The 457405-nt window shown below is 59.8% G+C and carries 408 protein-coding genes, 9 tRNA genes, 9 pseudogenes and 2 riboswitches (2 of these 428 running past the window's edge); of the genes and pseudogenes, 201 read left to right on the top strand and 225 right to left on the bottom strand.

The features are described from left to right. The 16 genes from B5M06_RS11560 to napE all read right to left on the bottom strand — a co-directional run. Positions 1-1034, bottom strand: the 5' portion of a protein-coding gene (locus tag B5M06_RS11560) for a multidrug effflux MFS transporter (RefSeq protein WP_054066906.1). 166 nt of this gene lie to the left of the window's left edge; the window shows 1034 of its 1200 coding nt (coding positions 1-1034); its start codon is at positions 1032-1034; its stop codon lies beyond the left edge, outside the window. A 3-nt stretch (positions 1035-1037) separates the two neighbouring features. Continuing rightward, complete coding sequence (locus tag B5M06_RS11555) at positions 1038-2243, bottom strand: MFS transporter (protein ID WP_240183913.1); 1206 nt, start codon at positions 2241-2243, stop codon at positions 1038-1040. Positions 2244-2278: 35 nt separating this feature from the next. Beyond that, positions 2279-2752 (bottom strand): MarR family winged helix-turn-helix transcriptional regulator, encoded by a 474-nt coding sequence (locus tag B5M06_RS11550; RefSeq protein WP_054066905.1) that lies wholly within the window; start codon positions 2750-2752, stop codon positions 2279-2281. Positions 2753-3258: 506 nt separating this feature from the next. Beyond that, positions 3259-4140, bottom strand: a complete 882-nt coding sequence (gene ccmI, locus B5M06_RS11545; protein ID WP_077344881.1) for a c-type cytochrome biogenesis protein CcmI — start codon at positions 4138-4140, stop codon at positions 3259-3261. After that, positions 4133-4597 carry a cytochrome c-type biogenesis protein gene (locus B5M06_RS11540; RefSeq protein WP_054066903.1) on the bottom strand — a complete coding sequence of 155 codons (465 nt, stop codon included), beginning with the start codon at positions 4595-4597 and terminating at the stop codon, positions 4133-4135. Before B5M06_RS11540 ends, ccmI begins: the two co-directional genes overlap by 8 nt. Next, positions 4594-5118 carry a DsbE family thiol:disulfide interchange protein gene (locus tag B5M06_RS11535; protein WP_054066902.1) on the bottom strand — a complete coding sequence of 175 codons (525 nt, stop codon included), beginning with the start codon at positions 5116-5118 and terminating at the stop codon, positions 4594-4596. Before B5M06_RS11535 ends, B5M06_RS11540 begins: the two co-directional genes overlap by 4 nt. Next, positions 5118-7109 (bottom strand): heme lyase CcmF/NrfE family subunit, encoded by a 1992-nt coding sequence (locus tag B5M06_RS11530; RefSeq protein ID WP_054066901.1) that lies wholly within the window; start codon positions 7107-7109, stop codon positions 5118-5120. The genes B5M06_RS11535 and B5M06_RS11530 overlap by 1 nt, the downstream gene beginning before the upstream one ends. After that, positions 7106-7549: a cytochrome c maturation protein CcmE gene (ccmE, locus tag B5M06_RS11525; protein ID WP_054066900.1), complete on the bottom strand. Its 444-nt coding sequence runs from the start codon at positions 7547-7549 to the stop codon at positions 7106-7108. The genes B5M06_RS11530 and ccmE overlap by 4 nt, the downstream gene beginning before the upstream one ends. A 127-nt stretch (positions 7550-7676) precedes the next feature. After that, entirely contained in the window at positions 7677-8435 is a 759-nt protein-coding gene (gene ccmC / locus B5M06_RS11520) for a heme ABC transporter permease CcmC (protein WP_205245373.1), read from the bottom strand. A gap of 10 nt (positions 8436-8445) precedes the next feature. Next, on the bottom strand, positions 8446-9102 hold the full coding sequence (gene ccmB / locus B5M06_RS11515) for a heme exporter protein CcmB (protein ID WP_054066899.1): 657 nt from the start codon (positions 9100-9102) through the stop codon (positions 8446-8448). Continuing rightward, entirely contained in the window at positions 9087-9770 is a 684-nt protein-coding gene (gene ccmA, locus B5M06_RS11510) for a heme ABC exporter ATP-binding protein CcmA (protein WP_077344909.1), read from the bottom strand. Before ccmA ends, ccmB begins: the two co-directional genes overlap by 16 nt. Before the next feature lie 10 nt (positions 9771-9780). Next, a complete protein-coding gene (locus tag B5M06_RS11505) occupies positions 9781-10419 on the bottom strand; it encodes a cytochrome c3 family protein (protein ID WP_054066898.1) in 639 nt (212 codons plus the stop codon). A gap of 13 nt (positions 10420-10432) precedes the next feature. Continuing rightward, the gene (locus B5M06_RS11500; RefSeq protein ID WP_054066897.1) at positions 10433-10921 is read right to left on the bottom strand and encodes a nitrate reductase cytochrome c-type subunit; all 489 of its coding nucleotides are present in this window, start codon (positions 10919-10921) and stop codon (positions 10433-10435) included. A gap of 21 nt (positions 10922-10942) precedes the next feature. After that, positions 10943-13438 (bottom strand): periplasmic nitrate reductase subunit alpha, encoded by a 2496-nt coding sequence (gene napA, locus B5M06_RS11495; RefSeq protein ID WP_054066896.1) that lies wholly within the window; start codon positions 13436-13438, stop codon positions 10943-10945. Continuing rightward, on the bottom strand, positions 13431-13706 hold the full coding sequence (locus B5M06_RS11490; protein WP_240183912.1) for a chaperone NapD: 276 nt from the start codon (positions 13704-13706) through the stop codon (positions 13431-13433). Before B5M06_RS11490 ends, napA begins: the two co-directional genes overlap by 8 nt. Positions 13707-13720: 14 nt before the next feature. Then, a complete protein-coding gene (gene napE / locus B5M06_RS11485; RefSeq protein ID WP_054066895.1) occupies positions 13721-13879 on the bottom strand; it encodes a periplasmic nitrate reductase, NapE protein in 159 nt (52 codons plus the stop codon). A 495-nt stretch (positions 13880-14374) separates the two neighbouring features. On the opposite strand from napE, the gene B5M06_RS11480 reads away from it, so the two are divergent. Continuing rightward, positions 14375-14884 carry an RrF2 family transcriptional regulator gene (locus B5M06_RS11480; RefSeq protein WP_054066894.1) on the top strand — a complete coding sequence of 170 codons (510 nt, stop codon included), beginning with the start codon at positions 14375-14377 and terminating at the stop codon, positions 14882-14884. Between the two features lie 50 nt (positions 14885-14934). Here B5M06_RS11480 and B5M06_RS11475 read toward each other — a convergent pair whose 3' ends face one another. From B5M06_RS11475 to B5M06_RS11465, 3 genes are all read right to left on the bottom strand, one after another. Continuing rightward, positions 14935-16770 (bottom strand): acyl-CoA dehydrogenase, encoded by a 1836-nt coding sequence (locus B5M06_RS11475; RefSeq protein ID WP_054066893.1) that lies wholly within the window; start codon positions 16768-16770, stop codon positions 14935-14937. Between the two features lie 148 nt (positions 16771-16918). Further along, positions 16919-18094 (bottom strand): acetyl-CoA C-acyltransferase, encoded by a 1176-nt coding sequence (locus B5M06_RS11470; RefSeq protein WP_054066892.1) that lies wholly within the window; start codon positions 18092-18094, stop codon positions 16919-16921. A 94-nt stretch (positions 18095-18188) separates the two neighbouring features. Further along, a complete protein-coding gene (locus B5M06_RS11465) occupies positions 18189-20303 on the bottom strand; it encodes a 3-hydroxyacyl-CoA dehydrogenase NAD-binding domain-containing protein (RefSeq protein ID WP_054066891.1) in 2115 nt (704 codons plus the stop codon). A 381-nt stretch (positions 20304-20684) separates the two neighbouring features. Here B5M06_RS11465 and B5M06_RS11460 point away from each other — a divergent pair, with 381 nt between their 5' ends. Beyond that, a complete protein-coding gene (locus B5M06_RS11460) occupies positions 20685-21806 on the top strand; it encodes a high-affinity branched-chain amino acid ABC transporter substrate-binding protein (protein WP_054066890.1) in 1122 nt (373 codons plus the stop codon). A 78-nt stretch (positions 21807-21884) separates the two neighbouring features. Here the strand turns inward: B5M06_RS11460 and B5M06_RS11455 are convergent. From B5M06_RS11455 to B5M06_RS11425, 7 genes and pseudogenes are all read right to left on the bottom strand, one after another. Further along, positions 21885-22442, bottom strand: a pseudogene (locus tag B5M06_RS11455) (c-type cytochrome); the annotation flags it as partial. 7 nt (positions 22443-22449) lie between these two features. Further along, the gene (locus B5M06_RS11450) at positions 22450-23145 is read right to left on the bottom strand and encodes an ABC transporter ATP-binding protein (RefSeq protein ID WP_054066889.1); all 696 of its coding nucleotides are present in this window, start codon (positions 23143-23145) and stop codon (positions 22450-22452) included. 12 nt (positions 23146-23157) lie between these two features. Beyond that, entirely contained in the window at positions 23158-23940 is a 783-nt protein-coding gene (locus B5M06_RS11445) for an ABC transporter ATP-binding protein (protein ID WP_054066888.1), read from the bottom strand. Further along, entirely contained in the window at positions 23937-25304 is a 1368-nt protein-coding gene (locus B5M06_RS11440) for a branched-chain amino acid ABC transporter permease (RefSeq protein WP_054066887.1), read from the bottom strand. The genes B5M06_RS11445 and B5M06_RS11440 overlap by 4 nt, the downstream gene beginning before the upstream one ends. A gap of 4 nt (positions 25305-25308) precedes the next feature. Then, complete coding sequence (locus B5M06_RS11435) at positions 25309-26262, bottom strand: branched-chain amino acid ABC transporter permease (protein ID WP_054066949.1); 954 nt, start codon at positions 26260-26262, stop codon at positions 25309-25311. Between the two features lie 127 nt (positions 26263-26389). Then, the gene (locus B5M06_RS11430) at positions 26390-27625 is read right to left on the bottom strand and encodes a branched-chain amino acid ABC transporter substrate-binding protein (RefSeq protein ID WP_054066886.1); all 1236 of its coding nucleotides are present in this window, start codon (positions 27623-27625) and stop codon (positions 26390-26392) included. A gap of 252 nt (positions 27626-27877) precedes the next feature. Then, positions 27878-29515: a 3-(methylthio)propionyl-CoA ligase gene (locus tag B5M06_RS11425; RefSeq protein WP_054066885.1), complete on the bottom strand. Its 1638-nt coding sequence runs from the start codon at positions 29513-29515 to the stop codon at positions 27878-27880. A 190-nt stretch (positions 29516-29705) separates the two neighbouring features. Here B5M06_RS11425 and B5M06_RS11420 point away from each other — a divergent pair, with 190 nt between their 5' ends. From B5M06_RS11420 to B5M06_RS11400, 5 genes are all read left to right on the top strand, one after another. After that, complete coding sequence (locus tag B5M06_RS11420; protein WP_054066884.1) at positions 29706-31205, top strand: protein adenylyltransferase SelO; 1500 nt, start codon at positions 29706-29708, stop codon at positions 31203-31205. Beyond that, positions 31202-31627 carry a peptide-methionine (R)-S-oxide reductase MsrB gene (gene msrB / locus B5M06_RS11415; RefSeq protein ID WP_054066883.1) on the top strand — a complete coding sequence of 142 codons (426 nt, stop codon included), beginning with the start codon at positions 31202-31204 and terminating at the stop codon, positions 31625-31627. The genes B5M06_RS11420 and msrB overlap by 4 nt, the downstream gene beginning before the upstream one ends. Positions 31628-31758: 131 nt before the next feature. Further along, positions 31759-32319 (top strand): septation protein A, encoded by a 561-nt coding sequence (locus tag B5M06_RS11410; RefSeq protein ID WP_054066948.1) that lies wholly within the window; start codon positions 31759-31761, stop codon positions 32317-32319. Next, positions 32312-32578 carry a BolA family protein gene (locus B5M06_RS11405; protein WP_054066882.1) on the top strand — a complete coding sequence of 89 codons (267 nt, stop codon included), beginning with the start codon at positions 32312-32314 and terminating at the stop codon, positions 32576-32578. The genes B5M06_RS11410 and B5M06_RS11405 overlap by 8 nt, the downstream gene beginning before the upstream one ends. A 72-nt stretch (positions 32579-32650) precedes the next feature. Continuing rightward, positions 32651-33439, top strand: coding sequence for a peptidylprolyl isomerase (locus B5M06_RS11400; RefSeq protein WP_054066881.1), 789 nt, complete (start codon positions 32651-32653; stop codon positions 33437-33439). A gap of 70 nt (positions 33440-33509) precedes the next feature. On the opposite strand, the gene B5M06_RS11395 is transcribed toward B5M06_RS11400, so the two are convergent. From B5M06_RS11395 to B5M06_RS11375, 4 genes are all read right to left on the bottom strand, one after another. Next, positions 33510-34784, bottom strand: a complete 1275-nt coding sequence (locus B5M06_RS11395) for an acyl-CoA dehydrogenase family protein (RefSeq protein ID WP_054066947.1) — start codon at positions 34782-34784, stop codon at positions 33510-33512. Positions 34785-34902: 118 nt separating this feature from the next. Then, a complete protein-coding gene (locus tag B5M06_RS11390; protein ID WP_054066880.1) occupies positions 34903-35994 on the bottom strand; it encodes a phosphotransferase in 1092 nt (363 codons plus the stop codon). Positions 35995-36000: 6 nt separating this feature from the next. Further along, entirely contained in the window at positions 36001-36720 is a 720-nt protein-coding gene (locus B5M06_RS11385; protein WP_054066879.1) for a Crp/Fnr family transcriptional regulator, read from the bottom strand. A 313-nt stretch (positions 36721-37033) separates the two neighbouring features. Continuing rightward, a complete protein-coding gene (locus B5M06_RS11375; protein WP_162777433.1) occupies positions 37034-37318 on the bottom strand; it encodes a hypothetical protein in 285 nt (94 codons plus the stop codon). Positions 37319-37495: 177 nt separating this feature from the next. Here B5M06_RS11375 and B5M06_RS11370 point away from each other — a divergent pair, with 177 nt between their 5' ends. From B5M06_RS11370 to B5M06_RS11360, 3 genes are all read left to right on the top strand, one after another. Next, the gene (locus B5M06_RS11370) at positions 37496-38629 is read left to right on the top strand and encodes an aminotransferase class V-fold PLP-dependent enzyme (RefSeq protein ID WP_054066876.1); all 1134 of its coding nucleotides are present in this window, start codon (positions 37496-37498) and stop codon (positions 38627-38629) included. Between the two features lie 90 nt (positions 38630-38719). Further along, positions 38720-38822, top strand: a riboswitch (TPP riboswitch). A gap of 70 nt (positions 38823-38892) precedes the next feature. Then, positions 38893-40173, top strand: a complete 1281-nt coding sequence (locus B5M06_RS11365; protein ID WP_054066875.1) for a purine-cytosine permease family protein — start codon at positions 38893-38895, stop codon at positions 40171-40173. A gap of 560 nt (positions 40174-40733) precedes the next feature. Beyond that, on the top strand, positions 40734-41144 hold the full coding sequence (locus B5M06_RS11360; protein WP_054066874.1) for an SH3 domain-containing protein: 411 nt from the start codon (positions 40734-40736) through the stop codon (positions 41142-41144). 76 nt (positions 41145-41220) lie between these two features. Here the strand turns inward: B5M06_RS11360 and thiD are convergent, their stop codons facing one another. After that, complete coding sequence (thiD, locus tag B5M06_RS11355) at positions 41221-42087, bottom strand: bifunctional hydroxymethylpyrimidine kinase/phosphomethylpyrimidine kinase (protein WP_054066873.1); 867 nt, start codon at positions 42085-42087, stop codon at positions 41221-41223. A gap of 281 nt (positions 42088-42368) precedes the next feature. On the opposite strand from thiD, the gene B5M06_RS11350 reads away from it, so the two are divergent. From B5M06_RS11350 to B5M06_RS11330, 5 genes are all read left to right on the top strand, one after another. Continuing rightward, positions 42369-43472 (top strand): FAD-dependent oxidoreductase, encoded by a 1104-nt coding sequence (locus tag B5M06_RS11350; protein WP_077344866.1) that lies wholly within the window; start codon positions 42369-42371, stop codon positions 43470-43472. 37 nt (positions 43473-43509) lie between these two features. Then, the gene (thiS, locus tag B5M06_RS11345) at positions 43510-43707 is read left to right on the top strand and encodes a sulfur carrier protein ThiS (RefSeq protein ID WP_054066945.1); all 198 of its coding nucleotides are present in this window, start codon (positions 43510-43512) and stop codon (positions 43705-43707) included. Between the two features lie 73 nt (positions 43708-43780). After that, positions 43781-44590 (top strand): thiazole synthase, encoded by an 810-nt coding sequence (locus B5M06_RS11340; RefSeq protein WP_054066944.1) that lies wholly within the window; start codon positions 43781-43783, stop codon positions 44588-44590. Then, positions 44583-45497, top strand: a complete 915-nt coding sequence (gene thiE, locus B5M06_RS11335) for a thiamine phosphate synthase (protein WP_054066872.1) — start codon at positions 44583-44585, stop codon at positions 45495-45497. Before B5M06_RS11340 ends, thiE begins: the two co-directional genes overlap by 8 nt. Positions 45498-45653: 156 nt before the next feature. Beyond that, positions 45654-46736: a porin gene (locus B5M06_RS11330; RefSeq protein ID WP_054066871.1), complete on the top strand. Its 1083-nt coding sequence runs from the start codon at positions 45654-45656 to the stop codon at positions 46734-46736. A 78-nt stretch (positions 46737-46814) separates the two neighbouring features. On the opposite strand, the gene B5M06_RS11325 is transcribed toward B5M06_RS11330, so the two are convergent. From B5M06_RS11325 to rpsB, 20 genes are all read right to left on the bottom strand, one after another. Next, positions 46815-47249: a hypothetical protein gene (locus B5M06_RS11325; protein WP_054066870.1), complete on the bottom strand. Its 435-nt coding sequence runs from the start codon at positions 47247-47249 to the stop codon at positions 46815-46817. Between the two features lie 18 nt (positions 47250-47267). Continuing rightward, complete coding sequence (gene greA, locus B5M06_RS11320; protein ID WP_054066943.1) at positions 47268-47744, bottom strand: transcription elongation factor GreA; 477 nt, start codon at positions 47742-47744, stop codon at positions 47268-47270. A gap of 212 nt (positions 47745-47956) precedes the next feature. Further along, positions 47957-51208: a carbamoyl-phosphate synthase large subunit gene (gene carB / locus B5M06_RS11315; protein WP_054066869.1), complete on the bottom strand. Its 3252-nt coding sequence runs from the start codon at positions 51206-51208 to the stop codon at positions 47957-47959. Continuing rightward, a complete protein-coding gene (gene carA / locus B5M06_RS11310; protein WP_054066868.1) occupies positions 51201-52373 on the bottom strand; it encodes a glutamine-hydrolyzing carbamoyl-phosphate synthase small subunit in 1173 nt (390 codons plus the stop codon). The genes carB and carA overlap by 8 nt, the downstream gene beginning before the upstream one ends. 189 nt (positions 52374-52562) lie before the next feature. Further along, positions 52563-53333: a TrmH family RNA methyltransferase gene (locus tag B5M06_RS11305; RefSeq protein WP_054066867.1), complete on the bottom strand. Its 771-nt coding sequence runs from the start codon at positions 53331-53333 to the stop codon at positions 52563-52565. Then, positions 53330-53983 (bottom strand): ribonuclease HII, encoded by a 654-nt coding sequence (gene rnhB, locus B5M06_RS11300; protein ID WP_054066866.1) that lies wholly within the window; start codon positions 53981-53983, stop codon positions 53330-53332. Before rnhB ends, B5M06_RS11305 begins: the two co-directional genes overlap by 4 nt. Next, on the bottom strand, positions 53955-55124 hold the full coding sequence (gene lpxB / locus B5M06_RS11295) for a lipid-A-disaccharide synthase (RefSeq protein ID WP_054066865.1): 1170 nt from the start codon (positions 55122-55124) through the stop codon (positions 53955-53957). Before lpxB ends, rnhB begins: the two co-directional genes overlap by 29 nt. A 2-nt stretch (positions 55125-55126) precedes the next feature. Continuing rightward, positions 55127-55921, bottom strand: coding sequence for an acyl-ACP--UDP-N-acetylglucosamine O-acyltransferase (gene lpxA / locus B5M06_RS11290; protein WP_054066864.1), 795 nt, complete (start codon positions 55919-55921; stop codon positions 55127-55129). Further along, positions 55921-56376 carry a 3-hydroxyacyl-ACP dehydratase FabZ gene (fabZ, locus tag B5M06_RS11285; RefSeq protein WP_054066942.1) on the bottom strand — a complete coding sequence of 152 codons (456 nt, stop codon included), beginning with the start codon at positions 56374-56376 and terminating at the stop codon, positions 55921-55923. Before fabZ ends, lpxA begins: the two co-directional genes overlap by 1 nt. Beyond that, on the bottom strand, positions 56373-57374 hold the full coding sequence (lpxD, locus tag B5M06_RS11280; RefSeq protein ID WP_054066941.1) for a UDP-3-O-(3-hydroxymyristoyl)glucosamine N-acyltransferase: 1002 nt from the start codon (positions 57372-57374) through the stop codon (positions 56373-56375). The genes fabZ and lpxD overlap by 4 nt, the downstream gene beginning before the upstream one ends. A gap of 17 nt (positions 57375-57391) precedes the next feature. Further along, complete coding sequence (locus tag B5M06_RS11275) at positions 57392-57901, bottom strand: OmpH/Skp family outer membrane protein (protein ID WP_054066863.1); 510 nt, start codon at positions 57899-57901, stop codon at positions 57392-57394. After that, on the bottom strand, positions 57901-60282 hold the full coding sequence (gene bamA / locus B5M06_RS11270; protein WP_054066940.1) for an outer membrane protein assembly factor BamA: 2382 nt from the start codon (positions 60280-60282) through the stop codon (positions 57901-57903). The genes B5M06_RS11275 and bamA overlap by 1 nt, the downstream gene beginning before the upstream one ends. A gap of 41 nt (positions 60283-60323) precedes the next feature. Then, positions 60324-61685 carry an RIP metalloprotease RseP gene (rseP, locus tag B5M06_RS11265; protein ID WP_054066862.1) on the bottom strand — a complete coding sequence of 454 codons (1362 nt, stop codon included), beginning with the start codon at positions 61683-61685 and terminating at the stop codon, positions 60324-60326. A gap of 29 nt (positions 61686-61714) precedes the next feature. Beyond that, entirely contained in the window at positions 61715-62893 is a 1179-nt protein-coding gene (ispC, locus tag B5M06_RS11260) for a 1-deoxy-D-xylulose-5-phosphate reductoisomerase (protein ID WP_054066861.1), read from the bottom strand. Beyond that, on the bottom strand, positions 62890-63744 hold the full coding sequence (locus B5M06_RS11255; RefSeq protein WP_054066860.1) for a phosphatidate cytidylyltransferase: 855 nt from the start codon (positions 63742-63744) through the stop codon (positions 62890-62892). Before B5M06_RS11255 ends, ispC begins: the two co-directional genes overlap by 4 nt. A gap of 13 nt (positions 63745-63757) precedes the next feature. After that, the gene (gene uppS / locus B5M06_RS11250; protein WP_054066859.1) at positions 63758-64492 is read right to left on the bottom strand and encodes a polyprenyl diphosphate synthase; all 735 of its coding nucleotides are present in this window, start codon (positions 64490-64492) and stop codon (positions 63758-63760) included. A gap of 26 nt (positions 64493-64518) precedes the next feature. After that, positions 64519-65079, bottom strand: a complete 561-nt coding sequence (gene frr / locus B5M06_RS11245; RefSeq protein ID WP_054066858.1) for a ribosome recycling factor — start codon at positions 65077-65079, stop codon at positions 64519-64521. Positions 65080-65150: 71 nt separating this feature from the next. Continuing rightward, a complete protein-coding gene (gene pyrH / locus B5M06_RS11240; RefSeq protein ID WP_054066857.1) occupies positions 65151-65873 on the bottom strand; it encodes a UMP kinase in 723 nt (240 codons plus the stop codon). A 73-nt stretch (positions 65874-65946) separates the two neighbouring features. Further along, positions 65947-66837, bottom strand: coding sequence for a translation elongation factor Ts (tsf, locus tag B5M06_RS11235; RefSeq protein ID WP_054066856.1), 891 nt, complete (start codon positions 66835-66837; stop codon positions 65947-65949). Positions 66838-66939: 102 nt separating this feature from the next. Then, positions 66940-67692, bottom strand: coding sequence for a 30S ribosomal protein S2 (gene rpsB, locus B5M06_RS11230; protein WP_054066939.1), 753 nt, complete (start codon positions 67690-67692; stop codon positions 66940-66942). A 318-nt stretch (positions 67693-68010) separates the two neighbouring features. On the opposite strand from rpsB, the gene B5M06_RS11225 reads away from it, so the two are divergent. Together B5M06_RS11225 and B5M06_RS11220 are read left to right on the top strand one after the other, a co-directional pair. Then, positions 68011-69258 (top strand): NAD(P)/FAD-dependent oxidoreductase, encoded by a 1248-nt coding sequence (locus tag B5M06_RS11225; protein ID WP_054066855.1) that lies wholly within the window; start codon positions 68011-68013, stop codon positions 69256-69258. Positions 69259-69266: 8 nt separating this feature from the next. Beyond that, positions 69267-70778, top strand: a complete 1512-nt coding sequence (locus B5M06_RS11220; protein ID WP_054066854.1) for a bifunctional ADP-dependent NAD(P)H-hydrate dehydratase/NAD(P)H-hydrate epimerase — start codon at positions 69267-69269, stop codon at positions 70776-70778. A 116-nt stretch (positions 70779-70894) separates the two neighbouring features. Here the strand turns inward: B5M06_RS11220 and rnr are convergent, their stop codons facing one another. Continuing rightward, the gene (gene rnr / locus B5M06_RS11215; protein ID WP_077393535.1) at positions 70895-73246 is read right to left on the bottom strand and encodes a ribonuclease R; all 2352 of its coding nucleotides are present in this window, start codon (positions 73244-73246) and stop codon (positions 70895-70897) included. A gap of 33 nt (positions 73247-73279) precedes the next feature. Here rnr and B5M06_RS11210 point away from each other — a divergent pair. From B5M06_RS11210 to B5M06_RS11190, 5 genes are all read left to right on the top strand, one after another. Next, positions 73280-73364: transfer RNA gene (locus B5M06_RS11210), tRNA-Leu, on the top strand. A gap of 142 nt (positions 73365-73506) precedes the next feature. Next, positions 73507-73591: transfer RNA gene (locus B5M06_RS11205), tRNA-Leu, on the top strand. Positions 73592-73679: 88 nt separating this feature from the next. Further along, positions 73680-73764: transfer RNA gene (locus B5M06_RS11200), tRNA-Leu, on the top strand. Positions 73765-73850: 86 nt separating this feature from the next. Next, a tRNA-Leu gene (locus B5M06_RS11195) sits at positions 73851-73935 on the top strand. Positions 73936-74014: 79 nt separating this feature from the next. Continuing rightward, a tRNA-Leu gene (locus B5M06_RS11190) sits at positions 74015-74099 on the top strand. 133 nt (positions 74100-74232) lie between these two features. Here B5M06_RS11190 and B5M06_RS11185 read toward each other — a convergent pair. Both B5M06_RS11185 and B5M06_RS11180 read right to left on the bottom strand, forming a co-directional pair. Further along, on the bottom strand, positions 74233-76758 hold the full coding sequence (locus B5M06_RS11185; protein ID WP_054066852.1) for a DUF349 domain-containing protein: 2526 nt from the start codon (positions 76756-76758) through the stop codon (positions 74233-74235). Positions 76759-76976: 218 nt separating this feature from the next. Continuing rightward, entirely contained in the window at positions 76977-79163 is a 2187-nt protein-coding gene (locus B5M06_RS11180; protein WP_240183910.1) for a sensor domain-containing protein, read from the bottom strand. 87 nt (positions 79164-79250) lie between these two features. Between B5M06_RS11180 and aroC the strand changes: the two genes are divergently transcribed. Next, positions 79251-80348 carry a chorismate synthase gene (gene aroC, locus B5M06_RS11175; RefSeq protein ID WP_054066850.1) on the top strand — a complete coding sequence of 366 codons (1098 nt, stop codon included), beginning with the start codon at positions 79251-79253 and terminating at the stop codon, positions 80346-80348. Positions 80349-80500: 152 nt separating this feature from the next. On the opposite strand, the gene nrdR is transcribed toward aroC, so the two are convergent. From nrdR to B5M06_RS11155, 4 genes are all read right to left on the bottom strand, one after another. Beyond that, positions 80501-80950 (bottom strand): transcriptional regulator NrdR, encoded by a 450-nt coding sequence (nrdR, locus tag B5M06_RS11170; RefSeq protein ID WP_054066849.1) that lies wholly within the window; start codon positions 80948-80950, stop codon positions 80501-80503. A gap of 11 nt (positions 80951-80961) precedes the next feature. Next, complete coding sequence (glyA, locus tag B5M06_RS11165) at positions 80962-82206, bottom strand: serine hydroxymethyltransferase (protein ID WP_054066848.1); 1245 nt, start codon at positions 82204-82206, stop codon at positions 80962-80964. 37 nt (positions 82207-82243) lie between these two features. Further along, positions 82244-82395: riboswitch (ZMP/ZTP riboswitch) on the bottom strand. Positions 82396-82503: 108 nt separating this feature from the next. Continuing rightward, positions 82504-83397, bottom strand: coding sequence for a lytic transglycosylase domain-containing protein (locus tag B5M06_RS11160; RefSeq protein ID WP_054066847.1), 894 nt, complete (start codon positions 83395-83397; stop codon positions 82504-82506). A gap of 498 nt (positions 83398-83895) precedes the next feature. Beyond that, entirely contained in the window at positions 83896-84348 is a 453-nt protein-coding gene (locus B5M06_RS11155; protein ID WP_054066846.1) for a CBS domain-containing protein, read from the bottom strand. Positions 84349-84653: 305 nt separating this feature from the next. On the opposite strand from B5M06_RS11155, the gene B5M06_RS11150 reads away from it, so the two are divergent. Together B5M06_RS11150 and B5M06_RS11145 are read left to right on the top strand one after the other, a co-directional pair. Continuing rightward, positions 84654-85952, top strand: coding sequence for an O-acetylhomoserine aminocarboxypropyltransferase (locus tag B5M06_RS11150; protein WP_054066845.1), 1299 nt, complete (start codon positions 84654-84656; stop codon positions 85950-85952). A gap of 51 nt (positions 85953-86003) precedes the next feature. Then, the gene (locus B5M06_RS11145) at positions 86004-86825 is read left to right on the top strand and encodes an alpha/beta fold hydrolase (protein ID WP_054066844.1); all 822 of its coding nucleotides are present in this window, start codon (positions 86004-86006) and stop codon (positions 86823-86825) included. Between the two features lie 134 nt (positions 86826-86959). Here the strand turns inward: B5M06_RS11145 and B5M06_RS11140 are convergent, their stop codons facing one another. Both B5M06_RS11140 and B5M06_RS11135 read right to left on the bottom strand, forming a co-directional pair. Further along, complete coding sequence (locus B5M06_RS11140; protein ID WP_054066843.1) at positions 86960-88798, bottom strand: AMP-dependent synthetase/ligase; 1839 nt, start codon at positions 88796-88798, stop codon at positions 86960-86962. Positions 88799-89100: 302 nt separating this feature from the next. After that, entirely contained in the window at positions 89101-90390 is a 1290-nt protein-coding gene (locus tag B5M06_RS11135; RefSeq protein ID WP_054066842.1) for a YihY family inner membrane protein, read from the bottom strand. A 21-nt stretch (positions 90391-90411) separates the two neighbouring features. Between B5M06_RS11135 and B5M06_RS11130 the strand changes: the two genes are divergently transcribed. Both B5M06_RS11130 and B5M06_RS11125 read left to right on the top strand, forming a co-directional pair. Next, the gene (locus B5M06_RS11130; protein WP_054066841.1) at positions 90412-90825 is read left to right on the top strand and encodes a DUF2069 domain-containing protein; all 414 of its coding nucleotides are present in this window, start codon (positions 90412-90414) and stop codon (positions 90823-90825) included. 14 nt (positions 90826-90839) lie between these two features. Further along, entirely contained in the window at positions 90840-92264 is a 1425-nt protein-coding gene (locus tag B5M06_RS11125) for an FAD-binding oxidoreductase (protein WP_054066840.1), read from the top strand. Positions 92265-92359: 95 nt separating this feature from the next. On the opposite strand, the gene B5M06_RS11120 is transcribed toward B5M06_RS11125, so the two are convergent. Next, complete coding sequence (locus tag B5M06_RS11120; RefSeq protein WP_054066839.1) at positions 92360-92932, bottom strand: hypothetical protein; 573 nt, start codon at positions 92930-92932, stop codon at positions 92360-92362. A 229-nt stretch (positions 92933-93161) separates the two neighbouring features. On the opposite strand from B5M06_RS11120, the gene B5M06_RS11115 reads away from it, so the two are divergent. The 6 genes from B5M06_RS11115 (at position 93162) to B5M06_RS11090 (ending at position 99458) form a co-directional block, all read left to right on the top strand. Continuing rightward, positions 93162-94004: a thymidylate synthase gene (locus B5M06_RS11115; protein ID WP_054066838.1), complete on the top strand. Its 843-nt coding sequence runs from the start codon at positions 93162-93164 to the stop codon at positions 94002-94004. Positions 94005-94182: 178 nt separating this feature from the next. Continuing rightward, positions 94183-94683 carry a dihydrofolate reductase gene (locus B5M06_RS11110; RefSeq protein ID WP_054066837.1) on the top strand — a complete coding sequence of 167 codons (501 nt, stop codon included), beginning with the start codon at positions 94183-94185 and terminating at the stop codon, positions 94681-94683. Positions 94684-94803: 120 nt separating this feature from the next. Next, on the top strand, positions 94804-95880 hold the full coding sequence (locus B5M06_RS11105) for a metallophosphoesterase (protein ID WP_054066836.1): 1077 nt from the start codon (positions 94804-94806) through the stop codon (positions 95878-95880). Positions 95881-96035: 155 nt separating this feature from the next. Next, positions 96036-97556 carry a UbiA family prenyltransferase gene (locus tag B5M06_RS11100; protein WP_077393539.1) on the top strand — a complete coding sequence of 507 codons (1521 nt, stop codon included), beginning with the start codon at positions 96036-96038 and terminating at the stop codon, positions 97554-97556. Continuing rightward, entirely contained in the window at positions 97553-97924 is a 372-nt protein-coding gene (locus tag B5M06_RS11095) for an EamA family transporter (protein ID WP_054066834.1), read from the top strand. The genes B5M06_RS11100 and B5M06_RS11095 overlap by 4 nt, the downstream gene beginning before the upstream one ends. A 160-nt stretch (positions 97925-98084) precedes the next feature. Beyond that, on the top strand, positions 98085-99458 hold the full coding sequence (locus tag B5M06_RS11090) for an ArnT family glycosyltransferase (RefSeq protein ID WP_054066833.1): 1374 nt from the start codon (positions 98085-98087) through the stop codon (positions 99456-99458). A 332-nt stretch (positions 99459-99790) separates the two neighbouring features. Here the strand turns inward: B5M06_RS11090 and B5M06_RS11085 are convergent, their stop codons facing one another. Continuing rightward, positions 99791-100537: a potassium channel family protein gene (locus B5M06_RS11085; protein ID WP_240183909.1), complete on the bottom strand. Its 747-nt coding sequence runs from the start codon at positions 100535-100537 to the stop codon at positions 99791-99793. Between the two features lie 60 nt (positions 100538-100597). Here B5M06_RS11085 and B5M06_RS11080 point away from each other — a divergent pair, with 60 nt between their 5' ends. From B5M06_RS11080 to B5M06_RS11065, 4 genes are all read left to right on the top strand, one after another. Then, positions 100598-100825, top strand: a complete 228-nt coding sequence (locus B5M06_RS11080) for a hypothetical protein (protein WP_054066832.1) — start codon at positions 100598-100600, stop codon at positions 100823-100825. 15 nt (positions 100826-100840) lie between these two features. Then, on the top strand, positions 100841-101617 hold the full coding sequence (gene xth / locus B5M06_RS11075; RefSeq protein ID WP_054066831.1) for an exodeoxyribonuclease III: 777 nt from the start codon (positions 100841-100843) through the stop codon (positions 101615-101617). Between the two features lie 66 nt (positions 101618-101683). After that, positions 101684-102931 (top strand): MFS transporter, encoded by a 1248-nt coding sequence (locus B5M06_RS11070; protein WP_054066830.1) that lies wholly within the window; start codon positions 101684-101686, stop codon positions 102929-102931. 133 nt (positions 102932-103064) lie between these two features. Then, positions 103065-103544 carry a hypothetical protein gene (locus B5M06_RS11065; RefSeq protein ID WP_162781731.1) on the top strand — a complete coding sequence of 160 codons (480 nt, stop codon included), beginning with the start codon at positions 103065-103067 and terminating at the stop codon, positions 103542-103544. 123 nt (positions 103545-103667) lie between these two features. On the opposite strand, the gene B5M06_RS11060 is transcribed toward B5M06_RS11065, so the two are convergent. Together B5M06_RS11060 and rarD are read right to left on the bottom strand one after the other, a co-directional pair. Beyond that, on the bottom strand, positions 103668-104666 hold the full coding sequence (locus tag B5M06_RS11060; protein WP_054066828.1) for a diaminopimelate dehydrogenase: 999 nt from the start codon (positions 104664-104666) through the stop codon (positions 103668-103670). A gap of 76 nt (positions 104667-104742) precedes the next feature. After that, positions 104743-105663, bottom strand: coding sequence for an EamA family transporter RarD (gene rarD, locus B5M06_RS11055; protein WP_054066827.1), 921 nt, complete (start codon positions 105661-105663; stop codon positions 104743-104745). 193 nt (positions 105664-105856) lie between these two features. On the opposite strand from rarD, the gene B5M06_RS11050 reads away from it, so the two are divergent. Further along, positions 105857-106672, top strand: coding sequence for a pseudouridine synthase (locus B5M06_RS11050; RefSeq protein ID WP_077344849.1), 816 nt, complete (start codon positions 105857-105859; stop codon positions 106670-106672). 90 nt (positions 106673-106762) lie between these two features. On the opposite strand, the gene B5M06_RS11045 is transcribed toward B5M06_RS11050, so the two are convergent. Then, on the bottom strand, positions 106763-107764 hold the full coding sequence (locus tag B5M06_RS11045; RefSeq protein ID WP_054066937.1) for a DHH family phosphoesterase: 1002 nt from the start codon (positions 107762-107764) through the stop codon (positions 106763-106765). Positions 107765-108071: 307 nt separating this feature from the next. Between B5M06_RS11045 and B5M06_RS11040 the strand changes: the two genes are divergently transcribed. Both B5M06_RS11040 and B5M06_RS11035 read left to right on the top strand, forming a co-directional pair. Then, positions 108072-109262 carry a M20 aminoacylase family protein gene (locus B5M06_RS11040; protein ID WP_054066825.1) on the top strand — a complete coding sequence of 397 codons (1191 nt, stop codon included), beginning with the start codon at positions 108072-108074 and terminating at the stop codon, positions 109260-109262. A 65-nt stretch (positions 109263-109327) separates the two neighbouring features. After that, positions 109328-110317 (top strand): Bug family tripartite tricarboxylate transporter substrate binding protein, encoded by a 990-nt coding sequence (locus B5M06_RS11035; protein WP_054066824.1) that lies wholly within the window; start codon positions 109328-109330, stop codon positions 110315-110317. A 56-nt stretch (positions 110318-110373) separates the two neighbouring features. Here B5M06_RS11035 and ylqF read toward each other — a convergent pair whose 3' ends face one another. Beyond that, complete coding sequence (gene ylqF, locus B5M06_RS11030) at positions 110374-111318, bottom strand: ribosome biogenesis GTPase YlqF (RefSeq protein WP_054066823.1); 945 nt, start codon at positions 111316-111318, stop codon at positions 110374-110376. Between the two features lie 83 nt (positions 111319-111401). Between ylqF and B5M06_RS11025 the strand changes: the two genes are divergently transcribed. Both B5M06_RS11025 and B5M06_RS17030 read left to right on the top strand, forming a co-directional pair. Then, on the top strand, positions 111402-111650 hold the full coding sequence (locus B5M06_RS11025; RefSeq protein WP_054066822.1) for a hypothetical protein: 249 nt from the start codon (positions 111402-111404) through the stop codon (positions 111648-111650). A gap of 116 nt (positions 111651-111766) precedes the next feature. Beyond that, entirely contained in the window at positions 111767-112003 is a 237-nt protein-coding gene (locus tag B5M06_RS17030) for a hypothetical protein (protein WP_058880300.1), read from the top strand. Here B5M06_RS17030 and B5M06_RS11020 read toward each other — a convergent pair. From B5M06_RS11020 to B5M06_RS11010, 3 genes are all read right to left on the bottom strand, one after another. Further along, the gene (locus tag B5M06_RS11020) at positions 111985-113634 is read right to left on the bottom strand and encodes a methyl-accepting chemotaxis protein (protein WP_162777354.1); all 1650 of its coding nucleotides are present in this window, start codon (positions 113632-113634) and stop codon (positions 111985-111987) included. The two genes, B5M06_RS17030 and B5M06_RS11020, sit on opposite strands and share 19 nt — an antisense overlap. Before the next feature lie 88 nt (positions 113635-113722). Further along, entirely contained in the window at positions 113723-115255 is a 1533-nt protein-coding gene (gene gshA / locus B5M06_RS11015) for a glutamate--cysteine ligase (RefSeq protein WP_054065225.1), read from the bottom strand. Positions 115256-115722: 467 nt separating this feature from the next. After that, complete coding sequence (locus B5M06_RS11010) at positions 115723-116649, bottom strand: SDR family NAD(P)-dependent oxidoreductase (protein WP_054066679.1); 927 nt, start codon at positions 116647-116649, stop codon at positions 115723-115725. A gap of 573 nt (positions 116650-117222) precedes the next feature. On the opposite strand from B5M06_RS11010, the gene B5M06_RS11005 reads away from it, so the two are divergent. The 11 genes from B5M06_RS11005 to B5M06_RS10955 all read left to right on the top strand — a co-directional run bounded on the left by B5M06_RS11005 (position 117223) and on the right by B5M06_RS10955 (position 126531). Further along, positions 117223-117519 (top strand): 2Fe-2S iron-sulfur cluster-binding protein, encoded by a 297-nt coding sequence (locus B5M06_RS11005; protein WP_054066678.1) that lies wholly within the window; start codon positions 117223-117225, stop codon positions 117517-117519. A gap of 214 nt (positions 117520-117733) precedes the next feature. Further along, positions 117734-118855, top strand: coding sequence for a bifunctional 3,4-dihydroxy-2-butanone-4-phosphate synthase/GTP cyclohydrolase II (ribBA, locus tag B5M06_RS11000; RefSeq protein WP_054066677.1), 1122 nt, complete (start codon positions 117734-117736; stop codon positions 118853-118855). Positions 118856-118860: 5 nt separating this feature from the next. Beyond that, positions 118861-119331 carry a 6,7-dimethyl-8-ribityllumazine synthase gene (ribH, locus tag B5M06_RS10995; RefSeq protein ID WP_054066676.1) on the top strand — a complete coding sequence of 157 codons (471 nt, stop codon included), beginning with the start codon at positions 118861-118863 and terminating at the stop codon, positions 119329-119331. Further along, a complete protein-coding gene (gene nusB, locus B5M06_RS10990; RefSeq protein ID WP_054066675.1) occupies positions 119328-119864 on the top strand; it encodes a transcription antitermination factor NusB in 537 nt (178 codons plus the stop codon). Before ribH ends, nusB begins: the two co-directional genes overlap by 4 nt. A 98-nt stretch (positions 119865-119962) precedes the next feature. After that, complete coding sequence (locus tag B5M06_RS10985; protein ID WP_054066674.1) at positions 119963-121147, top strand: pyridoxal phosphate-dependent aminotransferase; 1185 nt, start codon at positions 119963-119965, stop codon at positions 121145-121147. Positions 121148-121158: 11 nt separating this feature from the next. Continuing rightward, positions 121159-121572, top strand: coding sequence for a tol-pal system-associated acyl-CoA thioesterase (ybgC, locus tag B5M06_RS10980; RefSeq protein WP_054066673.1), 414 nt, complete (start codon positions 121159-121161; stop codon positions 121570-121572). Further along, positions 121569-122279 (top strand): protein TolQ, encoded by a 711-nt coding sequence (gene tolQ / locus B5M06_RS10975; protein ID WP_054066672.1) that lies wholly within the window; start codon positions 121569-121571, stop codon positions 122277-122279. The genes ybgC and tolQ overlap by 4 nt, the downstream gene beginning before the upstream one ends. Before the next feature lie 16 nt (positions 122280-122295). Then, positions 122296-122721: an ExbD/TolR family protein gene (locus B5M06_RS10970; protein ID WP_054066671.1), complete on the top strand. Its 426-nt coding sequence runs from the start codon at positions 122296-122298 to the stop codon at positions 122719-122721. Positions 122722-122749: 28 nt separating this feature from the next. Next, positions 122750-123913 carry a cell envelope integrity protein TolA gene (tolA, locus tag B5M06_RS10965; protein ID WP_054066670.1) on the top strand — a complete coding sequence of 388 codons (1164 nt, stop codon included), beginning with the start codon at positions 122750-122752 and terminating at the stop codon, positions 123911-123913. 185 nt (positions 123914-124098) lie between these two features. Next, positions 124099-125475, top strand: coding sequence for a prephenate-dependent tRNA uridine(34) hydroxylase TrhP (gene trhP, locus B5M06_RS10960; RefSeq protein WP_420809969.1), 1377 nt, complete (start codon positions 124099-124101; stop codon positions 125473-125475). Between the two features lie 168 nt (positions 125476-125643). Beyond that, positions 125644-126531, top strand: coding sequence for a plasmid replication/partition related protein (locus B5M06_RS10955; RefSeq protein ID WP_054066669.1), 888 nt, complete (start codon positions 125644-125646; stop codon positions 126529-126531). Between the two features lie 113 nt (positions 126532-126644). Here B5M06_RS10955 and B5M06_RS10950 read toward each other — a convergent pair whose 3' ends face one another. The 6 genes from B5M06_RS10950 to B5M06_RS10925 all read right to left on the bottom strand — a co-directional run bounded on the left by B5M06_RS10950 (position 126645) and on the right by B5M06_RS10925 (position 132820). Beyond that, positions 126645-126995, bottom strand: a complete 351-nt coding sequence (locus B5M06_RS10950; protein WP_054066668.1) for a hypothetical protein — start codon at positions 126993-126995, stop codon at positions 126645-126647. Next, positions 126995-127177, bottom strand: a complete 183-nt coding sequence (locus B5M06_RS10945) for a hypothetical protein (protein WP_054066667.1) — start codon at positions 127175-127177, stop codon at positions 126995-126997. The genes B5M06_RS10950 and B5M06_RS10945 overlap by 1 nt, the downstream gene beginning before the upstream one ends. Before the next feature lie 164 nt (positions 127178-127341). Next, positions 127342-129927 carry a bifunctional aconitate hydratase 2/2-methylisocitrate dehydratase gene (gene acnB / locus B5M06_RS10940; protein ID WP_054066666.1) on the bottom strand — a complete coding sequence of 862 codons (2586 nt, stop codon included), beginning with the start codon at positions 129925-129927 and terminating at the stop codon, positions 127342-127344. Between the two features lie 65 nt (positions 129928-129992). Beyond that, positions 129993-130589 carry a hypothetical protein gene (locus B5M06_RS10935; protein WP_054066665.1) on the bottom strand — a complete coding sequence of 199 codons (597 nt, stop codon included), beginning with the start codon at positions 130587-130589 and terminating at the stop codon, positions 129993-129995. A 51-nt stretch (positions 130590-130640) separates the two neighbouring features. After that, positions 130641-131639, bottom strand: a complete 999-nt coding sequence (locus B5M06_RS10930) for an HpcH/HpaI aldolase/citrate lyase family protein (protein WP_054066664.1) — start codon at positions 131637-131639, stop codon at positions 130641-130643. A gap of 194 nt (positions 131640-131833) precedes the next feature. After that, the gene (locus tag B5M06_RS10925) at positions 131834-132820 is read right to left on the bottom strand and encodes a malate dehydrogenase (RefSeq protein WP_054066663.1); all 987 of its coding nucleotides are present in this window, start codon (positions 132818-132820) and stop codon (positions 131834-131836) included. Positions 132821-133044: 224 nt separating this feature from the next. On the opposite strand from B5M06_RS10925, the gene B5M06_RS10920 reads away from it, so the two are divergent. The 9 genes from B5M06_RS10920 (at position 133045) to B5M06_RS10880 (ending at position 140599) form a co-directional block, all read left to right on the top strand. Further along, positions 133045-133839 (top strand): GntR family transcriptional regulator, encoded by a 795-nt coding sequence (locus B5M06_RS10920; protein ID WP_054066662.1) that lies wholly within the window; start codon positions 133045-133047, stop codon positions 133837-133839. Between the two features lie 132 nt (positions 133840-133971). Next, positions 133972-134406, top strand: a complete 435-nt coding sequence (gene sdhC, locus B5M06_RS10915) for a succinate dehydrogenase, cytochrome b556 subunit (protein ID WP_054066661.1) — start codon at positions 133972-133974, stop codon at positions 134404-134406. Positions 134407-134424: 18 nt separating this feature from the next. Then, positions 134425-134790, top strand: coding sequence for a succinate dehydrogenase, hydrophobic membrane anchor protein (sdhD, locus tag B5M06_RS10910; protein WP_054066660.1), 366 nt, complete (start codon positions 134425-134427; stop codon positions 134788-134790). Between the two features lie 36 nt (positions 134791-134826). After that, positions 134827-136632: a succinate dehydrogenase flavoprotein subunit gene (gene sdhA / locus B5M06_RS10905; protein ID WP_054066659.1), complete on the top strand. Its 1806-nt coding sequence runs from the start codon at positions 134827-134829 to the stop codon at positions 136630-136632. 30 nt (positions 136633-136662) lie between these two features. Next, a complete protein-coding gene (locus tag B5M06_RS10900; protein ID WP_054066658.1) occupies positions 136663-137367 on the top strand; it encodes a succinate dehydrogenase iron-sulfur subunit in 705 nt (234 codons plus the stop codon). A 3-nt stretch (positions 137368-137370) separates the two neighbouring features. Then, positions 137371-137646, top strand: a complete 276-nt coding sequence (locus B5M06_RS10895) for an FAD assembly factor SdhE (protein WP_054066657.1) — start codon at positions 137371-137373, stop codon at positions 137644-137646. Between the two features lie 156 nt (positions 137647-137802). Then, positions 137803-139113, top strand: coding sequence for a citrate synthase (locus B5M06_RS10890; RefSeq protein ID WP_054066656.1), 1311 nt, complete (start codon positions 137803-137805; stop codon positions 139111-139113). Between the two features lie 315 nt (positions 139114-139428). After that, a complete protein-coding gene (gene map, locus B5M06_RS10885; protein WP_054066682.1) occupies positions 139429-140235 on the top strand; it encodes a type I methionyl aminopeptidase in 807 nt (268 codons plus the stop codon). A gap of 28 nt (positions 140236-140263) precedes the next feature. Then, positions 140264-140599, top strand: a complete 336-nt coding sequence (locus tag B5M06_RS10880) for an SMR family transporter (RefSeq protein WP_054066655.1) — start codon at positions 140264-140266, stop codon at positions 140597-140599. Positions 140600-140638: 39 nt separating this feature from the next. On the opposite strand, the gene B5M06_RS10875 is transcribed toward B5M06_RS10880, so the two are convergent. From B5M06_RS10875 to B5M06_RS10860, 4 genes are all read right to left on the bottom strand, one after another. Beyond that, entirely contained in the window at positions 140639-141631 is a 993-nt protein-coding gene (locus B5M06_RS10875; protein WP_080025227.1) for a Bug family tripartite tricarboxylate transporter substrate binding protein, read from the bottom strand. 80 nt (positions 141632-141711) lie between these two features. Then, positions 141712-142371, bottom strand: coding sequence for a nitroreductase (locus B5M06_RS10870; protein WP_054066680.1), 660 nt, complete (start codon positions 142369-142371; stop codon positions 141712-141714). Between the two features lie 155 nt (positions 142372-142526). Beyond that, entirely contained in the window at positions 142527-143426 is a 900-nt protein-coding gene (gene cysE, locus B5M06_RS10865; protein ID WP_054066654.1) for a serine O-acetyltransferase, read from the bottom strand. 37 nt (positions 143427-143463) lie between these two features. Then, entirely contained in the window at positions 143464-144264 is an 801-nt protein-coding gene (locus B5M06_RS10860; RefSeq protein WP_054066653.1) for an RNA methyltransferase, read from the bottom strand. Positions 144265-144466: 202 nt separating this feature from the next. Between B5M06_RS10860 and B5M06_RS10855 the strand changes: the two genes are divergently transcribed. The 3 genes from B5M06_RS10855 to B5M06_RS10845 all read left to right on the top strand — a co-directional run bounded on the left by B5M06_RS10855 (position 144467) and on the right by B5M06_RS10845 (position 146780). Next, positions 144467-145357, top strand: coding sequence for an inositol monophosphatase family protein (locus B5M06_RS10855; protein ID WP_054066652.1), 891 nt, complete (start codon positions 144467-144469; stop codon positions 145355-145357). Positions 145358-145518: 161 nt separating this feature from the next. Then, positions 145519-146466: a DnaJ C-terminal domain-containing protein gene (locus B5M06_RS10850; protein WP_054066651.1), complete on the top strand. Its 948-nt coding sequence runs from the start codon at positions 145519-145521 to the stop codon at positions 146464-146466. Further along, a complete protein-coding gene (locus B5M06_RS10845; RefSeq protein WP_054066650.1) occupies positions 146463-146780 on the top strand; it encodes a chaperone modulator CbpM in 318 nt (105 codons plus the stop codon). The genes B5M06_RS10850 and B5M06_RS10845 overlap by 4 nt, the downstream gene beginning before the upstream one ends. 7 nt (positions 146781-146787) lie before the next feature. On the opposite strand, the gene B5M06_RS10840 is transcribed toward B5M06_RS10845, so the two are convergent. Then, positions 146788-147186, bottom strand: a complete 399-nt coding sequence (locus tag B5M06_RS10840) for a BLUF domain-containing protein (protein WP_162777428.1) — start codon at positions 147184-147186, stop codon at positions 146788-146790. Positions 147187-147471: 285 nt separating this feature from the next. Here B5M06_RS10840 and mutS point away from each other — a divergent pair, with 285 nt between their 5' ends. Together mutS and B5M06_RS10830 are read left to right on the top strand one after the other, a co-directional pair. Continuing rightward, the gene (gene mutS, locus B5M06_RS10835) at positions 147472-150066 is read left to right on the top strand and encodes a DNA mismatch repair protein MutS (protein ID WP_054066648.1); all 2595 of its coding nucleotides are present in this window, start codon (positions 147472-147474) and stop codon (positions 150064-150066) included. Between the two features lie 96 nt (positions 150067-150162). Next, positions 150163-150990 carry an alpha/beta fold hydrolase gene (locus tag B5M06_RS10830; protein WP_054066647.1) on the top strand — a complete coding sequence of 276 codons (828 nt, stop codon included), beginning with the start codon at positions 150163-150165 and terminating at the stop codon, positions 150988-150990. A gap of 115 nt (positions 150991-151105) precedes the next feature. Here the strand turns inward: B5M06_RS10830 and B5M06_RS10825 are convergent, their stop codons facing one another. The 3 genes from B5M06_RS10825 to B5M06_RS10815 form a co-directional block, all read right to left on the bottom strand. Beyond that, positions 151106-151771 (bottom strand): response regulator, encoded by a 666-nt coding sequence (locus tag B5M06_RS10825; protein ID WP_054066646.1) that lies wholly within the window; start codon positions 151769-151771, stop codon positions 151106-151108. 35 nt (positions 151772-151806) lie between these two features. Beyond that, positions 151807-154944 (bottom strand): hybrid sensor histidine kinase/response regulator, encoded by a 3138-nt coding sequence (locus tag B5M06_RS10820; RefSeq protein ID WP_162777427.1) that lies wholly within the window; start codon positions 154942-154944, stop codon positions 151807-151809. Between the two features lie 261 nt (positions 154945-155205). Continuing rightward, on the bottom strand, positions 155206-157965 hold the full coding sequence (locus tag B5M06_RS10815; RefSeq protein WP_162777426.1) for a response regulator: 2760 nt from the start codon (positions 157963-157965) through the stop codon (positions 155206-155208). 278 nt (positions 157966-158243) lie between these two features. On the opposite strand from B5M06_RS10815, the gene B5M06_RS10810 reads away from it, so the two are divergent. After that, positions 158244-158612 carry a hypothetical protein gene (locus B5M06_RS10810; protein ID WP_054066644.1) on the top strand — a complete coding sequence of 123 codons (369 nt, stop codon included), beginning with the start codon at positions 158244-158246 and terminating at the stop codon, positions 158610-158612. A 259-nt stretch (positions 158613-158871) separates the two neighbouring features. Here B5M06_RS10810 and B5M06_RS10805 read toward each other — a convergent pair whose 3' ends face one another. Next, complete coding sequence (locus tag B5M06_RS10805) at positions 158872-159093, bottom strand: hypothetical protein (protein WP_054066643.1); 222 nt, start codon at positions 159091-159093, stop codon at positions 158872-158874. Between the two features lie 244 nt (positions 159094-159337). Between B5M06_RS10805 and B5M06_RS10800 the strand changes: the two genes are divergently transcribed. Next, the gene (locus B5M06_RS10800) at positions 159338-159883 is read left to right on the top strand and encodes a fimbrial protein (RefSeq protein WP_151043143.1); all 546 of its coding nucleotides are present in this window, start codon (positions 159338-159340) and stop codon (positions 159881-159883) included. A gap of 313 nt (positions 159884-160196) precedes the next feature. Here B5M06_RS10800 and B5M06_RS10795 read toward each other — a convergent pair. Further along, a tRNA-Gly gene (locus B5M06_RS10795) sits at positions 160197-160270 on the bottom strand. 114 nt (positions 160271-160384) lie between these two features. On the opposite strand from B5M06_RS10795, the gene B5M06_RS10790 reads away from it, so the two are divergent. The 4 genes from B5M06_RS10790 (at position 160385) to nhaA (ending at position 165357) form a co-directional block, all read left to right on the top strand. Continuing rightward, a complete protein-coding gene (locus B5M06_RS10790; RefSeq protein WP_054066684.1) occupies positions 160385-160900 on the top strand; it encodes a low molecular weight protein-tyrosine-phosphatase in 516 nt (171 codons plus the stop codon). Positions 160901-161148: 248 nt separating this feature from the next. Further along, on the top strand, positions 161149-161760 hold the full coding sequence (locus B5M06_RS10785) for a TRAP transporter small permease subunit (protein ID WP_054066685.1): 612 nt from the start codon (positions 161149-161151) through the stop codon (positions 161758-161760). A 21-nt stretch (positions 161761-161781) separates the two neighbouring features. Further along, on the top strand, positions 161782-163527 hold the full coding sequence (locus B5M06_RS10780; protein WP_054066686.1) for a TRAP transporter large permease: 1746 nt from the start codon (positions 161782-161784) through the stop codon (positions 163525-163527). Between the two features lie 441 nt (positions 163528-163968). Next, a complete protein-coding gene (gene nhaA / locus B5M06_RS10775; RefSeq protein ID WP_420809968.1) occupies positions 163969-165357 on the top strand; it encodes a Na+/H+ antiporter NhaA in 1389 nt (462 codons plus the stop codon). Between the two features lie 82 nt (positions 165358-165439). On the opposite strand, the gene B5M06_RS10770 is transcribed toward nhaA, so the two are convergent. The 6 genes from B5M06_RS10770 to B5M06_RS10745 all read right to left on the bottom strand — a co-directional run bounded on the left by B5M06_RS10770 (position 165440) and on the right by B5M06_RS10745 (position 172284). Then, positions 165440-166645, bottom strand: coding sequence for an ABC transporter permease (locus B5M06_RS10770; RefSeq protein ID WP_054066687.1), 1206 nt, complete (start codon positions 166643-166645; stop codon positions 165440-165442). Further along, a complete protein-coding gene (locus B5M06_RS10765; RefSeq protein ID WP_054066688.1) occupies positions 166645-167427 on the bottom strand; it encodes an ABC transporter ATP-binding protein in 783 nt (260 codons plus the stop codon). Before B5M06_RS10765 ends, B5M06_RS10770 begins: the two co-directional genes overlap by 1 nt. Then, complete coding sequence (locus tag B5M06_RS10760; protein ID WP_054066689.1) at positions 167424-168812, bottom strand: efflux RND transporter periplasmic adaptor subunit; 1389 nt, start codon at positions 168810-168812, stop codon at positions 167424-167426. The genes B5M06_RS10765 and B5M06_RS10760 overlap by 4 nt, the downstream gene beginning before the upstream one ends. Positions 168813-168830: 18 nt before the next feature. Further along, entirely contained in the window at positions 168831-170315 is a 1485-nt protein-coding gene (locus tag B5M06_RS10755) for an efflux transporter outer membrane subunit (protein WP_077344834.1), read from the bottom strand. Positions 170316-170485: 170 nt separating this feature from the next. Then, a complete protein-coding gene (tsaD, locus tag B5M06_RS10750; protein ID WP_054066690.1) occupies positions 170486-171535 on the bottom strand; it encodes a tRNA (adenosine(37)-N6)-threonylcarbamoyltransferase complex transferase subunit TsaD in 1050 nt (349 codons plus the stop codon). Positions 171536-171651: 116 nt separating this feature from the next. Continuing rightward, positions 171652-172284, bottom strand: coding sequence for a DUF937 domain-containing protein (locus B5M06_RS10745; protein ID WP_054066703.1), 633 nt, complete (start codon positions 172282-172284; stop codon positions 171652-171654). A 241-nt stretch (positions 172285-172525) separates the two neighbouring features. On the opposite strand from B5M06_RS10745, the gene ybiB reads away from it, so the two are divergent. Next, positions 172526-173458: a DNA-binding protein YbiB gene (ybiB, locus tag B5M06_RS10740; RefSeq protein WP_054066691.1), complete on the top strand. Its 933-nt coding sequence runs from the start codon at positions 172526-172528 to the stop codon at positions 173456-173458. Beyond that, on the top strand, positions 173455-174270 hold the full coding sequence (cobA, locus tag B5M06_RS10735) for a uroporphyrinogen-III C-methyltransferase (protein WP_054066692.1): 816 nt from the start codon (positions 173455-173457) through the stop codon (positions 174268-174270). The genes ybiB and cobA overlap by 4 nt, the downstream gene beginning before the upstream one ends. 16 nt (positions 174271-174286) lie before the next feature. Here the strand turns inward: cobA and B5M06_RS17025 are convergent, their stop codons facing one another. Beyond that, positions 174287-174439 (bottom strand): hypothetical protein, encoded by a 153-nt coding sequence (locus B5M06_RS17025; RefSeq protein WP_162781730.1) that lies wholly within the window; start codon positions 174437-174439, stop codon positions 174287-174289. Between B5M06_RS17025 and B5M06_RS10730 the strand changes: the two are divergent. Then, a pseudogene (locus B5M06_RS10730) lies at positions 174428-175038 on the top strand (transposase); the annotation flags it as partial. The gene B5M06_RS17025 and the pseudogene B5M06_RS10730 sit on opposite strands and share 12 nt — an antisense overlap. Here the strand turns inward: B5M06_RS10730 and B5M06_RS17475 are convergent. From B5M06_RS17475 to B5M06_RS10715, 3 genes and pseudogenes are all read right to left on the bottom strand, one after another. Further along, a pseudogene (locus tag B5M06_RS17475) lies at positions 175033-175272 on the bottom strand (transposase); the annotation flags it as partial. The pseudogenes B5M06_RS10730 and B5M06_RS17475 overlap by 6 nt on opposite strands. A gap of 40 nt (positions 175273-175312) precedes the next feature. Beyond that, a complete protein-coding gene (locus B5M06_RS10720; RefSeq protein WP_054066695.1) occupies positions 175313-176704 on the bottom strand; it encodes a heavy metal sensor histidine kinase in 1392 nt (463 codons plus the stop codon). Then, complete coding sequence (locus tag B5M06_RS10715; protein ID WP_054066696.1) at positions 176701-177384, bottom strand: heavy metal response regulator transcription factor; 684 nt, start codon at positions 177382-177384, stop codon at positions 176701-176703. Before B5M06_RS10715 ends, B5M06_RS10720 begins: the two co-directional genes overlap by 4 nt. Before the next feature lie 145 nt (positions 177385-177529). Between B5M06_RS10715 and B5M06_RS10710 the strand changes: the two genes are divergently transcribed. The 4 genes from B5M06_RS10710 to B5M06_RS10695 are packed head-to-tail and all read left to right on the top strand — an operon-like array spanning position 177530 to position 180941. Beyond that, complete coding sequence (locus tag B5M06_RS10710) at positions 177530-178630, top strand: TolC family protein (protein WP_114070931.1); 1101 nt, start codon at positions 177530-177532, stop codon at positions 178628-178630. 33 nt (positions 178631-178663) lie between these two features. Next, positions 178664-180037 carry a multicopper oxidase family protein gene (locus B5M06_RS10705; RefSeq protein WP_054066698.1) on the top strand — a complete coding sequence of 458 codons (1374 nt, stop codon included), beginning with the start codon at positions 178664-178666 and terminating at the stop codon, positions 180035-180037. 53 nt (positions 180038-180090) lie between these two features. Beyond that, positions 180091-180567 (top strand): cupredoxin domain-containing protein, encoded by a 477-nt coding sequence (locus tag B5M06_RS10700; protein ID WP_045267446.1) that lies wholly within the window; start codon positions 180091-180093, stop codon positions 180565-180567. A gap of 32 nt (positions 180568-180599) precedes the next feature. Beyond that, complete coding sequence (locus B5M06_RS10695) at positions 180600-180941, top strand: copper-binding protein (protein WP_054066699.1); 342 nt, start codon at positions 180600-180602, stop codon at positions 180939-180941. Positions 180942-181132: 191 nt separating this feature from the next. On the opposite strand, the pseudogene B5M06_RS10690 reads toward B5M06_RS10695, so the two are convergent. From B5M06_RS10690 to hmpA, 4 genes and pseudogenes are all read right to left on the bottom strand, one after another. Then, a pseudogene (locus B5M06_RS10690) lies at positions 181133-181669 on the bottom strand (IS256 family transposase); the annotation flags it as partial. A gap of 150 nt (positions 181670-181819) precedes the next feature. Continuing rightward, a pseudogene (locus B5M06_RS10685) lies at positions 181820-183366 on the bottom strand (IS3 family transposase). Beyond that, a complete protein-coding gene (locus tag B5M06_RS17020) occupies positions 183335-183814 on the bottom strand; it encodes a hypothetical protein (protein ID WP_130932671.1) in 480 nt (159 codons plus the stop codon). Before B5M06_RS17020 ends, B5M06_RS10685 begins: the two are co-directional and overlap by 32 nt. A gap of 336 nt (positions 183815-184150) precedes the next feature. Continuing rightward, on the bottom strand, positions 184151-185344 hold the full coding sequence (gene hmpA, locus B5M06_RS10675; protein ID WP_054066447.1) for an NO-inducible flavohemoprotein: 1194 nt from the start codon (positions 185342-185344) through the stop codon (positions 184151-184153). A gap of 170 nt (positions 185345-185514) precedes the next feature. Here hmpA and norR point away from each other — a divergent pair, with 170 nt between their 5' ends. The 6 genes and pseudogenes from norR (at position 185515) to arsH (ending at position 190905) form a co-directional block, all read left to right on the top strand. Further along, on the top strand, positions 185515-187110 hold the full coding sequence (norR, locus tag B5M06_RS10670) for a nitric oxide reductase transcriptional regulator NorR (protein ID WP_054066445.1): 1596 nt from the start codon (positions 185515-185517) through the stop codon (positions 187108-187110). 88 nt (positions 187111-187198) lie between these two features. Beyond that, positions 187199-188125, top strand: a complete 927-nt coding sequence (locus B5M06_RS10665) for an IS5 family transposase (protein ID WP_080025224.1) — start codon at positions 187199-187201, stop codon at positions 188123-188125. A gap of 273 nt (positions 188126-188398) precedes the next feature. Beyond that, positions 188399-188749 carry an ArsR/SmtB family transcription factor gene (locus B5M06_RS10660; protein WP_054065568.1) on the top strand — a complete coding sequence of 117 codons (351 nt, stop codon included), beginning with the start codon at positions 188399-188401 and terminating at the stop codon, positions 188747-188749. A 2-nt stretch (positions 188750-188751) separates the two neighbouring features. After that, entirely contained in the window at positions 188752-189765 is a 1014-nt protein-coding gene (gene arsB, locus B5M06_RS10655; protein ID WP_054065570.1) for an ACR3 family arsenite efflux transporter, read from the top strand. 3 nt (positions 189766-189768) lie between these two features. Beyond that, positions 189769-190104 (top strand): annotated as a pseudogene (gene arsC / locus B5M06_RS17470) (arsenate reductase (glutaredoxin)); the annotation flags it as partial. Positions 190105-190161: 57 nt separating this feature from the next. Further along, on the top strand, positions 190162-190905 hold the full coding sequence (gene arsH / locus B5M06_RS17465; protein WP_054065571.1) for an arsenical resistance protein ArsH: 744 nt from the start codon (positions 190162-190164) through the stop codon (positions 190903-190905). Between the two features lie 171 nt (positions 190906-191076). Here arsH and olsF read toward each other — a convergent pair whose 3' ends face one another. The 3 genes from olsF to B5M06_RS10635 all read right to left on the bottom strand — a co-directional run bounded on the left by olsF (position 191077) and on the right by B5M06_RS10635 (position 195617). After that, complete coding sequence (gene olsF, locus B5M06_RS10645) at positions 191077-192798, bottom strand: bifunctional ornithine lipid synthase OlsF (RefSeq protein ID WP_080025222.1); 1722 nt, start codon at positions 192796-192798, stop codon at positions 191077-191079. A 268-nt stretch (positions 192799-193066) separates the two neighbouring features. Next, a complete protein-coding gene (locus B5M06_RS10640; RefSeq protein WP_240183908.1) occupies positions 193067-195031 on the bottom strand; it encodes a PhoX family protein in 1965 nt (654 codons plus the stop codon). A gap of 91 nt (positions 195032-195122) precedes the next feature. Continuing rightward, positions 195123-195617 carry an acyl-CoA thioesterase gene (locus tag B5M06_RS10635; protein ID WP_054066449.1) on the bottom strand — a complete coding sequence of 165 codons (495 nt, stop codon included), beginning with the start codon at positions 195615-195617 and terminating at the stop codon, positions 195123-195125. A 371-nt stretch (positions 195618-195988) separates the two neighbouring features. On the opposite strand from B5M06_RS10635, the gene rpsU reads away from it, so the two are divergent. Next, entirely contained in the window at positions 195989-196201 is a 213-nt protein-coding gene (gene rpsU / locus B5M06_RS10625) for a 30S ribosomal protein S21 (protein ID WP_003052999.1), read from the top strand. Positions 196202-196324: 123 nt separating this feature from the next. Continuing rightward, the gene (locus B5M06_RS10620) at positions 196325-196771 is read left to right on the top strand and encodes a GatB/YqeY domain-containing protein (protein WP_054066451.1); all 447 of its coding nucleotides are present in this window, start codon (positions 196325-196327) and stop codon (positions 196769-196771) included. Positions 196772-196878: 107 nt separating this feature from the next. On the opposite strand, the gene B5M06_RS10615 is transcribed toward B5M06_RS10620, so the two are convergent. After that, positions 196879-197814, bottom strand: a complete 936-nt coding sequence (locus B5M06_RS10615) for a LysR substrate-binding domain-containing protein (protein ID WP_054066452.1) — start codon at positions 197812-197814, stop codon at positions 196879-196881. Between the two features lie 96 nt (positions 197815-197910). On the opposite strand from B5M06_RS10615, the gene B5M06_RS10610 reads away from it, so the two are divergent. Further along, positions 197911-199002, top strand: a complete 1092-nt coding sequence (locus tag B5M06_RS10610; RefSeq protein ID WP_054066453.1) for a tartrate dehydrogenase — start codon at positions 197911-197913, stop codon at positions 199000-199002. Positions 199003-199077: 75 nt separating this feature from the next. Here B5M06_RS10610 and B5M06_RS10605 read toward each other — a convergent pair whose 3' ends face one another. Then, entirely contained in the window at positions 199078-200325 is a 1248-nt protein-coding gene (locus B5M06_RS10605) for a CaiB/BaiF CoA transferase family protein (protein WP_054066496.1), read from the bottom strand. Positions 200326-200740: 415 nt separating this feature from the next. On the opposite strand from B5M06_RS10605, the gene B5M06_RS10600 reads away from it, so the two are divergent. The 3 genes and pseudogenes from B5M06_RS10600 (at position 200741) to B5M06_RS17455 (ending at position 201839) form a co-directional block, all read left to right on the top strand. Further along, positions 200741-201046 carry a winged helix-turn-helix transcriptional regulator gene (locus tag B5M06_RS10600; protein ID WP_054066454.1) on the top strand — a complete coding sequence of 102 codons (306 nt, stop codon included), beginning with the start codon at positions 200741-200743 and terminating at the stop codon, positions 201044-201046. Between the two features lie 100 nt (positions 201047-201146). Then, positions 201147-201491: pseudogene (locus tag B5M06_RS17460) on the top strand (FKBP-type peptidyl-prolyl cis-trans isomerase); the annotation flags it as partial. Then, positions 201471-201839: an FKBP-type peptidyl-prolyl cis-trans isomerase gene (locus B5M06_RS17455; RefSeq protein WP_240184056.1), complete on the top strand. Its 369-nt coding sequence runs from the start codon at positions 201471-201473 to the stop codon at positions 201837-201839. The pseudogene B5M06_RS17460 and the gene B5M06_RS17455, both read left to right, overlap by 21 nt. Before the next feature lie 71 nt (positions 201840-201910). Here the strand turns inward: B5M06_RS17455 and B5M06_RS10590 are convergent, their stop codons facing one another. From B5M06_RS10590 to ppsA, 4 genes are all read right to left on the bottom strand, one after another. Next, the gene (locus B5M06_RS10590) at positions 201911-202366 is read right to left on the bottom strand and encodes a hypothetical protein (protein ID WP_054066456.1); all 456 of its coding nucleotides are present in this window, start codon (positions 202364-202366) and stop codon (positions 201911-201913) included. 175 nt (positions 202367-202541) lie between these two features. Continuing rightward, positions 202542-204638, bottom strand: a complete 2097-nt coding sequence (locus B5M06_RS10585) for a VC_2705 family sodium/solute symporter (RefSeq protein ID WP_240183907.1) — start codon at positions 204636-204638, stop codon at positions 202542-202544. Positions 204639-204674: 36 nt separating this feature from the next. Continuing rightward, positions 204675-204935: a DUF4212 domain-containing protein gene (locus B5M06_RS10580; protein WP_054066458.1), complete on the bottom strand. Its 261-nt coding sequence runs from the start codon at positions 204933-204935 to the stop codon at positions 204675-204677. Between the two features lie 39 nt (positions 204936-204974). Continuing rightward, complete coding sequence (gene ppsA, locus B5M06_RS10575; RefSeq protein ID WP_054066459.1) at positions 204975-207365, bottom strand: phosphoenolpyruvate synthase; 2391 nt, start codon at positions 207363-207365, stop codon at positions 204975-204977. A 221-nt stretch (positions 207366-207586) separates the two neighbouring features. Here ppsA and ppsR point away from each other — a divergent pair, with 221 nt between their 5' ends. Then, positions 207587-208420, top strand: a complete 834-nt coding sequence (ppsR, locus tag B5M06_RS10570) for a posphoenolpyruvate synthetase regulatory kinase/phosphorylase PpsR (RefSeq protein ID WP_054066460.1) — start codon at positions 207587-207589, stop codon at positions 208418-208420. A 107-nt stretch (positions 208421-208527) separates the two neighbouring features. Here ppsR and B5M06_RS10565 read toward each other — a convergent pair whose 3' ends face one another. The 9 genes from B5M06_RS10565 to B5M06_RS10530 all read right to left on the bottom strand — a co-directional run bounded on the left by B5M06_RS10565 (position 208528) and on the right by B5M06_RS10530 (position 217588). Further along, positions 208528-209331, bottom strand: a complete 804-nt coding sequence (locus tag B5M06_RS10565) for a heme ABC transporter ATP-binding protein (RefSeq protein ID WP_054066461.1) — start codon at positions 209329-209331, stop codon at positions 208528-208530. A 2-nt stretch (positions 209332-209333) separates the two neighbouring features. Further along, entirely contained in the window at positions 209334-210395 is a 1062-nt protein-coding gene (locus B5M06_RS10560; protein ID WP_114070923.1) for a FecCD family ABC transporter permease, read from the bottom strand. After that, entirely contained in the window at positions 210392-211258 is an 867-nt protein-coding gene (locus B5M06_RS10555) for a heme/hemin ABC transporter substrate-binding protein (protein ID WP_054066462.1), read from the bottom strand. Before B5M06_RS10555 ends, B5M06_RS10560 begins: the two co-directional genes overlap by 4 nt. 22 nt (positions 211259-211280) lie before the next feature. Next, a complete protein-coding gene (locus tag B5M06_RS10550; RefSeq protein ID WP_054066463.1) occupies positions 211281-212360 on the bottom strand; it encodes a hemin-degrading factor in 1080 nt (359 codons plus the stop codon). A 29-nt stretch (positions 212361-212389) separates the two neighbouring features. Further along, positions 212390-214570, bottom strand: coding sequence for a TonB-dependent hemoglobin/transferrin/lactoferrin family receptor (locus B5M06_RS10545; RefSeq protein WP_054066464.1), 2181 nt, complete (start codon positions 214568-214570; stop codon positions 212390-212392). A 141-nt stretch (positions 214571-214711) separates the two neighbouring features. Next, positions 214712-215890: a sugar transporter gene (locus tag B5M06_RS10540; RefSeq protein WP_054066465.1), complete on the bottom strand. Its 1179-nt coding sequence runs from the start codon at positions 215888-215890 to the stop codon at positions 214712-214714. A 220-nt stretch (positions 215891-216110) separates the two neighbouring features. Then, positions 216111-216713, bottom strand: a complete 603-nt coding sequence (locus B5M06_RS10535) for an MBL fold metallo-hydrolase (protein WP_338028314.1) — start codon at positions 216711-216713, stop codon at positions 216111-216113. After that, the gene (locus tag B5M06_RS17690; protein WP_338028313.1) at positions 216706-216888 is read right to left on the bottom strand and encodes a twin-arginine translocation signal domain-containing protein; all 183 of its coding nucleotides are present in this window, start codon (positions 216886-216888) and stop codon (positions 216706-216708) included. The genes B5M06_RS10535 and B5M06_RS17690 overlap by 8 nt, the downstream gene beginning before the upstream one ends. Positions 216889-216925: 37 nt before the next feature. Then, positions 216926-217588 carry an NAD(P)-dependent oxidoreductase gene (locus B5M06_RS10530; RefSeq protein WP_054066466.1) on the bottom strand — a complete coding sequence of 221 codons (663 nt, stop codon included), beginning with the start codon at positions 217586-217588 and terminating at the stop codon, positions 216926-216928. Between the two features lie 104 nt (positions 217589-217692). On the opposite strand from B5M06_RS10530, the gene B5M06_RS10525 reads away from it, so the two are divergent. Further along, positions 217693-218598, top strand: coding sequence for a LysR family transcriptional regulator (locus B5M06_RS10525; protein WP_054066467.1), 906 nt, complete (start codon positions 217693-217695; stop codon positions 218596-218598). Between the two features lie 116 nt (positions 218599-218714). Here B5M06_RS10525 and ppk2 read toward each other — a convergent pair whose 3' ends face one another. Next, positions 218715-219866 carry a polyphosphate kinase 2 gene (gene ppk2 / locus B5M06_RS10520; RefSeq protein WP_077344790.1) on the bottom strand — a complete coding sequence of 384 codons (1152 nt, stop codon included), beginning with the start codon at positions 219864-219866 and terminating at the stop codon, positions 218715-218717. A 181-nt stretch (positions 219867-220047) separates the two neighbouring features. Here ppk2 and B5M06_RS10515 point away from each other — a divergent pair, with 181 nt between their 5' ends. Next, positions 220048-220560: a DUF4124 domain-containing protein gene (locus B5M06_RS10515; protein ID WP_054066469.1), complete on the top strand. Its 513-nt coding sequence runs from the start codon at positions 220048-220050 to the stop codon at positions 220558-220560. A 34-nt stretch (positions 220561-220594) separates the two neighbouring features. On the opposite strand, the gene B5M06_RS10510 is transcribed toward B5M06_RS10515, so the two are convergent. Beyond that, entirely contained in the window at positions 220595-221533 is a 939-nt protein-coding gene (locus B5M06_RS10510; protein WP_054066470.1) for an SDR family oxidoreductase, read from the bottom strand. Positions 221534-221657: 124 nt separating this feature from the next. On the opposite strand from B5M06_RS10510, the gene B5M06_RS10505 reads away from it, so the two are divergent. The 8 genes and pseudogenes from B5M06_RS10505 to ydfG all read left to right on the top strand — a co-directional run bounded on the left by B5M06_RS10505 (position 221658) and on the right by ydfG (position 228181). Further along, entirely contained in the window at positions 221658-222695 is a 1038-nt protein-coding gene (locus B5M06_RS10505; RefSeq protein WP_054066498.1) for a CDP-6-deoxy-delta-3,4-glucoseen reductase, read from the top strand. Positions 222696-222951: 256 nt separating this feature from the next. After that, complete coding sequence (locus B5M06_RS10500) at positions 222952-223920, top strand: Bug family tripartite tricarboxylate transporter substrate binding protein (protein WP_054066499.1); 969 nt, start codon at positions 222952-222954, stop codon at positions 223918-223920. Between the two features lie 223 nt (positions 223921-224143). Then, entirely contained in the window at positions 224144-224758 is a 615-nt protein-coding gene (locus tag B5M06_RS10495; protein ID WP_054066471.1) for a plasmid pRiA4b ORF-3 family protein, read from the top strand. 322 nt (positions 224759-225080) lie between these two features. Continuing rightward, complete coding sequence (azu, locus tag B5M06_RS10490) at positions 225081-225536, top strand: azurin (protein WP_054066472.1); 456 nt, start codon at positions 225081-225083, stop codon at positions 225534-225536. A gap of 160 nt (positions 225537-225696) precedes the next feature. Next, a complete protein-coding gene (locus B5M06_RS10485) occupies positions 225697-226050 on the top strand; it encodes a hypothetical protein (protein WP_054066473.1) in 354 nt (117 codons plus the stop codon). Positions 226051-226227: 177 nt separating this feature from the next. Then, positions 226228-226863 carry a PAQR family membrane homeostasis protein TrhA gene (trhA, locus tag B5M06_RS10480; protein WP_054066474.1) on the top strand — a complete coding sequence of 212 codons (636 nt, stop codon included), beginning with the start codon at positions 226228-226230 and terminating at the stop codon, positions 226861-226863. 12 nt (positions 226864-226875) lie between these two features. Further along, positions 226876-227307 (top strand): annotated as a pseudogene (locus B5M06_RS10475) (YiaD family glycine zipper/OmpA-like lipoprotein); the annotation flags it as partial. Positions 227308-227422: 115 nt separating this feature from the next. Then, positions 227423-228181, top strand: a complete 759-nt coding sequence (gene ydfG / locus B5M06_RS10470) for a bifunctional NADP-dependent 3-hydroxy acid dehydrogenase/3-hydroxypropionate dehydrogenase YdfG (protein WP_054066476.1) — start codon at positions 227423-227425, stop codon at positions 228179-228181. Positions 228182-228247: 66 nt separating this feature from the next. On the opposite strand, the gene B5M06_RS10465 is transcribed toward ydfG, so the two are convergent. Together B5M06_RS10465 and pmbA are read right to left on the bottom strand one after the other, a co-directional pair. Further along, the gene (locus tag B5M06_RS10465) at positions 228248-229159 is read right to left on the bottom strand and encodes an EamA family transporter (protein ID WP_054066500.1); all 912 of its coding nucleotides are present in this window, start codon (positions 229157-229159) and stop codon (positions 228248-228250) included. 123 nt (positions 229160-229282) lie between these two features. Next, positions 229283-230692: a metalloprotease PmbA gene (pmbA, locus tag B5M06_RS10460; RefSeq protein WP_054066477.1), complete on the bottom strand. Its 1410-nt coding sequence runs from the start codon at positions 230690-230692 to the stop codon at positions 229283-229285. 69 nt (positions 230693-230761) lie between these two features. Between pmbA and yjgA the strand changes: the two genes are divergently transcribed. The 3 genes from yjgA (at position 230762) to B5M06_RS10445 (ending at position 233319) form a co-directional block, all read left to right on the top strand. Continuing rightward, entirely contained in the window at positions 230762-231445 is a 684-nt protein-coding gene (gene yjgA, locus B5M06_RS10455) for a ribosome biogenesis factor YjgA (protein ID WP_054066478.1), read from the top strand. After that, on the top strand, positions 231442-232035 hold the full coding sequence (gene mog, locus B5M06_RS10450) for a molybdopterin adenylyltransferase (protein ID WP_054066479.1): 594 nt from the start codon (positions 231442-231444) through the stop codon (positions 232033-232035). Before yjgA ends, mog begins: the two co-directional genes overlap by 4 nt. 81 nt (positions 232036-232116) lie before the next feature. Then, a complete protein-coding gene (locus B5M06_RS10445) occupies positions 232117-233319 on the top strand; it encodes a multidrug effflux MFS transporter (RefSeq protein WP_054066480.1) in 1203 nt (400 codons plus the stop codon). A gap of 144 nt (positions 233320-233463) precedes the next feature. Here B5M06_RS10445 and B5M06_RS10440 read toward each other — a convergent pair whose 3' ends face one another. The 5 genes from B5M06_RS10440 to xseB all read right to left on the bottom strand — a co-directional run bounded on the left by B5M06_RS10440 (position 233464) and on the right by xseB (position 239167). Next, entirely contained in the window at positions 233464-234543 is a 1080-nt protein-coding gene (locus tag B5M06_RS10440) for a TRAP transporter substrate-binding protein (protein ID WP_054066481.1), read from the bottom strand. 152 nt (positions 234544-234695) lie between these two features. Continuing rightward, positions 234696-235778 carry a TRAP transporter substrate-binding protein gene (locus tag B5M06_RS10435; protein ID WP_054066482.1) on the bottom strand — a complete coding sequence of 361 codons (1083 nt, stop codon included), beginning with the start codon at positions 235776-235778 and terminating at the stop codon, positions 234696-234698. 193 nt (positions 235779-235971) lie between these two features. Continuing rightward, entirely contained in the window at positions 235972-237867 is a 1896-nt protein-coding gene (gene dxs, locus B5M06_RS10430; protein WP_054066483.1) for a 1-deoxy-D-xylulose-5-phosphate synthase, read from the bottom strand. Between the two features lie 100 nt (positions 237868-237967). Then, a complete protein-coding gene (locus B5M06_RS10425) occupies positions 237968-238891 on the bottom strand; it encodes a polyprenyl synthetase family protein (protein WP_054066484.1) in 924 nt (307 codons plus the stop codon). 27 nt (positions 238892-238918) lie between these two features. Further along, positions 238919-239167: an exodeoxyribonuclease VII small subunit gene (xseB, locus tag B5M06_RS10420; protein WP_054066485.1), complete on the bottom strand. Its 249-nt coding sequence runs from the start codon at positions 239165-239167 to the stop codon at positions 238919-238921. Positions 239168-239488: 321 nt separating this feature from the next. Between xseB and B5M06_RS10415 the strand changes: the two genes are divergently transcribed. The 7 genes from B5M06_RS10415 to rpoD all read left to right on the top strand — a co-directional run bounded on the left by B5M06_RS10415 (position 239489) and on the right by rpoD (position 249037). After that, positions 239489-240628 carry an aromatic ring-hydroxylating oxygenase subunit alpha gene (locus B5M06_RS10415; protein ID WP_054066486.1) on the top strand — a complete coding sequence of 380 codons (1140 nt, stop codon included), beginning with the start codon at positions 239489-239491 and terminating at the stop codon, positions 240626-240628. A 144-nt stretch (positions 240629-240772) separates the two neighbouring features. Then, positions 240773-241675, top strand: coding sequence for a DMT family transporter (locus tag B5M06_RS10410; RefSeq protein WP_054066487.1), 903 nt, complete (start codon positions 240773-240775; stop codon positions 241673-241675). 38 nt (positions 241676-241713) lie between these two features. Continuing rightward, positions 241714-242616 (top strand): sulfurtransferase, encoded by a 903-nt coding sequence (locus tag B5M06_RS10405; RefSeq protein WP_054066488.1) that lies wholly within the window; start codon positions 241714-241716, stop codon positions 242614-242616. 416 nt (positions 242617-243032) lie between these two features. Further along, positions 243033-243359, top strand: a complete 327-nt coding sequence (flhD, locus tag B5M06_RS10400) for a flagellar transcriptional regulator FlhD (RefSeq protein WP_054066489.1) — start codon at positions 243033-243035, stop codon at positions 243357-243359. A 30-nt stretch (positions 243360-243389) separates the two neighbouring features. Then, positions 243390-243935: a flagellar transcriptional regulator FlhC gene (flhC, locus tag B5M06_RS10395; protein ID WP_054066490.1), complete on the top strand. Its 546-nt coding sequence runs from the start codon at positions 243390-243392 to the stop codon at positions 243933-243935. Between the two features lie 113 nt (positions 243936-244048). Continuing rightward, on the top strand, positions 244049-246016 hold the full coding sequence (gene dnaG / locus B5M06_RS10390) for a DNA primase (protein ID WP_054066491.1): 1968 nt from the start codon (positions 244049-244051) through the stop codon (positions 246014-246016). A 540-nt stretch (positions 246017-246556) separates the two neighbouring features. Then, positions 246557-249037, top strand: coding sequence for an RNA polymerase sigma factor RpoD (rpoD, locus tag B5M06_RS10385; RefSeq protein WP_054066492.1), 2481 nt, complete (start codon positions 246557-246559; stop codon positions 249035-249037). 107 nt (positions 249038-249144) lie between these two features. Here rpoD and B5M06_RS10380 read toward each other — a convergent pair whose 3' ends face one another. Further along, positions 249145-249801, bottom strand: a complete 657-nt coding sequence (locus B5M06_RS10380) for a YybH family protein (protein ID WP_162777415.1) — start codon at positions 249799-249801, stop codon at positions 249145-249147. A 52-nt stretch (positions 249802-249853) separates the two neighbouring features. Here B5M06_RS10380 and B5M06_RS17015 point away from each other — a divergent pair, with 52 nt between their 5' ends. Then, a complete protein-coding gene (locus tag B5M06_RS17015; protein WP_134192523.1) occupies positions 249854-250081 on the top strand; it encodes a hypothetical protein in 228 nt (75 codons plus the stop codon). 113 nt (positions 250082-250194) lie between these two features. Here B5M06_RS17015 and mqo read toward each other — a convergent pair whose 3' ends face one another. The 3 genes from mqo to B5M06_RS10365 form a co-directional block, all read right to left on the bottom strand. Continuing rightward, positions 250195-251685, bottom strand: a complete 1491-nt coding sequence (mqo, locus tag B5M06_RS10375) for a malate dehydrogenase (quinone) (RefSeq protein WP_054066494.1) — start codon at positions 251683-251685, stop codon at positions 250195-250197. A 67-nt stretch (positions 251686-251752) separates the two neighbouring features. Further along, a complete protein-coding gene (locus B5M06_RS10370) occupies positions 251753-252130 on the bottom strand; it encodes an AraC family ligand binding domain-containing protein (protein WP_240183905.1) in 378 nt (125 codons plus the stop codon). Positions 252131-252253: 123 nt separating this feature from the next. Further along, positions 252254-252559 carry an antibiotic biosynthesis monooxygenase family protein gene (locus B5M06_RS10365; protein WP_054066547.1) on the bottom strand — a complete coding sequence of 102 codons (306 nt, stop codon included), beginning with the start codon at positions 252557-252559 and terminating at the stop codon, positions 252254-252256. Between the two features lie 335 nt (positions 252560-252894). On the opposite strand from B5M06_RS10365, the gene B5M06_RS10360 reads away from it, so the two are divergent. Then, complete coding sequence (locus B5M06_RS10360) at positions 252895-253884, top strand: nuclear transport factor 2 family protein (RefSeq protein ID WP_054066502.1); 990 nt, start codon at positions 252895-252897, stop codon at positions 253882-253884. On the opposite strand, the gene B5M06_RS10355 is transcribed toward B5M06_RS10360, so the two are convergent. Beyond that, entirely contained in the window at positions 253881-254261 is a 381-nt protein-coding gene (locus tag B5M06_RS10355; RefSeq protein ID WP_054066548.1) for a RidA family protein, read from the bottom strand. The genes B5M06_RS10360 and B5M06_RS10355 overlap by 4 nt on opposite strands. A gap of 268 nt (positions 254262-254529) precedes the next feature. Between B5M06_RS10355 and B5M06_RS10350 the strand changes: the two genes are divergently transcribed. Next, entirely contained in the window at positions 254530-256683 is a 2154-nt protein-coding gene (locus tag B5M06_RS10350) for a TonB-dependent receptor (protein ID WP_054066503.1), read from the top strand. Between the two features lie 1030 nt (positions 256684-257713). Here B5M06_RS10350 and parC read toward each other — a convergent pair. Then, positions 257714-260101 (bottom strand): DNA topoisomerase IV subunit A, encoded by a 2388-nt coding sequence (parC, locus tag B5M06_RS10345; RefSeq protein WP_054066504.1) that lies wholly within the window; start codon positions 260099-260101, stop codon positions 257714-257716. A 118-nt stretch (positions 260102-260219) separates the two neighbouring features. Further along, positions 260220-262199, bottom strand: coding sequence for a DNA topoisomerase IV subunit B (locus tag B5M06_RS10340; protein WP_054066505.1), 1980 nt, complete (start codon positions 262197-262199; stop codon positions 260220-260222). Between the two features lie 321 nt (positions 262200-262520). Between B5M06_RS10340 and B5M06_RS10335 the strand changes: the two genes are divergently transcribed. From B5M06_RS10335 to B5M06_RS10330, 3 genes are read left to right on the top strand one after another with little or no spacing between them, the layout of a single operon-like run. Further along, positions 262521-263717: an MFS transporter gene (locus B5M06_RS10335; protein ID WP_054066549.1), complete on the top strand. Its 1197-nt coding sequence runs from the start codon at positions 262521-262523 to the stop codon at positions 263715-263717. A 30-nt stretch (positions 263718-263747) separates the two neighbouring features. Further along, positions 263748-263909 carry a hypothetical protein gene (locus B5M06_RS17010; RefSeq protein WP_162777416.1) on the top strand — a complete coding sequence of 54 codons (162 nt, stop codon included), beginning with the start codon at positions 263748-263750 and terminating at the stop codon, positions 263907-263909. An 11-nt stretch (positions 263910-263920) separates the two neighbouring features. Further along, positions 263921-264511, top strand: coding sequence for a class I SAM-dependent methyltransferase (locus tag B5M06_RS10330; protein WP_205245367.1), 591 nt, complete (start codon positions 263921-263923; stop codon positions 264509-264511). On the opposite strand, the gene B5M06_RS10325 is transcribed toward B5M06_RS10330, so the two are convergent. Then, positions 264494-265702: a DUF2254 domain-containing protein gene (locus B5M06_RS10325; protein ID WP_240184055.1), complete on the bottom strand. Its 1209-nt coding sequence runs from the start codon at positions 265700-265702 to the stop codon at positions 264494-264496. The genes B5M06_RS10330 and B5M06_RS10325 overlap by 18 nt on opposite strands. A 406-nt stretch (positions 265703-266108) precedes the next feature. On the opposite strand from B5M06_RS10325, the gene dapA reads away from it, so the two are divergent. Together dapA and bamC are read left to right on the top strand one after the other, a co-directional pair. Next, entirely contained in the window at positions 266109-267005 is an 897-nt protein-coding gene (dapA, locus tag B5M06_RS10320; protein ID WP_054066507.1) for a 4-hydroxy-tetrahydrodipicolinate synthase, read from the top strand. A 50-nt stretch (positions 267006-267055) separates the two neighbouring features. Beyond that, the gene (gene bamC / locus B5M06_RS10315) at positions 267056-268168 is read left to right on the top strand and encodes an outer membrane protein assembly factor BamC (RefSeq protein ID WP_054066551.1); all 1113 of its coding nucleotides are present in this window, start codon (positions 267056-267058) and stop codon (positions 268166-268168) included. A 223-nt stretch (positions 268169-268391) separates the two neighbouring features. Here bamC and B5M06_RS10310 read toward each other — a convergent pair whose 3' ends face one another. From B5M06_RS10310 to B5M06_RS10300, 3 genes are all read right to left on the bottom strand, one after another. Then, on the bottom strand, positions 268392-268742 hold the full coding sequence (locus B5M06_RS10310) for a hypothetical protein (protein WP_054066508.1): 351 nt from the start codon (positions 268740-268742) through the stop codon (positions 268392-268394). A gap of 244 nt (positions 268743-268986) precedes the next feature. After that, on the bottom strand, positions 268987-270117 hold the full coding sequence (locus B5M06_RS10305) for a cupin domain-containing protein (RefSeq protein ID WP_054066509.1): 1131 nt from the start codon (positions 270115-270117) through the stop codon (positions 268987-268989). A 135-nt stretch (positions 270118-270252) separates the two neighbouring features. Then, complete coding sequence (locus B5M06_RS10300; RefSeq protein ID WP_054066510.1) at positions 270253-271227, bottom strand: helix-turn-helix domain-containing protein; 975 nt, start codon at positions 271225-271227, stop codon at positions 270253-270255. 440 nt (positions 271228-271667) lie between these two features. On the opposite strand from B5M06_RS10300, the gene B5M06_RS10295 reads away from it, so the two are divergent. The 4 genes from B5M06_RS10295 to B5M06_RS10280 all read left to right on the top strand — a co-directional run bounded on the left by B5M06_RS10295 (position 271668) and on the right by B5M06_RS10280 (position 275606). Next, positions 271668-273119: an aldehyde dehydrogenase gene (locus tag B5M06_RS10295; protein WP_054066511.1), complete on the top strand. Its 1452-nt coding sequence runs from the start codon at positions 271668-271670 to the stop codon at positions 273117-273119. Positions 273120-273196: 77 nt separating this feature from the next. Further along, on the top strand, positions 273197-273520 hold the full coding sequence (locus B5M06_RS10290) for a c-type cytochrome (RefSeq protein WP_054066512.1): 324 nt from the start codon (positions 273197-273199) through the stop codon (positions 273518-273520). 14 nt (positions 273521-273534) lie between these two features. Further along, positions 273535-274032: a hypothetical protein gene (locus B5M06_RS10285; RefSeq protein WP_054066552.1), complete on the top strand. Its 498-nt coding sequence runs from the start codon at positions 273535-273537 to the stop codon at positions 274030-274032. Between the two features lie 23 nt (positions 274033-274055). Next, positions 274056-275606, top strand: a complete 1551-nt coding sequence (locus B5M06_RS10280; RefSeq protein WP_054066513.1) for an FAD-binding oxidoreductase — start codon at positions 274056-274058, stop codon at positions 275604-275606. Between the two features lie 48 nt (positions 275607-275654). On the opposite strand, the gene B5M06_RS17005 is transcribed toward B5M06_RS10280, so the two are convergent. Continuing rightward, complete coding sequence (locus B5M06_RS17005; RefSeq protein ID WP_162777417.1) at positions 275655-275792, bottom strand: hypothetical protein; 138 nt, start codon at positions 275790-275792, stop codon at positions 275655-275657. Here B5M06_RS17005 and B5M06_RS10275 point away from each other — a divergent pair. Next, a complete protein-coding gene (locus B5M06_RS10275) occupies positions 275791-276318 on the top strand; it encodes an FKBP-type peptidyl-prolyl cis-trans isomerase (protein WP_054066514.1) in 528 nt (175 codons plus the stop codon). The two genes, B5M06_RS17005 and B5M06_RS10275, sit on opposite strands and share 2 nt — an antisense overlap. Before the next feature lie 139 nt (positions 276319-276457). On the opposite strand, the gene B5M06_RS10270 is transcribed toward B5M06_RS10275, so the two are convergent. Together B5M06_RS10270 and B5M06_RS10265 are read right to left on the bottom strand one after the other, a co-directional pair. Further along, positions 276458-277822, bottom strand: coding sequence for a ferredoxin reductase family protein (locus tag B5M06_RS10270; protein ID WP_054066515.1), 1365 nt, complete (start codon positions 277820-277822; stop codon positions 276458-276460). A 63-nt stretch (positions 277823-277885) separates the two neighbouring features. Continuing rightward, positions 277886-278251 carry a PepSY domain-containing protein gene (locus B5M06_RS10265; RefSeq protein WP_240183904.1) on the bottom strand — a complete coding sequence of 122 codons (366 nt, stop codon included), beginning with the start codon at positions 278249-278251 and terminating at the stop codon, positions 277886-277888. Positions 278252-278483: 232 nt separating this feature from the next. On the opposite strand from B5M06_RS10265, the gene B5M06_RS10260 reads away from it, so the two are divergent. The 3 genes from B5M06_RS10260 to B5M06_RS10250 all read left to right on the top strand — a co-directional run bounded on the left by B5M06_RS10260 (position 278484) and on the right by B5M06_RS10250 (position 280845). Further along, the gene (locus B5M06_RS10260) at positions 278484-278750 is read left to right on the top strand and encodes a PepSY domain-containing protein (protein WP_114070924.1); all 267 of its coding nucleotides are present in this window, start codon (positions 278484-278486) and stop codon (positions 278748-278750) included. Further along, positions 278750-279427, top strand: a complete 678-nt coding sequence (locus tag B5M06_RS10255) for a response regulator transcription factor (RefSeq protein ID WP_054066517.1) — start codon at positions 278750-278752, stop codon at positions 279425-279427. Before B5M06_RS10260 ends, B5M06_RS10255 begins: the two co-directional genes overlap by 1 nt. 83 nt (positions 279428-279510) lie before the next feature. After that, positions 279511-280845, top strand: coding sequence for an ATP-binding protein (locus B5M06_RS10250; RefSeq protein WP_080025360.1), 1335 nt, complete (start codon positions 279511-279513; stop codon positions 280843-280845). Between the two features lie 125 nt (positions 280846-280970). On the opposite strand, the gene B5M06_RS10245 is transcribed toward B5M06_RS10250, so the two are convergent. Genes B5M06_RS10245 through coaBC form a run of 4 tightly spaced genes read right to left on the bottom strand, consistent with a single transcriptional unit; the run spans position 280971 to position 283609 of the window. Beyond that, positions 280971-281315 (bottom strand): zinc ribbon domain-containing protein YjdM, encoded by a 345-nt coding sequence (locus B5M06_RS10245; protein ID WP_054066519.1) that lies wholly within the window; start codon positions 281313-281315, stop codon positions 280971-280973. Positions 281316-281349: 34 nt separating this feature from the next. Next, positions 281350-281799 carry a dUTP diphosphatase gene (gene dut, locus B5M06_RS10240; RefSeq protein WP_054066554.1) on the bottom strand — a complete coding sequence of 150 codons (450 nt, stop codon included), beginning with the start codon at positions 281797-281799 and terminating at the stop codon, positions 281350-281352. A 38-nt stretch (positions 281800-281837) separates the two neighbouring features. Then, positions 281838-282353 carry a hypothetical protein gene (locus tag B5M06_RS10235; protein ID WP_054066520.1) on the bottom strand — a complete coding sequence of 172 codons (516 nt, stop codon included), beginning with the start codon at positions 282351-282353 and terminating at the stop codon, positions 281838-281840. A 26-nt stretch (positions 282354-282379) separates the two neighbouring features. Continuing rightward, the gene (gene coaBC / locus B5M06_RS10230) at positions 282380-283609 is read right to left on the bottom strand and encodes a bifunctional phosphopantothenoylcysteine decarboxylase/phosphopantothenate--cysteine ligase CoaBC (protein ID WP_054066521.1); all 1230 of its coding nucleotides are present in this window, start codon (positions 283607-283609) and stop codon (positions 282380-282382) included. Positions 283610-283761: 152 nt separating this feature from the next. On the opposite strand from coaBC, the gene B5M06_RS10225 reads away from it, so the two are divergent. The 5 genes from B5M06_RS10225 to B5M06_RS10205 all read left to right on the top strand — a co-directional run bounded on the left by B5M06_RS10225 (position 283762) and on the right by B5M06_RS10205 (position 288709). Beyond that, the gene (locus B5M06_RS10225; RefSeq protein ID WP_054066522.1) at positions 283762-285423 is read left to right on the top strand and encodes a CTP synthase; all 1662 of its coding nucleotides are present in this window, start codon (positions 283762-283764) and stop codon (positions 285421-285423) included. A 154-nt stretch (positions 285424-285577) separates the two neighbouring features. Further along, positions 285578-286435: a 3-deoxy-8-phosphooctulonate synthase gene (kdsA, locus tag B5M06_RS10220; RefSeq protein WP_054066523.1), complete on the top strand. Its 858-nt coding sequence runs from the start codon at positions 285578-285580 to the stop codon at positions 286433-286435. A gap of 176 nt (positions 286436-286611) precedes the next feature. Continuing rightward, a complete protein-coding gene (gene eno / locus B5M06_RS10215; protein WP_054066524.1) occupies positions 286612-287898 on the top strand; it encodes a phosphopyruvate hydratase in 1287 nt (428 codons plus the stop codon). A 65-nt stretch (positions 287899-287963) separates the two neighbouring features. Further along, positions 287964-288242, top strand: coding sequence for a septum formation initiator family protein (locus B5M06_RS10210; protein WP_054066525.1), 279 nt, complete (start codon positions 287964-287966; stop codon positions 288240-288242). A 41-nt stretch (positions 288243-288283) separates the two neighbouring features. Next, the gene (locus B5M06_RS10205) at positions 288284-288709 is read left to right on the top strand and encodes a hypothetical protein (RefSeq protein WP_054066526.1); all 426 of its coding nucleotides are present in this window, start codon (positions 288284-288286) and stop codon (positions 288707-288709) included. 134 nt (positions 288710-288843) lie between these two features. Here B5M06_RS10205 and hslO read toward each other — a convergent pair whose 3' ends face one another. Both hslO and B5M06_RS10195 read right to left on the bottom strand, forming a co-directional pair. Continuing rightward, a complete protein-coding gene (gene hslO, locus B5M06_RS10200; RefSeq protein ID WP_054066527.1) occupies positions 288844-289836 on the bottom strand; it encodes an Hsp33 family molecular chaperone HslO in 993 nt (330 codons plus the stop codon). A gap of 41 nt (positions 289837-289877) precedes the next feature. After that, positions 289878-290402, bottom strand: a complete 525-nt coding sequence (locus B5M06_RS10195) for a gamma carbonic anhydrase family protein (protein ID WP_054066528.1) — start codon at positions 290400-290402, stop codon at positions 289878-289880. Positions 290403-290447: 45 nt separating this feature from the next. Here B5M06_RS10195 and B5M06_RS10190 point away from each other — a divergent pair, with 45 nt between their 5' ends. From B5M06_RS10190 to B5M06_RS10180, 3 genes are all read left to right on the top strand, one after another. After that, positions 290448-291248 carry a ferritin-like domain-containing protein gene (locus B5M06_RS10190; protein ID WP_054066529.1) on the top strand — a complete coding sequence of 267 codons (801 nt, stop codon included), beginning with the start codon at positions 290448-290450 and terminating at the stop codon, positions 291246-291248. 26 nt (positions 291249-291274) lie between these two features. Next, positions 291275-292537, top strand: a complete 1263-nt coding sequence (locus B5M06_RS10185; protein ID WP_054066530.1) for an EAL and HDOD domain-containing protein — start codon at positions 291275-291277, stop codon at positions 292535-292537. A gap of 94 nt (positions 292538-292631) precedes the next feature. Next, positions 292632-293915, top strand: coding sequence for an EAL and HDOD domain-containing protein (locus B5M06_RS10180; RefSeq protein ID WP_054066531.1), 1284 nt, complete (start codon positions 292632-292634; stop codon positions 293913-293915). Positions 293916-293993: 78 nt separating this feature from the next. On the opposite strand, the gene B5M06_RS10175 is transcribed toward B5M06_RS10180, so the two are convergent. From B5M06_RS10175 to B5M06_RS10165, 3 genes are all read right to left on the bottom strand, one after another. Next, on the bottom strand, positions 293994-294977 hold the full coding sequence (locus B5M06_RS10175) for a Bug family tripartite tricarboxylate transporter substrate binding protein (protein ID WP_054066532.1): 984 nt from the start codon (positions 294975-294977) through the stop codon (positions 293994-293996). A gap of 83 nt (positions 294978-295060) precedes the next feature. Next, complete coding sequence (gene xerD / locus B5M06_RS10170; RefSeq protein ID WP_054066533.1) at positions 295061-295975, bottom strand: site-specific tyrosine recombinase XerD; 915 nt, start codon at positions 295973-295975, stop codon at positions 295061-295063. A gap of 76 nt (positions 295976-296051) precedes the next feature. After that, the gene (locus B5M06_RS10165) at positions 296052-297017 is read right to left on the bottom strand and encodes a tripartite tricarboxylate transporter substrate binding protein BugE (RefSeq protein WP_054066534.1); all 966 of its coding nucleotides are present in this window, start codon (positions 297015-297017) and stop codon (positions 296052-296054) included. 182 nt (positions 297018-297199) lie between these two features. Between B5M06_RS10165 and B5M06_RS10160 the strand changes: the two genes are divergently transcribed. After that, positions 297200-298105: an AEC family transporter gene (locus tag B5M06_RS10160; protein WP_054066535.1), complete on the top strand. Its 906-nt coding sequence runs from the start codon at positions 297200-297202 to the stop codon at positions 298103-298105. Between the two features lie 105 nt (positions 298106-298210). On the opposite strand, the gene ppc is transcribed toward B5M06_RS10160, so the two are convergent. Further along, positions 298211-301069, bottom strand: coding sequence for a phosphoenolpyruvate carboxylase (gene ppc / locus B5M06_RS10155; protein WP_080025220.1), 2859 nt, complete (start codon positions 301067-301069; stop codon positions 298211-298213). An 87-nt stretch (positions 301070-301156) separates the two neighbouring features. Here ppc and hemC point away from each other — a divergent pair, with 87 nt between their 5' ends. The 6 genes from hemC (at position 301157) to galU (ending at position 309312) form a co-directional block, all read left to right on the top strand. Further along, positions 301157-302089 carry a hydroxymethylbilane synthase gene (hemC, locus tag B5M06_RS10150; protein ID WP_054066556.1) on the top strand — a complete coding sequence of 311 codons (933 nt, stop codon included), beginning with the start codon at positions 301157-301159 and terminating at the stop codon, positions 302087-302089. 11 nt (positions 302090-302100) lie between these two features. Continuing rightward, the gene (locus tag B5M06_RS10145; protein WP_054066536.1) at positions 302101-302886 is read left to right on the top strand and encodes a uroporphyrinogen-III synthase; all 786 of its coding nucleotides are present in this window, start codon (positions 302101-302103) and stop codon (positions 302884-302886) included. Continuing rightward, positions 302883-303977, top strand: coding sequence for a uroporphyrinogen-III C-methyltransferase (locus B5M06_RS10140; protein ID WP_054066537.1), 1095 nt, complete (start codon positions 302883-302885; stop codon positions 303975-303977). The genes B5M06_RS10145 and B5M06_RS10140 overlap by 4 nt, the downstream gene beginning before the upstream one ends. Positions 303978-303994: 17 nt before the next feature. Beyond that, entirely contained in the window at positions 303995-305278 is a 1284-nt protein-coding gene (locus tag B5M06_RS10135) for a heme biosynthesis HemY N-terminal domain-containing protein (protein ID WP_054066557.1), read from the top strand. A gap of 186 nt (positions 305279-305464) precedes the next feature. Then, entirely contained in the window at positions 305465-308347 is a 2883-nt protein-coding gene (locus B5M06_RS10130) for a valine--tRNA ligase (RefSeq protein ID WP_054066538.1), read from the top strand. A gap of 77 nt (positions 308348-308424) precedes the next feature. After that, entirely contained in the window at positions 308425-309312 is an 888-nt protein-coding gene (gene galU, locus B5M06_RS10125; RefSeq protein ID WP_054066539.1) for a UTP--glucose-1-phosphate uridylyltransferase GalU, read from the top strand. Between the two features lie 74 nt (positions 309313-309386). Here the strand turns inward: galU and B5M06_RS10120 are convergent, their stop codons facing one another. The 3 genes from B5M06_RS10120 to cysM form a co-directional block, all read right to left on the bottom strand. After that, positions 309387-309614, bottom strand: a complete 228-nt coding sequence (locus B5M06_RS10120; RefSeq protein WP_054066540.1) for a sulfurtransferase TusA family protein — start codon at positions 309612-309614, stop codon at positions 309387-309389. Between the two features lie 90 nt (positions 309615-309704). Beyond that, positions 309705-310316, bottom strand: a complete 612-nt coding sequence (locus tag B5M06_RS10115; RefSeq protein ID WP_054066541.1) for an NUDIX hydrolase — start codon at positions 310314-310316, stop codon at positions 309705-309707. A 76-nt stretch (positions 310317-310392) separates the two neighbouring features. Continuing rightward, a complete protein-coding gene (gene cysM / locus B5M06_RS10110) occupies positions 310393-311301 on the bottom strand; it encodes a cysteine synthase CysM (RefSeq protein ID WP_054066542.1) in 909 nt (302 codons plus the stop codon). A gap of 39 nt (positions 311302-311340) precedes the next feature. On the opposite strand from cysM, the gene B5M06_RS10105 reads away from it, so the two are divergent. Together B5M06_RS10105 and B5M06_RS10100 are read left to right on the top strand one after the other, a co-directional pair. Continuing rightward, positions 311341-311425: transfer RNA gene (locus tag B5M06_RS10105), tRNA-Leu, on the top strand. A gap of 42 nt (positions 311426-311467) precedes the next feature. Continuing rightward, positions 311468-311544 (top strand) — tRNA-Met (locus B5M06_RS10100). Positions 311545-311784: 240 nt separating this feature from the next. Here B5M06_RS10100 and bioF read toward each other — a convergent pair. The 6 genes from bioF to B5M06_RS10070 all read right to left on the bottom strand — a co-directional run bounded on the left by bioF (position 311785) and on the right by B5M06_RS10070 (position 319019). Then, the gene (bioF, locus tag B5M06_RS10095; RefSeq protein WP_054066543.1) at positions 311785-312981 is read right to left on the bottom strand and encodes an 8-amino-7-oxononanoate synthase; all 1197 of its coding nucleotides are present in this window, start codon (positions 312979-312981) and stop codon (positions 311785-311787) included. Beyond that, on the bottom strand, positions 312981-313664 hold the full coding sequence (gene bioD / locus B5M06_RS10090; RefSeq protein WP_054066544.1) for a dethiobiotin synthase: 684 nt from the start codon (positions 313662-313664) through the stop codon (positions 312981-312983). The genes bioF and bioD overlap by 1 nt, the downstream gene beginning before the upstream one ends. Before the next feature lie 21 nt (positions 313665-313685). Beyond that, positions 313686-315023 carry an adenosylmethionine--8-amino-7-oxononanoate transaminase gene (bioA, locus tag B5M06_RS10085; RefSeq protein ID WP_054066545.1) on the bottom strand — a complete coding sequence of 446 codons (1338 nt, stop codon included), beginning with the start codon at positions 315021-315023 and terminating at the stop codon, positions 313686-313688. A gap of 133 nt (positions 315024-315156) precedes the next feature. Next, on the bottom strand, positions 315157-316209 hold the full coding sequence (bioB, locus tag B5M06_RS10080) for a biotin synthase BioB (protein ID WP_077344763.1): 1053 nt from the start codon (positions 316207-316209) through the stop codon (positions 315157-315159). 630 nt (positions 316210-316839) lie between these two features. Continuing rightward, positions 316840-317836, bottom strand: a protein-coding gene (locus tag B5M06_RS10075; protein WP_114145215.1) for an IS5 family transposase whose coding sequence is annotated in 2 segments (ribosomal slippage) — positions 316840-317184 and positions 317186-317836 — 996 coding nt in all. Because the reading frame shifts where the segments join, the coding sequence is not laid out codon by codon here. 268 nt (positions 317837-318104) lie between these two features. After that, positions 318105-319019 (bottom strand): Dyp-type peroxidase, encoded by a 915-nt coding sequence (locus tag B5M06_RS10070; protein ID WP_054066243.1) that lies wholly within the window; start codon positions 319017-319019, stop codon positions 318105-318107. Between the two features lie 447 nt (positions 319020-319466). On the opposite strand from B5M06_RS10070, the gene B5M06_RS10065 reads away from it, so the two are divergent. The 5 genes from B5M06_RS10065 to B5M06_RS10045 all read left to right on the top strand — a co-directional run bounded on the left by B5M06_RS10065 (position 319467) and on the right by B5M06_RS10045 (position 324663). Continuing rightward, positions 319467-320471 carry a Bug family tripartite tricarboxylate transporter substrate binding protein gene (locus tag B5M06_RS10065; RefSeq protein WP_054066242.1) on the top strand — a complete coding sequence of 335 codons (1005 nt, stop codon included), beginning with the start codon at positions 319467-319469 and terminating at the stop codon, positions 320469-320471. A gap of 113 nt (positions 320472-320584) precedes the next feature. Next, positions 320585-322057, top strand: a complete 1473-nt coding sequence (locus B5M06_RS10060; protein ID WP_054066241.1) for an NAD(P)-binding domain-containing protein — start codon at positions 320585-320587, stop codon at positions 322055-322057. Between the two features lie 24 nt (positions 322058-322081). After that, the gene (locus B5M06_RS10055; protein WP_077344952.1) at positions 322082-323230 is read left to right on the top strand and encodes a CMD domain-containing protein; all 1149 of its coding nucleotides are present in this window, start codon (positions 322082-322084) and stop codon (positions 323228-323230) included. A gap of 348 nt (positions 323231-323578) precedes the next feature. Further along, positions 323579-323944, top strand: a complete 366-nt coding sequence (locus B5M06_RS10050) for a CidA/LrgA family protein (RefSeq protein WP_054066240.1) — start codon at positions 323579-323581, stop codon at positions 323942-323944. After that, positions 323941-324663, top strand: a complete 723-nt coding sequence (locus B5M06_RS10045; RefSeq protein ID WP_054066239.1) for an LrgB family protein — start codon at positions 323941-323943, stop codon at positions 324661-324663. Before B5M06_RS10050 ends, B5M06_RS10045 begins: the two co-directional genes overlap by 4 nt. A 57-nt stretch (positions 324664-324720) precedes the next feature. Here the strand turns inward: B5M06_RS10045 and B5M06_RS10040 are convergent, their stop codons facing one another. Further along, positions 324721-325656: a LysR family transcriptional regulator gene (locus tag B5M06_RS10040; RefSeq protein WP_054066238.1), complete on the bottom strand. Its 936-nt coding sequence runs from the start codon at positions 325654-325656 to the stop codon at positions 324721-324723. Between the two features lie 209 nt (positions 325657-325865). Here B5M06_RS10040 and B5M06_RS10035 point away from each other — a divergent pair, with 209 nt between their 5' ends. From B5M06_RS10035 to B5M06_RS10025, 3 genes are all read left to right on the top strand, one after another. Then, complete coding sequence (locus tag B5M06_RS10035) at positions 325866-327056, top strand: acyl-CoA dehydrogenase (protein WP_054066244.1); 1191 nt, start codon at positions 325866-325868, stop codon at positions 327054-327056. A gap of 155 nt (positions 327057-327211) precedes the next feature. Further along, positions 327212-328471, top strand: a complete 1260-nt coding sequence (locus tag B5M06_RS10030; protein ID WP_054066237.1) for a CaiB/BaiF CoA transferase family protein — start codon at positions 327212-327214, stop codon at positions 328469-328471. A gap of 209 nt (positions 328472-328680) precedes the next feature. After that, positions 328681-329646 carry a tripartite tricarboxylate transporter substrate binding protein BugE gene (locus tag B5M06_RS10025; protein WP_054066236.1) on the top strand — a complete coding sequence of 322 codons (966 nt, stop codon included), beginning with the start codon at positions 328681-328683 and terminating at the stop codon, positions 329644-329646. 141 nt (positions 329647-329787) lie between these two features. On the opposite strand, the gene B5M06_RS10020 is transcribed toward B5M06_RS10025, so the two are convergent. Next, positions 329788-331278, bottom strand: coding sequence for a short-chain fatty acyl-CoA regulator family protein (locus tag B5M06_RS10020; RefSeq protein ID WP_054066235.1), 1491 nt, complete (start codon positions 331276-331278; stop codon positions 329788-329790). 143 nt (positions 331279-331421) lie between these two features. On the opposite strand from B5M06_RS10020, the gene B5M06_RS10015 reads away from it, so the two are divergent. The 5 genes from B5M06_RS10015 to B5M06_RS09990 all read left to right on the top strand — a co-directional run bounded on the left by B5M06_RS10015 (position 331422) and on the right by B5M06_RS09990 (position 338144). Further along, complete coding sequence (locus B5M06_RS10015; protein WP_054066234.1) at positions 331422-331820, top strand: acyl-CoA thioesterase; 399 nt, start codon at positions 331422-331424, stop codon at positions 331818-331820. Then, a complete protein-coding gene (gene prpC, locus B5M06_RS10010) occupies positions 331817-332965 on the top strand; it encodes a bifunctional 2-methylcitrate synthase/citrate synthase (protein WP_054066233.1) in 1149 nt (382 codons plus the stop codon). The genes B5M06_RS10015 and prpC overlap by 4 nt, the downstream gene beginning before the upstream one ends. Positions 332966-333349: 384 nt before the next feature. Then, positions 333350-335977: a Fe/S-dependent 2-methylisocitrate dehydratase AcnD gene (acnD, locus tag B5M06_RS10000; protein WP_054066231.1), complete on the top strand. Its 2628-nt coding sequence runs from the start codon at positions 333350-333352 to the stop codon at positions 335975-335977. Between the two features lie 36 nt (positions 335978-336013). Then, positions 336014-337219 (top strand): 2-methylaconitate cis-trans isomerase PrpF, encoded by a 1206-nt coding sequence (prpF, locus tag B5M06_RS09995; protein WP_054066230.1) that lies wholly within the window; start codon positions 336014-336016, stop codon positions 337217-337219. A gap of 64 nt (positions 337220-337283) precedes the next feature. After that, positions 337284-338144 (top strand): isocitrate lyase/PEP mutase family protein, encoded by an 861-nt coding sequence (locus tag B5M06_RS09990; protein WP_054066229.1) that lies wholly within the window; start codon positions 337284-337286, stop codon positions 338142-338144. Between the two features lie 53 nt (positions 338145-338197). Here B5M06_RS09990 and B5M06_RS17450 read toward each other — a convergent pair. The 3 genes and pseudogenes from B5M06_RS17450 to ahpC all read right to left on the bottom strand — a co-directional run. Then, a pseudogene (locus B5M06_RS17450) lies at positions 338198-338889 on the bottom strand (DDE-type integrase/transposase/recombinase); the annotation flags it as partial. Between the two features lie 266 nt (positions 338890-339155). After that, complete coding sequence (ahpF, locus tag B5M06_RS09975) at positions 339156-340712, bottom strand: alkyl hydroperoxide reductase subunit F (protein ID WP_054066065.1); 1557 nt, start codon at positions 340710-340712, stop codon at positions 339156-339158. Between the two features lie 96 nt (positions 340713-340808). Beyond that, complete coding sequence (ahpC, locus tag B5M06_RS09970) at positions 340809-341372, bottom strand: alkyl hydroperoxide reductase subunit C (protein ID WP_054066066.1); 564 nt, start codon at positions 341370-341372, stop codon at positions 340809-340811. A gap of 296 nt (positions 341373-341668) precedes the next feature. Between ahpC and bfr the strand changes: the two genes are divergently transcribed. Beyond that, a complete protein-coding gene (bfr, locus tag B5M06_RS09965; RefSeq protein ID WP_054066067.1) occupies positions 341669-342145 on the top strand; it encodes a bacterioferritin in 477 nt (158 codons plus the stop codon). Positions 342146-342220: 75 nt separating this feature from the next. Here the strand turns inward: bfr and B5M06_RS09960 are convergent, their stop codons facing one another. Beyond that, positions 342221-344512 carry a DNA internalization-related competence protein ComEC/Rec2 gene (locus tag B5M06_RS09960; RefSeq protein WP_080025217.1) on the bottom strand — a complete coding sequence of 764 codons (2292 nt, stop codon included), beginning with the start codon at positions 344510-344512 and terminating at the stop codon, positions 342221-342223. 127 nt (positions 344513-344639) lie between these two features. Here B5M06_RS09960 and B5M06_RS09955 point away from each other — a divergent pair, with 127 nt between their 5' ends. Next, positions 344640-345098: a RidA family protein gene (locus tag B5M06_RS09955; RefSeq protein ID WP_054066069.1), complete on the top strand. Its 459-nt coding sequence runs from the start codon at positions 344640-344642 to the stop codon at positions 345096-345098. 157 nt (positions 345099-345255) lie between these two features. Here B5M06_RS09955 and folK read toward each other — a convergent pair whose 3' ends face one another. From folK to hda, 4 genes are read right to left on the bottom strand one after another with little or no spacing between them, the layout of a single operon-like run. After that, positions 345256-345744: a 2-amino-4-hydroxy-6-hydroxymethyldihydropteridine diphosphokinase gene (gene folK / locus B5M06_RS09950; RefSeq protein WP_054066070.1), complete on the bottom strand. Its 489-nt coding sequence runs from the start codon at positions 345742-345744 to the stop codon at positions 345256-345258. Position 345745: 1 nt separating this feature from the next. Further along, on the bottom strand, positions 345746-347296 hold the full coding sequence (gene pcnB, locus B5M06_RS09945; RefSeq protein WP_054066071.1) for a polynucleotide adenylyltransferase PcnB: 1551 nt from the start codon (positions 347294-347296) through the stop codon (positions 345746-345748). Next, positions 347293-347994: a histidinol-phosphatase gene (locus B5M06_RS09940; protein WP_054066072.1), complete on the bottom strand. Its 702-nt coding sequence runs from the start codon at positions 347992-347994 to the stop codon at positions 347293-347295. Before B5M06_RS09940 ends, pcnB begins: the two co-directional genes overlap by 4 nt. Before the next feature lie 49 nt (positions 347995-348043). After that, the gene (gene hda / locus B5M06_RS09935) at positions 348044-348742 is read right to left on the bottom strand and encodes a DnaA regulatory inactivator Hda (RefSeq protein WP_054066073.1); all 699 of its coding nucleotides are present in this window, start codon (positions 348740-348742) and stop codon (positions 348044-348046) included. A gap of 45 nt (positions 348743-348787) precedes the next feature. Between hda and B5M06_RS17000 the strand changes: the two genes are divergently transcribed. The 3 genes from B5M06_RS17000 to B5M06_RS09925 are packed head-to-tail and all read left to right on the top strand — an operon-like array spanning position 348788 to position 351236. Continuing rightward, a complete protein-coding gene (locus B5M06_RS17000; protein ID WP_054066074.1) occupies positions 348788-349045 on the top strand; it encodes a hypothetical protein in 258 nt (85 codons plus the stop codon). A gap of 56 nt (positions 349046-349101) precedes the next feature. After that, positions 349102-350151, top strand: a complete 1050-nt coding sequence (gene purM / locus B5M06_RS09930; protein ID WP_054066075.1) for a phosphoribosylformylglycinamidine cyclo-ligase — start codon at positions 349102-349104, stop codon at positions 350149-350151. A 23-nt stretch (positions 350152-350174) separates the two neighbouring features. Further along, a complete protein-coding gene (locus B5M06_RS09925; RefSeq protein WP_054066076.1) occupies positions 350175-351236 on the top strand; it encodes an AI-2E family transporter in 1062 nt (353 codons plus the stop codon). 89 nt (positions 351237-351325) lie between these two features. On the opposite strand, the gene B5M06_RS09920 is transcribed toward B5M06_RS09925, so the two are convergent. Both B5M06_RS09920 and murJ read right to left on the bottom strand, forming a co-directional pair. Beyond that, positions 351326-352177 (bottom strand): SirB1 family protein, encoded by an 852-nt coding sequence (locus B5M06_RS09920; protein ID WP_080025216.1) that lies wholly within the window; start codon positions 352175-352177, stop codon positions 351326-351328. 36 nt (positions 352178-352213) lie between these two features. Beyond that, on the bottom strand, positions 352214-353776 hold the full coding sequence (gene murJ, locus B5M06_RS09915; RefSeq protein WP_054066078.1) for a murein biosynthesis integral membrane protein MurJ: 1563 nt from the start codon (positions 353774-353776) through the stop codon (positions 352214-352216). Positions 353777-354033: 257 nt separating this feature from the next. Between murJ and rpsT the strand changes: the two genes are divergently transcribed. Next, on the top strand, positions 354034-354327 hold the full coding sequence (gene rpsT, locus B5M06_RS09910; RefSeq protein ID WP_054066079.1) for a 30S ribosomal protein S20: 294 nt from the start codon (positions 354034-354036) through the stop codon (positions 354325-354327). A 199-nt stretch (positions 354328-354526) separates the two neighbouring features. Here rpsT and B5M06_RS09905 read toward each other — a convergent pair whose 3' ends face one another. Next, a complete protein-coding gene (locus B5M06_RS09905) occupies positions 354527-354844 on the bottom strand; it encodes a DUF3579 domain-containing protein (protein ID WP_054066093.1) in 318 nt (105 codons plus the stop codon). A 240-nt stretch (positions 354845-355084) separates the two neighbouring features. Between B5M06_RS09905 and B5M06_RS09900 the strand changes: the two genes are divergently transcribed. Together B5M06_RS09900 and argF are read left to right on the top strand one after the other, a co-directional pair. Beyond that, positions 355085-356281, top strand: a complete 1197-nt coding sequence (locus tag B5M06_RS09900) for an aspartate aminotransferase family protein (RefSeq protein WP_054066094.1) — start codon at positions 355085-355087, stop codon at positions 356279-356281. 17 nt (positions 356282-356298) lie between these two features. Further along, positions 356299-357222 carry an ornithine carbamoyltransferase gene (gene argF / locus B5M06_RS09895; protein ID WP_054066080.1) on the top strand — a complete coding sequence of 308 codons (924 nt, stop codon included), beginning with the start codon at positions 356299-356301 and terminating at the stop codon, positions 357220-357222. Between the two features lie 159 nt (positions 357223-357381). Here argF and B5M06_RS16995 read toward each other — a convergent pair whose 3' ends face one another. After that, positions 357382-357537, bottom strand: coding sequence for a hypothetical protein (locus tag B5M06_RS16995; protein ID WP_162777398.1), 156 nt, complete (start codon positions 357535-357537; stop codon positions 357382-357384). Positions 357538-357705: 168 nt separating this feature from the next. Here B5M06_RS16995 and B5M06_RS09890 point away from each other — a divergent pair, with 168 nt between their 5' ends. Continuing rightward, complete coding sequence (locus B5M06_RS09890; protein ID WP_054066081.1) at positions 357706-358077, top strand: YkgJ family cysteine cluster protein; 372 nt, start codon at positions 357706-357708, stop codon at positions 358075-358077. Positions 358078-358101: 24 nt separating this feature from the next. Here B5M06_RS09890 and B5M06_RS09885 read toward each other — a convergent pair whose 3' ends face one another. Genes B5M06_RS09885 through B5M06_RS09875 form a run of 3 tightly spaced genes read right to left on the bottom strand, consistent with a single transcriptional unit; the run spans position 358102 to position 360508 of the window. Further along, complete coding sequence (locus B5M06_RS09885; protein ID WP_054066082.1) at positions 358102-358290, bottom strand: hypothetical protein; 189 nt, start codon at positions 358288-358290, stop codon at positions 358102-358104. Between the two features lie 23 nt (positions 358291-358313). Next, complete coding sequence (feoB, locus tag B5M06_RS09880; protein WP_054066083.1) at positions 358314-360224, bottom strand: ferrous iron transporter B; 1911 nt, start codon at positions 360222-360224, stop codon at positions 358314-358316. Then, positions 360221-360508, bottom strand: coding sequence for a FeoA family protein (locus B5M06_RS09875; protein WP_054066084.1), 288 nt, complete (start codon positions 360506-360508; stop codon positions 360221-360223). The genes feoB and B5M06_RS09875 overlap by 4 nt, the downstream gene beginning before the upstream one ends. A 117-nt stretch (positions 360509-360625) precedes the next feature. On the opposite strand from B5M06_RS09875, the gene B5M06_RS09870 reads away from it, so the two are divergent. The 4 genes from B5M06_RS09870 to kynB all read left to right on the top strand — a co-directional run bounded on the left by B5M06_RS09870 (position 360626) and on the right by kynB (position 364617). Continuing rightward, the gene (locus tag B5M06_RS09870; RefSeq protein ID WP_054066085.1) at positions 360626-360952 is read left to right on the top strand and encodes a YkgJ family cysteine cluster protein; all 327 of its coding nucleotides are present in this window, start codon (positions 360626-360628) and stop codon (positions 360950-360952) included. A gap of 140 nt (positions 360953-361092) precedes the next feature. Then, entirely contained in the window at positions 361093-362451 is a 1359-nt protein-coding gene (locus tag B5M06_RS09865; RefSeq protein WP_054066086.1) for an amino acid permease, read from the top strand. A gap of 98 nt (positions 362452-362549) precedes the next feature. Beyond that, a complete protein-coding gene (locus tag B5M06_RS09860; protein ID WP_054066087.1) occupies positions 362550-363914 on the top strand; it encodes an esterase-like activity of phytase family protein in 1365 nt (454 codons plus the stop codon). A 70-nt stretch (positions 363915-363984) separates the two neighbouring features. Then, positions 363985-364617, top strand: a complete 633-nt coding sequence (kynB, locus tag B5M06_RS09855) for an arylformamidase (protein WP_054066095.1) — start codon at positions 363985-363987, stop codon at positions 364615-364617. An 81-nt stretch (positions 364618-364698) separates the two neighbouring features. Here the strand turns inward: kynB and B5M06_RS09850 are convergent, their stop codons facing one another. Continuing rightward, complete coding sequence (locus B5M06_RS09850; RefSeq protein WP_077345323.1) at positions 364699-365238, bottom strand: methylated-DNA--[protein]-cysteine S-methyltransferase; 540 nt, start codon at positions 365236-365238, stop codon at positions 364699-364701. 155 nt (positions 365239-365393) lie between these two features. On the opposite strand from B5M06_RS09850, the gene B5M06_RS09845 reads away from it, so the two are divergent. Further along, the gene (locus B5M06_RS09845) at positions 365394-366590 is read left to right on the top strand and encodes an MFS transporter (protein WP_080025358.1); all 1197 of its coding nucleotides are present in this window, start codon (positions 365394-365396) and stop codon (positions 366588-366590) included. Between the two features lie 66 nt (positions 366591-366656). Here B5M06_RS09845 and B5M06_RS09840 read toward each other — a convergent pair whose 3' ends face one another. Together B5M06_RS09840 and B5M06_RS09835 are read right to left on the bottom strand one after the other, a co-directional pair. Then, entirely contained in the window at positions 366657-367868 is a 1212-nt protein-coding gene (locus tag B5M06_RS09840) for an FAD-dependent monooxygenase (RefSeq protein ID WP_054066089.1), read from the bottom strand. A 241-nt stretch (positions 367869-368109) separates the two neighbouring features. Then, complete coding sequence (locus tag B5M06_RS09835; protein WP_054066090.1) at positions 368110-368403, bottom strand: H-NS histone family protein; 294 nt, start codon at positions 368401-368403, stop codon at positions 368110-368112. Between the two features lie 218 nt (positions 368404-368621). Here B5M06_RS09835 and B5M06_RS09830 point away from each other — a divergent pair, with 218 nt between their 5' ends. Continuing rightward, positions 368622-369470, top strand: a complete 849-nt coding sequence (locus tag B5M06_RS09830; protein WP_054066091.1) for a symmetrical bis(5'-nucleosyl)-tetraphosphatase — start codon at positions 368622-368624, stop codon at positions 369468-369470. A 76-nt stretch (positions 369471-369546) separates the two neighbouring features. Here the strand turns inward: B5M06_RS09830 and B5M06_RS09825 are convergent, their stop codons facing one another. Beyond that, positions 369547-370950: a DEAD/DEAH box helicase gene (locus tag B5M06_RS09825; RefSeq protein WP_054066092.1), complete on the bottom strand. Its 1404-nt coding sequence runs from the start codon at positions 370948-370950 to the stop codon at positions 369547-369549. 90 nt (positions 370951-371040) lie between these two features. Next, positions 371041-371907 carry a KPN_02809 family neutral zinc metallopeptidase gene (gene ypfJ / locus B5M06_RS09820; protein ID WP_080025215.1) on the bottom strand — a complete coding sequence of 289 codons (867 nt, stop codon included), beginning with the start codon at positions 371905-371907 and terminating at the stop codon, positions 371041-371043. A 138-nt stretch (positions 371908-372045) separates the two neighbouring features. Between ypfJ and B5M06_RS09815 the strand changes: the two genes are divergently transcribed. Together B5M06_RS09815 and B5M06_RS09810 are read left to right on the top strand one after the other, a co-directional pair. Further along, entirely contained in the window at positions 372046-372966 is a 921-nt protein-coding gene (locus B5M06_RS09815) for a delta(1)-pyrroline-2-carboxylate reductase family protein (RefSeq protein WP_054066098.1), read from the top strand. A gap of 412 nt (positions 372967-373378) precedes the next feature. Beyond that, a complete protein-coding gene (locus B5M06_RS09810) occupies positions 373379-373885 on the top strand; it encodes a bacteriohemerythrin (protein WP_054066099.1) in 507 nt (168 codons plus the stop codon). A 56-nt stretch (positions 373886-373941) separates the two neighbouring features. On the opposite strand, the gene dcd is transcribed toward B5M06_RS09810, so the two are convergent. From dcd to B5M06_RS09795, 3 genes are all read right to left on the bottom strand, one after another. Next, on the bottom strand, positions 373942-374508 hold the full coding sequence (gene dcd, locus B5M06_RS09805) for a dCTP deaminase (protein WP_054066100.1): 567 nt from the start codon (positions 374506-374508) through the stop codon (positions 373942-373944). Between the two features lie 62 nt (positions 374509-374570). Then, positions 374571-375863, bottom strand: a complete 1293-nt coding sequence (guaD, locus tag B5M06_RS09800; protein WP_054066114.1) for a guanine deaminase — start codon at positions 375861-375863, stop codon at positions 374571-374573. Between the two features lie 190 nt (positions 375864-376053). Beyond that, positions 376054-377154, bottom strand: coding sequence for a BMP family ABC transporter substrate-binding protein (locus B5M06_RS09795; protein ID WP_054066101.1), 1101 nt, complete (start codon positions 377152-377154; stop codon positions 376054-376056). A 169-nt stretch (positions 377155-377323) separates the two neighbouring features. Here B5M06_RS09795 and B5M06_RS09790 point away from each other — a divergent pair, with 169 nt between their 5' ends. Then, the gene (locus B5M06_RS09790) at positions 377324-381334 is read left to right on the top strand and encodes an NACHT domain-containing protein (RefSeq protein WP_054066102.1); all 4011 of its coding nucleotides are present in this window, start codon (positions 377324-377326) and stop codon (positions 381332-381334) included. Positions 381335-381361: 27 nt separating this feature from the next. Beyond that, positions 381362-381811: an HIT family protein gene (locus B5M06_RS09785; RefSeq protein ID WP_054066103.1), complete on the top strand. Its 450-nt coding sequence runs from the start codon at positions 381362-381364 to the stop codon at positions 381809-381811. A gap of 102 nt (positions 381812-381913) precedes the next feature. Here the strand turns inward: B5M06_RS09785 and B5M06_RS09780 are convergent, their stop codons facing one another. From B5M06_RS09780 to B5M06_RS09745, 8 genes are all read right to left on the bottom strand, one after another. Then, entirely contained in the window at positions 381914-382984 is a 1071-nt protein-coding gene (locus B5M06_RS09780; protein WP_054066104.1) for an adenosine deaminase, read from the bottom strand. Positions 382985-383108: 124 nt separating this feature from the next. Then, positions 383109-384257 carry a BMP family ABC transporter substrate-binding protein gene (locus tag B5M06_RS09775; RefSeq protein ID WP_054066105.1) on the bottom strand — a complete coding sequence of 383 codons (1149 nt, stop codon included), beginning with the start codon at positions 384255-384257 and terminating at the stop codon, positions 383109-383111. 319 nt (positions 384258-384576) lie between these two features. Continuing rightward, positions 384577-385734 (bottom strand): BMP family ABC transporter substrate-binding protein, encoded by a 1158-nt coding sequence (locus B5M06_RS09770; RefSeq protein WP_054066106.1) that lies wholly within the window; start codon positions 385732-385734, stop codon positions 384577-384579. 102 nt (positions 385735-385836) lie between these two features. Continuing rightward, positions 385837-386757 carry an ABC transporter permease gene (locus B5M06_RS09765; protein WP_054066107.1) on the bottom strand — a complete coding sequence of 307 codons (921 nt, stop codon included), beginning with the start codon at positions 386755-386757 and terminating at the stop codon, positions 385837-385839. Beyond that, entirely contained in the window at positions 386757-387839 is a 1083-nt protein-coding gene (locus B5M06_RS09760; RefSeq protein ID WP_054066108.1) for an ABC transporter permease, read from the bottom strand. Before B5M06_RS09760 ends, B5M06_RS09765 begins: the two co-directional genes overlap by 1 nt. Next, positions 387832-389418 (bottom strand): ABC transporter ATP-binding protein, encoded by a 1587-nt coding sequence (locus B5M06_RS09755; RefSeq protein WP_054066109.1) that lies wholly within the window; start codon positions 389416-389418, stop codon positions 387832-387834. The genes B5M06_RS09760 and B5M06_RS09755 overlap by 8 nt, the downstream gene beginning before the upstream one ends. An 84-nt stretch (positions 389419-389502) precedes the next feature. After that, positions 389503-390426, bottom strand: a complete 924-nt coding sequence (locus tag B5M06_RS09750; protein ID WP_054066110.1) for a LysR family transcriptional regulator — start codon at positions 390424-390426, stop codon at positions 389503-389505. Between the two features lie 75 nt (positions 390427-390501). Then, positions 390502-391296 (bottom strand): hypothetical protein, encoded by a 795-nt coding sequence (locus tag B5M06_RS09745; protein ID WP_054066111.1) that lies wholly within the window; start codon positions 391294-391296, stop codon positions 390502-390504. A gap of 244 nt (positions 391297-391540) precedes the next feature. Between B5M06_RS09745 and xdhA the strand changes: the two genes are divergently transcribed. Together xdhA and xdhB are read left to right on the top strand one after the other, a co-directional pair. After that, the gene (xdhA, locus tag B5M06_RS09740) at positions 391541-393046 is read left to right on the top strand and encodes a xanthine dehydrogenase small subunit (protein ID WP_054066112.1); all 1506 of its coding nucleotides are present in this window, start codon (positions 391541-391543) and stop codon (positions 393044-393046) included. Then, on the top strand, positions 393043-395364 hold the full coding sequence (gene xdhB, locus B5M06_RS09735; RefSeq protein WP_080025214.1) for a xanthine dehydrogenase molybdopterin binding subunit: 2322 nt from the start codon (positions 393043-393045) through the stop codon (positions 395362-395364). The genes xdhA and xdhB overlap by 4 nt, the downstream gene beginning before the upstream one ends. Here xdhB and B5M06_RS09730 read toward each other — a convergent pair. From B5M06_RS09730 to xdhC, 4 genes are all read right to left on the bottom strand, one after another. Next, the gene (locus B5M06_RS09730) at positions 395361-397352 is read right to left on the bottom strand and encodes a sensor domain-containing diguanylate cyclase (protein ID WP_080025213.1); all 1992 of its coding nucleotides are present in this window, start codon (positions 397350-397352) and stop codon (positions 395361-395363) included. The two genes, xdhB and B5M06_RS09730, sit on opposite strands and share 4 nt — an antisense overlap. A gap of 137 nt (positions 397353-397489) precedes the next feature. Continuing rightward, entirely contained in the window at positions 397490-398113 is a 624-nt protein-coding gene (locus tag B5M06_RS09725; RefSeq protein ID WP_054066139.1) for a Crp/Fnr family transcriptional regulator, read from the bottom strand. A 196-nt stretch (positions 398114-398309) separates the two neighbouring features. Then, the gene (locus B5M06_RS09720) at positions 398310-399575 is read right to left on the bottom strand and encodes a urate hydroxylase PuuD (protein WP_054066116.1); all 1266 of its coding nucleotides are present in this window, start codon (positions 399573-399575) and stop codon (positions 398310-398312) included. Between the two features lie 218 nt (positions 399576-399793). Beyond that, positions 399794-400624 (bottom strand): xanthine dehydrogenase accessory protein XdhC, encoded by an 831-nt coding sequence (xdhC, locus tag B5M06_RS09715; protein WP_054066117.1) that lies wholly within the window; start codon positions 400622-400624, stop codon positions 399794-399796. A gap of 82 nt (positions 400625-400706) precedes the next feature. On the opposite strand from xdhC, the gene B5M06_RS09710 reads away from it, so the two are divergent. Beyond that, the gene (locus B5M06_RS09710; protein WP_054066118.1) at positions 400707-401207 is read left to right on the top strand and encodes a hypothetical protein; all 501 of its coding nucleotides are present in this window, start codon (positions 400707-400709) and stop codon (positions 401205-401207) included. 123 nt (positions 401208-401330) lie between these two features. Here B5M06_RS09710 and uraH read toward each other — a convergent pair whose 3' ends face one another. Continuing rightward, positions 401331-401681, bottom strand: a complete 351-nt coding sequence (gene uraH, locus B5M06_RS09705) for a hydroxyisourate hydrolase (protein WP_054066119.1) — start codon at positions 401679-401681, stop codon at positions 401331-401333. A 94-nt stretch (positions 401682-401775) separates the two neighbouring features. On the opposite strand from uraH, the gene B5M06_RS09700 reads away from it, so the two are divergent. The 4 genes from B5M06_RS09700 (at position 401776) to B5M06_RS09685 (ending at position 406646) form a co-directional block, all read left to right on the top strand. Then, entirely contained in the window at positions 401776-402453 is a 678-nt protein-coding gene (locus B5M06_RS09700) for a GntR family transcriptional regulator (RefSeq protein WP_054066120.1), read from the top strand. Positions 402454-402470: 17 nt separating this feature from the next. Continuing rightward, on the top strand, positions 402471-403430 hold the full coding sequence (puuE, locus tag B5M06_RS09695) for an allantoinase PuuE (RefSeq protein WP_054066121.1): 960 nt from the start codon (positions 402471-402473) through the stop codon (positions 403428-403430). 65 nt (positions 403431-403495) lie between these two features. Further along, a complete protein-coding gene (gene uraD, locus B5M06_RS09690) occupies positions 403496-405352 on the top strand; it encodes a 2-oxo-4-hydroxy-4-carboxy-5-ureidoimidazoline decarboxylase (protein ID WP_054066122.1) in 1857 nt (618 codons plus the stop codon). A 25-nt stretch (positions 405353-405377) separates the two neighbouring features. Further along, on the top strand, positions 405378-406646 hold the full coding sequence (locus B5M06_RS09685) for a M20 family metallopeptidase (RefSeq protein WP_054066123.1): 1269 nt from the start codon (positions 405378-405380) through the stop codon (positions 406644-406646). Positions 406647-406710: 64 nt separating this feature from the next. On the opposite strand, the gene speG is transcribed toward B5M06_RS09685, so the two are convergent. Next, positions 406711-407238 carry a spermidine N1-acetyltransferase gene (speG, locus tag B5M06_RS09680; RefSeq protein WP_054066124.1) on the bottom strand — a complete coding sequence of 176 codons (528 nt, stop codon included), beginning with the start codon at positions 407236-407238 and terminating at the stop codon, positions 406711-406713. A gap of 339 nt (positions 407239-407577) precedes the next feature. Here speG and B5M06_RS09675 point away from each other — a divergent pair, with 339 nt between their 5' ends. After that, the gene (locus B5M06_RS09675) at positions 407578-409065 is read left to right on the top strand and encodes a nucleobase:cation symporter-2 family protein (protein WP_054066125.1); all 1488 of its coding nucleotides are present in this window, start codon (positions 407578-407580) and stop codon (positions 409063-409065) included. A 205-nt stretch (positions 409066-409270) separates the two neighbouring features. Next, entirely contained in the window at positions 409271-411568 is a 2298-nt protein-coding gene (locus B5M06_RS09670) for an NADP-dependent malic enzyme (protein ID WP_054066126.1), read from the top strand. Positions 411569-411714: 146 nt separating this feature from the next. On the opposite strand, the gene B5M06_RS09665 is transcribed toward B5M06_RS09670, so the two are convergent. Continuing rightward, positions 411715-412368, bottom strand: coding sequence for a flavin reductase family protein (locus B5M06_RS09665; RefSeq protein ID WP_054066127.1), 654 nt, complete (start codon positions 412366-412368; stop codon positions 411715-411717). Positions 412369-412489: 121 nt separating this feature from the next. On the opposite strand from B5M06_RS09665, the gene B5M06_RS09660 reads away from it, so the two are divergent. The 6 genes from B5M06_RS09660 (at position 412490) to B5M06_RS09635 (ending at position 416307) form a co-directional block, all read left to right on the top strand. Continuing rightward, positions 412490-413518 (top strand): ABC transporter substrate-binding protein, encoded by a 1029-nt coding sequence (locus B5M06_RS09660; RefSeq protein ID WP_054066128.1) that lies wholly within the window; start codon positions 412490-412492, stop codon positions 413516-413518. A 113-nt stretch (positions 413519-413631) separates the two neighbouring features. Next, complete coding sequence (locus B5M06_RS09655) at positions 413632-413997, top strand: cupin domain-containing protein (RefSeq protein WP_054066129.1); 366 nt, start codon at positions 413632-413634, stop codon at positions 413995-413997. 294 nt (positions 413998-414291) lie between these two features. Beyond that, a complete protein-coding gene (locus tag B5M06_RS09650) occupies positions 414292-415266 on the top strand; it encodes a Bug family tripartite tricarboxylate transporter substrate binding protein (protein ID WP_054066140.1) in 975 nt (324 codons plus the stop codon). Positions 415267-415373: 107 nt separating this feature from the next. After that, positions 415374-415463 (top strand) — tRNA-Ser (locus tag B5M06_RS09645). 155 nt (positions 415464-415618) lie between these two features. After that, positions 415619-415909, top strand: coding sequence for a nucleotidyltransferase family protein (locus tag B5M06_RS09640; protein ID WP_054066141.1), 291 nt, complete (start codon positions 415619-415621; stop codon positions 415907-415909). After that, on the top strand, positions 415906-416307 hold the full coding sequence (locus tag B5M06_RS09635; protein ID WP_054066130.1) for a HepT-like ribonuclease domain-containing protein: 402 nt from the start codon (positions 415906-415908) through the stop codon (positions 416305-416307). Before B5M06_RS09640 ends, B5M06_RS09635 begins: the two co-directional genes overlap by 4 nt. A gap of 154 nt (positions 416308-416461) precedes the next feature. Here B5M06_RS09635 and B5M06_RS09630 read toward each other — a convergent pair whose 3' ends face one another. The 4 genes from B5M06_RS09630 to B5M06_RS09615 form a co-directional block, all read right to left on the bottom strand. Beyond that, on the bottom strand, positions 416462-417157 hold the full coding sequence (locus B5M06_RS09630) for an SDR family oxidoreductase (RefSeq protein ID WP_054066131.1): 696 nt from the start codon (positions 417155-417157) through the stop codon (positions 416462-416464). After that, entirely contained in the window at positions 417154-418053 is a 900-nt protein-coding gene (phhA, locus tag B5M06_RS09625) for a phenylalanine 4-monooxygenase (protein WP_054066132.1), read from the bottom strand. The genes B5M06_RS09630 and phhA overlap by 4 nt, the downstream gene beginning before the upstream one ends. Positions 418054-418068: 15 nt before the next feature. After that, positions 418069-418377 carry a 4a-hydroxytetrahydrobiopterin dehydratase gene (locus B5M06_RS09620; protein WP_054066133.1) on the bottom strand — a complete coding sequence of 103 codons (309 nt, stop codon included), beginning with the start codon at positions 418375-418377 and terminating at the stop codon, positions 418069-418071. Positions 418378-419239: 862 nt separating this feature from the next. Next, on the bottom strand, positions 419240-419455 hold the full coding sequence (locus tag B5M06_RS09615) for a hypothetical protein (RefSeq protein WP_054066134.1): 216 nt from the start codon (positions 419453-419455) through the stop codon (positions 419240-419242). A 453-nt stretch (positions 419456-419908) separates the two neighbouring features. Here B5M06_RS09615 and B5M06_RS09610 point away from each other — a divergent pair, with 453 nt between their 5' ends. Beyond that, a complete protein-coding gene (locus B5M06_RS09610) occupies positions 419909-422368 on the top strand; it encodes a membrane-bound PQQ-dependent dehydrogenase, glucose/quinate/shikimate family (RefSeq protein WP_054066135.1) in 2460 nt (819 codons plus the stop codon). A gap of 319 nt (positions 422369-422687) precedes the next feature. On the opposite strand, the gene B5M06_RS09605 is transcribed toward B5M06_RS09610, so the two are convergent. From B5M06_RS09605 to tcuA, 4 genes are all read right to left on the bottom strand, one after another. Then, positions 422688-424613: a B12-binding domain-containing radical SAM protein gene (locus B5M06_RS09605; RefSeq protein ID WP_205245357.1), complete on the bottom strand. Its 1926-nt coding sequence runs from the start codon at positions 424611-424613 to the stop codon at positions 422688-422690. A 181-nt stretch (positions 424614-424794) separates the two neighbouring features. After that, positions 424795-425772 (bottom strand): Bug family tripartite tricarboxylate transporter substrate binding protein, encoded by a 978-nt coding sequence (locus tag B5M06_RS09600; RefSeq protein WP_054066137.1) that lies wholly within the window; start codon positions 425770-425772, stop codon positions 424795-424797. Between the two features lie 42 nt (positions 425773-425814). Further along, positions 425815-427026, bottom strand: coding sequence for a tricarballylate utilization 4Fe-4S protein TcuB (gene tcuB, locus B5M06_RS09595; RefSeq protein WP_054066142.1), 1212 nt, complete (start codon positions 427024-427026; stop codon positions 425815-425817). Between the two features lie 9 nt (positions 427027-427035). Then, the gene (tcuA, locus tag B5M06_RS09590; RefSeq protein WP_054066138.1) at positions 427036-428460 is read right to left on the bottom strand and encodes an FAD-dependent tricarballylate dehydrogenase TcuA; all 1425 of its coding nucleotides are present in this window, start codon (positions 428458-428460) and stop codon (positions 427036-427038) included. A 608-nt stretch (positions 428461-429068) separates the two neighbouring features. On the opposite strand from tcuA, the gene B5M06_RS09585 reads away from it, so the two are divergent. After that, complete coding sequence (locus B5M06_RS09585; protein WP_054065682.1) at positions 429069-430160, top strand: IS630 family transposase; 1092 nt, start codon at positions 429069-429071, stop codon at positions 430158-430160. On the opposite strand, the gene B5M06_RS09580 is transcribed toward B5M06_RS09585, so the two are convergent. Further along, entirely contained in the window at positions 430157-431014 is an 858-nt protein-coding gene (locus B5M06_RS09580) for a protein NO VEIN domain-containing protein (RefSeq protein WP_240183903.1), read from the bottom strand. The genes B5M06_RS09585 and B5M06_RS09580 overlap by 4 nt on opposite strands. Before the next feature lie 53 nt (positions 431015-431067). Then, positions 431068-431997 (bottom strand): LysR family transcriptional regulator, encoded by a 930-nt coding sequence (locus B5M06_RS09575; RefSeq protein WP_054065681.1) that lies wholly within the window; start codon positions 431995-431997, stop codon positions 431068-431070. 99 nt (positions 431998-432096) lie between these two features. On the opposite strand from B5M06_RS09575, the gene B5M06_RS09570 reads away from it, so the two are divergent. Beyond that, a complete protein-coding gene (locus tag B5M06_RS09570; protein WP_338028312.1) occupies positions 432097-432600 on the top strand; it encodes an ureidoglycolate lyase in 504 nt (167 codons plus the stop codon). Positions 432601-433313: 713 nt separating this feature from the next. Here the strand turns inward: B5M06_RS09570 and B5M06_RS09565 are convergent. From B5M06_RS09565 to B5M06_RS09540, 6 genes are all read right to left on the bottom strand, one after another. Next, positions 433314-434501, bottom strand: a complete 1188-nt coding sequence (locus tag B5M06_RS09565; RefSeq protein WP_054065680.1) for an amidase — start codon at positions 434499-434501, stop codon at positions 433314-433316. Positions 434502-434636: 135 nt separating this feature from the next. After that, a complete protein-coding gene (locus B5M06_RS09560) occupies positions 434637-435653 on the bottom strand; it encodes an ABC transporter ATP-binding protein (protein WP_054065679.1) in 1017 nt (338 codons plus the stop codon). 15 nt (positions 435654-435668) lie between these two features. Next, positions 435669-436703 (bottom strand): ABC transporter ATP-binding protein, encoded by a 1035-nt coding sequence (locus B5M06_RS09555; RefSeq protein WP_240183902.1) that lies wholly within the window; start codon positions 436701-436703, stop codon positions 435669-435671. 3 nt (positions 436704-436706) lie between these two features. After that, complete coding sequence (locus tag B5M06_RS09550) at positions 436707-437609, bottom strand: ABC transporter permease (protein ID WP_054065677.1); 903 nt, start codon at positions 437607-437609, stop codon at positions 436707-436709. Between the two features lie 26 nt (positions 437610-437635). Then, a complete protein-coding gene (locus tag B5M06_RS09545) occupies positions 437636-438586 on the bottom strand; it encodes an ABC transporter permease (protein WP_054065676.1) in 951 nt (316 codons plus the stop codon). A 135-nt stretch (positions 438587-438721) separates the two neighbouring features. Further along, positions 438722-440401, bottom strand: coding sequence for an ABC transporter substrate-binding protein (locus B5M06_RS09540; RefSeq protein WP_054065675.1), 1680 nt, complete (start codon positions 440399-440401; stop codon positions 438722-438724). Between the two features lie 156 nt (positions 440402-440557). Here B5M06_RS09540 and B5M06_RS09535 point away from each other — a divergent pair, with 156 nt between their 5' ends. Then, entirely contained in the window at positions 440558-441814 is a 1257-nt protein-coding gene (locus tag B5M06_RS09535; protein WP_054065674.1) for a Zn-dependent hydrolase, read from the top strand. A gap of 78 nt (positions 441815-441892) precedes the next feature. Then, entirely contained in the window at positions 441893-442603 is a 711-nt protein-coding gene (locus B5M06_RS09530) for an aspartate/glutamate racemase family protein (RefSeq protein WP_054065673.1), read from the top strand. Here the strand turns inward: B5M06_RS09530 and B5M06_RS09525 are convergent. The 3 genes from B5M06_RS09525 to aptA form a co-directional block, all read right to left on the bottom strand. Beyond that, positions 442598-443383, bottom strand: coding sequence for an IclR family transcriptional regulator (locus B5M06_RS09525; protein WP_054065672.1), 786 nt, complete (start codon positions 443381-443383; stop codon positions 442598-442600). The two genes, B5M06_RS09530 and B5M06_RS09525, sit on opposite strands and share 6 nt — an antisense overlap. 109 nt (positions 443384-443492) lie before the next feature. Continuing rightward, positions 443493-444968: a CoA-acylating methylmalonate-semialdehyde dehydrogenase gene (locus B5M06_RS09520; RefSeq protein ID WP_420809982.1), complete on the bottom strand. Its 1476-nt coding sequence runs from the start codon at positions 444966-444968 to the stop codon at positions 443493-443495. 116 nt (positions 444969-445084) lie between these two features. Beyond that, positions 445085-446443 carry an omega-aminotransferase AptA gene (aptA, locus tag B5M06_RS09515; protein ID WP_054065686.1) on the bottom strand — a complete coding sequence of 453 codons (1359 nt, stop codon included), beginning with the start codon at positions 446441-446443 and terminating at the stop codon, positions 445085-445087. A gap of 110 nt (positions 446444-446553) precedes the next feature. Here aptA and B5M06_RS09510 point away from each other — a divergent pair, with 110 nt between their 5' ends. Further along, on the top strand, positions 446554-447546 hold the full coding sequence (locus B5M06_RS09510) for a LysR family transcriptional regulator (protein WP_080025212.1): 993 nt from the start codon (positions 446554-446556) through the stop codon (positions 447544-447546). Here the strand turns inward: B5M06_RS09510 and B5M06_RS09505 are convergent. The 5 genes from B5M06_RS09505 to B5M06_RS09485 form a co-directional block, all read right to left on the bottom strand. Then, on the bottom strand, positions 447519-447839 hold the full coding sequence (locus tag B5M06_RS09505) for a hypothetical protein (protein WP_054065670.1): 321 nt from the start codon (positions 447837-447839) through the stop codon (positions 447519-447521). The genes B5M06_RS09510 and B5M06_RS09505 overlap by 28 nt on opposite strands. Beyond that, a complete protein-coding gene (locus tag B5M06_RS09500) occupies positions 447830-449533 on the bottom strand; it encodes a VRR-NUC domain-containing protein (RefSeq protein ID WP_054065669.1) in 1704 nt (567 codons plus the stop codon). The genes B5M06_RS09505 and B5M06_RS09500 overlap by 10 nt, the downstream gene beginning before the upstream one ends. Positions 449534-449747: 214 nt before the next feature. Then, positions 449748-449966: a hypothetical protein gene (locus B5M06_RS09495; protein WP_054065668.1), complete on the bottom strand. Its 219-nt coding sequence runs from the start codon at positions 449964-449966 to the stop codon at positions 449748-449750. A gap of 143 nt (positions 449967-450109) precedes the next feature. Next, positions 450110-451408 (bottom strand): amidase, encoded by a 1299-nt coding sequence (locus tag B5M06_RS09490; RefSeq protein ID WP_054065684.1) that lies wholly within the window; start codon positions 451406-451408, stop codon positions 450110-450112. 11 nt (positions 451409-451419) lie between these two features. Beyond that, positions 451420-453639, bottom strand: coding sequence for a hypothetical protein (locus tag B5M06_RS09485; protein ID WP_054065667.1), 2220 nt, complete (start codon positions 453637-453639; stop codon positions 451420-451422). Positions 453640-453909: 270 nt separating this feature from the next. On the opposite strand from B5M06_RS09485, the gene B5M06_RS09480 reads away from it, so the two are divergent. Together B5M06_RS09480 and B5M06_RS09475 are read left to right on the top strand one after the other, a co-directional pair. After that, a complete protein-coding gene (locus B5M06_RS09480) occupies positions 453910-455130 on the top strand; it encodes an SPOR domain-containing protein (protein WP_162777381.1) in 1221 nt (406 codons plus the stop codon). A 117-nt stretch (positions 455131-455247) separates the two neighbouring features. Beyond that, positions 455248-455565 carry an I78 family peptidase inhibitor gene (locus tag B5M06_RS09475; protein WP_114070889.1) on the top strand — a complete coding sequence of 106 codons (318 nt, stop codon included), beginning with the start codon at positions 455248-455250 and terminating at the stop codon, positions 455563-455565. Positions 455566-455681: 116 nt separating this feature from the next. Here B5M06_RS09475 and hemW read toward each other — a convergent pair whose 3' ends face one another. Both hemW and rdgB read right to left on the bottom strand, forming a co-directional pair. Further along, positions 455682-456932, bottom strand: a complete 1251-nt coding sequence (gene hemW, locus B5M06_RS09470) for a radical SAM family heme chaperone HemW (RefSeq protein WP_054065664.1) — start codon at positions 456930-456932, stop codon at positions 455682-455684. Between the two features lie 7 nt (positions 456933-456939). Further along, on the bottom strand, positions 456940-457405 hold the 3' portion of the coding sequence (rdgB, locus tag B5M06_RS09465) for an RdgB/HAM1 family non-canonical purine NTP pyrophosphatase (RefSeq protein WP_054065663.1). The gene runs 137 nt beyond the window's last position; only the last 466 of its 603 coding nucleotides appear in the window; the start codon falls outside the window, past its right edge; its stop codon occupies positions 456940-456942.

Genomic DNA, 457405 nt, shown 5'->3' with positions numbered 1-457405 from the left:
GCCGTACCTGCCAATGCTGGTGTTGTAGCTCCCAGCGCACGTGACAGCGCTGCAGGGCTTGCCATACCAGCCCCAAATGTCATGACCACCATGAGGGCCAGCAGCAGCGGCGCACTCAGCCAGCCCAGCGCCTGGATGCACAGAAACAGCGTGGCCAGCCCAAGGCCCAGGCCTGAGCCAATGTAGAGAAAACGCTCTGCAGGCCAGCGCCCTGCGAGCTTGCGCGTGAGAAAGGTACCTAGGCCTGCCCCCACAATGGTACTGGCGGCAAACCAGCCCACATAGCGAATCGGCAACCCCAGCTGCTCATGCACGATGTACGGCGCAGTCGCCAGATAGGGATAAAGCGCCGTGCTCGAACATGCGCCGCCGAGCATGAAGGCCGCAAAGCGCGGATTGGCCAGCAGGCTGCCGTAGTCCAGTGCAATGCGCGTGATGGCCAGCGGGCGGCGGTTGAGGTTCGTCTCTGGCAGGAGCTTCCAGGCACAGAACAGCATGGCGCTGCCTATGCAGACCAGAAACACATAGATGGCCCGCCAGCCAAAATGATCGGCCAGATAGGCGCCCACAATGGGAGAGAGCCCCGGCCCCACCAGTGTCAGCAGGTTCAGCAGCGCCAGATCTCTGGTTACACGGTCTGGTGGCGCTATGTCACGCACGATGGCGCGCCCCAGCGTAATGCCTGCCGCACCGCCCAGCGCCTGCAGCAGGCGTGCAGCCACCAGCCATTGCAGACTGGGTGCAAACAGGGCGAGCACACTGGCACTGAAATACAGGCTCAAGCCCACCAGCAATGCCGGACGGCGCCCCCAGGTGTCCGAGACAGGGCCGTAGATCAGCTGTCCCAGAGCCAGACCAATCACATACAGCGTGATGGTCTGCTGCATGCCAGAAGGCTCTGCGCCCAGCGCTTCACCCGCAACGGGCAGAGCTGGCACAAAGATGTGCATGGCCATGGTGCCACTGAGCGTGACCAGCACCAGCACCCACAGCGGCGCCTGCACAGAAGCGCCTGCCAACTCCTTGGCCTGCATGGCTTATGCCTCCTGCACGCGCATGCGTGGGTGGCGCAGAAACAGCACCCCGCACACCAGCCCCAGCACAATGACCAGCCCACAGAAAGCACACACTGCCACATTCATGCCAAAGTGGTCTGCAATCCAGCCCATGGCCATCATGGGCAGCATGCAGCCCACATAGCCCACCACCAGATAGGTAGACAGCAAGCCCGAACGATTGTCAGGGCGAGCAATACGGTTGACCATGCTCATGCCTGAGAGCATGCTCATACCGTGACCAACGGCTGTGCAGGCCACGCCCAGCACAAACAGCACGGCCGAACTGGCCCACAGATTGAATATCAGCAGCGCATTGCTCAGCGCCAAACCGACAAAACCACCAAAACCGCACCACTGGGTAGGCATGCGGCCTGCCAGCACTTGTACCGTGGCCGATGCAAACAGGATGACAGCAATCGCCGTGCCGCTGACCACTGGCCCATGCCATGGCACCAGCTTGTCCAGAAACAAGGGGGACATGGCCGCATACAGACCAAACACACCAAAGGCCAGAAATGGCAGTGCGCAGACCAGGACAAACGCCGACGATGCGCTGCGCTCCGGCCAGGTCAGCTTGGGCAGCACATCATGAATGCGCAGCGCGTCCTTGTGCTGTTTTTGTGCGGCAGGGGGCAGATTCAGCCGCAGCAGAACCACCAGCCCCAGCGCACCCAGAATCAATGTCGGGATATAGGTGGTCACCAGTGGCCAGGGCGCCCACTGCCCCATCACACCGCCCACCAGCGGCCCCAGACCAAAGCCAAAGGCCATCAAAAAGCCAATCATCATGGCCACACGCTGCACATGGCCGGGGCGTGAAAGCGCTGTCATGCCCATGGTGGCACTGGTCGTCATCATGCTCGATGCCACACCAACAATAAAGCGCCCCACAATGAGGCTGCTCATGTTCCAGGCCAGCATGCTGATCAGGGTGCCAATCAGCGTCAGCACCAGGCCTGCCTGCATCACTGTCTTGAAGCCCGCACGGTCAGGCAGGCGCCCCAGAAATAGCAGACTGCACAGAGCGCCGCCCATGTAGACGGTATAGATCATGGAAATATCACTGGCCTGCAGCTGCCACGCCTCTTTGTAGAGTGCATACAGCGGGCTGATCAGGGCTGTGCCCATGACGCCCACAATCATGGCGAAGCTCACCCAGGCAAAGGGTGATGGTTTGAATTTCATGTGTTATCCGTTGTTCTAATGAATTTTTTGCAGGCTCAGAGGCTGTCAAAGCGCTGTGCAATCTTGTGCAGCGTGCGCCTTGTGACTTCCAGTTCCTCGGCGCTGAGCCCCTCGAGCAAGCCCCGCTCAATTTCCTGGCTCTTGCGCAGAATCTGCCCGGCAATCTCTGTGCCCTGCGCCGTCAAGGCAATGCGCTTGGTGCGCCGGTCAGCGGGGTCACATGCCCACTGCACCAGCTCGGCCTCACGCAGCTGCGACAGCACCCGTACCAGCGAAGAGCTATCGAGCGACAGCGCCTGTGCCAAGTCTTTTTGCAGCATGGCCTCACCCTGCGTAAACAGCACCAGCAGTGGCATGCGCGATGCATCCGTCAACCCCTGGTCCCTGAAACTCTCATCCACTTTTTTGCGCCACTGGCGGTACACACTGCCAATCAGCTGCCCAAAACGACTGCGCGCCTGAGCAATTTCAGGCGCGCCGGGATGGGAGTTCACAGAATTAGTTTGCATGCCAAGTATTTTCCATGCACTGCAGCTTGCTGACCTGCCAAGCTGCTGACAGCCGACATGCGTGCAGGGTTGCTCACACCCTGTGTTGTACCCACCTCAAGTTATTACAAAATGTTAATTCTTGTATAAGAGTTGAAAAAATTAATAACAACTGGCGGCCACCTACAAACAGCCATGAATCTGCAAAGATTCAGCTCAAAACACAGCCCATACAAAACACATGCCTACATTTTGAAATAGCATGCAAAAAAACTGCGTATCAATATTTTTCAGAAAATACCGAATCTAGAAAATTTCACTATGCAAAATTTCAGGCTGAAAAATCGCTGCTATTTCACATAGAATCACGCCCTGTCAGGAGGGTTACCCTGATCTGATGCTTGTAAACGTTTTTCCGCCTCTCTTCACGGAGAGGCGGGTTTTCTTATTGTGGATTTAATATCCACAAAATATAACTCCTCCGTAAATTCATTTTTTACGGAGGAGTTATCAGAAAATGAAATAAATCACTTTGGGTTGAGCAGTAAATCCAGTTGCATCAAATCATCCTGCACACGCAAAGCCACGTCAGAGCCTGGCTCCAGCAGCGCCAGCAATGCCTGCCAGTGTTCACGTGCCTGTGCATATTCTTCGATCTGTACGGCAGCAGCACCTGCCAGCGCCAGCGCCTTGGGCTGCTGTGGATCGAGCTTCAACGCCTGATCAATGGCTTCCATGGCTGCCGCCAGACTGCCGTTATTGGCAGAACCAATAGCATCAGCCATGTCTGCCCACAACCTGGCCTGCTCCTGGGGAGCTACAGCCTGTACCACACTAGCCTGTAAGGCTTGCTGATAGGCCTGCACCGCATCTTCATAGCGCTCCATGATTTCATAGGAACGTGCCAGCATCACCCAGCCAGGCAGATCATCCGGTTCATGCTGCAAGCGCTGCGCCAGCCCCTGCACCATGGCATCGACATTCACCTGCCCTGCGCCATGTCCCAGCTCATCCACCTGAACCAGGCGTGCAGCAGCCTGCGGATCTCCCACCTGCACATAGAGCACAAAGGCACACACAGGCACGGCTACTGCCAGCACCAGTGCACTTACGCGCGGCAACCAGGGCTTGTGCGCTCCCACACGTGGCTGGGCACGCTGATCCAGCTCTGCAAGCAGGCGACGTTGCAGTTCCTCCTCGGCCTGTGCAAAGTCGGAATCACTCAGATTGCCGGCCTCTCGCTCACGAACCAGCTCCTGCAGCTGAGCGCGGTACAAACTGCGCAGCGCATCCTCACTATTGCGTACAGGCGCAGCAGCCTCATCCTTGAGCAGAGTGGGCAGCAGCACCGCCAGACTCACCAGCAGCAGAGCCAAAGCCCCAAACCACAATACATACAAGCTACCCATGGTGGCCTTTCCTGTCTTTGCTCTCGTCAGATTGCGTCAGCCATGCCTGTGCCCGTGCACATTCTTCCGGCGTCAGCCCTTCACGCGTCACGGCAGAGCGCTTACGCAGCGCGCGTACCAGCATGCCAATGCCCGCCAACACCACAAGAAAAGGCAGGCACCACAGCAGCCAGGTTGAAGGTTTCCAGGGCGGTGTATAGCGCACGAAGGTGCCATAGCGCTGCTCGAAAAATGCCACGATCTCGGCATCGCTGTGCCCTTGCTCCAGCTGATGCGCAATTTCACGGCGCATGTCCTTGGCAATCGGTGCCTGCGACTCAGCTACGGTCTGGTTCTGGCAGACCACGCAGCGCAATTGCGCTGCAAGCGCTGCTTCTCGCGCTTGCAGATCTGTGTCTGCCGCCCAAGCGCTGTGGCACAGCAAGGCAGCACTCAACATCCATGCGCTGACTTTCATTGCACAGCCCTCACTACAGGCATCAGGCTGTCACGCCACACCTCGGGGGTGACAGGCCCCAGATGGCGGTAGCGCACGCGGCCCTGTGCATCAATCACAAAGGTCTCAGGCACAGCCTGGATGCCGAAGTCCATGCCCACCCGGCCTGTCGCATCCACACCAGAAGCCACATAGGGATTACCTGCCACACGCAACAACGCAAGCGCCTTGGTCACATCATCCTTGTAGTTCAAGCCGTAGACAGGAACCTGGTCCTGCTTAGACATCTGAGCCAGCACTGGCATTTCCTGACGGCAAGGAGCACACCAGGAAGCCCAGACATTGAGCAGCCAGACCTGCCCTTGCAGTGCCTGTGGGCTGAATGTGTCACTGCCTGCCTGTGCTTGCAGTTGCGGCAACTCAAATACCGGCACAGGCTGGTCCAGCAGAGCGGACTCCAACGCCCGCGGATCACGCTGCAGCCCCATGCCCAGCATCACCGCAAGTGCCAGAAAAATTCCCAGAGGAATCACAAACCGCATCACGCCACCTTGCTTTCTGTTTTGATGCGCACACGCGACCGGCTGGTGCGAAAACGCTTGTCCAGCAGGCTCAATGCTGCCCCCAGCGCCATCATGAATGTGCCAAGCCAGATCCATTCCATCAACGGCTTGATCTGTATGCGCAGCGTCCAGCTGAGTCCGGCTTCGTCCAGCGGCTCTCCGAGCGCGATAAACACATCCCGGCCCCAGGTGCTGTCGATGGCTGCCTGACTCAGCCCCATGCTCTGTACGCGGTAGGCACGTTTCTCGGGATACATGTCCCACTGCGCATCGCCATGGCTCACACGGAAATGCGCGCGCTGGGCATCGTAATTGGGGCCAGTCACCGGAGACAGACTTTCAAAATGGAAGCGATACCCCCCAGCCTCCATACTCTGGCCTTGACTGATACTGGTTTCACGCTTGACTTCCAGACCATTGGCAGCGCTGACAGCAATCACAAATACGCCTACACCCATGTGTGCCACCAGCGTGCCCCACCAGCCCCAAGGCTGGCGCAGCAACCGCTGCAGACCTTCGCCCTGTCGTACAGCTGGCACCAGACGCTGCCACGCGTGCACCAGTGTGCTCAGCACACACCACGCACCAAGCGCCATGCCCAGCAAGCTTGCAATGGACAGCCGCCAGCCCCAGCTCCCCTGCATCAGCCAGATCAGCAACGTGGCCAGCACTGTCAAAGCTACTGCACCTCGCAGACGCCGCCATAGCTCATGTGCCGAGCCCTGTTTCCAGCGAGCCACCGTACCCACGCCCATCAAGGCGACAGCAGGCAGCACCAGTGGCAGAAACACGGCCTCAAAGTATGGAGGCCCCACAGAGATTTTTTCGTCACGCAGCACATCCAGCGCAAGCGGATACAGCGTACCAATCAGCACAGCCAGCGCTCCGGCTGTGAACAGCACGTTGTTGATGAGCAGCAGTGTTTCGCGCGAAAGCAGTGCAAACTGTCCGCCCCCCTTGCCCAGTTCAGGCGCACGCCAGGCATAGAGCCACAGCGACGTTCCCACCACGGCCACGATAAAGCACAGGATGTACAGGCCGCGCCCGGGATCAACCGCAAATGCATGCACCGATGTCAGCACCCCTGAGCGCACAAGAAAGGTCCCGAGCAGCGACAGCGAAAACGCGCAGATGGCCAGCAAAGCCGACCAGCTGCGAAATGCCCCGCGCTGGTCCGTGACAATCAGAGAGTGCAGCAAGGCCGTGCCAACCAGCCATGGCATGAAGGAAGCGTTCTCCACAGGATCCCAGAACCACCAGCCCCCCCAGCCCAGCACGTAATAGGCCCATGCGCTGCCCAGCAAAATACCCAGCGTCAGAAAGGCCCAGGCCGCAAGCGTCCAGGAGCGTGACCAGCGCGCCCATGCAGCGCCGAGCTCCCCGGAGATCAATGCGGCCAGCGCAAAGGCGAATGGCACGGCAAAGCCCACATAACCCATGTACAGCAGCGGTGGGTGAAACACCATGCCAGGGTCCTGCAGCAAGGGATTCAGGTCACGCCCTTCCAGCGCTGCAGGCACCAGACGCAGAAACGGGTTCGAGAGAAACAACAAGAAAGCCAGCAGTCCCACACTGATCCAGCCCAGCACAGCCAGCACACGTGCCACAAAAGCTTCCGGCAGCGCCTGACTGCGCCATGCCACCGCTACGCTCCAGCAGGCCAGCAGCAACTGCCACAGCAGCATGGAACCTTCATGCCCGCCCCAGAAGGCAGTGAGCTTGTATATGGCAGGCAGATCCTGGTGCGAATTACCCGCCACGTAAAGCACAGAGTAATCGCCCACCCAGAAGCACCAGACCAGCACGCCAGTCGATAGCAGTGACAGCGCACACTGCAGCACGGCAGCTGGCCGAGCCAGTCTCACCCAGGCAGCGATGCCCAGCTGAGCCCCCAGCAATGGAAAGATGGCCTGTACTGCCGCAACCAGCAAGGCAAGCACCAATGCAAAAACACCAAGCTCTGCAATCATGGCTGGGCTTTCATGGACTGGGCAGCATCTTCCAGGGCCTTGGCTGCTTCAGGAGGCATGTAGTTTTCATCGTGCTTGGCCAGCACTTCGGTAGCCGCAAACACACCATCGCCCTGCAATCGCCCGGAAGCCACCACACCTTTGCCTTCCTTGAACAGATCGGGCAGCAAACCCTGGTAACGCACAGGCACGCGCTGCGCCTGATCGGTCACCACAAACTGCACCTGCAAGCCATCGGCAGAGCGCTGCAGTGAGCCCTCTTCCACCAGACCGCCAATGCGAAACGCAGCCCCTTCCGGCACTTCGCCCGCCCGCACCTGACTGGGGCTATAGAAAAACATCACATTGGCATCTAGTGCTCGCAGCACCAGCGTCACAGCCAGCCCCACCAGCGCCACACCAGCCAGCACCCACAGCATGCGTTTCTGGCGGGGTTTCATAGGCTATCTCTCTCTTGGTTCACTGCACGTGCCTTGCGCCATCGCAAGCAGAGCACCGCCACTTCAGCCAGCAGCAGCACAGCACTCAGGCCATAGGCCAGGGTCATATAAAAAGCATGGTTGTGCATCACAGTTGCTCCTGTGCGGCGCGTTCTCGAATCAGGCAACGTGTGCGCACCAGACACACAGCCAGGGTATAGGCCCAGCAGGCCAGCGCCATCAGCAGCATGCCCAGCAGCATGGTATGGGCCATGCTGGGCGCTGCGTCCAGGCGAATGGTCGCGCCCTGATGCAGGGTGCTCCACCACTGCACCGAAAAATAGATGATGGGCACATTGACCACACCGGCCAGCAGCACGATGGCGCCAGCATTGTCTGCCCGTGTCGTGTCTTCAATCGCCGATGACACACCGATGTAGCCCAGGTACAGGAACAGCAGAATCAACTCTGACGTCAGTCGCGCATCCCACACCCACCACGCACCCCATGTTGGCTTGCCCCAGGCTGCGCCGGTCCACAGCGCAATCACCGTAAACATGGCGCCCGTCGGTGCCAGGGCACGCGCCAGCAGCGGCGAAATGCGCGTGCGGTAGATCAGCCCCAATCCTGCATGTATAGCGGCTGCTACATAGATGAACATGGACATCCAGGCCGCAGGCACATGCAGAAAAATGATGCGATAGACCTCACCTTGCTGGTGATCAGTCGGTGCGACAAAAAAACCGACATACAGCCCCGTCGCTGCCAGCACGATGGCAAGCCCGGCCAGCCAGGGCCAGACCTGCCCAGCCCAGTGATCAAATACCGGGATCGATGCCAGCTGGCGCCAGCGAAAGCCTGTCTGCACCACTGCGGGGGCAGGCGTCGAATCAGAATGAACCGGCATGGATCTCATCTCACTCCAAAGCTAGGCGCAGTGCAGCCGCAATAGCCCACGGCAAGGCCAGCACAGCCAGACACAGACAGGCGCCCAGCAAATTCAGGGAAGGGGCAGCAGGCAGCCCGTGGACAGCCTGAGTGACAGCATGGCTGCCAAAAATCAACACCGGCACGCACAGAGGCAGAACCACCAGCGTCAGCAGCAACTGGCCTCGCAGGCCCAGCGTCAGTGCAGCACCCAGCGCCGCCAGCAGACACAGGCTGGGCGTACCCAATGCCAGCGACAGCAGCAGCACCACAATCACATCACCATCCAGCCCGTACTGCCAGCCAAGCAATGGCGTTGCCAGCAGCAGTGGCACCGCACTCACCAGCCATTGAGCACACACTTTCAGACCAACAAGCACTGGCAAAGGTGTAGCAGCCAGCGCCCATTGTTCAAGGGTTCCATCGGAAAAATCCGTCTCAAACAAACGATGCTGCCCCAGCAGAACTGCCAGCAGCGCTGCCACCCAGACCACACCCGGTGCAATCTGTCGCAGCAAGGCACTGTCCGGTCCAAGCGCAAGCGGAAACAGACTGCCCACCATGATGAAGAAAGCCAGACTGCCCAATGCATCTGCAGGTCGCCGCACAGCAAGGCGCATTTCCCTGGCAATCACAGCACCGAGCATGCGCCCTCCTCTCGCTGCAGCGCAGAAGATGGGGGATTCAAATTCAGAATCTGGCAGGGCACATCCGGTGTGGCAATGCCACGGTGACTCACCACCACGGCCATGCCACCAGCCTGCGCATGCGCTGCCAGGATCTGCGCCAGCAGCGCGCTGCCATCAACGTCCAGTGCGTTATCAGGTTCATCCAGCAACCATAGAGGGCGATCACTGAGCAGCACACGCGCCAGTGCCATGCGGCGGCGCTGGCCCTGCGACAGACGTCCCAAAGGGCGCTGCGCCACATGCAGCACCTGCAATTGCTGCAGCACCTGATGAGCACGTTCTGCCTGCCAGGCTATGCCCTGCAGCTGCAGGGCATAGCGCAGATTTTCTGCGCCGCTCAAGGCATCATGCATGGCGCACTGATGGCCCAGATAAGCCAGTTGCTGCTGAAAGAGCGGGTTGCGTGCAGACATGACCTGCCCGCACCACCTCAGCGTGCCAGCACGCCAGTGCATAAGGCCAGCCATGCTACGCAACAGGGTGCTTTTACCCGTGCCATTCCCACCCTGAAGCAGCAAAAGCTGGCCTGAGGCCAGCTCGAAGTTGATATGACGCAGCAGCACACGGCCATTGCGAACACACCCAAAGCCGGCGACATGCAGGCTTTGGGATGCAGGAGACACCATCACCATAGGCTCAGGGCTTGGCCGCAGCAACGGGTGTGGGCACAGTCTGGCCGGGCGTGTCGCTAGGACCTTCTCCGGGAGGAATATGCGGCAGCTTGTGCGCAATGCCCTTGTGGCAGTCGATACAGGTCTTTTCCTTGTTGGCAAGGTAAGTCGAGTGCATGTTCTGCGCACGCTGGCTCTGCCGCGTGAAATCCATGGATTCGTAGTTGTGGCAGTTGCGGCACTCCAGCGAATCATTGGCTTTCAGACGGGCCCACTCATGCTGTGCCAGCTCCAGTCGCTTGGCTGCGAACTTCTCGGGCGTATCAACAGTGCCGAAGATCTTGCCCCAGACTTCCTTGGAGGCTTGCATCTTGCGCGCCATTTTGTCCGTCCAGTTGTGAGGCACGTGACAGTCCGAACAGATGGCTCGCACACCTGATCGATTGGTGTAGTGGATGGTGGACTGCAGTTCAGCGAACACGTTGTCGCGCATTTCATGACAGCCCGTGCAGAACTTCTCGGAGTTGGTCACTTCCATGGCGGTATTGAAGGCACCCCAGAACAGAATGCCTGCAATAAAGCCGCCAATGGTCAGAAACCCCAGGCTGAAATGCACACTGGGCCGTCGTATCACCTGCCAGTAGCGCTTGAGCAGTTGGATCATATTCAGCCCCCAATCAGTCGTTCTTGCCATTCTTGGCAGAGTTTTGCAGTGCTTTCAGCACCAGGCTGTCAACGTCCTGAAAGGTGTTGTTCACAAGAGGGCTGACGTTGTCCTGCGGGACATGGCACTGGACGCAGAAGTAACGACGGGTCGAAATCTGCTCCAGCGTATTGCCGTCGCGGTCATGGTAGTGAGTCACAGACACAGGCACTGCCTGGTAAGTCTCGGCCTTGGTGCGTGAGTGGCAGTCCAGACACTTGTTGAAGTTCTTGTCGACCTGATAGCCGTCAATACGGTGCGGAATCACCGGCGGCTGCTGTGCGTAGTTGCGGGTGCGGCGTACGTCGTCGTTGATGGCATTACCCAGCACCGGAGGCTTGGTCGTTTCCATCACTGGCGTTTCACCACGGGCCTTGTCGTACAGAGGTTCAGCTGCCACTGCGGCAGAGGATGCACAGATGCACAGCATCAGCGCCATTCCCAGTTTGCGTATGAATGTCATAGGGGGTTCCTCTGCTTCTTGTTAGACCTTGGTCAGCTTCACTGCACACTTCTTGAAGTCGGTCTGCAGCGAGATGGGATCGGTCGCATCCAGTGTGACCTTGTTGATCAGCTGGCTGGCATCAAACCATGGCACATAGACCAGACCGCGTGGTGGCTTGTTACGGCCACGGGTTTCGACCCGTGAACGAATGGCTCCACGGCGCGAGGCGATCTCCACTTCGCTGCCCCGGCGCAGGCCAAGCGCCTTGGCATCCTCAGGGTGCATGTAGCACAGTGCATTGGGTACAGCACGGTGCAGTTCAGGCACACGGCGTGTCATGGAACCTGAGTGCCAATGCTCCAGCACACGGCCCGTCGAGAGCCAGAACGGGAATTCCGCATCGGGCGCTTCTGCTGGTGGTTCATAAGGCAGTCCAAAGATGATGGCTTTCCCATCCTTGTGGCCGTAGAACTCAAACTCCTTGCCAGGTTTGACATAGGGATCCGCACCCTCGCGGTAGCGCCATTTGGTTTCCTTGCCATCGACCACGGGCCAGCGCAAGCCTCGCACCTGGTGGTAGGTGTCGAACGGAGCCAGATCGTGACCATGACCGCGACCAAATGCCGCATATTCTTCGAACAGGCCCTTCTGAGGGTAGAAACCAAAGGCCTCGGCTTCGTGATTCTTGTAGCCAGCTTCAATGTCGCTGACAGGGAACTTGTCAACCTGACCATTGCGGAACAGCACTTCATACATGGTCTTGCCGCGCAGGTGTGGTGCCTTGACCAGCAGCTCCTCAGGCCAGACTTCTTCAATCTTGAAGCGTTTGGAGAACTCCATGATCTGCCACAGGTCAGAGCGCGCTTCGCCGGGGGCCTCAACCAGCTGGTGCCAGAAGTGCGTACGACGTTCGGCATTGCCGTAAGCCCCTTCTTTTTCCACCCACATTGCGGTAGGCAGGATCAGGTCAGCAGACACAGCAGTCACTGTGGGATAGGCATCCGAGACCACAATGAAGTTCTCTGGGTTACGGTAGCCTGGATAGCCCTCTTGCGCGAGATTCGCACTGGCCTGGATGTTGTTGGTCACCTGCACCCAGTAGGCATTGAGCTTGCCATCCTTGAGCATGCGGTTTTGCAGAACCGCGTGGTAGCCAGGCTTGGCAGGGATAGTGCCTTCAGGCAGTTTCCAGATTTTTTCTGCAATCTTGCGGTGTTCTGGATTGGCCACCAGCATGTCTGCAGGCAGACGGTGCGAGAAAGTCCCTACTTCACGGGCTGTACCGCATGCCGAAGGCTGGCCGGTCAGCGAGAAGGGGCTGTTGCCGGGTGTAGAAATCTTGCCAGTCAGCAGATGGATGTTGTAGACCAAGTTGTTCGCCCAGACACCACGGGTGTGCTGGTTGAAACCCATGGTCCAGAACGAGACCACCTTACGGTTGGGGTCTGCATACAGCTCTGCCAGCTCCAGCAGGCGGTTGGCAGGTACACCCGTCAGCTCGGCGGTGTAGTCCAGGGTGTAGGTGGAGACGAACTTGGCGTACTCCTCAAACGTCATTTCCTTGGCACCACCGGGGTTGTCTGCATTCTTGGCTGCCTGCTGCAGCGGATGCTCTGGGCGCAGGCCATAACCGATGTCGGTATTGCCCATCTTGAAGTTGACGTGCTTGGACACGAAGTCCTTATTCACGCGCCCTGTGGTGATGATGTGGTTCGCGATGTAGTTCAGGATGGCCAGATCCGTCTGAGGCTTGAAGGTCAGCTCAATATCTGCCAGCTCGTACGAGCGATGTTCAAAGGTCGAGAGCACGGCCACCTTGACGTTGGGCGCGCTCAGACGACGATCCGTCACGCGGGTCCACAGCACAGGGTGCATTTCCGCCATGTTCGAGCCCCACAGCACGAAGGTGTCTGTGGCCTCAATGTCGTCATAGCAGCCCATGGGCTCGTCCATGCCAAAGGTACGCATGAAGCCCATCACAGCCGAAGCCATGCAGTGGCGAGCATTGGGATCAATGTTGTTGGAACGGAAACCTGCCCTGAACAGCTTGGAAGCGGCATAGCCTTCCCACACGGTCCACTGACCTGAGCCAAACATGCCCACGCCCGATGGTCCCCTGACCTTGAGTGCTTTCTTGAACTGCTCGGCCATGACGTCAAACGCGGTATCCCAGGACACATGCTGGAACTCGCCATTCTTGTCGTACTTGCCGTCTTTCATCCGCAGCAAAGGCTTGGTCAGGCGGTCCTCGCCATACATGATCTTGGACAGGAAGTAGCCCTTGACACAGTTCAGACCACGGTTCACTTCCGCCTGAGGGTCACCTTGGGTTGCAACCACCCGGTTTTCCTTCACCGCCACCATCACCCCGCAGCCCGTACCGCAGAAACGGCATGGTGCCTTGGACCACTTCATGGGTGCATTGCCTGCCCCTGCGACCTGCTGCTGTGAAATGGCGTGGATTGGGATGCCGGCTACGGCACCGGCGGCCGCTGCGGCAGATTGGCGAACAAAATCGCGTCGTGTGCTAGTCATGGGTAATGCCCTCGTTGAATGATTGACGGGGTTCTGTGTGTTGGTAAACCAAGGAGACGTTAAGCACTCCTGCGATTTGCCGAATTTCTGAGATCTGGTCCATGATGTGGTTGGCACTTGCGCCTTCCAGGGTTACGACCAGCTTGCCATCTGGATGGCTGCCATGCACCTGCATCTCTGGATACTGGGTGAATGCCTGTTCTACGCTTGCCAGCGCCTCAGGCAGGACATGTACGACCACGCTGGCAATATGCAGTTCATCAGTCATGAAAAATGCCTGCCTTATGCATGGGGAGGGCCTGAAAACATCTGGTAGAACCAGACGATGAAGCCGTACGCCGCGATAAGGATGCCCGCCAGCACCGGAGCCATGACGATGGTGAGAAAGGCAAAGCTGCGTGCCTCTTCCTTGCGCGATGATGTTTTTTTCTTGTCCGCCATAGACCACCTTTCTGCGGGACTGATGGCCGCACGGTCAGACCAAAGCATCTTCTCTTGAGCCCTGCCAACCAGCACAGCACCGTGGGTTCATGCTTGTAATGTAGTGAGTGGTTGCCTTTCTTATATTGATGAATATCAAATCAATATTTAAAAGTCACTTTGATCCTCTCAAAACCCAATACTCTTACCCACCAGAGTATAGCCCATAAATAAATTCAATAACTTACAAATGAAGTAGGAGAAATCTGATTTCTCATGTGCATCGGCAAAAATATCAACCCAATGATTCGTTCATCATTTTTAACAACGAACATGGATTTTTAATCCATGTTTAAAAACGACTGAAAACCCAATATGGCCACTTTGGCCGGACTGTCCTTCCAGATCCTGAGCTTGCATCTGCACCGATGCATTCCCATACTGACTACAACACATGCGGAGATACCGCCCTGCAGCCGTCATGCGATGCGGCACACATGACTTCAGCTACTCACCATGCGCCTCACTGCTCTCACTGACTATGCACTGCGAGTCCTGATCTATGCCGGATCGCACAGGGACCGGCTATGCACGATCAGCGAAATTGCCCATGCCTTCGACATCTCGCAGACACACCTGATGAAGGTCTCTCAGCTACTCTCTCAGCAGGGCTGGATCACTACTGTGCGAGGCAAAAAAGGGGGCCTCAGACTGAGCAAGGAGCCACATCTGATTCATCTTGGCGCGGTGGTGCGCAGCATTGAACCTGGCTTTGCGCTGGTGGAGTGCCTGGGCAGCAACAACAATTGCAAGATCGCTGGCAAGTGCCCCCTCACCGGCATCCTCAACGGTGCTGTTACTGCGTTCTTGCACCACCTCAGCTTCTACACGCTGGCCGACATCATTAGCCCGGTGGAATCCGCACAAAGGTTTGCCCCCATGTTGGCGCCAGCACCAAACATGAGCACAACAGAAAAACCTGAAGAAAAGCCGAACGCCACACCTGTGGACAGCACCCTGGAATAGAGCCTGCAACTGCTGGGCACCATGGCAAACGGTACCCAGGCAGCCAGCACCTAGAACGCCTCCACCGGCATCTGCGCACAGGTCATGTCACGGGTGCTGACCACACGCAGCCAGGCTGTGATCCTGGGCAACTCATAGTGATAAAAATAGCGTGTAGCGCTTATCCTGCCTGCGTTAGAAGTTACAGATATGGAAGCATCCACTTCCAGCACCTTGCACGCGATATCCAGCCAGACCCACGCCAGCACCGTGTGGCCAAAGGCCTGCATGTACGGCACGGCATTGGCCAGTGCCTCTTGCGGCTGTCCGGTAGCCCAGGCTGCGCGCGTCGCGGCCTCCAGCTCCTGCAATGCCTTGGTCAGCTCCGTGGCATAAGGGTGCAGCTCGGTGTGCGCCATGGCCTGTTCGATGGTGGCCTGCATGGTCTGTGCCAGCAGCTGAAAACCTGCGCCCCCTTGCATGACCACCTTGCGGCCCAGCAAATCCGCGGCCTGGATGCCATGCGTACCTTCATGGATCATGTTCAGGCGGTTGTCACGCCAGTACTGCTCCACCGGGAAGTCACGCGTATAGCCGTAGCCACCGTGGATCTGGATGGCCAGAGAGTTCGCCTCCAGGCAGTTTTCGCTGGGCCAGCTCTTGGCAATCGGGGTGAGCACTTCCAGCAGCAGCTTGGCGCGTGTTGCATCGTCTGGTGCGCCTGTGCGGGCCTCATCGACCAGCCTGGAGCAGTACAGGTTCAGCGCCAGCGCCCCTTCGCAATACGCCTTTTGCGCCAGCAGCATGCGTTTGACATCGGTGTGTTCAATGATGGGCACCTGCGGACTGCTGGCGTCTTTTCCGCTTTCCGTCATGGGCCTGCCCTGCGGGCGGTTCCTCGCGTAGTCCAGGCTGGCGTAGTATCCCGCCAGCCCCAGCATGGTGGCCGCCATGCCTATGCCAATGCGTGCCTCATTCATCATGTGGAACATACACCTGAGGCCTTCGTGCGGCTTGCCCACCAGATAGCCGATGGCCCCTGCCTTGCCGCGCACCGGGTATCTGCCCTCGCCAAAGTTCAGCAGCGTATTGGTGGTGCCGCGCCAGCCCAGCTTGTGGTTCAGGCCCGCCAGCGCCACATCGTTGCGCTCGCCCGTGAGCTGACCTTCGGTATCGACCAGCTGCTTGGGCACGATAAACAGCGAAATACCCTTCACACCCGGTATCAGCTTGCCATCCGGCCCGGGAATCTTGGCCAGCACCAGATGCACGATGTTTTCGGTCAGTTCATGGTCGCCCGAGCTGATCCACATCTTGTTGCCCTTGAGACGATAGCGTGGCCCCAGGGGATCATTGGCAAAGTCATCGCCATCAGGCTCGGCCCGAGTGCAGATATCGCTCAGGCTGGAGCCCGCCTGTGGCTCAGACAGTGCCATGGTGCCTGCCCAGCGGCCATTGAATTCGTTGTCAGCAAACACCTGCTGCTGCATGGGCGTGCCATGCACGCGCAGCAAGTTGGCATTGCCCACCGTGAGCAGGTTGGAGCCAATGCTGATGCTGGCGCAGGCAAAAAAGCTGTTGGCTGCGGCCTCCACCACATAGGGCAACTGCATGCCGCCATGCGCATAGGGCTGCGCTGCGCTGAGCATGCCGCTGTCCGCATAGGCTTTGCGCGCTTCATAGGTACAGGCGGGCAGGATGACTTTTTCGCCATCAAAGGCGGGCTCCTGCATGTCTACGGTGCGATTGAAGGGCGCAAACTTTTCACGGGCAATGCGCTCGCAGGTGTCCATCACCGCATCAAAGGTTTCGCGGCTATGGTCTGCGTAAAAGGCGCGGCTGGCGAGCTGCTCGGCTTGCAGCCAGTCGTACATCAGAAAGTCCAGGGTCGAACGCAGGGGAGACATAATATTGCTCAAATTAGCCCCTAACGCTTATGCAGCAAGCGCTAGTAGCTATTGTTTTTAAGAACACAAGTCGGCAAAAAAGCCGCCCCCCTCGAACCAGCAGGAAGGGCGGCTTCAAGGCTCATGACGGCCTGGGCACTGCAGTGGCTTAGAGCACCTCAAACACGCCAGCTGCGCCCATACCACCACCGATGCACATGGTCACGCACACGCGCTTGGCACCACGGCGCTTGCCTTCAATCAGGGCATGGCCCGTGAGGCGCTGCCCCGACAGGCCATAGGGGTGGCCCAGGGCAATCGCGCCGCCGTTGACGTTGAGCTTTTCGTTGGGGATGCCCAGCTTGTCGCGGCAGTAGATCACCTGCACGGCAAAGGCTTCATTCAGCTCCCACAGGTCAATGTCCTCCACGCGCAAGCCCAACTTTTTGAGCACCTTGGGCACGGCAAACACCGGGCCTATGCCCATTTCATCAGGCTCACAGCCTGCCACGGCAAAGCCCAGAAAGCGGCCCAGGGGCTTGAGGCCATGCCTGGCCGCATAGTCCTCATGCACCACCACGCAGGCACCTGCACCGTCCGAGAACTGGCTGGCATTGCCTGCCGTAATCAAGCCCCCAGGCAAGGCGCTGCGCAGACCGGAGATGCCTTCCTTGGTCGTGCCTTCGCGTGTGCCTTCGTCCTTGCTGACCGTGACTTGCTTGGTGGTCAGGCCCATCACCTTGTCGGCCACGCCCATGGTCACGGTGATCGGTGCAATTTCTGCATCAAACAGGCCCGCTGCCTGCGCAGCACACGCCTTTTGCTGGCTGGCAGCGCCGTACTCATCCATGGCATCGCGCGTAATGCCGTAGCGCTTGGCCACCTGCTCTGCGGTCTGCAGCATATTCCAGTAAATCTCGGGCTTCATGGCCACCAGTTCCGGGTCTTCGGCCATATGGCGGTTGGCTTCCTGCTGCACGCAGGAAATGCTCTCCAGGCCACCGGCCACCAGCACCTCGTTTTCACCAGCGATGATGCGCTGCGCCGCCAGGGCAATCGATTGCAGACCCGAGGAACAGAAGCGGTTGATGGTCAGGCCAGAAGTCGTCACCGGCAGCCCGGCGCGGATAGCGATCAGGCGCGCCACGTTGCCACCCGTGGTGCCTTCGGGCATGGCCATGCCCATGATGACATCTTCCACGGCAGCACCTTCAATGCCCGCGCGCTGCACGGCATGAGAGACAGCATGGGCTCCCAGCGTGGGGCCATAGGTCATGTTGAATGCGCCCTTCCAGCTCTTGGTCAGCGGGGTACGCGCGGTGGATACGATCACTGCGGAGGTCATGAATTCAATCCTTCCAGTCTTGCTGGCTGCTGCCGGGGCAATGCGCCGGGCAGCACGCCGTTATGTCGAGAAATGGCGGGTCTTGCGGCGCACATCAGGCAAAGCGCTGGCCTTGCGCAGCCAGGCGCGCCAGCAGCGGTGCGGGCTGCCAGAACTGCGCATCGTCATGCGGGTTCTGCGCAAAACGCTCCATGGCACGCACCACATTGATCAGGCCCAGTTCGCTCGCATAGTGCATGGGGCCACCGCGATAGATGGGAAAGCCATAGCCCGTCAGATACACCATGTCGATGTCGCCGGACTTGCTGGCAATGCCTTCTTCCAGGATGTGCGCGCCCTCGTTGACCAGCGAGAACACCAGGCGCTGCACGATCTCTTCGTCGGAAATCTTGCGCGGTGTGATGCCCAGCGCCTTACGGTGCTGCTCGATCATGTCCAGCACTTCCTGGCTGGGGATGGCATCGCGCTTGCCCGCTTCGTAGTCGTACCAGCCCTTGCCGGTTTTCTGGCCGTAGCGGCCCATCTCGCACAGCAGGTCGGCGGTCTTGCTGTACTTCATATGGGGCTTTTCGACATAGCGGCGCTTGCGGATGGCCCAGCCAATGTCGTTGCCTGCCAGGTCACCCATGCGGAACGGACCCATGGCAAAGCCGAACTTCTCGATGGCCTTGTCCACCTGCTGCGGCGTAGCGCCCTCTTCAATCAGGAAACCGGCCTGGCGGCTGTACTGCTCGATCATGCGATTGCCAATAAAGCCATCGCACACGCCAGAGACCACCGCAGTCTTGCGAATCTTCTTGGCCAGCTGCATCACGGTGGCCAGCACATCCTTGGCTGTGGCCTTGCCGCGAATCACTTCCAGCAGCTTCATCACGTTGGCGGGGCTGAAGAAGTGCATGCCTACCACGTCCTGCGGGCGGCTGGTGAAGGCGGCAATCTTGTCTACATCCAGCGTGGAGGTGTTGGACGCCAGAATCGCACCGGGCTTGGCCACCGCATCAAGCTGCTTGAACACCGTTTCCTTGACACCCAGCTCCTCAAACACGGCTTCGATAATGAGGTCGCAGTCCTTGAGATCGTCATAGCTCAGTGTGGTGCTGAGCAAACCCATGCGCTGCTCGTACTTGTCCTGCTTGAGCTTGCCCTTTTTCACCTGCGCTTCGTAGTTCTTGCGGATGGTGGCCGTGCCACGGTCCAGCGCCTCCTGCTTCATCTCCAGAATGGTCACGGGGATGCCTGCATTGAGGAAGTTCATGCTGATGCCGCCGCCCATGGTGCCTGCACCAATCACGCCCACCTTCCGGATTTCGCGCACCGGGGTATCTGATGGCACGTCGGCAATCTTGGAAGCTGCGCGCTCGGCCATGAACAGGTGGCGCAGCGCACGGGACTCTGGCGTCCACATCAGATTGACGAACAGCTCGCGCTCGTAGTCCAGGCCATCCTGAAATTTGCGTTTGGTGGCTGCTTCCACCGCATCCACGCACTTGAGCGGTGCGGGGTAGTTCTTGGACATGGCCTTGACCATGTTGCGCACAAAGCCAAAGTAGGCATCGCCCTTGGGGTGGGCACATGGGAGGTTGCGCACCAGTGGCAAGGCTTCATGGCTGGCCGCATGGCGCTCGCCCACTTCCTGAGCGTAGGCCAGTGCTTCCGCAGCCAGGCTGTCTGCGCTGGCTGCCATTTTGTTGAACAGCTTCTGGCCGGGCACCATGGCCAGCATCTCGCTTTTGATGGCTTCGCCGCTGACGATCATGTTCAGCGCAGGCTCTACGCCCAGCGCACGTGGCAGGCGCTGCGTACCGCCTGCACCAGGCAACAGGCCCAGCTTGACTTCAGGCAGCGCCACATGCGTGCCCGGTGCTGCCATGCGGTAGTGGCAGCCCAGCGCCAGCTCCAGACCGCCGCCCATGCATACGCTGTGAATCGCCGCAATGACGGGCTTGCCCGAGCGCTCTACCTGCGCAATCACGGTGTGCAGATTGGGCTCCTGCAAGGCTGCTTCCTTGCCAAACTCCTTGATATCCGCGCCCCCCGAGAAGGCCTTGCCGGCCCCGGTGATCACAATGGCCTGCACCGCCGCATCGGCATTGGCACGGGTCAGCCCGTCAAGCACGGCCTGTCGGGTGGATAGCCCCAGGCCATTGACCGGGGGATTGTTGAGCGTAATTACGGCCACATTGCCGTGTACCTTGTATTCAGCCGTCATGGCTTGTCTCCTCGGTGTCGTAGCTGGCAAAAAAAGAACGTTCGTTCGCGGACCATTCTAGGAAGCGCCATGCTCCTAGACCATCAACGCAAGCCCTAGCTTTGTCCTCTAAGGGACAGTCCATGCTTGCGCCATATCAGCCCGTGGAAAGTTGCATGAGGACAGCGCAGAAATCCGATGAACGGTCAGGCCTGCGATGGGCGATGGCACCGTTCTTGCACCTCAGCGCACAACCGCCCTGTGTACCAGCAGGCATGCGGTCTGTGGCTGCAAAAAAACGCTAGTGCAAACCATGAACAGGCGTTTGGCTGCTGGCCCAACAATGTGCGATGCGCTGACTCACATTGGTGCAACACCTCATCAACACGGGAGGCTGACTCTATGCAACGTAAAACTTTCATTCGCCTGAGTACCTCATGGGCAGCAGCGGCCATGCTGGGCATGGCATCGCTGGGCGCCACGGCAGCAGAAACCGTACTCATCGGTGTGCCGATTCCAATGACCGGCCCCAACACCCAGTACGGCGATGAAGTCAAAGCTGGTTTTCTGACGGCCGTTGAGACCTTGAACGCCGCTGGCGGCAACATCCAGTACAAGGCCGAATTTATTGACGATGCCTGTGAGCCCAAGCAGGCCGTGCCTGCCGCCAACCGTGTGGTGACTTCCGGTGCCAAGTTCGCCGTGGCCCACGTGTGCTCGGGCGTGACCGTGCCAGCTTCCAAGATCTATGAGCAGGAAGGTATTGTGGCTATCACACCCGGGGCCACTTCGCCCCTGGTGACAGACACGCTCAACGGCCACCACTTCTTCCGCACCATTGGCCGTGATGACCAGCAAGGCCCGTTTGCCGCCAAGTTCATCGCCGAAAAAATCAAGCCCAAGGCCGTGGCCGTGCTGCATGACAAGCAGACCTATGGCTCCGGCGTGGCCTCGCACGTGAAAAACACGCTGGAGAGCCTGAACGTGCCCGTGGTGATGTATGACGGCATCAATGCCGGTGACAGCGACTACTCCGCCGTAATCACCAAGCTCAAGGCTAACAAGGTGGACTTTGTGTTCTTTGGCGGCTACTACCCTGAAATGGGTTTGCTGCTGCGCCAGGCCAAGGAACAAGGCCTCAAGACCCAGTTCATGGGCCCTGAAGGCACTTTCAACCAGGACCTGATCGACATCGCAGGCCCTGCCGTGGACGGCATGATGTTCACCTTCCCAGCCGACTTCAGTGAGCGCCCTGAAAACCAGGGCGTGGTCGAAGCCTTCAAGAAAGCCAACCGCTCTGCCAACGGCGCTTTCCAGATGCCCGCCTATGCCGCCGTGCAGGTGCTGGACACCGCCATCAAGGCGGTAGGCCCTGACCCCAAGAAGGTGGCCGACTACCTGCATGAAAACGCCTTCGACACCGTAATCGGCAAGGTGGCCTATGACAAGAAGGGCGACCTCAAGGACTTTGAGTTCGTCGTCTTCCAGCTGGACAAGGACGGCAAGCGCACGGCACTGAAGTAAGCATCAGCGCCAGATACAGCAAAGGCACCCTCAAGGTGCCTTTGTTATTTGCGTAAACGCGGTGATGTGCTCAGGACTTTAGAGCCCCTTTCCCAGCAGCTTGCCGTTGACTTCCACACCGTACAGCGAGTGTGGCGTGTTGTGGAAAACCTCACGCGTTTTCGCGACGTCCCCCGTAAAACGGGGGTCCTGCGGGCGCTCAAAGCTGTTGATGTAGGTTGCTACGTCCCATGCCTCCTGATCACTCAAGGCATTGTGCAGGCCATAAGGCATGTTGGACTTGATGAAATTGGCCGCTTTGTCAATTTCATGCATGCCCGCGCCCCAGTTGTACGAGTCGCTGCCCCACAGCGGAGGGGATACCATCACGCCCCCGCTTTTCTGGCCTTGGCCGTCAGCACCGTGGCACAGGGCACACTTGGCTTCATACACCTTCAAGCCTTCCTCAAAACTGGGTTTGCGCTCTGGCAGCCGCACTTTGACAAAGCCTGCACCCGGCAGCTTTTCACCCGTAGGCGCTTTCTGCGCCATCCAGTATGCATAGGCTTCCAGTGACACCAGAATGTCATGCCCATCGTCCGGTGCCTTGCCATTCATGGAGTACATGAAGCAGCCGCGCACACGCTCAGCAAACGTATGCGTGCTACACCTCCAGCCACTCCTTGCGAATGTGCTGGTTGGCCTTGAGGGATTCCGGTGTGCCATCAAACACAATGGCACCGTGCCCCATGACCAGTGCGCGGTCTGAGATGCGCAGCGCAATGGTGAGCTTTTGCTCGATCAGCAGCACAGAGACGCCGCGCTCCTTGATCTTCTGCAGGTACTCGCCCACCAGTTCCACGATCTTGGGCGCCAGCCCTTCAGTGGGTTCGTCGATGATGATGAGGTCTGGGTCACCCATCAGCGTGCGACACAGCGTCAGCATCTGCTGCTCGCCACCGGACATCACTCCGGCCTCGGTGTGCTGGCGCTCTTTCAGGCGCGGAAACATGGCGTACATGTCGTCAAAGCTCCAGCGGCTGCCCTTGCCCCGGCCTTTCTGGCCCAGCAGCAGGTTCTGGTGCACGGTCAGGTTGGGGAAAACGTCTCGACTTTCCGGCACATAGCCAATGCCAAGATGCGCGACTTCAAAGGCTTTCTTGCCGTGCAGGGCCTGGCCTTTCCACTGCAAGTCACCCTCCCAGTTCACCAGGCCCATGATGGCTTTGGCCGTGGTGGAGCGCCCGGAGCCATTGCGCCCCAGCAAGGCCACGATCTCGCCAGGCTGCACCTCAAAGTCCACGCCATGCAGCACATGGCTTTTGCCGTAGAAGGCATGCAGGTTATGAATGCTGAGCATGTATTCCTTCCTTCAATGCAGTGCGGCCTGCTCTTCTGCGACGACGGAGCCCAGATACGCCTCCTGCACGCGCTGGTTGGCGCGCACGTTCTCGGGCGTATCAAAGGCAATCACCTCGCCATAGACAACGACGGCAATCTTGTCGGCCAGCCCGAAGACCACGCCCATGTCATGCTCCACCGTCAGCAGCGTCTTGCCCTCGGTCACTTCACGGATGAGCTGGATAAAGTGCCCGGTTTCGCTGTTGCTCATGCCAGCCGTGGGCTCGTCCAGCAAGATCACATTGGCCCCGCCTGCAATGGTCACGCCAATCTCCAGTGCGCGCTGCTCGGCATAGGTCAGATTGCCCGCCAGCTCATCGGCCTTTTTGTGCAGGCCAATTTGCTGCATCAGCTGCCGTGCGCGGTCGTTCACCTCGGTCATGCGCGAGAGAAAGCGCAAAAAGGTGTAGCAGTAGCCCATGCTCCACAGCACCCCGCAGCGCAGGTTCTCAAACACGCTGAGCTTGGGGAAGATGTTGGTGATCTGAAAGCTGCGCGACAGGCCTGCACGGTTGATCTCATACGGCTGTTTGCCCTCAATGCGCTGCCCATGCAGCAGGATCTCTCCGCTGGTGGGCGCAAAACGGCCGCTGATCAGGTTGAACAGCGTGCTCTTGCCCGCACCGTTGGGGCCGATGATGGCCACGCGCTCCCCGGCCTCTACGGCCAGATTGGCGCCACGAATGATTTCCGTGCGGCCAAAGCTTTTGCGCACATCGCGCAGCTCCAGCGCATAGGTCTTGGTCTGGCTCATGCTGCGGCCTCCCCTCGTTCAATCTCACGTGCAATGGTTTCCTGAATCTGGTGCCACTGGCACAGATAGGCGCGGCGTGTCAGCTCAAACAGCCCCAGCCCGGTAAGGAACACCGCCACTGCCCCCAGCCAGCTCTCGGCACTGCGCACATGCAGCGTCATGCCCAAAAAACGCAGCTCGTCGCCCAGCGCACTGTTGAGCTGCAGGTGGTAGATCATCTCCACCATGGCGGCCACACCCAGTGTCATCACCAGCGCCGTGCCTGCCAGTGGCAGATAGGCCCAGACGATGCGCCCCAGCTTGCCGTACTTGGCCAGGCGCAGGTTCAGCATGATCAGGCTGGCAATACCGCCCGGCGCGTACATGACCATGAACAGGAAGATCAGCCCCAGGTACAGCATCCAGGCCTTGGTCAGCTCAGACAGAAACACCGTGGCAATCACCATCAGCACGCCGCCGATGATGGGGCCAAAGAAAAAGGTCGCTCCGCCCAGGAAGGTAAACAGCAGGTAGGAGCCCGAGCGCAGAATGCTGACGCTGTCCATGGCGGTGACGATTTCAAAGTTGATGGCCGCCAGACCACCGCCCACTCCGGCAAAAAAGCCGGCCACCACAAAGCCCATGTAGCGCACGCGCTGCGGGTTGTAGCCCACAAAGGCCACGCGCTCTGGGTTGTCACGCACGGCATTGAGCATGCGGCCCAGCGGGGTGCCGGTAAAGGCAAACATCAGCGCCGTGCAGACAAAGCAGTAGACCGCGATCAGGTAGTACACCTGTATGCCCGGGCCAAAGTCAAAGCCCAGGAAAGGCTGGCCGTACACCCGGTCCGTGGTGATGCCGCCTTCCCCCCCGAAAAAGCCTGGGAACATCAGCGCCATGGAGGCCACCAGCTCCCCCACGCCCAGCGTGATCATGGCAAACGTGGTGCCGGATTTCTTGGTGGTGACCCAGCCCAGCAGCGCGGCAAAGAACATGCCCGCCAGACCGCCGACAACAGGAATCAGCACCAGCGGAATGGGCAGCGCCCCCTCGGCCGCCCGGTTCATGGCGTGGATGGCGATGAAGGAACCCAGCCCTGTATAGACCGCGTGGCCAAAGCTGAGCATGCCGCCCTGCCCCAGCAGGATGTTGTAGGACAGGCAGATGATGATGGCATAGCCCATCTGACTGAGCATGGTCAGCGCCAGCGAACTGGTGAACACATGCGGCGCGGCAATCAGCATCAGCGCAAACAGGCTCCAGATAACGATGCGCCCCACATTCCAGGGCTTGAAGCGGTAGTACGCCGGTGCCCCGATGGCAGATGGCGGCGTGGCAATGGGCACGACCTCGTTGGGTACGACAGGAGACAAAATGGCAGACATGGTGTTATTCCTCCCGTGTTCCGAGCAGCCCCTTGGGGCGGAAGATCAGCATCAGCACCAGCAGCAGATACGGCAGGATGGGTGCCATCTGTGAAATCGTGAGGCTGAGCACCGGCCAGCCAAAGCTCTCTGGCGTGAGCTGCAGGCCCAGCGTGTTCAGCAGCGAAGCCCAGGAATAGTCCAGCGCCACGGCAAAGGTCTGCACGATGCCGATCAGCAGCGAGGCCAGAAATGCCCCGGCCAGTGAGCCCAGGCCGCCGACGACCACCACCACAAAGATGATGGAGCCCACGGACATGGCCATGGAGGGCTCCGTCACATAGGTATTGCCGCCAATGACTCCCGCCAGCCCGGCCAGTGCGCAGCCGCCACCAAACACCAGCATGAACACACGCGGCACGTTGTGGCCCAGCGCTTCCACCATCTCCGGCTTTTTGAGGGCGGCCTGAATCACCAGACCAATGCGGGTACGCGTAAGCAGCAGCCACACGGCCACCAGCATGAGCAGCGCCACCAGCATGATGAAAGAGCGCGACTTGGGGAACTGCGTGCCGTACAGCGTGAACAGCGGCCCCTGCAGCGAAGGTGGCAGGCCATAGGGCACGGCGCTGCGGCCCCACAGTAGCTGCACCAGCTCCAGAATCAGATAGGACAGACCAAATGTGACCAGCAGCTCTGGTACATGGCCGTATTTGTGCACCTTGCGCAGGCTGTAGCGCTCAAACAGCGCGCCCAGCACCCCGACCAGCAGCGGCGCAATCACCAGCGCAGGCCAGAAGCCAATCACGCCCGAGAGCATGTAGCCGAAATAGGCACCGAGCATGTAAAAGCTCGTATGTGCAAAGTTGAGCACGCCCATCATGCTGAAGATCAGCGTCAGGCCCGAGCTCAGCATGAACAGCAGCAGCCCATAGCTGATGCCGTTGAGCATGGATATCGCAAAAAACTCTGGATTCATCAGTTGCCACCCGCGTTGGGAGCTGCCGCTGGCACTGCAGGCCTGCGGCAGCTCGGCAAAGGGATGCAGCACCCACCCTGCGCCGGGCCTGTGCTGCATGCAAGAACACGCTGCCTGCGGCAGCGACTCAGGAAGGACGCTTCATCTGGCAGGTCGTGGGCGTGCTGGCCACCGAGGCGTCAAAGCTCTTGACGGGCACAAAGGTCATGCCGGTGTTTTCCATGTCCACGGGATTGTCGGCATTGGTCTTTTCCCAGCGGCTGATGAACAGCCCCTGCTGCAGCTGGTGGTCGTCCTTGCGCATTTCGACCTCGCCGTTGAAGCTGTTGAACTTCATGCCCTCCATGACCGCTGCCACCTTGACGGGGTCGGTGCTCTTGGCGCGCTGGAAGGCTTCGGTCAGCATGGCCAGGCCGTGGTAGACCGCGCCGGTGTACATGTCGTCATTGAACTTGGCCTTGAAGCCCTTGTTCACATCGCTGAAAGCACCGGGCAGGTTGGGGTAGGCATAGGCCACCTGATAGACCTTGCCTGCCGCGCCCTGCCCCATGGCCGTGGGCACGCCCGTGGTTGCGCCGTAGTAGGTGTAGAACTTGACATCATTCAGCCCCGCATCATTGGCGGCCTTGATCATCAGCGCCAGGTCAGACCCCCAGTTGCCCGTAATCACCGTATCCGCGCCGGACTGCTTGATCTTGGCGATGTAGGGCGAGAAGTCACGCACCTGGGCCAGCGGTGTCATGTCGTCGCCGACGATTTCGATGTCAGGGCGCTTTTGCTTGAGCATTTCCTTGGCGTACTTGCTCACCTGGTGGCCGTGCGCGTAGTTCTGGTTGAGCAGGTAGACCTTTTTCACATCCGGCATTTCCTGGATGTAGCTCGTCAGCGCCGCCATCTTCATGGAGGTGTCAGCATCCAGCCGGAAGTGCCAGTAGCTGCACTTGCTGTTGGTGAGGTCAGGGTCCACCGCCGCATAGTTCAGATACAGCACCTCCTTGCCCTTGTTGCGGGCGTTGTGCTTTTCCAGCGCGTCCATGATGGCCAGCGCAGGCCCAGAGCCATTGCCCTGCACCACATAGCGCACGCCCTGGTCCATGGCCGAGCGCAGGGCGCTGGTGGTCTCCTGCGGGCTGAGCTTGTTGTCGATGGGAATGATTTCAAACTTCACGCCAGCAGGGTTGTCCTTGCTGAATTCCTCGGCCAGGTACTGCCAGCTTTTCATCTGGTTAGTACCCAGCGCCGCCATCAGGCCAGAGAGCGGGTCCAGCCACGCGATCTTGACGGTCTCACCCTGCTGCGCCAGCGCTGCACCTGCGCTGCTGAACAAAATGGATGCGGCCAGGGTCTTCCACACATACTGCATGCTTGCCTCCTCAATCGAGAGATGGGGTTGGTTGGAACGTACCGAACACCCGACAAGCGTAGTCAGACCCGCGTAAAAAACGCATGGTGCTTTCACTCTTGGGACTAGTCCCCTTGGGAATAACGCTTATAAAAAAAGAGCACCTAGCGCTTGTCCCGCAAGGTTTTCAAAGCTCTATAAGCCTCAAACCCTGCAAAATCAAGCGCCAGGCGCTATGAAATATAAGCTGGCGCAAGCAGCGCCAGGAATGGATCAGACCGTGGGCAGCTGGTAATCCTTGAACTGCTCACGCAGCTTGGTCTTGAGCATCTTGCCCGTAGCGCCCAGCGGAATGGCGTCCACAAACACCACGTCATCCGGAATCTGCCACTTGGCAATTTTGCCTTCGTAGAAAGCCAGAATTGCTTCACGCGAGACTTGCACGCCCGGCTTGAGGGCCACGACCACAATCGGGCGCTCATCCCACTTGGGGTGGGGCATGCCAATGCAGGCGGCCATGGCAACGGCGGGGTGGCCCATGGCGATGTTTTCGATGTCAATGGAGCTGATCCATTCACCGCCTGACTTGATCACATCCTTGGTGCGGTCCGTGATCTGCATGAAGCCGTCTTCGTCAATGGTGGCCACATCCCCCGTGGGGAACCAGCCCTGGCCCTGCTCGTCCATGACCAGCGGGCTGTCGCCCTTGTAGTAGCGCTCCAGAATCCAGGGGCCGCGCACCAGCAGGTCGCCATAGGTCTTGCCGTCCCAGGGCTGCTCTAGGCCTTCGCTGTTCACAATCTTCATGTCCACACCAAAAATGGCACGGCCCTGCTTCTGACTGATGCGCTGCTGCTCCTCCTTGCTGCGCTTGAGGTGCTTGTTCTTCAAGGTGCACAGCGTGCCCAGCGGGCTCATTTCCGTCATGCCCCAGGCGTGCAGCACCTTCACGTCATAGCCCTGCTCGAAGGCATCAATCATGGCCGGTGGGCAGGCTGAGCCGCCAATCACCGTGCGGTTGAGCGTGCTGAACTTGCCGCCTACGCTCTGCACGTGGCCCAGCAGCATCTGCCACACGGTGGGCACACCAGCAGCAAAGGTCACGCCCTCGGCCTCGATCAGCTCGTACAGCGACTTGCCATCGAGCGCCGGCCCGGGGAACACCACCTTGGCACCAGTCAGCGCGGCCGAATACGGAATGCCCCAGGCATTGACGTGGAACATGGGCACGACGGGCAGCACCGCATCGCGTGCAGACAGGCACATCACATCTGGCAAGGCTGCACCATAGGCGTGCAGCACGGTGGAGCGGTGGCTGTACAGCGCCGCCTTGGGGTTGCCGGTCGTGCCGCTGGTGTAGCACATGCTGGAGGCCGTGTTTTCATCGAGCTGTGGCCAGCGGTAGTGCATGCTTTGCGCACCAATCCACTGTTCATAGCTCACCAGCCCGGGAATGCCGCTGTCCGCAGGCAGCTTGTCTGCATCGCACAGCGCCACCCACTGGCGCACCGTAGGGCACTTGGCATGCACGGCCTGCACCAGGGGCAAAAACGTCATGTCAAAGCACAGCACCTGGTCTTCGGCATGGTTGACAATCCAGGCCACCTGCTCGGGGTGCAGACGCGGGTTGATGGTGTGCAGCACCCGGCCCGAGCCGCTGACGCCAAAGTACATCTCCATGTGGCGGTAGCCGTTCCAGGCAATCGATGCCACACGGTCGCCATGCGCCACCTTGAGCCCATCCAGCGCATTGGCCAACTGCTTGGAGCGCTGCGCCAGCTCGGTATAGGTGTAGCGGTGGATATCGCCTTCCACACGGCGCGAGACGATTTCCGCATCCCTGTGGTGGCGCGCCGCGAACTCAATCAGACTCGAAATCAGCAGCTGCTGACTTTGCATCAAACCCTGCATGGTGTTGTCTCCTTTTGGTTTTGTACGGCTGGTTGCAACCTGCCTTGCAGGCATCCTACGTGCAGCTTTTGCACACCAGTTTGCGGATTTACGCGCATTCAGGTGTCGCCCAAGTGCCAGTTAAACGGCATTTGCACCACGGCTGTGCAGGCATTTCCTGCAATCGCAAGGGTTTCACGGCTTGGTGACAATGGCTGACATGCACTCTTCTTCCGGCCCCCTCGCCCTGCCGTGGCAAACCGGCTTTGCCCAGCTGGGCAGCGCTTTTCTGACCTACCTGCAGCCCACACCGCTGCCTGATCCGCAATGGGTGGCACGCAACAAGGCACTGGCCCAGCAGCTGCAACTGCCTGAAGGCCTGCTCGAGACTGACGCTGCCCTGCAGGCTTTCACCGGCAATACCCTGCTGCCCGGCAGCCAGCCCTATGCCAGCGTGTACAGCGGCCACCAGTTTGGCGTCTGGGCCGGGCAACTGGGCGATGGGCGCGCCATCTGCCTGGGCGAGACCGCCAGCGGCTGGGAACTGCAGCTCAAGGGCGCGGGTCGCACCCCCTACTCACGCGGCGGCGATGGCCGTGCCGTGCTGCGCTCCAGCATTCGCGAATACCTGTGCAGCGAGGCCATGCATGCCCTGGGCATTCCCACCACGCGGGCACTGTGCCTGACAGCCTCTGATGCTCCCGTCTACCGCGAGGAAGTAGAGACCGCTGCCGTGGTCACACGCGCTGCCCCCAGCTTTGTGCGCTTTGGCCACTTTGAGCACTTTGCCGCGCGTGACATGCAAACCGAGCTGCACCAGCTGGCCGACTATGTGATTGACCGCTACTACCCTTCCTGCCGCAATGGCTGGCAAAGCATTGACGGACACAGCGGCAATGCCTACGCCGCGCTGCTGCATGCCGTGGGCCAGCGCACGGCGCAGCTCATGGCGCACTGGCAGGCCGTGGGCTTTTGCCATGGCGTGATGAATACGGACAACATGAGCATTCTGGGCCTGACGATTGACTATGGACCCTTTCAGTTTCTGGATGCGTTTGACCCGCAACACATCTGCAACCACAGCGACCACCAGGGCCGCTACGCCTTCAGCAAGCAGCCGCAGGTGGCGTACTGGAACCTGTTCTGCCTGGGCCAGGCATTGCTGCCTCTGATTGGCGATGAAGACATCACCGTGCAGGCGCTGGAAGCCTATCGCCCCGCCTTCAGCCATGCGTTCCGCGCGCTCATGTGCGCCAAGCTGGGCTTGCCGCAGGCCGCGCAGACGCACGAGGAACAGGTCACACCCGTCATCGGCCAACTGCTGGAGCTGCTGGCCAGCAGCCGCGTGGACCACACCATCTTCTGGCGGCGCCTGTCCCTGAGCGCGCAGGATGGCAACTACGAACGCACCCGCGAGCTGTTTATTGGCACTTTCAACTTTGACCAGTGGCTGCTCTCGTATCAAGAGCTGTCAGCGCAGGCGGGACAAGCGCCAGACGCCAATTTGATGCTTAATACCAGCCCAGTGTATGTGCTGCGCAACCACATGGCAGAACAAGCCATTCGTGCGGCACGCGCTGGGGACTTCACGCTGGTGCAATCATTGCAGCAGGTGCTGGCCCAGCCCTTTGTCGAGCAGCCCGCCCACCGTGACTGGGCTGACTTTCCGCCCGAATGGGCTTCTTCTATTGCCATCAGTTGTTCGTCATGACATTTCCTATCCAGAAAACCGATGCCGAATGGCAGCAACATCTGCAGGCCAAGGGCGCAGAGCCCGTGGCCTACCAGGTCACACGCCATGCCGCCACCGAGCGCCCTTTCACCGGCAAATATGAACAGCACTGGGCCGACGGCAGCTACCACTGCATCTGCTGCGGTGCCAAGCTGTTTGATGCCGATACCAAGTTTGATGCAGGCTGCGGCTGGCCCAGCTTTTCACAGGCTGTGCCCGGTGCCATCAAGGAAATCACCGACTACAGCCACCACATGGTGCGCACCGAAACCGTGTGCAGCCAGTGCGGCGCGCACCTGGGCCATGTCTTCCCGGACGGCCCTGCCCCCACCGGACTGCGCTACTGCATGAACTCTGCATCGCTGGATTTTCAGGATCTCGCACCTGACGCACAGCCCTGAGTCTGCTGCGGCCACGCAGCGCGTGGCTTTGTCCAGCGCCATCAAGGTCTTTGCGGCCAGATACCTCGCCAGGCTATGGCATGCTTGGCGTCTTTCGCATGTCTGCGGGCAGCACACTGCCCCAATGTTTCATGAAACTGCTGATTGATTTCTTCCCCATTCTTCTGTTCTTCGTGGCTTTCAAGGTCTGGGGCATCTATGAAGCCACTGCCGTCGCCATCGTGGCCACCATCGTGCAAATTGCCTATCTGCGCTTCAAGCACGGCAAGGTGGAGCCCATGCAGTGGGTCAGCCTGATCGTCATCGTGCTGTTTGGTGGCGCGACGCTGCTGGCCCACGACGAGAACTTCATCAAATGGAAGCCCACGGTGCTGTACTGGCTTATGGGCGGCGCGCTGCTGGTGGGCCAGCTGATCTTCAGAAAGAACTTCATCAAAAGCCTGATGGGCGCACAGATGCAGCTGCCAGACCCGGTCTGGAACACCCTCAACTGGGCCTGGACGGCATTTTTTGCCGTCATGGGCGTGCTGAACATCTGGATTGCCTTCAACTTTGATACCGATACCTGGGTCAACTTCAAGATGTTCGGTGGTCTGGGGCTGATGCTGCTCTTTGTCATAGCGCAAGCCCTGTACCTGAGCCGCTACCTCAAGGATGTGGAACCCAGCAGCAAGGAGCAGGGCCATGAGTGAGCCCATCACCGCTGCTGCGATTGAAGCCGTGCTGCGCGAGCGGCTGGCACCCACCCAGCTGGAAGTCATTGACGAAAGCGCGGCCCATGCAGGCCATGCAGGCGCCAATGGCACAGGATTTGGCACCCACTTTCGTGTGCGCATTGCCTGCGATGCATTTGCTGGCAAGAGTCGCGTAGCGCGTCATCGCCTTGTGTATGATTGCCTTCAAGCTTTCATTGATCAGGGGCTGCACGCGCTGGCAATCGAAGTGCTGTAGACCTACGATGTCAAAGACTTGCCAACGGTCGTTGGCAAGCACCAACCTTCTCACCTTTTCTTGGATTTCCGCATGAAAAAACAGCTTTTGCCCAGCCTTGTGGCCGCCGTCGTGTTGGGCACTGTCGCCCTTTCGGCTTCTGCGCAAAACTTGGCTATTGTGAACGGCAAGCCCGTTCCCATGGAACGCTTCCACGCACTGAAGCAGCAAATCGAGAGCTCCGGCCGCACAGTCCCTGCCGAGATGGATCCTCAGATCAAGGACGAAATCATCGCGCGTGAAATCTTCATGCAGGAAGCAGCCAAGCGCGGTCTGGAAAATTCGCCCGAGTACAAGCTGCAGATGGAGCTGGCTCGCGAAACACTGCTGATCCGCGAACTGTTCTCTGACTTCCTCAAGAAGAACCCTGTCACTGACGGCGAAATCAAGGCCGAATACGACAAGTTCGTCGCCGCCAACTCCAGCAAGGAATACCGTGCACGCCACATCCTGGTGGACTCGGAAGACCGTGCCAAGGCCATCATTGCGGAAATCAAGTCCGGCTCCAAGAAGTTCGAAGACATCGCCAAGAAGGAGTCCAAGGACCCAGGTTCCGCCCAGAATGGTGGCGATCTGGACTGGGCCAGCCCATCCAACTACGTGCCTGAGTTCACCGAAGCCATGCTCAAGCTGAAGAAGGGTGAAGTCAGCGACACTCCCGCCAAGAGCCAGTTCGGCTGGCACGTGATTCGTGTCGATGACATCCGCGACGCAGAACTGCCTGCCCTGGAAGACATCAAGCCCCAGATCGCCTCCCAGCTGGAACAGCAAAAGATGGTGCAGTTCCAGGAAGACCTGCGCGCCAAGGCCAAGGTGGAATAAGCCTCTCCGCTACACCACCCATCAAAGAAGCGACCCTCGGGTCGCTTTCTTTTTTTAGGTTGTGGACTGCTTATGCGCCGCGCGTCACAGGCACCTGTGCATCACGCCCATATTCGCTGTACTTGCCCAGCTCCCACTTGGCAATGGCATTGCGGTGTACTTCATCCGGGCCGTCGGCAAAGCGCAGCGTACGCGCCGTGGTATAGGCATGGGCCAGCGGAAAGTCCTGGCTCATACCACCGCCACCGTGTACCTGCATGGCCCAGTCAATCACATCACAGGCCAGCTTGGGGGCCACCACCTTGATCATGGCAATCTCGGTGCGTGCCACCTTGTTGCCCACGGTGTCCATCATCCAGGCTGCCTTGAGCGTGAGCAGACGTGCCATGTCGATGCGGCAGCGTGCCTCGGCAATGCGCTCCTGCGTCACGGTCTGCTGCGCCACCGTCTTGCCAAAGGCTACGCGGCTGGAGGCACGCTTGCACATCAGCTCCAGCGCACGCTCGGCCTGACCGATCAGACGCATGCAGTGGTGGATACGCCCAGGCCCCAGGCGGCCCTGCGCAATTTCAAAGCCACGGCCTTCGCCCAGCAAAATATGGCTGGCAGGCACGCGCACGTTCTCGAAATACATTTCCATGTGGCCGTGCGGTGCATCGTCATAGCCCAGCACCTGCAGCGGGCGCACCACACGCACGCCGGGTGTGTCAGCCGGCACCAGCACCATGCTTTGCTGCGCATGCTTGGGGGCATCGGGATTGCTCTTGCCCATGACGATGTAGATGGCGCAGCGTGGGTCGCCCGCGCCAGAAATCCACCACTTGTGGCCATTGATCACGTACTCATCACCCTGGCGCTCAATACGGGTGCAGATATTGGTGGCGTCGCTCGATGCCACCTCAGGCTCGGTCATCGCAAAGGCGGAGCGGATCTCGCCATTGAGCAAAGGCTGGAGCCAACGGTCACGGTGCTCCTGCGTACCATAGCGGGCAATGGTTTCCATATTGCCCGTATCAGGTGCCGAGCAGTTAAAGACTTCTGAGGCCCAGCCTACACGGCCCATGATTTCAGCCAGCGGTGCGTATTCCTGATTCGTCAGGCCTGCACCCTGCACCCCGGCAATCTCGGCGGTGTCCTGCGGCAGAAACAGGTTCCACAAGCCCTGCTCCTTGGCCTTGTCCTTCAGGCCTTCAATCAGCTGCAGGGGCGTCCAGCGCTTGCCCGCCTCGGTATTGGCTTGCAACTCCTGCTGAAAGGCTTCCTCATTCGGGTAGATGTACGCATCCATGAAACGCAGCAAGCGTGCCTGCAGCTCCTTGGTCTTGGGGGAGTAGTCAAAATCCATGGTGTGCCTCCTGTAGTAATTAGGGCGAAACATGGGCGAGCGCTGCCCTTCGGCCATCGCCTGCCGTCTGATGCATGAAGGAAAAAAACCTGCAGGCCTGCTGTGTCTGCAGGAACACTCAAGCGCTGTGCTTTTGCGCGTAGGCCCAGGCCAGCTGTGCCATGGGCCGTGCTGTCTCACCAGCAGCCTTGGCCTGTGCACTGGATGCCGTACCAGCCTCTACGCGTTTGGCAATGCCCTGCAAGATGGCCGCAATGCGGAACATGTTGTAGGCCAGGTAAAAGTTCCAGTCTGCCTGCAGCTGCTCGGGCGTTGCCAGCCCGGTACGCTCGCAGTAGCTGCGCATGTAGTCCTGCTCACTGGGAATGCCCAGCGCGGCAATATCCAGCCCGCCAATACCACGCCCCAGGCTGGCGGGAATGTGCCAGGCCATGCAGTGGTAGCTGAAGTCCGCCAGCGGATGGCCCAGTGTGGACAGCTCCCAGTCCAGCACGGCCACCACACGGTCTTCCTCGGGTGCAAACATCAGGTTGTCCATGCGGTAGTCACCATGGACGATGGAGCGCTTGCGCTCATCCCTGGCGCTATCGGGCATGTGGGCAGGCAGCCAGTCCATGAGGAGGTCCATTTCCTCAATGGGCTGGGTGATCGAAGCCTGGTACTGCTTGCTCCAGCGGCCAATCTGGCGCTCAAAGTAATTGCCGCTCTTGCCGTAGTCACTCAGCCCATGCTGCTGGACATCTACGGTATGCAGCGCTGCAATCACGCGGTTCATCTCGTCATAGATGGCTGTGCGCTGCGGGTTCGCCATGCCCGGCAGGCCCTGATCCCACAGCACACGCCCCTGCTTGAACTCCATGATGTAGAAGGCCCGGCCGATGATGGATTCATCCTCGCACAGCGCATACATGTGGGGCACGGGCACATCGGTACCCGCCAGCGCACGCATCACGCGAAATTCGCGCTCAATCGCATGGGCCGAAGGCAGCAGCTTGGCTACCGGGCCGGGCTTGGCGCGCATCACATAGCTGCGCGCCGGTGTGACCAGTTTGTAGGTCGGGTTGGACTGGCCGCCTTTGAACATCTCTGCCTGCACGGGGCCTTCAAAGCCATCCACATGGGACTGCATCCAGGCACTCAGTGCGGCAAGATCAAAAGCGTGGGCTTCCGAGACAGGTCTGGTACCTACAAATTGGTCAAAGTTGCTCATAAGTCCTTAAAAGTCTGTTTCCACAATACGCAGCAGCGCATCGCGGTCACGTACCACCAGACCACCCGGTTCGATCCGGATGGCCCCCTCGCGCTCCATGCCCTTGAGCTCCTGGTTCACGCGCTGGCGTGAAGCCCCGAGCAGCTGGGCCAGCTCTTCCTGTGCCAGTTGCAGGCCGATGCGAATTTCTTCGCCATTGGCCAGGCTGGGAATGCCATAGCTGCGCGCCAGATGCAGCAGCTGCTTGGCCAGCCGCGCACGCAATGGCAAAGTATTCAGGTCCTCCACCAGCCCATAGAGCTGGCGAATGCGCCGCGCTGCCAGCCACAGCATGGCTTCGTAAAACTCCGTGTGCGTTGCCAGAATGCGTTTGAAATCCGCCTTGGCCACACACAGCAGCGTGGTGGCGCCGTGTGCGTACGCATCGTGCGTGCGCCTGTCTCCGTCGAAAATTGAGGTATCCCCAAACCAGATCCCCGGCTCCACATAGGTGAGTGTGATCTGCTTGCCCGTGATGGAGGTGGAGCTGACCCGCACCGCCCCCCTGGCACACGCAAACCACTCCTCCGGCACCTCGCCACGCGCGCAGATCAAAGCACCATCCTTGAACCGTTTGACGTAAGCGCATCGCAATATGTCGTGCCGCAATGAAGGGGAAAAGGATGAAAACCAGCGACCAGCATTGATCGCCTCTCTCTCTTCCATAGTAAGAATCGGGTCGTCCATAGCCTGTCTTGTCTGTGACTAAAAACCGCCCCATTGTCGCGTCAGAGACCGGCCCATTCATCAGTCATCCCGGCTGCAAGCCTCTGCGCTGTCAACCTTGCGACAGACTTCATGCCTGCAGCCGGATGCTTCACGGGTAAACCCTGAGGCATCGGATACCGCCGCCTGCATACCCCATGCAGCCAGCCACAAAAAAGCACATGGTGATTGCTCCACCATGTGCCACTGCATACGCTGCTGCGATGAGGCAGCTTCCAAATACATAGCTTCCAGCGCAGACTACATCTGCCCTGAAAGCCATTTTGATCAAAATTCAGGCTGCAGGCGGCTGCTCCTCGTCGGTCAGCTGTACGGGCAGACGCTGGCCATCACCTGCGACCAGACAGTTCATCTGCCCTTCACGCAACGGCACGCCCAGAAACTCCTCACCCCAGTCTTCGTCCAACTGAAAGTTCATGGATTCATTGATCAGTTTGCGACCTGTTCGCAGCGCCTGCAGATCCTGGGGCATCAGTTCAATGGCTTGGGGATAGGCGCCATCATGGGCCTTCCAGTACTCACGCAGCATCTGCGTCAAAGCGTCATAGAGATTTGGCATGGTGTGAAGTGTAGGCAGCTTGGCAAAGCTGCAGGGCATGAGATGGTGATGATGTCGTCGACCAGTCAGGCAGGGACAAAAGCCTGACGACTGCCTACGTTGAATACGAGGTGCATCAGGCACGCTGCGCCCTAGACTGTCAGCACCGACCAGAAGCTCCCACTCACCCCCCATTTCATGCACTATCTCAACCATGCCGCCTGCGGCCTGATGTCGGACGCTACGCGCAACACCATGCATGCCTATATGTACCAAGAGCAGCAAATGGGCAGCTATCTCGCAGCCAAGCAGGTACACAAAGACATCGCCAGCGTTTATCAAAAAATCGCGCAGGCTATCCATGCACGCCCTGAAGATATCGCTTTGACGCAAGGTAATAGCGACGGCTGGGGTCGCATCATCAGCAGCATGGATTGGCGCCAAGGTGGGCGCATTCTCGTTGCCCGCAATGAATGGGGAGGCAACCTGGGTGTCTTGATGCAGCTGCGCGCGCAGTACGGCGTCCGCATCGAAGAAATGCCATGCAATGCTGATGGCCTTGTGGATATAGATGCCTTGGACCGCTTGCTGCAAACACCCACCAGTCTGGTGGTGCTGACCTGGTTTTCATCCAACAGCCCGCTCATTCAACCTGCACAGACCATTGGCGCACTTTGTGCGCAGTACAGGACGCCCTTGCTGATTGATGCAGCGCAGGCCATGGGACAGTGGCACATTGACGTGCAAGCACTGCAATGTACTGCGCTCACCGCTCCCGGTCGCAAGTGGCTCAGAGGGCCTCGCGGCACAGGTTTTGCCTATGTGCATCCAGACTTTTTACCCTCCCTACATCCACTGGGTGCAGACCACTTCTCCCGCCCATGGCAAACAGACAGTACGTGGGTCCATAGGACGGATGCCAAAAAACTGGAGCTCTCAGAGTCATCCATCGCCTTGCGACTGGGTTTGAGTCAGGCATTCGACGAATGGAATGCTGCTGGCGCAGCCAAGGTGCAAGAGCAAATCCAGGAACGTGCAACATGGCTGCGAGAGCGCTTGCAGACCCTCCCTGCGGTCAAAGTCCATATTCCACAACGCGAGCATCTCTCTGGCATCGTGACTCTGGAATGCGTATCGCACAGCCATGAACATATCCACACCAGCCTGCAACGCCAGGGCATTGAAGCAGCGTTATGTCCGGCAGCTTTTACGCCATGGGATATGCAGGCCCGCCAGCTGCACTCTGTGCTGCGGTTCTCACCCAGCTACGACACGTCCTGGGACAGCATGGCATTTTGTGTAGATGCGCTGCAAAGAGCACTTCAGCCATAGCGTTCCGCGACGCAGGCCCTCCACGCCGTGAAGTCCTGGCCACTGGCTATTTCTCCCATCCACAGGCACAATCCGCCCCGCCACTTTGCTGGCATTCGCTAGGGGTGTCCTGCTGCGCTGCAGCAGGGCTGAGATCACACCCTTTGAACCTGATTGAGGTCATCCTCGCGCAGGGAAGCTGTTCTGGTGATTCGCCCGCCGTGGTTCCCGGTGCGGCGTGGCGCGCCGTCACGGCCCCTGCTTCGTTGACATACGGAGCATTCATGTCTGTTTCTTCTTCCGCTTCAGCGCCGCGCAACCAGGCGCTGTCACCCACCCACCATACAGAGCGTGTCTTTGGTTTTCGTGACCATGCCGCATTGTGGTTCAGTCTGGGCGTAGGCCTGCTGGTCATGCAGGTGGGTGCCTATCTGGTGCCTGCACTGTCCACCCAGCAGGCAGTACTGGCGATTGTGCTGGGCTCCTTGCTGGGCGCAGGCCTGCTCGGCTGGATGGCATTGATTGCCTGCAGGTCGGGGCTTTCCAGTGCGGCGCTGATGACGCATGTCTACGGCACGCAGTTTGCCAAGCTGCCCATCCTGCTGAATCTGGTGCAGCTCATTGGCTGGGGTACGTTTGAACTGGTGGTGATGCGCGATGCCACCATCGCCATTGCCCGCGAGGCTGGGGGCATGCAGGCCAGCTACTGGCCAGTGATGACCACCCTGCTCTGGGGCATGGTGATTGCCCTGCTGATCAGCGGCTCCATGCTCAAGCTGGTGCGCCAGCTGATTGCACGCGTTGCACTGCCGCTGGTGGTGCTGTCACTGCTGTGGCTGAGCTGGAGCTTTGTGCAGCTGGCACTGCAGCAAGGCTGGCACAACATCTGGCAGCGGCAAGGCACAGGCGGCCTGGGCTGGTTGCCAGCCATGGATCTGGTGGTAGCCATGCCCATTTCCTGGCTGCCCCTGGTCGCTGACTATGCACGCCACGGGCGCGATGGCCGCTCTGCCCTGCATGGCACCTGGCTGGGCTTTGCGCTGGCCAACATCTGGTGCTACGGACTGGGCGTGCTGGTGGCATTGACGCTGCCAAGCCAGGATCTGGTCACCGCCTTGCTGCTGGCTCAAGGGGGGCTGATTGCACTGAGCCTGATTCTGATTGACGAGGTCGACAACGCCTATGGCGACACCTACTCCGGCGCCATGGCGGTACACAGCGTGCTGCCGCGCTGGAGTGTGCGCCAGTGGGGCCTGCTGCTGACGCTGGTCTGCGTGCTGCTGGCAATGGTGCTGCCCATGCACAGCATTGAGCCATTTCTGCTGCTGCTCAGCTCGGTGTTTGTACCTCTGTTTGGCGTGATTCTGGGACGCCTGGCCTGGCAGCCGCAAATACAGCTGCAGACCATGCACAGCGTGCGCTGGAGCACCGTCGTGCTGTGGCTGGGTGGCATTGTGCTCTACCACTGCATGCCGCTGATCAGCGAGGATGCAGGCCGCGCCATTCCTACCCTGTTGATCTGCTTTGTGCTGGCACGATGCCTGCCGCGTAGCGCAGTCAGCTGATAAACCACTGAGAAATCACTGAAGACTGCAATGGCGCTGTACGGGACATACATCCCGACAGCGCCATTTCAATAGCCGCAGGCTACCGTTGAGAGATAGGAGCTGGCACAGGGCATGCTCGTCCTGCATATACGGCACTGGAATGCAACAGCCAGACCTTGCTGCTTTGTCATGCTTTCATCCAGCGCAAAATTGCTTGCGCAGTTTAGTTGTGTCCAAAGGTTTCAGCAGTTAATATGCGCCGCGTTGTAAAAATGTCAGCACATGCCTTCTGAGCTTGTAGGAAAACAACTTTCTATCAGACGCTGTGCGGCATGATCACCCCATGTGAGGCACTGTGTATTACGCTCGAAGCACCGCTCACACCACAAGGCAAGTCACAGGCTTGCACTGGTGATACCGCCGGGTTACGCAGGTGCTCAACCACCGGCATGTTTGAGTGAGCCCGGTGCCTCATCCCATTGATTAACAGGAGTTATTGCCGCGTGTTGCACTCATTCACCCTTCACCTCACCCGCTCCCTGCGCCGTGGAGGCTTTGCGACGCTGTTGTTGACTGGCATGCTGACTGCTGCCCCTACGCTCGCCCAAGCACAAGAGTTTCTGAGTATCAAGGGCAACACCGTCAACATTCGCGCCAAACCGACCACCAAGTCTGAAATTGCCTGGGAGCTGATCAAAGGCTATCCCGTGCAAGTGATTGCACGCGAAGGTGACTGGCTCAAGGTCAAGGACTTTGAAGGCATGCTGGGCTGGGTGCACAAACCCTTGACCACCGATGAGCCCCACTTCCTGGTCAAGGCCAATACAGTGAACCTGCGCTCAGGCCCTGGTACCAACCACGCAGTCGTGACCAAGCTGAACAAGTACGACATCGTCAAGACGCTGGAAAAGCAGGGTGACTGGGCCAAGGTCCAAACTGCTGACGACCAAGAAGGCTGGATGTCTACCAGCCTGGGCTGGGGCTGGTAAGAACTACTCTCACCCAAACAGCAAACGGCGCTTCAAGCGCCGTTTTTTATAGCTGCTTGCGCAGTCTGGATAAGCCCTAGCCCCTGAAAATCATCTGAGGCAATGGTGCAAAACCATGGTTCAGCGGCCCGTGCCCCTGCCCTGTATGTACCTGCGCACCCGAGGCAATTGCCCCCACGATATAGGTACGCGCACTCTCTACCGCAGGCTGCAGTTCAAACCCCAGTGCCATGTGCGCCGCAATTGCGGACGAGAGCGTGCAGCCCGTGCCGTGGCCGTTGTGCGTATGAATTCGCTGGCTGCCCAGTTCCTTGCGCAAGCCGTCCTTGCCTGCCAGCAGGTCTACCACCCATTCACCAGGCAGATGGCCGCCCTTGAGCAGCACATGCGGCGCGCCCATATTCAGCAACGCCTGGGCGGCAGCTTCCATGTCTGAGACATCTTCAATCTTGCGGCCAATCAGCCAGCCTGCTTCGTCCAGGTTGGGCGTGATGACGGTCGCCAGCGGAAACAGCTCGCGCACCAGCACTTCTGCGGTTTCATCATGGATGAGCTTGTCACCACTGGTGGCGACCATCACTGGGTCGAGCACCACCTTGGTGATGCCATGGCGGCGAATGGCATCGGCCACGACATGCACAATCTCTGGCGCGTGCAGCATGCCGATCTTGATGGCGTCTGCACCAATATCCTGCATCACGGCATCGATCTGCGCCTGCAGCATCTCGGGGGGAATACCGTGGATGGCGCGCACACCTTGCGTGTTCTGTGCGGTAATGGCGGTAATCGCCGTCATGCCATAGCAGCCCAGTGCGGCAAAAGTCTTGAGGTCAGCCTGGATACCTGCGCCACCGCCGCTGTCCGAGCCAGCGATGGAGAGCACACGCGCATAGCGCGGCAGGGAGGAAGTGGCACTGCCCGAAGGCATCTGTTGCATCGTCATACGAAAAATTATGACTCAAGCCAAGGCTTGTTCCTGCCTCAGCCCCGCAGTGCCCCCTGCTGTGCTGTAATCGAGGCTTGTGGACGAAACAGGGGTGTCCCGCCAGAACTGCCAACGAACGGCAGCCCGGTGCGCGGCTGAGAAAGACCCTGGGGCAGACAATGCAGCCATGCAGGCCCCGCTACCCGATCCAGATCATGCTGGCGTGGGGAGTTTCACCGGAGCGGCAGCACGCCCGTTTTGTCCTTGGCGACACAGATAAACGGACGTAAACACTCACCATGATCGCTCTGACCTCACCTTCACACATTGCCATTCTGGGCGCAGGCCTGATGGGCCGTCTGCTGGCCCTGGAGCTGGCACGTGAAGGGCATCGCGTGGACATGTTCGAAGCCAAGGGACCCGAAGCCGATGGGGCCGCCGCTCGCGTGGCAGCAGCCATGCTGGCGCCACTGGCGGAGTCGGCCATCACCGAACCCGGCGTGGTGCGCATGGGCCAGTATGGCCTCACGCGCTGGCCTGAGCTGATTGCGCAACTCCAGGAGCACGTCTTCTTTCAGCAAAACGGCACGCTCGTTGTCTGGCACCGTCAGGACACAGCAGACGCCAACCGCCTGTGCGGACTGTTTGAGAAAAACCGCCGAATCAACCCCACGCTGCCAGCGCTGGAAAACCTGAACGCCCAGCGCCTGAACGACGTAGAGCCCGCCCTGCAGGGCCGTTTTACTCAGGGCGTCTACCTGCCCGGTGAAGGCCAGCTGGACAACCGCCAGCTGCTGGCTGCCCTTGAAAAAACACTGACACGCCTGGGCGTTAACTTTCACTGGCACACCCCACGCGAAACCACCGACTTTGCGCCTGGTACCGCAGGCCAGCCCGATCTGGTGATTGACGCCCGCGGCCTGGGCGCGCGCACCGAATGGAAATCCCTGCGCGGCATACGCGGCGAGGTCGTGCGCGTGTATGCACCTGAAGTGACCCTGCAGCGCCCCACACGCCTGGTGCACCCCCGCTATCCGCTGTACATCGCACCCAAGGAAAACCATTTGTTTGTGATTGGCGCGACCGAGATCGAATCTGACGACATGAGCCCAGCCAGCCTGCGCTCGGTCATGGAGCTGCTCAGCGCCCTCTACACCGTGCACTCAGGGTTTGCCGAAGCACGCATTCTGGAAATTGCCACCCAGTGCCGCCCTACGCTGCCAGACAATCTGCCTGCCGTGCGCTGGCTGAGCGAGCGCGTGCTGCAGGTCAACGGCCTGTACCGCCATGGCTACATGATTTCTCCGGCTATGCTCGACGTCACGCTGCAGATACTGCGCACCGGCAGCACCGAGCTGGCCGAACGCTTTGACGTGGCCGTGCACCAGCCTGCTGGCGTCTGATTTTTTCTACCCCGTCTTTGCCCTGATCTGGACAGACATGCACATCACCATCAACCAACAAACCGTGGAACTGCCTGACCACGCCACCGTGGCCGATGCCGTTGCCCAATGGCAACCCAAGCCACCGTTTGCCGTTGCCGTGAATACGGAATTCGTACCCAAGTCCGGCTATGCCACTCGCACCCTGCAAGCGGGCGATCGCCTGGAAATCATTGCCCCTGTCACAGGCGGCTGAGCATCTTTCAGAAATTTGAATGAAATTGGCCTCTAGCGCTTATCTGACGGGCGCTGGCAGCTATCAAAACGATATGACTACTGAGACTTCTTCTGCCACCGACAGCCTAGTGCTGTACGGCCAGACCTTCCACAGCCGCCTGCTGCTGGGCACCTCGCGTTACCCATCGCCTGCGGTGCTGGAAGCCGCCGTTACACGCGCCAAGCCCGCCATGGTCACCGCCTCCCTGCGCCGCCAGGGCAGCAATGCCGCCGAAACCGGCGCCAGCTTCTGGGAGCTGCTGCGCAAACTCAACGTGCCCGTGCTGCCCAACACCGCGGGCTGCATGACCATCCAGGAAGCCGTCACCACCGCCCAGATGGCGCGTGAAGTGTTTGACACGCCCTGGATCAAGCTGGAGCTGATTGGCGACGACTACACCTTGCAGCCCGATACGCTGAATCTGGTGGAAGCTGCCTCCATCCTTATCAAAGACGGCTTTCAGGTGCTACCCTACTGCACCGAAGACTTGGTGCTGTGCCAGCGCCTGGTGGACGTCGGCTGCCAGGCCGTCATGCCCTGGGCTGCCCCCATTGGCACAGGCCGTGGCCCTGCCAACCCCTATGCCATGCAGGTGCTGCGCGAGCGCCTGAATGTGCCGCTGATCGTGGACGCCGGTCTGGGCCGCCCCTCGCACGCTTGCACCGTCATGGAGTGGGGCTTTGATGGCGTGCTGCTCAACACCGCCGTGGCCCTGTCGGAAGACCCCGTGCGCATGGCTGGTGCCTTTGCCGATGCCGTGCAGGCTGGCCGTGATGGCTATCTGGCTGGTGCCATGGCTGAGCAATCTGCCGCCCAGCCCAGCACCCCCGTTCTTGGCACACCGTTCTGGCACCATGACTGAGCAACACATCACCGAGATGGCCAGCGCCATCGTGGCCGCGCACCGCGCCACCTTTACGTCTGACACGCTGCCCTCGCAGCCTGTGCCAGCCCCCAGCCGCAGCGAACCGGCGTATCTCGCCGCTTTGCAGGCCTGCAGCGCGCTGGGCTTTATCGCCATTGACGCCGAATGCCTGGCCCAGGCCTGGCAGCGCCAGACAGAACGTACTGGCCAGTTCGATGCCGCCCACTGGCCTGATGACCCGCAGGACTTTGGCCTGGCAGGTGCAGACCCCACGCTGGCTTTCCCAGAATGCCCACGTGCTCTGGGTCTGTACGGCGTACTACCCACTGCTGAATGGGTGGGACGCATGGCCCGCGCAGGTGTGCCCACGGTGCAGCTGCGCTTCAAAAGCGATGACCAGGCAGCCATTCGCCGCGAAGTGCAGGCCGCTGTGGCAGCCGTGCAAGGCACCAACGCACGCCTGTTTATCAACGACCACTGGCAAGCGGCCATTGATGCAGGTGCATACGGCATCCACGTGGGCCAGGAGGACCTCGATGCCCTTGAAGGTGCGCAACTGGACGCCATCCGTGCCAGTGGCCTGCGTCTGGGCGTGAGCACCCACGGCTACGCCGAAATGGTGCGCGCCCATGCGGTGCAGCCCAGCTATATCGCCCTTGGTGCCGTGTTCCCCACCACGCTCAAGAAAATGGCCACCGCACCGCAAGGTGTGGCACGCCTGCAGGCCTATGTGCGGCTGATGCAGCAGTACCCACTGGTGGCCATTGGCGGCATTGCGGCTGAGCAGTTCCCACAGGTATTGAGCACTGGCGTGGGCTCGATTGCTGTGGTGCGTGCACTGGTCAATGCGCCAGATCCAGAAGCCGCAGCACAAGATTTGCTCAGCCGCATGCACAGCAAGTAAAGACCTACTACTTCATCTTGCGTAGTACCCACAACCATCCCTCGATTTGGCACGGCTCATGCTTTATAAGCAAAAGCAACTGCAGACAGTGTTTTCAGCCTGCAGTTCGCTCAAAAAATTTCAAGCTTAGCTATTGACCTTTTGAGGGATTCCCCCATGAAACACACTCTGATCGCCCTGGGTGCCGCGCTGGCATGCCTGGGTACTGCGCACGCCCAAAGCAACGTAGAACTGTCTGGCCTGGTCGACATGTATGTCGGCTCCATGAAGGCTCCCGGTGGTGCACGCACCAGCCAGGTGGGTTCTGGCGGCCTGACCACATCGTGGTGGGGCATCAAGGGCACGGAAGACCTGGGCAATGGTCTGAAGGCTGGCTTTGCACTGGGTGCTTTCTTCCGCGCAGACACCGGCACCCCTGGTCGTTGGGACGTAGGCTCCGGCGCCTACGACGAAACTTTCTTCGCGCGTGACGCCAATGTCTCCCTGTCTGGTGGCTTTGGTACGGTAAAGCTGGGCCGCTCCATGGCCCCCAACTTCCTGCCTACCATCCTGTTCAACCCCTACGGTGACTCCTTCACTGTCTCGCCGCTGGTGCTGCACGCCAATACGGGCTGGGGTGTGGATGATACCCACAACTACAAGACCACAGCTGCGGACACTGGCTGGAGCAACCAGATCACCTACAGCACTCCCAGCTTTGGCGGTCTGAGCGCCAACCTGCACTACCAGTTTGGTGAGCAAAGCGGCGACAACAAGAACAAGAAGAACGTAGGCGCCAATGTGCTGTACTTCCAGGGCCCGCTGGCCCTGACTGCTTTCATCGAGCGCGCTCAGATTCGTAACCCCAACACTTCAGAGCAGCCTACCAAGCAAAACTGGATGCTGGGCGGCAGCTATGACTTCTCCGTAGCCAAGCTGTATGCCACATACGGCCAATCCAAGGTCAAGGACTCGACTGTACCCAAGTACGACGCCAAGACCACATCGCTGGGCGTAGACGTGCCTGTAACCAAGGCCGGCACCTTCAAGGCTGCTGCGGCCTACACCAAGGCAGAAACTGCTAACCCTGCAGATATCAAACGCACCACCTATACCCTGGGCTATGACCACTTCCTGTCCAAGCGCACCGATGTGTACACCGTGGTGATGTACGACAAGATCAAGAACATGCCTTCTCCATTCACAGCAAGCAACGGTTCCGGCACCAGCGTAGCCGTGGGTATCCGCCACCGCTTCTAAGCTACATCTGCTGGCAAGAAAAAACCGCTGCGGCTTGCGCCCAGCGGTTTTTTTCATGGATGGTGTTCAGCAGCCGTATCAGCCAGCCTGGCGGAATCGCCAGAGGCTGCGCAGTGTCAGCACGGCACACAGCCAGTGCAGCGCCAGCAGTACCAGCACCTGTGCCTGACGCAGCAGACTCTCGTGCTGCGCCAGAAACTGTGTCAGCACACCATGGTGCAGCACCAGCGCAGTCAGCAAGCCACCGATCACATAAATAAGTAGAGCGCCTTGCGCCCATTCCTGCTGGTTTTCCGAGTGTTTTTTACGCGAAATGACCAGCAGACCAGCGCAAGCTGCTATAGAAATCCATGACTGCCACAAACTCAGCTGCTGCAGCTGGTCACGCACCGCATGCCAGTTGCTGGCACTGAGCAGCAGCACGGCCACGGCCAGCGTGCTCAGACTGAGCGTCAGCAGCCAGCTGCCAGCGAGCGCCAGCGCAGCTTTGGGGCGTGTGCTGTGTGCGGCCATGCCTGCTGAAGCGTTGCCTTAGATGTACTTGACCGCAACGATTTCGTAGCGGCGCACACCACCGGGGGCCTGCACTTCGGCCACATCGCCCTCTTCCTTACCGATCAGGGCGCGGGCAATAGGGCTGGAGATGTTGATCAGGCCGTGCTTCAGATCGGCCTCGTCTTCACCCACGATCTGGTAGGTCACCTGGTTGCCCGTGTCTTCGTCTTCCAGATCGACAGTCGCGCCAAACACCACGCGGCCCTGCGCATCGAGTGCGGCGGGGTCAATGATCTGTGCGGTCGAGAGCTTGCCTTCGATCTCCATGATGCGACCTTCAATAAAGCCCTGGCGATCCTTGGCGGACTCGTACTCGGCGTTTTCACTCAGGTCGCCCTGGGCACGTGCTTCGGCGATGGCCTGAATCACTTCAGGACGGTCCACAGTCTTCAGGCGCTGCAGCTCGGCCTTGAGCTTTTCTGCGCCACGCTTGGTAATTGGAATGGTTGCCATGTCAGTTTCTCCACATACGGCTGGGCGTACACGCACACGATTGCGCAGTTGCGCCACAAGGGCATGTCCAGAGCGCCACACGACGTGGCTGTATGGATGGGACGCCCCAAAAGCAAACCGCCGCGCAGTGAGCCGCGCGGCGGTGTTCCTAGGTTTAGGAGTCAATTATGCCGTGTTTACAGCCGCCGACCCTCAGTAAAACCCGATGCAGCCTATGAATGCTGCAACATTGCGTGCAATTCCTGCACCGAATGTACTTCCAGATCGCCACGCATGGCCTTCATGCCATCCACGGCAGCTTCTGCGCCGAAGATGGTGGTGAAGGTGGTCACGCGGTTGAGCAAAGCGCTGGTACGGATGGCGCGGGAGTCCGCAATGGCGTTGCGGCGCTCTTCCACCGTGTTGATGACCATGGCGATTTCGCCATTCTTGATCATGTCCACGATGTGAGGGCGACCTTCTGCCACCTTGTTCACAGCCTGCACTTCCAGGCCCGCTTCTGCCAGAGCAGCTGCAGTGCCGCGCGTAGCGCACAGGGTGTAACCCATGGCAGCCAGCTCCTTGCCCACAGCCACGGCACGTGCCTTGTCGTTGTTCTTCACCGACAGGAACACCTTGCCAGACTCAGGCAGATTCACGCCTGCGCCCAGCTGGCTCTTCACAAAGGCTTCGCCGAAGGTCTTGCCCACGCCCATGACTTCACCAGTGGACTTCATCTCAGGGCCGAGGATGGTGTCCACACCGGGGAACTTCACGAAGGGGAACACCGCTTCCTTGACGCTGAAGTAAGGCGGTGTCACTTCCTTGGTGATGCCCTGCTCTGCCAGAGTGTCGCCAGCCATGCAGCGTGCTGCCACCTTGGCCAGCTGCACGCCGGTCGCCTTGGAGACGAAAGGCACGGTACGCGAAGCACGGGGGTTCACTTCCAGCACGTAGATCACGTCCTGGCCGTCTTGCTCCTTGATGGCGAACTGCACGTTCATCAGGCCCACCACGTTCAGGCCTGCGGCCATGGCAGCGGTCTGGCGCTTGATTTCAGCCACAGTGTCAGCCTTCAGGTAGTAAGGAGGCAGCGAGCAGGCCGAGTCACCGGAGTGCACGCCCGCTTGCTCGATGTGCTCCATCACACCGCCGATGTACACGGCACCTGTCTTGTCACGCACACAGTCCACATCGCACTCAATGGCGTTGGACAGGAAGTGGTCCAGCAGCACGGGGGAGTCGTTGGAAACCTTCACGGCTTCGCGCATATAGCGCTCCAGGTCGCGCTGCTCGTGCACGATTTCCATCGCACGGCCGCCCAGCACGTAGGAAGGACGCACCACCAGAGGGTAGCCCAGGCCAGCAGCCTTTTCCAGTGCTTCTTCTTCCGTACGCGCAGTCGCGTTAGGTGGCTGGCGCAGACCCAGGTCGTTGAGCAGCTTCTGGAAGCGCTCACGGTCTTCGGCTGCGTCAATCATGTCAGGGGTCGTGCCGATGATCTTCACGCCTTCGCGCTCCAGACCCAGGGCCAGCTTCAAAGGTGTCTGACCGCCGTATTGCACGATCACGCCGTCAGGCTGCTCCACGTCCACGATTTCCAGCACGTCTTCCAGCGTCAGTGGCTCGAAGTACAGGCGGTCAGACGTGTCGTAGTCGGTCGAAACGGTTTCGGGGTTGCAGTTGACCATGATGGTTTCGTAACCATCTTCGCGCATGGCCATGGCTGCGTGCACGCAGCAGTAGTCAAACTCAATACCTTGGCCGATGCGGTTGGGGCCACCACCCAGCACCATGATCTTCTTCTTGTCCGAAGGTGCGGCTTCGCACTCTTCGTCATAAGTCGAATACATGTAGGCGGTGTTGGAGGCGAACTCCGCTGCGCAGGTGTCCACGCGCTTGAACACGGGGCGCACCTTCAGTGCCTTGCGGGCTTCGCGCACGGCCTTGTCGGTGGTGTGCAGCAGCTTGGCCAGGCGACGGTCAGAGAAGCCCTTTTGCTTCAAGGCGCGCAGCGTAGCAGCGTCCAGCATGGACAGCGCCTTGTCACCATGGGCTTCGTAGTGCTTGTCCAGTTCGAGTTCGATCTTCACGATCTCTTCGATCTGCACCAGGAACCACTTGTCGATCTTGGTGATGTTGTGCACTTCATCCAGCGTCCAGCCGGCAGCGAAGGCATCGCCCACGTACCAGATGCGCTCGGGACCAGGCTCGCCCAGTTCCTTTTCCAGGATTTCGCGGTCCTGGGTCTTCTCGTTCATGCCGTCCACGCCCACTTCCAGACCACGCAGGGCCTTCTGGAAGGATTCCTGGAAGGTACGGCCAATGGCCATCACCTCACCCACAGACTTCATCTGGGTGGTCAGGCGGTTGTCAGCAGCAGGGAACTTCTCGAACGCAAAACGTGGGATCTTGGTGACCACGTAGTCGATGGTGGGCTCGAACGATGCGGGGGTTGCGCCACCGGTGATTTCGTTCTTGAGCTCGTCCAGCGTAAAGCCCACAGCCAGCTTGGCCGCGATCTTGGCAATTGGGAAACCTGTGGCCTTGGAAGCCAGTGCCGAGGAACGCGAGACGCGGGGGTTCATCTCAATGACGATCATGCGACCGTCCTTGGGATTCACCGAGAACTGCACGTTGGAGCCGCCAGTGTCCACACCAATTTCACGCAGCACTGCCAGCGAGGCATTGCGCATGATCTGGTATTCCTTGTCGGTCAGCGTCTGTGCAGGCGCCACGGTGATGGAGTCACCGGTGTGTACACCCATGGGGTCCAGGTTTTCGATCGAGCACACGATGATGCAGTTGTCCGCCTTGTCGCGCACCACTTCCATCTCGTACTCTTTCCAGCCCAGCAGCGACTCTTCAATCAGGAGTTCGTTGGTGGGGGATGCTTCCAGACCGCGCTTGCAGATGGTCTCGAATTCTTCGGCGTTGTAGGCAATGCCACCGCCTGTGCCGCCCAGCGTGAAGCTGGGGCGAATCACGGTGGGGAAACCCACGTGCTTTTGCACTTCCCAGGCTTCTTCCATGGAGTGCGCAATGCCCGAGCGTGCGGAGCCCAGACCAATCTTGGTCATGGCGTCCTTGAACTTCAGGCGGTCTTCTGCCTTGTCGATGGCTTCAGGCTTGGCACCGATCAGCTCCACGTTGTACTTATCCAGCACACCGTGCTTCCACAGATCCAGCGCGCAGTTCAGCGCAGTCTGGCCACCCATGGTGGGCAGGATGGCATCGGGGCGCTCCTTGGCGATGATCTTCTCGACCGTCTGCCAGGTGATGGGCTCGATGTAGGTCACGTCCGCCGTATTGGGGTCGGTCATGATCGTCGCTGGGTTGCTGTTGATCAGAATGACCTTGTAACCCTCTTCGCGCAGCGCCTTGCAGGCCTGCACGCCGGAGTAGTCGAATTCACAGGCCTGGCCAATCACGATGGGGCCAGCGCCAATGATCAGAATGCTTTTGAGGTCGGTGCGCTTAGGCATTTTTGTGGCTCTCCATCAGCGCGGTAAAGCGGTCAAACAAATAGGCGATGTCATGGGGTCCGGGCGAAGCCTCGGGGTGGCCCTGGAAGCAGAAGGCGGGCACATCGGTGCGTTCCAGGCCTTGCAGCGTGCCGTCAAACAGGCTGATGTGCGTGGGGCGAACATTGGCTGGCAGGGTATCCATTTCCACGGCAAAACCGTGGTTCTGGCTGGTGATGCTCACGCGGCCGGTGGCCAATTCCTTCACAGGGTGGTTGGCACCGTGGTGGCTGTTCTGCATCTTGAAGGTCTTGGCACCCGAGGCCAGGGCCATGATCTGGTGGCCCAGACAGATGCCAAACAAAGGCTTTTTGGCGGCCATGATTTCCTGCGCCGCAGCAATGGCGTAGTCGCAAGGCGCTGGGTCGCCAGGGCCGTTGGACAGGAATACACCATCAGGATTCAGCGCCAGCACGTCCTTGGCAGGCGTCTTGGCAGGAACCACGGTCAGCTTGCAGCCGCGCTCAGCCAGCATGCGCAGGATGTTCTTCTTCACGCCAAAGTCATAGGCCACGACGTGGAACTTGGGGCTCTCGAGCTTGCCGTAGCCTTCGCCCAGCTTCCACTCGGTTTCCGTCCAGTCGTAGGCAGCTTCGGTGGTCACCACCTTGGCCAGATCCAGCCCCTTCATGGCTGGCGCAGCCTTGGCAGCCGCCAGTGCTTCGTCAATCTTGGCCTGGGTCACTTGCTCACCCGCTGCCAGACCGACGATGGCACCGTTTTGCGCGCCCTTGTCTCGCAGCAGGCGTGTCAGCTTGCGGGTGTCAATGTTGGCAATGGCAACGGTGTGGTTGCGCACCAAATATTGGGACAAAGTTTCATCGCAGCGGAAGTTGCTGGCCAGCAGTGGCAGATTCTTGATGATCAAACCTGCAGCATGGACTTTGTCGGCTTCCACATCCTCTCGGTTCACACCGTAGTTGCCGATGTGGGGGTATGTCAGCGTAACGATCTGTTGGCAGTAGCTAGGATCGGTGAGGATTTCCTGATAGCCAGTGATAGCAGTGTTGAACACCACTTCACCCACGGTGGTGCCTTGCGCACCAATGGAATTGCCAATAAAGACCGTGCCGTCTGCGAGCGCCAGGATGGCGGATGGGAAGCTTCCCTGAAGAGACAAAAGCACTGGATTCTCCGGTTCTAAATACGGTTACGCCCAGCGCGTGCTCCTGCGACCTAGCGTCGTGGAGCATGTTGCTTTGTCTGCAATGAATGGCGAGGAAAGCGTCGCTAGGCGTATGGAAATAATGCTGAAAAGCCACTCATTATATCCATCGCCTCATGCAGGCTCTTATAAACCCGCATGAGGAGTGCCTCACTTCAGTGCAGAAAGCGCGCTGGCATGTAAACAGATAGCAGCCGCCGCACCAACATTCAGGGACTCTTCTCCGCCAGGCTGGGCAATACGCACATGCTGCGCAGCCAAGGCTTCTACTGCTTCACCCACGCCCTGCCCTTCATGCCCCATGGCCCATGCACAGGGCCATGGCAATGTCGATGCATGAATCAGCCCCCCACGGTGCGAACTGGTGACCAGCAGCGGCACCTTGAGCTGCTGCAGCGCCTCAGGCCCCACCCCTTCTACCAGGTGCAAGGCAAAGTGTGCACCCATGCCTGCACGCAGCACCTTCTGGCTCCACAGCGCCGCCGTACCCTTCATGGCAATGATTTGTTTGAAACCAAAGGCAGAGGCCGACCGCAAGATGGAGCCTACATTGCCCGCATCCTGCACACGGTCCAACACCACGGTAGGAGCCTCCGGCAAGATGGCCGTATCCGCCTGCCAGGGCAGGATGTATCCCATGCGTGCAGGCGACTCCAGACCGCTGATATCTGCAAACAAGGCATCATCCAGAACTATTACTTTGCTAGCTGCTTGCGCCCATTCCACGGGCGCTAGAGGCCAAAAAGACTTAGAAAAAACAGCCACCTTGGGTGTCAGACCACGCGTGAGGGCTGCGCGGCACAGGTGGTCACCTTCCAGCCACACATGGCCCAGCTTGCGATACATGCCGCTTTCGCGCGAGAGGCGGCGCAGCTCTTTGACAAACGCGTTGTCGCGCGAAGAAATTTCTGTGATGTTCATAGCTCTGTCACTGCGCCAGAAAGCGCTGTCGAGGTTTGCAGCACCTGCGTCACAGGCGCAAAGCTGCGGCGGTGCTCGGGCGTAGCCCCCAGTCCGCGCAAAGCCTGCAAATGGGCAGCCGTGCCATAGCCTTTGTGTGCCGCAAAACCGTATTCCGGATATTGCAGATCAAACTCCTGACACCAGCGGTCACGATGCACCTTGGCGAGGATGGATGCAGCAGAGATGGCCTGCACCTTGGCATCACCCTTCACAATAGCCTCGGCCTGCATGTCCAGCCTTGGAATGCGATTGCCATCCACCTGCACCAGACTGGGCTTCAGGCGCAGGCCATTCACAGCTCTTTGCATGGCCAGCATGGTGGCCTGCAGGATGTTCAGGCGATCAATTTCTTCCACCGAAGCCTGTGCAATACAAAAGCACAGGGCCTTGGCACGGATTTCGTCGAACAGTTTTTCGCGACGTGCAGCGGAAAGCTTCTTGGAGTCAGCCAGCCCTTCAATAGGGTTCAAGTCGTCCAGAATCACTGCGGCGGCAACGACAGGGCCTGCCAGTGGGCCACGCCCTGCCTCATCCACCCCGGCAACCAGACCTGGCGCATGCCAAGGCAGTGTGCTTTGCTCAGGGAGAGAGGATTTTTTGGATGGCATGTGCTGATAACTGAGGGGTATCTCGAAACAAACTGTGGTGCAAGGCGGTAAAACGTGCCTGTATGGTCTTCACCTTGGCCCGTGCATGCTCGCTATGGTCCAGCCACTGTGCAATCGCATCAGCCAGCGCACGGGGTGTCGCCTGGTCTTGCAGGAGTTCAGGCACCACAAAGTCTGAACACAAGATATTTGGTAAACCCACCCATGGCTGCAATTGCTTGCGCTGCATGAGCTTGTAGCTCCATGGGTGCATGTTGTAGGCAATCACCATGGGGCGCTTGAACAAAGCGGCCTCCAGCGTAGCTGTGCCGCTGGCAATCAAGGTGCAATCACAGGCTGCCAGCACATCGTGCGACTGACCTTTGACAATCTTCAGCCATGACGCCACTTGCAGCTCGTGCGACAAGGCAGTCAGACGCTCATGCAAAGCAGGCACTGCAGGCAATACCACCTGCAGATCTGGAAACTCCTGCTTGAGCAGCGCTGCGGCCTGCATGAATGGCTTGGCGATGTACTGCACTTCGGCACGGCGGCTACCGGGCAGCAAAGCCAGCACGGGTTTGTCCTGCTCCAGCCCCAGGCGCGTACGCGCCGCAGCACGGTCAGGCTCCATGGGGATGACTTGCGCCAGCGGGTGGCCGACATAAGTCGCAGCAATGTCATGCTGCGCCAGCAAATCAGGCTCAAACGGAAACAGGCAGAGTACATGATCGGCCGCAGCACGAATCTTGTGTATGCGCTCCGGGCGCCAGGCCCAGATGGAGGGGCACACAAAATGCACAGTCTTGATGCCTGCCGCGCGCAGATCCTGCTCCAGCCCCAGATTAAAGTCCGGCGCATCTACGCCAACAAATACATCAGGGCGATCTTGCAGCAGGCGTGCGCGCAGCTGCTTGCGGATGGACAGGATATCCCACAGCCGTATCAACACTTCAAAGCTGTACCCATGCACGGCCAGCCGCTCGCTGGGCCACAGCGCTTCAAAACCACGCTGCTGCATGCAGGGCCCACCAATGCCATAGCTGGAGACGCCGGGCCACTGCTGCTGCATGCCGTCCAAAAGCAAACCGGCGAGCAAGTCACCTGACGTCTCGCCGGCCACCATCGCTATGCGAGGCTGAAATAGGTCTTGTAGCGACATATCTAGCGTGCAATACCTCGGGTGGATGCCTGCAAAAATTCCTGCATCAACGCAATGTCAGCGGTCGCCTCAGGAATTTCTGTCAAGAGATCACCGATTGACTGCTGCGCTGCCTGCAAGGTCAGACCTTGACGGTAAAGCAGCTTGTGCATCTGCTTGACCGCCTGGATACGCTCTGGCGTAAAGCCACGGCGACGCAGACCTTCAATATTGAAGCCGCGCACAGCCAGTGGATTGCCTTCGACCATCATGTATGGGGGCACATCCTGTGCGATACGGCTGGCAAAACCCGACATGGCATGCGCACCGATTTTGACAAACTGATGCACGCCCGTGAGGCCACCCAGAATCACCCAGTCACCCAGGTGAACGTGCCCTGCCAGCGTGGCGTTGTTCGCCAAAATTGTGTGATTGCCCACCACGCAATCGTGCGCGATATGCACATAGGCCATGATCCAGTTGTCATTGCCCACGCGCGTCACACCCGAATCCTGTGCCGTACCCGTATTGAAAGTACAGAACTCACGGATGGTGTTGCGGTCACCAATCACCAGCTGCGTAGGCTCACCCGCATATTTCTTGTCCTGCGGCTGCGCACCCAGTGAAGCAAACTGAAAAATCTGATTGTCTTCACCAATGGTGGTGTAACCCTCAATGACGCAGTGTGGCCCAATACGCGTGCCAGCACCCACCTTGACATGACTGCCAATCACGCTGTATGCGCCCACAGTCACGGAAGGATGCAACTGTGCTCCTTCGTGGATGATGGCAGTGGAATGGATATTGGCGTTGCTCATCAAGCCTGCTTTTCAGGGCCTACATAACGCATGGTACACATCAGCTCTGCTTCACAGGCGACTTCATCACCCACACGAGCTATGCCTTTGAACTTCCAGATACCGGCGCGCACGCGATCAATCGAAGCTTCCAGAATCAGCTGATCACCGGGCTCGACAGGACGCTTGAAGCGTGCCGAGTCAATGCCCACGAAGTAGTAGATATTGTTTTCATCAGGCACCTGCCCCATGGCATCAAATGCCAGCAGGCCTGCAGCTTGCGCCAGCGCTTCCAGCATCAGCACACCGGGCATCACGGGACGGCCAGGAAAGTGGCCCATGAAGTAAGGCTCGTTGAAAGTAACGTTCTTGATGGCGCGAATGCGCTTGTTGCTCTCAAGCTCTACAACACGATCCACCAGCAGGAAAGGATAACGATGAGGAAGTTGCTTGAGAATTGCGTGAATATCCATTATGAATTTCCGTTCTTGCTTTTTTCCGCTTGCATCGCAAGCTCCAGCTTTTTGATGCGCTCTCGCAGCACATGCAATTGCTTGAGCGATGCGGCGTTTTTCTCCCACTGCTCGTTAGTTTGCAGAGGAAAGATGCCAGTGTACAAGCCTGGCTGGTGAATCGAGCGAGTCACCATGGATGTTGGAGAAATACTGGTCCCATCGGCAATGCTCAGATGACCCAGGATGTTGGCTGCACCACCAATCGAGCAGTGCTTGCCAATGCGTGCACTGCCAGCAATACCTGTATTACCCGCGATTACTGTATGCGCGCCTACGTGCACGTTGTGCGCAATCTGCACGAGATTGTCGAGCTTGACGCCATCCTCAATCACAGTGTCATCCAGCGCCCCGCGGTCAATACAGGTATTGGCGCCAATTTCAACGTCGTTACCAATGCGTACACCACCGAGCTGCTCGATCTTGACCCAGCTCCCGGCCTCATTCGCAAAGCCAAAGCCATCAGCGCCGATCACTACGCCTGGATGAACCAGGCAACGCTGGCCCAGCTCACAGCCATCGGCAACCGTCACTCGAGAGGTCAACACCGTATGCGCACCGATTTTCACGCCTGCGCCAATCACACACAGTGGCCCAATATAGGCAGATACATCCACCTGCGCCGTAGCGTCCACAACTGCTGACGGATGAATACCAGTCCGGACGCCACCCTGCTGCTGCGCTTTCCAGAGCTGCGTCAGCTTTGCGAAATACACATAGGGATTGGCCGCCACAATACATGGCCCACGTCGCTCGGCAGCTGCACGCATGCCAGGCGCAACAACGACACAGGCCGCCTTGGAGGCGGCCATTTGTGCTTCGTACCTTGGGTTACTCAGAAAACTGATAGATCCAGCATCTGCGGTCTCGAGGGGAGCAATTCGAGAAATTGGTATTTCTCTGCTGCCCCCCACCAGTTCTCCACCCAGGGCATCGAGTATTTGTCCAAGCTGAACAATCACTTCCATGCCCTCAAGGCTTACTTGGAACCGTCGTTCAAAGCTTTGATCACTTTATCCGTGATGTCGTGCTTGGGATTCACGTAGACAGCTTCCTGCAGGATGATGTCGTACTTTTCCTTTTCAGCAACTTGCTGCACCACCCGGTTGGCCTGCTCAAGCACGCGAGCCAATTCCTCGTTCTTGCGGACACTCAGGTCCTCCTGGAACTCACGGCTCTTGCGCTGGAAGTCACGATCCTGCTCGACCAAGGCACGCTGCTTGGCCAGACGCTGACTCTCCGACATCGTAGGCGCATCACGTTCAAAAGCTTCTGATGCACTCTTGAGTTGATTGCTTGCAGCGATCAGTTCACGCTCACGCTTGGAAAACTCCTGCTCCAGCTTGCTTTGTGCAGCCTTGGCTGACGATGCCTCACGGAAGATACGATCCGTGTTCACAAAGCCCGCCTTAAATTCTTGTGCGTAAGTGGTCAGTGCCAGACCACCCAACAGGGCAGAAACTGCCAATGTGCGATACATTTTTTTCATCAGAAAGCCGTTCCAATTTGAAATTGAAGTTTTTGCAACTCATCACCTGGTTGTTTGCGAATGGGGTTCGCCCAAGCCAGTCGCAGTGGTCCCAGCGGAGAGATCCAGCTCAAGCCAATACCTGCTGATGCTCGCATACCATCGGCGTTTATAACACCAAGACCTCGTGTCTGCTCCTTGTCACCATAAATAGTGCCAACGTCGACAAACGTGAACCAGCGCAGAGTTTTGTCGTTGCCAGCACCAGGAAACGGAGCAATCAGTTCAAAGTTCATGACGGCTTTTTTGTTACCGCCCAGATACGAGTAACTACCGCCACTGTATTTCTCAATAGAGCCATTGGGGCCAATGTACTCTGTAGCACGTGGCCCCAGACTGCCTTGCTCAAAGCCTCGAACCGAGCCCAGACCACCCGCATAGAAATTCTTGAAGATGGGGTAGGCATTACCACCCAGACCCTTACCCCAGCCCAGCTCCGTATTAAAGGCAAATGTCACAGCCTTGGTCACTGGCACATACTGCTGGAACTGGTAAGTGGCTTTCACATACTTCAGATCACCAGCTGGAGACAACTCTGCGTTCACACGCTGATAACGTCCGGAATTAGGCGCCAGAGCACTGTCACGTGAGTCGCGCCCCCAGCCCAGCGTCAGAGGAACCGCAGTGTTGCTTTTACCCGCAAGCGCCTCATACTGTCGAGGCATGTAGACACCGCGATCAATCTTGGTCTGCTCAAAACCAGCACCGAAATACACGGTATCAATTTCGCTGAAAGGCACGCCGAAACGAACTGAAGCCCCCTTGGAGACGATCTTGTACAGCTGGTCCGCCTTGACCACCTGGTCATCCACATACACATCACCAGAATAAGGGCGGGATGTTCTGTAGAAGGCATCAATCGTGCGAGAAATACCATCCTGTGTGAAATAAGGATCGGTGGTACTCAGCACCAGCGTACGGTTGTATTTGCTGGTATTGATATCAAGGCCCAAGTAGTTACCCGAGCCAAACGCATTTTCCTGCTTGATACCAAAGCTCAAAGACACTTTTTCAGCGCTCGAGAAACCCGCACCCAAGGTGACTGCTCCGGTGGGTTTTTCCTTCACACGCACCACCAGGTCCACTTGGTCAGGAGAACCAGGAATTTCCTGGGTATCGACATCCACTTCGGTGAAAAAGCCCAGGCGGTCTACACGATCGCGCGATAGCTTGATCTTGTCACCGTCATACCAAGAGGATTCAAACTGGCGGAATTCACGGCGAATCACCTCGTCACGCGTACGATCATTGCCTTCGATATGGATGCGGCGCACATAGGCACGGCGCGAAGGCTCAGCCTGCAGCACAAACTTGACGAGATTCTTCTCACGATCAATCTCGGGCACAGCCGCTACACGCGCAAAGGCAAAACCAAAATTACTGAAGTGATCAGAAAATGCCTTGGTCGTTTCTGCCACCTGGTCTGCATTGTACGGCTGACCAGGGCGAATCTTCACCAGAGACTTGAATTCTTCTTCACGCCCCAGATAGTTGCCATCCAGCTCCACATCAGAGACGACAAACTTGTCCCCTTCATGGATATTGACCACCAGCGAGATCTTTTGCTTGTCTGGAGAAATCGCAACTTGTGTCGAGTCGATACGGAAGTCCAGATAGCCACGCTGCAGATAATACGAACGCAGCGCCTCCAGGTCAGCATTCAATTTGCTGCGTGAATAACGATTGGACTTGGTGTACCAGCTCATCCAGCCACCAGTGTCCTGGTCGAACTGTTTCTTGAGCGTCGATTCACTGAAGGCGTGATTGCCCACAATGCGGATGTCATTGATTTTGGCTGGCTCACCTTCAGTCACTGAGAACGTCAGGTTCACGCGATTGCGCTCGATGGGCGTGACTGTAGTCACAACATCTGCACCGTACAGGCTGCGGTTGATGTACTGGCGCTTGAGTTCCTGCTCTGCACGATCTGCCAGCGCCTTGTCAAAAGGACGACCCTCTGCCAATCCCACATCACGCATGGCTTTTTGCAAGGCTTCCTTATCGAACTCCTTGGTGCCCACAAACTCTACGTTGGCAATGGTTGGGCGCTCTTCCACCACTACCACCAGCACATTGCCGTTCGCTTCCAGGCGCACATCTTTGAAAAGTCCCAACGCAAACAAGGCGCGAATTGCTGCCGCGCCTTTATCGTCGTTGTACTCTTCACCTACACGAATAGGCATGGAGGCAAATACCGTTCCTGGCTCTACGCGCTGCAGGCCTTCGACACGAATATCCTGGACCTTGAATGGGTCTAAAGCCCATGCAGCTTGTGCAGCACTCAGCAAGGCTGCCACAGCCAAGGCCGTGCGAGCAGCATATCGATTTTTAGATAGTTTCATTTGTGATGCAGGCGCCATCCTTGCGGATCGGCAGAGACTCGTTAGCCCCAAATGCGGCTGATATCGTTAAACAAAGCGATGGACATCATCACCAGCAAAAGGCCTATGCCCCCCCGTTGCAAGCGTTCCATCCAGACGTCACTGACCGCACGGCCAGTCACACCTTCCCAAAGATAATACATCAGGTGCCCACCATCCAAAACAGGAAGCGGCAGCAGATTTAAGACGCCGAGGCTAACGCTGATCAGGGCCAAAAACAAGATGTACTGCACCAAGCCAAGACTGGCTGATTTGCCAGCATAGTCAGCAATCGTCAGCGGACCACTGAGGTTTTGCAAAGATGCCTGTCCAATCAACATCTTGCCCATCATCTGCAAGCTCAGCACGGACACATCCCAGGTCTTGACCACACCTGCGAGCAAACTATCTATCGGCCCTTTTTGCACCAAGACCATGACTGGTGCGCTGCCTATCATGGCGCCGACCCGGCCAATTGTCAGGCCTTTGTCTTCAACCACATCCAGTTCCACAGGAAGCTGCAGCTGGCGATCTTGACGCTCAATCAGCCACATCGCGTTTTGTACAGCTGGATCGGCTGCAGCACTGCGAATCAGACTGCGCAGCTGCGGAGCATCCGTAATCTGTATGTCATTGACCTGAAGTACCCGATCGCCAGGCTGCAACCCAGCTTTCTCGGCTGGCATGCCCGTGAGCACATCCCCCAGCACCGCAGGTGACCAAGGATATTCAATGCCAATCTGGCGCAAAGCAGTCTGATCCAGATCCGAGCCCTGCAAGGAGGAAAGCGGCAAATATGCCTGACCTTGCTCACGCCCGCCTGCCTTTTGCCAGATAAGTTCTACATCACGGCCATTGAGGGCTGCCTGCATCAGCGCCCAGCGCAAAGCCTCAAAAGACTCCACCGCAGCAGCATCTGCGCCAGCAGTCTGCACACTGAGAATCTGCTCTCCGCCCAACAAGCCCGCACGCTCTGCCAGCGTCGCCTGCGCAGGCTTGGCAATAATGGCTTGCGGCTGCTCCTGCCCCATCCAGTTCACCAAGCCATACAGCAGGACGGCGAGCAGCAGATTTGCAGCGGGCCCTGCCGCCACAATTGCGGCACGCTTGCGCAAAGGCTGTCGATTGAACGCCCGTGAGAGCTGGTCTGCGGGCACGTCACCTTCTCGCTCATCCAGCATGCGCACATAGCCCCCAATAGGCAGTGCGGCAATCACGAATTCAGTTTCACCGTTCTTGCCTCTCCAGCGGAACAAGGGCTTGCCCATACCAATGGAAAAGCGCAGCACCTTGACACCACAGGCCACTGCTACGCGATAGTGACCATACTCATGGACAGCAATCAGCAGCCCCAGAGCAACAACAAAGGCAAGAACAGTCAGCATGAATTCCTAGCGGCAGATAAGACGATGACCTAAGCCACCATGTGACGCAGCAGCCCCCAGGCCACGCTGCGCGCTTCAGCATCCAAGCTTAACAAGGCTTCCAGGCTATCCGGGCGCTGAGGCTGCAATGCCTCCATAGTGGCACGGTTGACTGCGTGAATCTGGTCAAAGCGCAACTCACCAGACAGGAAGGCCGCAACGGCCACCTCATTGGCTGCATTGAGCACCGTCGTCGTACCTTCTGGCGCCTTCAGTGCCTGCCAGGACAGATACAGCCCCGGGAAACGCTGTTCGTCTGCTTCCTCAAAGGTCAGCGCCGTCAGCTTTGCAAAATCCAGGCGCTCCACACCGCTTTCGATACGCTCAGGCCATGCCAGACCACAGGCAATCGGCACACGCATATCGGGCGTGCCCAGCTGGGCCAAGATGGACGCATCCTTGAACTGCACCATGGAGTGAACGATCTGCTGCGGATGAATCACCACCTTGATCTGATCAGGCGCCACATCAAACAGCCAGCGCGCCTCAATCACTTCCAGCGCCTTGTTCATCATGGTGGCAGAGTCCACCGAGATCTTGCGCCCCATGGAGAAATTGGGGTGCTTACAGGCCTGCGCAGGTGTGATTTCCGACAGCGTACTGGGATCACGCTGGCGGAAAGGGCCGCCTGACGCCGTCAGCAGCAGGCTGTCGATACGTGTCTTCCAGGTACTGCGGTCTTCTGGCAGGCACTGGAAGATGGCAGAGTGCTCGCTGTCAATGGGCAACAGGGTGCAGCCACTGTCGTGCACGGTCTGCATAAACAAGGCACCACCTACGACCAAGGCTTCCTTGTTCGCCAGCAACAGGCGCTTGCCAGCACGGGCCGCTACGAGCGCCGGCGCCAGACCTGCTGCCCCCACGATGGCCGCCATCACAGCATCAACATCCGGGTGAGATGCTATTTCTTCAAGAGCATTGGATGCAAGCAGGACCTGCGTTGGAAGGCTATTCGCCTTTAACTTTTCCTGCAACTGCAAGGCATGTGACTGACTGGCCATCACCGCGTAGCGCGGCTTGAACTCCGCACACTGTGCCAGCATCAGCTCCACCTGCGTGGCAGCACTCAGCGCAAAAATTTCGTATTGGTCGGAGTGGCGACGAACCACATCCAGCGTGTTGGTACCAATCGAGCCCGTAGAGCCCAGTACCGTCAGGCGTTGTTTCATGAATGCACCAAAGAAGTCAGCATCATGGCCAGCGGCAGGGTGGGCAATAAAGCATCAATACGGTCCAGCACACCACCGTGACCCGGCAAAAGCTGGCTGCTGTCCTTGACCCCCGCACTGCGCTTGATCAAGGACTCCACCAGATCGCCAATCACACTCATGGCTGTCAAGAAAAGCACAGCCATCAGCAACATCCACCAGCCTTGGTCAAACAAGCGTGTGTACAGGCTGCCGACCTGAGCATGCAGACGTGCATCGAGCCACACCCACAGACAGGCCATCAAAAACACACCGGCAAAGCCTCCCCATGCACCTTCCCAGCTCTTGCCGGGACTGATGGAGGGGGCCAGTTTGACCTTGGTAAAGCGCAGGCCAAAGGCACGGCCTGCAAAGTAGGCAAATATGTCTGCTGCCCACACCAGCGCCAGCACCGACAGCAAGAAGTTGATACCTATGGCACGCGCCTGAACGATGGCCAACCCTGCCACCAACAAAGCCAGGACGCCCGCAACCCAGCGTACCGCCACAGGAATCTTTCCCCAACCCGGTACACCCGACTTGATCAAGGCCGCACTACCCAGCACCCACACCCCGCCAGCAGCCAGCCATAGCACCGTGTGCGACTGCGCAACAAAACCGCTATAGCCCAAGCCCAGCCCGGCTACCAGAACCAGCAGCCCTGTACATACGGCACCCGGCATGCGCAAACCATTCAGCCTTCCCCACTCCCAGCCAGCCAGTGAAAGCATCAGCAAGACTATGGCGTTAAATGCCAAAGTATCAGAGCTGAGCATGGCAGGCAGCAAAATGGCCAGCAAAACCAAGGCCGTGATCACGCGCTGCTTGAGCATAGGCGCTCTCCCTTCAAGCGGACACCTGCTCGCCAGATGTCGGGGTTATTTGTTCAGAGGTTTTGCCAAAGCGGCGTTCACGCTGCGCAAAGTCAGCAATCGCTGCATCGAGCTGCTCTGCACCAAAGTCCGGCCACAGCGCCGAACTGAAATAAAACTCAGAGTACGCTGACTGCCACAGCAAAAAGTTGCTGATGCGTGTTTCAGCACCCGTACGAATCACCAGATCCGGATCAGGCACATGAGCCAGCGCCATGGCAGCACTCAGGCTGCTTTCCGTAATAGGTTTGCCTTCTTGGGCCAGCCGTGCTGCAGCCTGCACAATGTCCCAGCGGCCACCGTAGTTGAAACAGATATTGAGCACCAGACAGTCATTACCTGCTGTCAGAGCCTCTGCCTGCGCAAAACCATTGCGCACTTTTTCAGAGAGATTGGCGCGCTCTCCCACAAAACGCAGCTGCACGCCTTCTGCGTGCAGGCTGGGCACTTCCTTGGTCAGTGCACCCGCCAGCAGATTCATCAGTCCACTGACTTCATCCTCAGGACGATTCCAGTTCTCCGACGAAAATGCAAACACCGTCAGCACACGCACGCCGCGCTCAATGCACAGGCGCACGCAGCGACGCAGAGCTTCCAGGCCTTGCTTATGCCCCGCCAGACGGGGCATAAAACGTTTTTTGGCCCAGCGCCCATTGCCATCCATCACGATGGCAATATGCGACGGCACCACAGTCATCTTCGTAGTCATAAGCCTCGCTCTGCGTCCTTGACTGATTACACAGCCAGGATGTCCTTTTCCTTTTCAGACACCAGCACATCGATCTCTGCGATGAACTTGTCTGTCAGCTTCTGGATGTCAGCTTCAGAGCGCTTCTGATCGTCTTCCGAAGCCTCCTTGTCCTTGACCAGGCGCTTGACGGCTTCGTTGGCATCGCGACGCAGATTGCGCACAGCAACCTTGGAGGCTTCGCCTTCATTGCGTGCCAGCTTGGTCATTTCCTTGCGACGCTCCTCGCTCATGGGAGGCATGGGCACACGAATCAGATCACCCATGGAAGCGGGGTTCAAACCCAGATCGCTTTCACGAATGGCCTTTTCGATCTTGGCCGACATGTTCTTTTCCCAGGGCTGAACGCTGATAGTGCGTGCATCCAGCAGCGACAGGTTCGCCACCTGCGACAGCGGTACCATGGAGCCGTAGTACTCCACATGGATCACATCCAGCAGCTGGGGGCTGGCGCGACCGGTACGGATACGCGACAGGTTGTTCTTCAGAGCCTCGATGGACTGCCCCATCTTGGTTTCCGCATTTTTCTTGATTTCAGCAATCGTCATATCTGTTACCTCTGAAAGCAAACGGCCTTCCTGTGTTTGCACAAGGAAGGCCAGAAGTCGCTCTTAACAAATCAAGCGTACACCAGTGTACCTTCGTCCTCGCCCATCACCACACGCAGCAAAGCGCCGGGCTTGACGATGGAAAACACGCGGATGGGCAACTTCTGGTCACGGCACAGCGCAAAAGCCGTGGCATCCATGATGCCCAGATTGCGACCGATGGCCTCATCAAATGCCAGCTTGGTGTAACGCGTTGCCTCAGGATCCTTCATAGGGTCTGCGGTGTACACGCCATCCACCTTGGTCGCCTTGAGCACAACCTCTGCGCCAATTTCAGCGCCACGCAGGGCAGCAGCCGTATCTGTGGTGAAGAAAGGATTACCAGTGCCGGCTGCAAACACCACCACCTTGCCCTCTTCCAGATACTGCAACGCCTTGGGACGCACATAGGGTTCAACCACTTGCTCGATGCCAATGGCAGACATCACGCGCGCTGTCAGACCCTGCTTGTCCATGGCATCGGCCAGAGCCAATGCATTCATCACCGTGGCGAGCATGCCCATGTAGTCGGCGGTTGCCCGGTCCATACCGACCGAGCCACCTGCTACGCCACGGAAGATGTTACCGCCCCCGATCACGATCGCTACCTCAACACCCACCTTGGTCACTTCAGCAATCTCGCTGACCATGCGTTCGATGGTGGCACGATTGATGCCGAACTGATCGTCCCCCATGAGCGCCTCACCAGACAACTTGAGCAAAATGCGCTTGTGGACTGGTTGAACTTGTGTCATAGGGATTCTCCGGCGGCTAATTAAGGTGATATCAGGAAATAAAGGGAACGGTTGGGCTAGCTAAATATAAATATCAAGCGCCCTTAGCAGCGGCCATCTGGGCAGCCACTTCAGCAGCGAAGTCATCGGCCTTCTTCTCGATGCCTTCACCCACCACGTACAGGGTAAAGCCCTTCACAGTGGTGTTAGCAGCCTTCAGCATGGCAGCCACAGTCTGCTTGCCATCTTCAGCCTTCACGAACACCTGGTCAGCCAGAGACACTTCCTTCAGGTACTTCTGCACGGAACCTTCCACCATCTTGGTGACGATTTCAGCAGGCTTGCCGGATTCAGCAGCCTTGGCAGCAGCCACGGAGCGCTCTTTTTCGATCAGGTCAGCAGGAACGTCAGCAGCAGTCAGCGCCACAGGCTTCATGGCGGCAACGTGCATAGCCACGTCCTTGGCAGCTACAGCGCTACCGTCAAACTCAACCACAACGCCGATGCGCGAACCGTGCAGGTAGGAAGCCAGGTTGCCTTCAAAGCGCTTGAAACGACGGAAGGACATGTTTTCGCCGATCTTGCCGATCAGGCCCTTGCGCACGTCTTCCAGGGTAGGGCCAAAGCCGTCTTGCTCGTAAGCCAGAGCGCCCAGGGCTTCGATGTCAGCAGGATTGTGCAGAGCCACCAGCTTGGCAGCAGCGTCAGCCATGGCCACAAAGCTGTCGTTCTTGGACACGAAGTCGGTTTCGCTGTTCACTTCGATCATGGCACCCACGTTGCCTTCGATGAAGCAAGCCACCACGCCTTCAGCAGTCACGCGTGCAGCAGCCTTACCAGCCTTGGTACCCAGCTTCACACGCAGCAGCTCTTCAGCCTTGGCCATATCGCCTTCAGCTTCCACCAGAGCCTTCTTGCACTCCATCATGGGCGCGTCAGTCTTTGCGCGCAGTTCAGACACCATGCTTGCGGTAATTGCAGCCATCTTGTTTCTCCGTATTCAGTTCAAATCGTTACAGGATTTTGCTTAAAAAAAGGGGGCTACGTGAGCCCCGCTTTTTTATCGCGACAGAGCGCGTGCCAGGACTTAGGCAGCGGACTCTTGCACTTCCACAAACTCGTCAGCGCCTTCACCGGCAGCTGCTTGAGCCACGTCGTTCAGACGGGCTTCGCGGCCTTCCAGGATCGCGTCAGCGATGGCGCGAGCGTACAGGGCAACAGCCTTGGCGGAGTCATCGTTACCGGGGATCACGTAGTCGATGCCATCGGGATTGTGGTTGGTATCCACCACACCGATCAGTGGGATGCCCAGCTTCTTGGCTTCGGAAATAGCGATCTTGTGGAAGCCCACGTCGATCACGAAGATAGCATCAGGCAGGGCGTTCATGTCTTGAATGCCGCCGATGTCCTTTTCCAGCTTTTCCAGTTCGCGAGCAAACATCAGCTGTTCCTTCTTGGACATGGCTTCCAGGCCAGCTTCTTGCTGAGCCTTCATGTCCTTCAGACGCTTGATGGAAGTCTTCACGGTCTTGAAGTTGGTCAGCATACCGCCCAACCAACGCTGATCCACGAAAGGCACGCCAGCGCGCTGAGCTTGCTCAGCCACCAGTTCACGGGCTTGACGCTTTGTACCCACCATCAGGATAGTGCCGCCGTTAGCAGACAGCTGCTTGGCAAACTTCTGGGCTTCCTGCAGCATGGGCAGGGACTTTTCCAGATTGATGATGTGAATCTTGTTGCGGTGACCGAAGATGAACGGAGCCATCTTGGGGTTCCAGAAACGAGTCTGGTGACCAAAGTGGACACCAGCTTCCAGCATTTCGCGCATGGTAACGGACATGTTTTTCTCCAAAGGTTGGGTCTTAAATTCGGCTCGATTTCGCCCCTGACATCAGGAAGTGCGACACCTTGTGGAAGCCGATTTGCTATTTGCTTTGCCCAGGTTTCAGGCTTGAAATCCAAGCAACCAACTGCAAAGCCGAAAGATTTTAGCACAAGACAGTCCTGCACGAGCCGCCGCACACTACCAAACCGCCATAGATGCCGACAAACAGACCACAAAGGAAGTTCTTAAGGTTTCTTTGTGCGTTGCGCTATTGACGATAGGTTTTGCAGGTCAAAATCACTCTTTTCAATAGTGATAGCGCTTACACACGCCATGAAGATCGCCATCGTGGGAACTGGCATAACCGGCATCTCCACAGCCTTGGAACTTGCCCGGGATGGACACCAGGTTACCGTTTTTGAACAACGCAATGCCGCGGCCGAGGACGCCAGCTTTGCCCCTGGCGGCTGGCTGACCCCGCTGGCAGCGCACAGCCTGACCGCCCCCGGTCTGGGCATGCCCCTGAGGCAGCTGCAGAAAAACACCAGCCTGCTGCAGGCATCGGGCCGACTGGGCTCCCCCACCTGGCGCTGGATGCGCCAGTGGAAGAAAAACGAAGCACTGATCCATAAGCATGGCAGCAACCCTTTCGGCGCCGCGCTGCATGCCATGGGTCAATTCAGTGACAGCCTGCGCTGGCAGCACTGCGAAGACAGCGAAGCCCTGGCCGAGCGCAAGCGCAGCACCCTGATCCTCCTGCGCACACCGCAGGAAGCCAGCTTCTGGAGCACCCAGATTCCTGCACTGAAAGAGCAAGGTGTGCGCTGCGAGCTGCTGAACGCCGCACAGGCACAGGAGCTGGAACCCGGCCTTGGACAGGACATTGCCTGGCTGCACGCCCTGCACTTTCCCGATGGCGAAAGCATCAACCCACGCCTTTGGGCGCAGCACCTGCGACTGCAAGCCCAGGAACTGGGCGTAGCTTTTCACACGGGCATGGACATCACCCGCATCCACCACAACCCCGTGGGCGTAGAAGTCAACGGCCAACTACACCCTTTCGAGCATGTAGTGATCTGCACCGGCGCACAGCGCAGCATGCTGACTGCATGCGGCATAGCGCTGCCTCTTATGTCCATCTGGGGCTACAGCGTCACGGCTCCCGTGCGCGATCCGCTGCACGCACCACGCAGTGCCATCATGGACTGGGAGCAGCAGGCCACCATCTGCCGCATGGGGCAGCGCGTGCGCATCACAGCCGGACTGGAAATGGGCAGCACGCCTGAGGCTGCACACCACCAACCCACGCTGCAGCGCATGTACCACCTGCTCAATGACTGGTTTCCAGGCGGCGTGCAGCTCGCATCCGCACAGACCCAGATATGGCGTGGCGCACGCGGCTACCTGCCAGACGGATTGCCTGCCGTGGGCGCCAGCCAGCACCCAGGCATCTGGCTCAATGTGGCGCATGGCAGCCACGGCATCAGCCTGGCTGCAGGCTGCGCGCGTGCGCTGGCAGACATGCTGGCCGGGCACGATGCAGCGGTCGACATGCAGGCCTTCTCTCCCTTGCGCTTTTAGGAAAAACCATGCTGCAGCGTATTCACTGGCTTAACACCACCCCCCAGCCGCTGTGGAATGCGCAGCGCAGCAAGCTGATTGAGCAACAGGCGCTCAGCCAGCCCCAGCACCCCAGCCTGATGGAGCGCGCCGGCCTGGCCATCGCCCAGCTGGCCTGCGCGATGGCACCGCACGCACGCCAGGCCTGGGTGCTCTGCGGCCCCGGCAATAACGGCGGCGACGGTCTGGTAGCCGCGCGCCACCTGGTGCAGCGCGGCCTCACCGTCTGGGTACACTGGCTCGGCACACCGGATGCATGCAGTGCCGACAGCAACAGCGCCTGGCAGCAGCTGAAACCCTATCCTGTGCACTGGCTTACCCCCGAAAACATTCCCACCCTGCAAGCCGATGACATCGTCATCGACGCCCTGCTCGGCCTGGGTCAGCAAGCACGCCCGGGCAGCTCCAACTCATCACTGCAGACACTGCTGCAGCACAGCTACGCCAGCCCTGCACACGCACTGGCAGTGGATGTACCCACCGGCCTGGACACCGACAGCGGCGCATGGCTCCCCGGCTTTACACCTCCTGCACACTGGCAACCCAGCAGCCGCCACACCCTGAGCCTGCTCACCCTCAAGCCAGGCCTATTCACCCACCATGGTCGTGACGCCTGCGGACAGATATGGTGGGACGATCTGGCATGCAGCGACACCCTCCAGCAACACCCACCCACCGCCTGGCTCAATGCCACACCCACGCACATACAGCGCCACCACAACAGCCACAAAGGCAGCTTTGGCGATGTACTGGTCATTGGCGGCGCCAGCAGCATGGCGGGAGCAGCCATCCTGGCCGCCACAGCCGCCCTGCACCACGGCGCTGGCCGCACACTGCTGCACCTGCTTGCCCCCAATACCAGCTGCCACCACACCATCGCCCCCGACCTGATGCAGCCGGACGCCAGCAGCACCCGCGCATTGCTGGGCAGCGCTACCGTGGTGTGTGGCTGCGGCGGAGGCAGCGCCATTCATGCATGGCTGCCTGAAGTGCTGCAGCAGACACCCCGACTGGTGCTGGATGCCGATGCACTGAATGCCATCGCGCAGGATGCTTCTCTGGCAACCGCCCTGCAGGCACGCCGCGCGCGGGGGCAAGCCACCATCCTCACACCCCACCCACTGGAAGCCGCACGGCTGCTGCAACAAAGCACAGCAGATATTCAAGCCCATCGTCTGCAAGCTGCACAGACGCTGGCTGAACGCCTGCAATGCACGGTGGTCCTCAAGGGCTCAGGCAGCATCATTGCCAGCCCAGCGCAAACGCCACACATCAACCCCACCGGCAACGCCCGCCTGGCCATTGGCGGCACGGGCGACGTACTGGCCGGCATGGTCGCCGCACGCTGGCAGCAGCAGCCATCAACGCACCTGGCGGCCTGCGAAGCCGTGTGGGAGCACGGCGCTCTGGCCGAAAACTGGCCCAGCACCCAGCCACTCACCGCCTCTGCACTGGCCTGTACGCCATGGCAGGTTATATAAAAAAGTGAGCTGCCAGCGCTTGCTACGCCTGTATTTCAGATACAAAAGCATCTGAAAACAAGCATATTCAAGCGCTAACAGCTCACTTATTAAGAGCTATCAGTCTGAAGCCAGGCTTAACGGCGCTTTTTGCCCGACTTGGCCACCGGCTTACCCTGCGGCTTGACTGATGCTTTGGCGGGATTGCCTTTCTGCCCACGCACAACACCAAAGCCTGCCGCAGCCACTGGATCTACCCAGGCACTGCCACCGCTTTTGGGTGATGCAGCTGCTCCGCGCTTTTTACCTGCCTGAGGGCGGGCGCGTGGCGCTGGCTCTGCATAAGCAGGCACCGCTTCCTGCGCTTCGCGGCGTTCATGCCGCGCGGCGCGCTGGCGGCCGCCACCACTGCGTGCAGACGCGGCAGCCATGGCTTCATCCTGCACGATGCGAAAGTCAATCTTGCGCCCATCCAGATCCACACGGCTGACCTGCACCTGCAAGCGAGAGCCAATCGTGTAGCGCACGCCCGAGCGCTCGCCACGCAGCTCCTGGCGCTGCTCATCAAAGCGGAAGTAGTCCCCACCCAGCTCGGTGATGTGCACCAACCCTTCCACATACATGGCATCCAGCGTCACAAAAATGCCAAAGCTGGTGACCGCCGTGACCGTGCCCGTAAACTCCTCGCCCAGGTAGTCACGCATGTACTTGCACTTGAGCCAGGCTTCCACATCGCGGCTGGCTTCATCGGCACGACGCTCATTGGCACTGCAGTGCAGACCGGCGGCCTCCCACCCCTGCAGCTCGGCCTGCGCCAGCTTGCTGCGCGGCTTGATCTGCGGCTCGGTCACACGGCTGGCCAGACGCTTGGCCAGCTTTTCCTGCGCCTCACCGGGCACAGGCAGCTGGGGCAGCTTGTACTTGACGTCATGCAGAATGGATTTGATGACGCGATGCACCAGCAAGTCCGGATAGCGGCGAATCGGGCTGGTGAAGTGCGTATACGCATCAAAGGCCAGACCAAAGTGGCCGCCGTTGTCGGGTGTATACATGGCCTGCATCATGGTGCGCAGCAGCATGGTGTGGATTTGCTGCGCATCCGGACGCTCCTTGGTCGCATCCGCAATCGCCTGGAATTCCTCAGGGCGCGGTGAATCACTGACGGACATGTTCACACCAATGGCCTTGAGGTAGCCGCGCAGCAAATCAATCTTCTCTGCCGAAGGCTTGTCATGCACGCGGAATAGCGCCATACGGCCGTTTTGCTTAATAAAGTCTGCCGCGCAGACGTTGGCAGCCAGCATGCACTCTTCGATCAGACGGTGCGCATCATTGCGCGTGCGGGGCACGATTTTTTCAATGCGACCGCTTTCATCGCAGACGATCTGCGTCTCCACCGTATCAAAGTCCACAGCTCCGCGCTGCTTGCGCGCCTCCAACAAAGCGCGGAACACGCCGTGCAAGTTCAACAGATCAGGCACGCGCTCCTTGCGCTGCGAAGCTTCCGGGCCACGGGTATTGGACAGAATCGCCGCCACTTCCGTATAGGTAAAGCGCGCATGGCTGTGCATCACACCGGGGTAGAACTGATAGGCATGCACCTCACCCTTGGCGGTGATCAGCATGTCGCAGACCATGCACAGGCGATCCACATCAGGGTTGAGCGAACACAGGCCGTTGGAGAGCTTTTCCGGCAGCATGGGAATCACACGGCGCGGGAAGTACACACTGGTCGCGCGCTCGTAGGCATCCACGTCAATCGCATTGCCGTTTTGCACATAGTGACTCACATCGGCAATCGCCACCAGCAGACGCCAGCCCTTGCTGCGACCGACCTTGGCAGGCTCGCAGTACACAGCATCGTCAAAGTCGCGCGCATCTTCGCCATCAATGGTGCACAGCGGCACATCGCGCAGATCAATGCGACCCTTGCGATCCTTGGCCATCACCTTTTCAGGCAGGGCCTTGGCTGCCGCCAGACAGGCTTCCGAGAACACATGGGGCACGCCGTACTTGCGCACCGCAATTTCAATTTCCATGCCGGGGTCATCCATCTCCCCCAGCACTTCCAGAATGCGGCCTACAGGCTGACCAAACAGGGCTGGAGCCTCGGTCAACTCAACCACCACCACCTGCCCCGTCTTGGCCTGCCCCGTTGCCCCCTGAGGCACCAGTACATCCTGACCATAGCGCTTGTCTTCGGGCGCCACCAGCCAGACGCCGCTTTCCTGCAGCAGGCGGCCAATCAAGGTCTTGGTAGGCCGCTCGATGATCTCCACGATATGCCCTTCCGGGCGGCCGCGCTTGTCCTGGCGAACGATGTGCACGCGCACGCGATCCTTGTGGAGCACGGCACGCATTTCGTTGGCGGGAATGTAGATATCGGCCTCGCCATCGTCACGAATGACGAATCCATGACCGTCTCGATGCCCTTGCACCGTTCCTTCAATTTCCTTGAGCGAATTGCGCGAGTTGGTGCGTGGGTCCATTTTTTTGCTATACAATCTAAATCTTTCCTGAAAGCCCAGGTGGCGGAATTGGTAGACGCACTAGTTTCAGGTACTAGCGGGTAACTCCGTGGAGGTTCGAGTCCTCTCCTGGGCACCAAGTTTAACGACAACTGGCAACAGTATCGGCGAACAAAAAAAGTTTGCAAATTTCATTTTTTGCCATCTTTTTTGTGAGTAAAATTCAAGGATTCAGAGAAGAAATTTGATTTTTTTGAAACTTCTTGTTTCAGGAAATATCAGCCCAGGTGGCGGAATTGGTAGACGCACTAGTTTCAGGTACTAGCGGGTAACTCCGTGGAGGTTCGAGTCCTCTCCTGGGCACCAAAATTTGCGATGCTTGCTTGTTCAGCAGGCATCAACAAAAGCAAATTGTTGAGTGCTACCTCACTTATTTAAAAACAATTTGTCTTTTGCCCAGGTGGCGGAATTGGTAGACGCACTAGTTTCAGGTACTAGCGGGTAACTCCGTGGAGGTTCGAGTCCTCTCCTGGGCACCAAAAATTTGCGATGTCTGTTTTGCAGGCATCAACAAAAGCAGGTTGTTAAGTGCTACCTCACTTACTAAAAAAACAACTTGTCTTTTGCCCAGGTGGCGGAATTGGTAGACGCACTAGTTTCAGGTACTAGCGGGTAACTCCGTGGAGGTTCGAGTCCTCTCCTGGGCACCAAAATTTGCGGCATTTGTCATGCCAACAGATATGGGTTGTGAAGTGCTACCACACTTCTTATAAAAATCAGCTCTTATTTGCCCAGGTGGCGGAATTGGTAGACGCACTAGTTTCAGGTACTAGCGGGTAACTCCGTGGAGGTTCGAGTCCTCTCTTGGGCACCAGACAAGCAAAGGTCACTGCAAGCAATTGCAGTGGCCTTTTTTGTTTTACCCCTCCTTCACAACATCCAGACCATAAAAAAACCACCTGTGCACAAAGCACAGGTGGTTTCAGAGGAGGTGCAGCGGCAGCGCCTTATTTGCGCAGCAGCACCTTCAGCACATTCTGCAGGCGACGCGCAACTGCATCAGCGTATGCCGTTGCCAGAACGGCTGCCACGTCCTGTGTCCAGGTCTGCTCGGGAGCAGGTGCGTTGCGACGCGTGAGCAGCTGCAGTTGCAGCATGCGACGCGCAGACAGATGCTCTGCAGGTGTAGATACATCCGCTGCAATCTCCAGACGCAGCAGCGCCTCGGCAGCATCACCTGTAGCTGGTGTACCCAGCGCCTGCTCCCAGGCCTTGCGAGCCTGCGCGTTCACCTTGGCACCCAGCTCCTGCGCAGCAGGCAGCAGGGCTGCATCACGCTTGCTCCAGGCATCCATCAGCTTGCTCAGGGCTTCGCCGTGCGCCTGCGCCGCCAGCTTGCGCAGCGCATACTGCGCAGCCTCCATGGCGTCGCGCTGTGCACGGAATGCAGCATCACCCAGACGAGGCGCACGCTCGGCACGTGCAGGACGCACATCCTTGCGAGCAGCAGGCTTGGCCGCCACAGCTGGTGCTGCTTCTTTCTTGGCACCAGGGCGATCATCACCACGCACAGCCACCACCGCCTTGGATGCAGCATTGGCCTCCACCACAGGCGCAGCTTCTGGCTCTGCTGCCACAGGCGCTGCCTCTGCAGCAGGATTGCGCACAGCATCTTCCAGCGCTGCCATGGCCGCACGGATTTGCTGCACATCACCGCCGGCATTGGCTGCCTGCAAAGCCTTGGCAGCCTCCAGCACAGCACGGTCGTGTGCAGACAGATTTTCTGCAGCAGGCACACGCACACCGCGCTCTACGCTCTTGCGGCTAAAGGCTTCGTCCAGTGGCTTGCGGAAGGTGTCCCACAGCTTTTGCTCGAACTTGCGATCCAGCGGCACCGCCTGTGCTTCCGCCTGCCAGCGCTGCTGCAGTGCCTTGATGGCATCAATACGCAGTGCGGCTGCCTGCGCCAGCTCCTGGGCTTCGGCAATCATGGCATTGCGGCGCTCGACACTTGCCTTTTGCGCAGCCTTGAGCGGCGCTTCCGCAGCCGTCATAGCCTGCTTGAAAGCAGTCTGCAGCTCTGCAAACACCTTCTCGCCCACATGGCCGCTTTCGCGCCAGCGTTCAGCAAACTGGCGCAAGGCGCGCGCCATGCCCTTCCAGTCCTGGCTGCTCTGTTGCTGCTGGGCCCATGCCTTGATTTCATCAATCAACGCCAGGCGTGCTGCCTTGTGCTGCGTGGATTCTGTACGCACGCGCTCCAGCCATGCTTCCACTTGCTTGTAGGCAGTATTGCAAGCCTCATCAAACTTTTTCCACAGCGCATGGTTAGGAATAGCACCCTGGTCTGCCTGCTTCCACTGCTCACGCAGCTGGCGCAGGGATTCCTGCAGCTTGCGGCCACCCAGTGCCTGTCCTTCAGGGCGTGCGCTCAAAGCTTCTGCCTTGGCAATCAGCTCTTCACGCAGACGGTCTACTTGCTGGGGTTGCCAGCCCTGTGCATCACCAGCAGCAAGCAGCTGTTCATGCACCTGCTGGGCAACCACCTGATCCAGCCAGCGGCCATGTTGCTTCAACACTGCACGCAGGGCTGCAATAGCCTCAGCCTTTTGTTCTGCAGAGGCTTCAGCCAGTGCCTTGAGTGCTGGCAGCACAGCCTGAACTGCTGCCTGCTGCTTCTGTGCCATGTCCTGCTTGGCTGGCTTGGCCGCTGCTGCGGGCTTGCTGGGGACGGCTGCCGCCAGCTGAGAAGGCAGACCACGCGCCACACGGATTTCATCAGCCCACACGGGTACGGGAGGCAGCTCAGCGTTTTCGTCAGCTGCAGCAGCCTGCGTCACAGCCAGAGCCGACTGGAATGCTTCCCAGACCACCAGCAATTGCGCACGCGATGCCTCCAGCAGCGGAGGGAAACGGTCATTGACACTGCTCCAGCTGGCATCATTGGTGAGCACCTCGGCCTGTGCCTGCCAGTGCGCGACATCATTGACCAGACCTTCCTGCGCTGCTTCTGCGGCCTTCCACGACTTGGTGGACAGCACTTCAATGCGCTGAGCCAGCAAGACAGCCGCTTCACGCTGCACCTGCACACGGTGCTGCAGGTCTTCAATCGTCTTGATGCGCTCGGCCAGCTCCTGCTTCAGAGCAGACAGTGGCTCGCGGGACAGCGGAGCGCCAGCCTTGGCTGCATCGCGCTGCCACGCCACGGCTTCCGCGACATTCAGGGTTGCACCGGCGAGCAAAGCACGGGCTTTCTCAGCCCATTCCACAGCGATGACTTCCTGCTCTTTGGCACGGCGAATGTCATCCATGCGTTCGCGCACCAGACGTGCCACGCTTTTGTCGCGCACGCTCAGTTCTTTGAACACCTCTTGCAATTGCTCACTGGATGGCTGGGAAGCCAGCCACTCACGGATGCAGGCAGCGCGCTCGCCGGATGTAGCGGCCGAGAACGCACCACCAGTCAGTGCATCCAGCGGATGAACCTCTGTGTGCTTGGCTGGGGAGGCATTCATTTCAGGTGCGTCGGACATTTTGCTGCAAATAAATTAGAGATCATGAAATAGGAAACAGCCCTTCATCCCGCAAAGCATGAAGGGCTTGGTGTCATGTGCGAGCAGGCTGAAGCAGCACACTCACACGCATACAGGTATTTTCGCTGCTAATTGAACAGATCCAAAGCATCACTGGGTACAAATGTGTCACAGCATGGCAGGGTTGAGCACACTTCATGCCTGCATACACGGTAGATTCAGGCGCTTTGTTTCAGTGCCACGCTGTCCAGCCACACCGGAACAGCCTCAGCAGCCATGGGCTTGGCAAACAAATACCCCTGCAGAACCGGACAACCCTGCTCTGCCAGCCAGCTGGCCTGCTCCTCGGTTTCCACGCCTTCTGCGACCACGGTCATATTGAGACTGGTGGCAATATTGAGCACGGAGCGTGTGAGCGCACTGGCAGCAGAGCTGCTCACCACATCCTGCACAAAGCTTTTGTCGAGCTTGAGCTCGGAAATGGGCAGTCGATGCAAATAGCTCAGGCTGGAGTAGCCCGTGCCAAAGTCATCCATGGACAGACGAAGCCCCATCGCATGCAAGGCCTTGAGGTTTTCCAGCGTCACGGGGCTGTTGTCCAGCATGACGCTTTCCGTGATCTCCAGTACCAAATCACTGCTCTGTAGCCCGTACTTGTGCAGGGTGAACTGCACCTGCTGCGCAAAACCCTGCGCATGAAAGTTGTTGGTAGACAGGTTAACCGCTACATGCGGTATAGGCAGCCCTTGCTTGCGCCACTGCGCCAGCTGCGAGCAGGCTGCATCCAGCAGCCATGCGGTGAGCGCATGAATCAGGCCACTGTCTTCTGCCACGGCAATAAAGCGCGCGGGTGACACCCAGCCCCACTCTGGATAGTGCCAGCGCGACAAGGACTCCAGCCCATACAGCACAGGCGTCTCCGGATGGCGCACCTGGGGCTGAAAGTGCAGCTGCAAGTCACCATTGGCCAGTGCAAGGCGCAGCTCCCGCTCCATGTCTGCGCGCTCCTGGCTGATCTGCCCTAACTCAGGGCGATAGCGCTCCCACAACTGACTCCCCTGGCTTTTGGCGGCATACATGGCCTGGTCTGCATGGCGCAGCAGGGTTTCAATATCAGTGCCGTCTTCGGGATATGCGCACACGCCAATGCAGGCATTGGGCAGGGTCATGACGCCGTTGATGCTGAAAGGCTGTGCAATGGCGTCGAGCAGATGCCTTGCCAGCTCGGGAATCTGCGCTTCTGTGCAACAGGGCATGAAGACCACGAACTCATCGCTGGACAGGCGGCCGATGATGTCCTCCGCCCTGGTGCACTGCGTCAGCCGGTGTGCAACCTCACACAGCAAGGCATCGCCCGCACCATGACCCATGCTGTCATTCCAGTATTTGAAGCGATCCAGATCCAGATAAAAGAGCAGGCCTTGCTGGCCGCGTGTCGTGTGCAATGCCTGCTGCGCACATTCATTGAACATGGTGCGATTCGGCAAACGTGTGAGCGAGTCGTAATAGGCCAGCTGCCGGATACGCTGCTTGCTGGCATCGCGCTCCATGGCGATGGCCGTCAGGTGCAAAAAGGCCTTAACCAGCTGCTGGTGCAATGCATTGGGCACACGTGGCGTATCAAAGTACAGCGCAAACGTGCCAATTACTTGGTTGTCATGGTTCTTGACGGGGCAAGACCAGCAGGCACGCAGCCCTGCTGCCAGAAACGGTGCGGCGTACAAGCGCCAGTTGGGGTCGCTGGACAAGTCCTGACTGACCACTTCGCTGCCCAGATATGCGGCCTTGCCGCAGGAGCCTACATCTGGGCCGATGCGCAGACCGTCGATCAAGCAGGTGACGCCCTCTGGCAAGCTCGGCGCCGCCAGCGAATGCAAGGCACCATCCTGTACAGACAGGATGCTGACATGCACGTCTGGCAAGATTTCCTCCAGCGAGCAGCACATATTGCGCATGAGCAGCGCCAGAGGCTTTTCATGCACGATGTCTTCCAGCACCTCCCTTTGCAGGGCTTCAAAGCGCTTGGTAAATCCAATGTCCGTGAGCACGATGACCTGCGCACATGCCTCATTGGCATGCACCGGCTGCCGGTTCAGGTTGTTCACCATAGCCGCCACCCACAGAACAGTCCCATCACGGTGCTGCAGCAGCAACTCACCGTTAAAAGCTCCATGACACTGCAGCTGCTCCAGGATGTGTGTATCCAGCTCGGGGCCGGATGCCATGAGCTTTTGCAGCGGCCTGTGACCCGGCATATCAGCCAGCGTATAGCCCGTCAGACGCGTGAAACCATCGTTGATGGCAACGGTATTGAAATGATCATCCGTGATGAGCCAAGCACTGTCGCTGCTTTGCAGCGCTTGTAACCAGACCTCAAGGTCTGTGGCTGGCATCCTATGTGTCATCAAACAGTTCCAAGAAATAAAAGTCAAGAATTGACCGTCAGCGTCCCTCCATGGAAGCCGTGATTCTCGCAGGCATAATCATTGTCCATGAGCGGCAATACTTTCGGAACCCTTTTTACGGTCACCAATTTTGGTGAATCGCACGGACCAGCCATTGGCTGTGTTATCGACGGCTGTCCCCCTGGATTGCCGCTGACAGAGGCAGACATCCAGACCGATCTGGATCGCCGCCGCCCCGGCACCAGCCGACACGTGACCCAGCGTCAGGAAGCTGATCAGGTCGAAATCCTGTCCGGCGTGTACGAAGGCGTCACCACAGGCACACCGATTGCACTGCTGATTCGCAACACCGATCAGCGTAGCAAGGACTATGCAAATATCGCGCAAAGCTTTCGCCCCGGTCATGCGGATTACGCTTACTGGCACAAATACGGCGTGCGCGACCCCCGTGGTGGTGGCCGCTCTTCCGCGCGCCTGACTGCACCCACCGTAGCAGCCGGCGCAGTGGCCAAGAAGTGGCTCAAGCAAAAGTTCGGCACGGAGTTCCGCGCCTGCATGACACAGCTTGGCGAACTTCCTATTGCGTTTGAGAGCTGGGAGCATGTGCCCCACAACCCGTTTTTTGCCCCAGCAGCGGATGTAGAAGCGCTGGAAGCCTACATGGACGCACTGCGCAAGTCCGGCGACAGCTGCGGCGCGCGCATTCGCGTGCAGGCCACGGGCATGCCCGTGGGCCTGGGCCAGCCCTTGTATGACAAGCTCGATGCCGACATCGCCTACGCCATGATGGGCCTGAACGCCGTCAAGGGCGTGGAGATTGGTGCGGGCTTTGCCAGCGTGGCCCAGCGCGGCACGGTGCATGGTGACTCCATGAGCCCCGAAGGCTTTCGCACCAACCATGCTGGCGGCATTCTGGGCGGCATCAGCACCGGGCAGGACCTGGAAGTCTCGATTGCCATCAAACCCACCAGCTCCATCCTGAGCCCCCGCGAATCCATTGATGTGCATGGCAACAGCACCGAAGTCATCACCAAGGGCCGTCACGACCCCTGCGTAGGCATTCGCGCTGCGCCGATTGCCGAGGCGCTGCTGGCACTCGTGGTCATGGACCATGCGCTGCGCCACCGCGCACAGTGTGGCGATGTGCACCAGGAGCCCGGCCCCATTCCGGCATCTGCTTCTTAAAAAAGAGCTGCCAGCGCTGATCAACACTTGATTTCAGATATAAAAGCATCTGAAATCTATGAATAACCAGCGCTGGCAGCTATAGTTTTAAAAGCCCTCAGCAATAACAAAGGCCGCATCAGCGGCCTTTGTCTTTTCTGCATGACGTGTCTTTATGTACGCACTTCATCCACGAGGTGCTTGAAGTCATCAATATCCTCAAAGCTGCGGTAGACGCTGGCAAAGCGGATATAGGCCACCTTATCGAGCTTGCGCAGCTCATGCATGACCAGCTCGCCAATGTGGCTGGACGCTACCTCGCGTACACCGGCGTTCAGCAGCTTCTCTTCCACATGGTCAATCGCTGCATCGACTTCGGCCGAAGCGACTGGACGCTTGCGCAGCGCCAGCACAAACGAGGCCTGCAGCTTGTCGTGGCTGAATTCCGTACGGCGGCCATCTTTCTTGACCACGGTCGGAAAGCTCACATCGGGGCGTTCGTAGGTGGTAAAGCGCTTGGCACAGCTCAGACACTGGCGCCTGCGGCGAATGAAGGCCCCCTCTTCACCCATGCGCGTTTCCACGACCTGGGTATCCATATGGTTGCAAAAGGGGCACTTCATAGGGCTGCGGATTACTTGTAGACGGGGAAGCGGGCTGTCAGCTTGGCCACTTCAGCGCGTACGCGTGCCAGTGTGGCTTCGTCGCTGGGGTTTTCCAGCACGTCAGCCACCAGGTTGGCAGTGATGCGCGCTTCTTCTTCCTTGAAGCCACGGGTGGTCATGGCAGGTGTACCCACGCGGATACCGCTAGTCACGAAGGGCTTCTCGGGGTCGTTGGGGATGGCGTTCTTGTTGATGGTGATGTGCGCCTGGCCCAGAGCCGCTTCAGCAGCCTTGCCAGTAATACCCTTGGAACGCAGGTCCACCAGCATCACATGGCTTTCGGTACGGCCAGACACGATACGCAGACCGCGCTCGGTCAGGGTATCAGCCATGACCTTGGCGTTCTTCACGACTTGTTCCTGGTAAGCCTTGAATTCAGGCGACTGTGCTTCCTTGAAAGCCACAGCCTTGCCAGCGATCACGTGCATCAGAGGGCCGCCCTGCAGGCCGGGGAAGATGGCGCTGTTGATGGCCTTTTCGTGCTCAGCCTTCATCAGAATCACGCCGCCACGGGGGCCGCGCAGGCTCTTGTGGGTGGTGGTAGTGACCACGTCAGCATGAGGCACAGGGTTGGGGTAGACGCCAGCAGCGATCAGACCTGCGTAGTGGGCCATGTCCACCCACAGGATGGCGCCGACTTCCTTGGCGATCTTGGCGAAGCGTTCAAAATCAATACGCAGGGCGTAGGCAGAAGCGCCAGCCACGATGATGCGGGGCTTGTGCTCACGCGCCAGCTTTTCCAGCTGTTCGTAGTCGATCTCTTCCTTGTCGTTCAGACCGTAGGCCACGGCATTGAACCACTTGCCGGACATGTTCAGCGCCATGCCGTGGGTCAGGTGACCGCCTTCGGCCAGGCTCATGCCCAGAATGGTGTCGCCGGGCTTGGCAAAGGCCATCAGCACAGCCTGGTTGGCCTGAGAGCCGGAGTTGGGCTGCACGTTGGCAGCTTCGGCACCAAAGATGGCCTTGATGCGGTCAATGGCCAGCTGCTCCACCACGTCCACGTGCTCGCAACCACCGTAGTAGCGCTTGCCTGGGTAGCCTTCGGCGTACTTGTTGGTCAGCTGGGAGCCCTGGGCTTCCATCACGGCGGGCGAGCAGTAGTTCTCGCTCGCGATCAGTTCGATGTGGTCTTGCTGGCGCTGGTTTTCAGCCTGGATGGCAGCAAAGACTTCTGGGTCGACGATCTCGACGGTATTGGTGCGTTGGAACATGAGTTTGGCAGTCCTGTGAACTTGTATTCCCTTGGAAAAGGGCTGCCCAGGCGAACGGCTGAAACGCCCGAACAGACTGGGCGGTACGCTCCCCGGTGGTTGGCAGGGCTGACAGGCCCTGCAGCGATTCCACGTCAGTGCAAGGCAGTGGAAAAACTGCTGCACCTATCGCCAGTTGCGTACCCTGTAAGTGTAGCCCAGCCGCCATACCCTAGAAACAACAATGCACAAGCACTGCAGAAGCTCTGGGCTCTACGCGTGCCTGTGCATTGGGGCGCAGCAGGGGTCTATGGGCAATCAGAGGTTGGAGCTTGCCACCACCTGAGATGCTTCATCCTGGGTACGGTTCACCGCCACGGAAGCGGGGCGTTCGGTCTCTGCGGCCTTTTGTTCAGCAGCAGCTTCGCCCTCTTCCATCTTGATCGGGGTGATCTGGCGCTTGGCCACCAGGCCTGGGCGCACGGTGGTTTCAGGCGTGGAACGACCTGCTACCTGACGCATGCGGCTGTGCTCAGCCAGCACCTTGGCAACATAGCCACCGTCATTGCCATGGTTGGCAGCACCGACGTAGTACTTGAGTGCACCTTCCACCGAGCCGGTGATCTGCATGTACTCACGCAAAATCGACGCCCCCACACGCAGATTGCTGATGGGGTCAAACGCGGCATGGTTGCCGCCAAAGTTGTCGTATTTCTCGGTGTGCACACGCGTCATCACCTGCATTAGTCCCTGCGCACCGACAGAGCTTTGGGCAAACGGGTTAAAGCGCGACTCGATCGCCATCACGGCCAGCAGCAGTGTGGGGTCGATCTTGTACTGCTCACCAATCTGGTAAGCCTCTTCCACCAGCGCACCAATGGGCTCAGGTGCCACGCGGTACTTTTTGCTGATCCAGTACGCAACAGCGGCCTGGTCTTTCGGCAATTCCTTGGGGTTCACAGCCGTTGCGCGCTCAATCGCGCTGGGCTCGGGTGTGACCCCGGCCACAGCAACATGCCGCTCCTGCAGCCAGGTGCGCAGCTGTGCCTCGCCTTGCTGACGCAACTCAGGTTGCGCAAACAATGCGATAGCAGCAAATGCAACAACCAGACCGATGAGGGCAAAGCTGTTGTGGGTAATTTCAAGAAAACCCTCGGCGATGTCTGACGCTATCGTGCGTACAGAAGCCGCCCAGTTTCCTGACTTGGACATGGCGTTTCCTTTCTCGAGGCTGGATATAGGCCGCAGAGGGCGCACTGGCAAACCAGCCTGGGTTCGATAGCTACTGTCATCTCATGCAACACCCCAGCGCCTTGGGGGCATGAGCATCCGTCAACGAACGGACTGAGCAAATGCGAAGACGAACCGTGTTGTGGTTCGAAGTGGGCGGATTCTATGTTTCGCCCAAATTACCAGTCAACACTTTAAAACAAATTTAATATGATTTTTTCTTATTTGAGACGCTTCATCGACCACAGCAGACGTCAGAAATCTAGGTGAAAACCATGATTTACGAGTGCTACGCCCGCTTATAGCGCCATTCAAGCTTTTCTGTTTGATTTTTCCAATAAAGTGATTGATTTAATCAATAAAACAGCAAAAAACAGGAATTTTGTGGCTCAACAGCACCAAAAAGCGTACGCAATCGGCTGTGCACACACGAAAAAATGGCCTGCAAACTCTGTCTGAGGCTTGCAGGCCGGTCGTAGATCAGGAGGCGTTTTTTTCCTGTTCAGGCCAGTCGCGGATATAGGCCTTGAGCAATTTGTTCTCAAAGTTCTGGCTTTCCACCACGGCCTTGGCCACGTCATACAGGCTCACCACACCGATCAACTGGCGCTTGTCCATCACGGGCATGTAGCGCGCATGGTGGTCCAGAATCATGCGGCGCACTTCATCCAGCTCGGTTTCCGCTGTGCAGGTCAGCGGCGCATCGTCCATCACCGAACGCACACGGGTGGTGCCCAGGCTACCGCCGTTTTTGGCAATGGCCTGAATGACCTCGCGGAAAGTCAGCACGCCTACGACATCACCGTGCTCCATGACCACCAGTGAGCCCACGTCTTTTTCAGCCATCACGGCCACGGCATCTGCCAAGGCATCATCTGCCTGCGCCACATACAGGCTATTGCCTTTGAAGTGGAGAATGTCGCTCACTTTCATTGGTAGATCTCCAAAACCAAGTCTTTGTCCATGTGAACAAATATAGCCCACATCGACGGTGCCTCAACAACGCAAAGCCACAAGGCTTGCATCTTGCCCCGCAGCATTCAAAAAAAAATAGCGCTTTGCGCTTATGAAACCTTGTTTTCACAATATTTTTGCGTTCAATTCCATATCCAAGCAGCCTGAGGCGCTCTTTGCTTTGTAGCAGACGGTATCCTGCGTCACCAAGGCGCTGACCGCCCACAGCTTCTGTGCCAGCATTGCATCCACTCATACCTATATAGATCTATGGAGACATTGCAATGCCCGGCTATAGCGACCCTGGCTTTGACACCCTGAGCCTGCATGCAGGCGCGCAGCCCGACCCGGCCACGGGTGCACGCGCGGTGCCAATTCATCTGACCACGTCCTTTGTCTTTGAATCCAGCGACCACGCGGCCAGCCTGTTCAACCTGGAGAGACCGGGCCACGTCTACAGCCGCATCAGCAACCCGACCAATGCCGTGCTGGAGCAGCGCGTAGCAGCGCTCGAAGGCGGCATTGGCGCAATTGCCGTAGCCAGCGGCCAGGCCGCCCTGCACCTGTCCATTGCCACGCTCATGGGTACTGGCAGCCATATCGTGGCGAGCACGGCACTGTATGGCGGCAGCCAGAACCTGCTGCACTACACGCTGCGCCGCTTTGGGATTGAAACCACCTTCGTCAAACCCGGTGACATTGACGGCTGGAAGGCCGCCATCCGCCCTAACACCAAACTGTTTTTTGGCGAAACCGTGGGCAACCCGGCGCTGGACGTGCTGGACATTCCCACCGTCTCGTACATCGCGCACGAAGCGGGTGTGCCGCTGCTGGTGGATTCCACGCTGACATCGCCGTGGCTCATCAAACCCTTTGAGCATGGGGCGGATCTGGTCTACCACTCAGCCACCAAGTTCCTCTGCGGCCACGGCACGGTGATAGGCGGCATCGTGGTGGATGGCGGCAGCTTTGACTGGGAAGCCTCGGGCAAATTCCCCGAACTGACCGAGCCCTACGACGGCTTTCACCACATGGTGTTCAGCGAAGAGAGCACGGTGGGCGCCTTTTTGCTGCGCGCACGCCGTGAGGGGCTGCGCGACTTTGGCGCCTGCATGAGCCCGCACAGTGCCTGGCTGATCCTGCAGGGCATTGAGACCCTGCCGCTGCGCATGGAGCGGCACATGAAGAGCACCGAAAAAGTGGTGCAGTTCCTGGCCACCCACCCCATGGTCGCCCGTGTGGGCCACCCCATGCTGGAATCCCACCCTTCGCACCGCCTGGCGCAAAAACTGCTGCCGCGCGGCGCGGGCTCGGTGTTCAGCTTTGATATTGCAGGCAACCGCAACCAAGGCAAGAAGTTCATCGAGACGCTCAAAGTCTTCAGCCATCTGGCCAACGTGGGCGACTGCCGCAGCCTGGTGATCCACCCGGCCAGCACCACACACTCTCGCATGAGCGATGAAGCGCTGGCACAGGCTGGCATCGGTCAGGGCACGATTCGCCTGTCCATTGGCCTGGAAGATGCGGACGACCTGATCGACGACCTCAAGCGTGCGCTGAAGGCGGCAGAGAAATCCGCCTGAAATTCATAACAAAAACAGCCACTAGCGCTTATCTATATTGCGGAGACAGCTATGTTTTTTAAAGTCAATGACTCACAGCTTTACGCCTACACCGGCGGCAGGCCTTTTGATGCCACCAAGCCCACCGCCATCCTGATTCACGGCGTGCTCTGCGACCACAGCGTCTGGGCGCTGCAAAGCCGCTATCTGGCCCACCACGGCTGGAATGTGCTGGCCATAGATCTGCCCGGCCACTGCCGCAGCAACGGCGCTGCCCCTGACAGCGTGGAAGCCGCAGCACACACCATCGCCCAGCTCATGGATGCCGCTGGCCTGCAGCAGGCGGCCTTGGTTGGCCACAGCTGGGGCAGCCTGATTGCACTGGAAGCTGCGGCACAGCTCGGCCCACGCGTGAGCCATCTGGCCCTGGTCGGCACGGCATACCCCATGAAAGTCTCTGCTGCCCTGCTCGAAAGCGCACAGCACACGCCGGAAAAAGCGATTGCCATGATTCAGACCTTCTCGCGCGCCACGCTCTCGCCGCCCAGCGGTGCGGGCAGCTGGGTCCATGGCGCGGGCATGGCGCTGGGCCGCCGTGTGCTGGCGAGCAACCACAACACCAATCTGCTCTACACGGGCTTCAAGGCCTGCGACAGCTACGCCAACGGCGAGCAAGCCATTGCCGCCGTGCAGTGCCCTGTTCTGTTTGCGCTGGGCCAGCAGGACCAGATGACACCGCCCAAAGCCGCACAAGGACTGATCAATGCCGCCAAGGCGGCAGGTAAGCAGGTGCAAACGGTGATGCTGCCCATGGGCCACAACCAGATGACAGAGGCACCCGACGAAACGCTGTTTGCGCTGCGCGATTTTCTGACACAGCCTGTCAGGGCCTGAGTTACGGGCTGAAGTTTTTCGCAGCCCTGCCGATACAGGCAGCAACTGCATCGCACCAAGTCTAGGTGGATGTCAAAAAGCCCCGGCTGCAGCAGCAACCGGGGCTTTCGTTTTGGAGCATGCAGCGGGCTGATTTAAGCCACGCGGCGCTTGCCGTACAGCCCTTCAATATCTTCCGCGTAACGCTCCATGACCTGCTTGCGCTTGACCTTGAGCGTAGGCGTGAGCAGCTGGTTTTCCACGCTCCAGGGCTCCATGCTCAGCAACAAAGCGCGGGGCTGTGCGTAGCTGGGGAAATCGGCGCTCAAGGCCTGCAGACGCTTGAGCACGGTCTGAACCACTGCAGGCTGGCGCAGGGTTTCCAGGCTCTGCCCATCCCAGCCCTGCTCGGCCGCAAACACGGCCCAGTTCTCGGCATTGAGCACAGCAATCGCGCTGACATAAGGGCGGTGATCGCCCAGCATCATGATCTGGTCGATCAGCGGATCAGCCAGCAGGGCCAGTTCCAGATCGGCGGGCGAGAGCTTTTCACCCGTGGATGTCACGATGATTTCCTTCAGGCGCCCCATCAGGCGGATACGACCACGCACCAGCTCGGCCTGGTCGCCCGTACGCAGCCAGCCGTCTTCGGTAAAAGCAGCGGCCGTGTCTTCAGGGCGCTTCCAGTAGCCCTTCATCACCGTGGGGCCACGCACCTGCAGCTCGCGCTGCTCACCAATGCGTACCTGCACGCAGGGCAGTGGTTCACCCACGGTGGCGGGGTCATTGCTGTCCGGCGTGACCACGGAAATCACAGGCGTGGTTTCCGTCATGCCATAGCCTTGCAGCAAGGTCACACCCAGCGCCAGGAACACCTTGGCTGTGCTGTGTGGAATGGCTGCGCCACCGGTAATCGCCATGCGCACACAGCCACCAAACAGGTTGGCAATCTGCTCCGACAGCGCAGGGTAGGCCGCAGGCGCTGGCGTGCCAATCAGGCTGGCGTCGTGCTTGTGCAAGTCCGTAATGCCCTGGCGTGCACAGAAGTTGGCCCAGCCCCACTCCACGCAGCTAAAGAAGGCTTCGCGCTCATCCTCAGGGCCTGCCAGCACTTTTTCCAGCACCTTGGCATGGGCGCGTTCGTAGATGCGCGGCACACACACGAGGATGGTGGGCTTTTCAGTCTGCATGTCCTGCATCAACAGTGCTGCCGAGCGCGCATACGAGGTGCAGGCGCCGCAGGCAATGCTCAGGTAGTAGCCGCAGGTGCGTTCAAAGGTGTGCGACAGCGGCAGGAATGACAGAAAGCGGTCGTCTTCATTGGGACCCAGACGATCGACAAAATCCGTCACGTCTGCCAGCACGTTGCCGTGCGTGAGCATCACGCCCTTGGGCTTGCCCGTGGTGCCCGAGGTGTAGACGATGGCCGCCACATCTTCTCGTTGCGGCAGGGCGGGGGCAGGTGCATCTGCCAGCGCTTCGCCTTCCTGCAGCCACTGCGCCAGGCTGAGCACGCGGGGTTCGCCCGGCTGGGCAGGTACATCTTCTGGCAAATCAATGACCACCACCGTACGCAGGCTGGCCATGGCGTATTCGGTGCCACGCACGCGCTCCCACTGGCTCAGGCTGGACAGCACCAGCAGGCTGATTTCTGCATTGTCAAAAATGTAGGCAATGCTGGCGGGGTTATCGGTGCTGTGCACGGGCACCGCAATCGCTCCAATCTGCAGGGCCGCCTGGTCCATGCACATGGCATATATGCTGTTGGGCAGCCAGATGCCCACACGGTCTGCATGCACAATGCCGCTGCGCTGCAAGGCACAGCGGTACTGCATCACGGCTGCCCCCACTTCGTCCCAGCTCAGCTGCTTCCAGGGCAGGTCTTTGCCCACAGATTCACGATAGGCTGGCAGTGCGGGGCTGGCAGCAACACGTGCCTGCAACATATGGGCCAGGCTGGCTTGTTGCCATGGTGGAGAGACAGTTACGCTCATACGAGATAAAAATAAATGCACCAGAGCACAGCCTAAGGCCGTGCTCCAAGCGTACGTGTAGGTTGACAGGGAATTGGCCAGCAGGCCGGACCTGCGCAGGTCTGCTGCTTCTCATCCAGAGATCCATGCCAGATGCTGCATGCCATACGCATACTTCTGTTCTGACACACCAAGGTAAAAGGCCTTGGTAGTACTGCAGCATGACATCTATGCTAGCGAACACTTACCAAGGCCTTTTGCTTCCAATAAAGAAGCATTTAGCGCCTATCCATCAAGGGTTTGCGCCATAAAACACCAATATTTTACCTTGGCAAGCCCAGACCTGCAGGCGCTGGCACGCCAGCCTCAGCCGGCAGCACCTGGCGCAGCGTGCACTCTGCCCACCCGCTTTGCTGCCACAAGGTCGCTGTACTTTCCGTCTGCGCAAGCAACATGTGCTCCATCAGCGGTGCAAGCAAGGTCGTATCCGGGTCAGCCAGCAGCACAAAGCAGGGCTCGCCTTCTTCCAGATAAGCCGTGCCACTGGCAGGCATGGCCGCCACCCAGCGCAGGCTCGTCAAAGCGCCAAGTGCTGCTTCCAGCTGCAGCTTGCTCACGCGCAGTCGCTTGGCCAGTACGCGTGCAGACAGACCACGCTGAGGCTGCGTGCGCAGGGGGTCGAGCACTGCAATAGCTTCCAGCGCCAGCGCCAGCTGCCAGCCCGCATGGCGCATATCACGTGCAGAACCCGCCAGCAGACCGGGCAAATAGGCGGCAACGACGGCACCGAGCAGAAAGATGATCCAGCAGGTGTAGATCCAGATCAGCAAGATAGGCAGCGTGGCGAACGTGCCATAAATGGCCGAGTACGTGGGCACTGTGGACAGATACATGCCCAGCGCCGTCTTGGCCAGCCCCATGCCGATCGCCACAAACAGACCACCCGCCCAGGCATAGCGCCACTTCACCGGGGTATTGGGCACGAAGTGGTATAGCGCCGTCATGGCTGCGGACAGCAACAGGAACTCCAGTGAATTAAAGGCTACCTGTGCGCTCTCCGGCAGCACTGCCACCAGCCCACGCGAGGCAGAGAGCACATAGGACGTGGTCGCAATGCTCAGCCCCATGAGCAGCGGACCAAACGTGAGCACGCCCCAGTAGATCAGCAGCCGCTGCCCCAGTGGACGCATGCGGGGCACGCGCCAGATGCGGTTGAGGGTCTTGTCCATGGTCAGAATCAAGCTGACCACGGTGAGCAGCAAAAAGGCCAGCCCCACAATACCCAGCTGACTGGCCTTGCTGGCAAACTGCGTCAGATAGTCAATCACCTGCTCGGCAATCTCTACGGGGATCAGCTTGTCGATCAGCCAGGTCTGCAAGGTTTCCTGCAGACGCCCAAAGCTGGGGAAAGCCGTAAACACGGCCAGCAACACCGTGAAAAATGGCACCAGCGCCAGCAGCGTCGTGAACGTAAGACTGCTGGCTGTCAGGCCCAGCTGGTCTTCACTGAAGCGTTGCTTGAGGATGTGCAAGGTATTGCGCCAGGGAAATGTGCGCAGCATTTGCCCCAGCTGAACCAGCCGCTGGCGTGCACGGTGAAAAATCTCAGACATGGGCCGTATGATGCCACCCCAATGAATTCTGCAAGCAACAATCTCTCCGGCAGCCCCGTCGTTGCTGCCTCTCGCTGGCTGGCCGTAGGCAGCCTGCTGGGCCTGATCATTCTGTGCGTCGCATGGGAGCTGTGGCTGGCACCGCTGCGCCCCGGCGGCTCCTGGCTGGTGCTCAAGGCCCTGCCGCTGTGCATTCCACTGGTGGGCCTGCTCAAGCGCCGCATGTATACCTACCGCTGGGTCAGCCTGCTGATCTGGCTGTACTTCACCGAAGGCGTGGTCCGTGCCTGGAGTGACCGGGCACCGGGCAACTACCTTGCCATGCTGGAAATCTTTTTCTGCCTGCTGCTGTTTGTGGCCTGTGTACTGCATGTGCGTATCCGCCTGCAGACCGCCAAGGCTCAGCCCGCAGCACCAGTCACACCAGAACATTGAGAAAGCAAAGAGACATGAAACAAGCCGCACTTCTGGCACAACTGCGCGACATCGTCGGCGCAGCCCATGTACTGACCGATGGTGACCTCAGCGCCTATGAGCAGGACTGGCGCAAGCGTGTGCATGGCAAGGCGCTTGCCGTGGTGCGCCCAGGCAGCACACAGGAAGTGGCTGCCGTGGTCAAAGCCTGTGCTGCCGCGCATGTGAGCATCGTTCCCCAGGGGGGCAATACCGGGCTTTCTGTAGGCTCTACGCCCGACACCAGCGGCGAGCAGATTGTGCTGAACCTGCAGCGCATGCATGCCGTGCGCCAGCTCGATGCAGACAACCTCACCATCACCGTCGAAGCGGGCATGGTGCTGCAGACCCTGCAGGAAACAGCCGCACAGGCCGGTTTTCTGTTTCCGCTCTCGCTCGCAGCCGAAGGCAGCTGCACCATTGGCGGCAATCTGGGCACCAACGCTGGCGGCACCCAGGTGCTGCGCTACGGCAATACACGCGAGCTGTGCCTGGGCCTCGAAGTAGTTACCCCGCAGGGCGAAATCTGGGATGGCCTTTCCGGCCTGCGCAAGGACAACACGGGCTACGACCTGCGCGACCTGTTTATCGGCAGCGAAGGCTCACTGGGCATCATCACCGCCGCCACCATGAAGCTGTTCCCGCAACCTGCGGCCCAGCTGACTGCCTTTGCCGCCGTGCCAAGCATGGAAGCTGCCGTGCGCCTGCTGGGCCTGGCCCACAGGCATCTGGCTGCCGGGCTGACAGGTTTTGAGGTGATGGGGAAATTTGCGCTGTCTCTCGTCGTCAAGCACATGCCCCAACTGCGTGTGCCCTTTGCCGACATGGCAGATGTGCCCTACTGCGTGCTGCTGGAAAACTCCGACAGCGAATCCGAAACCCATGCCCGAGCGCGCTTTGAGCATCTGCTGGAGCTGGCGCTGGAAGATGGCTGCGTGCTCGACGCTGTGGTGGCCGAGAACATGGCCCAGGCGCATGAGCTGTGGCATATCCGCGAGAGCATTCCGCTGGCACAGGCTGAGGAAGGCTTGAACATCAAGCACGACATTTCCATCCAGGCCTCGCGCATCCCTGCCTTTGTCGCGCACACGGACGCGCTGCTGCAGCGTGCCATTCCTGGCGTGCGCCTCGTGAACTTTGGACACCTGGGCGACGGCAATCTGCACTACAACGTGCAGGTGCCGGAAGGGCAGGACGGCAAAGTCTTTCTGCAAGAGAAAGAAGACATGGTCAACACACTGGTCTATGACGCCGTGGCGCAGTTTGGCGGCTCTTTCTCCGCCGAACATGGCGTAGGCGCGCTCAAGGCTGACAAGCTGGTGCACTACAAGTCACCCGTGGCGCTGCAGATGATGCGCGCCATCAAGCAGGCACTGGACCCGCAGGGCATCATGAACCCAGGCTGCATCCTGCAGCGCTGAAACTGCCTGCCCAAAAAAAACCAAGAAAAACGCCGCAGCTTGCATGCTTGCGGCGTTTTTTGCAGAGTGAGCCCCGTGACCAGGGCTTACGCTTGTTACTGCTTGGATTCCTGGAAGTTGCTGATCATGGTCTGCACATCAGCAGGCCATGGCACCTCCACCTGTGCAGGGTCCTGGAACACCTGGCTCTTGCCCTCCGTGCTCAGCCACACGCGAACGGCATTCTGTGCAGGATCCACCACGATGGCAGCCATTTCTTCCCCGCCCTGGTGTGCGCGGTTGCCCGTGATGAACAGGCGCTCACCATCCTTGGTCAGCGGGCTGGCTACTTCCAGGTTCTGCAGTACCAGCTTGTAGGTATCCTCACCCAGCAGTGCCTTCAGGCGCTCTGCCAAGACACCGGAGACCAGGTAGCTGTTGTCTCCAGGATAAGTGCCCACACTCTTTTCCAGTTCCTGCAAAGTGGAGGCAGTGCTGGCAGGTGTACTGGCCTCAGGGGCTGGAGCATTTTCCACCACCACGCTCTCAGCAGTCACCACCTCTTCCTGCGGTGCAGGTGCTGCGCCCGAGGTGTTGTCCGTACTCGCTCGATCACAGGCCGACAATGCCACAGCAGCCGCCAATACCGCTGCGACCTGCAGTGCAGAAGAAGAAAAACGCAATTTCATAAGGGCCTCCAAAAAAAAGTGTGAAGCAGGCATCCGCTCTGCATGGACTGCAAGACGCCCCATTGCGTCTTACTGCGTCCTCCATTGACATTATTGAGGCCTGACACCGGTGCGCCTGTCCGCCAACACCGCATATCCTGCCTCACGGACCTTTTTTCGGCTCATGGCACAATGAACCACTGGCCGCCCGGCTCATTGGCTTGGGCGGTTTTGCTTTACGAGATTCCGCATGACACTTTCCACCAACCGCCCAGTCCGTTCTCAGTACGAAGACTTTATGCGCCATGTCTACGAACATGGTGTGAGCAAAAGTGACCGTACCGGCACCGGCACACGCAGCGTGTTTGGCCATCAGATGCGCTTTGACCTAAGTGAAGGTTTTCCACTGGTCACGACCAAGAAAGTTCACCTTAAATCCATCATTCTCGAACTGCTGTGGTTCCTGCGCGGTGACAGCAATGTGAAGTGGCTGCAAGAGCGTGGATGCACGATCTGGGACGAATGGGCCCGTGAAGACGGCTCTCTTGGCCCTGTGTATGGCGTCCAATGGCGCAGCTGGCCCAAGCCTGACGGCGGCCACATCGACCAGATCGCCGAAGTGGTTCAACAGCTCAAGAACAATCCTGACAGCCGTCGCATCATTGTCAGTGCCTGGAATGTGGCTGACCTCGATCAGATGGCACTCATGCCCTGTCACGCCTTCTTTCAGTTCTATGTGGCACCTGCGCAAGAACCTGGTGGCAAAGCCAAGCTCTCCTGCCAGTTGTACCAGCGCAGTGCAGATATTTTCCTCGGCGTGCCCTTCAACATTGCGAGCTACGCACTGCTCACGCACATGCTGGCCCAACAGTGTGACCTGGATGTAGGCGATTTCATCTGGACCGGGGGAGATTGCCACATCTATAACAATCACTTTGAGCAAGTGCAGACGCAGTTGTCACGCCAGCCCTTTGCATATCCGACACTGCATATCAAGCGCAAACCAGCGTCCATCTTCGACTATGAGTTTGAGGACTTTGAAGTGCTGGGCTACGAACACCACCCAGCCATCAAGGCACCCGTAGCCGTTTGACGTCTCACTCCGTATTGGTTCTTTTGCTCAGCGAGTTACCTCTCGGAAAAGAGCAAATATCAAAAACAGGAGCTGCCAGCGCTTGATATTCATAGATTTCAGATATAAATCTATCCAAAGTCTATGAATCATCAGCGCTAGCAGCTCTCTTTTTTAAATAGACACTGTCCTGAGCCCTATGGCTATCCATTTGATTTATGCACGCGCAGCCAATGGCGTGATTGGTCTGAACAACAGCATGCCTTGGCACCTGCCGGAAGACCTGGCGCACTTCAAGCAGCTGACCAGCGGCAACCCCGTCATCATGGGGCGCAAAACCTGGGATTCGCTGCCCGAGCGCTTCCGCCCCCTGCCCGGCCGCACCAATATCGTGGTGACACGCAATACCGACTGGAGCGCTGACGGCGTGGTGCGCGCCAGCAGTCTGGAAGAGGCACTGCGCATCGGCGCCCAGCACGGCAACACCGTCTGGGTCATGGGCGGGGCGCAGATCTATGCACAGGCACTGCCTCTGGCCGATGTGGTGGAAATGACCATCATTCACCAGGACTATGCAGGCGATGCCTACGCCCCCGAGCTGGACATCCAGTGGCGGGAAACCGCACGCGAAGACCATGTCAGCGCCAAGGGGCTGCCGTTCAGCTTTGTGCGCTACGAGCGACAGCACGCAGCTGACTGACTAGTGATTTCCCGAGGTCGGCTGCCGGAAGAACAAGGCAGGATTGACGTGCTTGCTGCATTGCAACAATATAGAACGCTCGCTCGCTTTTGCGCAGACCTTTGTTGAAAACGCCCCACCATGAGCCTGATCCAGCCCCTGCCCCCCGGCCCGCTTGACATCGTCGGAGACATCCACGGCGAGCTGCATGCATTGCTGGATCTGCTGCGCCACCTGGGCTATGACGCGGATGGCCGCCACCCACAGTCGCGCACCCTGGTGTTTGTGGGCGACTTTGTAGACCGCGGCCCGGACAGCCCCGGCGTGGTCGATGTGGTGCAGCGCCTGGTGGAAGCAGGGCATGCCCGCGCCATCGCGGGCAACCATGAAATCAACCTGCTGCGCCATGATGCCAAGGACGGCGCAGGCTGGTTTTTTGATGCCCGGCTGGACAGCGATCTGCGCAAATACCGCCAGTTCGCCCGCGCCACCACCACGCTGCAGCGTGCACGCATTGAAACTTTTCTGAACAGCCTGCCCCTGGGGCTGGAGCGCGAGGATCTGCGCGTCATCCACGCTGCATGGCATGCCCCCGACGTCGCCAAGGCCCGCAGCATGCCACTGGGCGGTGCGCGCGCCGCCTACGACCACTGGGAAACGCAGGCCGCGCAAATCGCTGTGCAGCGCCGCATTGCCGAGCGCATGGCCGAGGAAAAAAACCGCTGGCCCCACAGCCTGGAAGATGGCGAGCGCCACCCACCATTCTTGCAGGCACACTGCGACAACGAACTTAACAAGGCCACGGTCAACCCGCTCAAGGTACTGACCTGTGGCCTGGAACGCCAGACCCATGCGCCATTTTTTGCGGGCAACAAATGGCGCTTTGTCGAACGCATGGCCTGGTGGGAGCAATACGCCGAGCCCACGCCCGTCGTCATGGGCCACTACTGGCGCTCCACCCTGCCGCACCAGAGCACGCAGGAGGGCTTGTTCAGCGACATCAGCCCCTATGCCTGGCACGGCCAACTGGGCAATGTGTTCTGCGTGGACTACTCCGTCGGTGCACGCGCGCAGGCGCGTACCTTTGACCAGCCACATGCCCACATGAAGCTGGCAGCCCTGCGCTGGCCCGAACGTACGCTGGTCTTTGATGATGGCAGCCAGCACGCCACAACAGGCTTTCTGCAGCCCGAGAAAAACACAGCACACTCTGCCTGAAAGCAGGTGCAAGCCAGCTTGCACACGGCACTGCATATACACTGCCACCCTGTAAAAAAGTGCATCTTTTGCTGAGGCCGCACTGATCTGCGCTGGCACTCACCACCAGGACCTTCTGTCATTACCTGTCTTGCTGGCAAGCATGCAAAAGGGCGATGCCCACGACCATCAGGTCGCATATTTTTAAGAAACGCCCCATTTCTCCATCCAATACTGTGCAAGATACATTCAACGCCCTGGAGCCGCTGTATGTGGATCTCGATGGCACATTGACCCCCGTAGATACACTGCACGAAGCATTGACGGAAGTACTCCGCAGCCAGCCGCTCGCACTGCCCCAGGCACTGCGCAGCCTGCTCAAGGGCAAATCTGCGTTCAAGGCAACGACTGCCCAGCTCGCTTCCCTGGATGCCAGCACGCTGCCCTATAACCAGCATCTGCTGGAATTACTGCGTGCGGAAAAGCAAAAAGGCAGAAAGCTGATTCTGGCCAGCGCTGCAGATATTCGTATCGTGCGCGCCGTGGCGGAGTATCTGCAGATATTTGATGACATCATCGCGACCAACCAGCACGATGCCACCAACTTAAGTGGCGCCAACAAACAGGCTGCGATTGCAGCGCATGCTGCTGCACTCGGTTTTACGGAATATGCCTATGCAGGCAACAGCCATGACGATCTGGCTGTGTGGGAAAAAGCAAGTCTGGCTATTGCAGTGGATACCCCAGCCAGCGTGCTGAAAAAACTCAGGCAGCAGCACAGCAACATCATTGAAATGGTTGCAGCCAGGCAGCCATTGAAAGTATTTCTGAAGTCCATTCGCATCAATAACTGGAGCAAAAATGCATTGATTTTTCTTCCCCTGCTGGCGGCCCATTGCCTGGAAGTACCTGCCTGGACCCAGGCACTGCTGGCATTTCTGGCCTTTGGCCTGTGCGCATCCGGCACGTACCTGATCAATGACCTGCTGGACATTCCCAACGACCGCAGTCACCCGATCAAATCCAAGCGCCCCCTGGCTTCTGGCCGCATGCCTGTTCTGCAGGGCTGCGCACTGTCCGCTCTCTTGCTGGCAGCAGCGGCCGTGACAGCCCTCTCTCTGTCGCCTGCCTTCTTTCTGACCCTGCTGATCTATACGGCGCTGACACTCTCCTACTCCGTCAAGCTCAAGAAAATCGCTATTCTGGATATTCTTGTGCTGGCCTTTCTCTACACCATCCGCATTATTGCTGGCGGGGTTGCATCGAATATTCAAATTTCCAAATGGCTGCTGGCAATTTCTATTTTTGTCTTTATCAGCCTGGCACTGGCCAAACGCTGTGCAGAAATCACTCGCATCAAAAATGCAGGTCTGGCGAAAATTCAAGGCAGAGGCTACTTCATCGATGACCTTGAAACCGTCAGAAGCATGGGCATTGCCAGCGGCTTCATGAGTGCGCTGGTACTGGCGCTCTACATAGAAAGTCCTACCAGTTTTATTAACTACAATTTTCCCGAACTTCTGTGGATCACTCCACCGATATTTTTGGCATGGATCATGAGAATCTGGATCAAAACCGGAAGAAACGAGCTCACTGGTGAAGATCCCCTGCAGTTTTCCCTGAAAGACAAACCCAGCTGGATCTGCCTTTCCCTGATTTTCATATTCGCAAGCATTGCCATGGTCGGAGAAGCATGAATTTTTTTACCTACGTCATCGCGCTGGTATGCATTGCCATGTCATCACTCGCCCAGATTGCCATGAAATATGGCATGAGCGCAGGCCGTGCAGACAGCAGCGACCTCAAATCCATCTATTTACAGGCATTGCTGAACTCTTATGTCTGGCTAGGCATCGGCTTTTATGGCCTGAGCGCAGTCATCTGGCTGTGGGTACTTTCACGGCTGCCGGTGAGCGTTGCCTACCCCATGGTCAGCCTGGGTTTTATTCTGACCATGCTGATCGGCAAGTTTTTCCTGCATGAAAACGTGAGCTGGCAGGCCGCTCTAGGTGGCGCCTTGATTCTTATTGGCGTCACACTGATTGCAAGCACCCATCGGATTTAATATGAACAGCAATACCTATAAAAATCTATTCATAAAAATATTCTGCATCACACTGCTGGTCAAAATATTCCTTGCCTACTTCACGCCCATGACGGGGGATGAGGCATTTTTTTATCAGTGGGGGGTATTTCCTGCCGCTGGATATTCCGACCACCCCCCCATGGTGGGCTGGCTGATTTTCCTGCTGCGCATGCTGGGTGAGCACCCACTGATTCTGCGTGCATTCACCGTGCTGCTCACCAGCATCATTGGCCTGGGCATTGTCCTGCTGTGCCAGAAAACCCTGGATCAAAAATACCAGGCACATGCCTGGCTGATTGGTGCGCTGTATCTGTGCCTGCCATGGTCCTGGCTGTTCTTCATGGTCACCACAGACACCACGCTGGTGTTGTTCATGTTCTGCTCCGGGCTGGTGTACATGCTGGCAGACCGACAGGCATCTGCCTCCAAGGCGCTGGTACTTTATGCCTTGTGCGGTATCTTGCTGGGCCTGGCCTTCCTGTCCAAGTACTTCTCTGCACTGCTTGGATTTGCATTTGCCATTCACTGCCTGATTTTCCGACGCAAGCGCCTCTGGGCCCCATTTGTGATTCTGGCCTTCGCCCTGCCCGCCATCTGCTTCAACCTGTGGTTCAACGCCACACACGGCTGGAGCAACATCATGTTCAATGTGTTTAACCGCAATCAGGACAAGCAATGGTCCATCGGCACGCTCATTGGATACATCGCCATGGTGGTGTACATCATTACACCCTGGACGATTTTTTATGCTTTCAAGAGCAAAAAAACATTCGCCACCGACAAGAAGCTGGTGTACAGCGCGCTGACGCTGTGGAGCGTGCCTTTTGCGCTGTTCCTGGTGCTGAGCATCAAGCGATCGATTGGCCTGCACTGGGTCATTGGCTTCGTGCCATTTTTCATGATCTGGGCAGCCTACCGCCTGCACACCGAGCATCTGCAAAAATCCATCAAGTGGACGATTTATCTGTCCATCCCCCACTTTTTGATTTTTCTGACAATTTTGTTTGCGCCCATGAGCTTCTGGGGCAAATTCAATCTGCAGCACAAGGCCGTATTCCTGCACAAGGCAGACCAGATTACCCAGAACCTGGAAAGCTCGCTGCCCGCCGATGGCGTCATCATGGCCTACGCATACAGCCCCGCAGCAACCCTTGCCTTCTATCACAAGGCATATGTACCGGTTTTTGGGGAAGGCAAGTTCCACTCCAGACAGGATGACCAGATCATTGACTTCAAGGATTTTGCGGGCAAGACCATTCGCATCTACACGGGCTGGCAGCAAAATCATGATTTCTACAAGGCATATTTCGATGAAATACAGCCTCAAACCATGCAGGTGGATGGTGTCGATTTCTATTTTGTTGATGGCACCAACTTCAATTTCGAAAAGTACCGGGATACCGTGCTGAAATCCGTGGCCCAGAAGTACCACAACGCTCCCAGCTGGCTGCCGAATCTGGGTGATCCATACTGCGAACGCTATGGCTTCGATTTCTGTTCACCACAGAAATAAGCATGCTTGTGGCTGTCACCCTGCATCCAGGGTGAAGCTGCTGCGCAGCAGCCGACCAGCACACATCGCGCCCATCTGATGCCACCCTGAAGCGCCTTGCCTGCAAGGCGCTTTTTTACGCCCTTTATCGTGCTCAACCTGTGCTTTGCGCCATGCACAGCACAAGGCTGCCGCCGACTCATCAGGCACAAAAAAAAGCCACCTCACAGCAGTGAGGTGGCAAGCAGTTACAAGCGTTCTCGGGTAATCCCCACCCGATGGCTGCACTATATCTCAAAATACTTAACTTTCAGTAATTACTGAAATTAAGAAATACAGAGAGCCACAGGGCTTTACTGTGCCTGCCCTTCCTGTTCGATACGGCTCTGGTTCATGCGCTGCACCAGTGAGGTGATGTAGACGGTAAAGATAGGAAACACCGTCATGCCCACAGTAGCCAGCACAGCCGTTGCGACCTTGCCCAGAACGGTCACTGGGACAATGTTCGAGCCCACCGTAGTCACCGTCATGGACGCCCACCACAAGGCATCGTAGTAACTGCTCACCAGCGGGTTGATGCCCCCTTCGAACACAAAAAACACCAGAGTAAAAAAGTACACCACGGAGAAAAAGCTCACCAGGTACGCAATAAAAAGACCTGTGAGCTTGTTGCTCACCACCATCTTGACCAGCACGATCAGGGCCGCGCCACCGCGCATGATGGGGAGGAACTTGAGCAGATACTGCGCCTCGTTGGAAAACGACAGTGCAAAAAAATCGATCAGGCTCAAGTACGGCACAGACAGCAGAATCAGCAGAAAGTGTCTGAAGAAAAAGCGCATCTTCTTGGGTGCCAGCGCCATCAGCAAGAAGATGTCCACCAGAAAGTACACGCACACCCACAACTGCACGCGGGCATAGATCGACCCTTCCAGAAACACCTGACCGGAAAAAGCTTCCAGCGAGATGCTGACAATCAGCACCAGCGCCGCAATCACACCCAGCAGGTTGAGCACGCGTGCCACATGCACGCGCCAGGGGCTGTCACCAGGCGGTGAAGGTGGGGTTTCAGGTACGGCGGCAGCAGTCACATCAGTCATGGATTTCAAAGAATTCGCACAAGCGCTGGCACGGCAAACCAGCGCATCACTCAGCCCCTCATGGGCAAAGCACTGACTGTAGTGCCTTTGCTCGACCAGCGTGCGCTCGCACCATGGGATGTGCACGCCCTTTATGTGTATGAGCTGCGCTCAGGACTTCTCCTGGCACTGACAGACCAGCACTACCGGGCGAATCCCGCCAGCTTTACTGGTGTAGCAAAGCTGGGACAATCGGCGTTTTCGTCCCTGGCTGCTGTGCACTGCCTGCACGGCAGCACCAGCTATTGATCAAGAAGCACGCCCATGAAATTTGCCACCTGGAACATCAACTCCCTGAACGTTCGCCTCCCGCAGTTGCTGGACTGGCTGCAGGTCAATCCGGTGGATGCCATCGGGCTGCAGGAGCTCAAGCTCACAGACGATAAATTTCCCTTTGCCGAACTGGAAGCGGCTGGCTATCAGGCTGTCTGCCATGGTCAGAAGACTTATAACGGCGTCGCCATTCTGAGCCGTCACCCTGTTCGCGATGTGGTGCGCAACATTCCCGGCTTTGACGATGAGCAGGCACGCGTGATTGCCGCCACACTGGACACACCACAGGGCGAAGTGCGCCTGATCAACTGCTACTTTGTCAACGGTCAGTCCCCTGATTCCGAAAAGTTTGCCTACAAGCTGCGCTGGCTGGCGGCGCTGCATGCCTTTGTGCAGGCTGAAATGGCCCAGCATCCCCAGCTGCTGCTGGTGGGTGACTTCAACGTAGCCCCCGAAGACCGTGATTCTTTCGACCCCGAAGGCCTGCGCGGCACCATCCACCACACCCCCGAAGAGCGCGCACACTTCCAGAGCTTGCTGGACCTGGGCCTGACCGATGCCTTCCGCATGTTCGAGCAGCCAGAAAAGAGCTTTTCCTGGTGGGACTACCGCATGCTCGGTTTCCAGAAAAACCGCGGCCTGCGCATTGACCACATTCTGGTGAGTGAGGCACTGAAGGCCAGAACCACAGCCTGTGTGGTGGACCGCGCCCCCCGCAAGAACAAGCAACCCAGTGACCATGCACCCGTGGTCGTGACCATGGGCTGATGCCTGAATTGCACGCCGCTGTTTCAGCGGCTTTTTTGCGCCTGCTTGTGAGAATGTGCTGATTTCGTGACCGCCCGCCCTGCCCTGTTTCGTAACGCTGCCCTGCAGCAGCCTGGTTTTCTGCCTTTTCTGTCCGCACGCCTGCTAGGGTTGTTTGCCCAGCAGATGCAGGCCGTGGTCGTCGCCTGGCAGGTGTATGACATCACACGCGATCCGCTGTCACTGGCCTATGTGGGGCTGGCGCAGTTCCTGCCCATGTTGCTGCTCCTGATACCGGCGGGTGATCTGGCCGACCGCATGAGCCGCAAGCGCATGCTGGCCGCCAGCTGGGCACTGGCTTGCGTCTGCGCTGCACTGCTGCTGTGGCTGAGCACACTGGGGGTGCGTGGTGTGGGCGGCATCTATGCCGTACTGGTGCTGTTTGGCTGCAGCCGCGCCTTTACCGGCCCAGCCATGCAAAGCCTGCTGCCGCAGATCGTGCCCCGTGCGTATCTGGCGCAGGCGCTGGCTACCAACAGCATGATCATGCGCACCGGAGCCATTGCGGCTCCCGTGCTGGGTGGCGTGCTGTACGGCCTGGGCGGTGGAGAACTGACCTATGGCGTGTGCGCCATGGCGCTGGCCCTGGCCGTTGTGCTGCTGTGGCGCGTGCCGGTGCGCTACGCCGCAGCGCGCCAGCCACTGCAGGGCACGATGTGGCTGCGTGCACGCGATGGGATACGCTTTATTCGCAGCCACCCGATTGTGCTGGGCACCATCTCGCTGGACCTGTTTGCCGTGCTGCTTGGCGGTGTGATTGCCCTGCTGCCCGTCTATGCCAAGGAAATGCTGCATGCCGGGCCGGAAGGCCTGGGCATCCTGCGCGCCAGCATGTCCGTGGGTGAGGTGCTCATGGGCCTGTGGCTGAGCAGCCGCCCCATCAATCAACGTGTAGGCAAGGTGATGTTTGCGGCAGTTGCCGTGTTTGGCGTGGCCAATCTGGTTTTCTCACTCTCGCACTGGTTCTGGCTGTCTGCAGCCATGCTGGCGATTGCTGGCGCAGCAGATATGGTGAGTGTGTACATACGCTCATCGCTGGTGCAGTTCTCTACCCCTGACACCATGCGCGGGCGCGTCAACGCCGTCAACATGCTGTTTATCAGCTCCAGCAACGAGCTGGGCGAATTCCGCGCTGGGGCCATGGCTGCAGGCATTGGCGCTGTGCCAGCAGCCATCGTAGGCAGCATCTGCACGCTGGGCGTGGTGGGCACCTGGATGCTGTGGTTCAAGCCTTTGCGCGAGGTAAATAAACTAGAAGATGCATCGAGTCTGTAAGATAAAAGCCATAGATTCATTTTTTTACAAAAAATGATTGTTAAAAACCACAGTCTCCGTACATATTCAGCAGTCTGAATCCGTTCTTCGCTTTCCGAAACATCTGACTGTTATGCGCTGTGTGCTGAGAGGTATGGGTATCCTGGGTTTGTGTGCATGTCTATCTGCCTGCAATGAGTTGCATGAGCGCTTAGGGGGCTACCCCACGCGGGATACAGCGATCAATCTCGAAACAGCCACCCCCAACCAGATTGCAGATGCCCTGAGCCAGATGGCCCGCATCTCTACCGTGGGCGATGACTGGGAGTTCCTCGACCCCGCAGACATGTGCACCGTGCATGTCATCGACAAGTCTGGCAAGCACAGCCGCCCACTCAATCTGCGCAATGCGGAATTTGCGCTGCACCGCGACCAGCAGAGCCAGCGCTACTACGCCACCATGCAGCATGGCGACACCGTGGTCACTGACAACGAGCGACACCCGCTGCGCCTGTTTGAAGGCGCGGCCTACCACGATGTGTTCTTTGCCGAAGGCTATCTGCGTGCGTTGGCAGACCGCTGCGAGCGCAGCCGCCAGCTGCAGGCCCAGAACCAGCACACCAGCAACTCCTGACTACTCAATTCATAGCTTGCAGCGCTTTATTCATCAGCCTTAGAGCCATTTTTTATGCATAAACAAAGCCCGCAGTTCCGGCAAAAACTGCGGGCTTTGTTTTAGGCGGCCAGCCGCTGTGCCTTACAGCGCTTCCTTGCGCAGCTGCTCGGCGCTCTTGGGCGAAAGCCAGCCAGGTGCCACATCAAACACGGTCTTGGCGCCGGTCATGCCGCACTGCTTCATGCGATGCACGGCACGGGCGTAAGCCACCAATACGCTGGAGGTGAACTCAGGGTTGCTGTCCAGCTGCAGGCGGTACTCAATGACCTGCTTGTTCTGCTCGGTCGTATTGCCGCTGCGGATCACAAAACCGCCATGGGGCATGGCGCTGTGCTGTTCCTTGAGTTCTTCGGCGCTGATGAAGTTGACCGTGGTGTCGTACTCATCAAAGTAGTGCGGCATGGTCACGATGGCCTGGCGCACGGTTTCAGCGTCTGCGCCTTCGGCCAGCACCACGTAGCAGTGACGCTCGTGTTTCTGGCGGGTAGTCAGCGCGGGGCGTGTGCCGCTGCGCACGGCTTCCACAGCAGCTTCCACGGGGATGGTGTACTGCACGCCGCCTGCCACGCCGGGAATGCGGCGGATGGCATCCGAGTGACCCTGGCTCAGGCCCTTGCCCCAGAAGGTATAGGTTGCGCCATCGGGCAGCAGGGCCTCGCCCATGATGCGGTTGATGGAGAACATGCCGGGATCCCAGCCAGCGGAAATCAGGGCTGTGGTCTGCCCCGCCTGGGCTGCAGCATCCACGGCCGCAAAGTGCTCGGGAATGCGAGCGTGGGTGTCAAAGCTGTCCACAATGCAGAACTTGGCTGCCAGCGCGGGCGACTGCACGGGCAGATCGTCCTTGGAACCACCGCACAGCACCAGTACGTCGATGCGGTCGGCATGGCTGTCCAGATCTGCCATGGAGAACACGGGCGTGCCTTCAAACAAAGGCTTGAGCTGTGCAGGATCGCGGCGGGTGTAGATGCCAGCGACCACCATGTCGGGGTTCTTGGCCACAGCGTTTTCCACACCCCGGCCCAAATTGCCATAACCAACCACGCCAATGCGGATCGGGTTCGCCTGCTTTGTCGTCATAGACCAACTTCCTTTTTCCAAACTACCAATTCCGGCAGCAGAGCTCGTCTCTGCCGCCACTTGTTCCTGCACAGCTTCAGGTATTGCTGCCAGAAGCCTGCGCACGCATCTGCGCCTGTCTGCGCAGCTGCATGGCGCCTTCCAGCACCAGCATGGCCACACCCGCACCAATCAGCGCATACATGGGCTCCTGCCCGGGCTGCACACGCTCGCCCATCAGCAAGGCGGCCACCACCAGCAGCAGCGGCTCTACATAGGACAACAGCCCGAACAGCCCCAGCGGCAGCAGGCGGCTGGCCGTCATGTACAAAGCCAGCGCCACCGCACTGAGCACGCCCAGCAAAGGCACCAGCGCGTGCAGCGGCGCTGTCTGCGTCACGGCCTGCCAGCCCGTGTAGCCGGCCGAGGCATCCCCCCAGGCAAACCAGGCGCACACAGGCAGCATGAGCAGCACATCCAGCCAGTGGCCTGCAAAGCTGTTGGTGTGGAGCTTGCGCCGCAGCACAAAGTAGGCGGGGTAGCCAATCACCACCACCCAGGTGGACCAGGCCACACCGCCTGCACGCCACAGCTCCCAGGCCATGCCGCAGCCCGCCAGCGCCGAAGCAGCAGCCTGCCAGGGCGTGAGCCGCTCCTGAAACACCAGCCGCCCCGCCAGCACCATGGCCAGCGGGAGCACAAAGTAGCCCAGCGACACCGGCAGCGCATGCCCATGCAGCGGTGCCCACATGAAGAGCCACAGCTGCACACCGGCCAGCAGCGAAGACAGCAGCAGCATCAGCGCAAACGGCCAGTGCTCACGCGCCCGCTGCAGCAGCGCCAAGACAGCCTTGCCCTGACTGCTGTAGCACAGCCATGCCGTCGTGAACGGGATGGTCAAGAGCATGCGCCAGCCAAAGATCTGTTCACCCGTCAGCGGCTGGAGCAAGGGGGCCAGGTAGTAAATGCCACCAAAAATGCACGAGGCCACTACCGAAGCCGCTACGCCCTGAAACATCCCCACTCCCTTATGCTTGTGCGCACGATGACGCTCACTTGCCGGTGAGCATGCGCCAAAACAGCGCACGCGCGCACCAAACCAGTGATTCTCGCTATTTTTCGCCCTTGCGCGTGCACATATTTGGCGAAGGTGCGACTCCACGTCTGCGCCAGCACTACACTTGCGCGCTTTGCGCCCTGCTCCCACCACCATGACTGAAGCTACTGACCGCCCCTGCTACACCCATCCGCTGGACATCCTCTGGCAGGATGAAGACATGGTCGTGGTCTACAAGCCCGCAGGCTGGCTGGTGCACCGCACGGCCATTGCCCGCCATGAAACCCGCTTTGTGCTGCAGACCCTGCGCGACCAGATCGGCCAGCACGTCTGGCCCGTGCACCGGCTCGATCAGGGCACCTGTGGCGTGCTGGTTTTTGCGCTGAACAAGGAAAGCTGCCAGAAGCTGGCAGCCTGCTTCATGGACCACACGGTGCACAAGCACTACCTGGCGCTGGCGCGCGGCTGGCTGCCTGACGAGGTGGATGTGGACTACGCCCTCAAGCCCGACGATGCACCGGAAGACGCCCCCGCACAGCCTGCGCAGACCCTGCTGCGCTGCCTGGCCCACCTGGACTGGCCCGAGGCCTATGACCCGCGCCACCCCAGCACGCGCGTGTCGCTGGTGGAAGCCCTGCCCAGGACGGGCCGCCGCCACCAGATTCGCCGCCACTTGAAGCACACCTCCCACCCCATCATTGGTGACGCCACCCACGGCAAGGGCCCCCTGAACCGCTGGTGGGCCGAGCGCATTGGCCTGCACCGTCTGTGGCTGCACGCGCATGCGCTGAGCATTCCCCATCCGCGCACGGGCGAAGTCATGCATTTCTGCGCGGACTGGCGCAAGCTGACCCATGTACCGGAAGTGCAGCAGTGGCAGCAATTGCTGACCCTGCCCGGCTGGCAGGCCACGGCACGCGGTCTGCCCGCCAGCTGCGGCATCACACTTCCCAGCACACAGGCCTTATAAAAAACATAGCTGCCTGCGCACAAAATAAAAGGGTTTCAGATAGATAAGTATCTGAAACCCTTTATTTATCAGCGCTAGCAGCTATTAAATTCAAGCTTTTTTGGGCTTGATCCATTTGCCTTCTTCGTCAAACTCCAGCAGCGGGGCAGGCACGAATTCGTAGGTCGCTGCACGATCGGCCTTGAGCTCACCCGAGAGCAGATCCAGCAAACGCTCGTTGTCCATCTTGAAGCCGCAGGCCTGGGCATGGCCGCCGCCGCCAAAGCTCTCGGCCAGGGGAATGCAGTTGAATTCCGAGCGCGAACGCAGGCCCACCTTCACGCCCTTGGTGCCTGCGTGCCACATCAGTGCAAAGCTGCCGCTCTGGCGCGAGAGGATGTCGCCCACCTGGCTGTGGAACACGCCGGGGCTGTTGACCATCAGGCCCTGAAAACCATTGAAGGTCAGCACCTGTGCGCCATTGGCGATGTCTTCACACAGACTCTGGAACTTCTCATCCATCGCACCGCCGCGCGCCATGAAGGCGGTTTCCTGCTCAGGCGTGAAGGCGGCAATCTCAGCCCAGCGCTCAAAGGTACGTGGCTCCATGTCCAGTGCCGCCAGGAAAGGAGCGCTTTCTGCAAATTCCCACTTCCAGATGTCGCGGTCTTCGATGTACTTGATCAGGCCGGGCACGGGCTTTTCGGGGTGGAAGAACTCCCAGGCCAGCTTGGCACCAGACTTGTTCATGTCAAAGTGCACCACGCCGCAGTTGCACTGGTAGCCCTCCAGCTTTTCGGCCGCGCTCTTGTGGTGGTCCAGCACCACCAGCTTGCTGACCTTGGCTTCAATGGCAGTCAGCAGTTCGGGGCCAAAGGCAAAGTCCATCACATAGACCGCGCGGCCATCGAGCTCGCCCAGGTCTTCCACGGTCTGGATTTCACCGTGGTCCAGCCCCCGGTATTCGGCCTTGTCACCAAAGTACAGCCACGCAGCCAGCGCCGCGCCAAAGCCGTCCGCACAGCGACGACCGTGGTAGAGGATGTAGGGGCGCGCATCGTTTTCCAGCGATGGCTGCACCAGCAATTGCAAAGGAAGAATGTTTTTTCTCATGTTGTCGCCATTGTCGCTGCGCGATGGTGCTTGCGTACAGCACAAGGCTTTCGCCCAAGGCGCACGCAAGCATTGCATGCAAGTTTGGAATGTTTCGATTTCGCTACCTCATGCCTGCTTTGCATGCAAATGCGGCCAGAAACCATGAGAAATCAAAAACTTGCCATCCACACCGATACAACATGCACAGGGATTTGTACGTTTACTTACATTCCATTCGCACAGACAGTTTCCACAGGCCGCCCCATAATGACTTCATCCTCGTATCAGTGACTGCTGCACGAAGCTGTACCAGCCACCACAACTGATGACTACCGCGAACGACATCACCCCATATCTGGGAAAACTGCTCAGTTTCCGCCATGACATGCATGCGAACCCTGAGCTTCGCTATGAAGAACACCGCACGGCGGACAAGATTGCGGCCTACCTGAATGCGCTGGGCCTGCCCATCCACCGCGGTCTGGGCAAGACAGGCATCGTGGCCACCATCTACGGCAAGGGCCACTCCAAAGACAACCCCGGGTGCAGCATCGGCATCCGCGCCGATATGGACGCCCTGCCCGTACAAGAAACCACGGGCGCTGCGCACGCCAGCTGCGTACCCGGCAAGATGCACGCCTGCGGCCACGATGGCCACACCACCATGCTGCTGGGAGCAGCCACCCTGCTGGCAAAAAACCCCGACTTTGACGGCACCGTCCACCTGATCTTCCAACCTGCGGAAGAAGGTGGTGCGGGTGCCAAGGCCATGATGGAAGACGGCCTGTTCAAGCGCTTCCCCTGCGATGCCGTGTTTGCCCTGCACAACTGGCCATCGCTGCCTCAGGGCCAGATGGCCGTGCGTGTCGGCCCCATCATGGCATCGACCATGCGCTTTGAAATCCGCGTGCGCGGCAAGGGCGGCCACGCTGCCATGCCCCACAAGACGCTGGACCCTATTCCTGTCGCCTGCGCCATCGTCAGCCAGCTGCAGACCCTGGTCTCGCGCGGCGTAGACCCACTGGACAGCGCGGTGCTGACCATTGGCAAGATCGAAGGCGGCACGGTGGAAAACATCATCCCCGACGAAGCGGCCATCTACGGCACGGTGCGCACGCTCAAGAAGTCCACACAGGAATACATGATTGAGGGTCTCAAGCGCATCTCCAGCCACGTGGCTGCTGCCCACATGTGCGAGGCTACCTACATCCACAAGCCCGGCTACCCCAACACCACCAACACCGCCAAGGAAGCCCGCTTCATGGCAGACGTGATGGCCGAGCTGGTCGGCAAGGACAATGCCTTCCCCGACATTGAACCTGCCATGACCGCCGAAGACTTTGGCTTCATGCTGGAAGAGGTGCCCGGTGCCTATGGCTGGATTGGCAATGGCAAGAACGGCCAGCCCGGAGTGGGCCTGCACAATCCTGGCTACGACTTTAACGACGACAATATCGAGCTGGGATCCCGCTTCTGGAACCAGCTGGCACGCCGCTGGTTCGAGCAGGCACGTTGATAGCACCATAAGCACAACGCTTACCAACCGCACCCCAGGTGCGGTTTTTTGTTTCTGGACTCACCATGACCACTGCACGCCCTCTCACACGTCGCACCCTTTTGCTGGCAAGCGCAAGCCTCGCTGCCTCCGGCCTGAGCACGCTCAGCCATGCCAGCGCCCCATGGCCCAGCAAGCCCATCCGCATGATCGTGCCCTACCCTGCTGGCGGTGTGAATGACGTGGTCGCCCGCATGTTTGGCGACCTCATGGCCCAGAGTCTGGGCCAGCCTTTTGTGGTGGAAAACAAGCCGGGGGCTGGCGCCACCATTGGCATGGCGGAACTGGCCAAGGCCAATGATGCCCACACTTTTGCCTTTGGCGCCATCAGCCCGCTGACGCTCAACCCCTACCTGATGCCAGTGGCCTACCACCCGCTGGAGGACATACAACCCGTTGCCAGCGTGATGTATTCCCCCGTGCTGGTGCTGGCCACCACAGCCTTTGCAGGCAAGACATGGGACGATGTACTGGCACAGGCTCGCACCAGCCAGGGCGTGAGCGTAGCTACTTCGGGCTACGGCACGCTGGCCCACATCATGGTGGAGCAGCTGATTCGCGCCGCCGGCGGCAACTTTGTGCACGCGCCCTACAAAGGCGGCAGCCAGCTGATCACCGATGCCGCAGGCGCACAGTTTGACCTGCTGCTGGCCAACCCTTTTGCACCCATCAACGCACTGATCGAGCAAGGCAAGCTGCGCGTGCTGGCCACCACCGGCCCTGCACGCCCTGCCTCCTACCCCCAACTGCCCACACTGGGTGAGCTTGGCTTTGACAAGGCCAATCTGGTGTCCATGTTCGGCTTTTATGCACCCAGCAACACACCGCCCGAGGTGGTGGAGCGTTTCAATCAGGAAGTGCAGCGTCTGCTTGCCACCAGCGACATGCAGCAGCGCCTGCGCAAGCTGGACAACACACCCCACCCCATGAGTGTGGAAGACTTCACGGCAGCCATTCGCCGTGACTACGCCCTCAATGGCGTGCTGATTGAAAAAGCAGGCATCAAGGCCCAGTAAGCCTTGAACCACGCATCAGGGCGGCACTCCTGTGCAGCCCTGATGCGCACAGCCGCTTACCAGCGCTTGACGCCTTTTTTCTTGGCGGCGGCAATGGCTTCTTTCTTGGCGGCGCGCTCGGCATCAGCAATGGCAGCAGCAGCGGCCCATTGTTCAAACTCTTCGGGCGTTTCCAGCGTGATACGGCCCAGCATATGGGTGCGGTAGTCGGTAATCACCACCTCGGCCGCCTTTTGCGTATTCACGCGGCCGCCGCTCATCACACAGCCGCGCTTGCGGCCAATGGCTTCAAGCAGCTCGTAGTCCGGCATGTCACGAATTTGCTCCAGCGTCATGCCCAGCTTGTAGCGTTCGTTCAGGTTCTGGGCATAGTGCTTTTGCAAAATCAACAGCAGCTCCAGCGCCACCAGCTCTTCGTCATAGGCATTGCGGCCAATCGAGCCTGATGCCGCCAGGTTAAAGCCGCTTTGCTCGATCGAGATACGCGGCCACAGCATGCCGGGAGTGTCCCAGAGGTAGAAATCATGGTCCAGCACGATGCGCTGCTCATCCTTGGTCACACCGGCTTCGTCGGCAGCCTTGGCCTGCTTCTTGCCGCTCATGGTGTTGATCAGGGTGGACTTGCCCACATTGGGCACGCCGCAGATCAGCACGCGCATGGGCTTGGCCATGCCGCCACGGTTGGGGGCCAGCTGGCGGCACACTTCCACCAGACGGCGTGCCGGTGCAATTTCTTCTGCATCCATGGCAATGGCGCGGGTGCCTGGCTGGGCGTTGTACCAGTCCAGCCAGAGCTGGGTCTTGACGGGGTCGGCCACGTCCTGCTTGTTCAGCAGCTTCATGCGGGGCTTGTGGCCGGTCAGCTGCTGCAGCAGCGGGTTGAAGCTGGAGCCTGGAATGCGCGCATCCAGCACCTCAATGACCACGTCAATGTCTTTGACGCGCTCCTCGATGAGCCTGCGCGTGGAGTTCATGTGACCGGGGAACCACTGGATTGCCATGGACGTGCTTTCTCTTTTTTGGAATCAATGCTTGGGGGCGCAAGGATAATCGCAAGCTGTTTTCTCGTCACAGCTGCCTCATCATGACCACCCAACACCCCAAGTCATCGCGCTCTCCACTCAACAACGACATGCTGGTGCGTGGCGTCATCCTGGTGCTGATCGGGCTGGTGCTGCTGATTGCACCGCATTTCATGGCCGCATCGCCCACGCGTGAGCTGTTTGTGCACGCACGCATCCCCGCCTGGTTTGCGCTGGTGCTGGGCGCAGCCTTCATGGGGCAGTATGCGCTGCGCCGCCGCAAAGAGCAGCAGCACGACCAGCCATCTTGATAACGCCTTCGCGGCAGTTACCTTCCGGCTGGCTCAGGCCTGCCGCCGCCTGCGGCAGCCGCCCTAGGGCGTGTTCACATAAACATTGGGTTCGCGCAGCCACGACAAGGCTGGCAATGCGCGACGCACGGCGCAGCGCGGGTGCGCACCCGCGCAAGGCGGGCAACAATGCAGTGGCGGCCTTGTCGTGGCTGCCCCTGATTATGGAGATCACAAATGGGGTTGAAGGCTTGGGGGCGGTCTGCGTTGTTGCGGCAGCTTGCAAGGCGCTCGGCATTGCTGCGCCACCGCGCCTAGCATCCCATCCCCAAGCCTTCAACGCGAATCTCAAGCTTTATGTGAACACGCCCTGAGTCGGCAAAGTGTGTGTTGCCTGCAGTTTGAATACTGCCACCTGCTGAGACAGGTGCCCGGCCTGGCTATGCAGGCTGGCTGCAGCCCGGCTGCTGGCCTGCACCAGGTGTGCGTTCTCCTGGGTCATGCCATCCAGGGCCACCATGGTTTCATGCAGCTGCACCATGCACTGACTTTGCTCCTGCGCCTTGTGCGTAATACTGGCCACCAGCCCGCTGACCTGCTGCACGTCCTGCACAATGCGCTGCATGCGCTGACCGGCCTCCTGTGCCAGCCCAGCACCAGACTCCATCTGCTCCAGCGAATTGGCAATCAGCGCCTTGATCTGGCGTGCTGCATTGGCACTGCGCAGCGCCAGTGCCCGCACTTCAGCAGCCACCACAGCAAACCCACGGCCCTGATCACCCGCACGCGCCGCTTCCACGGCAGCATTCAGCGCCAGAATATTGGTCTGAAAAGCGATGCCATCGATCACGCCCGTAATGGCTGCAATCTCTGTACTCTGTGTCCGCAGCCTGCCCATCCTCTCCACCATCTGCTGCACCACCACTCCGCCATCACTGGCGGACTGCGCAGCCGATGCCGAGAGCTTGTGCGCCTGATCAGCATGTGCCACCGAATCTGCCAGCTGCAGACTGATGTGCTCAATGCTCGTCACCGCCTGCTGCAACTGCATATCAGTGTGCTGTGTGCGCTCTGCCAACTCGGCATTGCCCTGCGAGAGATGGCTGGCTGTCTGCGCCACATGGGCCACGCCACTGCGCACCTGCGCCACCACCCCGTGCAGCTGCTGCCCCATGCGGTCAAAGGCCCGCAACAGACTGCCCATTTCATCCTTGCGGCTATCGTGCACCTGTTCCGTCAAATCCCCATGGGCAATCGCCTCGGCCAGATCCACAGCCCGCGCCAGGGGCTGGGTAATGGAGCGCGTAATTTCCACAGAAATACCCACGCCAATCACCAGCAACACCACATAGACCAGCAAAGCCCACAGCTGTGCCCGCTGGCGGGCGTCCGCCGCCGCCGCCGTGGCTGCGTCGCGCTGCGCTTCCAGGTGGGCCAGCCACTGCACCTGTGACTCCAGGTAGCGCTGAGCAGCGGGCTTCAGCGACTCTTTGACCAGGCGCTCCGCCTCCCAGGCCATACCCAGATCACGGGCCCTGAAGCTCGCCTCATAGCTCTGCGCCAGCGCTGCCTCTTCCTGCAGCAGGGCCTCACTCAACGGCTGACCGTGTGCCATCTCCTTCGCCAGCTCACGAGCCTGCCCAAGATACGTACGTGCCTTGTCCGCAAATGCGGCAATCACGTTTTCTTCCGAAGACAGCACGCTGGCCAGCGCAGTCTCCACCCCTTTTTGTGTCAGTGCCTGCCACTGCTGGGCCTGGGCAATGCCTGCATCGTGCTGATCCAGACTCAAGGCCGCGCTGTATTCCACCTTTTGCAGATAGGCGATCAGCCCTGCTGCCACCAGCACACCGCACAGCAGCAAGCCACCAAAAACGAAGGCCATCTTGGCTGCCACCGGCCAGTCACGCAGCAAACCTCTTCGAGGAGCAGTGCCAGGGGAGACAGAACGCTTGACCACATCCGCGGCAGGCGCTGGAGCCAGAGAAAGCTTGGTTGATGACATTGCTGCAAACATCTTTACATACGATGTCTGCGAATCTAGCGTCACAAAATGTCAACACTATGACACTCCAATGACAGTCACCCCGCTGTCAGCCTCCCAGGGCAGCAGGGTCCATATAGCGCTGACGCCAAGCTTCAAACGTGCCTGTATCAGCAGCCTCGATGGCTTTCTGCGCATCCAGTGACGCCTGTGCCATCTGCGCGTAATGCTGCTGCTGTGCCTCACTCCATGGCAGCGCCAGCAGGTGCTCATGTGCCCACAGAGACTGCGCCCTGCCAAAGCGCTCAAAGCTGCTTTGGTGCAGGCTGCGAATCTGCTCCAGCACACGGGCGGAAGGTGTGCTGCCAGGCTGCTGCACACGCTGCTGCGCCTCGGCCAATGCCTGGCTATAGGCATCGGTCTGGTGCAGCTCATCGAGCATGGCTGCCAGTGGCTGACAGTCGTCGAGCACCTGTTTGGCCCAGTCACTCAGCAGCACTTGTTCCGCGCCGCGTTGCAGCTTCAGGCCGGGCTCACGCCCGCGCTCTGCCACCAGATGCTGATTGCGCTTGATGGCTTCAATTTCTTCGGGCGAATCCTCAGGACTGTCGCTGAGCAGGCAGTGCAGCAGGAACACGTCCAGCATGCGCATGGTGGATGCGCTGATGCCCAGGGGCTCGAACGGGTCGATATCCATCAAGCGCACTTCCACATACTCCACGCCACGCTCACGCAGGGCATGCAGGGGGCGCTCGCCGCTGCGTGTAGTGCGCTTGGGACGAATGGTGCCGTAGAACTCGTTTTCAATCTGCAGCAGGCTGGTGCCCAGCTGGTTGTAGTCGCCACCGGGGTTGCGAATACCCAGCTGCTCATACGCAGGGTATGGCTGAGTCAGCGCCTGATGCAGGGAGTGTGCATAGCCTTCCAGTCCGTTGTAGCTGACCTTGATCTGCGCCTGCGCATCGCTCTGGTAGCCCAGGCGCCCCATGCGCAGCGAAGTGGCATAAGGCAGATGCAGCGTCTTTTGTGCCGCATCGAGCGGCTGCAGGCGGTGTTCACGCCCTTCTACAAAGCAGCGGCCCAGTGCTGGCGAAGCACCAAACAGATACAGCAGCACAAAGGCATTGCGACGGAAGTTGCGAATCAGCGCGAAATATTCTTCGCTGCTCACACCCGGCATGGACCAGTTGTAGTGAATGCCGGAGATGGTCTGCATGCGGCGGCCGTAGCGGTGGCCCAGCCCCATGCGGTACACACTCTTGGAACGCCCGGCATGCGATGAGCCATAGCGTGCCAGCGGAATGGTTTCATCCGTGGGCAGATGGCAGGGCATGCTGGAATTCCAGATCATTTCCTCGCTCACCTGCGCCATGCTGCGCAAGGTGTACTGGTGCACCTGCTGCAGCTCCTGCAGGCAGGCTTCCACGCTCTGGTGCACACCGGTGATCAACTCCAGCTGGGATTCGCTGTAGTCCGTGGTGATATGCGGGTGGGTCAGCGCCGCGCCCAAAGCGACAGGGTGCGGCGTAAGCGCCAACGAGCCCGTCGGCAATACGCGCAAACCTTCTTTTTCAATACCGCGGCGTATGCCAGCAAGGCGTTCTGCTGCGGGAAGGGAGAATGGTTTGGGCGATGAATTCATGCTTGTCAGCGGTTACGGTCAGAAAACGGGGAGCTACCTTAGCATGCAGCACCCCAGATGTTACGAAATCATAGGACGAGGCCCTTACACGCGCAGCTTCGCCCTCTCCATAACCACGCACAAGCTGTGCCGCCATCGCTACGGCTTGCAAACTGAGTTTGTAGCCGCTAGGGCGTGTTCACATAAAGCTTGGGAATTCGCGTTGAAGGCTTGGGGATGGGCTGCTAGGCGCGGTGGCGCAGCAATGCCGAGCGCCTTGCCAGCCACCGCAACAACGCAGACCGCCCCAAGCCTTCAACCCTATTGGTGATTTCAATATCAGGGGCAGCCACGACAAGGCCGCCCCTGCAGTGTTGCCCGCCTGGCGCGGGTGCGCACCCGCGCTGCGCCGTGCGTCGCGCATTGACGGCCTTGTCGTGGCTGCGCGAACCCAATGTTTACGTGAACACGCACTAGATAGGCCCATCCTATGCTGACGCAGCACCGCGCGCAGCCATGGCCTTGCCCACTTCCAGCTGCCCCTGCGCCATGCCGCTTTCTGGCACCAGAGCATTACTCTGGTCCAGCACAGCATGCAGTTGCTGCACCAGCTGCTCAGGGGCTGCCTCCCCCATGTCCACATACACCCCTTGCGTGAGCGTGATGTGCGCTGCCTCAAAACTACCTGCCCCTGCACACAAGATGGTGCGTGTTGGCGCCGAAGTGTGCGCCAACACCAGCATAGCTGGAACCACAGCCTTGGGCTTGAGGGCTGCAAGCACGGCTTCGGGCATCAGGCCTTCGGTCATGCGTGTGGCTGCCGTGGGCGCCAGCGCATTCACATGGATGTGGTACTTGGCACCTTCCAGCGCCAGCGTCTGCATCAGTCCCACCAGCGCCATCTTGGCTGCGCCGTAGTTGCTCTGGCCAAAGTTGCCATACAGACCGGAAGACGAGGTCGTCATCACAATGCGACCATAGTTTTGCGCCTGCATGATGGGCCACACCGCCTTGCAGCAGTGCACCGCCCCCATGAGGTGCACATCTACCACCTGCCGAAAGTCTTCCAGTTCCATCTTGGCAAAGCTCTTGTCGCGCAGGATGCCAGCGTTGTTGATCAAGATATCCACACGCCCCCAGGCATCGATCGCCTGCTGCACCATGGCCTGCACGGCGGCAAAGTCGGTCACCGAGGCGCCATTGGCCATCGCCTCCCCGCCAAAGGCACGAATCTCATCCACCACCGCCTGCGCTGCCGATACCGAGCGACCAGAGCCATCTACAGCCCCACCCAGATCATTGACCAGCACCTTGGCACCACGCCTGGCCAAAGCAAGCGCATGCTCTCGTCCTAAACCGCCACCAGCGCCAGTGACGATGGCGACTTGACCCTCAAATGACAGGCTTTGCTGCATGTTTTGTCTCCTTGTTGCATCTGTACCCAGACACTGTAAGCAGCATGCTGCCCCGCAGCATTCACCGATGCGACTGCAGCTTATCCCCTGATAGGCAGCACAAGCATGTGGACAAGCTCTGCATGACCGCCAACAACCACGCTAAGCCCTTGTTTTGAAAGAATGTCCTACAAATGCACATTTTTTAATCACAAGCGAAAGCATACTTGTTCTTTGCCCCCAAAAATCATGAACAATCCTGTGGATAAATCAGAAAAACCCATAAAACAACAATAACAAGTAGTTGTTTTTATTAGAAATAAATCAATATGATTAATTTTTAGTCAGATTCAGCAATTCGTAACATTTGCTCTGCAAGGCATTTGTTGCGAGTCTCAAAAAACACAGTTGCCCCCAATTCTTCTGAACAACCATGTGGATAAGCCTGTCTAAAGTCCCGACAAGCCGCACAAGTGCTTGATCTGCAAGGCACGCAAGTAGGCTGCACATTTTTTAAGCACACACCAGCAACCATCAGACCTGCATCGGATAGAGCGACAATGGCGGCCTGCCTGATTGACGACAAGGAGCACCATGACCCCCGCAGATACCCCACCGCTGTACACCCTCTACATCGCACCCCAAGGTGAACAGTGCGATGCATGGGCCACAGATACGCTGCTGGACGCCATGGAAATGGGAGGTCTGCAGTGGCCCAGCTCCTGCCGCAATGGCACCTGCCGCACCTGTCTGGGGCAGATCAAACAGGGCTCCGTGCATTACAAGATAGAGTGGCCCGGACTCACTCCGGAAGAAAAGGCCGAGGGCTGCGTACTGCCCTGCGTGGCCTATCCGGATGGCGATGTCACCCTGCAAGCCCCCGAGAGCTAGTCCATTCGCCATCCATTCCCTGCAGACATGCTGCAAAGCACTAAAATGCGGGTTTCCATTCAATAAGACCGCGCACCATCCGGCGCCGGCCAGCAAGCGACGGTAACGTCTGCACATATGTTCTTTGGACGCATGCACTTCGCATGCAGGGCTGTCCGCCCGTACCAAGGCCGTGCAGCCGGCTACCGAGACAGGTTATCCAAGGAACAACACCATGAACGCCCCCCTCACTCCCGCGCCCATCTCGCCGGTGGAAGACATCGTTGCGGACATCCGCGCTGGCCGCATGGTCATTTTGGTGGATGAAGAAGATCGTGAAAACGAAGGGGATCTGGTACTGGCGTCCGACCACGTCTCCGCTGAAGCCATCAATTTCATGGCCAAGTATGGCCGCGGTCTGATCTGCCTGACGCTGACCCGCGAACGCTGTGAATATCTGAAGCTGCCTCCCATGGCAGCGCGCAACGGCACCGTCTACAGCACCGCCTTCACCGTATCGATCGAAGCCGCAGAAGGCGTGACTACCGGCATTTCTGCTGCCGACCGCGCCCACACCATCAAGACGGCCGTCGCCAAAGACGCCAAACCCACCGATCTGGTACAGCCCGGCCACGTCTTCCCGCTGCAGGCTGTCGATGGCGGCGTGCTGATCCGCGCAGGCCACACCGAAGCAGGTTGCGATCTGTCCGCACTGGCTGGCTGCACGCCTTCTGCCGTGATCTGCGAGGTCATGAAAGACGACGGCACCATGGCCCGCCTGCCTGATCTGCAGCTGTTTGCTGCCGAGCACGGCCTGAAGATCGGCACCATTGCCGACCTGATCCAGTACCGCAGCCGCACCGAGTCGCTGCTGGAAAAAGTAGGGTCGCGCACCCTGAATACCCACTGGGGCGAATTCACCGCCCACATCTTCCAGGACAAACCCAGCCACTCCGTGCACATGGCACTGGTCAAGGGCAGCTGGGATGCCAACACCGACGTGGCCGTGCGTGTGCACGAACCCCTGTCGGTGCTGGACGCGCTGGAAGTCGGCCGCTCCATGCACTCCTGGGGCCTGGATAACAGCCTGGAATACATCAGCGCCCGCGGTCAGGGCGTCGCGGTACTGCTCAACTGTGGCGAAAGCGCCGAGCAGCTGCTGGCGCAGTTCGAAGGCAAAGCACGTGCGGCACAGGCCCCGGAGCGCGGCCGCATGGACCTGCGCACCTACGGCATTGGCGCGCAGATTCTGCGCGAGTGCGGTGTACACAAGATGCAACTGCTGGGCCGCCCACGCCGCATGCCCAGCATGGCCGGTTACGGCCTGGAAATTACTGGCTACATCACAAAGGAATAAGAGACATGCTGCACGCAGAAAAAGGCACGGCCCAACAACTCAACGGTCAGGGACTGCGCATTGGCATGGTCCAGGCCCGCTGGAACGAAAGCATTACCAATACCCTGGCCAATGCTTGCCACCAGGAATTGCTGACACTGGGCGTGAAGGCTGAAGCTATTGACCATGTCATGGTGTCTGGCGCACTGGAAGTGCCTGTTGCCCTACAGGCCATGGCAGAGCGCGGCGGCTACGATGCACTGGTGGCGATCGGCTGCATCATCCGTGGGGAGACATACCACTTTGAGCTGGTGGCCAACGAATCGGGAGCGGGTGTGACCCGCGTCAGCCTGGACTACAAGCTGCCGATTGCGAACGCCATCATCACCACCGAAAACCTCGAGCAGGCCATTGCACGCCAGACCGAAAAGGGTCTGGATGCAGCACGCGTAGCCGTTGAAATGGCTAGCCTGCTCCAAAAACTGAAACAAGCATGAGCGACGAACACACCACACCGGCTGGCAACAGCCGCCCACCCCGCCAAAAACGTACGGGCCTGACCAGCACCGGCGTGCGCAAAGCCGCTTCCAAATCGGCACGCACCCGCTCGCGTGAATTCGCGCTGCAAGGCCTCTACCAGCATCTGGTCGGCAAGAACAGCCCCGCCTCCATCGACATGTTCACGCGTGATCTGGCGGGCTTTCACAAGTGTGATGCTGCGCACTACGACGCACTGCTGCACGGCTGCATCACCACCGAGAACGATCTGAACGCGCTGATCGCTCCCAAGCTGGACCGCCAGCTGAGCGAACTCTCGCCCATCGAACATGCCTGCATGTGGATTGGCACTTATGAGCTGATGCACTGCATGGACGTGCCATGGCGCGTGGTGCTCAACGAAGTCATTGAACTGGCCAAGGAATTTGGCGGCACTGACGGCCACAAATACGTCAACGGCGTACTCAATGCCCTGGCCCCTGAGCTGCGACCCGACGAGGTCAAAGCCGACAAGGCCGGCAAAAGCGCCTAATAATGGCTCCTTGCAAAAGGCAGCGTGCTCCACGGGCCGCTGCCTTTTTTCTTGCTTTTCAGACCCCTACGTGACAGCGCTTTGCGCTTTGCCTGCCCATGAAGTTTTCTACGCGCGCCGACAAGATTGAACCCTTTTATGTGATGGAAGTGGCCAAGGCGGCCCAGCAGCTGGCCAAGGAAGTGGCCAACGGCCCCGAGCCCATGATCTTTCTGAACATTGGCGAGCCTGACTTCACCGCGCCAGCACAAGTGCAGCAGGCCGCCAGTGTCTGCATTGCGCAAGGCAGCACGCAATACACCAATGCCCTGGGGCTGGAAGCGCTGCGCGAAGCCATCAGCGCTTGGTACCAAAGCCGCTTTGGCGTGGATGTGCCTGCACAGCGCATCGTGATTACGGCTGGCGCATCTGCGGCGCTGCAGCTGGCCTGCCTGGCACTGATCGAGCCGGGAGACGAAATCCTCATGCCCGACCCCAGCTACCCCTGCAACCGTCACTTTGTGAGCGCTGCAGAAGGCACAGCCAAGCTGATTCCTACCGGCGCTGCAGAACGCTACCAGTTGAGTGCAGAGCAAGTCGCCGCGCATTGGGGCGAGCAAACCCGTGGCGTGCTGCTGGCTTCGCCCTCCAACCCCACCGGCACCTCGATTGATCCGGCCGAGCTGCGCCGCATTCATGAAGTAGTCAAGGCCAAGGGCGGCATCACCATCGTCGACGAAATCTATCTGGGCCTGTCCTACGAAGAAGCCTTTGGCCACAGTGCGCTGGCCATCAGCGATGACATCATCTCCATCAACAGCTTCAGCAAGTACTTCAATATGACGGGCTGGCGTCTGGGCTGGATGGTGGTGCCCGAGGCCATGGTGCCCGTGGTCGAGCGCATGGCGCAAAACCTGTTCATCTGCGCCTCAACCATCTCACAGCACGCGGCCCTGGCCTGCTTTACTCCCGAGAGCATTGCCACCTTTGAAGCACGCCGCGCCGAATTCAAGGCCCGCCGCGACTACTTCCTGCCAGCGCTCAAGGAACTGGGCTTTGGCATTGATGTCATGCCCGATGGCGCGTTCTACGCCTGGGCCGACTGCACACCGCTGTGCGAGAAGCTCGGCGTCAAGGACAGCTGGGAGTTTGCCTACGCCCTGATGGAAAAAGCCCACCTGGCCATCACGCCCGGCCGCGACTTTGGTACGGCAGACACGGCGCGCTATGTGCGCTTTTCCACAGCCAACTCCATGGAACAGCTGCAGGAAGCCGTGCGCCGCATGCAGCAGCTCTTCAAATAAGGGGAACTTTGATGGCTTTCACCTTTCCCATTCGCGTGTACTGGGAGGACACTGACGCAGGCGGCATCGTCTTCTACGCCAACTACCTCAAGTTTTTTGAGCGTGCGCGTACCGAATGGCTGCGCAACCTGGGCGTAGAGCAGCAGAAGCTGCGTGACGAAGTGGGCGGCATGTTTGTGGTGACGCATGCAGAGATCAACTACCTCCAGCCTGCGCGGCTGGATGATGTGATGGAAGTCACCGCCGTGCTGGAGTCTGCAGGCCGCGCCTCCATGACGATTGCCCAGCAGGCTTTTTTGAAGCCAGTGTCATCCGATCAGGCACCCCAACTGTTATGTGAAGGCAGCATTCGCATCGGCTGGGTGGACTCCACCACCATGCGCCCTGCCCGTATACCGAAATCCATCCTGGAAACACTCTCATGAACGCAGCCCAAGACATGTCCATCCTCAGCCTCATCATGCAGGCCAGCTGGGTGGTTCAACTGGTGATGTTGATTCTGGTCGCCGCCTCTGTTGCCAGCTGGGCGACCATCTTCCGCAAGGCGCAGATGCTCAAGCGCGTGCGCCAGCTCAACGAAGACTTTGAGCAGGACTTCTGGTCTGGCAGCAGCCTCAACGACCTCTACAGCAGCGCCACCCAGAACGCCAAGACGGGTGGCCCCATGGAGCGCATTTTTGCCAGCGGCATGCGCGAATACAAAAAACTGCGCGAGCGCCATATCAGCAACAGCGCCATGCTGATGGACGGCACACGCCGCGCCATGCGCGCAAGCTTTCAGCGTGAGATGGACGTGATCGAATCCGGCCTGTCCTTCCTGGGCACCGTCGGCTCCATCACCCCCTACATCGGTCTGTTTGGTACCGTGTGGGGCGTGATGCACGCTTTCACCGGCTTTGCCAGCATGGAGCAGATCACCCTGGCCACCGTCGCCCCCGGTATTGCCGAGGCACTGGTCGCCACCGCCATGGGCCTGTTTGCCGCCATCCCTGCCGTAGCCGCCTACAACCGCTACGCCAACACCATTGACCGCATTGCCTCCAGCCAGGAAACCTTCATGGAAGAGTTCACCAATATCCTGCAGCGCAATGTCGGCGCACCCGCTGCCAGCGCCACCGCTTCCGGCTATTGAGCAACAGGAGCAAAGCATGCCTGCAGTGAGTTCCCGAGGCCGCGGCCGCCGCACCGTCAACGAAATCAATATGGTGCCCTTCATCGACGTGATGCTGGTGCTGCTCATCATCTTCATGGTGACAGCGCCCATGCTCACGCCGGGCAATATTGATGTGCCCACGGCAGGCAAGTCGTCCAAACCGGCCGCCAAGAACATCGCCTACGTGCTGCTGAACAAGGACGGCAGCGTCATCTTCAAGACCCAGAACACCGAGCAGGCCATCAGCCTGGACGAACTGCAGGCTGTGGCCAGCTCCTGGAAAGGCAGCGATGCCGAGCACAGCGCCATCCAGATCCTGGCAGACAAGACCCTGCCCTACGAAAACGTGGTGCAGGCCATGGCACAGCTGCAGGCGGCTGATGTACGCGTCGCGCTGGGCGTGAAGTCCTCGCCCCAGTAAGCGCTTGATGTGATTGTCTGACCCATCCATGTCCTCTCGCCTCGAACACGATCCTTTTGCACCTCCTCGCGACAACCGGCGTCTGCGCAGCTGGGTGCTGGCCCTGCTGGCACACGCCGTGCTGGTCGGCGCCCTGGTGTGGAAAGTCTCTCCCCCTGAAGCCGTGGAGCCCGCAGCCATAGAGGCAGAGCTGTGGTCTGACACCTTTGTCCAGGCAGCGCCGCGCGCTGTGCCTGTGCCCGCACCACAGCCAGAGCCCGAGCCAGCCCCAGAGCCCGAACCCGAGCCAGCGCCGGAACCCATACCGCTGCCACCGCCGCCGCCACCTGCGCCGCCCAAGCCTTCGCAGCAGGAGCTGCAGGCCCAGCGCGATGCAGAAATTGCACTGCAGGAGCGCAAGAAAAAGGAAGCCGAGGAAAAACAGCGCGAACTGGAAGCCCAGAAGGCCAAGGAAAAGGCCGAGCGTGAAAAGGCCGAAAAAGCCAAGCTCAAAAAGGAAAAGGCTGAAAAGGCAGAGCAGGAGCGCCGCGAAAAGCTCGAGCGCGAAAAAGCCGAGAAGGCCAAGCAAGAGCGCCTGGAAAAGGAGCGCCTGGAAAAAGAACGCTTAGAGAAAGCCAAACGCGAGCAGGCTGAGAAAGAAAAGGCGGCCAAGGAAAAAGCCGCCAAGGACAAGGCTGCTCGCGAAAAAGCGGAAAAAGAAAAGGCCGAAAAAGCCAAGCAGGAAGCTGCCAGAAAAGCGGCTGAAGAAAAGCGCAAGAAAGAGCAGGCCGCCAAGGATGCCAAGGCAGCCAAGGAACTGGAGCGTATTCGCCAGGAGAACCTGCGTGCCATGGCCGGTCTTGCGGGCTCAGGCGGCAGCGGCTCTGCCGAAAAGAGCAGCGGCCCCAACGGCGGCAAGGGCACAGGTGGTGGCACGGTCGGCCACTCTGCAGGCTATGGCGCACGCGTGGCAGCCAAGGTCAAGCCCAACATCGTCTACCCCGACATCACCAGCGGCAACCCACGCGCAGAAGTGCGCGTACGTGCCGCGCCCGATGGCACCATCACCAGCGTGCAGCTGGTCAAGTCCAGCGGCAACAAGGCCTGGGATGACGCCGTGGTCCGTGCCCTGCACAAGACCGAAACCCTGCCCAAGGACACCAACGGCAAAGTGCCCGCGGAGTTCACCTTTGGTTTCAGGCCGCAGGATTGATCACACTTTGATAGCTGCCAGCGCTTGATCTATAAGGACTTCAGATAGATATCTATCTGAAGTCCTTATGTTTTAAGCGCAAGCAGCTCTTTTATATATAGCTTCAGCACTGTCCCACGATGCCATCGGGTGCTTGTTCCTCACGCCGTGACGAACTGACGCCAATCAAGGAAAATACCTCCCCTATGAAAGCCCCCGAACTGCTGCTTCCCGCCGGCTCGCTCGACAAGATGCGCGCCGCCTATGACTTTGGCGCCGACGCTGTCTATGCCGGCCAGCCCCGCTACTCCCTGCGTGCCCGCAACAACGAGTTCCGCATGGAGCAGATTGCACAGGGCATCCAAGAAGCCCACCAGCGTGGCAAGAAGTTTTTCCTGACGTCCAACGTCATTGCCCACAACGACAAGATCCGCACCTACCTGCGCGACATCGAGCCCATCATCGAGATGAAGCCCGACGCGCTGATCATGGCCGACCCCGGCCTGATCATGATGGTCAAGGAAAAGTGGCCCGAGACCGTGATTCACCTCTCGGTGCAGGCCAACACCACCAACTACGCCACCGTCAAGTTCTGGCAGAAGATGGGCGTGGAGCGCATCATCCTCTCGCGCGAGCTGTCGCTGGACGAGATCGAAAAGATCCGCCAGGAATGCCCAGACATGGAGCTGGAAGTGTTCGTACACGGCGCGCTGTGCATTGCCTACTCGGGCCGCTGCCTGCTGTCGGGCTACTTCAACCGCCGTGACCCCAACCAGGGCACCTGCACCAACGCCTGCCGCTGGGAGTACAAGACGCACGATGCGCAAGTAGACCCCAACACCGGCGAAGCGCTGGGCGTGGCCATGGACAAGGGCTTCAACTTTGAAGAAGCCAAGAACGACCTGGACAACCAGTTCACCAGCACCTGCGGTGACCAGAAGCGCCACCCCAAGGCCGACGCCATCTACCTGCTGGAAGAAAAGGGCCGCCCTGGCGAGATGATGCCCATCATGGAAGATGAGCACGGCACCTACATCATGAACTCCAAGGACCTGCGCGCCGTGGAACACGTAGAGCGCCTGGCCAAGATTGGTGTGGATTCGCTCAAGATCGAAGGCCGCACCAAGAGCCTGTACTACGTGGCCCGTACCGCCCAGGTCTACCGCCGCGCGATTGACGACGCCGTGGCTGGCCGCCCCTTCAACCCCCACCTCATCACCGAGCTGGAAGGTCTGGCCAACCGTGGCTACACCGGCGGTCTGCTGGAACGTCGCCCTGCCAACGACTACCAGAACTACGAAACCGGCACCTCCGTGCTGCAGCGCAGCCACTTTGTGGGCCAGGTGCGTGGTTACGAGAACGGTCTGGCCGAAATCGAAACCATGAACCGCTTTGCCGTGGGTGACATGATTGAAATCATCCACCCCACAGGCAACCGCACCGTCAAGCTGGAGCAGATGTTCAATCTGGAAGGCGAACCTGTGCAAGTTGCCCCCGGCAACCCCGTGCGCGTGCGCATTCCCGTGGAAGGCCCTGTGGAAGGCGCGCTGATCGCACGTCTGCTGCAACCTCAGAACGCTTAAAAACCATAGCTGCCAGCGCTTGATTTATCAGAACTTGAGATTTAAATCCATTTGAAACTCAAGCTATACAAGCGCTAGACGCTTCACTTTTTGAAAGGCACCTCATGGTGCCTTTTGACTTTTGCAGGCACACGGTTACAGTGCGCTGCCTGCATTGATTGGAGTTCCATGAGTACTGAAGAAATCGTTGTTCTGCCTGAGCTCAAGGCCTATATCGACCCACTGACCCCTGACGAGTACGAAGCGCTGGAGCGCAGCATCCTGGACGAAGGCTGCCGCGACGCACTGGTGCTGTGGGGCAATATTTTGGTTGATGGCCACAACCGCTACAGCATCTGCCAAAAGCACGGTCTGCCATTCAAGACCATGCAGAACACGCGCTTTCAGAGCATGGAAGACATCCATCTGTGGATGATCGACCAGCACCTGGGCCGCCGCTCACTGTCTGACTTCCAGCGCGGCGTGCTGGCCCTGCGCAAGCGCGAAATCATTGCCGAGCGCCGCGCACAGGCTGCTGCCGCCGTGCAGGCCGCCAAGGCCGAGGCCGGTGAAGCAGCCGCTGCCGAAGCGCCCTGGGAAGGAGAAACCGACCCCGTCGTCGCCAAGGCCCTGGCCAATGTGCCCAAGGTCCCTGACGAGGCGCTGGACACCCGCGAGGCCCTGGCCCGTGCCGCACGCCTGTCTGCGGGACAGGTGAAGATGATTGAAACCATCCAGCAAAAAGCTGCGCCGGAGGTGGTGGAGGCCGTCAAGGCCGGAGAGCTGTCGCTCAACGCCGCGGCCGTGGTGGCATCACTGCCCGTGGAAGAGCAGCAAGCCGTCGCCGCCGAAGGTGTGGATGGCCTCAAACAGGCCGCCAAGCGCGTGCGCGAAGCCAAGAAAAAAGCCCGCACCGAAAAACAGCCTGAAGCTGCCGAATCCAGCGCCGAAGCCGATGCAGCACCTGTTCCATCCGTAGAAGCCCTGCAGGCCCGTGTGGCCGAGCTGGAAGCCGAAAACGAGCGCCTGCGTCTGCAGGTCAAGACCCTGCAGGAGCTGCTGGCAGAGCAGGCTTAAAAAACCAGAAAGCAAGAAAGCCGCGACTGCAGTCTGTGCAGGTCGCGGCTTTTTTTCTACTGGCATGCTACAGGCATGGGGCGCATGCCTGTGCGGCTTGCTGGTTCACGCCATCAGCGCTTTTTCAGCTCCCCCACCATGGGCATGACCAAGGTGTTGTCGTCCTTGATCTTGAGCACCAGCGCTGTTTCGCCATTCATGCCTTCGATCTTGACCTTGCCATCTTCGACCGTGTAGTCCAGATCAAACATGCCCATGTAGTCGACCGTATCGCCCTTGAAGGTCAGAGAGGCCATGCCTGTGGAATCCTGGTACGTACCATCCAGCGATTTGCCGCATGCGGCCAGAAACAGGGGCAGCAATGCGACTGCGATGATTTTTTCATGATGTAGCTCCTTGTTGAAATGTGGATGGTTGGGTAGCGGGTGCAGCATGCAGCCCTGGTGTGTCTGGTGTTCAGGCATTAATGCTCGGGCCAGAGACTGATTTGCGTCAACTGTTCACCCGGCTTGCGCTGGTAGCGGTTGCCTGTGTACACCGGCAGTTCCAGCCCGACAGGCACCAGCACAATGCCCTCTTCCTCCAAGTGAATGATCTTGGCGTACACCTCAGGGCGCAGATGTACCCCGTTGCGGCTGGTGCGCATAGGCTTCCCAGACTTGGCTGGATCAAGGTGGGATGCCTGGACGCTTACGTTGCACCAGCGCAAACAGCTCTTTTTTTTGAAAGCAGCATGATGTTTCAGACCGCCATCAAAACAAAACCCGCCATCTGGCGGGTTCTGTCATTGCGGTCTATGCCTTGCGGGGCTTAGACCTTGGCCGCCACTTCGGCGTACTCGTCGATCTGGTCGAAGTTCATGTAGCGGTACACGGATGCCTTGTCGGCATCGATCACGCCCATTTCCTTCAGATACTCTTCCTTGGAAGGCAGGTAGCCCAGACGCGAAGCAATCGCCGCCAGCTCGGCAGAGCCCAGGAACACGTTGGTGTTCTTGCCCAGACGGTTGGGGAAGTTGCGGGTCGAGGTGGAGATCACGGTCGCGCCTTCACGCACCTGTGCCTGGTTACCCATGCACAGCGAGCAGCCGGGCATTTCGGTACGCGCACCGGCTGTGCCGAATGCCGCGTAGTGGCCTTCCTTGATCAGCTCGTTCTGGTCCATCTTGGTGGGAGGAGCCACCCACAGCTTCACAGGAATGTCACGCTGGCCGCCCAGCAGCTTGGCTGCAGCGCGGAAGTGACCGATGTTGGTCATGCAGGAGCCGATGAAAGATTCATCGATCTTGGTGCCAGCCACTTCGGACAGGAACTTGGCGTCGTCAGGGTCGTTAGGGCAGCAGACGATAGGCTCGGTGATCTCGTTCATGTCGATCTCGATCACGGCAGCGTATTCGGCGTCCTTGTCGGCTTCCAGCAGTTCGGGCTTGGCCAGCCATGCTTCCACCTTCTCGATGCGGCGCTGCAGGGTCTTGGCATCTTGGTAGCCTTCGGCAATCATGTTCTTCATCAGCACCACGTTGGACTTCAGGTACTCGATGACGGGTTCCTTGTCCAGCTTGATCGTGCAGCCAGCAGCCGAGCGCTCAGCCGATGCGTCAGACAGCTCGAACGCCTGCTCCACCTTCAGGTCGGGCAGACCTTCAATTTCCAGAATACGGCCCGAGAAGATGTTCTTCTTGCCAGCCTTGGCCACGGTCAGCAGACCTGCCTTGATGGCGTACAGAGGAATGGCATGCACCAGGTCACGCAGGGTCACGCCAGGCTGCAGCTTGCCCTTGAAGCGCACCAGCACGGACTCAGGCATGTCCAGAGGCATCACACCGGTTGCCGCAGCAAACGCCACCAGACCGGAGCCTGCGGGGAAGGAGATACCGATGGGGAAGCGGGTGTGCGAGTCGCCACCTGTACCCACGGTGTCAGGCAGCAGCAGACGGTTGAGCCAACTGTGGATCACACCGTCACCAGGACGCAGGGACACGCCACCACGGCTGGAGATGAAGGCAGGCAGTTCGCGGTGGGTCTTCACGTCTACAGGCTTGGGGTAAGCGGCTGTGTGGCAGAAGGACTGCATCACCAGATCGGCCGAGAAGCCCAGGCAGGCCAGGTCCTTCAGCTCGTCACGGGTCATGGGGCCTGTGGTGTCCTGAGAACCCACAGTGGTCATGCGAGGCTCGCAGTAAGTGCCGGGACGCACGCCCTGACCTTCTGGCAGACCGACTGCGCGACCAACCATCTTCTGTGCCAGGGTGAAGCCAGCCTTGGATTCAGCAGGCGCCTTGGGCAGACGGAACACGGTCGAAGCAGGCAGACCCAGGAACTCACGTGCCTTGGCAGTCAGCGAACGGCCGATGATCAGGTTGATACGGCCACCGGCCTGCACTTCGTCCAGCAGTACTTCGCTCTTGAGCTGGAAGTTGGCGATGACTTCGCCGTTCTTCTCGATCTTGCCGTCGTAGGGGTAGATGTCGATGACATCACCCATTTCCATCTTCGACACATCGACCTCGATCGGCAGCGAGCCGGAGTCTTCCTGCGTGTTGAAGAAGATGGGAGCGATCTTGCCGCCCAGCGTCACACCACCGAAGCGCTTGTTGGGCACATAGGGAATGTCCTGGCCCGTGGCCCAGATCACGGAGTTGGTAGCCGACTTGCGCGACGAACCGGTGCCGACCACATCGCCCACGTAGGCAACGGTGTGGCCCTTTTTCTTCAGGTCTTCGATGAACTGGATGGGACCGCGCTTGCCGTCTTCCTCGGGCTTGAACGCCGCGTCAGGACGGGTGTTCTTGAGCATGGCCAGATAGTGCAGCGGGATGTCTGGGCGGCTCCAGGCATCAGGTGCGGGCGACAGGTCGTCGGTGTTGGTCTCACCAGGCACCTTGAACACGGTCACAGTGATCTTCTCTGCCACCTTGGGGCGGGAAGTGAACCACTCGGCATCGGCCCAGCTTTGCACCACTTCCTTGGCCTTGGCATTGCCGGCCTTGGCCTTGGCTGCCACGTCGTTGAAGAAGTCAAACATCAGCAGGGTCTTCTTCAGACCTTCAGCAGCCACGTCAGCCACTTCAGCGTTGTCCAGCAGCTCGATCAGGGGGTGCACGTTGTAGCCACCAACCATGGTGCCGAGCAGCTCGGTAGCCTTGGTCTTGGAGATCAGACCCACCTGAATGTCACCGTGGGCCACGGCCGCCAGGAACGAAGCCTTGACCTTGGCTGCATCGTCTACCCCTGGAGGAACGCGATGGGTCAGCAAGTCCAGCAGGAATGCTTCTTCACCTGCAGGAGGGTTCTTGATCAGCTCGATCAGCTCAGCGGTTTGCTTGGCATCGAGGGGCAGCGGGGGAATGCCCAGTGCAGCACGCTCGGCTACATGGTCACGGTAGGCTTTCAACATGGTTCTCTCTCCATTGGTTTTCTAAGAGTGGGGGCTGCTTTTTCTAATGTCTGAGCTCCTCGGAATTACTTCTTGGGAGCCTCCAGCAGACTTTGCGGCGGGTTTTTCTTGATGGCTTCAGCAACTTGCAGCTGCTCAGGACTCATGCATTCATCGGCCATGCGCTTGCCCTGTTTCTGGTTCATCAGCATGGACTTGTTCGCAATCTGTAGCCACGTGGCACCAGCACGCTGGTCTTCCAGACGCACAACGCCGGTGCTGGTCCCAACTGGCAACATGTGGTAGCTGAAGCCTTGTCCGCTGACAAAGAAGTGACCGGGGTTCTTCTCATCCCGCGTCACGTTCACATGCTTGCCGAGTTCGCAGTTGATACGGCCTGTATAGACACGGTCAGCCAGCTTCATCTCCTCTGCATTGAGCGCTCGCGGTGCCAGCGCCGCAACTGCGACCCCAGCGCCTGCTCCACCCACAGCTGCAGCTGCTGCTGCCTTGCGCGGTGCCGAGGTCTTTCTGACCGTTGTCTTCTTGACTGCAGCAGTCTTCTTCTGGGCTGTCGCAGCCTTGCTAGCACTTGCAGCAGGCTTGGCGGTAGAAGCCTGAGCTGCACCCACCCAAGCCAGAGCAGGAGCGATGAGCAGTACGGAGGCAATCAGTTGTTTCATGCGAACTCCAGCGGATATTCCAATTAACTTGTCAATAACAAACACGGCACTTCAGACCGTGCTCCCATCCAGCCATTGTCGCGCTTCTGCAGGCAGTGCAATGCCAGTGCGCTGCGCACGTTCCAGCAAATGCCAGTAATAACGGTAACTTGCCCGGTCATGCAGCACGCCTTGCCAACTGATGGGCGCCCAGGCCTGCTGCTCAGCCGCCAGCAAAATCTCCGCCGCTTCCTGCACTTCCTGCACCGCAGGCGCAAACGCTGCGAGGATAGGACGAATCTGTGCCGGGTGAATGCTCCACATCCTGGTGTAGCCCAGCTCACGGCTGGCCCGGGTCGCGGCCGCCTGCAAGGCCGTTGCATCCTTGAATTCAGTGACCACACAGTGCGAAGGCACTTTGCCATGGGCATGACAGGCTGCTGCAATTTCCAGCTTGGCTCGCACCACCAGCGGGTGCTGAAACTGCCCCTGCCCCCCCATAGCTGATCCCGGAATGGCACCACCGTGGGCAGAGACAAAATCCATCAGCCCGAAAGACAGGCTTTGCACACTGGGATGCGCGGCAATCTCAAACGCACGGTGCACGGCTGCGGGCGACTCAATCAGCGCATGCAGCGGAATATGTGCACCACCGGCACGCTCCAGAGCGTGCTGCGCACGCACGATGTCATCGACCGACTCCACCTTGGGCAGCATGATGTGGCAAAGCTTGTGGCCTGCTTCGCCCACAATGGTGGCAATGTCTTCGGCAAATGCGGAGTGATCTACGGCATGCACGCGTGCTGCGACGCGACAGCCGTCTTGGACGTCCTTGGCCAGCTGCGCAACCAGCAGAGCATGGGCTTTCTCCTGGCCAACGGCTGCGCCGTCTTCACAGTCCAGCGTCACATCAAACACGCAGGTGCCAAACTCCTGCAGCATCTGCGCCTGCAGCTCCAGGCTCTTGCGCATGCGCACTTCCACGCCGCTGTAATGGTCGCAGACAGGCAGCATATGGGCTGCTGCTTGGGCGCCCAACAGGATCTCGCGGGGATGGCTGGCTGTACGCATGAATGGCAGGAGTGAACAGAGCACTCAGAAAAGGCTGATCCGGATCACTCCATACAGCCATCTGTAAAACATCTTTTGCTCAACCAGCACGCCTGCATGTTGCGCAAAAGACCTCTCCAGGAAAGAGAGCCCCTGCAACGCGTATACCGCACTGCAGGGGATGAATCCATCAAGATTCGTGGGAAGTCACCGCCTTACAGCAGGTGCTTCACGCCGTCGCGCTCGCCTTCGAGTTCGGCCAGGGTCTTGTTGATGCACTCTTGCGAGAAGGCATCGATTTCCAGACCTTCGACGATCTTGTATTCGCCGTTTTCGGTGATCACAGGGAAGCCGAATACGATGCCTTCGGGGATGCCGTATGCGCCAGTGGAGGGCACACCCATCGTCACCCACTCACCATTGGAGCCCAGGGCCCAATCGCGCATGTGGTCGATGGCAGCGTTGGCAGCCGAAGCAGCCGACGACAGACCACGTGCGTTGATGATGGCTGCGCCACGCTTGCCCACGGTAGGCAGGAACACGTTGGCGTTCCATTCCTGATCATTGATGATGTCTTTCACAGACTTGCCATCAACGGTGGCGAAACGGTAGTCGGCGTACATGGACGGCGAGTGGTTGCCCCACACGGTCAGCTTCTTGATGTCGCCCACCTTGAAACCACCCTTGGTAGCCAGCTGGGAAGCAGCGCGGTTGTGGTCCAGACGCAGCATGGCGGTGAAGTTCTTGGCAGGCAGATCAGGTGCCGACTTCATGGCGATGTAGGCATTGGTGTTGGCAGGGTTACCCACCACCAGCACCTTCACGTTGCGCGAGGCCACTGCGTTCAGCGCCTTGCCTTGAGCGGTAAAGATCTGTGCGTTAGCAGCCAGCAGGTCGGCACGTTCCATGCCGGGGCCACGAGGACGAGCACCAACCAGCAGCGCGTAGTCGGTGTCCTTGAAGGCTTGCATGGGGTCGGAGTGAGCTTCGATGCCAGCCAGCAGAGGGAATGCGCAGTCTTCCAGCTCCATGATCACGCCCTTGAGCGCGTTCTGAGCCTTCTCGTCAGGAATTTCGAGCAGCTGCAAAATAACGGGCTGATCCTTGCCCAACATTTCGCCGGATGCGATACGGAACAACAGGGCGTAACCGATTTGACCTGCGGCGCCAGTAACGGCAACACGAACGGGCTTCTTGCTCATGGTGAAAACTCCAGATTTCGGAAATAAATAGTTGTCGGTGCACTGCTGCCCCAGCCTGTGCAACCAGCGGCCTGTGCTCCGTAAACAGGCGTAAAGTGTACTCTTGATTTTGCCTCTCGGTCAATTTGTCTTATGTCTTATATAAGATATGATCTCACCCTGAGCCACACAACATCCACAGGCTCAGAATCGCATCCGGAGGCTTTGCTTTTTCCACACCCCCTATGTCCTTATCGCAACCAACTTCTTCCGACAGTGCTTTTGGCGCTCACGCTAATTCCGCCAGTGCACTCACCCCTGCCTTCAGCCCTCTGTACCAGCAAATCAAAGGCTTGATCCTGCAAAGCCTGCAAGCTGGCGAGTGGCGCCCCGGAGAGTTGATCCCCAGCGAGATGGAACTGGCTGCACGCTTCAAGGTCAGCCAGGGAACCGTGCGCAAAGCCATTGATGAGCTGGCTGCTGATAATCTGGTCATGCGCCGCCAGGGCAAAGGCACATTTGTTGCCACCCACTCTGCGCAGCAGGTGCAGTACCGCTTTCTGAAATTGCACCCCGATGTCGGCGACCTGCAGGGCGAAGGCCGTGCCCAGCGCTCCATACTCGAATGCAAGCGCGTGCGCGCCCCTGCCGAAATTGCACGCCTGCTGGCCTTGCGCAGCGGCGATACCGTGGTACAGATTCGTCGCGTACTGACCTTCAGTGGCACCCCCACCATCCTGGAAGACATCTGGCTGCCCGGCCATGCTTTCAAAGGACTGACGGCTGAGCAGATGGCCACCTATCAGGGGCCAACCTATGCCATGTTTGAAACGGATTTCGGCGTGCGCATGGTGCGTGCCGATGAAAAACTGCGGGCCGTCCTGCCTGACGAATCGCAGGCCCAATTACTTGATGTGACCACTCAGACTCCGTTGCTGAGCGTGGAGCGCATTGCCTATACGTACAACGATATTCCCATGGAGTTACGACGCGGTATCTATAGAACAGACACACATCACTACAGAAACGCCTTGAGCTAGGCCTGCACCAGCTCAAGCCACAGGGAAAGTTTCGTACGCCAAGTAGCCCCAGCAGGGCTGCATGCAATAGAATTTTGGTTCTTTTGCTCCGTGCGATTACAACGCAGTTACATCCAAGAAAGCACCCCCGCTATGACAGAGCTTGAAAAAAAGAAGCGGCCTGAGTTCCGCAACATCAATGTATTAGAAGGTCTTCCACACCGCCTGCCCGTAGGCGGCTATGTGTCGATTCTTCACCGTATCAGCGGCATGCTGATGTTTGCCCTGCTGCCGTTTATGATCTGGATGCTGGACACATCGCTGTCCTCCGAGGTCTCGTTCACGCAGTTCAAGGCCGTATTCAACGAAGGCTGCGGCTTCGTGCCCGGCTGGTTCATCAAGCTCGTCACGCTGGCCATCATCTGGTCCTACCTGCACCACCTGTGCGCTGGTATCCGCCACCTGCTCATGGACACCAACCACGACCTGGTCAGCAAGTCCTATGCACGTTCTTCCGCCATCACCGTATTCATCATCAGCATTGGCCTGACGGTGGTTCTGGGCGCCAAGCTGTTTGGCCTGTACTAAGAAAAAGAGGGATCCATCATGTCTGTGAATTACGGCTCCAAACGCATCGTCGTCGGCGGTCACTACGGCCTGCGCGACTGGCTGGTACAGCGCATTACCGCTGTGCTGATGGTGATCTTCACCATCGTGGTTCTGGCGCAGCTGATCTTCGCCAAGGGCGAAATCGGCTACGAACTGTGGGCTGGCATCTTTGCCGCTCAGTGGATGAAGTTTGTCACCTTTGGCGTGATCGTTGCCCTGGCTTGGCACGTCTGGGTGGGTGTTCGTAACGTCTGGATGGACTATGTGAAGTCCGTGGGCCTTCGCCTGACTTTGCACGTTGCGACCCTGATTTGGCTGGTTGGCTGCGCAGGCTGGGCTTTCCAAGTTCTGTGGCGTCTGTAATTGGCGCAAGACCGCTTCCACGATTGAAAGTTAAGAATGAGCTACACAAAAGCAAACATCACCAAGCGCAAGTTTGACGTTGTCATCGTCGGCGCTGGCGGCTCCGGTCTGCGTGCCGCACTGGAACTTTCCCGCGCTGGTCTGAGCGTGGCTTCGCTGTCCAAGGTGTTCCCCACACGTTCGCACACTGTGGCTGCACAGGGTGGCGTGTCCGCATCGCTGGGCAACATGAACGAAGACAACTGGCACTACCACTTCTACGACACCATCAAGGGTTCGGACTGGCTGGGCGACCAGGATGCCATCGAGTTCATGTGCCGCGAAGCACCCAACGTGGTGATCGAGCTGGAACACTTCGGCATGCCGTTCGACCGCAACCCCGACGGCACCATCTACCAGCGTCCCTTCGGCGGCCACACTGCCAACTACGGTGAAAAGCCTGTGCAGCGCGCCTGCGCTGCTGCTGACCGTACTGGCCACGCCATGCTGCACACCCTGTACCAGCAGAACGTCAAGTCCAAGACCAACTTCTTCGTGGAGTGGATGGCGCTGGACCTGATCCGCAACACCCAGGGTGACGTAGTGGGCGTGACTGCACTGGAGCTGGAAACCGGTGACCTGTACGAACTGCACGCCAAGGCTGTGCTGCTGGCTACCGGCGGTGCAGGCCGTATCTTCCAGGCATCGACCAATGCCTTCATCAACACCGGTGACGGCCTGGGCATGGCAGCGCGTGCTGGCATTCCTCTGCAGGACATGGAGTTCTGGCAGTTCCACCCCACCGGCGTGGCTGGTGCTGGCGTGCTGCTGACCGAAGGCTGCCGCGGCGAAGGCGCAATTTTGCTCAACAGCGAAGGCGAGCGCTTCATGGAGCGCTACGCTCCTACCCTGAAGGACCTGGCACCCCGTGACTTCGTGTCGCGCTCCATGGACCAGGAAATCAAGGAAGGTCGTGGCTGCGGTCCTAACAAGGACTACATCCTGATGAAGCTGGACCACCTGGGTGCCGAAACCATCCGCAAGCGTCTGCCTTCCGTGGAAGAGATCGGCCACAACTTCGCCAACGTGGACATCACCAAGGAGCCCATCCCTGTGGTGCCTACCATCCACTACATGATGGGTGGTATCCCCACCAACATCCATGGTCAAGTGGTGACTTGGAACGGCACACAGAACACCACCGTCAACGGTCTGTACGCCGTGGGCGAGTGCTCCTGCGTGTCCGTGCACGGCGCCAACCGCCTGGGCACCAACTCCCTGCTGGACCTGCTGGTGTTCGGCAAGTCTGCTGGCAAGCACATTGTGGAATTCGTCAAAGGCTTTGGCGACCACCACCAGGTGCCAGCCGATGCATCCGATCGCACGCTGGAGCGCCTCAACGCACTGGACAATTCCAAGGAAGGCATCTACGCCCAGGACGTGGCCAACGAAATCCGTCAGTCCATGCAGCAGCACGCTGGCGTCTTCCGTACCCAGAAGGGCATGGACGAAGGTGTGGTCAAGATCAACGCCATCCGCGAAAAGGTCGGCGCTGTGGGCCTGAAGGACAAGTCCAAGGTCTGGAACACCGCCCGTATGGAAGCCCTGGAAGTGGACAACCTGATCGAAGTTGCTCAGGCCACCATGACCTCCGCTGCCGCTCGCCACGAATGCCGCGGTGCACACACCGTGTACGACTACGAGCATCCTGCTGACCACGCGGAATTCCCGCTGGGCCGCAACGACAAGGAATGGCTGAAGCACACCCTGTGGGACAGCGCATCCAACAGCCTGACCTACAAGCCTGTGAACCTCAAGCCCCTGACCGTGGAATCCGTGCCACCCAAGGTCCGTACGTTCTAATCCAGCAGTAGCCCACGAGAGAACATCAAAATGAAGCGTACTTTTAAGATTTACCGCTACGACCCCGATAAGGACGCCAAGCCTTACATGCAGACTGTGGAGGTCGAACTCGACGGCCACGAGCGCATGCTGCTGGATGCCCTGGTCAAGCTCAAGGCCCAGGATCCCTCGATCTCCTTCCGTCGCTCCTGCCGCGAAGGTGTGTGTGGTTCTGACGCCATGAACATCAATGGCAAGAACGGTCTGGCCTGCCTGACGAACATGAACACCCTCAAGGGCGACATCGTTCTCAAGCCCCTGCCCGGTCTGCCAGTGATCCGCGACCTGATCGTGGACATGACCCAGTTCTTCAAGCAGTACCACTCGATCAAGCCTTACCTGCAAAGCGACATCTACGCAACGCCCAGCAAGGAGCGTCTGCAGTCGCCCGAAGAGCGTGAAGAGCTCAACGGCCTGTACGAGTGCATTCTGTGCGCCAGCTGCTCGACCAGCTGCCCCTCGTTCTGGTGGAACCCCGACAAGTTCGTGGGCCCCGCTGGCCTGCTGCAGGCATACCGCTTCATCGCGGACAGCCGCGACACAGCGACCGGCGAGCGTCTGGACAACCTGCAGGACCCTTACCGCCTGTTCCGTTGCCACACCATCATGAACTGTGTGGACGTGTGCCCCAAGCACCTGAACCCCACCAAGGCCATCGGCAAGATCAAGGAATTGATGGTGCGCCGCGCCGTCTAAGCCATGAACGAGCTGGACACGCCTATCGAAGAACGGGAACGCGACTTGCTACGGTGGCGCAGCCGCCGTGGCCTGGTCGAAAACGACCTGTTCATCGAACAGTTCTTTGCCACCTATGGCAACCAATTGACGCGGAGACACGCAATTGGTCTGTCTGCCTTGATGGACTTGGCAGACAACGATCTGATGGACCTTTTCCTGCGCCGCAAGGATCCGGAAGGAGCATTGGACACCCCCGAAGTTAGAGAAGTGCTGCAAATGGTGCGCAAGCCCATTTGACCCTGCACACCGCCAGAGTGGCTGACACTGCGCGGCAAACCTCAGGTTTGCCATCGAGGCAAGGCTTTGCAGCCCCTACCTCATGCAGGTGTCAGCAACTTTAAATACAAGGCTCACCAGACAGGCTGGTGTGCCAATCAGAGAAGGAAGTTGGAAATGAAACTCGCTGACAACAAAGCAACCCTGTCATTCAGCAACGGAGCTCCTAGCGTTGAGCTGCCTGTGTACCAAGGCACTGTCGGTCCAGACGTGATCGATATCCGCAAGCTGTACGGCCAATCGGGCATGTTTACTTATGACCCCGGCTTCCTCTCCACAGCCTCCTGCCAGTCCGCCATCACCTACATCGACGGCGACAAGGGTGAGCTGCTGTACCGTGGTTATCCCATCGAACAACTGGCCAAGAACTGCAACTTCCTGGAAACCTGCTACCTGCTGCTGTACGGTGAACTGCCTAACGCAACGCAGAAGGCGGAATTCGAAGAGCGCGTGACCAAGCACACCATGGTCAACGAGCAGATGCAGTTCTTCCTGCGTGGCTTCCGCCGCGATGCACACCCCATGGCTGTGCTGACCGGTCTGGTGGGCGGCATGTCTGCTTTCTACCATGACAGCACCGACATCCATAACCCAGAGCACCGCGAAATCGCTGCGATCCGCCTGATCGCCAAGATGCCTACGCTGGTTGCCATGGCATACAAGTACGGTATGGGCCAGCCCTACATGTACCCCAAGAACGATCTGTCGTATGCAGGCAACTTCATGCGCATGATGTTCGGCAATCCTTGCGAAGAGTACCAGGTGAACCCTGTGGTCGAGCGCGCGCTGGACCGCATCTTCATCCTGCACGCTGACCACGAGCAAAACGCTTCGACTTCCACCGTGCGTCTGTGCGGTTCGTCGGGCACCAACCCCTTCGCTGCCATCTCTGCTGGCGTAGCCTGCCTGTGGGGCCCTGCCCACGGTGGCGCCAACGAAGCCTGCCTGAACATGCTGGAGCAAATCCAGGCCAACGGCGGCATCGAGAAGGTGGGCGAGTTCATGGAGCAAGTCAAGGACAAGTCCTCCGGCGTGAAGCTGATGGGCTTTGGCCACCGCGTCTACAAGAACTACGACCCACGCGCCAAGCTGATGCAGGAAACCTGCAACGAAATCCTGTCCGAACTGGGTCTGGAAAACGATCCGCTGTTCGCACTGGCCAAGAAGCTGGAAAAGATTGCACTGGAAGACGACTACTTCGTGCAGCGCAAGCTCTACCCCAACGTGGACTTCTACTCCGGCATCGTGCAGCGCGCCATCGGCATTCCAGTGAACCTGTTCACCGGCATCTTCGCTCTGGCACGTACCGTGGGCTGGATCGCTCAGCTGAACGAACAAATGGCAGACCCCGAGTACAAGATCGGCCGTCCTCGCCAGCTGTTCACCGGCGCTGCTTCCCGCGACGTCAAGCCTATCGACCAGCGTTAATCGCCTGGCGCTGCCCTCCTCGGGCAGCCGCCTGCACCACACAAAGCCCGTATGCTGCAAAGCCTGCGGGCTTTGTTTTTGATAGCTGCTAGCGCTTGATACACAACGAATTCAAAGTGTTTTATATCTGAATTGCTTATAAATTCAGCGCTAACAGCTACTTTTTAAAGAGCAGACTTGCTTTACCACTGCCTGTGGCAAATCCGCATTCGGCGCATCAGTTGCTGCAACTTCGCATACAGCGCCTTGAGCAACACGCTACAGTGTGAGCAGTTTTTCATGTATCCATGCAGCCCCGGTGCTGCTACTTTGCCCATGCCCAAACGCCCTCCCCGCCGTCTTCCTCCCATCCATGATGCAGCAGGCATTGCCAAGTCTCGCGAAGCGGGCATGCTGGCTGCGCGCGTGCTGGAAATGCTCACGCCCCATGTGAAGCCCGGCGTCAGCACCGAGCACCTGGACCAGCTATGCCATGACTTCATCGTCAACGAGCTGCAGTGCATTCCCGCCAACATCGGCTACTACGGCTACCCCAAGACCGTATGCACCTCGGTGAACCATGTGGTCTGCCACGGCATCCCCACCCCCAAGGAAATCCTCAAGGACGGCGACATCGTCAATGTGGACGTCGCCCTGATCAAGGACGGCTGGTTTGGTGATACCTCGCGCATGTACACCGTGGGCCATATCTCTGCCAAGGCCCAGAAGCTCATCGACACCACCTATGAAGCCATGGTGGCTGGCATCCGCGCCGTCAAGCCCGGTGCCACCTTGGGCGATATCGGCTACGCCATCCAGACCGTGGCGCACCGCGACGGTTTCTCCATCGTGCGCGACTACTGCGGCCACGGCATCGGTCAGGTCTACCACGACGAGCCCCAGGTGCTGCACTACGGCCACCCCGGTCAGGGCATGGCCCTGCAGGAAGGCATGATCTTCACCATCGAGCCCATGCTCAACGCAGGCAAGCACGACACCAAGGAGTTGAGCGATGGCTGGACGGTGATCACCAAGGACAAGTCGCTATCCGCGCAGTGGGAGCACATGGTGCTGGTCACCGCCACCGGCTATGAAGTACTGACACCCTGGCCCGAAGGCACAGGCAAGTACGCCAAGCCCTGAGAGCCCCCCACAGCCACGCATTCCACCCATGAGCCAGAGCTATCTCTACCTGGGCATTGCCATTGCCGCTGAAGTGGTGGCAACGTCTTTCCTCAAGAGTGCGGAAGGCTTTACGCGCCTGTGGCCCAGCCTCATTGTTGCAGCAGGCTATGCAATTGCCTTTGTCTGCCTGTCGCTGGCCCTGCGCACCATCCCGACCGGTGTGGCCTATGCCATCTGGTCGGGCGCTGGTGTGGTGCTGGTGTCGGCCATTGCGTGGATCTTCATGGGCCAGAAGCTGGATGCCCCGGCACTGATTGGTATGGCACTGATTCTGGCCGGGGTCCTGGTCATCAACCTGTTTTCCAGGACTGCGGGGCATTAATGCCCCACATCACGCGACACGTCCTCTGCGCAGCGCGCACTATTGCAGACGGATATTTTTTCTGGCGATCAGCTCGCCATTGATGCGCACATCCTGCGCCATGCGCCGCGCCAGAGCCTGTGCGCTCGTGTCATCCATATGCCAGCCCTGTGCCGTCAACTTGGCACGCACACCTTCCGACTGCAGCACCTGCTGCAAGGCCTGCGCCAACTGGTTGCGGTGCGCTTCAGGCATGGAGGCCGGGGCCATCACGGCATTCCACACTTCAATATCGAGCTGGCCAGCGCCAATTTCCGGCATAGCAGGCACACCGGGCGCGAGGGGGCTGCGCTGGCTGACACTGACTGCCAGAGCCGCCAGCTTGCCTGACTCCACCAGCGGCATGACGGTAGACGTGGGCAGCAAAGCCAGCTGGACCTGACCGCCGAGCAAGCCATTGATCACCGCAGGCCCGCCGTTGTAGGGCACATGCTGCAAATCCAGTCCCAGCGCCTGCTGCACCAGCTCCATGCCCAGATGGCCACCCGAGCCTGTGCCCACCGATGCGTAGTTGCCATCTTTGCGCTGCTTGAGGCTTTGCAGATAGGCCGCCGCGTCCTGTGTGACCAGACTTCTGGGAGCGACCAGCACCAGCGGTGCTGAGCCAATCATGGCCAGCGGCGCCAGATCTTTGACCGGGTCATAAGGCAGGTGTGGATACAGAAATTTGGAACTGGTCAACGGGCCATTGCCAATCACGCCGATGGTATGCCCGTCTCTGGCCTTGGCGACAGCATCTGCGCCGATGTTGCCACTGGCACCACCCTTGTTCTCTACCACCACGGGCTGCCCCAGCAGCTGACTCAGCGGCTCGGCCAGCAGGCGAGCCTGCACGTCCGGCGAGGAGCCCGCCGCATAGCCCACCACCAGATGCAGCGGCTTGGTGGGCCAGTGATCCGTCTGTGCATGGGCCAGCGCGGGGGCCAGCAATGCGGCACACAGCACCGCCGTCGCACGCCTCATCGTTGCCATCAGGCGTTGTTGCTGTTTCATGATGTCTTACACCTTCCCTGAAAATACACAACGGCCAGCAGTGCATGCCTGCTGGCCGCTTTCAGCGCATGCTGGACGACTCAGAACCCGACCAGCTGCCCCCACTCTGCAAACTCAGCGCGTGTGGCGCGCATGGTGTTGATGGGCGCATGCTTGTCCTCATAGCCCAGGGCAATGCCATAGGCCACCAGATACTCCTCGGGCACCTGAATGTGCTGCTTGATGACAGCGTCATAGCGGCGCCAGAAGCCCTGTGCGCAGGTCGCTAGACCTTCTTCCGTGGCACGCAGCATGAAGGACTGCAGGTAAATGCCCAGATCCATCCACTGCACAGGCCCCATGCGATGGTCAATCAAGACAAACAAGCCCACGGGCGCGCCAAAGAACTGTGCATTCTTGGCCAGCTGACGCAGACGCCCTGCCTTGTCTTCCCGCGGAATGCCAATGCTCTTGTACAAATCCTCGCCATTGGCAAAACGACGTGTGCGGTAGGGCTCCCACAAGTTCGGTGGGTAGGACAGGTGGGCAGGGTTTTCTTCTGCCGAGGTCTTGGCAACATCTGCCAGCAAGGCTTGCAGCGGCTCGCCCGTGATGGCAGCCACACGCCAGGGCTGCATATTGCCGCCCGATGCAGCCAGCGCTGCGTCTTGCATCAGTTGCTGCACCAGCTCTGCCGAAGGCACCTGGGAAGTAAAAGCGCGCACGGAACGGCGCTCTCGCAAGGCTTGGGAAACGTCCATAGAAATCAGTTCCTGTCTATGCTGGGTCATCAACACTTGAAAAGCTCAAGCGTACAGGAGCTTGCAAGCAGTTCGAAGCAACATTGGTGACGCGCCAAAAACAAAAGAGGCTTCTTGCGAAGCCTCTTTCCATAGCGCGTTCCCAGGACCAGGCCTTACTTGCCCAGAATCTGGTCGATCTTTTCCTTCTCAAAATGCCCGCCACGCTGCTCTTCGCAGGGTACGCAGTCGGCATTGATCTTGGCAGAGAGCTGCTCCAGCGCGGCCCACAGCAGCTGCAGCTGCTTTTCGTGGGTTGCTGCGCCCTCTGCCAGGCCCTTCATGGCCTGGGTGATGGGGTCGTCTTCCGTCACGCCATAAGCAGTAAAGCCCTTGGCCTGATCGGCGCAGGGCTCAGCCTTGGCCGCAGAAGCAGAAGCTGCCGCCGCGGCAGCCGCAGCATTGGCAGCCTGCAGGCTAGGGGCTGCATGCGGCTTGGCAGTGTCGGCCACCTTGTTCTGCTGATCGGCCATGTCGGTCACGTCCGCACTCTCTCCCGTCTTGGAAGGAATGATGCGTGCTGGAATGCCCACGGCCGTTGCCCCTGCGGGCACAGGCTTGATGACCACGGCGTTGGAGCCAATCTTGGCGTTGTCACCTACCTCAAAGCCACCCAGCACCTTGGCACCAGCGGAAACGACGACGTTCTTGCCCAGTGTGGGGTGACGTTTCGTGCCCTTGTACAGCGATGTGCCGCCCAGGGTCACACCGTGGTAGATGGTGCAGCCATCGCCCACCACGGCGGTCTCACCAATCACAACGCCCATGCCGTGGTCGATGAACACGCGCTCACCGATCACCGCGCCGGGGTGGATTTCAATGCCCGTCAGCCAGCGGCCAATGTGCGAGGTAAAGCGCCCCAGCCATTTGAGGTTGTGCGTCCAGAACCAGTGCGCAGGGCGATGCCACCAGATCGCGTGAAGACCTGGGTAACAGGTAATGACCTCCCAGGTGCTACGCGCCGCAGGGTCGCGGTCAAGAATGCACTGGATGTCAGAACGCAGTCGGGAAAGCATCAAAGGGCCGTTACTTGTAACTAAAGGGCTGCACAGTTTAGTGCTTTGGTGGGGTACTTTGCAGCATGGCCTTGGCGACACCGCGCAGTATGTGGATTTCTTCCTGGGTCAGTTGCGCGCGGTTAAACAACTGGTTCAGGCGCGGCATGAGCTTCTTGGGTGCAGCAGGGTCCAGAAAGCCAATGTGCGCCAGCGCCTGCTCCCAGTGGCCCAGCATGCCGGCCACCTGCTGCGCGTCAGCACGCTCAGGACGAGGTGTGTGCTCCACCACGGGAAAGCCGCCCAGCGCCTGGCGCCATTCATAGGCCACCACCTGGATCGCAGCACCCAGGTTCAGCGAACCAAACTGTGGGTTGGACGGAATCGACAGCGCCACATCGCAGCGGTAGACGTCTTCATTGGCCATGCCAAAACGCTCACAGCCAAACATCAGGCCAATGCCGCGCTCGCCGTGGATGCTGTCTGCGGTTTGCACAACATCTGCCAAATCAGCCTCTAGCGCTTGCCCCGCCTGCGCTTTCAGCTCTCCTTTCATGAGCATTTCAAAATGCTGACGGGGCGTGCGTGTGGGCGGCCCGAAGTCGCGCGGTGTCATGGCCGTGGCACACAGGTGCGACAGGCCCTCCACGGCTTCTTCCACGGTGTCCACGATGCGTGCGTTGTCCAGCACATCCAGTGCCCCACTGGCACGCTGGATGGTTTCTTCCTTGCGCAGCACATTGGCCCAGCGTGGGCGCACCAGCACCAAGTCATCAAAGCCCATGGTTTTCATGGCGCGGGCAGCAGCACCCACGTTGCCAGCATGGCTGGTCTCAATCAGGATAAAACGGGTTTTCATTCGAGCATTGGTCTGCCTTGCACAAGCAGGCAGCAGAAATCGGTCAAGCCGGTTAGAATTTGCGCCCTATTGTCGCTGCCTGCATCGCCGGGCGTGCGTTCACCCGTTCATCATCCGCGTTCAGCGGTGTGCCATCCCAGGTTGAGAGAGAAGAGATAGTTGAAATTTGGGGGTGGTGCGCTGGGCGCCTACTGCACAATTTATGTCGTCTTCCTCCCTGCACCCCATGCTTAACGTGGCCATCAAGGCCGCTCGCGCCGCTGGCGCCCTCATCAACCGCGCTGCTCTGGACGTAGAAAACGTTCGTGTGGCCCAGAAGCAGGTCAATGACTTCGTGACCGAAGTCGACCAAGCTGCCGAGCGCGTCATCATCGAAACCCTGCTGGGCGCCTACCCTGAGCACGGCATCATGGGCGAGGAAAGCGGCAACGAGTTCGGCAACCCCAACTCGGACTACGTCTGGATCATCGATCCCCTGGACGGCACCACCAACTTCATCCACGGCTTCCCTGTCTACTGCGTGAGCATCGCTCTGTCCGTCAAGGGCAAGATCGAGCACGCCGTGGTGTACGACCCCACCCGCAACGACCTGTTCACCGCCACCCGTGGCCGTGGTGCTTTCCTGAACGAGCGCCGCATTCGCGTGTCCAAGCGTACCCAGCTCAAGGACTGCCTGGTATCCACCGGCTTCCCCTTCCGCCCCGGCGACAACTTCCGTGCCTACATGCGCATGTTCAGCGAAATCACCCAGCGCACAGCTGGCGTGCGTCGCCCCGGCGCTGCTGCACTGGATCTGGCCTATGTGGCAGCAGGCTTTACCGATGGCTTCTTTGAAACCGGCCTGAACATCTGGGACGTGGCCGCAGGTAGCCTGATCGTGACCGAAGCCGGTGGTCTGGTGGGCAACTTCACAGGTGAAGCCGACTTCCTGGAGCAGCGTGAATGCCTGGCAGGCAACCCACGTGCCTACGGCCAGCTGGTGTCCATCCTGAGCAAGTACAGCAAGTTTGCTGGCGTGGAAGAAAAGCTGGGTGTAGACGCAGGCATTGCCGCAGACACGAAGGAAGAAGACGAAGACAAGCAGAACGACTAAGTCACTGCCTGCTCCTCTGTCTACAGAAACCGCAAACGCGAAAGCCTTGCGGTTTTTTTGCGTCCAATGCTTTTTTTGCAGTCCCCGTCCTATGGACATGCCATCACGAGCGCGCCAACATGTTCCATGCATGCTCACCGCCACCTACGCAGGAGACAGTTGTGGAATACAAGGATTACTACAAGATTTTGGGAGTCTCCAAGGATGCCAGCGCCGAAGACATCAAAAAGGCCTTTCGCAAGCTGGCACGCAAATACCACCCGGACATCAGCAAAGAGCCAGACGCTGCGGCCAGGATGGCAGAGGTCAACGAAGCCAACGCCGTGCTCTCTGACCCCGAAAAGCGCAAAGCCTATGACGAACTCGGCGATGCCAGCCGCTATCAGCAGCACACTGGCAATGGCTCCGGCTTTCAGCCTCCGCCGGGCTGGGAATTTCAGCACAGCAACGCCGACGGGCAAACAGACTACAGCAGCTTTTTTGAAGAACTGTTTGGCCAAGCCCAGCGTGCGCGTCGCCACAGCGGGCCACCACCTGACATACGCGGTCAGGACCAGCACTCCAGCATTGAGCTGGAAGTACCAGACAGCTACCACGGCGGTATGCGCATGCTGCGTCTGCGCAGCGTACAACTCGATGCCCACGGCCACGCCCAGGAAGTGGAACGCGAGCTGCAGGTCACCATTCCGAAAGGCGTCTATGAAGGCCAGATGATTCGGCTCGCAGGGCAAGGCGCTCCCGGCTATGGCAAAGGGGAAGCTGGCGACCTGCTGCTGGAAGTGCGCTTCAAGGATGACAAGCGCTGGCATGCTCAGGGCAAGGACGTCTACCAGCAGCTGCCCCTGGCCCCATGGGAAGCTGCGCTGGGCGGCCCCGTGGAATTTGCCACGCTGGCTGGGCCACTGGAGATCCATATCCCACCCGGCTCACAGGCTGGGCGCAAGCTGAGGGTCAAGGGCAAGGGACTGCCCAGCAAGCAACCCGGTGATCTGTACCTGGTGCTGCAGATCGTCGTCCCCCCTGTCTTCAGCGATGCACAACGCCAAGCCTATGAAGCACTGTCACAAGCTTTTGAGGGCCGCAACCCACGCACAGGAGAAGCTGCATGAGCACACACTTCTACACGCCACCTGATGTACTGGAAGCTCAGGCGCTAAGCCTGGAAGAACTGGCCCGGGCCTGCCGCATGGACAGCCACTGGGTCATAGAACGCGTGAGCACCGGCATTTTGCAGTGTGACGCTGGTTGCGATGCACAGAATCTGAGCGCCCACACCAGCTGGCGCTTCAGCACCCATACCGTCATCCGTGCCCGGCGCATTGCAGATCTGGAACGCATATTCGATGCAGACCCGCAGCTGGCCGCTCTCACGGCAGACCTGATGGAAGAGGTGCGCCAGCTGCGCAAGCAGATCAAGGCTTAAAAGACTCTCAGGCGATATCCAGCATGGGCTGCATCTGCACAAAATGCTGCAATGCAGCCTGTGCAGGAAGCGCTGCCAGTTCATCGACGGGCTCTTGCTCATCCACGAAGGCATAGGCCATGGACCAGCGCGCAAACCGGCGCACTCCCTGCAGCTGCGCATGCAGCATAGGCACGACCTGACAGTGTCTTGGGTCCTCTGTAATGCGGGCGATCAAGCCCTCCATGGCCTGTTCCGGACCTTCAATATATTGCGCAAAGCGCATGCCATCAAAAATCAGCATGCCTGTGATGTCATGCTGCTGATTGAAACTGCGAGCAGTTTTGACGATGTCTGCCACGCAGCTGACCGGGGCATCCGGTGCAATCTGGCTGTGGTAGAGAAAACACAACAGGTTCTGGCTCACAGGTAACTCCTCCAAGGACATTGTTTCGTGGTTATCTGCGCTCTGAAAGCTGCATCGGTGCAACATCTTGCCTGCAAGCGGGCTGTTTACCTAGCGCATGCAATACACCCAGAGCATCCGGGATAATTTGACGCTTGATCCCGACGAGCCATATGCCTGAGCGCTCGTCCACCACAAGGAACCCTCGTTTTGCCTACCTCTGACGTTTCCACGCACAACCCGAACAACAACAGCGTGCAGACTTTTGCCTCGCCTTTTGAAGCCCCATTGGAGTCCCACACTCCCATGATGGCGCAATACATACGCCTGAAAAAAGACTACCCCGACACCCTGGTGCTCTACCGCATGGGTGACTTTTATGAAGTCTTCTGGGAAGACGCCGAAAAAGCCGCACGTCTGCTGGACATCACACTGACCACGCGCGGCCAGTCGGCAGGTTTTCCCGTGGCGATGGCGGGCGTTCCTTTTCACGCACTGGAAAGCTATCTGGGCCGCCTGATCAAGATGGGGGAATCGGTCGCAATCTGCGAGCAGGTCGGTGAAGTCGGTGCCAGCAAGGGGCCTGTGGAGCGCAAGGTGGTACGCGTGGTCACACCTGGCACGCTCACGGACACCGAACTGCTCAGCGACAAGCAGGAAGCCATGCTGCTGGCCCTGCACACGGCAGGACGTCAGCGCTGCGGTCTGGCCTGGATGAGCGTCACGCAAGGCCGCATCCACATGGCGGAATGCGAGCAGGATGAACTGGGCGAATGGCTGGCACGCATTGGCCCCAGCGAAGTGATCTACAGCGCGGGCGTGACCGAGCGCTTTGAGCAAAACCTGTTCGCCCTCAAGCACAGCGGCGCTGTGGCCTGCCCCCTGTCTCCACGCCCTGACTGGCAGTTTGATACGGGACTGGGTGAGCGCAAGCTGCTGGAGCTGCTGGGCGCATCCAGCCTCAAGGCCTGGGAGGCTGAAGACCTGCCGCTGGCCCATGCTGCCAGCGCTGCGCTGCTCAGCTATGCCGAGCACACACAAGGCCGCAACCTCACGCACATCCACAGCATCCGCGTGCAGCGCGATGACCAGCTGATCAACCTGCCACCCACTACGCGCCGCAATCTGGAGCTGGTGAAAACCTTGCGTGGCGAAGACAGCCCCACGCTGTTTTCGCTACTGGACACCTGCATGACCGGCATGGGCAGCCGCCTGCTCAAGAGCTGGCTGCTCGAGCCCAAGCGCGACCGGGCTGAACCCATGGCCCGCCTGGGTGCCATCGATGTACTGCGCGGCAACGATGCGCTGGGCGGCACCATGCCCTGGCAGGCGCTGCGTGCTGAACTGAAGGGTGTGAGCGACGTGGAACGCATCACCGCACGCACGGCGCTGCGCCAGGTGCGCCCGCGCGAGCTGGTTGCACTGGGTAAAACGCTGCAAAAAGCGCAGCTGCTTGCGCAGACACCACAAGCTCCATCAGCCTATTTGAATCAAATTTTTCAGGACCTGCTGCCACCCGAAGGTTGCGCCGATCTGCTGGCTGCCGCCATCATGGAAGAACCTGCTGCTCTGGTGCGCGATGGCGGCGTGATTGCACGCGGCTTTGATGCCGAGCTGGACGAGCTGCGCGGCATTCAGGAAAACTGCGATGAATTCCTGCTTGAACTCGAAGCCAAGGAAAAGCTGTTCACCAACATCCCCAATCTGCGCGTGCAGTTCAACAAGGTGCATGGCTTCTACATCGAGGTCACGAACAGCTATAAGGACATGGTGCCTGCGCACTACCAGCGCCGCCAGACGCTCAAGAACTGCGAGCGCTACATCACACCCGAACTCAAAGCGTTCGAAGACAAGGCCCTGTCTGCACAAGAGCGTGCACTGCAGCGCGAGAAGTTCCTCTACGAGCAGCTGCTGGATCAACTGCAGCCCCATGTGCCGGGCCTCACACGCGTGGCGCAGGCCATTGCAGCGCTGGACGTGCTGTGCACACTGGCTGAGCGTTCACTCACGCTGAACTGGAGCAGGCCCGAGTTCACCAGCGTGCCATGCATTGAGATTGAAGCAGGCCGCCACCCTGTGGTGGAGGCGCGCATGGCGGAGACATCCAGCGGCAGCTTCATCCCCAACCACACGCGCATGAATGTGAATACGCGCATGCAGATCATTACCGGCCCGAACATGGGCGGTAAATCGACCTATATGCGGCAGGTGGCCCTCATCGTGCTGCTGGCCAGCATAGGCAGCTATGTGCCAGCTGCAGGCTGTCGCCTGGGGCCGATTGACGCCATCCACACGCGTATTGGCGCGGCAGACGATCTGGCCAACGCCCAGTCCACCTTCATGATGGAAATGACCGAGGCCGCGCAGATTCTGCACGCTGCCACGCCCCACTCCCTGGTGCTGATGGATGAAATCGGCCGTGGCACCAGCACTTTTGACGGGCTGGCACTGGCTTCGGGCATTGCCATGCAGCTGCATGACCGCACCAAGGCTTTCACCCTGTTTGCCACACACTACTTTGAGCTGACCGAGCTGCCCGCCAAGGCCAAGGCAGCGGTGAATGTGCACGTAGGCGCGGCCGAATCTGGCAGCGACATTGTCTTCCTGCACGAGATTCAACCCGGCCCTGCTTCGCGCAGCTACGGTGTGCAGGTCGCCAAGCTCGCCGGCATGCCTGCAGCAGTGCTCAACCACGCACGCCACACGCTGGAAGCGCTGGAAGCGCGTGACGAAGCCGACAAGGCACAGGTGGACCTGTTTGCAGCGCCCCCCATGCCGGAATCTGCCTTGCAGGCCACGCCCGTGGAAGATGCACTGGCGCAGCTCAACCCCGATGCACTCAGCCCGCGCGAGGCGCTGGAGGCGCTGTATCAGCTCAAAAAGCTGGCACAGCGCAGCTAACAGACCAAGCCTGCGTCACATGGGTGATGGACAAAAGCTGGTGCCTGCTGACAATCAACGCTCTTGCGTCCGTTTGCAGCACCCGTTCTTTGCCCCATGCAGCCCCTGATCTTTGCCCACGCCAACAGCTTTCCCGCAGGCACCTACCGCTATCTGTTTGCGCTGCTGCGTGAGCGCGGCTTTGATGTGCAAGCGCTGGAACGCTTTGGTCATGATGCACGCTACCCCGTCACCAGCAACTGGCCGCATCTGGTGCAGCAGCTCGCTGACTTTACCCAGCCACTGGTGCAGCGCTGGGGCCAGCCTGCGCTGTTTCTGGGGCATTCACTGGGTGGATTTGTCAGCCTGATGCTGGCCGCCCAGCACCCGGCACTGGCCAGTGGCGTGCTGATGCTGGACTCACCACTGATCAACGGCTGGCGCGCCAAGTCACTGGAAATGGCCAAGCGCACCCAGCTGATAGATAGCCTCTCGCCCGGCAAGATCAGCCGCAAGCGCCGCAATATCTGGAACACGCGGGAGGAAGCGCTGGCGCTGTTTCAAAGCAAGAAGTCATTTGCCAGGTGGCACCCACAGATGCTGCAGGACTATGTAACGCATGGCTTGACGCCTACTGATGACGCTCGCCTGACCCTGTTCTTTAGCCGCGAAGAAGAAACCGCCATCTACAACACCCTGCCCCACAACCTGGGCCAGCTGCTGCACCTGCACCCACTGCACTGCCCTGTGGGTTTTATTGGCGGACTGCAGTCCAAAGAAATGAAGCAGGTCGGCATGGACATGACACAGAAGGTCACGCGCGGGCGCATCATGATGCTCGAAGGCAGCCACCTCTTTCCCATGGAGCACCCGGAGGCCACCGCTGCCGCCATTGAAGCGCAGTGGCGCAATTTGCAGATTGCGGCTAGCCTTCGCAAAAACTGAAGCGGCTAGCGCTGACCTATCAAGGGTTTGAAGCACAAATGACTTTCAAACTATTGAATGACAAGCGCTAGCCGCTATACTTTTAGATAGTGCAAGCGTTCCTGCGGAAAACCGGTTAACTGAACATGGCATGCTCTACGCAAAATGCAATCAAATCCTGATCGGTTTGCACGCCCAGTTTTTTCATGGCCGAGCGCTTTTGCGTACTCACGGTTTTCACGCTTCGGTTCAGATTCTGCGCAATTTGTGCCACACCTTCTCCGCGAACAAAAAGTCTTAGCACCTCAAACTCTCTGGGCGAGAGGGTGTTGACCTTTTCTTCTATCGTGTCTTTTCCGGCGCTTTCCTGCTCCTGCTTGGAATAGCTTTGTGGGTAATATTTATTGCCCAATCTCACGTTGTAAATAGCGCCGGTAATTTCCGTGAGTTTTTCGTGCTTCAGCAGGACACCCCACACGCCAGCCGAGTACAGCTCAGCCAGAATCATGGGATTGCTGACCATGGTTAGCACCAGAATTTTGGCTTCTGGAAAATTTCTCACCAGATATTCCACAAAGCGAATGCCATCCCCATACTGGCTGTCCCCTGGCATGGTGTAGTCGGTAATCACAATATCCGGGATAGATTCCCTGAGCGCACGCACCAGCTCACTGGAGTTGGAGACTGCCTGCTCCACTTCGATATTGACATCCCGGCTTAAAAACTCCTGTACCCCAGCCAACGTCAAGGGGTGGTCATCTGCCAAATAAACGCGTAGTTTTTTTAATGAACTGACAGCCATTTTTGAAATTCCATGCTTTAAATTTTTCCCCCCTGTCACACCTCAGAGAGCAGTTGATGCAGTGCTTCCAGCACATCGGCGACATCAGACTGCGCACTGTCAGTCAGGCCATGCGCTTTGAGTGATTCTTCAAGTTTTTGCAGTCGCTGCGCCAGCACCACATGCCCCACATCCACCAAGGCACCACTCATGCGGTGCACGGCATATACGACTTTGTCAGCCTGACCCTGCTTAAGGGCGTCGGATAAGGTGCCGACGTCCTGAAGCATGGTTTCCAGAAACAGCTGCCGGTATTTCGCCGGAACCTGGACCTTCGCCCCAGCAGGCTCCTGCCCCACATCAGCAGTTACACCGTCAGCATGGATCCCTTGGAACTGCTGCAAAAGCTTGGCCAGTGCATCCAGTGTGATGGGCTTGACCACGCAGACATCCATGCCCACGTCGCGGCAGCGCTGCTTTTCATCCTGCATGGCATTGGCCGTAATCCCCACAATGGGGCTGCGCACCCCTTCGGCCCGCAATGTCCGCGCCAGTTCATAGCCGTTCATGCGCGGCATGTTCACATCGGTCAGCACCACGTCATGCGCCTCCATGTCCCACATCGCCAGCGCATCTTCCCCATCATCGGCCAGCGTGACCTGACACCCCAGCTGCTCCAGCTGATCACGCAGCGTCATCTGGTTGATCGGGTTGTCCTCTGCTACCAGCACTTTCAGGCCCAGCTGGCGCTGGGTGAGTAGCTCCTGCTGCACGAGCGCCACATTCAGCAGCAAACGTTCAAGGCCCTGCGCAATGCTCAGCACACTCTGGCCATCAATCTCCGGGTGTGACGAGGGCTCCTGCATGGGGTCCAGACACAGATACAGCCCCGTCCACTGCGCAGGCTGGCTGCTGCGATGCATGAACAGATCTATCCACGCTGCGGCCTCCTGGTGCGCCATCAAGGCATCTTTGCCATCTTCCGCAACCTCAACCTCTGCTCCCCAGAAGCGCAGCCATGCAGCCAGATTCCGGCTCAAGGCATCATGTGGCGTGCGAACCACCACCTGGCAGCCCTTCAGATTTGGCTGCTGCGATGCACGTGCTGCCTGCACCTTCAGCGGCAACTCCAGCGTAAAACAGCTGCCAATCTGATATTCGCTGCGCACATGTATGGATGCATCCATCAGCTTGGCCAGACGCTCACAGATCGACAGTCCCAAGCCTGCCCCCTGCCCGGTATGTGCGCGGCCTTCGACCATGAAGAAGGGCTGGAACAAATGCCCCAGCTGCTCTTTTTCAATGCCGATGCCCGTGTCATACACCTCAAAGCGCATCTGCACCCGGCCAGCCTCAACCTGATGCGCGTGCACTTGAACCGCCACGCGCCCTACATCCGTGAACTTGATGGCATTGCTCACCAGATTGCTCAGTATCTGGCGGATGCGTACTGCATCACCCTCTACCAGTGCAGGAATGTCTAGGTCTACACACGAGAACAGCAGCAAGCCCTTGCGCTGCGCCATGCCTGCATAGGAGCGCAGACAGTTCTGCACCAGCTCCCGCGGGCTGAAAGTGGTCAGCTCCAGGCTCAGCTGCCCCGCTTCAATCTTGCCCATATCCAGAATGTCACTGATCAGCTGCAGCAACAACTGCGATGCTTCCTGGATACGTCCCACATACAGGCGCTGGCGTGCATCCATCTCGGTCGATGTCAGCAACTCCACCGTACCCTGCAAGCCGTACAGCGGTGTACGAATTTCGTGGCTCATGGTCGACAGAAACATGGACTTGGCTTCACTGGCTTCACTGGCCTCATCCGCTGCCTGTTTGGCCCGCGCCAGCTCCTGCTCAATCTGCACGCGGTCTGTCATATCCATAAAGGCACACACCATCACCCGCTGCTCGCGGTAGACCGAAGGGGCATAGGCCAGGGACAGGTGCTTGTCCGCTACCTGCCAAGCACCGTGTGACACGCCAGGGGCACCCATGCTGCAGATGTGCTTCAACTGCTGGCCCATGCCTGCACCTGCAGCGCTGCTTTGCGCGAGGTCCAGCCAGCGCTGGGCAATCGTGTTGATGAAGACCACAGCACCTGTGTCTCTTTGCAGCACGCAAAGCCCGACAGGAGCGGTTTCCACCAGGGTGCGATTGAAGGCATCGCTTTCCATGATCTGGCGCTGTGCTTCCTCCGCCGGCGCAAGTACATGACGTCTATACCAGCGTGTGTACCAGATGCCGCCTATCACCAGCCACAGCATCACCATCGCTCCGCCTGCCAGCAGCCACCAGTTTTTATAAAAGAAACTGCGGTAGCTCACCAGCGCCGAGCCTGTCCAGTCGCCACGTGCGTCCTGCCCTTTCCAGACCAGTCCATCCATACGCAGCGATAGACCCAGACTGTGTTGCACCGGCGGCACCCCCTCTCCCATCAGCACACCCTGGTCTCTGTGTGCCAGCCAGAAGGCATAGCCATCACCGCTGTGACCACGGTGTTTGAAGGCATTCAGGCGTTCCCTGCTGAGCAGGCTGGCCAGAAAAACATCTGCAGGCGACGTGCCTTGGCGCGACCACAGTCCTTCCTGAAATCCTGCAGCCAGCACCCCCACCATTTTTTCCGGCGCACCCGGTATGGCAAACCATTGCACCTTGGGATCGACATGAGCATGCAATGCATCCCTGGCTGCATCGTGGGCCAGTACGGGCACATCACCACTTTGCAAGGCATCTCGAACCACACGGGTGGTACTGCGGTAGACGTCCACGCTGATGGGCTCATAGCCAGCAAATGCGCCAATGGCAGGCACGCCCAGACTGAGATCCTCTGTGCGGGACACAAAGAACACGGCAGCTGCCGGAAAGTAGGAAGAGGCCCAGTAGGTAGCGTAAAAGTTTGCCAGATAGGAGCCGAGTGAAAGCACCGTAGCGTTGGAGCCCTGGCAGGCAGCGGATGGTGCACATGCAAAAGTAAACGGCAGATCAACCGCCGACTCCTGCCCTTCGTAGAGCTGCACATCCCAGCCACTGGGTGCAGGGAGTTTTCTCAGCTCTGCGGCCTGCGCGACAGGTACCCGGCGAACCATTTCGCTCTGGTGCTGCAGCTGGTGCAGAAAGTCCTCCTGCTCTTGCAGGTAGGCGATCAAAGCATTGAAATCCAGCTCCAGACGGGATCTTTCCTGCTCCAGGACTCTCATGCCCCCCATAGCAAAGCCCCCAGCAACAGCAAGGCCACGGGCAACAAGCCCATCAGGGCCAAGGTCTGTCAGCGTGCATTTCGTGTCAATCGTGCAAACGGTGCCTAGTCCATTTTTTATGTAGCTTCCAGCGAATGACATGAATATATCTGACATACAGCTTGAAACTGTGCCCCATATTCAATAGTTTTAATTATTCAGAAAAAACAAAAAATATCAGAAAAAGCACCGCAGCAATACAGGACTTGTCTGTCAAAGCGCTTAGACAAAATCCTGCAAAATCTTAATAACCTCATGCATCGCCATAGGTTTTCCCACCATTTTTGTCGCCCCTGCTGCCTTGCCCTGCACCGCAGTTGCTTCGGCCATGGCTGCGGTCATACAGATAATCGGGCGCCCGTATCCACGACTTCTCAAGGCTGCGGTCATTTCAAGCCCATTTAATATCGGCATATTCCAGTCCGTAAAGATCAAATCAAAGCTCATGATGTTCTGCAGTTGCAGGGCTTCTTTGCCGTTCTGCACAGACTCCACCTCGCAGCCAAGCTGCTGCAGCTGCTCGATCAGAATCATTCGTGTCACAGGGTGGTCTTCCACTACCAGCACGCGCAAATGCATAGGTGTTCGGACATGCCCCGGCTGCTTTGCAGCTGCACTGTCCGCCCTCTGCAACCCAGCCTCCTGCGCCATCTGTATGGCACGCCCCATCTCCAGCAAACTGTATGCACTGACCTGCCAGGTGTTTGCAGCAGATGTCTGCTCCACAGCCTGCGATAAAGGTTGAGCCAGCACTCTGGGGCCACTCCAGTCGGCGATGGACTGCGTAGGTGGCCATGTTTCCAGCAAGACTGCCCCTTCCTGCTCGGGCAGATCCGCACGATACGGCAGGGCCTTGGCCCCCCAGCGCCTCAGCCAGGCACAGGTCAAAGCCACAGCATCTGAAGCCCCCCCACGCACATACACAGGCGCTGCCAGCAGTTGCGGCATACCGTCGGTCTCGCTGCTTGGGTCTACTGGCACACGCAGTTCCAGCTCCATGCAGGTTCCTACGCCCAGCTGGCTCTTGGCGTTCAGCCTGGCCTGCAACACCTGAGCCAGGCGCGCGCAAATAGACAATCCCAGACCTGTGCCGCGAAATGCATTCGCCCCTTCCACCCTGAAGTAAGGCTCAAACACACGCTGCACGTTTTCCGCCGTCATGCCAATTCCGGTATCTATCACCTGAAACCGCAAGCCGACCTGCTCTTGTGCAGTCGCCTCACTGTGCAGGCGCAGCAAAACACTGCCAGACTCGGTGAACTTGATGGCATTGTTGACAAAGTTATCAAGCACCTGCCGCACCAGCTGCACATGCCCCAGCACACGCGCAGGGGTCGAGGCATCCACCATGCAATACAGCTGCAAGCCCTTGCTCTCAGCACGCATGGCGAAACTGGACACCACCTCCTCCACCAGCTGCAGCGGGGAAAACGGAGCCTGCTCCAGAGACTGATGCCCGGCTTCAATGCGCGCCAGATCCAGCGTGTTGTTCACAGTGGCCAGCAATGCATTCGATGAGTGCTGCAATGCGTCCAGATAGCGGCGCTGCTGTGCGGTGATCGATGTCAGAGCAAGCAGCTCCAGCGAGCCCATCACACCGTACAAAGGCGTGCGGATCTCGTGGCTCATGGTGGTGAGAAAGTCTGTCTTGGCCTGGCATGCAAGCTCGGCCTCCTGCTTGGCCGCCATCAAGCTCTGCTCCGCCTGCTTGAGTCTGGTGACATCGTGGAGCGTGCACAGCACTGCGGCCTCCCCCTCGTAGCGCAAAGGGGTCAAAGTCACCTGCAGCACCTGGCCATCCTCACGGTGCCATTCCTGCTCAAAAGAGGAAAGCGATTCATGCGGCAGCGCGCGAAGCAACTGCTCAGGCAGCCAGTCACGCCCCTGCGCATTGGACAGCAGCAAGGCATGGTCACGGCGGCGCACCAGCGCCAGTCCAACAGGCGTGGCATGCAGCAGCGCGTGGTTCAATGCCACACTTTCTGCCAGCTGCTTCATATGTGCGCTGGCAGGCTGCAGCATGCGTCGGTGAATCTGGCGGCTGCCGCTGCAGATACCCACCAGTGCCAGCACAAACAGCCCGAATGCCCAACTCCACCTGGGCAGCACATCCTTGAGCAGCTGGTCACGTGGCATGAAGTAGCGCAGACGCCAGCCGGCATCCCCCACCGACTTGCTCAGCACAAAGCGCTCCAAATACGAGTGCCCAGGCTCGGATGCAAAGCCATCTTCTTCAGTGAGATCCAGATAAGCAGACTGTGGCGCGCCTGCACCGAACACAATGGGCTGGCCATCGGGCGCATACAGCGCAAAGCTGCTGCCATGCAGATGAGAAAAATCCAGCCGGGAAGCAATATCAGAAATGGCAATGCCCAGCCAGCCAGCTTGTGGGTCTGAAGCATCCAGCGGCAAATACATGAACAGCTTTTTCACCGTTGTACCGGGAGGGGTAAGCCATACCACCGGTGCAGCCTCGCCAGGGCGAAGCTGGCCTGTCTGCGCAGACAGCCTGTCGTGAATCCAGCGCTGCGTCTGCTCACTCAATGTGAAAGAGGATGGCCGCTCATCCCTCAGCACCACCTGGGTAGTACCAGTGTCCATCGCGGTGTAGACCAGTTCTACCTGCGCCTGCTCCAGTGCCTCAAAAGCACGAGGCATCAAGACCAGCGACCACTGAAAGCGATCTGCACCATCACGCAAGGGGAAAAGCCGGATTTGCTGTGACGACCCCAGGCGGCTGGGCATCTCACTGGCAGACAACTTCTTCAGATTGGGCACCACCGAAGCCGCGGTGGCACGCAGGAGCTGCTCACGCTGATCAAAAAATATCTGGGTGCTATAGGCTGCGGCATTCATCTGCCGCCGGTACTGGGAACTGTTCTTCTCGATCAGCCAATAGCCATAAAAAACTGTCATCACGCCCAGGCACAACAGCACGGCCGCCGTCATACCGTAGAGCAGTACAACAGGCAGCCATGTCATCTTGCGAACCGTCAAGCGCAGCGATCGCGGAGCTTCCTCCTTGAGCGGAAAAATCATCGGTGGATGCTATGCACCACACCTCCCGCAAAAGTTCGGAAGAATCTTAAAGTGTGTAGGTACCGGCTCATCCAGCTTGGCCTCGAACGCTGAGATGCACATGTGCTTGTAAAAAAAAGAAGCGCCTTGCGCTTATAAAACCTTGGTCTGCATGTGTTTTGCTTTTGAAAGCAAGTTCACGCCAGCGCCAATAGCTATTCTTTTTGCAAAGGAACAAGCAAATGGCTCTCGACTACCTCGATTTTGAATACAGCGAAGACGAAGATGGCAACGGCACCTGGGACGCCATGGCCAGCGTGACCGACAGCCGCTGGCAAGCGCTGCTGGGCGAAGTACAGCAAGTGCTGCACTGGGCCAGCCAGGACTATCTTGGCCGCCGCGGCCCCTTGGATGAAGGTGGTGACTGGGACTACGACCTCAGCGCCCAGGATGATGACAGTGGCCGCCCGCTGCGCATCCGCTGGCAGGACGCACAAGGCGTGATGGATGCAGAGCCTCCACAGCCTGGCGGCTACGGCACCGTGACCCTGACCCTCTCAGGCACCGCAGATTTTGGTGATGCACTGCGCCAGGCCTTTGACCTGGAATGAGTCGAACTGTTAGTACCCCAGAGCTCGCGCCTGTGGTCTGCCATAGCCAGACACCACCGCCAAGATCGACAGTCTTTCCCGCCAAGTCTGTGCGACCCACTGCTGCAGACGCTGCACATGCATAGCCCTGCAGACACACACATTCCGATGATGCAGTGGTGCTTGCCCAGCGCACTCAAAGGGCAAGCGCACACCATATACACAACACCTGCCACACAACACCTGCAGACCTGCATGCAGGGCGGCTGTCAGCAGGCCATCAAAGCAAGCTGCCATTGCGCAGTCCCTCGAAGTAGGTCTGCATTTTTTGCCGATGGCATGCATGGATGGTGCATGTAAAGCCATCGCCCCACCTTGACAGCACCGCCTTGCATCGCTGCACCGCCCCCTGCATTCCATGCTCCACGCCCTTTGACTCAGGGGCCTGCTGCGCCTTGTGATGGGCAAGCTCTTTCTGAATGTTGCGGACCCAGGTAAACACACATCCCGATCAGTGCTCAATCCGCAATATCGGAATCAACAGACAGTGAACTATCTACAGGTCACAAGCCCATTCACAAAAGCAGCACACGATTTTTGCGATTCAGAATCGTCTTAGTCCGAACAAGGTGCCCATTTCATAACATTCGTCTGTGCCCAACAAATTGAGTCAAAAAAAAGCGAATCAGGCTAAGACGAAATTTAGAAGGCGTTTCTAACCTTTAACCATGAATATGGAGCAAAAAATGAACCGTAAAGTAATTCGCACAGGTATGGCCGTCGCTTTGTTGGGTCTGGTTTCCCCCTTCGCTATGGCAAGCACTATTACCTTTGATGGTGAAGTGACCGACCAAACTTGTACTTTCTCAGTAGCCGGTAATACCGACCCTATCGTTTTGCTGCCCAGCGTTGCACAAAGCGATCTGGCAGGTGGCGTTGGCAACACTGCCGGTGAAACCAAGTTCACCATCGAAGTGACAGGCTGCACACCTTCGCAGACCGCAGAAAGCTTTAAGACCGTTTTCTCGGCAGTGGGCCCTGTAACTACCAACGGCAACCTGGATAACACCAGCGCTAACGGCGCAACCGGCGTGTCTCTGCAGCTGTTTGATGACGCAGCCAACCAGGCAATGCCTCTGTCTAACGGCCCTGCCGAAGCCAGCCCATTTACGCTGGAAGCCAACAGCAGCAGCACCTCGGCGACTTACACCGTGCGCTACTACTCTGAATCGACTGCACCTACCGTTGGTCCTGTTTCCGGCGCTGTGATGTACGCAGTGCGTTACGAGTAATCTTGAGCCACTGAGAGTGGCAAGCAAGTAAAACATGCATATTTGATACATGACGTGCCACAGGCATTTTGAAAATCCGGGCACGACATATCAAAGGTGATATGAGAATAAAGCTTTACAAAGCCACTCGATAAAAACTAAAAACCGCTTCCCTCATTTTGAGGAAGCGGTTTTTTTCATATGCTAAGAGCCCTGCATAGCGATGAAAAAAGCCCGTTTGTGAATTGCAAACGGGCTTTTTACCTGAACTCTTTCGCCAGAATCTGACGCTTGGCGGTTGTGGCACATCTATAAAATCGACAGCTTCAAATGCTGGAGCGGGTGAAGGGAATCGAACCCTCGTATCAAGCTTGGGAAGCTGGCGTTCTACCATTGAACTACACCCGCCGCTGGGAGATGCGCTGTGCGCCGACATCTGCGGCAAACAACGGTCATTAATCTATCACAGACCAAGCCGCACATACCCAAGGCACGGCACGAATACTGCAAGAAATTTCGTACATGAACACAAGAACCGCCATTCCTCCCTATGCCATCTTGATGGTCTGCATGGGTAACATCTGCCGCAGCCCGACCGCACATGGCGTCATGCGCGACATGATCCGGCGCAAGGGCTGGGAGGACCGGCTGCAGGTCGACTCCTGTGGCACCCACGCCTACCACGTCGGTGAAGCACCCGACCTGCGCAGCCAAAAGCATGCGCTGCAGCGTGGCTATGACCTGAGTAATCTGCGTGCGCGCCAGCTCACACGTGAGGACTTTGTACGCTTTGATCTGGTGCTGGTCATGGACCACGAAAACATGGCCCGTGCGCAGGCACTGTGCCCACCCACACAGCGCCAGAAGCTGCACCGCCTGACCGAGTTCTGTCAGGAAATGCGCAGTGCTGTCGTGCCTGACCCCTATTACGGCGGAGACCAGGGCTTTGAACATGTGCTGGATCTGATCGAAGATGCCTGCCAGGGCGTGCTGCGCCACATCGAGCGTGAGCATGTGCAGCTCCCGCTGAACCATTGAGACGCTTCAGGGCGGGTTACCCGCCCTTGCTGGCTTCCTCTAATTGCAGGAAAACCTAGCAAAAACCCTTAAAACACCCATAAAAAACAAAAAAATTTCGCCGGTGACAGGCAACTCGTCACAAACACGTCAGCAACGCAGAAGCATGCTCCGTAGAATCGCGCACCTGTGCATTCCTATAAGCCCACAGACAAAGGCCACACGCCTTCTGTGCTGTCCCGGGCACATACCGCGCTTTTGGAGACACCATGCAAGCACTTCTACGACTTTCACGGGGGATCGACCAGCTCAATGCCTGGGTCGGTAAATACGTCATCTGGCTGATTCTTGCGGCCACCATCATCAGCGGCATCAACGCCGTTGTGCGCAAGATGTTCAACGCCAGTTCCAATGCTTTTCTGGAAGTGCAGTGGTACCTGTTTGCCGCCTCGTTCCTGCTGGCTGCAGGCTACACCCTGCTGGAAAAAGAACACGTCAAGGTGGATGTCATCAATGCCAAGCTGTCGCTGCGCACCCGTGTGTGGATTGATGTGCTGGGCTTTGCGTTCTTTCTCACCCCCATGTGCCTGGTCATTCTGTACTACGGCATTCCCTTCTTCTTGCAGGCCTATCAGTCGGGCGAAATGTCCAGCAATGCCGGGGGCCTGATCCGCTGGCCTGTCTATCTGATGATGCCGCTGGGCTTTGGCCTGCTGCTGCTGCAAGGCCTGTCGGAGCTGATCAAACGCATTGCCTTTCTGATGGGGCTGATTGACGACCCCACCGTCAAGGTCGTGAGCAAAACGCCGGAAGAAGAGCTGGCAGAAGCCATCCGCAAGGCCGAAGAAGAAGCGGCGCGCAACGCGGCCAAGAGCGCCTAAGCGCCACAGGGAGACAACACCATGGAATTCATTGCCAACAACATGGCCCCGATCATGTTCGCGGGGCTGATCTGCTTCCTGCTGCTGGGCTTTCCCGTAGCATTCAGCCTGGGCGCCTGCGGCCTGTTCTTTGCGGTCATCGGTATCGAGCTGGGCGTACTGCCTGAGGCGCTGCTGCAGGCGCTGCCGCTGCGCATCTACGGCATCATGCAGAACGAAACCATGCTGGCCATTCCGTTCTTCACGCTCATGGGTCTGATTCTTGAGCGCAGCGGCATGGCCGAGGACCTGCTGGACACCGTGGGCCAGCTGTTTGGCCCCATTCGCGGCGGCGTGGCCATTGCCGTGATTCTGGTGGGTGCCATGCTGGCAGCGACCACCGGCGTGGTGGCCGCGTCCGTGATCTCGATGGGCCTGATCTCGCTGCCCATCATGATGCGCTACGGCTATGACCGCCGCATAGCCTCCGGCGTAATTGCTGCATCTGGCACGCTGGCGCAGATCATTCCACCTTCGCTGGTGCTGATCATTCTGGCTGACCAGCTGGGCCGCAGCGTGGGCGACATGTACAAGGGCGCCTTTGTCCCCGGCTTCATGCTGGTGGGCTTTTACATGCTGTTCATTTTCCTGCTGGCCTTCTTCAAACCACACATGGTGCCTGCCCTGCCTCCAGAGGCACGCAGCCTGAAGGAAAAAGATGGCTCCAGCGGCCTGACTTCGCTGCTGGTGCTCACCGTACTGTGCGTGGCGATGTCGGTGTTTGCGGCACAGAACATGCCCACCATCCACACCTGGTTCACCGGTGAAGTGGTGGAAAAAGTGGCTACCGATGAAACCATTGTGTTTGCCATGTGCTTTGGCGTGGCCTTGGCCTTTGTGGCGGCATCCATCAACCGCCTGACAGGCATGGGCCTGCTGTCGCAAGTGGCGGAAAAAGTCACTTTTGTGCTGATTCCCCCGCTGCTGCTGATCTTCCTGGTGCTGGGCACGATCTTCCTGGGCATTGCCACCCCCACCGAAGGTGGTGCCATGGGTGCCATCGGCGCCATGGTGATGGCGATTGCACGCCGCCGCCTGAGCTTGACGCTGCTCAAGCAGGCGCTGATGTCCACCACCAAGCTGTCGTGCTTTGTGATGTTCATCCTGATCGGCGCGACCATGTTTGGCCTGACCTTCCAGGGTGTGGACGGCCCGCTGTGGGTGGAGCACCTGCTGGCAGATCTGCCTGGCGGCCAGCTGGGCTTCCTGATCCTGGTGAACATCATGGTGTTCATCCTGGCGTTCTTCCTGGACTTCTTTGAGCTGTCCTTCATCGTGGTGCCCCTGCTGGCCCCCGTGGCAGACAAGCTGGGCATTGACCTGATCTGGTTCGGTGTGCTGCTGGCGGTGAACATGCAGACTTCCTTCATGCACCCACCGTTTGGCTTTGCGCTGTTCTTCCTGCGCTCGGTCGCTCCCGACAAGGAATACACCGACAAGGTCACGCAAAAGCGCATTGCGCCGGTAACAACCACACAGATCTACATGGGTGCTATTCCCTTCCTGTGCATCCAGCTTCTCATGGTAGGGCTGATCATTGCCTTCCCGGGCATTGTGTCCAGCGGCCTGGATGAGAAGGTGGAATACGACCTGGATGCCATCCGCGAACAGATGGAATCCAGCATGCCTGCCATGGACTTTGACAACCCCTACTTCCAGCCGGAAGAAGGCTCTGAGCAGGCTGACGATGACCCGCTCAAGGCTTTGCAGGAGTCCATGGGCCAGTAAAAGGCAGGCAGACGCTGCACATGCTCACAGCCCCTGTACGCTGCGGTGTACAGGGGCTTTCTCATTGTTTAATGGACTGCATCAACCATCAAAAATATAGCTATCAGCGCTTATAAATAAAAGAATTCAAAACGATTTATATCTAAAAACCTTATTTATCAAGCGCTGGCAGCTATCTTTTTTTTACCCCGGTGCAGCATGGGTGAATGCTGCCATGCCTGCCACCGCAGTTCTGTACACTTCGCGGCGGGTGCCCACCACATCAGGTGGTGATGGCAGGTCATTCAGGTACAGGTCGGGCCGCCTGTACCGCACAGCACACGTGCGTCTGACCTGCCCCTACTGCGCGCCGCCCTGATGCGGCCTGCGCTGCTTGCCTGCATGCCATGCGCCGGGCAGGTCCGGCTGCTCGTGGTGTTGTCTTCAGCAACAAGGAGCACTATGCCGCCACACGAGAACACCTCTTCTCCCATCCATCCGCAGTTCCCTGCACCCAGCCCCGATATTCCACCGCTGCATCGCGTCACCATGAAGGCATCTTCTGCCTTTGCGCGCATGCTGCACATTGAGGCCATGAGCGGCATCGTGCTGCTGATCGCCGCAGCCATTGCGCTGATCTGGGCCAACTCTCCCTGGGCGGCCAGCTACTTTGCCACTTGGCATGCACCGCTGGCCTTGACTTTGGGACCCTGGACCTGGAGCACAGACCTGCACTTTTTCGTCAACGACGTGCTGATGACCATCTTCTTTCTGGTCGTTGGCATGGAAATTCGCCGTGAGATGTACAACGGCGCGCTGGCCGATGTGCGCCAGGCGCTGCTGCCCATCATTGCCGCGCTGGGCGGCGTGGTTGTGCCTGCGCTGATCTATGTGGCACTGGCCAGAGGTGATGCACAGCTGCTCAATGGCTGGGCCATTCCTACCGCTACGGACATCGCCTTTGCCGTCGGCGTGCTGGCCCTGCTGGGTAAATCCATTCCCGGGCCGCTGCGCATCTTCCTGCTGGCACTGGCCATCATTGATGACATCGTGGCCGTGCTCATCATCGCCTTCTTCTACTCGGGCGGTCTGGACTACAGCGGCTTTGGCATTGCGCTGGTCGGTCTGGTGCTGGTGCTGCTGTTCAACCGCATGGGCGTAGCTGCTGCATGGGCCTATGTGGTGCCCGGCGCCATCCTGTGGCTGGGCCTGCTGCACACCGGTGCACACCCCACGCTGGCGGGGGTGGTGCTGGGTTTGATGACGCCCGTAACCATGCGCCCTGCTCAGCGCCACCACCTGGATGTGGCTGAGCAAGCGCTGACACGCATTCGCAGCCATGCACAGCGCGGGCAGTTTGAGGTGGATGTGCTGCACCATGAGCTGCGCATTGCCACCACGGCCCAGCGTGACCTGCTGCCTCCTGTGTTCCGCCTGCCAGCCATACTGCACCCCTGGGTGGCGTTTGGGGTGATGCCCATCTTCGCCCTGGCCAACGCTGGCGTGCAGTTTGGTGGCATGGATCTGGCAGCCACCGGCCCGCACACTGTGTTCTGGGGTGTGCTGCTGGCACTGGTGCTGGGCAAACCGCTGGGCGTGTTTCTTGCCACCTTCCTCGCCGTCAAATCTGGCGTCAGCCCCCTGCCCGAAGGCATCAACTGGCGCGGCGTGCTGCTGGTCGGTGTGCTGGCGGGTATCGGCTTTACCATGGCCATTTTTGTCGGTGGCCTGGCGTTCAGTGATGCAGCTTTGCTCAGCGCAGCCAAGCTGGGCATTCTGGCCGCCTCCGCCACGGCGGCGATTGTGGGCCTGGTGTATGGCTTTATCGTTCGCCACAAGCTGAACGATTAAGCCCCACGGGCCTGTAAAAAAGCCGGAGTGCTCTTGCGAGCCTCCGGCTTTTTGCCTGTCTGGACATGACCCTTTTATATGACTATTCGTGGCGCAGGGCTTCGATCGGATCCAGGCGCGCAGCACGGCGTGCAGGAAAATAACCAAACACCACACCAATCGCTGCCGAAAACACAAAGGACAGCAGGTTCACCGTAGGGTTGAACACAAACGGCACCTGCATGACCTGTGCCAAGCCCACAGAAGCCACCGCAGCAATCGCAATACCGATCAGCCCCCCCAGTGCGGCCAGCACCACGGCTTCAATCAAAAACTGCAGCAGCACTTCGCGCTCCAGCGCGCCAATGGCCAGGCGCAGGCCAATTTCGCGCGTGCGCTCCGTCACGCTCACCAGCATGATGTTCATGATGCCAATGCCGCCCACCAGCAAACTCACCGCAGCCACAGCGCCGAGCAAGGTGGTCATGACCTTGGTCGTTCCCGCCATGGTGTCGGCCAGCTGCTTGGTATCCAGCACGTTGAAATTGTCTTCATCCGTGGGTGAGAGCTTGCGCAGCTCGCGCAGCAGGTCACGCAGGCTGGACTTCACACGCTCAGGGTCACTGTCCTCCGCCATGGACACCAGCAGGGTGTTGACGCGGTTGTTACCCGTCACACGGCGCTGCAGGGTCTTGAGCGGAATCAGCACCATGTCGTCCTGGTCATTGCCGAAAGCGCCCTGACCTTTGGAGTCCAGCACCCCGATCACATTGCACGAGAAGGCTTTTACGCGCAGCTGCTGCCCCAGCACATCGGGCGAGCTGCCAAACAGCTCCCGGTGCAAAGTGGCACCGATGATGCACACCGAAGCGCCCGCACGCTCTTCCTCAGGTGAGAACTCCCGGCCCTGAGCCAGCTTCCAGTTACCGGTTTTGAGCCATTCATTGCTGCTGCCAATCACGCTGGACGACCAGTTGCGGCCATCCGCGACCAGCGTGGTGCTGGCGCGTGCTTCAGGGGCTACGGCCGCAATGCCGCCGATCTGCTGGGCAATGGCTTCAGCATCTGTATCCTTGAAGGCTGGTGCTGGTGCAGCGCCGGGCCCCAGGCGCTGGCCCCCGCGAATTTGCAGCAAATTGGTGCCAAGGCCCTGAATCTGCTGCTGCACTGCCAGCGTAGCGCCATTGCCCAGCGTGACCATGGTGATCACCGCACTCACGCCGATCACAATGCCCAGAATGGTCAGGAACGAGCGCAGCAGGTTGCGGCGAATGGAGCGCAGCGCCAGCAAGATAGTGTTGAAAAACATCAGACGCCCTCCCCTTGACCCGCGGCTGCACCCGCCTGCGCAGCCTCACGGCGCAGCGCCAGTGGCTCATTGCGCACATCGGAATCCAGCAGACCATCCTTGAAGCGCACAATGCGCCGCGCGTAAGCCGCCATCTCTGGCTCGTGGGTCACCATGAGCACGGTAATGCCCTGCTCATGGTTGAGCTTCCACAGCAGCTCCATGATTTCTTCACTGCGCTGGGTATCCAGATTGCCGGTAGGCTCGTCTGCCAGCAGCACGGTGGGGCTGCTCACAATGGCGCGGGCAATGGCCACGCGCTGCTGCTGACCACCCGAGAGTTCTGCAGGCGTGTGGTGCTCCCAGCCCTTGAGGCCCACGGCTTCCAGCGCCCGGGCTGCCGCTTCCTTGCGCTGCTGGGCAGACTCGCCGCGGTACAGCAGAGGCAGCTCCACGTTTTCCTGCGCCGTGGTGCGGGGCAGCAGGTGAAAGCCCTGGAACACAAAGCCAAAGTAGCGGCGGCGCAGGCGAGCACGCTCGTCACGGTCCAGCCCTTCCACGTGCACGCCCTTGAACAGGTATTCACCGGAGGTGGGTCTATCCAGACAGCCCAGCGTATTCATGGCCGTGGACTTGCCCGAGCCGCTTGGGCCCATGATGGCGACGAAATCGCCCTGCTCAATATCAAGGTCAAAACCCTTGAGCGCCTTGAACGCCAGGCCTCCTTCGCCATAGACCTTGACGATGTTGCGCAGCCGGATCAGCGGCACACCACCGCTGTCTGTGTGCAGCGCCTGCGTCATTTGGCGACTCCGCTACGCTGGTCGGTAATCACCTGTGCACCTTCGGTGAGCTTGTCGCTCTGCACCTCGGTCATGCGGCCATCGCTCAGGCCCGTCTTGACCTGCACAGCCACAGGCGCATTGTTTTCCAGCACCCAGACATAGCGGGTCTGGCCTGCACCCAGTGCTTCGCTGCCACCCATGCCACGGCTGCCACGCATGCGCTGGGGCATGAGCTGGCCCATGATGCCGCCGCTATTGCCAGAAGCACCTGCACCCTGCGGACGGGGGCCGCGTTCACCATTGGGGCCTTCGGCACCGGGGCCATCCTGCTTGGCACCAGGTACAGCGGGAGGCTGCATCCCCACCGGCGTAAAGCGCAGCGCCGCATTAGGCACCAGCACCACATCCTTGCGCTCATTGGTGTGGATGGTGGCCGATGCTGTCATGCCGGGGCGCAGCGACAAATCGTCATTGCTCACATCCAGACGGGCTAGATAAGTCACCACGTTGTCGGTCTTGGTCGAGCCATAGTCCACACGCGTCACCTTGGCGGGATAGGTACGCGAAGGATGGGCGCTGACGGTAAAGCTGGCACGCTGGCCTTCCTGCACCTGACCGATATCCGCTTCGTCCACCGAGACTTCCAGACGCAGCTTTTGCAGATCTTCAGCCACGGTGAACAGGGTCACGGCCTGCAGCGAGGCAGCCACGGCATTGCCGGGGTCTACGCTGCGCGTCAGGATCACGCCATCAATGGGTGACTTGATCGATGCCTTGGAAAGATTGGTTTCATCGGTCTTGAGTGCAGCACGGGCATCTGCCACCGATGCCTGGGCCGCAGCTTCTTCCGCCACGGCACGCTCTACCGCTGCACGGGCGCTATCCAGTTCAGAAGCCGAGGGCACTTTGCCACCCGAGAGGCGGTGCACTTCTTCCTGGCGCGCCAGATTGGCGCGTGCTTCCTTGAGCGAAGCCTGTGTCTGCTGCAGGCGGGCCTGCGCCGATGCCACCGATGCCTTGGAACGGTTGAGCTGGGCCTGCAGCTTGTCGGTATCAAGCTCGACCAGCACCTGCCCCTTCTTGACCTTGTCGTTCACATCGACCAGCACATTGCGCACCGTACCTGACAGTTCAGAGCCAATGTTCACCGTGCGCGTAGGCTGCAGCGTGCCATTGGCCGCCACAGTCAAGGACAGATCGCCACGCTTGGCCTGCTGCGTCACATACTGGGGCTTGGCATTGGCTTCCTTGTGGCTCTGCCAGAACAGATAGCCGCCCACTGCACCTGCAATGGCCACGGCACCGATCCAGACTGTGGGGCTTTGCCACCAGCGGCGGGACAGACCATCGCCCAACAGCTCTTGTACTTCCTTGGCGCTGCTTGTGGTGTTTTTCTTTGTCATGGGGTATTGCTTTCCTTGTTATTCTTGGCTGGCGTCTGCAGCGCTCGTAGCTGCTGCAACGGGCTGACCTTCTGCATTCAGCGGCTGCCAGCCACCACCCAGCGCCTTGTACAGGCGCACATAGTCCGAGCCAATAGCGGCCTGCACCGTGGCAACCGCATCCTGTGAAGACAGCAGGGTGCGCTGTGTGTCCAGCACGGTCTGAAAGTCCACCAGTCCACTGGTGTAGCGCTGCGAGGCCAGCAACTGGGCATTGCGCGCTGCTTCTTCAGCCACCTGCAGCTGTACCAGGCGCTGCTTGTCGCCCTGCAGCTGCACCAGTGCGTCTTCCACCTCCTGCAAGGCCGTCAGCACGGTGGAGCGGTAATTGATACGCGCCTGCTCCAGCGCAGCTTCGCGCTCTGCCACGCGAGCACTGTTCAGACCACCGTCAAACAAGGTCTGCGCCAGGCTGGCAGCAATACTGGTGGAGAGCGTGGCGCCGCTGGAGCCCAGTGCAGACAGCGTCAGTGCACTCAGCCCCAGCGACCCGCGCAGCGACAGGCTGGGGAAGTTCGCACGCTCCTGCGCGGACAGATTGGCCAGTGCCGCAATCACACGCTGCTCCTGCGCACGCACGTCAGGGCGCTGGCGCAAGGTGTCAGCAGGCAATGCCAGCGCCAGCTGGGCCGGTGGAGCTGGCAAGGGCTGCAGTGTGCTCAGGGCCTCGTTCAAGGCAGCAGGTGGCTGGCCCGTCAGAATGGACAGTGCATGGCGCTTCTGGGCCATGGATGCCTGCAGCGAAGGGATTTGCGCCGCGGTCTGCGCCGTCGAGGCACGTGCCTGCTCTACGTCCAGCGATGTAGCCAGACCCGCCTGCATGCGCCATTCGGAAATCTGCTGGTTCTCCTGCTGAATGGCCAGGTTGCGCTCGGCAATCTGCAGGCGGTTTTGCAGGCTGCGCAGTTCGATGTAATTGAGCGCCACCTCGGCGGCCAGCGAGACATGTGCCCCCTCCAGCGTAGCTACCGCAGCAGCCACCCCGGCTTCACCTGCTTTGACGGCATTGGCCTGACGGCCCCACAGGTCTGGCTCCCAGCTCACATCAATACCGGTGCTAAAGCTGTTGCTGGCAGAACTTGGCTCGCGCTTGCCACGGCTGGCACCCAGACTGGCTCCCGCACTGGGCAGCCTGCTGGCTTCACTTTGCTCCAGCTGGGCTCGCGCCTGACGCAATGCAGCCTGCGCGCTCTGGACACTGGGGTTGGCCACCAGGGCCTGATCAATCAGGGATGCCATCTGCGCATCCCCAAACTGCAGCCACCAGCGGCTCAGGTCCTCAGGTGCAGCAGCTGCCTGTGTGGTGCTCCACTGCACGGGCACATCCACCGCTTCACTCTGAGCGGCGAACTGTGAGGTATGGCTGCAGCCTGCCAGCAGCAGGGCACAGGCCAGCGCTGTAGGCACAAGCCACACCCGGGGTGTGGCGGCACGCGGCGCAATCTTGTTGGGTTGGTTTGACATGCTATGCAAGCAGTATGCGTAATGACTTGTTTCTAGCTGCAATTGTGCAGAGCCTGTGTAGCGACACAGCTAAAAACATGTGAAGCTTTGGTAAAGCCACGCCGCAGGACCATCCACCACAGACACAAAAAAGCCCTCATGACGAGGGCTTGAGAGGGATCGTAGTGTGCTTACGCTGCTTCCACAATGGCATCGAGCGGCCAGCGCGGCTTCACGTCAAACGAATACGTCTTGTCCGCCTGCTGCTGCCCGGCCTGCATGCGCATGGCAGCGGCCATGGCGATCATGGCGCCGTTGTCGGTACACAGATGCAGTTCGGGGTAATGCACGCGAATCTTGCGCTTGGCGCATTCGCGGTTGAGCTGCTCGCGCAGCTGCTTGTTGGCTCCCACACCGCCTGCCACCACCACACGGTTCATGCCCGTCTGCTTGAGCGCATTGAGGGTCTTCTTGACCAGCACTTCCACAATCGCCGCCTGTGCACTGGCGGCCAGATCGGCCTTGCGAGCTTCAAGCTCATCACCCAGCTTTTTGGCCTGCGTCAGCACCGCCGTCTTCAGACCGGCAAACGAGAAGTCCAGATCCCCACTGTGCAGCAGCGGACGCGGCAGCTTGAAGGCTTCTGGATCACCACTTTCTGCCAGCTTGGACAGCACAGGGCCACCGGGGTATGGCAGACCCATCACCTTGGCGGACTTGTCAAAGGCTTCACCTGCAGCATCGTCAATGGTTTCGCCCAGAATTTCGTAGCGGCCCACACCATCCACCCGCATGAGCTGCGTATGGCCACCAGACACCAGCAGTGCCACAAAGGGGAACTCCGGCGGGTCTTCACTCAGAAAGGGGGAAAGCAAATGGCCTTCCAGGTGGTGCACGCCCAGTACAGGCTTGTCCAGCGCTGCGCCCAGTGCGCATGCGACGCCTGCGCCTACCAGCAGGGCACCTGCCAGACCCGGGCCACGCGTGAAGGCCACCACATCCACGTCCTGCAGGCTTTTGCCTGCATCTTCCATCACCTGCTTGGTCAGCGGCAGCACGCGGCGGATATGGTCGCGGCTGGCAAGCTCGGGCACCACACCGCCATAAGCGCGGTGCATATCAATTTGGCTGTGCAATGCGTGCGCAAGCAGGCTTGGCACGCCGCCATCATCCGGAATGCGCACCAGGGCCACACCGGTTTCATCGCACGAAGATTCAATACCCAAGATCAGCTGACTCATAACCCGCAAGTGTAGGCCGAGCGTCTGTCTGCAGCAGGCTGACTGGGGCAATGGCCTTGCACGCAAGGCAAGAAAAAAGCACCCGAAGGTGCCTATGGTTGCTGGCGGAAACGCCCTTAGCGACGGCCACTCAGAAAGCTGCTGCCCAGCTTGAACAGATCGCCCATGTCCAGCTTGCCATCGCCGTTCTGGTCCAGCAGGCTGCCCAGCAGACCGCCGCCCAGGCCACCCTGCTGCTGCACCTGTGCGCGCTCCTGCTCCAGCGTACGGCCCAGAGTGCTGGCATCCATCTGCCCGGCCTGCACGCGATTGGCGAGGAAGGCCATCACAATGGGTGCAAGCATGCTCAGCAGCTGCCCTGCCTTGTCGCCCAGACCTGTGGCCTGGCCCAGCCCTGCTTCTGCCTGCTGGCGGCTGTTGCCAAAAATATGGCCCAGGATGGCTGCGCCATTGCCTGCGGCCGACTGCGACGCACCACCACCCAGCACGGCCCCCAGCAAACTGCCCAGATCACCCAGCCCCTGTGGCATGGTTTGTGCTTGGTCACGCTGCAAGGCGCTGAACAGATCGGCTGCACCTTGTGCCTGCGAGGCATTCTTGCCCAGCGCCCCCAGCAGCAAGGGTACAGCGACCCCTACGGCAGACTGAATTTGCTGCGTGTTGACACCCAGTTGCTGAGACATTTCCTGCATGGGTGTGCCCTGCAGCTGCTTGAGCAACTCCTGCGCCAGAGATGGTTGCTGACTCATATGAACTCCTTGGCTCACGCCTGCCGCATGGCAGACACTGACATTGAAAAAACCTGCTGCTCGCAAGCCATCGGCCAAGTATGAGGCCTCCTGATCCATCCGCCAGCGCCGCAGCACATGTTTTGACATTGTGCGAGCACCGGTGAGCATTCGCTGTGCACATATTTCTATATATCCAATGGATATAACAAAGCATTCAAAATACAGCTCTTAATTTTAAGAAGATCGCAAATCGCACACCATGGGCATGCAGCAGTACCTCAAGGAAATCGGTCGTGGCAAAGACGGTGCACGCGCATTGACGCGCACCCAGGCTGCGGAACTCATGGGCTGGCTGCTCGACGGGCAAGCGCACCCGCTGCAAGTCGGTGCGTTTTGCGTGGCCATGCGCATCAAGGGCGAAACCGCACAGGAAATGGCGGGCTTCATGGATGCGCTGCAGGCCCGCATGCCTCAGCTTCCACCATCTGGCACACCCGTGGTCGTACTGCCCAGCTACAACGGCGCGCGCCGCCTGCCTGTGCTCACGCCCTTGCTGGCCCTGCTGCTGGTGCGTGAAGGTCTGCCTGTCTTACTGCACGGCTGCACCACCGAAGAGACACGCATCACAGCAACTGAAGTGCTGGGGCAGCTCGGCCACCCTGCCGCAACTGCACTGCGCATGCCGCAGGCTGGCGAGCTGGTACACCTGCACACCCGCCAGCTGCACGCAGGCCTGACAGATCTGCTCGATGCCCGCGCCACCATTGGCCTGCGCAATCCGGCGCACAGTCTGGTCAAGCACTTCAACCCGCTGGCGGCCAGCGGCACACCGGCGCTGGTCGTGGGCTGCTACACCCACCCCGAATACAGCCTGAGCATGCAGGCCACGCATGCAGAAGCACAAAGTCATGCCCTGCTGCTGCGCGGCATGGAAGGCGAGCCTGTGGCCGATCCCCGCCGCCTGCCTGCCATGCGCGGCATCCTGCACGGCAAAGTGGTTAGCAGCATGGAGCCCCAGACTGGCAGCGTAGCCGCCGTCGATCTGCCGCAAGGTCTGGATGCCGCCGCCAATGCCGCCCTCATCCAGGAGATGCTCAACGGCCAGCGCCCCGTTCCCGCATCGATTGCCACCCAGGTACAGGCTATTGTGAGTCTGCACCGCCAACTCTCTGCACAAGGAGCGCAAGCATGACCGCCAGCGCCACCACTTCCACGGGACTTCCCTCCGGCACCTGCACACTGGTTGGCGCAGGCCCCGGAGATCCTGAACTGCTCACACTCAAGGCCCTGCGCGCCATTCAGTCTGCCACCGTACTGCTGGTGGATGATCTGGTCTCCAGGGAGATCGTGGACTTTGCCTCGCCCACCGCTCGCATCATCTACGTGGGTAAGCGCGGTGGCTGCAAGAGCACACCCCAGGCCTTTATCGAAAAGCTCATGGAGGCTGAAGTACACAAGGGAGAGCATGTGGTGCGCCTCAAAGGGGGCGATCCCTTCATCTTTGGCCGTGGCGGCGAGGAAGTGGAGCACCTGCGCCGCGCAGGCATTGAGCCGCATATCATCAATGGCATCACCGCTGGCCTCGCTGGCCTGAGCAGCCTGGGCGCACCGTTGACCCACCGTGAACACGCCCACGGCGTAGTCTTTATCACCGGCCACGCCAAGCCTGGCGACCAGGGTACGAACTGGCGTACGCTGGCTGCCACGGTCCAGGCCGCCAGGCTCACGCTGGTGATCTACATGGGCGTGAGCTCTGCCGAACACATCACCGCAGAGCTGCAAGCCGGTGGCCTGCCCGCGCACACGCCAGCGGCCATCATCCAGCATGCCAGCCTGCCGCAGCAGCGCCATGCCATCACCACGCTGGAGCAGCTGGCCCACACCCTGCATGCAGAAAACCTGGCCAGCCCCAGCGTGCTGGTGATTGGTGATGTGGTGCAGGGCGTCGCAGCATGGGCACAGAACAGCTCAGCCACTGCAGCCCCTCTGCGCGCGGCCTCCTGATCACTGCGTTTATTTTTCAGTCGATGGCATCCAGCTGCTGCACGGGCAGCTGAATTTCCACCAGCAAGCCACCCTCTGGTGCTGGCGTCAGCACGAACTGCCCCTGCGCACTGTCAATGATGCGCTGCACAATGGTCAAACCCAGCCCCGCGCCGGGCATGCACGGCAATACAAGCGCTTGCGCAAAGTGGTCAAGCGCCAGCGCACTATTCTTGGCATCACACTGCGCTGGGTGCAGCGCCATTTACAAGCCATACCGGCCAGCGCAGCAGCGCACTTGAAAGAGCGCTTGCACACGGTTGTAGCCCGAGCAACACGTGTGCACAAACAGCGACCCAAAGACAAAAACAAGCTGTACGCCATGCATGCCCCAGAGGTGGAGTGCATTGGCAAAGGTAAGGCCCGCAAGCCGTATGAGTTTGGGGTTAAAACTGCGATTGTGGTCACCCATACACACGGCCTCATGGTGGGGGCTCGTACGTTTGCAGGCAACCCCTACGATGGACATATCTTGGCTGCACAGTTGGAGCAGACCAATATCTTGCTGGAAGACGTCTGTGTAAAGCCCAAGACGGCAATTGTGGATTTAGGCTTCAGCGGCAAGAGCGTCGAGTACCACAACCCTGAGATTGAGCTCATTCACCGAGGCAAATTCAAGCAACTGACGCAGGAGCAACGACGCTGGTTGCGCAGAAGGCAAGCGGTCACCTCAAAGCAGATCATGGAATGGATCGCTGCTGGCTCAAAGGGCAAACAGGTGATGCCATGTTCGTCGGGCTTGCTCCATTTGCGCCAATAGGCATAAACACTTTGCCATTTGGGAAAGTCAGGGGGTAAATAGCGCCACTGGCAACCGGTTCTCAGCAGGTACAGCACTGCGCAAAACACCTCATACAAATCAAGCGTGGCAGGCTTGGTCCTGCGGCGTACCTTGCGCAACTCTGGCTCAATTTCTGCAAACTTCTCACGGCTAATGTCGCTGGCGTATTTCTGTCTTTTCACACACCAGATTGTCGGGGCAAACAAGATCGCAAACACGCTCTTAGGGGGATGCGTCAAACAACACAGTAAAACGTGTTTGTCCCGCGTTAGATTGAACGTATATTGATCCACCGTGCGAACTGACGATCGCCTTGGTGATGGCCAGCCCAAGCCCCGCCCCTTCGGAAGCAGGGTGGGCCCTGGATCTGTTGGCGCGGTAGAAACGGTCGAAGAGCCGAGGGATGTCCTCCGCTGCTATCGAAGTCCCTTGATTGCTGACCGTGAGTGTCACAGCACCTTCGTTCGACGCCACCTGCACCGCCACTGCCGACCCTGCATCAGCATGGCGTAGTGCGTTTGACAGCAGGTTGCTGATGGCACGGCGCATCATCAGCTTGTCGCCGTCTATCTCTGCTTGCCCTTCCAGTACCAGTATGACGTGCTTTTCGTCGGCCACTGCTTCATAGAAATCGAACAGCGCTAGCACTTCCTTGTGCAGCTGGATACGTTCCCGATAGCGCAAGTCGATGCCATTTTCCGATTTGGCCAGAAAGAGCATGTCCGAGACCATCTTGGCCAGGCGCTCGAACTCCTCTGCGTTTGAGGCCAGAATATCGCGGTACTCGTCGGCAGTGCGCCGCTGCGCAAGAGCCACCTGCGTTTGCGTCAGCAGGTTACTTAAAGGGGTGCGCAGCTCGTGTGCCAGATCGCTGGAAAAGTCCATCAAGCGCTGGAAGTCTTGCTGGAGCCGCCCGAACATGCCATTGAGACTGGCTGCAAGTTCAGCAAACTCCACCGGAACAGACTCCACAGGCATGCGCTCCTGCAAGTTGTAGGCGGTGACTGAAGTTGCTCTTTCGCGCATTGCCTTCAAGGGTGTCAGTCCGCGGCGGGCAGCCCACCAGCCCAGCACACCGCTGACCAAGGTCGCGACCAGAAAGTAGGCGGCCAGCGTCTTGCGTAGTTCAGCCAGGAAATGAGCGTGGTGCGCAGTGTCCAGGGCCACCAATACCCGCAGGGTTTGCGTATTGGTGGTGGATGCCAATTGCGATGCTGGTGGGAGTGGCAGGCTTTCCACAACGCCGCGCAGCGACTGCCCAGCGTGGGTCCACTCCATCAGCTGCTCTGTCGCCGGAGTATCAGCGAGGATGTTCTGTGTCAGCGCTGGTGGACCATAAATGAGCTCGCTTCCCAGCCAGACCTGTACAAACAAGCCTTTATGGCTGTCCAGCATGTCATCAAGTACACCTTTCAAGGCAGCAGGGGTGTCGGCTTCAGCGACGAGTTTTTCTACAAGGTGCACTTTGTCGTCGAGAAACATCCGATCTAGTTCGACAAAGTGACGGGCTGTGGCCCAGGCTACCAACACACCCAGTCCCAACAGCACCATAGCTGCCACCAGCGTGAAAAGGACCGTCAGCCTTGCGGTCAGAGGCAGGCGCAAAGAGTTCATCGGGTTTCAGGGTTCTCCAGTACGTAACCCATGCCGCGCACGGTCTGGATCAGCTTCACATCAAAGCCGTCGTCTACCTTGGCACGCAGGCGCCGCACCGCCACTTCGATGACGTTGGTGTCGCTGTCGAAATTCATGTCCCACACTTGCGATGCGATCAATAAACGCGGCAGCACTTCGCCTTGGCGGCGCATCAGCAGCTCAAGCAATCCGAATTCCTTGGCGGTGAGATCGATGCGCATGCCTGCGCGAGTCACACGGCGACGCAACAGATCCAGCTCTAAGTCCGCCACCCTCAATGCCGTACTTTCGGAGCTGTTGCGGCCCCGGCGCAGAATGGTCCTCACTCGCGCCAGCAGCTCGGCAAACGAAAAAGGTTTCACCAAGTAGTCGTCTGCCCCCAACTCTAAACCTTTGACCCGATCTTCTACCTGATCGCGTGCAGTCAGGAACAGCACTGGCATCTGCCGGCCTCGGCTGCGCAAGTTCTGGAGCACTTGCCAGCCATCCAACCCCGGCAGCATCACGTCCAAAATCACCAGATCGTGGTTGCCATCCAGCCCATAGTGCAGGCCATCTATGCCGTTGGTCACCAGGTCCACGGCAAACCCTGCTTCGCGCAGCCCTTGGCGCAGGTAGTCACCCGTCTTGGGTTCGTCTTCAACGATGAGTATCTTCACAACAAGTCTTCCTGTGCCTGTAGTGTGCCAGGGGCCAAGCAGCCACGGGCGAACATGACGCATTTGTAATCTTGCCGACAGGCTGTTGTCGGTGCTGCCTATTCAGAATTTATCCGTTTGATACGCATCAATAGGAGCGATTTCGATGAAGCATCGATGGCTGAAAAATAAAGCGATGCCCATGCTGACGCTGGGTCTTGTGGTGGCGCACTGGGGTGCTCAGGCACAGGTTCAGGATGATGTTGTGCAAGACTGGCGCAAAGCGAATGAGACTGTCGGTCAGTTCCCGAGAGGTCACGCAGATGTGCTGCGCTGGGAGAAGTCACAGCCGACAACGCAAGCGGCAACGCCAGATGCTGTCCCAGAATTTGCGCTGCCATCTACTTCTGATGCCATTCGGGCTGCCTGGAAAGTCCATCGCGAACTGGCATCACCTCTGGCTCGACTTGGGCGGGAGAACGTGGAGCGTATTGCTGCCGGTGCCTGGGGTGAAGTCGATACCAGACTTCAGCAAAGGATTGATGGTGCCGATGAGGTGCTGAAAGTGGCAGCGGACACACGAAAGGCCTGGATCAGGGCCGTGGCTGCAAAACAAGCGCTCAAGTCAGTGGAAGATTCCGTAACAGCCGCAGAAGCGGCTGCGGAACTTGGCCGCCGTATGGTGAGTGTGGGCAATTGGAGCCGCTATCAACAAGCCCAGGTGGCTTTGGGCGAGTCATCTGCCCGGATGGAGCTCAAACGAGCGCGATTGACCGCAAGCCATGCCGAACGCGCACTGCTGAAGACGATGGGACTTGACTCGGTACACAGCCGCGTGGCTTTGCCTGACCGCCTGCCGGACACAGCAACGCCGATGAGCGACACAGAACTGCGAACGCGCCTCGCGGCGATACAAGGCAACTTGCCATTGGCACAGAGCAGAAAAACTGGCAACAACGCCATGCAGGCTTACGCAGCCTATGCCGCCAGTCTTGATGTTTACCACGGTTATCGCAATGACGTTCTCAAGCAGCGCGAACTGATTGGAGAGGAAACCCAGCTTCGCTACAACGGCATGCTCGAAAGCGTCTGGGGCGTTTTGGCAGACGTAAAAGCGCGCTCACAGACCGTGGTGGCCGCCATAGACGCGCAGCGTGACGCACTGATCGCTGAAACCGATCTGCAATGGGTGCTGCAAGGTGGTCAGCCTGATGCCTTTGTTGCCCTCGGTGGCGGCGAGCAGGCCACTGCCGCAGCCGGCCATTGAACGCACTTCGCATCAACATCTGGACTATTACGCATGACAACGAACATTCCCTCCCGGCGCCGCTTCTTCACGGGTGCTGCAGCTTCTGTTGCTGGCTTGGCAGTTGCCCGCTCCGCTTTGGCAGCACTGCCCGAACCCGTTATCCAAACCTCAGCAGCCACAGCAGATCCACTGGTGCCTAACACCGGGCGCCCCTACAACCCTGTGGTCACAGTCAATGGCTGGACGCTGCCCTGGCGCATGAACAATGGCGTCAAGGAGTTCCACCTGGTGGCTGAGCCTGTGGTGCGCGAGGTGGCCCCAGGCTTCGTGGTGAACATGTGGGGCTACAACGGTCAGAGCCCTGGACCCACCATTGAAGTGGTGGAAGGCGATCGCGTGCGCATCTTTGTGACCAACAAGTTGCCCGAACACACCACCATCCACTGGCACGGCCAGCGTCTGCCCGCCGGCATGGATGGTGTGGCTGGCCTGAACCAGCCCGCGATTCCGGCTGGCAAGACCTTCGTCTACGAGTTTGAAGCGCGCCGCCCGGGCACTTTCATGTATCACCCGCACGCCGACGAAATGACGCAGATGGCCATGGGCATGCATGGTTTCTGGGTTACCCATCCCAAGACCAAGCACCCGCTGATCAGCGACGTGGACCGCGACTTCTGCTTCCTGCTCAACGCCTTTGACGTGGAGCCCGGCACCCGTACGCCCAAGATCAACACGATGACGGATTTCAACATCTGGTGCTGGAACAGCCGCATTTTCCCGGGCATTGACAGCTTCAACGTGCGATTGGGTGACCGGGTTCGCCTGCGCGTAGGTAACCTGACAATGACCAATCACCCCATTCACCTGCACGGCCACGAATTCGTGATGACAGGTACTGATGGCGGCCCCACCCCCTTGGCGGCACGATGGCCCGAAGTCACTGCCGACATCGCTGTCGGTCAGATGCGCCAACTCGATTTCATCGCAGATGAGGAAGGTGACTGGGCCCTGCACTGCCACAAGAGCCACCACACCATGAACGCCATGGGACACGCCGTGCCGACCATGATTGGTGTAGATCACCGCGGCCTGATCGGCAAGATTCAGAAGGTGGTGCCCGATTACATGCTGATGGGGGAACGCGGCATGGGTGACATGGAAAGCATGGAAATGCCCATCCCCGAAAACACCGCACCCATGATGACCGGCCATGGCCAGTTTGGCCCCATCGGCATGGGCGGCATGCTCAGCGTACTCAAGGTACGCAAGGACCAAAAACCCGGGGACTACAAGGACCCTGGCAACTACAAGTTCCCTCCCGGCACTGTGGCCCATGAATGGACCGGAGCCACCCCAGCCCCAGCCAAGGCAGCTGCGCCCAGCGCACCGGCCAACGCCAAGGCTGTCAAAGGCATGAAGCATTGAAGCCACGCCCACCGTTTTCACGACTCCCCTCAACACTGCCAGAAAGATCACACATGAAATTCAGTAAATCCTCCTCCTTCCTCCTTGCCGCCATGACTTTGGCCGCATCCACTGCGTTCGCCTCGGGCAAACACGCGGGTGGCCATGACAACTCGACACCTGGTGAGCCCGGCATTGCAGCTAATGTCACCCGCACCATCCAGGTGGACGCTGCTGACAACATGCGTTTCACGCCTTCGGATGTGACCGTCAAAAAGGGGGAAACCATCCGGTTTGTCATTAAGAACTCCGGCAAGGTGCCCCATGAGTTCAGTCTTGGCACCGAGCAAGAGTTGAAGGAGCACTACGAAGAGATGAAAAAGTTTCCTGGCATGGAGCATGAGGAAGCAAACAAGATTTCACTCAAGCCCGGCCAGCAGGGTGAGGTGATCTGGCGCTTCACCAAAGCAGGTGTTGTGCACTTTGCTTGCCTGCACGTGGGCCACTACGAGGCAGGCATGAAGGGCCAAGTCAAAGTCTCGGCTCGCTGAACTGTTGAGCCTAATTTGCACAGGATGCAACCATGAAGAGTTTTCGCGTTTTTCTAAGCGCTGCGGCACTAGCAGCCTCCACCCTCGCCAGCACTCAGGCGTTCGCGCAGGTGCCCATGGACCACAGCAAGATGGGCATGGCCGCACCAGCCGACATGACCGAGGGAGAGGTTCGCCGCATCGACACTGGTGCGGGCAAGGTGACTATCAAACACGGCGAGATCAAAAACTTGGATATGCCGCCAATGACGATGGTGTTCACCATGGCCGAGCCCGCCATGCTCAGTAACCTCAAAGTCGGCGACAAAGTCCGGTTCGTGGTCGAACAGCAAAATGGCAAGATGGTGATTACCCAAATCACCCCTGCATCCTGACAATTTTGTAATCCAGCGGTCATGTTCCAGTGGCTCTTGCAAGCAGGCTGGCGTACATCAAGCGTCATGGGGACGCGGTGGTGGCGCCACACTGGCGATGACCGCTGGATTTTGTCTGGAAAGGACTGCACCATGAATGCCTCAAAACCCCTGGCGAGGGTGTCCGAGTTTTTGTGTAAACGGTTCGGGCGTCAGTTCGCGGAGAGTCTGTCTCCAAACTCAATCGTAAACCGATTCAGAGCTGCCTTCCAATCTCGGATGGGCATCGTCCACTTGCGGCTGATGTTGTGCAGAGCCAAGTAAAACAGCTTGGGCAGTGCCTCATCGCTGGGGAATGAGCCGCGGCTTTTGGTGATCTTTCTCAAGCTCATGTTCACCGATTCAATGGCATTGGTGGTGTAGATCACCTTGCGTATCTCAGCCGGATAGTCAAAGAACGGCGTCAGACGAGCCCAGTTCTTGCGCCAAGACTGGATGATGCTGGGGTAAGTATCTGCCCATTTAGCCTCGAACTCCTGCAAGCATTGTTGGGCCTCTTGCACGGTTGCCGACTGGTAAATGCGGCGCAGATCGGCTGCTACTTGAGCTCGCTGCTTCCAGGGCACGTAGTTCAGGCTATGGCGCACCATGTGGACAATGCACAGTTGCACCACGGTCTGTGGAAACACCGCTTCAATGACCTCAGGAAAGCCTTTGAGCCCATCGACGCAGGCGATGAAGATGTCTTGTTATTGCATGGCGATGCATCGCCTCAGAGCCTCCCACCGCCCCCTGCTCAGCAGATGCTGGTGCGCTGAAAACGGTAGGTGCGCTACACATTCAAGCCTCAGCCGTCGATGCTGCCTCCCCGGTACATGTCAAGATAGTTGTCGCGTCATTTATGCCGCTAAACGTATTTTTTGCGTGATGCTTTCGATCCTTTCTGGGTTCAAGGCGACAGGCCCGATGGGCTGCCAATTTCTGGTGTGACGGCTCCATCGGGCAGGTCGGTTTTGCTTGGCTTGTTCATACACCTGATGGCGATGAGTCAAGATAACTTTGTCTTGACCCGTATGGCGCTGATGTGGTGTCACAAACTGAATGCCGCTGTGGCGGTGCTCATGGTTGTACCAGTGCACAAACTCCGCCGCCCACTGCCGTGCGCTGGCTAAATCACAGAACCCTCGAGCTGGATATTCGGGGCGGTACTTGGCGGTTCTGAACAACGATTCCACAAAGGCGTTGTCGTCGCTGACCCGAGGCCTTGAGTATGAGGGTTTGATCCCCAGCCAATGCAGCATGGCCAGCACTGTCGTGACCTTGAATGCGCTGCCGTTGTCTCCGTGCAGTACTGGCCGCTGATGTGCTGGCAGATGCGCAATTGACTCAGCCAGCGCTGTGCGCTGCACCAAGCGTACGGCGTGGTCCGCACCATCGCTGGCATGCACTTCCCAGCCGACGATCTTTCGACTGTACAGGTCCATGATGACGAACAAGTAAAACCACTGCCCAGCCACATGACTGCGCAGATAGGTCATATCCCAACACCACACTTGTTTGGGTGCTGTAGCTATATGTGTGCTCGGTGGTTTGCGCGTTTGCGGCAGCTGTGCTCGGCCTCTGCGCTGGTTTTGTCCGTGGGCACGCAGCACCCGCGCAAAGCTCGATTCGCTGGCGATATAACGCCCTTCATCGGCAAGCATGGGCACGATGCGTGATGGCGGCATATCCGCAAATCTCGGCTCATTGGCCACACGCAAGATTTCCTGGCGCTCCTGTTGCGTCAGTGCGTGTGCAGGCGTTGGTCGCTGGCAATGTTTACGCTGATCTGCCTGTACGGCCAGCCCTGTGCTGCGCCAACGCTGCAGCGTGCGCACATCAATGCCAGCCACTTCACACGCAGGGCGCAACCTCGCTCCTTCACGGTGTGCCTGATCAATGTCCCGGACCAGTCGTTGGCGATGATCCAAGGGAATCATTCTTCCCCGTCCTCTCGCATCATCGCCTCGAGTTTTTTTGACATCACCAGCAGCGCTGCGGTTTCTGCCAAGGCCTTTTCTTTGCGCCGCAACTCTCGCTCAAGCGATTGAAACAGTTTGCGGTCTTGCTTGCGGGTGTTTTGCAGTGCGGCTGCACCATCACCTGACAGCCCTTGCTGAGCCTGGAGCTTCCACTGCTCCAGCTCCTGGGGATACACCCCATGGCTGCGGCACCATTCATTTTTGCTTTGCTCGTCCATCGCAGCGGTGATCAGCAATGCATCAAAGCGAGCAGCAGGCGTCCACTCCTGCGTTTTAGAAGGCTGGGCCAACGCTTCGCTGAGCCACCGCTCCAACGTTGATTCACTCACACCCGTTTGCAACGACACCTGCTGCAAGGAGGCACTCTCGGGAGGCAGTAACTTTGCCACCACGCTATCTTTGAAGGCTTGTCCGTATCGAGCCACTTGTTCCTCTGTTCGTTTCGCCCCTGATCATTCGATTTCTATCGAGGCGACAACTATTCTGACTCAGGGGGTCCCCCATGTAGCGTGCTTTTTTATGGGGCTTCAGCCGCTGCACATCCACCAGCACCAGGCCATCAATACAACTCGCAAAGTCGGGGTCTATGCCAAAGTCCAGAAAGCGTACACCGTCGGACTCTGCGATCTCGGTGTACTGCTTGTAGAGCGTAGGCACACTGCAGCCCATATGGGCCAGCAAATGCTTCAGGCGTACAAAATCTGCAGCGCAGTGGTCTCCCGTCAGCTGGGCATGCACATCCCTGCTTTCTGAGGGCACGTAAGGCCTGCGTGCATGGACCAGACCAAAGCCTGTTGCCAGCGCCAGCAGCTCCTGCAAAAACGTGCGTTTGCTGCTTGCCGGTGTTTGAGTGGGGTTGCGGTTTTCATGCATATTGAAAATCCGTTTATTTAGGAATAAACCGATTTTCAGCGATGAATCAAAATGTTTAAATTGAGCTAAATCAATTTTATAAGTTATTGTTTTTATTGTATTTTTATGAAAATTTTCTGATTATAAAAATCAAACATTAAGAGAACATTAACAATTCAAGAACATTTAAATCAACCATATAAATATCAATAAAAAATATCTGAGTTCCGCGCCATATTCATGCAGACCGCTGGCGCAAAAAACGCCACGCGCGTCAGGCAGCAAACACCTGACACCCGTGGCGTTATGTGGTTCACCCCCAAGCCCTGCTCAGCGCACGGGGGTGCAGCCAGCCGCTCAGGCTGCCAGCGCCTGTGCAGGGCCAAAGAACTCGTAGTGGCACTGCGCAGCGGGCACACCTGCCTGTTGCAGCGCCTGCTGCGCCACACGCATAAAGCCCACAGGGCCCAGGAAGTAGGCCTGCACATCCTTGTCTTCAGGCAGCCAGCTTTGCAGCAGGCGTGCATCGGCCATGCCTGCTACCACTTGCACGTTCTGTATGGGCAACTCTACGGCTTCATGCTCATAGGCCAGACGCAGCTTCAGCTGGGGGTGCTGCTGCGCCAGTGCCAGCAGCTGGGCACGGAAAGGCTGCACTGCAGGGCTGCGCGAGCAATGGATCAGCGTGATGGGGCGCTGGGTCTTGAGCGCCTGCTCCAGCATGGCCATGATGGGGGTAATGCCCACGCCAGCGGCCATGAAGACCAGCGGCTTGTCGCTGCTATCCAGCACAAAAAAGCCTGCGGGTGCAAACACTTCCAGCACATCACCTACCTGCACCTTGTCGTGCAGATGGCTGGAAACCACACCACCTTGCTCACGCTTGACGCTGATGCGCAGACTCTTGCCATTGGCGGCCTGCGACAGCGAATAGTTGCGGCGCACTTCCTTGCCATCGATCTCCAGACGCAGACCAATGAACTGGCCGCTCTGGTGCGCCAGCACCTTGCCGCCATCTTCGGGGCGCAGAATGAAAGAAGTCACCTCCACCGACTCTGCCTGCTTGCCAGCCACCACAAAGCGGCGAGCGCCCTGCCAGCCGCCTTCGGCCTGGGCATTGGCCGCGTAGATGCCCTTTTCCGCACCGATCAGAATGTCTGCCAGCTGGCCATAGGCTGCGGCCCAGGCGGCAATGACTTCATCGGTCGCAATCTCTGCGCCCAGCACTTCACGAATGGCGCGCAGCAGGTAGTTGCCCACGATGGGGTAATGCTCTGGCTGCACCTGCAGCGACACATGCTTGTGAATGATCTGTGCAGGCAGGTTGCCCAGACCCGACAGGTCATCAATGTGCTTGGCATACATCAGCACACTGCGCGCCAGGGCGCGGGGCTGGGCACCGGTCTGCTGGTGCACGCTGTTGAACAAGGGCTGCACGCCTTCGTTTTCTGACAGCATGATGTTGTAGAAGTGGGTGGTCAGCGCCTCGCCACCTGCTTCCAGCAGAGGCACGGTGGATTTGACAATGGCGCGTTGTTGTTCAGTCAGCATAGGAATGTCCTGCAAGGTCATAGAGGGAGCCACCGCCTTGTGGCGGGCCTGGCCAAACAGGCGCAAACTGCGTGCCAGCGCTGATTGGCTTGCTATACAAACACTTAGCCCCAAAAGTGTCTTTTTGACAGCATTCAACTGCAGTCATATGGACTGCATACGATGTCTGAATGACGACCAACACCTCGCTGCTGAACGCCCTGCTGCCACTGGTGGCAGAACTGTCCAGCGACATGCCCGAGCACGAACGCTACCGCCGCCTGCTGTCTGCCCTGCGCACTGTACTGCCTGCCGACGCAGCCGCCTTGCTGCGTTACGAAGCCGATGGCGCTTGGCTGCGCCCTCTGGCCATAGATGGCCTGAGTGCCGACACCCTGGGCCGCCGCTTTCATGTGGCAGACCATCCGCGCTTTGCCGCCTTGCTGCAGGCGGGCAAGGCCATGCGCTTTCCCACTGACACCACACTGCCCGACCCCTATGACGGTCTGGTGGAACACCACAGCCATGCCCCGCTGCCCGTGCATGACTGCATGGGCTGTGTGCTGCAGGTCGATGGCCAGCCCTGGGGCCTGCTCACACTGGATGCCCTGCAGCCCGGGCTGTTTGCTGGAGAAGCTTCACTGGCAGCGCTGCAGGCCTTCAGCGATCTGGCCGCTGCCACCGTGGCCACCGTCAACCGCATTCAATTGCTGGAACAGACGGCCAGCAATGAACGCCAGCGTGCTGAGCACTACCGCCGCCAGGCCCCACAATCGGCCTCCCGGCTCGTAGGCCACAGCAGCGCCATGCGCCAGTTGCAGCGTGACATTGCCACCGTGGCTGCCAGCGACTGGCCCGTACTCATCACCGGCGAAACCGGCGTGGGCAAGGAGCTGGTGGCCCACGCGGTACACGCCCAGTCACAGCGTGCCGACCAGGCATTTGTCAGCATCAACTGCGCCGCCCTGCCCGAGCATCTGGTGGAAAGCGAACTCTTTGGCCATGTGCGCGGCGCGTTCACCGGAGCCATCAGCGACCGCCAGGGCAAGTTTGAACAGGCCCACCGGGGCACGCTGTTTCTGGATGAAGTGGGTGAACTGCCGCTGGCCACCCAGGCCAAGCTGCTGCGCGTGCTGCAAAGCGGCCATATCCAGCGGCTGGGGCTGGACAAGGAGCGGCTGGTCGATGTGCGCATCATTGCCGCGACCAACCGCAACCCGCAGGCTTCGGTGCAAGGCGGCAGCATGCGTGCTGACTTCTTTCACCGCCTGAACGTCTTCCCTCTGCACGTACCTGCCCTGCGCGAGCGCGATGGGGATGTACTGGTGCTGGCAGGCTACTTTCTGGAGCAGACCCGCGCCCAGCTGGGGCTGCCCAGCCTGCGCCTGACGCCGGATGCACAGACCGCCCTGCTGGCCTACCCATGGCCCGGCAATGTGCGCGAGTTGGAACATGGCATTCGCCGCGCCGTGCTGCATGCCATGCAGCACAAGCACCAGCCAGCCTCCACCCTCAGCGTGCGCGCCAGCGATCTGCGCCTGAACGCACAGGCTGCCGAAGCCTTCCCCCCCTCCATTGAGCCAAGCACAGGCCCTGCACCCGTCACCACACACCCCATGGGCCTGCGCGCAGCGGTACAGCAGTACGAACACCAGCTGGTCATGCAGGCCCTGCACACCCACCACTACAGCTGGGCTGCCGCAGCACGCGCCTTGCAAATGGACCGCGCCAATTTGCAGCGACTGGCCAAGCGGCTGGGCATTAACAGGCCTGCGGCTCGGGGCTGATCACAAGCCCCTGCACGCAGGGGCAGTGCTTTGCACTGGCAGGGCGTTGTTGCATAAATCGTTGCTCTTCAAGCGGTAGGCTTGCAGCATGAGTCAGCCCCTCAAGCCCCGCTATCGCACCACCAATTGGAAGCAATACAACGCAGCCCTTAAAACACGAGGCTCGTTGACCGTTTGGCTGGATAAGCGCATGGCGTGGTTTGCCGCTGCAAGCGGCAAACGCGGGCGCAGCCCGAAGTTCTCAGATGCTGCGATTCAATTGTGTTTAACGCTCAAGAACCTGTTTGGCTTGGCGCTCAGGCAAACCACAGGCTTGGTGCAATCGGTGCGGCAACTGAACGGCCTTGCCTGGCCTGTGCCCAACTTCAGCACGCTGTGCCGACGCCAGCTCGATTTGAATGTACAAGTGCCGTACACACGCAGCCAAGCTGGACTGCATTTGCTAGTTGATTCAACGGGAATCAAGTTCTTGGGTGAAGGCGAGTGGAAATGCAAAAAGCATGGCCCTGAGCGTCGTCGGCAATGGCGCAAGTTGCACATTGGCATTGATGCCCAGACGCTACAGGTCAGGGCTATCTGCGTGACATCCAACAACGTCAGTGATGCAGCAGTGATACCGGATTTGCTGCAGCAATTGCCCGAAGATGAGGTGCTGGAGAGCCTAACGGGCGACGACGCTTACGACACGCAACCAGTCCATGAAGAAGTCATCAAGCGAGGAGGTATTCCCATTATTCCTCCTCGCAAGAATGCTCGAATACGCAAAGGCAAAGCCTTTGTGCATCGAAATGCGGCGATCGCTGCATGTCGAAGGCTGGGGCGAAGTATCTGGAAACGTTGGATCGGGTATCACCGGCGCAGCTTGGTGGAAACCAAGATGAACTGCATCAAACGATTGGGTGAGCGGCTGATGTCTCGTACCTTTGAGCGACAAGTGGGCGAGCTGCACATTCGAGCAGCCATCTTGCATCGATTTACAGAACTGGGCCGTCCTCAGACGGCAGCCGTGGCATAGCCACGGCTGGGGTTTGGGGGAGCTTGGCCTGAAATCGATTTATGCAACAACGCCCACCTCATCAGACCGCAAGCGGTACAGTAGTCAGCCATCAAACCAAAATATTTCATAGCTACCAGCGCTTACCCCATAAGCCCTGAAGCCATTTTTTTACACATAAAAGATCCAAGGCTGCAACGCCCACCACCGTTGCAGCCTTTGTATTTTCCAGAGCCATGTACCGCGCAAACGAACTTGGACAGCCATCTTCAATACTTCAACTATGATTGAAATATGCTTCAAGACCAAGTTATCAAATCACTGGCTGCACTGGCCCACCCGGTACGTTTGAGCGTATTTCGTGCCCTTGTAGTGGCGGGGGCTGAAGGGTTGACCCCATCCGCACTCGCGCAACAGTTGCAAGTAGCGCCCACGGCGCTGTCATTTCACCTCAAGGAGTTGATGCATGCAGGCCTGGTCTGCCAGGAGCGCGTGAGCCGCAATTTGTTTTACCGCGCCGCGTATGACGAAATGAATGCGCTCATTGCCTATCTCACAGAGAACTGCTGCTCTGGCGCAGACTGCCATCAAGCAACAGCTGCTTGCTGCTCTGGCGCGGCACAGCCCTGTGGCAAGGAGTGCTGAACATGGGGGTGTTTGAACGCTTTCTCACCGTCTGGGTAGCGCTAGGCATTGCTGCAGGCGTGGCACTGGGGCTTGTCATGCCTGCGGCCTTTGAGGCAATCGCTGCGATGGAGTACGCGCAGGTCAACCTCGTCGTAGCGGTCTTCATCTGGATCATGATCTATCCAATGATGATTCAAATTGACTGGGCGGCCGTCAAGGATGTGCGCAAGAAACCGCAAGGCCTGGTGCTGACGCTGACCGTCAACTGGCTGATCAAACCCTTCACCATGGCAGCACTTGGGGTGCTGTTTTTTGAGTACATCTTCGCCCCCTGGGTAGACCCAGCAACAGCCAGCGAATACATCGCAGGCATGATTTTGCTGGGCGTTGCGCCATGCACTGCCATGGTGTTCGTCTGGAGCCAACTGGTCAAAGGTGATGCCAGCTACACCTTGGTGCAGGTGTCCATCAACGACCTGGTCATGGTGTTCGCTTTCGCCCCGATTGCAGCGTTCTTGCTGGGGGTGACCAATGTGTCCGTACCCTGGGCCACCTTGCTGCTGTCCACCGTGCTGTATGTCGTGCTGCCTTTGGCTGCCGGGGTGGTAACGCGCCACTTGCTGCAGCGCCGCAGCGCACAGGCAGTCAGCCATTTTGTGGCTGCGCTGAAGCCATGGTCTGTCGTGGGCCTGATTGCCACGGTAGTCCTGCTGTTTGGATTGCAGGCCCAGACCATCATCGCAAAGCCCATGGTCATTGGCTTGATTGCCGTTCCACTGGTGCTCCAGACCTATGGCATCTTTTTCCTGGCCTGGTGGCTCGCAAGGCGTATGAAGCTGCCCCACAACATCGCGGGCCCGGCATGCCTGATCGGGACCTCCAACTTCTTTGAGCTGGCAGTTGCCGTAGCCATTTCTCTGTTCGGCCTGCACTCGGGTGCAGCACTGGCCACGGTGGTCGGTGTGCTGGTCGAAGTGCCCGTCATGCTCTCACTGGTTGCCATGGTCAATGCCTGGCGTCCTGCTCAAACGTAACCTATGTCCTGCATCACCATCTATCACAACCCCAGTTGTGGCACGTCTCGCAACACCCTGGCCATGATTCGCCAAAGCGGGGTGGAGCCCCACATCGTCGAATATCTGCAAAACCCGCCAAGCCGCGCAGAGCTCAAGGCCCTGCTCAAGGGCATGTGCATGCATGTACGCGAGGTACTGCGCCAAAAAGATACGCCCTACGAAGCGCTTGATTTGGGCAACCCTCAATGGACAGAGGAGCAATTGCTCGACTTAGTGGAGCAGTACCCCATCTTGCTGAACCGCCCTATCGTGGTCACACCACTTGGCGTGCGTCTGTGCCGCCCTTCTGAGCGGGTGCTGGACATCTTGCCCAATGCACAGATAGGCCCATTCACCAAAGAAGATGGCACTGTGGTGGAGACACAGCCAGCAGCCAGTCCGGCGTTACAGGCAACAGATCTGCCAGCCCTGTCCGCCGAGTCGTTTCAGCCCATTGACACCCGACAGCTCCAGAACCCTTTGCGCAGCAGCCATGCCCCACGCATCTTGATGCTCTATGGCTCCTTGCGCGAGCGCTCCTGCAGCAAGCTGCTGACGCTGGAAGCCGCCAGGCTTCTGGAGGCCATGGGTGCAGAAGTGCGCATCTTCAATCCGGAAGGTCTGCCCCAGCCTGATACAAGCCCTCCAAATCACCCCAAAGTCAAGGAACTGCGTGATCTGGTGCACTGGTGTGAAGGCATGGTCTGGACATCACCCGAGCGTCATGGTGCCATGACCGGCATCATGAAGAGCCAGATCGACTGGATTCCTCTGGCCGAGGCGGCCATCCGTCCTACGCAGGGCAAGACCTTGGCGGTCATGCAGGTCTGTGGCGGTTCGCAGTCTTTTAATGCCGTGAACCAGTTGCGCATTCTAGGCCGCTGGATGCGCCTGCTCACCATTCCCAACCAGAGTTCTGTGGCCAAGGCCTACCAGGAGTTTGAAGAAGACGGCCGCATGAAACCATCACCCTTTTATGACCGCGTGGTCGATGTGATGGAGGAGCTGATCAAGTTCACCTTGCTCACCCGCGACATTGCACCTTATCTGGTGGACCGCTACAGCGAGCGCAAAGAAGACCTGGCAAAAAAGCATGCGCAAACGCTGTCACAGCTGTAATTGAGCGCTCCGGCGCTCCCTGCCAGGCCATGGCACCATAAAAACCAAGGCTGCAAGGTCCACCACCGTTGCAGCCTTTGTTATTGCATGGCGATGCATCGCCTCAGAGCCTCCCACCGCCCCCTGCTCAGCCGATGCTGGTGCGCTGCAAGCGGTAGGTGCGCTACACATTCAAGCCTCAGCCGTCGATGCTGCCTCCCCCATGTAGCGTGCTTTTTTATGGGGTTTCAGCCGCTGCACATCCACCAGCACCAGGCCATCAATACAACTCGCAAAGTCGGGGTCTATGCCAAAGTCCAGAAAGCGTACACCGTCGGACTCTGCGATCTCGGTGTACTGCTTGTAGAGCGTAGGCACACTGCAGCCCATATGGGCCAGCAAATGCTTCAGGCGTACAAAATCTGCAGCGCAGTGGTCTCCCGTCAGCTGGGCATGCACATCCCTGCTTTCTGAGGGCACGTAAGGCCTGCGTGCATGGGCCAGACAGGCAGCGCCGTAGTGGTTGCGGTAGTGAAAGACGATCAGATCCCGTGCCGCCTGAGGCAGCTCGCGGCTGAGCGATACAGGTCCAAACAGATAACGGCACTCTGGATAGCGCTTCACGTAGGCACCTATGCCAAACCACAGGTAGTCCAGAGAACGCTTGCCCCAGTATCTGGGCTGTACAAATGAACGCCCCAGCTCCAGCCCCTGGTTCAGGTAAGCGTCCATCCCCGGTGTGAATTCAAACAGCGTGTGGCTGTACAAGCCCTGCACGCCATGCTGCTGCAGCACTTGTGCCGTGCGCACCATGCGGTAGCTGCCTGCAATTTCCAGGTCCTGCGGGCACCACAGAATCAAATGGTCGTAGCAGGCGTCAAACCGGTCGAGATCACGTCGCGTCCCACTGCCTTCTCCCACAGCGCGAAAGGACAGCTCCCGCAGCCGCCCCACCTCGCGCAGGATGGGGGAATCCAGCTCTCCGCGAAACAAATGAATGCGCTTGCCGTCTGGCGTTTCTCCCAGCAGCTCACAAGCGGCCACGGCCTGCGCCAGCGCAGCACGATCTACAGGGTGAGCAATCGCAGTCTCCACCCGCAGCAAAGGCGGTTTGTTCTGTGGAAGACGGTACAGGTGTTTACGCAGCAGCTTGGTGACGCTTTCAGGCTCCAGCGGCAAAGCGCTGTAGCTGCTCGCAGGAATGGGGTGACCAATGCGCAAATCAATGCTTTTTTGGTGTTGCCCAAACATCTCTTTGACCAGAAGCAATGTGGCCAGCGGCTTATAGAGCAGCGAAGCGCCGTAAAACAGCGCCGAGTTACGCCCATCGATGTGAATCGGCACTATGGGCGATCGCGTCTGCCCTGCCAGGCGCAGAAATCCGCTATGCCAGCGGCCATCACGCACCCCTTCAGGGTTCAGGCGCGAGACCTCACCCGCAGGAAAAATAATCACAGCGCCCTCGCCTTGCAGGTGCTCAAAGATCGCCTTGAGCTGGCGAGTGCCGCTACGCCCGCCCATGATCGTGACAGGCAGCATGACACGCTGCAAAGGCTGTAGCTCGGCCAGCAAGCCATTGGCCACGATCTTCACATCTCTTCGAATGCTGCCCACCAGATTGAGCAAGGCCAGCCCATCCAGCGAGCCAATCGGGTGGTTGGCAATGATGACCACACGCCCGTGGCTGGGAATGCGCTCACGCTCGTTGTCTCGCACGGCATAGCTGAAAGCAAAGTGCTCCAGCACCTGCTCCACAAACTCAAAGCCCTGCAGATGCGGATATTTCTGTGCAAAGTGACGAAAACTTTGCTCCCGTAACAGTCTGCGCAGTACACCACGCACCCCTTGCCTGATTCGAGGGTGCTGCTGCAACTGTGGCAGGTGGATGTCAACAAGCTGATCGACAGAGAACATGACACTTCTCCCGCACTGATGAACACGTTGACATGCTGAGCCCTGCATATGACAGAGGTAGGTCAGTCCTGCGACGGTTTGGTGACAGTAGCGTGCATGGCACTACGCCACCGAGCACACTGTCATATTGAATTTCATAGCTGCTATCGCTTATTTCACAAGCCTTATAGGCATTTTTCATGCATAAAAACAAAGGCTGCAACGTCCACCACCGTTGCAGCCTTTGCTACATGCTCAGCCCCGCGAAGGGCCAGGCTATGTTGCTCGATCAGCTACCGATCACGCCACCGTCATCCTTGGTAATGACTACGGTGGCAGAGCGAGGAATGCGCTGCCCGCCATCGGGCCAGTGGCTGTCGCCTTCCTCACCCGGATGCTGAATATTGACGAACATGGTGCGGCAGTCCGGCGTCCAGGTGATGCCTGTGACTTCTGCCTCCTTAGGCCCCACAAAGAAACGACGGATTTCCTTGGTCACAGGGTCTGCACACAGCATCTGGTTATTGCCCTGGCCTGCGAAGTCACCCTTGTTGCTGTACTTGCCATCGGTCTGAATCCACAGACGACCATAGGGGTCAAAAGCCAGGCCATCGGGGCTGTTGAAGGTGTTGTCTGCCGTGACATTCGCCGAGCCTGAGCGCAGGTCCTCGCGGTCGGGATGCACGATGGGGTTGCCTGCCAGTACAAAAATGTCCCACTCAAACTGCTGCGCTGCGGCATCGCCCCCGGCTTCACGCCAGCGCACGATCTGACCGTAGACGTTCTTGGCACGTGGATTGGCCTCGTCAGCCTGGGTTCGCGAACTGTTGTTGGTCAGCGTGACATAGACCTCGCCCGTCTGGGGATGCACACTCACCCACTCCGGGCGGTCCATTTTGGTTGCGCCCACGATATCTGCCGCAATACGCGCGTTGACGAGCACCGCGGCCTGGTTTGGCAGTTGCGCATCAGCCAGCAGTGCAGGGTTGGCCTGCTTGTCCAGCAGCAGCCAGGCACCTGTTCCGGCAAAGTCGCCCTCCACACTGCCTGCATCAAAGCGTGCGACGTACAGCTTGCCGCTGTCGAGCAGGCGGCTGTTATCACCGCCTTTGACATATTTGCCATCAGAGACAAATTTATAGATGTAGTCATTGGCCTGGTCGTCACCCATATAGACCACGGCACGGCCGTCCTTGCTCAGCGCAAACGCTGCGTTCTCATGCTTGAAGCGTCCCAGTGCCGTGCGTTTTTTCGGCGTGGATGTGGGGTTGAAGGGGTCAATCTCCACAATCCAGCCAAAACGATTGGATTCGTTGGGTTCCTTGACGTAGTCAAAGCGCGGCTCATGCGCTTCCCACTGGAATGTGCTTCGCTTGGCAGCAATGCCGTAGCGCTTTTGCTCTGGGCTGCGCAGATCCTGCCCCGCCGTTGTGCCAAAGTAGTTGTTGAAGTTTTCTTCGCAGGTGAGGTAAGTGCCCCACGGCGTAAATCCATTGCCGCAGTTGTTGAAGGTGCCCTGTGCACGCGTGCCCGTGGGGTCTGCCTTGGTTCGCAGCAATGCATCGCCTGCGGCCGGGCCGGTCAGCTGCATATCGGTCTGCGCAGTAATGCGGCGGTTGTAACGGCTGCCGGGCACGATGTCCCATGCACCGTTGCTGTTGCGGCGTATGTGCATGACCGACACGCCATGCGCATTCATAGATTTGCGCACATGCTCGGGCGACCACTGCTCGCGCGCCTTCTGGCCTTCATGGCCAAACAGCCAAGTGTAGGCACCACTTTTCTTGTCCACCGTGCAGTATTCGTGGTTGACCACCAGCAGGCCTTCGTCGTTCTTGCCATCCAGGGCAAAAAAGTGCAGCCCGTCGTGGTTGTCGCCCACCTGCAGTGCCTGTGCAGCAGCATTTTCACTGCCGTCGCCCTTGAAGGCTGGTGCGCCATCGAGCAGCGGCGTACCCCAGGGTGCCAGCACGCGTGCGGAATAGCCCGGCGCTACGCGCAGCTCATCTGCCGTAGAGGCGGCAATGCCCTGAAAGCCCATCAGTGGCTGGCTGGCCGAGGGCTTGCCAGTCGCAGCGCAGCCTGCCAGACCTCCACCCAGCCCCAGAAACATGGCGGCAGACAGACCTGTGCCGCTGCGCAGAAAGCCGCGCCGAGACACTGCACGATCGACCACGCTCTGAAAATGAGGATTGGCTGAGAGATTGGTTGGAATATCTTCGCTGTCCATCGGCGTTTCGTGTGCTTGCATCATGGGGATCCTCTCCGGAAATATGCGGTTCATTTGTGCCACGCATTTTCTGGAGCCCCCATGACCAAGCTGTGAAGCTACGATGACAGTTTTTTTACATGGCAGCCTGTGCGCTCTGGCGCGTCTGGGCAAAGCGCTGTGCCACTTCCTTGCGCATTTCCTTGCGGATCAGTGCAGCCTGCCAGCGGCGTTTTTCAACGCCCGTGGAAGGCTCCAGCCTGGGAACGGCCACGGGCTTGCGGTCATCGTCCACCGCCACCATGGTGAAAAAGCAGCTGTTCACATGGCGCACGACCTGACCGCGAATGTCTTCGGCAATCACCTTGATGCCAATTTCCATGGAAGACGTCCCGGTGTAGTTCACGCTGGCCAGAAAGGTCACCAGCTCGCCCACATGGATAGGCTGCAGGAACATGACCTGGTCCACGCTCAGCGTGACGCAGTAGCGGCCTGCATAGCGGCTGGCGCAGGCGTAGGCCACTTCGTCCAGTTTTTTCAGAATGGCGCCCCCGTGCACATTGCCGGAGAAGTTGGCCATGTCGGGGGTCATCAGCACCGTCATGCTGAGTTGGTGTGAAGGCAGATTCATAGACCGCAGATTGTAGGAATTGATAGCAGTACAGGCTGATGGCATTTGCGCCAACCTGGCTTTCAGGCCGGATTTTCAGGCCTGGCAGACATACGGGACATGCTCTGGCATACAGTCTGCGCGGCTGCAAGCAGCATGCCTGCTGCAGCCTGGCTCCATGGCGCCAGCAGGCACATGCTGTTGCATATCTTCCAGGGCCTTGCAAAGCCATTGCGAGCAGGCAACGGGAAACTCGCTATAATGCACGACTTTGCTGGCAATACCCCGTCGGCCATACTAGTTCATAGAGACGGGGCACAACCGCTGTTCATGGCTCACAGGCCCGATCTTCCTGAGAACCCGCTGTCAGCACAGATATATCTGGAAACTGAATGACTACCATCCGCGTCAAAGAAAACGAACCTTACGAAGTTGCTCTGCGCCGCTTCAAGCGCACCATCGAAAAGCTGGGCCTGCTGACAGACCTGCGCGCACGTGAGTTCTACGAAAAGCCTACAGCCGAGCGCAAGCGCAAGAAGGCTGCCGCCGTGAAGCGCCACTACAAGCGCGTTCGCAGCATGCAGCTGCCTAAGAAGCTGTACTAATCGTTTGATTAGGACCAGTCGGCCGTAAAAAAGCCGCAAACCCGCGCTCGGGACGCCAGGCGCGGGTTTTTTGTTTTCTGGCCACTGCCACGCAGCAGTGACCTCCACCCCAAGGAGAATGCCATGAGCTTGAAAGCCCAGATTACCGAAGACATGAAAACCGCCATGCGTGCCAAGGACAGCGCACGCCTGAGCACCATCCGCCTGCTGCAGGCTGCGATGAAGCAAAAGGAAGTGGACGAGCGCATCGAACTCGATGACGCCGCCATCATTGCCATCGTGGACAAGCTGATCAAGCAGCGCAAGGACTCCGTCGCTGCCTACGAAGCCGCCAACCGTACCGATCTGGCCGATGTGGAAAAGGCCGAGATGGAAGTGCTCAAGGTCTACCTGCCCGAGCGCATGTCGGAAGCCGAAATCACCGCCGCCGTCGAAGCCATCGTGGCTGAGCTGGGTGCCTCCGGCCCCGGCGACATGGGCAAGGTGATGGGCAAAGTGAAGGCCCAGCTGGCTGGCAAGGCTGACATGGGCCTGGTGTCCGCTGCCGTGAAGGCCGCGCTGACAAAGTAATTGGCCACCGGCCTGAGCTGCCACGCGGCATCAGGTTCAAAAACAGAAGCTGCTTGCGCTTGCCTTGCATATCTTTCAGATTAAAAAGAATCTGAAATTCATGTAGATCAAGTGATAGTAGCTTCTTTTTTAATAGCACTCCTGAATCCCGTGGGAGCCTGTTTGCTGAAGAACTCCTGCAGGAACTCGACGCAGACCCGCACCTTGGCCGAGCGCTCCAGCCGCGTCGGGTAGACAGCCCAGATATTCGCCTGCTGCTGCCACTCGGGCAGCAGCTGCAGCAGGCTGCCGGACTGCAGATCGGCCGCCACATCCCAGAGCGAGCGCAGCACGATGCCATGGCCGTCGCGGGCCCATTGCACAGCCATCTCGCCATGATTGGTGGACAGCAGCCCGGTCACTTTCACGCTGCGCTCCTGATTGCCCGAGCGCAGTTTCCAGACACCGAAGGGATGGTCACGCTCCTTGATGACCAGGCAGTCATGCGCGGCCAGTTCGTCGAGCGTGCGCGGACTGCCACGCCGCTGCACATAGGCCGGGGCAGCGCACAGCACGCGATGGTTGTCGGCCAGATGCCGCGCAATCAGGTGCGGCGCAATCTCGTCGCCCACGCGCACATCGAGATCGAAGCCCTCGGCCGCGACATCGACGATGCGATCAAACACCTCCAGGCGCAGCTGCAGCGCCGGATATTGCGCAATCAGCTGCGACAGCGCGGGCGCCACCACATTGCGGCCAAAGCCGAAGCTGGTGGACACCCGCAGCAGGCCGCGCGGCTGGCGGCGCGTCACATCCACCTCCTGCAGCAGATGCTCGACCTCGTCCAGAATGCGCTGCGCCCAGTGGTAGACGCGCTCGCCCTGCTCCGTGACAGCGACCCGCCGTGTAGTGCGATGCAGCAGCTTCACGCCCAGCTCCTGCTCCAGCAGGCGGATGCGCTTGCTGACAAAGGCCGGCGAAGCATTGTGCGCGGCCGCAGCCTCGGCAAAGCTGGCTTTGCGCACCACGGTGGTGAAGACGCGCAGGTCTTCGGGCGAGGGCATTTTCTGCACGATCTGTAAACAATCAGGCCACGATCAGTCAATTGTATTCAGATATGCAAGGTGCAGAATACCGCAACACATTCACGAGGAAGCACCATGTCCACTCCCAAAAAGATTGCAGTCATCGCCGGCGACGGCATCGGCAAGGAAGTCATGCCCGAAGGCCTGCGTGCGCTGGAAGCTGCGGCCCAGCAGTTTGGCCTGCTCCTGGAGTTCCACCACTTTGACTGGGCGCACTGCGACTATTACGCCCAGCACGGCCAGATGATGCCCGATGACTGGAAGCAACAGCTGCAGGGCATGGATGCCATTTTCTTTGGCGCTGTGGGCTGGCCTGCTACCGTGCCCGACCACATCTCGTTGTGGGGCTCGCTGCTCAAATTCCGCCGCGAGTTTGACCAGTACATCAACCTGCGCCCCGTGCGCCTGTTTGAAGGCGTGCCCTGCCCGCTGGCTGGCCGCAAGCCCGGTGATATTGACTACTACGTGGTGCGCGAAAACACCGAGGGCGAATACACCGCGCTGGGCGGCGTAATGTTTGAAGGCACGGACCGCGAGATCTGCATTCAGGAATCGGTCTACAGCAAACACGGCGCGCAGCGCCTGCTGAAATATGCGTTTGAACTGGCGCAGAGCCGCAGCAAAAAGCATGTGACGCTGGCGACCAAATCCAACGGCATTGCCATCAGCATGCCCTGGTGGGACAAGCAGGCCGATGCCATGCACCAGCACTACCCCGAAGTCACGCTGGACAAGCAGCACATTGACATTCTGACCGCGCGCTTTGTGCTGCAGCCCGGCCGCTTTGACGTGGTGGCTGCCACCAATCTGTTTGGCGACATTCTGAGTGACCTGGGCCCCGCGACCACAGGCACGATTGGCCTGGCACCTTCAGCCAACCTGAACCCAGAGCGCAGCTTTCCCAGCCTGTTCGAGCCCGTGCATGGCTCGGCACCCGACATCTACGGCAAGAACATTGCCAACCCGATTGCCATGATCTGGTCCGGCGCGCTGATGCTGGACTTTCTCGGCCACAGCCAGGGCCCATGGCGTGCCGCGCATGACGCTATCGTCAAGGCCATTGAAGACACCATCAAGAGTGGCCCACGCACCCCCGATCTGGGTGGCACAGCCAATACAACCGAGGTGGGGCAGGCCATTGCCGCCCATATTGCGGGCCGCAACTAAGACCCTCTAAGCCCTGCACCGCAAGCCCCACATAGCAGCTGCCATCCCGGGTCGGGATGGCAGGCCTGCACGGCCTCAGGCGCCCGCCACAGCCCCGGCCTGCGCCAGAGCAGCAATGTCTTCAGCCGTATAGCCCAGCGATGCCAGCAGCTCACGCGTGTGCTCACCGGCCTTGGGCGGGTTGCTGCGCACGGGCAGGCGCTGGCCTGCCATGCGAATGGGCAGCAGCGTGGTCTTGGCAGTCTGGCCTGCGCGTTCACCGTCGCTGAGCACCACATCAGCCAGACCACCTGTGGCCAGCAGATGGAGGTCATCAAACAGCTGCTCGGGCCGCGCAATCGGTGCGTATGGCAGCTGATAGGCTTCAAAAATCTTTGCCAGCTCCGCCGCGCTGTACTGGGCCAGACGCTGGCGCAGTTCCGGCAGCATGGTACTGCGCGCACGCACACGGTCGTTATTGGTCTGCAGGGCCGGATCATGGAGCATGTCTTCAAAGCCCATGGCCGAGCAGAAGGTGCGCCACTGTGGATCGCTCACCACCGCCAGGAAGATCTGCTCACCATCCTTGACGCTGAAGATGTCGTACAGCCCCCACGAAGAAATGCGCTCTGGCATGGGCGCAGCAGGCTGCCCTGTCACGGCGTACTGCATCATGTGCTGGCCGACCAGAAAGACATTGTTCTCAAACAGCGCGGAATCAATCTCCTGCCCCTTGCCTGTCTGCGCGCGCTGCATGAGTGCGGCCATGGCGCCAATGGCACCGAACATGCCGCCCATGATGTCGTTCACGCTGGTGCCCGCACGCAGTGGGTCGCCGGGGCGGCCCGTCATATAGGCCAGACCACCCATCATCTGCACCACTTCATCCAGCGCGGTGCGGCGCTCATAAGGGCCGGGCAAAAAGCCGGTGTGGTTCACATAGATAAGGCCGGGGTTGAGCCTGGACAGCGAGGCATAGTCCAGCCCGTACTTTTTCATCACACCGGGCTTGAAGTTCTGCAGCACCACATCGGCAGTCGAGGCCAGACGAATCGCCGCCTGCACGCCCTCGGCATTGCGCAGGTCAATGGCAATGCTTTTCTTGTTGCGGTTGAACATGGGGAAAAAGCCTGCACCCGCACCCAGCAGGTTGCGCGTGAGGTCGCCCGTCACTGGTTCCACCTTGATCACTTCTGCACCCAGATCCGCCAGCACCATGCCGCATGCAGGCCCCATCACCATGTGGCTGAACTCCACCACGCGGATGCCCTTCAGGGGCAGATTGGCGGCAGGAGGCTGTGTGTGGGCTGGCTGGGCTAGGTCAGAAGGTGCGAAATCAGTCATATTGGCAAAGCGTGGTTCAAAAGGCGGCATGGCAATACCGCACGGGGTTTTCCCCAGATCGATTCTAGGAAGCCACTCAGCCCAGCTTCCCGAGATTTTCGGTAATCCGCCCATGCCAGAAGGTGAGCACGCCAGCACCCGCCTCGCTGGACGCGATGCCCGGATTTTGGGTAGCCATGCACCCGCAACACCCTTGCCCAGGCTATGACGGCATATGCCCCATCTGTCCAGTGAACGTGGCTGGACAACAACAAAAGCAGAATTTTTAATGTTTTAAACGCGTTATGGCCTAGCGATTCTTCGCACCGAGCTACTAAACTTGTAGCAGACAAGATTCAAAGCTATAGTCAAACCCGCATGGATGAACGGCGTTGCGCCCCTTCCATGTCCCATCTCAGCGCAAGGAGAAGCGTCCATGAGCTCTAAGGAAAACGTCGCTATCAACCAGTTGCTCGAAAAGCTCGAGCGCCGCTATGCACTGCGCGTGCTGTGGGCACTGCGTGATGGTCACCCTCAAACCTTCCGCTTGCTGCAAGACAGCGTAGGTGGCATTACCCCCAATACGCTGAACACCCGTATCAAGGAGCTGCGTGAAGAAGGGCTGATGGAACACGGCAACGACGGCTATGTAGTCACTGCCTCGGGCCAGGACCTGCTCAAGCGCCTGAGCGACTTGCAGGCTTTTGCCTCACGCTGGGCAGCAGCGCGCGCAAAGAAGTAATCTACGCACTCGGCCCACTACGGCACACGTAAAAGGCACCCCGGATTTGCACCGACGGTGCCTTTTGTTTTTCTAGCATTTCCCGATACAAGGAATTTTCATGGCACTGATCACCACTGCCTCTGGCCTGCAATTCGAAGACGCGGTTGTTGGACAGGGCGCTGAAGCTACCAGCGGCTCTGACGTCAAGGTGCACTACACCGGCTGGCTGTACCAAGACGGTCAGCAAGGCGCAAAGTTTGACTCCAGCAAAGACCGCCGTGAGCCTTTTGAATTCTCGCTGGGCGAAGGCATGGTGATTCCAGGCTGGGACGAAGGCGTACAAGGCATGAAGGTGGGCGGCAAGCGCACCCTGATCATCCCCCCAGAACTGGGCTACGGTGCCTACGGCGCTGGTGGCGTGATTCCTCCCCACGCCACTTTGATGTTTGAAGTGGAACTGCTGGGTACCAAGGCTGCGCCCCAGGTACAGATGGAAGACACCGTGGTGGGCGATGGCGCAGAAGCCGTGCGCGGCAAGCGCGTGACCGTGCACTACACCGGCTGGCTGTACAAGGACGGCGAGCAAGGCGCCAAGTTCGACTCCAGCAAGGACCGCAATGACCCCTTCGTGTTCACGCTGGGCGCTGGCATGGTGATCCGCGGCTGGGACGTGGGCGTGCAAGGCATGAAGGTGGGCGGCAAGCGCACCCTGATCATTCCCCCAGAGCTGGGCTACGGCGCACGTGGCGCAGGCGGTGTGATTCCTCCCAACGCCACCCTGAAGTTTGACGTGGAACTGCTGGCGGTGTAATCACACCATCGGTCCATGTCCATGCAACAACGGCCTGTCTCTGACAGGCCGTTTTGTTTGTGGCGCCTGCATCAGGCGAACAGGGCCTGCTCCAGCGGCGCATAGGCGGATGCACCGACGGCATCCTTGATCTTGGGTGCCACGGCAGCCAGCTCTTCGTAGCTGGTAGCTGCTTCCACCGACAGGTTCAGGCGAAAGCCCGACAGCCCCAGCTTGCCCGTCAACTCCACCGCCAGCGGATAGGCATCCCGATAGCGCTCCTGCGGCGTGCGTGCACTGGGCTGCACTTCGGGGGCAGGCTGTGCAGGGGCCAGCGCTGGCGCAGCATGTTGCAAAAAACCTGCATCCACCATGGCCTGGATGTCCTGCTCCGTCACTCCCAGCCCCTGCGTGGCGGCCAGCACATCTTCCACACTGCGCTGGCCATCAAACAGCAGGAATGCGGAACGCAGCCTGCCTGCCAGCTGCGCACTGCGCGCCTTGAATGCCTGCTGCCCAGCTTCCGTCTTGATGTACAGCGCAGCCATATACCCTCCTCCGTAGCAATTATTTTTAACAAAGCATGGCACAGCGGTGCTGGGCACTGCATTGGGGCAATCCATGTGCAGGATAGTACGGATAGCTATGCTTTAAATAGCTACCATCGCTTACATCTATTTGATTTGATAGATATTTATCTTTGAAATCATTACAGATAAAGCGCTAGGTGCTCACTTTTTTATTCTTCTTTGTGGTCACCAGACTCAGCAGCACGGTCACCCCGGTACCCAGAAACACGCCGAACACCCCGGCAGAAATGGGCTGCAGCCCCCACCACAGGCCATCGGCCAGCAGCACTGCGGGAACTGCGCTTTGCACCCACTGCGTGTGTGAGAGGATGTAGTAAGCCGTGATCCCCAGCCCGGCCAGCATGCCTGCAACTGCGCCCTGACGGGTGACGCCACGCCAGAAGATGCCCAGCACCATGGCGGGCACAAAGGCCGAAGCCGCAATCGAAAACGACATGGCCACCATGGGCAGAATGTCCGAAGAGCGCTGCCCGGCAACCCAGGCCGCCAGCAGCGCTACGCCCATGAGCACGAACTTGGAGACAATCACGCGCTGCTCGGACGAACTCTTGTGCGTGCCGCGTGAAAAATACAGATCACGCACCAGCGCATTGCTGATGGTCAGCAGCAGACCATCGGCCGTAGACAGCGCCGCTGCCAGACCACCGGCCGCCACCAGCCCGGCAATCACATAGGGCAAGCCGCCAATTTCAGGCGCAGCCAGCACAATCAGGTCAGCCCCCAGCCGCAGCTCGCCAAACTGCAAAATGCCATCACGGTTAATGTCTTCCACCGACAGCAGCGAGCCATCCACCCGCGCCCACTGGGCAATCCAGCTCGGCAGTTCATCAAAGCGCACACCGACCAGGTTGTTCATCACCTCCAGCTTGATGAGCACCGCCAGCGCAGGCGCTGACAGATACAGCAGCGCGATAAAGAACAGCGTCCAGGCCACCGAGGTCCGTGCCGCCGACACCGAGGGCACGGTGTAGTAGCGCGTGAGCAAATGCGGCATGCCTGCCGTGCCAAACATCAGGCAGAACATCAGCGCCAGAAAATTGGCGCGTTCATCATTGAACTGTGCGCGTTCTTGCGCACTGCCTTCCGGATCGCCCCCAAAGGGCTGGCCATGGCGGGGCAGACCGCCGAGCGGCTGGGCACGCTCACGGTATTCCTGCAGCTGCTGGCGCCACAGCTGCTCGGCCTCCTGCGGGCTGCGCGGCAGGTTGGCGTACTCACGGCTGACGGCAGCAATGGCGCCCACATCGGCCTGGATGGAGCGCAGATAGCGCAGCCGCTCGTGCAGCACCAGCCGGTCACGCTCCATGGCCAGGGGCACATCCTGCAGCTTGGCCTCCAGCATATCGGTGCGCTCCTGATAGATCTGCTGCACGGATCGCTCCTTGGGCGAATGCAGCAGCTGCTCCTCCAGCTGCGAAATCTTGTGCAGCTGGCTGGCATAGGCCACGGCGGCAATGGGATTGCCCAGCTGCTTGTACGCCAGCCACGACACAGGAATCAGAAAGGCCAGCAGGATGACCACGTACTGCGCCACCTGCGTCCAGGTCACGGCGCGCATACCACCAAGAAAGGAGCACAGCAGCACACCGCCCAGGCCCAGCATGATGCCAATCTCAAACTGCACCCCCGTCAGACGAGAGGCAATCAGGCCCACGCCATAAATCTGGGCCACCACATAGACAAAGGAACACAGCACGGCGGCCAGCGCAGCGATGATGCGCGGCCACTTGCCACCAAAGCGTGCCTGAAAAAATTCCGGCAAGGTGTAGAGATTCATGGCCCGCAGATGCGGTGCCACCAGCATGGCGACCAGACAGAAGCCGCCGGTCCAGCCCAGCAGATAGGCCAGACCGCCGGGCTGACCGCTGGAGCCGCCAAAGCCCTGCAGATAAAGTGCGCCAGAGAGGCTGATAAAGGATGCGGCGCTCACCCAGTCTGCCGCTGCCGCCATGCCGTTGTAGACCGGGGGAATGCGCCGGCCTGCCACGTAGTACTCATCAGCATCGCCCGTCCGGCCCCAGACGCCGATCACGGCGTACATCATCACGGGCACAAACAGGAAGATGGGACCTATCCAGTGGCGTGCCAGCCCCTGGTTTTCGGCCCAGGTCATGAGCAGCAGCAGACCCAGCACGCACAGGCCATACAGCCCCACCATACGATGGATGCGCCAGCGATAGGCGCGTGCACGGTACAAGGCGGCGCGACCTGCGCCAGTCGGCATATGCATGAGGGCGTGTGCAGAGGCGAAAAAAGCGCGAAAGGCCTAAGCCTTGCGCTCAAAGTAATCCATCACCACACAATAGACCAGCGCGATCAGCATGAACATCAGGACTGCCCCTTGGGCCGCCATCCAGTAGCCCAGTTGCCAGCCCTGCACCCAGGCCTGCAGATCACGCGCAAAAAAGCACACCCCAAAAGAAAACACCACCCAGACCGCCAGCAAGATTGCCTTGAGCCACAGGTGGTGTGTGTCGTGCAAGTCGGGCGGCAAATGCCCCCCGCTTGCCTCAGACCCGTCATGCATGTTGTCGTGAGAGAACTGCACTACAGGCCTTTCGCTGGTTTAGCCAGCCAGGTTCTGCCAGGTATCGATCACGGTGTCAGGATTGAGCGAGATCGACACAATGCCTTGATCGGCCAGCCACTTGGCGAAGTCTGGGTGGTCCGAAGGGCCCTGACCACAGATACCTACGTACTTGCCCTTGGACAGGCAGGCGGAGATGGCGCGCTCGAGCATCTTCTTCACGGCAGGGTCGCGCTCGTCAAAGTCAGCGGCCAGCAGCTCCAGGCCGGAGTCACGGTCCAGACCCAGCGTCAGCTGTGTCAGGTCGTTGGAGCCAATCGAGAAGCCGTCGAAGTACTCGAGGAACTCGTCGGCCAGGATGGCGTTGGAAGGCACTTCGCACATCATGATCAGCTTGAGTTCGTTTTCGCCGCGCTTCAGGCCATTTTCAGCCAGCAGTTCGGTCACGCGCTCAGCCTGCTTCAGGGTACGCACGAAGGGGATCATGATCTGCACATTGGTCAGACCCATGTCCTCACGCACGCGGCGCAGGGCTTCACATTCCATCTTGAAGGCTTCGCCGAAGTCTTCGGAGATGTAACGTGCAGCACCGCGGAAGCCCAGCATGGGGTTTTCTTCCTCGGGCTCGTAGCGGCTGCCACCGATCAGCTTGCGGTATTCGTTGGACTTGAAGTCCGACATGCGCACGATCACGGGCTTGGGCCAGAAAGCTGCAGCAATGGTTGCCACGCCTTCAGCCACCTTGTCCACGTAGAAAGCACGTGGGGAAGCATGGCCACGGGCCACGGATTCCACGGCCTTCTTCAGGTCAGAATCCACGGCGGGGTAGTCCAGGATGGCCTTGGGGTGCACGCCGATGTTGTTGTTGATGATGAACTCCAGACGCGCCAGACCCACGCCAGCATTGGGCAGCTGTGCAAAGTCAAAGGCCAGCTGGGGGTTGCCCACGTTCATCATGATCTTGGTCTTGATCTCGGGCATTTCGCCGCGCTTGACCTCGGTCACTTCGGTCTCGATCAGGCCGTCATAGATCTTGCCGGTATCGCCTTCGGCGCAGGACACGGTCACCAGAGTGCCGTCCTTCAGGCGAGAAGTAGCGTCACCGCAGCCCACCACAGCAGGAATACCCAGTTCACGCGCGATGATCGCAGCGTGGCAGGTACGGCCACCACGGTTGGTCACGATGGCAGCGGCCTTCTTCATGACGGGTTCCCAGTTGGGGTCGGTCATGTCGGTCACCAGCACGTCGCCAGCCTGTACTTGGTCCATCTGCGAGATGTCAGACACCAGACGCACAGGGCCGGTACCGATCTTCTGACCAATGGCGCGGCCTTCGGCCAGCACATTGCCGGTGCCCTTGAGCTTGTAGCGCAATTCGGCCTGGCCCTTGGACTGGCTCTTCACGGTTTCAGGACGCGCCTGCAGGATGTACAGCTTGCCGTCGGTGCCGTCCTTGCCCCACTCGATGTCCATGGGACGGCCATAGTGCTGCTCGATCACCAGTGCGTACTGGGCCAGTTCCTGCACTTCGGCATCGGTCAGGGAGTAACGGTTGCGCAGCTCGGGAGCCACGTCGGTGGTCTTGACCAGCTTGCCCGATGCAGCCTTTTCTTCAGGTGTGGAGAACACCATCTGGATCAGCTTGGAGCCCAGATTACGGCGGATCAGCGCGCTCTTGCCAGCCTTGAGCATGGGCTTGTGCACGTAGAACTCGTCAGGGTTCACAGCGCCCTGCACCACGGTTTCACCCAGGCCATAGCTGGAAGTGATGAAGACCACTTCTTCAAAGCCGGACTCGGTGTCGATGGTGAACATCACGCCCGCTGCGCCCAGGTCGGAGCGCACCATGCGCTGCACGCCAGCAGACAGGGCCACCACGTCGTGGGCAAAGCCCTTGTGCACGCGGTAGGAGATGGCGCGGTCGTTGTACAGCGATGCGAACACTTCCTTCATCTTGTGCAGCACGTCTTCGATGCCCACCACGTTCAGGAAGGTTTCCTGCTGACCGGCAAACGATGCGTCGGGCAGGTCTTCGGCGGTAGCGGAAGAACGCACGGCAAAGGATGCTTCGGCATTGCCGCCTTGCAGACGGGCAAATTCCGTGCGGATGGCTGCTTCCAGATCTGCAGGGAAAGGCTGTGCTTCCACCATGGCGCGGATTTCAGCACCCACTGCAGCCAGGGCACGCACGTCATCAACGTCCAGTGCTGCCAGCTTGGCGGAAATCTTGTCGGCCAGACCTTCATAGGCCAGGAACTGGCGGAAGGCGTGGGCAGTCGTCGCGAAACCGGTTGGCACGCGCACGCCCTGAGGCAGCTGAGAGATCATCTCGCCGAGGGAGGCATTCTTGCCACCGACGACTTCAACGTCGCTCATACGCAGGTTTTCGAAAGGCACGACCAGTGCCGTCTCTTCGAAACGATTAGACATGGGAAGGCTCCAAAGTTAAAAAACCTGTCAGCCCAGCGACCCACTGACCATCATGCCGCTGGGAAACCCGCCTGCTTATCCATGACAACTTTGCTTGTTCTTGTTGTCGGTCATCGACCAGCAGACCGGTGAAATTTGGGAATAATGGGTGTCATTCTAGTCCCGGCCGGGCAATTTCGCCGCAGCTTCGGGTGTTTAAATTTGAAGGGAATGATTGCCCCATGCATTCGCGCACTGTATTTGTCATCTCGGACGGCACCGGCATTACCGCAGAAACCTTTGGCACGGCCTTGATGACCCAGTTTGATATCAAGCCACGCATTGTGCGCATTCCTTTTGTCGACACCGTAGACAAGGCGCACCAGGCTGTCCGACAAATTAACCACACTTTTGACATCGAAGGCAAAAAGCCCATCGTCTTCAGCACCCTGGTCAATCAGGAAGTGGTGGGTGTGATCAATGAGCAGTGCAAGGGCCTGCTGATGGACATGTTCGGCACCTTTGTGAAGCCTCTGGAAGAAGAGCTGGGCCTCAAGAGCCAGCACCGCGTGGGGCGGTTCTCGGACATCAGCCAGAGCAAGGAATATCTGGACCGCATGGAGGCCATCAACTACACGCTGGCCCACGACGACGGACAGACCAACCATGACCTGCAGGGCGCAGAAGTCATCCTGCTGGGCGTGAGCCGCTCGGGCAAGACCCCGACCAGCCTGTATCTGGCCATGCAGTTTGGTCTGAAGGTGGCGAACTACCCGCTGATTCCCGAAGACTTTGAGCGCAAGAAGCTGCCACCTGCGCTGGAGCCACACCGCAAGAAGCTGTTCGGCCTGACGATTGACCCCATTCGCCTGTCCGAGATCCGCAACGAACGCCGCCCCGGCTCCAAGTACGCCAGCCTGCAGAACTGCCGCTACGAAGTCCATGAAGCCGAAGCCATGATGCGCCGCGCCGGGGTGAGCTGGCTGTCAACGACCACCAAGTCCATCGAGGAAATCTCCACCACCATCCTGCAGGAAGTGCTGCCGCACCGTCTGGGCGTAGGCATACACGGCTGATCAGCCAGCAACTACTAAATAAGTAGCTGCCAGCGCTTGATTTTTCTTGGTTTCAGACATAAATCACCCTGAAAACCAGTAAATACAAGCGCTGGCAGCTATTTTTTTCATTGCAGGCTGAATGCGTAATGCAACTGCCCCTGCTCGGTATGCAGACACTGCGCCTGCACACCCCAGACCTGCTGAATACGCGCTGGCGTCAATACCACCTGCCTGTGGCCAAACACCGCCGCAGCACCCTGACCGGGCAGCAAGAGCACATCATCGGCATAGTGCAGCGCCAGATTCAGGTCGTGCAGCACGATGACAACACCTAGCCCCCACTCCTGCGCCCTGCCGCGCAGCAGCTGCATGCAGGCATGCTGGTGCTGCAAGTCCAGCGCAGCCATGGGCTCATCGAGCAAGGCCCAGCACGGCCCCGCCGCCTGAGGCTCCCAGACCTGTGCCAGGGTACGTGCCAGGTGCACCCGTGCGCGCTCACCGCCGGAGAGCGTGGCGATGTCCCGCTGCGCCAGATGCACCACCCCCGTGCTGTGCATGGCCGCCTGCACGATCTGTGCTTCCTGCCTGCTGGGTGCATGGCGGTGCGGATAGCGCCCCATCTGCACCACCTCCTGCGCCAGAAAGCTGAAAGCCACCTGCGTGTCCTGTGCCATATAGGCCACGCGTGCAGCCAGCTGCCAGGCTGGCATGCGCTGCAGCGGCTGGCCATCGAGCAGCACCACACCGGCATCGGCTGCGCGCAGCCCCAGCATGACGGACAGCAGCGTGCTCTTGCCTGCGCCATTGGGGCCCACGATGGCCGTCACCCGCCCCGGCTGCAGCAGTGCTTCTACCTGCGCAATGATGCTGGCCCTGGCATGCGGGCGAATCTGCAAGCCGTGGCAATGCAGCAAACCTGTCTGAGCCATACCTATACCTTGCCCCTGAACTGCCGCAGCATCAGCAAAAACAGCGGCACACCAATCAGCGCCGTGAGTACTCCCAGCGGCATCTCCGCCGGCTGCACGATGGTGCGCGCCACCACATCTGCAGCCAGCACCAGGGCTGCACCCAGCAGGGCCGAGCATGGCAGCACCACGCGGTGATCTGGCCCTGCCACCAGCCGCACCCAGTGCGGAGCCACCAGCCCGATAAAGCCAATCATGCCCGTGGACGAAGTCACTGCCCCTACGGTCAAGGCCGCTATCCATACGGCCTGGCGCTTGGTACGCTCCACCGGCACGCCCAGCAGCTGCGCCTGCGCTTCACCCAGCGCCATGGCGTTCAAGGGCCGCGCCAGGCGCTGCGCCAGCGCCATGCACACCAGCACCACCGTGCCGACCATCCACACCGCCGCCCAGCGGGCCTGCCCCAGTGAGCCCATGAGCCACAGCTGCACATTGCGCAGCTGCTCGTCCGTGGACACATAGCTCAGAAAACCCAGCCCAGCCCCTGCCAGCGCATTGATGGCAATGCCCGCCAGCAGCATGAGGCTCACCCGCGTGCCTGCGCCGGACTGCGCCAGCAGGTAGATCAGCCAGGTCACCAGCACACCGCCTGCAAAGGCGCAGACGGCCAGCGCCCAGCTACCTAGCTGAAAGCCAAGCACTGGCAGCCAGATGGGGCCCAGCACAATGGCTCCGGCGGCTGCCAGCGCGGCACCACTGCTCACGCCAATCAGCCCGGGATCGGCCAGCGGGTTGCGAAACAGCCCCTGCATCAGCGCCCCCGCCATGCCCAGACCTGCACCAGCCGCCGCCCCCAGCAGCAGCCGCGGCAGGCGGATGTTCATGAACACCAGATGCTCCGTGCCCTGCGCGCCCTGCCCTTGCAGGGCCTGCACCAGCACCTGCCACAGCTGCGCCGGGCTGATGGCATAGGCGCCATGTGCACTGCCCCAGACAAAAGCCGCAACGGCCAGCCCGAATCCCACCCCGCAGGCAACAGGCGGACGCAATCTGCCTGCATGGCTCCAGCGGCCTGCCTGCATCATGCGGTGACCTGCAGCATCTGGGCATGCAGCTCCTGCACCGCCGAAGGCAGGCGCGGGCCAAAACCCAGCAAATGGCTGGCTTCCATACCGACCAGCGCCTTGCGTGCAAAAGCGGGGGTCAGGGCCAGTTCTGGTCTGCGCCAGAAAGCCTCTACCCCACCCAGTGCTTCAATGCCCTGCGTGCTGTTGACAATCACTTCTGGCGCCACAGCAGCCATGGCCTCTGCGGTCAGTGGCCGGTAGCCCTGAAACTGCGTGACGGCATTGACTGCCCCCGCCAGCTCCAGCAGCGCATGTGCTGCCGTGCCACGCCCCGCCACCATGGGCGAGCCACTGTGCGACAGGATGAACAGCGCACGCGGCTTACGCTCAGCCTGCGCTACCAGGCCTTGTACCTGCTGCCATTGCTGCTGCAGCTGCTGAGTCAGCGCTGCCGCTGCGGCCTCGCGCTGGGTCACGCGCCCCACGGTGTCAATCTTGCGCAGCACTTCAGCAAAGTCATGGCTGCTGGGCACCAGCTCCACACGCACACCGGCAGCGCGCACCTGCTCGATCACGATGGGCGGCCCGGCTTCGCTGCTGCCCACTATGGCATCGGGCTGAAGCGACAGCAGCCCTTCGGCCGAGAGCTGACGCAGATAGCCCACCTTGGGCGTGCGCGTCGCAGCTTCTGGGTAGAGGCTGGTGGTGTCGGTGGCGACCAGCAGATCCTCAGCGCCCAGCGCATACACCACTTCCGTCATGGCGCCACCCAGCGCTATCAGGCGTTGCACTGCGGCGGTGGAGGCACGTGCTGGCAGCACGCTGCCCAGCGCACCCAGCCCCAACGCGGCACACCACTGGCGGCGTGTGTACGGCAGCATCTGTGATGGCTGATGGAGTTGCTTATGCACGGGGCAGCCCTTCCGCCAGCGTGCGCCATGCCTGCAATTCAGCCTGACCAGGTTTGCGCACACCAAAGAACATGGCCACCACATCACCTGTCGCATCAAACAGCTCTACCGACGTCACCACACCATCGGTCGTGGGCTTGCGCACCAGCCATGTGCTGGTAATCAGATCACGGCGCAGATGCAGGTTAAAGCCCGGGTCCAGCACATTGATCCAGTCCGAGCCAGGCGTCTGCAAAGGCTTGATGTGGCGTACGGGGCCGGAATGGATCTGGATACAGCCTTTGCTGCCCACAAACACCATGATGGGCAGTTCCGCGCTGGCGGCCTGCTCCAGCAGCTGCGTGACGGCGGTATTGCTCAGCGGCTCACAGAATGCACCGCGTGTGAGCCGAAAGCTTTGCTGACGCTCACAGCCAAAGGTTTTGAGCATGCCGAAGAAGTCATGCGTGTCCTTGAGCTGCGCCCAGGCCTGGCGCAGGCCAGCGGCGTCAATGCTGGCATCGTCAGCGACAGGCGCGCGTTCCGCTTTTTCCACAAAGCTGTAGCGCTGCGCAGAGTCTGCAAAGGCCTGCACCACCTGCTCCCAGGCCTGCATCTCGGTCTGTGGCCGTACATAGATCTTGTGCACGGCTGTGCCATGCTGGTCATAGAACTGCAGGCTATGCATGGGCTGGCCGTAGCGGCCTGACTCCGTCACGGCAAAGCCAGCATGCCAGGCAAAGAAGAACAGGCGCAGGTCTATGTCTTCGTTGTTGCACAGGCCAATGGGGCCTTCCTTGGTAAACCCCTGGTAGATGCCGTCCTTCTCATGCACCACGGCCTCATTGCGTGTCAGTGCCATCAAGGGGCCACAGGGCTGCAATGCCTGCAGGATCTCCAACCACTGCGGCTTGAGTGGCTGCACCTGCAGACTGCCTGCATGCTCACCACAGTGAGCAGCCAGCACAGCGCCCTCACTCAGACCCAGCGACTGCGCCGCATCCTTGGCACGCAGACCTTGCTTGCGCGCCTGGTCAAACGCAGCGCGAATCTGTGCGGCATCGCACAGTGATGTATCCACTACGGTATTCATGATTGCTCTCCTTGCTTGATACGCAGGTCTTAAAACTCGGCAACCAGGGAAATGCGCAGGTTGCGCCCCGGCTGGCTGTAGGCATCGATGGCGGCGTGTTCCGCAGTTGCTGTCACATCCCGCACGTCCGACCATTTCCAGTACTTGCGGTCGGTCAGGTTGTGCAGGCCCACATTCAGGCGCAGGTGCTTGCGCAGCTGCCACTGCGCATCCAGATCCAGCACGGTGTGTGAAGGCGGCAGGAACAGCACGCGGCTGTCAGAGGGCATGTCCTTGCGCTGCTTGGCGGCGGTATGGGTCATGCCCAGCTCCCACTGCCAGCGCGCGGCCTGCTGGCCGATGTGCAGTTTCAGGTGCTGCGGGCTAATGCTCTCCAGCCCCTGGCCGTTCTCGCCCGTACCCTTGGCATAGCCGTAGGCAGCACGCGCTACCCATTGACCACCCCAGCTGTGCCCCAGCTCGGCCCTGCCGCGCAACTCCAGTCCCTTGATCGTGGCTTTGGACTGGTTGCGTGAGCGCATCAGACTGATGACAGGGAACGTGCCTTGCGATCCTGCATCGGCATAGCGCTCGATGAAGTTACGGTAGCGCGCATAAAAACCGGTGACTTCCCACTGCAGCGGCCCATGCGCATCACGCAGGCCCAGCTCAAAGTTGTTGCTGGTCTCTGCCTTCAGGTCTGGATTGGGCAGGATGTAGTAACCGTAGTACGGCGTGACATTGCCAAAGAAGTTATTCAACTCTCCAGACGTAGGTGCCCGGAAGCCGCGCACATAGCTGGCAAACAGTTGCAGGTCGTCCAGCGGCTGCCACTGCACGCCCATTTGCGGCAGCCAGGCACTGAAGCGCTTGGACACAGGCTGTGCACCAGACTGCCCCATGTCGATGCTGCTGGCATCAGCGTCTATATCCACGCTGGTGTAACGCAGCCCGGGCTTGAGCATCCACGGCCCCAGATCCCAGTGGTCTTCCACAAACAGGCCCCATTGCGTGGTGCGCGTATCCGGCCCCTTGGGCACAGCCGTGGTGACGCCGCTGTCGGTGGACAGGCTCTGCGAATCATTTTTCATGCGGTAGACGTCTGCACCGTAATGCAGGCCATGCGTGCCAATGCGCTTGTGCGCCTGCAGCCCCAGCTGCAGCAGCTGCTCGTTATAGCGGTGATGACGCAGACGCTGGCCACGGTTGCTGGTGTCAATAGTCAGGCGCTGGCTGGAGCTGCTGTCCTGCCAGGCAGCGTAAGCCTTGAGCTTGTCTGCAGCCGGTGCATCAAGCTGCCACTCACCCTGCCAGGACATGCGCTTGCGCTGGCTGTCGATATCGTCCTCATGAGAGCGCGTCGTGCCATTGTCAAAGTCATGCAGATTGGTGACATGGCCGTCCTGGTCGCGCAGTTCCGCCGTGAACACATGGCGCTGGCGACCATCCGGGCGCAGCACCAGCTTGCCCAGCAGGGAATAGCGGTGGTTATCTTCTGGATTGGCCTTGGTGCGCTGCAGGCCTGTGCCGCCGATGTGCCCCATGGTTTCCGTGGCATGGCTGCGCTCCCCATGAGCTGCGAGCAGCCACTGCACCTGCTCCGAGGCTTTACCCGCCACTGCTGCACCCGTATTCCAGCCCCGGTTTTCACTGCGCCAGCCCAGCAGGGCGCGGCCTGCAAACAGCTTGTCAGCGCCCAGCAGGTCACCGGGCGAGAGGGTGCGCATCTGCACCATGCCCGCTACGCCACCTGATGGCACACCGACCGTGCTGGCACCTTTGTGCACTTCGATGCCAGAGAGCATCAGCGGGTCCACATAGTCACGGCCAAAGCTATGGCTGTTCATGAAACTATCAGCCTCTGGCTGCGGAATGCCATCGACCAGCATCTGCACGCGATTGCCGCCCAGACCGCGAATTTCAAAGCCTGTGTTGCCCTCGCGCCCCGTGGTACCGGAAATACCTGCACCCCGGCGCGGTGCACGTGGCACTTCCACGTTCACCATGTCGCTGGTGGCATCGCGAATATCGAGTATCTGCTTGCGCTCTATGGTGGCGCGGTTGACCACTTCGGTCGCATAAGGCGTCGCTGCAGGGTCCAGCGCTTCGGCACGCTCCTGCACCGTCTGCTCGGGCAGCACCGGCTCTGCGGCATGGGCATAGGTGCTGCCCAGCCCCAGCAATGCAGCGGTGCAGGCAATGGGCCGCAGCCCTCCCCAGGTATGTGGCATGGTTGATCTCTCTTTCCTGTCTGTTCCATTCCCAATGGCTTTGGGCTGGCGACCTGGGCTGAAGACTCAACCTGGGGGGCTGGCAATGCGGCGAATTATATGAGAATAATTCTTATTTAAATAATCTGACGCAAAATACTTTTACCGTCTGGGTGCCCAGCGCTGCTGCGCAAACACGCACCACACCAGACCGGTAAGCGCCAGGGCAGCACCCACCCAGCCGATGTTCTGCATACCCATGTGCAGGCTGACCTGGCTGCCCAGCAGGGCCCCCGCACCAATGCCGATGTTGAAAATGCCGGAGAACAGTGACATGCCGACATCGGTGGCATCATGCGCCAGGGCCAGCACCTTGGCCTGCATGGACAGCACCATGCACATCATGGCCACGCCCCAGACCACGCTCACGCCATACAGCCCCCAGGCTGCATGCACCACGGGCAGCAGCAGGCCCAGGCTGATGGCCATGACTGCAATGGCCACCCGCAGCAGGCCCTGCGGGAAGCGCTGGTTGAACGCGCTAAACAGCACACTGCCCACAATGCCCATGCCGCCAAACAGCAGCAGCACCAGGGTGGTGACATGGGCGTCCTGCCCACCCACTGCCTGCACAAAGGGTTCGATATAGCTGTAGACGGTGAACTGCGCGGTCACCACCAGAATCAAAAGCAGATAAATCGCCATCAGCGCAGGGCGGCGCATCAGCACCGGAATGCTGGAGGCCGAACCTGAGTTCTCGCTGGGCAGCAGTGGCAGCAAACGTGCCAGCGCCAGCATGACGATGACGGCAATCACACCAATCGACCAGAAGGTGATGCGCCAGCCCAGCCAGTCGCCCACGACCCGACCCAGCGGAATACCCATCACCATGGCCAGCGTAGTGCCCGTGGCCAGCAGGCTCAGCGCCTGCGCTTTTTTGCCATGCGGGGCCACGCGCACGGCCAGGGCCGCCGTGATGGACCAGAACACGGCATGCGAAAACGCCACGCCCGCACGGCTGAGCACCAGCATGGCAAAGCTATTGGCCAGCCCCGAGAGCACATGGCTGACGATAAACAGCCCGAACACGCCCATGAGCAGCTTGCGCCGCTCCATTTTTCGGGTGAGCAGCATCAGCGGCAGCGAGGCCAGCGCCACAATCCAGGCGTAGATGGTCAGCATCAGGCCCACATGCTCGGCAGGCATGGCAAAGCTGGCGCCGATGTCACTCAGCAGGCCGACGGGTACGAATTCACTGGTGTTGAAAACAAAAGCGCCCAGCGCCAGGGCACACACGCTCAGCCAGGCGCGCAGATCAGAAGAGGAATGAGTCACAGACAGATAGGGAAGTTAAAACACGCCATGTGCGGCGCTGCAGGACTGCTATTGTGGCTGTGCCAGCGCCGGACTGCATGGCAAGGGAGATGCCCCAGCCCCGCGACTCAGCCTCACTGCATCTCCCCCATGACCACCTTGGCACCCAGCTGCAGCGAGCTCACACCAGGCAGTTCAGGGTAGCGCTGCAGCATGGCCTGAATCAGCGCCTCACTGCTTCGCGCCATCAGCAGTGCCTGCTCATAGGTCTGCAGATACTCCAGCTTAAAGCGCAGGGCTGAAGCATCCAGCCTGCTGCCCGCCGCCATGCGCCCGGGCACGACCACCTTAGGCTCACGCGCAGCATGGCCTGCAGGTTCTCGCGCCAGGCATGGTGCTCCTTGGCCGTGAGGGTGTCAGCCATCCATACATGCAGACCATCGAACACCAGCACACCGCCCACAATGGCTTGCAGCGATGGCCCCCACAGATAGCGGCGGTTGTCCATGCCATGCGCTGGCACGATGTCAATGCGATGGCCATCGTGCATGAGTGCAGGCGCCCCCCAGGGCTGGGCAAACACCAGATCTTCACGCTGCTGCGGGCCATTGTCCTTGAGCTGCGGCCCCCAGACGGCCAGCTTTTTGTCCACATTGGCAGCAATGGCCATCACCGTCTCGGGCGCAGCAACCACCACGGCATCGGGAAAGGCTTCAAGCACCGGTGCCAGTCCGAAGTAATAGTCCGGGTCGCTTTGGGAGATGTAAATCGTCGTCAGCCGCTTGCCCGTAGCCACAATGGCCTTGGCCAGTGCATGTCCGTCCGAGAGCCTGAAGCCGCCATCAATCATGGATGGCCTCGCTGGCACCGCTGAGCAGCACCGGCGTGCGTGAAAAACCGCTTTCATCCGCAGGAAAGTGCGTCAGCTGCAAGGCAGCGGCATCTGCTCCATGGGCCTGGGCCAGCCAGTGCGGCAGCACTGCCGCCGCAGCGGTGGTCTGTAAAAAGTTTCTGCGAGTCAACATGGCTGCACCTTGGTCATGAAAGTTACGTAGCGCCTGCTCAATAGGCCACGGTGAAGCGGGCTTTCAGATGTGTGCCCTGCTCCATGCTGTCCACCAGCGCCACGGCAAGATCTGCGGCTGAAATATCTCCGGGCTGGCCATCGGCCTGCATCAGCGGCATGTCCTGCCCTGTACGGTACTGGCCTGTACGGCCACGCGCCTGCGCAGCTGAGCCTGCATGAAAACCCACGGCAGGGCTGAGCAGCGTCCAGTCCAGCGCACTTTCCTGCTGCAGCTCGGTGTACATATCGCGTGCCGCGCTGGCACCGGGCTTGATAGCGGCAGGGAACTGCGGCGTATCCACGATCTGTACGCCTGGTGCGGCATACAGGCTGCCTGCCCCGCCCACCACCAGATAGCGCTTGACGCCAGCCGCTTTCACACCCTGCACGATGGCGCGGGAGCCGCGCATGAAGTCTTCATAGATATTCGGGTTGGCCCAACCTGCGTTGTAGGCACTGAGCACTGCATCCCTATCGTGCACAGCCGCTGCTACAGACTTGACATCCATCACATCTGCCTGCACTACACGCAGACCGGGGCGTGCAGCCAGCTTGCCGGGCTCGCGCACCAGGGCCACCACTTCATAGCCTCGATGCAGCAACTCCTGCAGCAGGGCTGCACCAACAAAACCTGTGGCACCAATCAGGGCAACTTGCATCACTTTTCTCCTTCAATCTTAATGGATGAAGCTTAAGTTGCAGATGCCAGGCTGTTTCACGCAGAAATTGACATCACTTTGAAGCACAGCTTCATAATTGCAGCATGGACGACCTCAAACGCATGGCTATTTTTGCCACCGTGGTGCAGCGCGGTTCCATGACAGCTGCGGCCAAAGTACTGGGCATGAGTGCATCTGCCGTGAGCCAGCACATCCGCCAGCTCGAGCGTGACAGCGGCGTCACCCTGCTGCACCGCTCCACCCGGCAGATTGCGCTGACCGATGCAGGCCAGCGCTTTTACACGCAGTGCGCCGTACTCACGGCTGCGGCTACCCGCGCCCGGGCCGAGCTGGCTGCACAGCACGACACACCCACAGGCGAGCTACGCCTGTCTGCCCCTGTAGGCTTTGCCCAGCATGCAGCTCCGGCACTCGGCGCCTGGCTGGCACGCTTTCCGGATTTACGGCTGCGCCTGCTGCTGGACGATGCGCCAATTGACCTGATTCAGGCTCGTGTTGATCTGGCCCTGCGCTATGGCCCGCTGACCGATTCCAGCTGGGTGGCACGCAAACTGGGCAACACCCCGTTCTGGCTGTGTGCGGCACCGCAATGGGTGGCTGCACATGGTGGCCACCTGCCTGAGCACCCGCAGCAGCTGGCCCACGCCTACTGGCTGGCACTGGCACACGACGATGCGCATGCCGCGCCCTTGCACTGGACACAGAACAGCACTGGCCTGACGCACGACCTGCAGGTGCAACCGCAGAGCACCAGCAACCACCAGGCCGCCGTGCTCGCGTTGTGCGAGGCGGGGCTGGGCATCGCCTTGCTGGCTGCCGTGGATGTACGCCCGGCGGTAGAGGCTGGCCGCCTCGTGCGCCTGCTGCCGGACTGGGACATGGGCCACCTGGACCTCTGGGCGGTCACGCCACAGCGCGATGCGCAGCCGGCCAAGGTGCGCCAGGCCATCGAAGAACTACAGGCCTATCTGGACAGTCTGCAGGCGTAAAAAAAGCAGATGCACAGGCATCTGCTTTTCAATTGATGTAGCTGCCAGCGCTTGATATTCATAGATTTCAGATACTTTTCTATCTGAAACCCTTATTTTTCAAGCGCAAGACGCTCCTATTTTTCAGTCTTTAGCTCAGGCTTTTCACCGCGTTCATAGACAGCGGTAGCGCGGCCCACAATCAGCGCATCGAGCTTGCCCACCTTGTTCATATCACGGTTCTTGTAGGGCAGCTTGTGCAGCACATAGCGCATGGCGTTCAGGCGCGCGCGCTTCTTGCAGTCACTCTTGACCACCGTCCAGGGTGCATCGGCCGTGTCGGTTTCAAAGAACATGGCTTCCTTGGCACGGGTGTAGTCGTCCCACTTGTCCAGCGATGCTTGGTCGATGGGCGAGAGCTTCCACTGCTTGAGCGGATGGCTTTCACGCTCCTTGAAGCGGCGGCGCTGCTCCTTGCGGCTGACGCTGAACCAGAACTTGATCAAGTGAACGCCGCTTTGCACCAGCATGCGCTCGAACTGCGGCACCTGCTGCATGAACTGCCGGTATTCCTCATCCGAGCAAAAGCCCATCACCCGCTCGACGCCCGCACGGTTGTACCAGCTGCGGTCAAACAGCACGATCTCACCCGCCGTGGGCAGGTGCTGCACATAGCGCTGGAAGTACCACTGACCGCGCTCGATGTCCGAAGGCTTTTCCAGCGCCACCACGCGTGCACCACGGGGATTCAGATGCTCCATGAAGCGCTTGATGGTGCCGCCCTTGCCCGCAGCGTCGCGCCCTTCAAAGATGATGACCACGCGCTGGCCGGTTTCCTTGACCCAGGCCTGCAGCTTGAGCAGTTCCACCTGCAGCTGGAACTTGTCCTTTTCATAGACCGAGCGGCGCAGCAAATTGGCGTAGGGGTAGCCGCCATCCTTCCAGTCCTTGCTCAGTTCATCGTCAGGATTGACCTTGGCAGCAGGCTGCCCCGTGCCGCCCAGCTTGTTCAGCGCCTTGAGAATGGCTTTGCGGTCTTCAGGGTCGGAACCATCGAGCAGCGCACGCAGGGCCTTGGCACGGACCTTGTCGTCGCCAGCACCATCGAGCACGCTCAACGCAGCCTCCACGCGGCGCTTTTGCGCAGCCTGCGTGGCTTTTTCGGTCACGAACTGCTCGACCGTCTGTGCTGCCTCTGCAGGCTGTGGGCGCGGTGCCGGTGTCTGCTCTACCTGTTCGGCCTGTGCGCGTTGCTTGCGGGATTTGCTGCTGGTGGGCTTATCAACCATGCGTAAAACTCCTTGTGGCATGCAAGTCTGCTTGCATGCCTGCCGTCAAAAAAAACTGGGAAATATTCAGACGATACCATCGTCCCAGGCCCTGCGCCACCCCAGTCTGGGCTGATGTGCGATGTACCTCATCGCCTCTGTTCAGGGCACACTGTGGGCATTGCTACTACTTCGTACTGTCATGACTGCGCATCCGCTCTACGCCACCTTGCTTGCCCTGCTCAGTGTCTGCAGCACAGCCGGTGCCCAGGTGCTGCGCTGCGAAGATACCCAGGGCCGCGTGACCTACACCAACACCACCTGCCCGCACGACCAGCGCATGCAGGAAGTGGCGCCCCCACTGAGTGCCGAGGAACAGGCCCGGCAAGACGCCCAGTACCAGCAAGCCCTCGAACGAAAGCGTGAGCAGCAACTGCTACGCGCCGAGCAGGAGGCTGCCCAGCGCAAAGCAGAGGCCGAGCGTGCCGCAGCTGCGGCCGCGAAGCGGCCACCACAGCCTATCATCGTGCAGGAACCACAAGCGCCACCTGCCAGCCCCGTGTATGTGCCGGTCCCCGTGCCTCAGCGCCCACCCATGCATCGCCCGGTTCCACCGCCACCCCCCGCACACAAGCCCCATCCCGATGGTGCAGGCTACCACTGCAATGTGTTTCGCTGCTGGGATGGCAAAGGCAATGTCTGGACCCGCCCCTGAGTTGCTGAATACTGAGCGGCTGAATACATGGCGGCTACGACCTCAGCCCCTGACTGACCGTGGGATAGCGCAGCCGCACCCGCAGCTCCTGCTTCATGCGTGCATTGCGCAGGCGGCGTGATTCGCTCATAAAGCTCAGCATCACCGGCGGCAGGCTGTGCTGTGCCTGCGCACGCGACACACGCGGCGGCCGCGGCAGCCCGTACAGGTCAGCAGCCAGATCAAAGTAGTCCCCCATGCGCAGCTCGGTGTCATCACTGGCGTGGTAGGTGCGCTGCGGCTTGCCGCGCCACAGTGCAGCGCAGCAGATGCGCGCCAGGTCGTCAGCATGGATGTGGTTGGTGAACACATCGTCTTCATGCTGCAGCACAGGCAAGCCTTTGAGCAGCCGCGGGCGCGGTGTGCCGCCTTCGCGGTCTGGCGCATAAATGCCCGGAATGCGCAGCACGCTCACCCGCGCACCGCTGCGCTGCCCCCAGGCACGCAGCTGCTGCTCGGCATCTACGCGGCGGCGGGCGCGGTCTGTGGCAGGCTGTACCGGGCGGCCTTCCTCTACCCATGCACCGTGGCAGTTGCCATACACACCGGTGGTGGAGCCATAGACCAGCGTCCGAGGCGCTCGCCCGCGCCCGAGCGCACGCACCAGGTTGCGCGTGCGGCTGTCCTGCACTCCCGCCCCCGGGGGCGGTGCCAGATGCACCACATGCTGCGCCACGCCACACAGGCGGCGCAGGCTGCGCACATCGTCCAGATTGCCCAGCAGCGGCGTAATGCCCAGCGCGCGCAGCTGCGGCAGTTTGTCCGCCGATGAAGTCAGCGCCAGCACCCGTGGGCCATGGCTTTGGCTGCGGCCAGACTGGGCCTGCAGATCACGCGCCAGACGCTGGCCCACATCCCCGCAACCCACAATGAGTACGCGAGGACGGCGAAAACGCGCAGGCAAAGCGCGCCGAGGGAATTGGTTTGCAGGCAAAATTCAGGAATCCCAATTTCATGCACCGGGCCGCCGCAGCGGCCCATTGCCATTTGTGGGCCAAGCATTTCACGCTCCCCCTGCGGCAAGTGCAGACCAAGAAACTGCCAAGGATAGCCAGAATATGAACGCCTCCACCTTTCAGATCACCGTTGAGCCCAGTGGCCGCCAGTTTTCTGCCTCCGGCCAAGAAACCATTCTGGCGGCTGCCATTCACGCCGGTGTAGGCCTGCCCTATGGCTGCAAAGACGGTGCCTGCGGTTCCTGCAAATGCAAAAAGCTCAGCGGCGAGGTCACGCACGATGCCTATTCCGAAAACGCACTCAGCGAGGCGGAACTGGCCGCAGGCCTGATCCTCACCTGCCGCGCCACCGCCACCAGCGACGTGGTGCTGGAGTCGCGCCAGGTGACTGGCGCCAACGCCTTCCCCATCAAGAAAATGCCTGTGCGCGTGAATGCGCTGGAAAAACTCTCGCACGACGTCATGCGCGTGCAGCTGCAGCTGCCTGCCCATACGGCTTTCCAGTTCCACGCTGGCCAGTATCTGGAGTTCATCCTGCGCGATGGTTCACGCCGCGCCTACTCCATGGCGACGCCCCCCCATGTGGCGGCGAACACCCCCGCCATTGAGCTGCACATTCGCCACATGCCCGGCGGCAAGTTCACCGACCATGTGTTCGGTGCCATGAAGGAAAAGGAAATCCTGCGTGCCGAAGGCCCGTTTGGCAGCTTCTTCCTGCGCGAAGACTCGGACAAGCCCATGGTCTTCCTGGCCTCAGGCACAGGCTTTGCCCCCATCAAGGCACTGCTGGAGCACATGCAGCACAAGGTCATGACCCGCCCCGTCAGCCTGTACTGGGGTGGCCGCCGCCCTGAAGACCTGTACATGGATGCCTGGCTCAAGGAGCTGAGCACTTCCATGCCCAACCTGAGCTATGTGCCCGTGATCTCTGACGCCCTGCCCGAAGACCATTGGAGCGGTCGCACCGGCTATGTGCACCAGGCCGTGCTCGACGACTTTGCTGATCTTTCCGGCCACGAGGTCTATGCCTGCGGTGCCCCTGTCGTGGTGGACGCCGCACGCAGCAGCTACACCAGCCAGCGCGGCCTGCCTGAGGAATGCTTCTTTGCCGATGCCTTCACCAGCGAAGCTGATAAGTAAGAACTCACACCCACCAGAAATCAACAAGGCCACAGTAGTGGCCTTTTTCATATGCCCATGTAAAGCAGCCAGGAAACATTTGCTTTCATTCCCGCACACACCACTGCAGTATTGCTTTGCGCTAGATCGCACAAAAATTGTGCAAATACACCAATCATCGAATGAGACCAGCATAGAAAGCAAAAATACATCAATAAAAATTCAAAACAAGGAAGGACTAAACGCCTGTGCGCAAGAATCCTGCACAATGTCCTACATGAATCGTCGAAACATCCTGCTGTCCTCCGTGGCGCTTGCTGCTGCCATGGTTTCTCCAATGGCACTGGCTGAACAGCCTATTCATCTGATCGTGCCTTATGCGCCCGGTGGTCCTCTGGATGTCACTGCACGCATGCTGGCTGAACGCGTGCGCCCTACGCTGGGCACCGTGATTGTGGAAAACAAGCCCGGCGCGGGCGGCAATATTGGTGTGGACGCCATTGCCAAGTCCAAGCCTGATGGCAAGACCATTGGTCTGGCTGCTGTCGCCACCAATGCCATCAACCCCTGGCTGTACAAGAAACTGCCTTTTGACCCTGCCAAGGACTTCGTCGGCATCACACAGATGGTGACCGTGCCTAACGTGCTGGTTGTCAATGCAGCCAAGGCACAAAAGCTTGGCATCAACTCCGTCGATGATCTGGTGGCCTACGCCAAAGCCAACCCAGGCAAGCTCAGCTACGGCAGCGGCGGCAACGGCAGTGCGGGCCATCTGGCGGGCGAGATGCTCAAGCAGGGTCTGGACATTGACGTCGTGCACATCCCCTACCGCGGTGCAAGCCCTGCACAGCTGGCCCTGCTCGCTGGTGAGGTGGACTTCAACATCGACAACCTGGCTGCTGCCTCTGCCAACATTCAGTCCGGCAAGCTCAAGGCGCTGGCTGTGACCACCGCCAATGAAAGCAAGCTGCTGCCCGGCATCCCTCCGCTGTCCAACACCCTCAAGGGTTTTGCCATCGACACCTGGTGGGGTCTGATTGCACCTGCTGGCACGCCTGCCGAGGTGATTGAAACCCTGAACAAGGCTTTCACCGAAGCCCTCAAGGACCCAGAAACCCAGAAGCGTTTTGCCTCGCTGATGGCAGAACCTGCGCCCAGCTCGGTCCAGCAGTTCAACGACTTCATGGCCGCAGAGCGCACCAAGTACGAGCCCATCGTCAAGGCCTCTGGCGCCAGCGTGGATTAATCCTCGCCCACACGCATGCACATTCAGGCACCTTCGGGTGCCTTTTTTGCGCCCCTGCTGCGCAAATATCACAGCAATACACCCCAGCACCTAAAAGCCATTACGCGAACAGCCCAGTAATAACCTGAGGCCAGACACACTTTTGCAGTCTGCGTTACAAAGTGCCACGACAAAAGCAACTGCCTGCGATGCAGTTTTTAACGACGTTAGGGAGGAGACGCCCATGCGAAAAATCCGTTATGGCTATCAGCTGCACATCCAGCTGTGTGCCACCAAACCTGCCGTGTGGCGACGCTTACTCGTCGCCGAAACCACCACTCTGGCGCAGCTGCACCAGATCATCCAGGCCGCCATGGGCTGGGAAAACCGGCATTTGTACATGTTTGAAATTGCGGGACAGCGCTACGGCATCCCGGATGCAGACTGGCCCAATGACCCGACCATGGATGCGCGCCGCTACACCATCGGCCAGCTGCTGAGGCACCAGGCACTGAGCATTCGCTACCTCTACGACTTTGGTGACGAATGGCTGCACCGCCTCAAGATGGAAGCCTGTGTACCTCTGGGTGACAGCACACAGGCACATGAACACCCCCTCCCCCAATGCCTGGCCGGGCGCAATGCCTGCCCCCCCGAAGACTGCGGCGGCCCCATCGGTCTTACCGAACTGATTCAAGCCCCAGCAGACGACGATGCCCCCCCTCACGCCAGCACCTTCAACCCCAGACACTTTGACCTGCATGCCGCGCAGCAGCGCGTCAAGGCCTTGCAGCCAGAGCAGCCAGAGCAGCCACGGCGATCATCTGCCAAGCCCCGCCCCGTATTGCTGGCAGCCTGAAAACTTCAAATAAATGAGCACTCAGCGCTTGATTTGCAAGATTTTTGCTTTTAAAACATAGCGATTTCCTTGAGAATCAAGCGCAAGATGCTCATTTATTGAGAGTATTCAAACCACGCCTCCGCAGCCATGTGCTGCTGGTTTTGATCGTTATCAGGTGTCAACGCAAAATCACCTTGATAGCTGTATGCAATTTCCAAATTTCACAAAAGTCTGAAGTTTCAAGCTCACAATATCGTCGACTGGACAGTTAGACCTATTCCAAGCTTGAAGCTGCCCGGCATTTCTTACTTCGCAAAGATTCATTCGGAAGGATTGCGCTATGAAAAAAACTCTGACGACTCTCGCTCTGTTGGCTGCCGGTGGCATTGCTGCTCCTGCAATGGCTGCTGACTGCGCTATCACCGTTGAAGGCAACGACCAGATGCAATTCAATGTGAAGAACATTGAAGTGCCCAAGTCCTGCAAGACCTACACCATCACGCTGAACCACGTCGGCAAGATGCCCAAGTCCTCCATGGGCCACAACATTGTGCTGACCGCTACCGCCGACGCTACTGCTGTTGCTGCTGACGGCATGAAGGCTGGCGCTGCTGCTGACTATGTGAAGGCAGGCGACACCCGCGTGCTGGCTCACACCAAGGTGATCGGTGGCGGTGAAAGCACTTCCGTGACCTTTGACGTGTCCAAACTCAAGGCTGGCGCTGACTACACCTACTTCTGCTCCTTCCCCGGCCACTCCTTCATCATGAAGGGCAGCCTGAAGCTGGGCGCTTAAATCCTCCCCTGAAATGCCGCTGCATGCGGCTTTCACCCCTGAGCCCCGAGCCTTGCGCCGGGGCTTTTTTGTGGGCCTGATCGCCATACCCTACGACTCTCAGGCATTTGCCAGAGCACGCAAAATGCACCTTTTTTGATAGCAAGAAACTCACAGCATCATGAGTCAGCAAAGCTTTGAAGTTGCATTTTTCACCATTGGTGAACTCGAAGGTCTGAGCGGTGACGAAGTCACCCGTACGGCCCATATCGACATCCCCGCTGAATGCCTGCAGGTGGCAGCCACCTTGCAGTCGGCGCGCCAGTGGCTCAACGAGCAGCACAGCGACATCGACATGGAATGTGCGGCCGAGCTGCCCCTGCGTGGCTACTTCTCGTTCAAGTCTGAACAGGGCAGCGAAGGCTTTAACGCAGAAAGCGCCCAGCTCGTAGCCCTGGACGAGGGCTTTGTCGTGCGCGCCGCTCTGGACAACGGCGTGTGCGTGGAAAGCGATCTGCTGGCCCTGGCCATCTGATTGCCGCGCCTGAGGACGGGTCCTGAGCCGGTTCCTCCACATCAGCAAACAGCCCACATCACGTGGGCTTTTTTGATGGCCAGTCCCTCTGATACAGTCCATGCATCATGGACTGACAGAGGCGCTGGCCGTGATCTGGCCTGCCCGCCTCCAGCAACTTTTCCCCATGGGGCTGCCATGTATCACGGAGAACGTTTCAATGCCTGGACGCATCTGGTCGGCGTCCTGTTTGCGCTCACAGGTGCCACCTGGCTGATCGTCTATGCTAGCCTGTACACGGACGCGCAGGCCATCACCAGCGTCTGTATCTACGGCGCAGCCATGGTGCTGCTGTACGCCGTCTCCACCCTCTATCACAGCGTCCGCGGGCGGGCCAAGCGCATTCTGCAAAAGTGCGACCATCTGAGCATCTATCTGATGATTGCTGGCAGCTATACGCCGTTTTGCCTCATCAGCCTGCGCGCCCCCTGGGGCTGGAGCCTGTTTGGCGTGGTCTGGGGGCTGGCCCTCATCGGCATCGTGCAGGAGCTGTGGCAGCGCAGCGAAACACGGCTGCTGTCACTGGTGATTTACGCCGTCATGGGCTGGGCCGTGATCGTTGCCACTGGCCCGCTGATACAGGCGCTGGGCTCCACAGGCTTTGCCTGGCTGGCTGCAGGCGGCCTGTTCTACACAGCAGGCATTGGCTTTTTCGTGTTTGACCATGTGCGCCACTTTCACGGCATCTGGCACCTGTTCGTGATTGCAGGCAGCCTGATGCACTACATCGCCATCATTGGCTACGTGCTGCCTGCTGCTGCCGCTGCGGCCTGAACCTGCCCAGCCAATATGGAGCGCCAGCGCAAGGAGCTGGAAGCCGCCACACGCGGCACGGGCATCACCGTCAGTCGCACGCCAGACAACCAGCTCAAGCTGGCCATTCCCACAGATGTGTCCTTTGACACCAACAGCGCCTACATCAAGAGCCAGTTCCGCCCCGTGCTCAACAATTTTGCGGACAGCCTCAAGCGCTACCCCCAGACGCATGTCGTCATCATCGGTCACACGGACAGCACAGGTGGTGCCCGCATCAACGATCCGCTCTCCGTCAGGCGCGCCAATGCCACCCGCGACTACATCTTCAGCCGTGGCGTAGCAGGTCCACGCATCCAGACCGAAGGCCGTGGTGCACGTGAACCCATTGCCTCCAACGACAGTGCATGGGGCCGCTCCCAGAATCGCCGCGTGGAAATCTACGTGGCTGAGCAAGGGCGATAAGTCAGACGTGCATTCGCACCCGCAGCCTGCAGAAGGCTGACATGGTCATCCAAGACTTGCCGTAGCGCGTCTGCTCTGCCCACAATGAACGGTTGATTTACAGGAGAGGTTTTCCATGATCGTTCTCATTACAGGTGCATCCGCAGGTTTTGGTGCCGCCATGGCACGCAGCTTTGTCCAGTCTGGTCACCAGGTGATTGCCACGGCACGTCGCAAGAGCAAGCTGGATGCCTTGGCCGCAGAACTGGGTGAACGCCTGCTGCCCGTCGAACTGGACGTGACCGACCGTGCTGCCGTGCAGTCCCTGCCCGCACAGCTGCCTGCTGGTTTTGCGCAGGTGGACGTACTGGTCAACAACGCCGGGCTGGCCCTGGGCCTGGAGCCAGCCCATCAGGCCAATCTGGACGACTGGGACACCATGATCGACACCAACTGCAAGGGGCTGGTCTCCATGACCCGCGCCTTCCTGCCCGGCATGGTGCAGCGCCAGCGCGGTCATGTGATCAACCTGGGCTCCATCGCCGGCAACTGGCCCTATGCCGGTGGCAATGTCTACGGTGCCACCAAGGCCTTTGTGCAGCAGTTCAGCCGTAACCTGCGCGCCGATCTGCTGGGCACACCTGTGCGCGTGACCAATGTGGAACCCGGCCTGTGCGGCGGCACCGAGTTCTCCAATGTGCGCTTTGCCGGTGACGATGAAAAGGCTGCCAAGGTCTACGAAGGCGTGCAGTACCTCACACCCGAAGACATTGCCAGCACCGTGCTGTGGATTGCGCAGACGCCTTCGCACATGAACGTCAATGCGATCGAAATCATGCCTGTGCAGCAAAGCTTTGCGGGCCTGAGCGTGCACCGCGGCCCCTTCAAATCCTGAAAAAGCACACCTGCACGAGCTACGCCGCAGCACAGCACGCTGCGGTGCAGCCCCCATCTTGCGGGCTTATCTGCGTGCCCAGCGGCTGCCAAACTGGTTGACTGCCATGCCCAGCAGTACACCCAGCGTGCCTGCCCACTGCTGGGCATTGGGCAGCTCCCCCAGCAGTGCAATGGCCGCTATCAGCCCGACCACAGGCACCAGCAGTGACAGCGGTGCCACGGTGCTGGTCGGGTAGCGTTGCAGCAACCGCGTCCACAACCCATACCCCACCAGCGTAGACAGCAAGGCCAGATAGCCCACCGCCGCCCAGCCCTGCCAGTCCATGGCCTGCACCTGCGCCAGCATATGGGCAGCGCCACCTTCCAGCCAGGCGGAAAGCAGCAACAACGGCACGATGGGGAAAAGGCTGGTCCACACCAGAAAAGGAATGGGCTCGTAACTGCCAAAGCTGGCGGCATGGCGCGTAATCAGATTGGCGCTCGCCCACATGGCTGCAGCACCCACGGTGCAGAGAAAGCCCATCAGCGTCATCTGCGCAGGGCCCTCACCATGCGCACTGCCGATCACAACCAACCCCGCCGTGGCGACACACAGCCCCGCCCACTGCCAGCTGCGCGGGCGCTCCCGCATCAGCACGGCCGCCAGCAGCAGGCTCACAAAGGCCTGGGTTTGCAGCACGACAGAGGCCATGCCTGCTGGCATGCCCAGCTGCATGCCCACAAACAGCAGACCAAATTGCCCCACGCCCTGCACCAGCCCATAGGCAGCCAGCCAGCGCCACGGCAGATTCTTTGGCGGGCGAATGAACAGCAGGAACGGCAATGATGCCGCCGCAAAGCGCAGAGCACACAGCAGCAGGGGCGAGACCTGCTGCAAGCCCCACTTCATGACCACAAAGTTCACGCCCCAGATCACGATCACGACCAGCGCCAAGATCCAGTCTGCCCCACTCAAACCCTTGCTGTTGTTATGCATGCTTTTGACCTCTAGCGCTTGCTGCACCTGCGCTGGCAGCTATCAATACTTCTGATGCCAGGCGCGTAAAAAAGGCATGCTGGGTGCAGCATGCCTTGGATTCATGACAACAGTCGCAGCGCTTTAGCTGCCTGCTACCTTCATGCGGTTGATCAGCACCGAACCAACGGTCTTGGCACCGTAGTTATACGCATCTGCGCCCACAGCCTCAATGCCCTGATACATGTCCTTGAGGTTGCCTGCGATGGTGATCTCCTGCACGGGGAAAGCAATCTCGCCGTTTTCCACCCAGAAGCCAGAGGCACCGCGCGAGTAGTCGCCGGTCACATAGTTCACGCCCTGGCCCATGAGTTCGATCACGAACAGGCCCGTGCCCAGCTTCTGGAGCATGGCCTTCAGATCGTCGCCACGGCGGGTCAGGCGGGAGGTCAGCGTCAGATTGTGCGAACCACCGGCATTACCCGTGGTCTTCATGCCCAGCTTGCGGGCCGAGTAGCTCGACAGGAAGTAACCCTCTACACGGCCATCCTCCACCACCATGCGGCGACGCACCTTCACGCCTTCGTCATCGAATGGCGAGCTGCCCTTGCCGCGCAGGATGAAGGGGTCTTCTTCGATATTGATGTGCTTGGGGAAGATCTGCTGGCCCAGCGAATCCAGCAGGAAGCTGCTCTTGCGATACAGCGTGCCGCCGCTCACCGCCTGCACAAAGCCGCCAAGCAGACCAGCCGCCAGTGGCGACTCGAACAGCACAGGGCATTCGGTCGTAGGAATCTTGCGGCTGCCCAGACGGCTCAGGGCGCGCTGGGCGGCATAGCGGCCAATTTCCTCGGGCGTAGCCAGCTCCACGGCATCGCGCATGGAGCTGTACCAGAAGTCGCGCTGCATCTCGCCGTTCTTGCCGGGCAGCGAAGCAATCGGCGCGACAGAAATGCTGTGGCGCGAGCTGGCGTAACCACCGCGAAAGCCCCGGGTGTGAGCACTGTAGAAATGGCTTTGCTGGGCCGAGACACTGGCGCCCTCGCTGTTGGTAATGCGCTTGTCGGTCGCCAGGGCAGCCGCTTCGCACTCAATGGCGATACGTGCAGCCTCTTCGCTGGTCACGGCCCATGGGTGGAACAGGTCCAGGTCCTTGTGCGTGTCTTCGGTGGCGATATCGTCCGCATCGGGCAGACCGGCTGTGGGGTCTTCCGCGGTAAAGCGTGCAATATCAAAGGCGGCCTGCACGGTCTGCTTGACGGCTGCTTCCGAAAAGTCAGACGTGCTGGCATTGCCACGGCGCTGGCCGATATAGACCGTCACGCCCAGCGACTTGTCGCGGTTGCGTTCTACGGTTTCCAGCTCCCCCTTGCGCACGCTGACGCTCAGGCCGCAGCCTTCGGAAGCATCGGCACCGGCATCGGTGGCACCCAGCTTTTTAGCGTGTGCCAGGGCCTGGTCCACCAGACCTTCAAAAAACGAACGGCTGTAGCTGAAGCCGGAATCAGCCTGCGCTGCAGTGGTGCTTGTAGAGCGTGTACGGGGTTTGTTCATAGCGCCGGATATGATACCGAGCACTGCAGCCCCTATGCGCTGCCACCCTATTCCCTCTGAATAAAAGACATGTCACGCAAACCGAAAAAAGGCTATTACGTGAAGGGCGTGTTCGTTGCTGAAGGCAGCGAGCGTGACCTGGAGCTGAAGGCCGAACTCAAAGGCACCTGGGACCAGACCCGCACCGACCTGAAAAAAGAAAGCGATGCGCTGCAGGACCTGGGCGAAGCCCTGCTGGGCCTGCGCCCCAAGCTGCTGGCCCGTCTGCAGCTGCCCGAAAAGCTGCTGGAAGCCCTGGCCGAACACAAGCGCCTGACCAACTTTGAGGCCAAGCGCCGCCAGATGCAGTTCATTGGCAAGCTGATGCGCAAGCTGGAAGAAAGCCAGGTCGAAGCCGCCAAGGCCGCGCTGGAAGAGCAGCGCACCGGCGTGAGCCTGGAGCAGACCAATGTGCTGGTGGCCGAACAGTGGCGCGATCGCCTGATCGACAGCGACGACCACCTGGGCATCTGGCTGGATCAGTTCCCCGCCACCGATGTGCAGCAAGTGCGCGCGCTGATGCGCCAGGCCCGCAAGGATGAAGCCACAGCCAAGCAAAAGGCCGCAGAAGCCGAAGCCAGAGGCCAGATCCTGCCTCCTGCCAAGAAGGGCCGCGCCTACCGCGAGCTGTTTCAGCTGCTGCTGTCTCACATCAATGGCACACACGGCCAGCATGATGAAGAACAGGCCATCGACGAGGATGCTGACGAATGAGCACGCATGACGCCGTCAAGATTGGCATTGTCTCCATCAGCGACCGCGCCAGCAGCGGCGTCTATGAAGACAAGGGCCTGCCAGCCATGCAGGACTGGCTCACTCGCGCACTGCACAACCCCATCACCTTCGAAGCACGGCTGATCCCTGATGACCAGGCCACCATCAGCCAGACGCTGATCGAGCTGGTGGATGCTGGCTGCAGCCTGGTGCTGACCACCGGCGGCACCGGCCCAGCCCTGCGCGATGTCACGCCTGAAGCGACGCTGGCCGTGGCGGACAAGGAAATGCCGGGCTTTGGCGAGCAGATGCGCCAGATTTCCCTGCGCTTTGTGCCCACGGCGATTCTGTCGCGCCAGGTGGCGGTGATCCGTGGCCAGAGCCTGATCATCAACCTGCCCGGCCAGCCCAAGGCGATTGCCGAGACGCTGGAAGGCCTCAAGGATGCTGATGGCAAGCAGCTGGTCAACGGCATTTTTGCCGCCGTGCCCTACTGCATTGACCTGATTGGTGGCCCGTACCTGGAAACCGTGGATGCGGTGTGCAAGGCATTTCGCCCCAAGAGCGCGATCCGCGCCCCCCAGGGATAAGCCATCCCCCACTGACAAGGCACATGCCCGCCATGTGCCTTTTTTACGTCTGGCGGCCTGCCCGCAGGACTGCCACCGCCTATGAAGCAAAACCTCTCTCTGACCGTGATTCTGGCCATGTGCACCATGATGGGTGCACTGGGCATAGACACCTACCTGCCCTCGTTCTACGCCATCAGCCAGGAGTTTGAGGCACCCACCGCTGCCGTACAGCAGACCCTGAGCGTCTATGTGCTGGCCATGGCGGTGACCATGCTGTTCTACGGCTCGCTCAGCGACACCTTTGGCCGCCGCCGTGTGCTGCTGTTCTCCAGCCTGGGCTATGCGCTGACCTCCTGCGTTGCTGCCTTTGTCAGCAGCATTGAGGGTCTGGTGCTGATCCGCTTTGCCCAGGGCGCCATGGCTGGCTCGGGCATGGTGGTGGCACGTGCCATCGTGCAGGACCGCTTTCAGGGTGCAGATGCCCAGCGCATGATGAGTCTGGTCATGTTCTGCTTTGGCCTGGCTCCGGCACTTGCGCCTATCTTTGGCGGCTGGCTGCAGACCCATGGCGGCTGGCGCGCGACCTTCTTCTTTCTGGCAGCCTTCGGCGCCATCCTGGTGCTGCTGTGCTGGCGGGTGCTGCCCGAGACCCTGCCCGCTGCCAAGCGCCAGCCGCTCAAGCTGGGGGTGATTGCGGGCAACTATCTGATGGCGCTGCGCCACTCGCAATTTCGCTTGATGGTGGCAGGCACAGCGATGATGACAGGGGCCACCGCCATCTACATCAGCTCGGCCGCCGAGTTTGTCATGGGCGTGCTCAAGCTCGAGGCCACCTCGTTTGGCTGGCTGTTCATTCCGCTCATCGGCGGCTCCATGCTGGGCTCTGCCCTGTCAGGTTCGCTGGCACGGCATATTCCCGTGCGCATCCAGAAAGCCATTGGATACACCTGTCTGGCCATTGGCAGTGCCAGCAATGTGCTCTACAACCTCTCGACCGACACCCCTGCCGTGCCCTGGGCCGTGCTGCCGATTGCCTGCTACACCTTGGGCATTTCGCTGCTGATGCCCATTCTGTCGCTGCAGATCATGGGCACCTTCCCGCAGATGCGCGGCCTGGCTTCGTCGCTGCAGGGTTTCACGCAGATGAGCGTGTTTGCCATCATGGCCGGCATTGTGGTGCCACAGCTGTTTCACAGCGGCCTGGCACTGGCGCTGGGCCATGCGGTCTCGGTCAGCGCAGGCATGCTGATCTGGTGGATTGCAGCGCGCCGCGCCAAGCGTCTGGAACTTTCAGAAAAGTGAGCAGTCAGCGCTTGATAAACCTGTATTTCCGATTCAAAAATATTTGAAAAGCTTATAAATCAAGCGCTAGCAGCTCTATTTTTGAGAGTTTCTCCACAAAAAAAAGGCCATCCATGGATGGCCTTTTTGCTGCACGCCTGCTGCTTACAGCTTCTGCGTTGCCATGAAGGAATCAAAGCGCCCTTCGGCAAAGCGGAACCACAGCACCTGGTCGCGCTGGAAGTTACGGTAGCTGCTGTAGATCTTCTTCCAGTCTGGATTGGATGCAGCCAGTTCATCGTAAAGCTCCATGGTGGCCTTGAAGGAAGCTTCCAACACCTGCTGCGAGAAAGGCAGCACCTTGGTCTTGGCAGCAACCAGCTGCTTGATCGCACCGGGGTTGCGTGCGTCATAACGTGCCTGGCAGGTCACATGGGCTTCGTAGGATGCAGCGCGCACCACAGCCTTGTACTCGTTGCTCAGGCTGTTGAAGGCCTTGTTGTTGATATAGAAGGACAGGTTCAGCGAGCCTTCCCACCAGCCGGGGTAGTAGTAGAAAGGTGCGACCTTGTTCAGGCCCAGCTTCAGATCGTCGTAGGGGCCAATCCACTCGGCCGCATCGATCGTGCCTTTTTCCAGCGCCTGATAGATTTCGCCAGCAGGAATGTTCTGGGGCACTGCGCCCATTTTTTCCAGCACCTTGCCCGCAAAGCCACCCACGCGGAACTTCAGGCCCTTGATGTCTTCCGGCGTCTTGATTTCCTTGCGGAACCAGCCCCCCATCTGCGCCCCCGTATTGCCACCGACCAGCGGCACGACGTTGTACTTGTCGTAGAACTCGCCCATGAGCTTGCCGCCATCGCCATCGACCATCCACGAGGTCAGCTGGCGCGAGTTCATGCCAAACGGAATCGCACCGCCAATGGCAAACACCTCGTTCTTGCCAAAGAAGTAGTAAGGCGCGGTGTGGGCCACTTCCACAGTGCCGCTTTGCACACCGTCGACCACGTTGAATGCTGGCATCAGCTCACCCGCCTGGTGAACGGACACATCAAATTTGCCTCCGGTCATGGACTTGACCGCCTGGGCAAACACTTCGGCAGAGCCGTAAATCGTGTCCAGAGATTTGGGGAAGCTGGATGCAATACGCCAGCGAATAGCAGGTTGTGCGTGCACCGCTGGGGCTGCTGCTGCAGCCACAATGCCGGCGATACCGGCATGCTTGAGCATGGAACGACGATCCATTTTGAAGTCTCCTTTTGGGCTAGAAAAAAAACCCCCTCCTGCACCGCTTCTGGGACGGTTTAGCAGGCAAAAAAGCCGGAATGCGATGTCACTCTCATCCCGGCTTTATCTGAACGAAGCCAGCGCACCTGCGTGCAGCTTCGGCAAGCAAATTACAGCTTCACGCCTGTCATGTACTGGTTGTAGCGCAGCTCGGAGAAGCGCTCCCACAGCAGCTGGTCACGCTGGAAGGCGCGCATGTCCTGGTGGATTTCCTTGAAGGCAGGGTCGCGCGCCTCGTGCTCCGCAAACACTTCCATGGAGGCCTTAAAGCCTGCGTCCATGACATCCTTGGGGAACGCCTTGAGGATGGTCTTGTCCGCCACCAGCTTCTTGATGGCCACGGGGTTGAATGCGTCGTACTTGGCGGTCATGTCGCGCGCAGCGATGCGGGTAGCCACATCCACCATTTCCTTGTACTCGGCAGGCAGGGCGTTGTAGGCCTTGGCGTTCACGAAGAACCCCAGCTCTGCACCACCTTCCCACCAGCCTGGGTAGTAGTAGTAAGGTGCCACCTTGTTAAAGCCCAGCTTCTGGTCGTCGTGGGGGCCTACGAACTCAGTCGCGTCCAGCGTACCCTTTTCCAGTGCCTGGTACACATCACCAGCAGGCATGTTCTGCGACACCACGCCCAGCTTGGCCATGGCTTCACCGAACAGGCCGCCGCCCAGACGCATCTTCAGGCCCTTGAGGTCGTTGACAGACTTGATTTCCTTGCGGTACCAGCCGCCCATCTGCGTGCCGGTATTGCCCGCGCTGTAGCTCTTGATGTTGTAGTTGGCGCAGAACTTGTCGAACAGCTTGCGGCCATTGCCATGCTCCATCCAGGCATCCATCTGGCGTGCAGTCAGGCCAAAAGGCACGGCGCAGCCAAAGGCAAAGATGGCATTCTTGCCCGTGAAGTAGTAAGGCGCAGTCTGCGCCATTTCGATGGTGCTGTTTTCAATCGCATCCACCACGCCAAAGGCAGGCATCAGCTCGCCAGCAGCGTGCACGGACACTTCAAACTTGCCACCGGACAGCGCCTTGACAGTCTGAGCAAATTTTTCGCCGCTGCCGTAGATGGTGTCGAGCGACTTGGGAAAGCTCGACGCCATGCGCCAGCGCACCGCAGGCTGCGCGTGAACGGCAGGTGCCACGCCAGCCGCCAGCACGCCAGCAATACCTGCTCTTTTGATGAGGGAACGACGGTCCATGTTTACTCCTTGAATTTCATACGCAGCCGCCTTCAGGCATGGAATCTCCCCGAAAAACCATGCACAGAAGGGGACACAAAATTCTAGGAATAGAGGCCCTGATCACTTTCCCGGGTAAACCCCCGAAAGCTTCTATCCTTCAGCCTGATGTCAGGCACAAGAGGCTTGAGCCCCTTGATGCCGTCAGACAAAGTCAGGCCAGAAAACGTTCACGAATGGAGCGCTCAATACCCGCTGCATCCAGCCCCTGCAGGGCCAGCAGCTTGGCAGGGTCTCCGTGCTCGATGAACTGGTCGGGCAAGCCCAGATGCAGCACAGGCAGCGTCAGGCCAGCTGCGCTCAGGGCTTCCGACACGGCAGCACCTGCGCCGCCTGCAATACAGCCTTCTTCCAGCGTGACCAGCACGTCATGCGAAGCTGCCAGCTCGCGCACCAGCTCCACATCCAGCGGCTTGACCCAGCGCATATTGGCAACCGTGGCGTCGATGTGCTCTGCCACCTGCAATGCAGGGTAGAGCAAGGTGCCAAAGGCCAGAATGGCAATGCGGGGCTGGGTGCTGCCGTTTTCGCCCTGGCGCGCAGCCTGGCTCTGGCGGCGAATTTCACCCTTGCCAAATGGCAGCGCAGACAGGTCATCCAGCGGCTCCACGCCCACACCAGCACCACGTGGGTAGCGCACGCACACGGGATGGTCTTGTTCGTAGGCAGAGGTCAGCAGCTGACGGCATTCACGCTCATCCGCAGGTGTCGCCATGCTCATATTGGGAATGCAGCGCACATAGGCAATGTCGTAGGCACCTGCGTGGGTGGCACCGTCCGCACCGACCAGACCTGCGCGGTCCAGCGCAAACACTACGGGCAGGTTTTGCAGCGCCACGTCGTGAATCAGCTGGTCATAGGCACGCTGCAGGAAGGTTGAATAAATCGCCACCACTGGCTTGACACCTTCACAGGCCAGGCCTGCCGCAAAGGTCACAGCATGCTGCTCGGCAATACCCACGTCGTAGTAGCGATCAGGGAAGCGCTTTTCAAACTCCACCAGGCCAGAGCCTTCACGCATGGCGGGCGTAATACCCACCAGACGCTGGTCCTGCGCTGCCGTGTCACACAGCCATTTGCCGAACACCTGGGTGAACGTGGGCTTGGAGGGCGCGCTGGATTTGACAATTCCTACGGCAGGGTCGAACTTGCCGGGGCCGTGGTAGGCAATAGGGTCAGCTTCTGCCAGCTTGTAGCCATGACCTTTCTTGGTGACTACGTGCAGGAACTGTGGGCCTTCCAGACTGCGGATGTTTTCCAGCGTGGGGATCAGCGAATCCAGATCATGGCCATCAATGGGGCCGATGTAGTTAAAGCCAAAGTTCTCGAACAGCGTCGCAGGCACCACCATGCCCTTGGCACTTTGCTCCAGGCGCTTGGCCAGTTCCAGCAGCGGAGGCACCTTGCTGAGCACGTTCTTGCCCACGTTGCGCGCCACGGCGTAGAACTGACCGCTCATGAGCTGGGCCAGATAGCGGTTGAGCGCACCCACGGGTGGGCTGATGCTCATGTCATTGTCATTGAGGATGACCAGCAGATTGCCATCCATGACCCCGGCATTGTTCAAGGCCTCAAAAGCCATGCCTGCCGTCATGGCGCCATCGCCAATCACGGCAATCGCACGGCGGTTTTCGCCCTTGCGCTTGGCCGCCATGGCCATGCCCAGTGCCGCAGAAATACTGGTCGAGGAGTGCCCGACCCCAAAGGTGTCGTACTCGCTTTCCGAGCGCAACGGAAAGCCTGAGATGCCGCCCAGCTGACGCAGCGTAGACATGCGATCACGGCGGCCCGTCAGAATCTTGTGCGGGTAGGTCTGATGGCCAACGTCCCAGACGATGCGGTCATACGGGGTGTTGAACACATGGTGCAGCGCAATGGTCAGCTCCACCGTGCCCAGATTCGAACTCAGGTGCCCACCAGTTTTCGACACGCTGTCCAGCACATAGGCGCGCAACTCGTCAGACAGCACTTTGAGGTCACCGCGTGACATGGCACGCAGGTCAGAAGGTGTGTTCACTTTCTGCAGCAAAGGGTAGGCATTCGTGGTCATTAGCAAATTATTCAAATCAAATTGCACACAGCAAACAGCGCTTGCTCACTCGGGGGTAGCGCAGCAATCCGACAACAGAAAACACATCCCCAGTCAGCACTCAATGTGAGCGCGAAACGACCATATGTGCCAACGCCGACAGGGCGCGCACATCCGTCAGACAACTTTCCTTCAAGGCCTGCAAGGCCTGCTGCTGCAGCACATTGGCATAACTGCGTGCGCCATCCAGCCCCATGAGTGACACAAAGGTGGGCTTGTCATTGGCTGCATCCTTGCCAGGGGTCTTGCCCAGTGTGGCAGCATCGGCCACCACATCCAGCACGTCATCCACCACCTGGAAGGCCACGCCCAGCGCTTCGGCATAGCGCGCCAGCGCCTGCTGCACAGGCTGTGACACCTGTGCACAGGCAACACCCATGGCCACACTGGCCTGCAGCAGCGCACCGGTCTTGAGACCGTGCATGTGACGCAGCTCCTGCTCACTCAAAGCCTTGCCGACGCTGGCCAGGTCAATGGCCTGACCGCCTGCCATGCCCCGTGAACCAGCGGCCTGCGCCAGAATGCGACACAGCTTGGCCTGCATGGCCGCTGGCACTTCTGCCTCCGAAGGCGTCAGCAGCTCAAACGCCAGCGCCTGCAGAGCATCGCCGCCCAGCAAAGCCTGGGCTTCACCGAACTGCACATGCACCGTAGGCTTGCCGCGGCGCAGCACATCGTTGTCCATGCAGGGCATGTCATCGTGCACCAGCGAATACGCATGGATCAGCTCTACCGCGCAGGCCGCACGCAGCGCGGCCTCAGGCAGGCCGTTGACAGCCTGCGCTGCCGCCAGCACCAGCAGAGGGCGAAGGCGCTTGCCGCCATCGAGCACGGCGTAGCGCATGGCATCGCCCAGGTTCGCTGGTGCATCCACACCCACCCATGCCGACAATGCCTGCTCGGTGCGCTGCAGTTGCGCATCCGTCCATGCCTGAAAATCAAATACCGATGTGTCGGTGCTGCTGGTGGGAAGATCTGTTGTCATCACAATCTGAGTTTCCATAGCGCCCACTCAGTCCTGCGACCATTGCTTGATCTGGCCGTCATCCAGCGCACGGATTTGCGCCTCCACCTCATCGAGCTGCTTGCGACAGAACTCCAGCAGAAAGGAAGCACGGCGATAGCCATTCATCATTTCACCCAGAGGCAGCTGCCCGGACTCCATGGCTACAGCCAGCGTTTCCAGCTCCGCAACTGCGGACTCATAACTGTCGGGAGGGGTGGAAATGTCGGCGATCGCGACGTTTTTTGCCTTGGGCATGGTGGGCGCTCGTGGGTTTGGGGAATCAGGGATTTTAGGCTGTGCAGCCATTTCCACGGCGCATTCAGCCCTGTACGCACCAGAAGGAGGCATATTTCCTGCAATATCCCGCTAATTATTTGATTTAAATACACATAAAACGCCCGCGAAAATAACCCCACCGCATACAATCCCATTCCCCGTCGAACCGGCACACGCCATTGCATAGACGGACATAGGCTTGACTTGCTACTGTCCATCATGCTCTGGCATAAGCCGGTTTACTTTTTTCACCCGTGCAACAAGCACCTCCCTGTGGGGAGTCTTTAGGTCAGGTCACCCATGTCTGATTTAAGTCTTCAACTGCAGCAGGCCGCAAGCCAACTACCAGTTTCTAGCTACTTTGACGAAGCGCTGTTCCAGCGCGAGATGGAACTCATCTTCCAGAAAGGCCCACGTTATGTCGGCAGTACGGTGTCCGTCCCAGAAATTGGCGACTACTACGCACTGCCTCACGAAAACGAAGGCCGTGCGCTGGTTCGCAATGACAAGGGCGACATAGAGCTGATCTCCAACATCTGCCGCCACCGTCAGGCCGTCATGCTCAAGGGCCGTGGCAATCTCAAAACCGAAGGCAAGGGCCACGCAGGCGGCAATATCGTCTGCCCTCTGCACCGCTGGACCTACAACCCCAGCGGCCAGCTCCTGGGCGCCCCCCAGTTTTCACAAGATCCCTGTCTGCACCTGAACAACTACAAGCTGCGCGAGTGGAATGGCATGCTGTTCGAGGACAACGGCCGTGACATCGTGGCTGACCTGGCTGGCATGGGCCCTCGTGAGCAGCTCAACTTCGAAGGTCTGGTGCTGCACCATGTCGAAATGCATGAGTGCAACTACAACTGGAAGACCTTCATCGAGGTCTATCTGGAGGACTACCACGTCGGCCCCTTCCACCCCGGCCTGGGCAACTTTGTGACCTGTGACGATCTGAAGTGGGAATTCGCCAAGGAATACTCCGTGCAGACCGTGGGCGTAGCCCCCACCTTCGGCAAGCCTGGCTCTGATGTGTACAAGAAATGGCACGAAGTGCTGCTGAATTACCGCAACGGTGAACTGCCTGAGCGCGGCGCCATCTGGCTGACCTACTACCCCCACATCATGGTGGAGTGGTACCCGCATGTGCTGACCTTATCGACCCTTCACCCCATCAGCCCCACCAAGACCATGAACGTGGTGGAGTTCTACTACCCCGAAGAAATCGCAGCCTTTGAGCCCGAGTTCATCGAAGCCCAGCGCGCGGCCTATATGGAAACCGCTGTCGAGGACGATGAAATCGGCGAGCGCATGGACGCAGGCCGCCGTGCGCTGCTGGAGCGTGGTGACAACGAAGTCGGTCCCTACCAGAGCCCCATGGAAGACGGCATGCAGCATTTCCATGAGTGGTATCGCCAAATCATGGGAGCGCATATCCCCCAGCGCTAAGCAAAAATTTGCTACGCTCACAAGAGCTGCCAGCACCCGATTCATGGGCGCTGGCAGCTCTTTTTGTTTAGACCTATTCACACTGCTTGTGTGAACGGCTCCTGACAGCAGGCACTGCACAACAAAAAACAGCAGGGAGAGGCAATGCAAGTGTTATGGATGGTGGTCGGCGCTTTTCTGTTCGCCACCATGGGCGTGTGCATCAAATACGCAGCGGTGTACTTCAACACCGCAGAAATCGTTTTCTACCGAGGCCTGATCGGCATGCTGGCGCTGTGGGCGCTCAGCTCCTCGCAAGGCATTTCTCTCAAAACCCGCCACCCCTGGATGCACGCCTGGCGCAGCCTGGTGGGCGTGTCTGCGCTGGGCAGCTGGTTCTATGCCATCTCCGAGATGCCTCTGGCCAGCGCCATGACGCTCAACTACATGAGCAGTATCTGGATTGCCGTCTTTCTGCTCGCTGGTGCACTGTGGACGCTGCTGCCCGGCAGCGGTCGCCCCAGACAGCCGCTGAATATTCCCCTGCTCATCACCATCGTGCTGGGCTTCGGCGGCGTGGTGCTGATGCTGCAGCCTAGCTTTGCCCAGGAGCAGACCCTGCCCGCCCTGCTGGGGCTGGGATCGGGTGTGCTCTCTGCCATGGCCTATATGCAGGTGGTAGCGCTGTCACGCATTGGTGAGCCCGAAGCGCGCACCGTCTTCTTTTTTGGCGCTGGCTGCACCCTCGCAGGGTTGGTCGCCTGTCTGATCACCGGCTTTTCGCCCTGGCCCAGCTGGCAGGCTGCCCTGTGGTTACTGCCCGTGGGCCTGCTGGCCGCGGGCGGGCAGCTGTGCATGACACGCGCCTATGCCAGCGCCAAGACCTCGCGCGGAACGCTGGTGGTCGCCAATTTGCAGTACTCAGGCATCGTGTTTGCCGCGCTCTACAGCCTGTTTCTCTTCAATGACGAACTGGGCTGGGAAGGCTGGCTGGGCATGAGCCTGATTGTGCTGTGCGGTATTGCAGCCACCATCTTCCGTGCCAGAGGTACAACCGCAGCATCGTGAGCCACAATGCCAGGCGTAAGAACTTTTTACGCAAGGCCATGACTTACACCACACTGATTACCTCCACACAGCTGCAGGCCCTGCAGGCCAGCGGTCAGCCCTTCATGGTGTTTGACTGCAGCTTTGACCTGGGCGCACCTGCTGCAGGCCGCCAGCAGTATGAGCAGGCACACATCCCCGGAGCGGTCTACGCGGACCTGGAGCAGCACCTGAGCGCCCGTCACGGTGCGCCTGATGCCCACGGTCAGGTGCAGACTGCACAGTCTGACCAGCCAGCCTCTGGCGGCCGCCATCCTCTGCCCAGCCGTGAACGCTTTGCGCAATGGCTGTCCTCCGTCGGCTTTCGCAATGACATGCAGGCCGTGGTCTACGACCGCCAGGGCTGCAATTTCTGTGGCCGCCTGTGGTGGATGCTCAAGTGGGCCGGGCATGATGCGGTCGCGGTGCTCGACGGTGGTCTGCAGCATTGGGTCGCGCATGGCGGCGCCACCGTACAAGGCGAAGAGGCCGCACACTTTCAGTCCAACTTTGAACTCAAGCCCAGTCTGCGCCAGCTGGTGACTGCAGATGAAGTGCTGGCACAACTGCAGCAGGCCGATGCACAGACCATTGTGGATGCCCGCGCCCCGGCGCGTTACCGTGGTGAGGTCGAACCGCTGGACCCCGTGGCTGGACATATTCCGGGCGCACTCAACCGCCCCTTCACGGAAAACATTGCCTTGGACGGACGCTTCAAGCCCAAGGAACTGCTGCGCGCTGAATTCGACGCCTTGCTGCAGGGACGCGATCCTGCCACCGTAGTGCACCAGTGCGGCAGCGGCGTCAGCGCACTACCCAATCTGATTGCCATGGAAATTGCAGGCTTTGCCCCACCCAAGCTGTTTGCAGGCAGCTGGAGCGAATGGTGCAGTGATCCGACACGCCCGGTCGCCAAAAGTTAACAATCTTTTCTATCGCAAAACAGCGGGGTAAACACTGCCCTTTAGCGGCGTTAGATCCCCCAAAGTTGAGGCATGATTCAGGCCTGTGTAGCAAAACGTGACAAAGTATGAAACCTCATACCTGTACTGCTGCACAGCCTGGCTACCTGACAGCACACCACTCCTCGCTGTCACATCCCTCAAGGCCTACGGCCCGCCAGACATCAGACACTCGCCTTGTAAGAATTTCACCTACAAGGACATCAGGCAAAAGAGACAAACCCGGCTTGCCAAAGAGACACGACGCACCGACACACCCCGACTCCAGCTTTTGTTTGCGCTATTTCACAATTCATCCCATCAGATCGCAGCTTGATTCCAAGCGTCAGCGACACCCACGAGCTACGACTCAATTAGGTTTTTGGAAAGGATGAACCATGAATGACGAACAACTGCTTGCCGAGATTCGCGAAGCCAACCTCACTTACCTGATGCTGGCTCAGACTCTGATTCGCAAGGACAAGGCCGAAGCCGTTTTCCGCCTGGGCCTGAGCGAAGAAGCATGTGACATTCTGGGCACCCTTTCTGCTGCACAAATTCTCAAGATCGCTTCGCGCAACACCCTGCTGTGCAGCTTCCGCGTAGATGACGATCTGGTCTGGAGCCTGCTGACCAACCACAGCAGCAACAAGATCGGCAACGAAGCCACCAACACGCTGCACGCCAACATCCTGATGGCCAGCCGCGTCTCCGAAGTTCTGTAATTCACGATCGGCGATACGGAGCACACCACCATGGCTACAGCAGCAACCAAGAGCGTTCTGAACGAATCCAAGCAAATCGAACGTGCCGCCATGCTCATCAAGATGGGCGCGCGCATGCAGGTGCTGGAGTCGGAGACCTCCCTCTCCTACGAACGCCTGATCCGCCTGTACAAGGAAATCGCCGGCAAGTCCCCCTCCAAGGGACAGCTGCCTTTTTCCACCGACTGGTTCCTGACCTGGCAGGAGAACATCCACAGCTCGCTGTTCCTGAACATCTATGAATACATGTCCAAGGGCGTCAATGCGGACTCGGTGGAAATTCTGACCAAGGCCTATCGCCTCTATACCGAGCAGGTGCAGGCCTCGAATCTGGAATGCATGCTGTCCTTCACCCGCGCCTGGCGTCTGATCAAGTTTGTGGATGCCAACATGCTCACCCGCACCAAGTGCAGCAAGTGCAGCGGCATGTTCGTGACAGAACTTTATGAAAACGCGCGCCACTACGAATGCGGCCTGTGCAACCCTCCCGCACGCGCTGGCAAGAGCAAGAGCGCAGGCGCACTGATGCTGCACTGAGCACGCGCTTCCCCCCTTTCCCCTTCTTGACAGCCCACCGCTTGGTGGGCTTTTTTTCTGGATAAACCCTGCCAGCCACCCCGGCTGGGCAGCGATGCCGGACAATAGCGCCCGTGTCCATTCCCCAATCCTTTCTTCAAGAGCTTCTGTCCCGCGTTGATGTTGTCGACGTGGTGGGCCGCTATGTGCAGCTGAAAAAAAGCGGTGCCAACTTCATGGGCCTGTGCCCGTTTCACGGAGAAAAATCGCCCTCCTTCAGTGTCAGCCCCTCCAAGCAGTTCTATCACTGCTTTGGCTGCGGCAAGAACGGCAATGCCATCAGTTTTCTGATGGACCACGCCGGCATGGGCTTTGTGGAAGCCGTTAACGATCTGGCTGGCCAGATCGGCATGGTGGTGCCGCAGGAAGACATCAGCCCCCAGGAGCGTGAGCGCCAGGCCGCTGCCAAGGTCAAGCAGGCCACCCTCAACGATGTGCTCGAACGCGCAGGCGAGGCCTACCGCAGCCAGCTCAAGGCCAGCGCCCATGCGGTGCAGTACCTCAAGAACCGTGGCGTGTCAGGCGCTATCTCCAGCAAGTACGGTCTGGGCTATGCCCCGGCTGGCTGGCGCAATCTGGCCAGTGTCTTTCCGGAATATGACGACCCGCAGCTTGAAGAATCCGGCCTGGTCATCAGCGGTGAAGACGGCAAACGCTACGACCGCTTCCGCGACCGCATCATGTTCCCCATCCGGGACGTCAAAGGCCTGTGCATCGGCTTTGGCGGGCGCGTGCTGGGCGATGAGAAACCCAAATACCTGAACTCGCCCGAAACCCCGCTGTTTCACAAAGGGCGCGAACTCTACGGCCTGTTCGAGGCGCGCGACGCCCTGCGCAGCATGGGCTATGCACTGGTCACCGAAGGCTATATGGACGTGGTGGCCCTGGCACAGCTGGGCTTTCCCAACGCCGTGGCCACACTGGGCACAGCCTGCACGCCTGACCACGTGCACAAGCTGTTTCGCTTTACCGACAGCATCGTCTTCAGCTTTGACGGCGACAAGGCCGGGCGCAATGCCGCACGCAAGGCGCTGGAGGCAGCCCTGCCCTACGCCAGCGACACGCGCAGCATCAAATTCCTGTTCCTGCCGGCCGAGCACGATCCCGACAGCTTTATCCGCGAGCACGGCAGCGATGCCTTTGCCCGCCATGTCTCCAATGCCTTGCCGCTGAACCAGTTCCTGATGGAAGCTGCCAGCATGGAATGCGATCTGGGCCAGGCCCAGGGCCGCGCCAAGTTTTCCAGCCAGGCGCGCCCGCTGTGGCGCCTGCTGCCTGACGGCGCCTTCAAGCGCCTGGTGCTCGGTGAGATTGCCCAGAAAATCCAGATCGACGCGCGCGAGCTGTCTGAACTCTGGGCCCAGGCCGAAGCCCAGGAAAAACGCTTTCAGCGCGGCAGCGCCAGCAGTGCCAGCCACAGCACGGCTGCGCCAGCAGCAGCCAGTGCCAGCGCGCCAGACTGGGTCAGTGAATTTGCGCCCTCGGGCAGCAACGCGCCCTACTACACCCAGCGCAGCACCTATACGGGTCGGCGCAATGGCAAATTCCAGCGCACAGAGCAGCGCCCCATGATGGCCGAGCCGCGCGTTGTACCCTCCACCGGGCCAGATCAGGCCGTGCGCCTGCTGCTGTCGCAGATGCATTTCATGGAGCGGCTGGACAATGACGATCTGGACACCCTCGTCAACCTGCCCGCACCGCACGGCCCGCTGTTCAGCTGGATTGAAAGCCAGTTCCAGGAAAACGGTCCCCAGCCCTGGGCCATGCTCCATGACCGCATCAGCGCCACCCCGCACGGTGCGCTGGCGCTGCAACTCATGAGCGGCCCGCACGGCCACCCGGAAGGCGAGGAGCAGGAGCAGTACCAGGAACTGCGCAACATCCTCAGCCCCATGCTGGCCAAGCGCATCAAGCAGCTGGAGACCGAGCTGCTCATGGCGCTGGCCGCCAACCCCAGCGACAAAAGCGTGGCCGAGCGCTACCGCAGCCTGCTCGAGCGCCGCAGCCGCCTGCAGGCTACGCCCAGCATGCAGGGCAACTGAGTCACACAAAAAAGATAGCTTCTTGCGCTGAAATACTGGGCACTTCAGATAGAAAAATATCTGAAACCCTTGATTGATAAGCGCAAGAAGCTATTTTTTTCATAGAAAGCTCCATCAACCCCCTATTTCTGGCGCTGCGCCAGACCTGACCGCGTCTGTACGCTCTTTGCAAGCACACCAAAAACTGCTGATGCAACAAGCACTTGCTGCAAAAAACTTCAGCGCCAGCCTGCGCCTCTAAAAATATTTACGAAAAAAATGCGCTTACCTCTTGCAATTTCTGCCAAACGCTATAATTGATCAATTACTGGCAAGAGCGACAGCAGCACCTCCGGCCCGGGCCCCGTGATGGAATCACGTGTTGGCAGCAATTGCATGGCCCAATTTCCGCAAGGACTGCACACCAAATGATCGCCCAGACATCTTGCCCTGACAGGAGCCGTTCGCTCCTGCGCGTGCCCATGGCACGTTGATGCGCCGGGTTAGATGGCGCTTGCGTTTTCCCCTTTGTGTGTGTTCGCTTTTGACCAAGAGGTATCCATGCCCGTTGCAAAGTCCAAGCAGGCGCCAGACGCTACAGCCAAGCCCAAAACTTCCAAATCCACGGCAGCCAGTGCCAAGCCAGCCACCAAGGCTGCAGCACCAGCCGCTGTGAAGAAGCCCGCAGCCACCAAGGCTCAAGCGGCTGCTTCCAAGAAAGATTCCGATATGGCGACCCTGTCCCAAGCAGAACTCAAAGCAATGGCCGATGCCCTGTTGGCAGAAGCTACTCCCAAGCGCGGCAAGAAAAAAGCCGACGCTGATGGCGCTACTCCCGCTAAAAAGCCTGCAGCCAAGAAGGCCGCTGCTCCCAAGAAGGAAGCTGTCGTAGCCGAAGAGGTTGTGGAAGAAAAGAAGCCTGCAGCCAAGAAGGCTGCAAGCAAGACTGCTGCTGCCAAGACAGCAGCCACCAAGACACCTGCCAAGCGCGGCCGCAAGCCCAAGGCCAAGGAACCCAGCGATCTGGACGAAGACCTGGGCGACTTTGATGCCGATCTGGAGCTGGAAGCTGAAGCAGAACCCGAAGCCGAGGTCGCAGAAGCCAGCCCCACCGAAAAGGCCAAGCCGCTGCGCATGAAGATCAGCAAGGCCAAGGAACGCGCCTTGATGAAGGAATTCGGTCTGGACGAAACCGTTCTGACTGAAGAAGAAATGAACACCCGCCGTCAGCGTCTGAAGATGCTGATCAAGCTGGGTAAGACCCGCGGCTACCTGACCCACGCTGAAATCAACGACCACCTGCCCGACAAGCTGGTCGATGCTGAAACGCTGGAAGTCGTGATCTCCATGTTGAACGACATGGGCGTGGCTGTGTACGAGCAGACTCCCGATGCGGAAACCCTGCTGCTGAACAACACCGGCCAGTCGGCCACCTCCGAAGAAGAAGCGGAAGAAGAAGCCGAAGCTGCGCTGTCGACCGTGGACTCCGAATTCGGCCGCACCACCGACCCCGTGCGCATGTACATGCGTGAAATGGGCACCGTGGAGCTGCTGACCCGCGAAGGCGAAATTGAAATCGCCAAGCGCATCGAAGGCGGCCTGATGGACATGATGGAAGCCATCTCGGCTTCCCCTGCCACCATTGCCGAAGTGCTGGGCATGGCCGCGGAAATCCGCGAAGGCAAGGTCGTCATCTCCACCATCGTGGACGGCTTTGTGAACGCCGACGAAAACGATGACTACGTGGCCGAAGAAGACTTCGACGAATACGACGAAGAAGACGATGACGACGGCAAGGGCGGCTCCAAGGCGCTGACCAAGAAGCTGGAAGAACTCAAGAACGAAGCCCTGTCGCGCTTTGACAAGATTGCTGACCTGTTCGAGAAGCTGCGCAAGGCCTACGACAAGGAAGGCTGGGGTTCTGCCAACTACATCAAGGTGCAGAAGGCCATCACTGAAGAGCTGATGACCATCCGCTTCACCGCCAAGACCATCGAGAAGCTGTGCGACCTGGTGCGTAACCAGGTGGATGACGTGCGCAAGAAGGAACGCGAGCTGCGCAAGATCATCGTGGACAAGTGCGGCATGCCTCAGGAGAAGTTCATTGCGAGCTTCCCCCCCAACCTGCTGAACCTCAAGTGGGTCGAAGAGCAGGCAGCTGGCGGCCACCCCTGGAGCAATGTGCTGTCGCGCAACATTCCTGCCGTGCAGGAACTGCAGCAGTCGCTGATCGACCTGCAGGCGCGCGTGGTTGTGCCTCTGGATGAGCTCAAGAGCATCAACAAGCGCATGAACGATGGCGAACGCGCCAGCCGTTTTGCGAAGAAGGAGATGATCGAGGCCAACCTGCGTCTGGTGATCTCGATTGCCAAGAAGTACACCAACCGTGGTCTGCAGTTCCTGGATCTGATTCAGGAAGGCAACATCGGCCTGATGAAGGCCGTGGACAAGTTCGAATACCGCCGCGGCTACAAGTTCTCGACCTACGCCACATGGTGGATCCGCCAGGCCATTACCCGCTCCATCGCGGACCAGGCCCGCACGATCCGTATCCCTGTGCACATGATCGAGACCATCAACAAGATGAACCGCATCTCGCGCCAGCACCTGCAGGAGTTCGGCTTTGAGCCTGACGCCTCCATCCTGGCCGAGAAGATGGACATCCCCGAGGACAAGATCCGCAAGATCATGAAGATCGCCAAGGAGCCTATCTCCATGGAGACGCCCATCGGTGATGATGACGACAGCCACCTGGGCGACTTCATCGAGGACACCAACAACACCGCACCCGTGGACGCTGCCATGCAGGCCGGCCTGCGCGATGTGGTCAAGGACATCCTCGACGGCCTCACCCCCCGCGAAGCCAAGGTGCTGCGCATGCGCTTCGGTATCGAAATGTCTACCGACCACACACTGGAAGAAGTGGGCAAGCAGTTTGACGTGACACGTGAGCGTATCCGTCAGATCGAAGCCAAGGCCCTGCGCAAGCTCAAGCACCCCAGCCGTTCGGACAAGCTGCGCAGCTTTATTGACTCGCTGTAAAGCTATGGCTCCTGCCCTCTGACGGGCAGGCAATGGCCCCAACACAAAGGAGACCCCCGGGTCTCCTTTTTTACGCCCAATGTCTGGCGACTGCCAATGGCAAACCATCAGCTGCCAGACTCCTCACGCACAATGCGCCACTGGCCACCCTCCTGCTGCAGCTGCAGGCTCTTGCGAGCGCTGGATCTGTACTCTCCCGATGCATAGTTCTGGTGAAAACTGGCCGTAGCCGTGCTGCCGTCCACCTGCACCCGCAGATCATTGAAGTCCACGGTAATGCCAGGCCGTCCCACAATGCGTTCGCGCCGCTCCTGCTTCCACACCTCCAGTGGCGTGCCCTGCGCAGGCTCAAACCTTGTACTGTAGGCCGCGTAGTAGGCAGGCATGTCCTGCTGCTCCCAGGCCCGTGCCCATGCCATGACAGCAGCCATTACATCTGCAATGGCCTGCTTGCCGTCTGCGGGCACACCCACCGCCGCCGCGCTGGGCTGCTGCACAGGCTGCGCCACTGGGCTGTTCACCACCATACGGGGTGCAGACGCAGCAGGCAGCCCCATGCCCGTGCTGGCCAGCACCTGCTCCACCAGCGCCAGCTTGGATGCCAGCGAGGGTCGCGTGGCATCCAGCTGCGTGGCCTCACCATAGACCTGCGCGGCCATGCGCGTGTGCAGGTCGCCCAGATTCTCCAGCATGAGAATGTATTCGCGCGTGCCCATCACATGCCGCGGCTCGGCACGCTGGCCGGTGACTGTGACAGCATCCATGGTGTTGTCAGTCTGCACCCCTTCTGCTGCAGCAACACGACTGGTGCCAGCAATGACCGCTGCACAGACCAGCCCTGAAACAGCCAGCGCATGCACCAGCCGTGAAGCAGCATGTGGGGCAGCAGCCCGGGAAACAACGCAAGCAAAAGGCATAAGCAGGAACTTTCAGCAATCAATGTGCGATGCGTCTTGCTACAGCCGCATCGGCAACCATCCGGATAAAACGGAAACCCTATCTGCAAACATCGATTCCGCACGCAGGGCATCAACGCAAATGTAAGGCTTTGCGCTGCCCAGCTACCTCCCTATCCACCCGGGCAGTGGTGCAGTGCAGACAAAAAAGGGCAGCCACAGTGGCTGCCCTTGGGTGCGTGCACAGCGCGAGCCTGCTGCTTACACGTATTCCAGCTTCAGCAGCGCAGCCGTGCGCTGGCGCGTTTCAAAGCAGGCCTGCGCATCTTCACGCAGGTCCACCCCGTAGGTAGGGATGATGGTCTTGAGCTTGCCCAGCCAGCCATCGGGCGTGAGCTGCTGGTCAAAGCACTTTTGCAGCACCTGCAGCGCAATATAGGCGGCCGTGGATGCACCGGGCGAAGCACCCAGCAGCGCTGCCAGCGATTTGTCGCCAGACGCAATCAGCTCAGTGCCGAACTCCAGCGTGCCCAGCTTGTCCGTGCCTGGCTTGATGATCTGCACCCGCTGACCGGCCACGGCCTTGCTCCAGTCGATGGAGCGCGCCTGCGGGTAAAAGTCCTTGAGCATTTCGAACTGGTGCGCTTCGCTCATCAGCACCTGTGAGATCAGGTATTCGCTCAGCTCCCAGTTGTCCTTGGCCACATCCAGCATGGGCAGCACATTGCCGGGGCGCACCGAGCGGAACAGATCACTCAGTGAACCCTGCTTGAGAAAGCGCGTGGAAAAACCCGCATAAGGCCCGAACAGCAACGACTTCTTGCCGCCAATGATGCGTGTATCCAGGTGCGGCACAGACATGGGTGGCGAGCCGTGTGGGGCTTTGCCATAGACCTTGGCCTGGTGGCGATCTGCAATGTCCTCCACATCACAGCGCAGCCACACGCCGCTGACCGGAAAACCGCCGTAGCCGTGCCCTTCCGGAATGCCGGACTTCTGCAGCAGCTCCAGCGCCCCGCCGCCTGCACCAATGAACACAAACTTGGCGCTGATGCTCTGGTGCACGTGCGTCTGCGTGTGCTTGCAGCGCACCAGCCAGCGGCCATCTTCCTGCTGCTCCAGATGATCCACATGCTGGTGGTACTGCACCTCCACACCGCTTTGCTGGCGCAGCTGCGCCACCAGCAGATGGGTGAGTGCGCCATAGTCCACATCGGCACCGCTGACAATGCGCGTCGCCGCCACAGGCTGGCCATCCGCGCGGCCTTCCATGATCAGCGGTGCCCACTGTGCAATCTGCGCGCGGTCTTCGCTGTACTCCATGCCACGGTAGCAGTGGTGGGCCGCCATGGCCTTGTAGCGTGCACGCAGATAGGCCACGTTCTCCTCGCCCCAGACAAAGCTCATGTGCGGACAGGGGTGAATAAATGCCTGCGGGTCTGGAATGCGGCCCTTTTGCACCAGGTAGCTCCACAGCTGGCGGGACACGTCAAACTCCGTGTTCACCTCCAGCGCCTTGTGGATGTCCACGCTGCCATCGGCACGCGCAGGCGTGTAGTTCATTTCGCAGTTGGCCGCATGGCCTGTGCCTGCGTTGTTCCAGCCATGCGAGCTTTCCTGGGCGCAGTCGTCCAGCGACTCCACCATGGTGATGGACAAGGAAGGCTCCAGCTCCTTGAGCAAGGTGCCCAGCGTGGCGCTCATGATGCCTGCGCCAATCAGCAACACATCAGTCTGTGTGGAAGAGGTCATAAATCAGATCAGTTTCTGCTGCAAACAGCCCCGCCATAGGCGGGGCATGGTGAACGCTTGCGCCAGCTCAGGCCTGTGCAGGCACAAACGGCACCTGCACCCCCTCAGCAAAAATCACATAGGCGCGGCGCCAGGGCTGGTCATCCACCAGCTGCCAGCGGTGGCCCTGGCCTACGGTGTCATCAGCCCACAGCACATCACCGGGGTTGATACGCACCTTGCTGCCATCGGGCATCTCAAAGTCCAGCGTGCCGCTGAGGGTCAGCACAAACTGGTGGGCCGGGGCCGTATGCCAGTCAAAGCTGCCGCCCTGCCCCGTCTCACGAAACGAAATGCTGCGCGCACCTACTACGCTGCTGATGAAGTCACCGCGCTCGCCGCCGGGCAGATCAATATGCCCATCCACAAAGTGCGACTTGCCATCGGGGCCGGTAAAAAGTTTCACGCATCGGATCATTGCTAGCGCCTTTCTATCAATCGGTTTCAGCTACTGTTTTTACAGTATTTCACAGCCATGCTCCAGGCTGAACCGCCATCCAGGGCTTTGCCGCAATGTATCCGCAGTGGTTCAGGCGCTGTACTGCTCCAGGCATTCATAGTGAAAAGTGCCGGGTGCTTGCGCAAAATGCTCGCTGATGGCCGCGCGCCAGGCCGTAAACACCTTGGACTTGCGAAAACCCTCCATGTGGTCCTCCAGCGTCTTCCAGCGGATTTCAATCACGTACTGGCTGCGCTCTTCGATGCAGCGGCGAATGCTGTAGCCCAGACAGCCGGGAAACGGCGCAATAAAAGACTGGGCCGCCTGTGTGATGGCGGCCTCAAATGCCTGATTCTGGCCGGGGTGGATATGGAGGGTGGTGACTTCAATAATCATGGCAATACTTTCTTTCTGCTCTGGCTCACGCAACCGCCGTGCGCAAGCCAGGAAGTAGACCGCGCTGCCCATCGCACATGGGCAGCCAGAAAATACCGTATTGCATACCGTTTGCCGGGGGGCAGCGGACCGCTGGAGCAGCGCAAAACCAAAATCAGAATTTACCGCTGCCAAAAACCAAGGCTGTGGAAGGCAAATTTCAGAATTTGCCTATGTACAAAACTGCCTGTAACCAATAGTGTTTTCACACTGCACGCAGCACCACCCCATTGCTTCACAGTCTGGGGCATTCCGGCCTCAGAGCTGACACTCAGAACAACAGACAGAAAGTTTTTATGCACCACGCCCCCACGCGCGCAGCTGGCCTTGCGCCTCAGCCACTTCGCGCACTTGCGCTGGCCAGCCTGCTCAGTCTTCCGCTGCTGGCACACGCTGCAGACAATGCATCGGCCACTGCCGCCAGCGCCTCGCAGCAGCCCAGCGTGCCGCAGCCCACGGCATCCAGCACGTCCTCCCCCCAGATGCAGGCTTCTGCCTTTGAGCAGGCCCGCGAACGCTTTGCGCAGGGTGTAATCGCCACCGAGCAGAAAAATTACCCGGAAGCCATTCAGATCTTTAACGCGCTGATCAAGGACTTTCCCAACCTGCCAGAGCCGTATAACAACCTGGCCGTGCTCTATGCCTCGCAGGGTGACCTGGTGCAGGCCGCCAGCTTGCTGCAGCAGGCCGTGCGCATTGACCCCTACTACGCCTCCGGCTACGAAAACCTGGGCGACATGTACACCCTGCTGGCCAACGAAGCCTATAACAAGGCCGTCTCGCTGGACGAAATGCGCACCGGCCTGCCCGCCAAGCTGGCGATGATTCAGCAAATCTTCCCCGACGGCCGCACCTCTATTGCTCGCACGCAGCAGAAAGCCCCAGCTGCGGCCAGCGCCCAGCCTGCCAGCCCTGCAGCGGCGCAGCCCCAGCAGAACAGCCCCCATGCCCTCAGCATTGCGGTGGAGCATGCCGTCAAGGACTGGGCCGACGCCTGGGCCAGCCAGAACCTGGCGCGCTACTTTGCCGCCTATAGCGAACAGTTCAAGCCCCTCAAAGGCAGTCTGGCCGCCTGGAAAGCAGAGCGCCGCGCACGCATTGAGGACAAGGGCTTTATCAAGGTGGACATCAGTGATCTGAAAGTCCAGATCCAGGGCAACCGTGCCACCGCCACCTTCCGCCAGCGCTACACCGCAGACAACTACCAGTCCAACGACCGCAAGACCCTGGAGCTGCAGCGCGAAGGCGACAAGTGGCTGATCACCCGCGAATTCACCAGCCCTTAAGCCGCAGTGATCTGGGCGGCAGTCACCACCACCTCAATGCGCCAGTCCGGGTGAATGGTGGGGCCGAGCACCGTGCAGCGTGGGGGGGTGTGACCGGGCACGACCCAGGCGTCCCAGACTTCATTCATCACATCAAAGTCCTTGGGGTCACGAATAAAGATCTGGCACGACAGGATGTGCGCCTTGCTGCTGCCAGCCTCAAGGAGCAGACGCTCCACATGACCCAGCACCTCCGTGGTCTGGGTGCGCATATCGCCCTGTGGGTTGTTTTCAGGCACCTGGCCTGCCAGATACACCGTGCCGTTGTGGATGGCAATTTCAGACAGGCGCTGGCCCACATAGTGGCGGGTAATGGGGCCGGATTGGGAGATGGTCATATCCAATGCGCTGCCATCGCTGGTAGCAGCGCCCTTCGTATTCATAAAACATCGGAGGGTAAGCCACTTTGTTTGCGCTTGCGATCAAACAGGCTTTTACCCTTTTAGCCAATCACAGCATACGCTGCTAGCTATCAAAAACACGCTGACAGGAACAAGCAAGACACCTGCACATACAGACGCGATCAGCATGGTGTTTACCCAAAGGTTTTCAGCCAAGCAAACAAATAAATACAATTGAGAAGTAATCTCATTTACAAATCTACTTATGCTGACCTCCATTGCTTCTCCTTGCAAACGCAGCGCTATTGGCTTAGCAGTCATTGCCACCTGCCTCACCACAGGCGTACACGCACAAACTTCGACGACGCCAAGTGCTGAAGACGCACCCACCCTGTCCACCGTCCAGGTGCGTGACCAGTACGAACGCGAAGACCTGCCTGCCCTGGCCCCCGGCCGCAAGACTGCCAAGGGCGCACGTCTGGGTATTCTGGGCGCCACTTCCACCATGGATGCACCCGTGCATGTGAATGCCTATACGCGTGAGTTGGCCGAAGACTGGTCTGCCCTGTCCCTGCAAGACGTGCTGGAGAACGATGCCGCGGTGGTCTTCACCACCAACAAGGGCCACTTGCTGCAGAACTTCAATCTGCGCGGTCTGGATGTGAATGCCATGGACATTGCCACCAACGGCCTGTACGGCATTGCCCCCGCCAACTCCGTGCCGATTGAAATGTTTGAGCGCGTCGAAGTCATGCGTGGCCCCAACGTATTGCTCTCTGGCATGACACCCCAAAGCAGCGTGGCCGGTTCTGTGAACATGGTCACCAAGCGTGCGCTGAGCCAGCCGATTGCTGAGCTGACCACCACCTGGGTGTCTGATGGCTATCTGCAAGCCCATGCCGATGTAGGCAAGCGTTTTGGCGAAGAGCAACGCCTGGGCATTCGCTTTAACGGCGTGTACGGCTCTGGCGAAATGGGCGCCGAAGGCGAAGACCAAAAACGCCGTGTGGGCGCGCTGGGTCTGGACTACATGGGCGACCGTGCGCGCCTGTCGCTGGATGTGTATGACAGCACCACCAAGATCGATGGTGGCAGTCCGGCTATGTTCAACTTCACGGGCGTAGGTGCCATCAAGGGTGTTGGCCAGTTACTGGCTCCTCCTAAGGGTGATGTGAACCTGTTCCAAGGCACCCACGGCGAATACACCAACAGCGGTGCTTTGGCGCGTGCAGAGTTTGACTTCACGCCCAATCTGCAAGGCTATCTGGCAGCCGGTGGCTCCCAATCGGAAGGCCAAGGCTTGCTGTTCGGCACACGTGCTGTAGTCACCCAGGCCGACGGCACCACCCGCGGTGCCATCTACAACGTGCACGCCCAATCCAAGCGCCGTACAGCAGAAGCTGGTTTGATCAGCAAGTTCAACACCGGCGATGTACAGCACCGCATGCAAGTGTCGTACAACATCCTCAAAACCGAGGACGGTTCGTACAACACGGCCTGCAACTACTGCTACACCACCAATATGTACAACCCCGTGCAGCCCACCTTCCCGGCTGCACCCCAGTGGAAGGGCTATCAAAACGAAAGCGAGTTCTCCTCCATCGCCTTGGCTGACGTGATGGGCTTTGCCAACGACAAGGTGCTGCTCACCTTGGGAGCGCGCTACCAAACGGTGAAAACCCCGCTGATCAGTACCAAATCCTCCAACTACAGCGAAAGCCAACTCTCGCCCATGGCGGGCATCGTGGTGCGCCCCTGGGGTGAGCAAATCTCGCTGTTTGCCAACTACAGCGAAGGCCTGCAACCCGGCAGCATCGTGGGTGCGGGCTACGCCAATGCAGGCGAAGCCCTGTCCCCCATGCAAACCAAACAGTCGGAAGTGGGTGTGAAGTTCCAGTCGCAGCAAGTCACCCACACCGTGAGTGCCTTCCGCATTGAAAAACCCTCGCTCATCACCGACAGTGCCAACAACCAAGTGGCTGATGGTGAACAACGCTTAACGGGCGTGGAATGGAGTGCATCGGGCCAGCTCACCTCGACCGTGACGCTGCTCGGCGGTGTGGATTACATCAAGTCGCGCCAAGTCAATACGGGCAAGGAAAACTTCGGTGTTCCCAAACTGCGTACCCGTATTGGTGCGGACTGGGCCACCCCTATCCAAGGCTTGACCGTGGGCGGCCGTTGGCTGTACACCGGCCAGCAATGGGTCAACTCCGCCAACACCTTGCGCGCCCCCGCCTGGAACCGCATCGACCTGATGGCCAAGTACGACACCAAGTTCGGCACCACCCCCGTGCGCTTCAATGCCAGCGTGGAAAACGCCACCAATAAGAACTACTGGATTGGCATGTTTGGTGACGGCTTTGTGATGCCCGGTGCACCGCGCACCTTCCGCGTCTCAGGCACTGTGTCGTTCTAAGAGTCGCTAAGCAAGCAAGGCATGTGCTCCGCTGCGGTCCTCTGCTGACTGCAGCGGGTAAAGCTGGAATCTGCCCACACCAAAGGTAGCAGACGCCCCCAAGCGTTTGCAGCCTTTTTGGCCTCTAGTGCTTATGTAGCAAGCGCTAATAGCTATCAAAAAAATACGTCTAGCGGCATAAATGACGCGACAACTATCTTGACATGTACCGCCCCAGCGGGGGAAGGAGAGCATGCCCCCTCACCCCCAGCCCTCTCCGCAAGCGGGAGAGGGAGTAAATACCAAATCCATAGCAGCCAGCGCTTGCTGCATAAGCGCTAGAACCATATTTCACGCATAAAACTGGCGACTGTCTGTCGTGCAGCGCTTGGCTGCCTGCTTCCAGCGGGGCTGTGGCCCCCATCCCTGCCTTCCCCCAACGGGGGAAGGAAAGCATGCACCCTCACCCCAGCCCTCTCCCGCAAGCGGGAGAGGGAGCTCAAGGCGCAGCGCTTGTGCACCACCGCACGCCAGCTGCAAGACTGGCGTGCCTCGTCATAAAAATTCAAATTTCCGGCGGCTGTTTGAACGGAGCGACGAAGGAGCGAAGTGAGTTTCGCCGGACAAGCGTCGCAGACGCGCTTTTTGGTCTGCACTCACATTGCTTCGCAATATGAGTTCCGCCCCACGCAAGCGTGAAGGTCACTTTTTGTCGCTACAAAAAGTGACTCGCCTGCCGGGGCGAGATCCGGCTCCCTCACTCAACAGAGGCACACCACACAAATCGGAAGCAAGAAGCCGAAAAGCCCCTCTCCCAACCTCTCCCCAGAGGGGCGAGGAGTGGATGCAAAGGCCCCCATCCCTACCTTCCCCCAGCGGGGGAAGGAGTCAACCCCACCCTCACCCCTACCCTCTCCCGCAAGCGGGCGAGGGAGAAAAGCCCTCTCTCTCACAAGCAAGGAAGAAGAAACAAAGGCTGCCAACCCTTTACAGGATTAACAGCCTTTTTGGCCTATAGCGCCCGTCCAGCAAGCGCTACCAGCTATCAAATTTACTCAACGCGGAAAATGCCATTGGGCTTGAACGTCCAGCCCGTGGCCTTGCCCTTGGAACCACGCTTGCCCAGCGCGTTGTTGAGGGAGCGGATTTCCAGGGATTCCTCCTTGGCCTTGCCCCCCCGGCCCACGCCGGTAATGCGTACCGAGCGGGTATAGGCTGCAGCACCGGCCAGCGCGTCCTTGTCTTCCAGCTTGATCAGCTGCAGGCCACGGCCGCCGCTCATGGTCTTGAGTTCGGTCAGTGCATAGGTCAGCACATTGCCGCCCGTGGTCAGGCAAGCCACATGGGTGGCATCTGGCAGCGGGGTACTGCCATTGGTGCCGCCGATGATGGAAGGCTGGCACAGGGTTTCGCCGTCCTGAATGGTGACGAATGCCTTGCCGCCCTTGTTGCGGGCCAGCATGGATTCCACCTTGGCCACAAAGCCGTAGCCACCGCTGCCGCTCATGAGCAGCTGGGCCGAGACCGGGCCTGCAAAGTAGCTGGCAATCTGGGTGCCTGCTTCCAGGTCAATCATGGTGTTGATGGGCTGGCCATCGCCACGGCCGCCAGGCAGCGTAGCCACGGCCACGCTGTAGACGCGGCCGTTGTTGCCAAAGACGATGAGCTGGTCCACCGTGCGGCACTCGAAGGTGCCCCAGAGCTGGTCGCCCGCCTTGAAGCTGAAGTTGCCTGCCTCATGGCCGTGGCCCTTGTGCGTGCGCACCCAGCCTTTTTCCGAGACGATGACGGTCACAGGCTCATCGGGCACCTTGATTTCGGCGACCACCTTTTTCTCTTCCTGAATCAGCGTGCGGCGCTCATCGGCAAAGGTTTTGGCGTCGGATTCGATTTCCTTGACCATCAGGCGCTGCAGGCTCCTGGGGTTGGCCAGAATGTCCTGCAGCTTGCCTTCTTCTTCGCGCAGCTCGTTCAGTTCCTTCTCGATCTTGATGGCTTCCAGACGGGCCAGCTGGCGCAGGCGAATTTCCAGAATGTCTTCGGCCTGGCGCTCGGACAGGTCAAAGCGGGCCATCAGCGCGGCCTTGGGTTCGTCGCTCTCGCGGATGATGGCAATCACCTCGTCGATATGGAGCAGCACGATCTGGCGGCCTTCCAGAATGTGGATGCGGGCCTGCACCTTCTCCAGACGGTGCTGCGAGCGGCGGGTAATGGTCTGCTGGCGGAAGGCCGCCCACTCTTCGAGCATGCGGCGCAGCGACTTCTGCACGGGCTTGCCGTCCAGGCCGATGGAGGTGAGGTTGATGCTGGCCGAGGTTTCCAGGCTGGTGTGGGCCAGCAAGATGGTGATCAGCTCCTGCTGCGGGGTCTTGCTGGTCTTGGGCTCGATCACCAGACGCACGGGGGCGCTCTTGCTGGACTCGTCGCGCACGCTGTCGAGCACGGAAAGCACCGTGGCCTTGAGCTGCTGCTGCTCCTGCGTCAGCGCCTTCTTGCCTGCCTTGACCTTGGGGTTGGAGAGTTCTTCGATCTCTTCCAGGATTTTCTGGGCCGACACGCCGGGCGGCAGTTCGTTGACCACCATCTGCCACTGGCCGCGCGCCAGCTCTTCGATCGTCCAGCGTGCGCGCACCTTCAGGCTGCCGCGGCCGGTGCTGTAGGCATGGCGAATGTCTGCCGCGCTGCTGATGATCTGGCCGCCGCCGGGGTAGTCCGGGCCGGGAATCAGGGCGTACAGCTCATCGTCCAGCATGGCGGGCTTTTTGATCAGCGCCACGCAGGCATCGGCCACTTCACGCAGGTTGTGGCTGGGGATTTCGGTGGCCAGACCCACAGCAATACCGCTGGCGCCATTGAGCAAGGCAAAGGGCAGGCGTGCGGGCAGCTGCTGGGGCTCCTGCGTGGAGCCGTCGTAGTTGGGCACAAAGTTCACCGTGCCTTCGTCGATTTCATCGAGCAGCAGCGTGGTGATTTTGCTCAGGCGCGCTTCGGTGTAGCGCATGGCGGCTGCGCCGTCACCGTCGCGGCTGCCGAAGTTGCCCTGGCCGTCAATCAGCGGGTAGCGCTGGCTGAAGTCCTGCGCCATGCGCACCAGCGCGTCGTAGGCAGACTGGTCACCGTGGGGGTGAAAGCGGCCCAGCACGTCACCGACCACACGGGCGGATTTGACGGGCTTGGCAGGGGTGTTGTTGTTGGTGCCGGAGTAGCTCAGGCCCATGCGGCCCATGGCGTACAGAATGCGGCGCTGCACGGGCTTCATGCCATCGGCCACATCAGGCAGGGCACGGCCCTTGACCACGCTCAGCGCGTATTCCAGATAGGCACGGCGGGCGTACTGGCCCAGCTCCAGCGCATCACCGGCGGCCTGCGTGGCCAGATCGAGCAAAGGTGCTGCTACGGTAGAGGGTTGAACTGCTTCGACTTCGGGTTGATCGCTCATACGTATGTCGGGGGTGGGCTGCTGCCGGGGCAGCAAGCCTTGTCAGATAAGGCAGTGCGCATGGTGGCGCACTGCTGCTGAAAAAAGAAAAAGGCGACAGGCCGTGGCGGGCACGGGCTCAGATGTCCACTTCCACATCGTTGCCGTGCAGTTCCATCAGCTCGCGGCGTGCGGCGGCTTCGCCCTTGCCCATGAGCTGACCGAAGATGAGCTCGGAAGTGGCGAGGTCCAGATCCTCCACCTGCACGGGCAGCAGGCGGCGCGTGTCGGGGTTGAGGGTGGTTTCCCACAGCTGCTCGGCGTTCATCTCGCCCAGGCCCTTGAAACGGCTGATCTGGCACTTCTCGCGTGCCACACCTTCCTTGGCGGCCTTGTCGAGGATAGCGTTCAGTTCGCCCTCGTCCAGCGCATAGACCTTGGCCGCAGGCTTTTTGCCGCGCGCAGGCACGTCCACCCGGAACAGCGGCGGCAGGGCGATGTAGACATGGCCTGTCTCGATGAGCTTGGGGAAGTGCTTGAAGAAGAGTGTCAGCAGCAGCACCTGGATGTGGGAGCCGTCCACATCCGCATCGCTCAAGATGCAGATCTTGCCGTAGCGCAGGCCGGACAGGTCAGGCTCGTCATCGGGGCCATGGGGGTCTACGCCAATCGCTACAGAAATGTCGTGCACTTCGTTGTTGGCAAACAGGCGGTCGCGCTCCACTTCCCAGGTGTTGAGCACCTTGCCGCGCAGGGGCAGGATGGCCTGGGTTTCCTTGTCGCGGCCCATCTTGGCCGAACCACCGGCGGAGTCGCCCTCCACCAGAAACACTTCATTGACGGAGATGTCGCGGCTTTCGCAGTCGGTGAGCTTGCCGGGCAGCACGGCCACGCCGGAGCCCTTGCGCTTTTCCACCTTCTGACCCGCTTTCTGGCGGGTCTGGGCAGCCTTGATGGCCAGCTCTGCAATCTTTTTGCCGTGCTCCACATTGGCGTTGAGCCACAGCTCCATGGCGGGCTTCACAAAGCTGGAGACCAGACGCACGGCGTCACGACTGTTAAGCTTTTCCTTGACCTGGCCCTGGAACTGCGGGTCCAGCACCTTGGCCGAGAGCACAAAGCTGGCACGGGCGAAGACGTCATCAGGCATGAGCTTGACGCCCTTGGGCAGCAGCGCATGCAGCTCGATAAAGCTTTTCACAGCCTGGAACAGACCATCGCGCAGGCCGCTTTCATGCGTGCCGCCTGCGGTGGTGGGAATCAGGTTCACATAGCTTTCGCGCACGGGCGTGCCCAACTCGGTAAAGGCCAGGCACCAGGCGGCGCCTTCGCCTTCGCTGAAGGTGTCGCTGTGCTTGTCGGCATAAGCTTCGCCTTCGAGCAGCGGGATGACGGGGTCGGCATTCAGCGTCTGCGAGAGGTAGTCCTTCAGGCCACCCTTGTACTGCCACTGCTGAACGTCCTTGTTCTTTTCGTTGGTCAGCGTCACGCTCACACCGGGCATGAGCACGGCCTTGGAGCGCAGCAGGTGCACCAGCTCATGCATGGGCAGGTTGGCGCTGTCAAAGTATTTGGCATCCGGCCACACACGCACCGTGGTGCCGTGCTTGCGGTCGCCGCTGGCCATGTCGCGGGTGGTCAAGGGTTCAACCACATCACCGCCAGCAAAGGCCAGAGAAGCGACCTGACCGTCGCGGTGCACCGTCACTTCCAGGCGCGTGGCCAGAGCGTTCGTCACCGAGACGCCCACGCCGTGCAGACCGCCGGAGAAGCTGTACGCGCCGCCATTGCCTTTGTCGAACTTGCCGCCAGCGTGCAGGCGTGTAAAGACCAGCTCCACCACGGGAGCGTTTTCTTCAGGGTGCAGGCCAAAGGGAATGCCGCGGCCATCGTCTTCCACACTGACGGAGCCGTCGCTGTGCAATGTGACCTTGATTTTTTTACCGTATCCGGCCAGTGCTTCGTCCGCCGCGTTGTCGATCACCTCCTGCACGATGTGCAGGGGGTTGTCGGTGCGGGTGTACATGCCGGGGCGTTGCTTGACGGGCTCCAGGCCCTTGAGAACACGGATTGAGCCTTCCGAATAGGCGGATGCAGAAGTAGAGGGTTTAGCTGCCATGGGGGCGGATTGTAGTTCCGGCCACAGCTCAGTGCTGGATAAATTCACAGTAACCAATCGTCGACTCCGGCTGCAATAGGGCACATGGCCCCGCATGGGCACCGCTCACGCCCATGCCGCATGCCAGCTGAACAGGCCCACAGGCGGGCATGGCTGCACCGGATGGCGGCGGGGGTGAACGGGTCTGAAAACGTCCATCGTGCCATTCGATGGCAGCTTTGTGCAATGCATATCGCGCAGGTTGCAGCTTTTGCAAACGCATTTCGCTACATTGCTGTCATGCAAAACCATACACAACAAACGACGCCGCAACGCCTGCCCATGCTGCAGGTGCTGCTGTGCGGCGGCATGGTCGTCACCCTGTCCATGGGCATTCGCCACGGCTTCGGCCTGTGGCTGCAGCCCATTACGCAGGACATGGGCTGGACGCGTGAGAGCTTCTCGCTGGCCATTGCCATCCAGAACCTGTCCTGGGGCATTTTTGGCATTTTCATCGGCATGATTGCCGACCGCATGGGGGCCTTCAAAGTGCTCATTGGCGGAGCCATCCTCTACGCACTGGGGCTGGTGGGCATGGCGCTGGCCCCCACCACGCTGCTGTTTGCGCTGTTTGCCGGGCTGATGATTGGCATGGCCCAGGCAGGCACGACCTACGCCGTGGTCTATGGTGTGCTGGGGCGGCAGATTCCCCCGGAGCGGCGCAGCTGGGCCATGGGGGTGACGGCGGCGGCGGGCTCATTTGGCCAGTTCTTCATGGTGCCGGTAGAGGGCGGCCTGATCAGCGCCTTTGGCTGGAGCAATGCGCTGATGATTCTGGCGGTGATGGCCCTCATCATTGCCGTACTGGCCTTTGGCCTGCGTGAGCCGGGCTTTGCCTCAGGCAAACCCGTGCAGCGCCAGCAGTCCACCCTGCAGGCCTTCAAGGAGGCATGGACCAACCCCAGCTTTGTGCTGCTGACGGCGGGCTACTTTGTCTGCGGCTTTCAGGTGATGTTTATTGGTGTGCACATGCCCAGCTACCTCAAGGACTTTGGCATGTCGCCCCATGTGGCCAGCGTGGGGCTGGCGCTGGTGGGGCTGTTCAATATCTTTGGCACCTATCTGGCGGGCAATCTGGGCCAGAAGTACCCTATGCGCAAGCGCTATGTGCTGGCAGGCATCTACGGCATGCGCTCGGTAGTCACGGTGCTGTTCCTGCTGACTCCGCTGTCGGACTGGTCGGTCTACCTGTTCACCGCAGCCATGGGTTTTCTGTGGCTGTCTACCGTGCCGCTGACGAACGCCACGATTGCACAGATCTTTGGCGTGCAACACCTGTCCATGCTGGGTGGCTTTGTGTTCTGCAGCCACCAGATTGGCAGCTTCATGGGCGTGTGGCTGGGCGGCTATCTGTATGACATCAATGGCAATTACGACATGGTCTGGTATCTGTCGATTGCGCTGGGCGTATTTGCCGCCCTCGTCAACCTGCCCGTGCGTGAAGCGCCACTGCAGCGTCAGGCAGCAACGGCGGCGTAAGCTGCAGCCACTGCTGTCACAATAACAGGCATGTCCACCACCTCTCCCCCCTCCTCCATGCCCAGACTGCCCGCGTGGCTGCGCGGCGTGATCTGGGTGGTGGTCTGCCTGGCCCTGCTGGCCGTATTTGCCATGTACCTGCAGCCCGACTTCATGCTGACGCTGGCAGACCAGGTCTGGGCCTGCTTCTGACCCCACACCCCATGACTTGTTCTATTGCTTTGCCGCAGGGCAGCACGCCTGCGACCGCACCTTCTGCACTGTCTGCACTTTCTGCCCCTTCTGAATGGGTGCAGCGCTTTGCCCATCTGCTGCCTGCAGGCGCACAGGTGCTGGACGTGGCCTGCGGCAATGGCCGCCATGCCAGCTTTCTGGCGGCACTGGGCCACCATGTCACCGGTATTGACCGCAATCCGCAAGCCCTGGCACAGCTGCCTGCCAGCGTGCGCGCCATTGAAGCGGATATTGAAAACGGCCCCTGGCCCCTGCCCGGCCAGCAGTTTGATGCCGTGGTGGTGACCAACTACCTGTGGCGGCCGCTGTGGCCCCAGGTGCTGGGCAGCGTGCGCGATGGTGGCCTGCTGATCTATGAAACCTTTGGCCAGGGCAATGCCGCCTACGGCAAGCCCTCGCGCCCAGACTTTCTGCTGGCCCCCGGCGAGCTGCTGCAGGTGTGCAGCGGCTGGCAGGTGGTGGTCTATGAGCACGGCCTGCGCCACAGCCCAGAGCGCGTCGTGCAGCGCATTGCAGCCGTCAAAGACGCGGCGGCTGCGCCCTCAGCTTTGCTGCCTTAACTCCTGCACCAGGGCATGCAGGCGCTGCTTGTCGTGCTCCAGTGCCATGGCCACATCGGCACGCGCCAGCGCCAGTTCAGCCTGTTCGCGCGCGGCTTGCCGGAATTCGCCATGGCCAATGCGCCCTAGCGCCGCCAGTGACTTTTGCAGGCGCAGCTGAATTTCCACCAGCCCTGCGCCATCGCGTGCCATGAGCATGAAGGCGTCATCGAACAGGTCTGCGCTGCGCAGCGGGGGCACGAAGATCTCCGGGTAGTCAGCAGCAATTTCCTGCGCCTCGCGCTCACGCAGCCCCTGCGCCCAGACACTGAGCAGCCGGGTGCTGCGCGCAATCACGTCCAGCGCCGTGCCCGGGTCATTGGTGGCAGGAGAGAGTGCCCGCGAGGCGATCTCACACATCACCGCCAGGCCAAAACGCGGGTCCTGCTCAAAATTGCGCTCATTGCCTACGCTGAAGCTGGCACGTATGGCGGACAAAGCCGCTTCCAGCACTTCGGGCGATGTCTGTGCACTGCACACCAGCCACGCCAGCGGTGAGTCCACAAACACATGCCTGCCCGGTGTGGCTCCCATGTAGATCGTCCCTCCTGCCTCCTTGGCAGCCTGCGCCAGCGCGGGCATGTCGATGTGCTGCACATAGCCCACCTGCTCTGCAGCAATCGCAATACCTGCCTGCGGCGGGTGCTGCGGAAACGGCCAGCACTGCCCGCCCAGATAGGGCTGCGCCAGGCACTGCTGCAGCGCGGTGCGGGTGGCGTCTTCGACGCGGCCCATCGTCTCCCCCATGCGCCCGAAGCGGGTGAGGTAGTCAATCCAGCGCAGCAGGTTGACCACGATCAGGGCAATCACGGCAATCGTGACGATGAACAGCACCACGCGCCCACGTTCGCCATAGGCACCAAAGCGCAGCACGATCATGCCCACCACGCTGAAGATGAATGAGCCAATAAAGCTGGCCAGCACCGTCTGGGTGATGGGGTCTTCCATCAGCAGCTTGGTGGCGCGCGGTGTGACGTTGCTGGTGGCAGAGCCGTAGGCCGAGGTCATGACACCCAGCGAAAACGTGGTCACAGCCAGCATGCTGGAGGCAATGATGGTCAGCAGACTTTCAATGGCTGCCACATCTACAAAGCCCGGCAGCTCCCAGGGAATCCAGATCTCCACCACCGCAGCCAGCAATGCCGTGAGCACCCCCAGCAAGCCAATCAGTGTGGTGCGCGCCCACAGTCTGCGGCCAACCTGACAGTTGCCACCACCATTTATTCACGCTCATACACCGTCTCCTTGTGAAGACTTGTGTATGCCGCATCCTTGGGTTACACGATGTCAGACAAGGCAGCATTGCCTATCAGCGCAGACAGACAGCCAAGGCGCATCCTCATAAAAATAAGAGCATTCAGCGCTTTATTTGAAAGCATTTCACATATAAATAGATCGCAATTGCTTGTATAAACAGCGCTGACAGCTCATTTTTTTTGAGTGACTGTCTGCAAAGTTTGCGCAAATCCGTGTTGCCTAGGGTCAACGCGAATACATTGCTTGCATTGCATGCTGGCGCAATCGTTAGAATGCCCTTTTCCCGTTTTCTCTCGCGGTCATGACCACATCTACAGTCGCCTTGAAAGGCAGCATCGTTGCCCTTGTCACCCCCATGCATGAGGACGGTAGCGTCGACTACCCGAGCCTGCGCAAACTGATCGACTGGCATGTCGCAGAGGGCACCAACTGCATTGGCGTCGTGGGCACTACAGGCGAATCGCCCACCGTGAACGTAGAAGAGCACTGCGAAATCATTCGCGTGGCCGTTGAACAGGCTGCAGGCCGCGTGCCCGTGATGGCCGGCTGCGGTGCCAACAGCACCCACGAAGCCATTGAGCTGGCCAAGTTTGCCAAGAGCGTTGGTGCCGACAGCCAGCTGCAGGTAGTGCCCTACTACAACAAGCCTACGCAGGAAGGCCAGTACCAGCACTTCAAGGCCATTGCTGAAGCCGTCGGCGATCTGCCCATGATGCTCTACAACGTGCCCGGCCGCTCCGGCGCAGACATGCAGCACGACACCGTGCTGCGTCTGGCACAGATTGATTCCATCTTCGGTATCAAGGAAGCCACCGGCAATATCGAACGTGCACAATGGCTGATCCGCGATGTGCCTCAGGGCTTTGGCGTGTACTCCGGTGATGACCCCACCGCTGTGGCGCTGATGCTGTGCGGCGGCCACGGCAATGTGTCCGTAACCGCCAACGTAGCTCCCCGCCTGATGAGCGAGCTGTGCGCCGCTGCCCTGGCTGGCAACATCCAGCGCGCCATGGAAATCCAGTTCAAGCTGATGCCTTTGCACAAGCACCTGTTCGTGGAGTCCAACCCCATCCCAGTGAAATGGGCCGTGGCACGCATGGGCCACTGTGGCGGTACGCTGCGTCTGCCCATGACAGAATTGTCGGCAGCCAACCAGCCTGTGGTAGAAACCGCGCTGCGTAATGCTGGTCTGATTTAATCCGCATTGCTTTATTTGTCTTGTATCACCCGAGGAATTTCCGCGTGAAAGTGACCACAACTACCGCCCGCTTAAGCCTGATCGGCTTGGCTGTTGCACTGTCTGCCTGCTCTGTGATTGAAGAGAGCAAGATCGACTACAAGAGCGCCAAGAAGGCCAGCACGCTGGAAGTACCTCCAGATCTGACACAGCTGACCCGCGACACCCGCTACACGGCAGCACCTGACCGCTCGGTCTCTGCCGTGGCGCTGGCCGCTGGCCAGCAGAACCAGGTGCCTGTCGTGGAGCGCGCAGCGCCCCTGAAGGTGGGTGACGTGGAAATCATGCGCGACGGCAACAAGCGCTGGCTGGTGGTCAACCGCCCTGCCGACCAGCTGTGGGAACCCACCCGCGAGTTCTGGATTGACCACGGCTTCAACCTGTCACAGGAAAAGCCTGACCTGGGCATCATCGAGACCGACTGGGCGGAAAACCGTGCCAAGCTGCCTCAGGACATCATCCGCTCGACCATCGGCAAGCTGTTTGACTCGCTCTACTCCACCAGCGAGCGCGACCGCTTCCGCACCCGTCTGGAGCGCCGCCCTGACGGCAAGACCGAAATCTTCATCACCCACCGTGGCATGGAAGAGGTCTACAGCAACAGCAACAAGGACTCCACCGTCTGGCAGCCTCGCGATGCTGACCCTGAGCTGGAAACCGAATTCCTGCGCCGCCTGATGATCAAGCTGGGCACGAGCGAAGAGCAGTCCCGCGCACTGGTGGCAGCCGACAAGGCCACGGCCGTGCAGGCCGCCCCCTCCGCCAAGATTGCGACCATCAACGGCCAGCCAGCCGTGGAACTGGAAGAGCCTTTTGACCGTGCATGGCGCCGCGTGGGCGTGGCACTGGACCGTACCGGCTTCACCGTGGAAGACCGCGACCGCTCCAAGGGCCTGTACTACGTGCGCTACGTGGCACCCAACCCTGATACGGAAGAAAAGAAGAAGGGCTGGTTCAGCGGCCTGTTCAGCAGCAAGCCTGAGAACAAGCCCAGCCAGTACCAGATTGCCGTGCGCAGCAGCGGCGAGCAGACCCAGGTCACCGTGCTCGACGCCAAGGGCCAGCCCGAAACTACGCAGGCCGCACAGCGCATCGTGCGCGTGATTGCAGACGACCTGAAGTAAAGCGCTTCAGGCCTGCTGGCCAACCAAAAACCGCTCCCCAGCCGGGTGAGCGGTTTTTTTATGCCTCGGGCGCTGGCGACATGAAGCAGCTGCGCCACACCATGCACTGCGCCAGACCTGGCCCCACAGACAGCAGATAAAACAAAACCCGCTGCATGTGCATGCAAGCGGGTCTTTGTGTACATCACCTCCGGCAGTGAATGCCGGGTGTTGCAGGGAATGATTACTTGGTGGCTTCGATCGCAGACTTGGCAGCTTCGGCAGCCTTGTCAGCCTGCTCCTTGGCAGCGTCTACAGCCTTGTCAGCAGCTTCCTTGGCGGCTTCAGCAGCTTGCTGAGCGTCTTCCTTCACAGCTTCAGCAGCTTGCTCCAGCTTGTCAGCGGCTTGCTCGGCAGCCTGACCAGCAGCTTCAGCAGCGCGGTCCACAGCGGGTGCCACAGGTGCTTCAGCGGCAGGAGCGGGTGCTTCCACGGCAGGAGCTTGAGCAGGCGCTACAGGAGCTTCTTCCTTTTTTCCGCAAGCAACCAGAGCAGCAGAAGCGATAACGGTAGCCAGGATAAAAGCGTTCTTCATAGTTAAACCTCGATGGGTAGAAAAAAGTTATGCAGTTCCACGCTATTGCGTGACCTATCTGCCCTCTGCGCGGCGATCAGCTCGATCACAACTTCGCAGACTTCCCCACCTTAACGCCTGCTCTCAGAACTCCGTTGACAGGCATTTGCTACAGTTTTTGTAACCGTTTGTGATGCCCGGAGGTACTCCCTGCAAGCAACACCACGCTGCACATGGCTGATGTGCAGCGTGACGCGTGCCAGTGTTAGTCGTTCACGCTTTCGGCCCAGCCTGCATCCACCCACTCGGACAGCAGCTCCAGCGCGTCGTCGCTGAACTGCTGCACTTCACGGCGTGTCAGCACGCGGGTGTCGGCCAGCTTTTGCATGAGCTTGGCGTCCTTGCCACCGGCCAGGTAGCTCTCGCCATTGATGAAGATGTGCTTGGCGTCATACATCATGCGGGTGCGGCGGTTCAGACGCACACCTTCAATCATGGCGTAGCCGTCTGCAGGTTCAAACCAGACATTGGGCTTGGGGTCAGTCATGTACTCACCCAGCGCACGCTCCAGCGCCAGAGGCTCGGCCAGTGCCTTTTGCAGAGCTTCACGCGCAAATGCGTACAGGCCTTCTGGAATCTGGCCAGGGTTGGCGACAGCAGACTGCTTGGGGTCCTTGTAGACCACGTCCTTGGGGCACTCATCGGGCGCATCGGACATGCGCAGGAAGATCTCGCGCGCCATCTCGTCCTGCTTGGGCGAGCGAAAGCCAATGGAGTACGTCATGCACTCGCCACCCTCAGCAATGCCATCGTGCGCCCACTTGGGTGGCAGGTACAGCATGTCGCCGGGCTCGAGCACGAACTCTTCCTCAGGTTCGAAATGGGTCAGAATCTTCAGCGGCACATCAGGCTGCAGCGAAAAGTCTTTCTGTCGGCCAATGCGCCAGCGGCGCTTGCCATGGGCCTGCAGCAGGAATACGTCGTAGTTGTCAAAGTGGGGGCCCACGCCGCCCTGGTCGGTGGCGAAGCTGATCATCAGATCATCCATGCGCGCATCAGGCACAAAACGGAACTGCTGCAGCAGCGCGTGTGCTGCTTCGTTGTGCAGGTCCACGCCCTGGACCAGTGCCGTCCAGCCCTGCTTGGTCAGCGAAGGAAAGCTGCGACGCGAGAAGGGGCCGTGCGAGAGCTTCCACTGCCCCTCACCCAGCTGCTGAATCAGGCGCGATTCCACACCTTCCTCACCGGCCAGCGCCAGCAGTTCGGCGCGGCTGAGAATTGGCTTGAACCCGGGAATTGCCTGACGAATCAGCAAAGGCTTCTTGTGCCAGTAAGTACGCATGAATTTCTCAGGCGAAATACCGCCAAGCAATGTCAGAGGGGCTTTGATGTCCATGGTGTGAGGGGAAAAATCTATAAACCAGCCACCATTGTCTTATGCCAGCGCTGAGGCGGCTTGATGCACCACAGCTCAACCACAGAATATGCGCTGGCTTCCCCGCGCACACGCACAGCGCGCAGGAAGTCCTGCTCAGCGCTGCAGCGCCGTATCAGCCTGCACGCGGATAGCGCGAAATTCGCTGGGCGACATGCCGGTATAAGTCTTGAAGGCGCGGCTGAAATGCGCGCTGCTGCCAAAGCCGCAGTACTGCGCCACATCGGCAATCGAGTAGTGCTTGAGCTGTGGCGAGAGCAGCTCGCGCATGCACAGCTCCAGACGGTTTTGCTGGATGAAGCCGCCCACGCTGACGGGCTCATCGGCAAAGGCATTGTGCAGGTGGCGCTTGCTGCAGTTGAGCGCTTGGGCCACGCTTTCTACGGACAGCGAAGGGTCGCGCAGATGCGCCATCACATAGGCTCGGATACGGTCCTTGAGTGCCAGCTGCTGCGTCATGGCCGTGCTTTGGCCTGCCAGCTCCTGCAGAGACAGATGCACCATGTCCAGCAGCAGCTCCCCGGCACGCAGGGCCACCGCAGGCGTCATGGCAGGCAGCTCCTGGTAGGTGCTGCGCATGGTCTCCAGCGCAATGCGGGCAATGCCGCTGCAGCCACCAATATTGCGCCCCATCAGGCCATCGAGCCGCAGGCCACGCTCCACAATGCTCTGCTTGGGCAGCATGACCACCAGGTATTCCGACCACTCCGGACTGGCTACTTCATAAGGCAGGGAGGTGTCATAGATCACCCAGCTGCCGCTGCGGGCGCTGGCCTTGCAGTCACCTTGCTGCACATTGGCAATGCCCTGCCAGGGAGCGACGATCTTCAGGTAATCCGCGCCCTGCCCCTGGACGCTTTGCACCGTGCACATGACCCGGTGGCGCGCAGCCTCCAGCTTGGTCATGACCACATCTCCCGCATGCTCTACGCGCACCCGGCCTTCAAAGCTGGTGTCGCCGTAGATATCGCTGTCGATGCCAGCGAACAGCATGGCCATCCAGTCATGCCACGCCTGCGCAGCTTCACGGCCATTCATGCCATCGGTGCTGAGCGCAAAGCCTTGCTTCATGGGAAAACTGTCTCCTTGCCTAAAGGTGCTGCGCACCCATTCAGTGCACTTAATACAACCGACTGCCGGCTGCATTGACCCAGATTATGAAAAATTTCCCCCTTACACGTACAAGATGACAAAACGTCAGACTTTTGCGGCACATCAAGGGAAAACCCGAATATATCTGCACAAACCGTCAAACAAATTGTGCGCATTCGCGCAGTCCCAAGATGGTGCAGCGTTCTAGGATTGCACCATGCCATCTGCACAAAGATGCAGCGCACCCACAAGGCACAGGAGACAAAGATATGCAGCAGTACAGACTTCGCATAGCCCCGAGTTGATCTGTCGTGAACAGCACGCCAGGCATCTGCCTGACCGTGCCTGTGTCACTGTTTGGTGTTGCTGCATGTCACCGGCAACACACTCTTACGTCGAACTACATCAAGGAGTGCTCCATGATCGAGCAAAAAATGCTGATTGGCGGCCAGTCCGTCAACGCCAGCAATGCAGCCACCTTTGACCGCCTCAACCCCCTGGACGGCAGCATTGCCACCCGCGCACCTGCTGCCACGGTGGAAGATGCCATCCACGCCTGTGACGCCGCCGCCGCTGCGTTCCCCATCTGGTCGCAAATGGGCCCCAACGCCCGCCGCCAGATGCTGATGAAGGCCTCGCAGGCGCTGGAAGCCAAGGGTGATGCCATTGCCGCTGCCATGGCCGCCGAGACTGGCGCATCCGGCATCTGGGCAGGCTTCAACGTGCACCTGTCGGCCAGCATGCTGCTGGAAGCGGCTTCGCTGACCACGCAGATCAATGGCGAGATCATTCCTTCCGACGTGCCCGGCAGCGTAGCCATGGCCGTGCGCCAGCCCGCCGGTGTGGTGCTGGGCATTGCCCCCTGGAATGCCCCCGTGATTCTGGCGGTGCGCTCCATCTCCACCGCACTGGCCTGCGGCAACACCGTGATTCTGAAGGGCTCCGAGCTGTGCCCTGCCACCCACGGCCTGATCATTGAAGCCCTGCAGGAAGCAGGCCTGCCCGAAGGCGTGGTGAACTTTGTGACCAACGCCCCCGCCGACGCTGGCGCGATTGTGGAAGCCATCGTTGCCCACCCTGCGGTGCGCCGCATCAGCTTCACGGGCTCTACCCGTGTGGGCAAGATCATTGGCCAGACCTGCGCCAAGCACCTCAAGCCTGCGCTGCTGGAGCTGGGCGGCAAGGCCCCCTTCATCGTGCTGGACGACGCCGATCTGGACGCCGCCGTGGCCGGAGCCACCTTTGGTGCCTTTGCCAACTCTGGCCAGATCTGCATGTCTACCGAGCGCTTTGTGGTGGACAACAAGGTCGCTGATGCATTCATTGCCAAGCTGGCAGCACGCGCACAGTCGCTGCCTCTGGGCGACCCCCGCAAGGGTCCTGTGGTGCTGGGCTCCGTGGTCGATATGGCCACCGTGGAGCGCTGCAACGCCATGATTGATGACGCGCTGGCCAAGGGTGCCAAGCTGGTGTGCGGTGGCAAGGCCGAAAACACGCTGATGCCCGCTACGCTGCTGGACCATGTGACGCCCGAGATGCGCATCTTCCACGAAGAGACCTTCGGCCCCGTCAAGGGCATCGTGCGTGTGAACAGCGAAGAAGAAGCCATTGCCGTGGCCAACAACAACGAGTTTGGCCTGTCGTCTGCCGTGTTCACCCGCGACACCGCACGCGGCTGGCGCGTGGCGGCCCGCATCGACAGCGGCATCTGCCACATCAACGGCCCCACCGTGCACGACGAGGCACAAATGCCTTTCGGCGGTGTCAAGGCTTCGGGTTATGGTCACTTTGGCGGCCAGCAAGGTATCAACGCGTTCACCGAAACGCGCTGGATCACCATGCAGACCACCCCCCGTCAGTACCCCTTCTGAGTTTTTTCTCTGACCTCCAGCGCCGGGCAGCCACCGCCACATGGCTGCCCGACACACCGCATCCCAGGAGAATCCCTTTGAAGTTCCGCATCCATCTGGCAGCAGTGACCCTGCTGTCCGGGCTGACTGCACCCGCTTTTGCCGCAGACCCACAGAACATCACATCCGGCCACCGCTACTACGAGAAGATCTGCGCCAAGTGCCACGAAGCTGGCGTAGGCCCCAATCTGAAAGGCCGTGGCCTGCCGCCCGAGTATTTCGCCGCCATTGCGCGCAACGGCTTCAACGCCATGCCAGCGTTTCGCGTGACCGACATTGACGACGCCACGCTGCAAAGCCTGGGCGAATACCTGTCGCAAACCAAGCTGCCATTCACCGAAGATCCAGCCAAGCTGCGCTGAACGAGGAAGCCATGATGCATACCAACCGTCGTGCCTTTCTGCAGACCCTGACCGCCGCGGGCTTTGCCCTGACCGGCATGGGCCTGGCACAGGCCAGTACCGGCAAGCCTGCCGCAGCAGCAGGCCAGGAAGTGCTGGCCATTACCTCGGCCACACATGGTCACGCACTGGAAGCCGCCTTTGTGCAGGGCGCGCAGTCTGTGGCAGCCCGTGTACAGCACAGCCAGCTGCTGGGCTTTGACAGTGCCAGCTTCCAGCAGCTGCACACCATGCTCCATGACCAGCAGGACACGCTGCTCGTCGGCCTGCTCGATGACGCCAGCGCCACCCTGGTGCTGGACTTGGTGCGCTCCGCCGGTGGCCGCGTGCTGTCTGAAGAGCACCACCGCATTGCCGCCGATGCCACAGGCTGGGCGCAGCAGCTGGGCCAGACCCTGGTCAGCGGCCAGAGCCACGCTGCTCCTGCACAGCCCGGCCACGAATCCCGCGTGGCCCTGCGCTGCCTGATCTAAACCCATACTAGGAAACACCGCGTATGACTAGCAAATACATGGCCTTGCCCGAGGGCATGAGCGAGAACACCTTCGACGCCGCCATCGCCAAGTTCAAGGCGACGCTGGGCGAAGACAACGTCATGATCCAGGAAGACCTGGTTCGCCCCTACTCCAAGATCATGATGGCCGTGCCGACCGAAGAGCACGTGCCTTCTGCCGTGGTGACGGCCACCACCGTGGAGCAGGTGCAGCAGGTCGTGAAGATCTGCAACGAGTTCAAGGTGCCCGTGTGGACCATTTCCACCGGCCGCAACTTTGGCTACGGCTCTGCGGCTCCCGTGCAGCGCGGCCAGATCATTCTGGATCTGCGCAAGATGAACAAGATCCTGCACATCGATCCCGAGCTGTGCACAGCACTGGTCGAGCCCGGCGTGACCTACCAGCAGCTGTATGACTACCTGCAGGACAACAACATCCCGCTGATGCTGTCCTTCTCCGCCCCTTCGGCCATTGCAGGCCCGCTGGGCAACACCATGGACCGTGGCGTGGGCTATACCCCCTATGGCGAGCACTTCATGATGCAGTGCGGCATGGAAGTGGTGATGGCCAATGGCGATGTGCTGCGCACCGGCATGGGTGGCGTCAAGGGCGAGAACTCCTGGCAGGTCTTCAAGTGGGGCTATGGCCCGACACTGGACGGCATGTTCACCCAGTCGAACTACGGTATCTGCACCAAGATGGGTTTCTGGCTCATGCCCAAGCCCCCGGTCTTCAAGCCTTTTGAAATCCAGTTCGACGAAGACAGCGACATCAACGAGATCGTTGAATTCATCCGCCCCCTGCGCATTGCCCAGATCATCCCCAACTCGGTGGTGATTGCTGGCCTGCTGTGGGAAGCCTCGACCTGCAACACCCGCCGCTCAGACTACACCACCGAACCCGGCGCTACGCCCGAAGCCATCCTCAAGCAGATCCAGAAGGACAAGCACCTGGGCGCTTGGAACGTGTATGCCGCGCTGTACGGCACGCAGGAGCAGGTGGATGTGAACTGGAAGATCGTCACCGATGCGCTCAAGAAGCTCGGCAAGGGTCGCCTCATCACCCAGGAAGAAGCGGGTGACACCCAGCCCTTCAAGTACCGCGCCCAGCTCATGTCCGGCGTGCCCAACCTGCAGGAGTTTGGTCTGTACAACTGGCGTGGGGGCGGTGGCTCGATGTGGTTCGCCCCTGTGTCGCAGGCACGCGGCAGCGAGTGCGACAAGCAAAAGACCCTGGCCAAGGACATTCTGAACAAGTACGGCTTTGACTATGTGGGCGAGTTCATCGTCGGCTGGCGCGACATGCACCACGTCATTGACGTGCTGTACGACCGCAGCAACGAAGAAGAAACCAAGCGTGCCAACGCCTGCTTCAACGAGCTGCTGGATGTTTTTGAAGAACACGGCTACGCCGTCTATCGCGTCAACACCGCCTTCCAGGAGCGCGTGGCCCAGAGCTACGGCCCCGTCAAGCGCGAAGTGGAACGCAAGATCAAGCGCGCGCTGGACCCCAACGGCATTCTGGCCCCCGGCAAGTGCGGCATTGATATCTGAGCGCCGCGCACGCTGAAACACCACGCCACCCTCTGCGGGTGGCGTTTTTTATGGTGCTGTTCTTGCCAATGCCCGGCTCTGCAGCCCCAGCTTGGCAGTCGTGGGAAAATCAGCCGCAGTGATCCGCCCCTGCGCGGTCTTTTCTTTTTTCCTCGCGGCACCGTCCGCACAAGGCTGCACTTTCATGGAAATTACCTCTCAATGCGTCGTTGCACTGACCTGGACCCTCAAGGACACCCTGGGTGAAGAACTGGACGTTCTGGACACACCCGTTGAATTCCTCGTCGGTGGTGACGATCTGCTCAAGCGTATTGAAGAAGCACTGCAGGGCCACAAGGTGGGCGACACGCTGCAGCTGCACCTGGAGCCTGAAGACGCCTTTGGCGACTACAACGACCAGCTCATCTTTCTGGAAAAGCGCGAACTGTTCCCCGCAGAAATCGAAGAAGGCATGACCTTCGAAGGCTACAGCCTGCCCCCCGGATGCAATCCCGAAGCACCCAAGGACGCGCTGTACACCGTGACCGAGATCTACCCCGAGCACGTGGTGCTGGACGGCAACCACCCGCTGTCCGGCATTGCGCTGCGCATTGAGCTGAAGGTGGAAGCCGTGCGTGAAGCCACCGAGGAAGAAGTCGGCCGTGGCACTGCAGGCACAGGCTTTTTCCGCATTCTGCCCCCCGAAGCGCCCAGCACACCTACGCTGCACTAAGCCGTATAGATTTCAACAAAAATAAGAGCTGCCAGCGCTGATATTTCTTTGTTTTCACATAGCTTTTATGTGGAAACATAGATTTATCAAGCGCTGGCAGCTCTTTTTTCTTAAGCAACCAGGTCAGTGCTGACAGGTCTTAACGCATCTGAAAGGCTTCCTGGTGAATACGCCAGCCGCGCTGCTGCGCCTGGCGCATGGCCTTGCCCAGGCCCGCAGGCCCACACAGCCAGATGTCCAGCTGCGCACCGTACTGGGCAAGATGCTCGGGCGTCAGATACTCGCCCTGCGCCGCATCATGCACCTGCAGGCGCACGCTGGGCTGTGCCGCTTCGCACAAAGCCTGTAGCTGGGGTAGCAAGACATCCTGCGCGGCATTGCGCGTGCAGTAGTGCAGATGCGCAGGCTGCAGGCCATCCCTGCCTGCCACACCGGGCTGGCGTGCCTGCAGCAGCGCCAGAAACGGGGTAATGCCCACGCCACCAGCCACCCAGACCTGGGTGCGTGCTGCGCCACCCTGCGCATCAAAACAGCCATAAGGGCCTTCGATCTGCACCGCCTGCCCTGGCTGCAGCAAACTGGGCAGACGGCGGGTGTAGTCACCCAGCGGCTTGATCACCAGACGCAGCAGTTCCTTGCCATCGGCCGTGCGACCGCAGCCTTCGGGCGCACTGGCAATCGTGAAGGGATGCGGGCCTTCTGCGCCTTCAAAGCTGGCGAACACAAACTGCCCGGCACGGTGCCCTGGCCAGTTCTTGGGCATGGCACACAGCACTTCCAGCGGAGCCTGTCCAGCAGCGCCACCCAGCACACGTGCTTCATGCACTTGCGCGGCATAGCGGTTGCGGCCACGCCCGATGCGCCCAGCCAGTGACCACAGCGCAGCCACACTGCCTACCAGCAGCAGCGCTGCCATCACCATGCCCAGCGGGGCTTGCCAGAAGGTGAGCGGCGTCAGCGCCAGGGTGTGGAATGCCAGCAGCAGATACAGCGCAGGCATGACGCGGTGCAGCTTGCGCCAGGGGCGATACGGCAGCAGGCGCTGCCACAGCGTGAGCACCACCATGATGAGCAGGGCGTAAAACGCCCACTCACCCAGGTCCTTGGCCGTGCCACGCCAGTCTGTGGCCCAGCTGAGTACGGCTTCGCGCGGTACACGCCCTGCCGTGCCCACCATGCCCTTGATCAGACCGCTGGACTCCTTGGCCCCCCAGTGCAGCACTGCAGCCACCGCCGCTGCAATCCCTGCCCATTTGTGCAGGCGATAGACCTGATCCATACCGCCCAGCGGCCGCTCCATCCAGCGCTGGCGCAGCGAAAGCAGCATCACCAGACTCATCATGCCAATGCTCCAGATACCGCTCAGATACAGCGCATGCTGGCGCAACTGCCACCAGAAAGCAGGCTCACTGGCCGCTGCCATGCCCTGCCACGGCGCGGCGGCGGCAGCCCAGGCCAGGGTCAGCCCCAGCCACCAGATACCCCAGGCGATACGAACTTGCATGTCTAACCTCCCTGTTTTTATGTCTGAAATGAACTGCCTTTGGGTGCGCCAGCGCACCGCGTCTTAGCGCTTGATGCGCTCGCGCAGGATAGCGCCAGTGTTGCCATCGAGCTCCAGCTTGACGCGTGCGCCCTGTGCATTGCGACCCTTGACTTCATAGCGGCCATCGGACCATTCAATTTCACGCAGATCACGGTAGCCTGCGGCATCGAGCTGGTCATAGATCTGGCGAATCGTCAGCGCAGGCCCGTAGTACATACGGCCAGGCTGGGCTGCTGCTGCTGCAGGTGCGGCTGTGACGGCGGGAGCGGCAGCAGGCGCTGCAGGCTGTGTCTGGGCCATGGCACCAGCAGCCATGCCTGCAAACAATGCAGCAGCAGCCCAGTTGCGTGCCTTGGAAACGGTGAATGCGTTGCGGATGTGGTTCATGGTGGTACTCCTTGTTGAATGCTTGGTGATCAGCCCCTTGCTGACCTGACTGCATTGTTCAAAACCACGCCTGAACGCAGTCTGAAGCGCGTGTTCATCTGGCATTCATCTGCCATCCGCTATAACGTCAGAATGTCTGTCTGAAGGAGGCCACTACATGCTTGCTCTCACATGGCGCAGCGGTCTGCGCAGTCTGACCCTGATCGGCGCACTGGCTGCCGGTGCTGCGCTGATGCTGCCGCCCGCCTATTCCGACGAAAGCGACCATGAACTGGCACGCCAGGCACTGCAGCAGGGCAAGGTGCTGCCGCTGCGCACCGTGCTGGACCAGGTCGAGCGTGAACACAACGGCCAGGTCATCAAGATTGAGTTTGAACACGACGATGGCCGCTTCATCTATGAGTTGCGCCTGCTGCACCCCAATGGCGAGGTCAGCAAGCTCAAGGTGGATGCCGTCGATGGGCGCGTGCTGCGCATTCGCAGAAAAGGACGTGACTGATGCGCATTCTGGTAGTGGAAGATGAGCCCCTGCTGTCGCAGCAACTGCAGCAGGCCATTGCTGCAGCAGGCCATACGGTGGAGGTGGCAAGCGACGGCGCCACAGGCCGCTACATGGGCCAGGAAGAAGACTTTGACGCCGTGGTGCTGGACCTGGGCCTGCCCGTGGTCGATGGCCTGAGCGTGCTGCGCCACTGGCGGGCCCACGGGCGCAACATGCCGGTGCTGATTCTGACGGCGCGCAATGCCTGGCACGAAAAAGTCACAGGCATGGACGCAGGGGCAGACGACTACCTGACCAAGCCTTTTCACATGGAAGAGCTGCTGGCCCGGCTGCGCGCCCTGCTGCGGCGTCTGTCGCCCCACCACAGCGCGCAGTGGCAGTGCGGCCCCATCTTGCTGGACACGCGCCAGGCGACGGTCTCGGTCCACGGCATGCCGCTGCTGCTGACCAGCCATGAGTACAAGATTTTGTCCCTGCTCATGCAGCGCCCCGGCGAAGTGCTCTCACGCACCGAGCTGTCGGAGCACCTGTACCCCGGCGACAGCGAACGCGACTCCAACACCATCGAAGTCTTTGTGGGTCGCCTGCGCAAGAAGCTGCCGCCCGGCTGCATAGAAACCGTACGCGGCCTGGGCTACCGCCTGCAGGCCAGCGACAGCGAGGCCAGCGCGTGAAGCTGCACTGGCCCACGCCCCTGTCCCTGCGCCACGGCTCCCTGCGGCTGCGCCTGCTGCTGAGCACGCTGATCTGGATTGCCATGGCCATTGCCGTCGCTGGCTGGGGCCTGCGTGATCTGTTTGAAAAACACATTGCCCAGCAGCTGCAGAACCAGCTGGTGCATCAGCTCAACCAGCTCAGTGCCGCCGTCAATCTGAGCCCTGAGCAAACCATTGAAGTGCAGCCCATTGCTAGCGATTCGCGCTTTGCCACACCGCTGTCCGGGCTGTACTGGCAGGTCGATGAACTGCCTGCGGACGCAGCACCCAAGCTCGGCGTGGAGCGCTCGCGCTCCCTCTGGGACCAGGTGCTGGAGCTGCCCGCCCACAGCGCCCGGCAAAGCCAGCCCCAGGGCTACGCCGTACTGCATCTGCATGCCCTGCAGGGCCATACGCTGCTGGCCGTCAGCCGCACCCTGCAGCTGCCCGAAGCCAATGCCCCGCTGCTGCGCCTGACCGTGGCTGCCGACCAGGAACTGCTGGCCGAGCCCCTGCAGCGCTTTACGCACATGCTGCTGATCGCCCTGGGCCTGCTGGCTGCAGGGCTGGTGCTGGCCGTGGTGGTACAGCTGCAGCTAGCCCTGCGCCCCCTGCAGCTGCTGCGCCAGCAGCTGGGCACAGTGCGCACCGGTGAGGCCACCCAGCTGGACGGGCCCTTTCCTCATGAGCTGCAACCACTGGTCAGCGAGTTCAACCACGTGCTGCGCGCCAATGCAGACATCGTGCAGCGCGCGCGCACCCAGGCGGGTAATCTCGCCCATGCCGTACACACGCCCCTGAGCATTCTGGGCAATGCGGCAGCGCAGGAGGATTCACCCCTGGCCCTGCTGGTGCGCGAACAAGTCGCCACCGCCCAGCGTCAGGTGGACTACCACCTCGCCCGCGCACGCGCAGCCGCCGCCGTGCGTGCGACCGGCCTGCGCACACCGGTGCAGCAGCCCCTGCAGGCCCTGCTGCGCACCATGGCGCGGCTGTATCCGCATATCGACTTTGCGCAGGAGAACGACGCCTCGCAGCTGGCCTTCAAGGGTGAAGAGCAGGACCTGTTCGAAATGCTGGGCAATCTGCTGGACAACGCGGGCAAATGGGCGCACCAGCAGGTCAGCATCAGCGTGCAGCCTCTGCAGGAGCAGCTGCAGATCTGCATTGATGACGATGGCCCCGGAATTGCCGATGCCCAGCAACGCCGCCAGATTTTTGAGCGCGGCCAGCGGCTCGATGAAAACCGCCCCGGCAGCGGCCTGGGGCTGCACATCGTGCAGGAGCTGGCCCACACCTACGGCGGCAGCGTGCAGGCGCTGCCCTCGCCACTGGGCGGCTTGCGGCTGGAGCTGCTGCTGCCGCTGGCATCAGAATCCGTTAATCCAAAAAAATGAGCTGCTAGCGCTTGAAAAACAAGGGTTTCACATAACTTTCGCCATGAAACCCTTGCCTATTCAGCGCAAGAAGCTACAAATACAGGAACAGGAAAAATACAGTGCCTGTGTGGCACTGGCAGACATCAGGCCTTGCGCACAAACTCCGACTTGAGCTTCATGGCACCCACGCCATCGATCTTGCAGTCGATGTTGTGGTCACCCCCCACCAGACGAATGTTCTTGACCTTGGTGCCCACCTTCACCACGGAAGAGGCGCCCTTGATCTTCAGGTCCTTGATCACGGTGACCGTGTCGCCGTCCTGCAGCAGATTGCCGTTGGCATCCTTGACCACCAGCGCATCATCGTCCTGCTCGGCAGCAGCGGCGGCAGACCACTCATGCCCGCACTCAGGGCAGATCAGCAAATCGCCATCCTCATAGGTCAGCGTAGAAGCGCAGGCGGGGCATGGCGGCAAGCTATGGCTCATTGATCTCGTCCTTTTTTATAAATGGGGTGAAAAATTACTGCTTGCCGGTGGAGCCGTAGCCACCTTCACCGCGTTCGGAAGGTGCTTCAAACTCGTCCACCACGTTGAAGCTGGGCTGCACCACGGGCACGATCACCAGCTGTGCCAGTCGGTCCATGGGCTGCAGCGTGAACGCGGTCTGCGAGCGGTTCCAGGCGCTGACCATGAGCTGGCCCTGGTAGTCCGAATCAATCAGGCCCACCAGATTGCCCAGCACAATGCCGTGCTTGTGGCCCATGCCGGAGCGCGGCAGGATCATGGCGGCATAGCCGGGGTCTTTGAGGTACATGGCCATGCCTGTGGGAATCAGCTGCCACTGACCGGGCTCCAGCGTCACAGGCGCATCAATACAGGCACGCAAATCCAATCCAGCGCTGCCAGGGGTTGCGTAGGAAGGCATGTTGTCGCGCAGGCGCGCGTCCAGAATCTTGATATCTACTTGCATGGGCAGCAATGGTAAGGGGTAATCGGCAAGGCGCTGGCTCAGCGCTTATTGGACTGAGAAGCCTTGCGCACGCTCTGAATCACGCTGAACACCACCCACAGCACAATGACCACGGGCAGCAGGTCGGGCGCAAAAATGCCAGCCACCACCAGCATGGGAATCAGTAGCACCCAGCCCAGCGAGCTGGCCTGCGGCTTGCCCTTGGATGTACCCTGGGCCTGGGCTTTCTGCTGCAACTGCTGGGCCTTGCGCTGAAAGCGCGCCACAGCACCTTCCACGCTGCCGGGCTCGGTGGTGGGCACTGCTGTGCTGGAAGGCTTGAGGGCTGGTGCGGCGGGCGTGCGGCCCCACTCCTGCTCGGAAGACTGCAGGGCAGACTTTTCACCCAGCGCACGCAGGCGCTGGCGTTGCTGCTCATGCTCGGCCCAGGCCATCAGATCTTCGACATAGCGCACATAGTCGCCATCCGGCGGGCTGTTGAAGTCGCTGTAATTGGGACGGGAAGGCGCAAACAGGCGGGTCTTGCGATGGTGATTTTTAGGCAGTAGCGCCATTGCTTCCCTCCACTTCTTGATGTGATTCAGGCCTTGGTCTGTGCAGTCGGCAGTCGTCGTGCCAGTTCTGCCACCAGCTGGCGGCCCAGTTCGGTCTTGCTGGCGCGGGGCAGTTCACGGTGGCCGCTGGCATCGACCAGCAGCAATGCATTGTCATCCTGCCCGAAAGTCGCTGGCCCGATATTGCCTACAAGCAAAGGTACACCCTTGCGCACACGTTTTGCTGTGGCGTGCTGCAGCAAGTCATGGCTTTCCGCTGCAAAGCCAACACAGTACAGCTCGCCACGCTGGGCACGCTCGTTCTTGGCCACGGTGGCCAGAATGTCTGGGTTCTCCACAAAAGCCAGCGCAGGCACTTCGCCCGAGCCGTCTTTCTTGATCTTCTGGTCTGCGGCACTGGCAGGTCGCCAGTCGGCCACAGCCGCGGTCGCAATAAAGATAGAGGCGTGACCGACATGGGCCTGCACGGCGTCCAGCATCTGCAGAGCAGACTTCACATTGATGCGCTGCACGCCACGTGGCGTGGGCAGATGCACGGGGCCAGCAACCAGCGTCACCTCTGCACCGGCCGCCTTGGCCGCCGCTGCAATGGCAAAACCCATCTTGCCGCTGGAGAGGTTGGTAATGCCGCGCACCGGGTCAATGGCTTCAAAGGTGGGGCCAGCAGTGATCAGCAGCTTTTGCCCGGCCAGCACCTTGGGGGCAAAAAAAGCGGCAATGTCTTCGATCAGCTCTTCCGGCTCAAGCATGCGGCCGTCACCTGTTTCCCCGCAGGCCTGTTCCCCCACGCCCACGCCAAGCACATGGGCGCCATCGGCGGCCGCCTGGGCAAAATTGCGCTGGGTGGCGGGGTGGGCCCACATCTCGCGGTTCATGGCGGGTGCCAGCAGCAGGGGCACGCGCTCGATGGGGCGCGCAATGCACATCAGGCTGAGCAGCTCATCGGCCCGGCCCTGGGCCAGCTTGGCCACAAAGTCTGCGCTGCAGGGCGCGATGACGATGGCGTCTGCCTCACGGCTCAGATTGATGTGGGGCATGTTGTTGCCCTCGCGGTCATCCCACTGCGAGATGTAGACCGTGCGGCCCGAGAGTGCCTGCATGGTCACAGGGGTGATGAACTGCTCGGCAGCTTCCGTCATCACCACCTGCACGGTGGCACCTGCCTTGGTCAGCAGGCGGCACAGATGTGCACTTTTGTAACAAGCAACGCCCCCGGAGAGGCCCAGAACAATGTGTTTGCCAGCGAGTTCTTGCATGGGCCGAATGTAGCAGAGGCGGCGCGCTGCAACTGTCAATACGCATGCTGCATAACCAGCGATATGCCCAAGGTCGATTGACCTAGCGCGCCACGGCCTTTGTCCGGCGGAACCTATAATCTCGCTTTACCACCACCATAAAAACACAAGACATGACCAAATTCGTCTTCGTCACAGGCGGTGTGGTGTCTTCCCTGGGCAAGGGAATCGCCTCAGCCTCCCTTGCTGCGCTGCTCGAATCGCGCGGCCTCAAAGTCACCCTCATCAAGCTGGATCCCTATATCAATGTGGACCCCGGCACGATGTCCCCCTTCCAGCACGGCGAAGTGTTTGTGACGGACGACGGCGCCGAGACGGACCTGGACCTGGGTCACTATGAGCGTTTCATCGAAACGCGCATGAAGCAATCCAACAACTTCACGACCGGTCGTATCTACCAGTCTGTGCTGGAAAAGGAACGCCGTGGTGACTATCTGGGCAAGACCGTGCAGGTCATCCCCCACATCACCAACGAAATCCAGGAATACGTCAAGCGCGGCGCTGGCATCGGCACTGATGACGCCGTGGACGTAGCGATCTGCGAAGTGGGCGGCACTGTGGGCGATATCGAATCGCTGCCGTTCCTGGAAGCGATCCGCCAGCTGGCATTGAAGATGGGCCCCAACAACGCGGCCTTCGTGCACCTGAGCTACCTGCCCTATATTGCAACCGCAGGCGAGCTCAAGACCAAGCCTACCCAGCACACCGTGCAGAAGCTGCGCGAAATCGGCATCCAGCCCGATGCGCTGCTGTGCCGCGCACAGTACGCCGTGCCTGAGGAAGAAAAGAGCAAGATCTCGCTGTTCACCAATGTGGCTGAATGGGGCGTGATCTCCATGTGGGACGTGGACACCATCTACAAGGTGCCCCGCATGCTGCACGAGCAGGGTCTGGACGGCCTGATCTGCGACAAGCTGCGCCTGAACACCGCGCCCGCCAACCTGAAGCGCTGGGACGACCTGGTCTACGAGACCGAGCACCCACAAGGCGAAGTGCAAGTGGCCATGGTCGGCAAGTACGTGGAGCTGTCCGACGCCTACAAGTCCGTGAACGAGGCCTTGAAGCACGCCGGTCTGCGCAACCATGTGCGCGTGAAGATCACCCACGTGGACTCCGAAACCATCACCGACGCCAACGCCAAGCAGCAGCTGTCCAAGTACGACGCCATCCTGGTGCCCGGCGGCTTTGGTTCGCGTGGTGTGGAAGGCAAGATCTCCACGGCCAAGTACGCCCGTGAAAACAAGGTGCCTTATCTGGGCATCTGCCTGGGTATGCAAGTGGCTACCATCGAGTACGCACGCCACAAGGCTGGTCTGGAAGGCGCGAACTCCACCGAGTTTGACCCCAACACGCCCAACCCCGTGATCGCCCTGATCACCGAGTGGAAGGACGAAGACGGCACCATCAAGACCCGTGACGCCAACTCCGACCTGGGTGGCACCATGCGTCTGGGCGCGCAGTCTTCCGACGTGCAGCCCGGCACACTGGCACACAGCATCTACGGCGACGTGGTGACCGAGCGCCACCGCCACCGCTACGAAGCTAACGTGCAGTATCTGGACAAGCTGCGCGAAGCCGGTCTGGTGATCTCTGCGCTGACACAGCGCGAGCAGCTGACCGAAATCGTGGAACTGCCCAAGGAAGTTCACCCCTGGTACATCGGTGTGCAATTCCACCCCGAGTTCAAGTCCACGCCCTGGAATGGCCACCCCCTGTTCAACGCCTTCATCAAGGCGGCCATGGACAACCACGCCAAGGGCGGTAAAAAGGCGTAATTTCCTGATAACGGAAACGCGTCTTTAAAAAAAGGAGCTGCCAGCGCTTGATAATTCACGACTTCAGCATCAAATGCATGTGAAGTCTTTGAATCACCAGCGCTAGCAGCTTTGGTTTTTGAAGCATGTAGACATGCACACAAGGAACACTGCCATGAAACTCTGCGGCTTTGACATCGGTCTGGACAAGCGCTTCTTCCTGATTGCTGGCCCATGCGTGGTCGAGTCTGAACAACTGCAGATGGACGTGGCTGGCCAGCTCAAGGAAATCACGTCCGGGCTGGGCATCAACTTGATTTTCAAGAGCAGCTTCGACAAGGCCAACCGCTCTTCGGGCACGAGCTTTCGTGGCCCCGGCATGGAAAAAGGCCTGGAAATTCTGGCCAAGGTACGCAAGGAAATTGGCGTGCCCGTGCTGACGGACGTCCACACCGAAGCCGAAGTGCCCCATGTGGCCGCCGTCGTCGACGTGCTGCAGACCCCCGCCTTCCTGTGCCGCCAGACGGACTTCATCCGCGCCGTAGCGCAGTCCGGCAAGCCCGTGAACATCAAGAAGGGCCAGTTCCTGGCGCCGCATGACATGAAGAATGTCATCGACAAGGCACGCGCTGCTGCCAAGGAAGTGGGCCTGCCTGAAGACAGCTTCATGGCGTGCGAGCGCGGTGCCAGCTTTGGCTACAACAATCTGGTGAGCGACATGCGCTCGCTGGCCATCATGCGCGAAACCGGCGCCCCCGTGGTGTTTGATGCCACCCACAGCGTACAGTTGCCTGGCGGCAATGGCACATCCAGTGGCGGCATGCGCGAGATGGTGCCTGTCCTGTCCCGCGCCGCTGTGGCCGTGGGCGTGGCAGGCCTGTTCATGGAAACCCACCCCGACCCATGCAATGCCCTCTCCGACGGCCCCAACGCTGTGCCCCTGAAGCACATGAAGGCCTTGCTGGAGACTTTGGTGGCGCTGGACGACGTGACCAAGCGCAACGGTTTCCTCGAAAACAACTTTTCGGCCTGAGTTTGCGTAAGATGCGCACCGCACGATACGTGAATTAGCCAACGCGAAAAAGCACGCTCCGTGGAACGTGCTTTTTTCACATGTACCGACCCGATTTCTGCATGCCAGGCGCCGAGCAACAACAACATCCAGCCTGCGCAGCACCCAGTTTGTAAAAAACCTGAAGAGGAAAACCCATGAGTGCAATCGTTGACATCGTAGGACGTGAAGTTCTGGACAGCCGTGGCAACCCCACAGTGGAATGTGATGTGCTGCTGGAATCTGGCGTGATGGGCCGCGCAGCGGTACCCAGCGGCGCATCGACCGGCTCGCGCGAAGCAATCGAACTGCGTGACGGCGACAAGAGCCGCTACCTGGGCAAGGGCGTGCTCAAGGCCGTGGAGCACATCAACAGCGAAATCGCACAGGCCGTGGTCGGTCTGGACGCCGCAGAGCAAGCCTTCCTGGACAAGACCATGATTGACCTGGATGGCACGGACAACAAGAGCCGCCTGGGCGCCAACGCCATGCTGGCCGTGTCCATGGCCGTGGCCCGCGCCGCTGCAGAAGAAGCCGGCCTGCCCCTGTACCGCTACTTCGGTGGCATGGGCGGCGTGCAACTGCCCGTGCCCATGATGAACGTGATCAACGGCGGAGCCCACGCGAACAACTCGCTGGACCTGCAGGAATTCATGATCATCCCCGTGGGTGCACCTACTTTCCGCGAAGCCGTGCGCTGGGGCGCAGAAGTGTTCCACGCCCTGAAGAAGATCATCAACGACCGTGGCATGTCCACCGCCGTGGGTGACGAAGGTGGCTTCGCCCCTTCCGTGGAAAACCACGAAGCTGCGATTCAGCTGATCATCGAAGCCATCACCGCTGCAGGCTACAAGGCCGGTGAAGACATCGCTCTGGGCCTGGACTGCGCTTCCAGCGAGTTCTACAAGGACGGCATGTATGTGCTGGCTGGCGAAGGCAATATGACCCTGAACGCCACCCAGTGGACCGACATGCTGGCCGGCTGGTGCGACAAGTACCCCATCATCTCCATCGAAGACGGCATGGCCGAAGGCGACTGGGAAGGCTGGAAGGTACTGACCGAGCGTCTGGGCAAGAAGGTGCAGCTGGTGGGTGACGACCTGTTCGTGACCAACACCAAGATCCTGAAGGAAGGCATCGACAAGGGCATCGCCAACTCCATCCTGATCAAGATCAACCAGATCGGCACCCTGACCGAAACCTTCGCCGCCATCGAAATGGCCAAGCGCGCTGGCTACACCGCCGTGATCTCGCACCGTTCGGGTGAAACCGAAGACAGCACGATTGCTGACATCGCCGTGGGCCTGAATGCTGGTCAAATCAAGACCGGCTCCATGAGCCGCTCTGACCGTATCGCCAAGTACAACCAGCTGCTGCGCATCGAAGAAGATCTGGGCGACGTGGCGGTTTACCCCGGCCGTGACGCTTTCTATAACCTGCGTTAATCTCTAGGCTCGCGCCTGACTTCAAAAACGGGGCTCACCGCGGCCCCGTTTTTTCAATTTGCACCATGGTTTCTCGCATCGTCACCCTTGTTTTACTGAGTCTGCTGGCCATCACCCATGCCCAGCTGTGGTGGGGTGCCGGCAGCATGGACCGTGTCGCCGAACTGCGGGGCCAGATCAACGAACTCCGTGCCTCCAACGACGCTGCCCGCAAGGAAAATGAACGCCTGGCCTCCGAGGTCAACGACCTGCGCGAAGGCAAGGAAACCATCCAGGAAAAAGCACGCTATGAGCTGGGCATGGTCAAGCCCAACGAAATCTATGTGCACATCATGCGCCCCTGAGCCAGCGCCTTGTTCCACCTGACTCTTTTCATTCAGTTCTGATGCACGACCGCATCCTTCTGTGTGCCAGCGCCGCACACTGCGCCCAGGTACTGCAGGCAGCTGCCGCAGACCGGGTCAAGCTCCACAGCCTGCAGCCCAGCACCCGCTGGCCCAGCCCTGCTCCTGACACCCATCCCCTGATTCTGTGGGCCTTGCTGCCCACTGCCTGCGATGCCGCCGCACTGGCCCTGGAAGCCCAGTGGCGTGCGCACATGCTGCAGCCACAGGCCCAGCACTTCACCATCCAGATGCTGTATGGCTCCGCCGCTCAGCAGGCCCGCCAGTTGGCCCCCTGGATCAAGGCAGAAACTACCGATGCAGGCTCTGCAACTGATGCAGACTGCCCCGAGTGCCTGGACGCGCGCAGCGAGCAGTCCCTGTTCCAGCACCTGCTGCAGCGCAGTCAGACCACCCAGCAAACATAAAAAAAGAGGGCTGCCAGCGCTGGATTTATCAGCATTTCACATACAAAAGTATTTGAAACCCTGATTTAACCAGCGCAAGCAGCTCTCTTTTTCAGAGAAGCGCTATGGCCAAGCCCGCTTCGGGCAAGCAGTGCTTACTGTACCGAGGAAGAGCCGGGGGCCTGCGTCGATGCATCCGCAAACATCTGCGCAGCATCTACCGCATCAAAGTGGTACTCAGCACCACAGTAGTCGCAGCCCACTTCCACCGTACCGCGCTCAGCGATCACGGAGTCCACCTCTTCCTTGCCCAAATTGCGCAGCATGCCTTCCACGCGTTCGCGGCTGCAGGTGCAGGCAAAGTGGGGGCCGTTGTCGCCATCCTGAGGCACAAAGCGCAGCAGCTTTTCTTCCCAGAACAGGCGGCGCAGGATGGTGTCCACATCCAGCGTCAGCAGCTCTTCGCGCTTGAGGCTGGCAGCCAGTGTGGCGATGCGGTTGTACTCTTCGTTGGCGCCGAGGCGGTCCTGCTCATCCTGTGCGCTTTCGGTGGCACCTGCCAGGTTGTCCTGACCCTTGAGCGGCATGCGCTGAATCAGCAGGCCTGCGGCGACTTCGTCGTTGGCGGCCAGCACAATGGTGGTGTCCAGCTGCTCGGACTGGCGCATGTAGTGCTGCAGCACGTCCGAAATCTTGTTCAGTGGCTGGCCATCAGGGCTGGTCAGGGGCACCACGCCCTGGTAAGGCTGCTGACCGGGCAGGCGGTCCTTAGGGTCCAGCGTGATGGCGCAGCGGCCCACGCCGTTCACATTCACCAACTGCTCCAGCGAAGCGCCAACAGGCACATCACCGTTGACCGATGCCGTGGCACGCAAGCCCAGGTCAGACTGCACCTCAGCCACAGCCACCTTGACCGGGCCGTCGCCAAAAATCTGGAAAATCAGCGCGCCATTGAACTTGATGTTGGACTGCATGAGTACGCTGGCGGCTGCCATTTCACCGAGCAGCTCACGCACAGGCACTGGGTAGGCACCCGTGGAGGTATTGCTGGCACGGCGCTGGAGGATGTCCTTCCAGGCGTCAGTCAGACGTACGATCATGCCGCGAACCGGCAGGCCATCAAAAAGGAATTTGTGGAGTTCAGACACGCTGTGTGTATCCCGATCAGTGTTGGTGAAATGCCGGGCGGCTAGCCCAGCTTGCGCAGTCCCGCCCTGAAGCGCCGCGCGTTATGGATGTAATGCTGCGCACTGCGGCGCAGTCCCTCGATCTGCTCTGGGGTCAGCTGCCGGACCACACGGGCCGGGCTTCCGATGATCATGGAGCCATCCGGAAACTCCTTGCCCTCGGTCACCAGTGCACCTGCACCCACCAAGCAGTTTTTGCCAATTTTGGCCCCGTTCAGCACAATCGCACCGATGCCGATCAGGCTCTCGTCCCCAATCGTGCATCCATGCAGCATGACCTGATGGCCTACGGTGACATGGCGGCCAATCGTCAGTGGCATGCCTTCGTCAGCATGCAGCACGCTGGCATCCTGCACATTAGTGCCTTCGCCAATGGTAATGTGGGCCGTATCCCCTCGCACCACGGTGCCAAACCACACGCTGGCATCAGCGCCCAGCTGCACATCGCCCATGACCTGCGCACTGTCAGCAATCCATGCGCTCTCGGCAATCTGCGGGGCTACACCCTCCAGTTCATACACGGCCATCTTGTCTCCTCTTTTTTGTGCCTACGGGAAAATACAATTGTAGGTATGGAGCTCCGACAACGCGCACTCGAGGTTTTGCGCCTCTGCGATGCTGCTGAAAAGGCAGCACAGGCCATGCACATGCATGCTCAGTCTCAGCAATGGGACATCGCCCAGCAATCCCCCGCCCTTCCCCCTGACGCCCACTTACCAGGCCATCCCGCACGCCCCGAGCTGCGCCACCACACCGAGGTGGCACGCCGCTCACCTGCGACGCTGGAGGGGCGCATCATTCTGATGCATGCCATTGCACACATCGAGTTCAATGCCATCAACCTGGCGCTGGATGCCATCTGGCGCTTTGATGACATGCCGCGCCAGTACTACCTGGACTGGCTGCGCGTGGCCGGTGAAGAAGGCAAGCACTTTCTGCTCATCTGCGACTGGCTCAAGCAGCAGTGCCATGACTATGGCGACTTCCCTGCCCACCAGGGGCTGTGGACCATGTGCGAAAAGACGGCGGGCGACATCACCGCCCGCATGGCCCTGGTGCCACGCACCATGGAAGCGCGCGGGCTGGATGCCACGCCGCAGATCCAGGCCAAGCTGCGCCAGGTCGGAACCCCGGATGCACTGGCCGCCGTGGCCGTACTCGATGTGATCCTGGAAGAAGAGGTCGGCCACGTGGCCATTGGTAACCATTGGTATCGCTTCTTATGTGAGCGCTACGGTCTGGATCCACAACCCTACTACACTGTACTGGCGCATAAATATGAAGCGCCGCGGCCGCGCCCGCCTTTTAATACAGAGGCCCGTCAAGCCGCTGGATTCACCGACGAAGAAATCGCCTGGCTTGAACAGCATTGACACCCCGATCCCCAGACGTTCCCACCATGCCCGCCAATTCCTCCTCCTCTCCTGCTGCGCCGGCCGCTACTGCCTCCAAGGGCACCTCCATGATCGCGCGACAGGCCATTGTGAATGCCGAAAAAGCGGTCATCGGCTATGAGCTTTTCAATCGCTCCCGCGCGCCCATGGAGCACACCGCAGCCACGGATGTGCTGCTGCTGTTCACGGCCCTGTCACACACAGGCCGTGAAGACCTGGTGGGCACCAAGCTGCTGTTCGTCAACAGCACGCACGAAAGTCTGGCAGGCGGCCACCTGGAGCTGCTCAGCCCTGAAAAAGTGGTGCTGGAGGTGGAGCCTTTGGGCCACGTGGCGGCCTCGGAAGCCTTAGCGCGCCTGCCCATTTTGCGTTCGCTGCGCGAGCGCGGCTTCAAGCTCTCGTTCAACCACACGGTGCTGGAGTCGGCCTATGCCACCTGGCTGCCGCTGGCAGACTACATCAAGCTGGATATGAACCTGTTGCGCCCCGAGCAGCTGGCAGTGCTCACCAGCCATGCCATCCGCCATAGCAAGGCGCAGCTGGTGGCTACCAAGATTGAAACGGAAGAACAGTTCACGCTGGCACGCAGCCTGGGCGCGGCCCTGTTCCAGGGCTACTGGTTCTCACGCCCGGCTGTAGTTGAAACCAAGCTGCTGGCCCCCAACCAGGTCAGCATCATTCAGCTGATCAATTTGCTGCGTCAGCAAGCCAGCACCGATGAGATTGAAGATGTCCTGAAAAAGGATGCCGGACTGGCCTTTAATCTGCTGCGGCTGATCAACTCTGCTGGTTTTAACGGCTCCCGCGCCATTACTTCCGTGCGCCAGGCCATCATGATCATGGGGCTGAAAAAGCTGTTCCGCTGGTCTGCCCTGCTGCTGACTGCCTCACAGTTCGGAACCTCCACCCCGACCATTGGGCATACCGCCGTGATTCGCGCACGACTCATGGAACTGCTGGCCATGGAGTTCATGAGCGGAGACGATGCCGAGCAAGCCTTCCTCGTAGGGGTGTTCTCGCTGCTTGACGCCATGCTCAACATGCCACTTACCGCAGCCTTGCAGCTGATTCGCCTCCCCGACAACGTGCGTGATGCCCTGCTGCTACGCCAAGGAGTCTTTGGTGAGCTGCTCACCCTGGCCGAAGCCTGTGAAAGCGGCGATGACATCGTTTTCGACCAGGCAGCCTCAGTCCTTGGCCTCAACAGCCAGCAAATCAACTGGGCTCATTTGCAGGCCTTGGCTTGGTGCGACCAGATCACGCAGTAATCCGGTCTGCGCGCCCGCCAGAGAAGTACGTTTGCTTACACGCTACACATAGCGCTACATTTAAAGGCTACATTGCTTTTTTGCGCTGACTGCCATGAACGCTGTGACCACGCCCGCTGTTTCTGCTACACCGCCCGCCCCCGGCATTCCCGACGATTCGGTTGCCATGATCGGACGGCAGGCTATCCTGAATGAGCGTCGCGAGGTCTTTGGTTACGAGTTGTTCGACCGCACCACAGCGGCGGCTGCCCATACCGCTGCCAGCGATGCAGCCATGCTGTTCAATGCCTTGTCCTATACCGGCACCGAGATGCTGGTAGGCCGCAAGCTGGTCTTCATCAATTGCACTCACGAAAGCCTGGCAGGCGGTCACCTGGAGTTGGTGCACCCCGACAAGGTCGTGCTGGAGGTGCCCACCCTCAAGGAGGGAGCCAGCGCAGAGGAAATTGCAGCCATCATTCCAGTGCTGGAAACCCTGCGCCAGCGTGGCTTTCGCCTGGCCTTCAATCAGCACATGCTGCGCAGCAGCTATGCCAGCTGGCTGCCCCTGGCCAGCTTTATCAAGCTGGACATCCTGGGCCTCCCGCTGGAAAACGCAGCAGCACTGGTGCGCTTTATCCGTGCCCACACCAGCGCACAGATCGTGGCTGAAAAAGTAGAAACACAGCAGCAGTACGAACACATGCAGGCGCTGGGCGTGACCTTGTTCCAGGGCTTCTGGTTTGCCAAGCCTGATGTCGTGCAGGCCAAGACCATCCGCCCCTCTCAGGCCATCATCCTGCAGCTGCTCAACCTGATCCGCCAGCAAAGCAGTTCGGCAGAGATCGAAGACCTGCTCAAGAAAGACCCCACCCTGTCGTTCAATCTGCTGCGCTTTATCAATTCGTCAGGCTTTGGACTGTCGTGCGAGATCACCTCGTTCCGCCATGCAGTGATGATTCTGGGCATGAAAAAGCTGTTTCGCTGGGCGGCTCTGCTGCTGACCTCCTCGTGCAACGGCGGCAACACCCCGGCAGCAGGTCATATTGCGGTGGTACGCGGCCGCCTGATGGAACTGCTGGCGACCGACATGCTGTCTACCGAAGAAGCTGACAATGCCTTTGTGGTGGGCGTGTTCTCCATGCTCGACACCATGCTGGGCATGCCCATGGAGCAGGCTCTCAGCGCCGTGGCACTGCCGCAGCCCGTGGTCGATGCCCTGCTGCACCGCACCGGGGTCTATGCCCCCTTCCTGGAACTGGCGCTGGCCTGCGAGAGCGGCAATGATGAAGCCTTTGCCAAGCACGTGGAAAGCCTGCATCTGTCCAACCACCAGGTCAACTGGGCACACCTACAGGCCCTGGCATGGGCAGATACGCTGACCGAAATGGACATCTGATTCTTCCCTGCCGTTTCCGCTGCACAGATAAAAAAGCGCCACCTTCGGGTGGCGCTTTGCGTGCAGAACAATGATGAATCAGTTGGCCTGCAGATTGGCTGCCTTCACAATGCGTGCATTGTTGGCAGACTCCTGAGCAATCTGCTTGACGAAAGTCTGCGCATCACCGCCCATGGGCACATTGTCTGAAGCCTTGAGCTTGGCCTGAATATCAGGTTCAGCCAATGCCTTGTTCAGCTCCTGGTTCAGGCGCAGCACGATGTCCTGAGGTGTCTTGCCTGGTGCGAAGATACCGAACAGCGAGGTTGTGTTGGCGGCTGGGAAACCCAGCTCTGCCAGCGTAGGCACCTTGGGCATGCTTTCCAGACGCTGAGGCGCACCCACTGCCAGCGGATGCAGCTTGCCTGCCTTGATGTGCTGCATCACGGTAGGGCCGGCGTTGGTAGACAGCACCTCGTACTGCGCGCCCAGCGCGTCATTGAGTTGCTGTCCGCCTCCCTTGTAAGGAATATGGGTGATATCCACCTTGCCTTCGTACTTGATCTGCTCGAGCACGATGTGGCCCAGCGATGCCAGACCAGCCGTAGCCCAGCGAATCACGCCGGGGCTGGCCTTGGACTCTTCCAGCAGCTCCTTGAAGCTGGCAGCACGGTTGGCTGTCGTGCCCAGAATCAGTACCGGCGAATACATCACGCTCACAACGGGGGTGATATCTCTGGCAGGGTCAAAGGGCGTACCATTCAGATGCGGCGTCAAAGCCAGAGGGCTGATGGCCGAAAAGCCGATGGTATAACCATCAGGTGCAGCCTTAGCTACGGCATCCATGCCAATCACGCCACCTGCGCCCGCCCTGTTTTCCACCACGACTGGCGTGTTCAGCTGCGTGCTGAGCTTCTCACCCAGTGCGCGTGCCACCACGTCGCTCACACCGCCTCCGGGATAGGCCACAATGATGTGAATGGGTTTGTTCGGCCACTGTGCAGCGTCTGCCCAAGAAACAGCAGGCACTACCGCGGCACACAGTGCGGCGGTGAGCACACCTCGGCGCAAGGCGTTCATGATCGTTACTCCGGATTGACAAATAAATACAATTATCTTGCCAAATCAAAATCACTAAACCAACATCAGCTTTTCTTACTCGCAATTTATCCTCTCGGATGGTGCTTGGCGTGCAGCTGCTGCAGCCGCTCCCGGGCCACATAGGTATAGATGGTGGTGGTTGAAATATCGGCATGCCCCAGCAGCATCTGCACTACACGCAGGTCTGCGCCATGGTTGAGCAAGTGCGTGGCAAACGCGTGGCGTAAGGTGTGCGGAGACAGCGGCGCGGTAATGCCAGCGAGTGCAGCATATTTTTTCACCAGCATCCAGAACATCACACGCGTCATGCCGCTGCCGCGCTGGGTGACAAACAGATCGTGGCTGACCTGCCCGCCCAGAATGACGGCACGCGCCTGCTGCACATAGCGTTGCAGCCAGCTTTGCGCTTCTTCACCAAAGGGCACCAGACGTTCCTTGCGCCCCTTGCCCTCGGTGCGCAGCACCCCGGCCTGCATGTCAACCTGATGCACCTGCAGGCTCACCAGTTCACTCACCCGCAGGCCGCTGGCATACATCAGCTCCAGCATGGCCCTGTCACGCAGGCCCAGCGGCGTGCTGTCATCGGGCGCCAGCAGCAAGGCCTCCACCTGCTGCTGCGTCAGCGTATGCGGCACACGCAAAGGCCGCTTGGCGGCCAGCAGGCGCACAGTCAGGTCGGCCTGCACGCGCTGCTCACGCAATGCCCAGTGGTAAAAGCGCCGCAGCACACTCAGGCTGCGGTTGCTGGAGACAGCTTTCACGCCCTGTGCATGCCGCGCCTGCAGAAAATCCTGCAAGTCATGCTCCTGCGCCTGCAGCAGCGAGCATGCACTTTCCGACTGCGCCAGATGCTGGGCACAGGCCGTCATGTCACGGCGGTAGGCCTGCAAGGTGTTGGTCGACAGACCATCCTCCAGAAACAAGGCCTCGATAAAGTCATCAATCGCCAGCACACTGGCCTGCAATGCAGCATCACTCATGCCGTGATTGTGAACAAAAAAAGGCGCTGCACCTTTCGGATGCAGCGCCCTGGGTACACACCCTGTGTCCGGGCGCTTATTCCAGTGTGAGCTTCTGGTCCTGCACCACCTTGCGGTAGACCTCGTACTCATTCTTGATCTGATCCGCAAACTCCGCTGGGCTGTTGCCTACGACCAGCGAGCCCGTGTCCTCAATGCGCTGACGCACGGCAGGGTCCTGCAGGACTTTCTTGACAGCCACATTGATTTTTTCCACTACCTCTGGCTGCATGCCCTTGGGGCCCAGAATGCCGTAGAAGGCCATGCGGTTCACAGGCTCCAGACCCACTTCCTTGAAGGTGGGGACATCAGGCAGTACGGCCAGACGCTCAGGCGCAGCCACGGCAATGGGTAGCAGGCGCCGGTCCTTGATGAAGGGCAGAGCCGAAGGCAGGTTGTCCAGAATCATGGGCACCTGACCAGAGACCGTGTCGCTGAGCGCCGGGCCTGCTCCGCGGTAGGGGATATGGGTGATGAAGGTACCAGTCAGGTTCTTGTACAGCTCCATCAGCATGTGCTGAATGCCGCCCGTACCAGAAGAGGCATAAGAGAACTCACCCTTGGAGTTCTTGACCTTGTCTTCAAAGCTCTTGTAGTCGGTCGGGCCAAACTTGGGGTTCACCGCCAGCACATTGGGTGTGGCTGCGATATTGATGACGGGCGTGAAGTCCGTGAGGGTGTTGTAGGGAATCTTGGGGTTGATGGCCGGATTCGTGGCGGTGGTCGACACCGTGGCAATCCCCAGCGAGTACCCATCTGGTGCAGAGCGTGCGGTTTCCTGAGCGCCAATCACGCCGCCACCGCCGCCCTTGTTTTCCACGATCACGGGCTGCCCCAGCTCACGACTCAGAGGATCGGCAATCACGCGCGCAATGATGTCGGTAGTGCCACCAGGCGCAAAGGGCACCAGCAGCTTGATGGGCTTGGACGGATACGCCTGCTGCGCCATGGACGCAGTGCCCAGCAATGCAAAAGCCAGTCCCAGACAGGTACGACGTTTCATAGTAGTCAGCCTCCTCAACTTTTGTAAGTTTGCGTTTAGGGTGGGATGACTCTAGTGGAGCAGGCCGACAAGCGGTGGCATTTTTTGGCCGTTTTTCCTCCGTAAATTCCCTAGCCTTTTCTCCAGGCAAGCTGCCTTGCACAGCCCAGACAGCCATCGGGATAGGAGTAAGCTTCGCCCCCGTGAACTACGCCCAGCTGCTTTTCCCTGACTTTGCCCTGATCTTGCTGGGCTATCTGCTCTGCCGCTTCAGCCCACTCAACCGCCCCATCTGGCACAGCGTGGAAGCGCTGGTGTACTACCTGCTGTTTCCGGTGCTGCTGTTTCACTCCATTGTGAAAAGCCCGCTGCAGTGGGATGCCACCGCCAGCCTGATTGCTGCAGGCATCACCCTGGGGCTGGCAGGTATTGCACTGGCCTACAGCCTGCCTTGGTGGCCGGGCCTGCGCAAAAGCATCGGCGCACGCGACCACGCCTGTGCAGCGCAGGTGGCGTTTCGCTTCAACTCCTTCATCGGGCTGGCACTGGCTGACCGGCTGGCCGGTTCGCAGGGGCTGTTTTTCATCTCGGTGCTGATTGGCTTTTGCGTGCCCATGTTCAACATCGCCGCAGTCTGGCCCATGGCACGCGAGAGCCAGCAGAGCTTCTGGGCACAGCTGGTGCGCAATCCGCTGGTGGTGGCCACGCTGTGCGGCCTGGCAGCGAACCTGCTGGGCTTTCGCATGCCGCAGTGGCTAGAGCCCCCCGTGGCGCGCCTGGGTGCGGCTTCGATTGCGCTGGGCCTGATGTCTGCTGGTGCAGGCATGCAGCTGGGCCTGCTCACCCAGACCAAGCGGTTGAGCGTTTGCGTGCTGGGCATTCGCCACCTGATTCAGCCGCTGGTGGCACTGGGCTGCATTCACCTGTTTGGTCTGCAGGGCGACCAGGCGCTGGTGCTGCTGCTGTTCTCTGCCCTGCCCACGGCCTCTACCTGCTATGTGCTAGCCGCGCGCATGGGTTACAACGGGCCGTATATCGCGGGCCTAGTCACACTCTCTACCGTACTGGGCGTAGTGAGCCTGCCCTATGCGCTGTCGCTGATGCCTTGAATTTCATAGCTGCCAGCGCTTGATCTGCTTATGTTTCAGATATAAAAGCATCTGAAACTATTGCTAATCAAGCGCAAGCAGCTATTTTTTTGAAAGTTTTCAGCCTCAGCCCGTATTGCGCACCCCTGCGGCAATACCGTTGATGGAGATGTGAATACCGTTCTTCAGCCGCTCTTCGGCATGCCCATCGCGCCAGCGGCGCACCAGTTCCACCTGCAGGTGGTGCAGCGGGTCGATGTAGGGGAAGCGATGGCGAATCGAGCGTGCCAGCGCAGGATTGCTAGCCAGACGGTCGGTCTCGCCCGTGATGCGGTTCAGCGCATCCACGGTGCGCAGCCACTCGGCCTCGATCAGCGAGAAGATCTTCTTGCGCAGGCGCTTGTCCTGCACCAGCTCGCTGTAGCGCGAGGCCAGCGCCAGATCGCTCTTGGCCAGCACCATGTCCATGTTCGACAGCAGCGTCTTGAAGAACGGCCACTGGCGGTACATCTTCTGCAGCAGCGCGAGCTGGCGTTTCGGGTCTTCGCCACTGCTTAAAAACGCCTCCACCGCTGCGCCAAAGCCATACCAGCCGGGCAGCGTCAGGCGACATTGCCCCCAGCTAAAGCCCCAGGGAATGGCGCGCAAGTCTTCAATGGCCTGCGTGGCCTTGCGCGATGCAGGGCGTGAGCCGATGTTCAGCTCCGCAATCTCGCGGATCGGCGTAGCACTGAAAAAATAATCCGCAAAGCCCGGCGTCTCATAGACCAGCTTGCGGTAGGCCGCCATGCTGGCCTGCGACAGCTGCTCGGCCGCCTGCAGAAAAGCCTTGCTTGCCGGCTTGGTGGGCTGCAGCAGCGTGGCCTCCAGTGTGGCGGCCACCAGTGTTTCCAGGTTGCGTCGGCCAATTTCAGGGTTGGCGTATTTGGAGGCAATCACCTCGCCCTGCTCGGTCAGGCGAATCTGCCCGCGCACCGTGCCCGGTGGCTGGGCCAGAATGGCCTGGTAGCTTGGTCCACCACCGCGCCCCACGGTGCCACCTCGGCCGTGGAACATCCGCAGGCGAATGCCGTGCTGCACGCCCAGTGTGTCAAACAGCTCCACCAGTGCGAGTTCAGCCTGGTACAGCTCCCAGTTGCTGGTGAAGATGCCGCCATCCTTGTTGCTGTCGCTATAGCCCAGCATGATGTCCTGCACGCTGCCCGAGCGCTGCAGCAAAGCAGCCACGCCGGGTATGGCGTAGTAGCGGCGCATGATGTCCGCCGCCGCACGCAGGTCGCCAATGGTCTCGAACAGCGGCACCACGATCAGATCCACCGTGGCCTGGGCATCAGCCAGCGTGCCGTGCATCAGCCCCACTTCCTTTTGCAGCAGCAGCACTTCAAGCAGATCGCTCACCGTTTCCGTGTGGCTGATGATGTAGTGGATGATGGCCTGCGCCCCATAGCGCTCGCGCATCTGGCGCGCGGTTTCAAAAATGGCCATTTCGCTGCGCGTGAAGTCGCTGTAGCTGGCTCCCACCACGCGCAAGGGGCGGGCGTCTTCCAGCAGGCGCTGCAACAGGGCGCACTTGGCGGCTTCGTCCAGCTGGGCGTAATCCGGCTCCATGCGTGCAGTCGCCAGCAGTTCGGCCAGCACGGCCTCGTGCTGGTCAGAACTCTGGCGCAAATCCACGGTGGCCAGATGGAAACCAAACACCTGCACGGCGCGTATCAAGGGGTTTAGACGCTGCGCAGCCAGTGCCTCGCCATGGTGCTGCAGCAGTGAGTCATGAATGGTCTGCAGGTCAGCCAGAAACTCCTGCACGCTGGCATAGGCGTTCTGCGGGGGCACCGCATGGCGCGCGGCCTTGCCGCCCGTGAGCTGCTCCAGGGTTGCGGCCAGTCTGGCGTACACGCCTGTCAGCGCGCGGCGGTAGGGCTCGTCCTGACGGTGGAGGTTGGTATCGGGCGAGGCATTGGCCAGCGCCTGCATCGCGGGCGACACCTGCACCAGGCGCGCAGACATGGACAGCTCCGCGCCCAGGTAGTTCACTTCCGTCAGGTAGTGGCGCAGCGCCACTTCGCTCTGGCGGCGCAGTGCCAGCTCCAGGGTCTGCGCCGTCACATTCGGATTGCCGTCGCGGTCGCCCCCAATCCACTGCCCCATGCGCAAAAAACTGTGCACGGCGCGGCCATCGAGCGCCTCTTCCAGCGCGGCGTAGAGCTTGGGCACTTCGCGCAGAAAGGTGGCTTCGTAATAGCTGAGCGCGTTTTCAATCTCGTCGGCCACGGTGAGCTTGGAGTAGCGCAGCAGGCGCGTCTGCCACAGCTGGGCCACACGGGCACGCAGCTGCGCCTCGTTGGCTGCGAGCTGACGCGGCGTGAGCGCATCCCTGGCACTGTTGAACAGCTGGGCACGGGCAAGCATGTCATCCCGCTCCACCAGCAGCTGGGCAATGTCGTGCTCGGCCTGCAAGATGCTCTGGCGCTGCACCTCGGTGGGGTGGGCCGTGAGCACGGGCGAGACATAGGCACTGGCCAGCGTCTGCGCAATCTCATCCGGCGTAATGCCTGCCCAGCGCAGACGCGACAGCGCCACCTCAATGCTGCCTTCCTGCGTATTGCCTGCACGCTCGTGCACTGCACGGCGGCGAATGTGGTGGCGGTCTTCGGCCAGATTGGCCAGGTGCGAGAAATAGGTAAAGGCGCGGATCACGCTCACCGTCTGGTCGGTGCTCAAGTCCTTGAGCAGCTTTTTCAACGCCTTGTCAGCCGCATGGTCGTGATCGCGGCGAAACGCAACGGACAGCTGGCGCACCTGCTCGATCAGTGCAAATACGGCCTCGCCTTCCTGCTCACGGATGATGTCTCCCAGAATGCGGCCCAGCAGCCGGATATCTTCCAGCAGCGGTAAATCCTTGTCATTGTGGCGTGCAGCAGCGGCCCTGGCAGGCAGATGCGACGCAACATCCCCTTTGTTCTTCTGTGTCTTGACTGCGGTCATATTGGCAAATACTCCTGCCGCTTCATGCGGCAACTCAGCATGCTAGCATCGCCCATTGATCTCAAGGCTGTGGCCGCTGAACCTCTCATGACTGTTGATACCTCTTCTTCCCCTCTTGTGATTGCCACCCGTGAAAGCCGCCTGGCCCTGTGGCAGGCCGAGCATGTGCAGGCCCTGCTGCGCGCACGGGGCCACACCGTGGAGCTGCTGGGCATGACCACCAAGGGCGACCAGATTCTGGACCGCACGCTCTCCAAGGTGGGTGGCAAGGGCCTGTTCGTCAAGGAACTGGAAGTGGCGCTGGAAGAAGGCCGTGCCCACATCGCCGTGCACTCGCTCAAGGACGTGCCCATGGACATGCCCGAAGGCTTTGCTCTGGCCTGCGTGATGGAGCGTGAAGACCCGCGCGACGCCTTTGTCTCTCCCCAATACGCCAGTCTGGACGCCCTGCCTCAGGGTGCGGTCGTCGGCACCTCCAGCCTGCGCCGCCAGGTGCTGCTGCAAGCCCTGCGCCCCGATCTGAAGATCGAGCCCCTGCGCGGCAATCTGGACACGCGCCTGCGCAAGCTCGACGCAGGCCAGTACGACGCCATCGTGCTGGCTGCCGCTGGCCTCAAGCGCCTGGGCATGCACGAGCGCATCCGCACCATCTTTGACGAAAAACAGATGATTCCCGCCGCCGGTCAGGGTGCGCTGGGCATTGAAATTCGCACCGACCGTAAGGACCTGGCCGAGGCGCTGGCTCCGCTGGCCCACATGCCCACCTGGCTGCGCGTAGCCGCAGAGCGCGCTGTGAGCCGTGGCATGGGCGGCAGCTGCTCCGTGCCGCTGGCTGCACACGCAGTGCTCGACGGCACGCAGATGCAGCTGGATGCTGCCTGGGGCGACCCCGAAGGCGTGCAGCCTCTGGTCCGTGTGCAGCAAAGCGCCACGGTGACTACCCTGGCACAGGCCGAGGCACTGGGCGCTGCCGTGGCTGCCCAGCTGCAGGCCAACGGCGCCAAGGTGCAACCCCACTGAAGCCGTACGCCATGCCGACCGTGGTCGTCACCCGTCCGCAGCCCGATGCCGCGCTGTGGGTACAGCAGCTGCAGGATGCTGGCCTGCAGGCCTGCGCCCTGCCCATGATGGTGATTGGCCCCAGCCGCAGCCCGACTGCCATCGCCAGCCTGCAACAGGCCCTGCCACAGCTGGCGCGCTACCGCGCACTGATGTTTGTCAGCGGCAATGCCGTGCGCTATTTCTTTGCGGCACTGCAGGCACAGGCGATCACGCCCCCTGCACAGGCCCAGTACTGGTCGCCCGGCCCCGGCACCAGCAAAGCCCTGCTTTCTGAAGGAATTTCGGCACAAAGCCTTATCCAGCCTGCGCCAGATGCTCCTCAATTTGATTCTGAGGCACTGTGGGCACAGGCTCACCACCACATTCAGCCGGGTGACCGGGTACTCATCGTGCGCGGCGGCGATGGCAGCCAGCCCGGTGGCCAGGGCCGCCAGTGGCTGAGTGAGCAGCTGCAGCAGCACGGCGTGCAGGTCGACTTTGTTTCGGTCTACGAACGCCAGGCACCGCAAGCCACACCGGCGCTGCTGGCACATCTTCAAAGCTTGCGCACCCAGCAGGCGCTGTGGCTGTTCAGCAGTTCCGAATGTGTGCAACATTTGGTGCACTGCCACAGCAGCTGGTCCTGGCAGGCGCATACTGCCTTGGTCACCCATCCACGCATTGCCGAGCAGGCACGACAGGCGGGTTTTGGTCAGGTGATCGAGAGCCTGCCGGCCGTGCACAGCATTGCGGCATCGATAAAATCCCTCGCATGACCTCTTCTGACGGCACTTCCACCCCTTCGCAAGCCGCTCCTGTGGAGCAGCAATATGCCCCCCGCCCCGCCACTCCCGGCTGGACCTGGTTATCTCTGGTGATAGGTGCTGCAGGCCTGGGCTGCAGCGTCATGCTCTGGCAGAAAGTGGATGGCATGCAGGAACAGCTGGCCCGCCAGACTGCGGATGCCGCCACACAGGCTACGGAAGCACGTGCCCTGGCCCGCGAATCACAGGATCTGGTGCGTGACGCCAGTGCCAAGCTCTCCGTCATGGAGATGCGTGTCAACGAAGTCAGCCTGCAACGCGGACAGCTCGATACCCTGGTGCAGAACCTGACCCGCTCACGCGACGACACCCTGCTGGTAGACATTGAATCTGCCATCCGCATGGCCCAGCAACAGGTACAGCTGACGGGCAGCACCGAGCCACTGGTCGCGACGCTGCAAAGCAGCATCAAGCGCATTGAGCGCGCAGCCCAGCCACGTCTTGCACCGGTACAGCAGGCCATGGAAAAAGATCTGGAGCGACTGACCCAGATCAAGGTCACAGACACCGCCGGCTTGCTGGCACGCATCGACGATGTGGTGCACATGGTCGATGACCTGCACGTCAAGAACAGCCCCCCAGTGCCCAAGGAACTGCGCCAGCCGCTGCGTACGGCACCTGAGCCCGATATCTCTGCCGCCGACGAAGCCTCCAGCCCTGCGCAATGGCAGTGGTGGGTGCACTGGGGCCAGCGCATCTGGTTCGGAGTGCGTGAAGAAGCACGCGATCTGCTGCGCGTCAGCCGCATTGACAACCCCGATGCCATGCTAATGGCCCCCGAGCAGGCCTTCTTTGTGCGCGAGAACATCAAGCTCAAGCTGCTCAATGCACGTCTGGCTATTCTGGCGCGCCAGTACGATGCAGCACGTGCCGACATCGGTGCAGCACAGGCCTCGCTGGGCAAGTACTTTGACAGCAACTCCCGCCGCATCCACCAGGCCCAGGCCGTGCTGGCACAACTGCAGACCCATATGCAGGCCAGCCAGCAGCCTTCGCTGGACGATACGCTGACCGCTCTGTCCACGGCTGCTGCCGCACTCTGAAAGGAGAGATGCCCATGATCCGTGCAGCCCTGTGGTTTGTCGGTCTGTTTGCCCTGGCCGTTGCCATTGCCCTGTTCGCAGGCAACAACGAGGGCATGGTCAGCCTGTTCTGGTCACCCTACCGCGTCGATATCTCGCTGAACATGCTGCTGCTGGCGCTGCTGGCCACGTTTGCCATCGGCTATGCGGCACTGCGCGCCTTCTCTGCACTGCTCATGCTGCCCCAGAACGCCAAGCGCTGGCGCCAGCAGCAAAAGGAGCGCCAGATGTACCTGGCCTTCGTCGAGAGTTTTTCCCACCTGCAGGCAGGCCGCTATGTACGCGCCAGCAAGTCGGCGCAGACCTTGCTCAAGCTCAGCGATGAGCTGCGCAATGAACACGCCAAGGTTCCCCAAGACTCCACCATGCGCGCCATTGCCCATATGTTTGCCGCCGACAGCGCGCACGCTCTGCGCAATGTGGAAGAGCGTGACCGCCACTACGCCCAGGCGCTGGAAGATGTGCCGCTCAACGGCAGCCAGCAGCAGCAGGAAGTGCGCGAAGGTGCTCAGATGCGTGCTGCGCGCTGGGCGCTGGACGACCGCGACCCGCAGGAAGCCCTGCGCCGCCTGGACCAGCTTGCTCCCGGCGCCAAGCGCCGCACCATGGCGCTGCGCATCAAGCTCAAGGCCGGTCGCCTGGCGCGGGAAGTGCAGACCTCGCTGGAGACTGCGCGCCTGCTGTACAAGCACGGTGGCCTGTCTACGGAGGCAGCCAGCGGTATTGTCCGCAGCCTGCTGCAGGAGCAGCTGCACGACACCCATGACAGCGCCCAGGTACAGCAACTGTGGAGCGATCTGCCCAGCGTGGAACGCCAGGATGCAGACATTGTGCTGAGCTTTGCCCAGCGCTGGCTGCATGTAGGTGGAGACAGTACGACCGCACGCAGCTGGCTGCTGCCGCTGTGGGAGCGCTATGTACAGTCCCCCAGACAGATGCATGCAGGCCAGCAGCAACGCCTCTTCATGTGCCTGCAGCAGGCGCTGGAAGATCTGGATGCAGACTGGCTGGCACGCATTGAATCCGCCCAGCGCGCTGCGCCACAGGATGCGCTGCTGCAGTATCTGGCCGGTATGGCCTGTGTGCAGCGCCAGCTGTGGGGCAAGGGTGAGCAACTGCTGCGCCAGGCGCTGCAGCGCCTGCAGGAGCCCGCACTGCGCACCCAGAGCTGGAAAGCACTGGCCCTGCTGGCCGAGCAGCGCGAAGACCATGCCGCAGCCGCCCATGCCTGGCGCGAAGCCGCGCTGCAGCAGACGGCATGACTTTCAAAACCATAGCTACCAAGGCTTTATGCATCTGCGCTGGAACCCATTACAGCGCAAAACAATGCCCCACCCTGACTGATGCAGGAACGGGGTCGCTAAAATCCTTGGTAATCCGTCATTTCAGCTACTAGCTACCAGACGGCATCCCGCAAGCAGGATGCCGTTTTCATTTGCAAACACGCCATGAGTGAATCCATTGCCCAGCCAGGCCTGAACAGCCTGTCCAAATCCTTTGAACCTGCTGCCCTCGAAGCCCACTGGGGCCCAGAATGGGAAAAGCGCGGTTATGGCGCTGCAGGCGTACGCGGCACAGGCAAGCCTGATGCCAGCCAGCCTGCGTTTGCCATCCAGCTGCCACCACCCAATGTGACTGGCACGCTGCACATGGGCCACGCGTTCAACCAGACCATCATGGACTCGCTGACGCGCTATCACCGCATGAAGGGCTACAACACGGCCTGGATTCCCGGCACCGACCACGCAGGCATTGCCACCCAGATCGTGGTGGAGCGTCAGCTGCAAACGCAAGGCGTGAGCCGCTATGACCTGGGCCGTGACGAGTTCGTCAAGAAGATCTGGGAGTGGAAGGAAAAGTCCGGCAACACCATCACCACCCAGATGCGCCGCATGGGCGACACCGTGGACTGGAGCCGCGAATACTTCACCATGGACGACAAGCTGTCCAAGGTCGTGACCGAGACTTTTGTGCGTCTGTATCAGCAAGGTCTGATCTACCGTGGCAAGCGCCTGGTGAACTGGGACCCCGTGCTGCAGTCCGCCGTGTCTGACCTGGAAGTGGAAAGTCAGGAAAAAGACGGCAGCCTGTGGCATATTGCCTACCCCCTGACCGATGGCTCGGGCCAGCTGGTGGTGGCGACCACCCGCCCCGAAACCATGCTGGGCGACGTGGCCGTCATGGTGCACCCAGAAGACGAGCGCTACAAGCACCTGATTGGCAAGACCGTGACTTTGCCGCTGGTGGGCCGCGAAATCCCCGTGATTGCCGACGAGTACGTGGACAAGGAATTCGGCACCGGCGTGGTGAAGGTCACCCCTGCCCATGACCAGAACGACTACCAGGTCGGCCTGCGCCACAACCTGCCCATGATCTGCGTGCTGGACCTGACCGCCAAGATCAACCACGAAGCCCCCGAGAAATACCGTGGCATGGACCGCTTTGTGGCCCGCAAGGCCATCGTGGCGGATCTGGAAGAACTGGGCCTGCTGGTCGAGATCAAGAAGCACAAGCTGATGGTGCCCATCTGCGACCGTACCGGCCAGGTGATCGAGCCCATGCTGACCGACCAGTGGTTCATGGCCATGAACAAGGTCGGCGAAGGCGATGCCACCGGCAAGTCCATTGCACAGAAAGCCATCGACGCTGTGGCCAATGGCGACGTGAAGTTTGTGCCCGAGAACTGGGTCAACACCTACAACCAGTGGATGAACAACATCCAGGACTGGTGCATCTCGCGCCAGCTGTGGTGGGGTCACCAGATTCCTGCGTGGTATGACGAAGAAGGCAATGTCTACGTTGCCCGCAACGAAGCAGAAGCGCAAGCTCAGGCCCCCGGCAAGCAGCTGCGCCGCGATGCCGACGTGCTGGACACCTGGTACTCGTCCGCCCTCGTGCCCTTCAGCACCATGGGCTGGCCCAACCAGACCGATGCCGCTGATGACGACTTCAACCTGTACCTGCCCTCCTCCGTGCTGGTGACGGGCTACGACATCATCTTCTTCTGGGTGGCGCGCATGATCATGATGACCACGCACTTCACCGGTCGCGTGCCATTCAAGCATGTCTACATCCACGGCCTGGTGCGTGATGCACAGGGCAAGAAGATGTCCAAGTCCGAAGGCAATGTGCTGGACCCCGTGGACCTGATCGACGGTATTGCACTGGAGCCCCTGCTCGAGAAGCGCACCACCGGCCTGCGCAAGCCCGAGACCGCACCGCAAGTGCGCAAGAACACGCAAAAGGAATTCCCAGAAGGCATTCCCGCCTACGGAGCAGACGCGCTGCGCTTTACATTTGCCGCACTGGCATCGCTGGGCCGCTCCATCAACTTTGACAGCAAGCGCTGCGAGGGCTACCGCAACTTCTGCAACAAGCTGTGGAATGCGTCCCGCTTTGTGCTGATGAACTGCGAAGGTTACGACTGCGGTCTGCTGCCCCACGACAAGTCGGCCTGCGGCACAGAAAAAGCCTATATGCAGTTCAGCCAGCCTGACCGCTGGATCGTCTCGCAGCTGCAAAAGGTGGAAGCCGAAATCGCCAAGGGCTTTGCCGAGTACCGTCTGGACAACGTCGCTAACACTATCTACGACTTTGTCTGGAACGAGTTCTGCGATTGGTATCTGGAAATTGCCAAGGTGCAGATCCAGAACGGCAGCGAAGCCCAGCAGCGCGCCACACGCCACACGCTGATCCGCGTGCTGGAAACCATTTTGCGTCTGGCCCACCCCATCATCCCCTTTGTCACCGAAGAGCTGTGGCAGAAAGTGGCACCTGTGGCAGGCCGCGAAGGTGCATCGATTGCTGTGGCTGCCTACCCCGAAGCACAGCCCGAGAAGATCGACGAGGCTTCCATCGCCTACGTGGAACGCATCAAGGCCATGGTGGACAGCTGCCGCACGCTGCGTGGTGAAATGGGCGTCTCCCCCGCCCAGCGCCTGCCTCTGCTGGTTATGGGCGACAACGCCGAAGCTGCAGAGTTCCTGCGTGCCAACGCTGCCGTGCTGAAGAACCTGGCCAAGCTCAGCGACGTCAAGGTGTTTGAAGATGAAGCTGCATGGCAGGCCGAAGCGCAGTCTGCACCTGTGTCCGTGGTGGGCGATGCCCGTCTGGCCCTGTTTGTGGAAATTGACGTGGAAGCCGAAAAGGCCCGTCTGACCAAGGAGGCCAAGCGCCTGGAAGGCGAAATCGCCAAGGCCAACGGCAAGCTGAGCAACGAAGCCTTCTGCGCCAAGGCCCCTGCCGCCGTGCTGGAGCAGGAGAAAAAGCGCGTTGCTGACTTTGGCGCCACACTGGCCCGCATTCAGGAGCAACTGGCCCGTCTGGGCTGATATGCTTCGTCGTTGAGCAACAAAAAGGCGCAGTTCTCTGCGCCTTTTTTCCATCCAGAACAAGAAGGATTAAGACCATGTCCAACCAAACCCCAGTTCGCAAAGCTGTTTTTCCTGTCGCTGGTCTTGGCACCCGCTTTTTGCCTGCCACCAAGGCATCACCCAAGGAGATGCTGCCCGTGGTGGACAAACCCCTGATCCAGTACGCCGTGGAAGAAGCCTATGAAGCAGGCATTCGCGACATGGTGTTCGTCACCGGCCGCAGCAAGCGCGCGATTGAAGACCATTTCGACACCGCCTACGAACTGGAAAACGAACTCGAGCGCGCTGGCAAACATGCCATGCTGGACCTGGTGCGCAGCATTGCCCCTGCAGACATGAACTGCCTGTTTGTGCGCCAGCCCCGCTCGCTGGGCCTGGGCCACGCCGTGCTGTGTGCAGAGCCGCTGGTGGGCAACGAGCCCTTTGCCGTCATCCTGGCCGATGACCTGATGCGCGGCGAAGCTGGTGGCCCCGGCGTGATGAAGCAAATGGTCGATGCCTTTGCCAAGCAAGGCCGCTCACTGCTGGCCGTGCAGGAAGTGCCACAGGAGCACACCAAGCGCTATGGCATTGTCAAGGGCGAGCCAGCTGGCGGCCCCTTGATGCGTATTGACCAGATCGTAGAAAAACCCGCTCCCGAAGTGGCTCCCTCACGCATGGGCGTGGCTGGCCGCTATGTGCTGACACCACGCATCTTTGAGGAAATCCGCAACCAGCCCAAGGGCGTGGGCGGAGAAATCCAGCTGACCGATGCCATCGAGCGCCTGATGCAGCACGAGGCCGTCTACGCTTACCAGTACATCGGCAAGCGCTATGACTGCGGTAGCAAGGAAGGCTTTCTGGAAGCCACGGTCGAGCTGGCGCTGCAGCACCCCGATGTGGGCGCGCATTTCCGTGACTACCTCAAAAATCTGAGCATCTAACGCTGGATTTTCAAGCGTTTCCAATACAAAAGGCCTGCAAATGCAGGCCTTTCTTGCGTAAGCAGCTCTTATTTTTAACGGCGGCGCAGGATGTGGATGAATTCATCACCCACTGTCTCCTGCTGCACCAGCTCATTGCCTGTCTGCTTGGCAAAGGCCTGAAAGTCCTTGAGCGAGCCGGTATCCGTGGCCACCACCTTCAGCAGCTCACCACTGCTCATGGCGGCCAGGGCTTTCTTGGCCTTGAGGATAGGCAGGGGGCAATTCAGACCGCGTGTGTCAATTTCCTGGTGAATTTCCATGACTGAGATTCCTTTTACTGTCTGCATTGTAGGCAGCGCAGCAAATCCATAGTCCGTGCACGCATGTGGCGTACGGCAACACTCCCATGCCTACACCGCAGGCGGCAGCATAAAGCGGCCATCCTCGGCCCAGTATTGCGGCGGCCACTTGGCAGGATCAGGCTCTGGCGACTGATTGGGTCGGAAAGCGCCAAACTGTGGCTCCAGCCCCTTGCTGCGAATCCAGTGTGCCAGCGCATAGCCTGTACCCGATGGCCAGCAGCGCGCCTCCTGTGCGCTCTTCCACTGATACTCCACCAGCTCTGGCGAAAGACGCACTTCGCCCTCTACACGCACGTGGTAGGCAATCAGCACCTGGTTCATGCGCAGGAACTCCCACGAACCCAGTATGCGCAGCGCTTTCACGCGCAAGCCGGTTTCCTCGAGCACCTCACGGCAAATCCCGGCCTCTGGCGACTCACCGGCCTCCATAAATCCCGTGATCAGGCCGAACATGCCTTCCTGCCACAGTGCATTGCGCGCCAGCAGTACCTGCTCTGCATCGTTTTCCACCACCGCAGCCAGCACGGGCGTGGGGTTGCCCCAGTGCGTCCAGTCACAGGCCGGGCAGCGCAGCCGCGCTTTCATTCCACTGTCTTCCTGCTGCGACCTCCACTGCAAAGGCGTGGCACAGCTGGGGCAAAAACGCATTTCATGGCTCATGGAGCAGCTTTCCTTGTAGGTATGGGCGATAAAAAAGGCCGCAGCAGCGCGACCTTTTGCTTGTGGTGAAGCTCAATCAGGCGGGGAATACGCCCGTTGAGAGATAGCGGTCACCACGGTCACAGACGATGAACACAATGGTGGCGTTCTGCTCGCGCTTGGCAATCTCCTGCGCGACCCAGCAGGCACCTGCGGCAGAAATGCCTGCGAAGATGCCTTCTTCACGCGCCATGCGGCGGCACATGTCTTCTGCATCATCCTGGCTCACATAGACCAGCTCGTCCACCAGGCTGGCGTCGTAAATCTTGGGCAGGTATTCCTCCGGCCACTTGCGAATGCCCGGAATGCGTGAGCCTTCCGAAGGCTGGGCACCGATGATCTTGACGTTGGGGTTCTTTTCCTTGAGGAACTTGGCCACGCCTGTGATGGTGCCGGTCGTGCCCATGGCGCTCACAAAGTGGGTCACCTCACCACCGGTCTGCTCCCAGATCTCGGGGCCTGTGGTCTCATAGTGCGCACGGGGGTTGTCTTCATTGGCAAACTGGTCCAGCACCACACCCTTGCCCTGTGCCACCATCTGATCGGCCAGGTCGCGTGCGTATTCCATGCCGCCGCTCTTGGGCGTGAGGATCAGCTCCGCACCATAAGCCTTCATGGTCTGGGCACGCTCAATGGACAAGTCCTCAGGCATGATCAGCACCATGCGATAGCCCTTGATGGCAGCAGCCATGGCCAGTGCAATACCGGTGTTGCCCGATGTGGCTTCGATCAAGGTGTCGCCAGGCTTGATCTCGCCGCGCTCCTCAGCACGCTGAATCATGGACAGTGCAGGACGGTCCTTGACCGAACCTGCAGGATTGTTGCCTTCCAGCTTGCCCAGCACCACGTTGCCGCGCTGCGCATTGGCTGCAGCCTCGATACGCTGCAAAGCGACCAGCGGCGTTGAACCGATGGCTGCTTCAATCGAAGAATATTTTTTTTGCATCCCGTAAATGTGCCATAATTCCGGCCACGCACTGATGACGCCCGGGTGGTGGAATTGGTAGACGCAGCGGACTCAAAATCCGCCGCCGCAAGGCGTGCCGGTTCGATTCCGGCCCCGGGCACCACAGCACAAGTTTGCTAGCGTCGTCATCATGCATCAAAATTACCGCGAGGTGGAGCAGTCTGGTAGCTCGTTGGGCTCATAACCCAAAGGTCGTTGGTTCAAATCCGGCCCTCGCAACCACATAAAAAGCCTTGGTGAATCCATGTTCACCAAGGCTTTTTTCTTGTCTATTTCTGCAGCTACCAGAAATGTCAGGTCCCGCACCATGGCTCACCACTGTCAACTCTTTCGCACCGTTTTCAACGAGTGCCTGAATCAGTAGTTCAGGTGCACCAGCTTACCCAAAGCCACTCACCAACACGGTATCCCCATCAGATACGTGCCCAATCGCTACGGACAAATCACTTGAGATTTTGTTAATCATCGCGACCGACCAGCGATTTCTTGCAAAGCGTTCACCAACTGCACGATATCTTGAGGGGTATGGGCGGCCGACAAAGCGATGCGCAAGCGTGCGGTACCTGCAGCGACGGTAGGTGGGCGAATAGCAGGCACCCAAATGCTGCGTTCTCGCAGTGCCTCCATCAGTTGTAGTGCCTTGCTGTTGTCACCAATGACCAGAGCTTGAATAGGCGTGTTCGATGGCAATAGCTGCCAGCCTGTAATGGCCAAAACTGGCGCTAAACCAGCGCGCAACTGCGCAATACGCGCTTGCAATTGGCTGCGTAAATGGTCGCCTTCTTCCATCGCTGACAAACTCTGTTGCAGCGCTCGCGCCAACATCCCTGGAGCGGCTGTTGCAAAGGTGTAGCTGCGCGTACGCTGCAACAACCATTCGATCAGAGTATTACTGCCGGCCACAAAACCACCTGCAACACCCGCAGATTTGCTGAGGGTACCCATATACAGCACGCGAGGGCTGGCATTCGCGCCAGTTAGGCCAGCAGCAGCCAAGCTGCCACGCCCTTGGGGGCCGCAAATACCGAAACCATGGGCGTCATCGAGCATCAATAGTGCGTCATAACGCTCGCACAATGCCACCAGCGCGCGGATGTCTGCAACGTCCCCATCCATGCTGAAAACGGCATCACTGATCACCAATTTTCGGCGATGTGAACTAGCGGCAAGTCGACACTCTAAATCAGCAAGGTCAGTGTGCTCATAGCGGTGAATGCTGGCGCGTGAGAGGCGGCAGCCGTCTATCAAACTGGCGTGATTCAGTGCATCGGAAAAAATAGCATCATCTGCCCCCACTAGGGCGGGTATCACGCTGACATTGGTCGCAAAACCCGCATAGAAATACAAAGCACGAGGAAGTTGAACATAACTGGCCAGTGCCTCCTCCAATTGCGCATTGGCGGTGCTGTGGCCGTTAACCATCGGGGATCCCCCAGCGCCTACGCCGAACTCCAAAGCGCCTTGGCGAGCAGCCTCGATCAGCGCGGGGTGTTGTGACAGACCCAGATAGTCATTGCTGCAAAACTGCAGCATTGGCTGGCCATTCACTTTGACATGCGCCCCCCCCGCAGGCACTACCTCACGCCTGTGTCGCTGCAAGTGCTGGTCTTGCAGTTTTTGCAATTGCTGGGGCAAGGCTTGCAACCAAGAGTCAGGCATTAAGGCTTGCATGTCCACTCCTTGGGTAGATGCACAGTGATGGTGCTGGCATCAGGCTGCGCCTGCCATGGGATATCAGCCAACAAGGGAGCACCTATGTGTGCCCGCAGATAATTCATGTTGGCCTCGGGCTCCAGCATGTGTGGGTCCACATGGCTGGCAATCCAGCCCGCCAACTGCAGCCCACTGGCGCGAATGGCATCCGCAGTGAGCAACGCATGGTTGATACACCCCAAGCGCATGCCCACCACCAAGACCACCGGCAATTGCAGCGCCAAAGCCAGATCTGCAATGCGCAAGCTGGGTGACAAAGGCACCTGCCAGCCTCCAGCCCCCTCCACTACGATGGCGTCAGCCTGCTGGTGCAAAGCTTGGAACGCCGCGAGAATGGGGGGCAGTGTGACGACCACATTGGCCCGCTCAGCGGCGATGTGGGGGGAGACTGGATCGGCCAGTAAGAATGGGTTGTCTAAAGAAGCGGCCACCTTCAATGTGCTGGCAGTGCGCAGGGCAATGCTGTCTTCATTTGCCCACCCAGCCTGCCCATCGCGCTGTGCGCCAGAGGCTACAGGTTTCATACCCACCACGCGTGGGTGATGCTGCGCAAGTGCATGCAGCAGGGCACAACTGGAAAGCGTTTTACCGACCCCGGTATCGGTGCCGGTGACAAAACAAGCGATCATAGAAATTACCCCTATCAGGTATTAAATCAATGGATACTGCTGCGCCTCTTGCGCCAAGCAGTCCTCAAGTGCTGCGAGCATTTGGCTAGACAGGTGTTGCACCTCTTTGGCTTGCAACACATAAGGCGGCATGCAGTACAAGGTGTTGCCAATAGGACGTAGCAACAGCCCACGAGCCTTTGCGGCAGCGTGATAGCACTGGGCAAAATTTGGCAAAGTGGTATCTATGTCCCAAGCCCACACCATCCCCAAATGGCGTGCATGTCGCACCCGTTGATGGGTAGTGAGGGGAAGGAATGCTGCACTCAGTTGCTTTGCCAACTCTTGGTTTTCTTTCAGTGCATTGAGTTTTTCAAAAAGCTCCAAGGTGGCCAATGCTGCGCGGCATGCCAAAGGATTGCCTGTGTACGAATGTGAGTGCAAAAACGCGCGAGCAGTGTCTGTTCCATAAAAAGCTTGGTAGACATCCTCCGTGGTGAGCACTGCCGACAAAGGCAATGTGCCGCCCGTCAAACCTTTGGATAAGCAGATGAAATCTGGTCGAATGCCTGCCTGCTGGTGAGCAAACATGCTGCCTGTGCGCCCAAAGCCAGTGGCAATTTCATCGACCACCAAATGCACTTGATAGCGGGTGCACATCTCACGCGCCAAGCGCAAGTACAGTGGGTCATACATCACCATGCCAGCTGCGCACTGTAATAAGGGCTCCACTACCAAAGCGGCGGTATGCGCGTGGTGCTGTTGCAGCCACACCTCCAGCTTGGCCGCAGCGCGTCGCGCTACATCTGCGGCAGACTCTCCCGGCAAGGCTTGTCTTTTATCCGGGCTTGGCACGGTGGCAGACAGGCGCAGTAAAGGTGCGTAGGCGCTGCGGAATATCTCTACATCCGTGATAGAGAGCGCACCCACAGTTTCTCCGTGATAACCACCGGCCAAACCAACAAAGCTATTTTTTTCAGGTTGCCCGCTATTGCGCCAGTAATGAGCGCTCATTTTGAGTGCCATCTCTGTTGCGGAAGCTCCGTCACTTCCAAAACTCGCATGACCGAGCCCAGTCAGCGCAGCCAACCTTTCAGACAACTCCACGACAGGGGCATGGGTGCAACCAGCTAACATCACGTGGTCCAGTTGCTTCAGTTGCTGCGTGAGTGCTTCGCGGATATGCGGATGGCTGTGCCCAAACAGATTGACCCACCATGAGCTGATCGCATCCAAATAACGATGGCCTTGCGTGTCGTACAGCCAAGTTCCTTCAGCGCGATCGATGGCCAGCAAAGGCTCATGCTCGTGTCGCTTCATTGGGGTACAAGGGTGCCAAACAGCAGCTAGGCTGCGCTCAGCGAGTGATGATGTAGACATAGATGTCTCCTTGCGCAGGCAAAGCTGCGCCGTGACGGCCGCTTATTTAGCACGTCATACAGACTTAAAGGTGGGGGGAGTGGATGACGCTAGTGAGGTCTGCGCCTTTGCTTCAACGCGGTAGAGCTAGCAACTATTTAGCGTGAGCAGTTATGCGCAGCCCCTTAAGCCCAAGCTTTTGCATCAACTGTGTGTCGGCTTCAACATCAGGGTTACCCGTCACTAAGAGCTTGTCGCCGTAGAAAATGGAGTTGGCTCCAGCCATGAAGCACAAAGCCTGCACCGCTTCACCTAATTGCTGACGACCTGCAGATAGGCGAACGCGTGCTTTGGGCATGGTGATACGAGCTACAGCAATCACCCGCACAAAGTCCAAGGGGTCGACGGGATCACTGTCCGCCAAGGGTGTACCAGGCACACGCACCAAGCTGTTGATAGGCACTGATTCTGGGTAAGGCTCCATATTGGCAAGCTGCGCAATCAATCCTGCGCGGTGCACTGGTGCTTCGCCCATCCCAATGATGCCGCCGCAGCACACACTGATGCCTGCATTACGCACAGCAGATAAGGTGTCGAGCCGGTCTTGGTACTGCCGCGTGCTCACCACGTCTTGGTAATACTCTGGTGCAGTGTCCAGGTTGTGGTTGTAGTAGTCCAACCCAGCGCTACGCAAAGATTGAGCTTGATGTGGCTGCAACATACCCAGCGTGGCACAGGTTTGCATTCCTAGCCCTTTGACAGCAGCGATCAGCTCATTCATTTTTTCGATGTCGCGATCCTTGGGAGCACGCCATGCAGCTCCCATGCAAAAGCGTGTGGCTCCTGCAATTTGCGCAGCTTTGGCGGCACGCGTGACTTCTTCCACGCTCATCAATTTCTCTGCTTTCACGCCGGTATCAAACTCCGCTGACTGTGGGCAATATCCACAGTTCTCTGGACATCCGCCGGTCTTCACAGACAGCAAAGTCGCCAACTCAATTTCACCTTCCGGCCAATGTTCACGGTGCACGCTTTGTGCTTTGAACATCAAATCCATGAAGGGCCAATCCAGCAATTGCTGCACAGCCTCTACAGGCCATCGCTGTGCAGCCGCATCAGCAGTCGTACGGACTACAGGCTGGTGGAAATTCACCGTTTGGCTGGTTACGGAAGAGACATCGGGAGATGTGCAAGAAGTGTGTGACATGAGAAATAAATCCTCTGAAAAGGTATCCCATTCATTGTCAGCACAAAAAAACCTCTGCAGATCTACCGCGCGTCCTACATATACCGAAATTACTATTGCGCGAAATTTGTCTATTTTTAGCTGAAATTTTTCAGAATTTAAAAGGAGATAGACACAAATTACTAAACCAATCCTTCATCATCGGTGAAAATTAGTTGATCTCCTGCCATCTTGCGCATATTCAGAATTTAGTTTCATTCAAATTAAGCGTATTTAAAGACATATAGAGTATTTTTTATTGAAAATTTAGATGATTTAGGCGAAAAACCAGAAAATTTCCGCATTGTGAAATGTAATATTGTGTGACAATTCTCTTTTGTGTATTGATCGGCCTATTTATCGCACTAGCACATGAGGCCAATAAACCTATGTTGCGTACTTTCGCTCAGAGGCTGATGCCCCATACATGCTCATCACCGACGATCTAGGCAATTGCTGCCATCTGGCACCCATGGAGAATGGAACACTACGCACCTGCAAACTAAGGAACCTCTGCATAACTCGATTTCAAGCGTGATAGTGCTTGAACGAGTGTGATGTTCCCTTGCCCCTGGCACTCAAGATGCCCGCGTTTCGCAGGCATCTTGCTTTTTATGCACCCACACCAGGCTTGGATTGGCTGTTTTTCAGCAAACGGCCACGGGCCATCCACAAGTTCGCCAAGGCAAACAGGGTATGCAATTGCTGCGTGTTCTTTCTCAAGCCTCGGTAGCGAACTTTGACGTGGCCAAACTGACGCTTGATGACTCTGAATGGGTGTTCGACCTTGGCCCGGATTTTGGACTTCACCTGCTCAAGCTGCTCTTGCAGGGCTGATATCGGGTGCTGATGATCTAGCGCCTTGCGCTGGCTGCGCTTCATGGCGATATGCCATTGGAATTTGCGCTCAGGTTCTGGCGTTGGCATGTCGGGACGTTTGTCCGCGCCTTGGTAGCCAAGCATCTCCATAGCCATCAACCTCTTTTCCATGCAGCAGGCTGTTGGCTTCAACGACATCATTGACGTTGGCTGATGTGCCCCGCACGGTATGCGCCAAGCCAGAGTCCGCATCCACGCCAATATGGGCCTTCATGCCAAAGTACCACTGGTTGCCCTTTTTGGTCTGGTGCATCTCAGGATCACGAGATTTGGTGCTGTTTTTGGTTGAGCTGGGCGCTGCAATCAGTGTGGCATCCACGATGGTTCCCGTGCGAAGCAGCAGCTTTTTACGCTCCAGCAAGTCCGTGACGGTCTTCAGGATTTGCTCGGCCAGCTTGTGTGTTTCCAATAGATGACGAAACCGCAGGATAGTGCTCTCATCAGGCGTGGCACTGCCCCATGACAGGCCAAGGAATTCCCGAAACAAGGGCATGTCATGCAGCGCTTCTTCCATAGCTGGATCACTGAGGTTGAACCACTGCTGCATAAAGTGAATGCGCAGCAGCATCTCCACAGGAAATGGAGGCCGTCCTTTGCGACCTTCAGGTGCATATGGCGCAATCAAGTCCACCAACTCTTGCCATGGAACGACTTGCTGCATCTGCTCCAGGAATTCGCGTTTACGTGTTTTTTTGGTGGAAAGGTTCAGGCCAAGATCAAATTGCTGCATAAGTCCCCAACGCATGTGCAAGCACATGCGTTGGGGACTTATGCAGAGGTTCTCTAGGTCTGTGAGTTTTTACAGCCAAATATCAGCCAGCGCTAGCTGGCTTTTGCATCTTCACATCCCAAACAGGCTACCCGGTCATAGATCGCGACCGTTGGATTCATCTGGCTAAAACGCAGCTCGATTCAGTACGCGTTTTCATGAACAGCTGATCCACCTGGAGATGGCATATGGACTACAGCCCTTTTTGTCACACGGTGTTCAACCCTGCTCACAGCCCTAGCACACGTAAGTCCAACCGGCCTTCCTTCACAGGAGGACACCAGAAATAGCTACCCGTCAATGGCCTGGAGAAAGCAAACAAAGCATCACTGATACCGTCATCCATACCCAGCATACGGCGCATCTGGGCTTCGAAAGCATTAAAGCTAGAGCCAAAAGCCGAAAACATCAGCCCACTGCGATCCTCTCCCTGCGGGCTAACACTCCACCAGGGCATGGAACGTCGCACCACAAATGCCTCTGGTTCAAAGCTTTCCTGCGCTGTTCGTTTGACATGTGCAGACTCCGGCGCATCCTCTAGCTCTTCATTGTCCGAGCAACGTCTACCCACCGTATTGTCCTGCTCATTCACACTCATGCGACCAAAGGCAGCGTAGTCATGCATCCACTGCTGTAAAGCCCAAAAACTACTGCCATCCACCCCCTCGCCCTGCCCAGCTGTGATACTTGCTGCAACAGCTGCATCAGCTTCAGGGTTTTCGGTGCCGTCCTCATAACCCGTCAAATCGCGTCCATGCCCACTGGCTGTACGCTCATGCAAAAAGGTATCCACCGCATGGTCGATCTTGAAGGCAGGTGCAAGCATAGAAGCAAGCTTTGCTGTTATTGCAAGCAACTCTCCACGCTGATCACTGCGTAACCAAAGGCACAGTGCATATGGCGTACTGGGAGCTTCGAACATCGCCCCCTTCAGATGCGGAAACTCACGCATCAGCGACAGCTGTTTTCCCATTTTTTGCAAGACTTGCAAACCGATGCCAACCACGACCTTCCCATCAACAGCCGTGGCCTGTAGTTTGCTTAGCGCACTGGTTAACGCTGCGCCAGAACCAGCCAGAGTGAAGAAAACATAGCGCCCCTGTTCAGGAAGTGGCGCCAGAATACCCGCTTGTGCTTTTGTCATGAAGTTACCGATTCACTAGATAGAAGACAGCCTAAAGTTTAGGGGCGAATGACCTCAGAGCTGTCCCGCTTGTTTGAACATCAGCCCCTAGCTTCAAAGCAAGCCGCGGCCTGATCTCAAGTCATTGCAGTGATGCATTGACACTGCCTCAACCCCATGAACACGTGCAGCGCTGGTATGAGACACAGCGCCATGGCCGCAAAATCTGCGGCGTAAGAGCTCCATCCAACAGTCTTTCACACACAACACTTCATGCACGCTGTGTGACAGTGCTCCGCATATTCAAATTACGCATTTGCATGCCGCATCTGCAAGCGCAAAAAGTTCTTACATTTCAATGACATAGCGACTTTTATTCAGCAATGCACGATATGCATATAAAAAACGCATCTGAAGAAGTCCTCACAATGCAGATTCCTTCATATATCACTGCATTGGCTGGGCTCTATGTTTTTCCTGACTCGTCACACCCGCTTGGCTGCCGCTGCTGTACTGGCCGCAGGCACCTGCTTTACTGCTGCGCACGCTGCTGATGCCACACAGTGGCCCCAGCAACCCATCACGCTCATCATGGGTTTCAGCGCTGGCTCGGGAGTGGACGTCGTGGCCCGCACGGTGCAGACGCCGCTGAGCGAAAAGCTGGGCCAGCCCATCATCATCGACTACAAGCCAGGCGCTGCGGGCAATATCGGCAGCGAATACGTGGCCCGCTCCAAGCCTGATGGCAACACTTTATACTTCGGCACCGCCGCCACCCACGGCAGCAATGCTGCGCTGTACAAGAACCTGCCTTTCGACGTGGAAGCGGACTTTGTGCCTGTAGCGCCGCTGATTGACGTGGCCAATGTGCTGACCGTGAATCCCGCCGTGATTGACGTCAGCAGCCTCGAAGAGTTTGTGCGCGAGATCAAGGCCAACCCCGGCAAGTACAACTACGCCTCCACCGGCAATGGAGCTGGCACCCACATGGCGTTTGCCGAGTTCAATGCACGCCTGGGCCTGGACATGGTGCACGTGCCCTACAAGAGCGGCCCGGAAGCCATTACCTCGGTGCTGCGCGGCGAAACCTGCTGCGTGATGAACCAGGTGCAGACCATGCTGCCCCACTACAAGCAGGGCAAGGTACGCCTGCTGGGTGTGACTACAGCACAGCCCGTACAGGCCGTCTCGGAAGTTCCCACCATTGCTTCCAGTGGCCTGCCCGGTACCGAAGGCTTCAACAGCTCGATCTGGTTTGGCATCTTCGCACCCAAGGGCACGGATGCAGCCATCGTGAACAAGTTCAACCAGGCCGTGCGTGATGTGCTGGAGCAGCCTGAAATCCGCGAGCGCTTCCTGTCCACCGGCAACAGCATCCGTGCAGAAACGCCCGAGCAGTTCCGCCAGACCGTGCATGACGATCGCCGCAAATGGGCAAAGGTCGTGCAAGATGCCAAAGTCTCCATTGACTGATGGCGGTGCATGCAGGAGATAGCCGTCTCCTGTACGCACTCCTGCTTACGACAGCATCAGATTTTCCGGAGCACCATAGGACATGGTGCTCTCTTGCTTTTTGTGATTGCCTTATGTCTTTGACCGACTCTCCCGCCTCCGGCCTGCAGACCCTGGAAGCACGCCTGCAGGACGACCTGCTCACACTCGGCTGGCCAGCCAAACCATGGATTCCTGCACGCACTGCGGCCCAGGGGGATGCGGTGCACGATGTGCTCATCATCGGTGCAGGCCAGACCGGACTGGCACTGTCCGTCGCACTGCGGCAGGTAGGCATCTACCCCGTGCTGCTAGACCGCGCCCCTCAGGACTTTGAAGGCCCATGGGCCACCACCGCGCGCATGGAAACACTGCGCTCCCCCAAGGAACTGCTGGGCCCGGCCCTCGGCCTGCCTTCGCTGAGTTTTCGCGCCTGGTTCATCGCGCAATGGGGCGAAGCCGCCTGGCAAGCGCTCGACAAGATTCCACGCCTGCAATGGATGGACTACCTGCGCTGGTACCGCCGCGTCACGCAGGCCGATGTGCGCAATGAGCACCAGGTGCTTGCCATTCGCCCGCAGCCCGATGGCATGGTCGAAGTGGACGTGCAGACACCCACACAGCGCAGCACCTGGCGTGCACGCCGTGTAGTGCTGGCCACCGGCCGTGACGGTCTGGGCGGCGCACAGGTGCCATCCTTCCTGCAAGGCGTAGACCGCCATCGCTGGGCACACTCTTCCGACAAGCTGGACTATGCCCAGCTCCAAGGCCTGCGCATCGGCGTGGTAGGTGCTGGTGCATCGGCCATGGACAGCGCAGGCACCGCGCTGGAACACGGCGCAGCCAGCGTTGACCTGCTGATCCGTCGCCCAGACTTGCCACGCATCAACAAATCCAAAGGCTCTGGCGTACCGGGGCTGACCCACGGCCAGTACCTGCTGCCTGATGACTGGAAATGGCGCATCCGCCACTACATCAACGCCCAGCAGGTGCCACCACCGCATGGCAGCACGCTGCGTGTCTCACGCCACCCCAATGCGCACTTCAACTTTGGCTGTGCCGTGCAGCAAGTTGTGCAGCACCCCAGCCACCTGGACGTTCACACCCCACAGGGCGTGTTTGCGCTGGACTTTCTGATCGTGGCCACAGGCTTTGCCATCGACTGGTCACTGCGCCCCGAGTTTGCAGACATCGCCCCCCATGTGCGCCTGTGGAAAGACCGCTTTGAGGCACCCGATGCCCTGCACGATGCGGAGCTGTATGCCTCGCCAGACCTGGACCCGCTGTTTGCCTTCCAGGAAAAGCAGCCCGGCCAGTGCCCGGGGCTGGACCGCATCCACTGCTTCTGCTACCCAGCAGCCTTGTCGCACGGCACGGTGTCGGGCGACATTCCTGCCATCAGCGATGGCGCACGCAAGCTCGCACAGGGGCTGGCAGGCCTGTTCTACCGCGAGGATGTGGAGCACCACTTTGCCCAACTGCAAGCCTATGCGGAACCTGAGCTCGATGGCACGGAATGGCAGCCTGCCGAGCCTGCCGCACGTATCCGCGCTCTGCGCCACCCCTGACACCCTTGTTTTTCTGGCCCTGAAATGACTGACACGATCGACCAACTTGCTGGCCTGCAGGCCGACCATGCCCTGCATGCCATCCGCCACCAGCGCGCCAAGGTAGTCCTTGCTACCCAGGCCTGTGAAGACCTGCTGCTGGGCAGCGAGCTGCCCTCCACCCTCAGCCAGGCCGAACGCCTGGTACTCGCTGCAGAACAGGCCCGCGTGAGCGGCATCACCGTGCTGCAGCAGCTGTACCAGCAGCGTGCCCAAGCCCTGGCACTGCCCCCCGCGCTGCGCCGCGTGCTGGATGAGCACGGCTGCACCACCGGCGATGCACGTCTGGACGCCATGCGGCACTTTGTGCGCAGCCTGTCGCTGGAACCCGCACAGAGCGACCGCCAGGCCCTGCTGAACATTCCAGCCGCTGGTGTCTCTGTGGATGACACCGTGCTGCTGGCCCAGCTGATTGGCTTTGTGTCCTACCAAGCCCGTGTGATTGCTGGTCTGCAAGCCATGGTGGCTGCTGGCAGCCAGGGCGAAGTGCCCGTGGCAGATGCTGCCGCTGCCCCCGCCTTTGTGCACCCCGCCAACCTGCCTGCGCCCGGTGAGCCGCTGCGCCGCAATGGCTACACCAGCGAGACGCTGGACTGGAAGTCCTGGCTGCCCGTGCTCGACCCAGCCACCGCCACGCCCGATCAACAGCACACACTGGACGTAAGCCACCCCAAGGCGCGCACCATGGACTTTTACCTGCTGCTGTGCCGCCAGCCCCAGGTGCTGCTGGAACGCTCACAGGCCTTTAACGCCATCATGTACGCACCCGGCGGCCTCTCACGTGCCGAGCGTGAAGTGGCGGCCACAGCCGTCTCGCGCGTCAACGGCTGCGTGTACTGTGCTTCGGTTCATGCCCAGCGCTTTGAGCAGCTGGCCAAGCGCAACGATGTGATGGCGCAGATCTTTGATGACCCTCACACTGCCGGTACTCAGGCCCGTGAGCGCGCCATCATCCAGGCGGCCATCACCCTCACCCGTGACCCTGCTGGCCTGGGCGCAGCGCATATCCAGGCCTTGCGCGCTGCCGGTCTGAACGATCTGGAAGTGCTGGACATGCTGCACGCCGCCGCCCTGTTCGGCTGGGCCAACCGCCTGATGCTGAATCTGGGTGAAGCCGTTTATCTGAACACCTGAGCCACGCTCAGACATGGCGCATGTCCTCAACAGAAGCACCGCTGCGCCATGCATTCCTCTGCGCAATCATCTAAGTACTAACCCTAGAGCTTTTCCACCAAACCACTGGACAAAGCTGTGGACAACTCCCGTGACTCTACGGAGCACACACCCTAAGTTGTTGTTTTTACAAAAGCTACATTAAGCTGCTCAGAAAGCAGGCAGTCCGCAAAAAACGTAGCTACTCAGGCAGACCACACAAGCGCTGACAAGGGAAAACGCTTGTATGAAGCTGTACGCCTGCCCATGATTGCTACCGACAATTGCACAGCTTGCTTTGTGCTCTGCTTTGATGAAGGGATATCTCACATGCTCTACGCCCTGGCAGCCCTGTTTGCGCTGCAGCTTGCAGGGGAAGCCATCGTCCGCTGGCTGCAGCTGCCTTTCCCCGGTGCTTTGCTCGGCGCCCTGCTCCTGCTGCTTGGCCTGCTGGTTTACGGCAAGCTGCCCCACGCGCTGGAGCAGACCGGTCAGATGCTGCTGCAAAACATGATGCTGCTATTCATCCCCACCATTGCAGGCGTCATGCTGCACTTTGACCGCATCGCACGCGAGTGGCAGCCCTTTGTGATTGCCGGTGTGGCGGGCGCTGCCATCACCTTTGTGGTCACCGCACTGACGTTCAAATGGATGCTGGCCCGTGAGCCCCAGCCACCGCAGGAGCCACGCCCATGATGGCCTGGGGCGATGTGCTGGCGCAGCTCTCCAGCACCCACCTGCCCTGGCTGGTGCTGACCATGCTGGTCTATCTGGCCACCATGGCGCTGTACAGGCGCAGCCACTGCCATCCACTGTTGATTCCGGTGTTTCCCGCCGTGGTCATCATTGTCTGCATCCTGCTGGCCACAGACACGCCTTACGCCACCTACAAGCAAGGGGTGGAGTGGCTCAATATCCTGATTGGCCCGGCCACCGTGGCGCTGGCCATTCCGCTGTACACCCAGCGTGCGCGCATCCGGGCACTGTGGCGCCCCATCAGCGTGGCACTGCTGGTCGGCTGTGTGGTGGCGCTGTTTTCGGCCATGGGCATTGCCTGGGCACTGGGCGGCAGCTGGGAGACCATCATCTCGCTCGCCCCCAAATCCGCCACCATTCCCATTGCCCTTCCCATGTCAGAGCGCTTTGGTGGCCTGCCTTCGCTGGCGGCGGTTGCGGTGGCCGTGACCGGCATCAGCAGCTGCATGCTGGCGCCGCTGCTGATGCGCCTGGTACGCAGCAAAGACTCTGCCGTAGAAGGCTTTGCCCAGGGGCTGACGGCCCACGCCATTGGCACGGCACGCTCCATACAGATCAACCCCACCGCCGGTGCTTTTGCCGCGCTGGCCATGGGGCTCAATGGCGTACTGACGGCCGTGCTGATGCCGTTGTGCGTGGCGCTGTTTCAGAAACTCTAAAAAACCATAGCTTCCAGCGCAGGCTGCATCAGCGTTAGCGGCTGATTTCTCTCTCATTCATCCCATGGCCTGCTGGGCCATGGTTTTGAGCCAGTCTGAAAACGTCTGCAGCACGGCAGACGGTGCCTGCTGCGCCGGGGTGATGAGGTAGTAGCCGCGCTCCCCGCGCAGTGGCTGAGCGCAGGCAATGACCAGCTCCCCCCGCGCCAGTTCAGACTCCACCAGCATGGGCGGAATCAGCGCCACGCCCATGCCCTGCGCCGCAGCGACTGCCAGCATGGAGAACAGCTCATAGCGCGGGCCATCCATGGCGCGTGGTGCATCCACGTTGACGGACTGAAACCACTGCACCCAGCCCTGGGGCCGCGTGCTTTGTTGCAGCAGCGGCAAATCGGCCAGTGCCTGCGGCGGCAGGGGCTGCCAAGCACGGCCCGGGGCGCGCTGTGTGGCCCTGTCCAGCAGGCGGGGGCTGCATACGGGCACCACGTCTTCATCCATCAGGTGCAAGGCCTCAATGCCCGGCCAGTTGCGCACCTGCTCGGGCGTGCCCGCATACAGCGCGGCATCAAAGCCCGTGTCTGCAAACAGAAACGGGCGGGTCTGCACGTCAATGTGCACAGTGATGTCCGGGTGCTGCTGCGCCAGCTGCGGCAGGCGTGGCATAAGCCAGCGCGTAGCAAAGGTCGGCACTGCGGCCAGCTTGATGGTGCCGCCAGAGCCCTGATGGGCCATCAGGTCCAGCGTGTCACGCTCCATGCCCAGCAGCCAGTGGCGTACCTTGCGCGCATAGGTCTCCCCCGCAGGCGTGAGGGCCACGCCATGGCGTGTGCGCCTGAACAGCGGCACGCCGACGAACTCTTCCAGCGCCATCACCTGCCGCGAGACTGCCCCCTGAGTCAGTGCCAGCTCCTGTGCAGCGCGTGTATAGCTCTCGTGGCGAGCGGCAGCCTCAAAGCAGGCCAGGGCTTGGGTGGAGGGAATAGAGCGTCGCATCGTGCAGCCATCAGGGAATTTTCAGGGCCTGCCATGGTGCCGCAGCGCCCCAGTTTTGACAAGCAAGAAATGCAGGAAGCTCATATCTGAATGCAAACAAATCGTTTGCGCACCTCTTGCCCCGTTCTTACGATGCATTCCATGGCAGTAAAGACATGCACAAATGCATGCACTGCTACCCAACAACAGAGACATCCAAGGAGCACAACATGTCCAACTTCCAATGGCAAGACCCTTTCCACCTGGACGAACAGCTGACCGCTGACGAACGCATGATCCGCGATGCGGCCTATGAGTACTGCCAAGGCAAGCTCATGCCCCGCGTGCAGGACATGTTCCGCCATGAAAAGACCGATGCCTCCATCTTCCGCGAGATGGGCGAGCTGGGCCTGCTGGGCCCCACCATCCCCACCGAGTACGGCGGCGCTGGCCTGAACTATGTGAGCTACGGCCTGGTGGCGCGCGAGATCGAGCGTGTGGACTCGGGCTACCGCTCCATGGCATCCGTGCAGTCTTCGCTGGTCATGGTGCCCATCAACGAATTCGGCACTGAAGAGCAAAAACAAAAGTACCTGCCCAAGCTGGCAACTGGCGAATACATCGGCTGCTTTGGCCTGACCGAGCCCGACCACGGCTCTGACCCCGGCTCCATGGCTACCCGCGCCTACAAGGTGGACGGTGGCTACAAACTCAAGGGCAGCAAGATGTGGATCACCAACAGCCCCATCGCCGACGTGTTTGTGGTCTGGGCCAAGGAAGTGTCCGAAGGCGGCAATATGGGCCAGATCCGCGGCTTTATCCTGGAAAAGGGCTGGAAGGGCCTGAGCGCACCAGCGATTCACGGCAAGGTGGGCCTGCGTGCCTCGATCACCGGCGAAATCGTCATGGACGACGTGTTTGTGCCCGAAGAAAACGCCTTTCCTGAAGTGCGCGGCCTGAAGGGCCCCTTCACCTGCCTGAACAGCGCCCGCTTTGGCATTGCCTGGGGCGCCATGGGTGCGGCCGAGTTCTGCTGGCACACCGCCCGCCAGTACACACTGGACCGCAAGCAGTTTGGCCGCCCGCTGGCTGCCAACCAGCTGATCCAGAAAAAGCTGGCCGATATGCAGACCGAAATCACGCTGGGCCTGCAAGCCGCCCTGCGCGTAGGCCGCATGAAGGACGAGCACCAGAACGTGATCGAGATCACATCCCTCATCAAGCGCAACAACTGCGGCAAGGCACTGGACGTTGCCCGCCTGGCGCGCGACATGATGGGTGGCAACGGCATCTCTGACGAATTCGGCGTGGCCCGCCACCTGGTGAACCTGGAAGTGGTGAACACCTACGAAGGCACGCACGACGTACACGCTCTGATTCTGGGCCGTGCACAGACGGGTATTGCAGCCTTCGCGAACTGATTGAAGCAGTTGTCTCCTAGGGCGTATGCAGATGCGCTCTATAAGTTAAGGAGCTGCTAGCGCTGGCTATTCAACGGTTTCAGATACAAAACTATCTGAAAACCAGATTTATCAAGCGCTGGCAGCTCCTTCTTTTTTCTGCAAAGGACAAACACATGTCACATACCGCAGGACAGCAAGGAGCACTGGCAGGCATCAAGGTGCTGGATCTGTCACGCGTGCTGGCCGGCCCATGGGCCACGCAGATGCTGGCCGATCTGGGGGCAGACGTCATCAAGGTCGAACGCCCCGAGGCTGGTGACGACACGCGCCACTGGGGCCCGCCCTTTCTGAAAGACGAGCACGGCAACGACACGCGCGAGGCGAGCTACTTCACCGCCTGCAACCGCAACAAACGCAGCATCACCGTAGACATGGCCCACCCCGAAGGGCAGGCCCTGCTGCGCAAGATGGCGGCTGAAGCCGATGTGGTGGTAGAGAACTTCAAGGTCGGAGGCCTGAAGCAATACGGGCTGGGCTATGACAGCCTCAAAACCCTGAACCCACGGCTGATCTACTGCTCCATCACCGGCTTTGGCCAGGAAGGCCCGTACGCCGAGCGCGCAGGCTATGACCTGATGGTGCAGGCCATGTGCGGTCTGATGAGCATCACCGGCCATGCAGACGATCAGCCCGGCGGCGGCCCGCTCAAGGTGGGCGTGGCCGTGATTGACGTCTTTACCGGCCTGTACGCCAGCAACGCCATCCTCGCCGCCATCAACGCGCGTGACAGCGCACGCACCGGCACAGGCCAGGGCCAGTACATCGACATGGCCCTGCTGGACGTAGGCATGGCTGTGCTGGCCAACCAGGCCGCAGGTTTTCTGGCCACCGGCAAAGCGCCAGGGCGTGCAGGCAATATCCACCCCAGCCTTGCGCCGTACCAGGACTTTAGGAGCAGTGACGGCAACGTATTGCTGGCCATTGGCAATGACGGGCAGTTCGCCCGCTTTTGCGCCGCTGCTGGCAAGCCCGAATGGGCGCAGGACTCCCGCTTTGCCACCAATACCGCGCGTGTGCAAAACCGCCCGGCCCTGCTTGCACTGATGGAGCCGCTGATGCGCACCCGCACCACCGCCGAATGGATTGCCCTGCTGGAAGACAAGGCCGTGCCCTGTGGCCCCATTAACACCATTGCACAGGCTTTTGACGACCCACAGGTACAGGCACGCGGCATCCGCAAGGCGCTGCCACGCGATGCAGACGATGGCATTGCACAGATTGCCACCGTTGCCAGCCCCATGCGCCTGTCTGCCACGCCGGTCAGCTACCGCAATGCACCACCCGCGCTGGGCCAGCACACCCAGCAAGTACTGCAGGAACTGGGCCTGAGCCCAGAAGAAATTACCGCTCTGCAAAGCGCCAAGGTGGTCTGAAGCTTGCACAGGTGATGGCGCACCAGCAGCCATCACCTGTGCCGCCTGCTTTCACATCCCATGCCTGCACCTGGCAGGCTTTTCTACGTCTATACAAATACAAAAATGCAATCAGGAATTACCCTTTAATCAGGGTTTTCATGGAATACGTCTGTGCATGCCATCTCTAGGATGAGCCGGTCTTACATACATAACAAGGAGACTTGCACATGATGCGTCGCACGCTTTTGGCCCTGGCCGCACTCGCTACCGTAGGTGTGGTTCACGCCCAGTCCAACTATCCCAGCAAACCTATCAAGCTGCTGGTGCCCTTTGCCGCTGGCGGCACTACCGACCTGATTGCCCGCGTCATTGCCGACCCACTGGGTCGCGAACTGGGCCAGCCCGTCATCGTAGAAAACAAGGGCGGTGGCGGCGGTGCGATTGGGGCGGCAGAAACCGCACGCGCTACGGCCGATGGCTATCACCTGGGCATTGCCACCGTGTCCACCACAGCCACCAACCCCGCCATCAACCCCAAGATCCCCTACAACGTGTTCACGGACTTCACCCCCATCGTGAACATTGCAGCCACGCCCAACATCATTGCCGCCAACCCCAAGTTTCCGGGGCAGGACTACCAGTCCTTCCTGAAGGAAATCAAGACCAACCCCGGCAAGTACTCGTTTGGCTCGCCCGGCACCGGCTCCATCGGCCATCTGATGATGGAAATGTTCATGCTGGCTACTGACACCCAGATGCAGCACGTGCCCTACCGTGGCTCCGGCCCCGCACTGAACGACGCCGTTGCGGGCCAGATTCCGCTGCTGTTTGACAACTTCCCCTCCACCCTGCCCTTTATCCAGACCAATCGTTTGACCCCCCTGGTCGTGGCCGCCCCCCAGCGCCTGGCCGTGCTGCCCGATGTGCCCACGCTGGCTGAAGTCGGCGCCCCTGGCGTCAACCGCATGGCCTACTACGGCATCATCGGCCCCAAGAACCTACCCAAAGATGTGGTGGACAAGATCAATGCCGCCGTCCACAAGGTGCTGCAGAACCCCGGCGTGCGCAAGCGTATTGAAGACACCGGCTCTCTGATCGTGGCCGATACGCCCGAAAAATTTGCCGAAGAAATCAAGGCCGAATACACCGCCTACAAGGAAGTGGTGGACAAGCAGAAGCTAACCATGGATTGATGACAATTTAAGGTTGCCGCAGCTGCGGGCTGCGGTTGTTTGCCATGCGCACAGGCGCTGCCGTCATGCGAGGCGGCATTCAGGGGTGCTTGCGCCGCACTGACCATCCATCCCCAGGCCTGCAGCGCAGGGCCCCAGGCTTTATGTCGACACACCCTGACCCGACGGGCAGGCAGAAACATAGGGAATCAAGCCGCTTTCGTTCTCGCTGACCTGCAAGGGCTTTCCGATATGAGGGAAAGCGCGCTGGGGGCATGCAGGACGCTCGCACACCTTGCAGCCCATGCCGATGGGTGTAGCCGCATCTGTGCGCCTCAAGTCCAGACCTTTGGCATAAATCAGGCGATGGGCATGGCGCACATCGCATCCCAGTCCGATGGAAAAAGTCTTCTTGGGCGCCCCCCACCTTTTACCCGGTGTCGTGACTGTGCGCGCAATCCAGAAATACATGCGTCCATCGGGCATGCTGGCCAGCTGGGGCACCACCTCCCCCGGTCGCTGAAAAGCTTCATACACCACCCACAAGGGGCAGGTTCCGCCTGTCTTGGAAAAGTGAAAATGAGTGGCCGACTGCCGTTTGCTGATATTGCCCGCCCGATCGACACGTACAAAGAAAAACGGCACGCCTGGCGCTTCAGGACGCTGCAAGGTAGAAAGTCTGTGGCACACCGTCTCAAAGCCCACATCAAACTGTCGCGCGAGCACATCCACGTCGTACTGCACCCGCTCGGCCGCCGCCAAAAACCTCCGGTAAGGCAAGAGAAAGGCCCCCGCCACATAGTTCGCCAGCCCGATGCGCGCCAGGCGCTGGGTCGCAACATCTTGCCAATCTGCGGCCTGCAACTCCTGCTCGATATGCTGCTCGAACTCCAGCAACGCCAGCTGGGTTGCCATATGAAAAGCCTGCTGGCCTGGCCGCAGGTGCTGCGCAATGTAAAGCACCCGCGTCTTTGCCTCGAAATAGCGGTAGCTCAATTCCTCCTTATCCCGGGCAGCATCCATCGGTACGACTCGAAGCGCATGGCTGGCTTGCAAACGCTGCTTCAGCCACTCCACCACATTGTCCCCATGTTCGCGCGCCTGTGCGGCCAGGCTTTCGGCAGCGCAGTCCAGGGCATCAAAGTAGTTGCGCCTGGCAAAGAAAAAGTCTCGCACCGCCTCGTACGGCATTTGCGGCGGCACAGCGGCAAGGGCCCTGCCGCTGGTTTTGGCTTCGTCTGACAAGGGCACGCTTTCACCATTGGCATGCGCGGCCAGCAGCTCTATCTGTTCGGTGCTTGCCACATAGCGCTGGTGCAAAGCCAGCATGGCCTTTGCCACATGCGGCAGCTTGCTCGTAATGGCACGCAGCTCGGCCATGGGAACTGCGGCCAATTCAGGGGGCAATACAGACAGCGCATCTTTCAGCTGTGTCAGAACACGCGCTTCTTCATCTTCGGAGAACAGTTGAATGTCAACACCCAGAACCTTGTTGATCTTAAGCAGCACAGGAACCGTCAAAGGCCGCTGGTCCTGCTCGATCTGATTGAGGTAGCTGCTCGACAAATCCAGGGCTTTGGCCAGCGCTGCCTGAGTCAGCCCACGCTCTTGCCGCAGGCTGCGCAAACGCACCCCCATGAAGATTTTGCTCATCCGCTTGCTCTCCGCACATTCCGTCTGAAAAATTCGCAACCTCCGAAGCATTCGCAATATTCGCAAAAACTGCGTTTCTCATTCGCAATCTATTGCCAATTCAGCACTTTTATCGCTTTCTTCATTTGCGTACATTGCAAATTATGGCACTGGATCAACACACCATAGAACTGCGAGAGCTTGTTCTGCCCTCACTGGCCAACCATCACGGAAGCTTGTTTGCGGGCCATGGTTTGCAACTCATGAGCAAAGCTGCTTTTCTGTCGGCACGCAGCTATGCACAACGTGAGGTTGTCATGGCAGGCATCCGCCAGGTGCATTTTCTGGCACCAACGCCGATTGGCTGTGAACTGCTCTTACGGGCCTCGGTCCATCGAGTCGGCCGCAGTTCCATGAGTGTGGCCGTTACCGGATGGGCACAGGCACCTGACTTCGGGACACAGGAAGTCCTGCAGGGAGTGTTTGAGATGGTGGCCATTGACGCGGGGGGCCAGCCCGTCGCACTACACCACCAAGGCATTCACAAGGAGAGCACACCATGACGCACATTGCAGCCCCGAAAGCCAAGAAATCCGTCGCGCTTTCAGGCATCACAGCAGGCAATACGGCTTTATGCACCGTGGGCCAGACCGGCAACGATCTGCACTACCGCGGCTATGACATTCTGGACATTGCCGAAGTGTGCGAGTTTGAAGAAATTGCGTTTTTGCTGGTGCATGGCAAGCTGCCCACGCATGCAGAGCTCAAAGCCTACAAGGCCAAGCTCAAGGCCCTGCGCGGTTTGCCTGTCAGCGTCAAGCTGGCCTTGGAGCGCCTGCCTGCCGCAAGCCACCCCATGGACGTGATGCGCACAGGCGTTTCTGCCCTGGGATGTGCCCTGCCCGAAAAGCATGACCACAACATTCCAGGCGCCCGCGACATTGCTGATCGCCTGTTGGCCAGCCTGGGCAGCATGCTGCTGTACTGGTACCACTTCAGCAATTCAGGCCGCAGAATCGAGGTGGAAACTGATGACGACTCCATCGGCGGCCACTTTCTGCACCTGCTGCATGGCAGCCAGCCCTCGCCAAGCTGGGTGCGTGCCATGCACACCTCGCTGAATCTGTATGCCGAGCACGAGTTCAATGCATCAACCTTCACGGCTCGCGTGATCGCAGGCACGGGCAGCGACATGTATTCGGCCATCACCGGAGCGATTGGTGCGCTGCGCGGTCCCAAACATGGCGGGGCCAACGAGGTCGCCTTCGAAATTCAGAAGCGCTATGCCAGCCCGGACGAAGCGGAAGCAGACATTCGTCGCCGCTTGGAGGCCAAGGAGGTCATCATCGGATTTGGGCACCCGGTCTACACCGTCAGCGATCCGCGCAATGTGGTCATCAAAGGGGTGGCCAGAAAACTCGCGGACGAAGCAAACAACACTAAGATGTATGACATCGCACAGCGGCTGGAAGCCGTGATGTGGGAAGTCAAACGCATGTTCCCCAACCTTGATTGGTTCAGTGCCGTCAGCTATCACATGATGGGCATACCCACCGCCATGTTCACCCCGTTGTTTGTGATTGCACGCACCAGCGGCTGGTCGGCCCACATCATTGAGCAGCGCCAGGACAACAGGATCATCCGCCCAGGTGCCAACTATGTGGGGCCCGATCCCCTGGACTTCGTGCCCATTGAAGCACGACAGTAAACCGCTGCCACGCCCATGCAAGCCCGGTCTTTGAGCGTTGTCATCCGCAGCCCGCTACGTGCATGCATGCTCATCAATCACCGCCGGCCGCTAGGCACCGCCGTCGACGATGGCGTGATCGTCCAGAAATTCGACCCTGGTCGCACACCTGTGCGCCAAGCGCTGAAGGAACTGCGCCAAGAGCGTCTGCCGTGCGCCCTGCCACGGCCAGGCATGGGGGTCGCCCGCTGCAGTCCCGGGCACATTGCACAGGCCCGGTCCGCCTGCCCATGCAGCATCTGGCGCATCCCAAGCTGGCTCCTTGCGCCTGCACGCCATGGTGCGACCGCATATGGCGCCGGGTTCTCGACCCAAGCCCGCCCCCCTGAATAACACCCCAAGACCATGAACAACTATCGCAAGCCGCTGCCCGGCACAGCACTGCATTTCTTTGACGCACAAGCCGCCGTGGAAGACATTCGCCCCGGCGCCTGGGCCACGCTTCCCTACACCTGTCGCGTACATGCGGAAAACCTGGTGCGTCGCAGTGATGCATCCCTGCTCACCGGCTACCTCACGCAAATCATTGAGCGCAAACGCGAGCGCGACTTTCCATGGTTCCCGGCACGCGTGGTGTGCCACGACATCCTAGGCCAAACGGCGCTGGTCGATCTGGCGGGCCTGCGCGATGCGATTGCCGGGCAAGGCGCAGACCCTGCCGCCGTCAACCCCGTGGTGCCGGTGCAGTTGATTGTGGACCATTCGCTGGCCGTGGAATGCGGCGGCGATGACCCTAAAGCGCTGGAGAAAAACCGCGCCATTGAAGACCGGCGCAATGCAGACCGCTTCCACTTTATCGACTGGTGCAGGCATGCATTCAGGAATGTGGAAGTCATTCCTGCGGGCAACGGCATCATGCACCAGATCAATCTGGAGCGCATGAGCCCTGTGATCCATGCCGTCAACGGTGAAGCCTACCCGGATACCCTGGTCGGCACAGACAGCCACACGCCGCATGTGGATGCCCTCGGTGTCATTGCAGTGGGTGTGGGCGGGCTGGAAGCAGAAAGCGTTATGCTGGGCCGCGCCTCATGGATGCGCTTGCCGGAAATCGTTGGCGTGCAACTCACCGGCCAACGCCAGCAAGGCATTACAGCCACGGACATCGTGCTGGCTCTCACCGAGTTTTTGCGCCAGCAGAAAGTGGTGGGCACTTATCTGGAGTTTTACGGAGAAGGCGCGCGCAGCCTCACGATTGGCGACCGTGCCACCATCTCCAACATGGCGCCGGAGTATGGGGCCACAGCCGCCATGTTCGCCATCGACGAGCAGACGATTGCCTACCTCCGGCTGACGGGCCGGGAGCCTGAGCAAGTGCAGCTGGTCGAAACCTATGCCCGGCACGCCGGTTTGTGGGCTGACAGCCTGGCCAGCGTGCAATACGAACGCTGCTTGCAGTTTGATCTTTCCAGCGTCACCCGCAGCATTGCAGGCCCGTCGAATCCTCACGCACGCGTCGCAACCTCTGAACTGTCTGCCAAGGGAATTGCTGGCCCGTGGACGCAAACCGAAGGTCAAATGCCCGATGGCGCCGTCATCATTGCCGCCATCACCAGCTGCACCAACACCAGCAACCCGCGCAATGTGATTGCCGCGGGCTTGCTGGCACGCAATGCCCGCAATCTGGGCCTCACGCGCAAGCCCTGGGTCAAGACCTCTTTGGCGCCTGGCTCCAAAACCGTGCCCCTGTATTTGCAGCAGGCAGGTCTGATGCAGGACCTGCAAGCGCTGGGCTTTGGTGTGGTCGCCTTTGCCTGCACCACCTGCAATGGCATGAGCGGGGCCTTGGAGCCGCAGATGGAGCAAGAGATCCGGGCGCGCGACCTGTACACCACAGCCGTCCTTTCCGGCAACCGCAATTTCGATGGACGCATCCATCCGCTGGTCAAACAGGCTTTCCTGGCCTCACCGCCGCTGGTGGTGGCCTATGCGATAGCAGGCACGATCCGCTTTGACATTGAAAACGATGTGCTGGGCAGCTTTCAAGGCCGCGAAATTCGCCTGAAAGAAATCTGGCCGACCGACGAAGAGATTGACGCCATCGTCCAAGCGGCTGTGCAACCTGCCCAGTACCGTGCGGTATACGAGCCCATGTTTGCCATCCACACAGACACCAGACAGGCCACATCACCGCTGTACGCATGGCGCCCGCAGAGCACCTACATTCGCCGCCCCCCCTATTGGGAAGGGGCACTGGCAGGCAAACGCACGCTGCGGGGCATGCGCCCCCTGGCCATACTGCCGGACAACATCACCACCGACCACATCTCCCCGTCCAACGCCATCTTGCCGGACTCGGCCGCCGGCGAATACCTGCACAAAATGGGCTTGCCAGAGCAAGACTTCAACTCCTACGCCACGCACCGGGGTGATCACCTGACCGCCCAACGCGCTACCTTTGCCAACCCCAAGCTGTTCAACGAAATGGTGGTGGATGCCCAGGGCAAAGTGCGGCAAGGGTCGCTGGCCCGTGTAGAGCCGGAAGGCAAGGTGATGCGCATGTGGGAAGCGATAGAGACCTATATGCAGCGCAAACAGCCGCTGATCATCATTGCGGGCGCGGATTACGGCCAAGGCTCCAGCCGTGACTGGGCCGCCAAGGGCGTGCGCCTGGCGGGTGTTGAAGCCATTGTGGCCGAGGGCTTTGAACGCATTCACCGCACCAACCTGATTGGCATGGGCGTGCTGCCCCTGGAGTTTCTGCCCGGCACCACGCGCCACACACTGGCGCTGGATGGCACGGAAACCTTTGATGTGGTGGGGCAGCCCCAGCCACGCGCCCAGCTGACGCTGTACATCTATCGCAGCACGGGCGCTCGCACGCAAGTGCCCGTCACCTGCCGCTTAGACACGGCCGAAGAAGTCAGCATTTATGAAGCCGGAGGCGTGCTGCAGCGCTTTGCCCAGGACTTCCTGGCAAACTGCGTGCATACCAGCTCCAAGCCCGAAGCGCTGGAACGCCATCAGGCCTGACGGACACCTACGGCAACCCACAGGGAAGCAAACCGCATGCGTCACATTCACTCACCCGCAACGCAGATCAAAATTCCCGCCATCTACATGCGCGGCGGCACCAGCAAAGGGGTGTTCTTCCGGCGGCAAGACTTGCCCGCCGAGGCTCGGCAGCCAGGCCCCGTGCGGGACGCCATCTTGCTGCGCACCCTGGGCAGCCCGGACCCCTACGGCAAACAGATCGATGGCATGGGCAATGCCTCGTCCAGCACCAGCAAGGCTGTCATCCTCAGTGCCAGCAGCCGCCCGGACCATGATGTGGACTATCTGTTTGGCCAAGTCTCCATCGACCAGCCCTTGGTGGACTGGAGCGGTAACTGTGGCAATTTGAGCGCCGCCGTTGGCCCCTGCGCCATTCACATGGGTCTGATTCCGGCGCAGCGCCTGCCTCACACCGGCGTAGCCACCATCCGTATCTGGCAGGCCAATATTGGCAGAACCATCGTGGCCCACGTCCCCATGCAGAACGGTCAGGTGCAGGAGCTGGGTGACTTCGAGCTCGATGGCGTCAGCTTTCCTGCCGCAGAAATTGCCCTGGAATTTGTGGATCCGGCAGATGACGGAAATGGTGCTGCCATGTTTCCTACCGGCCATCTCGTCGACATCTTGGAAGTGCCAGGCGTTGGCACCTTCAGCGCCACCTGCATCAATGCCGGCATTCCCACCATCTTCCTGAACGCTGCAGATCTGGGCTACACCGGGTGCGAGCGGCAATCCGACATCAATGAAGACCCAGCCGCACTGGCCAGGCTGGAACGCATCCGCGCCTGCGCAGCTTTGAAAATGGGCCTGATCCGCAGCCTGGATGACGCAGCCGCCCGCCAGCACACGCCCAAGTTGGCGTGGGTAGGACCGCCTCGAAGCTATACCGCGTCCAGCGGCAGACGCATGGAGGCTGCGCACATCGACCTGGTGGTGCGGGCCCTGTCCATGGGCAAGCTGCACCACGCCATGATGGGCACTGCAGCCGTTGCCATTGGCACAGCCGCCGCCATTCCCGGCACCCTGGTGAATCTGGCGGCAGGCGGTGGCGAGCGCAGCAGCGTGGTGTTTGGCCATCCCAGCGGCAGCTTGCGCGTTGGTGCGCAGGCCGAACTGGTGCAAGGCCAGTGGCAAGTGCGCAAGGCACTGATGAGCCGCAGCGCCCGCATTCTGATGGAAGGCTGGGTGCGTGTGCCTGCACAGACACTGCATGCAGAATAAGCATGAAATTGGCCGCTAACGCTTGCTACATGAACGCTATGAGCTATTAAAAGAGAGACAAACCATGAATCCCAAACAAAAACTCAAGGCCCTGGCAGACGCACGCCTCGGCGTGATCGTGCCCGGCGCATTCAATGCCCTGTCGGCCAAAGTGATTGAAGACCTGGGCTTTGAAGCCATCTACGTCACCGGTGCCGGCGTCACCAATATGTGGTTGGGCATGCCGGATCAGGGCTTCATGGGCCTGACCGACATCGCCGACCACACTGCGCGCATCCGCGATACCGTGCAAGTGCCGCTGCTGGTCGATGCCGACACCGGATTTGGCAATGCTGTCAATACCTACCACACAGTGCGCACGCTGGAGCGCGCCGGCGCTGACTGCATTCAGCTGGAAGACCAGGTCAGTCCCAAGCGCTGCGGTCACTTCAATGGCAAAGACGTGATTGCAACCAGCGAAATGCTGGGCAAGATCAAGGCCGCCGTTGACGCACGCCGTGACAGCGCCACCCTCATCATGGCCCGCACCGATGCCGCCGCCGTGCATGGATTCGAGGCCGCCCTCGAACGTGCCCAGGCCTTTGAAGAAGCAGGTGCTGACATCTTGTTCGTGGAAGCTGTCACCACCGCCGAACACGTGCGCGCCCTGCCTCAGCGGCTCCAAGCCCCTCAGCTCATGAACATGGTCATCGGCGGCAAGACCCCCATCTTCAATGCCGACGAGCTGGGAGCCTTGGGCTTTGGCTTTGTGCTGTACGCCAACGCCGCCCTGCAAGGCGCTGTGGCTGGCATGCAAAAGTGCCTGACTCTCCTGCGTGATGCACGCCAGGTGCAAGAGGACCCCGGCATCGTGGCCTCTTTCGAGGAGCGCCAGCGGCTGGTGAACAAGGCGTTCTGGGACGCACTGGAACACAACTACCGCTGATCCGACGCCGCTTCCCCCGGCCAACCTACAGCAGCTCCCCCCCCGGAAGCGCCTTAAATATCAGGTCCCGGATGGTTGCGCACGTTCTTGACGAATAAATCAGGTGCTTTCATCTTCCATTTTTTGAGTGCTTGAACTGGGGCTTCGTGCCCCAGTGCCTTTTGCGGCAAGTGGTGGTGATACAGCCAGACAAACCTGTGCAGCGTCTTCTCCAAATCCTCTGCGCTGTTGAAGTGGTGCGCGCGCAGTACTGGACGCAGGCGGCCATGGAAGCGCTCGACCATGCCGTTGGTTTTTGGCGTCCTGGGCTTGGTGAGCCGGTGTTCTATCCCAGTGCTTGGCATAGCTGGTCGAATTCGTGCTCGCCTGTGGGCTGGCGAGTGCGACTGCCAAACAAGCGGTCTGTGAACTCTTTGCCGTTGTCGGTGAGGATGGTGTGAATCCTAAATGCTGCAGCTTTGCGGACGGCGGCCAAGAAGGCTTTGGCGGACGCTGCCGTCTTGTGTTGCTTGATATCAATGAACACCCAGCGTGTGGCCCGATCAATGGCAACAAAGACATAGCGGCGCTTGTCCTCATCTTGCATCTGGGGCAGGTACTTCACATCTACATGCACATAGCCAGGCTCATACGCCTTGAAGGGTTTGTGCTCGCTCTCAGGCTTGGGCTGTACGGGCAACCTGGAGTAGCCTCGTCTGCGCAGCAAGCGATCCAGCGCAGAACGGCTCATGGCCGGCTCAATGAACGTTGCTGCCATGGACTATCTGCAGCTCGAATGGATCACGCTAGCAAGTTGCCCCAGCCCTGGGAACTTGCCTGCGCTGCTGCAGCGTATGCGCATAAGGCTCAGCGAGAGGTTGTTGCCCAAACAACGACGGGGGCGAACATGCCCCCGTGTGGTCAAAAAAGTGCCTTCACGCTATCCCGTCAAGCAGGTCAGAAAACCTTAAGTGAAAGGCATTACTGCCGGAGCAGTCCTTTTTGCGAGCAAACGATTACGTTTTGTGCCCATCAATGGCGAATCAGGTGGTCAAAGGCCGACAGGGCAGCTGTAGCACCTGCGCCGGTGGCAATCACAATCTGCTTGTAAGGCACATTGGTGCAGTCACCCGCGGCAAACACGCCGGGCACATTGGTTTCGCCCTTGGCATTGATTTCGATCTCGCCAAAGCGGCTCAGGTTGACGGTGCCCTTGAGCCAGTCGGTGTTGGGCAGCAGGCCAATCTGTACAAAGATGCCTTCCAGTTCCACGGTCTTGACCTCTTCGGTCACGCGGTCCTTGTAGGTGATGCCAGTGACCTTCTTGCCGTCGCCATTGACTTCCGTGGTCTGGGCGTTGGTGATCACGGTCACATTGGGCAGGCTGTGCAGTTTCTTCTGCAGCACGGCGTCGGCCTTCAGGGTGTCGGCAAACTCGAACAGGGTGACGTGCTTGACGAGACCGGCCAGGTCGATGGCAGCTTCCACGCCGGAGTTACCGCCACCGATCACGGCCACGGGCTTGCCCTTGAACAGAGGGCCGTCGCAGTGGGGGCAGAAAGTCACGCCCTTGGTCAGGTACTGCTCTTCGCCGGGCACGTTCATGTGGCGCCAGCGGGCGCCGGTGGACAGGATCACGGTCTTGGACTTGAGCACTGCACCGGATTCGGTGTGCACTTCAATCAGGCCACCTTCGGTGGTGGCGGGCACCAGCTTGGCAGCCTTTTGCTGGTTCATCACGTCCACGTCGTAGTCACGGATGTGAGCAGCCATGGCAGCAGCCAGCTTGGGGCCTTCGGTCTTGGAGACCGAGATGAAGTTCTCGATGTCCACGGTATCCAGCACCTGGCCGCCCAGACGCTCGGCAGCAATACCGGTGCGGATGCCCTTGCGAGCAGCGTAGATGGCTGCAGCCGCGCCAGCAGGGCCACCGCCGACAACCAGCACGTCAAACGCGTCCTTGGCAGAGATCTTGGCAGCTTCACGGGCCGCAGCGCCGGTGTCGACCTTGGCGACGATCTCGGCCAGCTCCATACGGCCCTGACCAAAGCGTTCGCCGTTCACAAACACGGTGGGTACGCCCATGACTTCGCGGTCTTTGACTTCCTGCTGGAACAGGCCGCCGTCAATGGCAGTGTGGGTGATGTTGGGGTTCAGGGCCGACATCAGGTTCAGCGCCTGCACCACGTCCGGGCAGTTGTGGCAGGACAGGGAGTAGTAGGTCTCGAAGTGCAAAGGCGTGTCAATGGCCTTGACTTGTTCGAGCAGATCAGCCGACTCCTTGGAGGGATGGCCACCTACGTGCAGCAGCGCCAGCACGAGGGAGGTGAATTCGTGACCCAGGGGCACACCGGCAAAGCGCACGCCAGTTTCCACACCGGGGTTGTTGATGGCGAACGAGGGCTTGCGCACGTTCAGATCGTTGTTCTCAACGACAGTGATCTTGTCGCTCAGCGCGGCCAGATCCGCCAGCAAAGACTTGACTTCGCCAGCCGCCTTGCTGTCGTCCAAAGTTGCCACCAGTTCCAGGGGCTTTTGCAGCTTTTCGAGGTAAGCCTTGAGTTGGGTTTTGAGATTGGCGTCCAGCATGATAGTCAAATCCTAATAAAAAAATAATTTCGATAGTATTGTTTTTCGAGCTACTAAAAAAGCCCGGGCAAGCCCAGGCTTTTTACGGGCAAAAGCTTAGATCTTGCCAACCAGGTCCAGAGAAGGAGCCAGGGTAGCTTCGCCTTCGTTCCACTTGGCGGGGCACACTTCACCGGGGTGGTTACGCACGTACTGAGCAGCCTTGACCTTGCGCAGCAGATCTTCAGCGTTACGGCCGATGCCTTCAGCAGTGATTTCCACAGCCTGGATCACGCCATCGGGGTCAACAATGAAGGTACCGCGGTCAGCCAGGCCAACGCCAGGACGCATCACTTCGAAGTTGTTGGTCACAACGCCAGAGGGGTCACCGATCATGGTGTACTTGATCTTGGCGATGGTCTCCGATGCGTCGTGCCATGCCTTGTGCACGAAGTGGGTGTCGGTGGACACGGAGTAGATCTCTACGCCCAGCTTCTGGAATTCTTCGTAATGGTCAGCCACGTCGCCCAGCTCGGTGGGGCACACAAAGGTGAAGTCGGCAGGGTAGAAGAAGAACACTGCCCACTTGCCCAGCACGTCCTTTTCGGACAGTTCGATGAACTTGCCATCTTTGAATGCAGATGCCTGGAAAGGCTTGATAACGGTATTGATCACGGACATGGTAGTTCCCTTGTGGTTAACGACTGAAAACGTAGATAGTCTAATCGCCCTGAATCATTTAAACAATCGATTGAATCAATTAAATTGATTGATATTAACTATCAACCAATGGTTATAGGGTTATACATTTTCTACTCACTTCGCTTCTAGCGCCTGTAGAACAGTGCATCTGGAACACGAACACTTCTCAACCTCACATGCAACCCGTCCGCTCGCCCATGGTCTTCGCTAGTGCTTTGGCATGGCTTGGTTGACAATGACCACATTCGCGCTACAACAACAGAAGGAGCCCCTCCATGAAAGGCGACCCCCAAGTCATTGCTGCCCTGCAGGCGCAACTGAAGAATGAGCTGACAGCCATCAACCAGTACTACATGCACTACCGCATGTACAAGCACTGGGGCTTTGAGGCGCTGGCCAAGATGGAATACAAGGAATCGATTGGTGAGATGAAGCACGCCGACTGGCTGATGGACCGCATTCTGATGCTGGACGGCCTCCCCAACCTGCAGGATCTGGGCAAGCTGCAGATCGGCGAAGACGTGCCTGAATGCCTGCAGTGCGACCTGAACCTGGAGCTGGCCGCACAGGCCACGATCAAGGATGGCATCAAGACCGCAGAAGCCGCGCACGACTTTGTCTCGCGTGATCTGCTGCTCAAGATTCTGGACGACACCGAGGAGCACATCGACTTCCTCGAAACCCAGTTCGACCTGATCGACAAGGTAGGCGTGCAGAACTATCTGCAAACCCAAATGGGCGAAGCAGAATAAGCCCTGCACACCATTGCTGCATGCAGACCATAGACGGAGCCCCAGTGGCTCCGTTTTTTGTCTGCTGCTGGGTGCTTATCGGTGCATCCAGTAGCGGCGGTGGTGCACACGCTCGCACTGCACGGCATCTGGCTCCCACGACCGCCACAGGGCAGCGCCACACGATGGCGTAGCCACCCACGGCACGCCAGCGGCCTCATAGCGCGCGATCACGCTAGGCGCGGGGTGCCCAAAGCGGTTGCGGTAGCCTGCCTGCGCAATGGCCAGCGCAGGCTGCACTGCCTCCACCAACGCCCGGCTGGATGAAGTGGCGCTGCCATGGTGGGGCATGAGCAGCACATCGGCCCGCAAGTCTGTCTCTGCCGCCACCAGCGCCTGCTCCTGTGCTTTCTCGATATCACCTGTGAGCAAGGCCGCCTGCCCCGTCTGGCTGCGCACGCGCAGCACACAGCTACTGGCATTGCGGCTGAGCGCCACCTGCCTGCGTGCAGGCCAGGGCCACAGCACCTCAAAGCGCACCCCATCCCATTCCCACACCTGCCCGCTCTGGCATGGCTTGCCCCCTGCTCCCAGCCACTGCAGCTGCGGGAAAGCCTGCTGCACTGAGGCTGCACCACCGGCGTGGTCGCTGTCGGCATGGCTGATCATCTGCGCCGTCAGCTGCACGCCCAGTGCACGCAGCACAGGCACGATGGTGCGAGCACCTGCATCTGCATGGGCAGACCAGCGCGGCCCGGCATCAAACAGCAGGCTGTGGTACTGCGTGCGCAGCAAGATGGCACTGCCCTGCCCTACGTCCAGCGCCAGCAGGTCAAACTGCCCCCAGGCCGGGGTGGCAGGCTGCCACCACAGCATGGGCAGCATGGCTGGCAGCCCCAGCAGCCGCCAGCGCATATCCAGCGGCATGGCCATCCACAGACAAGCTGCAACACCGGCCACTGCTGCCCACCACGGTGGCTGCGCAAAATACAGCACGGCCAGCGGCCACGCTGCCATGTGCTGCAACAGCCAGACCATGCCTGTAACGCACAGCACAGCAAGATGCCACAACGGCGGGCACAGCACGCCCAGCATGGACAGCGGCGTGACCACCAGCGTGACCCACGGAATGGCCCACAGATTGACCAGCATGCCCACCAGCGAAATCTGCCCAAACAGCAGCAGCGTGAGCGGTGCCAGCGCCAGCCCGACCACCAGCTGCTCTTTGAGCAGACGCAGCACTGCGCCCCGCCAGCCGTGCGGGAGCATGGCCTGCGGCTGGGCAGCAAACAGCACGCCCACAGCCACAAAGCTGAGCCAAAAGCCGGCCTGCAGCAGGCTCCACGGGTCAGCCAGCACCACAGCTGTCAGCACGACCAGCCACACATAGGGCCATGGCCAGACACGCCCCTGCGTGCGCAGCAGCACCACCACCCCCAGCATGCCGATGGTGCGCTGCGCAGGAATGCCCCAACCGCTGAACAGCGCATAGAGCGTGGCCAGCACCAGTCCACCCCAGGCGGCTGCCGTGGGGGCCGGGCACCACAGGCAAAGGCGTGCTGAGCGCTTCCAGCCCAGATGCACCAGTGCCACGGCCAGCCAGGCAAACATGGTGATGTGCAGCCCGCTGATGCTGACGAGGTGCGCAATGCCGGTGTCGCGAAACAGCTGCCAGTCCTGCGCCGTCATGCTGGACTGCGCCCCCGTGACCAGCGCCTGCACCACACCCCATGAGGCCTGCTCGCGCGCATCAGCCCCCGCCGGGGCCTGCATGGCACGGTGCACATGGCCGCGCCACTGCGCCAGCGGGGCCTGCCAGGTCTGGCCCCACCATTGCGGCACCTCCATGCCCTTGCTGGTGCGCACATAGCCTGTGGCCTGAATGCCCTGGCTCCACAGCCACAGCTCCCAATCCATGCCATGCGGGTTGCGATCACCATGCGGGGCTTTGAGCCGCACCGTCCACTGCCAGCGCTGCCCGGCCTGCAAGCCCTGTGGGGGTGGTGCGCCATACCAGGTCAGCCAGACATGGCGCGGCAGCTGTACGGTCTGCCCGTGCAGCCAGGCCTGCTCCACCTCGAACTGCAGGCGCAGGCCACGCTCTACAGGTTGCGGCATGTCGCTGATCACGCCCTGCACGCGCACATCCTGCCCTTCCAGTGCAGCAGGCAGTGCATGGGCCTGCATCCACGCCGCACGCCAGCCGGTAGCACTGCCCGCCAAAGCCGCGGCCAGCAGCAGGCTGACCCAGCCTGCCTGCCATGCGGAATGCCGCCACACCCCAAACGCGATGGCTGCCAGCAGCAGCGTGGCTACGACGTAGACGGGCAGCGGCCATAAATCTGGCTGCTGCAGCTGCAGCGCCGTGCCTGCCACCACGCCCAGCATGGCGTTTGTTCCCGTTCTGACCCTGCAATGTCTTGGCATACTGGCAAGCATGCGATGAGCACAGGCGGTATGCAAAGCCAGTCGCCCGGCTCATCCGCCTGAGCAACAAGATGAAAGGAAACACACCATGAGCGTTTATGACAAGCTCCAAGCCCTGAACATCAGCCTGCCCCCCGTGGCCGTGCCTGCTGCGGCCTATGTGCCTTTTGCCAAGACTGGCAATCTGGTGTTTCTGAGTGGTCACATCGCCCGCAAGGATGGCCAGGTCTGGGTGGGCCAGCTGGGTGCCACCGTCAGCACCGAGGAAGGCAAGCAGGCCGCGCGCGCCGTGGCCATTGACCTGCTGGGCACGCTGCAGGCCGCCTGCGATGGCGATCTGAACCGCGTCAAGCGCATCGTGAAGGTGATGAGCCTGGTGAACTCCACCCCTGCGTTCACCGAGCAGCACCTGGTGACCAACGGCTGCTCCGAGCTGCTGGCCGAAGTTTTTGGCAACAAGGGCTCCCACGCACGCAGCGCCTTTGGCGTGGCACAGATTCCACTGGGTGCCTGTGTGGAAATCGAACTGATTGCCGAGATTGAATAAAAAAAAGAGCAGCTAGCGCTTGATGGATAAGGCTTTGAAAGCCAAAACACTCTCAAATCATTGATTTACAAGCGCAAGCAGCTATCAAAACAAAAGCCGCCATATTCAGGCGGCTTTTGTTTTTCGAGTGCAGCAGTGCAGCAGTGCTGCAGGTGCTTTAGCGCTGCAAGGCGCTGGCGGCCCATTCTGGCCCCTGATCCACGGCGATGCGCTGGTCCGCCACAGCTGCCAGCTGCGCGGCCGTCACCCGTTCTGGCTGCAGCTCAGCCAGCGGCCGCAGCACAAAGGCACGCTCGTACATGCGCGGATGGGGCACGATGAGCGCAGGCGTGTTCAGCTGCTGCTGGCCCCAGAGCAGCACATCCAGATCCAGCGTGCGCGGGGCGTTGCGGTAGGGGCGCTCGCGACCTGCGGCCAGTTCAATGGCCTGCAGCGCTTCCAGGAATTCCTGCGGCGGCAAATCTGTTTCCAGCTGCGCCACAGCGTTCAGATAGTCTGGCCCCGTGGCATCCACCGGCGCGCTGCTGTAGAGCGAAGACACGGCCTGCAGCTGCGTGCCCGGCAAGGCTGCCATGGCATGCAGGGATTGCAGCAGCGCAGCGCCACAGTCACCCAGATTGGCTCCCAGCCCGACAAAGACCTGCATCTCAGGCCTCGGCCTTGCCAGCGGCTGAGGCAGCACCACCTGCTCCGGCGGGCTTGCGACGGCGGCGGCGCTTTTTCTTGGCGGGCGCATCGCCTTCGGCCACCAGGTTTTCCAGCGCAGAGGCTTCACCCGTCTGGGCCGTACGCACCGTCTTGCGGGGCTGTGCGGCCTTTTGCTTCTGGCGCTGCTCTTCGCGTGCCTGGGCAATCAGGTCTTCACGCAGTGCGTCATCGGCCATCTGGAAGTCCTGCCACCACTGTGCCAGGGCCTCGTCCACTTCGCCCACATCGGCGCGCAGACGCAGAAAGTCAAAACCGGCACGGAAGCGCTGCTGCATCACCATGCCCAGCGGCGAGGAGCCGGTGCGCTTGTCAAAGCGCGGCTGCATGACCCAGATCTCGCGCATGTCAGCAGCCAGCTTGCCGCGGCCCGACACATCGCCAATGCGCTGGTCAAACACTTCGTCAATGGCTTCGCTGAGTGCGGGAAAGACGTTGTAGCCCTTCTTCAGGCGGCGGCCCCAGCCAGATTTGACGTCCTGCCACAGCACGCAGGCCAGCATGAAGCTGGGTGCCACAGGCTTGCCTTCGCCTACGCGGCGGTCAGTGTCCGCCAGCACGGCGCGCACAAAGGGCTCGTCCGCACGCTCGACCACCACGTCCAGCAGCGGGTAAATGCCCTTGGACAGGCCCAGTTTTTTCAGCTGCTCGATCGAGGCCAGCGCGTGGCCGGTCTGCAGCAGCTTGAGCATTTCGTCAAACAGACGGCTTTGCGGCACTTCTTCGAGCAGGTGCTCGCACTCCACCAGCGGCTTGGCCGTCTTGGCATCCAGCTTGAAGCCCAGAGGGCTGAGCTTGGCCGCAAAGCGCACGGCGCGGATGATGCGCACCGGGTCTTCGCGGTAGCGTGTGGCGGGGTCGCCAATCATGCGCAGTACGCGCTTCTGGGCATCCTGAATACCCTTGTGGAAGTCCACCACGATCTGCGACTCAGGGTCGTAGTACATGGCATTCACGGTGAAGTCGCGGCGCGTGGCGTCCTGGTCCTGCGGGCCCCAGACGTTGTCACGCAGCACGCGGCCATTGGCGTCCACCGCGTGCTTCATATGGGCCAGTGCCAGCTTGCTGGTGCGCTCATTGCCCGTCACCTGCTCGGCCTGGCTGTTGTCCAGAAAGGCGCGGAAGGTGGAGACTTCAATCACCTCATGCTCGCGCCCACGGCCATAGACCACGTGCACGATGCGAAAGCGCTTGCCGATGATGAAGGCGCGGCGAAACAGGCTTTTGACCTGCTCGGGCGTAGCGTTGGTGGCCACGTCGAAGTCCTTGGGGCGCAGGCCCAGCAGCAGGTCACGCACGGCGCCACCCACGATGTAGGCTTCATAGCCTGCATCCTTGAGGGTGCGCACCACGTCCACAGCGCGATGGTCAACCAGCTGTGGATCGATGCCGTGCACGCTGGCTGGCACCTCTTCACGCTTGCCAAAAGGTGATTTGCGCGTCTTGGCGGCAGAGGGCTTGCCCAGCAATTTGTCGATGATGGTTTTGATCATGTGTTTTCGGTAAACAGATCCAGCACGCGCCAGCCACGCTCTTGGGCAAGGGCTCGCAAACGGGGCTCTGGATTGGTGGCCACGGGATGGTTGACGCGTTCGAGCAGGGGCACATCGTTCATGGAGTCGCTGTAGAAGGTGGACTCCACCGTCTCCCACGACAGGCCACGTGCCGCCAGCCACTCGTTCATGCGCACCACCTTGCCTTCACGCATATTGGGCTGACCCTGGAGTGCGCCCGTGAACCAGCCAGTGGCATCTCGCTCCAGCTCCGTGGCAATCAGCTCCTGCACGCCAAAAGCCTGGGCAATCGGGCGTGTCACGAACTCGTTGGTGGCCGAGGTAATGACCACCATGTCACCCGCACGCAGATGGCTTTGTACCAGTTCGATGGCCGCAGGCTTCATGGCGGGGCGAATCACGTCCTGCATGAAGCGCTCGTGTGCAGCATGGGCTGCTTCCGGGCCTCGTTGCACGATGGCTTCGGTCGCAAAGCGCACATAGTCCGCCACATTCAGCGTGCCTGCCTGGTAGTGGGCAAAGAACTCGTCATTGCGACGACCGAACTCCGCGCGGTCACACCAGCCGATGGCGATGGTGAACTCCCCCCAGCCATGGTCGGAATCCATGGGCAGCAAGGTGTGGTCAAGATCGAACAACGCCAGACGCGGCCGCGAAAGCTCAGAAGCAGTAGACATGAATCAGGTCGTCAAAGCTGGAAATCCAGGGCCGCAGACAGCTGCCCGGTCATTCGGTCTCCAGCATGGTTTTAAGGAGTGGAATGGTGATGGCGCGCTTGTTGCGCAGCGCAAACTCGTCCAGCATGTCCAGCAGCTGCATGAGGCTGGCCAGATCGCGCGAGAAGCGTTTGAGCATGTAGTCCACCACGTCCGCGCTCAGGGTCACACCACGTGCAGCGGCTTCGGTCTTGAGCACCTCACGGCGCTCTTCTTCATTGGGTACCTGCAGCTGGAACACATGGCCCCAGCCCAGACGGCTGCGCAGGTCATCACGCACTTCCATGGCCGCTGGAGGCGCATCTCCCGCAGAAAGAATCCAGCAGGGTGAGCCGCTGGGCGGGTTGATGGCATTCACAAACCAGTTGAAGGCACGGGCCTGCTGCATGGGCGTGTACAGCTGCACATCGTCCATGACGACAGCGGACCAGCGCTCATCAAACTCAGGCGGGAAACCCGTGGAAGCATCCATCCAGCCCACCTGGGCGCCCTGCTCGCGCAGCAGCTCGCGCACGGCTTTGAGCAGGTGTGTCTTACCGCTACCCGATGCTCCCCAGAGGTAGGTGGGTACAGGAGAGCGCGTGGTGGCACCGAAACCGTTGCCGACCCACGACTGCAGATGAGCCACCACCGGTGCATTACGACCCGGATAAAAACGAGACAGGGAAGGCCCTGTAGGCAAGCCGATGTCGAGCGCCAGTTGCTTCATAGATGGCAGGCAGACCCCACGCTGAACAAATGGTCCCGCAAGCACATGGTGAGCATCAACGAATTCAAGGGCAGCAGCGTAGGCATGGAAGAGAAAGAACGAAACACCCCGCTGCAGGCGCAGCGAAGACAGGTTGTCAACCTGCAAGGCGTGCATGTTAACCGCAGCATTTTAGTCCGCTTCCGCCTTTCTCACAGCGAGCTGCTCGGCTGCTCTATACCAGAGCCTGCCGCAACCCGCCTGCAGACGGATTCCCCGGCGCTGCGCAGCGGCATGAGGCTCGCGCCTGCGCTATCGACTTAGAATCACGCAGTCCCGCACGGCCCGTGTGGGAGCTCCTCACTGCACAAATCCTTCTCATGAGCTCCTCTGCCTCCCAAACCCCCATTTCTTACAAAGACGCTGGCGTTGATATCGACGCAGGTGATGCACTGGTTGAACGCATCAAGCCACTGGCCAAGAAAACCCTGCGTGAAGGCGTGATGGCCGGCATCGGCGGCTTTGGCGCACTGTTTGAAGTGCCCAAGCGCTACCAGGAACCCGTGCTGGTTTCCGGCACAGACGGCGTGGGCACCAAGCTGCGCCTGGCGTTTGAGTGGAACATGCACGACACCGTCGGCATTGACCTGGTTGCCATGAGCGTGAACGACGTGCTGGTGCAAGGCGCCGAGCCCCTGTTCTTCCTGGACTACTTTGCCTGCGGCAAGCTGGATGTGGACACTGCAGCGGCAGTGGTGGGCGGCATTGCCAAGGGCTGCGAGCTGTCTGGCTGCGCGCTGATCGGCGGCGAAACCGCAGAAATGCCCGGTATGTACCCCGATGGCGAGTACGACCTGGCTGGCTTTGCCGTGGGTGCGGTGGAAAAGTCCAAGATTCTGACCGGCAAGGATGTCAAGCCCGGTGACGTGGTGCTGGGTCTGGCTTCGGCTGGCGTGCACTCCAACGGCTTCTCGCTGGTGCGCAAGTGCATCGAGCGCGCTGCAAGCCTGGGCACCGTGCCTGCAACCCTGGATGGCAAGCCTTTCAAGCAGGCCATCATGGAGCCCACACGCCTGTACGTGAAGAACGTGCTGGCTGCGCTGGCCAAGCACCCCATCAAGGCGCTGGCGCACATCACCGGCGGCGGCCTGCTGGAAAACATTCCCCGCGTGCTGCCCGAAGGCACTGGCGCTGACCTGAAGGCTGGCAGCTGGCCCCAGACCGAGCTGTTTGCCTGGCTGCAAAAGACTGCAGGCATTGATGATGTGGAAATGAACCGCACCTTCAACAACGGCATTGGCATGGTGGTGGTAGTGGCTGCAGAAGAAGCCGAAGCGACCGCTGCCACACTGCGTGAATTGGGTGAAACCGTCTACACGATTGGTAACATCACACAGCGCACTGAAGGCGCTGCCGTCCAAGTCAAATAGTCTTTACCTCTACCGCGATACTTATGGGGAACTCCAACCAACTTCCTGCCGTTCGTCAGTCCCCCAGAGCGCCATCCCGTGGCGTGATCGTCGCGAGCTATCTGCTCATGGCCAGCGCGCTGCTGCTGGTCATGTGGCAACACCTTCTGCCCGGGCTGCTGTGCGCATGCCTGGGCTTTTTATTGACCCGAGCACTGTCACAGGCGCTGGCGCTGCTGGACCGGCGCATCGTTGACCCTGACGCGCACCGCTGGCCTGCGACCGCGGCCGCAACCATCATCATCCTCGCGCCCCTGATCTGGGTGGGCGTGGCCCTGACCCAGTCGCGCGGCTATCTCACCGATATTCCGCACCAGTACAAGGAACTGCTGGACTACCTGGGCCACACCGTGCTGGAGCTGCGCGAAAAGCTGCCGCCTGAGCTGGGCGCCATGCTGCCCCAGGGTGCGGCAGAAATTCAGCAGACCATTGCCACCTACCTGGCCGCCAAGGCTGGCGCGCTGGCCATGGCGGGCAAGGCCTGGCTGGGCGGCCTGCTGCATGCCTATATGGGCCTGCTGATTGGTGCACTGGCTGCCGTGCGCCCCCGCATTCCTCCACGCGCTCCACTGACACAGGCGCTCAAGCAGCGCGTGGTACTGCTGGGCGAGGCTTTCCGCCAGATCGTGACCGCGCAGTTCTGGATTGCGCTGTTCAACACCACACTCACCGCCATCTTCCTGCTGTTCATCATGCCCTCGGTGGGCATGGCACTGCCCTACACACCGGCGCTGATCCTGCTGACCTTTGTGGCGGGCCTGATCCCCATTGTGGGCAATCTGTTCTGCAATCTGGTGCTGACCATTGTGGGGCTGTCGGTGTCGCCGGTTGCGGCAGCCGCATGCCTGGGCTTTCTGATTCTGATTCACAAGGCCGAGTACGTGATCAACGCCAAGGTCGTCGGCCAGCGCACCCACATGGCCGTGTGGGAGCTGCTCACGGTGATGTTCGTGGCGGAGTCGGTATTTGGCCCAGCGGGTCTGGTGGCTGCTCCACTGTTTTATGCCTACCTCAAGAAAGAGCTGGAAGCCTCCAAGCTGGTATAAAAACAAGAGCTTCCAGCGCTTGATTGACAAGCACTTGCAGCACAAATCAATCGCAAACACTGATAAAGAGAGCGCTAGCCGCTCTCTTTTTATTGCTGGGCGCGCAGCAGCTCCATGCGTGCTTCTACGAGTGGCAGATCCGCCGGGTTCTTTGCGATGCGCACATAAGTCTGCAAATCATGCAGGGCCGCATCTCGCTGCCCCAGCTTGGCCAGCAGCATGCCGCGGTCACGGTAGGTACTGGCATCGTCAGGCCGCAGAATGACCAGCCGGTGCAACACCCCCAGCAGCGCCGGATCTTCCTGCTCGTCCTGCAGATAGATGTTCTGCAGATTGCGCAGCATGCGCTCGATGATGTCGCGACCACTGGCAGGCTGCAAAAACATGTGCAGCGGCGCCATCTCGTCTTCCGCCAGACCCCATGCCTGCCTGAAAGGATCGAGCCGCTCAGCCAGTGCGGCCTGCGTCTGGCCCTGACCCGTGAGCGGGTCCTGAATGATGATGCCTTCGTCCACATGCAGCTTCACGAGGAAGTGCCCGGGAAAGGAAATCCCATCCACCTTCAGCCCCAGGCCGTGGGCCAGCTCCATCCACAGCACAGCCAGTGAAATCGGAATGCCGCGCCGTGTGTGCAGTACCTGGTGCATGAAGCTGTTGCCGGGGTCAGCAAAGTCGTTGGCATTCGGCCCAAAGCCCAGCGTTTCGTAGAAGAAGGTGTTCAGCGTCATGGCGCGCTCTACAGCGCTGGCCTGCGAGGGAATCTGCCGCCGCACGCGCTCCAGCAGCATGTCAACCTGCAGCAGCACGCTCTGTACATCCAGGGTGGGCTCGGCATCCTGCGCCAGACTGGTGGCGGCTTCGAGCAAGGGGACGGCCCCCTCCTGCCCTACCAGACACCGGAAGTGGTCAAGCACCGAAGGAACGTGGAATTGCATCTGCATGTCCGTGCGCTCTCATATCAGGAGGAAAGACCCGCCTTAGCGACGCAGCAGGCTGCGCAGCTTGACGCCCGACAGCAGCAGCGTACCAAAGTACACCACGGCAGCCCCCAGCAGCATCACCGCCAGCAGGGCAATACGCTGCCACTCCTGGGCGCGCATTGCCTGCCAGTTCCAGTGCTGAGCACCCCACATCAGGAAAGCGGCCAGCAGCAATGCCGCCGCCAGCACCTGCAGCGCAAAGCGCAACCACCCGGGCGCTGGCTGGTAGGCCCCACGCCGCAGCAAGCCAATGAGCAGCCAGCTGGCATTGACCAGCGCCGCCAGGCCAATGGACAGCGCCAGTCCGGCATGGGCTATCCATGGCACCAGCACCACGTTCAGTATCTGCGTGAGCACCAGCACAGCCACGGCGATCTTGACGGGTGTCTTCATATCCTGGCTGGCGAAATAGCCCGGCGCCAGCACCTTGATGGCCACCAGCCCCAGCAGGCCCACGCCATAGCCCATCAGGGCCAGCGCGATCTGGTTCACATCGTTATTGTTCAGCGCCCCGCGGTGAAACAGGGTGGACACCAGCGGGTCGGCAAAGGCCAGCAAGCCCACGCCACAGGGCACGGCCAGCAGCACGACCAGACGCAGGCCCCAGTCCAGCATGCCGGAGTAGCTCTTGCTGTCACCCGCTGCCTTGGCCGAGGCCAGCTTGGGCGTGAGCACCACGCCCAGCGCCACGCCCAGCAGCGCGGTGGGGAACTCCATCAGCCGGTCGGCATAAAACAGCCAGGTCACGCTGCCCGGTGTCAGATAGGAAGCAATCTGCGTATTAATCATCAGACTGACCTGGGCCACGCCGACACCCAGCAGGGCGGGCGCCATCAGCGTCAGAATGCGGCGTACACCGCCATCGCTCCACGCTGCGCGAATGGCCGCAGGCGTCATGCCAATGCGCGGCATCAGGCCCAGCTTTTTCAGTGCTGGCAGCTGTACTGCCAGCTGCAGCACGCCGCCCAGCATCACCCCGGCTGCCATGGCGTAGATGGGCTCCACCCCACGCGCCTTCAACCACGGCGCCAGCAGCAGTGCCGCCGCAATCATGCAGACATTGAGCAGCACGGGCGTGGCCGCAGGTACGGCAAAACGTTTCCAGGTATTGAGCACCCCGGCGCACAGCGCCACCATGGACATGAAGCCGATGTAGGGGAACATCCAGCGCGTCATCAGCACGGCTGCCTCATGCGCATGGCCGCTTTCAAAACCGCTGGCCAGCAGCCACACCAGCACGGGCGCCCCAACCACACCCAGCACACAGGTCAGCAGCAGCACCCAGAACAGCACCGTGGCCACATTGGCAATCAGCTCGCGCGTGCGCACTTCGCTATCTTGCGTCTTGGTGGTGGCCAGCACAGGAACAAAGGCCTGGCTGAATGCCCCTTCGGCAAACAGCCGCCGAAACAGATTGGGAATGCGAAAGGCAACGTTGAAGGCGTCCGTGAGCGCATTGGCGCCAAACATGGAGGCCATGATGAGGTCGCGCGCCAGCCCCGTCACACGGGAAGCCAGCGTCAGCAGCGAAACGATAGAAGCAGATTTGAGCAATGACACCCACGCAGTGTAGCCATGCTACCGAGGGCACAGAACGCTGCCCGGCGCACAAATCTGCGCACGGCAGGGTCTGCCGCCGCACAAGCGCCTCATCAAGCCACCCGATCTGGTGCACACACGCACCAAACCAGCACCATATGCAAAAACCGTGCGCCACCGTGGTGCACCGCAAATACGCCTGTGCAAGCCCATGAGCACATTGCTATAATTGCGGGCTTTGCTGGCATCATCCCCAGACACTTTAAGGAATACATACCATGGCAACTAAAGCCAAGAAGAACCCCCGCCTGGCCTCCGGCCGCAAGCGCGCACGTCAAAACGTTAAGCTGAACGCTGCGAACACCTCGCTGCGTTCCAAGTACCGCACTGTTGTGAAGAATGTCGAGAAGGCTGTTCTGGCCGGCGACAAGGTGAAGGCTACCGAACTGTTTGCCAAGGCACAGTCTGTGATCGACTCCATCGCCGACAAGGGCATCTTCCACAAGAACAAGGCTGCTCGCGATAAGAGCCGCCTGTCTGCCAAGGTTAAGGCCCTGGCAACTGCCGCCTAATTCAACTTTAGGCATCGCCCGGAGTGCGTAAGCGCTCCGCCGTTTGCTTCGGGTGCGCTGCCAGCAAAACAAAAGAACCGCCGCAAGGTGGTTTTTTTGTGCCCGTCTTATGACGATTTGGCCTGATCTGCTGATGTACAGGCATGAAAAAACCGCCTGAATAGGCGGCACTTTCTCACAGTGGTTGCAGAAGGACTGCTTACTTGCGCTCGTCTTCCGGAATCAGGCAGCCTTCGACCACCTGCAGGTGATTGTCTCTGGCGAAGTTCAGCACAAAGTCCCAGGCCATGGGCTCATGGGCATGCAGATCGCTGTGCACCACAATGCATTTGACGCCATTCATGGTGGTGGGAATACACCAGGGCGAATAGCCTAAGTGGCTGCCACGCTGGGCGCCTCCGGGCCGGAACTGGCTCATGACCCCCGCCAAACGCTCGGCCCAGTCACTGGGGCGAAAGGTTTTACCTTCCAAGGTCACACCTTGAATAAAGATTTGTTTGGAGCTTGGGGAAACCATCAGGATCAATCCGGTAAGACGAGGCACATCACGGGATCGCCGCACAGGTGCACTGAGACTGAAATTCTAACTCTTATATAAGACCAGAGAGGAACGCTAGGGATTGCAAACACTGCATAGGTTTATTCCAAATATGCAGAACGACGGTGGCACACGGTCTGCAGAGCCCTAAAATCATTCCCTTGTTCTTTTGCTTTCTGCAAAAGTTGTGCCACGACTGTTATGTCAGGAGATGTATTCATGACCGCTCACATTGAGGCTGCTTCGCCCCACGTTATGCCCACTTACGGCCGCGTACCTATCGCGCTGGAGCGAGGCCGAGGCTGCCGGGTCTGGGATGTGAACGGTAAGGAATATCTGGATGCCCTGGCTGGTATTGCCGTGAACACCCTGGGCCACGCCCACCCCAAGCTGGTGGCGGCCCTGCAGGAGCAGGTGGCAACGCTGATCCACACTTCCAACTACTACCACGTGCCCGGCCAGGAACAACTGGCCACACTGCTGACCGAGCGTGCGCACATGACCAATGTGTTCTTCTGCAGCACCGGCCTGGAAGCCAACGAAGCCGCCATCAAGATCGCGCGCAAATATGGTGTGGACAAGGGCATTGCCAAGCCTGAAATCGTGGTCTATGAACATGCCTTCCACGGCCGCTCCATTGCCACCATGAGTGCCACGGCCAACCCCAAGGTCCGCAACGGCTTTGGCGATCTGCTGGACGGCTTTGTGCGCGTAGCCCCCAACGACTACGAGCAGCTGGTGGCTGCCACCGAAGGCAACCCCAACGTCGTGGCCGTGATGATGGAACCCATCCAGGGCGAAGGCGGCCTGCACCCCATGCGCGCCGAGTACCTGCAGAAGGTGCGCGCCCTGTGCGATGCCAAGGGCTGGCTGCTGATCATGGACGAAGTGCAGGCTGGCATGGGCCGCACTGGCAAATGGTTTGCCCACCAGTGGGCAGGCATCACGCCTGATGTGATGACGCTGGCCAAGGGCCTGGGCTCTGGCGTGCCCGTGGGCGCCGTCGTGGCACACAACGCTGCGGCCAAGGTGCTGACGGCCGGCAACCATGGTTCCACCTTTGGCGGCAACCCACTGGCCATGCGCGCCGGTGTGGAAACCATCCGCATCATGGAAGAAGACGGCCTGCTGGCACACACCACAGCCATCGGCCAATATCTGAAGAGCAAGCTGCAGTCCGAGCTGGGCAGCATCGACGGCGTGGTGGACGTGCGCGGCCAGGGCCTGATGATTGGTGTGGAACTGGCCAAGCCCTGCGGCCAGCTGATTGGACAGGCCGCTGAAGCTGGCCTGCTCATCAGCGTGACGGCAGACACCGTGATCCGTATCGTGCCTCCACTGATTCTGAGCGAAGCTGAAGCGGACGAAATCGTCGCCAAGCTCAAGCCCCTGGTTCAAGCCGTTCTGGCCGCCTAAATACCCAAGGAATACTGATGAAGCACTATCTGCAATTTAGCGACTTCACCGCTGAGGAATACGACTATCTTCTGAGCCGCGCTACGCTGATCAAGAAGAAGTTCAAGAACTACGAAAAGCACCACACGCTGACCGACCGCACCCTGGCCATGATTTTCGAGAAGGCCAGCACCCGCACCCGTGTGAGCTTTGAAGCCGGTATGTACCAGCTGGGCGGCTCCGTGGTGCACCTGACCACGGGCGACAGCCAGCTGGGCCGCTCCGAGCCCATCGAAGACAGCGCACGCGTGATCAGCCGCATGACGGACCTGGTGATGATTCGCACCTTCGGCCAGGAGAAGATCGAGCGCTTTGCCGCCCACTCGCGCGTGCCCGTGATCAACGGCCTGACCAATGAATTCCACCCCTGCCAGATCCTGGCAGACATCTTCACCTTCATCGAGCACCGCGGCTCCATCGCAGGCAAGGTGGTGGCCTGGGTGGGTGATGGCAACAACATGGCCAACACCTGGCTGCAGGCAGCGGACCTGCTGGGCTTTACCGTGCACGTCAGCACCCCCAGCGGCTATGAAGTGGACGAAAAGCTGGCCTTTGGCGGCAAGACACCACGCCCTGGCTGCTACAAGGTGTTCCAGGATCCGCTGGAAGCCTGCAAGGGCGCAGACCTGGTCACCACCGATGTGTGGACCAGCATGGGCTACGAAGCCGAAAACGAAATCCGCATGAAGGCCTTTGCCGACTGGTGTGTGGACCAGGAAATGATGCAGGCTGCCAAGCCTGACGCCGTGTTCATGCACTGCCTGCCTGCTCACCGCGGCGAGGAAGTGACGGCCGAAGTCATCGACGGCCCACAGTCCGTGGTCTGGGACGAAGCGGAAAACCGCATGCACGTGCAGAAGGCGCTCATGGAGTACCTGCTGCTGGGCAAGCTGGCGGACTGACGCCTATAGATATCAGCACTTGTGATGCGCGCTCTGCCTATGTCTTGCACGCCTCTCACAAAAACAGGAGCTGCTCGCGCAGGCCTGATGGGCATTTCACATCGTTTTGATGCGAAAACCCAGTCAGAGCAAGCGCCAGCAGCTCTTTTTTTTAATAAGTCACGTTGCCATGCCCTGCACCATGGCACTGCCTTTTCCTGCTCCGCCAGCGGCACGCGGAGCCTGGACTTCCGAAGATTTGCGCGCCGGCGCTGCGCCATGCACGCCATTGCCTGCAGCCATCTGCTGAAAACGCCGCGCTACCTCCTGGGTCACACCTAGGGCCTCTTTCCTTTTCTCTTTTTTGCACTGCACCAACCGGTTGGCCGTGGGCTGGCTCGTGTCTTGCTGTCTTTGGTACGGCAAGCACAGCCATCTGCTGCGTGACCGTGTGTGCCTGTGTTTCTGTCTGGTCTGCCTATTCGAAAAACGACTGATCCCACCATGTCTTCCGACATCCATCCCTGCCTGCATTGCGGCGTGTGCTGCCAAAACTACCGCGTGGAGTTTTCCATCTACGAACTCCAGTCCATGGGCGGCACCGTGCCCGACGAACTGGCCCACGAAGTTCCCAACAAGGGCAACCGCGCCCGCATGAACGGCACGGACAAGTTCCCCGTGCGCTGCGTGGCCCTGACCGAGCTGCCCCACCTGGGCGAAGGCTGCGTGGGCTGCGGCATCTACGAACAGCGCTCGCGCCCCTGCCGGGAGTTTCCGTTCGCCTCCTACGGTTGCCACGACACACGTGCCAAATTTGGCCTGCCGCAGCTCACTGAAGAAGAAGTCGAGCGCTGGTCGGCAACCACCGAGGCCTGAAGCCGCAGCCGCTGCGCTCAGCCCTCAGCGCGGCCCCTTTGCACCACCACAGCGCCCTGCGCTGCAGCCCGAGCAGCTGCTGCAGGCGCTGCCGGATGCAGGTGCGGCCGATATCAGGCCCCAACGCTGGAGCCAGCGCCTAGGCAGCCAGCGCCGCAGCAATGCCAGCACGGCTGCCGCCACCATCACCCCCACCAGAATTTGTTCCCACATCGCTCACTCCTTTGCTTGCATCCTCACCCCCAGCCCAGCGCCAGCGCCACGCGGTAGGTGATAAAGCTCGCGCCATAGGCCAGGGCAAACATATAGGCCGCCATGGCCACTACATAGCGCCAGCTATTGGTTTCACGCCGCACCATGGCCAGCGTGGAAATGCACTGCGGTGCAAACACAAACCACACCAGCAGTGACAAGGCAGTGGCCAGCGACCAGCTGTGCGCAATCAGGCCGCTCAGCTGCTGCGCCATGGCCTCCTCACTGCTGGCCGACAGGGCATAGACCGTGCCCAGCGCACTGACGACCACCTCGCGCGCAGCCATGCCCGGGACCAGCGCAATCGCGATCTGCCAGTTAAAGCCAAGCGGTGCGAGCACCACTTCCAGCCATTGCCCGATCTGGCCCGCCAGGCTGTAGCGAATCGCAGCTTCCGTTGCGCCTGCTGGCGCTGCGGGATAGCTGGCAAGCAGCCACAGCACGATGCTGACCGACAAAATAATGCCGCCCACACGGCGCAGAAAAATCATGGCCCGTTCATACAGGCCAATCAGCACACTGCGTGCACTGGGCCAGCGGTAGGCGGGCAACTCCATCATCAAGGGCGTGCGCGCCGTGCTGCGGCGTGCCAGCTTGACGCACCAGGCCACCAGCATGGCCGAGGCAATACCCAGCAGATACAGCGCAAACAGCACCACGCCCTGTAGATTGAAGATGCCGCCCAGCTGCGTATCCGGAATGAAGGCAGCAATCAGCAGCGCATACACGGGCAGGCGGGCCGAGCAGGTCATCAGCGGGGCCAGCATGATGGTCAGCAGCCGGTCTGGCCAGCTGCGGATGGAGCGTGTAGCCATGATGCCCGGCACGGCACAGGCAAAGCTGGACAGAAACGGAATAAAGGAACGCCCGGACAGCCCCACCGTTCCCATAAGGCGGTCCAGCAGAAACGCCGCCCGTGGCAGGTAGCCCGAATCTTCGAGCACCAGAATGAAGAAAAACAGAATCAGAATCTGCGGCAGGAAGACCAGCACCGCACCGACACCTGCGACCACGCCATCCACCAGCAGACTATTGAGCATGCCTGCAGGCAAAGTCGCTCCCAGCCATTCACCCACACTGGCAACCAGCGCTTCAATCCCATCCATAAAGGGCTGGGCCCAGCTGAAGACGGCCTGAAACATCAGAAACAAGGTCAGCAGCAGCACCAGCATGCCCCACACAGGGTGCAGCAGCACGGCATCGATGCGGTCATCGCGTTGCGTGCCAGCCGCGGGCATGTGCACCGCCGCCTGCATCAAGGCCGAGACCTGTGCCTGCAGCTGCTGCAGCCGGCTGCGGTGCTGCCCATCCTGTGCGGTGGGCAGTGCTTGCAGCATTTCATCCTCATGCTGCGGCAGGCGCAGCGTCTGGTGGGCATGCGCATTGAGCCAGTCCAGCAGTGCCTGCGCCCCATCGGCACGCACCCCCACGCTTTGCACCACCGGCACGCCCAGCATGGCGCTGAGCTTGGCCATATCAATCACCACACCCTGTCTGCGTGCCATATCGCTCATATTGAGCACGACCAGCATGGGAATGCCCAGTGCACGTGCCTCCAGCACCAGGCGCAGGTTGAGCCGCAGTCGGGTGGCATCGCAGACACAGATGAGCAGCTCCGGCGGTGCTTCCTGGGGGTGCTTGCCGGTCACCACCTCACTGGCAATGCGCTCGTCCTCGCTGTATGCATGCAGGCTGTAGGTGCCCGGCAGATCCAGCAAACGAATCTGCCGGCCAGATGCCGTCTGCAACCAGCCTTCCTTGCGCTCGACGGTAACGCCAGCGTAGTTGGCCACTTTCTGCCGCACGCCAGTCAGCAGGTTGAACAGCGTTGTCTTGCCGCAGTTGGGGCTGCCCAGCAAAGCAGCTCGCAGAGCTGGCATGGCAGCGGGGCTCATGGCTGCACCTCCAGCGCGACTTCCACCCATGCCGCTTCATGGCGGCGCAGCGCAAAGGTGGACTGCCCCACGCGCACGGCCAGCGGGTCGCCCTTGGGAAAACCTGTAGCAATCACGTGTACGGTCTCACCAGGCAGAAAGCCGATTTCCATCAGACGCATGACCACCTGCTGATCGCTGTCATCTGCGCACGCCCGAAAACCTGTAACCCGTGCGGCCTGATACTTTTGCAGCTGGTGCAGACCCAATGCTGCGCCCTTCCCGTTCGTGATTGCACTTTGCATGATTCGCCTTGTAGTAATTGATATTTATTCTCATTTTCGACAAGAACATTGAGCGACTCAATCACGGTTGCAAAAACATACACTTCGCAGGCATCACGCTTTTCTTTGCCCATACCCATGAGTTCCCCCCACCCCTGCCTGAGCTGCGGCGCCTGCTGTGCGTCATTTCGCGTGGACTTTTCCGTGCATGAATCCGAAGAACACGGCGGCCGCGTGCCGCGTGGTTTGATTGAGGAGGTCAACGACTACACCTGCCGCATGCGGGGCACAGACTACGCCCGCCCGCGCTGTGCAGCACTCATGGGCAAGGTGGGTGAAAAATCCACCTGCGGCATCTACGAGTGGCGCCCATCGCCCTGTCGCGAATTTGCCGCAGGCTCAGACGCCTGCAACCGTGTGCGCCTGCGCCACGGGCTGCAGCCTCTGGACAGCGGCCTGCTGTAAGACACTGCAGGCAGTGCTGCGCCTTGAGCAGCTGCTCAGCAACGCGCTCTGCATCCCGCAGCGGATCTCCCCGCTGCTGCAACAGAACGCGCTGCGCGGGATACTAGAGGGTTTCCAATTCGAGAGGACCCTCAGCGCTCATGGCTGACTTCCACGACATTCAACAACGCGAAACCGGTCTGCAGCAGCACCTGACCAGCGCCCAGATGGTGATGATTGCCATTGGCGGCGCCGTCGGCACGGGCCTGTTCATGGGCAGCGCCTTTGCCATTGGCTTTGCAGGCCCTGCGGTTTTGATCAGCTACGCCATTGGCGCATTCATCGCCCTGCTCCTGATCGGGGCGCTCGGTGAGATGACCGTGGCCCACCCCACTTCTGGCTCCTTCGGGGCCTACGCCGAGTACTACCTGGGCCCCATGGCCGGTTTTGTGCTGCGCTATGCCTACTGGGCGGCGCTGGTGCTGGCCGTAGGCATGGAGGTCACGGCCGTCGGCATCTACATGGCCTACTGGTTCCCGGATGTACCGCAATGGGTCTGGGTGGCCGTGTTCTCAGCCATGCTCATCGGCCTCAATCTCCGCAGCGTCAAGGTCTATGGCGCAGCGGAATACGCTTTCTCCGCCATCAAGGTCGCCGCCATCGTGGCCTTTGTGCTGATTGGTGCCTATGTGGTGTTTGGCTCCCACACACCGGGTATTGGCATTGAAAACTACCAGGCTGGGGGCGGCTTCTGGGCCAAGGGCCTGTCAGGCATGTGGCTGGGCGTGATCGTGGCCATGTTCAGCTATCTGGGCGTGGAAGCGATTGCCGTGGCAGCGGGTGAAGCCCAGCACCCCCAGAAAGCCGTGCAAAGCGCCATGAAGACCACGGTGCTGCGCCTGGTGCTGTTCTATCTGCTGACGCTGGCGCTGATGCTGGCCATCGTGCCCTGGACGGAAGCCGCCACCCAGACCAGCCCCTTTGTGCGCGTGATGGAAATTCTCCACATCCCCTACGCCGCCGGTGTGCTGAACTTTGTGGTGCTGGTGGCAGCGCTTTCGGCCATGAACAGCCAGCTCTACACCACCTCGCGCATGATGTTCAGCCTGGCACGTGCCAACCAGGCACCTGCCACCTTTGGCAAAACCAACCGCCAGGGCGTGCCCGTTTCCGCGATTCTGGTCTCCAGCCTGGGCGCGGCCGTGGCCATGTTCATCAACGCTTTCTGGCCTGAGCAGTCCTTCATGTGGATGATGTCGATCGCCATGTTCGGCTGCATGTTTGCCTGGTTCATGGTGTTCGTCACCCATCTGGCCTTCCGCCGCCAGCGTGACCGTGAAGGCGCTGTAAGCAGCTTTCGCATGTGGGGCTTTCCGTGGCTGACGGCCCTGGGTGCACTCCTGATGGGGGCCGTGCTCATCACCACCGCCTTTACCAAGGAGTTTCGCCTGACGCTGGCCTTTGGCCTGCCATGGCTGGCGCTGCTGAGCGTGATCTACCTGCTGCGCCGCAAACGATGAAGCGGCTGCAGCCGACACATCACTGACATCGTTTTGCCATCACGGCGACACACATGCTGGCGAAGATGCCTGCACTTTCAACTGTGTGTGTCTCTGTGATGACTTCTTTTCGTTTGACCGTAGCTGCCAGCCTGTGCGCGCTGACCCTGTGCTCTGTCAGCGCCATGGCGCAAACTGTTCCAGCCCATACGGCCACTTTGGCTGGTCATGCCATCCTGCCAGCGCTGAGCGTACTGCCTGCCCCTGCCGATGCCCCCGCAGATCTGCGCAGCAGCGGCAAGTTCACGACGACTCCACCCACCTATGCACTGGGTACGGTAGAAGGCAAATCTGACGGCCGCCCTACCGGTGTCAAGCTGCCTTTTGACGGCCAGCCCCGCCAAGGCCATTCCGGCATTGTGCGCATGGACGATGGCTCTTTCTGGATCCTCACGGACAACGGCGCAGGCAACAAAGTGAACTCTCCGGACTTCATGCTGCACCTGAGCCGCTACAACGTCGACTTCAAGAGCGGACAGTTCGAGCGACTGGAAACCGTTTTTCTGCACGATCCTGACCGCAAAGTGCCTTTCCGCATCGTCCAGGAAGGAACCGAAAAACGCTATCTGACAGGTGCAGACTTTGACCCTGAAAGCGTACAGATCGCCGGTGGACACATCTGGATTGGTGAGGAGTTTGGCCCCTTCCTGATTCAGGCCGACATGCAGGGCAAGGTGCTGGGCGTGTATGACACGCTGGTGGATGGCAAACCTATTCGCTCCCCCGACCACCCACAGGCACGCACGGCAGGTGCACCCAATGCCAAGGCACAGGTCTACCCTGTGCGCCGCTCCAAGGGCTTTGAAGGCATGGCCGCCAGCCCCGATGGCAGCAAGCTCTACCCACTGCTCGAAGGCGCCTTGTGGGACAGTACAACCAATGATCTGGAAAGCCTCAACGGCAAGACCTATCTGCGCGCGCTGGAGTTTGACGTCAAGGGACAGCAATGGACGGGCCGCGAGTGGAAGTACCCGCTGGAAAGCCCCAGCCACTCCATCGGCGACTTCAACATGATCGATGCCACGACCGCCCTGGTCATCGAGCGTGACGACGGTGAAGGCACTCCTGACATGGCTTGCCCCGCGGGTGAAAAACGTACGGACTGTTTCGGCAAGCTGCCCCAATTCAAGCGTGTGTACAAGATTGAAATGAGCGAGGCCAATGTGGGTGGCATGGTGCGCAAGATGGGCTATATCGACCTGCTCAACATCCAGGATCCCAAGCAGCTGGCACGCAAGCCGCTGACCAACGGCGTGCTGCAGTTCCCGTTCTTCACCATTGAAAACGTGGACATCGTGGACAAGGAGCACATCGTGGTTGGCAATGACAACAATCTGCCCTACAGCTCCAGCCGCTCACCCAACGTACAGGACGACAATGAACTGGTGCTGCTGAACGTACGCAGCCTGCTGCAAGCCAAGTAATTGCGCCAAAGGCATACTGCCAGGCCTGTGGGCACACCAAGCCCACAGGCTTTTTTTCGTAACCGCCATGATGGATCAACGCCAGCTCTGGGATATTTCCGCCCCCGTACACAGTCACAGCCCGGCCTACCCCGGCGACACACCTTACCAGCAGGTGTGGGAGGCTCGCATTGGGCCTGAATGCCCGGTCAACCTCAGCACGGTGCGCATGTCACCGCATGTAGGCACGCATGCGGATGCCCCCTTGCATTACGACACGCAGGGCCAGGCCATGGGAAAGGTAGATCTGCAGCCCTACCTGGGGCGCTGCCGCGTCATCCATGCGATTGGCTGTGCGCCGCTCATTGAATGGGCGCACATCGCCCATGCCATCACGCCCGATCTGCCGCCACGGGTGCTGGTGCGCACCTGGGCACAGCAACCCACAGGCTGGGTCGATGATTTCGCAGGCTTTGCACCAGACACGATTGCACGGCTGGCCGATCTGGCGGTACAGCTCATAGGGCTGGATACACCCAGCGTAGACCCGCTCACGGCCGCTGGTCTGGACAGCCATCTGCTGGTGCGCGCGCGCAAGCTGCGCATTCTGGAGAACCTGGTGCTCGACGCCGTGCCGGAAGGCGACTATGAGCTGATCGCCCTGCCACTGAAATGGACACAGGCGGAGGCCTCTCCCGTGCGGGCCGTGCTGCGTGCGCTGTAAAAAACAGAGCTGCCAGCGCTTGATATTCATAGAATTTCAAATACTTTCTATCTGAAACCCAATCAATACAAGCACAAGCCGCTATTGTTTAAATAGCCCTTCCATTTCCAGCAGCAACTGCTTGCGCTGCAAGCCCCAGCGGTAGCCACCCAGCCCACCATCGCTGCGCAGCACACGGTGGCAGGGCACCAGCACGGCCAGCGGGTTGGCTGCACAGGCACTGGCTACGGCTCGCACGGCCTGCGGCTGCTCCAGATGCCTTGCCACCTGCCCATAGCTACGTGTCTGCCCTGGTGGAATGCTGCGCAGTGCCTTCCAGACCTTGCGCTGAAACTCCGTACCACCCTGCACATCCAGCGGCACGATGTGCTGCAGGCTGGGGTGGGCCAGAATTTCCAGCACGGTATCGCTCCAGCGGTGCAGCACCGGGCCACCCGTGCCCAGTTCTGCCAGCGGGTAACGCTGCTGCAAATCGTCAATCAGGGCGCTTTTGTCATCCCCCAGCAAGACGGCTGCAATGCCGTTGGGGGTTGCTGCAACCAAGACCTGCCCCAATGCGCAGGCACGCACGGTGTAGTGCAACTGCAGGGGCAAGCTCGCTGGTGGGTGTGATGTACTCATTCCGTGCACTCTAGGGCAAGCCGCAGGCTGCGCCAAGTACGAATCTTTACGCCTGCGTGACAGTGCACTCCGACACGCAGCGCTACGCTTGCGGCCAGGAGACCACCGTGCCCCAAGCTTCCACCACCACCCGCCTGCAGCGCCAGCTCTGGGTCATGCTGCTGGCATTGCTCAGCGGTTTTGCGCTCAGTCAGGCGTTTCGCACCATCACCACCATTGTGGCCCATGGGCTGCAGCAGGACTTTGGCATCAGCGCCAGCTCACTCGGCGCGTTTGCCGGGCTGTTCGGCCTGTCCTTTGGTGTGGTGCAGCTGCTCATGGGCATTGGCATGGACTTGTACGGCCTGCGCCGCACGGTGCTCACCGCCTTTCCGTGCGCTGCCTTGGGGGCTGCACTTTCGGCTGCCGCACCCAGCTACGGCTGGCTGATGCTGGGCCAGCTGCTGATTGGCGTGGGCTGCTCTCCGGCCTTTCTGGCCTGCACCATCTTTATTGCCCGGCACTTTCCGCTGGAGCGCTTCGCCTTCTTCTCGGGCCTGTCCATGGGCATTGGAGGACTGGGTCTGCTGTTTACCGGCACACCGCTGGCCTGGGTGGTCGAGACCTATGGCTGGCGCAGCGGCTTCTGGCTGCTGGCCCTGCTGTGCGCGCTGTCATGGCTGCTGATTTTCTGGAAAGTGCATGAGCCAGCACTGCCGCAGGCCATGCAGCAGCCGCGTGAATCCTGGGGCCAGGCTTTGCGGCGCATGGCGGAGTTGCTGACCCTGCCCTACACCTGGGGCACGGTGATTCTGGGCATGTCCTGCTACGCTGCTTTTCTGTCACTGCGCGGCCTGTGGCTTGGCCCCCTGCTGATGGAGCGACACGGCTTCAGCCTGGTCAGCAGCGGCCACGTGGCCTTTGCCGTGTCGCTGATTTCGCTGTTCACTCCCGCCCTGTTTGGCCGCCTGGACCCCGGCCCCATGGCGCGTCGCAAGTGGCTGGCCAATCTCTCGCTGTGCATGGCCGGGCTGTTCCTGCTGCTGGCGCTGTGGCACAACGCCAGCGCCAATGTGTGGACCATCGTGGCCATGTCCATGCTCTCGGGCTACGGCCTGCTGCAGTACGCCGATGTGCGCGCCTCCTATCCCAGCCACATGACAGGGCGTGCGCTGTCGCTGTTCACCATGTCCATGTTTCTGGGCGTGGCGCTGATGCAGTGGTTCACCGGCATCGTCGCGGCCTGGGCCACGCAGCACGGCTGGGAGGCCTATGGCGCCGTGGCCCTGAGCATTGCCTTGTGGCTGGCCTGCGCCTCCACGGCCTACCGGCTGCTGCCCAGCTCACCTTTGCTGCACAGCGCACGCATCTGAAGCAAGCGTCAAAAAGCCTGCCCTCCCAATAGAAGAAAGACGGGCTCGCATTGGTACAGAGATACTTTACAGAATGCTGGCGCTGGAGCCTTCGCCGCTGTAGAGCCAAGGCACATCCATGAGCTTGCCACCCAGCATGCGCATGGACATATCACGCCCCCAGCGCACCAGCCCGGTCGCGTGAAAGATGCGCCCGTTGCGAATGGAACGTGCCTGCACACGGGCATTGCGCTCCCAGCGGTTGAGCGCGTAGCGGCGCAGGCGCAACTCAACATCCAGGTCATCCATGGCCAGCGCACGCTGCAGCTCAGCGGCATCTTCAATTGCCATACCTGCGCCCTGTGCCAGATAGGGGCGCATGGGGTGTGCTGCATCGCCAATCAGACCAACCAGACCTCTGGCCATGGCCTCCGGCCCCTGAATCGGCGCGCGGTCAGACAGCGGCCACAGGCGCCACTGCATACCTGCGGCTGGCACGCTGCGAATCAGATCCTGCAGATTGCTGCTGCAGTGCCTGAGCCCCTGCTCCAGCACCTGGGCATTGGCGGCATGGTCCCAATGCTCCAGATTGTCAGGGCTTGGGCCTTCGATGATGACCACGATATTCATCATCTCGCCACGGCGCACGGGGTAGTGCACGGCATGCATGCCCGGCCCCAGCCACACGGTCACTTCGTTACTGCGCCAACCCACCGGAATGTCTGTCATGGGCAGCAAGGCACGATAGGCCAGGTGGCCAGAAACGCGCGGACGGCTGCTGTCGCCCAGCACAGGACCACGCAGCTTGCTCCACACGCCATCGGCCAGCATCAGCGCATCGCCTTCCACGACTTTGTGGGCGGTCGTCCGTATGGTGGTCACGCGTTCCGTGCCCAAAATCTCGAGCACTTCCTGCCCGGGGTTGATATACACCCCGGCGCGGTCTTTGGCTGCGTTGTAGAGCAGGCTGTGCAGGTCTGCACGGTGGATGGTCACATAGGCAGCGCCATAGCGTTCCACCATGGACTGCCCCAGTGGTGCACTGGCCAGCACCTGACCGCTGAGCGCACTGCGAGCCACCAGTTGCTGCGGCAAGGCAGCCACCTGCTGCACGGCCTGGTGCAAGCCCCATGCCTGCAGACGGCGCACCACATTCGGCCCCAGCTGCACCCCTGCGCCGACCTCCGAAAACGCTGCGGCACGCTCGAACACACGCGCATCCCAGCCCGCATGCGTCGCTCCCAGCGCTGCAGCCATGCCTGCGATGCCTCCGCCAGCAATCAATACCTGTTTTTTCATACGCGCTAATTGTGACCCTGAAAAAGCGCAGGTTCGTACTTGCTTCATCTGCACGGCCTGACGTTGCGCAACACTTGCACGCGACCGAGCTGCTGCATCACACCTGCCCTGACATGCATCAGCCCCGTAGCCAGTGTCGCTCTTGGGCTGTGCATATGCCTGCATGATGCCTACCTGAAGCAAGCTATCTCAAAAACCATGCATAAAAAAACCCGCATGCTGCGGGTTGTAGCGGGATTTTTTAGATTTCGAACTTGCTGCGGTCCTGGTCCTGAATCCATTTAGGAGCCTTGCCACGCCCTGTCCAGGTTTCACCCGTTTCAGGATTTCTGTATTTAGGAGCCACTTTGGAACCTGCCTTGGGCCCTGCATTACGGCCACGAGCTGGAGGAAAAACATCGGCCGCCGTCAACCCATACTCATCAATCAAGGTGCGCGCTTTGCTGATTGCCTCTGCCAATTCACGTTTACGCGCATCCTGGATTTGTTTTTCCAGTTCTTCACGCTGCTTCAACAGTTCTTTGTAAGAGCTCATCTTCACGTCCTTTCATTTAACGTGTGTGAATGATATCGACATTCAATTTTTAAGACACGGGCATATTTTTATCAAAAATTCAGGCATTTGAAAATATTGCACCAGATCAATCATCGGGACTGCGATCCCGGATTCACCGCAGCGCTGCCACCAACTGCTGAAGCTCTTACACTGCTACGCATGCTCTTTGGGTTCAGCAAGTTCTGAAAAGGAATAAAGTGTCCACTTACTTAATTGGAGATATACAAGGCTGCGAAAGTGCCTTCACCCGACTGCTGGAGAAGATCAGCTTCTCCCCAAGCCGGGACACGGTATATCTGCTGGGAGATCTGGTAAACCGCGGCCCCGCATCTGCCGATGTGCTGCGTCGCTGCATGGCTTTGGGTGACAGTATCAAACCGATACTCGGCAATCATGATTTACATTTGCTCGCCAGCGCTTATGGCGTGCGCAAACCGGGTAAACGCGATACTTTGCAAAGTATTTTGCAAGCCCCTGATCGTGATGCCTTGCTGCACTGGGTTTCTCAGCAGCCATTGGTGCGTTATCTGGAAAATAGCCAGGGACAGTCCCTGTTAATGGTGCACGCCGGTGTACTGCCACAATGGACAGTTCATGAAACTTTACATTTAGCCGATGAAGTGCATCAGCAGGTAAAAGGAGAAAATCTTTCTCAATTCCTGCAACATATGTATGGAAATCTACCAAATAAATGGGATCCACAGCTGACAGGCGCTGATCGTCTGCGTGTGATTGTGAATGCCTTAACCCGTATTCGCTTTTGCACACCCGAAGGCGAGATGGATTTTGAAAGCTCTGAATCCGCAGAAGCTGCCCCTGAAGGATTAATTCCCTGGTTTGAATGCCCGGGCCGCAAAACCGCAGACACGACGATCGCCTTCGGGCACTGGTCTACGCTGGGCCTGATGCAACGCCCCCATCTGATAGCGCTGGATACCGGCTGCATCTGGGGTGGCTGCCTGTCTGCCATAGAGCTGGGCAGCGACTTTAACGAGCGCACACTGCACCAGGTCCACTGTGAGCAGGCACAGAAACCCGGCAAATAAACCTGCTGGCAACCTCCAGCAAAAAAGCCACGTATGCGTTCGACATACGTGGCTTTTTTATGGTGTGCAGGATGCCTTAGAAGCTACCCATGGGCTTGAAAAGCGCTGCAATCTTGCGCTTGGGCTTGGCTGCAGACACAGTCTGCTTGGTACCTTGGCCATCCCATGAGGGAGCGGCATTGGTCGAAGGCTCGTAGGGCTTGTTGAAGAAGGGGTCTGGCGGTGTATTGCGCACCGGACGTGCGCCGCGTACAGGGCGCGTACCTTCCACAGCCACGCTGCGCTGCACTTCTTCGCGACCAGCGCCTGCTTCACGGCGGTCGCGCCAACGGCGGGACTCAGGCAGCTCAATACGCTCGACCTCAATTTTTTTCTTGATCAGCTTCTCAATATCTGCCACCAGCTTGGAGTCCGAGCTGCTGACCAAGGTCACAGCCACGCCAGTGGCGCCACCACGGCCTGTACGACCAATGCGGTGCACATAGTCTTCGGCGTTGAAAGGCACGTCGTAGTTGAACACCGCTGGCACATCCTTGATGTCCAGACCGCGTGCTGCCACGTCGGTACAGACCAGCAGATCTACTTCACCCTGCTTGAAAGCTTCCAGCGCCTTCAGACGCTCATCCTGGCTCTTGTCGCCATGCAGGGCTGCTGCGCGGTAGCCATCGCGCTCCAGCGCACGGGTCAGGCGGGCACAGCCGAGTTTGCTGTTCGAGAAAATGAAGGCCTGGCGAATGCCCTGCTCGTTCAGGACTTGCTGAATGACCTTGCGCTTGTCGTCATCGCTGGCTGCAATAAAACGCTGCGTCACCGAAGCAGCCGTCTCATTGGGGCGTGCGACTTCGATCGTGACGGGGTCTTGCAGATAGCTGCCTGCCAGGCGCTTGATCTCGGGCGAGAACGTAGCACTGAACAGCAGCGTCGTGCGCTGCTTGGGCAGGTGACTGAGGATGCGTTGCAGGTCGGGCAGGAAGCCAATGTCCAGCATGCGGTCCGCCTCATCCAGCACCACGTATTCCACCTGGTTGAGCACCACATTCTTGGCTTCGATGTGGTCCAGCAGGCGGCCAGGTGTTGCCACCAGCACTTCCACCCCTTTTTTCAGCTCGGCCGTCTGAGGCTTCATGTCCATGCCGCCAAACACCACGGCGCTGCGCAGCTTGGTGTGCTTGGCATACAGCGCAATCTGCTGTGCGACCTGATCAGCCAGCTCACGGGTAGGCAGCAGCACCAGCGCACGCACGGGGTGGCGGGCTGGGGATGCAGAGCTGTTCTCGTGACGCAGCAGGCGCTGCAGCAGTGGCAGCGAAAAGGCAGCGGTTTTGCCAGTGCCGGTCTGTGCAGCCCCCATCACATCCTTGCCAGTCAGCACCACCGGGATCGCCTGTGCCTGGATAGGGGTCATGGACTCGTAGCCCATTTCGGCCACGGCGCGTGCCAGAGGCTCCGCCAAGAGTAAAGAGGAAAAAGAACTTGTCATTGAGCCTACTATTGTCGCACCGTGTACTGAAACCGCAGTGTGAAGTCGTTAATTCCTGCTGCACGTCGCGGATTCCTGCACAGCCACTGCCTACAGGCTGGACGCAGAAAATGTGTCACAAGCCTGCATGGAGCCGGTCTGCAGCCCCGTCTTGAACCAGCGCTGGCGCTGTGCGCTGGTGCCGTGGGTAAAGCTGTCTGGCACCACATGGCCAGTCTGCGCTTTTTGCAATGCATCATCACCGATCTTGGCTGCGGCATTCATGGCTTCTTCCACATCACCCTGCTCCAGCACTTGGTGCATGCGGTCTGCATGGTGCGCCCATACACCCGCAAAGCAGTCAGCCTGTAGCTCCAGCTTCACAGACAGCCTGTTGTATTCCGTCTGGCTCACGCGCCCGCGCATGCGGTCGACCTGGTCCGTAATCCCCAGCAAGTGCTGCACGTGGTGCCCCACTTCGTGCGCAATCACGTAGGCCTGTGCAAAGTCACCGGGTGCGCCAAGCTGGTTCTGGAGCTGGTCGTAGAACGACAGATCAATATAGACCTTCTGGTCGCCCGGGCAATAAAACGGTCCCATCGCAGATTGCCCGGTGCCGCATGCTGTACCTACTGCACCACGGAACAGCACCAGCCTGGGTTCCTGGTACTGCGCACCACCCTGCTGGAACAGCTTGCCCCACACGTCTTCCGTATCCGCCAGCACGGTGGACACAAAACGCGCCATGGTGTCATTGGCAGGCGGAGCCTGCGCCGGGCTTTGCTGCTGCACCACAGGCGCACCACCGCCGCTGAGCAGCCCCAGCAGCGTCAGCGGATTCACGCCCAGCACCCAACCACCGATCAGGGCAATAACAATGGTTCCAATCCCGATGTTGCGCCCTCCGAACATGGGCGCGCCGCCGCCACTGCGGCGATCTTCCACATTGCTCGACTGACGTCGCCCTTCCCATTTCATATGCCGACTCCTGCCCCGCTGCGGGAAATGCGTTGTGATGGCCTGAAAGCGCATGCCCCTCAGGCTGGTGAAGATACTGGCGCTGCATGTACAACGTGTGACTGTCGCCAGCGCTGTGCATCCGCTATAAACCTTGGGATGCCTCATACCCCGACCGCTTTGCTCGACGCCGCTGGCACCTGTGCCGCACTGCCATGGAACCTGCTGGTGCAGGAAATCGCTGCCACCGCCGTGGACCCACGGGTACAAGTGCCAGCCCGTATTGTGATGCCTACGGCCGCAGGCGCTTGTCTGTTTTCCATGCCTGCGCATGACAGCCAACTGGCCATGACCAAGCTGATTACCTTCACGCCCGGCAACATGGGAACATCGCGCGCCACCATTCAGGGGGATGTGGTGATCTTTGACATTGCCAGCGGCACTCGCCAGTTGATTCTGGATGGCCCCAGCATTACCACCCGGCGCACAGCTGCCGTGTCTGCGCTGGCTGCGCTGCGGCTGGCAGCCATCCCGGATGGGCCTCTGCTCATCATTGGCGCTGGCGCCCAGGGCATGGCGCATTTGCAGGCCTTTGCAGAGGTTCTGGAAACGCGGGAAGTGCATATCGCTTCACGCACTACCGCCAGCGCCCAGCACCTGGTGGACTGGGCGCTTTCGCATGGCATGCAGGCACACATTGCGGAAGACGTAGCTGCAGCCGCCTTGCACTGCCCGCTGATCGTGACCTGTACCCCTGCCCATGCTGTGGTGCTGCAAGGGCCGCTGCACCCGCAGTGCTTTGTGGCTGCCGTAGGCGCATTCACGCCCGAGATGGTCGAGCTTTCCGCACCGCTGTGCCAGTACCTTGCCATGCACGGACAGATTGTGGTGGACAGCCGCGATGCCGAACATGAGGCCGGAGACCTGCTGCAGGCGGGTCTGCCTGTAGCCCAGTACCCCAGTCTGGCCGATGTGATGAGCGAAGAAATGCCACGGGCAACAGGCCCCGTGCTGTTTAAAAGCTGTGGCTGGGGCGGCTGGGATCTGGCTGCTGCGAGACTGGCTGTGCGTACGGTTTGAGATCCACCCTGCACTGGCGAACCAAAAGCTTAGCTTGATTTAAATTCATTTTTTGTCAAGCTATTTTTTTTGATATTCATCAAAGCAATTATAAAATTATAGAAATAAGTACAATTCTTTATTATTTTTCAAATTATCAATTTTCATCCGCAAATTTATTACCATTAATAAAAAGACCAAGTATTTTGTTAAAAAATTTATATAAACTTACGCCAACAATCAGTGCAAGTCATTGATATCAAATGATCTATTTGCATGCAAAAATTTGATACAAAATTGCATGCACTCAGCCACCCCAAACCTTGCATTTTCAAATAGCAGCCACTCATAATCCCTTAAGGGGCTTTCCTAAAGGCAAATGATTGAAGCATCCGGGCATTGGCGTGCTTCAAAAATGACAGAGGGTTGTGCGATGGCTGTTTTGCAATGGGTAGAAGATCTGAATACGGGCATTGAAGAAATTGATATTCAGCATCGTCGCATCGTGGACTACATCAACCGCCTGCACGAGCTGCGTGAGTCTCCAGACCGTGCAGCGCTGAGTGAAGTGATTGCAGAAACCGTGGACTACACCATCTCGCACTTCGCCTACGAAGAGCGCATGCTGGAAGACTCCGGCTACGCATTTACAGACTTGCACAAGCGCGTGCATGAATTGTTCACACGCCGTGTGGGCGAAATGCAGACCCGCTTTGAAGCGGGTGAAGATGTGGCGCAGGAGCTGCACACCATGCTGTCGCGCTGGCTGTTCAGCCATATCCGCAACGAAGACCACTGCTATGTGGATGCAGTCAAGACCTACCAGCGCATGACCGGCAAGGGCAGCAAGCAAGACATTGAGCACACCAAGCAGCAGGTGATGCACAAGCTGGAGAAAAAATACAAGCGCAAAGGCTTTTTTGCGCGGCTGTTTGGCTGAAAAGCCTGCAGATTTGCGTGATCCCAGCCGCAGGATCACGCATCAGCACTACCCGCTCAGGTGCGTGGCAGGGTCACACCGTGCTGCCCCTGGTACTTGCCGCCACGGTCCTTGTAGCTGGTCTCGCAAGGTTCATTGCCCTGCAGGAACAACACCTGTGCGCAGCCTTCACCGGCATAGATCTTGGCGGGCAGCGGTGTGGTGTTGGAGAACTCCAGCGTCACATAGCCTTCCCACTCGGGCTCGAACGGCGTCACATTCACGATGATGCCGCAGCGCGCGTAAGTGCTCTTGCCCAAACATACGGTCAGCACGTCACGCGGAATGCGGAAGTACTCCACAGTACGGGCCAGTGCAAAGCTGTTGGGCGGGATGATGCAGTAGTCGCCCTCAAAGTCGACAAAGCTTTTTTCGTCGAAGTTCTTGGGGTCCACCACGGTGCTGTGGATGTTGGTGAACACCTTGAACTCGCGTGCACAGCGAATGTCGTAGCCGTAGCTGGAGGTGCCATAGCTGATGATTTTCTTGCCGTCGGCTTCGCGGATCTGGCCGGGTTCAAACGGCTCGATCATGCCGTGCTCTTCCGCCATCTTGCGGATCCACTTGTCGCTCATGATGCTCATGGAGGTGTCCTGTTCGCTGATTTTTTATAGCTGGGCGCGGCGATTTATTGCCTGCAATGGCGTTATTTTGCTTGAGAGACAAAGGTTTGCTCAATCAAGCGGTCATCTCCCAGAATGATCATCGCAAAAAGCAGTTCATCCAGCGACTGTGACTGCGCCGTTTTGCGTGCCAGCAGTGGTGTGCAAGCAGGGTTGATGAGCACAAAGTCTGCCTCGCAGCCGGGCTGCAGATTGCCAATCACACCCTCCAGCCCCAGCGCCTTGGCAGCGCCTGCGGTGTGCTGCCACCACAGGTGGGCAGGCTTCAGACTCAGACCTTGCTTGCTGTGGTGCTCACGCCCCACCATGTAAGCCGCCTGCATGGTGCGGAAGGGCGAAAAGCTCATGCCGCCGCCTACATCGCTGGCCAGGCCGTACATAAACCCGGCCTTATCCGCTTCGATGTAATCAAAGTAGCCACTGGACAGGAACAGATTGCTGGTAGGACTGATGGCCGCTGCCGTCCTGGTTTCGCGCATCAATGCACGGTCGGTGTCGTCCAGCCAGATACAGTGGGCGTACACGGCCCGCTCGCGCATCAAGCCAAAGCGCTGGTACACATCCAGATAGCTGCGTGCTTCGGGGTAGAGCTCACGCACCCACTGGATTTCGTCAAGGTTTTCCGAAACGTGGGAATGAATCCATACATCGCCATACTTGGCGGCCAACTCCCCTGCGCCTTGGAGCTGCTCAGGCGTGCTGGTGGGAGCAAAGCGCGGGGTGATGGCATAGCCCAGACGGTCCACGCCATGCCAGCGCTGGATCAATGTTTCGGTATCGATCAGGCCCTGCTCGGTATCGTCGCGCACACCATCAGGGCTGTGGCGGTCTTGCAGCACCTTGCCCGCCATCATGCGCATGCCGCGCGCCTGCGAGGCGGCCATGATGGCATCGACAGACTCAGGGTGCGAGGTGGCAAAGGTCAGCGCCGTAGTCACGCCATTGCGCAGCAGCTCGTCCAGAAAGAACTCCGCCACGCCATCGGCATAGGCACGATCATGAAAGCGTGACTCGTGCGGGAAGGTGTAGTTCTCCAGCCAGGGCAGCAGGCCATCCGCTGGCGCACCAATCACATCGGTCTGAGGGTAGTGGATGTGCATATCCACAAAACCCGGCGCAATCAGCTTGCCGGGCAGGTGCACGACTTGCACACCGGGCTGCTGCACATATTGCGCCTGCAATGCCTGCCAGCTGCCAGCAGCGACCACACGCTCCTGCCCCTTGTCATCCGGTGCGACGGCCAGCAGGCCATCACTGTCATACAAGGGGCTGCCATCAGAGGCAAAACGGAGCAAGGCACTGCGGTAGATCTTCATGGTCATCATGCATCCCAATAAAAAAAGGAGCGGTTTGCGCTGGATTGGAGGGGTTTTCAAGCACAAATCGTGCAAGAAACCAGCCAATACCTGCGCAAAGCGCTCCTGATTTTCTGAGCAAAGCGGCTCCAGCGGTGTACGTACTTACCGCCCGAATCTGGAGCACCGCTTCTTTCTCAGACAAGCAGCATCAGCGAATGCTGCCCACAACACCTTCAGCCAGCCAGTCCATCTGCAGCAGCTGGGCATCGCTCAGCTGCGCACCCTTGGGAATGCGCACCTGGGCCTGGTTGTCGCGGATGTCCGCCTGCACGGCACGGAAGGGCTGCAGCTTGCCTGCGGCCATTTCCTGCTGGCGTGCCAGCACTTCTTCGCGCACGGCCTTGGGCAGCTTGGGGCCAAAGTGCTCGACCTTGACCATGCCTTCTTTCACACCGCCCCAGACGTCACCCGACGTCCACTTGCCATTACGCACAGCCTGTACGCGCTGGCTGTAATAGCCGCCCCAGTGGTGGGTCACGGCCAGCAGCTGCGCGTCCGGCCCGTCCTTGCGCATGTCGGAGTGGAAGGCTATCGCCATCTTGCCGCGTTCCTGTGCAGCAGCCATCACGGCGGTGCTGGCTACCTGGAAGGACAGCACATCGGCGCCCTGGTCCATCAGCGTCATGGCCGCATCACGCTCGCGCGCCGGGTCAAACCAGGCATTGAGCCAGATCACCTTGACCTGCGCCTTCGGGTTCACGCTGCGCATGCCCAGTGCGAAGGCGTTGATGCCCTGCACCACTTCAGGAATCGGAAAGCCCGCGACAAAGCCTGCCACCCCGCTCTCGCTCATGCGGCCTGCCGCAATGCCCGAGAGATAGCGCCCCTCGTAGTAGCGCGCATTGGCATTGGCCACATTGGCCGTCTGCTTGTAGCCCGTGATGTGCTCGAACTTCACGTTCGGGAACTCCTGGGCCACACGCAGCGTAGGCTCCATATAGCCAAAGCTGGTGGTGAAGATGATGTCATTGCCCTGCGCGGCCAGATCGCGAATCACACGCTCCGCATCGGCACTCTCCGGCACGTTATCCACCGCCACCGTCTGCACCTGCGCGCCCAGTGCGCGTTCGAGCTGCAGGCGGCCTTCCTCATGCTGACGCGTCCAGCCTGCAGGCAAGACGGGCGTCACATAGACAAAGGCTGCTTTGGTGGGAGATGGGGAGGGAGCGGGAGGCGTTGCGGAAGATTGTGCAAAAGACGAAGCGGCAACGCAGGCGGCCACGAGTGTGGCTGCGAGGTTTTTATACATGGTGTTCCTCTACATGGCTCCATATGAGAACAAGTTCGCCCGCCGCTGGAGCAATGCGGTGGGCGAAGCGGGGGATTCTAGAGGAAATTCAGCAATAACCCTGATGCAACACCATTGGTCATCAGCAAGCCCCTCCTCCACAATGGGCAAGCCTGCGAGGAAAAGCTGAATGGACAACTACTACATCCCGCGCACGCTTTGGTACAAAAAGCGTGATGCCAATAATCAAGAAGAAACGATTGAAATAAGCGAAGACCAATTGCTGCTGGAGACGAGGCCTTTGATCGTCCTTGGCGAAGCAGGCATGGGAAAAACAGAGCTGATGAAAAGGCTAGGTAATCGAAATGGCTATACGCACTGCACAGCAAAAAAGCTTCTTCTGATAGACCTCAAATCCATCTACAAAGATGGCACTACGTTGGTTATCGATGCACTTGATGAAGCGACCTCTCAACACGATGGAGACGCAATTTCCCAAGTGCTGAAAAAGCTTGCAGCGCTTGGTTTTCCACGCTTTATCCTTTCTTGCCGTGTGGCCGAATGGCACAGCTTCACCAACAACTCAACAATTCGAGATGTTGGCTACGACCAAGAACCTCTAGAAGTCCACTTGCAGCCTTTCTCGGAAGAGGAAATCCACAGCTTTCTTGCCAATCGCTTGGGTGCTCCACGCGCGACCGAAGTTAACGCGCATTTTGAGCAATTGGGTTTAGTCGATTGGCTCGGCAATCCACAGACTTTGGACTTAATCTGTTCGGTAGCCACTAAAAGCGCCCTGCCACAGAATCGGGCAGAACTTTTTGCAATGGCGACCGAAAAGCTGGCAACAGAACACAACGGAGCAAAAACCAACCAGCAATTACCTGTTGCCAGACTTTTATCTGCAGCAGGCGCTGCGTGCGCAGCCCTGATTCTCTGTGGCAAGCAGTCCATTGTGCGCAAGCCCCGTGCATGGCTTGAAGAAGACGAATTACTGCTTCAAGACGTGGAGCAATTGCCCCATGGTAGCGAGATTGCCAGCGCGCTCAACACCAAGCTTTTTATCGCCCATGGTGCCGATCAGTTTGGCTATATGCACAGGCGCATTGGCGAATATCTGGCCGCCAAGTGGCTGTTACAGCAAGCCGATACGGACCGCAAACGTCGCCGTCTTCTGGCGATGTTTCAGTACCTTGGCATGGTGCCCGCCAGTTTGCGCGGGCTTTATGCATGGCTGGCAGATGACCTTAATCTGGCGCAGCAGGTCATTGCTTTTGACCCCATCGCGATTTTGGAATATGGCGATGCAGATGCCATGGAACTGCGCACCGCTCGCGCCTTACTTCAAGGATTGGAGCGATTCGCGCACGAACACCCTACTGCTTGGCCATCTCGCCCGCTACGCGCACGCTGCTTATCCCATCCTGAGTTGCAAGAGTGCATCACCCGACTCTTGAGCCTGTCCAACACAAATACTCCCGGCTGGCTGCGCGTTGTACTCATGGAATCCATTGCAGGCACAGCCATGGTGCAGCCCCTTATGCATGTCCTGCGCTCCATTCTTGAAGCGCCTGAGCAAAGCCATCAGGTGCGGTTAACCGCTTTTGAGACCATAGCTCCACATCTAATGCCAAGTGATGTCGAAAAACTACTATCTTTGATTGATCAGCAAAAAAGCCGATCCTCTGGCGGCTTGGCATTGCAGATGGCCCACCATTACGGCGTAGAGCGCCTGGATGCGACACAACTCGCGCAATGCGCTTTTGCAGAGGCCGTGCAGCCCAGCATCTTCAGCGGCAACCTGTATTTCCTGCGCAGAAAACTGCCCACACAGCAGCTACCACCTTTCCTCGACACATTAGCCGGTCTAATCAGCAACCCAACAACTGATCTTGTGGATGTTTCTGGGCACAACCTCACCGAATTTGCTTTTTTCTTGATTGCACGCGCTTTGCAAGAAAGTAACGTGTGTGCCGAACAAATCCTCCGCTGGCTCCAACCACTGTCAGAAATCTACGCCAGTGAGCCAGAGCGCCAACAAGTAGCCCAATTGCTGCAAACGAATACAGCGCTACGACAAGCCGTACAGCAGGTATGGCTACTGCCTGTTCAAGACCCCGAATCACTTCGTGAGCAATGCTATGAGCTACAGCGTCACAGCGAAGGCTTGCGCCTCACTGAGCAAGATATAACCGTCTTGCTCCATGCACTGGATGACGGCGACAACCGCTGGAAAATGCTGCTTCAACTCACATCGCACGGCCCAGAACATGGCGCTGCAGCACGCTTGGCTGCACAGCGTTTCGCCAACGCAATCGAAGATAAAGATTGGGTGAAAGCTTTAGTCCAACCACAGCCACCCGCTCCATGGCAAATCGAGCAAGAACAACACCGTAAAGCCAGAGAAGAGGAACAAGCACAAAAGAAGGCGGAAGACATTGCTGCACTCAAAGCTAATTTGCATCTGATAGGTGCTGGCGAATGGAATTGGTGCTGGCAACTGGCTAGAGGCTATTTGTATCGCCTTCCGCATCCTGATGAGGACTTGCCGCCGCACCAGCGTATTGCACATGCACTCTTACCAGAGATTGCAAACGCGGCGCACACTGGCTTTGAAGCCTTCCTCACCGCTTCAAACCCCAGTCCAACAGCAGCGGAAATTGCCACAAGCTACGCTGAAGATCGTGCCTTCAATAGCCGCTTTATTTTGATTGCTGCCTTGCAAGAACGGCTGCGCCACGGCCGAGATTTACAGGATTTATCCACCGACCGCCTTCAGGCAGCTTTCTTCATCTTGCAGTCTGGTGAATTCCAAAAGCACAGCGGCTGTGATACACAAGCCCTGCATCAGCAACTGGTCACAGAACTCACGCAGCGCGGTCAACTGCACGCCAGCGTTGACCTGCTTTATACCCAACAAGTACAAGCGGCCAAACCATCGGTCTACGGCTTAGAGCAATTACTCAAAACTCCGTCCTTTTCCCCAATATGTGAAGTGCTGGTACCGCAGTGGCTTCGTACCGTCCCGGAGATGGATGCAGCCATCGAATGCCTTTTGATTGATTATTTACTGCGCAGTGATGAAATCGACACGCTGCAAGACATTGCCAAACAGCGCCTAAACACACCTATCCCACAAGAGCGTCGTACCACTTGGCTGGTAGTTGAATTTATTGTCTCCGGCGAGCACGCCGCGCTCATACATTTGGGTACAGAAGCCATTGCACCAGACCTCATCTGGGAAATTCGTGCACGCAGCCAGGCCAGCTATCGTGGACAAAGTTTCCGTCTGATCTGGAATGCTGCGCACATTCAGTGGATTGTTTCGACGTTTAGGCAGCTATGGCCTTGGGTAAGCGATTCTGATGACGGCTGGCGCGAAGTCCGCAATACTTGGAACGCTTGCAGATTTCTTTCCGGAATACTGGAAAAGCTAGCCAACACAACCACGCCCGAAGCCATTGCCGCTTTGCAAGCGCTACGCGATGCCCCACAAGATAGCTACACCGAATTACTGCAAACACTGTGCACCCAACAACTGCGCAAACTGTGTGAGCAAAACTATGTGCCTGCGTCCTTAGAAGCACTGCAGAGTATTGCCCACGATGCAGCCCCCAACTCCATCGAAGACCTGCAAGCCTGGGTAATCGAAGAGCTGCGCGTTGTCCAAACCAAAATTCGCGCCAACGATGTAGATTCTTGGCGCGGCTTTTTCGATGACAAAGGCACACCTTACGGGGAAGAGCGTTGCAGAGATCATTTGCTTGAATTGCTACGACAAGGCGCCAAAGAAGTGACCTACACCCCTGAGGCCCACGTTGCTGGCGACAAAGAAGTGGATATCACCTGCAGTGTTGGAGCGCTGCGCCTCCCCATAGAAATCAAAGGACAGTGGCACCGAGAAGTCTGGACTGCTGCAGACACACAACTCGTGCCCCAATACACCACGGACTGGCAAGCCCGTAACCACGGCATTTATTTGGTACTTTGGTTTGGCGAGCAACAAGGAAACAAAGCGCTGAAACCCTTGGGCAAGGGCCAACCTGTTCCGAGATCCGCAGACGAGATGCACACCATGCTCACCGCACGCAGCGTGGCTGCCCAATCGGGCAAGGTCAAGGTAGTGGTGTTGGATATCCAGCTACCCGCAACGGCTCAACCGGCATTGAGGAACGCAGAACCTCACGCCCAAGCCATTTAAATTTAAAACTGACAGGAGACTGCATCCATGCCCATGTTTGTCGACACCTCCCCGCCCGGCCACTGCATCTTCTGCAAGATCGTGGCGGGCGAGATTCCCGCTGCCAAGGTCTATGAAGATGAACTGACCATTGCCTTTATGGACATTGGTCAGGTCAATCCCGGTCATGTACTGGTAGCCAGCAAGCGCCATGCAGTCACGGTGCTGGAGCTCACGCCTGAAGAAGCGGCCGCCGTGATGCAGTCCGCACAGCGCATTGCGCAGGCGGCGCAGCAGGCCTTCGCGCCCGATGGGATCACGCTGTTTCAGGCCAATGGCGCTGCGGGTGGGCAGACGGTGTTCCACTTTCACATGCATGTGCTGCCGCGCCATGAGGGTGATGGTGTGGAGCTGGCCTGGCCCCGCAAGGAGCCTGCCGTGCAGTTGCTGCAAGGCTATGCGGACAAGCTGCGTGCCGCACTGTCAACCTTGGTGTAGCTATCAATAAAAAAGCGGCTAGCGCTAGAAAAATAAGGATTTCAGATAGATAAGTATCTGAAATCCAGCAAATACAAGCGCTGGCAGCTCTAGTTTTTATAACTACACCGCAAACGATGCAAAGTGCGCATCCAGCTGCTGCCCCCATGCCGCCTTTTGGGCAGGCGTAGCAAAGCTGGCCTCCAGGCTGTTGCGGGCCAGCTGGTAGGCTTCCTGCACCCCCATGCCGGTGGCGGCAAACAGTTGCAGATAGTTGTCGTTAACGTAGCCGCCAAAGTAGGCAGGGTCGTCCGAGTTCACCGTCACATGCAGTCCGGCAGCCAGCAAGCGCGGCAGGTTGTGCTCGCGCAGGTCAGGGAAGACGCACAGCTTCAGGTTGGAGAGCGGGCAGACAGTCAGCGGCATGCGCGTCTGTGCCAGACGCTGCATCAGCCCCCAGTCTTTTTCTGATTGCACGCCGTGGTCTATGCGCTCCACCTTGAGCACATTCAGAGCACTCCACACATAGTCGGGCGGCCCCTCTTCACCGGCATGGGCCACCAGATGAAAGCCCAGTTCACGGCAGCGCTCAAACACGCTCTGGAATTTCTCGGGCGGGTTGCCCAGCTCAGAGCTGTCCAGCCCGATGCCTATGAAATGCTCCCGGTACGGCAGCGCGGCCTCCAGCGTCTCCAAGGCGGCGGCTTCGCTCAGGTGGCGCAAAAAGCTCAGGATCAGCGCGGCGCTGATGCCCCACCGTGCCTGCGCATCCTTGCAGGCACGCGCCAGACCCTGAATGACAGTGCCCATGGGCACGCCGCGCTCGGTGTGGGTCTGCGGGTCAAAAAAGATTTCGGCACGCACCACATGGTCAGCAGCTGCACGCTCCAGATAGGCCATGGCCATGTCGTAGAAGTCCTGCTCCTGCAGCAGCACGCTGGCACCGGCGTAATAGATGTCCAAAAAGCTCTGCAGATTGGTGAAGGCATAGGCGCTGCGCAAGGCCTCTACGCTGGGATATGGCAGCTGCAGGCCATTGCGCTCGGCCAGTGCAAAGATCAGTTCGGGTTCCAGTGAACCTTCAATGTGGATATGCAGTTCGGCCTTGGGCATGCTGCGCAGCAGCGCAGGCAGACGCTCGGCAGGAATGTGCGCCATAGCGGCAAGTGTGGTGGCAGGGATGGTGGTGGTCATGGCGTTGGCTGGCTCCCAAATGCTTGCGGATGCCCTTTCACCATAGCCGGTACCGCGCTCTGTTGCCAAGCAGACATAGGCGCAAAAAAGGCTGCCCGCAGGCAGCCTAGGATAGCAGCAGGGCTTACTTGCCGGGCACCTTGCCTTCCACACCTTCGATGTAGAAGTCGATACCGGTCAGGAAAGCGTCGTCCGCCACAGCACCTTCGGCCAGGGCATCCTTGCCGTCATTGGTCTTGAGGGGGCCCTTCCAGATCTGCAGCGTGCCATTCTTCAGGCCAGCCTTGGCCTCTTCCATCTTGGCCTTCAGATCAGCAGGAATGTCTTCTGCCACGGAAACCAGGTCAATCGCGCCGTCCTTCACACCCAGCCAGCTGCCACCGGCTGTCCATGTGCCGTTGAGCACATCGTTCACAGCCTTGGAGTAGTAAGGCTGCCAGTCGATGATGGCCGAGCCCAGGTGGGCCTTGGGACCGTAGGCAGTCATGTCAGAGTCCCAGCCAAAGGCGCGAATGCCCTTTTCTTCCGCAGTCTTGAGCACGGCGGGGGAGTCTGTGTTCTGGAACAGCACGTCAGCGCCGCCATTGATCAGGCTGGTTGCTGCTTCGGTTTCCTTGGGGGGGCTGAACCAGTCGTTCACCCACACTACCTTGGTCTTCACATCGGGGTTCACGGACTGAGCACCCAGCGTGAAGGAGTTGATGTTGCGCAGCACTTCAGGAATGGGCACCGAGCCGACCACGCCCAGCACGTTGGACTTGGTCATGCCGCCCGCCAGGATACCGGCCAGGTAGGCACCTTCGTAAGTACGTGCGTCATAGGTACGCACGTTGTCACCGTTCTTGTAGCCTGTGGCGTGCTCGAACTTCACATCCTTGAAGTCGGGAGCGATCTTCTGGATGGTGTCCATATAGCCAAAGGTGGTGCCGAAGATCAGCTTGTTACCCTGAGAGGCCAGGTCACGCAGCACGCGCTCGGCGTCAGGGCCTGCAGGCACGCCTTCCACATAGGTGGTGACGATCTTGTCGCCAAACTCGTCCTGGATCTTCTTGCGTGCGGTGTCGTGCGCAAACGACCAGCCGCCGTCACCCACAGGGCCCACGTAGGCAAAGGCCACCTTCAGCGGCTCTGCAGCAGCAGGCGCATCCGCCACAGGTGCTGCGGCAGGCGCAGGTGCGGGTTCATCTTTTTTGCCGCAAGCAGCCAGAGCCGTTACGGTCAGCGCCGAGATGGCAGCCAGTTTGAACATGGAACGTTTGTTCAGATCGGTCATAGTTCTTCCTTTAAAGGGAATCAGGGAAAAGCAAACCACTGCAGCAATACCCGCGCCAGTTTGTGCCGGATCGCAGCAACCGCTTACATCAATGGTTGCACACTTTGGAGATCCGAAACATCAAGCTGGCATCGTCAGGCGCTGCTGCCACAAAAACTATCGGTGGAGATGACCCCGGGGCCATCCGGCTGCACGCGGTACGGGCTGCGCAAGCACCGCGTGTATACACCAGATCGCATGCAGCAAAAAGGCCTCCGGTGGTCAGAGGCCTTTGACTGACGTGCAGGCGCGTCATGCGCCTGCAGGTGGTCATGCGTAATTAGTTACCAGTGCCTGGCACGTTGCCTTCAACGCCATCCACATAGAACTTGATGCTGGTGATGAAAGGCAGATCAGCCACCTGACCGTCGGCCAGCAGTTCATTGCCCTTGTTGTCCTTGATGGGGCCCTTCCAGATCTGGAAGGTGCCGTCCTTCAGGCCCTGGCGCACCTGGGCAACCTTGTCCTTGATTTCCTGAGGCACTTCTTCGCTGATCTTGACCAGATCAATCGCGCCTTCCTTCACGCCCCACCAGAAGTTCTGGCCGTTCTCCACCTTGCCGTTCAGTGCGTCCTCGGTCACCTTGATGTAGTAAGGTGACCAGTCGATCACGGCCGAGCCCAGGTGTGCCTTGGGGCCGAAGGCGCTCATGTCGCCATCCTTGCCAAAGGCATACACACCGCGCTCTTCGGCCGTCTTCATCACCGCAGGCGAATTGGTGTTCTGATAGAGCACGTCCACGCCGCCGTTGATCAGGCTGGTGGCAGCTTCAGCTTCCTTGGGTGGGCTGAACCATTCGTTCACCCAGACCACCTTGGCCTTGATGTCAGGGTCCACGCTTTGCGCACCCAGCACAAAGGAGTTGATGTTGCGCACCACTTCAGGGATTGGCACGGAAGCCACGACACCAATGGTCTTGGTCTTGGTCATGCCGCCTGCCACGATACCGGCCAGGTAGGCACCTTCGAAGGTCTTGGTGTCGTAGGTCGCGCTGTTAGGTGCCTGCTTGTAGCCCGTAGCGTGCTGGAAATTCACCTCAGGCAGGTCAGCCGCAGCCTTTTGCACAAACTCCTGATAGCCGAAGCTGGTAGCAAACAGCAGCTTGTTGCCCTGGGCGGCCAGATCGCGCATCACACGCTCTGCATCGGGGCCCTCGGCCACGCTCTCCACGAATGTGGTTTCCACCTTATCGCCAAACTTGTCCTGCACCGCCTTGCGGCCCAGATCGTGCTGGTAGGTCCAGCCGCCATCACCGATGGGGCTCACATACACAAAACCAATCTTCAGGGGATCTGCAGCGGCTGGTGCTTCAGCGGCTGGGACGGCTGCAGGCGCAGGGGCAGCTTCTTCTTTCTTGCCACAGGCGGACAAAGTAGCGATCGAGATGGCCGACAAAGCGACCATCTTCAGCACAGTGCGTTTATGCAGTTTGGACATGCGTAGTTCCTCGACAGGGTAAAAAAAAGGCGTGCCACCTTGGCTCGCCTTGCGCTTCGCTACCCCACGGCGACAGGGTAGCTGCTTCTTGGGTCATGGCTCTTACGAGCCTGGATAAAAAGGCTTTCCTAAGGATGCCGGCATATTGGCGCGAATCCACGCGGGATTGCGAGAAATCAGCACCAGCACCACGATGGTCGCCACATAGGGCAACATGCTGAGCAACTGGCTGGCAATGTGCACGCCCGTTGCCTGCAGGTGAAACTGCAGCATGGTAACGCCGCCAAACAGGTAGGCACCCAGCAAAATGCGTGCGGGCCTCCACGTTGCAAACGTGGTCAGCGCCAGCGCAATCCAGCCACGGCCAGCGACCATGCCTTCCACCCACAGCGGGGTGTAGACGGTAGACACATAGGCACCGGCCAGACCGCACAGCGCACCACCGGCCATGACGGCCCCCAGGCGAATCATGCGCACGTTGTAGCCCAGGGCGTGGGCGGATTCCGGCGACTCACCCACGGAGCGCAGAATCAAGCCCGCGCGTGTGCGGTACAGGAAGTACACCAGCAGCACAGCAATGATGATGGTGCCGTACACCAGCGGGTGCAGACGGAACAGCGCAGGGCCCACCACGGGCAGATCTGCGAGGAAAGGAATGTCGTACTTGGGCGACTCAGGCAGCTTGGCCTGCACATAGTTCAGCCCCGCAAAGGCCGAGAAACCTGCGCCAAACAGACTCAGCGCCAGGCCCGTGGCCGACTGGTTGGTGTTGAGCCAGATCACCAGCACGCCAAAGATGGCGGCCAGCAGCGCACCGGCCCCCATGCCCGCCAGAAAGCCGATCCAGGTGCTGCCTGTGTGTACGGTGGCGGCAAAGCCCGCCAGCGCAGCGCACAGCATCATGCCTTCAGCACCCAGGTTGATGACACCTGCGCGTTCATTGATCAGCAGCCCCAGCGCAGCCAGCGCCAGCACCGTACCTGCACTCAGGGTCGAGGCAAAGAGCAATGCGTATGCATCCATTACTTTGCTCCCTTCACGGCAGGCTTGCCTGCAATCCAGCGCACGCGGTACGCGATCAGGGTGTCACAGGCCAGCAGCGTAAACAGCAGCAGACCCTGGAACACGCCAGTCAGAGACTTGGGCAGGCCCAGGCGCGACTGCGCCAGTTCACCGCCGATATAGAACATGCTCATCAAAATGGCCGAGAAGATCATGCCCACGGGGTGCAGACGCCCCACAAAGGCAACGATGATGGCCGCAAAGCCGTAGCCTGCGGGAACATAAGGGGTCAGCTGACCAATGGGGCCCGCCACTTCCAGCGCACCTGCCAGACCGGCGGCGCCACCGGAGATCAGCAGTGCCGTCCACAGCGCGCGGCGCGAAGAGAAACCTGCATAGCGTGCCGCAGCGGGGGCAATGCCACCCACCTGCTGTGCAAAGCCTGCCTTGGTGCGGAACAGGAAGATCCACAGTGCCACCACACCCAGCAGTGCCAGCAGCGTGCCGATGTGAACGCGGGTACCTGCAATCAGCTTGGGAATCTGCGTGACAGACTCAAAGGTCTTGGACTGGGGGAAGTTGTAGCCCATGGGGTCCTTCCAGGGACCGTAGACCAGATAGCCCAGCACCAGCGTGCCGATATAGACCAGCATCAGGCTGACCAGAATCTCATTCGCGTTGAACTTGTCACGCAGAAAGGCCACGATGCCCGCCCAGAACATGCCGCCCAGCACACCGGCGAGCAAGATGGCAGGAACAATCCAGGGGCCTGTGTTCTGGTCTGCCAGCAGCGCCACACCACCGGCCGTGACGGCACCAATCACAAACTGGCCTTCGGCACCAATGTTCCAGATGTTGGAGCGGAAACACACGGACAGGCCCAGCGCGATCAGCAGCAGCGGCGTGGCCTTCATCACCAGCTCACCCAGGGCGTAGCTGGTCTTGATGGGTTCCCAGAAGAAGGCCTGCAGGCCACGCACTGGGTCCTTGCCCAGCATGACGAACAGACACATGCCCACGGCCACCGTGATCAGCAGAGCCAGAATGGGGGCACCATAGGTCCAGAATTTGGAGCCCTGTGGGCGCGGTTCAAGCTTAAACATGCTGGGCACCTCCGCTTTGTTCCACCTTGGCCAGGTGCTGCTGCACGTCGGCGTTCCACAAACCACTCATCCACTCACCCACCAGTTGCAGCGTCGCCTCTTTGCGTGGCAGCGAGGGGCTGAGCTGCCCCTTGGCCACCACGTGCAGTCGGTCGCTGATTTCAAACAATTCGTCCAGTTCTTCGCTGAGCACCAGCACGGCGCAGCCCGCATCACGCAGTGCCAGAATTTCGCCGCGAATCTGTGCAGCAGCGCCCACGTCCACACCCCATGTGGGTTGCGAAACGATGAGCAGCCTGGGCTTGGCATCAATTTCCCGGCCCACGATGAACTTCTGCAGATTGCCGCCAGACAGCGACTTGGCGGCAGCATGAGGGCCGCCCGCCTTCACGCCAAAGCGGCGGATGATGTCAGCCGCATGGGCTTCCAGCTTTTTGATATTCAGCCAACCGCCCTTGCCCACGGCGTCATCGCGTGTGAGCAGCATGTTGTGCGCCAGCCCCATGGTGGGCACGGCACCACGGCCCAGGCGTTCCTCGGGCACGAAGTGCAGACCCAGCGCACGGCGCTGACTGGGGTTCAGGCGACCGGCAGGCTTGCCTGCCACATGAATCATGTCGGCTTCGGCACGGGTGTCTTCCCCCGAGAGCACATACAGCAGTTCCTGCTGGCCGTTGCCGGATACACCGGCAATACCGACCACCTCACCGGCACGCACTTCAAACTGCATGTCCATCAGGTCTACGCCAAACTGGTCCTGCTTCTTGAGCGTCAGACCGTTGACCTTGAGCACGGTGTCACCCGTCTTCACATCGCGGTACTGCAGTGCAGGTGGCTCGGCACCAATCATCAGGCGCGACAGCGAGGCGTTCGACTCTTCACGGGGGTTGCAGTAACCCGTCACCTTGCCGCCACGCAGCACCGTACAGGCCGTGCACAGCTCGCGGATTTCGTGCAGCTTGTGGCTGATATAGATGATGGAGCAGCCTTCAGAGGCCAGCTTGTTCAGCACCACAAACAGCTTCTCGACCGCCTGCGGTGTCAGCACGGACGTGGGCTCATCCAGAATCAGCACTTTGGGGTCGGTCAGCAGCGCACGGATGATTTCCACGCGCTGCATTTCGCCCACGGACAGGGTGTGTACCGGACGGCTGGGATCAATGTCCATGCCGTACTCGGAGCCCTTTTCCTCGATGCGGCGTGTCACCTCTGCCAGCGACATGCTCTTGTCCAACCCCAGCCAGACGTTTTCCGCCACGGTCAGCGTGTCAAACAGGCTGAAGTGCTGGAACACCATGGCAATGCCCAGGGCACGTGCTTCCTGCGGGTTGCGGATGTGCACGGGCTTGCCATTGAACAGCACCTGGCCTTCATCGGGCTTGACGGTGCCGTAGATGATTTTCATCAGCGTGGACTTGCCAGCACCGTTTTCGCCCAGCAGGGCATGTACCTCGCCAGGCTGCACGGTCAGCGACACCTTGTCGTTGGCCACGACGGCGGGATACCGCTTGGTAATGTCCACCAGCTGCAATCGCGGTGGCGCTTCACCGGGCATGGGGGTTGGTTGAGGGGTGTTCATGCGCGAGATTTTCTCAATTCAATGAAAGTTTGGATGCAAAACCTGCGTTGCCGCAGGTTTCACGAGCGCCTGAAGCTACAGTTTTCATAGCTTCATGGCGATATGTCTCACCGCATCACGCAACCAGGTTGCGGCACTTGAATGGTGCGTACGGTCATGCCACAGCTGGTAGTAACGCATCTGTGGCAAAGGAACGGGCGGCTCCAGAATCGCCAGCGGCAGCTGTGCGGCATAGCGCTCGCAGAACTGGCGGCCGGTGGTCAGCACTAGCAAGCTTGAGGCCACCATCTGCGGCATCAGTCCAAAATGGGCACAGCGCACCGCAATGTGGCGGCGCAGCCCCTGGGCATGCAGCGCATCATCAATCACGCCCTTGGCGCCGGGGTGTGTGGGCATGGGAGCGATGTGTTCGGCCTGCAGCCAGTCCTCGGCCGTCCAGCCCCGGCGCACGGCGGGGTGGTTCTGGCTGACCAGGCACACGGTGTCATCAGCAAACAGCTGGGCCATGCGCAGCTCGGCCGGTGGCTGGGGCCAGTTGCCAATCACCACATCGACTTCACCCTGTGCCAGCTGGCCGCTGTAGTCCACGTCATGGCTGAGCGCCATGATTTCCACGGCACACAGCGGCGCGTGCTTTTTCAGATAGGCCACCAGCTTGGGCGGGAACAGCGGGTCCAGATAGTCACTGGCCGCAATGCGGAAGGTGCGTTCGGCACTGCGCGGATCAAAGGCACGCGCTTCGGTAAACAGGTTTTCGGCCGCGCGCAGGATGTCGGCGGAGGGCTCAAGCATGCGCAGCGCAGCATCCGTGGGCTGCATGCCGCTGCCCGATCGCACCAGAATGGGGTCACCCGAGAGTTCACGCAGGCGCTTGAGCGCCGTAGAAACCGCGGGCTGGTGCATGCCCAGACGCACGGCTGCACGCGATACGCTGCGCTCGGCAATCACCGTGTGCAGCACGCGTATCAGGTGCAGATCGATTTTTTCGAAAGGCGTGGTTTCTCGCATGAAAGAAATAAGGGTCGCGATTGCGACCCAGTATGCCAAGGCAACATGTCCTCAAGGGCAGGGATTGTTCGGAGATCAATGCTGCTGCACGGCTTCCCCGGTCAGGGCTGCTTCGTCCAGCTTGGCCTGCCAGTACGCCAGACGCGCGTTGTGGCGCGCCATGATGGCAGCATCAATCGCTTCTTTGTGGATGTCGGAGTAGTCCTCCAGCTCATCCACCAGTTGCAGCATCTTGCGTTCCATCTGCGACATCTGCTCCATCAGCTCTTCCTCTTCGGTCTTTCCCGTCCGCAGAGGGTTGGCCAGCGCGGCCAGCAGCTTGCTGCTCTTGCCGGGGTCGGTGGTCCCCATGGCACGGCACAGCTGGTCATATTCCGTGCGCAGGCTGTTGAACTCTTCCATCCGCTCGTTGAAGCCTTCGCTGAGCACGGCCCGCAGATGGGCTTCGGCCTGCAGATAGGCTTCGTGGCAGCGCTGCACCTCGGCCTCGCGCTGCAGACGCTCGGCACGTGTGCGCGGGCCTTCGATGCGAAACAGCACCGCAAAGATCACCACGGACGCCACGCCATACCACAGCAGCCAGTCTGTGGGCACATAAAAGCTCCCCCAAGCCAGTGCGGCAGTCCCTGCCCATGCTCCCAGATAAATCGCCTGGCTCTCCCAGCGCACCTCACGCGGCACGGGAATGGGAGCCAGCTTGACCAAGGAGTGGAACTGCTGCGGCTCTTTGGCTTGTGGAGCCTGGAGCTTGGCAATCCGCTCGGAAACTTCGTCAATGCGAAATTCGGGAACTTCGGATGCAGATGGCGCTGTTGCTGACCAGAACTTGAGAGAACTTTTGGCGCGACGCAAGAAGTTGGAAAAGCTCATGGTGCGGCAAAAAGTCCAGAAAGAAATGGGGCAGTGAGTTTAACAACCACAAGGCCGTTTCCCATGGAAACGGCCCTGCACAGAAATTGCTTGACAGCACTTGTCACAGATCGCAGCAACGCGACTGACGCCTACACCGACGACAGCTTTATTGCTTTAAACACATGAACTGCATATGGAAGTCTATATGTCATCCCAAACTTCGGATGGCTTAATGCATAAAACACCGCCAAAACGCACGACTATGTCTTCTCGCCCCATCCGATTTCTGCGTCGCGGCCAGCCGGTGACGCTGCACAACATTCCCCCTGACCGCACCCTGCTGGAGGTGCTGCGCGAAGATTTGCGCTGTACCGGCACCAAGGAAGGCTGCGGCGAAGGCGACTGCGGTGCCTGCACCGTGGTGCTGGGCGAGCGCGTGACCGACAGCCAGGGCCAGCCCCAGCTGCACTACAAGGCCATCAACAGCTGCATCCGTCTGGCCCATTCCATTGACGGCATGGCGCTGTGGACGGTGGAAGACCTGAGCCAGGACCCTGACATCCACCGCCCCGCTGGCAAGCAGCTGCACCCCGTGCAGGAAGCGCTGGTGCAGTGCCACGGCACGCAGTGTGGCTTTTGCACCCCGGGTTTTGTGATGAGCATGTTTGGCATCTACCAGAACCACGACCGTGGCAGCCAGCTGGACCGCCAGGGCATGCAGGAGGCACTGTCCGGCAACCTGTGCCGCTGCACGGGCTACCGCCCGATTCTGGATGCGGCACAGCACATGGCCAGCCTGCCCCCGGCAACCGTCAATGCACCTGCAGTTCTACAAAAACTAGAGCTGCTAGCGCAGGAAAATTCAGCACTTGCGGCAGAAACTAATTACAAACGCCCATCCAGCCTGCGCGAGCTGCTACAACTTCGTGCAGATCACCCGCAGGCACAGATCGTGGCTGGCTGCACAGATGTAGGTCTGTGGGTCACGAAACACCACCGACGCTTTGACATGGTGCTGGACGTCACCGCTGCCCAGGAACTCAAATGCATCGAGCATGCAGACGGCCAGCTGCGCATTGGAGCAGCTGTCACGCTGGAAGAGGCCTTTGCCGCGCTCAAGGCGCAGTGGCCGCAGCTGCACAAGTTCGCTGCCCGCTTTGCCGGCCTGCCCGTGCGCAACAGCGGCACGCTGGGTGGCAATGTGGCCAATGGCTCGCCGATTGGCGACTCCATGCCCCTGCTGATGGCACTGAATGCAAAGGTCGTTCTGGCCAGCATCCACGGCGAGCGCAGCCTGCCGCTGGAAGCTTTGTATACCGGCTACCGCCAGAACGTCATGGCCAAGGACGAGCTGGTCACGCGCATCGACATTCCCCTGCCCCAGCCGGGCAGCGCCACCCAATACCTGCGTGCCTACAAGATCAGCAAGCGCCAGGACGATGACATTTCCGCCGTCTGCCTGGTGATCAACGTGCATGTGGAAAACGGCATGGTGACAGCCGCCAGCATAGGCGCAGGTGGCGTAGCCGCTACCCCTGCACGCGCCACACAGACCGAAGCTGCCCTGCGCGGCCAGCCATGGAATGCAGCCACCGTGCAAGCTGCAGCAGCGGCTTTGCAAGCCGAGTTCAGCCCCATCTCTGATATGCGCGCCAGCAGCGATTACCGCAAGCATGTGCTGGGCAGCCTGATGCAGCGCTTCTGGCTGGAGAGCCAAGGCAAAACCGGTGTGACTTTGGACGATATTTCCTTGGAGGTGCAGGCATGAGCGCGCCCATTGCCCCCGTAGCGGCCACCGGTGTGGTGGGCCAATCCAATATCCACGAAAGTGCCGTTGCACAGGTCATGGGCGCAGCGCCCTATCTGGACGATCTGCCCGAGCTGCAAGGCACGCTGTATGCAGCGCCCATTCTTTCCACCGTCGCGCACGGCACGCTGCATGGTGTGGACGCCAGCGCAGCGCTGAACATGCCCGGCGTGCGCGGCGTGGTGCTGGCGGCCGACATCCCGGGTGACCCCATACTCGCCGCCTTTGGGCATGACGAACCCATTTTTGCGCTGGACAAGGTCTGGCATGTAGGCCAGGTGATTGGCCTGGTCGTGGCCGACAGCGTGATGGGCGCACGCCGCGCCGCGCGCAAGGTGCAGCTGGACATCACGCCGCTGCCCGCCATCCTCGACACACGTACCGCCATTGCCCAGCAAAGCTTTGTGCTGCCGCCCGTGCATGTGCAGCGTGGCGATGCCGATGCAGGCCTGGCCCGCGCCACCCACCGCCTGCAAGGCAGCATGGAAGTCGGGGGGCAGGAACACTTTTATCTGGAAGGCCAGATTGCCTATGTGATTCCGGCCGAGCAGAACCAGTGGATCGTGCACTCCAGCACCCAGCACCCCGGCGAGGTGCAGGAGTGGGTCGCCCACGCACTGGGCATTGGTGCACATGCCGTCACCGTGCAGTGCCGCCGCATGGGCGGTGGCTTTGGCGGCAAGGAAACCCAGGCCGGGCACCTGGCCGTGTGGTCAGCCCTTGCGGCGCGCAAGTTTGGCTGCCCCATCAAGCTGCGCCTGGACCGTGATGATGATTTCATGGTCACCGGCAAGCGCCACCCCTTTGATTACCAGTGGGATGTGGGCTTTGACGATCAGGGCCTCATCACCGGTCTGAAGCTGGAGATGGCCGCCCACTGCGGCTTTAGCGCCGACCTGTCCGGCCCCGTGGCCGACCGTGCCATCTTCCATGCGGACAATGCCTATTTCCTCTCGGATGTGAGCATTACCTCGTACCGCTGCAAGCTCAACACCCAGAGCCACACGGCCTTTCGCGGCTTTGGCGGCCCGCAGGGCGTGATCGTGATTGAGGCCATCATGGGCGATATTGCACGCACGCTGGGGCTAGACGCGCTGGAGGTTCGCTGCCGCAATTACTACGATGCAGATGCCACATCGCCACGCGCAGTCACGCACTACCAGATGCGCGTGGAAGACAATCTTCTGCGCCCCATGACGCAAAAACTGGAGCAGTCTGCGCAGTACCAGAAACGCCTGCAGGCCATTGAGGCCTGGAATGCGAACAACGACATCCTGCAGCGCGGCATTGCCCTTACGCCGGTGAAGTTCGGCATCAGCTTTACGGCCACGCTGTTCAACCAGGCAGGTGCACTGGTGCATGTCTACACCGATGGCTCGGTGCAGGTGAACCACGGTGGCACGGAAATGGGTCAGGGCTTGAACACCAAGGTCGCGCAAATCGTGGCCGATGAGCTGGGCGTGCCGCTGCACCAAGTGCAAGTCACCGCCAGCGACACCAGCAAAGTACCCAATGCCAGTGCCACCGCTGCCAGCAGCGGTACCGACCTGAACGGCCGCGCAGCGCAATACGCTGCGCGCACCGTGCGCCAGAATCTGGCGGCCTTTGTGGCAGGGCTGGATGGCTGTGGCGCGGGGGCAGTGACGTTTTCGGGTGGCAGGGTACACACCCCCAAGGGCGCACGCGACTTCAACACCGTGGTCAAGGAGGCCTATGCCAACCGCATCCAGCTGTGGAGCGATGGCTTTTACCGCACGCCCAAGATCCACTACGACAAGACCACGCTTACCGGCCGCCCGTTTTACTACTTTGCCTACGGTATGGCCTGTACGGAAGTGGCGATTGACACCCTCACAGGCGAAGCCAGGGTGCTGGCCGTGGATGTGCTGTACGACGCAGGCAAGAGCATCAACCCGGCGATTGACATTGGCCAGGTCGAGGGCGGCTTTGTGCAGGGCATGGGCTGGCTAACCACCGAGCAGCTGGTGTGGAACGACAAGTGCGTGCTGACCACGCATGCCCCCAGCACCTACAAGATTCCGGCCACAGGCGATATTCCTGCGCACTTCAAGGTGACGCTGTATGAGGAGCCCAACTTTGAGGACAACGTGGGAGGCAGCAAGGCCGTGGGAGAGCCCCCTTTCATGCTAGCCATCAGCGTGTATGAGGCACTGCGCCATGCCATTGGCTGCGCGCGTGACAAGCAAGGCAAGCATGGGGTGGTGCAGCTGCGGGCGCCTGCCACTGCAGAGCACATCCTGCAGGCGCTGCAGCGCTAATCATCTGCCGCCGTGGAGTGGTACTGCGCCGAAATCTGCCCCACTGCCACCTGGCAGCGGCCGCGCCGCTTGGCCTCATAGCAGGCCATGTCGGCAGCGCGCAGCGCCTCTTCCGGCGCATGGCGCTGTGCATCGACAGCCACCACGCCCACGCTGATGCTGATCCAGTAGCGCTCACCATGCCAGCTCGGCTGCCATTGCCAGACGGCATCACACAGTGCCTGCCCAATGCACTGGGCATGGGCCAGGCTCACCCCGGGTAGCAGCACCACAAACTCATCGCCCCCCAGTCGGGCTACATCGCCCAGCGGCTGTAGATAGCTGGACAGCAAACGCGCCACATGGGCCAGCACCTGGTTGCCCATGTCACGGCTGGTGGATTCGTTGAGCATGCCCAGATGGTCCAGGTCTGCAAACAGCACACAGCCCTGCGCTGGCATCTGCTCCTGCGCCTGCCCATTGCCCGCATGCACCGGCATGGATGCCACCACCCAGGACTGCATATTCCACAGAAAAGCTTCACGCCCGGACAGGCCTGTCAAGCTATCGCGCGCTGCATGTGCCGCATCCGGCATCACCACTGCCAGTCTGTGTCGCCACGGCAGCTGCAATTGCCAGACACAGGCGCGCGCATCCTCATCAGCAGTCCAGGCAGACAACAGCACCTGCAGCACATCACCATCTTTTTTGCGCATTGCGACCACCCCCTCAAAGCGCGTCATCTCCTGCAAGGCACGCTGCACCTGTGTGCAGCTTGAGGGGTGAACCACCAGCTGCTGCAAAGTCATGGATTCCGCTTCAGGCTTGCAGTAACCCAGCAGAACGGATGCCTGACTGGTCATCAGCAGCACCTTGCCCTGCATGTGCAGCAGCAATGCGCATGGCATGGCCCCCAAGGCAGCTCTGGCCTGATCCAGTGCAGATTTTCTGGGCGGCTGCACCAGCGCAGCTTCAGGCACATGCTCCACAGCCGCTGACTGCACACTGCCAGCAAGCATCTGCTGCGTATGGCTGCAGCCAGCGCACTGGCGGCGCCACCACCAACTGCTCAGCCCGGCCAGCCCCAGCGTGCCGCCCAGCAACCACAGCCAGCTCTGCCACGGCAAACCCGGCCGCCATGCAGACATCGTGGGTGCTGCATCACTGAGCAGCACCACCTGCCACTGGGGCAGCGGCAGGCCCACACGGGTGAGCAGCTGCGTTGCGGTCTGCAGGTTTTCAGCGTGATGGCTGGCTGGCTGCTCCAGCAAACGCTGCACCAGCTGCCGATCAGGCCATGCCTGCTGAATGCTGCTTCCGCGCTGCGTGCTGTCTGCATGTGCCAGTACTACGCCAGTGCGGTCCAGCAGGTAATACTGCGATGCCTCAGGCTGCGTCAGCACATCGGGCAGCAGCAGAGCCACCGGGTACTTGACCATGGCCGCCAGCGCGGCAGAAACCTGCCCGTCTACCTGCCGAATGGGCACGGTCAGCAGCACATACAGGTACTGGGGCTCCTCCTGCTGATACGGCATTGCACTCACCGTGGGCTTGCCCTCAGCCATGGTGCGGCGCAATGCGCTGAGTCCGTCGGGCCCCAGCGCTGCACTCTGTGCGGCAAGGCTGTGCTGGCTCACTACCCCAGAAGGCAGCGCCACATGCAGGCTCTCAAACAGGCTGAGTACTGAGCCTTCCTGACGCATGAGGGCATCCAGAATCTCGGGTTTATCCAGCAAGCTGGTGTGCATGCCCTGTGCAATCGCGCTCAAAAGGCGCTGCGAAGCTTCCAGCCGCGCAGACAGCATGCGCGCCCACAGATCGGCCTCCAGTGCCTGCTGCGTCTGCAGCTGCTCCTGCGCACGGGCTTCAAAAGTACGGCTGAGCCAGTAGACACTCCAGAGCATCACGGCCAGCGCCAGTGCCACCAGCACGCACAGCACCCGCCTCTGCCCTTGCCTGACAGAGAGCGCGAGCTGAACGGCGGGAGAAGGTGGTGCAGGCGCTGTCATCGCGTTCCACTATAGACATGGGCAGCGGCACACCAACATCGGTGGAAACCTTGCCAGACATGCGCCGACAGCTGCACGGGAAGCACACCAAAGACAAAGAGGCCTTGCGGCCTCTTGGTGTGCAGAAAGTGCTGTGGCTAGATACGCGCCACGTTTTGCAGGGCGCTGGGCTGCGGCAGATTGAGCACATTACCGCTGCCTGCAATCAGCCCATGCTCGCGCAGATGGCGCAGCACACGTGAGAAGGTCTCTGGCGCAATGCCCAACTGGGCGGCAATGGTGCGCTTGCGCTGGTTGAGCGTGACGCGCAGGCTGCCGTTGTCATCCTGCTTGGCATGGCGCAGCAGCCACTGGGCACAGCGGGTTTCCGCATCCTGGGCCAGGCGGCTGACGGCGGTTTCGGTCTGCTGGCAGTAGCCGTTGGCCATGTCCTGCATCAGTGCCAGCACGGTGTCTGGCAAGGTTTTGAGGTTATCGCGAAAGGCCTGCAGCGACATGCGCCGCACCCGCACCCGCGAGTCCGTGATCATGTCTATGCTGAACTCCTTGCCTGCCAGCACAAAGGCTGCATCCACCCAGGCTGGCCCTTCCAGCATGCCAAGCTGGTGACGCAGCTGGTTGGCTTCACGCACACCCAGCACGACACAGCCACTGTCCAGATACAGCACAGAGTCTGGCCGTGCACCACGCTGGCGCAACACCTGCCCTGCGGGAATGACTTCCGCCTTGGCCAATGGATCAAAAGATGGGATGTGGAACATGACGGCCAACTGTGCCGTAGCACCCTGCTGCCGGTGTTGAGCCATGTCAAAAATTTTTCTCGGCGTCATCACGCTCATCCAGACAGCATGAGCGCTGGCGCGAGAGCATGCACCCCGCTTATGCAGGCTTGCCACAACAAAAAACCCGCCAGGGCCAAGCCCTCGGCGGGTGTCATCGTGTGTGGATGCCGGACTGTCAGTTCAGCGCAGCACCATTTTCAAACCACTGCTTGATCGCTTCACGCTCGGTATCGCTGAGCGCGCCGGGATTGCCAAACGGCATTTTGCGCAGCAGCACCACCTGCTGGTAGATCTGCTGGGCATGGCTCTTGACTTCTTCGGGCGAGTCAAACTTCACATTCTTTTGTGCAATCGTCTCGCTGCTGTGGCAGACCACACAGTGCTGCTGCATGATGATGCGCACATTTTCATAGCTGCCAGCGCTTGCAACCGCTGTGCTGGCCTGCGTTTCTGTTCCTGCGGAATTTGCAGGTACTGCAGATGCTGCAGGTGTTGCAGGTGTTGCCACAGGGGCAGCGGGCTTGAGCCAGACCATCACACCCAGCAGTACCGCTACACCGACAGCAGCGTACTTCCAGGGATGGGGGTTACGGCCCAGCTTGTAGCCATGACGCATGACGAAGAACTGGCGAATGGCTGCACCAGCAAACATCATCAGAATCAACACCAGCCAGTTCAGGTCATGGTTGTACAGCCAGCCGTAGTGGTTGGACAGCATGGCAAACAGCACGGGCAGTGTGAAGTAAGTGTTGTGCACGCTGCGCTGCTTGCCGCGCTGACCGTGGATGGGGTCCACGGGCTCACCGGCCTTGATGGCGGCCACCATTTTCTTCTGGCCGGGAATGATCCAGAAGAACACGTTGGCACTCATGGAGGTCGCCAGCATGGCGCCTATCAGCAAGAAAGCCGCCTGCCCGGGGAAGAGATGGCAAGCCAGATAAGAAGCAATGCACACCAGTACCAGCACCAGAGCACCTACGATGCCATCGCCACCTTGTTTTTCACCAAAGATGCGGCAGATGCCGTTGTACAGCAGCCAGAACACCACCAGAAAAGCCAGCGCCACCACAATGGCGGTGCTGCTGGACATGATGGGGTCCGCCGGATTGACCAGATAGATATTGGCATTCCACAGGTAGGACACCGTCAGCAGCGCAAAGCCGGACAGCCAGGTGGTGTAGCTTTCCCAGTAGAACCAGTGCGTGTGCTCTGGCAACTTGGGCGGTGCGCCTGCAAATTTGACGGGGTGGTAGAAGCCCCCGCCGTGCAGGGCCCACAGCTCGCCGCTGACACCTTGTTTTTTCAGGTCTTCGTCCTTGGGCGGCGTGAGGCTGCTGTCCAGAAAGACAAAGTAGAACGAGGAACCCACCCAGGCGATGGCGGTAATGACGTGCAGCCACCGCAACAGCAGGTTGGCCCAGTCGAGGATATAGCTTTCCATAGCACTCAACTCCGGCAGCACAGGGGCTGCCAAGAAAGATCAACCTGCTCACCACTGCGGGCGCTCTGAGCAGAAACATAAGGCCGCGCACCTGGGTTGAATAACCATCCTGGGCACCGCTGCGACCTGTTATCTGGCGATATGCACAAAAGTGTATGCAATTTTTGTCGCCAAAAATCAGCAATCTGGTGCTGACTAGGGCAAGTACCAACTGCCTGTCAGCTGACTGCCAGCTGCTGTGCTCTGAGCTGCAATAACTGTGCCGCAACGGCAATGGCAATCACCTCGGGCTCCTTGCCGGGTATGCCGGGCAGCCCGATGGGGCAGGTGATCTGCGCGATTTCTGACTCCGCAAAGCCGCGCTCGGCCAGGCGTTTCTGGAACACCGCCCACTTGGTGGCGCTGCCGATCAAGCCAATGAAGGGCAGATCTCCACGCTCGCGCTGGCGGCGCAGGCAGGCGCAGACGATGTCCAGATCCTCGGCATGGCTGAAGCTCATGACCAGCACCAGCGACTGCGCGGACAGATCGCGCACGGCGTCCTGCACAGGCTCGGAATGCTCGCAGCAGACATGCGGCAGCGCTGTGGCGGGAAACATATCGTCGCGGCTGTCCACCCAGTGCACGCTAAACGGCAGCGGCTGCAGCGCGTGCACCAGGGCATGGCCCACATGACCGGCACCAAACAGCGCCACGGGCATGCGCTGCGGCTGCAGGCGCTCGCGGGTGGCATCCAGCTGCGCCGCATCCACCGCGCTCAGGCGCAGCTCCACCACGCCACCACAGCACTGGCCCAGCGAAGGGCCCAGCGCCAGCCGGTGGCTGCGTGGCACACCCTGCAAACCTTGGGCCAGCCACTGCTGCGCCAGACGCGTAGCCTCCCACTCCAGATGGCCGCCACCAATCGTGCCCATCACGCCCTGGGCAGACACCGCCATCCATGCCCCACAGGCACGGGGCGCAGAGCCCTGCACGGCCGCTACTTCCACCAGACAGACCTGGCCCTGCACTACCCAGGCTCGCAGCGCCTCCCAATCGTTTTCCACCATGAACCAGCCTTCTGAAACAGCAATTTCGCAAGCACAAGTCTTGCCACTTCTGTGGCTCCTGAGATCAGGATAAGCTTGCACCATGACCGACAAGCACACGCCATCTTCGTCCACCAACACCAAGCGCCACTGGCTGTGGGGTGGTCTTGCCACCGCAATGGCAGCCGTGCTGGCTGCCTGCGGCATCCGGCCCCGCACGCCCGATGGCCGCCCTGCAGTACCAGGCAAGACCTCTGCCGCCAGCTCGCCACGCGCCTACCGCAAGGATGCCGCGGGCCACCTGTACGAGCGCTACCCCCAGCACATCTACCAGGGCAAACTGCCACCACTGCTGTATGCCGTGGGTACGCTGGAAGTCAATCTGGGCCGCAAGGGCGAAGTGCGTAGCTTTAACTGGATGCGCAAACCCAGCCATGCACCAGAAGTGGTCAGAGAGATTGAACAAATGGTGCGTGCCGCTGCACCATTTCCGGTCGCCACGCAGCTGGGCTATGTGACCTATACCGACACCTGGCTGTGGCACAAGTCGGGGCAGTTTCAGCTCGACACCTTGACCGAAGGCCAGCTCGACTTCAGCGACTAAGCCTTTTCGAAGATACAAATAAGAGAGCATCTTGCGCTTGATCTGCTTGGGTTTAAGGTAAAAAACACCATAAAACCAAGCAGTGACAAGCGCAAGCTGCTCTTTTTTCTATTGCATGGCGATTCAGGAGCCGCGGTAGGTAGAGTAGCTCCAGGGGCTGACCAGCAGCGGCACGTGGTAGTGCTGGTCTGCATGGGCCACACCGAAATCCAGGTGAACGATGCTCAGGAAATTGGGTTCGGGAAGTTGCACGCCTTTTGCTTTGAAGTAGCCTGCGACATTGAATGACAGGCGGTACGTGCCCGTCTTGAGGCTGTGGTTGTCAAACAGTGGCGCATCCGTGCGGCCATCGTGGTTCAGCGTCAAGCTCTTGAGGAGCGTGGCCTGCTCACCATCGGTGGCATAGAGCTTTACTTCCATGCCTGCTGCAGGGCAGCCGTGCATGGTGTCCAGAACGTGGGTACTCAAGCCCATGGGGTTTCTCCTTAATGTGCTGCAGCTGCCTCGCAACCGCTTGTTCACCAAAAGTGTATACAATTTTTGCTCAAACGCATCTATGATGATCCCTATGGAAACCTCCTCCACCAGTGCCATTGCCGAAGCCCTGACTCGCGCCATCGTCGAGCACAAGTTGCTGCCCGGCACCAAGCTGGCGGAGCAAAAGCTCGCAGACCACTTTGGCGTTTCGCGCACCCTGGTCAGGCAAGCTTTGTTCCAGCTGTCGCAAAACCGCCTGGTCACGCTGGCCCCTGCACGCGGCGCTTTTGTGGCTACGCCTTCTGCGGACGAGGCACGCCAGGTCTTTGCCGTGCGCCGCATGCTGGAGACTGAAATGACCCGCGCCTTTGTGCGCCAGGTCACGCCCCGACAGATCAAGGCGCTGAAGGCCCACATCAGCGCCGAGAAAAAAGCCATGGAGCGCAATGACGTCGGCCAGCGCACCGAGCTGCTGGGCGACTTTCACGTCGTCATGGCCGAGCAGATGGGCAACACCGTGCTGGCCCAGCTGCTGGGTGATCTGATCTCGCGCTGCGCGCTGATTACGCTGATGTACCAGAGCACCAGCGCCGCCGAACACTCGCACGAAGAGCACGAAGCCATCGTCGCTGCCCTGGCGGCCAAAGATGAAGAACTGGCCGTACGCCTGATGCAGGACCACCTGCAGCACGTGGAAGAAGGCCTGACCTTTGACCGTGAACTGCCCACCAATGATTTGTCGATGGCGCTGTCCAGCGTCACCCTCTGAAAGTCTGATGCCTCACCATGACCTATAACGCCTGCGCTCCCTACCCCCGTGACCTGATTGGCTATGGCCGCCACACGCCCCATCCCCAGTGGCCCGGCAAGGCGCGTATTGCCGTGCAGTTTGTGCTGAACTACGAAGAAGGTGGCGAAAACTGCGTGCTGCATGGCGATGCGGCCAGCGAGCAGTTCCTGTCTGAAATGTTCAACCCGGCCGCCTACCCTGAGCGCCACATGAGCATGGAAGGCATTTACGAATACGGCAGCCGCGCCGGCGTGTGGCGCATCCTGCGTGAGTTTGAAAAGCGTGGCCTGCCGCTGACCGTATTTGGCGTGGCCACGGCCCTGCAAAAGCACCGCGAAGTGGCGCAGGCCTTCCATGAACTGGGCCACGAAGTGGCCTGCCATGGCCTGAAATGGATCCACTACCAGGGCGTGCCAGAAGAAGTGGAACGCGCCCACATGGCGCAGTGCATGGAGATTTTTGGTGAGCTGTACGGCCATGACGGTGACCATGGCCTGGGCTGGTACACCGGCCGCGACAGCCCCAACACCCACCGTCTTGTGGCCGACAACGGCCGCTTTACCTACGACAGCGACTACTACGGTGACGATCTGCCTTTCTGGATGACTGTGCGCAAGACCGACGGCAGCCAGCACCAGCAACTCATCGTGCCCTATACGCTGGATGTGAACGACATGCGCTTTGCGCTGCCCCAGGGCTACTCGCACGCCGACCCGTTCTTCCAGTACATGAAGGACACGTTCGACGCCCTGTATGCCGAAGGCGCAGAAGACGGCGACAACGCCCCCAAGATGATGAGCATTGGCATGCACTGCCGCCTGCTGGGCCGCCCCGGCCGCATCACGGCGCTGCAGCGCTTTCTGGACTACATCCAGCAGCACGACCAGGTCTGGGTGGCACGCCGCATCGACATTGCTCGCCACTGGGCACAGCGCTTTCCCGCACCAGCTCTGTGAATGAAATTGGCTGCTAGCGCTTACCGCACAAGCGCTAGCAGCTCTCTTTTTAGATAGGACGCACCATGGCTCTGACTTTGGAACAACTCAACGCCGCCGATACCGCCACGGCTGTGCAGCTGCTCGATGGCCTGTACGAACACTCGCCCTGGATTGCCGAAGCCGCCATGGCCCAGCGCCCGTTCAAGTCGCTGGCACATCTGAAATACGCCATGGTGCAAGTGCTGGAAAAAGCGGGCGTGCAGGCCCAGCTGGACCTGATCCGCGCCCACCCGGAACTGGCAGGCAAGGCCATGGTCTCCAAGACGCTGACGGCCGAATCCACCAATGAGCAAAACAAGGCGGGCCTGACCCAGTGCACCCCCGAGGAGTTTGCGCAGATTCAGCAGCTCAATGCGGACTACAACGCGCGCTTTGGCTTTCCCTTCATCCTGGCCGTGCGCGGCCCCCGTGGCACGGGCCTGAGCAAGCAGGAAATCATTGCCACCTTTGCACGCCGCCTCTCCAACCACCCCGACTTTGAGCGCGCCGAGGCGATTCGCAACATCCACCGCATTGCAGAAATACGCCTGAACGACAAGTTTGGCTACGAGCCCACCTTGGGCAACGATGTGTGGGACTGGCAGGAAAAGCTGGCCCAGCACAGCGAGCCCGGCTACGCCGAAAAAGGCCAGCTCACTGTCACGTATCTCACTGATGCCCACCGTGCCTGTGCCCAGCGCATCAGCCACTGGATGCGTGACTGCGGTTTTGATGAAGTGGAAATTGACGCCGTAGGCAACGTGGTAGGCCGCTATCACCCTGCGCAAGAAGGTGGCAACAGCGCAGCGCCGGGTCGCCCCAAGCAAGCTGCGGCCCCCTCGGGGGGCAGCGCAGCACACGAAGTGGCAAGCGTGGGGGCTCCACGTTATTTGCTGACTGGCAGCCATTACGACACCGTGCGCAATGGCGGCAAGTACGACGGGCGCTTAGGGATTTTTGTGCCCATGGCCTGTGTGCGCGAGCTGCACCGCCAGGGCAAACGCCTGCCGTTTGGCATTGAAGTAGTTGGCTTCTCGGAAGAAGAAGGCCAGCGCTACAAGGCCACCTTCCTGGGCTCTGGCGCCTTGATTGGCGACTTCAAACCCGAGTGGCTGGAGCAGAAGGACGCTGACGGCATCACCCTGCGCGAAGCCATGCAGCATGCAGGCCTGTGCATTGACGACATCCCCAAGCTCCAGCGCGATGCAGCCAAGTATCTAGGCTTTATCGAAGTGCATATTGAGCAGGGCCCGGTACTCAACGAGCTGGATATTCCGCTGGGCATCGTCACCTCCATCAACGGCAGCGTGCGCTACATCGCCGAATACATAGGCACTGCCAGCCATGCAGGCACCACGCCCATGGACCGCCGCCGCGATGCCGCACTGGGTGCAGCAGAACTTGCGCTTTACATGGAGCAACGCGCCGCACAGGATGGTGACAGCGTGGCCACCATGGGCATGCTGCATGTACCCAGTGGTTCGGTCAACGTGGTGCCCGGCCGCTGCCAGTTCAGCATGGATCTGCGCGCTCCTACCGATGTGCAGCGCGATGCCATGGTCAAGGACGTACTGGCCAAATTCGAGGAAATCGCCCAGCGCCGTGGTCTGCAAACCAAGCTGGAGCTGGCCATGCAGGCCTCTGCCGCGCCAAGTGCCCCCGCATGGCAGGCCCGCTGGGAAAAGGCCGTCGATGCGCTCGGTGTGCCCGTCTACCGCATGCCCAGCGGCGCAGGGCACGATGCCATGAAGCTGCACGAAATCATGCCCCAGGCCATGCTGTTCGTGCGCGGCCTGAACAGCGGCATCAGCCACAACCCGCTGGAGTCCACCACCAGCGACGACATGCAACTGGCCGTGGATGCTTTTGCCCATGTGCTGCAGCAGCTGGCTTCCGAATAATCCACCATCCCTACGAGAGCACGAGATGACCCAAGACCGCCAAGCCACCTACGCCGCGCTGGATGCGTGGATTGATGCCCACTTTGACGAGCAGGTGCAGTTTCTGCAGGCTCTGGTGCAGGTACCTACCGACACCCCACCCGGCAACAACGCCCCGCATGCAGAGCGCACCGCCGACCTGATTGCTGAGTTTGGCTTTGACGCCGAAAAGCACGTCGTGCCCGAGCAGGAGGTGAAGGACTACGGTATGCAGTCCATCACCAACCTGATCGTGCGCCGCCCATATGGTGACGGCGGCAAGACCATTGCCCTGAACGCCCACGGTGATGTGGTCCCCCCCGGCGAGGGCTGGACCAAAGACCCCTATGGCGCTGAAATTGAAGATGGCAAGCTCTATGGCCGCGCAGCCGCTGTGAGCAAGAGCGACTTTTCCACCTTCACCTTTGCCGTGCGTGCACTGGAAGCCGTAGCCAAACCCACCAAGGGCAATATTGAGCTGCACTTCACCTACGACGAAGAATTCGGTGGTGAACTCGGCCCCGGCTGGCTGCTGAAAAAAGGCCTGACCCAACCCGATCTGATGGTGGCCGCAGGCTTTAGCTACGAAGTCGTGACCGCACACAACGGCTGCCTGCAGATGGAAGTGACGGTGCACGGCAAGATGGCCCACGCTGCCGTGCCTGACACCGGCGTGGATGCCCTGCAAGGCGCGGTCGCCATCATGAATGCGCTGTATGCCGAGAACCTGAAGTACAAGCAGGTGCTGTCCAAGGTGCCCGGCATCAAGCACCCTTACCTCAACATCGGCCGCATCGAAGGCGGCACCAACACCAATGTGATCCCCGGCAAGGTGGTGCTCAAGCTCGACCGCCGCATGATTCCTGAAGAAAACCCCGCAGAAGTGGAAGCCTCGATTCGCGCCGTCATTGCCAAGGCGGTGGAAGACTTCAACACCGAGCACGGCTATCAGGGCGACGATGCCGTGCGCGCGGACATCAAACGCCTGCTACTGGCCAATGCCATGACGCCCTTAGCGGGTAACAAGCCGCTGGTCGATGCCATCCAGAAGCATGGTGAAGCCGTGTTTGGTGAAAAGCCCGCCGCCGTGGGTACGCCCCTGTACACCGATGTGCGCCTGTACGTAGAGCGCGGCATTCCCGGCGTGATCTATGGCGCAGGCCCGCGCACCGTGCTGGAAAGTCACGCCAAGCGTTCGGACGAGCGACTGGTGCTGGAAGATCTGCGCCGCGCCACCAAGGTAGTGGCACGCAGCCTGGTTGATCTGATGGCCTGATATTTGCAGCAGCGCTGCCATTCAGTTTCCTTGCCCCTGCTGGCCCATGCCACAGGGGCTTTTCTTATGTTGCGTTGCCAAGCCGCAGGTACTGCGGCTGCAGCATGTACATGCGCAATGCCGTGCGGTATTCGCCATTGGCAAAGAACTCATCCACCAGCTCACCCTCGGTGATAAAGCCCAGCTTGCTGTAGATATGCACGGCCTTGGTATTGACCTTGTCTACATACAGATAGACCTTGTGCAGATTCAGTACCTTGAAGCCATAGTCCAGCGCCAGCCGCATGGCTCTGGAGGCGAGCCCACGGCCCTGAAAATTCGGGTCGATGATGATCTGGATTTCTGCCCTGCGGTGAATCAGGTCGATTTCCACCAGTTCCACCAGCCCCACGCGCGCACTGCCTTCCATGACGATAAAGCGGCGCTCGCCCTGATCATGCACGTGCTGGTCATAAAGGCTGGAGAGCTCATCAAAGGTCTCGAACGGCTCTTCAAACCAGTAACGCATCACGCTGGCGTTGTTGTCCAGCGAATGCACAAAGCGCAGATCTTCCCGCTCCAGCGGGCGCAAGCTCACAGCAACAGCATTCATCACACAGCCTCTTTAGGGGACAGAGGTCTATCTTTACCACAGACGCAAAACATGTGGGCATGAGTATTGCTTGCCGCAGTGCAAGACCCGTACTTGGACCCTGATCAGTTTTCGCATTAAAAAAAATGCTTTTGCTCCGCAAAACTGCAAACCAGCCTGTAGCGCCAATTTGCCAGTTTTCAGGGGCAAACCCCTAGAAAAACAAGGCTGAACAGGGTTTTCCAAGGGAAGTCGCCACACATTGCTTTGTATACACTTTTTGTATGGATGTTTGTGCGCAATATGCCTGCAAAACGCTCCAGGTCAAACACACCTCTCAGGACTCCAAGGAAGACTCCCATGCAAACAACCGTGCATCCTGTTGATGAAAAACTGCCCCTGGGGCGTGTCACCGCACTTGGTTTGCAGCACGTACTCGTGATGTATGCCGGTGCTGTCGCCGTTCCGCTGATTGTGGGCCGCGCCCTGAACCTGCCCCCCGAACAGGTGGCCATGCTGATTTCAGCCGACCTGTTTGTCTGCGGCATCGTCACCCTGATTCAGGCCATGGGCTGCACACAGTGGTTTGGCATCAAACTGCCCGTGATGATGGGCGTGACCTTTGCGGCCGTCGGCCCCATGGTATCCATGGCGCAGTCCACAGGTGGCCATGCCGGGGCGGGGCTGATTTTTGGCTCCGTCATTGGAGCAGGCATTGTCTCCATCCTGATTGCCCCCATCGTCAGCCGCCTGCTGCGCTTTTTCCCACCTGTCGTCACCGGCACCATCATCACGGTGATTGGCATCAGCCTGATGCGCGTGGGCATCAACTGGATTTTTGGCAACCCCGTAGGCCCTACAGCGCCCCAGGTTCCCAACCCTGAGCACCTGAAGTGGCTGTCCGAAGCCCAGGCCATGGCTGGCGCCCCTGGCTCTGCCCTGCCCCCTGTGCCCGCTGGCTTTGCCGTCGTGCCCACCATTCCTAACCCCAAGTACGCAGACCTGACCGGCGTGGGCATCTCCGCCGCCGTGCTGCTGACCATCTTGCTGGTGGCCCGCTTTGGCAAGGGGTTCCTCGCCAATATCTCGGTGCTGCTGGGCATTGTGGTGGGCGGTGTCATCACGGCTGCCATGGGTCTGATGGACTTTCATAAAGTGGCAGAAGCGCAGTGGTTCAACATCGTGCTGCCCTTTGAAATTGCCGCGCCCGTGTTTGACCCCATTCTGATTCTGACCATGACGCTGGTCATGATCGTGGTGATGATCGAGTCCACCGGTATGTTCCTGGCCCTGTCTGACATGACCGGCAAGAAGATCAGCCAGGCAGAGCTGACCCGAGGTCTGCGTACCGACGGTCTGGGCACGCTGATTGGCGGCATCTTCAACACTTTCCCCTACACCAGCTTCTCGCAGAACGTAGGTCTGGTGGCTGTGACCGGCGTCAAGAGCCGCTGGGTGTGCGTAGCCGGTGGCGTGATTCTGGTGCTGCTGGGCCTGCTGCCCAAGATGGCCATGCTGATTGAATCCCTGCCCACCGTGGTGCTGGGCGGCGCAGGTCTGGTGATGTTCGGCATGGTGGCTGCGACCGGCATCCGCATCCTTTCAACCGTGGACTTCATCAAGAACCGCAACAATGCCATGATCGTTGCCGTCTCCATCGGCGTTGGCATGATTCCACTGGTGGCACCCAATTTCCGACAGTGGATGCCACACGCTATCCATCCTCTGATTGAATCCGGTATCCTGTTGGCTTCGATGGCCGCTGTGCTGTTGAACGTGTTTTTCAATGGCGCACGCGGAGACACGGAAGCTGTCATCCAGGCCGCTCGCCAAGCAGACGCTCACTGATCCCGTCTTGCTCCACAAAGGCCATGTACCCTGGGCCTGCCGCCAAGCCCCTGCCCACCCCGCAGGGGTTTTGCAACTCTGGCAATGCTGATATTGCAGTGCACAAACCGTTCACCCCTGCAACGACCTACACCTAGGGTAAGCTCTAGGCAATCAGTCCCAGCAATGGGATTAGCTGAATTTCAATAAGACCTCTGCTGTTGTTATGACACAAACTCTGTCCACCGCTGAGCAAGCACTGCGCGATGCTGCACGCGAGTACCACGCAAGCCCCAACAAGGGCAAGATTTCGGTGACCCCCACCAAGCCGCTATCCAACCAGCGCGATCTGTCGCTGGCCTACTCACCCGGCGTGGCCTACCCCTGCCTGGACATTCAGGCAGACCCCAGCAAGGCCGCCGAGTACACCTCGCGTGGCAATCTGGTGGGCGTGATCACCAACGGCACGGCTGTGCTGGGTCTGGGTGACATCGGCCCTCTGGCTGGCAAGCCTGTGATGGAAGGCAAGGGGTGTCTCTTCAAGAAGTTTGCAGGCGTGGACGTGTTCGACATCGAGCTGGACGAGCGCGATCCTGACAAGCTGATCGAGATCATCGCCTCGCTGGAGCCCACGCTGGGCGGCATCAACCTCGAAGACATCAAGGCGCCCGAGTGCTTCTACATTGAGCAGGAACTCTCCAAGCGCATGAACATCCCCGTCTTCCACGACGACCAGCACGGTACGGCCATCATCTCGAGCGCCGCCCTGCTCAACGGTCTGGAACTGGTAGGCAAGAAGATTGAAGACGTGAAGGTGGCCGTCTCCGGCGCCGGCGCAGCAGCCATTGCCTGCGTGAACGTCATGGTGGGCCTGGGCGTGCAGCGCAAGAACGTGTTCATGTGCGACTCCAAGGGCGTGATCTACAACGGCCGCCCCGGTGGCCTTGACGCCTCGAAGGCCCAGTACGCGCAAGACACCGACCTGCGTACGCTGGCAGACGCCGTCAACGGCGCTGACGTCTTCCTGGGCTGCTCGGCCCCCGGCGTGCTGACCGCAGAGATGGTCAAGACCATGGCGGACAAGCCCATCATCCTGGCGCTGGCCAACCCAGAGCCAGAAATCCGCCCCGAGCTGGCCAAGGCCGTGCGCCCTGACTGCATCATCGCCACCGGCCGTTCGGACTATCCGAACCAGGTGAACAACGTGCTGTGCTTCCCCTACATCTTCCGTGGCGCACTGGACTGCGGCGCGACCAAGATCACGGAAAGCATGAAGCTGGCCTGCGTGCGCGAAATCGCCGCACTGGCCAAGCAGGACGTATCGGACGAAGTCGCCGCCGCCTACCAGGGCAAGGAGCTGAAGTTCGGCCCCGACTACCTGATCCCCACACCGTTTGACACCCGCCTGATCCTGCGCATTGCCCCCGCTGTGGCACAGGCTGCTGCCGAGTCTGGCGTGGCCACTCGCCCCATTGCAGACATTGCGGCCTACCGCGAGAGCCTGTCGCGCTTTGTCTACCAGACCAGCATGATCATGCGCCCCGTGTTTGCAGCGGCCAAGGCCAGCCTGCAGCGCGTGGCCTATGCCGAAGGTGAAGACGAGCGCGTGCTGCGCGCCGTGCAGGTGGCTGTGGAAGAAGGACTGGCCAAGCCCATCCTGATTGGCCGCCCTGCCGTGATCGAAGCACGCATTGCCAAGGCAGGTCTGCGCCTGCAAGCCGGTGTGAACTACGAGGTGTGCAACCCCGAAGACGACCCACGCTTCCGCCAGTACTGGGAGGCTTACCACCGCCTGATGGGCCGCAAAGGCATCACCACCGAAGGTGCCAAGGCCGCCGTGCGCCGCTCCAACACCATCATCGCTGCGCTGATGGTGCACCTGGGCGATGCAGACGCCATGCTGGCAGGCCTGGTAGGCCGCTTTGACCGCCACCTGGCACACATCGAAGAAGTGTTTGGCGTACAGCCCGGTGTAGACCGCATGGCGACGGTGAACGCCGTGATGCTGGAAGACCGCACCCTGTTCATTGCCGACACCTACATCAACGAAGACCCCAGCGCGGAAGAACTGGCCCAGATCGCCAAGCTGGCTGCAGACGAAGTGGCGCGCTTTGGTCTGCCACCCAAGGTGGCTTTCCTGTCGCACAGCAACTACGGCTCTTCGACCCGCAAGTCGGCGCTGAAGATGCGCGAAGCGCGCAACCTCTTTGCTGCTGCCAACCCCGGTATCGAGTGCGATGGCGAAATGCATGGCGACGCAGCCCTGGACGAGAAGGTCCGCGAGCGCACCGTGTTTGACAGCACGCTGCACGGCGAAGCCAACATCCTGATCTGCCCCAACCTGGACGCAGCCAACATTCTGTTCAACGTGCTCAAGACCACCTCGGGCCACGGCACGACCATTGGTCCCATGCTGATGGGCGCCAACGCTTCGGCCCACGTGCTGACACCCTCTGCCACCGTGCGCCGCGTGGTGAACATGACGGCTCTGGCCGCCGCACAGGCGATTGCACGCAAGGCCTAAGCCTTTGCTGCTGCAGCAAAAAGCCCTTGGCGCAATGCCAAGGGCTTTTTTTATTGCGCTCTTACAAAAAGAGCTGCCAGCGCTGATGAATGCTTATTTTCAGGTAGAAAACATCCTGAAACCTAGATAACACCAGCGCAAGGCGCTCACATTTCATCAATGGCGGTAGTGGCACTGCCGGCCTTGACCTGGGCCTTGCCTTCCTCCGCCTCGATGGCAAAACGCTCACGGCAGGTCACGTAAAAGCTGGCTCCAAACCGGCCTACGGGAAAGTAGTCCTGCAACTTCACGCGCCACTTTTCGGTGTCCACCAGCCCATCGCGCACGGCCAGCCATTGCACGCGGCCAATAAACACATAGCGGCTGTCCGTTTCCATCACCTCGTGCAGCACGCACTCAAATGCCGCGGGCGCTTCGGCAATGCGCGGCACCTGCACGCTGTGCGAGGGGGTCATGCTCAGGCCCGTGTAGGCCAGCTCGCTCTCATGCACAGGCAGTCTGTCCCCACAACGGTGCATGGCGGCGGCAATGGGTTCATCTGCCAGGTGCACCACAAACTCCTTGCTGCGCAGAATGTGTGCGGCCGTGTCCTTGAGCTGGCCGTCCTGCAGCTTGTTGATGCTCAGCATCACCACCGGCGGGTCTTCCCCCACCATGTTGAACATGCTGAACGGCGCGGCGTTGACGGTGCCGTCTGCGCCCAGCGTGGTCACCAGCGCAATCGGGCGCGGCACGATCAGGCTGGCCATGAGCTTGTAGCGCTCATAGGCACCCAGGGTAGAGAAGTCGATTTCTGTCATTGGCAAACATTCCGGTTCTTGGCGTTGCATCAGGTGCCGCAACTTGTATGCCAAGTGTGTATGCAATACGGGCATTGATTTTGCTCAAAGGTGACATCTCCAACCCTTTGAGTGAAGCCCCATGCGCAAACGCCACTTTCTGCAAACCGCCGCAGCTGCCTTGCTGGCCTGCTCCGCTTTCTCTCACGCCGCCGCGCAGAACACGCCGCTGAAGTTCCAGCTGGACTGGCGCTTTGAAGGCCCGGCCGCCTTCTTCGTCCACCCCGAGCAAAAGGGCTACTTCAAGGAAGAGGGTCTGGATGTGAATGTGGAAGCTGCCGCAGGTGCAGGCGCTATCCAGCGCGTAGCCTCCGGCACGCATGACCTGGGCTTTGCCGACATGGCGGCGCTCATGGAGTTCCACGCCAACAACCCGGACGCGCCTATCAAGCCCGTGGCCGTCATGGTGATCTACAACACCACCCCGGCCTCAGTGATGGCGCTGAAGAAGTCCGGCATCACCAAAGCGGCAGATCTGACTGGCAAGAAGATGGGTGCCCCGATTTTTGACGCTGGCCGCCGCACCTTCCCCATCTTTGCGCAGGCCAATGGCGTAGGCGATGTGCAGTGGACCACCATGGACCCACCGCTGCGCGAGACCATGCTGGTACGCGGCGATCTGGATGCTGTCACCGGCTACACCTTCACCAGCCTGCTCAATCTGGAAGCACGCGGTATCCCGCGTGAAGACGTGGTGGTGCTGCCCTATGCCACGCACGGCGTGCAGCTGTACGGCAACGTCATCATTGCCAGCCCCCAGCTGATTGCCGACAAGCCCGAGGCGCTGCGGGCATTCCTCAAGGCCTTTGCCAAGGGGGCCAAGGAAGTCGTGGCCCAGCCTGAAGCCGCCATTGCCTCGCTGAAAGCCAAGGATGGTCTGGTCAATGTGCCGCTGGAAGTCAAACGCCTGCAGTTGACGCTGGAAACCGCAGTGGACAGCGAAGGTGCACGCAAGGAAGGCTTTGGCCAGATCAACCCCGAGCGCCTGCAGCTCATGGCTGAGCAGGTCGCACAGGCCTACGCCACGAAGAACCCCATCCCCGTCAACGCGGTCTGGAATGGCAGCTTCCTGCCCAGCGCTGCAGAATTGGATGTTTTGCCCAAGCGTTAAGCCAAGCTCTCAATAAAAGAGCTGCTTGCGCTTGATATCCATAGATTTCAGATAGTTTTATATCTGAAACCATTTATTTATCTGCGCAAGCAGCTTCTTTTTTCAGAGCACTCATGTCCAAACTGATTCGTATCGAAACCCAAGACCTCTCCCGCGCCAAGTCCGGCAAGCCCAGCCGCCCCATCAGCGGCAACACCACCTATCTGACGCTGGAGAGCTTCACCGCCAGCAACGACCAGCTCAGCAGCGGTGTATGGGAAGCCACCGCCGGATCGTTCCGCTCCAACTGCGCAGGCTATGTGGAGTTCTGCCACATCCTCGAAGGCCGCTGCCGCGTGGTAGACCCAGACGGCACCAGCCACAGCTTCGCAGCGGGCGACAGCTTCGTGCTGCCTGAGGGCTTTACCGGCCACTGGGAGGTCGATGAGCGCGTGAAAAAAGTCTTTTTCATTGCCCAGACCAATTCCTCAGGCGCATAAAAGCTACAGCATGCAGATGCACAAGACAGCAGGTTGCTGACACCCATCAGAGCTTGCTGCATTGCAGCATTTTTCGCATAACAAAACCCAGAATCGCAGCCTGAAAAATCAGTGGATTTCTACGTAATATCCACATGATTTATTGCCATAAAGCACAGTTTTCAGCCACTCTTATAAAAGAGTTGGGGGTTAGTATTTAAGGGAAGACGCCAATTCACAAAATGGAATCTCATCCAGATAGGCGTTGCCTAATGATTTGCCCACAAGGCATAACCCCAACAACGAGGAGTGGAAATGTTCAGAAGAACCGTTTTGGCTGCCACCGCTGCACTGGCAGTGACTGCAGGACTGCCCAGCCTGGCCCACGCGAAAGATCCATGGCCTACCAAGACCATCACCTTGGTGCAGCCCTATGCTCCTGGCGGCACCAGCGACATGCTGGCGCGCATCGTGGCCCTCGAGCTGGAAAAACGCATCGACGCCAGCGTCATCGTTGAAAGCAAGCCCGGTGCCAACGGCAATATCGCCACCGCCTTCGTCAGCCGCGCCAAGCCCGATGGTGGCACCTTCCTGGTCGGCTCCAGCAGCCCCGTGGTCATCTCGCCCACGCTGTACAAGAGCGTGCCCTACAACCCACGCACTGACCTGACCCCCATCACCCCCATCGCCAAGGCCCCCTTCCTGCTGGTGACAGGTGCGACCTCCGGCATCAACTCCGTGGAAGAGCTGGTGGAGCAAATCAAGGCTGACAAGGTGAACTTCGGCTCTGCCGGTGCAGGCTCGCCCCAGCATATGATTGCCGAGATGTTCCACATGCAGGTCAAGGCCAAGGCCCCCCACATCCCCTACAAGGGCTCGGCCCCGCTGATCATTGCGCTGATGGCCAATGAAGTGCAGTACGGTATTGACAACCCCGTGCCCCTGAAGCCCCAGATCGACGGCGGCAAGATCAAGGCCCTGGCCATTACCAGCAAGCACGCTTCGCCCAAGTTCCCCGGCGTCAAGAGCCTGCATGAGCTGGGCTACACCGACTTCGAGGTCGAGCCCTGGTACGGCATGATCGGCTCCAAGGGCCTGCCCAAGGAACTGGCCGAACGCATGAACGGCTATGTGCAAGACATCCTTGCGCAGGATGAAGTCAAGCAGAAGATCTCCAACCTCGGCGCTGAAGCCTACAGCCTGAGCACCGAAGAGTTCCGCACCCTGATCGATGCTGACATCAACCGCTGGGGCGAAGCCGTCAAGGCCTCCGGCGCAACCGCAGACTAAGCGCCCCTTGCACACCGCCTTCCTCCGAAGGCGGTTTTTTCACGCTGCTTTCAACGCGCAAAATCTGCCATGAAAGCCCGTATCCTTGTGTAGAATACGCAGCTTCCGGAGGTTTGGGTGAGTGGTTTAAACCAGCAGTCTTGAAAACTGCCGAAGGAGTGATCCTTCCGTGAGTTCGAATCTCACAGCCTCCGCCAAATATAAAAGCCAAGTGATTGATTTCACTTGGCTTTTTTTATTTCAGCCAACGTTTCATCGGCAATTCCGCCGTACAAAGACTGCTGGTTTGATGAACCACGTCCTATTGCCCGAGAATCCATAGACTGCAAGAATGGCCACAAGGAGGTTGAGCATGACAACTTACCGCCAACTACTCAGCCAAAGAGAGCGTATACGCGCAATCGTGGCGCGCCACAAGGGTGCCAATCCGCGCGTGTTCGGATCAGTTGCATCAGGCACGCAAGGTGAAGCCAGTGATGTGGATCTCTTGATCGACATGATGCCTGGCGGCAGCTTGCTGGATTTGGTCAATATGCAGAGAGAGCTCAGCCAGGAAATTGGCGTTCAATTCGATGTAAACACCCCTCGCAGCCTCCCCAAGAAATGGCGCGATTCCGTGGTGCAAAAGGCAGTGGCACTGTGAGCAAGGATCCTGTCAAGCCAGAGAGACTGTCTGACTATCTGCAAGATGCCATCAAGCGCATCGATATGGCCAGCCAATACCTGAGCAGCGCATCACCAGAGATGCAAGACAGGCTTTGCGATGAAGACGATGACGCCATCGAAGTCAACATGCTGCGCGACGCATTGGTTCGCTGCATAGAAGTCGTTGGGCAATGCCTTCACAATGCACAGACAGCCAACCCAGAGTTGGTGGAACAGCATGCGCTGAATGCTTCTGGCTGGTGGAGTATGCGCTCAAAAATCAGCCATGGCTATGACGGAATCCAATATGAGATTGTCTTGGCCGTCATCCAGAAGGACATGCCTGCACTCAGAGACAAGCTTGTGGCTGCACTTGGAATGTGCGAGCGACAGTAATCTGCCCTACCCAATCCAATCTCCAGCCATCGGCAGTTTGCAGTGCCTGATTGCCAAACACCGAGTCCAACGTCTGCAGACTTTGCGACCATGACTCCTGCACAGGAAGCCTGTGCCCCCACCTTACCCAACAGAGGAAAGTGGGCATCTCCCCTCACACCAACCCACACACCGGAATCGCCGCGCCGTGGACGGCGCTTGCGCCGTCCGAAGTGAGGAAGGCGATCACCTCGGCCAGCGCCTGGGGCTTGACCCACTGCGCGGGGTCGGCATCGGGCATGGCGGCGCGGTTGTCGGGGGTGTCGATGATGGAGGGCAGCACGCAGTTCACGTTGATGCCCTGGTGCTTGAGTTCGGCGGACATGGCTTCGGTCAGCCGGATCAGGGCGCTCTTGGAGGCGCTGTAGGCGCCCATGTGGGCACCGCCCTTCAGGGCCGCCCCTGCACCCACGGTGACAAAGCTGCCGCGCTGTTGCTGGCACATGCCGGGGATGACGGCGGCAGCCACGTGCAGCAGGGCTTTGGCGTTAAGGTCCATCAGAAAATGCCAGGTGGCGTCAGACGTGGTGTGCACCGCCTCGCCCATGCGAAAGCCGCCGGCGATATGGCAGCACACATCGATGCTGCCAAAGCGTGACTGTGCCCAGACGATTTCGCTGGCCACCTGTTCGCGCTTGAGCAGGTCTACAGGCAGCAGTATTTCATTGTCGCGCTCGCCAAACACTTGTTCGAGTGCCTGTTCATTGCGGTCAGCCAGAATCAGACGCAGGCCATCCTGCCGAAAACGTGCGGCAACGGCCTGCCCTAGCTGGCCAGCGGCACCTGTAATCAAAACGGTTTTGGTGGTCATTGCTTTCCCTTGTGCGTTGGATGCTGGTGATAGCGGCCTGTGCCACGGTGCAGCAGCTTGTCAGATGGCAGCACATCGCCCGGCTCGTAGCAGGGTGCATGGGCTACGCGCGCGTACACCGGCGCAAAGTCGATGTTCGCAAGATTGAGCAAGTCGTCAAAGTGCTGCAGCACGAAGTAGGTTTCCTGAAAGTCGTCGATGCGGTAGTGGGTGCGCATCACGCGCTCCAGTTCAAACTGAATGCGGTTGGGGGAAGTGTCTTCCACTGAAAAAACAGTTTCTGCAGGCGAAGAAGCAATGCCTGCGCCATAGATGCGCAGCCCGTCTGCCTGCTGCACCAGGCCAAACTCTACGGTGTACCAGTAGACCCGGGCCAGGTTATCGAGCGCGCCCAGCGCCTTGGCGCGCAGGCCGCCCTGACCGTATGCCTGCAGGTAGTCCGCCATGACCGGGTTCATGAGCATGGGCACATGGCCGAATACGTCATGAAAGACGTCGGGCTCTTCCAGATAGTCCAGCTCATGCGGTTTGCGGATGAAATGGCCTGCCGGAAAGCGGCGGTTGGCCAGGTGATCAAAAAACACATCGTCTGGCACCAGACCGGGCACGGCCACGACCTGCCAGCCCGTGCGCTGCATGAGCTTTTCAGACAGTGCCTCAAAGTTCGGAATCTGCTCCGGGCCAATGGGCAAGTCCTGCAGGCCACGCATGAATTCGTCACACGCCCGGCCGGGCAGCAGCCTGCTTTGCCGCTCGAACAAGGTCTTCCAGATGCCATGCTCCTGCGCGGTGTAGGCGCTCCACTGCTGGTCGACCGTCCAGTCGGGACGCTCAGGCTGGTGGGCCGCGCCAGCGGCCAGGCCGTGCTTGGTGCTTGCTTGGTGTTGCTGCAGCATAGGGCCTCCTCCATGTCACAGCGTCTGCTGCTGCAGGGCCTGCGCGATGCGGTCCATGTGCTGCGCCATCTGGATGTCCTGAATGGACAGCCCCTCTACGTCATGCGTAGTCAGCGTGACCGACACCCGGTTGTAGACGTTGAACCACTCCGGATGGTGGTTGTGCTTTTCCGCATACAGGGCAACCTGGGCCATGAAAGCGAAGGCCTGGGCAAAGTCATGAAACACAAAGTCGCGCGCGATCAGACCGCCGCGCTCGTCCTTGAACGTCCAGTCCGGCAGGTCGGGCAGCAGCTTTGCGCGCAGGTTTTGATCCAGCTTCATACGTCCAAACTCCTCGGTGTGGATGGCGCCGTGCGATGGAATGCGCCGTATCTCAGCATAGGTGCAACAGCGCTGTGCTTGCACCCTGAGTGACGCCAGCCCTTGAGGGTGCAGACAGGCCAGCCATTGCTTGTCGCCATCAGTGATCTGGCAGCAATCACTGTAGGTGCGAACAGGTGAATATTTATTGCAAATTCCCGCTGTGTAAACCCTTGTTTAGTAAATATTCATGCACACATGAAAATAAAAAAGAATAAATCGAGCTTGATTTTTCATATTTACAGATTTTTCATGCTTGAAAGCAATAGCATGCTTGCTCACATGCACGGCCCGCATCAGCAGCTGCCTGCAGCAGCCCCCCCACTCTCTGGGCAATAGCACTCTCAAGTGCTTAACCCGGCAACGGAGCCAGCTCGCCGGTCTGCATGCTTGCGCTTGACGAAATGCCGTGCCTGCTGATGTCTGCCTTGGGAATTGATGGAGCCATAGGGCGCGACCAAGATTGCCTGGGGGCGCATTGTCTTGGTATGTCTGTGCAGCAGCCCAGTCTATGGAGATAGGGACGGGTGTTGCGTGACGCATGGCAAGGAACGCCCTGCCAAAGAGCACCCCAAAGGCAAGCCGTGTGCTGACCCGCCACCAGTTCTTGGCGTCTGGATGAGCCATTCCGCACAGGGCTTCACGAGCACATACCCATCTCGACACCCTCTGTATGCGACGGTTTTTTACACACCAAGCTCATCTTTTGATAGTAGCCAACGCTTGAAATACGGGAACTTTGAGGAAGTTTCTGTGTTGAACCCAGAAAGCAAGGCGCTAAATGCTCTGGAAAAATGAGCTGGGAAATAGCGCTTTGCAAGATTCATAAATTTGTGCTAGCAGCTTTTACAACAGAGCCGCGGCATTTCAAGAGCTGCAGCCGCAGCCCTGCTGGCTGCACAAGGTGTGCCCTCACCATCTGCATCGCCACCAAGAGCCCGGAAAGGCACAAGGCGGCAGCACATTGACCGCGTTTGAGGAACAGGGTGGCGTGGATGCTTTCACGCATAAAAATTTGAAAAATCAATCTTTTATGCATGATTTTTCATGCCAGCAAACTTTTTAAATAGTTTGAAATGAAGATGTTTTTTTAATCAATACCTGCTTAAAAATAATCTTCAAATGCCTTTATACCCAGCAATTTGTTAGCGCTATCTAAAATAGAAAATTAAAGACATGGTTTTGTTAATTTCCAAATTTCAGTAATTTCTGAAAATTTGAAAAACTAAAGAATTCAAAAGAAGTTAGCGCACGCTTTCCCACAGAATCCCATGATTACGCAATGGGTAATATAGGGTAAACCCTATACACCAAAAATCAGAGGCATAGAATTTTTTTCGATGTACCCACTCGATGTTTTTCAGTGGGCGCATTGCTATGCCATGCCTGTTTATTTATGAACAGATATGAGGAAAAGCATCCAGAAAACGCTTTGCTTATATCGAAACAGTAAATAACAAGCATGGACAACTTAACCAATGGATATTTAAAAATGACTGATGATGATCGCTCTCAAAAGGGCAGTCTCTCCATCGGAAGCGCAGCGAGGGTAATCTTTTCGCTGGTAGTGCTACTTGTGGCACTGGGCATGATCTACGGTGGTATCAAGCTCGTGTCGCTCGGTGGTTCGACCTATTACCTGATCGCGGGTCTGGCTTACGTTGTGCTGGCAGGCCTGCTGCAGTGGCGCAAGCGCATTGCCATCATTGCTTCGACAGTGATCTTTGTGCTGACCTGCATCTGGGCCCTGTGTGAAGTCGGTGGCCTGCGCTACTGGGAACTGCTGCCCCGCCTGGTGATTCCTGCACTGATCATGATGTGCAGCCTGTGGGTTGGTGCGACAGCACCTGGCGTGACACAAAGCGGCCGCCGCGTAGCCAATGGCTTTGGCTGGGCTTTCTTTGCAGCACTGCTGGCTACACTGGTTGCAGCCTTCTTCCCCCATGGCACCGTGCTCAAGCCTGAAGCGCTGTCTGATGCTTCCGAGCACAACAACCAAGCCGAAGAAGCAGCACCTGCTGACTGGGAATTCTTTGGCCGCAGCGGCACTGGTACCCGTTTTGCTCCTTACTCGGACATCACGCCCGAGAACGTGGACAAGCTGGAAGTGGCCTGGACTTACCGCACTGGCCGCCGTATCACCGGCCCTGCCATCGGTGTGGATGAGAACACGCCTACTCAGATTGGCAACCGCATTTTCACCTGCACTCCCGAGAACGTGATTGCTGCGCTGGATGCCGACACTGGTAAGGAACTGTGGAAGTTCGATCCCAAGGCACACAGTGAAGAGCACGTGACTTGCCGTGGCGTGGGTTACTACGACATCGACAAGGATGACACACTGGCCGCTGAAGTGAAGGCAGCGTATGCCGACGTGCAGCAATGCCGCCAGCGTATCATCGTCTCCGCAGTGGATGCCCGTCTGTTCGCAGTGGATGCCAAGAACGGCCAACTGTGTGATGACTTTGGTGACCACGGCTATGTGGACCTGAAGAAGGGCATGGGCCCCACCGAAGTCAGCAAGCGTTACCACCCCACAGCTGCTCCTGTTGTGATGAACAACCAGGTAGTGGTTGGCGGCTGGGTGCGTGACATTGTGCACGGTGAACCTTCCGGCGCAGTGCGTTCTTACGACGTGCTGAACGGCAAGCTGGCATGGGTGTGGGACGTTGGTACCGAAGATGCTGAAGGCAATCAAAAGCCTGCAGACCAAGCTGAGGCAGACGGCCATACACTGGAAACACCTAACGTGTGGACAGTGCCTACCTTCGACAAGGAACTGAACCTGGTTTACCTGCCTACAGGTAACGGCCCTCCTGACTACTGGGGTGGTGACCGTAACGAAGCCAAGGAAAAGTACGGTTCGGCCATCGTTGCCGTGGATGCTTCCACTGGTAAGCGCAAGTGGGTCTTCCAGACCGTGCACCACGACGTGTGGGACTTTGACATCCCATCGCAACCTGTGTTGTTCGACATGAAGAACGACAAGGGCGAGAAGGTGCCTGCACTGATCCAATCCACCAAGATGGGCTTCATCTTCGTGCTGGACCGCCGCACTGGTGAGCCTGTGACCGAAGTGGAAGAGCGTCCTGTGCCTACCGAACCCGCAGCCGTGGGCGAGAAGCTGTCTCCTACACAGCCTTTCTCCGTGGGTATGCCTACCATCGGTGTCGATCCTCTGGACGAAACCAAGATGTGGGGTATGACCACATTCGACCAGCTGTACTGCCGCATCATGTTCAAGGATTCCCTGTACCTGGGTCCTTACACCCCTCCAGGAGAAAAGCCTTACATCGAATGGCCTAGCCTGCTGGGTGGCATGAACTGGGGTGGTATCTCCGTCGACGAAAAGCGTGGCCTGATGTTCGTGAACGATATGCGCATGCCTTTGCGTATGTCTCTGGTGACTCAGGAAGAAGCCAAGAACTACAAGGTTACGACCGACGAAGTGCCTGGCTTCATGGGCACCATCCGTCCTCAGATCGCCGGTATCTACGGTGGTGTGAAGATCGACATCCTGCAATCGCCTCTGGGTGTGCCTTGTAACAACCCTCCATTCGGTTCGATGACTGCCATCGACCTGAACACTCGCCAGATCGTGTGGCAAGTGCCTATGGGTACCGTGGAAGACACAGGCCCTCTGGGTGTGAAGACTGGCATGCACATGCCTATCGGTATGCCTACACTGGGTGGCCCCACATCGACCGCTTCGGGCCTGGTGTTCTTTGCCGGTACACAGGACAACTACCTGCGTGCCCTGGACTCCAAGACTGGCGAAGAAGTGTGGAAGGCACGTCTGCCTGTAGCCGCCGTGGCCGCACCTCTGGTGTACAAGTCGCCTGAAACTGGCAAGCAGTACGTGGTGATCTCGGCCGGTGGCGCTTCCAAGTCCAAGGACCTGGGCGACTACGTGATTGCCTACGCTCTGCCTGACAACCTGGGCAAGAAGTAAGCAGCTTCACCGCACAGTGCTGGTTCAGATCGCCAAGGTCTGAACCAGCCACTAAGACCCGTCAGCATCTGGCTGGTCTCTCAGCCCGCCGCTGCGGGCTTGAGGCAGTGAAAGACGCTTGCTCTTCGCCAAGAAGATCATGCTTATCCCCGCTTCGGCGGGGATTTTTTTTGTGCCTGCAAGGCCCCAAAAAGCACAAAGCCCGCAATCAGCGGGCTTTGTTTTTATGAGCGGTTAGCGCTTGATATCAGCCACTTTGCAATACAAAACACTTGCAAGTGCTTATTACACCAGCGCTGGCAGCTATTTTTTTAGTTAATTACCAGCCCTTGGCGGCCAGTGCCTTGGCAATCTTGTTGCGTGGCACTGTGGGCTTGGGCACCTTGAAGTCAAACCAGTTGCGCACATCCTCTTCCACGCCAATGCCGTGCATGTAGTTGTAGATGGCTTTCTTGAGCACCACGCCCAGCTTGTCGTGATCGACGCCTGCGGGGTCAATAAAGGGAATGTCATTGCGCGCAAAGGTGGCGGGTGGCAGCTCGGGCAGGATGACGCCGTATTCGGCAGGGTGCTGGCCCACGGGTGAGTGCACGGTGCAGGCAAAGCGGTGGAAAAAGCCGCTCTGGATGCAGCCGTTTTCAAACAGCTGGCGCACATACTCCAGCGCGTCCACGGTGTCCTGCACGGTCTGCGTGGGAAAGCCATACATCAGATAGGCGTGCACCAGAATGCCAGCATCGGTCAGCGCCTTGGTCACGCGGGCCACCTGCTCTACGCTCACGCCTTTTTTCATCAGGTTGAGCAGGCGGTCAGAGGCCACTTCCAGCCCGCCCGATACGGCGATGCAGCCGCTGTCGGCCATCAGCTGGGCCAGCTCTGGCGTAAACGTCTTTTCAAAGCGGATATTGCCCCACCAGCTGATTTCTACCTCGCGCTCCAGCAGCTCCTTGGACAAGGCCTTGAGCGCCTTGGGCGGCGCAGCTTCGTCCACAAAGTGAAAGCCGGTCTGGCCGGTTTCCTGCACGATGGCTTCAATGCGGTTGACCAGCTCCGTCGCGCTCGCGCCTTCGTAGCGGCTGATGTAGTCCAAGCTCACATCGCAGAAGCTGCATTTTTTCCAGTAGCAGCCGTGGGCAATGGTCAGCTTGTTCCAGCGGCCATCGCTCCACATGCGGTGCATGGGGTTGAGCATGTCCAGCAGCGACAGGTAATCGTGAATGGGCAGGCCATCCCAGGTGGGGGTGCCGACTTCTGCAAACGCAATGTCAGACTCCATCATGTTGATGTACTGCACTGCGCCTGCTTCATTGCGGATAAAGGTGCGCACCAGACGCGACTGGCCACGATCGCCACGCAGGTGCTCCAGCAGCGCCAGCAGCGGGCGCTCACCGGCATCGAGCGTGACAAAGTCAAAGTAGTCAAACACGCGCGGCTCGGCCAAGCCACGCAGTTCAGTGTTCACAAAGCCGCCGCCCAGCACCAGCTTGATGTGCGGAAACTCGGCCTTGATGGTCTGCGCAATGCGGAAGGCCGCATAGACCGAGCCGGGGAATGGCGTAGAGAGCAACACCACCGTGGGGCGATGGCGCCAGATGGCCTTGCGCGTCAGCTCCATCAGCACTTCATCCACCAGCGTGGGCTCGGCAGCCAGCGCCTCGGCCAGCGGGTCAAACGTGGGCTGGTTGCCCGAGAGCGACTCGGCATAGCGCACAAACTCAAAGCGCGGGTCGGCCGCGTCACGAATCACATCGGCCAGATCGTTCAGATACAGCGTGGCGTAGTGCTTGGCGCGGTCTTGCTGGCCCAGAGCACCAAAGGCCCAGCCGATGGGGTCGCCAGAGCCATCGTCGATGTAATGCTCCAACGCATCAAAGCGTGGGCCTTCGGGCAGCCAGGTGCGGCTGACGATGCGGTGGCTCAGCGTGCTGTCCTTGCCTTGCAGGAAGGCAATCACGCGGTTGATGGTCGCCAGATAGCGGTCGCGCTGGGCCATGAAGCTTTGCACGGCGGGGCTGAACAGGCGTTCCGGGTCTTCGTCGTACTGCGCCTGCACCAGTTCAATGATCTGCTCCAGCCCCTCTCTGGACAGCAGCTTGAGCACCAGCGCCAGCGCCAGGTCTTCCTGCACTGCATCCACGCCGCGTGAGCGCAGAAAGCCCGTCAGATAGGGCGCAGAAGGATAAGGCGTATTGAGCTGCGTCATCGGCGGGATGAGCGACAGCACACGTGGGGCGGTAGCAGTCATGGGAAGTAAGCAGGCCAGCAAGGCGGCGCAGCGCCGCAAAACAAAAGCCCGGCGCATCAGGCAGGGCAGGCTGCGTATTGTCGCTGGCTTGGCAAAAAAGCGCCGCGCACAGGTTTCTGACGAAAAAAGCCACCCGAAGGTGGCATCAAAGAAGGAAAACGTCCAACCACATGTGCAGGCATCAGTTGCCCTGCAAGTTGCCTTGCTTCACCACCTCACCCCATTGCACATATTCTTTCTGGATGAACTCGGCCAGCTCCTGGCGGGTGGAAGGCTGGGGGGTCAGTCCATGGTCCTGCAGCGCTTTTTGCACCTCAGGGTCATGCAGGGCTTTGACCAGTTCTTCATTCCAGCGTTGCTGAATGGCTTCCGGCATCTTGCTGGGGCCGACAAAGGCATACCAGTTCAGCGCCTCAAAGCCGGGGTAACCCGCTTCAGCCACGGTGGGAATGTCTGGCAGATAGGCGGGGCGGGTCAGGCCGGTGGTGGCCAGTGGCACCAGCTTGCCTACCTGCACATGCGGCATGGCCGTGGGCGGCGCGGCAAAGTAGCTGGTCACGCGCTCACCCAGCAGGTCCTGCAGCGCAGGAGCGCCGCCCTTGTAGGGCACGTGCACCATCTCTACGCCCGCGCGCTGGTTGAACATTTCACCAGCCAGGTGCGAGGCAGAGCCTGCGCCGGTGGAGGCAAAGTCCACCTTGCCCGGCTCCTTCTTGGCCAGCGCCACAAACTCCTGCAAGCTCTTCACGCCTGCGCCCTTGTGGACCACCAGCACATTGGGAAAGTTCACACCGCCAGACAGAGGCGCCAGGTCCTTGAACGGGTCGTAGTTCAGCTTCATCAGGTGGGGCGCAATCGTCAGCGGGCCGATGGAGCCAAACAGAATCACAGAACCATCTGCCGGGCCATTGGCCACCTGACCGTGGGCGATGTTGCCACCCGCACCACCCTTGTTTTCCACCACCACGGACTGGCCGATGTTGTCCCCCAGCTTTTTGGCAATCAGGCGTGCAGCCGCATCGGCCGCTCCCCCTGCGGCAAAACCGACCACCATGGTGATGGGCTTCTTGGGTGGGAAGTCCTGTGCCAGGGCGTGGCTGCCCCAGGCCAGGGACGTAGCCGCCAGAACGGCAGCCTGCATGAACGTACGTTTTTTCATCGAAGGTCTCCTTATATATTTGCGATGCTTGCGAGGTGAGGATCAGTCAGCGCCCAGGCCCACAGGGTTGGGCTGACGCTTTTCTGTGTTGAAGCGCAGCAGTGCGGCCGTGCGGAACACACCGTGGGCAAACTTGCCGTAGGGCAAGGTGAGGAACAGCGCCATCACTGCGCCCAGATGCAGACACAGCAGCAGTGCCAGCGCAGGCGTGGCACGGCCCAGCCACAGCGCCAGGCCGCTGGCAGCGACGAGGAACAGCAGGGCAATAAAGCCCAGGTCCATCGGCTTTTGCTTGGCATCGCCATGCAGAGGGTGGCGTGTACGGTTCAGATGCCACAGGCCCGCAGTACCCAGCATCAGGCTCAGCCCCCCTACCCCACCCAGAATCTTGGGCAGGCTGGGCAGGTCATACGGCGCTTCCCAGCCAAAGACGTAGTGGTAGACCGTGGCCACAGCCGTGGCGGCAAAGCACAGCATGAAGCCGTAGAAGGTCAGGTGGTGATAGCGGCGGCGCTTGAGGGTGTAGGCATCGTCTTCGTTGTGGCAGCCGTCACCGTGGCCGCCATCCAGATACTTCAGGCGCAGCACATCGCCCGTGGCTTCCGTAGCGGCAGCACCGCTCACATCCACACCGCTGGTAGCGGGTTTCACGTCTTTCCAGAAACGGCGCACGCCCATGAACAGCGCAAACACCACAAACAGGAACACCGGCGCAAACATGCCCACCAGCAGGTTGTGCGGGAACAGGTTGTAGAAGTCACCGCCGAGCTTGGCGCCCCACAGCGCTTCCAGGCCGCCTTCACGCAGCGCAGCCAGCACCAGGAACAGCGTCAGCGCTGCCACCAGTGCCAGTGACAGCGTCAGCCCATTGCGCTGGTAGAGCTTGCCCAGCGCAGGCGGCCAGGCGTAGTCGGCATAGGTCTGGCCACGCACCTCGGCCATGGCCTTGGGGATGTTGATGCCAAACGCATGCGGCGGCGCATACTGGCAGGCGTGCAGGCAGGCCCCGCAGTTGTGGCACAGGTTGGCCAGGTAGTTCACATCTGCCTTGCCAAACTCCAGACGGCGCGTCATGGCAGGGAAGACGGCGCAAAAACCTTCGCAGTAGCGGCAGGCATTGCAGATCTGCATCACGCGTGCCACTTCGCCTTCAGCGGCAGACAGCTGCTGCGCAGGAACAATGGGAATCACCTTGCCAGTGCTGCCACCAGCCAGTGCCCGGGCCTGTTGGCCCAGCTGTTCAAACGATTGCATGCTCATGGCTTAGACCTCATCCTTCACAGCGCCGTGTTCGGCGTCTTTTCCTGCCGCAGCCAGTGCAGCGTTGCGGCCCGCAATGCGGCCAAAGGCCGTACCAATCGACATGCCCACGCCAGCGGTATAGCCCTTGCCCAGCACATTGCCCGCCATCATTTCGCCCGCTACAAATAGGTTGCGGCTGGGCTGGTCGTTAAAGCGCACGGCGGCGGTGTCGTCCACCTTCAGGCCCAGATAGGTAAAGGTCACGCCAGGGCGCAGGGCGTAGCCGTAAAACGGTGCTGTGTCGATGGGGCGCGCCCAGTGCGTCTTGGCAGGTGTCACGCCTTCGGTGTGGCAGTCGTCCAGCGCCGTGTGGTCAAACTTGCCCACTTTGCAGGCGCCGTTGTAGACGTTGAGCGTGCGCATGAAGGTGTCCACATCCAGCCCCAGCTTTTGTGCCAGCTCGGGCAGGCTGTCGGCCTTCACGCCAGGGAACACCGGCGGCATAAAGCGGCCAATGGCCTTGCTGTCGATGATCGAATACGCAATCTGCCCCGGCTGTTGTGCCACCAGGCGGCCCCAGATGGCGTAGCGCTTGGGCCAGAAGTCTTCGCCCTCGTCGTAGAAACGCTCGGCCTCGCGGTTGACCACCACGCCCAGCGACACGCAGTCAATGCGCGTGCAGATGCCGCCGTCATACAGCGGCGCACGAGCATCAATGGCCACCATATGGGCCTGTGTGGGGTCGCCCAGACCATCGGCCTGGTGCTCGTTCAGCATGTGCTTGAGCAGCACGCCCTGGTTGTAGGCCGTGCCACGGATGATGAAGTTGTCCGCAGGCCACTCACCACGCTCGTTCTGGCCCCAGGCCTCGCGCAGCCATTCGCGGTTGGACTCAAAACCGCCTGCCGCCAGCACACAGCTCTTGGCCGTAATGCGCTGGCCCTTCACATAGGCAGCCTTGAATTCACCGTTGACGATTTCCAGCCGGTCCACGGGCGATTCGTAGCGCACCTCTACACCCAGCGCCTCGGCACTGCGGAAGTAGGCATTGACCAGGGCCTTGCCGCCGCCCATGAAAAACGCATTGGTACGCGCCACATGCAGCGCGCCCGACAGTGGCGGCTGAAAGTGCACGCCGTGCTTGCGCATCCAGTTGCGGCAGGTGGAAGACGCACGAATCACCAGTCGTGCCAGATGTTCGTTGGTGATGCCGCCGGTTACTTTGAGCAGGTCTTGCCAGTATTCCTCTTCGGGGTAGGCATCAACCAGTACATCCTGCGGTGCATCATGCATGCAGCGCAGGTTGCGGGTGTGGGCGGAGTTGCCGCCGCGCCATGCGCGCGGTGCGGACTCCAGCAGCAGCACGCGTGCCCCCGCTTCGCGCGCCATCAGGGCAGCGCACAGGGCAGCATTACCGCCACCGATGACCAAGACATCGGTGTCCATGAAACTCTCCTTGCAATCTCACTCGTAGGGGAGTTCGACTGTAGGAAGCGCACTGACAACTAGGCAGGTCTGTTATGGGATAGGGGTATCAGTTTTTGTGATGGCTTCCGGAGCAATCCATGGATGTGCCACAGAAAAACGGTGTGCCTCCTTCCAGCAAGGGAATCGGGTCTCGGCCCGACAGCCGACCTACTTTCCTTTGCTTACCCACCGGATCGCCGGCCGAAGCAAAGTAGGCAAAGCAAAGGGCACCCTGCTACCTGCGTCCCTGCGCATTCGCTACGGGCAACCTGCGGTGCTCGCCTCGGCGCAGGTAGAAGGGAGTGGGTGGAGCACCAGCCGATGGATGCTTAATGAAATATGGCTCTAGCGCTCATGCATCAAGCGCTGACAGCTATGGATTTTTCAGTCACTCCCTCTCCCGCTTGCGGGAGAGAGCTGGGGTGAGGGGCATCTTTCACCTTCCCCCGCTGGGGGAAGGCAGGGATGGGGGCCTCCCTTGATAAGGCATCAGTAGCAGCTAAAAAGCCCTGCTAGTGTCCTGTCCCGTTAGTTTCTGGCATTAATCGTGCATGCCATTGCGGCATCTTGGGAACGGAGATACCGCGATGAGAACGGGCAGACCGAAGGTTGAATTGCTGCTGTCGGACGAGGAGCGCGCGCAGCTGCAGTCTTTTGCTCGGAGCCGCTCGCTGCCTGCTGCGCTGAGCAATCGGGCGCGCATCGTTCTGAGCAGCGCCGATGGCGAACTCAACAGCGCCATTGCCGAGCGCTTGAAGCTCACCAAGGCCACGGTCGGCAAGTGGCGCGCTCGGTTCATTGAGCGGCGCATTCCTGGTCTGTACGACGACGTGCGCCCCGGCAAGCCGCGCACGATCGACGACGAGCGCGTGGCGAAGCTGATCAATACGACTCTGCACACCAAGCCGGCCGACGGCTCGACGCACTGGAGTGTGCGCTCGGTGGCCGCTGAGACAGGCATCTCCAAGACCAGCGTCGCGCGTTACTTCCAGCTCTTTGGGCTGCAGCCGCACCGCACTGAAGGCTTCAAGCTGTCCAACGACCCCTTCTTCATTGAGAAGCTGCGCGACGTGGTCGGCCTGTACCTGAGCCCGCCGGACAACGCGCTGGTGATCTGCGTGGACGAAAAGAGCCAGTGCCAGGCCCTGGAGCGCACGCAGCCGATGCTGCCCATGGGATTGGGCTACGTCGAGGGCGTTACGCACGACTACAAGCGCCACGGCACTACAACGCTGTTCGCAGCGCTGAACGTGCTCAACGGCGCGGTGCTTGCCGCCTGCAAGCCTCGACATCGGCATCAGGAGTTCCTGTCCTTCCTGCGCGAGATCGACAAGGCCGTGCCGCTCGAGCTGGACGTTCACTGCATCTGCGACAACTACGCCACCCACAGCCACCCCAAGGTCAAGGCCTGGCTGGCCACCAAGCCGCGCTGGCACATGCACTTCATCCCAACCTACAGCTCGTGGCTAAACCAGGTCGAGCGATTCTTCGCGCTGATCACCGACAAGGCCATTCGCCGCGGATCCTTCACCAGCGTCAAGCAACTCGTCCAGCGCATCGATCACTTCGTCGCCGCCCACAACGCGAACTGCCAGCCGTTCAAGTGGACCGCCACCGCAGATTCGATCCTCGAAAAGCTGCATCGACTTTGCTCACGTATCAGCGGGACAGGACACTAGAAACTGGCGCGATAAGTCACTGGATCCAAACAGCAGTGCTGGCTGATATCGCCTTGCAATGTGAAGAAACGGGGTTGGGTACGAAAGCTATACACCCGGCGAAGGTGGTACTTTTTGGGCTCTGCTTGTGAAACTTGGAGTTCGTTGTGGGTCAAGAAAAATGGTGTTTCTTTGGCAAAGCTGGTGGTCTTCACCTCAATCAGTTGCTCACGGCCACCTAGATCGAAAGACCGAACATCAAACCCCAAACCATCACCTTGCGTTTGCGAAACATGCTCCACTTTTTTCACCAATCCATGTAAGCCGTGCTGCTCCAACTTCCAACGCTCATAAGCAACCACAAAACGCTCACCAGCTAACCCCAAAGACTGGTTACGTGCTTCTTGCGCGAGGAAGTCACGCTTGGAAGGATGTACGGCCACATACTGCGCCAAAGGTTCAGCGACACGGAGACTTTTTTGCGGCGCATCCTGAGAGATGTCATCAAAACTGAGCAGCAATGGCACCTGTGCCGGCTGCGTCACCGCCGATTGAACAATCTGATCTAAAGAAGAGTATCTGTTGACCTGTTGGATAACTTCGTCCACCAAACTCTTTTGAAAATTAGATCGCGGCTTGTAGCCTTGAATCGATGGGTATCCAAGTACAGCCATCACTGCACTGATGTTGCAGTGCTTGAACTCGATGGAGCCTTTCGAGCGTTTGCCTTGAAGTTGTTCAAGCAGCAAGTTACGAAAGTCCGTCTTGCTGTACCGCTGTCCAGCCAGCTCCAACGACAACATGTCGAGATAAGAGCAAACCACGGCGGTAATTTCTTCGTTTGTCCAATCGCTGTTTTGATTGCTTTGCACCATGGCGCTATCTTGCCAGGTCAGTACCAGTCTGTGCAGCTTCTATCGTGGTCAAGTCACCCCACCAACGTCGCCCCCGCCCAAGCCCCACTCCCCACCAGCTGCCGCACACAGTCCAGCAGCACCACCCGTGCGGCCAGGGCGGCGGGCGAGAGTTCATCCTCTGACAGACTGCACAGCGTGGCGGGGCGGCGCACTTCGGTATGGCAGATTTCTGACCACTGAAAATGCGCCTCGGCATCGGGGTGCAGTTTGACGGCAGACCATGGCTGTACGGTAGCGCCCATACCGGCTTTGACGGCTTCCATGAGCAGCGGCAGGCCATCAATTTCCAGCGCAATATCCAGCTGCACGCCGGACTGCCGGGCGGCGGTGACGATGGCGTTGCGCAAGCCGTGGCTGCACGAAGGAAGAATCAGGGGCACGCTTTCCAGATCCGCCAGTGTCTTGGCAGGTGCTGGCTTGCACACGGGCTTGTGCCGGGACTGGATCAGAAACAGCTTTTCTTCCAGCAGAGGCATGACGCTCCAGCGGCGTGCGCCCTGGGCATCGAACAGGATGGCCAGGTCCAGTTGGCGGGCATTGAGCAGGCTGGCAAGGTGGCCAGACAGGGCCGAGACCATGTGCAGATGCACGGCGGGGTAGCGCTCGCGCATGGCCTGCATCAGCGGCAGGCCCAGCACCGAGGCAATCGTAGGTGACAGGCCAATGCTCACCGCGCCCGAAAGACGCGCCTTTTGCGCGGCCTGGATGGCCTGGTCCGCATGGCGCAGCGTGAGCTGGGCTTCGTGAAAAAAGGCAATGCCTGCTTCCGTGGGGACGGTGCCTTTGCTGGTGCGTTGCAGCAGGCGGGTGCTGAGCTCGCTCTCCAGCCGGCTGATCTGCTGGCTCAGCGCAGACTGCACCATATTCAGCTCCATGGCCGCACGGCTCATGGAGCCCAGTTCCACCACGCGCACAAAGTAGCGCAACTGTCGCAGTTCCATGGGGTGTGCTCACAAAGTTGGAATCCTGCAAGTGTATGCAGGTGCAGCCCTGCAAATCGCCCTCTGGCACTGCGCTTGCATGCACTGCACGGCATGAATATGCCAAGTTTGAAAGCCCAGCCACTGACGGCTGCCGCCTTTGCGCCCTTTGGGCAAGTGATTGCATTTGACGCCGCCACGGCTGCCACCGTGCCGCACTGCACCATCAACAGCGGCAATGCCGTGCGCTATGACCTGATTCCCAATATGCAACTGACCGCCCAGGGCGGCACCCCCATGCTGGCGCTGTTTCGCGCACAGGCGCGGACTTTTCCGCTGAACATTGGCGAGATGGAGCGCCACACGCTGGGCAGCCAGACTTTTATTCCGCTGGGCACGCAGCGCTTTGTGCTGGTGGTGGCAGCTGCCAGTGCCCCCTGCCATGCGCATGCATTGCAAGCCTTTATCACCAACGGACGGCAAGGTGTGATGCTGGCCCCCGGCACCTGGCACCATGCGCTGCTGGCAGTGGAAGGTGGCGACTTTGCAGTGCTGGAGCGTCGCGCTGGCCAGGTGGACTGTGAGGTGCAGGCCATGCCAGCGGGTTTGCAGCTGCATTTGTGAAGGGTTGAGTGGGCATCCACCAAGGGCCATGCCCCCATCCCAGCCTTCCCCCAGTGGGGGAAGGTGCTGAATACCCCCTCACCCCTGCCCTCTCCCGCAAGCGGGAGAGGGAATGCAAGGCGCAACGCTTGTGCACCCGCACGCCAGCCGCAGGACTGGCGTGCCTTCACATGCAAATTCAAATTTCCGGCTGCCTGTTTGACCAGAGCGACGGGAGTTCAGCCGGACAGCGTCGCAGACGCGCTTTTTGGTCTCCACTCACATTGCTTCGCAATATGAGTTCCGCCCCACGCAAGCGTGAAGCTTCCTTTTTGCGGTTCGCCGCCCGGTCGCGCACAAAAAGGAACTCGGCTGTCGGGCCGAGACCCGACTCCCTCCCTTAAAACAAGCAAACAGCTCAAACAAAAAGCAGAAAAAGCCCCTCTCCCAACCTCTCCCCAGAGGGGGGAGGAGTGAAAGGCCCCCATCCCAGCCTTCCCCCAGTGGGGGAAGGAGAGCGAGCCCCATCACCCCTGCCCTCTCCCGCAAGCGGGAGAGGGAGTAAATACAAAATTCATAGCTTCTAGCGCTTGCTGCATGGGCGTTAGAGGCATATTTCATCAAAAAAAACCACTGATGCGCTCCATGTGCTTCAAGCGCTGCGCATCGCTCCTGCAAGAAGGGCCTGACTGCCCATTCAGCCAGGCCCCTGTGTCACAACCGCCCTGTCCGGCTCAAGTACCTACAGCCGCGATTTTTTGCGCCATGGCGATCAGGCTCTTGTCACTGCCTGCGGGTCCCAGCAGCGACAGGCCCAGCGGCGCGCCGTTGCAGCTGGCCAAGGGCAGCGAGATTTGCGGAAAGCCCGACAGCCCCGCCATGCACAGCATCTGCACGGCGTTGTTGCGGTAGGTTTCCAGCGCGGCTTCGTCGGTGCTGCGCAGCGGCGCCACATCGGGCATGGTGGGCATGACCAGTACGCCGTCGCTGCCCAGCATGGCTGCCAGATGCTGGCGAAAACGTGTGCGGAAGGCGTGGGCGTTCACAACCTGCTCGTCCGTCACTTCTTTACTCCAGGCAAAGCGCTCTTTCACGCCGGGGCCCAGCACAGGGGCGTAGCGTTCGATAAAGGCACCATCGGTCATCCATGCTTCGCGGCCCTGGATGTAACGGAAGGCCCAGTACATGGCTTCAAAGCTCTCCAGCGCCACGGTCACAGGCGCTGCTTCGCCATAGGCGGCCTTGACCTTGGCCAGAGCACCATCCCATGCGGGCAACACTGCGGGGGCGATCAGGCCCCAGATATCGGTCGGTGTCAGCAGGCGGGGCTGGGCTGGCAAGGGGGCGCTGTCTGCTGCCATGAGCACCTCGCCCACACGGGCAAAGGTGTCTGCATCGCGTGCAAACCAGCCGCAGGTGTCAAAGCTGTGGCACAGGGCCAGGGCGGATTGCAGGCTCACACGGCCATGCGTGGGGCGAATGCCGTAGAGGCCGCAATGGCTGGCGGGTGCACGCACGGAGCCACCGGTGTCCGTGCCCAGTGCAAAGTCGCACAGGCGGCTGGATACGGCCGAGGCCGAGCCCGAGGAGGAGCCGCCCGTGATGCGATCGGGTGCAGCACCGTTGATGGGCGCACCAAAGTGGGCGTTGTTGCCGTTCATGGAAAAGGCCAGCTCATCCGTGACGGTCTTGCCTGCCAGCGCCGCACCTGCGTCGAGCAGCTTTTGCACGGTGGGCGCGGTCTGCGTCTTGATGCCAGACATGGCCAGCACCAGCGGGTTGCCGCCGCCTGTCGGGTAGCCAGCAATGTCAAACAGGTCTTTAACGCCGAAGTACAGGCCGCTCAGTGGCCCGGTGCTGGCATGGGGCACGGGCACATCAGGATAGGGAACAAAGGCATGGGCGGGGTCGTGCAAGGGCATAGGTACTTTCGGGAAACAACAGAGGGAAAGAAAGCCGAACTCTCAAAATCAGAGCTGCCAGCGTTTGTATCTACAAGGTTTCAAATAAAAAACTAATGGAAATCCTTTAAATACAAGCGCTAGCCGCTCTCTTTTTTATGCAGCCAGCACCTGTGGTGCTTGCAGTACCGTGGTGTCGGTATGGATGCAGCGCGCCAGATGGCCGGGGGCGATTTCCATGGCTCCGGGCAGCACCTGCGAGCAGCCTGGCGTGGCAAAGCGGCAGCGCGGTGCAAAGGCGCAGCCCGGTGGAATGGCGGTCAGGTCCGGCGGCGCACCGGGGATGGTCTGCAGGGGCTGGCCACGCTCCATGGCACCATGCGAGCGGCTTTGCAGCAAGGCCATGGTGTAGGGGTGGCGCGGAGAGCGAATCAGCTGCTCGGCCGTGCCTTCTTCCACAATGCGGCCGGCGTACATGACAGCAATGCGGTCTGCCACCTCGACGGCGGCGCCAATGTCATGCGTCACAAAAATAATGCCCAGGCCCAGATCGCGCTGCAGCTGGCGCAGCAGCAGCAGGATCTGGATTTGCACGGTGGCGTCCAGCGCCGTGGTGGGCTCATCCGCCAGCAGCACCTGCGGGTTGCAGGCCAGGGCCAGGGCAATCATGACGCGCTGGCGCATGCCGCCCGACATTTCATGCGGATAGGCCTTCAGGCGCTGCTCGGGGCTGGGAATGCTCACGCGCTCAAACAGCTGCAGGGCACGCTTTTCGGCCTCGGCCTTGCTCACTTTCGGCTCGTGGCGGCGGATGGCTTCCACAATCTGCGCGCCTACGGGATAGACAGGGTCCAGGGCCAGCAGCGGGTCCTGAAAGATCATGGAGCAGGTCTTGCCACGGTAGCCGGACAAGGCCTTGCCATCCATGCGCAGCACGTCATGCCCGGCTACCTGCACCTTGCCTTTCATCACGGTCTTGCGTTCCGGGTGCAGGCGCAGCAGGGTGCGCAGCGTCACGCTCTTGCCGGAGCCGGATTCGCCAATCAGCGCCACGGATTCACCGCGCCGCACGCTCAGGCTGACGCCGCTGACAGCCTGCACGACTTTCTTGCCGCCGGTGAACTGCACGTTCAGGTCTTCAATCTGCACCAGGGGGCGGGTATCGGTTTGCATTGCAGTCTCGCTTTCTCAGGCAGCCAGAGGGAAAGGGGCCGTGGCCAGCGGGTGGCCGCTGCTGATTTCATGCATCAGGCAGGTGGCCTTGTGGTGCAGCTGCACCTCGGTCATCGCAGGCACACGCTGGGCGCAGACGGGCTGCGCCTGTGGGCAGCGTGGGTGAAAGCGACAGCCCGATGGCGGGTTGATGGGATTGGGTGGATCGCCCGCCAGCGGGGCCTGCTGGGTGCGATGGTTGGGGTCCATGGAAGGCACGGAGGACAGCAGCGCCTTGGTATAGGGATGGGCAGGCTGGTGAAACAGCGCGTCTGAGGGGCCAATTTCTGCCACCTGGCCCAGGTACATGACCATCACACGGTCGCTGATGTAGTGCACCACGCCCAGGTCGTGGCTGATGAAGACATACGTCAGGCCAAACTCGCGCTTCAGATCGGTCAGCAGGTTCAGCACCTGCGCCTCCACGGATTTGTCCAGCGCGGAAACGGCCTCATCCAGAATCACCATGCGTGGCTGCAAGGCCAGCGCGCGGGCAATATTGATGCGCTGGCGCTGGCCGCCTGAGAGCTCGTGCGGATAGCGCTCGGCAAAGCGCGAAGGGGCCAGCCCTACGCGGTCCATCAGGTGGTGGGTACGTTCAATGGCTTCTCTGCGCGAGACACCATGCACCTGCGGGCCGAAGGAGATGGAGTCTTCAATCGTCAGGCGCGGGTTCAGCGAGGCATAGCTGTCCTGGAACACCATCTGCACCTGGCGGCGAAATTCCTTGAGCGGCAGATCGCGCGAACCCACGGTGCGGCCATCAAAGATCAGCTCGCCCTTGGTCGGGTCCATCAGGTGCATGAGCAGGCGTGCGGTGGTGGATTTGCCGCAGCCGGACTCGCCCACCACGCCCAGGGTTTCACCCTTGAGCACTTCAAAGTCCACGCCATCGACGGCATGCACCGTGGCACCGTTTTTCAGCGGGAAGTGCTTGGTCAGACCACGCACGATCAGCAGTGGCTGCGCGGGGCCGCCTACGTCTTGCATGACAGCTGTGTTGATTGACATGACTTACCCCTTGTTGTCCATGGCCGAACGCAGACCGTCCGAGAGCAGGTTGAAGGAAATGGAGGTGATGAAAATCATCACGCCGGGCAGCGCCGCAATCCAGGGCTGGGTATAGATGGCCGTGCGCAGGGTGTTGAGCATCAGGCCCCAGTCAGGCTCTGGTGGCTTGACGCCCAGGCCCAGAAAGGACAGGCCCGAGGCCAGAATCATGGACACCGCAATCAGGCTGGTGGCATAGACAAAGATGGGGCCCAGCACATTGCCCAGCACATGCACGCGCACGATGGTGAAAGCGTTGGCCCCGGTGGCACGGGCGGCTTCCACATAGTCGCGGTTGCGGGCCTGCGCGGTGACACTTTCTGCCACACGGGCAATCTGCGGAATGAACACCATGGTCAGCGACACCAGCGCATTGAAGATGCCTGCACCCAAAGCACCCGACAGTGCAATGGCCAGCAGCACCGAGGGGAAGGCATAGAACACATCAATGGTGCGCATGATGACGGTGTTGGTGCGCCCACCGGCATAGCCCGCCAAAATGCCGATGCCTGCGCCAATCACAAAGGCCACCAGCACAGGCACGATGCCCATGAACAGCGACAGGCGAGCCCCCACAATCAGGCGCGAGAGCATGTCGCGCCCCAGCTCGTCACTGCCCAGGGGCAGGCCTTCGGTGCCAATGGGCTTGAGTCGCTTGAGGATGGAGGTGGCATAGGGGTCTGACGGTGCCAGCCAGGGCGCAAAAACAGCCATCAGAACCAGCAGTGCCACCACGGTGGCGGCCCCTACGGCAACGGGGTCGCGCATGAAGCGCTGCAGCACGGATGCCCAGTAGCCACGCGAGCGATGTTCAGGCAAGGGCTGCACAGCAGGTGCGGCAGCCAATTTCAGTGTGATGCTGGACATGAAAAATCTCCCGGTTAGTCAGCCAATCAGCGCGCAATGCGAGGGTCCAGCAGTGTCTGCACCACGTCCACCAGCAGGTTGAGCAGCACAAAGAACACGGCCAGCACAAGAATCGTTCCCTGCAGCAGCGGCAGGTCACGCTGGAAGATGGCCTGATTCAGCAGAAAGCCCGTGCCGGGCCAGGAGAACACGGTCTCGATCAGGATGGAGCCGCCCAGCAGATAGCCCAGCTGCAGCCCCATGACGGCCAGTGCCGTGGGCGCAGCGTTCTTGAGTACGTGACAGAAGATGCCCCAGTTGGATAGGCCCTTGGCCTTGAGGCCGATGATGAATTCCTGCTCCAGCAGCTCTGCCACCAGGGCTCGCACCGTGCGGGCGATGATGCCCATGGGAATGACCGACATGGTGATGGCCGGCAGGATCATGAACTGCACGTGGGCCCAGTCCCAGGCCCAGTCACCCGAGCCGCCGGGGCCAGCACCTGTGGCAGGCAGCCACATCAGCTGCGAAGAAAAGATGATGACCAGCATCATGCCCAGCCAGTAGTGCGGCACGCTCACGCCTAGCACCGACAGCAGCGAGCACAGACGGTCCATGAACGAGTTGCGAAAGTAGCCCGCCACAAAGCCAAACAGGCTGCCCAGCACAAAGCCAATCAGCGTGGCCACCACGGCCAGGCGCAGGGTGTTGACCACGGCGGTCAGCACTTCGGTGGTGACGGGGCGGCTGGTTGCAATCGACAGGCCCAGATCACCATGCAGCGCGCGCCAGAGCCAGCGCCCGAATTGCTCAGGCAGCGGCTGGTTAAAGCCATACAGTTCGCGCATTTGCTCCTGCAGTTCGGCAGAAGCATCAGGCGGCAGGATGGAGATCAGCGGATCCCCCGGCGTGATGTGGACCAGTGCAAAGCACAGCAAGGCCACACCCAGCATGATGGGGATGGTGTAGAGGAAGCGGCGCAGCAGGTAGTTCAGCATGGTTGTGGCGTGGTGAGAGTTTCAGAAAGGCCGCCTGTCTGGGAGTGCAGGTGGTATCCACGTCATGACGCAAGGGCGTAACGCGGGCCCTGCCAGCCAGCAGCCGGGCGCGCTGCCCGGCCCGGCTGGTAAGACTTACTTCATAGTCATGGTGGCAATGTCGATAAACCAGCTCTGTGGCTGCACCACATTGCCCACCTTGGCAGACATGGCACGCGGGCCTACGTCATGGGCCACGAACAGGAACGGTGCCTCATCCACGACCAGGGTGTGCAGCTCGGCCAGGGCCTTGTCGCGCTCCTTGGCATCAAACGTGGTGCGGGCCTTGTCCACCACGGCGTCCACCTGCGGGTTGCTGTAGAAGCCCCAGTTGTTGGACAGCGGCGGGAAGGACTTGGTGCTCACAAAGCGCACCATGGCAAAGAAGGGGTCCATGGTGGCGGCCGTCACATTGGTGGCATGTGACTTGTTGGCGCTGGGGTCCTTGGCACCGATGCGCCAGTTGGAGAACAAGGTGTTCCACTCGACCACATCAAACTCCACATCAAAGTGGCATTGCTTGAGGCTTTCCTGGATGAACTCGTTCATGGGCAGGGGCTGCATCTGGCCGGAGCCGGAGGCCGAGGTCTGAATCTTCACCTTCAGCGGCTTGGCGGCACTGTGGCCTGCCTGCTCCATCAGTGACTTGCCAGCAGCAACGTCGTACTTGATCTGGAAGCTGGGGTTACCGCGCCAGGGGTGGCCGGGCTCAAACATGCCGGTGGCGGGTTCCATCATGCCGTTGAGCAGCTGCTTCATGCTCTCACGGTCTACGCACAGATTGGCCGCATGGCGCACGCGCTTGTCCAGCCAGGGCGAGCCTTCAATGAAGGAGAACTGCCAGGGCCAGATATGGGGCTGCAGGTTGGAGTAGACCTTGAAGCCACGGCTCTTGAGGGCATCCAGCGCATCGGGTGCAGGTGCCTCAATCCAGTCCACCTGGCCGCTCATGAGGGCTGCGGTGCGGGAGTTGGCCTCAGGCAGGGGCAGCAGCACCACTTTGTCGATGGTTGGTGTGCGCTTGGGGTCCCAGTAGGCGGTGTTCTTCACCATTTCAAAGCGCTCGCGTGGCACAAAGCGTGCAGCCTTGAACGGGCCAGAGCCCGAGGGGTCTGCGGCAAATGCCGTCCATGCGGCTTTGCTGCGCTCGGCCTTGTCGGTCACGCTGGCTGGCACGGCCGCCAGCTTGGTGGCCCAGTGCGCAGGCGATGCCATGAACAGATTGGTCAGATTGATGGGCAGGAAGGCGTCGGGCTCCGAGGTGGTCAGCTCCACGGTCAGATCATCGATCTTGCGTGCTGACTTGAGCGTAGGCATGCGCGATGCAGTAGCACCCACCTGTGCAGGGTCAAAGTGCTCGGCGTCCTTGTCCAGCACCTTGCGCACATTCCAGACCACGGCATCGGCGTTGAAGTCGCTGCCGTCATGGAACTTCACGCCGGGGCGCAGCTTGAACACCCACTTGGTTTTGTCGGCAGGGTCTACCTCCCAGGACAGCGCCAGACCGGGGATCAGCTCGCTGGGCTTGTCAGACTTGCTCAGATCCCAGTGCGTCAGCGCGTCGTACATGGGAATACCGGTGAAGCGGTTGCCCTCAAAGCCCTGGTCAGGCTGCCCTGAGGTACGGGGAATGTCGCCCGCCGTCATGGCAATGCGCAACACCTTTTCTTGCGCCATGACGGTGCTGGCAGCGCCACCGGCCAGTGTCATTGCTACCGCCAAAGCCAGTCCCTTGAGTGCCGGACGTGAAACAGAGAAACCAGAAGACTTACGCATTGGAGACCTTTCCATCGGGGTTGAGGTAAGACCTGCAATGCAAGCAGCGTGCCACATCGCACATATCGATGTTCGATCTGTATGTGCGCACATTCGATGCGACTTGGCATGTTTTGTGCGGCATTCGCGCCTGTTCTCTCAAACAGGAGCTGCATCATGAACACCCCCGTTGAACACCTGCGCATTGATGGCGAACGCCTGTGGCAGTCGCTGATGGACCTGGGCCAGATTGGCGCCACCCCCAAAGGCGGCGTCTGCCGCATCGCCCTGACCGATGAAGACCGGCGCGGCCGCGATCTGGTCGTGCAATGGTTCAAGGATGCAGGTCTGGAAGTGCGCATCGATGCCATTGGCAATGTATTTGGCCGTCGCGCAGGCACCGACCCACAGGCTCGCGCCGTGGCCACGGGCAGCCATATTGACACCCAGCCCACGGGCGGCAAGTTCGATGGCAACTACGGCGTGATGGCAGGCCTGGAAGTGGTGCGCACCCTCAATGCCCACGGCATTCAGACCCGCGCCCCGATTGAAGTGGCGTTCTGGACCAATGAAGAAGGCACACGTTTTACGCCGGTGATGATGGGCTCTGGTGCATTCATTGGCGTCTTTGGTGCAGAAGAGATGCACTTGCAACAAGATAACGCAGGTATCAGCGTAGGTGCCGAGCTGCAGCGCATTGGCTATCTGGGGGATGTGGCCTGTGGTGATGTGCCCAATGGCCCGTTTGCCGCCTATTTTGAGGCCCATATTGAACAAGGCCCGGTACTGGAGGCCTATGACAAGCCCATTGGCATTGTCAGCGGCGCACTGGGCCAGCAGTGGTATGACGTGACGGTGCAGGGCATGGAAGCCCACGCCGGCCCCACGCCCATGGAGCTGCGCCACGACGCCATGCTGGCCGCCGCCCGCATGATCGATGCCGTCAACCGCATTGCACTCGATGAAGCCCCGCATGGCCGTGGCACCGTGGGCTATGTGCAGGTCCACCCCAATTCCCGCAATGTGATTCCGGGGCAGGTGAAATTCAGTGTGGACTTCCGCAACCTGTCGCAGAACGGGCTGGACCGCATGGACGCCGCCATGCGCGCCCAGTTTGCCGCACTGGCTGCACAGTGCCAGTGCACGGTGGACATGGAACAGGTGGTGAAGTTTGAGCCCTGCATCTTCCACCCCGACTGCGTCGCCAGTGTGCGCAAGGCCACCGCACAGCTGGGCTATGACTGCATGGATGTGGTCAGCGGCGCAGGCCATGACGCGGTCTATATCAACCGCGTAGCCCCCAGCGCCATGATTTTTGTGCCCTGCAAGGACGGCATCAGCCACAACGAGATTGAAGACGCCAAGCCCGAGCACCTGGCCGCTGGCTGCAATGTGCTGCTGCACGCCATGCTGGAGCAGGCAGGCGTGGCCTGAGCGCTCTCACCCACGGCTGCTGTGCCATGTTGGTGCACAGCAGCCATTCGCCCCCCACAGGCTATTGAGGAGATATGCATGACGGATCGCCCCCATGTACTGGTGCTCAACCCCAATACCTCCGACAGCGTCACGCAACGCCTGTCTGACACCCTGAGCCTCGCCCTGCCTGAGGTGCACATCCATGCCCGCACGGCCCCATTTGGTGCGCACTACATTGCCGATGAACGCAGCTTCTGCATTGCAGGCCATGCCGTCATCGAGGCCTTCGAGCGCGCCATGGGCGATGCGCCCACTGCGGGCTACCGCGCAGTGCTGGTCGGCTGTTTTGGCGACCCGGGCCTGCATGCGCTGCGTGAGAGCACGCAGGTGCCCGTCCTCGGACTGGCAGAAAGCGCCGTGCACGAAATGGGTGCACAGGGCTTTGCACGCATGGCCATCGTGACCGGGGGCGAGCGATGGCAAACCATGCTGCAGCGCTGGTGCCGCAGCGAAGGCCATGACCGTACCGATGCGCCCCTGGGCATCACCCAGGTACATGCCCTGCCAGCAACAGGTTTGCAGATGATGCAGTCCCCGCAAGACACCGCCATGGCCCTGGCACATGCCTGCCACAATGCCATGCAGCATGCTTCCACACAGGCGGTGCTGCTCGGTGGCGCCGGCCTGGCCGGCATGGGGGCAGAAGTACGGTTGTTGACCAGACTGCCCGTCTGGGACTGTGTCGAGCTGGTCGCCCAGCGGCTGCAGCAGATGCTGGCGCTGCCGCAGCAGGCCGAGTCGTCATAAGGACGTCAGGCGCGAAATCGCACGCGCGCATTCCACCACCAGCGGGGCCAGCGTGGCCTCGGCATCTTCCATGCTCCAGCGGCTCACGGGCGGTGCCACATGCACGGCACCCACCACCTGCTGGCGGCTGTTCAGAATGGGCGCAGCAATGCCCATGTCGCCCAGAAACAGCTCTTCACAGTTCACGGCATAGCCTTTGTCACAGCAGCGCAGCAACTGGCGGAGGATGTCGGGAATCTGGGTCTGCGTATACCGCGTCAGCGCCGGGCGCTCCATGGCTTCCAGCATGGGCTGCCACTGCGCCTGCGGCAGGCTGCTCAGATAGGCACGGCCGCAGCTGCTGGCATACATGGGCACACGGCTGCCCACAGGCGTGAGTACAGGAATGTGCTGCGTGGTCTGCACCTGGGCCAGATACAGCATGTGCTGCCCATTGGGTTCGGTCAGGGTGACGGTTTCACCGCTGTCCTTGGACAGTTGGGCCAGATAGCTGTGCGCTGCCACGATCAGCGGATGCCCATCCAGGTAGTTAAAGCCCAGCTCCACCACGCGGGGCTGCAGACAAAAGCGCTGACTGCCCGGATGCTTGCCCACATAGCCCAGCACCTGCAGCGTGTGCACAGAGCGCTGGGCCGAGGCCTTGGTCATGCCCGTACGCTGGGCAATTTCACCCAGGCTCAGATAGCGGTGGCCGCTGCCAAAGGCACACAGTACCTGCAGGCCTTTGGCCAGCGACAGGTTAAACAAAGCACTGGAGGCCACCGGTGGATTGGCAGTCATACACATCCTTTTCGTCAGCTTCTGACACCGCAACCAGCACGCAAGAAGCAAACCAGATCACGCCCAGGCTGGAGCGTCATCTGGCCGCGCTGGACACAGATGCAAAACGTCAGCGGCTGCTCGGAAAGCTGAACACCGTGCCTTCGCGCACACCGGCGCTGGGCCAGCGCTGGGTGATGGTCTTGCGCTTGGTGTAGAAGCGCACGGCATCGGGCCCGTAGGCGTGCAGATCGCCAAACAGCGAACGCTTCCAGCCACCAAAGGAGTGGTAGGCCACGGGCACAGGCAGCGGCACGTTCACCCCCACCATGCCGACCTGGATGTGGTCGGTGAAGTAGCGTGCCGCCTCGCCATCGCGCGTGAAGATGCAGGTGCCGTTACCGTATTCGTGGTCGTCGATCAGCTGCATGGCTTGCTGCAGGCTGGCCACACGCACCACACCCAGCACCGGACCAAAAATTTCTTCCTGGTAGATCTTCATGCCGGGCTGGACGTGGTCGAACAGGCAGGCCCCCAGGAAGTAGCCTTCTTCATGGCCTGCCACCTGCACCTTGCGGCCATCGACCACCAGCGTTGCACCTTCGGCCACGCCGCTGTCCACATAGGCTTTGACCTTTTCGTAGTGCTGCCTGGTCACCAGCGGCCCCATGTCATTGCGGTCGTCCGTGCCAGGGCCGACCTTCATCTTGGCGATCTCGACCTTGAGCGCCTCCACGACTTTGTCGGCCGTGTCATCACCAATGGCCACCACCAGCGGAATCGCCATGCAGCGTTCACCACAGGAGCCATAGGCTGCGCCCATCAGCGCGTTGACGGCGTTGGGAATGTCGGCATCGGGCATGACGATGGCATGGTTCTTGGCCCCGCCCAGCGCCTGCACGCGCTTGCCATGTTTGCAACCTTCGGCGTAGATGTACTCGGCAATCGGGGTAGAGCCCACAAAGCTCACGGCCTTGACGCGGGGATCGCGCAGCAGGGTGTCCACCGCTTCCTTGTCGCCATTGACCACATTCAGCACGCCCGGTGGCAGGCCAGCCTCCTGCGCCAGCTGGGCAATGAACAGCGTGCTGGATGGATCGCGCTCCGAGGGCTTGAGCACAAAGGTGTTGCCACAGACTACGGCCATGGGCCACATCCACAGCGGCACCATGGCCGGAAAGTTAAAGGGCGTGATGCCTGCGGTCACGCCCAGCGCCTGAAATTCGCTCCAGCTGTCAATGCCAGGGCCGACATTGCGGCTGTGCTCGCCCTTGAGCAGCTCGGGCGCATAGCTGGCGTATTCCACGTTTTCCATGCCGCGCTGCAATTCGCCATGGGCATCGGCCAGGGTCTTGCCATGCTCAGCCGTGATCAGCGCGGCAATCTCGTCTGCATGCGCCTCCAGCAAGACCTTGAACTTGCTCATCACCCGTGCACGCTTGAGTGGTGGGGTGTTACGCCAGGCGGGGAAGGCTTTTTCCGCCGCCGCAATGGCAGCTTCTACGGTCTGCACACTGGCCAGCGCCACCTGCCGCTCGCTGCGACCTGTGGCCGGGTTGTACACGGGCTGGGTGCGTGCGGTGTCTTCGATCAGTTGTCCATCCATCCAATGGCCTACGGTGGGAATCACAGTCTCTTCCTTGGGTGTTTTATGCATAAAAATGGCTGCTGGCGCTTATGCAGCGGGCGCTAGCAGCTATTGTTTTAAAACGTTCTCGTGTTTCAGGCCGTCGCCTGCAGGGCATCACCCACGGCGCTGACCAGGCGGTCAATCTCCGCCTCTGTGCTGATAAAGGGTGGTGCGAGCTGGATGGTGTCACCGCCATAGCGCACGTAAAAGCCGTGTGCCCAGCAGTGCATGGCGATTTCATAGGGGCGCTTGGCAGGCTCGCCGGGCACAGGGTCAATGGTGATGCCTGCGGCCAGGCCAAAGTTGCGAATATCCAGCACATGCTTGGCACCACGCAGGCCATGCACAGCCTGTTCAAAGTAAGGTGCCAGTGCCTGCACCTGCTGTGGGGCCTGCTCTTTTTCCAGCAGTTCCAGTGCAGCCAGTCCTGCGGCGCAGGCTGCTGGGTGGGCCGAGTAGGTATAGCCGTGGGCAAACTCCAGCATGTACTCGGGGCCACCGGCAGCCATGAAGGTGTCGTAAATCTCTTTGCTGGCCACGCAACCGCCCAGAGGCTGCGCGCCATTGGTGACCTGCTTGGCAAAGTTCAGAATGTCGGGCGTGACGCCAAACACTTCAGACGCCGTCCAGCCACCGCAGCGGCCAAAGCCGGTGATGACTTCGTCAAAGATCAGCAAGATGCCGTGCTGCGTGCAGATCTCACGCAGGCGCTGCAAGTAACCTGCGGGTGGAATGACCACGCCTGCTGAGCCTGAGAACGGTTCCACAATCACCGCCGCAATGGTGCTGGCGTCGTGCAGGTGGATGACATCCAGCAGGCGATCAGCCAGCGCACGGCCATCGGTATCGGGCATGCCTTTGGCGAAAGTGCCCAGTGGCGGCTGGGTATGGGGCAGATGGTCGGCCTCAATGCCCTGGCCGTAGAGTTTGCGGTTGCCTGCAATGCCGCCCACGGAAATGCCGCCAAAGTTCACGCCGTGGTAGCCCTTCTCACGCCCAATCAGCCGGGTCTTGCCGGCCTGCCCCTTGGCACGCCAGTAGGCGCGGGCCATCTTCAAAGAGGTGTCTGCCGCCTCCGAGCCCGAACCCGTAAAGAACACATAGTCCAGCCCCGCAGGTGTCAGCTGCTTGATCTTGTTGGCCAGCGCAAACGACAGCGGGTGGCCGAACTGAAACGCCGGGGCGTAATCCAGCTCCAGCGCAGCCTTGGCAATGGCGTTGGCAATTTCCTTGCGGCCATGGCCCAGCCCCGTGCACCACAGACCTGACAGGCCATCAAAAATCTCGCGCCCCTGTGCATCACGCAAATACGCGCCCTGCGCGCCCACCACCATGCGTGGCTGGGTCTTGAAGTTGCGGTTGGCGGTAAACGGCATCCAGTGGGCGTCCAGCCACTGCGCATCCATGGCGGCAGCGCTCTGGGGGATGGTGGAGAGATCGGTGAAGTCCATGGCTAGCTCCTGGCAATTGGTGTCCATGCAGGCATTGTTGGGCCCCAACTTACTTTTATGAATGCTGGCTTGCCCATGTTTACTTGCCAATTCATGCAAGTAAATGCAGCATGACGGTACGCCCCTTGCTTGGCTCCAGCACCATGCCCCACTCCCCTGCTACCACTTCCCGCCAACGTGCCCTGCTCGGTCAGGTCAGCGATATGGACCTGCGCCTGCTGCGCATCTTCAAAAGCGTGGTCGAATGCGGCGGCATGACTGCGGCCGAGCTGGAGCTGAACATCAGCACCTCCACGCTCAGCCGCCACATGAAGGACCTGGAAGAGCGCCTGGGCCTGGTGCTCTGCCGCCGGGGCCGCGCAGGCTTTGCACTCACACCGGAAGGGGTACAGGTCTATGAAGCCACCTTGCAGCTACTGGGTGGGGTGAATCTGTTTCGCAACCGCATCCATGAAATTCATGACAGGCTGGGCGGCAGCATTGAAGTGGCGCTGTTTGACAAGACCGTAACCAACCCGCAGGCGCATATTGACCTGGCCCTCAAGCGCTTTCACGAGCGTGCGCCAGAGGTGGAGATCAAGCTCCATGTCACGCACATGCACGAGATTGAGCGCGGCCTCATGGATGGACGCTATCAGGTGGGCATCATTCCGGCGCACCGCAGCTCCAGCAGTCTGGTCTACCGCGATCTATTTGGCGAGCACATGCTGCTGTACTGCGCGCCCGGCCATCCGCTGCATGGTGCAGACCATGCGCTGCTGGACTGGAGCACTCTGCAGCAGCACGCTTTTGCCGGACTGGGCTATCACTCACCCAATATGGAAGTCACGCGCCAGATGGGCCTGCGCCGCACGGCCACGGGCTTTGACCAGGAAGCCATTGCCACCCTGATTCAGACGGGCTGCTTTATCGGCTTTCTGCCCGAGCACTATGGGCGCTTGCTGGAAGCACATGGCCACCTGCAGGCCATTGCGCCCGAGCGCTTTCACTACGACTGCCAGTTTGTCGCCATGTGGCGCCTGTCCCCCCAGCCCAGCCGCGCTGCGCAGACCATGATTGAGTGTCTGGTGCAGGCTCATGCAGACAGTTCAACGCTGCTGTAAATGGAATGAGTGGGACATCTGCACTCATCACCACGGCAGGTCTTGATTTCTTCGAGCGTCTGCGTGGCGGGCTCATAGCCATCGGCGCGGCCATGGATGTGCAAGTCCTGCCACTGGCCCTGCAGTACCACTTCCACCTGATAGCTGGCACTGGCGGCCTGCCGCTTTTGCTGCACCTGTCTGTGACCTTGCATGCCCTGCACCGCGCTGGGTGCGGGCGTAAAGCGCAAGTCCAGATCGCCTTCGCGGGCAGTGAATGCGCACAGAGCGCGCACGCCAATGCTCATGCGCATAGGGCTGTGGCTGCTTCGGTGTGCCAGGTCACATGACACACCTGCGCAGGAATGCCGTGCTGGGCAAAAAACTGCAGCCAGCGGATCTGGTTGTCCTGCAGCTTGTCACCCGGTGCTTTGACTTCCACCATTGCATAGCGCTGCTCGGCAGGCCAGAAACGGATCAAATCTGGCAAGCCCGTGCGGTGGTTGCGCGGGTCGGCCAGCAGGCGCTCGAACATGCGCTGCAAATGCGTGGCGGGGATGCAATCCAGCGCCAGCTGCAGCACTTCTGCATCCAGCACCTGCCAGACCACGAACGGGTTTTGCAGGCCATGCTTGTCGGCAAAGCGCTGCACGATGGTGGCACGGTAGCGCCCGTCCTGCAGCTGTGCCAGGCACTGCGCAAACACATCGGCACGACGCTGCACAAAGTCTGGCGTGCTGAAGTCGGCGGGTGCGCTCTGGAACGGGTGAAAAAACGCACCCTGCACCGGCGCAAAAATGGCAGGCCAGCACAGCAGCCCGAACAGTGCGGTGATCAGCGTGTTCTCCACATAGAACACCGGCGCATCATCGGCATGCCAGTGGTTGCGCAAGGCAGCTTCCACACTACAGGCTGTAGCGGGCAGCGGCAGGCAGATGTCGATGCGCATGCTGTCTTCCACCACGGCAGCACGCGCGCGCTGCCGTGGTGCTGGAGTGCCTGTATGCCGCAGCAGGCGTGGCAGCATGCGCTGCAGCTTTTGCTGCTCTTCTTCGCTCTCCGGCGTTTGCAAGGCTGCCTGAGCCAGCGCCAGGGCGGGTGCATGTTCGCCCTGCAGCTCCAGCACGCGCACCAGCCGGTGGCGTGCGCCGGGGTAGCGGCATTGCGCGTACACGGCCTGTGCCGCTTGCCAGTCCCGGGCTTTTTCGCAGGCCTGGCCCAGCTGCATCAGCAGCCTGCTACGGCGGCGCTCCAGCCAGGGATTGGAGCTGGCACATTGCGCCAGCTGCTCCATCAATGCCGCAGCATCCACCGTTTCCGCGTGCAAAGCCTCGCGGCAGACCTGCATGGCGAGATAGGTGTCCACATTTTCACGGCACTGGAAGGCGCGCGCAGCCGGGGTGAGTGGCACGCTTTCATAGCGAAAAATGCCCAGGTCGGCCAGCACAAACTCCGACCAGTCCTGGCGCAGATTGCCAAAGAACATGAGCCTGAAGCGCTCGCACAGCGTGCGTGTACTGTCGCTAAGTCGCCAGCCGGTTTCTGTGGCCTCGGGGTGCCACTGCGCATAGGGGCGTGCGGGCAGGCCCTGCGCCTGCAGCGTCTGCAGCCAGTCCTGCTTGCGCTGCTGCGCTGGCAGTGCCTGCGCGCGCAGGATGTGCTGCAGCTCAGCGCGGGTGTACAGATCAAACAGCGTGGCCACGTCCATGTCGGCATCGGCCTGCAGCCACTGCAGTGCCAGCAAGGGAGCTGCAGCCTGTGCGGTGTCGCCAATCTCGTCGTACTGCAGCTTGCTGGCCCTGAACCATGGCCCGCGCCGCATCAGCATGCGCACCAGCAGGGCCTGCGAGGGCTGCGGCAAGGCATGGAACTGCTGTAGCCAGGCGTACTCGGGGGCAGCCAGCAAGTCGCTGTAGCGCTGGCGGATCCAGTCCAGCGCCTGGCAAAAGTTGTGCAGGTAATAGAAGCGGTGCGGCGCAATGGCAGCCGCCGCAGCGGTGGCAGACATGAGAGAGCAAGCAGCAAAAAACCGAAGGCAAGACTGTATAGAAAAACAGTGATTTACGGTTTGCGCCTATCCCACAGTGGCTGGTTTGCTACTGCAGATATAGCTGCCAGCGCTTGCTGCATCGCGTGAGAGCCATATTTTTTATAAATCCTGCACCTCAAAACAAAAAAGGTTCTTGCAAGCAAGAACCTTTGGGGGCCTCAAGAAACAAAGCTTATTCGTCGTCTTCGTCTTCTTCCAGCGCTGCCGCTGCATTGATGGCTTGCAAGCGTGCAGCCAGCTTGGGGATGCGGGGATTGTTTTCATCCGCAAAGTGCGCTTGCATATAGCGGCCAATAATGACACGGGCTTTGTCAGTGATGGTCAAGGACTTGGCTGCAATAAAGGCGTCAATGACCATTAAATCGAAGGGCGTTTCTTTGTAGTTTTGCATAAGGGGCGCGAGTCTAGCACCCGTCAATAAACCAAGATTGCCGCATGCACACTGCAGAAACCAGGCAGTGCGTGCTATAGAAGCAGGGACTCTGGCCATGGGTGGAACACCTGCGGCCAGAGCCCGCTGCTGGCTGGCTTGCGCTACGCCTGCAGATGCTGTTCCACGGCCGCAGCCATGGCCAGCAGCTGGCGGTCTGCACCGCGCTGGCCCACCAGCATCACGCCCACAGGCAGCTCGCCCGCCTGGCGTGGCAAGGGCAGCGACACCGCCGGCAGGTCATAGAAGTTGAACACCGAGGTGTTGCGCAGCATCAGCACATTGGTGGTGTGGAAGCGCGCCTCATCGCTCAGGCTTTCGATGGTCGGCGCCAGCAGCGGCACGGTGGGCAGGGCCAGCAGGTCGAAATCGGCCATGGCGGCATCGAGCTGTGGCAGCAGTTGCGCACGTGCCTGCTGCACACCCACGTAGTGCGCCGCGCTGATGGTTTCTCCCCGGCGAATGCGCGAGAGCACCAGCGGGTCCAGCTGCTCGACCTTGCCCTCTGCCAGCAAGTCCTGGTGGATGTGTGCAGCTTCGGCTGCGATCAGCGTGCCCTGCTCCTGCAGACGGAATGGCGCGGTGATCCAGTCCTCCAGATCCACATCCTGCACCAGCGCCTGTGCCTGCTGCAGCCGGGCCACGAACTGCTCGAAGGCGGCCAGCACCTGCGCATCGGCCTGTGTGAACAGCAGGCCACGCGGCACGCCTACACGCAGGCCCTGCACATGGCGTGGCACCAGCGGCTGCCAGGGCTGCTGGGCCAGCACGGCATCGGTCATGGCACAGTCGAACACGCTGCGCGCCAGTGGGCCGACGGTGTCCAGCGTGAACGACAACGGAAATGCCCCCGTACGTGGCACACGCGCCTGCGTGGGCTTGAAGCCCGTGACACCGTTGAGTGCGGAAGGAATGCGGATGGAGCCACCGGTGTCCGAGCCAATCGCGATCTCGCACATGCCGCGCGCCACCGCCACGCCTGCGCCTGAGGAGGAGCCGCCGGGAATGCGTGTTGCGTCATGCGCATTGCCCGGTGTGCCGTAGTGCGGATTGATACCAATGCCGGAGAAGGCGAACTCCGTCATGTTCGTCTTGCCAATCACGATGGCACCGGCAGCACGCAGGCGCTGCACGATGACGGCATCCTGCGCAGCAGGGGCTGCCTCACGCAGCACTTTAGAGCCAGCCGTGGTGGGCTCGCCCGCCACATCGAACAAGTCCTTGATGGACACAATGCGCCCATCCAGCGGCCCAAGGCAAATGCCTGCTGCAGCACGCGCATCGGCTGCCTGTGCGGCAGCCAGCGCGGCATCGGCATAGACACGGGTGAAGATGCGCATGCCTTCAGCACCTGCCTCTGCAATAGCCTGCAGCGCCTGCTGGGTACGTTGCAAAGCAGTCATGGCGCTGGCACTCATTGCGCTTCAGTGGCTGGAGCGGGAACGGGAGCTGGTGCAGTCACCACTTCCACTTCCGTGCTGGTCACCACCTCCATGCGCTGCATGGAAGCAGGCAGCATCTTGTCCAGCCAGCCAGCGCCCCATGCCAAAGCCAAGCCCAGCACGACGATCAGCAGCGCCCACAGCCAGCGTTTGGCGTAGTTGACTGCATAGGGGTCATGCATGGTGCGCTTGGCGTTCAGCGGCACCTTGGCGGTCTGCGACAGTGAGTTACCCAGAGGCAGATTGATCTTCATGCGGCCATTGATGGCCCAGCCACTGGCATCCAGAATGGGCCCCAGACTGCGCTCACGCAGCTTGAGCCAGGCAATCAGCATGCTGGGGCCCGAGATGGCCAGGATCAGGCCAATCAACGCCACTGGAATCCAGGGGCCCAGTTCAATGAACTTGCCAAAAATTGCCACCACCATGGTGCTGATGGAGCCCATGGCCACGCCAATGGCAGCTACCGTTCCGACGTCTGTCTTGCGGGCTGCAGGTGCAGCGGCAGGTGCTGCCGGTGTCGTGGCCAGTTCGGTGAGCTTGGCAGCCTGGGTGTTCAGATTGGCCGTGACGCTCTCGTTCTTGGCGGCAGCACGCTTGGCCACCTGCTCTTCAATCATGCGCACAAACTTCTTGTACGGCGAGAAGAAGGCCTGGCCAATGCTGGTGGGGTTCTCGATGAGCTTGGTGATGGTGGCATCCCAGTCATGGCCATCACGGTCATAGAAGATACCGTTGCGGCCTACGAACAGGAAGTCCACATCCCCCGCCGTAAAGGCGGCGACGATATTGCGCTTTACCCCATTGCGGCGGCATTCGCAGTACGCCAGATAGACCTTGGCCATGCCCGCCAGTGTGGCGTGTGCGCCGGGGTCGGTCACATCCACCGTCAGGTCGCAACTGCGGCCATCCAAGTACAGCGTCCCCGACTGGAAGGCTGCACCCTCGCGGCGATAGAAGTGGGCGAAGTTCACAAAATTGTTCAGCAGCGCCAGCAGGTCACGCTGAAAGCGGATCAGCTTTTCCAGCGCCACCACACGCTGGCTGTGCTGCTGCTCGGCTTCATCCCGCTCGATCAGCTGCTGCAGCTGCTCCTGCAGACCACTGTTCAAGAGGGCCTGCGCTTCTTCCGCACCCAGATGGCCCAGCGGGGTTTGAGGGTAGGCAGCCAGCCATGCCTGACACGCAGACAGCTGCGCCTTCACGGCATTCCACTGCTCCACCTGCAGGCTGTCCACATCGCCCAGCAAAGGCTGGACGACGGTCCTGCGGAATTCCTCCATGGCCTGCGCCCACGCAGGATTGATGCCCTGGCGCAGCGGCAGCACCGCATCCGCCGTGAACTGCGCCAGCGGCAGGGCTGCAATGGCTGCGTCCTGCTGCGTCAGCACCTGCGTGCCCAGCGCGGCATAGCCTTCAGCCGTGGGGCTGAGCGCCTGCTGTGCCTTGGCATCAAAGGCGGCCAGATGCGCACGGGCAAAAAAGTCCTCCACCTTGGCCTGCACGGCATTCAGGGCCGAGGCAGCAGCCACGGCCTGCTCCTGGCTGGGCAGGGAGCAGGTATTGGTCTGTGCCTGCGCATGCCAGCTGGCAATGGCCTGTACATCGGTAAAGAAGTTATCCAGCTGGGCTCGGCCCAGGCCGGGCTGGCCATCGCAGCCAGTCACGCTGCCATAGCTGTCCATGATGCGGCTGGCCAGAGCCGCCAGCTCAGGCTGGTCGGTCAGTGCCGCGGGGTTGAGCACACCATCGCCATTGAAAGGCATGGCATTGAGCGAGGCCATGCGTGCCTGCACATCGGCCAGCGTCACGCTGTCGGCATCTTCACGGCCAGCCAGCTTCAAAATGCGGCGTGCCTCGTCAGCCAGCGCCTGACCTTCTTCGGTCGCATCACTGATGCTGTCCAGACGCAGCACATCACTGCTTTGTGCCAGCACATCCGGATGCTTGACCATGGATACCGCCCATTCGCAGGCAGCCACCAGTTCGGGCGCACGGATGCGCCCATCGGCATCGGTATCAATCAGATCCAGCGTGGCGTTATCAAACTCAATGCCACGTGTCGGGCAAGCCAGCGCCACCCAGAGCTTTTGATCAAGCTGGCCGATATGGGCGATATCGGCACCCGTACGAATCGAAACCTGATCAACCCCTCCCGCACGGAAGAACTGCCATTCGTGTTGTTTTTGCATGCTGCACTCAATGAATATGCGATGGATCATGGCGCATCACGCAGCAGCGTGCTGGCCATTTCGAATGGCTGCAAGTGTATGCGTGCCGTGCACCACCCACGCTGGCAAGCTGGACGCACGCAACATCCGCAGACGACATCTACATTGTTTGACAATTGGCGTTGCAGCACGGCATTCCTGCATGGCCGTGCCACAATCGCCCGTATGCCCATGACGCCTCTACGCTCTCATGCCTTTACGCCCTCTCCGCAATCAGCGGAAACGGGCATCATGCCTGACCTCTACCGCCTGAGCGTGGGGCCTGTCGGCGCAGCGTATTACCAGCAGCATTTCCAGCGTTTCGAAACTCTGGGCAAGACCGTTCCCTGCTGGAACCATGGCGCAGCCTTCTTCACTCTGGCCTGGCTGATACTGCGCAAGCTATGGCGGCCTGCGGGCATTTATGCCGCGGTCCTGGCTGGTGTGCTGGCCCTGTGGTGGTGGGGTCTGCATGGCCGCGTTCCGCTGGCTGTGGAAGCATCGGTCTGCCTGCTGCTGGGGCTGCTGCTGTGCGTCGTGCCCGGCTTTATGGGCACAGGGCTGTACTACCACCATGTGCGCAAGCAGACCCTGCACACACTGACCCACGCCAAATCCTTGGCACAGGCGCGTGTGCAACTGGCCTCACAGGCGATTGCCACAGAGCGTCTGCACATCGTGGCATCCGTGCAGGCTCTGGCAGCCCTGCTCATCGGCGCAGCCCTCTTCTACGCACCGTCCAGCCAGACATTTGCCCTGCCTGACACCAGCACGACCCAGCCCGGCACAGGGCCACAACTGGTGATTCCTTCGGTGGAAAGCATCCGCGCCCAGCAGCCTGAGCTGCCCGCAATGGAACCCCTCCCTGCGCTCGAACCGGCTCCAGCACCTGCACCTGCACCTGTACCTGCCGAGCCTCTGCCCGCACCAGCGGCCGAGGACAAGACGTCTGCAGCCCCTGAAGCTGCCAAGGAGAACACGGCAGGAGAAACGCTGTCCATCGTCAATTTTGCGCAGTCCGTGCCCGTGCAGTTCAGCCCCACGCCAGACACGGCTGCAGCTACGGCAGCCACAACCGCAGTAACAGCAACTGCTGCAACAGTGGCAGCTGCCTCCGCAGCCCCTGCGCCACAGAAAGCGAAGGCTGAGGCTCCCAGCAAAAAGCCCGTCACCGCGCCAGCAGCCATGGTCAAGACCAAGGCCGCCCCTGCTGCTCCCGGAACCAGCAGCAAGCTGATCCCCGGCAAGTACTACCTGAATGCTGGCGTCTACGCACAGGCCAGCAATGTGGATGCCGCCGTCCAACAGCTCAACAGAATGAAGCTGGGCGCAGTACGCCAGACCATCAAAGGCAAGAATGGCACGCTCACGCGCTTGTATATCGGGCCGTTTGAGCAGCGCAAGCAGGCCGAGCAGGCCGCCGTACAGGCCCAGAAACTGCGCATGCAGACCCAGGTGCTGAAGGCGCGTTAATCGCGACTACGGGGCGCTGCAGGTCTTGTCCGTCACAAAGAGTCACACCCGTGCCCCAAATCATGGCGCCACGGCTGTTAAGGTATGGGCTGTGCAACAACTGAGGAGTTGAATTACATGCGCTATGTACTGCCCCTGCTGGGTCTGACCGGCATTCTGACCATCGCTGGTTGCTCCACATCATCGCACTTTGGCCATGGAAAAGCCGGTGCCGATGCTCCCCGCCCCGTGCAGCAATGCAATGCACAAAATGCGCAGTGGGCCGTGGGCAAGACCAATACCGAGCACAACATCAACGAAGCCCGCAAGCGCTCTGGCGCCTATATGGCACGCGTGCTCAAGCCCGGCCAGCCCATGACGCGTGACTTCAACGTAGAACGCCTGAATCTGGAAGTCGATGCCACCGGCCGCATCATCAAGGCCTTCTGCGGTTAAGCATCTAATTTTTTGATAGCTGCCAGCGCTGAATACAAGCCAACTTCAGCATCAAAACTATCTAAAAATAAGAAAGCACCTGCGCAAGGTGCTTTCTTTTTATGAGTATTCAGGCTTTATTCGTCGGCCAGAAACAGCTCCTGCAAATCACTCAGAAAGTCAAAGCCACGCTCCGTCGGCTGTACATGGCCGCCTTGCAGGGTGACCAGACCCTTGCGCTGCGCTGCATCCAGCGCAGACTGAATGGTGCTGACGGGCAGGCCCGTGCGGTCCAGATAGTCCTGCACCGCAAAGCCACCGCGCAGGCGCAGTGCATTGAGCATGTACTCAAACGGCAAATCCTTGCGGCGCACGTCCTCGTCACTGGCCAGCGCACGGCCTGCCAGTGCGGCGTCCATATAGCGCTGCGGGTCACGAATCTTGACCTGGCGCACGATACGGTGCGCAAAGCTCAGCTTGCCGTGCGCCCCTGCACCAATGCCCAGGTAGTCACCAAACTGCCAGTAGTTGGTGTTGTGAAAGCACTGGTGGCCATCGCGTGCGTAGGCTGAAATTTCATAGCGCTGCATGCCTGCCGCGCCCGTCATGGCGGTGATGCGGTCCAGCATGTCATAGGCTGTGTCTTCTTCCGGCACGACGGGTGGAAACTTGGCGAAGTAGGTATTCGGCTCGATCGTCAGGTGGTAAATCGAGATGTGCGGCGGTTTGAAGCTCAGCGCTGTCTCCAGGTCTTTGATCAGATCGGCCTCGGTCTGCCCCGGCAGGGCATACATGATGTCGAGGTTGAAGGTCTCAAACGATTCCGCCGCTTCCTGCACCGCAGCCCGTGCCTGTGCTCCATCGTGCACACGCCCTAACGCCTTTAAAAAGCGGTCATCAAAGCTCTGCACCCCAATCGACAGGCGTGTGATGCCTGCATGGCGGTAGGCCTTGAAGCGCTCTTTTTCAAAGGTACCGGGGTTGGCCTCCATGGTGATTTCACAGTCAGGCTCCATGCGCAGGCGCGCACGCAGGCCACTGATCAACTGGTCAATGCTCTCGGGGCTGAACAGGCTGGGGGTTCCGCCACCAATGAACACGCTGTGCACCGTGCGGCCCCAGATCAGAGGCAGGCTGGCTTCCAGATCGGCCATCAGCGCGTCGATATAGCGCTGCTCAGGCACACCGCCTTCGGCCAGCCCCCGCTGCTCGTGCGAGTTGAAGTCACAGTACGGACACTTCTTGAGGCACCACGGCAGGTGGATGTACAGCGACAGCGGTGGCAGCGCAGGCAGGGCCAGCGTGCCCATGCGCATGTAGTGCTGTACGTCCTTGGGTGCCTGGCCCACTTGCGGTTCACTGCCCGCAGGATGAATGGGGATGCTCATGCGTGCTTCAGGCCAGCCAGGAGGTGCGCAGCAATTCCATCATGGCGCGCGTGCTGCGGCCACGGTGGCTGTGATCGTTCTTGAACTCAGGCGCCATCTCGGCAAAGGTCTTGCCAATTTCAGGAATGATGAGCACAGGGTCAAAGCCAAAACCGTTGCTGCCACGGCGCTCCCTGGCAATCTCTACATTCACGCGGCCCACAGCAATCAGCGGCTCAGGGTCCTTGGGGTGGCGCACGCCCACCAAAGTGCTCACCATGGCGGCCTTGCGGTTGGCGTGAGGGGCCAGGTTTTCCAGCAGGCAGGTCACATTGTTGGCATCGCTTTTTTCGTAGCCGTAGTGCGTGCAGTAGTAGGCTGTATCCACGCCGGGCAGGCCGCCAAAGGCTTCCACGCACAGACCTGCATCGTCCGCAATTGCAGGCAGACCGGTTTTTTCGGCAGCAAAGCGCGCCTTGCTCAGGGCGTTTTCC

This window comes from Comamonas kerstersii (genome assembly GCF_002056725.1).
GTDB lineage: Bacteria > Pseudomonadota > Gammaproteobacteria > Burkholderiales > Burkholderiaceae_C > Comamonas > Comamonas kerstersii.
This window is presented reverse-complemented; position numbering and strand designations above follow the sequence as displayed.

What these genes read in the sequence shown, in the direction of transcription:
- B5M06_RS10810 (WP_054066644.1), top strand. Translation starts at nt 158,244, where the DNA reads ATGGCTCTCGACTACCTCGATTTTGAATACAGCGAAGACGAAGATGGC.
- B5M06_RS10785 (WP_054066685.1), top strand. Translation starts at nt 161,149, where the DNA reads ATGCAAGCACTTCTACGACTTTCACGGGGGATCGACCAGCTCAATGCC.
- B5M06_RS10890 (WP_054066656.1), top strand. Translation starts at nt 137,803, where the DNA reads ATGAAACTCGCTGACAACAAAGCAACCCTGTCATTCAGCAACGGAGCT.
- cobA (WP_054066692.1), top strand. Translation starts at nt 173,455, where the DNA reads ATGACCGCCAGCGCCACCACTTCCACGGGACTTCCCTCCGGCACCTGC.
- B5M06_RS11535 (WP_054066902.1), bottom strand. Translation starts at nt 5,118, where the DNA reads ATGCGGTTTGTGATTCCTCTGGGAATTTTTCTGGCACTTGCGGTGATG.
- B5M06_RS09665 (WP_054066127.1), bottom strand. Translation starts at nt 412,368, where the DNA reads ATGACAGAAATCGACTTCTCTACCCTGGGTGCCTATGAGCGCTACAAG.
- B5M06_RS17030 (WP_058880300.1), top strand. Translation starts at nt 111,767, where the DNA reads ATGCGCGACGCACGGCGCAGCGCGGGTGCGCACCCGCGCAAGGCGGGC.
- B5M06_RS10365 (WP_054066547.1), bottom strand. Translation starts at nt 252,559, where the DNA reads ATGATTATTGAAGTCACCACCCTCCATATCCACCCCGGCCAGAATCAG.
- B5M06_RS09990 (WP_054066229.1), top strand. Translation starts at nt 337,284, where the DNA reads ATGAATCCCAAACAAAAACTCAAGGCCCTGGCAGACGCACGCCTCGGC.
- B5M06_RS10495 (WP_054066471.1), top strand. Translation starts at nt 224,144, where the DNA reads ATGCGAAAAATCCGTTATGGCTATCAGCTGCACATCCAGCTGTGTGCC.
- tcuA (WP_054066138.1), bottom strand. Translation starts at nt 428,460, where the DNA reads ATGGACACCGATGTCTTGGTCATCGGTGGCGGTAATGCTGCCCTGTGC.
- B5M06_RS09630 (WP_054066131.1), bottom strand. Translation starts at nt 417,157, where the DNA reads ATGACCACCAAAACCGTTTTGATTACAGGTGCCGCTGGCCAGCTAGGG.
- B5M06_RS09540 (WP_054065675.1), bottom strand. Translation starts at nt 440,401, where the DNA reads ATGCGTAAGTCTTCTGGTTTCTCTGTTTCACGTCCGGCACTCAAGGGA.
- B5M06_RS10065 (WP_054066242.1), top strand. Translation starts at nt 319,467, where the DNA reads ATGTTTTTCCTGACTCGTCACACCCGCTTGGCTGCCGCTGCTGTACTG.
- B5M06_RS11375 (WP_162777433.1), bottom strand. Translation starts at nt 37,318, where the DNA reads ATGCCAAATCTCTATGACGCTTTGACGCAGATGCTGCGTGAGTACTGG.
- B5M06_RS10875 (WP_080025227.1), bottom strand. Translation starts at nt 141,631, where the DNA reads ATGAAACAGCAACAACGCCTGATGGCAACGATGAGGCGTGCGACGGCG.
- B5M06_RS09725 (WP_054066139.1), bottom strand. Translation starts at nt 398,113, where the DNA reads ATGTTCCACATCCCATCTTTTGATCCATTGGCCAAGGCGGAAGTCATT.
- B5M06_RS09620 (WP_054066133.1), bottom strand. Translation starts at nt 418,377, where the DNA reads ATGAAGCTGGATCAAAACCTGCGCGCAAAGCTGCTGCCCGACCTGCCG.
- B5M06_RS09535 (WP_054065674.1), top strand. Translation starts at nt 440,558, where the DNA reads ATGAACACCCCCGTTGAACACCTGCGCATTGATGGCGAACGCCTGTGG.
- B5M06_RS10845 (WP_054066650.1), top strand. Translation starts at nt 146,463, where the DNA reads ATGAGCACACACTTCTACACGCCACCTGATGTACTGGAAGCTCAGGCG.
- B5M06_RS10880 (WP_054066655.1), top strand. Translation starts at nt 140,264, where the DNA reads ATGAGCCAGAGCTATCTCTACCTGGGCATTGCCATTGCCGCTGAAGTG.
- B5M06_RS10145 (WP_054066536.1), top strand. Translation starts at nt 302,101, where the DNA reads ATGCCGACCGTGGTCGTCACCCGTCCGCAGCCCGATGCCGCGCTGTGG.
- B5M06_RS09780 (WP_054066104.1), bottom strand. Translation starts at nt 382,984, where the DNA reads ATGACCACCACCATCCCTGCCACCACACTTGCCGCTATGGCGCACATT.
- B5M06_RS09920 (WP_080025216.1), bottom strand. Translation starts at nt 352,177, where the DNA reads ATGCAGATGCAATTCCACGTTCCTTCGGTGCTTGACCACTTCCGGTGT.
- B5M06_RS10900 (WP_054066658.1), top strand. Translation starts at nt 136,663, where the DNA reads ATGAAGCGTACTTTTAAGATTTACCGCTACGACCCCGATAAGGACGCC.
- ahpF (WP_054066065.1), bottom strand. Translation starts at nt 340,712, where the DNA reads ATGCTGGACGCCAATCTCAAAACCCAACTCAAGGCTTACCTCGAAAAG.
- ppk2 (WP_077344790.1), bottom strand. Translation starts at nt 219,866, where the DNA reads ATGGTTGATAAGCCCACCAGCAGCAAATCCCGCAAGCAACGCGCACAG.
- hmpA (WP_054066447.1), bottom strand. Translation starts at nt 185,344, where the DNA reads ATGCTGACTGAACAACAACGCGCCATTGTCAAATCCACCGTGCCTCTG.
- B5M06_RS10350 (WP_054066503.1), top strand. Translation starts at nt 254,530, where the DNA reads ATGCTGACCTCCATTGCTTCTCCTTGCAAACGCAGCGCTATTGGCTTA.
- B5M06_RS11225 (WP_054066855.1), top strand. Translation starts at nt 68,011, where the DNA reads ATGAAGATCGCCATCGTGGGAACTGGCATAACCGGCATCTCCACAGCC.
- flhC (WP_054066490.1), top strand. Translation starts at nt 243,390, where the DNA reads ATGGCTACAGCAGCAACCAAGAGCGTTCTGAACGAATCCAAGCAAATC.
- B5M06_RS09615 (WP_054066134.1), bottom strand. Translation starts at nt 419,455, where the DNA reads ATGCATAAAAGATTGATTTTTCAAATTTTTATGCGTGAAAGCATCCAC.
- B5M06_RS11420 (WP_054066884.1), top strand. Translation starts at nt 29,706, where the DNA reads ATGGCTGACATGCACTCTTCTTCCGGCCCCCTCGCCCTGCCGTGGCAA.
- B5M06_RS11540 (WP_054066903.1), bottom strand. Translation starts at nt 4,597, where the DNA reads ATGAAAGTCAGCGCATGGATGTTGAGTGCTGCCTTGCTGTGCCACAGC.
- ccmE (WP_054066900.1), bottom strand. Translation starts at nt 7,549, where the DNA reads ATGAAACCCCGCCAGAAACGCATGCTGTGGGTGCTGGCTGGTGTGGCG.
- B5M06_RS11450 (WP_054066889.1), bottom strand. Translation starts at nt 23,145, where the DNA reads ATGCTCAGCATTCATAACCTGCATGCCTTCTACGGCAAAAGCCATGTG.
- B5M06_RS09545 (WP_054065676.1), bottom strand. Translation starts at nt 438,586, where the DNA reads ATGCTGAACTACCTGCTGCGCCGCTTCCTCTACACCATCCCCATCATG.
- xdhB (WP_080025214.1), top strand. Translation starts at nt 393,043, where the DNA reads ATGAGCGCGCCCATTGCCCCCGTAGCGGCCACCGGTGTGGTGGGCCAA.
- greA (WP_054066943.1), bottom strand. Translation starts at nt 47,744, where the DNA reads ATGGCAACCATTCCAATTACCAAGCGTGGCGCAGAAAAGCTCAAGGCC.
- B5M06_RS11505 (WP_054066898.1), bottom strand. Translation starts at nt 10,419, where the DNA reads ATGATCCAACTGCTCAAGCGCTACTGGCAGGTGATACGACGGCCCAGT.
- B5M06_RS11460 (WP_054066890.1), top strand. Translation starts at nt 20,685, where the DNA reads ATGCAACGTAAAACTTTCATTCGCCTGAGTACCTCATGGGCAGCAGCG.
- B5M06_RS11435 (WP_054066949.1), bottom strand. Translation starts at nt 26,262, where the DNA reads ATGAATCCAGAGTTTTTTGCGATATCCATGCTCAACGGCATCAGCTAT.
- B5M06_RS10415 (WP_054066486.1), top strand. Translation starts at nt 239,489, where the DNA reads ATGTCTGATTTAAGTCTTCAACTGCAGCAGGCCGCAAGCCAACTACCA.
- B5M06_RS10530 (WP_054066466.1), bottom strand. Translation starts at nt 217,588, where the DNA reads ATGCAAGTTGCCCTGATTGGTGCCACAGGTTTTGTTGGTGCAGCCCTG.
- pcnB (WP_054066071.1), bottom strand. Translation starts at nt 347,296, where the DNA reads ATGATCAAAACCATCATCGACAAATTGCTGGGCAAGCCCTCTGCCGCC.
- B5M06_RS10030 (WP_054066237.1), top strand. Translation starts at nt 327,212, where the DNA reads ATGTCACATACCGCAGGACAGCAAGGAGCACTGGCAGGCATCAAGGTG.
- B5M06_RS09675 (WP_054066125.1), top strand. Translation starts at nt 407,578, where the DNA reads ATGCAAACAACCGTGCATCCTGTTGATGAAAAACTGCCCCTGGGGCGT.
- rpsU (WP_003052999.1), top strand. Translation starts at nt 195,989, where the DNA reads ATGACTACCATCCGCGTCAAAGAAAACGAACCTTACGAAGTTGCTCTG.
- B5M06_RS09605 (WP_205245357.1), bottom strand. Translation starts at nt 424,613, where the DNA reads ATGACTGCTACCGCCCCACGTGTGCTGTCGCTCATCCCGCCGATGACG.
- B5M06_RS10770 (WP_054066687.1), bottom strand. Translation starts at nt 166,645, where the DNA reads ATGTTTTTCAACACTATCTTGCTGGCGCTGCGCTCCATTCGCCGCAAC.
- B5M06_RS10425 (WP_054066484.1), bottom strand. Translation starts at nt 238,891, where the DNA reads ATGACAACAGATCTTCCCACCAGCAGCACCGACACATCGGTATTTGAT.
- B5M06_RS10665 (WP_080025224.1), top strand. Translation starts at nt 187,199, where the DNA reads ATGAGTCAGCCCCTCAAGCCCCGCTATCGCACCACCAATTGGAAGCAA.
- B5M06_RS17455 (WP_240184056.1), top strand. Translation starts at nt 201,471, where the DNA reads ATGTTTGAAGTGGAACTGCTGGGTACCAAGGCTGCGCCCCAGGTACAG.
- xth (WP_054066831.1), top strand. Translation starts at nt 100,841, where the DNA reads ATGAAATTTGCCACCTGGAACATCAACTCCCTGAACGTTCGCCTCCCG.
- B5M06_RS09490 (WP_054065684.1), bottom strand. Translation starts at nt 451,408, where the DNA reads ATGACTGCTTTGCAACGTACCCAGCAGGCGCTGCAGGCTATTGCAGAG.
- B5M06_RS10755 (WP_077344834.1), bottom strand. Translation starts at nt 170,315, where the DNA reads ATGTCAAACCAACCCAACAAGATTGCGCCGCGTGCCGCCACACCCCGG.
- B5M06_RS10060 (WP_054066241.1), top strand. Translation starts at nt 320,585, where the DNA reads ATGTCTTTGACCGACTCTCCCGCCTCCGGCCTGCAGACCCTGGAAGCA.
- B5M06_RS10045 (WP_054066239.1), top strand. Translation starts at nt 323,941, where the DNA reads ATGATGGCCTGGGGCGATGTGCTGGCGCAGCTCTCCAGCACCCACCTG.
- B5M06_RS10555 (WP_054066462.1), bottom strand. Translation starts at nt 211,258, where the DNA reads ATGCTGCCGTACACACGCCGCCAGTGGTGTGCCGCGTTGGGGCTGGGT.
- feoB (WP_054066083.1), bottom strand. Translation starts at nt 360,224, where the DNA reads ATGAGCCCCGCTGCCATGCCAGCTCTGCGAGCTGCTTTGCTGGGCAGC.
- B5M06_RS10285 (WP_054066552.1), top strand. Translation starts at nt 273,535, where the DNA reads ATGCATACCAACCGTCGTGCCTTTCTGCAGACCCTGACCGCCGCGGGC.
- dcd (WP_054066100.1), bottom strand. Translation starts at nt 374,508, where the DNA reads ATGAGCATCATGAGCGACAAGTGGATCCGCAAGATGGCGGAAGAGCAC.
- tolQ (WP_054066672.1), top strand. Translation starts at nt 121,569, where the DNA reads ATGAACGCAGCCCAAGACATGTCCATCCTCAGCCTCATCATGCAGGCC.
- B5M06_RS10700 (WP_045267446.1), top strand. Translation starts at nt 180,091, where the DNA reads ATGAAATTCAGTAAATCCTCCTCCTTCCTCCTTGCCGCCATGACTTTG.
- ppsR (WP_054066460.1), top strand. Translation starts at nt 207,587, where the DNA reads ATGCATTCGCGCACTGTATTTGTCATCTCGGACGGCACCGGCATTACC.
- B5M06_RS10895 (WP_054066657.1), top strand. Translation starts at nt 137,371, where the DNA reads ATGAACGAGCTGGACACGCCTATCGAAGAACGGGAACGCGACTTGCTA.
- B5M06_RS09480 (WP_162777381.1), top strand. Translation starts at nt 453,910, where the DNA reads ATGCCTGACCTCTACCGCCTGAGCGTGGGGCCTGTCGGCGCAGCGTAT.
- B5M06_RS11530 (WP_054066901.1), bottom strand. Translation starts at nt 7,109, where the DNA reads ATGATTGCAGAGCTTGGTGTTTTTGCATTGGTGCTTGCCTTGCTGGTT.
- B5M06_RS11065 (WP_162781731.1), top strand. Translation starts at nt 103,065, where the DNA reads ATGGGTATCCTGGGTTTGTGTGCATGTCTATCTGCCTGCAATGAGTTG.
- ccmB (WP_054066899.1), bottom strand. Translation starts at nt 9,102, where the DNA reads ATGCTCGGTGCTGTGATTGCCAGGGAAATGCGCCTTGCTGTGCGGCGA.
- B5M06_RS10020 (WP_054066235.1), bottom strand. Translation starts at nt 331,278, where the DNA reads ATGAGCAAAATCTTCATGGGGGTGCGTTTGCGCAGCCTGCGGCAAGAG.
- rnr (WP_077393535.1), bottom strand. Translation starts at nt 73,246, where the DNA reads ATGGACCCACGCACCAACTCGCGCAATTCGCTCAAGGAAATTGAAGGA.
- B5M06_RS11160 (WP_054066847.1), bottom strand. Translation starts at nt 83,397, where the DNA reads ATGTCCAAGTCAGGAAACTGGGCGGCTTCTGTACGCACGATAGCGTCA.
- B5M06_RS09835 (WP_054066090.1), bottom strand. Translation starts at nt 368,403, where the DNA reads ATGAGCTCTTACAAAGAACTGTTGAAGCAGCGTGAAGAACTGGAAAAA.
- B5M06_RS11385 (WP_054066879.1), bottom strand. Translation starts at nt 36,720, where the DNA reads ATGGACGACCCGATTCTTACTATGGAAGAGAGAGAGGCGATCAATGCT.
- B5M06_RS10590 (WP_054066456.1), bottom strand. Translation starts at nt 202,366, where the DNA reads ATGGCTGCGCTGTACATCAAGACGGAAGCTGGGCAGCAGGCATTCAAG.
- uraD (WP_054066122.1), top strand. Translation starts at nt 403,496, where the DNA reads ATGGCTCTGACTTTGGAACAACTCAACGCCGCCGATACCGCCACGGCT.
- kdsA (WP_054066523.1), top strand. Translation starts at nt 285,578, where the DNA reads ATGAAACTCTGCGGCTTTGACATCGGTCTGGACAAGCGCTTCTTCCTG.
- B5M06_RS11040 (WP_054066825.1), top strand. Translation starts at nt 108,072, where the DNA reads ATGACTACCGCGAACGACATCACCCCATATCTGGGAAAACTGCTCAGT.
- B5M06_RS10440 (WP_054066481.1), bottom strand. Translation starts at nt 234,543, where the DNA reads ATGGATCGTCGTTCCATGCTCAAGCATGCCGGTATCGCCGGCATTGTG.
- xerD (WP_054066533.1), bottom strand. Translation starts at nt 295,975, where the DNA reads ATGAGTGATGCTGCATTGCAGGCCAGTGTGCTGGCGATTGATGACTTT.
- speG (WP_054066124.1), bottom strand. Translation starts at nt 407,238, where the DNA reads ATGAATGCTGTTGCTGTGAGCTTGCGCCCGCTGGAGCGGGAAGATCTG.
- B5M06_RS10560 (WP_114070923.1), bottom strand. Translation starts at nt 210,395, where the DNA reads ATGATGCAGGCAGGCCGCTGGAGCCATGCAGGCAGATTGCGTCCGCCT.
- B5M06_RS09555 (WP_240183902.1), bottom strand. Translation starts at nt 436,703, where the DNA reads ATGTCAATCAACACAGCTGTCATGCAAGACGTAGGCGGCCCCGCGCAG.
- B5M06_RS10640 (WP_240183908.1), bottom strand. Translation starts at nt 195,031, where the DNA reads ATGATGCAAGCACACGAAACGCCGATGGACAGCGAAGATATTCCAACC.
- B5M06_RS09960 (WP_080025217.1), bottom strand. Translation starts at nt 344,512, where the DNA reads ATGCTGGGCGTGGTGGCAGGCACGGCGCTGCAGCTGCAGCAGCCAGAT.
- B5M06_RS09560 (WP_054065679.1), bottom strand. Translation starts at nt 435,653, where the DNA reads ATGCAAACCGATACCCGCCCCCTGGTGCAGATTGAAGACCTGAACGTG.
- ribBA (WP_054066677.1), top strand. Translation starts at nt 117,734, where the DNA reads ATGAACGCCCCCCTCACTCCCGCGCCCATCTCGCCGGTGGAAGACATC.
- B5M06_RS10235 (WP_054066520.1), bottom strand. Translation starts at nt 282,353, where the DNA reads ATGGCGCTACTGCCTAAAAATCACCATCGCAAGACCCGCCTGTTTGCG.
- argF (WP_054066080.1), top strand. Translation starts at nt 356,299, where the DNA reads ATGAAGCACTATCTGCAATTTAGCGACTTCACCGCTGAGGAATACGAC.
- B5M06_RS09600 (WP_054066137.1), bottom strand. Translation starts at nt 425,772, where the DNA reads ATGAAAAAACGTACGTTCATGCAGGCTGCCGTTCTGGCGGCTACGTCC.
- B5M06_RS10780 (WP_054066686.1), top strand. Translation starts at nt 161,782, where the DNA reads ATGGAATTCATTGCCAACAACATGGCCCCGATCATGTTCGCGGGGCTG.
- parC (WP_054066504.1), bottom strand. Translation starts at nt 260,101, where the DNA reads ATGAGCGATCAACCCGAAGTCGAAGCAGTTCAACCCTCTACCGTAGCA.
- B5M06_RS10130 (WP_054066538.1), top strand. Translation starts at nt 305,465, where the DNA reads ATGAGTGAATCCATTGCCCAGCCAGGCCTGAACAGCCTGTCCAAATCC.
- napA (WP_054066896.1), bottom strand. Translation starts at nt 13,438, where the DNA reads ATGACTAGCACACGACGCGATTTTGTTCGCCAATCTGCCGCAGCGGCC.
- B5M06_RS09815 (WP_054066098.1), top strand. Translation starts at nt 372,046, where the DNA reads ATGCCTCATACCCCGACCGCTTTGCTCGACGCCGCTGGCACCTGTGCC.
- lpxB (WP_054066865.1), bottom strand. Translation starts at nt 55,124, where the DNA reads ATGTCGCTACAAGACCTATTTCAGCCTCGCATAGCGATGGTGGCCGGC.
- B5M06_RS10920 (WP_054066662.1), top strand. Translation starts at nt 133,045, where the DNA reads ATGTCCTTATCGCAACCAACTTCTTCCGACAGTGCTTTTGGCGCTCAC.
- B5M06_RS11550 (WP_054066905.1), bottom strand. Translation starts at nt 2,752, where the DNA reads ATGCAAACTAATTCTGTGAACTCCCATCCCGGCGCGCCTGAAATTGCT.
- B5M06_RS10610 (WP_054066453.1), top strand. Translation starts at nt 197,911, where the DNA reads ATGTCCACTCCCAAAAAGATTGCAGTCATCGCCGGCGACGGCATCGGC.
- B5M06_RS11395 (WP_054066947.1), bottom strand. Translation starts at nt 34,784, where the DNA reads ATGGATTTTGACTACTCCCCCAAGACCAAGGAGCTGCAGGCACGCTTG.
- thiS (WP_054066945.1), top strand. Translation starts at nt 43,510, where the DNA reads ATGCACATCACCATCAACCAACAAACCGTGGAACTGCCTGACCACGCC.
- carB (WP_054066869.1), bottom strand. Translation starts at nt 51,208, where the DNA reads ATGCCTAAGCGCACCGACCTCAAAAGCATTCTGATCATTGGCGCTGGC.
- uraH (WP_054066119.1), bottom strand. Translation starts at nt 401,681, where the DNA reads ATGGGCTTGAGTACCCACGTTCTGGACACCATGCACGGCTGCCCTGCA.
- arsB (WP_054065570.1), top strand. Translation starts at nt 188,752, where the DNA reads ATGGGGGTGTTTGAACGCTTTCTCACCGTCTGGGTAGCGCTAGGCATT.
- B5M06_RS09650 (WP_054066140.1), top strand. Translation starts at nt 414,292, where the DNA reads ATGTTCAGAAGAACCGTTTTGGCTGCCACCGCTGCACTGGCAGTGACT.
- B5M06_RS09745 (WP_054066111.1), bottom strand. Translation starts at nt 391,296, where the DNA reads ATGAGCTTTTCCAACTTCTTGCGTCGCGCCAAAAGTTCTCTCAAGTTC.
- B5M06_RS10015 (WP_054066234.1), top strand. Translation starts at nt 331,422, where the DNA reads ATGGCACTGGATCAACACACCATAGAACTGCGAGAGCTTGTTCTGCCC.
- B5M06_RS10260 (WP_114070924.1), top strand. Translation starts at nt 278,484, where the DNA reads ATGCTGCCGCCCGCCTATTCCGACGAAAGCGACCATGAACTGGCACGC.
- B5M06_RS10500 (WP_054066499.1), top strand. Translation starts at nt 222,952, where the DNA reads ATGAATCGTCGAAACATCCTGCTGTCCTCCGTGGCGCTTGCTGCTGCC.
- B5M06_RS10265 (WP_240183904.1), bottom strand. Translation starts at nt 278,251, where the DNA reads ATGAACCACATCCGCAACGCATTCACCGTTTCCAAGGCACGCAACTGG.
- bioA (WP_054066545.1), bottom strand. Translation starts at nt 315,023, where the DNA reads ATGTCTACATCATCACTCGCTGAGCGCAGCCTAGCTGCTGTTTGGCAC.
- B5M06_RS11340 (WP_054066944.1), top strand. Translation starts at nt 43,781, where the DNA reads ATGACTACTGAGACTTCTTCTGCCACCGACAGCCTAGTGCTGTACGGC.
- B5M06_RS10535 (WP_338028314.1), bottom strand. Translation starts at nt 216,713, where the DNA reads ATGATTGATGGCGGCTTCAGGCTCTCGGACGGACATGCACTGGCCAAG.
- B5M06_RS09505 (WP_054065670.1), bottom strand. Translation starts at nt 447,839, where the DNA reads ATGCGCATGAGCATTGGCGTGCGCGCTCTGTGCGCATTCACTGCCCGC.
- B5M06_RS10720 (WP_054066695.1), bottom strand. Translation starts at nt 176,704, where the DNA reads ATGAACTCTTTGCGCCTGCCTCTGACCGCAAGGCTGACGGTCCTTTTC.
- B5M06_RS11180 (WP_240183910.1), bottom strand. Translation starts at nt 79,163, where the DNA reads ATGACACATAGGATGCCAGCCACAGACCTTGAGGTCTGGTTACAAGCG.
- B5M06_RS09710 (WP_054066118.1), top strand. Translation starts at nt 400,707, where the DNA reads ATGACCGACAAGCACACGCCATCTTCGTCCACCAACACCAAGCGCCAC.
- B5M06_RS10985 (WP_054066674.1), top strand. Translation starts at nt 119,963, where the DNA reads ATGAAGTTTTCTACGCGCGCCGACAAGATTGAACCCTTTTATGTGATG.
- mutS (WP_054066648.1), top strand. Translation starts at nt 147,472, where the DNA reads ATGATGGCGCAATACATACGCCTGAAAAAAGACTACCCCGACACCCTG.
- B5M06_RS11440 (WP_054066887.1), bottom strand. Translation starts at nt 25,304, where the DNA reads ATGTCTGCCATTTTGTCTCCTGTCGTACCCAACGAGGTCGTGCCCATT.
- B5M06_RS11095 (WP_054066834.1), top strand. Translation starts at nt 97,553, where the DNA reads ATGAATTTTTTTACCTACGTCATCGCGCTGGTATGCATTGCCATGTCA.
- B5M06_RS10935 (WP_054066665.1), bottom strand. Translation starts at nt 130,589, where the DNA reads ATGAAACAACTGATTGCCTCCGTACTGCTCATCGCTCCTGCTCTGGCT.
- hda (WP_054066073.1), bottom strand. Translation starts at nt 348,742, where the DNA reads ATGAAGCAACTGGCGCTCGACATCGGCTTGCCTACAGGGCCTTCCCTG.
- glyA (WP_054066848.1), bottom strand. Translation starts at nt 82,206, where the DNA reads ATGTTCCAACGCACCAATACCGTCGAGATCGTCGACCCAGAAGTCTTT.
- rpsB (WP_054066939.1), bottom strand. Translation starts at nt 67,692, where the DNA reads ATGTCCGTTACCATGCGCGAAATGCTGGAAGCTGGTGTCCACTTTGGT.
- trhA (WP_054066474.1), top strand. Translation starts at nt 226,228, where the DNA reads ATGTATCACGGAGAACGTTTCAATGCCTGGACGCATCTGGTCGGCGTC.
- B5M06_RS09890 (WP_054066081.1), top strand. Translation starts at nt 357,706, where the DNA reads ATGTCTTCCGACATCCATCCCTGCCTGCATTGCGGCGTGTGCTGCCAA.
- B5M06_RS09510 (WP_080025212.1), top strand. Translation starts at nt 446,554, where the DNA reads ATGACGGTACGCCCCTTGCTTGGCTCCAGCACCATGCCCCACTCCCCT.
- B5M06_RS10250 (WP_080025360.1), top strand. Translation starts at nt 279,511, where the DNA reads ATGGCCATTGCCGTCGCTGGCTGGGGCCTGCGTGATCTGTTTGAAAAA.
- B5M06_RS11120 (WP_054066839.1), bottom strand. Translation starts at nt 92,932, where the DNA reads ATGAAATTGCGTTTTTCTTCTTCTGCACTGCAGGTCGCAGCGGTATTG.
- ccmC (WP_205245373.1), bottom strand. Translation starts at nt 8,435, where the DNA reads ATGCCGGTTCATTCTGATTCGACGCCTGCCCCCGCAGTGGTGCAGACA.
- B5M06_RS09790 (WP_054066102.1), top strand. Translation starts at nt 377,324, where the DNA reads ATGGACAACTACTACATCCCGCGCACGCTTTGGTACAAAAAGCGTGAT.
- phhA (WP_054066132.1), bottom strand. Translation starts at nt 418,053, where the DNA reads ATGCTGCAGCAACACCAAGCAAGCACCAAGCACGGCCTGGCCGCTGGC.
- eno (WP_054066524.1), top strand. Translation starts at nt 286,612, where the DNA reads ATGAGTGCAATCGTTGACATCGTAGGACGTGAAGTTCTGGACAGCCGT.
- ribH (WP_054066676.1), top strand. Translation starts at nt 118,861, where the DNA reads ATGCTGCACGCAGAAAAAGGCACGGCCCAACAACTCAACGGTCAGGGA.
- B5M06_RS11025 (WP_054066822.1), top strand. Translation starts at nt 111,402, where the DNA reads ATGACCACCCAACACCCCAAGTCATCGCGCTCTCCACTCAACAACGAC.
- dut (WP_054066554.1), bottom strand. Translation starts at nt 281,799, where the DNA reads ATGCAAGTAGATATCAAGATTCTGGACGCGCGCCTGCGCGACAACATG.
- B5M06_RS10300 (WP_054066510.1), bottom strand. Translation starts at nt 271,227, where the DNA reads ATGAAGCAAGGCTTTGCGCTCAGCACCGATGGCATGAATGGCCGTGAA.
- B5M06_RS17005 (WP_162777417.1), bottom strand. Translation starts at nt 275,792, where the DNA reads ATGAAAGTGCAGCCTTGTGCGGACGGTGCCGCGAGGAAAAAAGAAAAG.
- B5M06_RS09870 (WP_054066085.1), top strand. Translation starts at nt 360,626, where the DNA reads ATGAGTTCCCCCCACCCCTGCCTGAGCTGCGGCGCCTGCTGTGCGTCA.
- B5M06_RS11145 (WP_054066844.1), top strand. Translation starts at nt 86,004, where the DNA reads ATGTTTTTTAAAGTCAATGACTCACAGCTTTACGCCTACACCGGCGGC.
- norR (WP_054066445.1), top strand. Translation starts at nt 185,515, where the DNA reads ATGACGACCAACACCTCGCTGCTGAACGCCCTGCTGCCACTGGTGGCA.
- B5M06_RS11100 (WP_077393539.1), top strand. Translation starts at nt 96,036, where the DNA reads ATGCCCACGACCATCAGGTCGCATATTTTTAAGAAACGCCCCATTTCT.
- bamA (WP_054066940.1), bottom strand. Translation starts at nt 60,282, where the DNA reads ATGAAACTATCTAAAAATCGATATGCTGCTCGCACGGCCTTGGCTGTG.
- B5M06_RS10515 (WP_054066469.1), top strand. Translation starts at nt 220,048, where the DNA reads ATGACTGCGCATCCGCTCTACGCCACCTTGCTTGCCCTGCTCAGTGTC.
- B5M06_RS10280 (WP_054066513.1), top strand. Translation starts at nt 274,056, where the DNA reads ATGACTAGCAAATACATGGCCTTGCCCGAGGGCATGAGCGAGAACACC.
- azu (WP_054066472.1), top strand. Translation starts at nt 225,081, where the DNA reads ATGAAAAAAACTCTGACGACTCTCGCTCTGTTGGCTGCCGGTGGCATT.
- B5M06_RS09845 (WP_080025358.1), top strand. Translation starts at nt 365,394, where the DNA reads ATGCTGCTGGCATTGCTCAGCGGTTTTGCGCTCAGTCAGGCGTTTCGC.
- B5M06_RS09955 (WP_054066069.1), top strand. Translation starts at nt 344,640, where the DNA reads ATGAGCGTTTATGACAAGCTCCAAGCCCTGAACATCAGCCTGCCCCCC.
- B5M06_RS11325 (WP_054066870.1), bottom strand. Translation starts at nt 47,249, where the DNA reads ATGGCCGCACACAGCACACGCCCCAAAGCTGCGCTGGCGCTCGCTGGC.
- B5M06_RS09775 (WP_054066105.1), bottom strand. Translation starts at nt 384,257, where the DNA reads ATGACCGATCTGAACAAACGTTCCATGTTCAAACTGGCTGCCATCTCG.
- B5M06_RS09640 (WP_054066141.1), top strand. Translation starts at nt 415,619, where the DNA reads ATGACAACTTACCGCCAACTACTCAGCCAAAGAGAGCGTATACGCGCA.
- bioF (WP_054066543.1), bottom strand. Translation starts at nt 312,981, where the DNA reads ATGCCTGACTCTTGGTTGCAAGCCTTGCCCCAGCAATTGCAAAAACTG.
- B5M06_RS10705 (WP_054066698.1), top strand. Translation starts at nt 178,664, where the DNA reads ATGACAACGAACATTCCCTCCCGGCGCCGCTTCTTCACGGGTGCTGCA.
- rpsT (WP_054066079.1), top strand. Translation starts at nt 354,034, where the DNA reads ATGGCAACTAAAGCCAAGAAGAACCCCCGCCTGGCCTCCGGCCGCAAG.
- msrB (WP_054066883.1), top strand. Translation starts at nt 31,202, where the DNA reads ATGACATTTCCTATCCAGAAAACCGATGCCGAATGGCAGCAACATCTG.
- B5M06_RS10800 (WP_151043143.1), top strand. Translation starts at nt 159,338, where the DNA reads ATGAACCGTAAAGTAATTCGCACAGGTATGGCCGTCGCTTTGTTGGGT.
- B5M06_RS10380 (WP_162777415.1), bottom strand. Translation starts at nt 249,801, where the DNA reads ATGGATGCTGTCACAGTCACCGGCCAGCGTGCCGAGCCGCGGCATGTG.
- B5M06_RS10185 (WP_054066530.1), top strand. Translation starts at nt 291,275, where the DNA reads ATGCCCGCCAATTCCTCCTCCTCTCCTGCTGCGCCGGCCGCTACTGCC.
- B5M06_RS10360 (WP_054066502.1), top strand. Translation starts at nt 252,895, where the DNA reads ATGCACCACGCCCCCACGCGCGCAGCTGGCCTTGCGCCTCAGCCACTT.
- B5M06_RS09825 (WP_054066092.1), bottom strand. Translation starts at nt 370,950, where the DNA reads ATGACAAGTTCTTTTTCCTCTTTACTCTTGGCGGAGCCTCTGGCACGC.
- B5M06_RS10055 (WP_077344952.1), top strand. Translation starts at nt 322,082, where the DNA reads ATGACTGACACGATCGACCAACTTGCTGGCCTGCAGGCCGACCATGCC.
- B5M06_RS10435 (WP_054066482.1), bottom strand. Translation starts at nt 235,778, where the DNA reads ATGGACCGTCGTTCCCTCATCAAAAGAGCAGGTATTGCTGGCGTGCTG.
- B5M06_RS09580 (WP_240183903.1), bottom strand. Translation starts at nt 431,014, where the DNA reads ATGGTGCAAAGCAATCAAAACAGCGATTGGACAAACGAAGAAATTACC.
- B5M06_RS10340 (WP_054066505.1), bottom strand. Translation starts at nt 262,199, where the DNA reads ATGGCAGCTAAACCCTCTACTTCTGCATCCGCCTATTCGGAAGGCTCA.
- B5M06_RS09770 (WP_054066106.1), bottom strand. Translation starts at nt 385,734, where the DNA reads ATGTCCAAACTGCATAAACGCACTGTGCTGAAGATGGTCGCTTTGTCG.
- B5M06_RS10445 (WP_054066480.1), top strand. Translation starts at nt 232,117, where the DNA reads ATGAAGCAAAACCTCTCTCTGACCGTGATTCTGGCCATGTGCACCATG.
- olsF (WP_080025222.1), bottom strand. Translation starts at nt 192,798, where the DNA reads ATGTTCTCTGTCGATCAGCTTGTTGACATCCACCTGCCACAGTTGCAG.
- B5M06_RS10790 (WP_054066684.1), top strand. Translation starts at nt 160,385, where the DNA reads ATGAACACAAGAACCGCCATTCCTCCCTATGCCATCTTGATGGTCTGC.
- B5M06_RS10830 (WP_054066647.1), top strand. Translation starts at nt 150,163, where the DNA reads ATGCAGCCCCTGATCTTTGCCCACGCCAACAGCTTTCCCGCAGGCACC.
- xdhC (WP_054066117.1), bottom strand. Translation starts at nt 400,624, where the DNA reads ATGGTGGAAAACGATTGGGAGGCGCTGCGAGCCTGGGTAGTGCAGGGC.
- B5M06_RS09765 (WP_054066107.1), bottom strand. Translation starts at nt 386,757, where the DNA reads ATGGATGCATACGCATTGCTCTTTGCCTCGACCCTGAGTGCAGGTACG.
- B5M06_RS10050 (WP_054066240.1), top strand. Translation starts at nt 323,579, where the DNA reads ATGCTCTACGCCCTGGCAGCCCTGTTTGCGCTGCAGCTTGCAGGGGAA.
- B5M06_RS10410 (WP_054066487.1), top strand. Translation starts at nt 240,773, where the DNA reads ATGCAAGTGTTATGGATGGTGGTCGGCGCTTTTCTGTTCGCCACCATG.
- B5M06_RS09810 (WP_054066099.1), top strand. Translation starts at nt 373,379, where the DNA reads ATGGCTGTTTTGCAATGGGTAGAAGATCTGAATACGGGCATTGAAGAA.
- B5M06_RS10925 (WP_054066663.1), bottom strand. Translation starts at nt 132,820, where the DNA reads ATGAGCAAGAAGCCCGTTCGTGTTGCCGTTACTGGCGCCGCAGGTCAA.
- B5M06_RS09905 (WP_054066093.1), bottom strand. Translation starts at nt 354,844, where the DNA reads ATGGTTTCCCCAAGCTCCAAACAAATCTTTATTCAAGGTGTGACCTTG.
- ahpC (WP_054066066.1), bottom strand. Translation starts at nt 341,372, where the DNA reads ATGTCCGTGATCAATACCGTTATCAAGCCTTTCCAGGCATCTGCATTC.
- B5M06_RS11365 (WP_054066875.1), top strand. Translation starts at nt 38,893, where the DNA reads ATGTCTGTTTCTTCTTCCGCTTCAGCGCCGCGCAACCAGGCGCTGTCA.
- B5M06_RS17010 (WP_162777416.1), top strand. Translation starts at nt 263,748, where the DNA reads ATGTCCACCACCTCTCCCCCCTCCTCCATGCCCAGACTGCCCGCGTGG.
- B5M06_RS10635 (WP_054066449.1), bottom strand. Translation starts at nt 195,617, where the DNA reads ATGAATCTGCCTTCACACCAACTCAGCATGACGGTGCTGATGACCCCC.
- B5M06_RS10585 (WP_240183907.1), bottom strand. Translation starts at nt 204,638, where the DNA reads ATGCATATGCCGACTGGCGCAGGTCGCGCCGCCTTGTACCGTGCACGC.
- tcuB (WP_054066142.1), bottom strand. Translation starts at nt 427,026, where the DNA reads ATGCAATCGTTTGAACAGCTGGGCCAACAGGCCCGGGCACTGGCTGGT.
- B5M06_RS10335 (WP_054066549.1), top strand. Translation starts at nt 262,521, where the DNA reads ATGCTGCAGGTGCTGCTGTGCGGCGGCATGGTCGTCACCCTGTCCATG.
- B5M06_RS09885 (WP_054066082.1), bottom strand. Translation starts at nt 358,290, where the DNA reads ATGTGGGAACAAATTCTGGTGGGGGTGATGGTGGCGGCAGCCGTGCTG.
- B5M06_RS09610 (WP_054066135.1), top strand. Translation starts at nt 419,909, where the DNA reads ATGACTGATGATGATCGCTCTCAAAAGGGCAGTCTCTCCATCGGAAGC.
- tolA (WP_054066670.1), top strand. Translation starts at nt 122,750, where the DNA reads ATGTCCTCTCGCCTCGAACACGATCCTTTTGCACCTCCTCGCGACAAC.
- tsaD (WP_054066690.1), bottom strand. Translation starts at nt 171,535, where the DNA reads ATGAGTCAGCTGATCTTGGGTATTGAATCTTCGTGCGATGAAACCGGT.
- B5M06_RS09485 (WP_054065667.1), bottom strand. Translation starts at nt 453,639, where the DNA reads ATGCAAAAACAACACGAATGGCAGTTCTTCCGTGCGGGAGGGGTTGAT.
- B5M06_RS11480 (WP_054066894.1), top strand. Translation starts at nt 14,375, where the DNA reads ATGCGCCTCACTGCTCTCACTGACTATGCACTGCGAGTCCTGATCTAT.
- guaD (WP_054066114.1), bottom strand. Translation starts at nt 375,863, where the DNA reads ATGAAGATCTACCGCAGTGCCTTGCTCCGTTTTGCCTCTGATGGCAGC.
- B5M06_RS10870 (WP_054066680.1), bottom strand. Translation starts at nt 142,371, where the DNA reads ATGGACGTTTCCCAAGCCTTGCGAGAGCGCCGTTCCGTGCGCGCTTTT.
- B5M06_RS10025 (WP_054066236.1), top strand. Translation starts at nt 328,681, where the DNA reads ATGATGCGTCGCACGCTTTTGGCCCTGGCCGCACTCGCTACCGTAGGT.
- ispC (WP_054066861.1), bottom strand. Translation starts at nt 62,893, where the DNA reads ATGAAACAACGCCTGACGGTACTGGGCTCTACGGGCTCGATTGGTACC.
- B5M06_RS09495 (WP_054065668.1), bottom strand. Translation starts at nt 449,966, where the DNA reads ATGCAAAACTACAAAGAAACGCCCTTCGATTTAATGGTCATTGACGCC.
- B5M06_RS11050 (WP_077344849.1), top strand. Translation starts at nt 105,857, where the DNA reads ATGACTGAAGCTACTGACCGCCCCTGCTACACCCATCCGCTGGACATC.
- B5M06_RS10745 (WP_054066703.1), bottom strand. Translation starts at nt 172,284, where the DNA reads ATGAGTCAGCAACCATCTCTGGCGCAGGAGTTGCTCAAGCAGCTGCAG.
- purM (WP_054066075.1), top strand. Translation starts at nt 349,102, where the DNA reads ATGAGCTCCTCTGCCTCCCAAACCCCCATTTCTTACAAAGACGCTGGC.
- mqo (WP_054066494.1), bottom strand. Translation starts at nt 251,685, where the DNA reads ATGACCTCTTCCACACAGACTGATGTGTTGCTGATTGGCGCAGGCATC.
- B5M06_RS11305 (WP_054066867.1), bottom strand. Translation starts at nt 53,333, where the DNA reads ATGAACATCACAGAAATTTCTTCGCGCGACAACGCGTTTGTCAAAGAG.
- cysM (WP_054066542.1), bottom strand. Translation starts at nt 311,301, where the DNA reads ATGCAAAAAAAATATTCTTCGATTGAAGCAGCCATCGGTTCAACGCCG.
- B5M06_RS10180 (WP_054066531.1), top strand. Translation starts at nt 292,632, where the DNA reads ATGAACGCTGTGACCACGCCCGCTGTTTCTGCTACACCGCCCGCCCCC.
- B5M06_RS11350 (WP_077344866.1), top strand. Translation starts at nt 42,369, where the DNA reads ATGATCGCTCTGACCTCACCTTCACACATTGCCATTCTGGGCGCAGGC.
- B5M06_RS10040 (WP_054066238.1), bottom strand. Translation starts at nt 325,656, where the DNA reads ATGCGACGCTCTATTCCCTCCACCCAAGCCCTGGCCTGCTTTGAGGCT.
- B5M06_RS10580 (WP_054066458.1), bottom strand. Translation starts at nt 204,935, where the DNA reads ATGCATGACGGGTCTGAGGCAAGCGGGGGGCATTTGCCGCCCGACTTG.
- dxs (WP_054066483.1), bottom strand. Translation starts at nt 237,867, where the DNA reads ATGACCACGAATGCCTACCCTTTGCTGCAGAAAGTGAACACACCTTCT.
- B5M06_RS11490 (WP_240183912.1), bottom strand. Translation starts at nt 13,706, where the DNA reads ATGACTGATGAACTGCATATTGCCAGCGTGGTCGTACATGTCCTGCCT.
- aroC (WP_054066850.1), top strand. Translation starts at nt 79,251, where the DNA reads ATGAGCGGCAATACTTTCGGAACCCTTTTTACGGTCACCAATTTTGGT.
- B5M06_RS10550 (WP_054066463.1), bottom strand. Translation starts at nt 212,360, where the DNA reads ATGAATACCGTAGTGGATACATCACTGTGCGATGCCGCACAGATTCGC.
- B5M06_RS10970 (WP_054066671.1), top strand. Translation starts at nt 122,296, where the DNA reads ATGCCTGCAGTGAGTTCCCGAGGCCGCGGCCGCCGCACCGTCAACGAA.
- B5M06_RS09570 (WP_338028312.1), top strand. Translation starts at nt 432,097, where the DNA reads ATGCCAAGTTTGAAAGCCCAGCCACTGACGGCTGCCGCCTTTGCGCCC.
- B5M06_RS11020 (WP_162777354.1), bottom strand. Translation starts at nt 113,634, where the DNA reads ATGTCATCAACCAAGCTTTCTCTGGCTCCAGCGCCTGCCGCGGATGTG.
- pmbA (WP_054066477.1), bottom strand. Translation starts at nt 230,692, where the DNA reads ATGAACAAACCCCGTACACGCTCTACAAGCACCACTGCAGCGCAGGCT.
- ybgC (WP_054066673.1), top strand. Translation starts at nt 121,159, where the DNA reads ATGGCTTTCACCTTTCCCATTCGCGTGTACTGGGAGGACACTGACGCA.
- B5M06_RS11400 (WP_054066881.1), top strand. Translation starts at nt 32,651, where the DNA reads ATGAAAAAACAGCTTTTGCCCAGCCTTGTGGCCGCCGTCGTGTTGGGC.
- B5M06_RS11105 (WP_054066836.1), top strand. Translation starts at nt 94,804, where the DNA reads ATGAGCCTGATCCAGCCCCTGCCCCCCGGCCCGCTTGACATCGTCGGA.
- nusB (WP_054066675.1), top strand. Translation starts at nt 119,328, where the DNA reads ATGAGCGACGAACACACCACACCGGCTGGCAACAGCCGCCCACCCCGC.
- B5M06_RS11275 (WP_054066863.1), bottom strand. Translation starts at nt 57,901, where the DNA reads ATGAAAAAAATGTATCGCACATTGGCAGTTTCTGCCCTGTTGGGTGGT.
- B5M06_RS17015 (WP_134192523.1), top strand. Translation starts at nt 249,854, where the DNA reads ATGACCGCTGCACAGACCAGCCCTGAAACAGCCAGCGCATGCACCAGC.
- xdhA (WP_054066112.1), top strand. Translation starts at nt 391,541, where the DNA reads ATGTCTTCTCGCCCCATCCGATTTCTGCGTCGCGGCCAGCCGGTGACG.
- B5M06_RS11185 (WP_054066852.1), bottom strand. Translation starts at nt 76,758, where the DNA reads ATGTCCGACGCACCTGAAATGAATGCCTCCCCAGCCAAGCACACAGAG.
- B5M06_RS10255 (WP_054066517.1), top strand. Translation starts at nt 278,750, where the DNA reads ATGCGCATTCTGGTAGTGGAAGATGAGCCCCTGCTGTCGCAGCAACTG.
- flhD (WP_054066489.1), top strand. Translation starts at nt 243,033, where the DNA reads ATGAATGACGAACAACTGCTTGCCGAGATTCGCGAAGCCAACCTCACT.
- bioD (WP_054066544.1), bottom strand. Translation starts at nt 313,664, where the DNA reads ATGATCGCTTGTTTTGTCACCGGCACCGATACCGGGGTCGGTAAAACG.
- thiD (WP_054066873.1), bottom strand. Translation starts at nt 42,087, where the DNA reads ATGACGATGCAACAGATGCCTTCGGGCAGTGCCACTTCCTCCCTGCCG.
- B5M06_RS10190 (WP_054066529.1), top strand. Translation starts at nt 290,448, where the DNA reads ATGGAGCTCCGACAACGCGCACTCGAGGTTTTGCGCCTCTGCGATGCT.
- B5M06_RS10485 (WP_054066473.1), top strand. Translation starts at nt 225,697, where the DNA reads ATGAGTCAGCAAAGCTTTGAAGTTGCATTTTTCACCATTGGTGAACTC.
- B5M06_RS11425 (WP_054066885.1), bottom strand. Translation starts at nt 29,515, where the DNA reads ATGCAGGGTTTGATGCAAAGTCAGCAGCTGCTGATTTCGAGTCTGATT.
- B5M06_RS10330 (WP_205245367.1), top strand. Translation starts at nt 263,921, where the DNA reads ATGACTTGTTCTATTGCTTTGCCGCAGGGCAGCACGCCTGCGACCGCA.
- B5M06_RS09670 (WP_054066126.1), top strand. Translation starts at nt 409,271, where the DNA reads ATGACACAAACTCTGTCCACCGCTGAGCAAGCACTGCGCGATGCTGCA.
- B5M06_RS10955 (WP_054066669.1), top strand. Translation starts at nt 125,644, where the DNA reads ATGAGTACTGAAGAAATCGTTGTTCTGCCTGAGCTCAAGGCCTATATC.
- B5M06_RS11035 (WP_054066824.1), top strand. Translation starts at nt 109,328, where the DNA reads ATGACCACTGCACGCCCTCTCACACGTCGCACCCTTTTGCTGGCAAGC.
- B5M06_RS17000 (WP_054066074.1), top strand. Translation starts at nt 348,788, where the DNA reads ATGGTGAGCATCAACGAATTCAAGGGCAGCAGCGTAGGCATGGAAGAG.
- ccmI (WP_077344881.1), bottom strand. Translation starts at nt 4,140, where the DNA reads ATGGGTAGCTTGTATGTATTGTGGTTTGGGGCTTTGGCTCTGCTGCTG.
- B5M06_RS10275 (WP_054066514.1), top strand. Translation starts at nt 275,791, where the DNA reads ATGGAAATTACCTCTCAATGCGTCGTTGCACTGACCTGGACCCTCAAG.
- B5M06_RS10615 (WP_054066452.1), bottom strand. Translation starts at nt 197,814, where the DNA reads ATGCCCTCGCCCGAAGACCTGCGCGTCTTCACCACCGTGGTGCGCAAA.
- B5M06_RS09850 (WP_077345323.1), bottom strand. Translation starts at nt 365,238, where the DNA reads ATGAGTACATCACACCCACCAGCGAGCTTGCCCCTGCAGTTGCACTAC.
- B5M06_RS09530 (WP_054065673.1), top strand. Translation starts at nt 441,893, where the DNA reads ATGACGGATCGCCCCCATGTACTGGTGCTCAACCCCAATACCTCCGAC.
- B5M06_RS11085 (WP_240183909.1), bottom strand. Translation starts at nt 100,537, where the DNA reads ATGACTGATGTGACTGCTGCCGCCGTACCTGAAACCCCACCTTCACCG.
- B5M06_RS09475 (WP_114070889.1), top strand. Translation starts at nt 455,248, where the DNA reads ATGCGCTATGTACTGCCCCTGCTGGGTCTGACCGGCATTCTGACCATC.
- B5M06_RS09550 (WP_054065677.1), bottom strand. Translation starts at nt 437,609, where the DNA reads ATGTCCAGCATCACACTGAAATTGGCTGCCGCACCTGCTGTGCAGCCC.
- sdhA (WP_054066659.1), top strand. Translation starts at nt 134,827, where the DNA reads ATGAGCTACACAAAAGCAAACATCACCAAGCGCAAGTTTGACGTTGTC.
- B5M06_RS09660 (WP_054066128.1), top strand. Translation starts at nt 412,490, where the DNA reads ATGCGCAAACGCCACTTTCTGCAAACCGCCGCAGCTGCCTTGCTGGCC.
- B5M06_RS10165 (WP_054066534.1), bottom strand. Translation starts at nt 297,017, where the DNA reads ATGAAACGTCGTACCTGTCTGGGACTGGCTTTTGCATTGCTGGGCACT.
- B5M06_RS11220 (WP_054066854.1), top strand. Translation starts at nt 69,267, where the DNA reads ATGCTGCAGCGTATTCACTGGCTTAACACCACCCCCCAGCCGCTGTGG.
- B5M06_RS11500 (WP_054066897.1), bottom strand. Translation starts at nt 10,921, where the DNA reads ATGACATTCATACGCAAACTGGGAATGGCGCTGATGCTGTGCATCTGT.
- B5M06_RS09760 (WP_054066108.1), bottom strand. Translation starts at nt 387,839, where the DNA reads ATGTTTAAGCTTGAACCGCGCCCACAGGGCTCCAAATTCTGGACCTAT.
- B5M06_RS10245 (WP_054066519.1), bottom strand. Translation starts at nt 281,315, where the DNA reads ATGAGCCATAGCTTGCCGCCATGCCCCGCCTGCGCTTCTACGCTGACC.
- xseB (WP_054066485.1), bottom strand. Translation starts at nt 239,167, where the DNA reads ATGCCCAAGGCAAAAAACGTCGCGATCGCCGACATTTCCACCCCTCCC.
- B5M06_RS11445 (WP_054066888.1), bottom strand. Translation starts at nt 23,940, where the DNA reads ATGAGCCAGACCAAGACCTATGCGCTGGAGCTGCGCGATGTGCGCAAA.
- B5M06_RS10660 (WP_054065568.1), top strand. Translation starts at nt 188,399, where the DNA reads ATGCTTCAAGACCAAGTTATCAAATCACTGGCTGCACTGGCCCACCCG.
- B5M06_RS11130 (WP_054066841.1), top strand. Translation starts at nt 90,412, where the DNA reads ATGAATTCTGCAAGCAACAATCTCTCCGGCAGCCCCGTCGTTGCTGCC.
- mog (WP_054066479.1), top strand. Translation starts at nt 231,442, where the DNA reads ATGAGCACGCATGACGCCGTCAAGATTGGCATTGTCTCCATCAGCGAC.
- B5M06_RS10695 (WP_054066699.1), top strand. Translation starts at nt 180,600, where the DNA reads ATGAAGAGTTTTCGCGTTTTTCTAAGCGCTGCGGCACTAGCAGCCTCC.
- B5M06_RS10310 (WP_054066508.1), bottom strand. Translation starts at nt 268,742, where the DNA reads ATGAAGAACGCTTTTATCCTGGCTACCGTTATCGCTTCTGCTGCTCTG.
- B5M06_RS09730 (WP_080025213.1), bottom strand. Translation starts at nt 397,352, where the DNA reads ATGACAGCGCCTGCACCACCTTCTCCCGCCGTTCAGCTCGCGCTCTCT.
- B5M06_RS10225 (WP_054066522.1), top strand. Translation starts at nt 283,762, where the DNA reads ATGACCAAATTCGTCTTCGTCACAGGCGGTGTGGTGTCTTCCCTGGGC.
- B5M06_RS11080 (WP_054066832.1), top strand. Translation starts at nt 100,598, where the DNA reads ATGGGCAAAGCACTGACTGTAGTGCCTTTGCTCGACCAGCGTGCGCTC.
- B5M06_RS10760 (WP_054066689.1), bottom strand. Translation starts at nt 168,812, where the DNA reads ATGACAAAGAAAAACACCACAAGCAGCGCCAAGGAAGTACAAGAGCTG.
- prpF (WP_054066230.1), top strand. Translation starts at nt 336,014, where the DNA reads ATGCGTCACATTCACTCACCCGCAACGCAGATCAAAATTCCCGCCATC.
- map (WP_054066682.1), top strand. Translation starts at nt 139,429, where the DNA reads ATGCCCAAACGCCCTCCCCGCCGTCTTCCTCCCATCCATGATGCAGCA.
- thiE (WP_054066872.1), top strand. Translation starts at nt 44,583, where the DNA reads ATGACTGAGCAACACATCACCGAGATGGCCAGCGCCATCGTGGCCGCG.
- ppc (WP_080025220.1), bottom strand. Translation starts at nt 301,069, where the DNA reads ATGACCGCAGTCAAGACACAGAAGAACAAAGGGGATGTTGCGTCGCAT.
- tsf (WP_054066856.1), bottom strand. Translation starts at nt 66,837, where the DNA reads ATGGCTGCAATTACCGCAAGCATGGTGTCTGAACTGCGCGCAAAGACT.
- B5M06_RS09860 (WP_054066087.1), top strand. Translation starts at nt 362,550, where the DNA reads ATGACTTCTTTTCGTTTGACCGTAGCTGCCAGCCTGTGCGCGCTGACC.
- B5M06_RS10945 (WP_054066667.1), bottom strand. Translation starts at nt 127,177, where the DNA reads ATGCGCACCAGCCGCAACGGGGTACATCTGCGCCCTGAGGTGTACGCC.
- B5M06_RS10710 (WP_114070931.1), top strand. Translation starts at nt 177,530, where the DNA reads ATGAAGCATCGATGGCTGAAAAATAAAGCGATGCCCATGCTGACGCTG.
- B5M06_RS10815 (WP_162777426.1), bottom strand. Translation starts at nt 157,965, where the DNA reads ATGACATGGCTGCCTGTTGTACTGCTCTACGGTATGACGGCGGCCGTG.
- uppS (WP_054066859.1), bottom strand. Translation starts at nt 64,492, where the DNA reads ATGACTACGAAGATGACTGTGGTGCCGTCGCATATTGCCATCGTGATG.
- B5M06_RS10950 (WP_054066668.1), bottom strand. Translation starts at nt 126,995, where the DNA reads ATGCCTGAACACCAGACACACCAGGGCTGCATGCTGCACCCGCTACCC.
- kynB (WP_054066095.1), top strand. Translation starts at nt 363,985, where the DNA reads ATGGATCAACGCCAGCTCTGGGATATTTCCGCCCCCGTACACAGTCAC.
- B5M06_RS09785 (WP_054066103.1), top strand. Translation starts at nt 381,362, where the DNA reads ATGCCCATGTTTGTCGACACCTCCCCGCCCGGCCACTGCATCTTCTGC.
- B5M06_RS11155 (WP_054066846.1), bottom strand. Translation starts at nt 84,348, where the DNA reads ATGAAAGTGAGCGACATTCTCCACTTCAAAGGCAATAGCCTGTATGTG.
- B5M06_RS11330 (WP_054066871.1), top strand. Translation starts at nt 45,654, where the DNA reads ATGAAACACACTCTGATCGCCCTGGGTGCCGCGCTGGCATGCCTGGGT.
- B5M06_RS09685 (WP_054066123.1), top strand. Translation starts at nt 405,378, where the DNA reads ATGACCCAAGACCGCCAAGCCACCTACGCCGCGCTGGATGCGTGGATT.
- B5M06_RS11430 (WP_054066886.1), bottom strand. Translation starts at nt 27,625, where the DNA reads ATGCAGTATGTGTGGAAGACCCTGGCCGCATCCATTTTGTTCAGCAGC.
- nrdR (WP_054066849.1), bottom strand. Translation starts at nt 80,950, where the DNA reads ATGAAGTGCCCCTTTTGCAACCATATGGATACCCAGGTCGTGGAAACG.
- B5M06_RS10405 (WP_054066488.1), top strand. Translation starts at nt 241,714, where the DNA reads ATGACTTACACCACACTGATTACCTCCACACAGCTGCAGGCCCTGCAG.
- acnD (WP_054066231.1), top strand. Translation starts at nt 333,350, where the DNA reads ATGAACAACTATCGCAAGCCGCTGCCCGGCACAGCACTGCATTTCTTT.
- B5M06_RS10270 (WP_054066515.1), bottom strand. Translation starts at nt 277,822, where the DNA reads ATGCAAGTTCGTATCGCCTGGGGTATCTGGTGGCTGGGGCTGACCCTG.
- B5M06_RS11135 (WP_054066842.1), bottom strand. Translation starts at nt 90,390, where the DNA reads ATGTCTGAGATTTTTCACCGTGCACGCCAGCGGCTGGTTCAGCTGGGG.
- B5M06_RS11405 (WP_054066882.1), top strand. Translation starts at nt 32,312, where the DNA reads ATGAGTGAGCCCATCACCGCTGCTGCGATTGAAGCCGTGCTGCGCGAG.
- B5M06_RS11140 (WP_054066843.1), bottom strand. Translation starts at nt 88,798, where the DNA reads ATGAGCGTAACTGTCTCTCCACCATGGCAACAAGCCAGCCTGGCCCAT.
- B5M06_RS09525 (WP_054065672.1), bottom strand. Translation starts at nt 443,383, where the DNA reads ATGACTGCCAATCCACCGGTGGCCTCCAGTGCTTTGTTTAACCTGTCG.
- B5M06_RS11410 (WP_054066948.1), top strand. Translation starts at nt 31,759, where the DNA reads ATGAAACTGCTGATTGATTTCTTCCCCATTCTTCTGTTCTTCGTGGCT.
- B5M06_RS17020 (WP_130932671.1), bottom strand. Translation starts at nt 183,814, where the DNA reads ATGCATGAAAACCGCAACCCCACTCAAACACCGGCAAGCAGCAAACGC.
- trhP (WP_420809969.1), top strand. Translation starts at nt 124,099, where the DNA reads ATGAAAGCCCCCGAACTGCTGCTTCCCGCCGGCTCGCTCGACAAGATG.
- ybiB (WP_054066691.1), top strand. Translation starts at nt 172,526, where the DNA reads ATGGGCATGCAGCAGTACCTCAAGGAAATCGGTCGTGGCAAAGACGGT.
- napE (WP_054066895.1), bottom strand. Translation starts at nt 13,879, where the DNA reads ATGGCGGACAAGAAAAAAACATCATCGCGCAAGGAAGAGGCACGCAGC.
- B5M06_RS10210 (WP_054066525.1), top strand. Translation starts at nt 287,964, where the DNA reads ATGGTTTCTCGCATCGTCACCCTTGTTTTACTGAGTCTGCTGGCCATC.
- B5M06_RS09865 (WP_054066086.1), top strand. Translation starts at nt 361,093, where the DNA reads ATGGCTGACTTCCACGACATTCAACAACGCGAAACCGGTCTGCAGCAG.
- B5M06_RS09940 (WP_054066072.1), bottom strand. Translation starts at nt 347,994, where the DNA reads ATGTCTACTGCTTCTGAGCTTTCGCGGCCGCGTCTGGCGTTGTTCGAT.
- sdhC (WP_054066661.1), top strand. Translation starts at nt 133,972, where the DNA reads ATGACAGAGCTTGAAAAAAAGAAGCGGCCTGAGTTCCGCAACATCAAT.
- B5M06_RS09795 (WP_054066101.1), bottom strand. Translation starts at nt 377,154, where the DNA reads ATGTATAAAAACCTCGCAGCCACACTCGTGGCCGCCTGCGTTGCCGCT.
- B5M06_RS11060 (WP_054066828.1), bottom strand. Translation starts at nt 104,666, where the DNA reads ATGACGACAAAGCAGGCGAACCCGATCCGCATTGGCGTGGTTGGTTAT.
- B5M06_RS10820 (WP_162777427.1), bottom strand. Translation starts at nt 154,944, where the DNA reads ATGAGAGTCCTGGAGCAGGAAAGATCCCGTCTGGAGCTGGATTTCAAT.
- B5M06_RS10195 (WP_054066528.1), bottom strand. Translation starts at nt 290,402, where the DNA reads ATGGCCGTGTATGAACTGGAGGGTGTAGCCCCGCAGATTGCCGAGAGC.
- frr (WP_054066858.1), bottom strand. Translation starts at nt 65,079, where the DNA reads ATGACGATTGCTGAAATCAAGAAAAATGCGGAAACCAAGATGGGGCAG.
- B5M06_RS09875 (WP_054066084.1), bottom strand. Translation starts at nt 360,508, where the DNA reads ATGCAAAGTGCAATCACGAACGGGAAGGGCGCAGCATTGGGTCTGCAC.
- B5M06_RS10825 (WP_054066646.1), bottom strand. Translation starts at nt 151,771, where the DNA reads ATGGCTGTCAGTTCATTAAAAAAACTACGCGTTTATTTGGCAGATGAC.
- rseP (WP_054066862.1), bottom strand. Translation starts at nt 61,685, where the DNA reads ATGCTGACTGTTCTTGCCTTTGTTGTTGCTCTGGGGCTGCTGATTGCT.
- B5M06_RS10465 (WP_054066500.1), bottom strand. Translation starts at nt 229,159, where the DNA reads ATGCATAACAACAGCAAGGGTTTGAGTGGGGCAGACTGGATCTTGGCG.
- prpC (WP_054066233.1), top strand. Translation starts at nt 331,817, where the DNA reads ATGACGCACATTGCAGCCCCGAAAGCCAAGAAATCCGTCGCGCTTTCA.
- B5M06_RS10765 (WP_054066688.1), bottom strand. Translation starts at nt 167,427, where the DNA reads ATGACGCAGGCGCTGCACACAGACAGCGGTGGTGTGCCGCTGATCCGG.
- B5M06_RS11005 (WP_054066678.1), top strand. Translation starts at nt 117,223, where the DNA reads ATGACCCCCGCAGATACCCCACCGCTGTACACCCTCTACATCGCACCC.
- B5M06_RS09585 (WP_054065682.1), top strand. Translation starts at nt 429,069, where the DNA reads ATGAGAACGGGCAGACCGAAGGTTGAATTGCTGCTGTCGGACGAGGAG.
- B5M06_RS10545 (WP_054066464.1), bottom strand. Translation starts at nt 214,570, where the DNA reads ATGCCACATACCTGGGGAGGGCTGCGGCCCATTGCCTGCACCGCTGCA.
- rarD (WP_054066827.1), bottom strand. Translation starts at nt 105,663, where the DNA reads ATGTTTCAGGGCGTAGCGGCTTCGGTAGTGGCCTCGTGCATTTTTGGT.
- B5M06_RS10930 (WP_054066664.1), bottom strand. Translation starts at nt 131,639, where the DNA reads ATGCGTACAGCCAGCCATCCCCGCGAGATCCTGTTGGGCGCCCAAGCA.
- bfr (WP_054066067.1), top strand. Translation starts at nt 341,669, where the DNA reads ATGAAAGGCGACCCCCAAGTCATTGCTGCCCTGCAGGCGCAACTGAAG.
- B5M06_RS09575 (WP_054065681.1), bottom strand. Translation starts at nt 431,997, where the DNA reads ATGGAACTGCGACAGTTGCGCTACTTTGTGCGCGTGGTGGAACTGGGC.
- lpxA (WP_054066864.1), bottom strand. Translation starts at nt 55,921, where the DNA reads ATGAGCAACGCCAATATCCATTCCACTGCCATCATCCACGAAGGAGCA.
- B5M06_RS11360 (WP_054066874.1), top strand. Translation starts at nt 40,734, where the DNA reads ATGCTGACTGCTGCCCCTACGCTCGCCCAAGCACAAGAGTTTCTGAGT.
- B5M06_RS10115 (WP_054066541.1), bottom strand. Translation starts at nt 310,316, where the DNA reads ATGAGCCATGAAATGCGTTTTTGCCCCAGCTGTGCCACGCCTTTGCAG.
- B5M06_RS11475 (WP_054066893.1), bottom strand. Translation starts at nt 16,770, where the DNA reads ATGTCTCCCCTGCGTTCGACCCTGGACTTTCTGATGTACGACTGGCTG.
- B5M06_RS10295 (WP_054066511.1), top strand. Translation starts at nt 271,668, where the DNA reads ATGATCGAGCAAAAAATGCTGATTGGCGGCCAGTCCGTCAACGCCAGC.
- B5M06_RS11125 (WP_054066840.1), top strand. Translation starts at nt 90,840, where the DNA reads ATGAAACAAGCCGCACTTCTGGCACAACTGCGCGACATCGTCGGCGCA.
- bioB (WP_077344763.1), bottom strand. Translation starts at nt 316,209, where the DNA reads ATGTCACACACTTCTTGCACATCTCCCGATGTCTCTTCCGTAACCAGC.
- B5M06_RS11390 (WP_054066880.1), bottom strand. Translation starts at nt 35,994, where the DNA reads ATGAGCAACTTTGACCAATTTGTAGGTACCAGACCTGTCTCGGAAGCC.
- B5M06_RS10355 (WP_054066548.1), bottom strand. Translation starts at nt 254,261, where the DNA reads ATGACCATCTCCCAATCCGGCCCCATTACCCGCCACTATGTGGGCCAG.
- B5M06_RS10035 (WP_054066244.1), top strand. Translation starts at nt 325,866, where the DNA reads ATGTCCAACTTCCAATGGCAAGACCCTTTCCACCTGGACGAACAGCTG.
- acnB (WP_054066666.1), bottom strand. Translation starts at nt 129,927, where the DNA reads ATGTTGAAAGCCTACCGTGACCATGTAGCCGAGCGTGCTGCACTGGGC.
- folK (WP_054066070.1), bottom strand. Translation starts at nt 345,744, where the DNA reads ATGCAGGTCTTTGTCGGGCTGGGAGCCAATCTGGGTGACTGTGGCGCT.
- B5M06_RS11045 (WP_054066937.1), bottom strand. Translation starts at nt 107,764, where the DNA reads ATGAGAAAAAACATTCTTCCTTTGCAATTGCTGGTGCAGCCATCGCTG.
- B5M06_RS17690 (WP_338028313.1), bottom strand. Translation starts at nt 216,888, where the DNA reads ATGTTGACTCGCAGAAACTTTTTACAGACCACCGCTGCGGCGGCAGTG.
- B5M06_RS11090 (WP_054066833.1), top strand. Translation starts at nt 98,085, where the DNA reads ATGGTGGGCTGGCTGATTTTCCTGCTGCGCATGCTGGGTGAGCACCCA.
- gshA (WP_054065225.1), bottom strand. Translation starts at nt 115,255, where the DNA reads ATGAATTCATCGCCCAAACCATTCTCCCTTCCCGCAGCAGAACGCCTT.
- coaBC (WP_054066521.1), bottom strand. Translation starts at nt 283,609, where the DNA reads ATGCAAGAACTCGCTGGCAAACACATTGTTCTGGGCCTCTCCGGGGGC.
- nhaA (WP_420809968.1), top strand. Translation starts at nt 163,969, where the DNA reads ATGCCGCCACACGAGAACACCTCTTCTCCCATCCATCCGCAGTTCCCT.
- cysE (WP_054066654.1), bottom strand. Translation starts at nt 143,426, where the DNA reads ATGCTTTCCCGACTGCGTTCTGACATCCAGTGCATTCTTGACCGCGAC.
- B5M06_RS09925 (WP_054066076.1), top strand. Translation starts at nt 350,175, where the DNA reads ATGGGGAACTCCAACCAACTTCCTGCCGTTCGTCAGTCCCCCAGAGCG.
- rpoD (WP_054066492.1), top strand. Translation starts at nt 246,557, where the DNA reads ATGCCCGTTGCAAAGTCCAAGCAGGCGCCAGACGCTACAGCCAAGCCC.
- B5M06_RS09755 (WP_054066109.1), bottom strand. Translation starts at nt 389,418, where the DNA reads ATGAACACCCCTCAACCAACCCCCATGCCCGGTGAAGCGCCACCGCGA.
- B5M06_RS11555 (WP_240183913.1), bottom strand. Translation starts at nt 2,243, where the DNA reads ATGAAATTCAAACCATCACCCTTTGCCTGGGTGAGCTTCGCCATGATT.
- ylqF (WP_054066823.1), bottom strand. Translation starts at nt 111,318, where the DNA reads ATGGCAATCCAGTGGTTCCCCGGTCACATGAACTCCACGCGCAGGCTC.
- ydfG (WP_054066476.1), top strand. Translation starts at nt 227,423, where the DNA reads ATGATCGTTCTCATTACAGGTGCATCCGCAGGTTTTGGTGCCGCCATG.
- B5M06_RS10860 (WP_054066653.1), bottom strand. Translation starts at nt 144,264, where the DNA reads ATGAAAACCCGTTTTATCCTGATTGAGACCAGCCATGCTGGCAACGTG.
- B5M06_RS10565 (WP_054066461.1), bottom strand. Translation starts at nt 209,331, where the DNA reads ATGGCTCAGACAGGTTTGCTGCATTGCCACGGCTTGCAGATTCGCCCG.
- aptA (WP_054065686.1), bottom strand. Translation starts at nt 446,443, where the DNA reads ATGGACTTCACCGATCTCTCCACCATCCCCCAGAGCGCTGCCGCCATG.
- B5M06_RS09565 (WP_054065680.1), bottom strand. Translation starts at nt 434,501, where the DNA reads ATGCCCTTGCACGACCCCGCCCATGCCTTTGTTCCCTATCCTGATGTG.
- B5M06_RS11010 (WP_054066679.1), bottom strand. Translation starts at nt 116,649, where the DNA reads ATGCAGCAAAGCCTGTCATTTGAGGGTCAAGTCGCCATCGTCACTGGC.
- hemW (WP_054065664.1), bottom strand. Translation starts at nt 456,932, where the DNA reads ATGAGCATCCCCATTCATCCTGCGGGCAGTGAACCGCAAGTGGGCCAG.
- B5M06_RS10070 (WP_054066243.1), bottom strand. Translation starts at nt 319,019, where the DNA reads ATGACAAAAGCACAAGCGGGTATTCTGGCGCCACTTCCTGAACAGGGG.
- rnhB (WP_054066866.1), bottom strand. Translation starts at nt 53,983, where the DNA reads ATGCCATCCAAAAAATCCTCTCTCCCTGAGCAAAGCACACTGCCTTGG.
- B5M06_RS11115 (WP_054066838.1), top strand. Translation starts at nt 93,162, where the DNA reads ATGACACTTTCCACCAACCGCCCAGTCCGTTCTCAGTACGAAGACTTT.
- B5M06_RS09840 (WP_054066089.1), bottom strand. Translation starts at nt 367,868, where the DNA reads ATGAAAAAACAGGTATTGATTGCTGGCGGAGGCATCGCAGGCATGGCT.
- B5M06_RS11470 (WP_054066892.1), bottom strand. Translation starts at nt 18,094, where the DNA reads ATGACCTCCGCAGTGATCGTATCCACCGCGCGTACCCCGCTGACCAAG.
- B5M06_RS10505 (WP_054066498.1), top strand. Translation starts at nt 221,658, where the DNA reads ATGAACGCCTCCACCTTTCAGATCACCGTTGAGCCCAGTGGCCGCCAG.
- B5M06_RS10855 (WP_054066652.1), top strand. Translation starts at nt 144,467, where the DNA reads ATGTCGTCTTCCTCCCTGCACCCCATGCTTAACGTGGCCATCAAGGCC.
- puuE (WP_054066121.1), top strand. Translation starts at nt 402,471, where the DNA reads ATGACCTATAACGCCTGCGCTCCCTACCCCCGTGACCTGATTGGCTAT.
- B5M06_RS09750 (WP_054066110.1), bottom strand. Translation starts at nt 390,426, where the DNA reads ATGCGAGAAACCACGCCTTTCGAAAAAATCGATCTGCACCTGATACGC.
- B5M06_RS09900 (WP_054066094.1), top strand. Translation starts at nt 355,085, where the DNA reads ATGACCGCTCACATTGAGGCTGCTTCGCCCCACGTTATGCCCACTTAC.
- B5M06_RS10140 (WP_054066537.1), top strand. Translation starts at nt 302,883, where the DNA reads ATGACCTCTTCTGACGGCACTTCCACCCCTTCGCAAGCCGCTCCTGTG.
- yjgA (WP_054066478.1), top strand. Translation starts at nt 230,762, where the DNA reads ATGTCACGCAAACCGAAAAAAGGCTATTACGTGAAGGGCGTGTTCGTT.
- B5M06_RS09500 (WP_054065669.1), bottom strand. Translation starts at nt 449,533, where the DNA reads ATGTCTGCCACCGCTGCGGCGGCTGCCATTGCGCCGCACCGCTTCTAT.
- B5M06_RS10605 (WP_054066496.1), bottom strand. Translation starts at nt 200,325, where the DNA reads ATGACTGATTTCGCACCTTCTGACCTAGCCCAGCCAGCCCACACACAG.
- hemC (WP_054066556.1), top strand. Translation starts at nt 301,157, where the DNA reads ATGACTGTTGATACCTCTTCTTCCCCTCTTGTGATTGCCACCCGTGAA.
- B5M06_RS10205 (WP_054066526.1), top strand. Translation starts at nt 288,284, where the DNA reads ATGCACGACCGCATCCTTCTGTGTGCCAGCGCCGCACACTGCGCCCAG.
- B5M06_RS11465 (WP_054066891.1), bottom strand. Translation starts at nt 20,303, where the DNA reads ATGACGGCTGAATACAAGGTACACGGCAATGTGGCCGTAATTACGCTC.
- B5M06_RS10305 (WP_054066509.1), bottom strand. Translation starts at nt 270,117, where the DNA reads ATGGACATCAAAGCCCCTCTGACATTGCTTGGCGGTATTTCGCCTGAG.
- B5M06_RS10620 (WP_054066451.1), top strand. Translation starts at nt 196,325, where the DNA reads ATGAGCTTGAAAGCCCAGATTACCGAAGACATGAAAACCGCCATGCGT.
- sdhD (WP_054066660.1), top strand. Translation starts at nt 134,425, where the DNA reads ATGTCTGTGAATTACGGCTCCAAACGCATCGTCGTCGGCGGTCACTAC.
- ccmA (WP_077344909.1), bottom strand. Translation starts at nt 9,770, where the DNA reads ATGGTGTCTCCTGCATCCCAAAGCCTGCATGTCGCCGGCTTTGGGTGT.
- pyrH (WP_054066857.1), bottom strand. Translation starts at nt 65,873, where the DNA reads ATGACACAAGTTCAACCAGTCCACAAGCGCATTTTGCTCAAGTTGTCT.
- B5M06_RS09520 (WP_420809982.1), bottom strand. Translation starts at nt 444,968, where the DNA reads ATGGATGGACAACTGATCGAAGACACCGCACGCACCCAGCCCGTGTAC.
- B5M06_RS09700 (WP_054066120.1), top strand. Translation starts at nt 401,776, where the DNA reads ATGGAAACCTCCTCCACCAGTGCCATTGCCGAAGCCCTGACTCGCGCC.
- galU (WP_054066539.1), top strand. Translation starts at nt 308,425, where the DNA reads ATGTCCAACCAAACCCCAGTTCGCAAAGCTGTTTTTCCTGTCGCTGGT.
- ppsA (WP_054066459.1), bottom strand. Translation starts at nt 207,365, where the DNA reads ATGTCTAATCGTTTCGAAGAGACGGCACTGGTCGTGCCTTTCGAAAAC.
- B5M06_RS11255 (WP_054066860.1), bottom strand. Translation starts at nt 63,744, where the DNA reads ATGCTCAAGCAGCGCGTGATCACGGCCTTGGTTTTGCTGGCCATTTTG.
- ypfJ (WP_080025215.1), bottom strand. Translation starts at nt 371,907, where the DNA reads ATGAAATGGGAAGGGCGACGTCAGTCGAGCAATGTGGAAGATCGCCGC.
- B5M06_RS10120 (WP_054066540.1), bottom strand. Translation starts at nt 309,614, where the DNA reads ATGGAAATTCACCAGGAAATTGACACACGCGGTCTGAATTGCCCCCTG.
- B5M06_RS11110 (WP_054066837.1), top strand. Translation starts at nt 94,183, where the DNA reads ATGGCTATCCATTTGATTTATGCACGCGCAGCCAATGGCGTGATTGGT.
- B5M06_RS09655 (WP_054066129.1), top strand. Translation starts at nt 413,632, where the DNA reads ATGTCCAAACTGATTCGTATCGAAACCCAAGACCTCTCCCGCGCCAAG.
- B5M06_RS09720 (WP_054066116.1), bottom strand. Translation starts at nt 399,575, where the DNA reads ATGGAAAGCTATATCCTCGACTGGGCCAACCTGCTGTTGCGGTGGCTG.
- B5M06_RS11150 (WP_054066845.1), top strand. Translation starts at nt 84,654, where the DNA reads ATGCCCGGCTATAGCGACCCTGGCTTTGACACCCTGAGCCTGCATGCA.
- B5M06_RS10525 (WP_054066467.1), top strand. Translation starts at nt 217,693, where the DNA reads ATGGACGACCTCAAACGCATGGCTATTTTTGCCACCGTGGTGCAGCGC.
- B5M06_RS11370 (WP_054066876.1), top strand. Translation starts at nt 37,496, where the DNA reads ATGCACTATCTCAACCATGCCGCCTGCGGCCTGATGTCGGACGCTACG.
- dapA (WP_054066507.1), top strand. Translation starts at nt 266,109, where the DNA reads ATGACCACATCTACAGTCGCCTTGAAAGGCAGCATCGTTGCCCTTGTC.
- B5M06_RS10600 (WP_054066454.1), top strand. Translation starts at nt 200,741, where the DNA reads ATGAGCTCTAAGGAAAACGTCGCTATCAACCAGTTGCTCGAAAAGCTC.